This is a genomic window from Microbacterium cremeum, assembly GCF_015277855.1.
Lineage (GTDB): Bacteria > Actinomycetota > Actinomycetes > Actinomycetales > Microbacteriaceae > Microbacterium > Microbacterium cremeum.
Genome location: NZ_CP063812.1, coordinates 1,028,503 through 1,481,958, shown reverse-complemented (window position 1 = coordinate 1,481,958; position 453,456 = coordinate 1,028,503). Strand labels below are relative to the sequence as shown.

Here is a 453,456-nt window from a genome sequence, read left to right as displayed (position 1 = left end):
AGAGGCCGAGGACGTCCGTGCGCTGCTGAAGTACAGCCCCGACACCGCGGGCGGGCTCATGACCAGCGAGCCCATCGTGCTCTCCGCCGACGCGACGATCGCCGAGGCGCTCGCCCTCATCCGCCGGCACGAGCTGCACCCCGCGCTCGCTGCCGCGGTCTTCGTCACACTGCCGCCGTACGAGACGCCCACCGGCCGCCTGCTCGGCACCGTCCACTTCCAGCGGATGCTGCGCTATCCGCCGCACGAACGGCTCGGCGCGCTCATCGACGACACCCTCGACCCGGTGCCGGCCACCGCCTCCGCGGCGGAGGTGGCCCGGCTCCTCGCCTCGTACGACCTCGTGTCGCTGCCGGTGGTCGATCCCGCGCACCGCCTCGTCGGCGCCATCAGCGTCGACGATGTGCTCGACTACCTCCTGCCGGAGGACTGGCGATCGCACGACGCCGAGGATGAACGCCCGACCTCCCCCGGCCCCACCGACACATCGACGATCCCGAGGAGGCGCTGATGGCCCGCACGAACCGCCAGCCGTCGCTCGACGCGCCTCGCGGTCGGTCGGGCATGCTGCAGCGCACCCCGCAGCCGTCGCGCGACCGATTCGGCCGGTTCTCGGAGGCCTTCGCGCGCGGCATGGGCACGTCGGGCTTCCTCGTCGGCATGACGGTCTTCGTGCTGATGTGGCTGAGCTGGAACATCTGGGCGCCGCCGCAGCTGCAGTTCGACCCCGCCGCGACGAACTTCACCCTGCTGACGCTGATCCTCTCGCTCCAGGCGTCGTATGCCGCGCCGCTCATCCTGCTGGCGCAGAACCGCCAGGACGACCGCGACCGCGTGCAGATCGAGCAGGACCGCCAGCGTGCCGAGCGCAACCTGGCCGACACCGAGTACCTGGCACGCGAGGTGGTCGCGCTGCGCATGGCGGTGAACGACTTCGCCGCCGAGACCGTCACACGCGACGTGCTGCGCGCCGAGCTGCGCCTCCTGCTCGAGAAGATCGAGAACGACCCGGCCCGCGAGGAGGGCTCCGCGCGATGACCGTCGCAGATGCGGTGCGCCGCGCGGTCGGCGCCGTCGCGGACCCCGAGCTGCGCCGGCCGATCGGCGAGCTCGACATGCTGCGCGACATCTCGGTCGACGACGGCGTCGCGCACGTCGCGATCGCCCTGACCATCGTGGGCTGCCCGGCCGCCGACCGGATCGCCGCCGACGTGCGCCAGGCCGCGGCATCCGTCGACGGAGTCGCCGAGGTCGCACTCGAGGTGGGCGTCATGACGCCCCAGGAGCGCCAGGCGCTCACGGAGCGGCTCCGCGGCGGCAAGGCGCGCGAGATGCCTTTCGGACCGGGGACCCTCACGCGCGTCATCGCCGTCACGAGCGGCAAGGGCGGCGTCGGCAAGTCGACGGTCACGGCGAATCTCGCCGTCGCGCTGGCGGCGCGGGGCCTGGCCGTCGGCCTCGTCGACGCGGACGTCCACGGCTTCTCGATCCCGGGGCAGCTCGGTCTGGTCGCCCCGGACGGCGCGGCGCCTCAGCCCACGCGCATCGACGACCTCATGCTGCCGCCGGTCGCCCACGGCGTGAAGGTCATCTCGATCGGCATGTTCCTGCGGCGTGCGGACGGCGACAGGTCGCCGCTCGGCGCGGTGGCGTGGCGCGGCCCGATGCTCCACCGTACGGTGCAGCAGTTCCTCACCGACGTGTACTTCGGCGACCTCGACGTGCTGCTGCTGGACATGCCGCCCGGGACCGGGGACGTCGCGATCTCGGTCGGTCAGCTGCTTCCCAACGCGGACGTGCTCGTCGTCACGACACCGCAGACCGCGGCATCCGACGTCGCCGTTCGCAGCGGGCTGGTCGCCCGTCAGACCGGTCAGCGCGTCATCGGCGTCGTCGAGAACATGGCCGCGATGGCACTCCCCGACGGCACGACCCTCGACCTCTTCGGATCGGGCGGGGGCGCCGCGGTCGCTGCGGCGCTGTCGAGCGAGGGGCACGAGGTACCGCTGCTGGCCTCCATCCCGCTCAGCCCGACGCTGCGCAAGGACGCGGATGCCGGCATCCCGGCCGTCCTCGCGCACCCGGACGACGCGGCGTCCCAGGCGATCGCCGAGGTCGCCGCGACCCTCGCAGCGACTCCCCGAGGGTTGTCTGGCCGATCGCTCCCCTTCCGGCCGCAGTGATCCGCGCCGGGGCCCCGTCGCTCAGGTGGCTTCGGAGTCGAACGGCGGAGGCTCGTCGGCGGGGCCGCGGAACGGCGATCGGACCGGCGTGGCGGGCGGAGTCAGCGCCGTGGACGCCGCCGCCCCCGCCTGCGCGGCCCGCACGGTCGTCACCGGCGCGTCGTCGAGCAGCGCCTCGCGGATGATCCGGCGCGGGTCGTACTGACGGGGATCGAGCGTGCGCCAGTCGACGTCGTCGAAATCCTCGCCCATCTCGTCGCGCACACGGGACTTCGCCGTCGTCAGCCAGTCGCGTGCCCGGCGCGCGAAGCCGGCGAGCGACTCGGCGTACCGCGGCAGGCGCTCGGGCCCCACGATGAGCGCAGCGACGAGACCGATCAGCAGGAGCTTCTCGATCGTGAGACCGAAGATCATGACATCAGGTTACCGCCGCGCCTGTGCTGCCCGCGCCGCACGGCCGCGTAGGCTGGCGCAGGGGGAGGAAGGATGGGAGAGGTGAACGCGAGCCAGCGGTTCGTCGACGAGGCGACGAGTGAGCCGGAGCACATCGCGCGCGCTCGCGCCCACGCCCTCGAGCTCGGAGCGACGCCGATCAGTGCGGCGATCGGCGCGCAGTGCGCCGTCCTCGCGGCGGCCTCGCAGGCCCTCAACATCGTCGAGATCGGCACCGGCGCGGGCGTGTCCGGGCTCTGGCTCCTCCACGGTTCGCCGCGTGCGACGCTCACCACCATCGACAAGGAGCCCGAACACCTGGGTGCCGCCCGCCAGGCGTTTGCCGAGGCTCGGATCCCCGCGGCGCGCGCGCGGTTCATCACCGGCCGCGCGGCCGATGTGCTCCCCCGTATGAACGAGGCGTCTTACGACATCGTGCTCGTGGACGCCGACCCGGAGGGCGTCATCGAGTACGTCGAGCATGGACTGCGGCTCGTCCGCTCGGGAGGCACGGTCCTCGTGCCGCGCGTGCTGGCCGGAGGTGCCGTCGCCGACCCCGTGCGCCGCGACCCGGTGACGACCGCGTACCGCTCGCTCATCCAGGAGACGCAGGCCTCGCCCGCGGTCATCGGAGCCCTCTCGATCACCGGCGAGGGTCTCCTGCAGCTGACCACCGTCGCCGCGTCCTGAACAAACGTGAACGGCCGGTCCGAAGACCGACCGTTCACGCAATGATGCGACTACGCCGCGTTGACGACGCCGCCCAGAACGTCGTAGAGCTCCTTGGCCTCAGCGTCGTTGACCGAGACGACGAGTCGGCCCCCACCCTCGAGCGGCACTCGCACGATGATGAGGCGACCCTCCTTCACGGCCTCCATCGGCCCGTCTCCGGTTCTCGGCTTCATGGCTGCCATTGCGGCTCCTTTTCATCGATGGTCTGCGGATCAAGTTTATCGTGAGGGCGGCTGACGGCGGGCATGCTGGGGAAAGCGGCTGCCGCCGGCGGTGATCACGGGATCTGCCACGCGGTGTTCCCCAGTGCGTACATGTTGTAGATCCACCACCATTGCCCGATCAGGCATGCCGCGAGGACCCCCAACCGCCACACCGGGGAGCGCGGGACCGCGAAGGCACCCCACAGCGGCGACAGCGGCAGCAGCAACCGGAAGATGCTCGACTGCGGGAAGAACACCAGCAGCAGATACACCAGATAGCTCGCGCTCCACAGGCGGATCTCCACACCGAGCCGCTTCACCTGCGGGACGAGCAGCAGCGCCGCGGCGACGAGCACCACGACGACGACGAGCACTGCGTACCCGAGCTCCACCGGAAGTCCCCACATCGACCCGAACCAGAACGATACGCCGCTCAGGAAGCCCCCGAACGGCGCGAAGGTCGCCTCGCCCGGAATCCAGTTGCGCCGCCACGCCAGTTCTGTCGCGAGGTAGGCACTCGGCTCCCCCGTCACGATCCCGGCGATCACCTGCCAGGCGAACCCCGCAGCTGCGGCGAGCAGTCCCAGCACGACGATGTGCGCGATCTCGGGCGTGCGCAGCGGCTCGCGATCCCGGTGGAACCAGCGCCACATGCCGTACAGGGCCAGGAACAGCGAGAACGCGAGAACACCGGGCCGCGTGAATGCCATCAGCGGTATGAGCGCGTACAGCCACGCGTATCGCCGCCGGACGACGCACCACAGCGCGCAGAACAGCCACACGAGGTTCAGGGTCTCCGCGTACCCGACGTGGAAGAGTGCGGCCAGCGGTCCGCACGCGAAGAACACGATCGCCCACGTGGCTGCGGCATCGTCGAGTCGCGTGCGCAGCAGGTGGAAGAGGACGACGGATGCCGCGTACCCCGCCAGCAGCGACACGATGCTGGCACCCGCCGCCCACGAGCCGAACGGCAACGACACCAGCTGCGCCAGGTACGGGAACAGGGGCATGAAGGCCCACGCATTCTCGGCGACCAGCCCGTCATCGGTCCGCGGGAGCTCTGCCGGGTACCCCGTGACGGCGATGAACCAGTACCACGTGCCGTCCCAGGCGACGACCACGTCGCCGAGGTCCGCCCCCGCCCCCATGCGCGAGCCGGGACCGGACATCCCCGCGGCGAGAAGCAGGAACGCCGTCGTGACGACGCGCGCGACGAGGTAGATCACGCCGACGCGCAACGCGATCCGTCCCCAGCCGGCGCGCTCGCCGGTCGCGGTCAGCTGCGCGTCAGCCACTCGCGCAGGCCCCGTTCCACTGCCTCGATCTGAGCCACCGAGACCCGCTCCTCGTCATGGTGCGCGAGATGCGGATCGCCGGGACCGTAGTTGACGGCGGGAACGCCCAGCGCACTGAAGCGGGCGACGTCCGTCCAGCCGTACTTGGGCCGAGGCTCTGCCCGCACGGCCGTCAGGAACTCCCGGGCGATCGCGGAGTCCAGCCCCGGACGAGCGCCGGCAGCGGCATCCACCACCTCCACATCGAAACCCGAGAAGACGTCGCGCACATGCGCTTCGGCCTCTTCGAGGTCGCGGCTCGGAGCGAACCGGTAGTTGACCTCCACCTCGCACAGGTCGGGGATGACGTTGCCCGCGATACCGCCGCGGATGCGCACGGCGTTGAGCCCCTCGCGGTACAGCAGTCCGTCGACGGCGATCTCGCGGGGGCGGTACTCGGCGAGCCGCGCGAGCACCGGCGCGGCCTTGTGGATCGCGTTCTCACCGATCCACGCCCGCGCGCTGTGGGCGCGAACGCCGTCCGTGCGCACGATCGCGCGAAGGTTGCCGTTGCAACCGCCCTCCACCTCGCCGTTGGACGGCTCGCCGAGGATGGCGAAGTCGCCCGCGAACAGATCGGGCCGGGTGAGGGCGAGACGCGTCAGTCCGTTCCGGTCGGCATCGACCTCTTCATGGTCGTACCACATCCACGTGATGTCGAGCCGGGGTGCGGTCAGCTCGGCGGCGAGCTTGAGCTGAACGGCGACACCCGCCTTCATGTCGACAGTGCCGCGGCCCCAGATGAACGGCTGACCGTCGATCTCGATGTCGCGCGTGGGCACATTGCCGTTGATGGGGACCGTGTCGATGTGCCCGGCGATCACGACCCGTTGGGCACGCGCCTGCCGAGTACGGGCGACGATCGTGTCGCCGTCCCGGTACACCTCGAGGTGCGGCAGGGGCGAGATCGCGTCGAAGATCGCATCCGCAAGCGGCTTCTCGTCGTCCGAGACGCTGGGAATGTCGCAGATCGTGCGTGTGAGGTCGACAGCGGATACGGAGAGATCGAGCGCCGGCATCCCCCGAGTCTATCGAGCAGAATACGGCTGTTAACGCGGAATGGCCACCCTGCGTTGGGTGGCCATTCCGTTAATGGGTGTCCGGCGGTGTCCTACTCTCCCACAGGGTCTCCCCTGCAGTACCATCGGCGCTGGGAGGCTTAGCTTCCGGGTTCGGAATGGGACCGGGCGTTTCCCTCTCGCTATGGCCGCCGAAACTCTCTTGATGTTTCAGTCAAACACACATGATCGTGAAGATTGTGTGTGGTGTCCCGACCGTACATCGGGAACCACTCAGTGGACGCGAACACTCGCAGAAGTGTTGGGTGTTATCAAGTCATCGGCTTATTAGTACCAGTCAGCTGCACACGTTGCCGTGCTTCCACATCTGGCCTATCAACCCAGTAGTCTGGCTGGGAGCCTCTCACCCCGAAGGGTATGGAAGTCTCATCTTGAGGCCGGCTTCCCGCTTAGATGCTTTCAGCGGTTATCCATCCCGAACGTAGCTAACCAGCGGTGCACTTGGCAGTACAACTGGCACACCAGAGGTTCGTCCAACCCGGTCCTCTCGTACTAGGGTCAGATCCTCTCAAACTTCCTACGCGCGCAGCGGATAGGGACCGAACTGTCTCACGACGTTCTAAACCCAGCTCGCGTACCGCTTTAATGGGCGAACAGCCCAACCCTTGGGACCTACTCCAGCCCCAGGATGCGACGAGCCGACATCGAGGTGCCAAACCATGCCGTCGATATGGACTCTTGGGCAAGATCAGCCTGTTATCCCCGAGGTACCTTTTATCCGTTGAGCGACAGCGCTTCCACAAGCCACTGCCGGATCACTAGTCCCGACTTTCGTCCCTGCTCGACCTGTCAGTCTCACAGTCAAGCTCCCTTGTGCACTTACACTCGCCACCTGATTGCCAACCAGGTTGAGGGAACCTTTGGGCGCCTCCGTTACTTTTTGGGAGGCAACCGCCCCAGTTAAACTACCCACCAGGCACTGTCCCTGAACCGGATTACGGTTCGAAGTTAGACATCCAGAGTGACCAGAGTGGTATTTCAACAACGACTCCACGAATACTGGCGTATCCGCTTCACAGTCTCCCACCTATCCTACACAAGCCACACCGAACACCAATACCAAGCTGTAGTAAAGGTCACGGGGTCTTTCCGTCCTGCTGCGCGTAACGAGCATCTTTACTCGTAATGCAATTTCGCCGAGTTCGCGGTTGAGACAGTTGGGAAGTCGTTACGCCATTCGTGCAGGTCGGAACTTACCCGACAAGGAATTTCGCTACCTTAGGATGGTTATAGTTACCACCGCCGTTTACTGGGGCTTAAATTCTGAGCTTCGCCTTGCGGCTGACCGTCCTTTAACCTTCCAGCACCGGGCAGGCGTCAGTCCGTATACATCGTCTTGCGACTTGGCACGGACCTGTGTTTTTAGTAAACAGTCGCTACCCACTAGTCTCTGCGGCCACCAAACGCTTTCGGAGCAAGTCCTAATACGCCGATGGCCCCCCTTCTCCCGAAGTTACGGGGGCATTTTGCCGAGTTCCTTAACCACGATTCTCTCGATCTCCTTGGTATTCTCTACCTGACCACCTGAGTCGGTTTGGGGTACGGGCGGCTAGAACCTCGCGTCGATGCTTTTCTCGGCAGCATAGGATCACCCACTTTTCATCCGCATCGTGTCTCAGCCTTCATGAGAGACGGATTTGCCTATCTCTCGGCCTACGCACTTGCCCCGGGACAACCATCGCCCGGGATGGGCTACCTTCCTGCGTCACACCTGTTAATACGCTAACCGCACCAGCATAGGGTCGTGTGCTAGGCCCGGCGCATCACCCCGAAGGGATCCGTCACCGGGATTCGGACACTTAGCATCACTGGATTGATTGGGGCGGTTCTTCGCCGGTACGGGAATATCAACCCGTTGTCCATCGACTACGCCTGTCGGCCTCGCCTTAGGTCCCGACTTACCCAGGGAAGATTAGCTTGACCCTGGAACCCTTGGTCTTTCGGAGGACGTGTTTCTCACACGTCTTTCGCTACTCATGCCTGCATTCTCACTCGTGTGGCGTCCACGGCTGGGTCACCCCGCCGCTTCACTCGCCACACGACGCTCTCCTACCCATCAACACGGCTGGACCACGAAGGCCTACCAATAATGTCAATGCCACAACTTCGGTGGCGTGCTTGAGCCCCGTTACATTGTCGGCGCGGAATCACTTGACCAGTGAGCTATTACGCACTCTTTCAAGGGTGGCTGCTTCTAAGCCAACCTCCTGGTTGTCTAAGCAACTCCACATCCTTTCCCACTTAGCACGCGCTTAGGGACCTTAGATGGTGGTCTGGGTTGTTTCCCTCTCGACTATGAAGCTTATCCCCCACAGTCTCACTGCTGCGCTCTCACTTACCGGCATTCGGAGTTTGGCTGACGTCAGTAACCTTGTAGGGCCCATCGGCCATCCAGTAGCTCTACCTCCGGCAAGAAACACGCAACGCTGCACCTAAATGCATTTCGGAGAGAACCAGCTATCACGAAGTTTGATTGGCCTTTCACCCCTATCCACAGCTCATCCCCTCAGTTTTCAACCTAAGTGGGTTCGGCCCTCCACGACGTCTTACCGTCGCTTCAGCCTGGCCATGGATAGATCACTTCGCTTCGGGTCTAGGACATGCGACTGAATCGCCCTATTCAGACTCGCTTTCGCTACGGCTACCCCACCCGGGTTAACCTCGCCACATATCGCTAACTCGCAGGCTCATTCTTCAAAAGGCACGCTGTCACACCTACCAGGGGTGCTCCAACGGTTTGTAAGCAAACGGTTTCAGGTACTATTTCACTCCCCTCCCGGGGTACTTTTCACCTTTCCCTCACGGTACTTGTCCGCTATCGGTCATCTGGGAGTATTTAGGCTTATCAGGTGGTCCTGACAGATTCACACGGGATTTCTCGGGCCCCGTGCTACTTGGGATCCTCTCCACGCTGCGTCCGACATTTCAGTTACGGGGCTGGCACCCACTCTGGCCGGCCTTTCAAGACCGTTCACCTATATCGACGCATCACGTTCACTGCTCGGCAGAACAGCACGGAAAGTCCCACAACCCCGAATACGCAACTCCTGCCGGATATCACACGTACTCGGTTTAGCCTGTTCCGGTTTCGCTCGCCACTACTCACGGAATCGCGGTTGCTTTCTCTTCCTGTGGGTACTGAGATGTTTCACTTCCCCACGTTCCCTCTACCCGCCCTATATATTCAGGCGGGAGTCACCAGGCACGCACGCGCCCTGGCGGGGTTTCCCCATTCGGACACCCTCGGATCAAAACTTGCTTATCAGTTCCCCGAGGCTTATCGCAGATTGCTACGTCCTTCTTCGGCTCCAGATGCCAAGGCATCCACCGTTTGCTCTTAAAGACTTGAAATCACATGAGCCGATCCATTAAGAATCGAACATTCAACACCCCACACACCCGAAAGCATGCAGAGCGTCTTCTTTAAGATGCTCGCGTCCACTGTGTAGTTCTCAAAGTACGGGCGGCACCCACCCCACCCACCAGCAAAACCGGCGACAGGATGAGCCCAGAAGAACCCGAAGGCATAAAGCCCGGTCCCTCAGGACCCAACAGCGTGCAAGCCCCCACCAGCAACCCCCCACCGTTCCAGCCGCCCCGAAAGACGACGTACTCAGCAGAAAGACCACCAGAAGAGGCCTCATCATATGTTCCACCCATGAGCAACCGGCGAGAACATTCGTCTCGATCCGGCGCCTGGACACCCCGAAGAGTGCCAGAAGCTCCTTAGAAAGGAGGTGATCCAGCCGCACCTTCCGGTACGGCTACCTTGTTACGACTTAGTCCTAATTACCGATCCCACCTTCGACGGCTCCCTCCACAAGGGTTGGGCCACCGGCTTCAGGTGTTACCGACTTTCATGACTTGACGGGCGGTGTGTACAAGACCCGGGAACGTATTCACCGCAGCGTTGCTGATCTGCGATTACTAGCGACTCCGACTTCATGAGGTCGAGTTGCAGACCTCAATCCGAACTGGGACCGGCTTTTTGGGATTCGCTCCACCTCACGGTATTGCAGCCCTTTGTACCGGCCATTGTAGCATGCGTGAAGCCCAAGACATAAGGGGCATGATGATTTGACGTCATCCCCACCTTCCTCCGAGTTGACCCCGGCAGTATCCCATGAGTTCCCACCATTACGTGCTGGCAACATAGAACGAGGGTTGCGCTCGTTGCGGGACTTAACCCAACATCTCACGACACGAGCTGACGACAACCATGCACCACCTGTACACCAGTGTCCAAAGAGTTCCCTATTTCTAGGGCGTTCCGGTGTATGTCAAGCCTTGGTAAGGTTCTTCGCGTTGCATCGAATTAATCCGCATGCTCCGCCGCTTGTGCGGGTCCCCGTCAATTCCTTTGAGTTTTAGCCTTGCGGCCGTACTCCCCAGGCGGGGAACTTAATGCGTTAGCTGCGTCACGGAATCCGTGGAAAGGACCCCACAACTAGTTCCCAACGTTTACGGGGTGGACTACCAGGGTATCTAAGCCTGTTTGCTCCCCACCCTTTCGCTCCTCAGCGTCAGTTACGGCCCAGAGATCTGCCTTCGCCATCGGTGTTCCTCCTGATATCTGCGCATTCCACCGCTACACCAGGAATTCCAATCTCCCCTACCGCACTCTAGTCTGCCCGTACCCACTGCAGGCCCGAGGTTGAGCCTCGGGATTTCACAGCAGACGCGACAAACCGCCTACGAGCTCTTTACGCCCAATAATTCCGGATAACGCTTGCGCCCTACGTATTACCGCGGCTGCTGGCACGTAGTTAGCCGGCGCTTTTTCTGCAAGTACCGTCACCCGAAAGCTTCTTCCTTGCTAAAAGAGGTTTACAACCCGAAGGCCGTCATCCCTCACGCGGCGTTGCTGCATCAGGCTTTCGCCCATTGTGCAATATTCCCCACTGCTGCCTCCCGTAGGAGTCTGGGCCGTGTCTCAGTCCCAGTGTGGCCGGTCACCCTCTCAGGCCGGCTACCCGTCGACGCCTTGGTGAGCCATTACCTCACCAACAAGCTGATAGGCCGCGAGCCCATCCCCAACCGAAAAATCTTTCCAAACGTTGACCATGCGGCCACGTCTCGTATCCAGTATTAGACACCGTTTCCAGCGCTTATCCCAGAGTCAGGGGCAGGTTGCTCACGTGTTACTCACCCGTTCGCCACTGATCCACCCAGCAAGCTGGGCTTCACCGTTCGACTTGCATGTGTTAAGCACGCCGCCAGCGTTCATCCTGAGCCAGGATCAAACTCTCCATAAAAAAATGATGCACAACCCCACCGGGAAAACAGTGAAAGCCATGCGAGTTCAACCTGACCAAAAAAGACAGACCACCAAAAAAATGATGACCCATCGAATTGATCCAAAAACCACCCCCACCAACCACAAAAGCAGTCAGCAGAGACAAAAATTGGCATATGACAAGTGCACGCTGTTGAGTTCTCAAGGATCGGACGCACCCACCAACCAACCACCAAAACACAGCAGCCAGCCCAGCAGGGCAACTTCACAACCATACCCCACCCACAGACGCTCCGTCAAACCGACGGGGCCTCACCGGGTGAGGGTTTCCGACACGTTCCACTTGCGCGGAGATCCGTCATCCGGATCAGTGGTCGGGGTTCGTTCTCCAACTTGAGGGGTGCGGGGCCTCAGCCTCTCCGCTCTCCCCTTTGGGGCGAACAAGTAAAACTTTACGTGCGATCCGCCGATCGGTCCAATCCAGCCCGCATCCCGGGCGTGTCGCACCCCACCACCCGCGGAAACACGCGGCAGCCGGACGGCGCTAGCGTTGATGTCATGACCGAAGAACGATGGGTATGGGGTGTCGGACTCGCGACTCTCGCCGACGACGGAACGGTGCTGGACTCCTGGTTCCCCGCGCCGGAGGCAGGGCGGGTCCCGCTCGGCTTCGACCCGCAGCTGCCCCCCGACGAGCTGGACCGCCTCGCCGTCGCCGACCCGCGCCGGGCCGTGCGCGTGGAGGTGGTCGCGCTCGAGATCGATCTGGACGCACCGCCGGCGTCGACGATCGACGCCTATCTGCGTCTGCATGCGTTGTCGCACCGGCTGGTCCGCCCGAACGAGCTCAATCTCGACGGCGTCTTCGGCCACCTCCCCACCGTCGCGTGGACGAACGCGGGCCCGATGCATCCGGACGCGCTCACGCGCCTGCGGCCGTTCCTCGCCCACGACGGCATCCAGGTGCAGGGTCTCGACAAGTTCCCGCGCCTGCTCGACTACGTCACGCCGCCGGGGGTACGGATCGCGGATGCCTCGCGCGTGCGTCTGGGCGCCTACCTCTCCCCCGGCACCACGGTGATGCACGAGGGGTTCGTGAACTTCAACGCCGGCACCCTCGGCCAGAGCATGGTCGAGGGCCGGATCTCGCAGGGCGTCGTGGTCGGCGACGGCAGCGACGTCGGCGGCGGCGCCTCGATCATGGGCACCCTCTCCGGCGGCGGCGCACACAAGGTGTCGGTCGGCGCCCGCACGCTTCTGGGCGCGAACGCGGGCATCGGCATCTCGCTCGGCGACGACTGCATCGTGGAGGCGGGGCTCTACGTGACCGCGGGATCGAAGGTGGTCCTCGCCGACGAGCCTCCCCTGGCGGACGGATCGCGTCCGACCGTCAAGGCAGGTGAGCTGTCGGGGCGCGACGGTCTGCTGTTCCGCCGCAACTCGCTGTCGGGCGCCGTCGAGGCCGTCAAGCGCGAAGGCGTCGGAGTCACCCTGAACGAGGCGCTCCACGCCTGACGCCGGCACGCGGAGAAGGCCCGGATCGCGTGCGATCCGGGCCTTCTCGCGGATACCACGGCTCTCGCGTCAGCCCACGCCCGGGTAGTTGCGCTCGCCGGCGCCGATGTACAGCTGCTGCGGGCGGCCGATCTTGGTCTGCGCGTCGCCGGCGGCCTCGCGCCACTGCGCGAGCCAGCCCGGCAGGCGTCCGATGGCGAACAGGACCGTGAACATGCGCGTCGGGAAGCCCATCGCCTTGTAGATGACGCCGGTGTAGAAGTCGACGTTCGGGTAGAGGCGGCGCTCCCTGAAGTAGTCGTCGTTCAGAGCGATCTCTTCGAGCTGCTTGGCGAGGTCGAGCAGCGGGTCGCTGATGCCGAGGGCCTCGAGCACCTCGTCGGCGGACTCCTTCACGAGCTTCGCGCGCGGGTCGTAGTTCTTGTAGACCCGGTGCCCGAAGCCCATGAGCTTCACACCGTCCTCCTTGTTCTTGACCCGCTCGACGAACCGCTCCACGCTCTCTCCGGATTCGCGGATGCGCCCCAGCATGTCGAGGACCGCCTCGTTGGCGCCGCCGTGCAGCGGACCGTACAGCGCGTTGATGCCGGCCGAGATCGACGAGAACTGGTTCGCGCCCGTCGAGCCGACCAGCCGCACCGTCGAGGTCGAGGCGTTCTGCTCGTGGTCCTCGTGCAGAATCAGCAGGCGCTCCAGTGCGCGCGACATGACGGGGTTCACCTCGTACTGCTCGCTCAGCACCCCGAAGTTGAGCTTCAGGAAGTTGTCGACGAATCCGAGCGAGTTGTCGGGATACAGGAACGCCTGCCCGATGCTCTTCTTGTGCGCGTAGGCGGCGATCACCGGCAGCTTCGCGAGCATGCGGATGGTGTTGAGCTCCACGTGCTCCGGGTTGTTCGGGTCGGATTCCCGCTCGTAGTACGTCGACAGCGCGGACACGGCCGACGACAGCACCGACATCGGGTGCGCGGTGTGCGGCAGCGCCGAGAAGAACCGCTTGAGGTCCTCGTGCAGGAGCGTGTGGTGGCGGATGCGCTCGTCGAACGCGGCGAGCTCGTCGGCGCTCGGCAGCTCGCCGTAGATCAGCAGCCACGCGACCTCGAGGTACGTGCTGTTCGTCGCCAGCTGCTCGATCGGGTATCCCCGGTAGCGGAGGATCCCCTGATCGCCGTCGATGTAGGTGATCGCGGACTTGGTCGCGGCGGTGTTGACGAAGCCGTAGTCGAGCGCGGTGTACCCCGTCTGGCGGGTGAACGTCGAGATGTCCACGCTCGGCGCGCCATCGGTTCCCCGCAGCAGCGGGAATTCGGCGGTCTTCTCACCGATCGTGAGGGTGGCCTTCTCCTGCTGGGTGCCCGCGTCGCTCACGGCGCCTCCTCGCGATTTCTGGTCGTGCCGGGGGTGTCGTCCCGCTCGGCGACGCCGAGACGGCGATCGCTTCGGAGCGAGGAGCGGGACGGGGGGATGCCGCGTCGCCGCCTTGTACAGCCTAGTGGGCCGCTGCGCCTACTGCGGACACGGCCAAAGGGACGCCGCATCCGATGGAGAAACCCTCAGGAAGGGACGACGGATGCCTCGGCCAGCCGCGCCGCGGCGGTGTCGACGCGTTCGTCGGTCGCGGTCAGCGACAGCCGGATGTGCTGCGGGTGATGGGCGCCGTAGAAGTGCCCGGGACCGGCGAGGATGCCGAGATCCGCCAGGCGCCCCAGGCTCTCCCAGGCGTCGCGCCCCTCGGTCGCCCAGAGGTACAGTCCCGCCTCGCTGCCGTCGACACGGAAGCCCACCGCCTCGACGGCGGGGCGCAGCACGTCGCGACGACGCCGGTAGCGCTCCTTCTGCCGGGCGACGTGCTCGTCGTCGGCGAGCGCCACGGCCATCGCCGATTGCACCGGCAGCGGCAGCATGAGGCCCAGGTGCTTGCGGGCGGTGAGCAGCCGCGCCACGACATCCGGATCGCCGGCGAGGAACGCCGCCCGGTAGCCCGCGAGGTTCGACTGCTTGCTGAGCGAGTAGACCGACAGGACGCCGCGCACGTCGCCTCCGGTCACCCGCGGGTCGAGCGCCGACGGGATGGGCTCGGCATCCCAGGGCGCCTCCCATCCGAGCTCGGCGTAGCACTCGTCCGACGCGAGGACGGCGCCGAGCTCCCGGCTGCGCGCCACCGCGGCTCGCAGCGCAGGGACGTCGAGGACACGCCCGTCGGGGTTGCCCGGCGAGTTCACCCACGCGAGCCGCGTGGCGGCTGGCCACCGCGCCGGATCGTCCTCGGCGACGGGCGTCGCGCCCACCAGCCGGGCGCCGACCTCGTAGGTGGGGTAGGCGGCGCGAGGGTGGACGACGATGTCACCGGGACCGAGTCCGAGCAGCAGCGGGAGCAGCGCGACGAGCTCCTTCGAGCCGACGGTGGGCAGCACGTGCTCCACGCCCAGGCCCGGCACGCCTCGGCGCCGCGCATACCACTGCGTGATCGCCGCACGCAGCGCCGGGGTGCCGACGGTCTGCGGGTAGGCGTGGGCGTCGGTCGCCGACCGGAGCGCGTCGGCCACGACATCGGGAGTGGCATCGACCGGGGAACCGATCGAGAGGTCGACGATGCCGCCGGGGTGCGAACGGGCACGGGCCGCGTACGGCGCCACCGCGTCCCAGGGGTAGTCGGCGAGGTCGGCGACCCCCACGATCAGTGTTCCTGCGGCGGGAGTGCGGCGATGATCGGGTGGTCCTTGTGGATCACGCCGACCTTGGCGGCGCCGCCGGGCGAGCCGATGTCGTCGAAGAAGTCGACGTTGGCCTTGTAGTAGTCCTGCCACTCGTCGGGCAGGTCGTCCTCGTAGTAGATCGCCTCGACGGGGCAGACCGGCTCGCACGCTCCGCAGTCGACGCACTCGTCCGGGTGGATGTACAGCGACCGCTCGCCCTCGTAGATGCAGTCCACCGGGCACTCGTCGATGCAGGCGCGGTCCTTGACGTCCACGCAGGGAAGGGCGATCACGTACGTCACGGTGCCAGTCTAGTTCGGGCAGGACGACCCGTCGGCCGCGAGCGCCGAACGGGCGCGGCATCCGTCAGCGGTCGAGCCGGGTGCGATCCGGCCAGGCGACCGCCAGCGCGACCAGGATCGGCACGGCGAACGTCCAGGCGACGGCCATGCCGGTCTGCGGCACCACGACCGAGCCGCCGGGGCCGCTGCCGGAGAACATCAGCGTGGCGAGGATCATGCCCAGTCCCGTGCCGAGCGTCGACCAGCGGTCGGAGGTCAGCAGTCGCACGGCGAGCAGGAGCGCGCCGCACCCTATCGCCGCCAGGATCAGGCCGAGCGGGAACCAGCCCAGGGTGTAGCCGTGCGCGATCGTGCCGGCGGCCCCGTACACGAGTCCGACGAGCAGCGCGACGAGCCAGGTGGCGATGCGGGCGGGAACGGATGCGGACACCCGACGACTCTACGCGGCGGCCCTGCTCGGCCGCACGCGGAGGGTCCGTCCGCCGCGAATCGATGCCTGACACTCAATTCCTGGCCTGCTGAACCTGAGTTCCATTACGAAACGGTAACCGACCACCGGAATCGCGGCACTCCGTTGTTAGCTTCTAGGCATCGCAGCGCTGCGACTGAAGGGACGCCATGACCCTGGCCGTACACAACATCGAGGTTGTCTATGAGGACGTGATGCTCGTCGTGAAAGGCGCGAGCATCCGGGTTCCTCGCGACGGGATCGTTGCGCTGCTCGGCGCCAACGGCGCCGGCAAGACCACCCTGCTGCGGGCGATGACGGGCCTGCTGGACGTGCACCGCGGCAGCATCACACGCGGCCATGTGTCGATCGACGGGGCGCCCGTCGACACGCGCCGCGCCGCCGACGTCGTGCGCAGCGGCGTCAGCCAGGTGATGGAGGGCCGGCGGGTGTTCATCGAGTTCACCGTCGATGAGAACCTGCGCGTCGGCGCCTACACCCGCGGCCGCGGCGAGATCGCCGAGAAGCTCGATCGGGTCTACGGGATGTTCCCGGTCCTCGGCGAGCGCCGCAGCCAACGGGCCGGCTACCTCTCCGGCGGCGAGCAGCAGATGCTCGCGATCGGGCGCGCGCTGATGGCAGACCCCAAGTACATCCTGCTCGACGAGCCGAGCCTCGGGCTGGCGCCGCAGGTGGTGGAGAGGATCCGCGACCTCGTCGTCGACATCCGCCGGAGCGGGACCGGCGTGCTCCTGGTGGAGCAGAACGCGGCGATGGCGCTGTCGATCGCCGACCACGGATATGTCATGGAGAACGGGAAGATCGTGATGGATGCCCCTGCGCAGGCCCTGCGCGACGATGACGACATCCGGGAGTTCTATCTCGGCACCGGCACCGGCGCCGGCACTCTTCGCGATGTCAAGCACTACAAGCGACGCAAGCGGTGGCTGTCGTGAGCCGGCTCCTCGAAGTCTCGGACCTGACCCTGCGTTTCGGCGGCGCGACCACGCTCGACGCCGTCTCGTTCGATGTCGACGAGGGCGAGCTGTTCGCCATCATCGGACCGAACGGTGCGGGCAAGACGTCCACGTTCAACTGCATCTCGGGGGTGTACCGGCCTCAGGCGGGCTCGATCCAGCTCGGCGGAGAAAGCCTCCTCGGCCACGCACCGGACGAGATCGCCCGCCGGGGCGTCGCGCGCAGCTTCCAGAATGTCGAGCTGTTCGACAACCTCTCGGTGCTGGACAACCTCCTGCTGGGACGCCACCAGACGACGACCTACAGCTGGCCGGAGGGGATGCTGTGGCTCGGCCGCGCCCGGCGGCACGAGCTCGCCGCGCGCCGGCGCATCGAGGACCTCATCGAGTTCCTCGACCTGGCGCGCCTCCGGCATATGCCCGTCGGCATCCTGCCCTACGGCATCCGCAAGCGCATCGAGCTGGGGCGAGCCCTGGCCATGGAACCGCGGCTCCTGCTGCTGGACGAGCCGGTGGCGGGGATGAACTCGGAGGAGACCGAGGACATGGCGCGGTTCATCCTCGACATCCGCAGCGAGCTCGGCACCTCGATGATCATGGTGGAGCACGACATGCGACTGGTCATGGACCTCGCCGACCGCGTCATGGTCATCGACTTCGGACGCAGGATCGCCGTCGGCACCCCCGCGGAGGTCCAGCGGGACCCGGCCGTCATCGCCGCGTATCTCGGTGGTGCGACGCGCGACGTCGCCGAGCAGGTGATGGATGACCTGGGCGCGCCCGAGTCCTCCACGGCAGCGGCGGAGAGGGGACGCCCGGCATGAGCGACGCCGTCACGACCTCGACCCCCGCCCACGAGGCGGCGACGCCCGACTTCGAGCATCGATACCTCCCCCGGATGCTGCGCGAGACGGCGGCGGAGATCCCCGGCCACACCGCGCTGCGGGTCAAGCAGTCCGGAGTGTGGCGCGACATCACGTGGGGGGACTATCGGCGGTTCGTCGACGAGATCGCCTTCGGGCTGGCCGCGCTCGGCGTAGGCCCGGGCGACCGCGTGGCCATCCAGTCCGAGAACCGCCCGGAATGGCTCTTCGCCGACGTCGCCGCCTCGTCGCTGCGGGCCGCGATCGTGGGCCTCTACCCGACCAACCCTGTGGCCGAGGTCGCGTACCTCCTGCAGGACTCCGGCGCGCGCGTGCTCATCGCCGAGGATCAGGAGCAGGTCGACAAGGCCCTCGCTGCCGAGCCGGAGTGCCCCGACCTGGAGTGGATCGTGTTCCTGAACGGCCGCGGGCTCGCGTCCTACGACCACCCCAAGCTGCTCTCGATCGACGAGCTCCTCGAACGCGGCGACCGGCACCGCGAAGCGCATCCGAACCTGCTCGAGGAGGTCGACGCCGTTCGCTCCCCCGACGACATCGTCACGCTGATCTACACCTCGGGCACGACAGGACCGCCGAAGGGAGTCATGCTCTCGGCGCGCAACGTCGCCTTCTCGTCGATGGTCCTGGCGCTCGATGACGGGATCCTCGGCCGGGGAGTCGGCCCGCGCGATGCACTGCTGTCCTACCTGCCCCTCTCGCACGTCGTGGAGCGCGGGATCTCGCTCTGGGCCAACCTCGCGACGCGCACCGTGGTGCACTTCGCCGAATCGATCGACACGGTCACCATGGACCTGGCCGAGGTGCAGCCCACCATCCTCTTCGCGGTCCCGCGGATCTGGGAGAAGATCCAGGCGGCGGTCGCGATCAAGATGGCCGGCGCGTCGCGGCTCAAGCGCGCGGTGTACGCCCTCGGCATGAGGTGGAGCCGGACCATCGCCCACGACCGCATGGCCCACGGCGGCGAGTTCACCGCGCGCGCCCGCGTGCTGTACGCGCTGGGGTGGCTGCCGCTGTACCGGCCGCTGCGAAAGCGCCTCGGGCTTCTGCACGTCAAGCACGCGATCTCGGGAGCCGCCCCGATCGCCCCCGACGTGCTCGCCTTCTTCCTCGGCATCGGCGTGCCGCTCTACGAGGCCTACGGCATGACCGAGAACGCCGCGATCGCGACGACGAATCGCCGGGGGCGCTCTATCGTCGGCACGGTCGGCGAAGCGCAGCCCTTCGCCGAGGTGAAGCTCGCCGAGGGGACGAACGAGGTGCTGACCCGGCACCCCGGCACGTTCGTCGGGTACTGGGGACGCCCCGACGCCACCGCTCAGACGCTCGACGCCGACGGATGGCTGCACACCGGCGATGTCGGCGAGTGGGTGGACGGCACTCATCTGCGCATCGTCGACCGCATCAAGGACATCATCATCACCGCGGGCGGCAAGAACGTCGCCCCGAGCGAGATCGAGAACGCGCTGAAGGCCTCGCCCTTCATCAAGGAGGCCGTCGTCATCGGCGACCGCCGCCCCTATCTGACGGCGCTGATCGGCATCGAGTACGACACCGTCGCCGATTGGGCGGCGCGTCGACGGATCGACTTCACGACCTACCGGGACCTGTCGGAGAAGCCCGATGTGGTCGTACTCGTGTCGGGCATCGTCAAGGACGTCAACACGCGCTTCGCGCGCGTCGAGTCGATCCGCAAGTTCCGCATGCTCACCAAGGAGCTCGATCACGAGGACGGCGAGTTGACCGCCACCCAGAAGCTCAAGCGCCAGGCGTTCGCCGCCACCGTGCCTCACCTCATCGACGACATGTACGCCGGCACCACCGCGTACGCCGGGAACGACCTGGGGAGGAACGGATGACGACCCTGCTGTCCTCACTGGCGACCGGGCTCGGCCAAGGTGCCGTGTATGCCCTCATCGCGGTCGGCTTCGTCATCATCTATCGCGCGACCGGCGTGCTGAACTTCGCCCAGCCGGCACTCCTCATCCTCGGCACGTTCGCCACCAGCGTTCTGGCGACGCAGCTGGGTCTCCCCTTCTTCGCGGCGGTACCGGCGGCGATGCTCGTGATCGCGCTGCTCTCGGCCGGCATCGAGCGGGTCGCGATCAGGCCGATGGTGGGCCGGCCCGCGTTCTCGGCGGCGATCGTGACGGTCGGCCTCTTCATCGTGCTGCTGGTCGTCGCGTTCCGGCTCTTCGACTCGAAGCCTCGCACCGTCGGCGATCCGTGGCAGCTGCGGACCATCTGCCTCGGCGGAACGGCGACCGAGTCGTTCGGGGTGGCCGGGTGCACCGGCGGCGTGCAGATCTACGAGAGCGCGATCGCGCGATTCGTCATCTCTCTGGCGGTGATCGGCCTGCTGGGGTGGTGGCTCACGCGGTCCAAGCTCGGGCTCGCCATGCGCGCGACCTCGCTCGACCAGGAGACCGCACTCGCGCAGGGAATCTCGGTGGGGCGCATGTTCTCGATCTCGTGGGCGATCGGCGGCGGCCTGGCCGCGCTGGCCGGAGCGCTCCTGGCCGCCAACGGATCCGTCGTGCAGGCCACCGATGCGCTGTTCGCCCTCGTGGCGCTTCCCGCGATCATCATCGGTGGGCTGGACTCCCTCAAGGGCGCTGTCGCGGGCGGACTCATCGTGGGCGTCGCCATGGCACTCACCAAGACGTATCAGCCCGTGGTCGCCCCCTGGCTCGGCACGAACTTCGACAACGTCGTGCCCTACCTGCTCATGATCGTGGTGCTCCTCATCCGGCCCTACGGCATCTTCGGCACCCGGGAGGTGCAGCGCGTATGACCCCGACCGAGACGCTGGCGGAGGCATCCCGTCGCCTCACCGGCTCCTCCGCACGGCTGGACTTCGAGCAGTCCCGCGGCACGGTCGCACGCGGCATCCGCCGTGGCCGTCCGTCGCTGTACACGAGCTACGCCGCCGACCAGGCGCTGCTGAACACGCCCGCGAAGCGCTTCTGGACGGTGGTGCTCATCGCGATCGCGGTGGCGGCCCCCTTCCTCGTCGCCGCAGACCTGACCTATCTGCTCACGCTCGCCGTCATCTACGCGATCGCCGGAATCGGGCTCAACCTGCTGACCGGATACGCCGGGCAGGTCTCGCTCGGCCATGCGTTCTTCGTGGGCCTCGGCGCCTACACGGCGGCGGTCCTGGGCGGCACCCCCGGCGCCACCACGTGGGGGCTCGGGCTCGACCTGGCGATCGTGCTGCCGGCCGCAGCGATCGTCCCGGGACTGCTGGGACTGATGGTGGCGCCGCTCGCCACGCGGGTGCGCGGTCTGTACCTCGCCGTGCTGACCCTCGGCCTGCTCATTCTCGGCGAGCACCTGTTCAAGGTCATGGTGCCGATCACCGGCGGGCAGGGAGTCGGCCGCGGCGTCGCGCAGCGCACCCTGTTCGGCGTGGACCTGAGTGCCACCTACGCGATCGGTCCCGTGCTCGTCCCGCCGTGGGTCTCGCTGTACCTGGTGTGCCTGGTGCTGCTGCTGGCACTGGGCGTCGCGGCCCGCAACCTCATGCGCGGCCGGTTCGGCAGGGCGTTCGCCGCCGTGCGCGATCGGGACATCGCCGCCGAGATGATGGGCGTGAACCTGCTGCGCACCAAGACACTCGCGTTCACGCTGTCGTCGGCGTACGCGGGCGTCGCCGGCGCGCTGTTCTCGATGCTCGTCGGCCGCATCGCCCCGGAGCAGTGGAACCTGTTCCTGTCGATCGACTTCCTCGCGGTGATCGTCATCGGCGGGATCGCGACGATCTCGGGCACGATCATCGGCGCCTGCTTCGTGGTGCTCGTCCCGCGCCTGCTCGAAGAGCTCACCCACGTCATCCCGTGGATCACCGTCTCGGGCGGCGGGCTGATCAACGTCTTCCAGCTGCAGACGATCATCTTCGGCGTGCTGATCATCCTCTTCATCACCCTGGAGCCCCGCGGCCTCTACGGCCTCTGGGTCCGGGTGCGCAACTACTTCAAGGCCTGGCCGTTCTCCTACTGACCGGGCACCGACAACTGAACACCACCCACAACAGAAGGAGCACAGCATGTCCATGCGTCGACGAAGCCGCGCGGCACTCGCCCTCGTCGCGGCGGGGCTTCTCACCCTCTCCGCCTGCACCCAGGTCACCCCCGACGCCGGTCCCACCGGCGACGGGGACGACGGCGACATCGCCACGGGCGCCGGTGTCACCGCCGAGCCCTGTCCGGATGCCGTGAACGACGACAACGGCTGCATCTACCTCGGTGTGCTCTCGGACCTCACCGAGGGCCCGTTCGCAGCGCTCGCGGTGCCCATCACCGATGCGCAGCGTGCGTTCTGGGCGGAGGTGAACGAGGAGGGCGGTATCGGCGGATACGACATCGACATCGACACCTACACCCGCGACACCAAGTACCAGGCTGCGGAGCACGCCGCGCAGTACCAGCAGATCGCCGGCAGCATCGCCGGCATCGCGCAGTCGCTGGGCACGGTGAACACCGAGTCGGTGCTGCCCGACATGATCGAACGCAGCCTCGTGACCGTGCCCACCTCGTGGTGGTCGGGGTACGCCTTCGACGCTAACGACGGCGGCATCATCCTCGAGACCGGATACTCGTACTGCACCGAGGCACTGGCCGGACTGGACTGGTTCGCCGAGGCCAACGGCGCGCCGTCGACCGTGCAGGCCGTCGGCTACCCCGGTGACTACGGCGGCGACTCCGCCGTCGGCGTCTCGCGGTGGGCGGAGGTCAACGGCGCCACCGCGCTGGATCCGATCGGCACCGGCCCGAACCAGGTCGTCGGGAACCAGGACGCCGTGGTCGCCGCGGTGCTCGCCGGCCAGCCGGACGTCGTGGTGCTCGCCATCGGTCCGGCCGAGACGGCGGAGATCGTCGGCAAGCTCGCGGCAAGCGGCTTCACCGGACGGTTCCTGGGTTCGCTTCCGACCTGGAACCCCGCGCTGCTCGGGTCGGCGGCCGCTCCCGCGCTGCAGGCGCTCTACAACCACATGACGCCGTACGAGAACTGGGACGGCTCCAGCGCTGCCATCGAAGCCGTCAAGGCGTCGCTCGACGGTGAACTGCCCCCGAACGGCGGCTACATCATCGGCTGGGCCATCGGCTACCCGCTGAAGGCGGCGCTGGAGGCTGCGGCCGAGGCCGGCGACCTCACGCCTCAGGGCATCGCGTCGGTGATCGACGGTCTCACCGTCGACTTCGACGGCCTCGTGCAGCCGCACACCTACGGTGGCGACCCCCAGGCGAACGCCAACCAGGCGGTCAACATCGGAGTACCCGACCCGGAGGTCGACCTCGGACTGCGCACGATCGAGTCCTTCTACGAAGGGCCGTCGTTCGATCAGACCGACTACTCGGCCGCCTGCGTCGCGACCGGCTGATCGGCGGGAGGATGGGGGGATGCCTCGAGCCGAGGCATCCCCCCATCCTCTGCAACCTCGCCGAGCCTCGCCCGGCGCGCGGCCAGGCGCCGTCAGGCCGCCCAGCCCCACAGCCGGAACAGCGCCGCGACCACGGCCGCGGCGGCGACCACCACCAGGAAGGGTGCCCGCAGCAGCAGGAGCCCGGCGGCGACGAGGAGGGCGGGCACCCGCGCGTCGACGACGATCGCCTGGCCGTCGCCGAGGGTCTGCACCGCGACGAGCGCCGCGAGCAGCGCCACCGTGAGCAGGTCCGCGATGCGCAGCGGCCGTGGCGCCTCGACCCACTTCGGCGGGATGAGATAGCCGACCGTCTTCAGCGCGACGCAGACGATGGCCGCCACGAGCACGGCCGTCCACAGCGTCATGGGAGTCCCCCGCGCTCGGCGACGTCGGAGGGCTCGCGAGTGTCGTCCTCGGTGGCCGAACCGAGCCAGTTCGTCCAGCCGACGGCGATCGCGACGACGGCGGCGATGATGACCGGGAGCCCCGGCATCAGCACCGGAGTGAGGACGGTCGCGATGACGGCCGCCGCGACACCCACCACGATGGGCTGCCGGGCGCGCAGTCGCGGCCACAGCAGCGCGAGGAACGCCGCAGCGGCGGCGGCGTCGAGGCCGTACGCACGCGGATCGCCGAGGACATCGCCCAGCAGCGCGCCGGCGAGCGTCGAGAGGTTCCAGCCGACGTAGATCCCGATCCCGGTGACCCAGAAGCCCAGGGTGCGGGCGCGCGGACTCGTCTGCGCGAGAGAGACGGCGGTCGACTCGTCGATCGTGAACTGCGCCGCCGCGGCGCGCCGCCAGAACCCTGCGCCGATAACGGGCGACATCCGGATGCCGTACGCGACGTTGCGCACACCGAGGAGCGCGGCCGACGCGATGGCCGAGGGCACGGCCGCCAGTCCCCCGGCGCCGACGATCCCGACGAAGGCGAACTGCGAGCCGCCGGTGAACATGACGAGGCTCAGCACGCAGGTCTGCCAGACGTCGAGGCCCGACGCGACCGCCAGGGCGCCGAACGAGACGCCGTAGGCGCTCGTCGCGAGTGCAACCCCGAGCGCCTCGCGCACCGCCGCCTTCGCCTCGCCGGCACTGTGCGCGTCGTCGAAGTGGGGCACGGAACTCACGCCGTCATGCTAGCGAGAGCCTCCGACGGTGGAACCGGTCCACGAGACCAGAGGTGGCCCGCTTCCGCAGCGGGCCGGGTCGCGGCATCCGCTCGACTACGACGCGTTCGCGTCCTGACGCTTCATGCGGGCGGCCGCGCGGCCCCGCTCGGTCGCGTTCAGCACCACCTTGCGGATGCGCACGATCTCGGGCGTCACCTCGACGCACTCGTCGTCGCGCGCGAACTCCAGGCTCTCTTCGAGGGAGAGCTGACGCGGCGGCGTCATCGACTCGAACGAGTCGGCGGTCGACGAGCGCATGTTGGTGAGCTTCTTCTCCTTGGTGATGTTCACGTCCATGTCGTCGGCGCGCGAGTTCTCGCCGATGACCATGCCCTCGTACACCTCCTGCGTCGGCTGCACGAAGAACGACATGCGCTCCTGCAGGGCGATGATCGCGAACGGCGTGACGACACCGGCGCGGTCGGCGACGATCGAGCCGTTCTGACGCGTCACGATGTGACCTGCCCAGTCGTCGTATCCGTGCGAGATGGCGTTCGCGATTCCCGTGCCGCGCGTGGTGGAGAGGAACTCGGTGCGGAAGCCGATGAGGCCTCGCGAGGGGACGATGAACTCCATGCGCACCCAGCCGGTGCCGTGGTTGGTCATGTTGTCCATGCGGCCCTTGCGCGCCGCCATGAGCTGCGTGATGGCGCCCAGGTACTCCTCGGGCGCGTCGATCGTGAGGTGCTCGAAGGGCTCCTTGACCTTGCCGTCCTCGCCCTTGCGCGTGACGACCTGGGGCTTTCCGACGGTCAGCTCGAAGCCCTCGCGGCGCATGTTCTCGACGAGGATGGCCAGCGCCAGCTCACCGCGGCCCTGGACCTCCCACGCGTCCGGGCGGCCGATGTCGACGACCTTCAGCGAGACGTTGCCCACGAGCTCGCGGTCGAGGCGATCCTTCACCATGCGCGCCGTCAGCTTGTGACCCTTGACCTTGCCCACCAGCGGGCTGGTGTTGGTGCCGATCGTCATCGAGATCGCCGGGTCGTCGACGTGGATCTGCGGCAGCGGCCGGACATCCTCGGGGTCGGCGATCGTCTCGCCGATCGTGATGTCGTCGAAGCCCGCGATCGCGACGATGTCGCCGGGGCCGGCGGAGTCGGCCGGGTACCGCTCCAGGGCGCGGGTCTTCAGCAGCTCGGTGATGCGGGCATTGCTCGTCGTGCCGTCGTGGCGCACCCAGGCGACCGTCTGGCCCTTGCGCAGCGTGCCGTTGAAGACGCGCAGCAGCGCCAGGCGCCCGAGGAACGGGCTGGAGTCGAGGTTCGTCACCCACGCCTGCAGCGGCGCCTCGTCGTCGTACGACGGGGCGGGCACGTGCTCGAGGATCGCCTCGAACAGCGGCTCGAGGTCGCCGTTGTCGGGCAGGTCGCCGTTGGCGGGACGGGTTCGGGATGCCGCGCCCGCGCGTCCGCTCGCGTAGACCACCGGCACGTCCAGCAGAGCGTCGACGTCGAGGTCCGGCACGTCCTCATGCAGGTCGGACGCGAGTCCGAGCAGCAGATCGTGGGCCTCCTCCTCGACCTCGGCGATGCGCGCGTCGGGGCGATCGGTCTTGTTCACCAGCAGGATCACCGGCAGCTTCGCCTCGAGCGCCTTGCGCAGCACGAAGCGGGTCTGGGGCAGCGGGCCCTCGCTCGCGTCGACCAGCAGCACGACGCCGTCCACCATCGACAGCCCGCGCTCGACCTCGCCGCCGAAGTCGGCGTGGCCGGGGGTGTCGATGACGTTGATGGTCACCGGGGCGTCGGTGTGCACGCCGTTGTAGGTGATCGCCGTGTTCTTGGCGAGGATCGTGATGCCCTTCTCGCGCTCGAGGTCGTTCGAGTCCATCGCGCGCTCCTCGACGTGAGCGTGCTCGCCGAAGGAGCCGGTCTGGCGGAGCATGGCGTCCACGAGGGTCGTCTTGCCGTGGTCGACGTGGGCGACGATCGCGACGTTGCGGAGGTCCGGACGGAGGGCGCGCGCCATGAGGGAATCCTTGGAGTACGGGGAAGCGCCGGGATGCCGGCATCCGTCAGTCTACCGGGACAGTCTGAGCACTCCCCGGAACGGCACGTGCCGCCCGGGACGAGGCCCGGACGGCACGTGTCTTCACGCCGTGTCGCGTGCCGGTCAGCTGACGGTCGACCCGGTGCGTTGCAGGAGCGCGGCGCGGGCCTCGCGGCGCACGCGCTGCTCCTCGGGATTGGGCACCGGCACGGCCGCGATCAAACGCTGCGTGTACGGGTCGGTCGCGCCGCGCAGGATCTCGTCGCGCGTACCCGTCTCGACGAGCTTGCCGTGGTGCATCACCGCGATGCGGTGCGCCAGGATGTCGACGACGGCCAGGTCGTGGCTGATGAACAGGCACGCGAACTGGAGCTGCTGCTGAAGCTCCTGCAGCAGGTCGAGGAATCGAGCCTGCACCGACACGTCCAGCGCGGAGGTCGGCTCGTCGGCGACCAGCAGCTCGGGTGCCAGTGCGAGCGCACGTGCGATGCCGACGCGCTGGCGCTGTCCGCCCGAGAGCTCGTGCGGGAACCGGTTGCGGTACGACCTCGGCAGCTCGACCTGGGTGAGGAGCTCCTCGACGCGGCGGTCGAGGTCCTTGCCCTTGGCGACCTCGGCGAGGAGGATCGGCTCCCCGATCGACTGGCCGATCGGCATGCGGGGGTTCAGCGACGACGCCGGATCCTGGAACACGATGCCGGTCTTGCGGCGGATCGCGAAGAGGTCCTTCTGCGACGCGTGCGAGATGTCGGTGCCGACGGCCGTGAGCTTGCCCTCCGCGATCGGCAGCAGGCCGATCGCGGCGCGGCCGAGAGTCGTCTTGCCCGAGCCGGACTCGCCCACGAGCCCGACGATCTCGCCCGGGTAGATCGCGAGGTCGATGTGCTCGGCCGCACGGAACGCCGGGATGCGCCCCCGCTTGGGGTAGTCGATCGCGACGTCCTCGAAATGCAGCACCGGGGTACGCGTCTCGATCGTGACCCCCGCCGCTCCGGACGCGCGCTCGCGGATCGACGACACCGACGGCACGGTCGAGGTCTCGGTCGCGACGACCTCGGGACCGGGCTCCGCATCCTCGAGAACACCGAGGCCGAGGTGCGGCACCGACGCGAGCAGCTGCTGCGTGTACGGATGCTGAGGATCGTGGAAGATCTTCTCCACGGAGCCGGACTCGACCACGAGGCCGTTCTTCATCACCATGATGCGATCGGCGAGGTCGGCGACGACTCCCATGTCATGGGTGATGAGGATGATCGCCGAGTCGAGGCGCTTGTGCAGGTTGCGCAGCAGATCGAGGACCTCGGCCTGCACCGTCACGTCCAGCGCCGTCGTCGGCTCGTCGGCGATGAGCAGGAGCGGGTCGCACGAGATCGACTGGGCGATCATCGCGCGCTGGCGCTGGCCGCCCGACAGCTGGTGCGGGTACTTGTGGAAGGACTGCTCCGGGCTGGGCATCTCGACCATGCGCAGCAGCTCGATCGCCTTGTCCTTCGCCTCGGACGGCGCGAGGTCGCGGTCGTGCGAGCGCAGCGCCTCCATGATCTGGAACCCGATCGTGTACACCGGGTTCAGCGCCGTCATCGGCTCCTGGAAGATCACCGCGATCTCGTTGCCGCGCAGCGACCGCAGCGTCGCATCGTCGACCCCGCGCAGCTCGCGCCCCAGCAGCTTGATCGAGCCGGTCACGCGCGAGTTCTCGGGGAGGAGCCCCAGCAGCGCCATCGAGCTCGTGCTCTTGCCCGAGCCCGACTCGCCCACGATGGCGAGGACCTCGCCACGGCGGACTTCGTAGTTCATGTCGATCGCGGCCGGGTAGAACTCGCCTTCGACCCAGAATTCGACCCCGAGGTTGTCGACCTCGAGGATCGTCTCCGGGAGGGCGTCTCGCGACGCCGCGATGTCGGCGTCCATGCCCGTCGTGTCAGTCATTCGTGGTGTCCCATCTGCAAAGCTTGAGGTCATGTCGTTCCAGGAGGTCCGTTACCGGCCGGTGTTCGGCCGCACGCTCGCTGTCGTGACCGTCGTGGTGTGCGCGCTCGGCGTCGTCGCGCTGTTCTGGTCGGAGCCCGCTGCCGCGTGGCGCTACGTGTGGCCGGTGCTGCTGGTCGCGGTGGTGGCCTGGGCGCTGTTCTGGCGTCCGAGCCTCACCGTGGCCGAGCACGGGATCACGGTCGAGAACGTGCTGCGCACGCACTTCGTGCCGTGGCCGTCGATCGTGTCGATCGACACGCGCTACTCGCTGACGCTGCGGACCGCACAGGGCCGCGTCACGGTGTGGGCGGCGCCTGCGCCGGGCCGCCACCGCACTCTGGGCCTGGCCGCCAAGGACTTCGACGGCGTCGGCGAGTCGGCTCGCGGCGGCGTGGGCGAACTGCGCCCCGCCGACGCGCTCACGACCCCGAGCGGCAATCTCGCGCAGCTGATCCGCGGCCACTGGGAGCGGCTGCGGGATGCCGGAGCCTTCGCCAGCGGCATCGATCCGGAAGCGGCGACCGTGACGTGGCACTGGGCCACCGCCGCGGTGGTCGCGGCTCTCGCCGCGGCCACCGCGATCGGTCTGCTGGTCTAGCAGCGTCACGTCATCGCTCCGGGTCGAGCGGCTTGTGCTGTGCGTCGCCCGGCTCCTCACGACGCGGGTCGTTGAAGTTGACGATGTCGTCGCCGGTGAAGGCCGTCTGCATCCCGACCACCACGTCCGGAGCCTCGGCAGGCTCGGTCGTATCGAGGATCGGAGCCACCGGGCCGCCTGCGCGGCCGGCTCGGGCCATGGCGCGCTCGCTCGGCATCTTCTTCTGGCGCGGGTCGAACGCATCGCGCAGACCGTCGCCGATGAAGTTGACGCACAGCGCGATCGCGATGATGAAGATACCCGGCCACCAGAACAGCCACGGGCGCGTCGAGAACGCCGCCTGGTTCTCGGAGATGATCTTTCCGAGCGACGTGTCGGGCGACTGCACGCCGAACCCGAGGAAGCTCAGCGACGACTCGAGCAGGATCGCACCCGCCATGAGCAGCGTCGCGTTCACGACGATCACGCCGACGGCGTTGGGAAGGATGTGCCGGAAGATGATCCGGCGATCCCGCGCACCCGAGACCCGTGCGGCATCGACGAACTCGCGCTCGCGCAGGGTGAGGAACTCGCCGCGCACGAGTCGAGCCATCGTCGTCCACGCGAACAGGCCGATGACCACGCCCAGCACTGCGGCGCCGAGGCTGCCGAACATGTTGCCCAGCACCGCGCCGATCACGATGAGCGGGATGGTGATGATGACGTCGGTGAATCGCATGAGCACCGAGTCGGTCCACTTGCCGTAGTAGCCCGCGATGGCGCCGATCACGACGCCGATGATCGTGGCGACGACGCCGGCGATCACCATCACCATGATCGACTGCTGGGTGCCGCGCATCACGACCGCGAAGATGTCGCGACCGACCTCATCCTGCCCGAACGGATGATCGCCGAACTGCAGCGGCCACAGGCTCATCGTGGGGACGCCGTTGTTGACCTTGGTGGGGATCTGGTTCCACGAATACTGCCACCATCCGGGGATGCGGACACCCCACAGATCGACGCCCACCGAGGTGAACGCGAGGATGACGATGAACGCCAGGACGATCATCGAGGTGAGGGCGGCGCGGTGGCGGAAGAACCGCCGGCGGACGATCTGGCCCTGGCTGAGGCCCTCGGTCTCCTTCTGCTCGATCGAGATCTCGGCCGTGGCCTGGGTCTCGAGCTCGCCGGGTTCGTTGACGACTGTGGTGTTCATGTCAGCCCACCTTGATTCTCGGGTCGAGGGCCGCGTAGATGAGGTCCGCGATGAGGTTGAACAGGACCGCGAGCGTGCCCGTGACGACGAAGAACGCCATCACGGGGTTCGGGTCATGGGCGTCGAGGGCGGTGACGAACAGTCGCCCCATGCCGGTCCAGCCGAAGACGGTCTCGGTCACGACCGCGCCGCCGATGATGGCGCCCACGTCGAAGGCGATGATCGTCGTGATCGGGATGAGTGCGTTGCGGAACGCGTGACGCACGACCACCGTGCGCTGGGTCAGGCCCTTCGCGCGCGCGGTGCGGATGTAGTCCTGGTTCATGACCTCGAGCAGGCTCGCGCGCGAGTAGCGCGTGTAGCTCGCGAACGAGATCAGGATGATCGCGATGGTCGGCAGCAGCAGGTGCGTGTACAGGTCGATGCCCTGCACCCAGAAGTTGCCGCCCAGGCCCGGTGTCGATGAGCCGACGGTCGCGATCGGCCGGCCGCGCACACGGCTGGAGTTGGCATACGCCTGCCAGTACGACATGTACTTGTCGAGTGCGATGAACGCCGCGACCAGGAGGCCCACGATCGCCGTGGTGCGCACCACCGGCCCGCGGTCGGGCGCGCCCATGAACCAGCCGATCGCACCGCTGACGACGACGGCCAGCAACGCCAGCAGCAGGAAGAACCACAGCGTCATCCCGTTGAGGATGTTGTTCACCATCGGGAAGTACAGCGCGATGCCGATCCCCGCCACGATGAGCGAGGCGTACAGCGCCTTGCGGTTGCGCAGACCGGTCGAGACCGCGGTCACGCCGACGGCGATGCCCAGGGCGAGGAACGCGTACACGACGATCCCGATGCTGGGGTCGGCGAACCACTCGGTGACCGACAGGAAGGTCAGCACCGCCCCGGTCGCGACGGCGGCGATACCGAACACGGTGAGGCGGCGTCGCCAGCGGCCGCCCAGGAGGGACATCCAGATGAGGCCCGCCACGATCGACATGCCGATGATCACCGGCACCGAGATCGTGGGGTCCGCCAGCCAGTTGTTCAGCTGGATCGCGCCGTACTGCTTGAGCAGCACGGCGACCCAGAAGATGGGCAGCGAGAAGAACAGGAACGACAGCAGCGTCACGCCGTAGTCGAAGCCGGTGTACTGACGCAGTGCCGAGACGATACCGACCGAGATGCCGAGGACGATCGCCACGACCGTGGCGGTGGTGACCAGCGTCAGCGTCGACGTGATCGCGTTCCCCAGCATCGCGTTGACCGCTTGGTTCTGGATGCTGATGCCGAGGTCGCCGCGGAACACGCCGCCGAGCCACAGGAAGTAGCGCAGCGGAGGCGGGACGTCGAGATCGAGGAGCTTGGTGCGAGCTTCGATGAGCTCGGCTTTGTTCGGAGCGTTGCTCTGCCGCAGGTCTTCCAGGGGGTCTCCCGAGAAGGACACGAGCAGATACATCAGGAATGTCGCGGCGAAGAGCACGAAGATCGACGCGATCAACCGCCGGATGATGAATGAAGCCATGTTGTGGCCGCCTGCCAATCGATGAAACAGCGAAGGAGGCGGGGCCGGCGAGACGGCCAGGCCCCGTGCTCCACCGCTGAGAGGAGTCTAACGCGGTGAGGTGCAGGCCCCCTCGGGGACCTGCACCCCACCTCGGTGTGAGCCGAGCGCGAGCTCAGCGTGAACCGTGTCGGTTTTTACTCCTCGGTACCGGCGTCCGTGACCTCCCAGTCCCACGCGTTCCAGAAGATCGTGGGAGCGAGGATCGAGGCGTCGATGTTCGTCACGCGGTCGCTGAAGGCGGTGACCTCGGGGAACTGGAAGATGGTGACGCCGTAGAAGTCCTCCCACAGCAGTCGGTCCATCTCGATCTGCAGATCGATCTTCTCCTGCTCGTCGAACTCGACGTTCAGCTTCGAGATGATCTCGTCGACCTCAGCGTTCGAGTAGAAGTTGAGGTTGTTGATCCCACCCTTTTCGAACGTCGGCAGCGAGTTCGTCACGCCGAGGCTCGTCGACTGCCAGCCGAACAGCGAGGCGTCGTAGCCGCCGGGCGTGCCGAGCAGGCCGCCCCACTCCTCGGAGCCGCAGTCGGTGACGTTGAAGCCGGCCTCAGCAGCCGACGCCTGGATCAGCGCGAACTCGTTGACGCGACGCGGGTTGTTCGAGGCGTAGAGGATGCAGACCGAGGTGTCGGTGATGCCCGACTCGGCCAGCAGCGCCTTGGCGCCCTCGATGTCGACCTCGGCGTAGTCGGCCGACGTGTTGGTCTCGACCGCCTCGTCGTAGCCCTCGGCGCCCGGGACGAACAGCTGCGAGGAGCGGAGGATCGCGTCGTCGCCGATGATCGGCTTGATCAGCGTGTCGACGATCTCCTGACGCGGGATCACCTTCATGAACGCCTGGCGGACGAGCGGGTTCGAGAAGATGTTCTCCGGGTTCTTGCCCTGGTCGAACTGCAGGTCGACGTGCTCGTACGTGCCACCGACGCCGGTGTTCACCGTGATGCCGTCGATGCTCTCGAGCGCCGTCGTGATGTCGGCGGTCGCCTGCGGCTGGATGATGTCGACCTCTCCGTTCTCCAGCGCCTGAACCGCAGCGAGCGGGTCGGGGATGAAGCGGATCGTGATCTCCTCGATGTTCGCGGTGTTGTCACCGGCGTACTCGGGGTTCGCCGTGAGCGTCACGAACTGGTCGGCCTCGTAGTCGCTGATGATGTACGGACCGCTCGCGACCACCAGGTCGGGGTCGTCGGGCATCGACGTGAAGTTGAAGCCCGAGTTCCAGAACGACGAGATCGGCGCGAGAGCGGCGGCGTCGTCGTTCTCGATGGCGTCGAGAAGAGCCTGCTTGGCCTCCTCGTTGTCCTCGATGTCGAGAGCCTTCTTCGCGACGATGTGCGCCGGGAGCATCTCGCCCATGGTGGCGAAGTTGAGCTCCCAGTCGACGAACGGCTGGTCGTAGGTGATGGTGACCGAACGGCCGTCCTCGCCGATCTCCGGCGTCTCGGTCACGAGGCCGAGGCCCGACGTGGGCGTGGCGCCCGAGTCGAAGTAGACGACATCGGTCGGGAAGGCGTCGGTGAACTCACCGGTGTCGGGGTCGATGAACTCGTCCGGGTCGAAGTCGGGGGTGTCCAGTGCACGCGACTCGGCTGCCCAGTACAGCATCATGTCGGCAGCGTCCACGGGGGTGCCGTCCGACCACTTGATGCCTTCGTTGATGGTGTAGGTCACCGTCAACGGGTCCTCGCTGACCAGCTCGTAGGAGCCGAACGACTCGTTCTGCACGAGCTCGGGCGTGTTGTTGTAGTAGTTGAAGCCGTCCAGCACCAAGTAGTTGATGTTGTTGTTGGCTGTGGCGTTTCCGAACGACGTGTTGCCGTTCATCGAGTAGAACGCCTGGTTCCACGCTGCGGTGATCGACGAGCCCTCGACGAGACCGGAGTCGTCGCCGTTGTCGTCGCCGCCACCGGCGGCGCAACCCGAGATCACCAGTGCGCCAGCCGCGGTGAGCGCCACCGCGGCCGAGATGCGCTTCATTCTCACTGTTCCTCCTGTGCAGGGTTGTGCGCACACGTCAGGCCAAGGCCGAACGGGGGCGCGGATGGGAAAACCATAAGCACCGGGTGTGAGATGGTCAAAACGATCCGAGAAAACGTTACAGAGCCTTAACTCAATGGAAGCGAAGTGTGACAATCTGACAAGATGACGGTGCCTGACGCCCTCGCGGATCGGAGGGTTCCCACGATCGCCTCGCCGCTCGACCGCGCCGGAAGGCGACGGGTGACGTGGGAGGTCTGGATCGTCCTGGCCGTCTCGGTCGGACAGTCGGCGCTCTACTCGGTGCTGTCTCTCGTGCGCCGGCTCCTGGCGCCAGTGCCGCTCGGATCCCAGCAGACGCAGGTCAATCCGTCGCGCGACGCCCAGGCGCTGTGGGACATCGTCTACCAGCTGCTCTCGATCTTCTTCGCGCTCTCGCTGGTGGCGCTCGTCCTGTACCTGTTGTGGGAGCCGGGGATGAGCGCGTTCCGCCGCATCGGGCTGGACTTCTCGCGGTTCGGCGGCGACCTGGGTCGCGGCATCCTGCTCGCCGCCGTGATCGGCGTGCCGGGCCTCGCGCTGTATGCCGCCGGTCGCGCCCTGGGCGTCACTGTCACCGTCGTCGCCTCGCCCCTCGACACCGCGTGGTGGACGGTGCCGCTGCTCGTGCTCTCGGCGCTGAGGGCAGGGCTGACCGAAGAGGTCGTCTTCATCGGCTACCTGTTCGACCGCCTGCGCCGGCTCGGCTGGGGAACGTGGACGATCATCCTCTCCACCGCCGCGCTGCGCGGCGCGTATCACGCGTACCAGGGGTTCGGTGCGATCGTCGGCAACTTCGCGATGGGCGTCGTGTTCGGCTGGTGCTACCAGCGCTGGGGCCGGGTGATGCCGCTGGTCATCGCGCACACGCTCCTGGACGTCGTCGCGTTCGTCGGTTATCCGCTCGCCGCCGCGCTGTGGCCAGGGGTCTTCGCCCCGCTTCCGACGCCCACGCCCACGCCCACTCCCTCCTCTGCGGGCTGACGCGTCCGCACCGCGCCCGGGCCCCCGCCCGCCCCGCTCCCCGTCCCCGCTCCCCCGGCCCCGCTCCCCCTCCCCGCTCCCCGTCCCCGCTCCCCCGTCCCCGGCTCCGGCCCCGGCCCCGGCTCATGCCAACCGCGAGAGTGCATCTGGTGGACGAGGGTGAGGGAGCTGACCTACCCCTCGTCCACCAGGTGCACTCTCGGCGTGGGGGGCGGACTCCTCCACAGCTGGCGGCGGGGAGGAGCTGTCCACAGATCGCGCGGATGGGCGACCCGGCGGCGTGGTGGACCGGAAGGGTGGGCGGATGCCGCTCATCGCCGCGTCCACGATCGTCAGGCCGAGTCCGATTCCCCTCCTGTGTTGGACGGATGTACCGCATCCCGAGCGGGGAGTCGCGGCGGGCGTGCTCGTGAAGGTTCGCCACGGGGTCTACGCGTCCGCACGACTGTGGAAGGCGCTTGCACCGTGGGATCGATACCTGGCGCGCGTTCACGCGGTGGCACTCGTGCTGCCGGGAGCGGTGTTCTGCTGCGAGTCGGCGGCGGCACTCCTCGGCATGCCGATCTTCGGCGATCCGGTCATCGTCCACATCCTCGTCGAGAGATCGGGCACCGCTCGCCTGGTCGCCGGCGTGCGCTCGCATCGGGCCGGTCACGACAGGACCATCATCGAATCGAACGGACTCGCGCTCACCTCTCCTGCCGACACCGCGATCGACCTGGCACGCCATCGCCATCCGTCGGTCGGTCGATCGGCCGCGGACGCCGCGCTGCGCGTCGACCCCGTGCTGACCCGGGACCTCCTGATCGCAGGCAACGAGGCCCGAGCGAGCAGTCGGGGCCGGAACATCGCGCGCTGGGCCCTCACCCGCAGCACGGCTCTCGCAGAGACGGCGCTCGAGTCCGTCAGCCTCTGCGTCATCGAGTGGCTCGGGTTCCCCGCACCCGAGCTGCAGGCCGTGTTCCGATCGGAGTCGGGTACGGAGGACCGCGGCGATACGCTCTGGCGCTCGCTCGGGATCGTCGGTGAGGCAGACGGCGACCTGAAGTACGACGGCCGGTTCGGCGACGCCGCGACCATCCACCGGCGTCAGCATCTTCGCGACCGCCGCCTGCGCAGCCACGCCGAAGTGAACGCGGTCGTGCACTGGGGGTGGGGCGACACCACGTCGGTCACGCCCCTGCAGCACATCCTCCTCGGCGCCGGGCTGCGTCCGATCGCCCCGGAGCAGTCGGCGCCGCTCTACTCCATGAGACGGGAGCTCTCCACACGCGCCCCGCACCGCCTGACCGCCCCCTCCGAGTCCGCGAGAGAGCATCTGGCAGCCGAGGAGTAGGGAAGCAACCTATCTCTCGGCCACCAGCTGCACTCTCGCGGTCAGGGGTGGACTCCAGGGCCGACCCGGGGGGTCGAGCGGGAGGGGTGGGTGGGTCAGGCGAAGGCCTCGATCGGCGGGCAGGCGCACACGAGGTTGCGGTCGCCGTAGGCCTGATCGATGCGACGGACGGGAGGCCAGTACTTCGTGCGCACGAGGGAGTGCACCGGGTAGACGGCGGTCTCCCGCGAGTACGGACGCGCCCAGTCGCCCGCGACGACGGCCTCGGCGGTGTGCGGGGCGTTCACGAGCGGGTTGTCGCCGGTGGGCCACTCCCCCGCCGCCACGCGCTGCGCCTCGGCCTTGATCGCGATCATCGCCTCGATGAAGCGCTCGATCTCACCGAGGTCCTCGGACTCGGTCGGCTCGACCATGAGGGTGCCGGCGACCGGGAACGACATCGTCGGGGCGTGGAAGCCGTAGTCGATCAGGCGCTTGGCGACGTCGTCGACCGAGACTCCGGTGGCCTCGCGCAGCGGCCGCAGGTCGAGGATGCACTCGTGCGCCACCAGGCCGTCCTCGCCCGTGTACAGCACCGGGTAGTGGTCGCGGAGGCGGAAGGCGATGTAGTTCGCGGCCAGCACCGCCGCCGCCGTCGCGTCGCGCAGGCCCGCGGCGCCCATCATGCGCACGTACGCCCACGAGATCGGCAGGATGCCGGCCGAACCGTGCGGCGCGGCCGAGATCGGCCCGCCGTCGAACACTCCGCCGGCGTGATCGGCCCGCTGCGAGAACGGATGCGACGGGAGGTGAGGGGCGAGGTGCGCCTTCGCCGCGACGGGGCCCACCCCCGGGCCGCCGCCGCCGTGCGGGATCGCGAACGTCTTGTGCAGGTTGAGGTGCGACACGTCGCCGCCGAGGTCGCCGAAGCGGGCGTAGCCGAGGAGGGCGTTGAGGTTCGCGCCGTCGACGTACACCTGGCCGCCCGCGTCGTGCACGGCCTGGGTGATCTCGAGCACGTCGTGCTCGTAGACGCCGTGCGTCGAGGGGTAGGTGATCATGAGCGCGGCGAGCTCGTCGGCGTTCGCCTCGATCTTGGCGCGCAGGTCGTCGAGGTCGACGTTCCCGCGATCGTCGCATGCGACGACGACGACCCGCATGCCGGCGAGCACCGCCGAGGCCGCGTTCGTGCCATGGGCGGACGACGGGATGAGGCACACCGTGCGTCCTTCGTCGCCGTTCGCGCGGTGGTAGCCGCGGATCGCCATGAGACCCGCCAGCTCGCCCTGCGAGCCGGCGTTGGGCTGCAGCGACACCGCGTCGTACCCGGTGACCTCGGCCAGCCACACCTCGAGCTGCTCGATCATCGCGAGATAGCCGCGGACGTCGTCCTCCGGGGCGAAGGGATGCACGCGCGAGAACTCCGGCCACGACACCGCCGCCATCTCGGTCGCCGCGTTGAGCTTCATCGTGCAGGACCCGAGCGGGATCATGCCCCGGTCCAGGGCGTAGTCCCGGTCGGCGAGCTGCTTGAGATAGCGCATCATCGCCGTCTCGGACCGGTGCGTGTTGAAGACGGGGTGCGTCAGGTACTCCTCCACTCGCAGGAGCGCCGAAGGAACGCCCGCGAGGGGCTCGGCATCCGTGAACGCCACGACGCGCTCGCCCTGCTCGCCGGAGCCGAGGAACTCCCCCTCGGGCAGACCGAACGCCCACGCCACCGCTGCGAGGTCGTCGGCGGTCGTGGTCTCGTCGACCGACACGCCGACGGTCGCATCGTCGACCTGGAACAGCTGATAGCCGCGCGAACGCGCGCGCTCGATCACGCGGCGGGACGGCCCGGGGGTGGTGACGCGGATGGTGTCGAAGAACGAGTCGGAGGCGAGCGACAGGCCGTACTCGCGCAGCCGCGCGGCCAGCGCCTCCGCCTTCTTGGCGACGTCGGTCGCGATCGCGCGGAGGCCGTCGGGCCCGTGGTACACCGCGTACATCGCGGCCATGACGGCCAGCAGCACCTGCGACGTGCAGATGTTGGACGTCGCCTTCTCGCGACGGATGTGCTGTTCGCGGGTCTGCAGCGCCAGCCGGTAGGCGGGGTGGCCGGCGGCATCCTGCGACACGCCGACGAGGCGCCCCGGCAGCTGCCGCTCGAGACCCTGGCGCACCGCCATGTAGCCGGCGTGCGGACCGCCGAAGCCGAGCGGCACGCCGAAGCGCTGGGTCGTGCCCACCGCGACGTCGGCGCCGAGCGAGCCGGGCGAGCGCAGCAGCGTGAGGGCGAGCAGGTCCGCGGCGACCACGACGAGGCCGCCCGCGAGGTGGGCGGCGTCGACGACACCGGAGGGGTCCCACACGCGTCCGGACGCCCCCGGATACTGGAGGAAGACGCCGAACGGCTCGACCGGTTCGCCGGCCGCGTCCTGGAACGCCGTGCCGTGCGCGAGGTCGAGCTCCACCAGCTCGATGCCGACGGCGGCGGCGCGGTGCGCGAGCAGCGCCTTGGTCTGCGGCAGCGCGTCGGCGTCGACGACGAACACGTTCGACGCGGCCTTCGAGGCACGGCGGGCGACCAGCATGCCCTCCACGACCGCGGTCGCCTCATCGAGCATCGAGGCGTTCGCGGTGGCGAGGCCCGTGAGGTCGGTCACCATCGTCTGGAAGTTGATGAGCGCCTCGAGGCGACCCTGCGAGATCTCGGGCTGGTACGGCGTATACGCGGTGTACCACGACGGGTTCTCGAGCACGTTACGGGCGATCACCGACGGCGTCAGGGTGTCGTGGTAGCCGAGGCCGATCATGGGCCGCGCGGTGCGGTTCTGCGACGCGAGCAGACGCAGCTCGGCGAGCGCCTCGGCCTCGGTGGCGGCGGGCGGGATGTCGGTGGTCGAGCGGGGCGGGGACTGGATGGGTGCCGGAACCGCGGCGCGCACGAGCGCGTCGACGGAGTCGTAGCCCAGCGCGTCGAGCATCGTGCGCTGGGCGGCGGCATCCGTCCCGATGTGACGCTCGGCGAAACGGCCCGTCATCAGGCGCCGCCGGTGAGCGCGACGTACGCGTCGCGGTCGAGCAGATCGGCCACGGCCGACGCCTCGACCCGCAGCTTCACGAGCCAGCCCGCCCCGAACGGGTCGGCGTTGACCAGCGACGGGTCGTCGACGACGGCGTCGTTGATCTCGACGACCTCGCCGGTCAGCGGGGCGTAGAGCTCGCCGACCGACTTCGTCGACTCGATCTCGCCGACCACGGTCGCCGCGGTCACGCCGGAACCGGCGGCCGGGAGCTCGACGAAGACCACATCGCCGAGCTTGTCGGCGGCGTAGTCGGTGATGCCGACGGTGGCGATGTCGCCGTCGAGGGCGACCCACTCGTGCTCGGCGGTGTACTTGAGGCTGGTGAGGTCGGTCATGAGTTCCTCCGGTAGAAGGGCAGGTCGGTCACAATGGCGGGGATGCGGGTCCCCCGGACGTCGATGAAGAGGGTGGTGCCGGGCTCGGTCGCGGTGGGCGACACCAGGGCCATGGCGATGGGATGCCCCAGCGTCGGGCTGAGCGCGCCGCTGGTGATCTCGCCGATCGGGGTGGCGGCATCCGCGTCGGCGAACACGGCGTAGCCGGCGCGCCCCGCCCGCTTGCCCTCGCCGACCAGGCCCACGAGCACCGGGGCGTCGGAGGCGACCACGGCGGCGAGCCCCGCCTGGCCCACGAACTCGTCCTTGTCGGCCGCCACGACGCGGCCGAGACAGGCCTGGGCGGGCACGATGTCGAGCGACAGCTCGTGGCCGTACAGCGGCATGCCCGCCTCGAGGCGCAGCGTGTCGCGGGCGGCGAGCCCGGCGGGCACGAGTCCGTGCGGCTCGCCCGCCGCGAGGAGCGCGTCCCACAGCGCGCCGGCGGCGCGGTGGGGAACCAGAAGCTCGAAGCCGTCCTCACCGGTGTAGCCGGTGCGCGCGATGAGCAGCGTCTCGCCGTCGAACGACCCCGACGCCCAGGCGTAGTAGCCGAGGTCGGCGAGCGCCGGCTCGACGTCGGTGATGGACGGCGTCGACTCGAGGACGGTACGGGCCACCGGTCCCTGCACGGCGATCAGGGCGAAGTGGTCGGTCACATCCTCGACCGTGACCCGCGGCTTCCCGTCGAGCGACTGCGGGTCCGGGAAGGCCGAGACGCGGTCGGCGAGCGCCGTGGCGACGGCATCCCGGTTTCCGGCGTTCGCGATCACCAGGAAGCGATCGTCGGCGAGGCGGTACACGATGACGTCGTCGACGATGCCGCCCGACTCCGCGAGGACCAGGGAGTACTTCGCCTTGCCCGCGCGCATCGCCGACAGGCGTCCGGCCAGTGCGTAGTCGAGGAAGACCGCGGCATCCGCGCCGGTCACGAGGAACTCCGCCATGTGCGAGATGTCGAAGAGTCCGGCAGCGGTGCGCACCGCGTGGTGCTCGGCGAGATCGGAGCTGTAGCGGACGGGCATGAGCCAGCCGCCGAAGTCGGTGAAGGAGGCGCCGAGCGCCTCGTGGCGGTCGTGGAGCACCGTGGTGCGGGGCTCCGACAAGTTCTGATCTGGCATGAGTTCTCCCGGTCGCGGGCGGGCAGACGCCGGACGGCGCCTGTGAACTCCCCCTCTGTCATGGGCCTGAGAGTTTCACCGGGTGCGGACACCCGGGTTTCACCGTCGGCGGATTCGTCGCGTTCGCGTGGAGACGCGTAGCGGTCGGCTTGCGAGAGTGGTCTCGATGCGGCGCTCGCGCCGTACTCAACCGATTCTCGCTTCGCTCGAATCACTTTCCAGAGTCGGCCACACCCGAACGGTACGCGTACCTGAGAGATTGGCGGGGAGGCTTGCTCCTTCGGTGCTCGGCGATATCGCTGCCGAGGCTCTCCCGCCCGGGTCGTTGGCCGGTGTTGACTTGCGCAGCAAGCATACCGGTCGGCGCGTCAACCCACGCAGCGACCCGTCGACACCTCGTTCTGCAGCGACGGCGCCTGCGCGGCGACCGGGGTGAGCTCGGCCATCGTCATGGCGTATCCGAGCATCGCGTCATGCTCGGCGCGCGCGAACACGACGCCGGCGACGGCACCGTCCGCAGTCAGCAGCGGACCGCCGGAGTTGCCTGGACGCACCTCGGCCTCGAGCGCGTAGATCTCGCGCGGGTTCCACGAGTCGCTGTAGATGTCGGGCACCGTGGCGGTGCCCGCCGACTGGACCCCCGCCGTCACCATCGTGAACGGGCCTCCGTGCGGGTAGCCCTGGATCGCCGCGGCGGCGCCCGCGGGAAGAGTGGCGCTGAACGGCAGCGGCTCGGCGCCCAGATCGTCGACGGCGATCACCGCGAGGTCGTCGATCGGATCGAAGTACACGATGCGCCCCTCGCGCGCGGCCACGCCCGGAAGCTCGACGAGCGGCGTGTCGACTCCCGCCACGACATGGGCGTTGGTCACGACGCGATCGGGCGCGATGACGAATCCGCTCCCCGTCGATCCCCGCCCGCACGCGTAGGCGGTGCCTGAGACCCGGGCGACGGATGCCGCGGCCCGCTCCAGCTCGGGATCGTCCAGGGCGACCGGGGGCGCAGGATCCGCGACGCCGGGACCCAGGAGCTCGCCCAAGCGCGGCAGCCCGTCGTCGATCACCGCTCCGCGCAGCTCGGCGAGCGCGGCGTCGACGGGGTCGGGGGTGAGCGCATCGATCCCGCGCAGCACGGTGGAGGAGGCGACGGCCGACGACACGACCGGGATGCCGGCCACCGCGATCGCCGGGGCGACCAGTGCGAGCGCGAGCGTCGCCACGACGAGCGACGCGAGTCCGCCGAGGAATCGTTCGATGCCGCGCAGCTTGAGTCGGTCGGCGCCCGAGCGCAGCGCCGCTCCGATCGCCGCACCGGCGGCCGCGCCGACGCCCAGCAGGCCGATCGCGGTCGCGAGCACGACGGGGCCGCGCCAGGCGGGCGAGCCGACCCACGAACTCACCAGCGGGGTCAGCCAGTACGCGGCGAACGCCCCGGCGGCAAGCCCCACGAGGGTGCCGATGCTGGCGAAGAACCCGCGCTGCAGACCGGCGACGAGCGCCCCGACCAGGATGAGCACGACCAGCACGTCGACGACGATCATCCGCACTCCTCCCGAATCCTCCGGCCAGGCTATGCAGGGAGTCTGGGAGGACCCTACGTCCCGGCGCGTCCGGGTCGCCCGTGTCGTGTGACGGCGGGCGTTTGGCTTCTGGTCACATTGACACTATGATCGGTGACGAGAGTTAGAGTCACCATGACCAGAACAGTCCTCCGCCCCGAATCCCGCCCCGCCGCGACGGCCGCCGAGCCGACGCGCGTCGCGGTGTCGACCGTGATCTTCTCGCTCGGGACCCTTCCCGGCAGCGAGGCGACCGGCGTCGTGCTGCCGCTGGTGCGCCGTACGCGCGACCCGCACGAAGGGCAGTGGGCGCTTCCCGGCGGATGGCTCGACGTCGCCGAGGACCTCGAGACGGCGGCATCCCGCACCCTCGCCGAGACCACCGGGCTCGCGCCGAGCTATCTCGAGCAGCTGTACGCGTTCGGCGCCGTCGACCGCTCCCCCTCGCGCGTCGTCTCGATCGTGTACTGGGCTCTCATCCGTCCCGATGTCTCGACGGGGCTCGGCGATCGCGGCGACGCGTTCGAGAACGTCCGCTGGTTCGACGCCGCAGCACTGCCCCAGCTCGCCTTCGACCACAACGAGATCGTCGAGTACGCGCTGTGGCGGCTGCGCAACAAGGTCGGCTACAGCCGCATCGCGCATGGCCTCCTCGCCGACGAGTTCACCCTCGCGGAGCTGCGCGAGGTGTACGAGGCGATCCTCGGCCGGCGACTGGACCCGGCGAACTTCCGCCGTCAGGTCGAGAACTCCGGCACCCTCATCCCCACCGACGGCTTCCGCACCGGAAGCCACCGTCCCGCGCGGCTCTACCGCTACAACCAGGACGTCGAGCTGGCCGATCGCGGCCCCCTCGGCGCCCGCGACTGACGAACCCGAACGGAGCACCCGACATGCCCGCCGTCGACATCACCCTCAAGCCCCGGCTCGGCCCCGCGGAGCGGGGAAACCCCGCGCAGCGGAACAGCATGGACGCCTCGGTGGATCACGAGATCCAGGCGATCGTGTCGGGCGCCTCCACCGCGCAGACGTGCACCACCGACCTCGCCGCCGGCCCGTGGGACTTCGACATCCGTCCCGGGTACGGGCCGGGCTCGTCGATGGGCGACGTCATCCCGACGGGGTCTCCCCGGCAGGGCGAGCTGCCCCGCGAGTACCGCGAGGCGTCCGAGGCGGAGCTCGACAACCGGATCCGCGCCGCCAAGGCGACGCTCGGCGACCGCGTCGTCGTGCTCGGCCACTTCTATCAGCGCGAAGAGGTCGTCGTGCACGCCGACTACGTGGGCGACTCGTTCCAGCTCGCCAACGCCGCGCTGGAGCACCCGGATGCCGAGGCGATCGTGTTCTGCGGCGTCCACTTCATGGCCGAGACCGCCGACCTGCTCTCGCGTCCCGAGCAGGCCGTGATCCTGCCGAACCTCGCCGCCGGCTGCTCGATGGCCGACATGGCCGACATCGACCAGGTCGAGGACTGCTGGGAGCAGCTCGCCGAGATCTACGGCGACATGGACAAGCCGGATGCCGACGGCCTCGTGCCCGTCATCCCCGTCACGTACATGAACTCCTCGGCCGCCATCAAGGGCTTCGTGGGGCGCCACGGCGGTATCGTCTGCACGTCGTCGAACGCCCGCACCGTGCTGGAGTGGGCGTTCCAGCGCGGCCGCCGCGTGCTCTTCTTCCCCGATCAGCACCTGGGCCGCAACACCGCGAAGGCGATGGGCGTGCCGCTCGAGCAGATGCCGATGTGGAACCCGCGGCGCCCCCTGGGCGGGGCATCCGCCGAGGCCCTCGAAGACGCCCGCGTCATCCTGTGGCACGGCTTCTGCTCGGTGCACCGCCGCTTCTCGGTCGACCAGATCGACAAGGCGCGCGCCGAGCACCCGGGCGTGCGCGTGATCGTGCACCCCGAATGCCCCATGGACGTCGTCGACGCCGCCGACGAGTCCGGCTCGACCGACTACATCCGCAAGGCGATCGAGGCGGCGACCGAGCCGACCGCCTTCGCGATCGGCACCGAGGTGAACCTCGTGCAGCGCCTGGCCGCCCAGCACCCGCAGCACGAGATCTTCTGCCTCGACCCCGTCGTGTGCCCCTGCTCGACGATGTACCGCATCCACCCCGGCTACCTCGCATGGGTGCTGGAGGGACTCGTGACCGGCGAGGTGCGCAACCGCATCGTGGTGCCGTCCGATGTCGCCGAGCCGGCACGCGTCGCGCTCGAGCGCATGCTCGCCGCCAAGCCGCCGGCAGCACCCGCCGCCGACTGGGAGAACGCGTCATGACATCCCGGGGGCCGCAGGGCCCAGCGGTCGTCGTGGTGGGCTCCGGCATCGCGGGGCTCATCACCGCGCTGCACGCCGTCGACCGCGGCTGCCGCGTGACGCTCGTCACGAAGGATGTGCTCGAGCACGCCAACACGCGTTTCGCGCAGGGCGGCATCGCGGGCGTCATGTTCGGCGACGACCGTGCCGAGGACCACGTCCGCGACACGCTCGCCGCCGGCGCGGGGCTCGGCGACCCGGACGCCGTGCGCGTCCTCGTCGAGGAGGGGCCGTCCCGCATCCGCGAGCTCATCGACATCGGCGTCGCGTTCGACCGCGACCGCGACGGCGACTTCGTCAAGGGCCTCGAGGCCGCCCATTCGTACCCCCGCATCCTGCACGCCGGCGGCGACGCCACCGGCACGGCGATCGAGAGGGCGCTCGTCGCACGCCTGCGCGCGAGCGCCGTCGAGGTCATCGAGCACGCCTTCCTCGTCGACCTCGTCGTCACGGCCGGCGCCGTGACCGGCGTCGACCTGCTGGTCGGCGAGACGGATGCCGTGCCCGGCGCGCGCCGGACCGTCGCCGCCGACGCGGTCGTGCTCGCCACCGGCGGCGCCGGCGAGCTGTACGCGCATTCCACCAATCCCCCGGTGGCCACCGGTGACGGCATCGCGGCCGCGCTGCGCGCCGGTGCCGCCGTCGCCGACCTCGAGTTCTTCCAGTTCCACCCGACCGTGCTCCCGGTGGGCGAGTCGTTCCTGGTCTCGGAGGCGGTGCGCGGCGAGGGCGCGACCCTGGTCGACGAGCACGGCCGGCGCTTCGCGTTCGACGCGCACCCCGACGGCGAGCTCGCGCCGCGAGACGTCGTCGCGCGCGCGATCGCACGGCAGATGGAGGCGCAGGACGGGCGCCCGGTGCTCCTCGACGCGACGCACCTGCACCCGGCCGATGACCTCGGTACGCCGCCGGACGCGATCGCAGGCACGGCTTCGTCGGCGGCGCTCGATCGGGCGACCTCGGCCCGCGCGGCGTTCCTGGCCCGCCGGTTCCCCACCATCGACCGCGCCGTGCGCGAACGCGGGCTCGACTGGGCGCGGGAGCCGATCCCGGTGACGCCCGCCGCGCATTACCTGATGGGCGGCGTGTCGACCGACCTGCACGGACGCACGTCGCTGCCGGGTCTGTACGCGGTGGGCGAGGTCGCGCGCACCGGCGTGCACGGCGCGAACCGGCTCGCGTCGAACTCGCTCCTCGAGGGCGCCGTGTTCGGCGCCCGCGCGGGAGACGTGATCGCGGCGGACGCCGCGTCTCCGGCGTGGCCGGGCCTCTCCCACACGGTCGGTTCGTCGCATGCGCGCACCGCAGCGGCTGTACCGCGCACCTCCACGACGAACGAACCCGGAGTGGCGGCGGCGGTGCCGGCGTTCTCGCGGCGAGCGCTGCAGGAGCTCCTGTGGGATCACGCGGGACTCGTGCGCGACGAACAGGGGCTCGGGCACGCGGCATCCGTCATCGCCGCCTGGCGCTCGCAGGCGCGCGCCCCGCGCACCGAGCGCGAGCTCGAGGACGAGAACCTGCTGCTGGTGGCCGAGCGCCTCGTCGCCGCCGCGCGGGAGCGCCGCGAATCGGTCGGCGCCCACTATCGCTCCGACACCGCCCTCGCGGGCTCGCTCGTCGCCGAGGCGGCGGTCGCATGCTGACCCGCGCCCACATCGACCGCGTCGTGGCCGCCGCGCTCGAGGAGGACGCGCCCTGGGGCGACGCCACGAGCGAGTACCTGCTGCCCGAGACCGCCGCCGCGCGTGCCGACCTCGTCGCGCGCGAGCCCGGGGTCTTCTCGGGAGGCGAGGTGTTCCAGGCGGCGTTCCGGCTGACGGATCCGCGCATCGAGGTGCAGCTCGTCGTCGAAGACGGCGAATGGTTCGAGCCGGGCGCGGTGCTCGCCGTGGTCACCGGCCCGGCGCGCGGCGTGCTCACCGCCGAGCGCATCGGCCTGAACTTCGCGCAGCGGATGTCGGGCATCGCGACGCTCACCGGACGATACGTGGCCGAAGTGGCGCACACCGGCGTCCGCATCGCCGACACGCGCAAGACGACACCGGGCCTGCGCGCCTTCGAGCGCAAGGCCGTGCGCGACGGCGGCGGGCGCAACCACCGCCACTCGCTCTCGGACGCGGTGATGGCCAAGGACAACCACCTCGCCGTCCTCGCGCGCGGCGCGCGCGGCGACGCATGGGGCGCGGCGATCACGGCGGCCCTGCGGGCGGCGAAGGACCGGCTCCCGCACACGACGCACCTCGAGGTCGAGGTCGACCGGCTCGAGCAGATCGAGCCCGTGCTCGAGGCCGGGATCGGCACGATAATGCTCGACAACTTCACGCTCGACGAGCTGCGGGCAGGTGTCGCCCAGGTCGCCGGACGCGCCGTGGTCGAGGCGTCGGGAGGGGTGTCGCTCGAAACCGTGCGCGCGATCGCCGAGACCGGTGTCGACGTGATCTCGGTGGGCGCGCTCACGCACTCCGCGCGAGCGCTCGATCTGGGTCTCGACGTGCGCATCGACGCCTCCTGACGGCGGTCCCGCCATGAGCATGCTCTACCTCGACAACGCGGCCACGACCCCGGTGCGCCCGGAGGTGCTCGAGGCCATGACGCCGTACCTCACGCGCTGGTTCGGCAATCCGTCGAGCCGTCACACCGTGGGCGAGGCCGCCGCCGACGCGCTCGACGACGCCCGGCGACGCGTCGCACGGGTGCTGGGCATGCGCGCGGGCGATGTCGTCTTTACCTCGGGCGGCACCGAGGCCGACAACCTCGCGGTCAAAGGCATCGCCCTCGCGGCGCTCGAGCACCACGGCGCGCGGCACGTGATCACGACGCCGATCGAGCATGAGGCGGTGCTCGAGTCCGCCCGCTTCCTGCAGCGCTTCCACGGCTTCGCGATCACCCTCCTCGACGTCGACGAGCACGGTCGCGTCTCGCCGGACGTCCTCGCCGCCGCGCTCCGCTCGCCGAGCGACGAGGGCGGCACCGCGGTCGTGAGCATCGGGTACGCCAACAACGAGGTCGGGACGGTGCAGGATGCCGCGGCCCTCGCCGCGGTCGCCCACGAGCGGCGCGCGCCGCTGCACCTCGACGCGGTGCAGGCCGCCGGCTGGCTGACGCTCTCGGCCGCGGAACTCGGCTACGACGCGATCTCGCTCGCCGGGCACAAGATCGGCGCCCCCAAGGGCACCGGGGTGCTGGCGGTGCGCGGGCGCGTGCCGCTGGAGCCGGTGCTGCACGGCGGCGGCCAGGAGCGCGGGCGGCGCAGCGGCACCGAGAACGTGGCCGGGGCCGTCGGGTTCGCCACGGCACTCGAGCTCGCCGAGACCGAACGCGCGCAGGCGGCGGCCCGCGTCTCCGCGATCCGCGACAGGTTCGTGGCCCGCGTGCTCGGCGCCGTGCCGTCGGCCGCGCTCACGGGCGACCCCGTGCACCGGCTCCCCGGCACCGCGAGCTTCACGTTCGCCGGCACCAGCGGCGAGGCCGTGCTGCTCGAACTCGAACGCCGCGGCGTCGTGTCATCGAGCGGGTCGGCGTGCGCGGCGGGCAGCGACGAGCCCTCGCATGTGCTGGTCGCGATGGGCGTGGACCCCGAGATCGCGCGCACGGCGGTGCGCTTCACGTTCCCGCACTCGCTGAGCGAGCCGCTGGATGCCGTCGCGGACGCGGTCGCGGCATCCGTCATCGCCGTCTCGGGCACCGGCGGCACGAGGGCGCCTTAGGATCTGTACGTGCCCCCCGTCGTGACCGTCATCGTGCCGGGCTACAACGTGGCGGAGTGGGCAGCCGATGCGCTCGAGTCGCTGCGCGCCCAGACGCTGACCGACTGGGTCGCGGTGCTGGTCGATGACGCCTCGACCGACGCGACCGGCGCGATCTTCGACCGGGCGGCGGCGGAGGATGCGCGCTTCGAGGTGGTGCACCACTCCGAGCAGGCAGGGCTCGGGGCCGCGCGCAACACCGGGCTGGACCGGGTGCGCACGCCGTTCGTCGCGTTCCTCGACGCCGACGACCGCATGACCCCGACCGCCCTGGAGCGGCTCGTCACGACGCTCGACGGCAGCGGGAGCGACTTCGCCCTCGGCGCCTACGTGCGGCTGCGCCCCGACACCGCGGGCGGCTACACGGCGGGCCACGTCCAGCCGTGGGTGAGCGCGGCCACCGACCCCGCGCGCACGGGCACGACCCTCGAACACCACCCCGACGCGTCGGGCAACATCGTGGCGTGGTCGAAGGTGAGCCGCACCGACTTCTGGCGACGTGCGGGGCTGCGGTTCCCGGTCGGCAAGGCATACGAGGACCAGATCGTCGCGCAGCAGATGTACACGCGCGCCCGTGCGTTCGATGTCGTCCCCGACGTCGTCGTGGAGTGGCGCGAGCGGGCCGACGGCTCGTCCATCACGCAGCACAAGGGCGAGCTCCCGGTGATGCGCGACTACGTCGAGGCCCTCGCCGGCGGGATCGAGGTGCTCGACGCCGCCGGCCACCCGCGGGCGGTGGCATCCCGGGTACGCCTCATCCTCGCGATGGACCTGCCGCCGCTGGTGGAGCTCGCCCACCAGCACCCCGACCCCGCCTACCGCCGCGATCTGGGCGGTTTCGCACGCAGGCTGGCCGCGCGCGCCGACGGGGCCGTGCTCGGAGAGCCGGCCGCGACGGCGCTCGCCGCCGCGAGCCTGTGGTGACTCACGGACCGGGCAGCTCCGCGGTCGCCCAGTCCCCCGCGGCGGCCTCCCCGCTCGACGCCGGAGGCGACGCCTCGCCGGGCGGGGTGGCGCCGGGCGGCGCGGGGTCGCGCGGCGGCCGATCCGCGCGACGGTCGGGGTGGTCGGGCGGCGGCTCGGACTCCTCGGCCTCGAGGATGCGCGACGACGCGAGCTGCTCCGCGGCGAGCTCGGCGTAGAGCCCGCCCCGGGCGACGAGCGAGGCGTGGGTGCCCGACTCGACGATGCGCCCCGCCTCGACCACGTGGATGACGTCGGCCGCGATCACCGTCGAGAGGCGGTGCGCGATCGACAGCGTCGTGCGGCCGCGCGCCGCGGCATCCAGAGCCTCTTGCACGACGCGCTCCGACACGGTGTCGAGCGCCGACGTCGCTTCGTCCAGGAGCAGCACGGGCGGGTCCTTCAGTAGCACGCGGGCGATCGCGATGCGCTGCTTCTCCCCGCCGGACAGACGGTACCCGCGTTCGCCCACGACGGTGTCGTACCCGTCCTCGAACCGCTCGATCACGTGGTGGATGCTGGCCGCGCGGCACGCCGCCTCGAGTTCGGCATCCGTCGCGTCCGGCTTGGCGTAGCGCAGGTTCTCGCGGATCGTCGCGTGGAACAGGTAGGTCTCCTGCGACACGATGCCGATGTTGTCGATGATCGACTCGAGCCGCAGCCGCCGCACGTCCTCACCGGCGAACAGGACGGCACCGTCGGATGCCTCGTACAGGCGCGGTGTGAGATAGAGCACGGTCGTCTTGCCGGCGCCGGAGGGCCCGACGAACGCGACGTGCTGACCGGGCTCGGCCACGAACGACACGCCGCGCAGCGTGGGACGCGTGTCGGGCGCGGCATCCGGGTAGCGGAACACGACGTCGCGGAACTCGATGCGGCCGAGCGGACCGGGGGCCTCGTCGACGTCGACCGCGTCCGCAGCGTCGCGGATCGCCGGCGTCAGATCGAGGTACTCGAAGATGCGGGCGAACAGCGCCGCCGAGGTCTGCAGGTCGAGCGAGACGCGCATGAGGCCCATGAGCGGCATGAGCAGGCGCGCCTGCACCGTGGTGAAGGCGACGATGGTGCCGGCGGTGATCGCGTCGCTGCCGCCCACGATGAAGTAGCCGGCGACGAGATAGATGATGGCGGGGACGCTCGCCATGAGCACCTGCACGACGGCGAAGAAGCCCTGACCGCTCATCGCGCGGCGCACCTGGAGACGCACCTGATTGCGGTTCTCGTCGGCGTACCGCGCGGACTCCGCGCGCTGGCGGTTGAACGACTTCGACAACAGGATGCCCGACACGCTGAGCGTCTCCTGCGTGATCGCGGTGAGCTCCGACAGGGACTCCTGCGTCTGCCCCGCGATGCGGGCCCGCACCTGCCCCACGCGGCGCTGGACGAGCACCAGCCCGGGCATGAGGATCACCGCGATGATCGTGAGGCGCCAGTCGATGATGATCATCGCGACCAGCGACGCCACCACCGTGACCGTATTGCCCAGGATGCTCGTCACCGTGTTGGTGAGCACGCCCGAGACACCGCCCACGTCGTTCTGCAGGCGCGACTGGATGACGCCGGTCTTGGTCCGCGTGAAGAAGGCGAGCTCCATCGCCTGCAGGTGGTCGAACAGCTTCACCCGCAGGTCGCCGGTGACCCGGTTGCCGACGGTCGAGGTGAGCCATGTCTGCGCGACGCCGACGACCGCCGACAGCAGGAACAGGCCGATCATCGCCGCGACGAGCGTCCACAGCAGCGACAGGTCGGGCCCGGAGCCGTCGACGGGGAAGAGCGCGTCGTCGAAGATCCGCTGCACGAGGAGGGCCGGGATCACCGCGATGGCGGCGCCCACGACCACGAGGATGCCCGTGACCACGATCGACCCCGCGTACGGACGGAACAGCCCGACGACGCGCCGGCCGAGGTTCGGGATGCGCGGAGCCTCGGCGTTCTCGCGCCGCTGCGCCTCGGTGTCGACGGGCCGGAAGCCGGGATGACCACCCCCGCCGCCGCGGCTCATCCCTCCGCCCCCGCGCATGCTCACCTCGTCAGCCTATCGACGCCCTGCGACGCTAGGCTTTGGCCATGACCACGACCAGCGGCTCCCCCGAACACGACGGCGGCGACCTCGCCGAGCTCCGTGCAGAGATCGACGCGCTGAAGGCGATCCCGCACGAGGAGATCGTGAACCCGCTCCCCCACGACCTCGAGGAGCGCGAGCCCACGCCGCGCCCCACCGACGCGATCGGCTCGGAGAAGTGGGACCGCCCGGACGACGAGGAGTCCCTGGAGGACTAGGGCGCGGCCCGCCCGGATTCCCGGCCCGTTCCCCGGATCGGGAATGGGATGTCGGAGGCTGTGGTTATCCTGATGGCTTGCCATCCTGGGGGGTGGCGCTTCGCTGTCCTGTCCGAGCCTCGAGGAGACGACCCATGGCCGCCATCGAAACGACACCCGGAACCGGCAGCATCCCCGCCGTCTCCCCCGCGGCCGCGCCCGCGCTGCGCCCCGAGGAGAGCCGCGTCATCTGGCTCCTCCTGGCAGCCGCGTTCGTCGCGATCCTCAACGAGACGACGATGGGCGTGGCGATCCCGCACCTGATCGACGACCTCGGCATCACCGCTCTGGCGGCCCAGTGGCTGACGACCGCGTTCATGCTGACGATGGCCGTCGTCATCCCGATCACCGGCTTCCTGCTGCGCCGATTCACGACCCGCACGATGTTCGTGGCCGCGATGGGGCTGTTCTCGGCGGGCACGCTCATCGCGTTCCTCGCCCCCGGGTTCCCGGTGCTGCTGGTCGCGCGCGTGGTGCAGGCATCCGGCACCGCCATCATGATGCCGCTGCTCATGACGACCCTGATGACCGTCGTGCCGCCCGCGATCCGCGGACGCATGATGGGCCGGGTCAGCATCGTGATCTCACTGGCCCCCGCCATCGGCCCGACGCTCGCCGGCGCGATCCTGAACACCTTCGAGTGGCGCTGGATCTTCGGCATCGTGCTGCCCATCGCGCTCGTCGCGCTCGTCGTCGGCGCCCGGTGGATCCACAACCTCGGCGAGACCACGCATGCCCCGATCGATGTGCTGTCGGTGATCCTGTCGGCGTTCGGCTTCGGCGGCATCGTGTTCGGGCTCAGCCAGCTCGGTGCCGGCGGGCACGGCGGCGGTGCTGCCGCTGCCGCGGCGACGGCCACGTCGACGACGACGCTGATCATCGCGCTGTCCGTCGGCGTCGTGGCCCTCGGCCTCTTCGGCTGGCGCCAGGTGCTCCTGCAGCGCAAGGACGACGCGCTGCTGGATCTGAGGGTGTTCCGGTCGGGCAACTTCTCGCTGTCGATCGCACAGATGGCCGTCATGTCCATGGCGTTCTTCGGCGCGATCACGGTGGTGCCGCTCTACGTCCAGAACGTGCTCGAGGTCGACCCGCTCGGGACCGGACTCATCGTGCTCCCCGGCGCGCTCGCGATGGGTCTGCTCGGCCCGGTCATCGGTCGCATCTACGACCGCTGGGGCACGACCGTGCTGCTGGTGCCGGGCGCCGTGATCACCAGCGCCATGCTGTGGTTCTACACGACGTTCACGTCCGGGACCCCGGTGCTGGTCATCGCGGTCGCGCAGACCGTGCTGTCGGTCGGTCTCGCGATGTCGTTCACGCCGCTGTTCACCGCGTCGCTGGCCTCGCTGCAGCCGCGCTTCTACTCGTACGGCTCGGCCGTCGTCGGCACGGTGCAGCAGGTCGCCGGTGCCGCGGGCATCGCCCTCATGTTCGGCGTGATGGCGGCCGCCACGGCGTCCGCCGCCGAGTCGGGGGCGGACGACCTGGCGGCTCAGGCAGCCGGCACCCACGCCGCGTTCCTCGTCGCGGCCATCCTGTCGCTGCCGCTGCTGGTGGGGGCGTTCCTCGTCCGCAAGCCGGTCGACCAGCCGATGGGCGCACCGGTCGCCCACTGATCCGGCACGCCGGACGGATGCCTCACCCTCACCGCGGGTGAGGCATCCGTCGCACGCGGTGAGGTTCAGTGGTGGATGATCGCCTTCAGCGCGATGAGCACGAGGCCGAACCCGGCCGTGATCACCGCGCTGAGAAGCCGGGGCCACCAGCGCGTGCTCCACCGCGCCACGACGATCCAGCCCAGCACGCCCAGCAGCACCGTGTTGGCGATGAGCGCCGACCAGATGGCGACGGTGTCGTCGACGAGGTCGGTCGTGCCGAGCAGCAGAATCGCCAGCGGCGCGACCGAGGCGGCCAGCATGCCGCGCGAGTGCCGGGCCGCCGCCCTGATGCTCGCGCCCAGCCCGGCGCTGCCGTCGGTGGCCGCGAGGCGACCGAGCGTACCCGCGTACACGTGGGCCAGGTAGAAGACGATGACCGTGACGGCCACCGTCACGAGGGCGTTGATCGACGTGCCGGCGACGGTGCCGCTGACGACGATCATGCCCGAGACGAGGATGAGTCCGTAGACGGATTCCTCGGACGTGAGGATCCGCGCGACGCGCGGGGTGATCCGGAGGTCGTCGGCCATCGCGCGCGAGCCGTCAGTGGCTCAGACGGTGCCGCAGCTGCCGCCGCCGCAGCAGGCGCCGGCGGACTCCACGACGGTGAGCAGGTTCTTCTCGTCGGAGACGGGGGCGAGCGTGTTCGGGGCGGGGAGAGGCGACGTCGTCATGGCGTCCATGCTAACCCGCGATGCGCGCCCCCGGCGCGTGTCACAGGAGCACGCCCCCGGTCTGGCAGGTCGGGCAGTACTGCGCCGACGTGCCCGAGAACGTGAAGTCGCGGATCGTGTCGCCGCACACCGGACACGTCTCGCCGGTGCGACCGTGCACCCGCATCGCGCCGACCTTGGCAGCCTTGAGCTGATCGATGGGGATGCCGATACGAGCGTCGATGGCCTCTCGCACCGTGATGACCGTGGCATCGAAGAGCCGCTCACGCTCGGCCTCGTCGAGCGCGGCCGCGTGGGCGACGGGCGAGAGGCGTGCGAGGTGGAGGATCTCGTCGGAGTAGGCGTTCCCGATTCCCGCCAGCGATTCCTGCTCCTGCAGGATCGCCTTGACCTGCTTGCGCCGGCCGCCCAGCGCGCGATCGAAGTCAGCCGGGGTGAAGCGTGCGTCGGCCGGATCAGGACCGAGCTTGGCGATCGCCGGAACCTCGGCGGCATCCGTCACGACGAACAGCCCGAGCGAGACCCACGTCCCGGCATCCGTCACCTGCAGCGCCGCCGCGTCGGAGAGCTCGAGGGCGGCGAGAGCCGGAGGCGCCTCGGCGGCAGGCGCCGGCTCGCCGCCGACGAGCCAGCGCACCCAGCCGTGACGGCCGAGCGACACGACGAGGCTGCCCTCGTCGAGCCTCAGCTCGACATGCTTGCCGCGACGGGCCGCGCCCGCGATCGTGCGGCCCACGAGGGTCGACGGCGGCGTGGCACGCGTCTTGACCGTGCGGAACTCGAGCACGTCGACACCACGGATCTCACGACCGGATGCCTCGACGTCGAGGAACCGGGCGAGGGCCTCGACTTCGGGGGACTCAGGCATGCGCCCATCCTGCCACCGGCGGCCGACACGCGCGCGGTGCGCGCCTGCGAGCGCCGTCACACGTGCGCGGGCGGGCGATGCGGGATCGGCTGCGGCTTGAGGGCGCCCGAGCTTCGCGTGCTCGCGAGCATCCGCACGGCGGCACGGAAGAGACCCTCCATCGACGGGTAGCGCGTCGAGCCGAAACCGACCGAGACCCAGATCGCCTCGTACATGCCGGTGTCGAGCAGCTCGACGTAGGCGACCACGCTGGCGGCGTCGTTGCGCGCGACGCTGCGGTCGCAGAGCCGCCACGAACGTTCGGACAACGGCGTGAGCACGAGTTGGTGCACGTCGTCGTGTGGCATGGATTCCTCCTGGTGGTGCTTCACTCGTGCCGATCGGCCGGCATCGGGCGGGAACGCTGGAACAGGCGCTCGCGCGCGGCCCGCTCTGCGCCGCGCTCCTCCTCGGTGCCGCGGCCCGGGTCGGCGGTCCGCTCGTCGTTGCGCGGATGCTCCGTCGCCGCCGTGTCCTGGCGTCCGGTTCGTGAGTCCGTCCGTTGCGACGGGCTCCCCTGCTTCTTAGTGAACCTCGGCGTCAAGGCGAACCTCGGGGTCATGGCGATCCTCCTGCTTCTGCACCCTCTCCTGGTCGGCCCCGCAGCGCCAGGGGCTTGACATCCGCGGGCGTCCATGGTGTCCGTTCCTCACGCGCCCTCACCGGCGGTGCGAACGCGGCGACGGCGATCACGAGAGCTCCCTGATCCCGTCGAGGAGACCGTCTCGCGCGCGGTCGAGGAAGGGCCGCTGATCCTGGGCGACGTCGTGCAGGTAGAGCCGATCGGCGCCGGCGGCGGCGATCGCAGCCACGCGCTCGGCCACCTCCTGATCGTCGGTGGCGACGAGCACACCGCGTTCGACGGCCCCGACGTCGGAGGGATCCGCCAGACGGTCGAAGTCCTCCGGCTGCATGAGATCCCACATGAGGTCCGCGGGGACGGTCGCCTGCCGCCACTGGTCGGCGGCCGTCCGGAGCGCCTCGGTGCGCGACGCGCCGAGGCTCACATGCACCTGGACGGCACACGGACCGGTGCCGCCGGCATCCCGGTACGCGGCGAGGATGCGGCCCACGACCTCGGGGTCGTGGCCGACCGTTATGACGCCCTCGGCCCACTCCGCGGCCCAGGCCGCCGTGGGCTCGGAGGCCGCGGCCGCGAAGAACGGGGGCGGTGCGTCGGGCCGCGACCAGATCCGCGCGTCGTGCACGCGGAACGCGCCGTCGTGGTCGACGCGCTCCCCCGCGATGAGGCGCCGCATGACATCCGCGGCCTGCGCGAGTCGATCCTGCCGTTCCGGTTTGGGCGGCCACGCGTCGCCGGTGACATGCTCGTTGACCGCCTCGCCGCTGCCGAGCGCGCACCAGAACCTCCCGGGGAACATCTCGGCCAGGGTCGCGATCGCCTGCGCCGTGATGACCGGGTGATAGCGCTGGCCGGGCGCGGTCACCGTGCCGAACGAGAGGTTCGTCGTGGCCAGTGCCGCACCGAGCCAGCTCCACGTGTAGCCCGACTCGCCCTGCGCGAGGCCCCACGGGGCGAGGTGGTCGGAGCACATCGCGCCGTCGAACCCCGCGCGTTCGGCGTCCTGCACCGAAGCGAGAAGGGCGGACGGCGGCAGCTGCTCGTGCGATGCGTGATACCCGAGGAACACCATGCCCTCCACCCTGCGCCCACCGCCCGGTTCGGGGAAGGCTGTTGCAGGGGTGTGGTCGAGGTGCTATCGGGCGCTTCGCCGCGCCGTCGGAGATCTCAGCGCTCGTCGGGCGCGAGACCCCACATCTGGTAGCTCATGACCGTGCCCGTCGGAATCGGGAACTCCGGTTCGTCGCCGAGGTAGATCGTCTCGCTGCCGAGGATGTGCCCGGTCTCGGTCGAGATCAGCAGCACGGACTCGTGCATGCCGGTGTCGGACATGGCCGACACCCCGAACACCTCGCGGCCGGCGCGATCGCGCGTGACCCCGAGCAGCTCGAGCCCCTCCTGCTCGCCGAGCACGGTGAGCAGGTCGGCCTGCTGCGCGTTGGTGAGCGTCCAGAAGTTGAGCTGGTCCTCGATCGCGCGCAGCGCCAGGTCGGCGCCGCCGCCGTATGCGCCGACCCACTCCTGCACGTAGCTCCGGTAGAAGTCGACGCCGCTGCCCGGGACGAGGGCGGGCAGCGGCTCGCCCTCGATCAGGTTCATCTCGGGTTCGATGGTGTCGTCGCGCACGACGGTGCCTTCGGCCGGCAGATCGGGTCGCGTCGGGGGCTGCTCGCCGGTGCCGCCCGCGACATAGGGGTGTCCGGCCGTCACGCGGATGCGCATCGCGAACGTCTCGTCCCACGACGTGGTCATCACCTCCGGCGAGATGACCGTGCCGCGCTCCTCCCCGTCCATCACGGTGTGCGAGTACCACGCGACGACGGTCGCCTCGCGGATCGGCTCCGCCGGACCGGGCGACGCGGCGAGCTGCTCGCGCGCGCGGGCGAGGTGCTCGTCGAGGGACAGCTCGGAGGCCTCGTAGACCAGCGGCGGCAGCCCCTGCGCGGCGGCGGGGGCCGGGGTGGCGAACGGGTTCGCCACCAGCACGACGATGAGCGCCACGACGGCGGCCAGCGCCGGCAGCGAGATGCTCCACCACATCCGTGCGCGCCGCGACGATCCCGCCGGCGCGGACTCGCCGTCGATGCGCTCCGAGATCCGGGCCCAGATCCGCTCCTTGCGGGCTCTCGCCTCTGCGTCCGGCTCGCGTGCGACCGGGTCGAGGGCGCGGAGCAGGCGCGCGAGCTCGTCGTCGCCGATGTCGCGCCTACGCATACGTCTCCGCCCCCTCTCTGTCGCCGTCGAGGTCGGTCTCGGTCGGCCATGCGGCCCTGAGCGCCGCCTTGGCCCGGCTGAGCCGCTTCCACACCGCCTGCTCGGAGCAGCCGAGCACGACGCCCGCCTCCGCCGCGCTCAGCTCGTCCCAATAGGTCAGCTGGAGCACCTGGCGGTGGGCACGCGGCATCCGCTCGAGCAGGCTCGAGAGCGTGTCGAGGTCACCGCCCTCGCCCGGCGCGGACAGCACCAGGTCGGCGTCGCGCAGAGCGCGCCGTTCCCGCTCCTGCCTGCGCAGTTCGGTCTTCACCAGGTTCGCGGCGGTGCGGATCAGCCAGCCGACGGGGTGCGGGTGGTCGTTCCGGAGCTTGCGGTAGGCGAGCTCGAACGTCGACGCGACGATGTCGTCGGCGCTGCCCGCGAGCCGCCGGTTCACGAACCGGTGCACCGCTTCGTAGTGCGCGCGGTACAGCGCCTCGAACCCGTCTCGCATACCCGTCCTGAACCCGAAATCGTCCAGGCAATGCTCTCATGCCTTCGCGACGCCCCCTCACGACCGTCCACAGCGGCTCTCTCCCCGCGGGTGCCCACAACCCGGCTCTCATAGAGAAATGCCCGATGGCGGCCGATCCTGACATCGTTGGCCAGGTGCGCCGGGTGCCGGACGGGTCAGGTCGCCGCGCGGCGACGCCGGAGATCGGGCACCACGCGGCGGCGGCGCGGCCGGCGCGGGGAATCGCTCGCCGGTTTCGGCTCAGTCCCAGTCGAGGTAGTCCTCGATCGGCCACGCGGTCGCGCCGACGTGCGTCACGGGGAAGAGGTGCCCGGCGCCTTCCACGCCCACCACGCTCACGCGGTCGGGCGCGGACTCCCGGAGCCGCTCGCCGTTCGCCGGAGGCGTGAGGCGGTCCTCGGCACCCTGGACGACGAGGACCGGCACGGCCGGGGCGAGCGTGGACCACTCGATGTCGGGCGACGCGTCCTGCGCGGCCCGCTGCATCGCATCCACCTCGACATCGCGCGCGCCCTCGGGGATCCCGGACCCCCCGGCGCCCAGCTCATCGGTCTGCTCGGCGCCCTCGACGCCGAGCAGCAGCACGCCGCCGACGCGTCCCGGGTGGTCGAGCGACACCGTGCGCGCCACCGAGCCGCCGAACGCGTGACCGCCGATCCACGCGCTGCCGAGCCCGATGCTGTCCATCACGTCGACGACGTCCTGAGCGAGGTCGTGCATCGACACCGTCGCATCGGCGGCCGTCGCGGGGTGGCGCGGGCCGATGCGGACGACGCGGAAGTCCTCCTCCACAAGCGCGTGGGCGAGCGGGCCGAGGTAGCTGATGTTCAGGCCGCGGCCGGGGATCAGCACCACGGCGGGACCGGTGGTCCCCTCGTCGGCATACGGGATCGCGCGGCCGTCGGGCTCGAAGATCTGGGTCTCGGTCACGGTGTGGGGTCCTCTCACTCAGACGTTGAAGCGGAACTCGACGACGTCGCCGTCCTGCATGACGTAGTCCTTGCCCTCCAGGCGCGCCTTGCCCTTCGCGCGGGCCTCGATGACGGACCCCGTCTCGACGAGGTCGTCGAACGAGATGACCTCGGCCTTGATGAAGCCCTTCTCGAAGTCGGTGTGGATGACGCCCGCGGCCTGCGGAGCCTTCCAGCCCTTGCCGATCGTCCACGCGCGGGCCTCCTTGGGACCCGCCGTCAGGTAGGTCTGCAGTCCGAGCGTGTCGAACCCGATGCGTGCGAGCTGGTCGAGGCCAGACTCCTCCTGACCGGTCGACGCGAGCAGCTCCGCGGCGTCCTCGGGGTCGAGGTCGATGAGCTCGGACTCGATCTTCGCATCGAGGAACACCGCCTTGGCGGGCGCCACCAGGGCCTCCAGCGCCGCCTTCTTCGAGGCATCCGTCAGCACCGCCTCATCGACGTTGAAGACGAAGATGAAGGGCTTCGCGGTCAGCAGGCCCAGCTCCTTGACGGGGGTCAGATCGATGCCCGACGCCGACAGCAGCACGCCTCGCTCGAGCGCATCCTTCGCGGCGAGCGCGGTCTCGAGCACGATCGGCTCGGCCTTCTTGCCGCGGACCTCCTTCTCGTACCGGGCGATCGCCTTCTCGAGGGTCTGGAGGTCGGCCAGCTGCAGCTCGGCGTTGATCGTCTCCATGTCGCTCTGCGGGTTCACCGCGCCGTCGACGTGCACGACGTCGTCGTCGCTGAACCCGCGCACGACCTGGGCGATGGCATCCGCCTCGCGGATGTTCGCGAGGAACTGGTTGCCGAGCCCCTCGCCCTCCGAGGCGCCGCGGACGATGCCGGCGATGTCGACGAACGACACCGCCGCCGGCAGGATGCGCTCCGAGTGGAAGATCTCGGCGAGCGTCCCGAGCCGGGGATCGGGAAGGTTGACCACCCCGATGTTCGGCTCGATCGTCGCGAACGGGTAGTTCGCCGCGAGCACCTGATTCTTGGTCAGGGCGTTGAAGAGGGTCGACTTGCCGACGTTCGGGAGTCCGACGATGCCAATGGTGAGAGCCACGGGCATCCAGTCTACGTTGACGCGCACCGGGTCAATGCGAGCGCTAGCGAGCGTTGATGCGGTGCGGGTCAAGGTCGAGTAGGCGAGGAACGAGCCGTATCGAGACCTGCACCGGCACCGGGTCAATGCGAGCGCTAGCGAGCGTTGATGCGGTGCGGGTCAAGGTCGAGTAGGCGAGGAACGAGCCGTATCGAGACCTGCACCGGGTCGATGCGAGCGCGGTCGCTGTCGGCGACGGCCCGGGAGGACGATACTGATCCCGTGGACGACTGCTGCGCCCCGCAGGGTGCGGACGGGTACGAGCGCGAGTTCGACGCGCGCTTCGCCCGCCGTCTCGCGCGCGACTACCGCCGAACGGGGCTCACCCCGTCGGCCCGGCTCGTCCTCGACATCGCCGCGTCGGTGGGCCTCGACGACGCGTCGCTGCTCGAGATCGGCGGCGGCATCGGCGACATCCAGCTCGAGGCGCTGAAGCGCGGGGCCGCCCGCACCACCAACGTCGAGCTGTCGTCTGCGTACGAACCCGAGGCGACGCGCCTGCTCGACGAGGCCGGCCTTCGCGATCGGGCGACACGGATGCTGGGGGTCGACGTCGCGCGAACTCCCGAGGCGGTGGAGCCCGCCGACATCGTCGTGCTGCACCGCGTCGTGTGCTGCTACCCCGACTACGGCCGGCTGCTCGGGGCGGCGGGAGCACGCGCGCGCCGGGCGGTCGTCTTCAGCCACCCGAGGAGTACGTGGGTCACGCGGCTCGGGTCGCACCTGGTCAACGCCTGGTGCGCTCTCACCGGGAGCACCTACCGCTCGTTCGTCCACGCACCGGACGACATGGTCGCCGTCCTGCGCAGCGAGGGCCTCGAACCGCGCTATCGCGACAGAAGCGGGCCGTGGCACGTGATCGGGGCCGTGCGCGCCTGACGCCACGAACGGGTCGGGCCCGTCCGTCAGGGGCGGATGCTGCGATACGCCCGCGTGACGTACGGCAGGTCGACGACCTCGACACCGGATGCCTCGGTGACGCGGCGTTCGTCGAACAGCCGGCCGACGGCGGCGAGGATCGCGGCGCGGTCGTCGTCGGAGGCGGTGATGACGTAGCTCCGCGACGCGACCATGTCCAGCACCGCGGAGCGCGTGAGCGATCGCGTCCACGCCCACATCCGCTCCTCCAGCCCGTCGAACGGGGCGGCGACGCGGGGACCGTCGCCGGTGAGCATCTCCTCGGCATGGCTGCCGTGCATCGCGGCGGTCAGCCGCGCGACCCACGGGTCGGACTCGTCGCGGATGTTCCACACCAGGCCGAGGACGCCGCCGCTGCGCAGCACGCGGGCGGTCTCGGCCGCGGCGCCGGCGACATCGACCCAGTGCCACGCCTGTCCGAGCAGCACCGCGTCCAGCGACGCGTCGGGCAGCGGCATCCGCTCGGCCGTCCCCACGAACGTCGGCACGCCGTGCACGTGCTCGCGCAGCGCGCCGAGCATGCCGGGGTCCGGGTCGATCGCGACGACCTCGGCCCCGGTCTCGACGACCGTGCGCGTGAGCTTGCCGGTTCCGGCGCCGACGTCCGCGACGCGCAGCGCCCGGTCGGGCTGCCGCACCGGGGCGAGCATCCAGTCCACGGCCTCGCGCGGGTAGTCCGGCCGGCCCGACTCGTAGGCGCGGGCGGCGGAGCCGAACGACAGCGACATCTCCTCGCGACTGGCCATGCGTCGAGCCTATGCCGACCCGGCCCGGGGCTGTCGAGCCCGGGCGGCGCCTCGCACCGGCTGAACGCGGCGCGCCTCCGCCGGCGTCGCGCCGGTCGGGGTGAGTCTGAGCGTGTGCCCCTGGACTTCACCGCGATCGACTTCGAGACGGCGAACTCCAGCAATGCGTCGGCCTGCGCCGTCGGGCTCGTCCGTGTGCGCGGCGGCGAGGTGGTCGACAAGACGGGCTGGCTGATCCGCCCGCCGGCGGGCCACGACGCGTTCTTCGAGCTGAACACGCGCATCCACGGGATCCGCGCCGAAGACGTGATCGGCGCGCCGACGTGGACCCGCCAGCTGGCCGATCTCGCGGCGTTCGCCGGCGACGACATCCTGGTCGCGCACAACGCCGGATTCGACATGGCGGTCATCAAGCGCGCCTGCGACGCCACCGGCGACGAGTGCCCGTCCTACCGCTACGCGTGCAGCCTCCAGGTCGCGCGGAAGGTCTACCAGCTCGAGTCGTACCGACTCCCCTTCGTCGCCGCCGAGGCGGGCTTCGCCGACTTCCCCCACCACAACGCGACGGCCGACGCGCTGGCGTGCGCTCACGTCATGATCGATGCGGCGCGGCGGGTCGGCGCCGACGACATCGACGGTCTCGCCGCGCTCGTCGGCGTCCGCGTGTCGCAGATCGAGGTCGCGGCGGCTCCCGCCGTCTCGTTCGCCGTCGCCTGATCGCCGGGGTCGCCGACGCCGGCGCATCCCGGTCGCGGCGCGGAGGTCCGCCCGCGGAGGCGATGCCGGCATGCGCTCGGTGTCGTGCACGGGTGATGTCGGAGGTCGAGGGCATCCTGTCGACATGGACGCACTCCTGCTCTCGGCCATCGCGATCGCGACGCTCGCCCTCGGCGCGCTCGCGGGCTGGGCCGCGGGGCTCGCACGCGGAGCCTCCCGCGCGGCGCGTGAGAACGCCGACCTGCGCACGCGGCTCGCCGCCGCCGACGCGGCCCGCCACGGCATCCAGGCTCAGCTCGACCACCAGCTCCTGCTGTACCGAGAGCTGGCCTCGCAGGCGCGCCACGACCAGGCGGCGCGGGAGGAGCGCGAGCGGCGCGAGCAGTCCGTGCTGCGCGCGCTGGCCCCCGTGCAAGAGACGCTGGCCGCGATGCACTCGAAGGTCGACGAGCTCGAGCGCGACCGCCACACCCAGTTCGGCACCCTCGCCGAGCAGCTGCGGCGCGCGCACGAGTCCGACGAGGCCCTGCGCGCCACCACCGAGTCGCTCGCGAGCGCCCTCCGCTCGGGCAGCACGCGGGGCGTGTGGGGCGAGACGCAGCTGCGCCGGGTGGTCGAGGCTGCGGGCCTCACGCACCACGTGGACTTCGATGTGCAGGCTTCGATCACGACGGATGCCGGCGCCGGCCGCCCCGACATGGTGATCCGCCTTCCCGGCGACAAGGCGATCGCCGTCGACGCCAAGGTGCCGCTCGACGCGTTCCTCGAGGCGAGCGCGATCCCGCTCACCGCGCAGGGGGCCGAGGGGGCGCGGCGGCGCGGGCTGCTCGACCGGCACGTCAAGGCCGTGCGCGCGCACGTCGACGCGCTCGCCCGCAAGCGGTACTGGGCCGGACTGTCATCGAGCCCCGAGTTCGTGGTGTGCTTCGTGCCGAGCGAGTCGCTGCTGGCTGCCGCGCTGGAAGAGGACCCGTCGCTGCTCGACTACGCCTTCGGCAAGCGCGTCGCGCTCGCGTCGCCGGTCAACCTGTGGGCGGTCCTCAAGACCGTCGCCTACACGTGGACCCAGCAGGACGTCTCGCAGGAGGCGCGCGCGCTGTTCGACCTCGGCAACCAGCTCTACGAGCGGCTCGGCTCGCTGGCATCGCACGCGGACGACCTGCGGCGTGCGATCGAGCGCACCGTCGACAGCTACAACCGCTTCGCCGGCTCGCTCGAGACGCGGGTGCTCGTGAGCGCGCGCAAGTTCCCGGGCATCGATGCCACCAAGCTCGATGCGGTCACCGAGCCGGCGCCGATCGAGAAGAGCCCGCGGCGCCTCACCGCGCCGGAGCTGCTCGACGCGACGCTGGACGTGCCCGCTGCCAGAGCGGAGCTCGGCGAGGTGCGGGCGCGCCTGGGAGGGCTCGACGACTGACGCGCCGCCGGGACGATCGCGCGGCGGATCAGGCGCCGCCGGGCACGAAGCCCAGCAGGAGGATCACCGCGGCGGAGACGACGACGAAGGCGCCGATCATCCACCACGCGCTGATCTCGTGGCCTTCGTCCCGTCGCACGCGCAGCAGCACGTCGGGGCGGCGCGCCGGGTCGATCGCGTTGGCGACCACCGCGTGGGCGCCCGTCTGAGGCGACGGCGAATCGCCAGACTGCTGGGTGGGCATCGTCAACTCCTCGCGTGGGTACGACTCTCGCATCTGAATCGACACGCGAGTCGATTCTGCCAGAGGCGGGCCCGCTCGAGGTCACGACACCGTCACGACGGCAACATCCGCCCCACCCGCCTCACGAGCGTGGCAGACAGGGAATCACAGCCACTTCGAGACGAGGTGCTCCGACGAGATGCGGCGCAGCGTCCCCGAAGCCCCCCGCAGCACGACGCTCTCGGTGTAGACATACCCGCCCTCGCGGCGCACTCCGGCCACGAGCGCGCCGTCGGTCACACCGGTCGCGACGAAGATCGTGTTGCTGCCCTTCACGAGGTCGTCGGCCTCGTAGACGAAGCCGTCGAGCTTCAGGCCCGCGTCGATGCCCCGCTGCGTCTCATCGTCGTCCCGGGGCCACAGCCGCCCCTGGATGTGGCCTCCCAGCGCCTTGATCGCGCACGCCGTCACGATGCCCTCGGGGCTCCCGCCGATGCCGACGCACATGTCGGTGCGCGCGTTGTGACGGGCGGCGTTGATGCCGCCGGCGACATCGCCGTCGCTCATGAGGCGCGTGCCGGCGCCCGCTTCGCGGATCTCCTCGATGAGGCGCTCGTGGCGCGGACGGTGCAGGACCGACACGACGATCTCGTCGACCGGCTTGCCGAGGGCCTTCGCGAGGCGGCGGATGTTCTCGCCGATGGGCAGGCGGATGTCGACGACGCCCACGCCCGCCGGCCCGGTGACGAGCTTGTCCATGTAGAAGATGCTCGACGCGTCGAGCATCGTGCCGTGATCCGACACCGCGATGACCGACAGGGCGTTGTTGCGCCCGGCTGCCGTGAGGGACGTGCCGTCGATGGGGTCGACGGCGACGTCGGCCTGCGGTCCGCGGCCGTTGCCGACCCGCTCGCCGTTGTACAGCATCGGGGCGTCGTCCTTCTCGCCCTCGCCGATCACGATGGTGCCGTCGAAGTTCACGGTGGTGAAGAACGCCCGCATGGCGTCGACGGCGGCGCCGTCGGCGGCCTCCTTGTCGCCCCGGCCGATGTACGGCACGGCTCGGATGGCGGCGGCCTCGGTCGCGCGCACCAGTTCCAGGGCGAGGTTGCGGTCGGGATGGAGGGGACTCATGTCCGCGGTCAGGCTCACCATGCGGTCAGCCTACCCACGCTCCCGTCCACTCCTGCCGAATTTCACGCGTTCTGCGGCGAAGGAATCTCGATTCTTTCCGATCGAACAGGGACTCGGGTTTCCCCGCGTGATCCCTGCCAGCGCCGGCCGATGGCCGCGGGACCGCTTCGGTAGAGTTCTCGTGACGCGCGCTACGACCTCCGCGTCGAGCCCACACCAGAAACAGGGAGTACCCCATGCCCGTCGCCACCCCGGAGCAGTACGCCGACATGCTGGACCGCGCGAAGGCCGGTGGCTTCGCGTATCCCGCCATCAACGTCTCGAGCTCGCAGACGATCAACGCCGTGCTGCAGGGCCTGACGGAGGCCGGTTCCGACGGCATCCTCCAGGTGACCACGGGCGGCGCCGACTACTTCGCCGGCCACACCGTCAAGGCTCGCGCCGCCGGCGCTCTCGCGTTCGCGAAGTTCGCCACCGAGGTCGCCAAGAACTACCCCATCACGGTGGCCCTCCACACCGACCACTGCCCCAAGGACGCACTGCCCGGCTTCGTCCTCCCCCTCATCGAGGCGTCGGAGGAAGAGGTCAAGGCGGGCCGCAACCCGATCTTCCAGTCCCACATGTGGGACGGCTCGGCCGTGCCGCTGGACGAGAACATCCAGATCGCCAACGACCTCCTCCCGCGTATGAAGAACATCAACGCGATCCTCGAGGTCGAGATCGGCGTCGTCGGCGGCGAAGAGGACGGCGTCAAGCACGAGGGCTCGAACGAAGCCCTGTACACGACGGTGGCCGACGTCACCAAGGCCGTCGAGACGCTGGGCCTCGGCGAGAACGGCCGCTACATCTCCGCGCTCACCTTCGGCAACGTGCACGGCGTGTACAAGCCCGGCAACGTGAAGCTGCGCCCCGAGCTCCTCGGCGAGATCCAGGAGGGCATCGCCTCGCGCTTCGGCACCGGCCCGAAGCCGCTCGACCTCGTCTTCCACGGCGGCAGCGGCTCGACCGACGAAGAGATCGCGCTCGCGGTCGCCAACGGCGTCGTCAAGATGAACATCGACACCGACACCCAGTACGCCTTCACGCGCTCGATCGCGGGCTTCATGTTCTCGAACTACGACGGCGTGCTGAAGGTCGACGGCGAGGTGGGCAACAAGAAGGCCTACGACCCGCGCGCGTGGGGCAAGATCGCCGAGTCCGCGATGGCCGCCCGCGTCGTCGAGGCGACGAAGCAGCTCGGCTCGCAGGGCCGGAGCCTCGCCGCCTGACCCGATTCGCAGACGGATGCCTCGGCCCTCGGCCGAGGCATCCGTCTTTGCCGGCCCGGCACGGCCGGGCGGGTCTCACGGCCCGCGGTAGACGTCCAGGATCGTCGGAGCGTCATCCGGGCGATGCACGACGACGATCTCGTCGCCCGCCCTCACGCGGCCCGTCGTGACCACACGCAGGTACGGGCCCAGCCGGCGCTCGTCGGAGAAGCGGCGGACCCAGCCGCGCTCGTCGTCGCCGCCGACCCAGCGGGCGAAGGTCTGGCACGGCGTCCGAGGCATCGTGACCTCGACCTCGACGCGGTCCCCGATCCGCCAGCGCTCGCCGATGCGCGCGGCGTTGACGTCGAGCCCCTCGGTGCGCAGGTTCTCGCCGAAGAAGCCGGGAGGCAGCGCACGCGCCAGTTGCCCCTCCCAGTACGCGGCGTCTTCGGCGGCGTAGGCGTACAGCGCCTTGTCGAGACCGCCGTGGTGCTTGCGATCGGCCTGCACGTCGGCGTAGACGCCGTACGCGCCGATTCGGACCGCCCCCTCGACGGGTCCCTTGTCGATCGCCGTGACGCCGACGGCACCGGCGTCGGGGCGCAGCTGCCGGACGGCGCAGACGGCGACGAGGCGAGGCATCCCGTCATCCTACGCACGCCGCCGCCCCTCGGCCCTTCATCCTCCCGGCGCCGGCTCGCCCCGCAGCAGCACGCGGCTGCCCTCGATGCTGCGCACCTCGATGGCGGCGATGTCGCCGGCGTCCAGGGCCGTTCCGGCGTCGAGGCGCGTGGTGCTGCCGGGTCGCGCCCGCCATGTCGACAGCTCGCTCGTGGTGCCGTCGTCGGCGGTGACGACCAGGACATATGACCAGCCCTCCGGCGGCGCCTCCGAGGCGGCGTCGTCGGGGTACCGGCACACCATCTCGAGCCTCGTCCCCCACGCCGCCTCGCTGAGGGCGACGGTCGCAGTCAGCGACACGTCGGCGACCGGCTCGAGCGCGACGACGTGCTCCGACCGCGTCGCCGGCACGAACGCCGAGGTCGCCGTGAGCGCGATCGCGATCACGGCCGCCGCTGCCGCGGCAAGGAGGCCTCCCCACTCCATCGCACGCCGTCGCCGCGCCGTCCTGGCCTCGCGCGCCTCGCCGCCGCGCGTGCGACGAACTCCGAGCGCGCGCCGGGCGCGGGGCCGGCTGCCACATCGCCCGCGCCCTCCGGCCGCTGCAGCAGCGACTCGGCACGGTCGGGCGAGACGCGCGAGAGCAGCCCGAGCGTCGGAGCCAGCTCGGCGAGTGCGTCGCGGCATGCCGCGCACTCGTCGAGGTGCTCTTCGAACAGCCGGCGATCGGAGGGGCTCAGCGCCCCCACGAGGTACGCCGCCTCCCAGTCCGCGAACCGGGCGTGACCCGGGTTCATCGCGTCACTCCCCTCTCCTGCAGCGCCAGGCGCAGGGCTCGAAGCCCGTAGTGCAGCCGGGACTTCACCGTTCCCTCGGGGATCTCCAGCTCCGCCGCCATCTCGGCGACCGACAGGCCCCGGTAGTACGCGCACACCACGACGGCGCGATGGTCCGCCGACAGGGCCGCGAGGGCCTCCTCGACCAGGAGCGCCTCGAAGAGCGCGTCGGTGGCATCCGTCGTCGCCCGCTCCGGCACGTCCGCCACTCCGACCTCGCGCCGCCTCCGCGCGCTGCGGGCGTCATCGATCACCAGGTGACGGGCGACGGTGAACATCCAGGATCGCGTCGAAGCCGGGTCCTGCTCCAGGATCCGCGGCGTCCGCCACGCCCGCAGCAGCGTCTCCTGCACGATGTCGTCGGCCCCGGCGCGATCGCCCGTCAGGTGCACCGCGTAGCGCCAGATCGGCGCCGCGTGCGCGTCGAACAGCTCGGCGAGACGGGCCGCGTCGCGCGGGCTGGTGCGCGCAGCAGCGGTGTCGTCGCGATCGTGCGCTTGACGCGGCATCCGTCACCTCCCGCAGGAGACACGAGACCCGGTGCCGTGGGGTTCACCCGCACCGCGCCCGTCCCGTCATCCGAGTATGGACCGTCTGCGCGCGGGGCACAGGCGGGGCCGGTCAGCGGAGACTGCCGACGAGGGCGTCCCACACCGCGGGATCGTTCATGAGCGGTACGACCATCATGATGCCCGCCGCGAACGTGAAGACGATGCCCGCGACGAGCGGGATCCACCACGTGAGGCGGCCGCGACGCAGGCTCCACGAGGACACCAGCGCGGTGGCGACCCATCCCACGGCGAGCACGACCGCGGCCGCGATCCCCCACGGGCGTCCGGCCGACGGGTCGGCGAGCTCGGCGTCGACGCCCAGGACCGCGAACATCGTCTCGGCGTAGGCGCCGTAGTCGAGGAACGCCGTGAACGACGACAGCACGTTGAACAGGCCGTACGCCAGGAGCGCGACGGTCACGATGCGGTCGACCGTCCGCGGGCGGGGCGGCGCCCCGGCAGCCGGTCCCGCAGGTGCGGGGGCCGGCTCGGCGGCCGGCATCACCGGCGTCCGGTCTCCAGCGCGTACGTCGCGTCGGGCTGGCGGATGCGGGCGCGCTGCTCCTCGGGCGTCGCGTACTCCCCGTACTGCGGCCGGGGACGCGGCTCCTCGCCGCCGGGCGGACGGGCGCCCGGATCGTGCGCGGCGTCGTTCACGAGCGGCTCCGCCCGCCCAGCGCCCGGCCGTCGCGCTTGCCCGCGGCATCCTGTCGCAGCTCCTTCGGGAGCGAGAACATGAGGTCCTCCTCGGCGGTGCGCACCTCTTCGACATCGCGGTAGCCGGCGGCGGCGAGGTCGGCGAGCACCTGCTGCACGAGCACCTCCGGCACCGAGGCGCCGCTGGTGACCCCGACGGTCTCGACGCCCTCGAGCCAGGCCTGCTCGACCTCGTCGGCGTAGTCGACCCGGTACGCCGCCTTCGCGCCGTGCTCCAAGGCGACCTCGACCAGGCGCACGCTGTTCGACGAGTTCGCCGAGCCGACGACGATCACGAGTTCGGCGTCCTTGGCCACCTTCTTGATCGCGACCTGCCGGTTCTGCGTCGCGTAGCAGATGTCGTCGGAGGGCGGATCCTGCAGCTGCGGGAAGCGGGTGCGCAGGCGCCGCACGGTCTCCATGGTCTCGTCGACCGAGAGCGTCGTCTGCGACAGCCACACGACCTTCGAGGGGTCGCGCACCTCGATCGTGTCGGCCTCGTCGGGCGAGCCGACGATCGTGACGTGATCCGGCGCCTCGCCGGCGGTGCCTTCGACCTCCTCGTGACCGACGTGGCCGATGAGCAGGATCTCGTAGTCGTCGCGCGCGAACCTCACGGCCTCGCGGTGCACCTTCGTCACGAGCGGGCACGTCGCGTCGATGGCGCGCAGGCCGCGATCGGATGCCGCGTCCACGACCGCCGGTGACACCCCGTGGGCGCTGAACACGACGTGCGCGCCCTCGGGCACCTCGTCGACCTCGTCGACGAAGACGGCGCCCTTGCCCTCGAGCTCGGTGACGACGTGGATGTTGTGCACGATCTGCTTGCGCACGTACACCGGGGCCCCGAAGCGCTCGAGCGCCTTCTCGACCGCGATGACGGCGCGGTCCACGCCGGCGCAGTATCCGCGCGGGGAGGCCAGCAGCACCTTCTTGCGTCCGGGCACGGCGTTATCCTGGAGCGGTTGACGCCGCCGTGGGATGCGCGGGACGGGCATGCTCACGGGGGTCGTCCCCAGGGTGCTGGTGCTCACCCGTCGATTCTACGGGCGGCCCCTGGACGCCGGCCCGGTGCCGGCCCGGTGCCGGCCCGCAGCCGCCCGGCACGAGAGGACCGCATGACGACCTTCCAGCCTGCCGCGATCCCCGGCGAGCCGCCGCCGCCCGACTCGGTGGCGCCGCGCGACTCCACCTCGCAGGCGCCGACGTCCGTCGCCAGACTGGGCGACACGATCCGCGGCTTCATCCAGACGTGGGGCTCGGTGTGGGTCGAGGGCGAGATCACCAGCTGGAACCTGCGCGGCGGCAACGTGTTCGGCCGCCTCAAGGACCTCTCGACCGACGCGACCATCGCCTTCCGCATCTGGTCGTCGACGCGGGACCGGCTTCCGGCCGACCTCAAGGTCGGCGACCACGTCATCGCGTGCGTCAAGGCCGACTTCTTCGTCAAGACCGGCGACTTCACCTTCGCCGTGTCGGCGATGCGGCACGTCGGGCTCGGCGATCAGCTCGAGCGCCTCGAGCGCCTGCGGGCGCAATTGCGCGCGGAGGGCCTCTTCGACGCCGCCCGCAAGAAGCCCCTCCCGTTCCTGCCGCACGTCATCGGCCTCATCACCGGAGCCGACTCGGACGCCGAGAAGGACGTGCACCGCAACGCAGAGCTGCGCTGGCCGCAGGTGAGATTCCGCACCAAGCACGCCGCCGTGCAGGGCGACCGGTGCGTGCCCGAGACCCTCGCGGCCCTCAAGGCTCTGGACGCCGCACCCGACGTCGATGTCATCATCATCGCGCGCGGCGGCGGCGACCCCCAGAGCCTCCTCGGGTTCAGCGACGAGCGTCTGCTGCGCGCCGTGGCCGCCGCCTCCACCCCCGTCGTCAGCGCGATCGGACACGAGAACGACCACCCCCTGCTCGACGACGTCGCCGACCTGCGCGCGTCGACGCCGACCGACGCGGCCAAGCGGGTGGTTCCGGATGTCGCGGAGCAGCGCGCCATCGTGGCGCAGCTGCGCTCGCGTCTGACCATGCGACTGACGCAGCGCGTGACCCACGACATCGCCCAGCTCGAGCAGCTGCGCTCGCGGCCGGTGCTGCGCACGCCCGAGACGCTCCTCACGACGCGATCGCACGAGGTCGAGCTGCTCGCCGCGCGCGGACGCGACCGGATCGAGCGCACGCTCGAGGCCGGCTCACGGCGCACCGCCGAGCTCCGCGCCACGCTGCGCGCGCTGTCGCCGGCCTCCACGCTGGCCCGCGGGTACGCGATCGCGCACCTCGAGGACGGCGTCATCGTGCGCGACGCGGCCCAGGCTCCGGCATCCACCGCCGTCGTCGTCACCGTCGGACGCGGCTCGTTCGCGGCGCGCTCCGAGGGCGAGGTCGCCGAGACCGGAGCGGCCGGGAGCCCGGACACGGCACCGGGCGGGCCGGCCGGGAACCCGAACTAAGATATTCCGTATGACCGAGTCCAGCGGCGCCGCCACCGACGTCGCGGCTCTCTCGTTCGAGCAGGCCCGCGACGAGCTCGTGCGCGTCGTCGCCGAGCTCGAACAGGGCGCGCCGACGCTCGAGCACTCGCTCGCCCTCTGGGAGCGCGGCGAAGCGCTCGCGGCCCGGTGCGAGGAGTGGCTCCTCGGCGCGAAGCGCCGGCTCGAAGCGGCCCGCGCGTCGGCGGGGACCGGCGGGAGCACGGAGGCGTGATGGCACGGGGACCCCGCGTCGTCGCCGAGCTCGGTCGTCCCGAGACGCCCGACGAGACCGCCGCGCGCAAGGCCGAGTCCTCACGGGTCTACCGCTCGAGCCAGAACACGCGCAATCTCGTCGCCGCGCTCCTGGTGACGCTCGCCGTCGTCGCCGTCATCATCTTCGCCGTTCCCCGCGGAACGCCGCCCGAACGGGAGCCGATCGACGTCGCGGCGGTCGCCGAGCGCATCGGCGACGCCGAGGGGCGACGCGTCATCGCCCCCGCGATGTCGGACGAGTGGATGGTCAACAGCGCGCGCCTCGTGAGCGACGGCTCGGTGCGGACGTGGACGATCGTGTACGCGCCCGACGACGAGAATGAGCGCGGATTCCTCCGCGTCGCCCAGGGGTTCGACGCCGACGGAGCCTGGCCCGCACGCGTGCTGTCGGGCGCCGCGCCCGAGAGCGTCGTCACGATCGACGGAGTCGAGTGGGACCGCTACGAGCTCGATCCCGCCCGCACCGCCAACATCTCGGTCGCCCTCGCCACGACGGCGGGCCCCGACACGATCCTGATCTACGGTGCTGCCGAGGACGACGTGCTCGAAGAGGTCGCCGCCTCGGTGTCCGACGATGTGACCGCGCTACGCGAGGAGGCCGAGTGACCGACCCGATGATCCGCCCGGAGGCGGCGCCCGCGAAGGTGTGGCGCGAGATGCAGCGCGGCAACGCGCGCTTCATCGCCGGGGAACCCCGCCACCCGCGCCAGGACGTCGACCGTCGCCACGAGCTCGCCGGCGGCCAGCGCCCGCGCGCCGCGCTGTTCGGATGCTCCGACTCGCGACTGGCGGCCGAGATCATCTTCGACAAGGGCCTGGGCGACCTCTTCGTCGTCCGCAACGCCGGACAGGTGATCTCGGACTCCGTCGTCGGCAGCCTCGAGTACGCCGTGGCCGTCCTCGAAGTGCCGCTGATCGTCGTGCTGGGCCACGACGAGTGCGGCGCCGTGCGGGCGGCGATCGACAGCACCGACCCCGAAGCGGCTCCCCTGCCCCCGCACATCTGGCGACTGATCTCGCCCATCGTCCCCGCGGTCCGTCGCGTGCAGCGCGCCGCGACCGTCGACGGCGTGGCCGCGCAGGAGATCGACGCCGAGGAGGTCGGCCGCGAGCACCTGCGCGACACCGTGGCCGAGCTGCTGCACTCGTCCGAGCTGATCAGCGATGCCGTGGCGGCCGGCCGCCTGGCCATCGTGGGTGCGAACTACCGGCTCGCCGAGGGCGCCGCCGTCCCCGACGTCATCGTCGGGATCGCCGAGCCCGCCTGACCCCCGACCCTGTACCGACACGTGAGGAACAACGACGTGACCGACACCGAGTACCGCATCGAGCACGACACCATGGGCGAGGTGCGCGTGCCCAAGAACGCCCTCTACGCCGCGCAGACCCAGCGCGCCGTCGAGAACTTCCCGATCTCGGGCGACCCGCTCGAGCCCGCCCAGATCGTGGCCCTCGCCCGCATCAAGAAGGCGGCGGCGATCGCCAACAAGGAGCTGGGCACGCTCGACGCCCGCATCGCCGACGCGATCGCCGGTGCCGCCGACCGCATCATCGCGGGCGAGTTCGGCGACCAGTTCCCGATCGACGTCTACCAGACCGGCAGCGGCACGTCGTCGAACATGAACATGAACGAGGTGCTGGCCACGCTCGCCACGCAGGCGCTCGGCGCCCCCGTGCACCCCAACGACCACGTCAACGCCTCGCAGTCCTCGAACGACGTGTTCCCGACCTCGGTGCACATCGCAGTGACCCAGGAGCTCATCGACGACCTGATCCCGGCACTCGACCACCTCGCCGTCGCACTCGAGGCGAAGGCCGAAGCGTGGAAGGAGGTCGTCAAGTCCGGCCGCACCCACCTGATGGACGCCACCCCGGTCACACTGGGCCAGGAGTTCGGCGGCTATGCCCGCCAGATCCGCCTCGGCATCGAGCGCGTGCAGGCGGTCCTCCCCCGCGTCGCCGAGGTGCCCCTCGGCGGCACCGCCGTGGGCACCGGCATCAACACGCCGCTCGGCTTCCCGCAGCGGGTCATCGAGCTCATCGTCGCCGACACCGAGCTGCCGATCACCGAGGCCAAGGACCACTTCGAGGCGCAGGCCAACCGCGACGCCCTCGTCGAGGCATCCGGCGCGCTGCGCACCATCGCGGTGTCGCTGACCAAGATCAACAACGACCTGCGCTGGATGGGCTCGGGGCCCAACACCGGACTCGGCGAGCTGCACATCCCCGACCTGCAGCCGGGCTCGTCCATCATGCCCGGCAAGGTCAACCCCGTCGTGCCGGAGGCCACGCTCATGGTGTGCGCGCGCGTGATCGGCAACGACGCGACGATCGCGTGGGCCGGGGCGTCCGGCTCGTTCGAGCTGAACGTCGCGATCCCGGTCATGGGAACCGCCGTGCTCGAGTCCATCGAGCTGCTCGCCAACGCGTCGCGGCTCCTCGCCGACAAGACCATCGACGGTCTCGAGGCGAACGTCGAGCGTGCCGCCGCGTTCGCCGGCATGTCGCCCTCGATCGTCACGCCCCTCAACAAGCTCATCGGCTACGAGGCGGCGGCGAAGATCGCGAAGCACGCGGTGGCCAAGGGGATCACCGTGCGCGAGGCCGTGATCGACCTCGGCCACGTGGAGCGCGGCGACCTGACGCTCGAGCAGCTCGACGAGAAGCTCGACCTCCTCTCGATGACGCACCCGGGCTGATCAGGTCTGGAGTGCCGGAAGATCCGTCGCGGCGGGATAATCAGGGTGTGGCCCACACGCCCCGCCCGATACCCGCCCGCGTCAGGATCCTCGCCGCGATCCTGGCGGTCGCGTGCGTGGGCCTGGCGATCGTGGGAAGCGTGACGTTCCTCGTGCAGCGTGAGCAGGCGATCAAGGCGGTCAACGACCGCCTCGCGGCCCAGGTCCAGCGGCTGCAGGACTTCGCCGACGACCCGCAGGTCGAAGAAGCGGGCGAGGGCGCCAATCAGGCGACCGAGGAGCTCGACGTCAACGACTTCGCCTCGATCGACGAGTACCTCCGGGCGGTGGTCGCACGGCTCGTGCCGGCGCGCGGCGAGGCGTCGCTGGCCCTGCTCGACGGATCGCCCCGCTGGGTGCCGCAGACGCTGTCGGGGTTCGACATCTCGCGCAACGACGAGCTGATCGACCGCGTGATCGCCGAGACCGCCGACGGGACGGCCAAGAGCGGCACCGCGGTGACCGAGCAGGGCACGCTGCGCTACATCGCCATCCCGGTCTCGATGCCCGGCGATCCGCGGCAGGGACTGTACATCCGTGCGATCGACCTCGGCGGCGAACTGCAGCCGGTCACCCTCGCGATGACGACGTACGTGGTCGCGGCCATCGCGGTGCTCGCGGCGATCGGCGTCGTCGGCTGGTTCGTCACCGGCCGACTGCTCTCCCCGATCCGGCACCTGCGCGAGACGGCGGACGCGATCTCGATCGACGACCTCTCGCGGCGTCTCTCACCCCACGGCAACGACGACATCGCCGACCTGTCGCGCACCGTCAACTCGATGCTCGACCGGCTCGAGGGCTCGGTCGACGTGCAGCGGCAGCTGCTCGACGACGTGCGCCACGAACTGAAGACGCCCATCACGATCGTGCGCGGGCACCTCGAGCTGATGGACCCCCGCGACGCGGCAGACGTGGCGTCCGCGCGCGACATCGGCATCGCCGAGCTCGACCGGCTCGCGCGCCTGGTGGAGGACATCGATCAGCTCGCGGCCGCCGAGGCGGACGCCTACACCATGGCCGAAGTCGACGTGGCCGCGCTCACGGCGCGAGTCGGCGAACTCGTGGCAGTCATCCCGGGTCACGCGTGGACGGTCGAGGCGCACGCCGACGGCATCACCTCCGGCGATACCGACCGGCTGCTGCAGGCATGGCTGCAACTGGCCGACAACGCCGCGAAGTACACGCCCGCCGGCTCCCCGATCGAGATCGGCAGCGCGATCGATGCCGAAGGCACGCACCTGTGGGTGCGCGACCACGGCCCCGGCATCCCACCGGGCGCACGCGTGCGCATCTTCCGCCGGTTCGACCGCGCGCACGGCAAGCGGACCGTGGGCGGCTCGGGGCTCGGCCTTGCGATCGTCGACGCGATCACCAAGGGCCACAGCGGCCACTGCGACGTCACCGACACCCCGGGCGGCGGAGCCACGTTCACCATTCACCTGCCTCCCGCGGAGGTGGAGCTGCCCGCGCCTATCAGGGCCGGCGACGTCGTGCTGCAACGAGAGGCATCAGGATGACCAGGATCCTCATCGTGGAGGACGAGCCGCGCATCGCCGCGTTCGTCAGCCGCGGGCTCGAATCCGCCGGATACGAGACGATCGTCATCGAGGACGGAGCGGAGGCCCTCGAGGCCGCCCTCCGCGGAGATGGCGACCTCGTGCTGCTGGATGTGGGCCTGCCGACGATGGACGGCTTCGAGGTGCTGCGCGAGCTGCGCTCGCGGGGCTCCGGCGTCCCGGTGATCATGCTCACCGCCCGTTCGAGTACGCGCGACACCGTCGAGGGCCTGGACTCGGGCGCGAACGACTACGTGTCCAAGCCCTTCACCTTCGAGGAGCTCCTCGCGCGAGTGCGTTCGCGGCTGCGCGAGAACGTGCCGCAGCAGGGCGTGGCGATCTCGCACGGCGACGTCACCCTCGACATCCTCGCCCGTCGCGCCTCGGTCGGCGGCAGGGAGATCGACCTGTCGGCGCGCGAGTTCTCGCTCGCCGAGCAGTTCCTGCGCAATCCCGGCCGGGTGCTCAGCCGCGAGCAGCTCCTCAGCAGCGTGTGGGGACTCGACTTCGACCCGGGCTCGAACGTCGTCGACGTGTACGTGCGGTATCTGCGCGGCAAGCTCGGCGCAGACCACATCGTCACCGTGCGCGGCGCCGGCTACCGCTGGGAGTAGCCGCCGCGCGACCGCACGAAGAAGCCCCCGGTGTTGGGGGACACCGGGGGCTGGGAAAGGCCGGACTGGGGGATCCGGCCGATTTACCGATCGCGTCTGTCTGGGGAATCGCGCGATCGATCCTTCTTCGCGCCGCCGCGGGACGAGTCCGAGGACTCGGTGCGGTCAGCGGTCGAACCCGCATTGGCGGGACGTTCTGGGGTGGGGTCGGGTGCGACCAGACCCGGGGCGGGCGGAGCGGGCGGCGCCTGCTGCTCCTCGCCCGGCCGACCGCCTTCGGAGGCTGCGGTGCGCTCCGTCTCGAGACGGTCGATCCACTCGTCGATGCGCTCCTGCGACCAGCCGTGGGCGAGGGCCCACGCGATGACGGCGTCCCACGAGCCGGCCTTCACCGAGGCCTCGACGGCCGCCTTCGCGTTCGGGGGCGTCGCGGGCTCGGCCGGGGTCACCGAGCTCACCGGCGGGGGCGTCACGCGGGCGGCGTCGTCGCTGGAGGCGGGTTCGACGACCGCGGGCTCGGGCGCCTCCACGACCACGGCCTCCGGAGCGGCCTCGGCCACCGGAGCCGCGACCTCGGGCGACGTCGACGCGCCGGCTGGAACGAGCACGCGCGCCGACGCCACGTTCGATCCGGGCGAGTCGGCCAGAGCGGCCGGCGTCGTCAGGGCGACGACGCAGACGACGGCGACGCTCGCCGCGACGGTGGCCATGCCACCGATCACGAGCCCCGTGCGTGCGTCCACGTTCTCCCCCTCCGGAAATCGCTCCCCCACCATGGTGACAGACGCGCGAGGCTCAACGCACCGCGAGGGGATGAGACTTCTTTCATGCCGACCGGCAGCCGGCCGGGCACGAGGGGGCGAGACGGCGCGAGAGGGGCGGGGATGCGGCATCCCGGCCCCTCTCGCCCGCTCGAGCGAAGCGGGGATCAGGCGAGCTCGCCGGCCTCCAGCAGGTCGGTCACGAGCGCCGCGATCGCCGACCGTTCCGACCGGACGAGCGTCACGTGACCGAACAGGCCGTGGCCCTTGAGCGTCTCGATCACCGAGGCGACGCCGTCGTGGCGTCCGACGCGGAGGTTGTCGCGCTGGCCCACGTCATGCGTGAGCACGACGCGGGAGTTCTGCCCGATGCGGCTGAGCACCGTCAGCAGCACATTGCGCTCGAGCGACTGCGCCTCGTCCACGATCACGAACGCGTCGTGCAGCGAGCGGCCGCGGATGTGCGTGAGCGGCAGCACCTCGAGCAGGCCCCGTTCGATGACCTCGTCGAGCACGTTGCCCGACACGACGGAGCCGAGCGTGTCGAAGACCGCCTGCCCCCACGGGTTCATCTTCTCCTGCTGGTCGCCCGGCAGGTATCCGAGCTCCTGCCCGCCGACGGCGAACAGCGGCCGGAACACGATGATCTTGCGCTGCTGCTGCCGCTCGAGCACGGCCTCGAGGGCCGCGCACAGTGCGAGCGCGGACTTGCCCGTTCCGGCCCGGCCGCCGAGCGACACGATGCCGACCTCGGGGTCGAGCAACAGGTCGATCGCGATCCGCTGCTCGGCCGAGCGCCCGTGCAGGCCGAACACCTCTCGGTCGCCGCGCACCAGCCGGTACTCGCCGTCGCCGACGACGCGGCCGAGCGCCGACCCGCGTTCGGAGTGGATGATGAGGCCGGTGTTCACGGGCAGACCGCGGACGTCCTCGCTGACCGCGATCTCACTCTCGTACAGGTCGCTGACGTCGTCGCCCGACACGTCGAGCTCGGCGATCCCGGTCCAGCCGGAGTCGATCGCCTGCTCGGCCAGGTACTCCTCGGCGGTGATGCCGAGCGAGGCGGCCTTGACGCGCATCGGCAGGTCCTTCGAGACGACGGTGACCTCCTGCCCGTCCTGGGCGAGGTGCATCGCGACCGCGAGGATGCGGCTGTCGTTGTCTCCGAGGCGCATCCCCGACGGCAGCACGGTCGCGTCGGTGTTGTTCAGCTCCACCCGCAGCGTGCCGCCCTCGCCCACGGGGACGGGGAAGTCCAGCCGACCGTGCTCGACGCGCAGCTCGTCGAGATGCCGCAGCGCCTGCCTCGCGAAGTACCCGATCTCGGGGTCGTGCCGCTTGCCCTCGAGCTCGGTGACCACCACGACCGGGATCACGACATTGTGCTCGGCGAAGCGGAAGAACGCCCGCGGATCGCTCAGCAGCACCGACGTGTCGATCACATAGGTGCGGAGTTGTTGATCCTGCTCCGCAACCCGCTCGAGATCCTGACTGCGCTGCTTGTGTGGTGCTCGTGTGGTCACAACCCACTCCCGCCCCGGGTGGAGAACCCGGCAGTCACGAGTCGACCATGGGCCACGAGTCGCGATCCGGAAGGCCGACTCGACCGGGCGCTCTGCCCGATGTGATGAACGTACGTCGACCTGCCGACATCGCGTGCGCACGACACGCACGCCGAGGTGACGCGCTGGTGAATTTCCGGATGCCGCGACCTGCGGCATCCGGAGCTCACCAGACGCGTGCGGAGGAGAAGGCCGCCAGCGCGTCGCCGAACAGCCGCAGCGTGTCGGCGCCCGTGCCCACGTGCGGAGAGACGCGGATGCGGCCGGCCCGCGCGGTCACGGTGAGCCCGTGGTTGGCGAGCGAGGCCGCGAGCGGGGCGGCGTCCTGAGCGGCCGGCTCGAGCGTGACGATGCCCGCCCGGCGCTCGGGCTCGCGGGGCGTGATGACCGGCACCTCGTAGCGGTCCGCGAAGAAGATGACGTCGGCGGTGCGGGCGAGCAGCTCGGCCTCGATCGTGGGCACGCCGACGTCCGCGACATCGCGCAGTGCCGAAGCGAGGCGCGCCGCGGCGAGCGTGTCGGGGCCGGCGACCGAGAAGGCCTGCGCGGACGCGGAGGGCGCCGGGACGGCGTCCAGCGGCAGATCGCCGTCGACGCCGCGGAATCCGGACAGGACGGGCGCGATCCGCTCCAGCGCGCGCTCGCCGAACCACGAGAAGCCGGTGCCCCGGCCGGCGCGCAGCCATTTGTAGCCGTGGCCGCACACCACGTCCGCGACGGAGTAGTCGGCATCCACCACGCCGAACCCCTGGATCGCGTCCACGATGAGCAGCCGGTCGCCGATCACCTCGCGCAGCGCGGGGAGGTCGACCCGGTATCCGGTGCGGAAGTCGACGAGGCTCACCGCGAGTGCGCTGGTGTCGTCGGTGAGCGACTCGCGCACCACGTCGGGGGTGATGAGCCCGTCGGCGGGTTCCAGCCACTGGAGGCGGATCGCGCCGAGCGCCTCCGACGCGCGAGTGGCCGCGACGGTGAGGCTGGGGAACTCGCCTCGGCCCAGCAGGAGTCCGCCCGACAGGCCATAGAGGGCGTGCATGAGACCGTACGTCGTCGACGGCTGCAGCACCACCTGGGCGGCATCGGCCCCCATCAGCTCGGCGACCAGCTCACGCGCCTCGCGCACGTGATCGGCCACGAGGTCGATGCTCGTCCGGCGGCCGGAGCCGAGCAGCTCGGTGTCGGCCTGCGCCTCGACGCGCACAGCGGGTGAGAGCGGTCCGAACGCGGCCCAGTCGAGATACCCCGGTTCCCCATCGAACGACGCCTGATACGAGTCCAGATCCGTCACGCGGATCATTCTGGCAGAACGTCCGGTCCGGCGTTCGCGCGGATCTATCCGCCGAACCGGCGATCCCGCGAGGCGAAGTCGCGGATCGCGCGGAGGAAGTCCACCTCGCGCAGATCCGGGCCGAGCGCCTCGACGAAGTAGAACTCGCTGTGCGCGGACTGCCACAGCAGGAAGTCGCTCAGGCGCTGCTCGCCCGAGGTGCGGATGACGAGGTCGGGATCGGGCTGCCCGCCGGTGTAGAGGTGCTCGCCGATCTGCTCGGGGGTCAGGCTCGCCGCGAGCTCGTCGAGCGACCCGCCCTCGACCTGATGCTGCGCGATGATGCTGCGCACCGCGTCGACGATCTCGCCGCGGCCGCCGTAGCCGACGGCGAGGTTCACGTGCAGGCCGCGGTGGGAAGCGGTCCGGCGCTCCGCCTCGGCGAGCACGCGCGCGAGATCGGCGGGCAGCGCGTCGGCGCGCCCCACGTGCTTCACACGCCAGTCCCGCTCGTGCGAGACCTCGTCGGCGAGCTCGGCGATGATCTCGATGAGGTCCGACAGCTCGCGGGAGTCGCGCTTGCGCAGGTTGTCGTTGGAGAGGAGATAGAGCGACACCACGCGGATGCCGACGTCGTCGCACCAGCGCAGGAACTCGCGCATCTTCGCGGCTCCGGCCCGGTGGCCGTGCGCGGCCGAGGTGTAGCCGAGCTGGCGCGCCCAGCGACGGTTGCCGTCGATCATCATCGCCACGTGGCGCGGGACCGTCGCCGGATCGAGGCGTCGACGCAGCCGGTTGATGTAGAGGCGATAAAGGGGCCCTCTGCCCTCGTTCGCCGAACCACGCGCCACATGCCTACGCTACCCCCGGGCGGCCGGGGTCCCTAGCCTGACACCGGGTTCCAGCACCCGTGGGACCTCATGTTCCGCTCACGGCATGCGTCGCCGCCTACGCTGGGCACATGAGCCGCCGTCGCCGTCTTCCCTCGGCCCCCGAAGTCCCCGTGCTGCCGCTCATGGACGCCGCCGCGGTCGACGCGGCGACGCCCGACCTCAAGCCGACGTGGCGCGGCTGGATCCACGCCGCGACGTTCCCGGTGGCGATCGCCGCAGGGGTCGTGCTCATCGTGCTCGCCCAGGGCGCGCCCGCGAAGTGGGCGTCGGCGGTCTTCATGGCGACCTCGCTGCTGCTGTTCGGCAACTCGGCGATGTACCACCGCTTCAACTGGAAGCCGAAGACGAAGTCGATCCTGAAGCGGATCGACCACGCGAACATCCTGCTGCTGATCGCCGGCACGTACACGCCGATCGCGACGCTCGCGCTGCCGCCCGAGAACGGCCTGCTGCTGCTGGTGCTGGTGTGGAGCGGCGCCCTGCTCGGCATCCTGTTCCGGGTCTTCTGGATCCACGCGCCACGCTGGCTCTACGTCGCGCTCTACCTCGTTCTGGGGTGGGCGGCGGTCATGTACCTTCCCGACCTGTTCCGGGCGAACGCGGCGATGATGATCCTCGTGATCGTCGGGGGTCTGCTCTACACCGGCGGCGCGGTCGTGTACGCGCTCAAGCGGCCCAATCCGTGGCCCGGCCACTTCGGCTTCCACGAGATCTTCCACGTGTGCACCGTCCTGGCCTTCCTCTGCCACTGGACGGCGTGCCTGCTCATCGCGCTGGACCCGCTGTCGCCCTCGCTCGGACTCCCCGGCTGAGCCGGCGCCGCGCGGCCGCGCGGTCGGTCGGCCGGCGACGGATGCCGCGGCTCAGCGCCTCGCAGGAGGCTCGTCGTCGTCCGGGTCGATGCGCTGGTCGTCGATGTCGGTCGCCTCGACCGCACGCGCGGCCTGCTCCTCGGCATCCAGCTCTTCCTGGATGTCGGCGCGCACGCGTCCGCGCCGGATGCGGCGCATCATGTCCCAGACGAGGAGCACGACCGCCAGGGCGACCAGCGCGGTGATGACGAACCCCCACACGCCCGGGGTCACGAGTTCGGGATCCGGCTGGGTCGGCGTCGGCGACGGGGTCGCCGCGGCGTGGGCCAGTGCGGCGATCGCGTGGTGCATGGGTGTCCTCGCTCTGCTCGCCGTGCGAGCGGTCGGGGTGTCGTGGGCCGTGCACAGGAGCGCATAGCCTGGATACCAGCCTAATCTTCCGGCACATCCCCCGAGACTCAGGAGAGGCATGACGACGCAGGACATGCTCGACGACCGGTACGGTCGCCGCCGCTCCCCCGCCCGTCGCTGGTTCCTCGCCCTCGGGGCCCTGGTCGCCGTCGCGGCGGTCGGATACGTCGGCTGGTCGGTCGTGCAGGGCACGCTCGACGCGGTCGACGCCGACACGACGTCGTTCGAGGTCGTCGACGAGCACTCGGTCTCGCTCGGCTTCCAGATCACCTCTCCCCCCGGGCGGGACGTGGCCTGCGCCATCGAGGCCCAGGACGAGGAGCACGGCGTCGTCGGCTGGCGCGTGGTCGAGATCCCGGCCTCCGAGCTGCACGCGCGGGCCCTGCGCGAAGTGATCCCCACGACGGCACTCGCCACGACGGGTTTCGTGAACTCCTGCTGGGTCGTCGCGCCGTAGCGGCAGGTGTTCTCGCCGTCGCGACAGGTTTTGCCCGAGTCGGCGGGGTGACGTAGTCTGTCGGGACTGCAGTCGATACACGCCCTGGCCGTGAGCCGGGGCGTTCGGTTTATCGACCGTCCCCGCCGACCGAAGGAGTCAGCCGTGTCGAACGACGCCCCCGTGACCTTCCTGACCCAGGACGCCTACGACCGCCTCGCCGCCGAGCTCGAGCACCTCTCGACGACGGGCCGCGAAGAGATCGCCAAGCGCATCGAAGCCGCCCGCGAGGAGGGCGACCTCAAAGAGAACGGCGGCTACCACGCCGCGAAGGACGAGCAGGGCAAGCAGGAGGCGCGCATCCGCACGCTCCAGCAGCTGCTGAAGACCGCCAAGGTGGGCGAGGCGCCCGAGAGCACCGGAGTGGTGGAGCCCGGCACCGTCGTCACGGCGGTCATCGCCGGCGGTGAAGAGGTGTTCCTGCTGGGCAACCGCGAGATCGCCGCGGGCTCCGAGCTCGACGTCTACAGCGAGGCGTCGCCGCTGGGCGAGGCCATCCTCGGCCGCAAGGAGGGCGAGAAGACGTCGTACACCGCGCCCAACGGCCGCGAGATCGCCGTCGAGATCGTGAAGGTCGAGACCTACAACGGCCAGTGACCGGCGCCCGCACGACGGGTTCGCGCGGAGTCCCTTCTAGTCGGGCACGACGGTCGGCGTGTAGCCGGCCTCCTCGAGCACCGCGATGACGTGCGCCCGGTGCTCCTCGCCCCGCGTCTCGACGCTCAGCTGAAGGAACACCTCGCTGATCTGGAGCCCCTGCCCGTGGCGGGTGTGCAGCACCTCGATCACGTTGGCACCGGCGATCGCGAGCAGCTCCGAGACGCGCGCGAGCTGTCCGGGACGATCGGGCAGCGGGATCCGCAGCGTCATGTAGCGACCGGATGCCGCGAGCCCGTGCGCGACGACGCGCTGCAGCAGCAGCGGATCGATGTTGCCGCCGGACAGCACGCTCACGGTGGGTCCGCTCGCGGCCACCTTGCCGGCGAGGATCGCCGCGACGCCGACGGCGCCTGCCGGCTCCACGACCTGCTTGGCCCGTTCGAGCAGCACCAGCAGCGCCCGCGCGATGTCGTCCTCCGACACCGTGACGACCTCGTCGACGAGGTCGCGGATGATCTCGAACGGCAGGTCGCCGGGGCGGGCGACCGCGATGCCGTCGGCGATCGTCGGCAGGGTCGCCACTTCGAGCGGGTGCCCCGCCTTCAGCGACGGCGGGTAGGCGGCGGAGTTCTCGGCCTGCACGCCCACGACGCGCACGGTGCGTCCCTCGGCGGCGGCGCGAGCCTTCACGGCCGCGGCGACCCCCGCGATGAGGCCCCCGCCGCCGATGCCGAGCACCACCGTGCCGAGATCGGGCAGGTCGTCCATCAGCTCGAGTCCCAGGGTGCCCTGACCGGCGATCACATCGGGGTGATCGAAGGGGTGGATGAACACCGCGCCGGTGCGCTCGGCGAACTCCGCGGCCAGGCGCAGCGGCGTCTCGACGGTCGCGCCCTCGAGCACGACATCCGCCCCGTATCCGCGGGTCGCCAGGAGCTTGGGCACCGGCACGCCGAGCGGCATGAAGATCGTGGCGGGGATGCCGAGGGCCTTCGCCGCGAGCGCGACGCCCTGGGCGTGGTTGCCGGCCGACGCCGCGACCACGCCGCGCGCGCGCTCCTCGGACGTCAGACGCGACAGGCGGTACGTCGCACCGCGGATCTTGAAGGATCCGGTGCGCTGCAGGTTCTCGAGCTTGAGGTGCACGGGCACGCCGAGGACGTCCGACAGATGCTGCGACGCGTCGAGAGGCGTGTGCGAGATGACGCCCGCCAGTGCGGCCGCGGCATCCCGGAAGTCCTCGAGGGAAGGGGCGGCCGACGTGCCGGTGCGGGTGCGGGAGGCTGCCGTGGTCATGCGCGGACCCTTCTCGTGCGCGGCACGGTGCTCCAGATGAGGTCGCCGTGCGGTTCCTCGCCCGTCTTCCAGGACTTCTGTGCCAGGTACACCGCGACGACGTTGATGAAGGCGGCGATCGGCACCGCGAAGAGGGCGCCCGGGATGCCGGCGATCATCGCGCCGCCCGCGACGACGAGGACGACCGCGAGCGGATGCACCTTGACGGCCGAGCCCATGAGGAGCGGCTGGAGCACGTGACCCTCGAGCTGCTGCACGCCCAGGACCACGACGAGCATCCACAGCGCGATCCAGGGCCCGTTGTAGACGAGCGCGAGGAACACCGCGACCGCGCCGGTGAGGACGGCTCCGACGATCGGGATGAAGGCGCCGAGGAAGACGAGCACGGCGATCGGGATCGCGAGCGGGACGCCGAGCAGGAAGGCCCCCAGGCCGATGCCGACGGCGTCGATCGTGGCCACGAGGAGCTGCGTGCGCGCGTAGTTCACGACGGTGACCCAGCCGGCACGGCCCGCGCCGTCTGCGGCCGGACGTGCCTTCTTCGGGAACAGCCGGAGCGTCCAGCGCCAGATCCCGGCGCCGTCGGCCAGCAGGCACAGCAGGATGAAGAGCGCCAGGAGCGCGCCGGTGGCGACGTGGCCGAGCGTCGTGCCGAGGGCGAGAGCCCCCGACCACAGCAGTTCGGCCTGTTCCTGCAGGAGGGTCCAGCCCTGATCGAGCAGCCCGTCGATCTGCTCCGCGGTCAGGTGCAGCGGACCGTCGATGAGGTACTGCCGGAACTGTTCCACGGCCTCGACCGTCCGCCCCTGCACCGACGTCCACTGGCGAGCGATCTGCCACCCGACCAGCCACAGCAGGCCGGTCACGATCGCCAGGGTGCCGACGAGCGCGATCACGATCGCGAGCCATTTGGGCACCCGATGGCGCAGCATGAACGCGAACGCCGGCCACAGCAGCGCCGTGACGAGGATGCCGATGAGGAGCGGGATGACCAGCAGCTTCAGCTGGATCACGAGCCAGATCGCGACGCCGATCGCGGCGGCGACGATGAGGAACCGCCACGAGTACGCCGTCGCGATGCGCAGGCCCTGCGGGATCGAGCCCGAGAGCTCCGTCGAGACGACGCGGCTGCGGTCGCGGAGGGCGTCGAACAGCGAGCCGCGGGGCTTGTCTTCGGGGCCGCTCATCCCGCCAGTCTAGGCGCGTCGCATGCCGCCTCGGTCATGCGTCGCCGACCGCCGGCGAGGCCCGGAAGACGTCCAACGGGGATGCCGGCGGGATCCGGCGGGGATGTCGGGGCCGCTCGTTAGGCTGACGCCGTGAGATCGTCACTCAGCGCCGCCGAAGCCCGCCGGATCGCCCTCGCGGCCCAGGGGTTCGCCAAGCCACGCCCGGCCTCGGCCGGCACGCGACAGCTGAACGCCGCGCTCACGCGCATGGCGACGCTGCAGATCGACTCCGTCAACGTCTTCGCGCGCTCGCACTACATGCCGCTGTTCTCGCGCGTGGGCGCGTACGACACCGCGGCCCTCGACCGGCTGCTGTTCTCGCGTCGTCCTCCCTACGTCGAGTACTGGGCGCACGTGGCGGCGTTCATCCCCGCGACCGACTGGGGTCTGTTCCGCTTCCGTATGGACGACATGCGCGCGAAGTACGGGTCGCAGCCCGGCGGATGGTTCGACACCCACCGCGAGATCGTGGACTGGGTCCGCTCCGAGCTCGCCGGACGCGGCCCGCTGCGTCCCGCACAGATCGAGCACGACGCCAAGAAGGGCGCTCGCGGTCCGTGGTGGGACTGGGACGTCGTCAAGCACGCGCTCGAGTACCTGTGGATGTTCGGCGAGGTCGCGATCGCCGGCCGCCGCGGGTTCGAGCGGCGGTACGCGCTCGCCGAGCACGTCATCCCGGAGGAAGTGCTGGCAGCGCCGGTGCCGCGCAGCGATGCCGTGCGCGAGCTCGTCCGGCGCGCCGCGCGCGCCTACGGCGTCGCGACCGCGGCCGACCTCGCCGACTACTGGCGCATCCGCGACCGCAAGGCCGTGCTGGCCGCGATCGGCGAGCTGACCGACGCGGGCGAGCTCGAGCCGGTGACGGTGGCCGGCTGGACGACGGCGGGCCGTCCCGCGCCGGCGTGGCTGCACCGCGATGCGGTCGTGCCGCGACGCGTGCGGGCGGCCGCGATCCTCACGCCGTTCGATCCGGTCGTGTGGTTCCGCGATCGTGCCGAGCGCCTGTTCGACTTCGAGTACCGCATCGAGATCTACACCCCCGCTCCGAAGCGCCGTTACGGGTACTACTCGCTCCCCGTGCTCATCGACGACGACCTCGTCGGTCGCGTCGATCTGAAGGCCGATCGCGGCGCGTCGAGGCTGCTCGTGCAGTCCGCCTGGTGGGAGCACGGCAGACCGGCGGATGCCGCGGCCCGCCTCGCCGAGCAGCTCGAGCTCGCCGCGCGGTGGCAGGGACTCGAGTCCGTGTCGGTCTCGCGCTGGGGCGACGCGGCGGACGATCTCGCCGCCGTGATGCCGGGCGCCGCGCGTCATGACGCCGGACCGGCGGTGCCGGACGCGCTCGCCGACGACGAGCCGGACGAGTTCGCCGACGAGGAGCAGGCGGCTAGCGTGGGGGGATGAAGCGCGCAGCGGTCATCGGCATCGCGATCGCGGGCGCGATCGTCGTCGTCGGGGGCGGCCTGGCGTGGTGGGCCCTGTCACGCGGTCAATCCGCAGAGGACGCTGCGAACTCCTACCTCGCCGCGCTCGCCGACGGCGACCTCGCCACGATCACGGCGATGCGCGCGCCGCTGCCGGAGCGGCAGCAGGAGATCCTCGAGGAGGCGTTCCTCGGCGCATCGGCCTATCTCGCGGACCCGCGCGTCGAGGGACTGGACGAGCAGCCCGACGGCGTCGTCGACGTGCGGGCCTCGGCCGAACTCGCCGGCGAACGCCGGGATCTCCGCTTCGGCATCGAGGCGGACGGCTCCGGCTGGATCCTCTCCGGCGACGACACCGGCACCCTGAGCGTCGACGTGGCGACGGCCGACGGCGCCGCCCTCGGATGGGTGACGGTCGGCGGCGCGGTCGTGCCGGCGACGACACCCGTCGCTCTCCTCCCGGCCGAGTACGTCGTCGCCGCCGCTCCCGTGGACTTCCTCGAGGGCTCCGCCGACGTCGCCATCGGCACGGGCACGCCGGTCAGCATCTCGCTCACCGCAGCGCTCGCCCCCGGCGCCTCGGACCGCGCGCAGGAACAGGTCGACGCCTACGCGGACGCGTGCGCGCAGCCGGCCACGTCGGCGCCCTCCCACTGCGGGATCGTCGTGCCGTGGGCTGCCGACCTCGCGTCGCTCGAGCGGATCTCGTTCCGCATCGAGCAGTATCCCGCCGTCACGCTCGCCGCCGACGCCCGATCGTTCGACGCGACCGGCGGCGTGCTCGTCGCCACGGCGCAGGGGACGACGCGCGACGGCGCCGCGGCATCCTTCACCTACCGCGCCGACGACTGGGCGCTACGCGGCACGGTGGCGCTCGAAGGCGACCGCGTCGTGCTCAGCGTCCACTGAGAATCTCGAGCAGGATCGGCCGCGCGGAGCGATCCGCGTCAGAACTGCACCCGGGGCGGCTCCGAGATCGCGGCGCCGTCGATGACCTCGAAGAACTCGCGCTCGTGGAATCCGAGGTTGCGGGCGAACAGGTTGTTCGGGAAGACCTTGATCTTGGTGTTCAGCTCCCGCACGCCGCCGTTGTAGAAGCGACGCGACGCCTGGATCTTGTCTTCGGTGTCGACCACCGCCTGCTGCAGCTGCAGGAAGTTCTGGCTCGCCTGCAGCTGCGGATAGGCCTCCGCGACCGCGAACAGCGACTTCAGCGCCTGCTGCATGTGCCCTTCGGCGACGCCCGCATCGGCGGGCCCCGCCGCCGTCAGCGTCTCGGCCCGCGCGCGGGTGACGTTCTCGAACACGGCCTTCTCGTGCGCGGCGTATCCCTTGACCGCCTCGATGAGGTTCGGCAGCAGATCGGCGCGACGCTTCAGCTGCACGGTGATGTCGCTCCACGCCTCGTCCACCCGCACGTTCAGCTGTACGAGCGAGTTGTACGTCGCCCACAGGTAGATACCGGCGATGACGATGAGCGCCACCACGATGATGACTGCGATCAGCCATTCCATAGCCGAGTCTCCGTTCGAGGTTTGCCCCTCATCCTAGCCACGGCGGCTTCGAGGCCCCTGTTCCGGACGCTACTCTCAGGCGTTACCCACCGAGCACCCGGTCGAGGTAGGCGTTGCGGAACAGGCGCTCGGGATCGAGTCGGTCGCGCAGCGCCACGAAGTCGCCGAAGCGCGGATACCGCTCCCGCAGCCCGGACGCGTCCAGGGTGTGCATCTTGCCCCAGTGCGGACGCCCTCCGAACGAGAGCATGATCTGCTCCACCGCCTGGAAGTACTCGGTGGGGTCTTCGCGCCAGTATCGGTGCACGGCGATGTACGCCGACGCGCGCCCGTGGGCGGTCGACAGCCAGAGGTCGTCCGCCGCGGCGAAGCGCACTTCGACGGGGAACCCGATGCGCCACCCCCGTTCGTCGATCAGCGCCCGCAGCGCGTCGAACGCGGGACGGACGTTCTCGGCGGGCAGCGCGTACTCCATCTCGCGGAAGCGCACCGAGCGTGACGTCGCGAACACGCGGTTCGAGGCATCCGTGAATTCACGGTCGCCCCACACCTTGGCCGCGAGGCGGTTGATCGGCGGCACGAGCGGCGGGATCGCCCGGCCGAGGGAGCACGCCACCTGATGCAGGCCGTTGCCGACGAGGACGTCGTCGACCCATTTGCCGACGGGTGGGAGCCGATGCCGGGGCGCGCTCTCGGGAAGCCGCGTGTTCGTCTTCGTCATCGCCCGGTCGGTGTGCGGGAACCAGTAGAACTCGAAGTGATCGACCCCCGCGACGCGGTCCTCGAGCGCGGCCAGCACCTCGTCGAGCGGCTCGGGCCGCTCCTCCGCGTGCAGCACGAACGCGGGGACGCAGCGCAGCGTCACCTCGACGAGGATGCCCAGCGCGCCGAGGCCGAGGGCGACGGCGGGGAGCAGTTCGGGCTCGTGGTCCTTGTCGATGCGCAGCAACTCGCCCGTCGCAGTGACGAGGGTCGCGCCCACGACCTGCGTCGCGATGCCGCCGAATCGGGCGCCCGTGCCGTGCGTTCCGGTCGAGATCGCGCCGGCGATCGACTGCCGGTCGATGTCGCCGAGGTTCTCCATCGCGAGGCCGTAGGGGGCGAGCAGCGCCGGGATTCGGTGCAGCCGCGTGCCCGCGAGGAGGGTCACCTGCGATCGCTCGACGTCGACCGACACGAGCCCGCTGAGGTCAGGCAGCTCGAGCAGGACGCCCGGTGCGACGGCGATGCCGGTGAAGCTGTGCCCGGCGCCGACCGCCTTGACCGGCATCCGCTGCGTCGCCGCCGCCTGCACCGCGCGCTGGACGGCTTCGACCGTGCGCGGGAACTCCACCCGCTGCGGGCGCACCGACTCGGAGCGGCCCCAGTTCTGCCACCTGCCGCCGGGTCGCGTCACAGGAACGCCTTCCCCTCGCCGCGGTAGGTGTCCACGGTGCCGACGACGGCTCCCGCGTCCACCACGTGGTAGCGATCGACGCGCTCGGCAAGCTCCCCGCTCTTGGCATGGCGGAACCACACCCGGTCGCCGACGCGGAGGTCCCGGGCCGCGTCGCCGCGCAGCGGTGTCTGCACCTCGCCGGCACCCTCCCTGGAGGCCATGCGGAGGCGCTGCGGCCACACCGGCCGCGGCTGCCGCGACTCGAGGGCGGGCCCCGACGCGATCCAGCCGCCGCCGAGCACGGTCGCCACGTCCGGCGCGGGCTTGCGCACGACCTCGAGGGCGAACGCCGCAGCAGGCGCCGGATCGAACGCGCGGTAGCCGTCGAACAGGTGACCGGCGAGCAGCCCGCTTCCGGCGGTGAGCTCGGTGACGGCCTGATCGGATGCCGTGACCTCGAGCGACCCCGTCCCGCCGCCGTTGACGAACTCGAGGGGCGCGATGTCGCGGAGCGCCGTGACGATCGCCGCACGGCGATCCCGCAGCTCGGCCGCCGAGCGTCGCTGCATCCACCGGATGACGGCGTCGCCGGAGCCGGTGGCATCTCCCTGCCCCGCGATCTGCGCCTCGTACATCATGAGGCCGACGAGGCGGTACCCGGGCCGGGCGGCGACCGCCCGGGCGAGCGCAGCCACCTCCGCGGCTTCATGCACGGGCGAGCGGAGCACCCCGATGTGCCCGAGCCCCGGGGCGCGCCAGGAGGCGTCGGCGTCGATGGCGACCCGCAGGACGGGCCGGTGCGCCGCGGGCACGACCGCGTCGACGAGGTCGAGCTGTGCGACGTCGTCGATCATGAGCGTGATCCGCGACGCGGCGAGCTCGTCGGCGGCGAGGGCGGCGATCGCAGCCCGGTCGGCGGTGGGATAGCCCAGGACGATGTCGTCGTGCGTCCCGGCGAGCCAGAGCGCCTCGGGCAGCGTGAACGCGAGGATGCCGCGATAGCCCGGGAGCGCCAGCACCGCGTCGAGCACCTCCCGCACGCGCACGGACTTGCTCGCGACGCGGATCGGCACCCCACCCGCGCGCACGACCAGATCCAGCGCGTTGTAGCGCAGGGCGTCGACGTCGATCGCGGCGACGGGGCCGCTGATCGCCGTGACGGCATCACTCATGGCGCCCCAGTAGGACGCGGCGTTGCTCCACGGCGTCGTCGCCGGGGACGTGGACAGCAGATCGAGACTCATTCGGCCCGTTCCGGGTGCGCGCACATGCGGACCAGCCTAGAGGCGATGTGCCGTCGCGCCCGGCGAAGCCAGGGGTGCGTCGCGTACCCCCGGTGGGATTCGAACCCACACTGTGGCGAGTTTAAGTCGCCTGCCTCTGCCGGTTGGGCTACGGGGGCCGATCGCCTCCCGCAGGAATGCGAATGCCGCGATCCATCCTCTCAGACAGGTCGCGGCATCCGTTCGACGCTCAGCTGCTCGCAGCCACCTTCTCGGCGGCCTTCTTGCGCGGCGCCGGCTTCTTGACGGGCTCGGCCGCCTCGACCGGCTGGGCCGGACGCGGGCGCGCCGCGAACTCCTCGAAGACGTAGCGGGGGCTCTGCACCGTCGACAGGTTCACGAGGTCGCGGCCGAGCCAGAAGTTGTTCCACCAGCCCCACAGCACGCGCCACTTGCGCTCCCACGACGGCATGGCCAGGCCGTGGTAGCCGCGGTGGGCGAGCCACGCGATCGGGCCCGTGAGCGCGAGCTTGCCCGACTGGAAGACACCGACCCACAGGCCCAGGCCCGCGACCGCGCCGAGGTTCTTGTGGAAGTAGTCGCGGGGCAGCTCGCCACGGAGCACCGCGACGAGGTTCTTGGCGAGGAGCTTGGCCTGGCGCACGGCGTGCTGCGCGTTGGGCACGCAGTAGCCGCCGACTCCGCCACCCGACAGGTCGGGGACGGCCGACACGTCGCCCGCGGCCCACGCGCCTTCGACGATCTCGTCCTCGGTGCCCACACGCAGGTCGGCCCGGGTGCGGATGCGACCGCGCTCCTCGACGGGGAGGTCGCTGCCGCGCACCACCGTCGGGTTCGCCATGACGCCGGCGGTCCAGATGATCAGGTCGGTCGGGATGACCTCGCCCGAGGACAACTCGACGTTGCCGCCGACGGCCCCGGTGACCTGCGTGTCGAGGTGCACGGACGCACCGCGGTGGGCGAGATTCCTCAGCACCCACTCGCTCGTCTTCAGCGACACCTCGGGCATGATGCGGCCCATCGCCTCGATGAGGTGGAAGTGCGTGTCGTCGAACGTGAGCTGCGGGTAGCTCTTGACCAGCGACGAGGCCAGCGAGCGCAGCTCGGCGAACACCTCGATGCCGGCGAAGCCGCCGCCGACGACGACGACGGTCAGCAGCCGGTCCCGCTCCGGACCGGGAGGCAGGACCGACGCCTTGTCGAAGTTCGACATCAGCTTGTCGCGGATCGCGACCGCCTCTTCGATCGTCTTGAGGCCGATCGCGTTGTCGGCGATGCCGGGGATCGGGAAGGTGCGCGAGACGGCGCCGGCGGTCACGACGATCTGGTCGTAGGCGAACTCGTACGGCTCCCCCGCGATCGGCGTGATCGTCGCGACCTTGTTCGCGTGGTCGATGCCGGTCACCTTCGCCGCGATGACGGTGGTGCGCTTGAGGTGGCGGCGCAGCGCGACCACCGAGTGACGCGCCTCGATGGAGCCCGCCGCGACCTCGGGAAGGAACGGCTGATACGTCATATACGGCAGCGGGTCGACGATCGACACCTCCGCCTCGCCGCGGCGCAGCTGCTTCTCGAGCTTCCAGGCAGTGTAGAAGCCTGCGTAGCCGCCACCGACGATGAGGATCTTGGGCACGGTGTTGGTCACGAGTGGAGAACTCCTCCTGTGTCAGCGGCTCGGCGCGCGGGACGCCAATCGGATGCGTCGGACAGCTGCGGTGACGCCGAGCGCCACCAGTATAGCCGCCGCCGTGAGCACCGAGAGCGGCAGGGTGCCGTAGAGAAGCGTAGTGCGATCGGGCAGCAGCGGCGACTCCGCCGGCGCCGCGGGCTCGGCGCGCGGCAGCGGCGGGACCTCGACGGTCGGCGCCGGCTCGGGCGGCAGCGACGGGTTGTCGGCGCGGCGGTACACGCGCACCCACTCCGCGAGGCTCCCCATCGGATTCTCCGTCACCGCGGGGACCGAGGCCGACACGGCGGCTGCGGCATCCACGAGTCCCTGTCCGTACAGCAGCGGGTCGGGAGCCGTCGTCGCGCCGGGGGCGGGGCGCGCCGTCTCGAGGATCCGGTTGATGACGTTGTTCGCGTCGAGGTCGGGGTGCGCGCTGCGCACGAGCGCGACGATGCCGGCGACGATGGGGGCGGCGCCGCTGGTGCCGTCCCACTCCACCAGACGCCCGTCGCGCGAGACGCCGATCAGCTTCTCGCTCGGCGCGGCGACGCCGATCGTGATGCCCTGCGTCGAGGCATCCACGCTCGCGCGTCCCTGCGGGTCCACCCCCGCCACGGTCAGCACGCCCGGGATCGTGGCGGGCGCGCCGACGCCCGTCGTGCCGCTGGCGCGGTTGCCGGCCGCGACGACGATCACCACGTCGTTCTCGAACGCGTACAGGAACGCGTCGTCCCAGCTCTCGGGCCAGTCGGGCACATTCGTCGTGAGCGACATGTTGATGACGTCGGCGCCGTGGTCGACCGACCACCGGATGGCCTCGGCGATCTGATCGGTGAACGATCGGGTCGCCGCCGACCCGAAACCGACCGACACCGACAGCAGATCGGCCTCGGGCGCCACGCCGATCATGCCGGTATCGGGCCCGGTGCCGCGGCCGGCCGCGAGCGAGGCCACCCAGCTGCCGTGATCGGCGTCGATCGCGCCGACCGGCGTGCGGCCGTCGCCCGAGCCGACTCCCGACACGTCGGTGCCGCCGACGACGGCGCCGGTGAACTCCACGGGCCCCTTGGCGATGCCGGTGTCGATGACGGCGATCGTCACCCCGGCGCCGCGCGTGGTCTGCCATGCCGTCTCGATGCCGTAGTCGGCGAGCCAGTACTCGGCGGCCCGGACCGGGTCCTCCTCGGCAGCGGGCGCGGTCGGCGTCGGCGCCGTCGGAACGGCGGTCGCGGGCGCCGCAGCGACGAGCGTCAGGGCTGCGGCGACGGATGCGGCGGCCGCCGCGACGGCGGCGATCCCGCGGCGCGTCATCCGGCCGATCCCGGCTGCGCGCACGCGCAGCGGTCGGGCGACCACGTCGACCGGGCGAGAGCACGATCGCCGATCGGATTGACCCCCGGTCCTGCCGCGAGCGCGTGTCCGGCCAGCGCGTGCAGGCACTTGACGCGCGTCGGCATGCCGCCCGCGGAGATGCCGTCGATCTCTTCGACGATGCCGTACGACGCGCGATCCCGCAGGTACGACTCGTGGGCGCGCTGGTACGCAGCCGCGACCTCGTCGTCGGCGAGCTCCGCGGCCAGCTCCGGCATGACGTGGTCGGCCTCGAGCATCGACATGGCGGCCGTCGCGGCCGGGTGCGTCAGGTAGTAGAACGTCGGGAACGGCGTGCCGTCGGGAAGACGGGGCGATGTCGCCACGACCGTGGGGTTGCCGCACACGCATCGTGCGGCGATTCCGACCACGCCACGGGCGGGGCGGCCGAGCTGCTCGCGCAGGACGGCGAGGTCGGTCTCACGGACGGCAGGGAACGGCGGAGTCGTCACGCCGCCAGGGTACCCGTGGCTGCTGGGACGAGGCTGGATCGCCCTCGTCCCCGGGGGTGACGCAGGGGCGACGGATGCCGCGCCGGCGCGTCGCTCAGGGCGTCGGGTCGGGAGTCGGGTCGGGGTCGGGGACGCCGATCGTCACCGGGGCGACCGTCTGCGCGAGGCCGGACTCGGTCACCGACCTCACCAGCTGCGACATCCAGTCGGTGCGGGTCTGCCGCACCTCGTCGCTCACCGGCTCCTGCTCCTGAGGGGCGAGCTCGGGAGGCAGGTCGTTGTCGACGAGGTAGACGACCTCGCCGGGACGGACGTAGTACAGCCGCTCCCGCGCCTGCGTCGTGATGTACGCCGGGTCGCGCCAGCGCTCGCGCTGCGACTCGAGCTCGGCGACCTCCTCGCGGCTGAGCTGCACGGCCGCCTCGAGAGCGGCGATCCGCTGCCGCTGGTCGACATACGTGCCGATCGTCGGCACCAGCACGAACGCGGCGAGCACCACGAGGCCCAGCATGATGACCATGAAGCCCGAGAGGCGGATGCCGCCCAGCCACTCGCGCACGTCGACCGGTCGCCGCGGAGGGCGACGGCGCGGCGCGGCGTCCGCGCGCGGGGGACGAGAAGGGGGAGCCGTCGTCTTGGCCACGGCTCCCCCTTCTGTCAGGACACGCTGTCAGGACACGTCGAACGCTGTCAGCGCATCAGCCCTTGAAGCGCGGGAACGCTCCGCGGCCGGCGAACACCGCCGCCTCGCCGAGCTCCTCCTCGATGCGCAGAAGCTGATTGTATTTCGCGACGCGCTCGCTGCGGGCGGGCGCGCCGGTCTTGATCTGACCCGCGTTGACGGCCACGGCGAGGTCGGCGATCGTGGTGTCCTCGGTCTCGCCCGAACGGTGCGAGAGCATCGACCGGTAGCCGTTCTGGGTCGCCAGCGCGATGGCGTCGAGCGTCTCGGACAGCGTGCCGATCTGGTTGACCTTGACCAGCAGCGCGTTGCCGACGCCGAGGTCGATGCCCCGCTGCAGGCGCTCGGGGTTGGTGACGAACAGGTCGTCGCCGACCAGCTGCACCTTCGAGCCGATCTTGTCGGTGAGCGCCTTCCACGCGTCCCAGTCGTCCTCGGCGAGGGCGTCCTCGATCGTGACGACGGGGTAGTTCGCGACGAGGTCGGCGAAGTAGTCGGTGAGCTCCTCGGCCGACCAGGCCTTGCCCTCGACGGTGTACACGCCGTCCTTGAAGAACTCGGTCGCGGCGACGTCCAGGCCCACGGCGATGTCCTGGCCCGGCGTGAAGCCGGCCTTCTCGATCGCCTTCATGAGGAAGTCGAGACCCTCGCGGTTGCTCGGCAGGTCGGGCGCGAAGCCGCCCTCGTCGCCGAGGCCGGTGGCGAAGCCCGCGGCCTTCAGCTCGCCCTTGAGCACGTGGTAGACCTCGGTGCCCCAGCGCAGCGACTCGGCGTACGTCTCGGCGCCGATCGGAGCGATGAAGAACTCCTGGAAGTCGATGCCGTTGTCGGCGTGCTCGCCGCCGTTGATGACGTTGAACAGCGGCACCGGGAGCACGTGCGCGTTCGGGCCGCCGAGGTAGCGGAACAGCGGCAGGTCGGCCGAGTCGGCCGCGGCCTTGGCGACGGCGAGCGAGACGCCGAGGATGGCGTTGGCGCCCGTGCGCGACTTGTTCTCGGTGCCGTCGGTGGCGATGAGGATCTCATCGATGACGCGCTGCTCGCTCGCCTCGACGCCCTCGATCGCGGGGCCGAGCTCGTCGATGACGGCCGAGACGGCCTTCAGGACGCCCTTGCCGTTGTAGCGGCCCTTGTCGCCGTCCCGAAGCTCGTATGCCTCGAAGGCGCCGGTCGATGCGCCGGAGGGGACGGCCGCACGCTGGACGATGCCGTCGTCGAGCAGCACCTCCACTTCGACGGTCGGGTTTCCGCGCGAGTCGAGGATCTCGCGCGCGCCTACAGCCTCGATCTGTGCCACAGGGTGACTCCTTGCTTGTGGAGGGTGGTTCGTCGGAGCGTCGTCGGTCCGCCCCCGAGTCTAGTGACCGCGGATGCCGCGGTCAGCGGGCCTGCTCGTCAGAGGCTCCGCGCAGTGCGAAGCGATGCGTCGAGGGGCGTGGGGGCGTGGGGGCGTGAGGAGCATCCGTTACACGACGACGGCGATCGCGATGCCGTCGTACCCCTTGGCGTCGAGGGTCTGCAGCGCCGTCGCGTCGAAGCGGGGGTCACGGCCGAGCATCTCGAGCCCGCGCTGGACCCCGATGATCTGCGGGTTCTCGGTGGCGGGGTTTGCGACCTCGCCGCCGCGCACGGTGTTGTCGACGACCACGACGGTGCCCGGTCGTCCCAGTCGCGCCGCCCAGTCGAGGTAGATGGTGTTCGACTCCTTGTCGGCGTCGATGAACACCAGATCGAAGGGGGCCTCCGAGGTGAGCGTGGGCAGCACGTCCGCGCCGCGTCCGAGGCGGATGTCGACCTTGTCGCCGACGCCGGCGCGGTCGAGGTTGGCACGCGCGATGTCGGCGATGCGCGGTTCCGCCTCGATCGTCACGACGCGACCGTCGTCGGGCACGCCGCGCGCGAGCCAGATCGTCGAGTACCCGCCCAGCGTGCCGACCTCCAGCACGCGGCGCGCGCCCGAGATCCGCGCGATCAGATGCAGCAGCTTGCCGTTCACCGGCGCCACCTCGATCGCTGGCAGGCCCGCCTGGTTCTGCTCGGCGACGGCCTGCTCCAGTCCCGGCTCGTGCCCTACCAGGGTGTCGGTGAGGTAGGCGTCGACACGACGCCAGAGGTCGGGAGTGGGGTCGGTCATGGCTCCAGCCAATCGGGCGCCCCGCCGGGCGTCAAGACCGCGCGCGCCCCCGGACGATGAGGGCTTCGAGCAGCGCCGCCCCGGTGCGGGCGTCGTCCACGGTGACCACGAACCGCCGGCCGTCGCGACGGGTGACTTCGATCGCCTCGCCGCGGCGCAACACGACGCCGAACCGCCGGCCGTGCGGAGCGATCCGCAGGCCCCAGCCGCCGAACTCCCCCATCGGGTCCACGACGACGCAGGCCGCCGAGGCGGTGTCGGCCAGCGGCACGCCGAAGCGGGGGATGCCGAGGAGCGACGCCACATGCAGCCCCGTGTCGTCCACCCGGACGTGGAACGCCACGGTGGTCGCGACCAGCGCGAGCAGGAGCACGGCGACGGCGCTCAGGATCCAGGCCGCGCCTCCGCCCGCCCCGGTGACCCAGGCTGCGACCGCTGCGGCGGCGATGCCCGCCGCAGCGATCAGGAGCACGGTGGCCGCGGCCGTGGACATCGCCGCCGTGCGCACCCACAGTGCACGTTCGGTGGGTCCGAGATCCAGAGGCGCCGCCGGCGCCGCGGTCTGCCCCGGCGTGTCTTGACGCGGCTGCAGCCACCACGCGGCGACGCCCGCAAGCGCCCCCGCGAGGAACGAGCCGACGAGGCTCCCCCACACCGCGGGAGCGTCGGCCGGCGACGAGAGCGCCGCCTGCATCGCGAACGTCCACGTGAACGCGACCGTCACGAGAGCCGAGGTGGCGGCTGCCATCGCGCCGACCAGCCGGTAGGTGCTGCCGCGCTCTCCGCGCCGGAGTCCCGGCAGGCTCGTCAGTGCGAGCAGCACGGGGATGCCGAACCCGAACGCGATCGTCGCGATCGGCTGCGTCCACGCCGGCGCGAAGCGGTCGGCCTGGCCCGAGGCGTTCCAGTGGACCGCGATCGTGGCGGGCGCCGAGGGAAGGAGGGCGAGCTGCACCGCCGCGCCGATCGCGACGAAGACCAGCGGCAGCAGGATCGCGACGAGGACGAACCGTCGCAGGACCGGATCGGTGCGGGTCATCGGACTTCTCCTTCGGACGAGGTGCCAACAGCAGGAGCGGCGGCAGGACGGGAGGCCGCCGGTGCGCCGGCGCGGAACTGCCGCATCAGCACGATCACGGCGATCACCACGGCCAGGACGACCCAGGAGACCACGCCGAGAGCGCCGGCCCACGCGAGGTCGGGCGTCTCGCCGGCCGCAGCGAGCACGAGCACGAGCGACCCGACGGCGTTGAGCGAGCCGTGCGCGAGCACCGCCGGCCACAGCGAGGCGCTGCGCAGGCGCAGCCACCCCAGCAGCAGACCCCAGAAGACGCAGCCGCCGACCATGAGGAGGAGGCCGACGACGTCGGCGCGGCCGAAGTTGTAGCCGAGCAGGATGACCGGCGCGTGCCACAGTCCCCACAGCGCGCCTGTGAGGAGCAGCGCCGGCCACGTGCCCAACGGCAGGAGCGCGGTCTGCAGCCACCCTCTCCAGCCCAGCTCCTCGCCGAACGCGAGGACGCTGTTGATGAGGGCGCCGACCGGTATCGCGGCGAACTGCGCCACCACCAGCACGGCGATCGGGAGCGTCGGCGCTCCCGCCGGAGTCGCGTCGGCGACCTGTTCGGCGAAGCCCGAGAAGCTCACGAGGTCGAGGCGCACGAGACCGAGCGCCCCGCTCAGCAGAGCCGTCGCGGCCACCACCACGACCGGCACGATCAGCGCGAGCGCGAGGAAGAGCAGGAGTCGCCCGGCCGGGCGCAGCGGCCACAGCCCGAGGAAGCGCGCGCGATCGCGGCGCGGGACGCGGAACACGAAGGTGACGAGGACGGCCGCCACCGCGGGCGTGAACATCATGAGCGGCAGGAGCAGCGGCGCGAGCGGGGACGCGAGCCCGTCACCGAGCCACAACGGCAGGGCGACGAGCCACGCGAGTCCGCAGGCCAGCAGCGCGAACGCGACGACCGCGGGCCACGGTACGCGGGCGGCCGGCGCGGGGGACGCGACGGTCTCGGAGCGATCAGCGGTCACGGGCGATCTCCTTCACAAGGGCGGCGAGGGCGTCGGGCGGGATTCCCGCCGCACGTGCGCGCGCGGCGAGGTGCTGGATGTCGTTGCGGAGCTCCTCGAGCACCCCGGCCTGGGAGGTGACGACGGCACCGCGCCCGCGGCGGAGCTCGACGAGTCCGGCGTCGCGGAGATCCTGATAGGCGTGCAGGACCGTGTGCACGTTGACGCCGAGCGCCGAAGCGATCTCGCGCGCGGCCGGAAGACGCTCTCCGGGCCGCAGCCGGCCGGCGGCGGCGTCCGCACGCACCGAATCGGCGATCTGCGCGAACAGCGGCGTCTCGCTCTCGGGATCGATGCGCAACAACACGCGCTAACTCTAGTACAACTAGAACAATTGTGCATGCCCGCCAATCGATTGTGCCGACGCAGCGGCCTTCGCGATGCTGGTGCGCATGCGCGTGACCCCCCGCCGCCTCGCCGTCGGCATGAGCCTGTGGATCCCCAACCTCTTCAGCGGCATCCGCGTGAGGCGCTTCGCCGACGACTGGACCAGCGCCACCGTAGAGCTGCACATCAACGTCTTCACCCGCAACTACGTCAAGACGGCGTTCGGCGGCTCGATGTCGGCCATGACCGACCCGTACTACTTCATGCTCGTGATGCACCAGCTCGGGCGCGACTACGTCGTCTGGGACACGCGCGGCGAGATCGAGTTCCTCAAGCCCGGCCGCGGCGTGCTCACCGCGCAGTTCGAGGTGCCGCGCGAGAAGGCGCAGGAGCTGCGAGAGCGGGCGCGCGGCGGAGCCAAGGTGCTCGAGTGGTTCGAGACCGAGATCACGGACGCCGCGGGCGATGTCGTCGCGCGCGTGCGGCGCGAGGTCTACGTGCGTGAGAAGAAGCGGGTCACGCACGGCCGCGGATGACCGGCGTCCCGGCGTCAGTGAGCTGAGCGATACTCCGTCGCAGTGAACCCGAGCACCGCGCGGAAGTCGTTCGCGAGGTGCGCCTGGTCGGCGTAGCCGAGCTCGGCCGCGATCTCGGCGAGGGCGGTGTCCGGCTCGTCCCGCACACGCTGCGCCGCCTCCTGCAGACGCCGGCGCCGGATCATCGCGGCGGGCGAGAGGCCCACGGTGCGGTGCGCGAGGCGCTGGAGCGTGCGCACCGACACGCGCAGGCGCTCGGCCGCGTCGTCCACGCGCAGGATCGATGCGTCGGTCATGAGGAGGTCGGACACCGCGTTCGCGAGGCGTCCCTCGGGCGTCGGCGCACCCACGCGCGACACGATCCACTCCGCGAGCACATGCGATGCCGCCTCGGCGTCGGGCATCGCGGCGGCGACCGCGGCACGCAGTCCCGGCACCTCGAGCGCGAGGTGACCGTCCACGAGATCGCTCGGCGCATCGTGCAGCCGGGCGAGGGCCGCCGGACGCAGCAGCGCGCCCACCGCCCACCCGCTCCCCCGCAGCACCCGCTCGCTGAGCCGGGTCGTCGCTCCCCACAGCGACACCGCATCGGCGTCGACGACGAGGTTCGCCGCCGGGTAGGCGAGCACGGGCTGGCGCGACTCGGCGCCCGCCGGGAGGTCCCACTGCGGGATCCAGAACCACCTCACGAGAGCGGAGGCCTCGCCCGAGGGCTCGAGCCGCGTGAAGCGCGGCAGCCGCTGCGGGTACAGCACGCCGCGGGCTCGGTCGATCCCCGGTTCGGTCACGCACGCCACGGTAGCGGTGGGATCCGACGCGCAGGTCGTCGCGAATCTTCAAGCCTGCGGCATCCGTCGGCCCCGACCATGGCGGTATGGACACGACCGACACGACCGGCGCGACAGGCCGGTACACGACCGACGGTCGCCCGCATGCTGCGACCACCCTTACCCCGTTCCTGGTGATCCGCGGCGCGAAGGCGGCCCTGGACTTCTATCGCGACGTCTTCGGCGCGCGCGTGACCGACGTGACCGAGTTCGACGGACTCGTCGTGCACGCCGGGCTCGACTTCGGACTCGGACTGCTGCAGGTCGGCGAGCCCAGCCCGCAGTACGGCACGATCGCGGCGCCCGGGGGCGAGGACGACTGCTACTCGATCGGCATCTACGTGCCTGATGTGGACGCTGTGACCGCGCGTGCGGTCGCGGCCGGAGCCACCGTGCGCGAAGAGCCGTCGACCTTCGTCTCGGGCGACCGCTTCGCGAGCATCCGCGACCCGTTCGGCGTGCGCTGGTCGATCATGACGCGGGTCGAGGACCTCTCCGAGGAGGAGAGTGCGGCGCGGGTCGCGGAGTGGGCGGCGTCGGCCGGCCAGGACTGAGGCCGCTGCCCGCTCCGCGCGCCGGCTCGAGGGCGCCGAGGAGCGCGGGCAGCAGCGCCTCGGCCGTGCGGCGGTACCCCATGGCACTGGGGTGGAACCGGTCGAGGCTGAACATCTCGTCCGGCTGGGTCACGAAGAAGGGCCCCACCGCGCGGCGCAGCGACACCGCCCGCGCGCCGAGGCGCTCCGCCGCCGCGGCCTGCGCGTCGGCGAGCTGCCGCGACAGCCGCGATCCTAGTGCGCGCAGCGGCTGCGGCACCGGGCGCAGCGCACCGAGATCGGGGCACGTGCCGACCACCACCGCCGCGCCGCGGCCCTGCAGGCCCCGGATCGCGTCCTCGAGGTGACCGATCGACGTCGCGACCGGAACCCGGTGCGTGACGTCGTTGCCGCCGACGACGATCACGGCGAGGTGGGGACGGTACTCGGCCGGGAGTCCGTCGATCTGCGCGGCGAGGACCGACGACTCCGCGCCCACGATCGCGGCGGTGCGCAGCCGCACCGGGCGGCGCAGCCGCCGCGCGAGACCCTTCGCGAGCCGCGCGCCGAGCGTGTCCTTGCGTCGCTCCGCCCCGAGCCCCGCGGCGATGGAGTCGCCGAGCACGACCAGCTCGACCGGCTCGCCCTCGAAGCGCCGGCGCCAGACCCGGTCGGCGTCGAGCGCCTGCTCCCCCAGCGGCTTGCCGATCCGCCGGCGGGCGATCGCCGCCTGCCTCGACAGCACCGCCCGGCCGCCGAGCAGCACCAACGACGCGCCGAGCGCGAGCCCGAGCACACCGACGAGGACGACGCGGGGCGTCGTGTCACGCGAACGGGACATGCCGCCCATGACACAGCGCGCGGGTGAACGGATGCCGTCGCCCGGGTGACGATCGTCCGCGCGCGGCCCTCCCGGCCGGGTCGCACGTCGATCGTGCGCGACGAGCGTCCCTCGGGCGACCCCGCGGCACCCGCCGTCCGTTCGCGCGCGCTATTGTTCGCGCGTGACCACTCCCTCGCTGCAGCGCCGCCTCGGTCTCGGCGACGCCGTCTTCGTCGGCCTCGGCGCGATGATCGGCGCCGGCGTCTTCGCCGTGTGGGCGCCCGCGGCGGATGCCGCTGGCACCGGCCTGCTCGTCGGCCTCGCGATCGCGGCGGTCGTCGCCTTCAGCAACGCGACGTCGTCGGCGCAGCTGGCCGCCGCCCACCCGACCTCGGGAGGGACGTACGCCTACGGGCGCGCCGAGCTCGGCCCGTGGTGGGGCTTCGTCGCGGGTTGGGGCTTCGTCATCGGCAAGACCGCGAGCTGCGCCGCGATGGCGCTCACCTTCGCCGCGTACACCGCTCCCCCCGGGTGGGAGCGCCCGATCGCCCTCGGCGCGGTGGTCGCCCTCACCGCCGTGAACTGGTTCGGCATCACCCGCACCGCACGCCTGGCCCGCCTCATCGTGGTGATCGTGCTCCTCGCCCTGGCGGTGGCGGTCGCCGCCACCGCCGCCGCGCCCCGCGCCGACGGTTGGTTCGACGCCGCGACGGTGGCCGCGGGCGGCGGCTACGGCATCCTGCAGTCCGCGGGTCTGCTGTTCTTCGCATTCGCGGGGTATGCGCGCATCGCCACGATGGGCGAGGAGGTGCGCGACCCGCAGCGCGTGATCCCGCGCGCGATCGTCCTCGCCTTCGTCGTGGCCCTGGTCGTCTACGCGATCGTCGCGGTCGCGGTGCTCAGCACGCTGGGGCCGGCGGGCACCGCCGCGTCGACCGAGCCGGTGGCGGATGCCGCGGCGGCGTCGGGCTGGACGTGGGCGCAGCCGGTGGTCCGCGTCGGCGCGGCGGCCGCGTCGCTCGGAGCGCTCCTCGCGCTCATCGCCGGTGTGAGCCGCACGACGTTCGCGATGGCCCGCGAGCGCGACCTGCCGGTCGTGCTGTCGACGGTCCATCCGCGGTGGCACGTGCCGCACCGGGCGGAGCTCGTCGTCGCGACGGCCATCCTGCTGCTCGTCGCCATCGTCGACCTCCGCGGAGCGATCGGCTTCTCGTCGTTCGGCGTGCTGCTGTACTACCTCGTCGCGAACGTCGCGGCGTTCCGGCAGGGCAGGCCCGCGCGCCGGTACCCGCGCGCGCTGCCGGTGGTGGGGGCGATCGGATGCCTCGTCCTGGCGGTCACCCTGCCCTGGCCGTCCGTCGTGGCGGGCGTGGGCGTCGTCGCGGTCGGCGTCGTCTACCGCGCGCTGCGACTGCGGCTCACGCGAGCGGCTTGATCTCGAGCGCGTCGCGCCGGGTGCCGGCGGCCACGGTCGCGAAGGCGGTGTAGCCGTCGGCAGCGGCGCGCTCCAGCAGCGCCTTGAGGTTCTTCGTCCGCTGCTCCAGGCGCACCCGCGACCCGTCGCCCACGAGCGCCGCCTTCAGCGCGAGCAGCTCGCCCGCCGGCACGTCGCGGTCGTGGACGAGCACGACCGCCGGGGCTGCGGCATCCGTCGGTTCCGGCACGAGGTCGACGATCCGCTCGAAGCCGATCGAGAACCCCACGGCCGGCACGTCCTGCCCGAGGAAGCGGCCGATCATGCCGTCGTAGCGCCCGCCGCCGCCGAGCGAGTAGTCCGCGCTCGGGTGGGCGAGCTCGAAGATCGTGCCGGTGTAGTACCCCATGCCGCGCACGAGGAACGGGTCGAACGCGAGCGGGACGTCGCCACCGCCGCGCGCCGCCGCGACGGCCTCGCCGATCCCGACGAGGTGAGCCACGATGTCGTCGGGCGCGCCCTCGGGGAGCGCCTTGCGGATCTGGCGCTCGCCGTACGGGTGGTACTCCAGCGTCATCGGGCGCCGCAGGAAGGTCTCGAACGCGTCGACGGCCGGCGCGGTCGCGCCCCGGTCGCGCAGCTCCGCGATGATCCCGTCAGGCCCGATCTTGTCGAGCTTGTCGATCGTGATGAGCACGCCCGGTCGCTCGTCGACCGCGAAACCGAAGGTGTCGAGCATGAAGTCGAGGACCCGCCGGTCGTTGATGCGCACCGTACCGCCCTCGAGGCCCAGCGCGTCGAGGGTGTCGAGCGTCGCCACGACGAGCTCCGCCTCGGCGCGCGCGGACGCGTCGCCGATGACGTCGATGTCGCACTGCATGAACTGGCGGTAGCGCCCCTTCTGCGGGCGCTCGGCGCGCCACACCGGCGCGATCTGGATCGAGCGGAACACCCCGGGCAACTGACCGCGGTTGGTGGCGTAGAAGCGCGCGAGCGGGACGGTCAGGTCGTAGCGCAGTCCGAGGTCGGTCAGCGCCGCCGCGTCGTCGGCCGCCGCGCGGATCGCGTCGGCGTCGAGGCCCCGCTTGAGCACGTTGTACGCGAGCTTCTCGTTGTCGCCGCCGATGCCCGCGTGCAGGCGCCCGTACTCCTCCATCACGGGCGTCTCGATCTCGTCGAACCCGTGCGCGCGATAGCGCTCGCGGATGACGGCGAGCACGCGCTCGCGGCGGACCTTGTCGGCGGGGAGGAAGTCGCGCATGCCGCGCGGCGGATTGACGGATGCCACGAAGCTATCCTTGCGCAAGTCGGCTCACGCTTCGGCGGCCCGGACCTCGCGCTCGAGCCCGCGCAGCCGCTCGCGCAGCGCCCGCTCGGCGTCCCACCCGTTCGCCCGCGCCGTGGCCACGAGCGCGAGGAGCGCGTCGCCGAGCTCGTCCTCGGTCGCCGGTTCCCCGGCCTCGATCCCGCGAGAGTGCACCTGGTCGCCGAGGGTGAGGGAACCACCCGCGCTCTCGTCCGCCCGCTGCACTCTCGCGGGAGGGACGACGCCGACCTGGGCCGCCTTCGACAGCAGCTTCTGCGCGAGCGCGAGGCTCGGCATCCGCTCGCTCACCCCGTCGAGCACGCTCGTGCGGGTGCTCTTCTCGGCGGCCTTCGCGGCGTTCCAGTGCACGAGCACCTCTTCGGGCGTGGTCGCGACCGCGTCGGCGAAGACATGCGGATGCCGTCGCACCATCTTGTCGGTCAGCCCACGGGCGACGTCGTCGATGTCGAACGGGTCGTCGGGGTCGCGCGAGGCGATCTCGGCGTGGAACAGCACCTGCCACAGCAGGTCGCCGAGCTCCTCACGCAGCTCGGCGCGCGTTCCGTCCTCGACGGCGTCGATGAGCTCGGCGCTCTCTTCGACGAGATAGGGCACGAGCGCACGGTGGTCGATCTGCTGCGTCCAGACGCAGCGATCGCGCACCGCGTGCATGACCTCCGCCGCCTCCCGCAGCGGATCGCGCGACGCGTCCTCGCCGTCCACGCTCATGCCATCTGCTCGTCCCGGTCACCCGCCGGAGGGGCCTCGTCGCTCGGGGCCGCCGCGACGCGGCGGTAGTGGTGGGCCCGCTGGGCGACCAGCAGCGCGGCGACGACGATCGACACGGCGGAACCGCCCAGGACGCCGAGCGTGGCTTCGTCCCGCACCAGCGGCGCTCCGGCGAACGCGAGCTCCGACAGCAGCAGCGACACGGTGAAGCCGATGCCTCCCAGCGCGCCCGCGGCGAGGAGATCGAGCAGCTTGAGGTCGGGCGCCGAGCCGCGGTTCGCGACGCGCAGCGAGATCCACCCCGCCCCGGCGATGCCGACGATCTTGCCCACCGGGAGGGCGACGAGGATGCCCCAGAACGCGGGAGACAGCTGCGTCGGCGACACCGCCGGGATCACCACGAGCGCGGCCGAGAACGCGAACAGCGGCAGCACGACGCCGTTGACCCACGGCTCGAGCTCGTGCCGGACCCGCAGCGCGGGGCGCTGGGCCATGGCGAGCCCGAGCGCGACACCGGCGATCGTGGCGTGCACCCCCGAGAGGTACACCAGCACCCACGCCGCGATCGCGAGGAGCACGAGCAGAGCCGCCACCACGCCCCTCGCCCGCGTGTCGAGGGCGCGGCTCAGCGCGCCGAAGACGATGACGACGACGGCGGCGATCGCGAGGAGCCCGAGGTTGACGTCGGTGGTGAACAGCACCGCGATGAAGACGATGCCGACGATGTCGTCGAGGATCGCGAGCGCCAGGAGGAAGATGCGGATGCCGGAAGGCAGCCCCTTGCCGAACAGGGCGAGGACACCCAGGGCGAACGCGATGTCGGTCGCGGTGGGGATCGGCCATCCGTCCACGGCGTCCGAGCCGCTCGCGAACATCAGGAACACCGCGATCGGGACGATGACCCCGCCCGCGGCGGCGATGGCCGGCTGAAGCGCCTTGCGCGCGGAGTTCAGCTCGCCGTTCGTCAGCTCGTACTGGAGCTCGACCGCGACCACGAAGAAGAAGATCGCGAGGAGCCCGTCCTGCACCCAGTGGCCGAGCGAGAGCTCGAACACCCCGGGGATCCCGATGTAGGCGTGCATCACGTCATCGACGGAGGGACCGATCGGCGAGTTCGCCACGATGAGGGCCAGCACGGCGGACGCCAGCAGGACGATCGCAGGGAAGCGGGCGGAACGGAGCAGGGACATAGAGAGCCTTCCGTGGGAGACGGCGCGGGGGTCGGCGAAGAACAGTGCCGACCAGACTTCCCGGCTCTCCGCGCGACAGTCTACCGGCTGCCTCGGGGCCGCTCCGGGACGCGTCGTCATACAGCGTCCCGCGTGACATGGGCCGAACGCGGCGCGGCTAGCCTGGAGCGATGCGTGAACCGACCCACACCGAAGCCATCGACCTCGTGGGCCGCTTCGAGGCCGAGCAGAAGATCCCCGAGCGCATGCGTGCCGATGTGAGCATGCTGGGGGCGCTCCTGGGCCGCGTGCTGCGCGAGAGCGGCTCCCCCGGACTGTACGAGGATGTCGAGCGCCTGCGCATCGCGACGATCCAGGCCTACACCGACGAGACGCCGGAGGCTTTCGCGCGCGCCGCGGCGATCGCCGACGCGTTCACGGTCGAGCGCGCCGACGAGGTCGCCCGGGCCTTCACGGTCTACTTCCACCTCGTGAACCTGGCCGAGGAGCACCAGCGCGTCCGCATCCTCCGCGAGCGCGACGGGCGCCCCGACCGCGAGCAGGCCACCGACTCCGTCGCCGCCGCGTTCATGCGCCTGGCCGCCGAGGTCGGCGACGACACCGCGCTGTCGCGACTCCAGGCGATGCGCTTCCACCCGGTCTTCACGGCGCACCCCACCGAGGCGCGCCGGCGGGCGGTGTCGTCCAGCATCCGTCGCCTCGCGGTGCTCCTCGAAGAGCACGACGCGTCACTGCGCAACGGCGCGGACGAGCGACGTGCCGAGCGCCGCATGCTCGAGGAGGTCGACACGCTGTGGCGCACCGCGCCCCTGCGCCCCGAGAAGCCCTCCCCCGTCGACGAGGTGCGCGCGGTGATGGCGGTGTTCGACGAGACGCTCTACACCGCCGTGCCGCACGTGTACCGACGCGTCGACGACGCGCTGCAGGGCCCCGCGGCCGGCAGCCGGGCTCCCGTGGTGCGCCCGTTCGTGCGCATCGGCTCGTGGGTCGGCGGCGACCGCGACGGCAACCCGTTCGTGACGGCATCCGTCACCCGCAAGGCGGCGGCGATCGCGAGCGAGCACGTGCTGCTGGGTCTGGAACGCACCGCCAGCCGCGTCGGACGCACCCTCACGCTCGACGCCGCGACCACGCCGCCCAGCGCCGCGCTGGTCGCGCTGTGGCAGCGGCTCAAGGCCGCCGACGAGGACGCCGCGAGCGAGATCGCCCAGCGGTCGCCCGACGAGCCGCACCGGCGGATCCTGCTGCTCATCGCGCGCCGGATCGAGGCCGCGCGTCGCCGCGACGCCGACCTCGCCTACACCGACCCCGAGCAGCTGCTCGCCGATCTGCGGGTGGTGCAGGACTCGCTCGTGCAGGCGGGCGCACCGCGACACGCGTACGGGCATCTGCAGCAGCTGCTGTGGCAGGTCGAGACCTACGGATTCCACCTGACCGAGCTCGAGGTCCGCCAGCACTCCGCCGTGCACGCCAAGGTGCTCGCCGAGCTGGAGTCCGCCGGCCCCGGCGCTGCGCACAGCGAGCTCGCCGAAGAGGTGCTCGAGACGATCCGGACGATCGCCTTCCTGCAGGAGCGTTACGGTCCGCGCGCCGCGGGCCGCTACATCGTCTCGTTCACGCGGTCCGCCGACGACCTCGCCGCCGTCCACCGTCTCGCCCGTCACGCCGTCGGGCCGGCCGGCACGCCGCCGGTGCTCGACGTCATCCCGCTGTTCGAGACGTTCGCCGACCTCCAGGCGGCCCCGCGCATCCTCGCCGAGATCGTCGAGCACCCCGAGTTCGCCGCGCGGCTGGACGCCACCGGCCGACGCCTCGAGGTGATGCTCGGGTACTCGGACTCGTCGAAGGACGTCGGTCCCGTGGCCGCCAACCTCGCCCTCTACGAGGCGCAGGCCGAGATCGCGGCGTGGGCGCAGCGCGAGGGGATCGAGCTGACGCTGTTCCACGGCCGCGGCGGCGCGCTCGGCCGCGGCGGCGGGCCTGCCAACTCGGCCATCGTGGCCCAGCCGCCGCACTCGGTCGACGGGCGCTTCAAGCTGACCGAGCAGGGCGAGGTCATCTTCGCCCGCTACGGCGACCCCGCCATCGCGATGCGGCACATCGATCAGGTCGCGGCGGCGATCCTGCTGGCCTCGGCCCCCTCGAACGAGGAACGCAACCGCGCGGCCGCCGAGGAGTACGCCGAGGTCGCCAGGACGATGGATGCCGCCTCCCGCGAGCGGTTCTTCTCGCTCGTGAAGGCGCCGGGCTTCGCGCCGTGGTTCGCGCGGGTGACGCCCATGGAAGAGATCGGCCTCCTCGCCCTGGGGTCGCGCCCTGCCCGGCGCGGACTGTCGGTGGAGTCGCTGGAGGACCTCCGCGCGATCCCGTGGGTCTTCGCGTGGACGCAGGCCCGCATCAACCTCGCGGGCTGGTTCGGGCTCGGCTCCGCTCTCGAAGCCGTCGGCGACGCCGCGCTGCTGCAGCGCGCGTACACCGAGTGGCCGCTCTTGCGGACTCTCATCGACAACGTCGGCATGAGCCTCGCCAAGGCCGATGACCGCATCGCCCGTCATTACCTCGAGCTCGGCGACCGCGACGACCTCGCGACGCTCGTGCGCGAGGAGATGCAGCTCACCCGCGATTGGGTGATCCGGGTGACCGGCGGCACCGAGCTGCTGGCCAACAAGCCCGTGCTGCAGCGGGCCGTCAAGATGCGCAGCCCCTACGTCGACGCGCTGTCGCTGCTGCAGCTGCGCGCGCTGCGCGCGCTGCGCGACACCCCCGAGGGCGCACCCGTCGACCCCGAGCAGCAGCGGCTGCTGCTGCTGTCGGTCTCGGGCGTCGCGGCCGGACTCCAGAACACCGGCTGACGCGCGTCGCTGCGCCCGAAGGCGCGGCGCGGGGCTACCGTGGCGGCATGGCACGGATGATCGTCGCCGAAGCATGTCCCGCGTGCGGCTCCCTCGAAGTGCGGGCGGTCGAACCCCGCTGGTTCGCCGTGGACCTCGACCGTCGCGCCGAGCTCGACGGGGGCTGGGTCGAACGCCTCGAGTTCGCCTGCCCCGACTGCGGCCTGCACTGGGACTGACGGTGGAATGACGGATGCCGCGGCCCGCGGCCGGGCGGCCCGAGGCTCCGCGCCACGCGTCAGCGGCGCGTGGAGGGGCCGTGGGGACCGTTCAGTCGACGCGCCGGTCCTCGGCGTGGCGCGCGAGGCTGCGCCCGTAGCGCTCCGTGAGCTGCACCATGAGGTCGGGGGTGTCGCGGTCGAGGCCGAAGACGTAGCCGGGGAAATCGAGCTCGCGCTGAGCCGCCCAGATCTCTTCGTGCCGGTCGGGCGAGAGGATCTGCACCGGATCGCCGACCGCCACCCACCCGATCGGCACCGTGGACTCGGCGGGCAGCGTCGTGCGCAGATGCACGACGCCGTTGATGCGCACCTCGCTGCGCGCCCCGATGCGCGCGCCGTTGAACACGCGGGTGCCCGTGGCGAGGAAGACCTCCGTCTCGACGGTCGCACCCGACACGCTCGCCATCGGCCCGACCAGGACGTGGTCGGCGATGTGCACCGGGTTCGTCGCGGTCGCGCGGATGAGCGCGTTCTCCATCACGATCACGTCCTCGCCGAGCGTGATGGCCCCGCCCTCCGCCGTGATGACGGCACCGTGGAGGATCTGGCAGTTCGCGCCGATCTCGACGTCGCCGCTGATCACCGCGGTGGCGGCGACGACCGCGTCGGGGTGGATGCGGGGCTGGGCCCCGAGGTGCTCGAATCGCATCGGTCCTCCTCGTGCGCGCCAGCGTAGCGCGTGCGCCGGCGCTCGGCGGTCAGCCCCTGGCCGCGGGTCCTGCCTCGCTCGCATCGGGCCAGAGCTGATCGAGCAGCCGGGCGACCCAGGCGATGAGGTCGGCGTCGGCCACGGGCTCGCCGCCCGCGGTCGGCAGCGGCACCACCATGGCCTCTCCGCCGGAGACGAGCTTCGCCTTCGGGTAGAGCCGCTGCAGGCGCACCCGCATGGAGTCGGGCAGGTTCGCGGGCGCCAGGCGCAGGTTCGGACCCATGGCGACGACGTCTGCGAGCCCCGCCTGTCCGGCCCGGCGACGCAGCCGTGCGACCGCGAGCAGGCCTTCGACCGCTGCGGGCGGCTCGCCGTAGCGGTCGGCGAGCTCCTCGACGACGAGGTCGATCGCGTCGGGCTTGGCGGTGACGGATGCCGCCGCCGAGAGCTTCTGGTACGCCTCCAGGCGCAGACGCTCGCTGTCGATGTACGACTCGGGGATGCGGGCCTGCACCGGCAGCTCGAGCCGCAGCTCGGTCGGCCCTTCGGTCTGCTCGCCCCGGAAGGTCGCGACGGCCTCGCCGATCATCCGCAGGTACAGATCGAAGCCGACGCCCGCGATGTGACCCGCCTGCTCGGCGCCGAGGAGATTCCCGGCGCCGCGGATCTCGAGGTCCTTGAGGGCCACCTGCATGCCGGATCCGAGGTCGTTGTTCACCGCGATCGTCTCGAGGCGGTCGGCGGCGGTCTCGCTCAGCGGCTTCTGCTCGTCGTACAGGAAGTACGCGTACGCGCGCTCGCGGGCGCGCCCGACCCGGCCGCGGAGCTGGTGCAGCTGCGACAGGCCGTACTTGTCGGCACGGTCGATGATGATCGTGTTGGCATTGGAGATGTCCAGGCCCGTCTCGACGATCGTGGTGCACACCAGCACGTCGAAGCGGCGCTCCCAGAACGCGTCGACGACCTCTTCGAGGGCATGCTCGCCCATCTGGCCGTGCGCCACGGCGATGCGCGCCTCGGGCACCAGCTCGGCCAGCTGCGCGGCGACGCGCTGGATCGACGACACCCGGTTGTGCACGAAGAACACCTGGCCCTCGCGCAGCAGCTCGCGCCGGATCGCGGCCGCGATCTGCTTGTCGTTGCGGGCTCCGACGTACGTGAGGATCGGATGCCGGTCTTCGGGGGGCGTCTGCAGCGTCGACATCTCGCGGATGCCGGTGACCGCCATCTCGAGCGTGCGCGGGATCGGGGTGGCGCTCATCGCGAGGATGTCGACGTTGGTCTTGAGCTTCTTCAGCTGGTCCTTGTGCTCGACGCCGAAGCGCTGCTCCTCGTCGATGATCATGAGCCCGAGGTCCTTGAAGTGGATCTTCTCGGTGAGGATGCGGTGCGTGCCGATCACCATGTCGATCGTGCCGTCGGCGAGCCCCGCCACGACCTCGCGCGCCTGTTTGTCGGTCTGGAAGCGCGAGAGCGCCTTGACCTTCACCGGGAACCCGGCGAAGCGCTCGGTGAACGTCTCGAGATGCTGCTTGACCAGAAGCGTCGTGGGCACGAGCATCGCGACCTGCTTGCCGTCCTGGATCGCCTTGAACGCCGCGCGCACCGCCACCTCGGTCTTGCCGAATCCGACGTCGCCCGACAGCAGCCGGTCCATCGGGACCGGCTTCTCCATGTCGGCCTTGATCTCGTCGATCGTCTGCAGCTGGTCGGGCGTCTCGGCGAACGGGAACGCCTCTTCGAGCTCGCGCTGCCACGGCGAATCGGGTCCGAACGCGTGGCCCTTCGCGGCCATGCGGGCCGAATACAGCTTGACCAGCTCGACCGCGATGTCGCGCACGGCCCTGCGCGCCTTGCTCTTGGCCTGCGCCCAGTCGCTGCCGCCCATCTTCGACAGCGCGGGCGCCTCGCCGCCCACGTAGCGCGACAGCAGGTCGAGCTGGTCGGTCGGCACGAAGAGCTTGTCGCCCGGGTAGCCGCGCTTGGATGGCGCATATTCGAGCACCAGGTACTCGCGCACGCTCTTGATCGCGTTGCGGCCGCCGGTCGAGACCTCGCGCTGGGTCAGCTCGACGAACTTGCCGATGCCGTGGGTCGCATGCACCACGTAGTCGCCGGCCTTCAGCTGCAGGGGGTCCACGACCGCCTTGCGGCGCGACGCGAGCTTCTTCACGACCCGCTGGTCGCCGCCGATGGTGCGGCCGTAGAACTCGGACTCGGTCAGCACGGCGAGCTTGGCGTCGGGCACCTCGAAGCCGCGCTCGAGCTCGCACAGCACGACGTGCGCGATGCCGGGCTCGGGGGCGTGCAGCACCTCACCCACCTTGCGGGCCGCGATCCCGCGCTCGGCGAGCACGTCGCGCGCACGCTCGACGAGTCCGGCTCCCGATGCCGCCACCACCACGCGCCAGCCGTCGGCCAGGAGCGCGCCCACGTGCTCTGTCGCCCCCTCGACGTTGCCGTGGAACGACGGCACGGCGCTCCCCGGCAGCCGGATCGCCGCGGCCGCCTCGAGCGCGACGTCGATGTCGTCCGCGGCGGACTCCCCCGCCTCCCGCGCCTGTCGAAGTGCGGCGGCGTCGGCGGCGTGTCCGGAGTCGAACGGGCTGAACGTCCACCAGACGCCGCTGCGGTCGTGGGTCGCCGCGCGCAGCGCCGGAAGCGTGAGGAAGTCACCCGCGCCGAGGTCGACCGGGGTCTTCGCGCCCGCGGTCGCGGCGCTCCACGCGGCATCCAGGAACTCGCGGTTCGTCTCACCGAGGGTGAGCGCCCGCGTCACCGCTCGCTCGGGCTCGACCAGGGCGACGGCGGCAGCCTCGGGCAGGTAGTCCACGAGCGTCACCAGGCGGTCCACGACCGCGGGCAGGAGCGACTCCATGCCCTCGACCGGGATGCCCTCGGCCATCTTCTCGAGCATCCCGGTGAGGCCGGGGAACTCGTCGCGCAGCTGCCGCGCGCGCCCGCGCACCGCGGCGGTCAGCAGCAGTTCGCGACTCGGCAGCAGCGTCACGCCCGGCACGTCGTCGGGCAGGGAGCGCTGGTCGGCCACCGAGAACGCGCGGATCTGATCGACCTCGTCGCCGAAGAACTCGATGCGGTAGGGGTGCGGTGCGGTGGGAGGGAAGACGTCGAGGATGCCGCCGCGCAGCGCGAACTCGCCGCGCCGCGACACCATGTCGACCCGGTGGTAGGCCAGCTCGACCAGCCGCGCCGACACCTCGCCGAGGTCGTGCCCCCGCTCGCCCACCGCGAGCTCGACCGGCGGGACGTCGGTGAGGCCCGCCGCCAGCGGCTGAATCGCCCCGCGCACCGACGCCGTGATCACGAGGGGGGTCTGGGCGTCCCAGCGGGCGATCCGCGAAAGGATGGCCAGCCGGGCGCCGACAGTCTCGGCGCTCGGGCTGAGCCGCTCGTGGGGCAGCGTCTCCCAGGCCGGGAAGTGGAGCACCTCCGCGCCGGGCAGCAGGGCGCCGACGGCAGGCCCGAGCGACTCGGCCCGGCGCCCCGTCGGCGCGACGAGCAGGATCACCGGCGGCCTGCCCGCCGCGCGCCGGCGCTCGATCAGCGCCGCGAGCAGGGGCGCGTCGAGACCCTCGACGAGCGAGAAGTCGGCATCGACCGATGCCGCGTCCACCGCATCCCGGAAGGGTTCAGCCTGTTCGAGGGCGCGCACTATCCCGGGAACTGTCACCGCACGAGTCTATGTCGCGACGCCGACATGCGGCCCGCGGGCTCCTAGGATGATGCCGTGACCGACCCCGAGCACGCCGACCCTTCCGCGACCGAGCCGCCGCCGCCTCCCGCGGCTGGGCCCGCGCGCCCCACGGCTCCGGCCGGAGGGACTGCCGGCGCGTGGGCTCCGCCCGGCGCCGCGCCGTTCGGCGTCCCCGCGCCGGACCCGGGAACCACCGGACCCGCGGCTCCTGCTCCGTACGGACGCGCACCGGGCGCACACCCCGTGTACGCCCCGCCGCCGGGATACGCGCCGCGGCCCGGATACGCGGCAGGCCCGGCCGGCCCCGGAGCGCACGCCCCGGCATCCGCGTATCCGCCGGCCGGCCCCGCATTTGCGGCGGCACCGCCCCAGCGGGCAGGCCTGGGAGTCGCGGCACTGGTCCTCGCGCTCCTGGCCGTCGTCGGCGCCGGCGTCACGGCGGCCCTCGCGAGCTTCAACATCGGCCTCGGCACCGGCCGCGAGATCGCGATGCGCGCGCTCGACGTCGACTTCGACTGGTCGGTCCTCGCACCGGTGCGCGACTGGGTGCTGCTGGGCGAGGTCTCGTTCTGGGCCGGCACGATCCTCGGCATCACGGCGCTCGTGCTCGGAATCGTCGCCATCGTCACGCGACGAGGACGGGGCGCCGGCATCGGCGCCGTCGTCATCGCCGCACTCGGCCCCATCGTGTTCGGCGTCGTGGTGCAGGGCTTCCTCACGGCAGGATTCGCCTCCGGCAGCGGTATCGGCGGCTGATCCCGCCGACACCCGCCCTCAGACGCGCGGCGCGTGGTGCTTCTGCTGCGCGGCGAGAAGTCCCTCGTCCACGAGCTGCTCGACGGCATCGGCGGCATCGCCCAGGAGGATCGGCAGGTTCTTGCGCTCCGTCGCCCCGAACGGATCGAGCACCCAGTCGGCGGGATCCTGGCGGCCGGGCGGACGACCGATGCCCACGCGAACGCGCGAGAAGGCGTTCGAGTCGAGGGCCTTCGCGACGTCGCGTACGCCGTTGTGCCCGCCGTGGCCGCCCCCGGCCTTGAGCTTGATCGTGTCGAACGGGATGTCGAGTTCGTCGTGGATCACGACGACGTGCTCCGGCGGCACGCCGTAGAACTTCGCGAGCCCCGCGACCGGGCCTCCCGAGACGTTCATGAAGGTGTTGGGCTTGGCCAGCACGAGCTTCGCCCCGCCCGGGCGCAGCCACGTCTCGACGACGCGGGCGTTCGCCTTGTGCGCCCGGAAGGACTCGCCGCGGCGCGCGGCCAGCTCGTCGACGACCAGCTGCCCGACGTTGTGACGGGTGAGTTCGTATCGCGGTCCGGGATTGCCCAGCCCGACGATCAGCCACGCCTGTGCCATGTCATCCATCCTGCCCGACGGGCCCTCGCAGAGACGAGACGAGGGGGCGCGGCATCCGCACCCCCTCGTCCCAGCGTTCGGAAGGCTTACTCGGCCGCAGCCTCGTCGGAGATCTCGGCGGTCTCCGAAGCCTCGGCCTGCTCGGCGGCGACCTCGGCGTCGGCCTCGGCGATCTCGTCCTCGGCGGCGAGCGTGGCGGCCGGAACCGAGATCGCGACGACCAGGACCTCGGGGTCGGCGGCCAGGGCGGCGCCCTTGGGCAGCTTCAGGTCGGCCGCGGTGATGTGCGTGCCGTCCTCGAGGCCCTCGACGTCGACCTCGATGTTCTGGGGGATGTGAGTCGCCTCGACCTCGAGCGCGATGGTCTGCGCGTCGAGGTTCGCGATGGTGCCGGCGAACGGCTCGCCCACGACGACGATCGGCACCTCGACCTGGACCTTCTCGCCCTTCTTGACCACGAGGAGGTCGATGTGCTCGATGATCTGGTGCACGGGGTCCTTCTGGACGTCCTTGACCAGCGTCAGCTGGTGGGTGCCGTTCACGTCGAGCTCGAGCACCGCGTTCGCACGGCGGATGAGCAGCGCGGTCTGGTGGCCGGGCAGCGCGACGTGGACCGGGTCGGTGCCGTGACCGTAGATGACGGCGGGGATCTTGCCGGCGGCGCGCAGGCGGCGCGCGAAGCCCTTGCCGAAGTTCTCGCGAAGCTCGGCGTGGACCTTGGTGTCGGGTTCAGTCGACATGGGGTTCTCCTCCGGGCACGGGTGCCCGTTCATCATGGGGCTGCGCGGTGGCGGGCCCGGGGTATGTGGGTTTGTCTCGACTCGAACGCGCACGCGTGAGGAAGCCAACGGGGCCTGCTTCACCGCGTCGATCACGGATGCCTGAGCCCGCAGCGACCCGCGGGCGCGAGGCATCCCTCGCCGAAGTTCGACACGAGTCTACCAGCGCCGCCGGTACGCTGAGGAACGCACGTCTACGAACCCGCCGACGGAGGATCCCATGGAATACGGCTTCTTGACCCACGCACTGCTGTGGCTCATCGGCGCGATGGCGGCGCTCGGCGCCCTCGGGACCGTGCTGGCGTTCTGGGGCCTGGGCCGGCAGGCCTACCGCAAGGACTGAACGGGCCGCCGGGAGCCGGGGTCGGTCAGGCCCCGCGCGCGGCCCGCAGTCGCGCGATCGCCTCGTCGGCGACCTCGATCGGCGGCCGATCGTTGACGACCGCGACGCCGTCCTCGTCGTCGGCGAGCGGCTCGAGAGCGGCCAGTTGCGAGGCCAGCAGCGACGACGGCATGAAGTGCTCGCGAGAGGTCATGCGCCGCGCGAGCTCGTCTGCCGACACCGTCAGCTCGACGAAGACCACGTCGGACGCTCCCGCCCGGATCCGATCGCGATAGCGGCGGGCGAGCGCCGAGCACGCGACCACCGCTCCCGGCGCGGCGTCGCGCAGCGTGCGGGCCACGATGTCGAGCCAGGGCCCGCGGTCGTCGTCGGTGAGGGGCGTCCCCGCCGCCATCTTGTCGATGTTCGCGTCGGGGTGCAGGTCGTCGGCATCGACGAACGGGAGGCCGAGCCGCGTCGCCAGCACGGCACCGACGACGGACTTGCCCGATCCGCTCGGACCCATCACGACGATCCGGGATGCCTCAGCCACGGCAGCCACGCTACCCTCACAATCCCGCGCGCGAGGCCGTGAGCACCCCGCCACGCGACGTAACACGCATGGGTCAGACTCTAGGCTGGATGTGTCCCACGATCTCAGGAGCATGCGTGTCTTCGAACGACTCCTCGCCGGCCGGCGAGCAGGCCCAGACGAACATCTCGACCGACCAGGACCAGGCGCCCGACGAGGCGACGACCGCGCACGAGGCGGCTCCGGCACCCGAGGACGTCGCCCGTCCGACGCCCGAGGCGGAGGGTCCGGAAGGTGTCGTCGCCGCGACCGCGAACATCGGCGTGGTGGGCCTGGCCGTGATGGGCTCGAACCTCGCCCGCAACCTCGCATCGCGCGAAGGCAACACCGTCGCGGTGTTCAACCGATCGCGGTCCAAGACCGATGAGCTGGTCGCGACCCACCCCGAGGCGGGCTTCGTGCCGGCGTTCTCGTACGAGGAGTTCGCGGCGTCGCTGGTGAGGCCGCGCACCGCGGTCATCATGGTCAAGGCGGGCGCGGGGACGGATGCCGTCATCGACGCGCTCGTGGAGGTGTTCGAGCCCGGCGACATCATCGTCGACGGCGGAAACGCACTGTTCACCGACACCATCCGCCGTGAGAAGGCGGTGCGCGACACCGGCATCAACTTCGTCGGAATGGGCGTCTCGGGCGGCGAGGAGGGCGCGCTGCTCGGCCCGTCGCTGATGCCCGGCGGCTCCGACGAGTCCTGGATCACCCTCGGACCGATCCTCCGCTCGATCGCCGCGGTCGCCGAGGGCGAGCCGTGCGTGACGCACGTCGGCCACGACGGCGCCGGGCACTTCGTGAAGATGGTGCACAACGGCATCGAGTACGCCGACATGCAGCTGATCGCCGAGGCGTACGACCTGATCCGCCGCGGCACCGGCAAGACGCCGGCCGAGATCGCGGAGGTGTTCGCCGAGTGGAACCGCGGCGAGCTGGAGTCGTACCTCATCGAGATCACCGCCGAGGTGCTGCGTCAGGTCGACGCCGCCACCGGACAGCCGCTGGTGGACGTCATCGTCGATCAGGCCGGAGCCAAGGGCACCGGCGCGTGGACGGTGCAGACCGCGCTGTCGCTGGGCGTCCCGGTGTCGGGCATCGCGGAGGCCACGTTCGCCCGATCGCTGTCTTCGCATCCCGAGCAGCGCGAGGTGTCGCGCGAGCTCCCCGGTCCCGCCGGCCTTCCGCAGGCTCAGGAACCGGGTTTCGCGGACGACGCCGACGCGTTCATCGAGGACGTGCGCCTGGCCCTGTACGCGTCGAAGATCGTCGCCTACAGCCAGGGCTTCGACGAGATCCGCGCGGGCGCCGCCGAGTACGACTGGAACATCGACCTCGGCGCGATCGCGAAGATCTGGCGCGGCGGCTGCATCATCCGCGCCCAGTTCCTCAACCGCATCACCGACGCGTACGCCGAGGCTCCCGACCTGCCGGTGCTGCTCGCCGCGCCGTACTTCGTCGACGCGCTCACCCGCGCCCAGGCCGCGTGGCGGCGCATCGTGTCGACGTCCGCGAACGTCGGCATCCCCGCCCCCGCGTTCTCGTCGTCGCTGGCGTACTACGACGGCCTGCGCGCCGAGCGCCTCCCCGCCGCGCTCATCCAGGGCCAGCGCGACTTCTTCGGCGCCCACACCTACAAGCGCATCGACAAGGAAGGCACCTTCCACACCCTGTGGTCGGGCGACCGCACCGAGATCGAAGCCGAAGACACCCACTGACACGACCGACGGGCTCGGCGGGCGCACGTGCGTCCGCCGAGCCCGTCGTCGCGTCGTCAGACGGGTCGCACGTTGTGGTTGCGGCAGAAGACGTTGCCCGGATCCCATTCCCGCTTGATCGCCGACAGGCGGGCCATCGTCGCAGGCGGGTACATGCGCTCGGCCATCGACGGATCGGTCGAGGTCGTGAAGTTGCCGTAGACGCCGGCGCCGAGAGCCTCGATGGCATCCCACGCGGCCGTGGCCGCGGCGCGCCCTGCGTCGTCGAGCATGCCGGGGATGTCGAAGGCGCCGGCCATCGCGAACCACGTCGCGTCGCGTGCCGGGAAGGGCGAGTCGTCTTGCGCGACGTCGCCGTACGCGCCGCCGAGCGAGCGCAGGAGCACGACCGAGGCCGGATTCTGCGCACGGAAGGCCACCAGCCGATCGATGGGGTCGTCGCCGAGCTCGCGCAGCAGCGTGTTGCCGCCGACGAATCCGGGCATCGGGTGCTCGGGATCGAACTCGGGCGTCTGGAGCAGGATGTCGGGGTACTGCTGAACCCCGATCTCGCGTTCGATGATCCCCGGCGCGTCCCGCAGCGGAGCCAGTGCGCGTCGTGCGGCCTCTTCGTCGGTGCCGATCCAGACGGCCGAGATCATCGCCCCCGCGGGAGCGTTCGGATCCATCGGCGGCACGTCCATGTAGGTCACGGTGAGCTCGCGCGGCGCGGTCTTCATGAGATCGGCCAGCACGCGCAGCGCGGGCGCCGCGTCGCCGTCGATCCCGAAGACGGCATGCACGACGCCGTCGAGCGGGTGCGCCTCGAAGTCGAACCGGGTCACGACGCCGAAGTTGCCGCCGCCGCCGCGCAGCGCCCAGAACAGGTCGGGGTGCGACGAAGCCGACACCTCGACGACGTCGCCGCGAGCCGTCACGAGCTGGGCGCCGACCAGCTGATCGGACGCCAGGCCCCACGCCCGCACCATCCAGCCGATGCCCCCGCCGAGGGTGAGTCCGCCGACACCGACCGACGCGGTGTCGCCGGAGCTGAGTCCGAGACCGTGGGCGCCGAGGGTCCGCGCGATCGCGCCCCACTGCGCGCCACCGCCCACGCTCACGCGGGTGCCGTCGATCGAGACGTCGTCGAGAGCCGAGATGTCGATGGTGACCCCGCCCGGCACCTGCCCCCAGGCGCTGTGGCCACCGCTGCGGACCATGACGTCGAGCCGCTCCGCGGCGGCGTAGCGGAGGGCGCCGCGCACGTCGTCGACGCTCGAGGCGCGGATCACGACGGCGGGTTCGCCGATGCCGGAATGGAATCTGCGGGCGGCCTCCCACTCGGAATCGCCCGGACGGATGATGGTCCCGCCGATGGCGGCGGTGAGCTCGTCGAGAGTCATAACCGTCAGAGTAGGACCACCCGGCGACACCGCGACACGGTGTTCGCCGTCAGCGAGGCGCGGAATACCGTCGTCCTGCGAGCGGGTCTCGCCGTAGGCTCGTCGCCATGGCGAGCATCCTCTACATCGGCGGAACCGGGACCATCAGCGCGGCGTGCGTCCGCCGCTCCCTCGCCCGGGGCCACGAGGTCGCGGTGCTCAACCGCGGCGGCGCTCGCCGGCCGCTGCCGCCGCAGGTGCGGCTCATCCAGGCCGACATCCGCGACCCCGCGGGGGTCCGCGCGGCGCTGGCCGGCGAGAGGTTCGACGTCGTCGCGGAGTTCCTGGCCTTCACGCCCGAGCATGTCGGCGCCGACCTGGAGCTGTTCGAGGGCCGCACCGGGCAGTACGTCTTCGTCAGCTCGGCATCCGCATACGAGAAGCCGCCGCGCCGGCTGCCGGTGACCGAGTCGACACCCCTGCGCAACCCGTTCTGGCAGTACTCGCGCGACAAGATCGCGTGCGAGGACGTCCTCGTCGCCGCACACCGCGAGCGCGGTCTGCCGGTGACGATCGTGCGGCCTTCGCACACCTACGACGAACGCCTGCTGCCGACCCTCGGCGGCTGGACGGATATCGCGCGCATGCGAGACGGCCGGCCGGTGATCGTCCACGGCGACGGTACGAGCCTGTGGACGATCACGCACTCCGACGACTTCGCCGTGGCGTTCACCGGGCTGCTCGGCAACCCGGCCGCGATCGGTGAGGCGTTCACCATCACCGGGTCGCACGCGCCGACGTGGAACCAGATCTACGGCTGGCTGGCGGACGCGGCCGGGGTCGCATCGCCCGATCTCGTGCACGTCGCCTCCGAGACGATCGCGGCGTTCGAGCCCGGGCTCGGGCCCGGGCTGCTCGGCGACAAGGCCCACTCGATGGTGTTCGACAACGCCAAGGTGACGACCCTCGTGCCCGAGTTCCGCACCACCATCACGTTCGACGAGGGCGCCCGCCGCATCCTCGCGTACTACGACGGTCATCCGGACGCACAGCGCGCGGACGCGGACCTCGATGCGGTGTTCGATCGCATCGCGGCCCACGCCCGCGCCGCCGGGTAGCGTCAGCGCACGAGGTCGTGCACCGCACCACGGTCCAGGCGCAGCCGTCGCCTCGCACGGCGTGCGACCGCGGAGTCGTGGGTCACGACGATGAGCGTGAGCCCCTCGCTGTGGAGCGCCTGCAGCACGTCGAGGATCTCGTCGCGCATGCTCTCGTCGAGGTTGCCCGTCGGCTCGTCGGCCAGCAGCACCCGCGGGCGCTTCACGATCGCCCGCGCGATCGCGACGCGCTGCTGCTGCCCGCCCGACAGCTCGCCCGGACGATGGTCGGCGCGCTCGGCGAGGCCGACGTGCGCGAGGGCCTCGGCGACCCGGTGGGCGCGCTCGGCCGAGGACAGGCCCAGCGGCTCGAGCGCCATGTCGACGTTCTCGTGCGCCGTGAGCGTCGGGATGAGGTTGAACCCCTGGAACACGAAGCCGATCTCGTGGGCCCGGATGCGTCCGAGCTCCCGGTTGCTCGCCGTCGCGATGTCGAGCTCGCCCAGGTGCAGCGAGCCGGTCGACGGCCGGTCGAGGGCGCCGAGCAGCTGCAGCAGGGTGGACTTGCCGCCTCCGGTCGGACCCTGGATCGCGACGAAGTCGCCCGCCGCGATCGTGAGGTCGACGCCGGCGAGCGCTTTCACGATGCGGCCCTTCTGGGTGTAGGTGCGCGTGACGCCTTCGAGCCGGTACAGCACCGGGGGCGCGGCATCCGGAACCGCTCCGGCCGTGGTGTCGATCATGGTCATGTCGTGCTCTCCCGTCGTGGTGGAGGTGGATGCTGTGGCGGTGGGGGCGGTGAAGCTCTCGGACACGGATGCCTCACCCCACCGATCGCAGCGCTTCGGCCGGGCTGAGCCGGGCCGCGCGCCAGCCGCCGAACGCGCCGGCGACCAGGCCGCCGAGCACCGCGATGCCGACCGCCGCGACGACGACCCACAGCGTGACGGGCGCCTGCAGGACGATGTCGGCCGCGGTCTGCATGCCACCGGGAGCGAACGTGCTCACCAGGGGACCGCTGACCATCGGCCCGCCTTCGCCACCGGGCCGGCTCAACGCATCCGCCGGCGCGGTCGAGATGGTCGGTGCGACGAGGTTGATCGCCACGATGCCCGCGAACCCGATGACGAGGCCCGCCGCCCCGCCGATGAGCCCCTGCACGAGCGACTCCCCCGCGACCTGGCCGACGACGCGGCCGTTGGACCACCCGATCGCCTTGAGCGTGCCGAACTCGCGCGTGCGCCGCGAGACGCCCGAGATCGTGAACAGCACCGCGAGCACGAGGGCGACGGCCAGCACGATGAGCGACAGCCACGTGCCGAGGTTGGTGATGAGGGCCGAGGCGCTCGACAGCGAGCCCGATACGGTCGAGGCGAGGTCGGCCTGCGAGCTGACGGTCGCGTCGGGCAGCTCGTCCTCGAGCGCCGCCTGCACCGACGAGATCGCGTCGGACGACTCGGCCTGCACGTACACGGTCGAGACGACGTCGCCGAGTCCCGACAGCTCTTGCGCGACGTCGAGCGGGATGTACGCGTTCGACGCCGTGTCGGCCTCGTCCGATGTGGACCCGACGATGCCGACGACCTCGAAGTCCGCGCCGCCGATGTCGATCGTGTCGCCCACGGCGAGCTCCTCGGTCGAGGCGTAGGCGGCGTCGAGGACGGCGACGTCCTCGCCGGCGTCGGAGGTCTCGAGCCCGCGTCCGTCGGTCACCTCGACCGCCGACAGCGGGCCGACCGCCGCGGCCGACGGGTCGATGCCCAGCACCGAGAACGACTCGATGTCGAACGCGCCGCCGCCGAAGGTCGCGCCGCCCTCACCGTTGCTCTGCTCCTGCGGGGCGACCATGACGTCGCCGCCGCCGTCCTCGGGGCGAGGGGGCAGCTCGCCCGAGAACGTCATGTTGGTGAGGCTGAGGGCGGCGGATGCCTCCCCCACCCCGTCGACGCCGGCGACGGTGTCGAGCGTCGAGGCGTCGAGGGTGCTGCGCATCGGCTCGCTCACCAGACGCGACTGGCTGAGTTCGGTGGTGCCGTCCTCGGCGGTCTCGCCGCCGTCCTCGGCGAAGTCGAATCGGGCGCCGCCCTGACCCGGCTCGGCCATCGCGCCCGAGACGGTGAGATCGGTGCCGACGCCGTAGACCGACTCCAGCGCATCAGCCTGCGCATCGCGCACACCGGCGGCCAGCGAGTTCACGATCATCACGAGGGCGATCGCGATCGCGAGGCCGGCGGCCACGATGATCGTCTGCTTCTTGCGGCCGGCCAGCTCCCGCCGCAGATAGGTCATGTACATGGGTCTCCTCCCGGCGGGCACGTTGCCGGCCGTCGGCAGGAAGCTACGGATCGCTCTCATGCGCAGCACCAGGGAGGGCTATGAAGACGTTATGAGGAAGCATCCGTCGTCATCGGGACCTCGCCCCCCGGGGGCGGGCACCGGATTCTCCCAGCGAGTGCATAGCGGCCTCCATAGGAAGTCCATAGGTAGGCGGCCACAATGGGACGCATGACCACGCCCGCCCCTGCCCTCCTCCGCCCCGACGGCTCTGCGCTGCGCGTGCTGGTGGTCGATGACGAGCAGATGCTCACCGACCTGCTGTCGATGGCGCTGCGCATGGAGGGCTGGGAGGTGCGGACCGCAGGCTCGGGCTTCGAGGCCCTGCAGGCGGCACGCGAGTTCGGCCCGGACGCGATGGTGCTCGACGTCATGATGCCCGACCTCGACGGCATGGCCGTGCTGCAGCGGCTGCGGCAGTCCGGCGACGACGTGCCCGTGCTGTTCCTCACCGCGAAGGACGCCGTGAGCGACCGCGTCGCCGGACTCACCGCCGGCGGCGACGACTACGTCACGAAGCCGTTCAGCCTCGAGGAGGTCGTCGCGCGGCTGCGGGGACTGATGCGCCGGGCCGGCACCGCGCACGCCGCCGGCGCCGAGCCGATCCTGCGCGTGGGCGATCTGACGCTCAACGAGGACAGCCACGAGGTCGAGCGCAGCGGCGACGAGATCGAACTGACCGCCACCGAGTTCGAGCTGCTGCGCTACCTCATGCGCAACCAGCGTCGCGTGGTGTCGAAGGCGCAGATCCTCGACCGCGTGTGGAACTACGACTTCGGCGGCCGGTCCAGCGTCGTCGAGCTGTACATCTCGTACCTGCGCAAGAAGATCGACGCGGGCCGTGAGCCGCTCATCCACACCGTGCGCGGGGTCGGCTACATGATCAAGGCCCCGCAATGACGGGCGAGCCCGCGCCCGCACCGGCGGGCCGGAAGGCGACGGATGCCGCACCCGCCGCGGGCGCGCACGACGGCGACGCACTCCCCCGGCGCACTCCGTGGACGCTGCAGCGCAAGCTGATCGCGACGGTGGTCTCGATCACCTCGCTGATCCTGGTGCTCGTGGGCGTCACCACCAGCGCGATCCTCGGCAACGTGCTCGAGGCGGGACTCACCAGCGACCTCCGCGCGCAGGCGCAGCGCATGGCCGCCGCGGCGCGGCCGTTCCTGCTGGCGGGCATGACGGCGGAGGAGATCCTGGCGCAGCAGCCGGTCGCCCCCGGCACGCTGTTCGCGGTGCAGACCGTCCCCGGGCTGCCGACCGCGGCCTACACCGACGACGACGGGTCGGTCATCCCCCTCTCCGAGGACCAGATCGCGCAGCTCATCACGAGCATCCCCGAAGAAGGCCCGCTCGTCGTCACGATCGACGACATCGGGACGTTCCGCGTCGACGGCGAGCGCACCGGCCCCGCCGACCAGTCGGTGGTCGTGGTCGGCGTCGCGCGCGACAAGGTCGCGGCGACGATCGGCCAGATGCTCACCACGATCGGACTGCTCACGGCGGGCGGACTGGTCCTGCTCGCCGCGGCCACCGCCTGGACGATCCGCGCCGGTCTCGCGCCCCTGCGCGCGGTGGCCGACACCGCCGCCCGCGTGTCGCGGCAGCCGCTCGACCAGGGCGCGGTGTCGATCGCCGAGCGGGTTCCCGCCGCCCAGGCCGATCCCCGCACCGAGGTTGGTCAGGTCGGCGAGGCGCTGAACACCCTCCTCGACCACGTCGACGAGTCGCTCGCGGTGCGTCAGCGCAACGAGGAGCGCATGCGCTCGTTCGTCGCCGACGCCAGCCACGAGCTGCGCACGCCGCTGGCCTCGATCCGCGGCTACTCCGAGCTGTCGCTGCGCGCGCTCCGACAGGCGCAGCGGACGGGGCGTCCCGCCCGCGAACGCGCCGGCACCGACAGCGCCACCGTCGAGAACACCGAGGAGTCGCTCGAACGCATCCAGGCGCAGTCGCTGCGGATGACCTCGCTCGTCGAGGATCTGCTGCTGCTCGCGCGGCTGGACGAGGGCCAGGAGCTCGTCTTCGGGACCGTCGACCTCACGCGGCTCGCGATCGACGCGGTGGGCGATGTGCGCGCCACCGGCCCGGGCCACACGTGGGTGCTCGAGGTCGGAGACGAGCCCGTGCTGATCGCCGGCGACAGCGGCCGCCTCCACCAGGTGGCGGCGAACCTCCTCGCCAACGCGCGCACGCACACGCCCGAGGGCACCACCGTGACCGTCGGCGTCGCCCGCGAAGGCGACACCGCGGTGCTGCGCGTGCACGACGACGGACCCGGAGTCGACCCCGCGGTGAGGGACGAGCTGTTCGAACGCTTCGCCCGCGGCGACCGCTCGCGTGCGCGGCAGACCGGCGGCACGGGTCTGGGGCTGTCGATCGCCCGCGCGATCGTCGAGGCGCACGGCGGTTCGATCTCGGTCGCGAGCGACCCGGGCGACACCACGTTCGAGGTGCGCCTGCCCGCGCGTCCGGCCGATCCGGCGCCGACGGACTGAGTGCCGGCAGGCACCGCGCGTTTCGTCTCGCTCGTCCCTCGCTCGCTCAACGACCGGAACCCGCGCCCGTTCAGCGGGTCCGGTCGTTGAGCGAGCGGAGCGAGACGAAACGTCCCCACCCGCGCGCAATCGGCGAATCCCGGTCGTTGAGCGAGCGGAGCGAGACGAAACGTCCCACCCGCGCGCTCGGATCAGTAGCCGCTGAACGCGTCGGTCGTGATCGACCGCGCGCGCTCGAGCGCGGGCGCGAGGTCGGCGATGAGCCCCGCAGGACCCGAGATGTACGCGTGCCGGGCGCCGATGTCGGGCACGACCCGCAGCAGACCGTCCGCGTCCAGGCGCACGCCCTGCGCCCACTGCCAGTGGGCGGGGAGGTCGTCGGGACGCGTGCGCGTGAACACGATCACGCGGGCACCGGATGCCTCGATCTCGTCGCGGTATGCCAGGTCCGCGCCGTCGGACGCGACGTAGACGAGCACGATGTCGCGGTCACGCCCGGCGAGGCGGGCGTGACGCAGCTGCGAGACGAACGGGGTCACGCCGATGCCGGCCGCCACCATGAGGATCGGCGCGGTGTCGCGCGTGGGCAGCAGGAAGTCGCCCCACACACCGGTGATCGCGAGCCGGTCGCCCTCCCCCACCGCCGCGAGCGCCTTCTTGAACGAGCTCTGCGGCTGAGAGCCGCCGCCCTCCTTGAAGGCGACCTTGAGGATCGGAAGGTCTTCGGGCGCCGACGCGATGCTGAACTCGCGCCGCGTGCCGCGGGCATCGGGGTGCCGGTGCGGCACCTCGAGCTCGAGGTACTGCCCGGGGCGGAACGACAGCCGGTCCTGCACGCGGAACGTCAGCTCGCGGACGGTGGGGGTCGGCTGCGCGCGCGAGACGAGCGTCAGCCGCACCGCGGTGCGCACCGCGAACGCGAAGGCGACGAGGTTGCCGATGAGCAGCGCCCGCTCCTGACCGAGTGAGATGTCGCCGACCGGGATCGGCCACCCCGCCAGCACACCGACCACCGCCGCGACGGTGAACTGCTGCCAGCGACGCGGGGGCAGCGTGAGGGGCTCCGAGAGCATGAACGCGCCGAGGAACAGGAACGGCGACGACCACAGCACCGGCCACAGGATCTCGAACAGCTCGACGTCGAGACCCGCATCCTGGTACTGGATCGAGGTGCGGACGACCGCGACGGCCACCGCGATCACGACGAAGCCGGCGACCACCCGCAGCTTCTCGGTGCGTACCAGCACCGCCACGCCCAGTACGATCACGGGCCCGGCGAGCGCGGGCGTGCCCACCCACCACGACGACGCGCCGAGCGCCGGCCACGCGACGCTCAGCAGCGTCAGCACGGTCGCACCGACCGCCGCCGGGTTGAAGATGTGGCGGCCGCGCCACGCGAGGAGGTACTTCGACAGCGACGCGACGGCTCCGGCGATCGCGATGCCTGCGAGACCGGTGAGCTCGAGCGTCGGCCGCAGCACGAACAGCAGGATGTGCGCCGTGATGAGCGACGACTCGATGCGCCACGGCAGGTTCAGCACGCGCTGGGCCGCGGCATCCACCCCGGCGCACACCGCCACGAGCACGATGAGCGTCACGACCAGCTGCAGCGGATCGGGCCCGACCAGGCCGAAGAACGACAGCAGCAGCGAGATCACGGCGAGTGCGGCGAGCGCGAGATACACCAGGCGGTACATCGAGACGCGGCCGAGCACGGCGAAGACGCGGTTCCACGCCGCGGTGAGGGTGCTCAGCACGTCACACCGCCTGGAGGGGCTCGTCGGCGCCGGCGGGCGGGATGACGCGGATGCCGTCGCCCGGGCGCACGTCGCCGCCCCGCAGGACGATCGACATGACGCCCTCGACGCCGATGCCCGCGACGAGCGTGATGCTCTCCCGGGTCGGTTTGCTGAATCGATGCTCGTCATCGCGGGCCACCGCGACCACGCGTCCTGCGGCAGAGTCGGTCACCGTTCCAGGCTATTCGCTCGCGAAGCCGGCGCGGTCCGGGGCCGCCCGTTCCCCGCGCACGAACAGCTCGGCAACGCACCCGGGCGACCACTCGACCCGGCCGTCGGTCGTCATGCGCACCCACTCCACGCCCCACTCTCGCGCGAGGCGCGGGCCGCCGTCGAAGAACAGCGCAGTGGCGACGGCATCCGCCCTCATCGCGTCGGGAGCGGTCGCCCACGTCGCCGCGATCGTGCGCACCGGAAGGCCCGTGCGCGCGTCGAGCACGTGGTGCAGCGGCGTCCCCGTCGCCGACGGCCACGCGCGCCGATTGGTCGCCGACGCGCACAGCGCGGCATCCGTCACCTCCCACACCCCGATCGCGCGACGTGGGTCGAACGGATGCTCCAGTCCGATGCGCTGCGCACGCCCGCGCACAGCCAGGTCGCCGCCGGCGTCGACGATCGCGTCGCCGGGCACCGCGCGCCGCACGACCCCGAGCACGAGGTCGACGAGGCGGCCCTTGCCGAGTGCGCCGACGTCGACGAGCGCCGGTTCGCGCACCTCGAGGACTCCCCCGTGCCACCGCACGAGGTCGCGCCAGCGCTCAGGAGCCGCGCGCGGGCCGTGCGCGGCGAGCCGGTCGTGCAGGGAGTAGTCGGCGTCGTAGCCGAGCCGTTCGAGCGACGCGCCGACGAGAGGGTTCACGGCGCCGTCCGTGGCGTCCGAGAGCGCGGCGTACGCGTCGAGCAGGGGCCCGGCGTCGGGAGGGGCGGGCACCGCGCCCGCGGCGCGTGCGAGGGCGCGCACGGACGAGTCGGCTCGGAACCTCGACCAGGTGCGGTCGAACGCTTCGATCACCGCGCCGACTTCGGCGCGCGCAGCCTCGTCCAGCGGTGCAGCGGTGACGATCTCCCACGTCGTGCCGATCGCGTCGAAACGCCACGACGCCGGATCGCCCGCCACGGTCAGCCCGCCGCTTCGGCCTTGATCGTCTCGATCGCGTCGTTGAATCCGCCGCTGGTGAGCGACGAGCCGGCGACGCGGCTGACCTGGATGTCGTCGATGTGCTGCCCCTCGACGACCTCTGCGATGCCGCCGATGAACTGGCCCTGGTACTGCTCGGATTCGCTCTTCTGAGGGTCTCCGGTGACCTCGACCGACGTGATGACGTCGTCTTCGAGGGTGACCGTGACGGTGATCTTCTCGACGGACTCAGGCGTCGCGTACGAGCCGTCGGCCGTGTAGGTGCCGTCGGCGTAGGTGCCGGCGCCGGAGTCCGTGGAACCGGAGCCGGAACCGGCACCGGAGCCGGAGCCCGAGTCGGCCGGGGCGTCGTCCGCGGCGCTGGAGTCGCCGGGCGCGCAGCCGGCGAGCAGCGCGATGCCGGCGGCCGCGGTGAGCACGGCGCCGGCGCGGGCGGGACGGGAAGCGAGTGCGGTGCGGATCATGAAGGTCCTCCTGGCTCGTGGGGGTCGACGCAGCGCGTCGTGGGGCATCCTCGCAACCGCTCCTATGAGGAGCCTTTGAGCGCGGCGAGGGGTGATCGGGCCACGAGGGCCCCGGTCGCGCCCGGCGTCAGGCCGCCCCGTCGAACATGCTCGTGACCGAGCCGTCCTCGAAGACCTCGTGGATGGCGCGGGCGAGCAGCGGAGCGATCGGCAGGATCGTCAGGCTCGGGAACCGTTTGGCGTCGGGGATCGGGATCGTGTCGGTCACGACGACCTCGTCGATCGCCTCGCTCTGCAGGCGCTGCGCCGCGGGGTCGCTGAAGATCGCGTGCGTCGCGGCGACGATGACCTTGACCGCGCCGTTCGCCTTGAGCGCCTCGGCGGCCTTGACGATCGTGCCGCCGGTGTCGATCATGTCGTCCACGAGAAGGCACACCCGGCCGTCGACCTCACCGACGATCTCGTTCACCGTGACCTGGTTCGCGACGTTCGGGTCGCGACGCTTGTGAATGATCGCGAGCGGTGCGCCCAGACTGTCGGACCACGTGTCGGCGACACGCACGCGCCCGGTGTCGGGCGAGACCACCGTGAGAAGCTCGCGGTCCTGCGCGCCCAGCGTGCGCTCGAAGTACTCCAGCAGCACGGGCTTGGCGAACAGGTGGTCGACGGGCCCGTCGAAGAAGCCCTGGATCTGCGCCGCGTGCAGGTCGACGCTCATGACGCGGTCGGCGCCGGCGGTCTTGAACAGATCCGCGACCAGGCGGCCGCTGATCGGCTCGCGCCCCCGGCCCTTCTTGTCCTGCCGCGAGTAGGGGAAGTACGGCGCGACGACCGTGATGCGCTTGGCCGACGCGCGCTTGGCCGCGTCGAGCATGATGAGGGTCTCCATCATCCACTCGTTGACCGGCGGGCCGAAGCTCTGGATGAGGAAGAGGTCGCAGCCGCGGATCGACACTTCGAACCGGGTGAGGATCTCACCCGAGGCGAACGTGCGGTACTCGGTCGGCACGAGCTCGGTGCTCAGGTGCTCGGCGACCTCCGTGGCGAGTTCGGGATGCGAACTCCCCCGCGCGATGACGAGGCGCTTCTTCGTCTTGGCGACGAGCCCGGGGGCGATGTCGTTCGCCCGGTCGAGCTCAACGGTCTTCTTCTTGCGCCCCATCGTCCGCCTTCTGTGCGGACCGAGCCTTCGCCGCGACGTCCGCAGCGCCCGTACCCGGTCTGTTCTTCTCGACCCACCCCTCGACGTTGCGCTGAGGGGCCACGCTCAAGGCGAGTGCACCGGCCGGCACATCCTTTCGGATGACCGCCCCCGCCCCCGTCTTCGCGCCGTCACCCAGCCTAACGGGCGCGACGAGCACGGTGTGCGAGCCGGTGTGCACCTCGTCGCCGATCAGGGTGCGGTGCTTGTCCACGTCGTCGTAGTTGGCGGTGATGGTGCCGGCGCCGAGGTTCGCGTGGCTGCCGACCTCGGCGTCGCCGAGGTAGATGAAGTGCGGCACCTTGGTGCCGGTGCCGACCCGGACGTTCTTGGTCTCGACGAACGAGCCCACCTTCACCCCCTCGCCGAGCACCGTGCCCGGACGCAGGTGCGTGTAGGGTCCGACGCTCACGCCGTCGCCGACGACGGCGAGGTTCGCCTCGACGCGACGCACGGTGGCACCGGCTCCGATCTCGCAGTCGATCAGGCTCGTATCCGGACCCACGGTCGCGCCCTCCGCGATCGTGGTCGCCCCGAGGATGTGCGTGTTGGGCAGCACCGTCACGTCCGGCGCGAGCGTCGCCCGCACGTCGATCCACGTCGTGGCGGGATCCTGGATGCTCACGCCCTCGAGCTGCCAGCGGCGGACCGTGCGCGCGTTCAGCAGGCGCGCCGCCTCGGCCAGCTGCACGCGGTCGTTGACGCCGAGGGCGGCCGCGGCATCGGGTGCCGGCGAGGCGGCCACGGCCAGACGCGAGGCGCGCAGCAGCGCCACCACGTCGGTGAGGTACTTCTCACCCTGCGCGTTCGCGGTGCCCACGAGCGACAGGTGCGCGCGCAATGCGGGAGCCCGGAAGACGTACACCCCGGCGTTGATCTCGGTGACGGATGCCTCGGCCTCGGTGGCGTCCTTCTGCTCGACGATGCGCGACACGGTGCCGTCGGCATCGCGGATGACGCGCCCGTAGCCGGTGGCGTCGTCGAGCGTCGCGCTGAGCACGGTCGCCGCGACGGCGGAGTCGCGGTGGGTGCGCAGCAGCGACGCGAGCGTATCGGCCTCCAGCAGCGGGACGTCGCCGCTGAGCACGAGCACATCGCCCGGGAAGTCGGCGTCGAGCGCGTCCAGGGCGACCTCGACCGCCCGGCCGGTGCCCGGCACGTCGTCCTGGTCGACGACGACCACGCCGGGAGCGGCATCCGTCACGGCGCCGGCGACGAGGTCGCGCTCGTGGCGCACCACGACGACGACCCGTTCGGGCTCGAGGGCCAGTGCCGTCTCGAGCACGTGGCCGACCAGCGGGCGGCCGCCGATCGGATGCAGCACCTTGGGCAGGCGCGACTTCATGCGCGTGCCCTGGCCCGCTGCGAGGACGACGACGGCCAGACGGGAGGAGAGGGTCTCGGTCATGCTCCGCCGCCAGGACTCGAACCTAGACCTCACAGCTCCAAAGGCTGTCGTGCTGCCATTACACCACGGCGGACCGCGGCCCTCCGGAGCCCCGGTGGCCGCCCGTCAAGTCTGCCAGACCGTCCATGGGTCACTGAGCCCCGAGAGGTCGCTGAGCGGGTCGAAGCGGCGCGCGCCACGATAATGGGGACATGACGGCGCAGAGCGACGAGGTGGATCGCATCGTCGAGGCCTGGACGACGCAGCGCCCCGACCTCGACTTCTCGCCGCTGGGCGTGCTCTCGCGGGTCGACCGGCTCTCGCGCCACCTCGACCGCGCCCGGCGCGACGCCTTCCGCCGCAGCGAGCTCGAGCCGTGGGAGTGGGATGTGCTCTCGGCGCTGCGCCGCGCGGGCGAGCCGTTCCAGCTGAGCCCCAAGCAGCTGCTGCAGCAGACCCTGGTCTCGAGCGGCACCATGACCAACCGCATCGACCGGCTCGTCGGCCGCCGGCTCGTGCGCCGCGAGGCCGACCCCGGCGACGGCCGCAGCATCCTGGTCACCCTCACCGACGAGGGGAGGATCCGGGTGGATGCCGCGATCACGCGCCTGGTCGACGCCGAGGCCCTGCTGCTGGACGCGCTGTCGCGCGCCGATCGCGAACGCCTCGCGGGCCTGCTGCGCAAGCTCAGCCTCGGCTTCGACACCACCGCGTGAGCCGCGGCGCGATCAGCCGAGCTGCTCGGTCAGCTCGAACCAGCGCTCCTCGACGCCGTCGCGCTCCTTCTCGAGCTCGGTGATCTTCGCCATCTCGGCGCCGAGGCCGACGTAATCGGACTGGTCGTGGTCGGCGAGCGCCGTGCGGGCGGCCGAGATCTGGGCCTCGAGCTTCTCGAGGCGCCGCTCGAGCGCCGTGACCTCCTTCCGCGCGGCGCGCAGCTCGGCGCCGTTCAGCGACGACGCCGGAGGGGCGGAGGCCGCGGCGGATGCGGCATCCGCCGCCTTCGCGACGTCGTGCGCGGAACGCTCCCGCTCGCGCAGGCGCAGGTACTCGTCGACGCCGCCGGGGAGATGGCGCAGGTGACCGCTGAGGATCGCGTACTGCTGGTCGGTGACGCGCTCGATGAAGTAGCGGTCGTGCGAGACCACGAGCAGCGTGCCCGGCCACGAGTCGAGGAGGTCCTCGATCGCGGCGAGCATGTCGGTGTCGAGGTCGTTCGTGGGCTCGTCGAGGATCAGCACGTTGGGCTGCTCGAGAAGGATCAACAGCAGCTGCAGCCGACGCTTCTGGCCGCCCGAGAGGTCCTTGACCGGGGTCGACAGCTGCGCGCTCTGGAAGCCCATGCGCTCCAGCAACTGGCCCGGAGTGAGCTCCTGAGCCTTGGATCCCGCCCCGAACGTGTAGGTCGTGCGCAGGCGCGAGATGACGATGCGCACCGGGTCTTCGAGGTGGTCCTCGAGCTCGTCGAGGCGCTGCGACAGCGTCGCGACCTTGACGGTCTTGCCGCGCTTGACGCGGCCCGAGGTGGGCTCGACGTCGCCCGAGACGAGCCCGAGCAGCGTGGACTTGCCCGCGCCGTTGACCCCGAGGATGCCGGTGCGCTCCCCCGGCGCGATGCGCCACTCGACGGGGTGCAGCACCTCACGGCCGTCGTAGGCCACCGACGCGTCGAGGAGGTCGACGACGTCCTTGCCCAGGCGCGAGACGGCGAGCGACTGCAGCTCGGTCTTGTCGCGGATCTCGGGTACGTCCGAGATGAGCGCGTTCGCGGCGTCGATGCGGAACTTGGGCTTCGAGGTGCGCGCCGGCGCGCCGCGGCGCAGCCACGCGAGCTCCTTGCGCGCGAGGTTCTGGCGGCGGGCTTCGATCGCCGCCGCCTGCCGGTCGCGCTCGACGCGCTGCAGGATGTACGCGGCGTACCCGCCCTCGAACGGCTCGACGATGCGGTCGTGCACCTCCCACGTGGCCGTGCACACCTCGTCGAGGAACCAGCGGTCGTGCGTCACGACCAGGAGTCCGCCCTGGTTCGCCGGCCAGCGCCGCTTGAGGTGGTCGGCGAGCCACGCGATGGCCTCGACGTCGAGGTGGTTGGTCGGCTCGTCGAGGAAGATCACGTCGTGGTCGCCGACGAGCAGCGCGGCCAGCGCCACGCGGCGGCGCTGCCCGCCCGAGAGGCCCGTGACCGGACCGTCCCAGTCCAGGTCGCCGAGAAGACCTGCGATCACGTCGCGCGTGCGGGGGTCGCCGGCCCACTCGTGCGCCGGCTGATCGCCGACCACGGCCTCGGCGATGGTCAGACGGTCGTCGAGGGTGTCGGCCTGGTCGAGCACGCCGACGCGCACGCCGCCACGCACCGTGACGCGGCCGGAGTCCGGCTCGAGCCGGCCCGCCAGCATCGCGAGCAGGCTCGACTTGCCGTCGCCGTTGCGGCCGACCACGCCGATGCGGTCGCCCTCGTCGACGCCGAGCGAGACGCGGTCGAAGACGACCTTCGTCGGGAACTCCAGGTGCAGGGCTTCAGCCCCGAGCAGATGTGCCATGTCCCCTCAAGGCTAGGCGAGTCGCGGGCGTCGCCCTCACCCTCGTCCAGGTGCGGGCGGTACCGGGCGGCGGTCAGTACCAGATGCTCAGCCGCGGCGTGACGTGCCACGAGAGGATGCGGGCGGCGGTGGCGGCCGCCGTCGACGTCGCGCGCCCTGCGGCGGCGAGAGTCGCGAGCGACACGCCGCCCAGGTACACCGCCGACAGCTCGGTGACGCCGAGGGCGACCTCGACCGCATCCTCGACCGCGTCGCCCGCGAGCCGGGTCACGCGCCCCGCGCCGTCGGCGCCGACCTCGAGCAGGTAGCGGCCCTCGGCGATGCCCAGCGGGTCGGCCACATCGAGCACGAGGCGTCCGGCCGTCTCGTACCGGCGCGCCTCGAGCGCCGCCGGCACGTCGAGGATCCGCACGTACTGGTGGTCGCGGACGGTCACCGTCGCCGCGCGCTGGTCGGCGATCATCCACAGCAGCGGCTCGTCCGTCGACAGCTCGTTCGCGTGCACCTCGGCGACCAGATCGAGCTCGAGCAGGAACCGCCACAGCCCCGCGTAGGCCTCGTCGTCCTCGGCGACGAGGTAGTGCACCGTGACGGTCGCCTTGGTGAAGTCGTCGTGGTTCTCGCGCACCGCGTACACCGCGAGGCCGCGCACCTGGCCCGACGCATCGGCGTACTGCACGGCACGCTTGTCGCCGGCCTTCTCGGCGTCGGGCCGCGTGCCCGCGATGTTGTCCCAGTGCCCTGCCGGCACGTCGATCTCGCCCGGCACACGCAGCCGCGCGCGCTCGTGCACGACCGGCAGCAGCTCGCGCAGCTTCTCGCGCGGGACGAAGTCGACGCGGCCGTCGGGGCGCGGGCCGATCCACTGCGCGCGCTTGGTCTCGATGCGCCACGACGCCGCCGGGGCGGCCGGGGCGAATCCGTACCGGCCGTACAGCGTCGACTCGCTCACGGTGAGCATCGCCATCGGCACGCCCGCCGCGTTCGCGGCGCGCAGCTCGCCCTCGAGCATGGCGCGGGCGATGCCGCGCCGCCGGTGCGTCGGCGACACCGTGACCGCCGAGATCGCGCACGACGGGATCGCCGCGCCGCCGGGCACGGTGAGCTCGCCGAGCCACGACGCGATCGTCGCGACGGGGGCCTCGGGCACCGGCGCGACCGGGTCGTAGACGCCGGTCACGCGGCGATAGCCGCTGCGCTCCTGCGAGGCGGCGATCTGCTCGGCGCTGCGCTCGCCGTCCTGGAAGCCGCGTGCGACGACCTGCAGCCACGCGCCGAACGCGTCGCCGTCGACGTCGAGGCGGCGGTAGTCCAGACCGCCGGAGGCGAGGCGCTCCCGCGACTGCTCGTCGACCGGTCCGGCGCGGAACGCGGCGCGCTCCGCCTCGCCCGCCGATGACAGGACGGTCTGGTCGGGCATGCTCATGGCGTTGTTCTCCTTCGTGCGTGCAGTTCGGTGCAGGCTCGGCGGCGGCGACCGGTCAGGCGGGCACCACGCGCGCGCCGGCGACCGGTCCGTGCACGTGAAGCGCCTCGTAGCCGGCGGCCGACAGTGTGATCTGCAGTTCGAGCGCCGACTCGGGGTCGGCGGTCAGGAATGCCAGCGTAGGCCCAGACCCCGACACCATGCCCGCGAGTGCCCCCGCGCTCTCACCGAGCTCGAGGATCTCGCGCAGCTCGGGCCGCAGCGAGAGCGCCGCGATCTGCAGGTCGTTGCGGGTGTGCTCGGCGAGCGCCACCGGATCGCCGGCCCGCAGGGCGTGCAGCACGGCCGGGTCGACGTCGGGCATGCCGGGGATCGCCCCGATGTCGGGTCGCGCGCGGAGCGCGTCGAGGTGCGCGTAGACCTCGGGGGTCGACAGTCCGGTGCCCGACGGCACGACGACCCAGTCGAAGCGCCCCTTCGCCAGCGCCGGGCTGAGCTGGTCGCCGCGGCCCGTGCCGACCGCCGTGCCGCCCATCAGGGCGAAGGGCACGTCGGCGCCGAGTCGCGCGGCGAGCTTGTGCAGCTCGGCGGTGCCGAGCTCGGCACCCCACAGCGCGTCGCACGCGACGAGCGCGGCCGCGGCATCCGCGGATCCGCCCCCCATGCCGCCGGCGACCGGGACGTGCTTGACGATGTCGAGGTGCACGCCGCTGTCGTACCCGATGCGCTGTGCGAGCAGCCTCGCCGCCCGCACCGCGAGGTTGCGGTCGTCGGCGGGCACCCCCGAGACGTCGACCGTGCCCGAGATCGTCACGGTGAACTCGTCGGAGGGCGTCGCCCAGAGGTCCTCGTAGAGCGAGACCGCCTGGTACGCCGACGCGACGTCGTGGTAGCCGTCCTGCTGCACGCCGCCGACCTCGAAGAAGAGGTTGAGCTTGCCGGGAGAGCGCACACGGACCGTCTCGGCGGCGAGGGCCTGGCTCACCGGTTCGCCGATTCCGCCCAGAGATCGACGTCGATGCCGTCCGACAGCGCGTCGATGCGCTCGAGTTCCTCGGCCGAGAACGCCGGGCCGTCGAGCGCGCGCAGGTTCTCGTCGAGCTGCTCCGTCCGCGACGCGCCGATGAGCGCCGAGGCGACCACCGGGTCGCGCAGCACCCACTGGATGGCCATCTGGGCCAGGCTCTGGCCGCGCTCGGTGGCGATGACGTCGAGGCCGCGCAGGGTCGCGAGGCCCTTCTCCGACAGCGTGCCGCTCGGCAGCGAGCCGCGCTGCTGTGCGCGCTGCGCGGGTCCGCCGCCGAGGTACTTGTCGGTCAGGAGGCCCTGGGCGAGCGGCGTGAACGCGATCGCGCCCATGCCCTCCTGCTTCAGCACGCCGGTCAAGCCGTCCTCGACCCAGCGATTGAGGATCGAGTACGCCGGCTGGTGGATGACCAGGGGCGTGCCGAGCGAGCGGGCGACGGATGCCGCGACCGCGGTGCGCTCGGCGCTGTACGACGAGATGCCGACGTAGAGCGCCTTGCCCTGGCGCACCAGGGTGTCCAGGGCGCCCACGGTCTCCTCGATCGGGACCTCGGGATCGACGCGGTGCGAGTAGAAGATGTCGACGTAGTCGACGCTCATGCGCCGCAGCGACTGCTCGGCGCTGGCGATGAGGTACTTGCGCGACCCGCCGTTGCCGTACGGGCCCTCCCACATGTCGTAGCCCGCCTTCGACGAGATGATGAGCTCGTCGCGGTAGGGCGCGAAGTCCTCGCGCATCATGCGCCCGAAGTTCGTCTCGGCGCTGCCGTAGGGCGGTCCGTAGTTGTTGGCGAGATCGAAGTGCGTGATGCCCCGGTCGAAGGCGTGGCGCAGCAGCGCGCGCTGGTTGTCGAACGGGATGTTGTCGCCGAAGTTCCACCACAGCCCGAGCGAGATCGGCGGAAGCGTGAGTCCGGACGCTCCGACGCGGCGGAACGACCCGCCGGGTGCGGAACCCGCCGCCGCGTAGCGGTCGTCGGAGGCGGTGTAGGGCCGGTGGAGGTCTCCACCGCGGGAACGGTAGCGCTGCGGGTCGGTCACCGGTCCAGGCTAGCGACGTCGCGCGCGGAACGCAGGTCGCCGCCGGTCTCGCACGCCCGCGGCAGGGAAGTGCCTGCGAAGAAACATCGACGACACATACAGCGCCTAGTGTGGGACCCAGCGCAGTCCCCTGCACCGCCGCGGCCCTCCGTGAGTTCCACCGGATGGCTGCATCCCTCGCCAGATGTCTGGACGTCGTCGGCGTTTCCCCTCGTCGCGAAGGAGGTTTCGATGCCCGCTCTGTCAGTGGTCCCCACGCAGCCGGATCCCTGGTCCGAACTGCTCGATCGTCGTGATGTCGTGCTCGATCGCGGCATCCTCCACCTCGTCCATGACACGGTCACGCCCGAGCAGGCCCGCATCGAGGATCTGCTGCTGGTCGCCGAGGCGCTCGAACGCGCCGGGATCGAGGTGACGCTGATCCGTCACGACCGCGCCGTCCCGGCCCTCGTCGTCGACGTCGCCGCGCGAGACGCGGCCTTCACCGCGCTCGGCGCGCTCTGCGAGCGCGAGCCGCTGTACGTCAAGGCCAAGCGACGGCCTCCCGAGCTGGCCCGCGCCGCGACGCGGCCCGGCGCCGAGCCTTCGGCGGTGCGGGTGTACCGGCCGCGCGTGAGCACGAACGGCACACTGCGCTACGGGGCCGCGCTGGGAGCGCGCGTGGAGTTCTGGCGGCAGCAGGAGGACCTCTTCGAGGCGCCCCACGACAACGCGCTCACGCGCCGGCTCGTCCCGCGCGCCGAGCTGAGCGTCACGACAGTGCAGCGCTACGGGCGCAGCTGGCGCACCTTCTCGGGGATGTTCGACCCGCAGCCGCACGAGTTCACCGAAGACGTCGACATCGTCTTCTCGTGGGTCGACGGCTCATCGACCGAGTTCCAGCGTCAGCGCGCAGCGCGCATGGCGGAGTACGTCGTGGGCGAAGGCGACGACGGGCCCGCACGGTACCGGCACGTCGACGAGCTCAAGTACGCGCTGCGCAGCGTCCACATGTACGCCCCCTGGGTGCGGCGCATCTTCATCGCGACGGATTCACCGGCACCCGCGTGGCTCGCCGATCACCCGCAGGTGACGATCGTGCGCAGCGAGGAGTTCTTCGCCGACCCGTCCGTGCTGCCCACGCACAACTCGCACGCCGTCGAGGCCCAGCTGCACCGCATCCCCGGCCTGGCCGAGCACTTCCTCTACTCGAACGACGACATGTTCTTCGGGCGGCTGGTCGAGCCGGAGCTCTTCTTCACCCCCGGCGGGCTGACGAAGTTCGTCGAGTGCGAGGTGCGGATCGGCGTCGGAGCGCCGGCCCCGCATCGCAGCGGTCACGACAACGGCCTGCGGGTCAACCGCGCACTGCTGCGGGAGCGCTTCGGACGCACCATCGTGCGCGACCTCGAGCACTGCGCGGCGCCGCTGCGCAAGAGTGTGATGGCCGAGCTGGAGAACGCGTTCCCGGACGACTTCGCCCGCACCGCGGCATCCCGTTTCCGCTCCGCGAGCGACATCTCGGTCACCAACAGCCTGTATCACTACTACGCGCTGATGACCGGCCGCGCCGTCGCCACGCACCGGCCTCGCGTGCGCTACGTGCAGACGACGCTGACGGCGTCGCTGCGGCGCCTGGAGCGGCTCGCGGCGCGCACCGACATCGACATGTTCTGCCTCAACGACGGCGGCGAGGTCGAAGTGCCCGAGGCGATCCGGATCGAGGCGATGCGCACCGCGCTGGAGCGGATGTTCCCGGTGCGCGCGCCGTGGGAGCGTGCGGAAGCGGCCGAGACCGTCCCGGCGACCCACGCCGGCCTGGTCAGCGGATCAGAGCGATCGGCTCGGTCGGCGCATCCCGCGGGGCGGTCGCGTCGTCCGCGGGCGCATCGCTGAGAGGGAGGACCCCCGCCGCCAGGAGCCGGTCCCGCGCCTGAGCCGCGTCGATGTGCTCGAGGATGTGCGGCACGTCGACCGGCACCACGGAATGCACGATCGTGTCGTCGTAGACGTGCACGAGGTTGAACGCCTGCGCACCGTCCTGCGGCCGCGTGCCCCCGGTGGGCACGGTGAGGTCCTGCGCGTAGCACGTGGACGAGGCGACCGACACCGGGATGCCGGCGAACGTCGCGAAGGTCGAGTAGTGCAGGTGGCCGGCGATGATCGCGCGCACGTCGGTGCCGCGCAGCACGTCGGCGAGGCTCGACTGGTCGAGCAGCTCGACGCTCGCGGCGAGCGGCAGCACGCTCGGCACCGGCGGATGGTGCATCGCGAGGATCGTGCCCAGCGGCGCGGGCGTCGCCAGCGCATCGGCGAGCCAGGCGAGCTGGCCGTCGGTGAGCTCGCCGTGGTGATGCCCCGGCACGGTGGAGTCGAGCGTGATCACGCGCAGTCCGTCCAGCTCGTCCACCCGGTCGATCGTGCCGGTGCCGGGAAGCTCGCCGAGAAGCTCGGTGCGGAACGCCGCGCGCTCGTCATGGTTGCCCATGACCCACAGCACCTGCGCCTCCAGCCGTTCGGCGAGCGGCTCGACGAGTTCGCGAAGGTGCCGGTACGCGTCCGCCTCGCCGAGGTCGGCGAGGTCGCCCGTGAAGATCAGGGCATCGGGACGCAGGCCGCTGGATTCGACCGCCTCCAGCGCACGGGCGAGCCGTTGCGCGCCGTCGATCGCGTCGAACAGGCGCGACCCGCCTGCTCGCAGGTGCGTGTCACTCACATGCAGGAGGATCCGCTCGGGTGCGGCGTACTCTGCGGTGCGCATCGTCTCGTCATCCTCGCCTCGACCACCGGGAATGCCCGCAGGCTACCCCCGCGATCGAAGCGAGCCCTGGCAACACGGTGAACGTTGCGTGAATGAGCGCGCTCAGACCGCGAGCGCGATCCGCACGAAATCCTCGATCGACAGCTCCTCGCCGCGGGCGGTCGGGGCGACGCCGGCGCGTTCGAGAGTCGCGGATGCCTCGGCAGCCGTGCCGCCGAGCACCGCGGCCAGCGCCTGCCGGAGCATCTTGCGCCGCTGCTGGAACGCGGCATCCACGATCTGGAACGTGCGCCGGCGCAGCGTCTCGTCGCCGCGCGGCTCGGCGTCGCGGCGGAAGCCCACCAGCACGCTGTCGACGTTCGGGACCGGCCAGAACACCTGCCGCGACACGGTGCCGGCCAGCCGCCACGGGCCGTACCACGCGGCTTTCACACTCGGAGCGCCGTACACCTTCGACCCCGGCGGAGCGGCCAGCCGCTCCCCCACCTCGGCCTGCACCATGACGACGCCGCGTTCCAGCGATGGGAAGGTCTCGAGGAAGTGCAGCAGCACCGGCACGCTCACGTTGTAGGGCAGGTTCGCGACGAGCACGGCGGGGTCGCCCGGCAGCTCCGTGATCCTCAGCGCGTCGGCGTCGACCACGGTCAGCGCCCCGTCGGCGACGCCGTGCGCGGTCGCCGTCGCCGGCAGGCGCTCGGCGAGCCGGTGGTCGATCTCGACGGCGGTGACGGATGCTCCGGCCTCCAGGATCGCGAGGGTGAGGGACCCGAGACCCGGCCCGACCTCGACGACGCGGTCGCCCGCGGACACCTCCGCGACGTGGACGATCTTGCGCACGGTGTTCGCGTCGACGACGAAGTTCTGGCCCAGCTTCTTCGTCGGCGTGACGTCGAGGTCGGCGGCGAGCGCGCGGATCTCGGCGGCGCCGAGGAGTGTCACGGGCATGCGTTCACTGTACCGACGCGCGGCGGCCGAGCCTCGCCCGCGCGCCGCACGACCACTAGCGTGACCGTCATGAACACGACAGGGTCGATCCCCGCCGACGCCTTCTCGCTGCGCAGTCAGTACGGGCGACGCGCGATCGGCCTCTCGGTCGCGGCCGCCGTCGGCGGCTTCCTCTTCGGCTTCGACTCGTCGGTGATCAACGGCGCGGTCGACTCGATCTCGCAGGACTTCGCGCTCAACGACGTGATCACCGGCTTCGTGGTGGCGGTCGCGCTGCTCGGGTGCGCCGCAGGCGCCGTCATCGCGGGCAACCTGTCCGACCGCTGGGGTCGCCTGCGTGTCATGTTCCTCGGCGCCGTCCTCTTCTTCGCGAGCTCGCTGGGCGCCGGCCTCGCCTTCGCCGTCTGGGATCTCGCGCTGTGGCGCGTGATCGGTGGCCTCGGCATCGGCATCGCGTCGGTCGTGGCTCCGGCGTACATCGCCGAGGTCGCGCCGCGCCAGATCCGCGGCGGGCTGGCGTCGCTGCAGCAGCTCGCGATCACGCTCGGCATCTTCACGGCCCTGCTGTCCGACGCGCTGCTGGCGAACACCGCCGGCGGCGCCGACAGCGTGCTGTGGCTCGGGCTCGAGGCGTGGCGCTGGATGTTCATCGTCGGCGTCGTGCCGGCCGCGGTCTACGGCATCCTGTCGTTCACCGTCCCGGAGTCGCCGCGGTACCTCATCGCCAAGGGCCGCATGGACGAGGCCCGCGAGATCTTCGCGCGCCTGGTGCCGCCCGCGGATCTGGACCACACGATCCGCGACCTGCAGACCACGATCGAGACGGACCGCAAGAACGCCGGCGTCTCGATCCGGGGACCGGTGCTAGGCCTTCAGCGGATCGTGTGGGTCGGTGTCATCCTGTCGGTCTTCCAGCAGTTCGTCGGCATCAACGTGATCTTCTACTACTCGACGAGCCTGTGGCAGTCGGTCGGTTTCGACGAGAGCAACTCGTTCACGATCAGCGTGCTGACCTCCGTCACGAACGTGCTGGTGACGCTCGTCGCGATCTTCCTGGTCGACCGCATCGGCCGCAAGCCGATCCTCCTCACCGGCTCGGTACTGATGACGCTGTCGCTCGCGCTGATGGCGCTGTCGTTCGTGTTCGCGACGACGGATGCCGAGGGCGAGGTCTCGCTCGGTGCGCCGTGGGGCCCGCTCGCGCTCGTGGCCGCCAACGTGTTCGTCGTCGGCTTCGGCGCGTCGTGGGGACCGCTGGTGTGGGTGCTGCTCGGCGAGATCTTCCCCAGCCGCATCCGCGGCAAGGCGCTCGGCGTCGCCGCCGGTGCCCAGTGGATCGCGAATTTCCTCGTCACGATCTCGTTCCCCGCGATGTCGGCCTGGTCGCTGCCCCTCACATACGGCATGTACGCCGTGTTCGCCGCGCTGTCGTTCGTCTACGTCGCCTGGCGGGTGCCCGAGACAAAGGGCATGGACATCGAGCAGACCGAGACGCTGTTCACGCGCAAGGCCGCTACGCCGGTGACCTGAGCGCGGGCGACCGGCGGCGCCGCCTGCTCATAGGATGGCGGGATGCCCTCGCTCGGCGAACTGATCGCACCCCGCCGACTCGGAAGAGACTTCCGGTGGCTGCTCGCCTCGTCGTGGACCAGCAACCTCGGCGACGGCATCGCCCTCTCGGCGGCGCCGCTGCTCATCGCCTCGATGACGTCGTCGCCCCTCCTGGTGGCAGCCGGCGCCATGATGCAGTTCCTGCCGTGGCTGCTGTTCGGACTGCTCGCGGGGGCCGTCGCCGACCACCACGACCGGCGGCGTCTCGTCATGCTCGCGAACGGCATCCGCGCGGTCATCGTGCTGGGCCTCGTCGCGTTCCTGGTGACGGGGACCGCGAACGTGTGGATCGTGCTGGCCACGGCGTTCCTCTACGGCACCGCCGAGGTGTTCGCCGACTCGGCGGGCAGCACGCTGCTGCCGATGCTCGTGCGCCCCGCCGACCTCGGGATCGGCAACGCCCGCATGCAGGCGGGGTACCTGGTGGGCAATCAGCTCGCCGGCCCTCCGCTCGGCGCGTTCCTGTTCGCCCTCGGGTCGTTCTGGCCGTTCCTGCTGCAGGTGCTGTGCGTGTCGCTCGCGGTGCTGCTCATCTCGCGGATCGCTCGCACGCCGGTGCCGCCGCACGACGCCGAGTCGCCCCGCAGCAAGAGCCGCGCGATCCGCGAGGGCCTGGGCTGGCTGCGCCGCAACCCGCCGGTGCGGACGCTCGTCATCATCATCCTCGTGTTCAACGTCACGTGGGCGGCGCCGTGGAGCGTCCTCGTCCTGTACGCAACCGAGCATCTCGGCATGGGTGCGGTCGGCTACGGTGCCCTCACCACCGCGTCGGCCCTCGGCGGCATCATCGCCATCACGAGCTTCGGCTGGCTCGAGAAGCACGTGTCGTTCGCGACGCTCATGCGCGTGTGCCTCTCGCTCGAGGTGGTCATGCACGTCGCCTTCGCGCTGACGACGTCCGGCATCGTGGCGTTCGTCATCATGTTCGGCTTCGGCGCGTACGCGTTCGTGTGGGGCACGATCTCGACGACCGTGCGGCAGCGCCTCGTGCCGATGGAGCTCCAGGGCCGGATCGCGTCGGTCAATATGGTCGGGGTCTTCGGCGGCCTCGTCATCGGCCAGCTTCTCGGCGGCATCATCGCCCAGACGTGGGGACTGACCGCACCGTGGTGGTTCGCCTTCGCGGGCTCGGCGATCACCCTCGCGCTGGTGTGGCGACCGATCTCGAACATCGCCGCCGCCAAGCCGGTGCTCGACGCAGACGAAGCGGAGCAGGCCAGCCGCGAGGACGAGCCGGGAGCCGGCGGCCTGCCGCTGATCGACTGACAGCCGCCCCGGCTCGCCGATACGTGAGCACGTGCACGCTAGACGATCCGGCCGTGCTGCGTCCCGCCGTGCTGGAACGCCCATGCTGCGGCCGCCGTCCGCGACGGCACGCCGAGTTTGGCGAAGATGTTCGACAGGTGACGGGCGACCGTCTTCTCGCTCAGATGGAGCGCCTGGGCGATCCCACGGTTGGACTCCCCTGCCGCGACGAGTCTGAGCACATCCATCTCTCGGGCGGAGAGCGGGTTGTCGGCTGCGACCCGCTCGGGGCGCAGCAGCGCCTGCGCCGCTGCCCGCTCACCGTCGTCGTCGAGCAGTGCGGCCAACGCCAGATGCGCCTGCGCCGCCTCCCACGGGCACCCGAGCCGCCGAAACGCGGCCGCCGCCGCGCGGAGTCCGGCTTCGGCGGCCTCGCTGCCGACACGTGCCGCCAGACGCCCACGGGCGAGCATCGCCTCCGCCTTCACGGTCTCAGTGCCGACGACGGCGGCAGCCTCCTCCAGCGCGACGACGGCCTGCTCGGCTTCGGCCTCGGTGCCTGCCACCGCGAGCACCTCGGCGACCGCGGGCAGTGAACGGGCGCGCCGTGGCATCGGGGCTGGGGAGGTGAGCAGGCGCCGTGCTGTGGATGCCGCGGCCTCATGCTCGCCCGTCACGAGCAGCAGCCGCATCTCCTCGATCCGAGGCACGTATCCGCTGCGTCGCGCCCGCTCGAGGGCACTCGCGGCTCCGAGCAGGTCGCCACGGCGGCGCTGCACCTCAGCGAGCTCGGCCAGCGCTGCCCCGGCGGCCTGCGGCACGCCGTCGGATTCGTACCGGACCACGGCACGTTCCAGTTCGTCGATGGCGTTCTCGAGCGCGCCGCGGGCGCGCAGAATCTGACCGCGATGCAATGCGCACTGGCCGGTGAATGCCACGAGCTCGGGCTGCCGATCGCACCACACGCCCAGGGCGAACGTCCACTCCGCCATGCGCTGCAGGTCGCCGATCTGCTGGCAGGCCTCGATGCACGAGCAGTAGACCCGACCGGCTTCGACGGGCGAAAGAGTCCCGGCGAGCACGTCGACCATGGCCTCGTCCAGGAGAGCCACGCCGGCCGCGACGTCGCCGCCATCGATTCGACAGCGTCCGAGCCCCATGAGCGCCTTCGCCCGGAGCTCGACGTCGCCCGACTGCTCGGCGATCTCGAGCGCACGCTCCGCGCGATCGAGAGCCGAGTCGAGTCGTCTCGCCATGAGGTCGGGAACGATGCCGCTGAAGAGCAGATGCCCGATCGCGGCATCCGTCGACGGCAAGGCCGACGCGAGCCGCTCACCGCGACCGAGCCATCCGTTCGCGACGGCGGCCTCGCCATGGAGGACCAGCACCTCGACCAGGAACGCGGCGCACCGCACGGCCCGCCCGAGCTCGCCGTGCTGTTCGTACAGTCGACATGCGCGCGCCATCGCGTGCATGAAGTCCTCGTGGCGTCCGGCCAGCTGCGCCGCGGTGGCGAGGTCGGCGAGATCCGCGGCGGAGAGTGCGCCGCCGAGCTGCGACAGCTCCTGGTATGCGCTGAGCCATTCGCGACGCTCGTACGCGTCGCGGGCGCGTTGCAGGGCTTGGACGACGTCCATTGTGATTTCGACGATACGCCCGCACCGTCCGTGTCACGCCGCGATCGAGGCGACCTTCGCACGCTCCGTGATCCGCGCGGTGATCCTGCGCGCCACGAACTCGGCGTCCCGGCCGACTCCGGGAAAGACCATGCTCCCGAACCCGAATTGGAAGGGCAGCCCGCAGAAGAACAGCCCCGGAACATCCTCGGCGACTCCGCGGTACTCGCGCGGGTAGCCGTCGTCGCCGACGATCGGGATGTCGAGCCATCGATGTGCGAGATCGTACCCGGTCGCCCAGACGACGCCGCGGGCGTCGATGACGGTGCCGTCGGAGAGCCGCGGCAGTCCCTCGCGCGCCCCCACGAAACGACTCACGTTGCGGCTGACGCCGCGGGCGGCGAGATCTTCGCGGTGGATGCGGATCATCGGTCCGCCGCCGTGCCGGATCTCCTTCATCATCTTCCGGCCCACCGGCGTGCGCCGTGTGAGGATATGGCGCCAGGCGAAGACGACGAATGGCAGCAGGACGCGCGCCTTCCGCTCCTCCGGCCGGAACGGCAGCTGCCCGGGATCGCGACCGCACAGGGTCACGTCATGGCTCTCGGCGAGCTCGTACGCGATGTCGGTGCCCGAGTGCGCCGCTCCTACGACGAGCACCCGCCCGGGAGGCAGTTGGTCGGGCCGTCGGTACTCGCTCGAGTGCAGCTGCACGATGTCGGGGCGGAGTTCCGCGGCCTCGCGTGGCACCGCAGGGCGACCGGCGAGCCCGGTCGCGGCGACGACGTTGTCGCAGGTGATCCGGCCGCCGTCCACCACCACGAGGAAGCCGTCCCCGCTCCTGCTGACCCGCCGCACGGGCGTATGGGTGCGGACCCGGAGGCCGTGGGTGACGGCGTACGCCTCGAGATAGCCGGCCACCTCGTCGCGCGTGGGGAACGTCCAGGGGTCGCCGGGGAACTCCAGTCCCGGCAGCCCGTTGTACTTGCGCGGGCTGTAGAGCTTCAGCGACTCGTACTGGCGCCGCCATTGATCTCCGATGCGCTCGGCCGCTTCGAAGACGGTGTACTCCCGGCCCTGCTGCGCGAGGAAGTACGCCGTCGAGAGCCCGGCCTGACCGCCGCCCACGATGACCGTCTCGATGTGCTCGTCCATGATGCCGCTCCTTCGTCGATCGCGAGGTCGACGCTACGAGCGCAGCGAAGGCATAGCATCGGCAGAACGGCGCAATCCGCGTGCCGCGGCGTGGGTATTCCTTCGCATCGCGCGGCTCGGGGCGACGGGCTCGAGCGAGTGCCGCACTCGAGCCGGGCGATCAGGCGTCCTGCTCCCACGGGAGGCTGACGAGCGGCAGGATCAGCACCCGGCCGAGCACCGCGGTCGGGTGCTTCGCCATGTAGGCTGCGGCCTCGTCGATCGAGTCCGCCTCGACGAGGTCGTAGCCGGCGAACCATTCCTTGAACTCGGGGAAGGGTCCGTCCGTGATCAGCGTGCTGCCGTCGCGGACGACGACGGACTTCGCGTGCTCGGCGCCCGCGACCGGTGCGCCGGTGCCGAGCCGGCCGGACTCCTCGCCCTCCTTCGCCCAGGACTCCAGCATCCGCCGGTCTTCCTCCTGCGCCAGCGGCGAGCCGGACGAGTCGGTCATGTGGATCACGAGGTACTGCTGGGTCACGATGTTCCTCCTTGTGGGTGATGGTTCGGGACGGATGAACTCGATGCGCCTCGTCCCTCGGCGCTCGAGCCGGGGGCCGCGAGCCGGTCTCGGCGGCGAGCCAGGTGGGCGACCTCGGCGGTGTTGCCCGCCAGGTCGATCGCCCGCTCGTACGCCGCGCGAGCCTCGGCTCGGCGGCCCACGCGCTGCAGCAGCTCGGCCCGCGTCGCATGGAAGGCGTGGTGGCCGTCGAGGGCGGCGCCGAGTCGTTCGACGACGGCGAGGCCCACCTCGGGCGAGTCGAACTCCGACATCGCGATGGCCTTGTTGAGGGTCACGATCGGGCTCGGATCGATGTGCTCGAGCAGCCCGTACAGCGCCACGATGTGCGACCAGTCGGTGTCCCGCGCACGAGTGGCGCGCGCATGGACCGCGTTGATCCGGGCCAGGATGCCGTAGCGGCCGATGCTGGCGGTGCCGTGGGCGACGGCCGCCGGATCGAGCGCCGAGGAACGAGGCGTATCGAGAGCATCCTCCCCCTCGGCCACCAGCGCGAGGCCCTCGTCGAGGAGCGCGCGGTCCCACCTCGCGCGATCCTGCTCGTCGAGTCGCACCAGCTCGCCGTCGCTCGAGACCCGCGTCCCGGCGCGCGCCTCGGTCAGCAGCATGAGCGCCAGCAGCCCCGTGGCCTCGTCGTGCTCGCCGGATCGCGGCGCCAGCAGGTCGCGCACGAGGCGCGTCAGCCGGATGGCCTCGCCGGTGAGATCGCGCCGGACCGGATCCGAGTCGGGACCCGAGGCCAGGTATCCCTCGTTGAAGATCAGGTACAGCACCGCGAGCGCGCCGTCGACGCGCGCGGGCAGGTCGTCGCGCTCGGGAACGCGGTACGGGATGCGTGCCGCCCGGATCTTCGCCTTCGCACGGCTGATCCGCTGGCCCATCGTGGTCTCCTGCACGAGGAACGCGTGGGCGATCTCGGCCACGGTGAGGCCGCCGACGATGCGCAGCGTGAGAGCCACGCGCGCCTGGATCGACAACGCGGGATGGCAGCACGTGAAGACCAGCCGCAGCTGATCGTCCTCGATCGCGCCGACCGGCTCGGCCGGCGGTTCCTCGCTCAGCATGAACGCCTCCTGCTGCAACTGGTCCCGCCGCGCCTCGCGCCGCAGCCGGTCGATCGCCTTGCGGTGCGCGGTCGTCGTGAGCCACGCGCCCGGGTTCGGGGGGACGCCGTCGGCCGGCCACCGCTCGATCGCGACCGCGAACGCCTCGGCCGCCGACTCCTCGGCGATGTCGAGGTCGCCGAAGCGGCGGGCGAGACCGGCCACCACCCGGGTCCACTCGTCGCGGTGCAGGCGGGTGATCTCCGCGTCGGCGTCGGACGTCATCGGAATCACCCTTCTCTGGCCGGGTCGCCGATGCGGCGACCTCATCACAGCAACGAACGGCGTGCCGCGTTTTCGACACCGATCGCGGAATCGACCGGAAAGCCGGACGGAATCCGCGGCATCCGTCGAAACCCGCCGTCGCCGATCGTAGTCATGTCGGGGGGGATCACCCGATCCGCCCCGTCGACGAAAGGCCGAGCACATGCACGACGACGCATCGCACGACGACACGACCGGGGCGGCAATGGACGCCCGGCTGCAGCCCAAGGCGCGGGGCCACAGGTTCTGGAGCGAACTGGCGGAGGTGCTGCTCTCGATCCCGGCGGGCGTCGGGATCCGCATCGGAGGCTGACCGCGGCGGCCGTGCACGGCCCACGGATCGCGGGCGCGCAGGGCGGGTGCTGCTCGCGGGCGCGCAGGGCGGGTGCTGCTCGCGGGCGCGTGCCGGATCGCTACAGATTCAGCTCGGGTGCGGCGAGGATCCGGTCGATGGTGCTGCGCCCGAGTCGACTCATCGATGGGTTCGTCGTCGCGTAGTACCAGACGAGGCCGAGGGCCTGCTGCAGCGCCCACGCGGCACCGCGCCGCCAATCGTCGTCGTCCGCACCGATGTCATCGCGGAACCCCGCCCGGCGGTCTCTGTCGAGCAGATGCCATGCCGCAACCAGGTCGAGGGCGGGGTCGGCGGGACCGAATCCCCCGGCGTCGAGCACGCCCGCCAGTCGCCCGTCGTCGATCACGAGGTTGAACGGTGTCAGGTCCTTGTGCGACATCACCTGTCGCGCGGCGGGCGGAGTCGACCTCAGGTCGCCCCACGCCCGGCGCAGCCGCGCGACGGGGAGCACGCCCGCGCTCCTCGTCGGGCAGTGCGCGACCCAATCGTCGTGATCGGTCAGGGCACCACCCCGTCCCGACCCCGAGAACACGCGGCCGCCGACATCCACCGTCCGAAGTGCGACGATGAGCTGCGCCAGGTCTCGAGCGAACACCGATGAGGAGGCGACCGAATCCTCGGTCGCCACATCGCCTCGAATCCAGGACTGCACCGACCACGGCATCGGGTAGCCGAAGCCGGGACGACCGATGAACACGAGCCGGGGCGAGGGGAAGGGACTCGCCGCGGCGAACTCGGCCATGGCCCGCCCCTCCGCGACCAGAGCGTCGCGATGCGCCTCCGCGTCGGCCGGCCGTATCGGGAATCGAGCCGAATGGCGGGCACCGACCCGGAACACGTAGTTGGTCGTGGCCGCGGATTCCACGTCCTCGACCTCGACGCCCGGCGCGAACTGGTCATGCACGAGGCGTGCCGCAATCGCGGTGGGAAGCGCGAGTGCGTCCGCGTGCATCCCGTCAGGCTAGCCGGGCGTCGCGACCCCTGCCAGCCGGCCTCGTCGGTCGATCGTTACGTCGTCGTTACCGCCGTGGGGTCGTGAGGTATCGATCATAGCTTCGAATGTCGGAGGGGTGTTGGATGATGAACTATGGCTTTCTTCTCCGATCTCGGCGAGCACGTCGCGGTGTTGCGCGGGCTGCTCGGAGCAGACATCGCGGCAGACGCCCTGCCCGGCATCATGGCAGCCCTCGACGACGACGCGATCGTCGAGATCATCAGCGGCGCGTCGAACCTGATCAGAGCGGCCGAGAAGGTGCGGATCGTCGCGTCGGGTGTCGCGGCGGCGCGATCGACCCGTGAGCACGGGCATGGCGGGCTCGCCCAGAAGCGCGGCCACAACTCCCTCGCGGCACTGATCCAAGATCTCACCGGCGCCACCCGGGCCGACGCCGTCAAGCACGTCCGCCTCGGCGAATCGCTGCTGGCCGGCATGGGTGCCGCGCTGGACGATGGCGCCGGAGAGTCGACGGATGCCGCACCCGCCGGTTCACTCGACGCCGAGGTCGCGGCCGAACCGTGGCACGCGCCGCTGGGGCGCGCCCTGCTCGCCGGCACGATCAGCTCTGCGCAGCACGACGTGATCCTCCGCGGCCTGGGAGAACCTCCCACGGTCGACGACCCCGACGCCTCGAGGCACATCGCCGACGTGTGGTCGCTGGCCGCCGAGCAGCTCGCCGCCGAGGCTGGCGAGCGCACGGTGGAAGAACTCGCCAAGGCCGCCCGGACCGTGCGCGACCGACTCGACCCGGAAGGCGCCGGGCGTCGCTTCGATGAGCGCTTCGAGCGGCGATCGTTCCGCCTCGGGACCGACAGCGACGGCATCCGGCGGGCCTCCATCGCGTTCGACGATGTCGGCGGCGCGTGGATGGACGCCATCCTCGACAGCGCGCTGCGCCCACGACGTGGCGGCCCGCGATTCATCGACCCGGCCGAGAAGGAACGTGCGGAGCAGCTCGTGGCCGATCCGCGCACCAACGAGCAGCTCGCCTACGATCTGGTTCTCGACGTGCTGCGCGCCGGCGCCCTCGCCGAAGAGAAGACCGTCTTCGGCACCCGTCAAGCCGGGATCCGCGTGCTGATCACGGCCGACGACCGCGAAGCCCACGCCGACGGACGCCCGGCGATCGGTCTGCTCGAAGAGAGCCAGACCTCCGTTCCGGCCTCCCTCGCCGCTCAGCACGCCTGCGACACCGGCGGCGTCGAATGCACGATCGATCGTGACGGCAACCCGCTCCGCCTCGGCCGTGAGCACCGCCTCTACACCGCGAAGCAGCGCCTCACCCTCGCGCTCCGCGACGGCGGATGCCGGTGGCGAGGCTGCGACCGGCCTCCTTCCTACTGCGAGGCGCACCACATCGATCATTTCGTCGCCGACCACGGCCGCACCGACGTCGACCGCGGCATCCTGCTCTGCCGGTATCACCACATGCAGCTGCACCACGGCGGCTGGAGGATCACCCGCGACGGACTCGGCGACTTCGTCCTGCACCCGCCACCCGGTCGCGGAGATCCCCTCACCCTCGCGCCACGACTCACGCTCCGCTACGCCTGGGCAGGTATCGACCCTCCACCCAGACGGTTCCTGCCCGCCGCCTAGCGGGCGACAGCACGAGCCCCGTGGCCCGGAGCGTTGCATTGATCACCGTGCGACGTCGTTCCGATATCGTCACGCCACGCGCCGACATCGGGACGACGACACGACGCAACTCGGACGCACTTCCGCTCGCTGCCGCGAGGCGAACGGCGTGGGCGGGCACATCGCACTCACGTCATTGCGGATATGGCCGTGCGACCTTCGAAGCACGTACGAGCGCGTCCCACAAGACCGCGAGTCGCTCGACCCACGGCCCGGCCATCTGGCCGTCCTCGCACCGCGCGCGCACCTCCGCGAGTGGGACCCACGCCGCGTCGCGCACCTCTTTCGGATCCAGCGTCAACGTGGACCTTCGCACACCGTGGGCCACGTAGAGGTCGAGCAGAGCCGTGGCCTCGGTGACGCGTCCGACCAGCTCCAGTGACTCAGGGAGCGCGACGAGCCCGGTCTCCTCGCGAAGCTCGCGGACGGCGGCGTTCCCACTGGTTTCGCCGGCGAGCGCGCTCCCCGCCGGGAACTCCCAGCTCAGCGCCCAGTCCTTCGCGACCGCACGCTGCGTGATCAGCACGCGTCCGTCGTCGCGCACGACGCACACCGCCGACACGATGTGGAAGAGTCCGGTCGGAAACCCGGGATCACCGCGACGGTGCACTCTGCCGACGGGGACACCTTCGGCATCCGTCACATCCCACAACTCACCGTCCACGAGTCGACCCGTCGGAACCACGGGCACCCGCCACGACCAGGCTCGGCTGCGACATGGCAGCGATTCTGGCACAGCACCTCACCGCGGTGCCGCATGCCTCGATGTCAGGGCAACGGCCGCGACCACGCCACCTCACGGTGCAGCCGCCCCGACTCGGCGAAGAGACGCACCTGGTACGTCACGGCGAGCACGCGCGCGAGATCGTCGAGGTCGGCTCGCTCGAACTGCAGACCCCGCCAGAACGGCCCCGAACGCCGGCTGAACAGCCAAGCCCGCCGAGCTCCTTCCGCGGCGGCGCGACCGAGGGCGAACTCGGCGAGCGCGGTTCCCCTCCCCCGCGATCGCTCGGACGGACGCACCGCCACGCTGCGGATCAGCGCGTGCTCGCCGTCTTCGCTCAGCTCGTATCCCGTGCTGCCGACGATGTCGCCCCGCTCGTTCCGCTCCACCCACAGGCGCACGGTCGGAGCGTCCAAGCCGCTCGACGTCAGATCGACCTCCGAGAGGAAGCCCACCAGCTGCGCGAGATCGTCGCCCCGCAGCCGCTCCGGCGCCACCTCGTCAGTCCTCGAACGCGCCGTAGACCTCGAGCGTGTTCGCAGCCAGCTGCGCGCACAGCTCATCGAGATCCACGCCCAGCTCGGCGGCGATGAAGCGCACGGTCACGGGGATCAGGTACGGCGCGTTCGGGCGACCGCGGTGCGGCGTCGGCGTCAAGAACGGGGCATCCGTCTCGACCAGGATCCGCTCGCGCGGCGTCACCTTGAGCGCGTCGCGGAGGTTCTGGGCGTTCTTGAACGTGATGTTGCCCGCGAACGACAGGTAGTAGCCGCGCTCCGCGGCGATCGTCGCCATGCCCGCATCGCCCGAGAAGCAGTGGAACACCGTGCGCTCCGGCGCACCCACCCGCTCGAGGGTCTCGAGCACCGCGTCGTGGGCGTCGCGGTCGTGGATCTGCATCGCGATGCCGTGCTTCTTGGCCAGCGCGATGTGCGCCTCGAAGCTCTCGAACTGCGCCGGACGACCCTCGTCGTCGGTGCGGAAGAAGTCCAGGCCCGTCTCGCCGATCGCCCGCACCCGCGGCTGCGCGGCCAACTCGTCGATGACGGCGACGGCCTCCTCGAGGCGACCCGCGGCGGCATAGGCCGGCGCCTCGTTCGGGTGGATCGCGACCGCGGCCAAGACGCGGGGGTGGGATGCCGCGGCCCACGCCGACCAGCGGCTCGAGTCGATGTCGCCACCGGCCTGCACGACCCCGACGACGCCGGCCTCGCCGGCTCGCTCGAGCTGCTCGTCGAGCGAGAGTCCGACCTCGCCGTCCTCGATCTCGAGGTGGGCGTGGTTGTCGTACACCGCGACGGCGAGCGGCTCGGGGGCATCCGGCCAGCGCACGTCGCCGCGTCCGTCCTGCGAGCGCGTGCGGACGTAGTTGCTGGGATCAGTCATCTGCGGAACTCCGGCGCGTTTCGTCTCGTCGCTGCGCTCCTCGCTCAACGACCGGTGAGGTCTCGGTCGTTGAGCGAGCGAAGCGAGACGAAACGCCCCACCCGGCCTCGGTCGTTGAGCGAGCGAAGCGAGACGAAACGCCGGGGGTGTGCGTCATCAGACGGACTGCTCGACGCGGGGGAAGAGCGGTGCCAGACCGTTCACCGAGGTGCCGGGCTCGAGCACGCCCCACGCGCCGGCCTCGCGGATCGGCTGGTCCTGCAGGCGGCCGATCGACTCGGCGGCGCCGAGGGCGATCCACAGCTTCTCGGTCGATGCGGGCATCACCGGCGACAGCAGCACGGCGAGGGCCCGGAGTCCTTCCGCCGCCGTGTACAGCACGGTGCCGAGACGCGCGCGCTGCGAGTCGTCCTTCGCGAGCACCCACGGCTCGTTCTCGGTGATGTACAGGTTGAGCGCATCGACGATCGTCCAGATCGACGAGATCGCCTCGTCGATGCGGAACCGCTCGATCGCGGCGTCGGCGGCGGCCGCGGCATCCGCCACCGTCTTCTGGACGGCGAGGTCACCGGGGAGGTACTCGCCCGCCGGCGGCACGACGCCCTCGAAGTAGCGCTCGATCATCGCGGTCGTGCGCGACGCCAGGTTGCCGAAGCCGTTCGCGAGCTCGGCCTGGTAGCGGGCCGAGAGGTCCTCCCACGAGAACGAGCCGTCCTGGCCGAACGCGATCGCCGACAGGAAGTAGAACCGGTACGCGTCCGAGCCGAACACGTCGGTGATCTCGGTGGGGGCGATGCCGGTGAGCTTCGACTTCGACATCTTCTCGCCGCCCACGAGCAGCCAGCCGTGCGCGAAGACCCCCTTGGGGACGTCGACGCCCGCGGCCATCAGCATCGCCGGCCAGATGACCGCGTGGAAGCGCAGGATGTCTTTGCCGACGACGTGGTAGGCCGGCCAGCGGCGCTCGAACTGCGCGGGGTCGGAGCCGTAGCCCACCGCCGTGGCGTAGTTGAGCAGCGCGTCGACCCACACGTAGATGACGTGCGACTCATCCCACGGCAGCGGAATGCCCCAGTCGAAGGCCGAGCGCGAGATCGAGAGGTCCTTCAGCCCGGAGCGGACGAACGAGACGACCTCGTTGCGCGCGCTCTCGGGCTGCACGAAGTCGGACTGGTACAGCTCGAGCAGGCGATCCTGGAACTCGCTGAGCTTGAAGAAGTAGTTCTTCTCCTGCAGGAGCTCGAGCGGCTTCGAGTGGATCGCGCAGACCTTGAGTCCCTCGAACGGCCCCGTGCCGTCGACGATCTCGGACTCGGGCTTGAACTCCTCGCAGCCGACGCAGTACAGCGCCTCGTACTCGCCCGCGTAGATGTAGCCGCGATCGTAGATGGCCTGCACGAACGCCTTGACGCGCTCCTCGTGCCGGGGCTGGGTGGTGCGGATGAAATCGTCGTTGGCGACGTCGAGCGTCTTCAGCAGCGGGAACCACGACTCGCTCACGAGCTTGTCGACCCACTGCTGCGGCGTCACACCGTTCGCGCTCGCGGCCCGCAGCATCTTCTGGCCGTGCTCGTCGGTGCCCGTCAGCATCCACGTGTCGTCGCCCGCCTGGCGGTGCCAGCGCGCGAGCGTGTCGACCGCGACCGTGGTGTAGCCGTGGCCGATGTGCGGCACGTCGCTCGGGTAGTAGATCGGCGTCGTGATGTAGAAGGACGAAGGGCCGGAGGTCACTCGAAGATTCTAGTCAGCGGGGATGCCGCGCCCGCCGCTGTGACAGGAGGCCCCCGGCCGTACGCTCCGCACGGCCGCTTTCGTAACACGAAGGTCAGGCGCCGGCGGCGTGCCGGCGGGCGGCGGCGCCTGTGCTCCTCGCCAGGGACACCGTCCACACCGCACCGATGATCGCGACGCCGGCCGCCGCGACGAACGCCCAGGAGGTGCCCGCCGCCGAGGCGACCACCCCCAGAAGCATCGGTCCGAGGCCGAGCCCCAGGTCGAGCGCCGCGCTCGCCGTGCCCGACGCGGCACCGCGCTCGGCCGGTCCGGCTGTGGCGAAGATGGCCGCGAAGAACGCCGGGGTGCTGAAGACGACACCCACCGCCAGGAGCGCCGCGCCCAGGAGGATGCCGGTCGGTGTGCGAACCGTGGCTGCCACGACGAGACCCGCGGCGATCGCCACCAGCGCGACGGCACCCAGGCGCAGCGGCGGAAGGCGATCCATCAGCCACCCGAACCCGATCCGGCCGACGATCACCACCGCCCCGTACACGAGGATCGGCGTGCTGATCGCGTCGACCCCGACCGCGCCGGCGTGCAGCGAGGCGAAGGCGAGGATCCCGCCCATGGCGACCACCGAGGCGAGGAAGCCGAGTCCCGGGGCGATCGCCGCCCGGTGGATGAGCGGCGGCCTGGGCCCCGCGCCGCGAGCGCGACGAGCACCGCGAGGACGCGTCTCGCGGATCGTGGCCGCGACGGCGGCAGCCGCGAGGGCGAGCCCTCCCGCCGCGTACCAGGCTCCGGCGAATCCGACCGCGCGGATGAGGATCTCGGCCAGCGGCGGGCCGAGCGCGATGCCGAGGTAGAGCCCGAGCGAGTTGTAGCTCAACGCCTCGCCGCGACGGCTTTCGGGCGCGATGTCGACCAGCACCGCCATCGACGCGACGAAGAACGCCGCCTCGGCGACGCCGAGCACGAGCCGGAGCACGACGACCATCGCCAGCGAGTCCACCTGCGCAGTGAGGGCGAGGCAGATCGCGGCGAGCACGCCGCCGCCGATCATGAGCGGCACCCGCCCCCACGAGTCGCACCACCGTCCGACGAGCGGGCGCAGGGCGAGGGCCGAGATCGCGAAGGCGCCGAACGCCAGTCCGGCGCCGGCCTCGTCGGACCCGATCGGCCCGGTGACGTAGAGCGGGATCGCGAGGAGCCCCACGCCCGCCGCCGTGAAGTAGGCCAGGTCCGCGATCGCCAACCGTACGAACGCGCCGGTGATGAGCGGTTCGCGCGGACGCCGTGGCGACGCCCGGTTCACCGACGCCCGGTCTGCCGACGCCCGCTCTGCCGACGCCCGCTCTGCCGACGCCCGTCGTGCCGAGGAAGTGCTCATGGATCGACCCTCCCGCGGGCCCCGCTCGAGCGCATGGGTAGTCCTACCCACTTTCGCCCGATGTCGCGTCCGCCGGCGACGGCGAGGCCTGCAGTCCATGCTCCATCGCGAACATCGCAGCGCCCGCGCGTGAGGTCACGCCGATGCGGACGTAGACGTCCTGGACGTGGTGCTCCACGGTCCGTGGCGAGATGACCAGTCGCTGCGCGATCTGCTTGTTCGTCAAGCCCGTCGCGACCAGCCGCAGCACCTCGGCCTGGCGCGCGGTCAGCCCGGCCGCGGCGGGCGTGCGTGGCGCGGCTCGATGCCCCGCGGCGGTGAGCACCGCCCGCACGGCATCGCCGTCCAACCGCGCCGCCGTGACATCGGCGCGCAGCCGGGCCGCCGCGTCCTCCGGCGCCGACGCCGGCCGGCGCGGTCCCGCTTCGACGAGCCGCCGGTACGCGTCCGCCGCCGCGAGCACGCGCGCCGCGGTCGACAGCTCGCTCCCATGGGCCGCCCCGGGGTAGCCGCTGCCGTCCAGGCGTTCATGGTGCGTGCCGACCAGGCGAGCCGCGACGGCGAGCTCGGGAACGCGGGCCACGATGCGCTCGCCGTGGTACGGGTGCAGCCGCACCTGATCGCGCTCCGTGACGCTGAGCGGTGCGACCTTGTTCCAGATCCTGCTCGAGATCGCGGCGCGGCCGATGTCATGCAGATGCCCCGCGCACCGCAGGCGCTGAGCCTCGCCCGCAGGCAGTCCGAGCCGGCGCGCGGCCTCGGCCGCGAGATCCGCGACGGCGGCGCTGTGCCCGTGGAACCACGGACTCTTCAGATCCACGAGGTCGCCGAACACGCCAGCCACGGCCGCGATCTGGTCGTCGTGCACCACGCGCGCAGGGTCGGGTTCGGCATCCAGCAGCAGCGGGTACGCGTCGAGGTCGCCGATGCCGTCGAGCATGTCGTGCGGGCGGCTGAGGAAGACGTCGGCGATCCCCGGGTCCAGCTGCGCGCTTGCGCGGCGGCGCACTTCGGCGACCGCGCGCTCGATGCCGTCCTGCAGCGCGAACAGCACCGCGCACGAGGCGACGTGGGTGATCCGGATCGGCAGCGGGAGGTCGTCGCCGCCGGCCGACGAGGCCCCGCCGTAGCGCGCGGTGGTGTGCGCGAGGCTGTGCTGCACCGGTTCTGCCAGCCCCAGCCGCCGCGAGGCCATCCGCGCGATCTCGCACGTCGCGACCGGGCCGTCGCGATCGAGGGCGCCGGAGTGGCGCAGCATCGCGACGGCCACGCTCATCCGGCTGCGACCGGCCGCATGCGCGATCGCCGGGATCATCGAACCGAGCATGTCGCGCGTGCTGGCCGGATCGGCCTCGATCGACTTCCGCGTCGCGACGATGTCATCGCCGAGCGTCGTCGCGAGCTCGAGCGAGTACGCCGTGCAGCCGATGTGCTCGAGCAGCGACGTGTACAGGACATGACGCGTCGTCTCCTCGTCGCAGCCGGCGGCGCGGGCGAGCCGGGCGGCGACGACGGCGCGGCCCAGGGACTCGTCCGGCGCGGCCCCGGTGCCGAGGTCCGTCACGGCTGCGAGCCCGCCGAGAAGTCCCAGCAGACGGAACACCCCTCCACGATCCCACACCGGCGACGGCGGCGCCCGTGGTGCGGTCAGGCGCTGGCGCGCACCACCAGCGTCGTCGGCAGCGTGATGGGCGCCGGGTTCGCTCCGTCGATGACCGACAGCAGCAGCGACACCATCTCGTCGCTGATGCGGTCCCAGGGCTGGCGCATGGTGGTGAGCGGCGGTTCATGCGTCGCCGCGAGCCCCGAGTCGTCGAAGCCGGCGACCGCGATGTCTTCGGGCACGCGCAGGCCCGCCCGCCGCAGCGTCGAGATGGCGCCGGCGGCCATCAGGTCGCTCGCGGCGAACACCGCGTCGATGTCGCGCGTTCGCTCGAGCAGCCGGGCCATGGCGGCGGCTCCCGAGTCCTGACCGTAGTCGCCCTCTTCGACCAGCGCCGGGTCGAAGTCCTCGCCCATCTCGTCGCGGAAGCCCACGAGCCGGAAGCGCCCGCCCGGGGTGTCGTGGGGGCCGGCGATCATCGCGATCCGCCGGTGGCCCTTCTCACGCAGGTACCGGGTCATCTCGCGGGCCGAGCCGATCTCGTCGACCGACACGGTCGGCACCTGGGCGTCGTGACCGAGCGGGATGCCGCAGCACACGGTCGGCACGCCGGCTTCGAGGAGCTGCTCGACGAGCGGATCGGCCTCGTGAGACGAGATGAGCAGCACGCCGTCGACGTGGCCGGTGCTGACGTAGTGCGCGACGTTCGCCCGTTCGGCGGGTGTGCCCGCGACCAGGAGCACCAGCGTCATGGATCGCTGCGCGAGCGCCTCGGCGGCACCGCGCAACAGCAGCGCGAAGGTCGGGTCTTCGAAGAGCAGGTGCTGCGGCTCGGTGAGCAGGAAGGCGAGCGACCCGGCCCGCCCGGTCGCGAGGCTCCGCGCGGCGTGGTTGGCGGTGTACCCGGTGCGCCGGATCGCGTCCTCCACGGCGGCACGGGCATCCGGCGAGACCCAGTGGCCGCCGTTGATGACGCGCGAGACCGTGCCGCGTGAAACGCCCGCGGCTGCGGCCACGTCGCGGATCGTGGGTTTGCGCCGCGCGGTCGTCGTCTCCTCCACGAGCAGCGACTCTACCCCCGAATCCGCGCGGCGGACGGGGCGACACGAACAAAACTGGGACCGGTCACAGTTGAGTAACGGTTCGGCCCTCGGGCTGCATCGACGTCGATCTCCAAGTAAGACTGTGACCGGTCCCAGTCCTGGGCTGCGACCGACCCGAGCACCGATCCGATGGAGTGTCCATGACCTCGCCCGACCACTGGCCCGAGATCCGGGGAATCGCCTACGGAGGCGACTACACCCCCGAGCAGTGGCCGCAGGAGGTGTGGCGCGAGGACGTCGCCCTGATGCGGGAGGCCGGCGTCAACCTCGTGAGCGTCGGCATCTTCGCGTGGGCGCTGATCGAGACGAGCGAGGGCGTGTTCGACTTCGCGTGGCTCGACGAGCTGCTCGATCTCCTCCACGAGAACGGCGTCTCGGTCGACCTCGGCACTCCCACCGCATCGCCCCCGGCGTGGTTCTTCGCGACCCACCCCGATGCGCGCGTCGTGACGCGCGAGGGCGTCACGATGGGCTTCGGCGCCCGCGGCATGGCCTCCCACTCGTCGCCGGCGTACCGCGCCGCGATCGTGCGCATCGCCTCGGCGCTCGCCGAGCGCTACGGGAGCCATCCCGCGGTCGTCATGTGGCACGTGCACAACGAGTACGGCGTGCCGGTGGGCGAGGACTACTCCGACCAGTCGGTGCGCGCCTTCCGCGACTGGCTGCGCGAGAAGTACGGCACGCTCGACGCGCTCAACGCGGCGTGGGGCACTGCGTTCTGGGGGCAGCGCTACGGGGAGTGGGACCACATCGGCGCACCGGCGGCCGCGCCCTCGGTGGTCAACCCCGCACAGCGGCTCGACTTCGCGCGCTTCACCGACCACCAGCTGCGCCAGTGCTTCATCGCGGAACGCGACGCCATCTGGGCGCACGCGTCCCAGCCGGTCACCACGAACTTCATGGCCAACCAGAGCTGGACGACCGACATGTGGGCGTGGGCCCGCGAAGTCGACATCGTCTCGGACGACCACTACCTGTGGGCAGCCGATCCCGAGGGCGAGATCGGCCTCGCGATCGCGGCCGACCTGACTCGCTCCGTCGGCGGCGGCAAGCCGTGGATCCTGATGGAGCACTCGACGTCCGCGGTCAACTGGCAACCCCGCAACGTCGCCAAGCGTCCCGGCGAGATGGCCCGCAACTCGCTGAGCCACGTCGCCCGCGGCGCCGATGCGGTGCTGTTCTTCCAGTGGCGCGCGTCACGCTCGGGCGCCGAGAAGTTCCACTCCGCGATGATCCCGCACGCGGGCACCTCGTCGCGGGTGTGGCGCGAGGTCGTCGACCTCGGCGGGGCCCTCGCCCGGCTCGACGAGGTGCGCGGATCGCGGGTCGCCGCCGACGTGGCGATCCTGTGGGACTTCGAGTCCTTCTGGGCGCAGGATCTCGAATGGCGACCGTCCGTGGACATCTCGCACGCCGAGCGGGTGCGGGCGTTCTACGAGCGGCTGTGGCGGGACGGCATCACCGCGGACTTCGCGTTGCCCGGCCAGGACCTCTCGGCGTACCGCCTGGTCATCGCGCCCGCACAGTACCTGCTGAGCGCGCGCGACGCCGCGAACCTGACGGCCTACGTCCAGGCCGGCGGCACCCTCGTGGTGTCGTTCTTCTCGGCCATCGTGGACGAGAACGACGCCGTGCACCCGGGCGGCTTCGTCGCGCCGCTGCGCGATGCCCTCGGCGTCGTCGTCGAGGAGTTCCTGCCACTTCGGGAGGGGGCCCTCCACGCGGTGCGATGGTCGGGTTCGGCATCCGCCACCCTTCACGCCGACGCGTGGCAGGAGGACCTCGTCCTCGCGGGCGCCGACGTCATCGCAACCTACGTCGACGGTCCCGGCGCCGGCAAGCCCGCGATCACCCGGCACGCGCACGGCACCGGGCACGCCTGGTACCTCAGTACGCGACTGGATGCCGAAGGCCTCCGCACCGTCATGGCAGAGGTCTACCGCGACGCGGGGCTGACCGCATCCGCTCATCCCGAGGGCCTCGAGGTGGTCGTCCGCCGCGGCGCCACCGCGGACTACTCGATCGCGATCAACCACCGGGACGAGGACGCCGTCCTCGCCATCGCCGGCGATGAGTTGCTCAGCGGCGAGCCGGTCGACGGCTCGCTCGTCGTGCCCGCCGGCGGCGTGGCCGTCGTGCGCACCGCCCGGCCCACCACCCCCTCCTCCTGATCCACCACCACCTGCAGGAACCACCATCGAAAGGGAAACCATGCGAAAGCAGATCGCACTCGGAGCGCTGGCGCTCACGGCAGCGGTCGTCCTCGCCGGCTGCTCAGCCGGCGGTTCGGCCGACAACGACGGCGACGACACCGACGGCAGCGGCGCCGAGCTCGTCATCTGGACCGACGAGGAGCGCGAGGAGGGCATCGCCGCTGCCGCCGCCGCCTTCGAGGAGGAGACCGGCGCGACCGTCACGCTGGTGCAGAAGAACTTCGAGGACCTCCGCAACGACTTCATCGCGCAGGTGCCGACCGGCGAGGGCCCCGACATCACCGTCGGCGCCCACGACTGGCTGGGCGCGCTCGTCGCGGCGGGCGTCGTCGACACCATCGACCTCGGGGCCACCGCGTCCGAGTTCGAGCCGGTGGCCCTCGAAGCCATGACGTACGACGGACAGCTGTATGCGCTCCCGTATTCGCTCGAGACCATCGCGCTCGTGCAGAACGTCGACCTCGTCGGCGCGGACGCGCCGGCCACGTGGGACGAGATGATCCAGAACGGCGTCGCCTCCGGCGCCGAGCGGCCGTTCGTCATCAACACCAACGGCGAGACCGGCGACGGCTACACGATGTACGGCTTCCAGACGTCGTTCGGCGCCCCGGTCTTCGTGCAGGACGCATCGGGCTCCTACACGACCGAGGTCGGCATGGGCGGCCCCGGCGGCGAGGCGTTCGCCTCCTGGCTCGGGGCGAACGGCACCGGCGGCACCGGGTACATCTCGACGACCGTCGACTACGACATCAACAACGAGCTGTTCAACTCGGGCCAGGCCCCGTACACGATCCAGGGACCGTGGGCGATCAGCGCCTACCCCGATGTCGCGAACATCGCCGTGAACCCGATCCCGTCGGCGGGCGGAGAGACGGCCGCGCCGTTCGTGGGCGTGCAGAGCTTCTACGTGAGCTCGCAGTCCGCGAACGCTCTGCTCGCCCAGGAGTTCCTCGTGAACTATCTCGGCACCGAGGAGGCGCAGCGCGCGCTGTACGAGGCCGACCCGCGCATCCCGGCGTGGTCCACGCTGGCCACCGAGGTCTCCTCCGATCCGATCATCGCGGGCTTCCTCGCGTCGGCGCAGAACGGCGTCCCGATGCCGAGCATCCCCGAGATGGGCTCGGTGTGGGATCTGTGGAACGCCGCGCAGTCGCAGATCATCAACGGCGCCGACCCGGTCGCGACCTGGAACACGATGGTCGCCGACGTGCAGGCCGCCGTCGCCGGCTGAGCCCAGCGGATCTCGGCCGCGCGGCCGAGATCCGCGCGGCCGAGAAGACTCCGGGAGGCGGGTGAGTGCCTCTCCCCGCCTCCCGGACCCCATTCCCTCCGAGCCGGCACCCGCCGGCGATGCCCCGCGACAGGAGCACACCGATGACGGTGGACGCACCCCCTACGCCGACGACGGCCGAGAAGCCGCCTCGCGAGTCCCACGCCCGCCGCTGGCGAGGCCCCGGCTGGGGCTTCCTCGCGAAGCTCGCGCTCATGGCCCTCGTCAACGCCTTCGGCGTCATGGCTCTGATCAGCGCGTTCCGCGCCGAGTCGTGGGTGATCTTCGGCGCAGCGCTCGCGCTGCTGCTGGCCGCCGACATCGTCTACTTCACGAAGCGTGCACTGCCGCTGAAGTACCTGCTTCCCGGGCTGGTGTTCCTGCTCGTCTTCCAGGTGTTCATCTTCGGCTACACCGCCTACATCGCCTTCACGAACTACGGCACCGGTCACGCCGGGACTCAGGAACAGGCCGTGGAGGCCGCGCTCATCCAGGGCGAGCGCCGCGTCGAGGGCTCGCCCGTCTACCCCCTCGCGGTGCTCGAGCGCGGCGACGAGCTCGGCTTCGCGATCGTGGACGACGACGGCGACGTGCTGGTCGGCACGGCGGAGGAGCCCCTCACGCGGGTCCGCGACGCCGACGTCGGCAGCGGCGGCGCACCGACGGAGGTGCCGGGGTGGGAGGTCGTCCCGCGCGCGATCGTCATCACCGACCCTGGGCTGCAGGCGCAGATCGCAAGCCTGCGGGTGCCCGTGTCGGACGACCCCAACGACGGCTCCATCCGCACGCGCGACGGCTCGTCGGGTGCGGTCTACGAGTCGACGCTGGTGTGGGATGCCGAGGCGCAGACGATCACCGACACCACCACCGGGACGGTCTACACCGCCGCGGACCGCGGGTCGTTCGTCGCCGAGGACGGCAGGGCGCTGCCCGCGGGGTGGTACGTGAACGTCGGATTCGACAACTTCCTGCGGCTGTTCACCGACCCGGCCCTCGCGCAGACGCTGGCGACGGTGACGGTGTGGACCTTCGCGTTCGCGACGCTGTCGGTGCTGCTGCCGTTCGCACTCGGGCTGATCCTCGCGATCATCTACAACGACGCGCGTCTGAAGGGCCGCCGGTTCCTGCGGACCCTGTACATCCTCCCCTACGCGTTCCCGGCGTTCATGTCGGCGCTGCTGTTCCGCGGCATGTTCAACGCCGAGTTCGGGGTGATCAACGATCTGTTCTTCTTCGGCGCGAACATCAACTGGCTGGGCGACCCCTGGCTGGCCCGGGCGGCCGTGGTGTGGGTCAACCTGTGGCTCACCTACCCGTACTACTTCCTGGTGTGCACGGGCGCGCTGCAGGCGCTCCCGAAGGACACGCTCGAGGCGGCCTCGATCGACGGCGCCGGGCGGACGAGGCAGCTGCGCTCGATCATCCTGCCGCTGGTCCTGGTCGCGACCGCTCCCCTGCTGATCTCGTCCTTCGCGTTCAGCTTCAACAACTTCACGGTCATCTACATGTTCAACGGCGGCGGCCCCGCCATCCCGGGGGCGCCGTACGCGCTCGGGGCCACCGACATCCTGATCTCCGCCATCTACGACATCTCGGGCGTCTCCGGCGGCGCCGCCGACTACGGGCTGGCGAGCGCCCTGTCGATCCTGGTGTTCGCGGTGGTGGGTGGCATCTCGGCGATCGCGTTCCGGCAGACCCGCAAGCTCGAGGAGTTCCAGTGATGTCCACCTCTGCCGGCGCCACCACGCGCACCGCCGCCTCCGCCCCCGCCTCCGCCGGGCGCGTCGACCGCCGCTCCGCCCGGCGACGCCGCTGGGTGCTCGAGGTCGGCTGGAAGTACCTGCTCGCGGTCGTCGTGATCTTCTACGCGGTGTTCCCGCTCGTGTACGTGCTCTCGGCGTCGCTGAACCCGCGCGGCACGCTGGCGGCCAGCAACGCCCTGTTCAGCGTCATCGACCTGTCGAACTACGCCGCGCTCGCCGAGACGAGGTTCTGGACGTGGGCGGGCAACACGCTGCTCGTCGGCGGCGTCGCCGCGGTCGGCGCGGTGCTCATGGGCGCGGCGGCGGCGTACGCGTTCTCGCGGTTCCGCTTCACCGGCCGTCGCGCGAGCCTCACGGGCCTGCTCATCATCCAGATGTTCCCGCAGGCGCTGGCCTTCGTCGCGATCTTCCTCATGCTGCTGGCACTCGGCGAGGTCGTTCCGGCGCTCGGGCTCAACTCGAAGATCGCCCTCATCTGCGTGTACCTCGGCGGAGCGCTCGGCGTGAACACGTTCCTCATGTACGGCTTCTTCAACACCGTGCCGATCGAGATCGACGAGTCGGCGAAGATCGACGGCGCGACCCATGCGCAGATCTTCTGGCGGCTCATCATGCCGCTCGTCACGCCCATCCTGGCGGTCGTCGCACTGCTGGCGTTCATCGCGGCGTTCGGCGACTACATCATCGCCAAGATCGTCCTCGTCTCGGAAGACAACTGGACGCTCGCCGTCGGGATGTACCAATGGGTGTCGAACCAGCTCGCCTCGAACTGGGGTCTGTTCGCGGCGGGCGCCGTGATCGCCGCGATCCCCGTCCTCGTCCTGTTCCTGTCGCTGCAGCGCTACATCGTCGGCGGCCTCACCGCGGGTTCGGTCAAAGGCTGACCCCGTCCATCTGCCCACTGATCACCGTCGATCGGAGAATCGCATGACTCATCCCTCCCCTTCCCGCCGCCTCCGGCGCGCGCTCACCGCGGTCGCGGCATCCGTCGCCGTCGTCGGCACGGGTGCGTTCGCCGTCCCCGCCGCTTCGGCGGGCGCCACCGGACCAGTCGACGCCGGCATCTTCGTCGACGCGGTCGACGGGCTCGCCGAGGACTTCGCGATGGGGGTCGACGTGTCGACCGTCCTCTCGCTCGAAGAGAGCGGCGTGGTGTTCCGGGATGCCGCGGGCACTCCCTCCGACCTGTTCGAGGTGCTCGCCGACCACGGTGTGAACTCGGTGCGCGTGCGCGTCTGGAACGACCCGTACGACGCCGAGGGCCGCGGCTACGGCGGCGGCACCGTCGACGTCGATCGGGCCGTCCGGATCGGGGAGCGCGCCACCGCCGCCGGGCTGGACGTCCTCGTGGACTTCCACTACTCCGACTTCTGGGCGGACCCCGCCCGCCAGCTGGTGCCGAAGGCGTGGGCGCAGCTCAGCGACGCCGACACCGTCGCCGCGCTCCACGACTTCACCGCCGACGCGCTGCAGCGCTTCGCGGACGCGGGCGTCGATGTGCGGATGGTGCAGATCGGCAACGAGACCAACAACGCCATCGCCGGTCACACCCGGCCCGGCCGGCAGATCGACGCCCAGTTCGCGGCGCTCGTCTCGGCGGGCAGCGCCGCCGTGCGCGAGGTGCTCCCCGACGCCCTCGTCGCCGTGCACTTCACGAACCCCGAGACGCAGGGCCGGTACGCGACCTACGCGGCGGGGCTCGACGCCTTCGGCGTGGACTACGACGTCTTCGCGAGCTCGTACTACCCGTACTGGCACGGCTCGATCGACAACCTGACCGCGGTGCTGTCGCAGATCGCCACGGCCTACGGCAAGCAGGTCATCGTCGCCGAGACCAGCTGGGCGCACACCCTCGAGGACGGCGACGGCTATCCGAACGTCATCGGCGCGGGCGGCATCACCGGCCACTACCCGGCGAGCGTGCAGGGTCAGGCGTGGGAGCTGCGCGATGTGATCGCGGCGGTCGCCGCCGTCGGCGAGGCGGGCATCGGCGTGTACTACTGGGAGCCGGCGTGGCTTCCGGTCGGTCCGGCGTCCGAGATCGAGACGAACCGCCTGCTGTGGGAGCAGTTCGGCTCGGGCTGGGCGACCAGCGCCGCGAGCGACTACGACCCGCTGCACGTCGGGCAGTACTACGGCGGATCGGCGTGGGACAACCAGTCCCTCTTCGCGTGGGACGGCACCCCCCTGGAGTCGCTCAGGACGTTCTCGTACGTGCGCACCGGCGCGGTGGCACCGCGTGAGATCGTGTCGGTCGAGCAGGTGTCGCTCGTCGTCGTCGACGGCGATCCGGTCGCGCTGCCTGAGACGATCGAAGTCGGCTACAACGACGGCACCCTCGAGCACCACGCGCTCACCTGGAGCGACGCGGTCGCGTGGATCCGCGGGGCCGGCACGTACTCGATCCCCGGACGCACCGGCTCGGGGCTCACGGTGACGGCGACCGTGAGGGTGGACGCGCCGAACCTGGTCGAGAACTCGGGGTTCGAGAGCGCCGACATGAGCGCGTGGACGCTCACGGGCCCGGCGGCCCGGCAGGAGACGGCCGACGGCTTCGCGGGCGACTACGCCGTCACCTTCTGGAGCGGATCGGCGTACCAGGCGTCGGCGTCGCAGACCATCGCCGGAGTGCCCGCGGGCACGTATGTGCTGCAGGCGACGACGCAGGGCACCAACAGTCCCGCCACCGACGTGCGGACGCTCCGGGCGACGACGTCGGCGGGCACCTGGAGCGCGCCGCTGGAGCTCACCGTCTGGAACGACTTCCGCACCGCCACGGTGCCCGGGATCGTCGTGGGCGATGACGGAGTCGTCGAGATCTCGGCCGAGTTCTCGTTGTCGGCCGGCGCGTGGGGGGTCCTCGACGAGGTGCGCCTCGTGGACGCGGCGACGGCCGGCGGCGAGCAGGCCGACACGACGGCGCTCGAGCGGGCGCTCGCGGCGGCGGCATCCGTCGATCGCGACCGCTACACCGCCGCCTCGCTCGCCGCCCTCGACGACGCGGTCGCCGTGGGTGAGGTCGTGGTCGCCGGGTCGAAGGCGACCACCGCCGACGTGAAATCGGCCACGAAGCTCGTCGAGAAGGCGATCCACCGCCTCAAGAAGGTCAAGGCGTGAGGCGCCGCCGGCGCCTCGCGCCCGTGGGGTGCCTCACGTGCGCGGGGTGCCTCACGTGCGCGGGGTGCCTCACGCGCGCGGGGTGCCTTACGCGCGCGGGGTGAGCGACGCCTGATACAGCTCGCGGCTGGAGTGTCCGGTGACCTGGGACACTTCGCCCGCGGCGTCCTTGCGCCGCGCCCCGCCGGCGACGAGCGCGAGCACCTGCGCGACCGCATCGGGGAACGCGATGGCGCGCGCCGCCGCACCCCCACCACGATCACGACCTCGCCGCGCACCCCGCCCTCCGCCCACTCGACGAGCTCGGCGAGGGTGCCGCGCGCGACCTCCTCGTGCAGCTTCGTCAGCTCGCGGCACACGGCCGCGCGCCGATCCTCGCCGAACTCGGCGGCCATGTCGGCGAGGGTCGCGGCCACACGCGACGGCGCCTCGAAGAACACCATCGTGCGCGGCTCGCCGGCGAGCACGCGGAACGCCACCAGGCGCTCGCCCTGCTTGCGGCCGACGAACCCCTCGAACGTGAACCGGTCGGTCGGCAGGCCCGACACCGCGAGCGCGGTCACGACGGCGCTCGGGCCCGGGATCGCCGTCACCGGGACGCCGGCCGCGGCCGCCGCGGCGACGACTCCGTACCCCGGATCGCTGACGGTGGGCATGCCGGCGTCGCTGAGCACCAGGACGTCCTGCTCGCGCGCGAGCTCGACGAGCTCGGGCGCCCGGTCCTTCTCGTTGTGGTCGTGCAGCGCGATGAGGCGCGGGCGGTTCGTCACCGCGAGCCCCGCGAGCAGGCGCTGCGTCGTGCGCGTGTCCTCGGCGGCGATGACCGTGGCCTGTTCGAGCGCCTCGACGAGCCGGCGCGAGGCGTCCCCGAGGTTTCCGATGGGCGTCGCCGCGAGGATGATCACGCCCTCAGCCTAGACTTGGCCGGGTGACGGACGCCGCCCGGCCCCCTGTCGACCAGTACAGCGCCGAACCCCCCGCCGCACCGCTCCTCCCCCCGGCGCGCCCCAGCGTGTACGACCGCTTCGCGCGCCGTGTGCACGAGGACGCGCGTGCACGGCGGCTGTACGCGTGGCTGGGCCCGGCGCTCGTCGTGCTGCTGGCCGGCCTGCTGCGCGTGTGGAACCTCGGCGCGGCGCACGACCTGATGAACCAGTTCGACGAGACGTACTACGTCAAGGACGGGTGGACGCTGCTGCACCTCGGCTACGAGGGGGCGTGGCCGTCGGACGCGAACGCGAGCTTCCTCTCGGGAGACGTCGACGTGTTCTCGACGGACCCGGCCTTCGTCGTGCACCCGCCGCTCGGCAAGTGGATCATCGGGCTCGGGATGCTGGTGCTCGGGCCCGAGTCCGGCTGGGGATGGCGTCTCACGACCGCGCTGCTCGGCACGGCGGCCGTTCTGCTGCTGATGCTGATCGCGAAGCGGCTCACCCGCTCGACGACGTTCGCGGTCGTGGCGGGCCTGCTCATGGCCGTCGACGGCCTCGCGATCTCCATGAGCCGCGTCGCACTCCTCGACACCCCGCTGACGTTCTTGGTGCTGCTCGCCGTGCTGTTCATCGTGGTCGACCGCGAGCGGACGATGACCCGGATCGCGCAGACGGTCGCCGCGCGGTACGCGGGCGACCAGCCGCCGACGTGGGGACCGGTGCTGTGGAACCGCCCGTGGATCGTCGCAGCCGGCGCGGCGCTGGGCGCTGCGACGGCCGTGAAGTGGTCGGGAGTCTGGGTGCTCGCGGCGCTCGGCCTGTACCTCGTCATCACCGACGCCCTCGCGCGGCGACGCGCGGGCGTGCTGCTGTGGCCGACCGACGCCCTGCGCCAAGGGGCGGTGACGTTCGTGCTCCTCGTGCCGATCGCCGTCGTCGTCTACGTCGCGTCGTGGACGGGCTGGCTCGTGACCGACGGGGGCTACGACCGGCACGCGGCAGACGCGGACCCTGCGACCGGGCTGTTCGCGTGGGTGCCGCTGCCGCTGCAGAGCCTGTGGATCAACCACGTCACGATGTACAACGCCGCATCGCAGATCGTGGCCGACCACAGCTATCAGAGCCCGGCGTGGCAGTGGCCGCTGCTGCTGCGGCCGACGGGCATGTACTACCACCACGACGCGTTCGGCGAGAACGGATGCGTGGCCGCGAACGGGTGCTCGGAGGTCGTCTCGAGCATCCCGAATCCGCTCATCTGGTACGCCGGCGTCGCGGCCGTGCTGTACCTCGCATACCGGTTCGTCGTCTCGCGCGACTGGCGGCACGCGCTCGTGCTGACGGGCGTCGCCGCCACCTACGTGCCGTGGCTGTTCTTCCCGGAGCGCACGGTGTTCCAGTTCTACACGGTGCTGACGCTCCCGTTCATGCTGCTTGCGCTCACGTTCGCCCTCTGCGACATCGCAGGGCCGGCAGGAGCCGACGCGTACCGGCGGCACACCGGTCAGCGCCTCGTGCTGGTGTTCCTCGGCGTCGCGCTCGCGCTCTCGGCGTTCTGGTACCCGGTCATCTCGGCGATGAACGTGCCATACGACTTCTGGCGCCTGCACAACTGGATGCAGGGCTGGATCTGACCGGCGTCACGCCACGAGTCCGGCGGGGTCGGTGACCGGCAGCCGGCACGCGAAGTCGCGGCAATCGTACGCGGTCGCCGCGTCGCCGCGCAGCGACTTGCCGGCGAACAGCGAGAATCCGGCATCCGCCCACTCGCGCGCCTGTTCGGGCGTCAGCACGGCGACGACGTCGGCACGGATGCCGCGCGCGGCGTCGGCGAGCGGACCGGCGCTCGTCGGGCTGACGACCACGACCTGCCGCGGGGCGACCGCGAGCGTCGCGGCGACGCGCAGCAGCGCGCCGTAGGCGAGCGGCCGCGCGACCGCCGCCCGGCCGTGCGACGCCACCAGCCGCTCGGCGAGCGCGCGGTGCTCCTCCCCCGCGCCCAGGAGCCACAGCGCGCACGCGGCCTCGGCGACCGCCGCGGTGCCGGAGGGCTCGTCGGCGTCGGACGCGGCATCCGGTGCGCCGACGCCCTGCGCCGACAGCACGGGGTCCCCGCCACCGGGCACCGCGATCGACCCGTCGGGGGCCAGGCAGGCCGTCACGAGGTCGCGCGCGCGGACGGCGTACGCCACCTCGCCCGTCGCGACCGCGAGTGCGGCGAGCCCGGCGGCCAGGTCGCCGTAGTCGGCCAGGGTGGCCGACGCCCGCGAGGCGATCTCGTCGAGCGACGCGCGCACGAGTCGCCCGTCGCGGTCGACGTTGGTCTGCAGCACGGCGTCGGCAGCCCATCGTGCCGCCTCGAGCCACCGGGGCTCACCGGCGCGGACTCCCGCGCGGGCGAGCGCGCCGATCGCGAGGCCGTTCCACGCGGTGACGATCTTGCCGTCCACCGCCGGGGGCTCGAGCCCCGCGCGGCCCGCGGCGTCGCGGGCGTAGTAGCCGCCCTCGCTGCGCACCCCGTCGATCCAGGACTCGGAATCCTGCGCGGCGCCGAAGCCGCCGCCCGGCTGCTGCAGCACGTCGAGGAGGAACCCCGCGAGGCCCCGCGCGACCTCGCCGGCATCGGTCACCGTCTCGGCATCCGTCGCCACGTCCAGCAGCTGCGCGTTGTCGGTGAGCATGCGCTCATAGTGCGGCACCGTCCAGTCCGGCCGCGTCGCGTAGCGGAAGAAGCCGCCCTCGACTGCATCACGCAGCTCGGAGCCCGCCATCGCGGCGAGTGCACGGTCGGCGACCGCCGCGGACTCCGGCGCGCGCTCGCGCACCACGGGCGACTGCAGGAGGCGCAGCGCCGTCGCGATCGGGAACTTCGGCGCCGGGGACCCCGGATCGCCGAATCCGCCGTGACGCGGGTCCTCACGGGAGGCGAGGGCCCGCGCCGCCGCCGCGATGTCGTCGGCCGTCGGCGCCCCTGTCGCGGGCGCGATCGCGGCCCGGGCGTCGGCGAGGGCGCCGGTCACGGCATCCGCGGTCGCGTCGACCTCTCCGCGCCGGTCGGTCCACGCCTCACGCACCGCGGCGAGCACCTGACGGAACGACGGCATGCCGGCGCGGGGCTCCGGCGGGAAGTACGTCCCGGCGAAGAACGGCTTGCCGCCGGGCGTCACGAAGACCGTGAGCGGCCAGCCCAGATTCCGCGAGAACGCGGCGGCCGCCGCCATGTAGGCCGCGTCGACCTCCGGATGCTCCTCCCGGTCGACCTTGACACTGACGAACCCGGCGTCGAGCTCGGCGGCGGTCTCGGCATCCTCGAACGACTCCCGGGCCATCACATGGCACCAGTGGCACGTCGAGTAGCCGATCGACACCATGACCGGCACGTCGCGCTCGCGTGCGAGCGCAAAGGCCTCCTCGCCCCACGGGAACCACGCGACCGGATTGCCCGCATGGGCTCTCAGGTACGGGCTCGTCGCTCGCGCGAGGCGGGGATTCATGTCATCACGGCCGGAGGATCAGTCGACGTCGTCGGGGTGCGAGCTGACGCGGCCCGAACCGTCGCCCGGGTCCATCGCGTCGATCGCGGCCATCTCGGCATCGCTGAGCTCGAAGCCGAACACGTCGAGGTTCTCTTCGAGGCGCTCGCGGCGCACCGACTTCGGGAAGACGATGAACCCCTTCTGGAGGTGCCAGCGCAGCACCGCCTGAGCCGGCGTCTTGCCGTGCGCGGCCGCCGCGGCAGCGACCGGCTCGGCCCCGAACAGGTCGTACTTGCCCTGCCCGAGCGGACCCCACGACTCGATCCTGACGTCGTTCGCGGCAGCCCATCCGGTGATCTCGCGCTGCTGGTATGCCGGGTGCAGCTCGATCTGGTTCACGGCCGGTACGACGCCGGTCGCCGCCACGATGCGCTCGAGGTGGGGCACCAGGTGGTTCGAGACGCCGATGCTGCGCGTGAGGCCCGCGTCACGGATCTCGATCAGCTTCTCCCACGCGTGGACGTAGTTGTCCTTCGCGGGGGTCGGCCAGTGCACGAGGTACAGGTCGACGCGCTCGAGACCGAGGCGGTCGAGGCTCTCGCGGATCGCCGCGTGCGGCTCGTCACCGTCGTGCCGGTCGTTCCACAGCTTCGTCGTGACGAAGAGCTCGTCGCGCGCGAGGCCGCTCGCGGCGACCGCGGCGCCGACGCCCTCTTCGTTCCCGTAGATCGCAGCGGTGTCGATGTGCCGGTACCCGACCTCGAGCGCCTCGGCGACGGCCCGCTCGGTGTCTGCCGGGGGCACCTTGAAGACGCCGTAGCCGAGCTGGGGGATCGAGGTGCCGTCATTGAGGGCAAGGGAGGGAACGTTCGCCATGCTCCCAGCCTACGAGCGCCGGAGGGGCTCCGGGTCGGCGCTCAGCGGTAGCGACGGCCCTCGTCGCGCCGGTACAGCGCGAGCGAGGCCACGAGCATCACGACGGTCCAGGTCGCGATCCCCGCCCACACCCACCACTCGAGCGTTCCCCCCTCGACCGCCCAGATCACGAACTCGCGCGCCTGCCGCGACGGCGTGAACTTCGAGAGGTCATTCAGCCAGTCGGCGAAGAGGACCGGGGGCAGGAACAGACCGCCGACGAAGGCGAGGGCGAACATGACGATCTGGATCACCGCGATCGCCGCCTTGAAGGGCAGTGCATAGCCGATCGCCGTGCCGATGAGCATGAACGGGATCGCGGCGACCGCGAGCGCGAGGATGCCCGCACCGATGCGCAGCGGCGGCGCCTCGGCCGCCGTGAGGAGGCCGCCGAGGACCACGACCGGGAGGACGGCGACCAGCCCGAGCGCGCCCGTCGACAGGATCTGCCCGAACACGCGCGCGATCCCGGGTGCGGGCAGCGTGCGCAGGTACGGGTCCCACGGCTTCTCGCGGCTCTCCGAGATCGTGAGCCCGAACGAGAACAGCGAGTTCGCCATCACCGCGAACACCGACAGCGAGATGACCGCCTGCGTGGCGTAGAGCGCGACATCGGCGACGCTCCGCTGCGGCACGACGAAGAACAGCAGCGCGAGGGCCGGGAACACCACGGTCCCGATGACGGCGATCGGCACGCGGAACGTCTCGATGAGCGTGTACTTCGCGTGCAGCGCGGTCAGCCGCAAGGTGCTGGGGGCGGATGCCGCCGGCACGGGCGCGTACGTCATGACAGGTCCTTTCCGGACGAGGCGAAGGCCGCCGCGCCGGAGGCGGCGGCAGAGCCCGAGGCGTCGGTGAGCGCGAGGAAGGCCTCCTCGAGCGTGGCGCCGCGGACGATCAGGTCGCGGAAGTCGACGCCGGCGCGGACCACCGCGCGGACGAAGGCATCGGCATCCGTCACGGTCAGCACCTCTCGCCCGTCGACGTGCTCCTGCCGCACGACGCCGGGAAGCTCGCCGATCGAGGCGGGAGCGCGCGTGGTGAGTTCGACGCGGCTGACGCCCACGCGCGCCACGACGCGGGAGACCGTGTCGTCGGCGAGCACGCGGCCGTCGCCGAGCACGACGACACGCTGGGCGAGCGCCTCGATCTCTTCGAGGTAGTGGCTCGTGACCACGACCGTCGCGCCGGCCTCGTGCTGCCGGCGGATCGCCGCCCACAGCACCCGGCGCGCATCGACGTCGAGACCCGTCGTCGGTTCGTCCAGCAGCACCAGGCGCGGCCGGCCGACGAACGCGAGCGCCACCGCGACCCGCCGCTTCTGCCCGCCCGACAGCGAGCCGCACTGCCGTCGCAGCAGCTCGGCGAGGCCGAACTCGGACGCCAGCTCGGCGGTCGGAGTGCGGTCGGAGAAGTGCCCGCCGACGTAGTCGATGACCTCTCCGACGCGCAGCGTGTCGGGCAGCGCGGTCTCTTGCGGAGTGGTGCCGAGCAGGCGGCGGCTGCGCGGGTCCGACGGGTCCGCGCCGAACAGCGTCACGCGACCGGCGGTCGGGCGACGCAGTCCCTGCAACAGCGAGAGCAGCGTGGTCTTACCGGCGCCGTTCGGACCGAGGAGGCCCACGAGGGCTCCCGCCTCGATCTGCAGGCTGACGTCGTCCACGGCGACGAGGTCGCCGTAGCGGCGGGTGACGCGCGCGAAGTCCGCGACGATCATGGCAGTTCTCCCAGGACGGAGCGCAGGGCCTCGGTGTAGTCCTCGAACGCGCGCCGGCCCTGCTTGGTCAGCGCGAGATAGGTGACGGGCGTTCGCCCTCGATGGGCCTTCTCGACCTGGACGTATCCGGCCTCCTCGAGCTTGCGCGCGTGGGTGGACAGATTGCCGGCGGTCATGTCGAGCAGCTCCTGCAGGCGGGGGAACGTGATCTGCTCGCCCGCGGTCAGGGTCGACAGGCTCGCCATGATCCGCAGCCGCCCCTGCGCGTGGATGACCGGGTCGAGCTCAGCCACGGCCGGCCTCCACGCCCGCCGCGCGCGCCCGGAGGCGAGCCAGATGCACGGACGACACGACCGCGAGCACCAGGAACCCCAGGCCGCAGCCCAGTGCGAGCACCAGATAGTGGGTCGGCACCCCGAAGAACGGGGCGGCCACCGCGACGAGGATCGTCCACAAGCCCAGGACCAGCATCGGAACGGCGCGCCACAGCGCGGCCGACATGACGTACATGAGCCCCGCGAACAGTGCGTAGGCCACCGGATAGAACACCGTCGCGAGCGCGGCGGGCATGCCGTTGTAGGCCAGGCCCTGCGCGAACGCGACGATCGCGAGGCCGCCGACCATCCAGCTCACGCCGTAGACGATCCCCGAGAACGCCTCGGCCCGATTGCCGCGGCGGCCGCGCCCCGAGCGGGCGCCGAGCACGGCCGACACCACGATCGCGGCGACGAGCAGCGCGACGAAGATCGACACGGCGACCGGGACCGGCAGGGCGAACGCCGGGGCCAGTCCGCTGATGAGCCAGAGGCTGCCGAAGCCGACGAGCCACACGATTCCCCACATCGTGAGGATGACGGGCACGAACGAGGCGATCTGGCCGACGACACTGCGGCGCTGGTCCTCGACCAGCGCGAGCATCGCCGCGGGATCGAGCGGCTCGTCGTCGGTCGAACGGAGGTCTTCGTTCTCGGTCATGGTTACTTTGTACTGCAAAGTACTCTTGTTCGTCAAGCCCTTTGCATCCACGCGTCGTCATACGATGGAGGGCCATGTCCGCGCCCGAAGCCGTCATCTCGTACCCGCCCGAGCTGCCCGTCAGCGCCGCGCGGGACCAGATCGCCCGCGCCATCCGCGATCACCAGGTCGTGATCGTCGCGGGAGCGACGGGGTCGGGCAAGACGACGCAGCTCCCCAAGATCGCGCTCGAACTCGGACGCACGCGCATCGCGCACACGCAGCCGCGCCGCATCGCGGCCCGCTCGATCGCGGAGCGGATCGCCGAGGAGCTGCAGGTCCCGCTCGGGAGCGTGGTCGGCTACAAGGTCCGTTTCACCGACAAGGTGTCGCCCGACACGCGCATCGCGCTCATGACCGACGGCATCCTGCTCAACGAGATCCACCGCGACCGCACCCTGCGCCGCTACGACACGATCATCATCGACGAGGCCCACGAGCGCTCGCTCAACGTCGACTTCCTCATCGGCTACCTGAGGCGCGTCCTCCCCCAGCGCCCCGACCTCAAGGTCATCGTCACGAGCGCGACGATCGATCCCGAGAGCTTCGCGGCCCATTTCGCCGATCGCCACGGCACCCCCGCCCCCATCATCGAGGTGTCGGGCCGGACGTACCCCGTCGAGATCCGCTACCGGCCACCGGCCTCGGCCGGCGAGCGCCCTGCGACAGGCTCAGGAACCGCGTCGCGAGACGACACGCCTGACGACGTGGACGGCATCGCCGCGGCGCTGCGCGAGCTCGACCGCGAGCCGCCGGGCGACGTGCTGGTCTTCCTCCCCGGCGAGGCCGAGATCCGCGACGCGATGGATGCCGTGCGGGGCATGTACGCGAAGGATGCCGCACCCACCGAGGTGCTGCCGCTCTACGGCCGGCTCTCCTCGGCCGAGCAGCATCGGGTGTTCGATCGCTCCGCCGTCGCGGGCGTACGCCGCCGCGTGATCCTCGCGACGAACGTGGCCGAGACCAGCCTCACGGTCCCCGGCATCCGCTATGTCGTCGACACCGGCACCGCGCGCATCTCGCGCTACAGCAACCGCAGCAAGATCCAGCGCCTTCCCATCGAGCCGGTCTCGCAGGCCTCGGCGCAGCAGCGCTCCGGACGCGCCGGGCGCACCAGCCCGGGTGTCGCGATCCGTCTCTACGCCGAGGAGGACTTCGAGGCGCGGCCGGAGTTCACCGAACCCGAGATCCTGCGCACGAGCCTCGCGTCCGTCATCCTGCAGATGCTCTCGCTCGGGTTCGGCGACATCTCGTCGTTCCCGTTCCTGACCCCTCCCGACTCCCGGGGCGTCAAGGCCGCTTTCGACCTCCTCGTCGAGCTGGGCGCAGTCGAGGAGCGGCCACGCGGCGAGGCCGACCGGGGTCCGCGGCTGACCGAGCTGGGCCGCGAGATCTCACGCCTGCCGATCGATCCCCGCTTCGCCCGCATGATCGTCGAGGCGCGCCGCAGCGGGGTGCTGCGCGACGTGCTCGTGATCGTGGCGGGGATGTCGATCCAGGACGTGCGCGAACGGCCCGAGGAGCGGCGCGAGGAGGCCGACCGCCTGCATGCGCGGTTCACCGACCCCACGAGCGACTTCCTCACACTGCTGAACCTGTGGAACCACCTGCAGGAACAGCAGGCCTCGCTCGGCTCGAGCGCGTTCCGGCGGCTGTGCCGCGCGGAGCACCTCAACTACGTGCGCGTGCGTGAGTGGGCCGATGTCCACCGCCAGCTGAGCGCGCTCGTGAGTGCCCCCCGCGGCGCGGCGGACGGCACCGCCGATCCGGACGAGCTCCACAAGGCGATCCTGTCGGGCCTCTTGTCGCACATCGGCATCCTCGATCAGCGCACCACGCAGCCGCCGAAGGATCGTCGCGCGCCGGGCGGCGCGCGACCGCCCAAGGCCGAGTACGTCGGCGCGCGCGGCGCGCGGTTCGCCATCTTCCCGGGGTCGGGCCTGAAGAAGAAGCAGCCACAGGCCGTCATGGCGGCCGAGCTGGTCGAGACGAGCCGTCTGTTCGCCCGCACGGTCGCGGCGATCGACCCCGCATGGGCGGAGCCGCTCGCGGGCGACCTCGCCAAGCGGCAGCTGAGCGAGCCGCACTGGTCGAAGACGGCGGGTGCGGCATCCGCCTACGAGAAGGTCACGCTGTTCGGCGTCGAGATCGTCCCGCGCCGCCGCGTTCAGCTCGCCCGCTTCGACCGCCCGTTCGCCCGGGAGCTCTTCCTGCGCCACGCGCTCGTCGAGGGCGACTGGGACTCCTCGCACCTCGACAAGCGACTGACGGCGTTCGAGCGCCGCAACCTCGAGCTGCGCCGGCGCCTCGAGAAGGTCGAGGAGCGCGAGCGCCGTCGCGACATCCTCGTCGGCGACGAGGCGGTGTACCGGTTCTACGACGCCCGCATCCCGCGCGATGTGTTCGATGCGCGCTCGTTCGAGGCCTGGTGGCAGGATGCCTCGTCGCGCACGCCGCGCCTGCTCGACATGACCGAGGCCGACCTCGTCGACGAGGCGTCGCGCGGTGACGAGCGCGACTTCCCGGCGCGGTGGCGCCAGGGCGACCAGGTGCTGTCGCTCGCGTACCGCTTCGAGCCCGGCGCCCCCGACGACGGCGTGACCGCGATCGTGCCGCTCGCCCTGCTCGCGCAGCTGCGCCCCGACGGCTTCGACTGGCAGGTGCCCGGCATGCGCGACGAGCTCGTCACGGCGCTCATCCGCTCGCTCCCCAAGGCGATCCGGCGCCACGTCGTACCCGCCGCGGACTGGGCCGCGACGTTCGCCCAGGACCTCGCCGGACAGGGCCCCGAAGCCCACGACGGGCTTCCGGCCACGAGCCTGCGCGACGCGCTCGCCGCGCGCATCCATCGGGTGGCGAGCCAGCCGGTGGCCGCCGCGGACTTCGACCTCGAGCGCGTGCCCGAGCACCTACAGCTGTCGTTCCGCGCCGTCGACGAGCGCGGCAGGACGGTGGGCTCGGGTCGCGACCTCGACGCGCTGCAGGAGCGGCTCGCCGACCGGGTGCGCGCGTCGGTGTCGCGCTCACTGAGCTCGCCGCGCACCCCCGGCGGCGCGAAGAGGGTTCCCGGCCCGCAGGCACCCGCGGGTGCGGGGTCCGCGGCGGACGCGTCCCCCGCGTTCGCCGAGCGCACCGGCGTCACCGACTGGTCGTTCGGCGACCTGCCCGAGATCGTCGACACCCGCGTCGCCGGCGGCGTGGTCCGCGGGTATCCGGCGATCGTCGACGAGGGGTCGTCGGTGGCCCTGCGCATGGAGTCCACGCCCGAGGCTGCGGCGCGCGCCACCCGCGCGGGAGTGCGGCGCCTCGTGCTGCTCTCGGTCGCATCGCCCGCGGCGTACGTGCTCGAGCATCTGACCTCCGCCGAGAAGCTGGCGCTGGCGGCATCCCCCTATCCGTCGGCGAAGGCGCTGATCGAGGATGCGCGCGTGGCGGTGGCGGATGCCGTCATCGCGCGCACGACGGGCGACGCGCCCGTGCGCACCCGGGCCGGGTTCGAGTCGGCGCGCGACGCCTTCTCGGCGTCGGTCGTCGACGAACTGTTCCAGACGGTGTCGCTCACCGCGCGCATCCTCACCGCGGCGCGAGACGTCGAACGTGCGATCCGCGATCAGAATTCGCTGACCCTGCTGGGGGCGCTGAACGACGTCAAGGGCCAGCTCGCGGGCCTGGTGTTCCCGGGCTTCATCGCCCGCACCGGCACCACGCGTCTCGCCCACTACCCGCGCTACCTCCGCGGTGCCCTCGACCGGGTGCGCACCCTGTCCGACAACCCCGGCCGCGATCGCCAGCGCCTGACCGAATTCGAGCGCGCGACCGCGCTTTACACCGACGCCGGCGGCACCGTACCCGCGGCGCCCGACGCCCCCGCGGCGCTCGTGCACGCGCGGTGGCTGCTCGAGGAGTACCGGGTGAGCCTGTTCGCACAGTCGCTCGGCACCGCCGAGCCGGTCTCGCTCCCCCGCATCCAGAAGGCCCTGGCCGCGTGAGCGGGGAATACCCTCGCCGCCGAGGCGGGTTGCGCCCCTCATGAGCATCGCGATCGCCTACACCGAGTTCGGCGGACCGGAGGTCCTGCGCCCGATCGAGATCCCGGAGCCGACGGCGGGTGCCGGCGAGCTCGTCATCCGCGTCGAGGCGGCAGGCGTCAACCCGATCGACGCGAAGCTGCGCTCCGGCAAGCGCCCCTCGGGCACCATCACCGAGCCCCGCCGCGTGGGAGCCGACGGCTCGGGGGTCGTGACCGCGGTCGGCGCCGACGTCGACGGCTTCCGCACCGGCGACCCGGTGGTCTTCTCCGGTGCCCGCGGGACCTACGCGACCGACGTCGTCGTGCCGGCGTCCCAGGCGCACCCCCGGCCACCGCAGGTGACGCCCGCGCAGGGCGCCGCGCTCGGCATCCCCGTCGGCACGGCGTATCAGACGCTCCGTTCGCTCTCGGTCGGCGCCGGCGACACGCTCCTCGTCCACGCCGGCTCGGGAGCGGTCGGGCAGGCGCTCATCCAGTACGCCGTGCTGTGGGGTGCGACCGTCGTCGCGACGTCGTCGGAGCGCCGGTTCGACACCGTGCGGTCGCTCGGCGCGACGCCCGTCGCGTACGGCGACGGCCTCATCGATCGCGTGCGCGAGGCTGCGCCGAACGGTCTGACCGTCGCGATCGACGCGGCGGGCACCGACGAGGCGCTGCAGACCTCGATCGACCTCGTCGCCGACCGTGCTCGGATCGCGACACTCGTGCGGGGGAAGGATGCCGCGGGCCTCGGCATCCGCGCCTTCTCGGGCGGATCGCCCGTCCCGCTGACGCCGCAGCAGCAGTCGTGGCGCGACGAGGCGGTGCCGGTCACCCTCGCACTGCTCGCGGCGGACCGGTTCACGGTCGAGCTCGGACCGTCGTTCCCGCTCACCGACGCGGTCGAGGCGCATCGCGCGGTCGAATCCGGCGCCGACGGCAAGATCACGCTGGTGCCGTAGCCCGCACGCGGCGAGGCCGCGCCGCAACAGTTCGACACACGAGGAGGCGCGCGCGGCGCCGGGCTCGACAATGGGTCGCATGTCTCGCGCGCCCGAACCCGCACCGTCGCCTCGTCCGGCCGCTCCGCGCTCCTTCGCGACAGCGCAGGTGCAGGCGGGGTACGACGTCGGCATCGCCGAGAACACCGCGGTCCCCTCGATCCACCAGTCGAACGCGTTCGAGTTCCGCTCATTGAGCGAGGCACGCGACCTCTTCGCCCTCCGCAAGGACGGCAACATCTACAGCCGTGCGGCGAACCCCACGGTGCTCGTGTTCGAGAAGCGCGTGGCCGAGCTCGAGGGCGGCATCGGCGCTGCGGGCGTGGCGTCCGGCCAGGCCGCGGTCGCGGTCGCCCTCCTCGCGCTGGCCAAGCAGGGCGAGCACATCGTCGCGGCACGCCAGCTGTACGGCGGCACGGTCGATCTGCTGCAGGACACGTTCGCCGACTGGGGCATCGAGGTGACGTTCGTCGATCAGGACGACGTCGCGTCGTGGGAGTCCGCGCTGCGCCCGACCACGCGCGCGCTGTTCGCCGAGTCGATCTCGAACCCGATCGCGCAGGTGCTCGACCTCGGCGCCGTCGCCGCGGTCGCCCGCCGCGCGGGCGTGCCGCTCGTGATCGACAACACCGTCGCCACGCCGTATCTGCAGCGCGCGAAGGACTTCGGCGCCGACATCGTGGTGCACTCCGCGACCAAGTTCCTGGGGGGCCACGGCACGTCGCTCGGCGGCGTCGTGGTCGACCTCGGCACGTTCGACTTCACGGCCGAGCCCGAGCGCTGGCCGCAGCTCACCGACACCTACCGTCGCGTGCCCGACGGCAGCCTCGCCGAGCGCTACGGCGAGACGGGCTCGCCGTACATCGCCCTCGTCAAGACCAAGTACGTCCACGACCTCGGCCCTTCGCTGTCGGCGTTCAACGCCTTCCAGCTGCTGCAGGGCCTTGAAACGCTCGACCTGCGCATGGCGCGCCATACCGCCAGCGCGCTCGAGGTAGCGCAGTTCCTCGCTTCGCACCCCGCCGTGGCTCGCGTGCATCACCCGGGCCTCGCGTCGAGCCCGTGGCGCGCCAACGCCGAGACGTACCTGCCCCACGGCACCGGCTCCGTCTTCGCGTTCGACCTGCACGCGTCGGGGGATGCCGAGACGGACTTCCTGCTCGTCGAAGCGTTCATCGCACGACTGCAGGTGGTCAAGCTCGTCGCCAACATCGGCGACGCGCGCAGCCTCGTGGCGCACCCGGCGTCGATGACCCACAGCCACCTCTCCCCCGCCCAGCTCGCCGAGGCGCACATCGGCTCGACGACGGTGCGTCTGTCGATCGGCCTCGAGGACACCCGAGACGTCGTCGACGACCTCGCGCGGGCCCTCGATCCGATCGCGGCGAGCGCGAGGCACGGTGTCGGAGGACTAGCCTCGGTCTCATGACCACTGGCTCCTCCCCTCGCTGGGGCATCCTGGGCCCGGGCGGCATCGCCCGGGCGTTCACGAGCGATCTGCGCACCGCGGGACTCGACATCGCCGCCGTCGGCTCGCGCCGCCGCGAGAGCGCCGAGGCGTTCGCCGCCGACTTCGGCATCGCGCACGCGCACGGCTCGTACGAGGACCTCGTCGCCGATCCCGACGTCGACATCGTGTACATCGCGACGCCGCACCCCATGCACGCCGCGAACGCGCTGCTCGCGCTCGAGGCGGGCAAGCATGTGCTCGTCGAGAAGCCGTTCACCCTCACCGCCGTCGAGGCCGCCGCAGTGCGCGACGCCGCCGCCGAGCGCGGGCTCCTCGCGATGGAGGCGATGTGGACGCGGTATCTGCCGCACATGGCGCGCATCCGCGAGATCGTCGCATCGGGCGCCCTCGGCGAGGTCCGCGCCGTGACGGCCGACCACACGCAGCGGATCTCGAGCGATCCGGCACACCGCCTGAACGCCCTGGAGCTGGGCGGCGGAGCACTGCTGGACCTCGGCATCTACCCGGTCTCGTTCGCGTGGGACCTGCTGGGCATGCCGCTGTCGGTGGTCGCCTCGGCACGCCTGGGCGAGACCGGCGCCGACACCGAGGTGGCGACGATCATGGCGCACGAATCCGGTGCGATCTCGACCACGCTGTCGGCGTCCCGTGCCGTCGGACCCAACACCGCCTCCGTGATCGGCACCGACGCGCGCATCGACATCGCCCGCGTCTGGTACACGCCGACGTCGTTCCGCGTCGTCGCCCACGACGGCACCGTCGTCGAGGACTACGTGTCGCAGGTCGAGGGCCGGGGCATGCAGTTCCAGGCCCTCGCCGCCGAGAGGTACCTGGCCGAGGGCCGCACGGACTCCGACGTGCTGCCGATCGACGAGACGGTGGCCATCATGGCCACGCTCGACGAGGTGCGCACGCTCGTCGGAGTGCGCTACCCCGGGGAGGAATGACATGGCCGACCTGCAGAGCGCCCGCGTCGCGGTCTATCTCGACTTCGACAACATCGTGATGTCGTGGTACGACCGCGTGCACGGCAAGAACTCCTACGCCCGCGACCGCCAGAAGATCGCCGCGAACGCCACCGAGCCCGAGATCTCCGAGCGCCTGGCCGCCGCGACGATCGACGTCGGGGCGATCATCGACTACGCCACGTCGTTCGGCACGCTCGTGCTCACGCGCGCCTACGCCGACTGGTCCGCGCCCGTGAACGCCGAGTACCGCTCGCAGCTGGTCGCGCGCGCGGTCGACCTCGTGCAGCTGTTCCCCGCGGCCGCGTACGCGAAGAACGGGGCCGACATCCGCCTCGCCGTCGATGCCGTCGAAGACATGTTCCGCCTGCCCGATCTCACGCACGTCGTGATCGTCGCCGGCGACTCCGACTACGTGCCGCTCGCACAGCGCTGCAAGCGCCTGGGCCGCTTCGTCGTCGGCGTGGGCGTGGCGGGCTCGACCGCGAAGTCGCTGGCGGCCGCGTGCGACCAGTTCGACTCGTACGACGCCCTCCCGGGTATCGCGGTGCCCACACCGGAGCGGAAGGATGCCGCGCCGCAGCGCCGACGCGCACGCAAGGCCGCCGCCGACCCGACCGGCTCGCTCCTCGAACGCGCGCTCCGCCTCGAGAGCGACAGGGACGACGTGGAGTGGCAGCACGCCTCGGCGGTGAAGAGCCTGATCAAGCGCCTCGACCCGGCGTTCAGCGAGAAAGCACTCGGATACAAGAGCTTCTCGGAGTTCGTCAAGGCACACCCCAACGTGGCCGAGGTGGACGAGTCGGGCAACATCGTGCTCATCCGGCTGGCGCCCTCCGGACGCTGATTCCTCCACGATCTGGGAAAACGCGCGTCCGGTACAGTGTGATTCGTGGCACGCCGTAACGCCCCGCCGGGCTCGCAGACCTCGCTGCGCGAGGCCAATCGCGCGCGTGTCGTCGAGTCGCTCAAGCGCCACGGGCGCCTCACCCAGATCGAGCTGGCCGGCGCCACCGGCCTCTCGCCCGCCACGGTCTCGAACATCGTGAAAGAGCTCACCGCGTCGGGCCTCCTGCACACGTCGTTCACCACCTCCAGCGGCCGCCGCGCCACCCTGGTCTCACTCGCCCGGCAGCTGGGGCTCGTCGCGGGCGTGCACTACAGCTCTCGGCACCTGCACATCGCGATCGCCGACACCGCGCGCACGATCGTGACGCAGACGTCGCTGCCGCTCCCCCTCGACCACCGACATGACTCCGAGCTCGACCGGCTGTCGCTGCTGCTCGGCGACATGATGGAGTCGCTGGGCGGATCGCTCGCCGACCTCCTCTCGGTCGGCCTCGCCCTCCCCGCGCCGATCGACCCGCGCACCGGCATGGTCTCGACGCCTGGGCTGCTGCGCGGCTGGGAGGGCGTCGACGTCGCCGAGGCGCTCTCGGTGCGCATCGGGCGTCAGGTGCACGCCGACAGCGAGGCGAACCTGGGCGGTCTCGCCGAGGCGCGCGAGGGCAACGGGAGGGCGGCCGCGTCGTCGGTCTTCATCCGCGTCGGACACACGATCAGCGCAGGCCTCGTGGTCGGCGGCGACCTCTTCCGCGGCGTCAACGGCAAGGCGGGCCAGATCGGCCACGTCACCCTCGACGAGAACGGGCCGATCTGCCGCTGCAGCAACCGCGGCTGCCTCGAGACGTACGCAGGAGGACCTGCGCTTCTCTCCCTCTTCCCGCCCAGCGAGGGCATGCACCGACTGGGCGACCTGCTCCACGCCGCCGAGGCGGGCGACGGCAGCGCGCGGCGGGTCATCGCCGACGCCGGCCGGCACATCGGCATCGCGGCCGCGAGCCTGTGCAATCTCTTCGACCCCGCGCTGATCGTCGTGGGAGGCGAGCTCGGCCAGGCCGGCGAGATCCTCATGGCGCCGATGCGCCACTCGCTCGAGCGCACGGCGCTGTCGTCTTCGGGCGGACTGCCCGAGATCGTGGGCGCGTCGTTCGGCGAATGGGCCGAGACCCGCGGCGCGATCGCGATCGCGCTCGATCACGTCGCCCTCGACGCGCAGCAGCTGCCGGCGGCGTCGACGCTGCCCTATACGGCGTAGGCTCGTCCGATGCCCGACACGCGACGACGACAGCCGCGGCGCCCGGCGAGCCTGCGGCGCGCCGCTGCCGCGGCATCCGTCGTCCTGCTCGCCGCGGGCGCGCTTGCGGCCTGCACCGGATCGCCCGCCCCCGGGGCCTCGCCGCGCGACGACACCATCGCGCTGCTGCTGCCCGATGCGAATACCGCGCGGTACGAGACGTTCGACCGGCCGCTGTTCGAAGCGCGCGTCGCCGAGCTCGGCGACTACGACGTGCTCTACGCCAACGCCGACCAGGACGCCGCCAAGCAGCAGCAGCAGGCGGAATCGGCCCTCGCGGCCGGCGCCGGGGTGCTGGTGATCTCGGCCGTCGATGCGAATGCGGCCGTCAGCATCGTCACCGCCGCGAACGCGAAGGGCGTGCCGGTGATCTCCTACGACCGTCTCATCGCCGGCGGCGATCTCGCCTACTACGTCTCGTTCGACAACGAGAAGGTGGGCGTCCTGCAGGCGACGGCCTTCGTCGACGCCCTGCGCGACGCCGACGAGGGCAGCGGCATCCTGATGGTGAACGGCTCGCCGACCGACAGCAACGCGGCATCATTCAAGGCGGGCGCACACGGCGTGATCGACGACAGCGGGCTGCGCGTGCTGGCCGAGTACGACACGCCGGGCTGGAATCCCGAGAAGGCGCAGGAGTGGGTCGCCGGCCAGATCGTGCAGCACCGCGGCTCGGTCGCGGGCGTGTATGCCGCGAACGACGCCACGGCGGGCGGGGCCATCGCCGCACTGCGGGCGGCGAACGTCGACCCGCTTCCGATCGTGACGGGGCAGGATGCCGAGCTCTCGGCGATCCAGCGGATCCTCACCGGCGACCAGCACATGACCGTGTACAAGGCGATCAAGCCGCAGGCCGAGCTCGCCGCGGAGGTCGCGGTGGCGCTGCTCCACGGCGAGGAGGTGACGGCGCCCCTGCAGATCGACGGCACCCCGGCGACCCTTCTCGAACCCGTCGCGGTCACGATCGACAACATCATGCAGACGGTGGTCGCCGACGACTTCTGGTCGGTCGACGACATCTGCACGCCCGCCTACGCCGATGCGTGCGAAGCCGCGGGCATCGGGTAGGGTCCTGACCCTGGAGGCGAGCATGTCGATGACGCACCCGCGGGCGGGGCGACCGCGCGAGCGCGTTCTGATGATGCGCGGGATCGGCAAGCGGTTCGGCGCCGTGCGCGCGCTCACCGACGTCGACTTCTGGGTGCACGAGGGCGAGGTCGTGGCGCTCGTCGGCGACAACGGGGCGGGCAAGTCGACGCTGGTGAAGGTGCTCGCCGGCGTGCACCCCCCGGATGCGGGCGTCATCGAGTTCGACGGCGACCCGGTGCGCATCGACTCCCCCGCCGACGCCCAGGAGCTCGGGATCGAGACGATCTTCCAGGACCTCGCGCTGTGCGACAACCTGGACGTCGTCGCGAATCTGTGGCTCGGGCGCGAGCTGCGCGAGGGCGCGACCCTCGACGAGGTCGACATGGAGCAGCGCACCTGGACACTGCTGCGCGAGCTCTCGGCGAAGATCCCCTCGGTGCGCGTGCCGGTCGCGTCGCTGTCGGGCGGGCAGCGGCAGACCGTCGCGATCGCCCGCTCGCTCATCGGCGAGCCGCGCATCGTGATCCTCGACGAGCCGACCGCCGCACTCGGGGTGGCGCAGACGGCCGAGGTCCTCAACCTCATCGAACGGCTCCGCGAACGCGGGCACGGCGTCATCCTCATCAGCCACAACATGGCCGATGTGATGGCCGTCGCCGACCGCGCGGTCGTGCTGCGGCTCGGCCGCAACAACGGCGAGTACAACATCGCCGACATCACCAGCGAGACCCTGATCGCGGCGATCACGGGCGCCGTCGACCACTCGGCACTCCGGCATCCGGGGCAGGCCGCGGCCGGCGAGCCGCGCACCCCCAGCCGTCCCGAACTCCCCGACGGCCTCGACGCCGCCGACGACCTCGACGCCGCCGACGACGGATCCGAGGCGGAGGAGCCCGGCGGGAAGGTGATCCGGATGCCGAGCGCACGGTCCCGGCGCGGGCACGGCGACCGCCCGGGCGGAGCACGATGAGCGCTTCGGAGAGGCTCGCCTCGTTCGTAGCACGGATCCGGGGCGGCGACCTCGGAGCCGTGCCCGTGGTGGTCGGCATCGCGGTGATCTGGACGGTGTTCCAGGCACTCAATCCCGTGTTCCTCTCGAGCGAGAACCTCAGCAACCTCACGATGCAGTGTGCGGCGATCGGCACGATCGCACTCGGGGTGGTGCTGGTGCTCCTCCTCGGCGAGATCGATCTGTCGGTGGGGTCGGTGTCGGGCCTCGCGGCGGCCGTGCTCGCGGTGACGTTCATGCAGCTGCAGTGGCCCCTCGTGCTGGCCATCGTCGCGGCGATCGCGATCGGCTGCCTCGTCGGACTGCTGTACGGCTACCTGTTCACGCGCTTCGGGCTGCCGAGTTTCGTCATCACGCTCGCCGGCCTGCTCGGCTTCCTCGGGCTGCAGCTGTGGGTGCTCGGCGATACCGGCTCCATCGCCTTCCCGTTCGATGCGTGGATCGTGCAGTTCGCGCAGCACACGTTCCTGCCGGCGTGGATGTCGTACGTCGCCGCGGTGCTCGCGGTCGCCGCGTTCGCGTTCTCGCTGGTGCGGCGCGCGCGCCGTCGTGCCGCCGCGAACCTCGTGAGCCAGAGCTATCTCGAGATCGGAGTGCGCAGCGCCGTGCTCCTGGCGTTCCTGCTCGTGGCGACGTGGTACCTGAATCTGTACCGCGGCGTCGGAGTCATGTTCCTGGTGTTCCTCGTGCTCGTGGTGGCGACGAACTTCGCACTCACCCGCACCCGCTGGGGCCGCGCGGTCTACGCCGTCGGCGGCTCCGCCGAAGCCGCCCGGCGCGCCGGAATCCGCGTCGACCGCATCTATCTCTCGGTGTTCATGATGTGCTCGACCTTCGCCGCGGCCGGTGGCATCCTCGCCGCCGCACGTCTCGGATCGGCGAACCAGAGCTCGGGCACGGGAGACGTCAACCTCAACGCCATCGCCGCCGCGGTCATCGGCGGCACGAGCCTGTTCGGCGGTCGCGGGTCGGCGTACTCCGCTCTCATCGGCATCGTGGTGATCCAGTCGATCTCGTCAGGACTGTTCCTCCTGAAGCTGGACTCGTCGGTGCAGTTCATGGTCACCGGCGTCGTGCTGGTGCTGGCCGTGATCGTCGACTCGATCTCGCGGCGGACCCGGGCCGCCACCGGTCGAGCCTGAGCGACTGCCTTCACAGCCAAAACACGAACGTCGTTTGAAATTCCGCGACCGCAAGGGCGCTGGGCATATTGATAGCCCGCTAGCGGCTCGATGAATCATTTCGCCCTGATCGACCCGATGCGTCGAACCTTTCCCCGGCGTTGCCAAAGCGTTACGTTCAAGACTTGACGCCAAGAACCGATGTCGTCAGGATCGCTCTCAGCGCGATGTGCGCCAGGGACGGTCCTGGGGCCCGCACATTTCAATGACGAAAGGCGAAAGATGAAGAAGTCTTCTCTGCTCGCCGTGGCCGCCCTCACGGGCGCCGCTGCGGTGATGCTCGCCGGCTGTGCCGGCGGATCCGGTGGCACGCCGACGGACGGTGGCGACGGTGGCGGCGACGCTGCAGGCCGCGCCTGCGTGATCCTCCCCGACGCGGCGTCGTCGCCGCGCTGGGAGAACTTCGACCGCAAGTACCTGCAGGAGGGTCTGGAGGCCGCCGGCTTCGACGTCGACATCCAGAACGCACAGGGCGACGTCAACAAGTACTCGACCATCGCCGACCAGCAGCTCACCCAGGGCTGCGGCGTCATGCTGCTCGTGGACTACCAGGGCGCCGCCGAGGCCGTGGCCGCGAAGGCCAAGGGCGAGGGCATCCCGGTCATCGCATACGACCGTCCGTTCGCGGGCGCCGACTACTACGTGTCGTTCGACAACGTCGAGGTCGGCCGCCTCGAAGGCCAGACGGTGCTCGACGGTCTCGAGGCCGCCGGCAAGGACCCGGCGACCTCGGTCGTCGTGTACATGGGCGGCGACCCCACCGACGGCAACGCCGCGATGTTCAAGGAGGGTGCTGTCGAGGTGATGGAGGCCGCAGGCATCCAGCCAGCCGCCGAGCCCCCCGGGGTCTGGGACCAGGCCAAGTCGCAGACCAACTTCGAGCAGGCGCTGACCTCGCTCGGCGGCAACGTCGACGGCGTGTGGGTCGCGAACGACACCAACGCCGCAGGCGTCATCAAGGTGCTGCAGGACAACAACCTGACCGGCGTCGCCGTGTCGGGTCAGGACGCCAACGTCGCGGGCCTGCAGAACATCCTGCTCGGCTGGCAGACCGCCACGGTCTACAAGCCGGTCGCCGATGAGGCCGCCGCGGCCGTCGAGACGGCCATCGCGCTCCTCAACCAGGAAGAGGTCGAGACGGATGCCGAACTCGACGACGGCACGCCCTACATCCAGGTCACGCCGATCCTGGTCGGACCCGAGCAGGTCAAGGACGTCATCGCCGCCGGCGACGCGTCGTACGACGACGTCTGCACGCCCGATGTGATGGCTGCTTGCGAACAGTACGGCGTCACCGAGTAACGTTCGGTTCACAGCCGCGAGGGCGTCGCGTCGTCGATGGCGCGGCGCCCTCGTGGCGCAACCGGCACATCGCAAGGAAGCGAGCATGTCAGACATCACCATCGCCCCAGAAACCGCGCTCGACGCGGAGCCGATCATCCAGCTGGTCGGCGTGAAGAAGTCCTTCGGCCCCGTCAACGTCCTCAAGGGAGTCGATCTCAAAGTGCGCCCCGGCCGGGTCACCGCGCTGGTCGGCGACAACGGCGCCGGCAAGTCCACCCTCATCAAGGGCCTCGCAGGTGTGCAGCCCTATGACGAGGGCGAAGTCCTCATCGACGGCGTGCACCGCGATCTGCACGCCCCCCGTGACGCCTCGAGCCTCGGCATCGAAGTCGTCTACCAGGACCTCGCACTGTGCGACAACCTCGACATCGTCCAGAACATGTTCCTCGGGCGCGAGGAGCTCTCGGTCGGCACGTTCGACGAGGGCCGCATGGAGAAGGATGCGTCCGACACCCTGCGCTCGCTCTCGGTGCGGACCGTCAAGTCGGTGCGGCAGAAGGTCTCGAGCCTGTCCGGCGGACAGCGGCAGACCGTCGCCATCGCGCGCGCCGTTCTGAAGAAGGCCCGCGTGGTGATCCTCGACGAGCCGACCGCCGCCCTCGGCGTCGCGCAGACCGAGCAGGTGCTGAACCTCGTCAAGCGACTGTCGGAACAGGGCGTCGCGGTGATCCTCATCAGCCACAACCTCGCCGACGTGTTCGAGGTCGCCGACGACATCGCCGTGCTGTACCTCGGTCAGATGGTGGCGCAGATCCCGACGAGCGAGACCACCCGCGACGACGTCGTGGGCTACATCACCGGCACCAAGACCCTCGGGGACGTCCAGATCATGAGCACCGAGACGATTCGCACCGAAGGAGGCGCGGAATGAGCACCAATGCGACCCGGACCGAGGCCGCGCCCGACCCGGTCGCGAGCGACCTCATCGGCAGCGGCGTCGAGGGCGGCCTCGGCGATCAGGTGCGGGCGTGGTGGCAGCGCGTGCGCGGCGGTGACATGGGGGCCCTCCCCGCCGTCGGCGGACTCGTCGTGCTCGGCATCCTGTTCTCGCTGCTGAGCCCGTTCTTCCTGACGGAGCGCAATTTCGCGAACCTCCTCAACCAGGCGGCGACCCTCGTCGTGCTCGGCATGGCGCTGGTGTTCGTGCTGCTGCTCGGCGAGATCGACCTGTCGGCCGGCGTCACCGGCGGTGTCGGCATGGCGCTGTTCGTCGTGCTCAACGCGCAGTTCGGCATCCCGTGGCCGCTGGCCCTGCTCATCGGGTTCGGGTTCGGGTTCCTCACCGGCGCGCTCATAGGCTTCTTCGTTGCGAGAATCGGGATACCTTCGTTCGTGGTCACACTGGGCCTGTTCCTGGGCTTCCAGGGCCTCGCCCTCGTGATCATCGGCCCCGGCGGGCTGTTCCGCCTCCAGGTTCCCGAGCTCATCGCGCTGCAGAACGGCAACCTGCCGGTGTGGGGCGGCTGGGCGATGCTCGCGATCATGCTGATCATCTCGGGGGCGACCTCGTTCTGGGACCGCGCCCGCCGCGCACGTGCGGGCGTGCCGAACCGGGCGATCTCGCTGGTGTGGATCAAGCTCGCCGCGATCGCCGTCATCGGCGGCGTGGTCGTGTACGTGCTGAACCAGAACCGCGGCCAGTCCGTGATCGAGGTGACGGGCGTGCCGATCGTCGTGCCGGTGGTGCTGGCGATCCTGTGGATCGGCACGTTCGTGCTCGACCGCACCAAGTTCGGCCGCTACGTCTACGCCATCGGCGGCAACGCCGAGGCGGCGCGACGCTCGGGCGTCAAGGTGCGCTGGATCAAGTGGTGGGCGTTCGTCATCTGCTCGAGCCTCGCGGTCTTCTCGGCGCTGCTGAGCGTCGCGCGCGTCGGCTCGGTCGACGCGACCGTCGGTCGCGACATCGTGCTGTCGGGTGTCGCCGCGGCCGTCGTCGGCGGCGTCAGCCTCTTCGGCGGACGCGGCCGGCTCATGCACGCCGCGATCGGCGCGCTCGTCATCGCCGTCATCACGAACGGGCTGGGCCTGCTCAACCTCCCGGCCGGCGTCAACCTGCTGGTTACCGGCGGCGTGCTGATCCTCGCCGCGACCGTCGACGCCCTGTCGAGGATCCGGTCCGGCGGCGTCAGAATCTAGGCCGCCTTCGCGATACGCGGGAGCGCCGGGCGGGTCATCCGCCCGGCGCTTTCACGTGCGCGCGGCGATCAGCTCCTCGACCCACGCGGGCACGAGCTCGGTCGCCGGGCCGGCGCGGGCGTCGTCGAAGGGCACCAACGCGTCGCTCGGCTCGAGGTTCAACTCGACGGTTCGCGCCCCGAAGGCCGCGGCCAGCGCCGCGAATCCCGCCGCCGGATAGACCGAGCCGGAGGTGCCGATCGAGGCGAACACATCGCACGCCACGACCGCGTTCTCGATGCAGTCGAGGTCGTAGGGCATCTCGCCGAACCAGACCACGTCGGGGCGCAGCATCCGTTCGCCGCACTCCGGGCACGGGGGCCGGTGGATGAGATCGCCCTCCCACCCGGGCCGCGCCCCGCATCCCGTGCACAGCGCCCGGCGCAGTTCGCCGTGCATGTGCACGAGGTCGCGCGTGCCGGCGCGCTCGTGCAGATCGTCCACGTTCTGCGTCACCACGAGCAGGTCGCCCCCGATCGCCTCCTCGAGTCGCGCGAGCGCGCGGTGCGCCGCGTTCGGGGCGACGGCCTCCACGGCTCGTCGCCGCGCGTCGTAGAAGGCGAGCACCGTGTCGGGGTTGCGTTCGTACGCTTCGGGCGTCGCGACGTCCTCGATGCGATGCCCTTCCCACAGGCCGTCGGCGCCGCGGAAGGTCGGCACGCCGCTTTCGGCCGAGATGCCGGCGCCGGTGAGCACGACGATCCGGGTCACCGCAGCAGCGCCCGCAGCGTCTCGATCGTGTCGGCGTCGCCGGGCCGCTTGTCGGGGCGGTACCCCTTCACGCGCGCGAACCGCAGCGCGACGCCGCCCGGGTACCGCGTCGAGCGCTGCACGCCGTCGATCGCGATCTCGACGACCGTCTCGGGGCGCACGTGCACCGCATACGACGTGCGATGCGTCTCGATCGTCGGGAAGTGCTCCGTCTGCCAGCGCAGCGTGGCATCGGTGAGCCCTTTGAACGTCTTGCCGACCATCACGAAGCCGCCCGGTTCGCCGAACCTGCCCTCGGGGTCGCGGGCGCCCAGGTGCAGGTTCGAGAGCAGGCCGGTGCGCCGCCCCGAGCCCCATTCGACCGCGAGGACCACGAGGTCGTAGGTGAGCACCGGCTTGACCTTGAGCCAGCTCTTTCCGCGACGCCCGGCGGCGTACGCCGAGTCGATCGCCTTCACCATGACGCCTTCGTGTCCGGCGAGCAGCGCGTCACGCGAGAACTCCTCGGCGGCTGCGGCGTCATCGGTCACGATGCCCGGCATGCGCGCCGTCCCCGCGACGCGCTCGAGCAGCGCGAGCCGGGTCGAGAGCGGCTCGTCGATCAGGTCGCGGCCGTCGAGATGCAGGATGTCGAAGAACCACGGCCGCAGCACGGCCGCGGTGGCGTCGCCGTCCGCGAGGAGCGAGCCGAAGCGGGCCATGGTGTCTTGGAACGGGCGGGGGCCGCCGTCCTCGTCGAGCGACAGCGTCTCGCCGTCGAGGATCACGCCGTCGGCCGGCAGCGCCCGCGCGACGGCGACGATCTCGGGCACCCGGTGCGTGATGTCGGCGAGGCTGCGGGTGAACACGCGCACGTCGTCGCCGAAGCGGTGCACCTGGATGCGGGCGCCGTCGAGCTTGTACTCGACGGATGCCGCTCCCCCGAGCGTCTGGAGCGCCTCGGTCGCCGACGCCGCGGTCGAGGCGAGCATCGGCAGCACGCCGCGCCCCACTTCGAGTCCGATCGCAGCGAGGTTTTCGGGCGTGCCGGTGAGGGCGATGCGGGCGGTCGCGCCGAGGTCTCCCGAGAGCATCGCGGCACGCCGCACGGTCGGGGCATCCCGCTCGGACGCCTTCGCGATCGCGTCGAGGAGCACCCCCTCGAGCGCGCCGGTGCGCAGCTCTCCGAGCATGACGCGCGCGAGGAAGTCCCACTCGGCGTCGGTCGCGGCGGCGGCGAGCGCCTCGAGCTCGGCCGTGCGCGCGAGCACCGACCCGGGGCCGTCGGCCCGCGCGAGCCGGCTGAGCGCGGCGTCGACGTCCGACAGCGTGAGGGTCGGGGTGGTCGCGTGGGCGACGTCGAGCTTCGTGAGGCTCCGCCATCCCACGCCGAGGCGTCCCTGCCGAGGACTGGCGGTGAGGAACCCGATCGCCGGAGCCACCTCGTCGGGCTGGAGCTCGCGCAGCGCGGCCGCGAGGGCTGCGACCTTGGCCAGTCGCGACGACGTCGAGGCCACGGCATCCGTCGCCGTCACGAGATCGTGCAGCAGCATTCCGGCATTCTCGCACCGGCCGGCGACACCTGTCTCGGCCGGGCCGGTTCGCCTCGCGTTCTTCCGCTGGTCACCGCGCCCGCCTAGCGTGGTGCGTGGCGCCGTTTCACATGTCGTGGCCGGCGTCACCGTCATCCCCACGAAGGAGTACCCATGACCCCCCGTTCCCGAAGCTGGATCGCTGTCGCGGCAGGCGCCGCGCTCGTCGCCGCCGGTGCCGCGGTTCCCGCCGCCGCTGCCGGTTCCGCGTCGACCGCCCGCCCGGTGCAGGACGACACGCTGCGCGTGGCGACCTTCAACCTGTCGCTCAACCGCAACGCCCCCGGCCAGCTCGTCGCGGACCTGTCGACGGGCGCGAACGCGCAGGCGCGCACGGTCGCCGAGATCATCCAGCGCGCGAATCCCGACGTCGTGCTCCTCAACGAGTTCGACTACGTCGAGGGCGGCGTCGCGGTCGACCTCTTCCGCGACAACTACCTCGAGGTGAGCCAGAACGGCGCCGGCGCCGTCGACTACCCGTACGCGTTCGTCGCCCCGTCGAACACCGGAATCCCCAGCGGCTTCGACCTCAACAACGACGGCGAGGTCTCGGGCGGCGACGACGCGTTCGGCTTCGGTCTGTTCGAGGGCCAGTACGGCATGGTGGTGCTCTCGAAGCACCCCATCGCGACCGCGGAGGTCCGTACCTTCCAGCACTTCCTGTGGAAGGACATGCCCGGCGCGCTGCTGCCCGACGACCCGGCGACCGCGGCTCCGGCGGACTGGTACTCCCCCGAGGAGCTCGCGGTGTTCCGTCTGTCGAGCAAATCGCACTGGGACGTGCCCGTGCAGGTCGGCGGCCACACCGTGCACGTGCTCGCGTCACACCCGACGCCGCCCACGTTCGACGGCCCCGAGGACCGCAACGGCACGCGCAACCACGACGAGATCCGCTTCTGGGCCGACTACGTGACGCCCGGCGCCGGACGCTACATCTACGACGACGAGGGAGGGCGCGGCGGGCTCTCTCCGGCGGCGTCCTTCGTCATCCTGGGCGACCAGAACGCCGATCCGCTCGACGGCGACTCGGTGGATGCCGCGATCGACCAGCTGCTCGGCAACCGCCGCATCGTCGACCCGCTGCCGGCCTCGGAGGGCGCCGTCGAGGCGGCCGCGCTGCAGGGCGGGGCGAACGCGACGCACGTCGGCGACCCCCGCTTCGACACCGCGGACTTCGCCGACACCGCGCCCGGCAACCTGCGCGCCGACTACGTGCTGCCCTCGCGGAGCCTCCCCGTCGCTGGCGCCGGCGTGTTCTGGCCGGTGCAGGCCGATCCGCTGTCGGCGCTGACCGGCGTGTTCCCCTTCCCGAGCAGCGATCACCGACTCGTGTGGGTCGATGTCGAGGTCCCGCGCGTCGGACGCTGAACCGGAGGGCCCCGTGTCAGGCCGTGGCCGCTTCGGCCACGGCCTGCACGAACCCCTCGTAGGCCGAGGCCGTCTCGTCGGCGACGATCGCACGCAGCACGAGCTCGTCGACGCCTGCGCGATGGTGACGGATGCCGTCGGCCAGGCCGTCCGGACGGATCACCGTCTCGCCGGCGCGGACCCCCAGCCGCGCGAAGTTCGCGGCATAGGACGGGTAGCCGCCGTAGCGCTCGGCCTCCGCCTCGAGCCGCGGCACGGCCGCGGCGTCGGCAGCCGTCCGGACGTACAGCGCGACGTGCGTGGACGAGGACACGGCGTGCGCCTCCGCCGCCTGGACCCGAGCGGCATCGGGGGTGAGCCAGCTGAGCAGCACGCCGTCGGATGCCTCGGCGGCGAGCCGTCGCATCCTCGGCCCGAGCGCTCCCACCACCGTGCGCGCCGGACGCTCGGCTCGCAGAGTCGCCGCCGCGGCCTCGACGCGCGCGAGGGCCCCGGCCCCGGCGGCGCCCGAGCCGATCCCGAGCACGAGCCGCTCGCGCGGCAGCCCGAGGCGGCGGACCTCCGCGGCGACACCCTCCGGCGTCCGCCGGTCCATCGGGAGCACGCCGGTCGCGAGCACGAGCCGATCCGTCGCACGGGCGGCCGCGGCGATCACCGCGAGCGCGTCGTCGCCCGGCGTGTCGTTCACCCACAGCGCGTGCAGCCCGGCGCGCTCCACCACCGGCGCGAGGCGCGCCGCGAGGCCGGGGCCTGCGGCGGCCGCGATCCCGATCGACAGCAGAGCCGTCATACCGCGCTCGCGGCGACCGGCGCGCCCGCGCCCACGATCCTCGCCACCTCGCCCGCGGCGCTGTAGAACTCGCGCAGGTCGGTGCGCGACGCGGGCAGCAGGACGACCTCGTCGACCCCCACGGCGAAGAAGGCCCGCGCGCCCTCGGCGACCTGTGCCGGGTCGCCCCACAGCGCGCGCTCGAGCGGATCGGGCTTGTCGCCGACGTCCGCGCGGGCGCGGGCCTCGGCATCCGTCCCGAACGCCGTCACCACGTACGCGACGTTGTCGTGCGCGGCGTCGCGCCCCGCCGCCGCGCGCCCTTCGCCGATCGCGGCGATCGAGGCGGCCAGCTCGGCCGCGGTGTGCCCGCTGTCGAGGACGGTGCCGTCGGCGACCTCGCCGCTCAGCCGCAAGGTCTTGGGCCCCTCCGCGGCCGCGTACACGCGCGGCGGCGTGGCCGGCGCATAGTCCAGCTGCACGCCGTCGAGCGTCACATAGCGACCGTCCGCGTCGACCTTCTCGCCGGCGAGCAGCCCTCGCAGGGCGGGCACGTACTCGCGCATGAGGGTGAGAGGCGAGGCGACGCGGGCGCCGACCTGGCCCATCCAGGGCAGCACGCCGTGGCCCACGCCCGGCAGCAGGCGGCCCGGGAAGAGCCGCTCGACGGTCGCGATCTCCATCGCGGTCGCCGCGACGTTGCGCAGCGGCATCGGTGCGATCCCGATGCCGATGCGCAGGCGGTCCGTCCAGGCGAGCGCGGCGCCGACGGTGGCGAAAGCCGACTGGCGGAAGCAGTCCTCCCAGATCCACAGCTCGGGCACTCCCCCCTCCTCGGCCGCGAGCACGGCGTCGCGGAACTCGTCGGGAGAGTGCGTGTAAGGGTTGAAGATCGCGCCGATGCGTGCCATGCGTCCACTCTGGCAGGACGCACCGACGTCGCGGAAGCCGCCGCCCCGCGTACCCGCGGCGCCCGCGCCCCGCAACCCCGTCCCGCGGACCCGCCGCGCCACGGAGGATGTCGATATGGCGCGCATCGGAACCTCAGGCTGGGTCTACCCGCACTGGCGGGGCGTGCTCTACCGCGGCGACCAGCGCGGCTGGCTCGACCAGTACGCCTCCGAGTTCGACACCGTCGAACTCAACGGCAGCTTCTACCGGTGGCCGGCCGACACGCGGTTCGCCTCTTGGCGAGACCGCGTGCCCGTGGGCTTCGAGATGGCGGTCAAGGCTCCCCGCGGGCTGACGCACGCCCGACGGCTGCGCGATCCCGGCGTGTGGATCGAGCGAATCACGCGCGGCCTCCACGCCCTCGACGGGCGCCGAGGCCCGCTCATCGTGCAGCTGCACCCCGCGATGGAGCGCGACGACGAGCGTCTGGACGCGTTCCTCGAGGCGCTTCCCGCGTGGACCCGGCCGGTCATCGAGTTCCGTCATCCGTCATGGACCGACGACGGGACGATCTTCCCGCTCCTGGAGCGGCACGGCGCCGCGTACTGCGTCATGAGCGGCGCGCGGCTGCCTTGCATCCTGCGCGCGACGGCGCAGCTGGTGTACGTCCGGCTGCACGGCCCCGACCCCGAGCGCCTCTACGACGGCTCGTACTCCGACGACGACCTGGCGTGGTGGGCCGAGCGCATCCGAGAGTGGGAGGGCTCCGGCCACGAGGTCTTCGCGTACTTCAACAACGACGGCGAGGGCAACGCGGTACGCAACGCCCGGACCCTGAAACGGATGCTGGGCGCCTGAGCACGTCGTAGGGCTGCAGAAACCTGTCGCGGCGCCCCAGATCGGGTGCGCCGCGACAGGTTTCTGCAGCCGCAGCCGGTTCGGGGGGCGACTGCGTCACGCGGCGGCTGCGAACGCCTCCGCCCGCAGCGGGCGCGCGCCGTACTCGGGCTCGTAGCCGTGCTCGGCCAGCCATTCCACCGCGGCCTCGGTGACGACGAGGTCGACCTCTCGGCGGGCCAGGCGCACTTCGCCCGCACCGAGCAACCGAAACGACACCGTGTCCACGATCCGGGGTCAAGGCCCCTCGGCCGCGTCGACGAGACTCACCGCCTGGTTGCCCCGCACGGCCACGTGGTAGCCGATCGTTGCGCCGTCCTCGTAGCTGCCGTCGTCCTTCCGGATGCCTGGTGCACAAATGCGCAATCTGGATATGGTTGAAATCCGCTTGTCCAATGAGTCGGTGTCGCGTGATCGAGTCAAAGGATGACTCGCGTGGCGCCAGGACGCAGAAGATGCAAACCCTGGATTCACCAACTACTGGACAACGTCCAGAGCCTGCACGGGCACCGCGACCACGGGTTGATACGGAGAAAATGCCATCGGCTCATCCTTGGTCGCGTCGTCCCCAAGCGTGAACCTGGCCTGCAGCGTCTGAGGGAGGTAGATGATGTCCGCATCGGTATCCCCGACTGAATTGGGGAAAGCACGAGCGAGTGGTTCCAAGGTTGGCTTGTCGGTGGTGATCGGTCTCGTAACGGGGGCCGTCATGTACTACCTCGTTGCCGTGGCTTCGACGGTGCGAGTCCCAGAGAACTTCATGTTCAGTCCCCTGGCTCTCGCCTTGACCGCCCTCGTCGGCGCCGGCGCGGTCGTCATCGCGTGGCGATGGCCCATCGTCGGTCTGTCTGCCGGAATTCTCATCGTTCTCGTGGTCGTCGTAATGGCCGCAATGCGATTCAGTTGGTCGTCTGCGCCGTCGGACTGGCTGGACCCGCTGAACACGATTCCCTATGGCGCGGTCACCGCCTACCCCGTGATCGTGGGCGCGGTCATGGTGATGGTTGCGGTGCTGCAGCTGCTGACCAACCGTCGCTAGACCTCGATCTGCTACTGAGCACTCAGCCCCGGTCTGTACAGACCGGGGCTGAGTGCTTCACCCACGGCGCTGGGCGAGACGGAGCGTCGTCTCCGGCAGAAGATCGAGCCGACATTCATTCTCGAACGGCACGGCGCCGCCTTTTGCATCATGAGCGGCGCCCAGCTCGTCCACGTGCTGCGCGTCACGGCACCGCTCGTCTATGTCCGCCTGCACGGGCCCGATCGTCAGCACCTCTATCGCGGGTCGTACTCCGACGAGGCGCTGGCCGAGTGGGCCGAGCGCACGCGCCAGTGGGAGGTCGACGGCCACGAGGTCTTCGCGTACTTCAACAACGACGGCGAGGGCAACGCCGTACGCAACGCCCGGACCCTGAAACGGATGCTGGGCGCCTGAGCACGTCGTAGGGCGCCAGAAACCTGTCGCGGCGCCCCAGATCGGGTGCGCCGCGACAGGTTTCTGCAGCCGCAGCCGGTTCGGGGGGCGACTGCATCACGCGGCAGTCGCGAACGCCTCCGCCCGGGCGACGATGCCCTCCGCCGAGGCATCCACCGTCACCGACCCGCCGTCGGCGAGCGCACCGGTGACGAGGAGGTCGGCGATGCGGTCGTCGACCTCGCGCTGGATCAGGCGGCGCAGCGGGCGCGCGCCGTACTCGGGCTCGTAGCCGTGATCGGCGAGCCAGTCCACGGCGGCCTCGGTGACCTCGAACGCGATCTCGCGCTTGCCCAGGCGCGCTTCGCCCGCGCCGAGCAGGAGCCGCACGATCTCGCGCAGCTGCGGCTTGTCGAGCTTGCGGAACAGCACGATCTCGTCGATGCGGTTGAGGAACTCGGGCCGCATCGCCTCGCGGAGCTTGCCGAAGACGCGGTCGCGGAGGTCCTTCTCGGAGCCGAAGCCCGTCTCGCCGCCGCCGTCGGCGATGAAGCCGATGGCGCCGCTGCGCGAGGCGAGGAACTCCGAGCCCAGGTTCGAGGTCATCACGATGACAGTGTTGCGGAAGTCGACCGTGCGACCCTGGCCGTCGGTGAGGCGCCCGTCGTCGAGCACCTGCAGCAGCAGGTTGAACACGTCGGGGTGCGCCTTCTCGATCTCGTCGAACAGCACGATCGAGTACGGGTTGCGGCGCACCCGCTCGGTGAGCTGCCCGGCCTCGTCGTAGCCGACGTATCCGGGAGGCGCCCCGACGAGCCGCGACACGGTGTGGCGCTCGCCGAACTCGCTCATGTCGAAGCGGATGACCGCTCCCGCGTCGTCGAAGAGGCTCGCGGCCAGCGCCTTCGCGAGCTCGGTCTTGCCGACCCCCGTCGGACCGAGGAAGAGGAAGGATCCCACCGGCCGCCGCGGGTCGCCCATTCCGGTGCGGTTGCGCCGCACCGCCTTGGCCACGGCGGCCACGGCGTCGTCCTGCCCGATGACGCGCGCGTGCAGCTCGTCCTCGAGCGAGGCCAGGCGCTCGCGCTCGGTCTCGGTGAGCCGATCGACCGGGATGCCGGTGGCACGGCTGATCACCGCGGCGATCTCGGGCTCGCCGACCACGGCCGCCACCGCATCGGCCGTGTTGCGGGCGGAGCGAGACGAGACGTCGTCGAGCTTCTCCTGCACCGCGGCGATCTCGTCGCGGATGCGTGACGCCTCCTCGTACTGCTCCGCCGAGACGGCCGCGTTCTTGTCGGCCTCCAGCGTCGCCAGGCGCGCCATGAGCGCGCTCACGTCGACCTGGGCGCCCAGGCGCAGGCGCAGGCGCGCACCCGCCTGGTCGATGAGGTCGATCGCTTTGTCGGGCAGCACGCGGTCGGGGAGGTACCGGTCGCTGAGCTCGACGGCGGCGCGCAGCGCCTCGTCGGTGTACGCGATGCCGTGGTGCTCCTCGTACGCCGGCTTGAGGCCCTGGAGGATCAGGACGGCGTCCTCGATCGACGGCTCGCCGACCTTCACGGGCTGGAACCGGCGCTCGAGAGCCGGGTCCTTCTCGACGACGCGGTACTCCTTGAGCGTCGTCGCCCCCACGAGGTGCAGCTCGCCGCGCGCGAGGCGGGGCTTGAGGATGTTGCCGGCGTCCATGCCGCCGTCGCCGGCGCCGCCCGCCCCGACCACCGTGTGCACCTCGTCGATGAACACGATGAGCTCGCCCCGGTGCGCGGCGATCTCGTCCATCGTCTTGGTGAGGCGCTCCTCGAAGTCGCCGCGGTAGCGCGTGCCGGCGAGCATCGCCGCGAGGTCGAGCGCGACGACCCGCTTGCCGACGAGCTGCTCGGGCACGGCCTCGTCGACGATCGCCTGCGCGAGCCCCTCGACGATCGCGGTCTTGCCGACGCCCGCCTCGCCGACGAGCACCGGGTTGTTCTTGGTGCGGCGGCTGAGGATCTCGATCGTCTGCTCGATCTCGTCGGCGCGTCCGATCACCGGGTCGAGTCGTCCGGCCACGGCGAGAGCCGTGAGGTCGGTGCCGTAGGCGTCGAGCATGGGTGTGCCGGATGCCGCGGCATCCGTGTCGTCGTCCGGTGTGGCCTCGCCGCCCGGCGCGACCGTCTCGCGGACGGCCTGCGTGAGGGCCTCCGCCGTCACCCCGGCGCGTGCGAGCACCTGACCGGCGGGCGTGTCCTGCGCGAGCACCAACGCGAAGAAGAGGTGCTCGGGATCGACGTAGGTCGAGCCTGACGAGCGCGCCACCTGGAAGGCGTGGAAGAGCGCGCGCTGCACCGACGGCGTCACCACCGCACCGTCGACGTCGGCGGGACTCGAGGCGGCGGGCAGCCGCTCCTCGGTCGCGCGGACGATGGCACGGGCGTCGGCGCCGATGCGCTCGATGGCGTCCTTGGCGGGCGCCTCGGCGGCGAGGATCCTCAGCACGTGCAGGGCGTCGAGCTCGAGCTGGCCGCGCTCGAGCGCGTACTTGCCGGCGCGCTGCAGCAGCTGCTGCGTGCGCGCGCCGAGGAAGCGGCTGAGGTCGATCGAGCGCTCCACGCGGGCGCGCTCGCCCGCGAGGTAGCGCGCGAGGAACTCGTCGAACGAGCTCGCGTTGTCGTCGGCGCCGCTCGAGGGGGTGAAGTCTTCGGGCATTCCGTCTCTCCTGAACTTGAGTGAGGTGCTGTCAAGTTTACGAACTTGAGCACCGCCGTATCAACTTCAACGGCTCCTCTTCGGTCGTATTCCCGGTCGACGGCGATCTACGGTGGAGCGGTGACCTTCTCGTTCGACACGCTGCGGCGCTGGCCCGACATCGAAGCGCCCGGCCTCGTGGCGACGGATGCCGCGGACCGGCTGATCCTCGACGAGTCGGCGTCCGCTCGCCGCGCGGCGGGCGACGGCATCACGGTCATCGGCGACGCCTACGGGGCGCTGACCCTCGGCGCGGCCGCGGACGGCGGCCGCGGCATCCGTGTGCACCAGGACGCGCTCACCGGCGAACGGGCGCTTGCCGCGAACGCCGAGCGGTCCGGACTCGGCGAGCACTACAGGTCGCTCACACTGGACGCCGGCCTCGTGCGCGATGCGCGCGTCGTGCTGATGCGCCTGCCCCGCTCGCTCGACGCGCTACGCGACCTGGCCGGGCTCGTCGCCGCGCACGCCTCGCCCGAAGTCGTCGTGTACGCGGGCGGGAGGATCAAGCACATGTCGCTCGCGATGAACGACGTGCTGCGCGAGCACTTCGAGCGCGTCGACGTCACGCACGCGCGCCAGAAGTCACGCGTGCTGGTGGCACGCGGTCCACACCATGGTCGCGACCCCCTGGCGCGCCACGCCGAGCACGACGGAATGGTGGTGTGCGCGTTCGGCGGCGCCTTCGCGGGAACCGCCATCGACATCGGCACGAGGTTCCTCCTCGAGCACCTCCCGCAGGCCGCCCCCGGCGGCGGGGCCGTCATCGACCTGGCGTGCGGAACTGGCGTCATCGCGACGGCCCTCGCGCTGCGGCATCCGGGGATCCGCGTCATCGCCTGCGATCAGTCCGCCGCCGCCGTCGCGTCGGCGCGTGCCACCGCCGACGCGAACGGCGTAGGCGATCGGGTCGACGTGGTGCGCGACGACATGCTCGCGTCGCAGCCGGACGCCTCCGCCGCCTTCGTCGCCGTGAACCCGCCCTTCCACTCCGGCACCGCCATCCACGAGGGGATCGCTCCGCGCATGTTCGCCGACGCGGCGCGCGTCCTCCGGCCGGGCGGCGAACTGTGGGCGGTGTGGAACTCGGCGCTGCGCTACCGCCCGGCGCTCGAGCGGATCGTCGGGCCGACGCGTCAGGTCGCGCGCAACAGCAAGTTCACGGTGACCGCCTCGGTGAGGCGCTGACGACCGGATGCCGGACGCTCACGCGTTCGCGTCGCCCCCGCCGGATGCGGTTCCGCCGTCGAGGAACGGCAGCACGACGTCGAGGACGAGGTCGGTGCGCGCCAGTCCGAAGAAGTGACTCGTGCCGGGGAACACCGCCAGCTGCGAGGCGGGCACCCCGTCGAAGTCGCCGTTGACGTCGCCGCCGCGCAGGCGCAGGAACTCCACGGCATGCTCGAGACGCACCATGTCGGCGTCGCCGACCGTGAGGAGGGTCGGCGCCGCGATCCCGCGGATGTCGTCGTCGGCCCAGTCCGGGAACCCGCCGGCGTACGAGGCTCCGAGCCGGTCGAGCAGACCCTGCAGGTGCTCGAGGTCGGGGTGCGGCGACTTCGCCAGGTACGCCTGCTCCATCGGCGTCCCCGCGATCATGTCGACCGTCATCGCGCCGACCGCCTCGGCGTTGTCACTCCCGCGCATGCCGTCGGCACGGAACGACACCGACGACACGACCAGCCTGTTCACGCGTTCGCGATGACGGATGCCGAGCTCGAGCGCGACGGAGCCGCCGATGCTGAAGCCGAAGACGTCAGCCCGTTCGATCCCGAGATGATCGAGTACGGCCAGCACATCGGTGGCGAAGGCGGCGGCGGAGAACGGCCGGTCGATGTCGTTCGTGCGCCCGTGCCCCTGGAGATCGACGGCCACGACACGGCGCCCCGCCGACAGGCCCGGAAGCAACGGGCCGAACTGCTGGTCGATGTCGAAGAGGCCGCCATGCAGGAGCAGCAGCGGAGCCTTGTCGGCGCGCTCGTCACCGTGGGTCTCGAAGTACATGCGCAGATCGCCGACGGTCACGTACCCGGATGCCGTCTTCGTCATGTCGGTCGTTCCCTCGGGGGTCGAGACGTCGGAAGGGCCGGGCCTCGGCGCTGGGGACACCGAGACCCGACCGCCGCGAATATCGCACTCCCCCAAGGCGAGCGAGCTCCGCGGCGTGGAGCGGCGTTGGGGACACCGCGTCCGCGGGTGCTGGGGACACCCGTGATGACGGTACCAACGCGAGACGGCCGCGTCGACGGCATCGGCGTCACGACACGCCGATTGGTCGAACCATCGGTCGATCTGAGATTCCTAGAAGTCCCAGTCGTCGTCTTCGGTGGCCTCGGCCTTGCCGATGACGTACGACGAGCCCGACCCCGAGAAGAAGTCGTGGTTCTCATCGGCGTTCGGCGACAGAGCCGAGAGGATCGCGGGATTCACGTCGGTGACCGTTGCGGGGAACATCGCCTCGTAGCCCAGGTTCATGAGCGCCTTGTTGGCGTTGTAGTGCAGGAACTTCTTGACGTCCTCGGTGAGGCCGACGCCGTCGTAGAGGTCCTGCGTGTACTGAACCTCGTTGTCGTAGAGCTCGTACAGCAGCGAGAACGTGTAGTCCTTGATGTCGTCGCGCGTGGCCTGGTCGACGGTTTCGAGTCCGCGCTGGAACTTGTAGCCGATGTAGTACCCGTGCACGGCCTCGTCGCGGATGATGAGGCGGATGAGGTCGGCCGTGTTGGTCAGCTTCGCCCGGCTCGACCAATGCATCGGCAGGTAGAACCCCGAGTAGAACAGGAACGACTCGAGCAGCGTCGAGGCGACCTTGCGCTTGAGGGGCTCGTCGCCGCGGTAGTACTCCATGACGATGCGAGCCTTCTTCTGAAGGTTCTCGTTCTCGACCGACCAGCGGAACGCCTCGTCGATCTCCTTCGTCGAGCACAGCGTCGAGAAGATCGACGAGTACGACTTCGCGTGCACCGACTCCATGAACGCGATGTTCGTGTAGACGGCTTCCTCATGCGGCGTGATCGCGTCCGGGATCAGCGACACCGCGCCGACGGTGCCCTGGATGGTGTCCAGCAGCGTCAGGCCGGTGAAGACCCGCATCGTGAGGGTCTGCTCCTCGGGGGTGAGCGTGTTCCACGACTGGATGTCGTTCGACAGCGGCACCTTCTCGGGCAGCCAGAAGTTGTTCACGAGGCGGTTCCACACCTCGAGGTCCTTGTCGTCCTGGATGCGGTTCCAGTTGATGGCCTGGACGTGATCCAGGAGCTGGAGCTTCTCGCTCATGATTTCTCTTTCTTCGCGTTTCGTCTCGCTGCGCTCGCTCAACGACCGATGGTCACAGCGTGCAGGAGACGCACTCGGACATGTCCGTTCCTTCGAGTGCCATCTGACGCAGGCGGATGTAGTAGATCGTCTTGATGCCCTTGCGCCATGCGTAGATCTGCGCCTTGTTGATGTCGCGGGTGGTGGCGGTGTCCTTGAAGAAGAGCGTCAGCGACAGACCCTGGTCGACATGCTGGGTCGCGGCGGCGTACGTGTCGATGACCTTCTCGTAGCCGATCTCGTACGCGTCCTGGTAGTACTCCAGGTTGTCGTTCGTCATGAACGCCGCCGGGTAGTAGACGCGACCGAGCTTGCCTTCCTTGCGGATCTCGATCTTCGCCGCGATCGGGTGGATCGACGACGTCGAGTTGTTGATGTACGAGATCGAGCCGGTCGGGGGCACCGCCTGCAGGTTCTGGTTGTAGATGCCGTGCTGCTGGATCGACGCCTTCAGCCGGCGCCAGTCGTCCTGCGTGGGGATGTGGTGCCCCGCGAACATCTCCTTGACCTTGTCGGTCGCCGGTGCCCACTCCTGCTCGATGTACTTGTCGAAGAACTCGCCGCTGGCGTACTTCGAGTCCCAGAAGCCGTCGAAGACCTCGCCGCGCTCGATCGCGATCTTGTTCGACGCGCTCAGCGCGTGGAACAGCACCGAGTAGAAGTAGATGTTCGTGAAGTCGACGCCCTCTTCCGAGCCGTAGTACACGTGCTCACGGGCAAGGTAACCGTGCAGGTTCATCTGGCCGAGGCCGATCGCGTGAGAGCGGTCGTTGCCGTCCTCGATCGAGCGCACCGAGCGGATGTGGCTCTGGTCGCTGACGGCCGTGAGCGCACGGATGCTGGTGTCGACCGTGCGGGCCAGGTCGCCGCCGTCCATCGCCAGGGCGATGTTGAGCGAGCCGAGGTTGCACGAGATGTCCTTGCCGATCTGGTCGTACGAGAGGTCCTCGTTGAACGTCGTCGGCGTGTTCACCTGCAGGATCTCGCTGCACAGGTTCGACATGTTGATCCGGCCCTTGATCGGGTTGGCGCGGTTCACCGTGTCTTCGAACATGATGTACGGGTAGCCCGACTCGAACTGGATCTCGGCGAGGGTCTGGAAGAACTCCCGCGCGTTGATCTTGGTCTTCTTGATGCGCGGATCGTCGACCATCTCGCGGTACTTCTCGCTCACCGAGATGTCACCGAACGGCACGCCGTACACGCGCTGCACGTCGTACGGCGAGAACAGGTACATGTCCTCGTCGTTCTTGGCGAGCTCGAACGTGATGTCGGGGATGACGACCCCGAGCGACAGCGTCTTGATGCGGATCTTCTCGTCGGCGTTCTCGCGCTTGGTGTCGAGGAACCGCATGATGTCGGGGTGGTGCGCCGACAGGTACACCGCGCCGGCGCCCTGACGCGCGCCCAGCTGGTTGGCGTACGAGAAGGAGTCTTCGAGGAGCTTCATCACGGGGATGATGCCGGAGGACTGGTTCTCGATCTGCTTGATCGGGGCGCCCGACTCGCGGATGTTCGACAGCAGCAGCGCCACGCCGCCGCCGCGCTTGGACAGTTGCAGCGACGAGTTGATGCCGCGCGAGATCGACTCCATGTTGTCTTCGATGCGCAGCAGGAAGCACGAGACGAGCTCGCCGCGCTGCGCCTTCCCCGCGTTGAGGAAGGTCGGCGTCGCGGGCTGGAAGCGGCCCGAGATGATCTCGTCGACCAGCGACGTCGCGAGCGCCTCGTCGCCGTCGGCGAGCGCCAGCGCGGTCATGACGACGCGGTCCTCGAACCGCTCGAGGTAGCGCTTGCCGTCGAAGGTCTTCAGCGTGTAGCTCGTGTAGTACTTGAACGCGCCGAGGAAGGTCTCGAAGCGGAACTTCTTGCCGTACGCGAAGTCGTTGAGCTGCTGGATGAACTCGAACGAGTACTTCGCGAGCACCTCCGGCTCGTAGTACTCCTTCTCGACCAGGTAGTCCAGCCGCTCCTTGAGGGAGTGGAAGAACACCGTGTTCTGGTTCACGTGCTGCAGGAAGTACTCCCGCGCCGCGCGCTTGTCGGCGTCGAACTGGATCTTGCCGTTCGCGTCGTACAGGTTGAGCATCGCGTTGAGGGCGTGATAGTCCATGCCCTCGAAGCGCGCCTCCGTCTTGAAGTCGGCCTCGGTCAGAGTTCCCACCATCGTTCCAATCCCGCGTTCACGCGTTCCACATCTTCTGGCGTGCCGAATACTTCGAGCCGGTACAAGTGCGGCACGTTGCACTTGCGGCTGATGATGTCGCCGGCGAGGCAGAAGGCGTCGCCGAAGTTGGTGTTCCCCGCAGAGATCACTCCGCGGATGAGGCGCCGGTTGCGCTCATCGTTGAGAAACCGGACGACCTGCTTGGGAACCGCACCCTTCTCATGACCTCGGCCCTGGCCTCCGCCGTAGGTCGGGGTGATCAGGACGTAAGGCTCTTCGACCAGGAGCGCCGGTTCAGAGGAGTGCAGCGGGATCCGGACCGCTCGGGCTCCGAGCTTCTCGACGAAGCGCGCGGTGTTGCCCGAGACGCTCGAGAAGTAGACCAGGAGAGGCGTCGCGGTCGCTCGCCCGGCAACCGCGTCTCGCTGCGCGATCGCGGTTGCCATGGCGTCACGCGAGCCGTGCGGCGAGCTCGTCGATCTTGTCGGGACGGAAGCCCGACCAGTGGCCTTCATCGGTGATGACGACCGGCGCCTGAAGGTAGCCCAGCGCCTTCACCTGCTCGAGGGCCGACGGGTCCTCCGAGAGGTCGTGGATTTCGTATTCGATCCCCTTCGAGTCGAGTGCTCGATAGGTCGCCGTGCACTGCACGCATGCCGGCTTCGTGTAGACCGTGATCGCCATCTCGATTCCGTCTCCCTCACTTCGTCCGGTCACTTCCGGATGTTTCTCCAGCGGGCCCCCCACCGGGAGTCCAATACTACATATGGGTACCGACATTCGATAGCACCACAAGGGGTAGTAGTTACATCCGTGTGATTTTCCACCGTTCTCCCCATCTACAACACAGGTTCTCCACCGATTCATCCACAGTCGGCGAAGGCTGGAAAACGCCTGGATCACACGGGATTCGGATGCCGCGGCCACATCCGTCCACAGCCTCGAAGCTAGATCGGGGGTCCGACATCGGATCCGCCTGTGGAGGACGCCCACGGCGTGTCGCGGCGTGTCGCCCCGCAAGTGCCAGGCAGTAGCGTTGTGTGGTGGCCGGCTACCGCGATCTCCTCCGCACTCCCGGGGTCGCCCGCATCATCGCGGCACAGCTGACGGCGCGTTTCCCGAACGGCATGACGAGCCTCGCGATCCTGCTGCACATCGAGGCGGTGACCGGCTCGTACGGCGCCGCGGGTCTGGTCCTGGCCGCCACCTCGATCGGGCAGGCGATCGCGGGACCGGTGACCAGCCGCTGGATGGGCCGGTGGGGCATGCGCCGGGTGCTGACGCTCACCCTGCTGGTGTGCGCGGCGTCACTGACGGCCATCGCCCTGCTGCCCCTGCCGCTGCCCGGCTACATGGCACTGGGCCTCCTCGGCGGCCTCTCGACGCCGCCGGTGCAGTCGGCGGTGCGGACGATCTATCCGAAGATGGTGACGTCGCGCCAGCTGACTCCGCTGTTCTCGCTCGACGCGTCGCTGCAGGAGATCATCTGGATCATCGCGCCGGTGCTGATCACGTTCGTCGCGACCCAGGCGGGCACCGTGCCGGCGCTCCTGCTGATCGTCGCGATCCTGCTCGGCGGCGGCGCGTGGTTCATCCTCTCCCCCGAGGTGGGGCGCGTGCGCATCCCCCGCAGCCGGCGCAGCATCGGCAAGGTGCTCACCAAGCCCGCCGTGCTGCTCGCCACGGTGGTCGGGTTCCTGCTCATCGGCGCCTGCGCCGCCGTGGAGGCCGGCGTCGTCGCGACCTTCGACCACGGCGGACTCGAGGCCGGCATCGTGCTGGCGCTGTTCGCGGTGGGCAGCCTGGCCGGCGGCCTGTCGTCCGGGCACATCCCGATCGGCCCGTGGGCGATGGCGCGGCGCCTGGCCATCGTGACCGTGGGCCTGAGCCTCACGATCGTCTCGCTCGATGTCTGGTGGCTCGGAGGCACGCTCGTGCTGGCGGGGATCGGCATCGCCCCCGCCCTGGCGGTCATGTTCGCGATGACGTCGGCGAGCGTGAAGTTCAGCGACACGGCCGAGGCGTTCGGCTGGGTCGCGACCGGACAGCTCATCGGCGCGGCCGCCGGGTCCGCGGTCGCCGGCTTCCTGATCGACGACATCGGCCCCACGGGTGCGTACGTGGCCGCGGCGGCCTTCGCCGCCGCGGGGCTCGCGGTCGCGATCGTCTTCGTCCGGGGCTTCCCCGACCTGCGCGATCGCGACGCGAGCCCGATCCCCGACACCGAGCCCGTCCAGACCATCGGCTAGTCGCAGGATCGCGTCACGCGATGCGACGCAGCATCTCCAGCACGGCCAGCGCGTAGGCGTCCGCCGGCTCGGGGTGCTCGAAGACGAGCGACTCCTCGGGGCCGGGGCCGCGCCGCAGGGCGATCTCGACCTCGTGCGTGTCGGGCAGACGCCGCAGCGCCCGGAAAGCCCCGCGCAGCAGTTCCCGCAGCTGGTGCTCGTGCGGGAGCCACAGCGCGTCTTCGAGAGCGACGGAGTCCAGCGCCCACTCGGTCGTGCCGTTGAAGGCGAGCAGCTTGCCCGTCGGATACTCGCGGGGCTCGATCGTCATCTCGCTCACGGTGAAGACGTCGGCCTCGAACTCCGGCTCGTCCAACTGGAAGCGGTCGCCCGAGCGCGGATGCCAGACGAGGCCGGCATCCCGCAGGGCGATCGCCAGTTCGGTCGAGATCATGTCTCCATTGTGAGACCGCTACGCCGCGACGAGCTCTCCTGCCTCGCTGCGCGCGACCGCCGCCACCCGGACGGGCTCGAGCTCGCGCTCGTCCGCCTCGGCGGTGTGGTCGTCCCATTCGAGCACGATGCCGCCGCTGGAGTTCGCCTGGTTCGCGAGCTGCTGCAGGTACTCCGGATCGAGCTGCTCGGGATCGGGGTTCGCGAAGACGAATCGCAGCGGGATCGACGGCTGCATCCAGATGGACGTGCGCCCAGGAGCTGAGCCGTCGCAGTGCCGCCAGGTGAGGAGAAAACTCTCGCCGCGACGGAGCTTGGTCGTCGCGACGACCTTCACGTGAGCGAGGATCCGGTCCGGAATCTCGGCCGGCCCCGTCTCGCTTCCATAGTAGAGATGCGCCATGTCCTTTCCTTCCCCGGTGCCGCACGATATCTCGTACAGTACGTTTCTAGATAACTGTACATCTAATTTAGTTGATTAGAAATACAGTGACTGTCAAAAGCCGCGGTGTATTATCCTCGATCGAACGAGCTTCGCGGAGGTAACCCATGCCACTGACCGTCGTGCGCAACGAAAGCGAACATCTCTACGCCGAACAGCCGAAGACCGATGGCGGTCGCCGGCTGAGCGAGGCGATCCTTCATCTGTGGCGCGCCGAGCGGAACCAGATGGAACAGGCGCAGCGCTCCTCCGAGCTCTCGAGCATGGACCTCACGGCGCTGCGCTATCTCGTCCAGGGGCGCCGCGACGGGCGCGACATCGGGCCGAAGGACCTCATCGTCATGCTCAACACGTCGAGCGCGACCGTCACCAACGTGGTCGACCGGCTCGCCGCGCGCGGCTACGTCGCACGCGTGCAGCATCCCACCGACCGGCGCGCCCACTACACCGTGGCGACGGATGCCGCCGTCCAGCGCGTCGACGACTCCTTCGAGCCGCACCACTCCGCGATCGTGGCGGTCATCGACAGCCTTCCCGAGCACGAGGCCGAGTGCGCCGCCGACGTCGTGCGCCGCATCGCCGAAGAGCTCGACAGGTTCGCGTAGCGGTTCCGGAGCCGCCCTAGGCTGGGAGCCGTGCCTGCCCCCGTCGTCCTCCCCCGCCTGACATGGGGGTCCGCCACCGCCTCCCGTCGCGCGCTCCTCGTCCACGGGCTCGGCTCGAACGGCGCGCTCATGTGGCGGTACGGCGTCGCGCTCGCCGAGGCCGGGTGGCGCGCGGATGCGGTGGACCTGCGCGGGCACGGCACGGCTCCGCGCACGCTCGACTACACGCTCGCCGCCTACGCGGCCGATCTGGCCGAGACTCGCCCGGGCGCAGTCGCCGAGCCCTGGGACCTCGTCGTGGGTCACTCGCTCGGAGGCGCGGCATCCGTTCTGTCCGTCGCGGACGATCCGTCTTGGACGCGCCGGCTCGTGCTCATCGACCCGGCAATCGCGCTCACCGACCGCGACCGCACGATCGTGCGCGACAGCCAGACCCGCTCGTTCGCCGACCCGAGCCAGGACGCGGTGCGCGCGGAGCACCCCGGGTGGCACGAGCAGGATGTCGAGCTCAAGGCGCTCGCGGCGCAGCAGGCGAGCCGCTGGGCGGTCGAGCAGACCAGCGCCCAGAACCACACGTGGGATGTCAGCGACGCCGCGCTGCGCGTGCAGGTGCCCACGCACGTGATCGCCTCCGACCCGTCGGTGTACTCGATCTTCGCCGGCAAGCCCGCCGAGCACGTGGTGGCCCGCAATCACGTGTTCACGATGTCGATCGTCGAAGGGGCGGGTCATTCGCCGCACCGGGACGCTCCGGACGCGACGATCTCGGCCCTCCTTCGCACTCTCGGCTGAGGCCCCCGCGGGCGCGATCCGCCCGCGACCGCGACGTGTTCGCGCGTAGGGCGCAAGAATGGCGGAGTGGCCCCCTTCGATGCGCGCGACCTGCTGCCCGATGACCTGCTCGAACGGTTCCGCGAGCGAGCGGCGATCCACGACCGCGAGAACACGTTCCCGGACGACGACCTGGCAGACCTGAAGGATGCCGGCTACCTGGCGATCCTGGTGCCGCGCGAGCTCGGCGGCTCAGGGCTGGGCCTGGCCGAGGCATCCGTCCTCCAGCAGCGTCTCGCGGGCGCGGCGCCGGCGACGGCCCTCGCGATCAACATGCACCTGGTCTGGACGGGCGTGGCGAAGGTGCTCGCCGACCGGGACATCGACGCGCTGCGGTTCGTGCAGGAAGGCGCCGCCGCCGGCGAGGTGTTCGCGTTCGGCATCAGCGAGGCGGGCAACGACCTCGTGCTGTTCGGGAGCGGGACGGATGCCGCGCCGCTGCCGGACGGCGGCTACGCGTTCACCGGCACGAAGATCTTCACCTCGCTCGCGCCGGTCTGGACGCAGCTGGGCCTGCATGGCCTCGATACCTCATCGGCGGACGCGCCGCAGATGGTCTACGCGTTCGTGCCGCGGTCCGAGGTGCAGGCGGGGCGCATCGCGGTGCGTGACGACTGGGACACGCTCGGCATGCGCGGCACGCAGTCGCGCACGACCGAGCTTCACGGCGCCGTCGCACCGGCAGACCGCGTGGTGCGGCGCCTTGCGCCGGGACCGAACCCCGACCCCCTCGTGTTCGGCATCTTCAGCGTGTTCGAGCTGCTCCTGGCGTCGGTGTACACCGGCATCGCCCGCCGTGGGCTCGATCTCGCGGTCGCCGCGGCCGGCACGCGCACGTCGAAGAAGACCGGCAAGCCGTACAGCCAGGACCCCGACATCCGCTGGCGCATCGCCGGCATGGCGCTCGCCTACGATGCGCTCCCACCGCAGATCGATGCCCTCGCGCGCGATGTCGACGGGCTGACCGATCACGGCGCGCGCTGGTTCTCGCTGCTCGCGGGTGTCAAGCACCGGGCGGTCACGGCGGCCAAGACGATCGTCGACGACGCGGTGCTCGTCGCGGGAGGGTCGTCGTACTTCGCGGCGAACGAGCTGAGCCGCCTGTATCGCGACGTGCTCGCGGGCCTGTTCCACCCGTCCGATCCGGAGTCGGCGCACTCGACGGTCGCGACCGCGTGGCTCGGACCGCTCGAGCCGTAGCCTCACGCCCGCAGTTCGGTCGCGAGCATCCGCACGAGCTCGATGTGCGCTCGGAAGCTGCGGACCATCTCGCTGGTCGCGTGGAAGTTCAGAACCAGACGGATGCCGAGCTCGGGCACCGTGAACGCGTGGGCACCGGTGACGCCGAGATGCCCGACCGCGCGCGGCAGGCCACGAAGGAACGGCGAGAACCCGTCGTAGTGCAGCCGCATGAGCCCCGCGCCGTACCGGATGCCGGGACGGAACCGGTGCGTGGTCTGCGCCATCGCCGCGCGCGAGGCCTCGCCTCCCAGGCGTCCGGCGCTCCACGCGCTCCAGAACCGCGCCAGGTCGTCGACGGTGGTGACGACTCCCCCGCCGCCCCAGTCGCAGCTGAGACTCCGGGACCGGCTGAGCTCGTTCCGCGCGAGGAACACCGGCGCGATGTCGAGGTCCGCCGCCGGATTCGGTGCGGTCGATGCCGCGCCGCCGGGGAGCGTGTGAAAGAGCAGGCACGAGTCGGCCATGCCCGCCGGGCGGAAGATCCGCTCGTGCAGCTGCACGCCGAGCGGGTGGCCGCCGGTCTCTTCGACCACGCGCGCGAGCAGCACGTATCCGGTGTCGGAGTACGAGAATCGCGCACCGACCCGGGCGACCGGCCGCTGGCGGTCGCGACTGAAGGCGAGCAGGTCGGCCGGCGTCCAGAGCCGGTCGGGCTCCGTCTCGAGCAGTCGCGAGAAGGACGGGCCGCCGGTGACGCGTCCCCCGAAGTAGTCTGCCGCGCCGCTGGTGTGCGTGAGCAGATGCCTGGTCGTCACCTGAGCGGCGTGGTCGTGGCCGTCCCGGACGAACAGTCCGCGCCAGTCGGCCTCCGGCAGCAGACGGGTGATCGGTGCGTCGAGGTCGAGGTCGCCTCGCTCGGCCAGCCCGAACGCGAGGGTCGCGGTCATCGACTTCGAGACGCTCGCGGCGTGGAACCGCCGGCTCCGCTCACCCGAGGCGAACTCGAACCCCGGAGCCTGGACGAGCACCTGCGCCGCCGGCAGCCCGCGGCGGGCTCGCGCGCGGTCGACGCGCGCGAGCACGCGCACCATCTTCGTCGCGAGGCGCGCGGGCTCGGTCACGCGCATGACAGGATCGGTCGAGACATCACTCACAGATATACCCCTTAGATATATCTTCAAGGTATATCCCTTCGGGAGGCACGGTGCAACAGGTCATCCTCGGGCTGCTGATCCTGCACGGCCCGCTGTCGCTCTACGCCGTCCAGCGGCAGTTCCAGCAGGGCGTCTCGCTCTTCTACAGCGCGAGCTTCGGGAGCATCCAGCGCGCTCTGCGCCAGCTCGCCGACCACGGTCTGGTCATCGTCGGCGACAGCGCGGACGCGCGCGGCAGCAAGCCGTACACGGTGACGGATGCCGGGCGGCAGGCGTGGCGCGAGTGGATGCTGTCGCCGATCACCGGCGGTGACGTCGAGACCGCCGCGCTCGCACGGATCTTCTTCCTCGGCCTGCTCAGCGACGACGACGAGAAGCGGAGCGTCATCGACGCGGTGCGCGCACGCGTCTCCGCCGACCTCGCCGAGCTCGTGGGCGTCGCCCAGAGCGTGGACGCCTCGGAGGTCCCTCTCGAGTTCGCAGACGTGTTCGTCTTCCAGCGTGCAACGCTGGATTACGGCATCCGCTCGAATCGGCTCGCGCTCGACTGGTGCGACGAGCTCGCCGACCGCGTCGGCGCGACCTCGCACTGAAGCCGCCATCCCCTCCGAGCGTGCGAGGATGACCGCATGGCGCGGACCCCGGGACACCTGCTGAGCGTCGCCGACCAGGAGCGCCGGCGCGGACTGCGGGTGATGAAGGGCGTGGCGCTCGGGGCGCTGCTGTTCATGGCCGCCCTGTTCGCCGTCTCGTTCCCGTTCCAGCAGGAGGTGCCCGCGCTGGCGTACGTGCGGGCGGCGGCCGAAGGCGGCATGGTCGGCGCGCTCGCGGACTGGTTCGCGGTGACGGCGCTGTTCCGGCATCCGCTCGGCATCCCCATCCCCCACACCGCGATCATCCCGAACCGCAAGGACGAGATCGGGCGCAACCTCGGCGAGTTCGTCGAGACCGAGTTCCTGCGCGGCGACGTCGTGCGCGCCAAGCTCGAGGCGACCGCGGTCGCCGCGCGCCTCGGCGAATGGCTGCGCACACCCGCTCATGCCGAGCGGGTCGCGGCTGAGGCATCCGTCATGGCCGCCAACGTGCTCGGCGCGCTCAGCGACGACGACGTGCAGGACGTCATCGAAGACCTCGCACGCGAGCACCTGATCGCCCCCGAGTGGGGACCGCCGCTCGGCGAGTGGCTCGCCCGCATCGTCGAGTCGGGCGCGCACCACGGTGCCGTCGACATGGCGCTGGAGACCATCGCGGCGTGGCTCGACGCCAACCACGCCGCGTTCACCGGCCTCGTCTCGCGCCGGCTGCCGTCGTGGGTGCCGTCGGTCGCGCAGCGGCTCGTCGACGACACCGTCTACAACGAGGCCGTGAAGTTCGTCGCCGCGGTGCGCGCCGACCCCGTGCACCCGGCACGACTCGCCGTCGACGGGTACCTCGACCGCCTCGCCGACAACCTGCAGCACGACCCCACGACGATCGGGCGCTTCGAAGACGCCAAGCACGTCGTGTTCGACAGCCCGCGCGTGCGCGAGCTCGCCGCGGCGGCGTGGAACACCGCGAAGTCCGGGCTGCTGCGGTCGCTCGCCGATCCCGCCAGCGGCCTGCGCCGGCGCGGCGCGCAGGCTCTCGCCGAGATCGGCGAGCGCCTGACGACGGATGCCGCACTGCAGCGTCGCGTCGACTCGTGGGTGACCGACGCCGCGGTGTTCCTCGTCGACCGCTACCGGCGCGACATCGCCTCGATCATCACCGACACCGTCGAGCGGTGGGATCCCGCCGAGACGACGGAGAAGATCGAGCTCATGGTCGGCCGCGACCTGCAGTACATCCGCCTCAACGGCACGATCGTCGGAGCCCTCGCGGGCCTGGCGATCTACTCCATCGCCCACGCGCTGCTCGGCTGATCCCGCTACTCTGATCGCGTGAGCGCCGATCCGCCCGCACCACCTGACCACCTGCTGTTCAGCTACGGCACGCTGCAACGGCCCGAAGTCCAGCTCGACACTTTCGGGCGCCTGCTCGACGGCGACGACGACGTCCTCCCCGGGTATACCGTCGACTACGCCGAGATCGAGGACCAGCGCGTCGTGGATCTGTCGGGACTGTCGGTCCATCCCGTCGTGCGCGAGACCGGGAACCCGCTCGACAAGGTCGTCGGACGCGTGCTGCGCGTCACCGAGGACGAGCTCGATGCCGCGGACGAGTACGAGGTGACGCTATACCGGCGCACGTCGGTCGTGCTCGCCAGCGGCCGCACCGCGTGGGTCTACGTCTCCGACTGACGGACGGGTAGCGTCGAAGCCGTGACGCTTGCCCACGACCCTCTCTGGCCGCGCGCCGGATCCTGGCCCGCCCTCGACGAAGCCCGGGACGATCCCGGCACGTCCGGGTCGCAGGCACGCCGTCCGGCGGCCGCGATCCTCGGCATCCCCGCGTTCCGCACGTCGCTGTCGCCCACCGGGGCCCACGCCACCCCCGCCGCCGTGCGCGAGGCGCTGCGCCGTTACAGCCCGGCGCTGCTCGGCCCGCCCCCGGTCGACCTGGACGAGGCGCTGCACATCGTCGACGCGGGCGACCTCGACGAGCCCGACGGACCGGCGGGCGAGGCATCCGTCCGCGCCGCCGTCGCAGCCCTGCGCGAACGTGCCGAACTCGTGATCGGGCTCGGCGGCGACAACTCGATCACGTACGCGATGGCGCAGGGCGCCGCCGCGACCGGACTCATCACGATCGACGCGCACTTCGATCTGCGCGACGGGGTGTCCAACGGCTCCCCGGTGCGCCGGCTCGTCGAGGACGGCCTCGACCCGGCGCGGATCGTGCAGCTGGGGATCGCCGACTTCGCGAACTCGGTCGCGTACGCGCGGCGCGCCGCCGACCTCGGCATCACGGTCGTCACGCTCGACGACGTGCGCCGCCGCGGCGCCGCCGACGTGGTCGCCGAGGCTCTCGAGATCGCCGGAGCGGGCGGCGGCGCGATCCACCTCGACATCGACGTCGACGTGTGCGACCGGTCGGTCGCGCCGGGGTGCCCGGCGTCGGTTCCCGGGGGCCTGCAGGCGTGGGAGTTGCGCGCTCTGGTGCGGGCTGCGGCATCCGACCCGCGCGTGCACAGCGCCGACATCGTCGAGGTCGACGCGACGGCGGATGCCGCCGACGCGCGCACCGTGCGCCTGGCGGCGCTGTGCGTGCTCGAGCTGCTGGCCGGGAAGGCGGTCGCGCGATGATCACGCTCGTGCTGGTGCGGCACGCGAAGTCGGACTGGAATGCCGTACGCGAAGATGGCGAACCCGTGCTCGACGACCACGACCGGCCGCTGAACGACCGCGGCCGCCGCGACGCGCCGCGCATGGCGCGGCGGCTCGCCGAGACGGGGTTCCGCCCCGACGCGCTCCTGTCGAGCACGGCCGTGCGGGCGCGGACCACGGCCGAGGCGTTCGCGTCCGAGCTCGGCGTGCGCGTCTCGACGGACCCCGGTCTCTACGGCGCGCCTGCGCGCGCGCTCCTCGCCGCCGCGGCGGCCACGCGTCGGCCCTCGGTCCTCGTCGTCGCGCACGACCCGGGCATGAGCGTCCTGGCCGCGCACCTCTCGGACGACGGCATCGGCCATATGCCGACGTGCGCCGTCGCGAGGTTCACGTGGGAGGTCGACGACTGGGACGTCGCGACCGTGCTCGACCCCGACGACTGGACGCTCGACACCCCGCGCTGAGCCCGCGTGCCGCCCCGCGGAGCGAGCTCAGCGCGGGGTCAGAGGCGTCGGCCGGCGACCCACACGTCGCGCACGAGCGGCACCCCCGGTCGGTACGCGAGATGCACGCGCGTCGGCGCGTCGAGCAGCACGAGGTCGGCGCGCATGCCGGGCGCGACCGCACCGATGTCGGAACGGCGCAGCGCGCGGGCGCCTCCCGCGGTGGCCGCCCACACCGCCTCGGCGGGCGTCATGCCCATCTCGCGCACGGCGAGCGCGATCATGAGCGGCATCGAGCTGGTGAAGCTCGATCCGGGGTTGCAGTCGCTCGCGAGGGCGACCGTGACCCCGGCGTCGATGAGCCGCCGCGCGTCGGGATAGGGCTGCCGCGTCGAGAACTCGACGCCCGGCAGCAGGGTCGCGACCGTGCCCGACCCGGCGAGAGCGGCGACGTCGTCGTCGTCGAGATACGTGCAGTGGTCGACGGATGCCGCGTCCATCGCGACCGCGATGCGCACCCCTTCGCCGTGCCCGAGCTGGTTGCCGTGCACGCGCGGCGCGAGGCCGTGCGCGGCGCCCGCGGCGAGGACGCGCCGGGACTCCTCCGGAGTGAAGGCGCCGCGTTCGCAGAAGACGTCGATCCACCGGGCGTGGGGCGCGGCGGCCCGGAGCATCTCGTCGCACACCAGGTCGACGTACTCGTCGCGCCGCTCGGCGTACTCGGCCGGCACCACATGCGCGCCGAGGAACGTCACCTCGGGCGTCACCTCGGCCGCCAGTCGCGCGAGCCGCTCCTCGTCTGCGACGGTGAGCCCGTACCCGGTCTTGACCTCGAACGTCGTGGTGCCCTGGGCGTGCAGCTCGGCCACGAAGTCGCGCAGCCGCGCCCGCAGCTGCTCATCGGTGGCGGCACGGGTGGCCGCGACCGTGCGCTGTATGCCGCCCGCCGCATACGGCGTGCCGGTCATGCGCGCCTCGAACTCGTCGGCACGGTCTCCGCCGAACACGAGGTGGGTGTGGCTGTCGACGAACCCCGGGATCACGGCCCGTCCGCCGGCGTCCACGACCTCCACCCCCCGCGAGAGTGCATCTCCCGGACGAGAGGTAGGGAGGTTGCCTACCCCTCGTCCACCAGCTGCACTCTCGCGGTCGGGGTCGGGGTCGGGGTCGGGGTCGGGGTCGCCGTCGGGGTCGGGGGCGGACCCCGGGCCGAGCCCGCGGCCGAACCCCGGGCCGAGGCCGAGGCCCGCGCCGGTGCCGAGACCGCGGGCCGGGCCGACCCAGGCGATGCGGTCGCCCTCGATCAGCACCGCCGCATCGTGCAGCGTGCCGTACGCGTCGCCGTCGCGGCCGACGTTGGTCGTCAGCTCGCCGATGTTCGTGATGAGCGTTGCACTCACAGCATCGGCACCTTGAGGCCGCGCTCGCGCGCGACCTCCTCGGCCCGCTCGTAGCCCGCGTCGACGTGCCGCATGACCCCGGTGCCGGGGTCGTTGGTGAGCACGCGCTCGAGCTTCTCGGCGGCCAGCGGCGTCCCGTCGGCGACGGTCACCTGCCCGGCATGGATGCTGCGGCCGATGCCGACCCCGCCGCCGTGGTGGATCGACACCCACGCCGCGCCCGAGGCCGTGTTCAGCAGGGCGTTCAGCAGCGGCCAGTCGGCGATCGCGTCGGAGCCGTCGGCCATCGCCTCGGTCTCGCGGTACGGCGAGGCGACCGAGCCGGCGTCGAGGTGGTCGCGGCCGATGACGATCGGTCCCGAGAGCTCGCCCGACGCGACCATCTCGTTGAACTTCAGGCCCGCGAGATGGCGCTCCTTGTAGCCGAGCCAGCAGATGCGCGCCGGCAGTCCCTCGAAGTGCACGGCGTCCCCGGCCTTCTGCAGCCACCGCACGAGCCCGGCGTTGTCGGGGAACAGCTCCATGACGGCGCGGTCGGTCTTGCGGATGTCTTCGGGGTCGCCCGACAGGGCCACCCACCGGAACGGCCCGCGCCCCTCGGCGAACTGCGGGCGGATGTAGGCAGGCACGAAGCCCGGGAACGCGAACGCGCGGTCGAAGCCGCCCAGCTGCGCCTCGGCGCGGATCGAGTTGCCGTAGTCGAAGACCTCGGCTCCGGCATCCTGGAATCCGACCATCGCGGCCACGTGCGCGGCCATCGACTCGCGAGCGCGACCGGTGAATCCTTCGGGATCGGCGGATGCCTCGGCCTTCCACTCCTCGAACGCCACGCCGAGCGGCAGATAGGCGAGGGGGTCGTGCGCGCTGGTCTGGTCGGTCACGATGTCGACGGCGAGCTCGCCGTTCCGGTGCCGGCGCAGCAGCTCGGGGAACACCTCGGCGGCGTTGCCGACGACGCCGACCGAGAGCGCTTCGCCGGCCTGCTTCGCCGCCGCGACACGGGCGACGGCCGCGTCGAGGTCGGTCGTGTACTCGTCGAGGTAGCCGTGGTCGACGCGGCGGGCGAGCCGGGACTCGTCGACGTCGACGATCAGCACCGCTCCCCCGTTGAGGGTGACGGCCAGCGGCTGCGCGCCGCCCATGCCGCCGCATCCGCCGGTCAGCGTCAGCGTCCCCGTCAGGTCCTCTCGTCCGAGAGACCGCGCGACCGCCGCGAACGTCTCGTACGTGCCCTGCAGGATGCCCTGCGTGCCGATGTAGATCCACGACCCCGCGGTCATCTGGCCGTACATCGTGAGGCCGAGCTGTTCGAGCCGGCGGAACTCCGGCCACGTCGCCCAGTCCCCTACGAGGTTCGAGTTCGCGATGAGCACGCGCGGCGCCCACTCGTGGGTGCGGAAGACGCCGACCGGCTTGCCCGACTGCACGAGCAGGGTCTCGTCGGGCTCGAGCTCGTCGAGCGTGCGGACGATCGCGTCATACGCCGCCCAGCTGCGGGCGGCGCGGCCGGTGCCGCCGTACACGACGAGGTCCTCCGGATGCTCGGCGACCTCGGGGTCGAGGTTGTTCATCAGCATGCGCTTGGCGGCTTCGGCGCCCCAGCTCTTGGCCGTGCGCTCCGCGCCGCGCGGCGCCCGGACGGAGGCCCGGGCGGCGGCCGTGTCGGTGTCGATCGTGGTCATGAGTCGATTCCACACACGTGGGCGCGGCGCGACAACCGGCTTCGCCGTGGTGGTGTCTGGCATCGCAGACAGGCGGCCCTTGCCCCGCCCCGCCGCGACTTGGTGCAATGGGACCATGACCGCCGGCGCACCCCGCACCGATGCCGAGCGAGGGCGCGTCCTGCGGGCGGTGCTGCGCGAGCACGCGGTGCCCTCCGCGGCGCTGCGGGCCGAGGGGCTCATCGACGAGATCCCCGAGCTCGCCGCGCTCGCCCGCACGCCGCAGGACCCGTCGTGGCACCCCGAGGGGGATGTGCTGGTGCACTCGCTGTGGGCCGCCGATCTCGCCGCGGAGCATGCGATGCAGACGGATGCCGCGCCCGGCGACCGCGAGCGGCTCGTGCTCGCGGCGCTCTGGCACGACATCGGCAAGCCCGACACGACGCGACGACGGGACGGGCGGATCACCTCGTACGGTCACGCCGAGCGCGGCAGCGAGATCGTGCGCGCGCTGGGCCGGCGCCTCGGGCTTCCCGGCGCGCTCACGCGCGCGGTCGGCGAGATCACCGCGACGCACATGGCCCACGCCTCCGTCACCGGCGAGCCGAGCGCGAGGGCGGTCCGCAGGCTCCGGGACCGGCTGCACGGCGCGGGCACCTCGCTCGAGGACTGGGCCGTCGTGGTGCGCTGCGACGGCCTGGCGCGCGGCGTCGCCGCCCGCCCGGACGCGTCGGTCCCGTGGCTGCGCGCGGCCCGGCGGCTCGAGGAGCGACGCGGCGCGGGCTCGTCCTAACGCGCGGTCGCCGAGTACGCCGCCTGCGCGACGGCGCCGGAGCGGACCAGCCCGGCGACGGCCTCCATGTCGGGCGACAGGAAGCGGTCGGGACCGGGGCCGCCCACACCGGCGTCCCGCACGAGCCCGCGCACGGCCCCCGTCGCGGGCCCCGGCTGCAGCGGCGCGCGCAGGTCGAGCGCGCGCGCTCCCGTCAGCACCTCGATCGCGAGGACGCGGGCGAGCCCGTCGATCGCGCGGCGCAGCTTGCGTGCGGCGGCCCACCCCATCGAGACGTGGTCCTCCTGCATGGCCGACGACGGGATGGAGTCGACGGATGCCGGAACAGCCAGCCGCTTGAGCTCCGAGACGATCCCCGCCGCCGCGTACTGCGCGATCATGAGTCCCGAGTCCACGCCCACCTCGTGCGCGAGGAACGGCGGCAGCCCGTGGCTGCGCGCGGGGTCGAGGGCGCGGTCGGTGCGGCGCTCCGAGATCGAGGCGACGTCGGCCACCGCGATCGCGAGGAAGTCGAGCACGTAGGCGACGGGCGCCCCGTGGAAGTTGCCGTTGGACTCGACCCGGCCGTCGTCGGTGATGACGGGGTTGTCGACGGCCGCGGCGAGCTCGCGCGACGCGATGAGGCGCGCGTGGTCGACGGTGTCGCGCGCTGCGCCGTGCACCTGCGGCGAGCAGCGCAGCGAGTACGCGTCCTGCACGCGCGTGCACACGGCGGGGTCGCGGTGCGACGCGACGATGGGCGAGTCCGCGAGCACGGCGCGCAGATTCGCCGCCGAGGCGGCCTGGCCGGCCTGCGGGCGCAGCGCCTGCAGGTCGGCGGCGAACACGGCGTCGGTGCCGAGCTGGGACTCGACCGACATGGCGGCGGCGACGTCGGCGGTGTCGAGGAGCAGGGAGAGGTCGTGGATCGCGAGAAGCAGCATCCCGAGCATCCCGTCGGTGCCGTTGATGAGGGCGAGTCCCTCCTTCTCGCGCAGCACGAGCGGCGTGATCCCGCCGGCAGCCAGCGCGTCGGCCGCGTCGACCTCCTCGCCGGTCGCGTTTCGAACGCGCCCCTCGCCCATCGCGGCGAGCGCCACGTGCGACAGCGGCGCGAGGTCGCCCGAGCAGCCGAGCGAGCCGTACTCGCGCACGATCGGGGTGATGCCCGAGTTGAGCATCGCCGCGTAGGTCTCGACGACGACGGGGCGCACGCCGGTGTGCCCGGTCGCGAGCGTCTGGAGCCGCAGCAGCATGAGGGCCCGCACCACCTCGCGCTCGACCTCGGCGCCGGTCCCGGCGGCGTGGGAGCGGATGAGGCTGGCCTGCAGCTGCAGGCGGCGCTCGGGTGCGATGAACGTCGTCGCGAGCGCGCCGAAGCCGGTCGAGATGCCGTAGTGGGGCACGGCGTCACCGGCGAGTCCCTCGACGAGCGAGCGCGCCGTGGCGACGCGTTCCAGTGCCTCCGGCGCGATCTCCACTCGCGCGTCGTGGCGGGCGACCGCGACGACGTCCGCCGGCCGCAGCGGTGCGGCGCCGACCGTGACGACGGTGCCGGGGATCTCGGGCGCAGGGTTCATGCCTCGATTCCACACCGCCGGGCTGCCGCACGACACCGAGGCGTGGCATCCTGTGTCTGTCATGCCAGACGATTTCGCGACCGATGGTCGCCCTCAGGTGCCCGCGGCGGATCAGACGCTGCGCATCCTGTCGTTCCTCGCCCGCCAGCGCGGTCCGGTCCCCGCACGCACGATCGCGACGGGGCTGGGCATCCCGCGGTCGAGCGTGTACCACCTGCTCGCGGCGCTGCAGCATCACCAGTTCGTCGTGCACCTTCCCGAAGAGCGTCGCTGGGGCCTGGGCATCGCCGCGTTCGAGCTCGCGGGCGGCTATGCCAGACAGGAGCCGCTCGCGCGGCTCGGGCGCCCGGTGCTCGCCGACCTCGTCGACCGCACGCGCGAGAGCGCGCACCTCGCCGTCATGCACGGCCGCGACGTGCTCTACATCGTCGAGGAGCGGGCGGCGCGCCGCCCGGCGCTGGTCACCGACGTCGGGGTGCGACTGCCGGCGCACCTGACGGCGACCGGCCGCGCGATGCTCGCGGCACTGCCGCGCGAGCAGGTGCGGGCGCTGTTCCCCGATGCCGCGGCGTTCGCCGATCGCACCGGGCGCGGTCCGCGACGCCCCGCCGAACTGCGCGAGCTTCTGCAGCAGGCCCGATCGCGGGGCTACGCGACCGAGGACGGCGAGGTGACGCTCGGCATGCGCTCGATCGGCGTGGCCGTGCGCGATCACGCCGGGTGGCCTGCCGCGGCGATCGCGATCACCTGGCCCGTGTCGCCCGGCGACGAGAGCCCTGAGATCGAGGCGCGCGCCGGCGAGCTGGCCGCCACGGCCGCCGCCTCGGCGGCCGAGCTGGAGCGCAGGATCGGGCGTGCCGGCCGGCAGCGCGCTGCGCACTAGCTTCCGCGACGGCCGCCCGCAACCCCCTCCGCTCCCGCCGGCGATCTGGTTAGCGTCGCTGCATGCTCCCCGCAGACATCCCCGACGATGCCCAGGTCCTCGATCTCATGGACCATCGCGCCGTCCCGAGCGTGACGATCGCCCTCGCGTCGTCGCCGCTGCCGCAGGACCACGAGCGCGTGCGCCTCGCGCTGCGCGACGCGATCGACGACGCCCGCCGGCGCATCGCGCAGCGAGACGACCTCCCCCACGGCGCGGCGCAGGCGGTCGAGGCGCGGCTGATGTCGCTGCTCCAGGACGACGACTTCTGGGCGCACCAGTCCAGGTCCCTGGTGGTGTTCGCCTCGCCGGGACGCGTCCACGCGTTCCGGCTCGCCGACCGCGTCGGCGACAAGGTCGTGGTCGGCGACCGGTTCGACACGTCCCGGCTGCTGCGCACGATCGCCTACCCCTGGCGCATCTTCGTGCTGCAGCTGTCCGAGCGGCTCGCGCGTCTGACCGAGGTCGGCCCCGATCACGGGCCGCTCGAGCACCCGCTCGATCTGCCGGACGACCACGAGCTCATGCTCCGCCACGCCGGCAACGACGGCGACGCCGATCGCGACCGCGCTCGCGGGGCGACCGGCGACCGGGTGGAGCGGGCGCGGTTCTGCCGCACCGTCCAGGACGAGGTCGTGCGCATCGTGCCCGGGCACGTGCCGCTCCTGCTCGCCGCGACCACCGAGCTCGCCCCCGCCTACCGGGCGGTGAACACGCATCCCGAGCTGCTCGAGGACGGCGTCGAGGCGCACCCCGAGTCGCTCGACGACCGCGATGTCGAGCGGCTCGCGCGCGAGGCGCTGGATCTCCTGCGCGCCGACGAGACGGCGGCGTGGAAGGAGGACTTCGGCACCCTCCGCGCCCAGCACCGCGCCACCACGCGGCTCAGCGAGGTCGCGGCAGCTGCGGCGTCGGCTGCCGTCGACGAGCTGCGCTTCGACCTGGAGTCCGACGTCACCGGGCGGATCGACGAGTTCGGCAACATCCTCGACCGCGGTGCGCCGGACGCTCCGCCGCTCGTGGACGAGATCGCCGCACGCGTGCTGCGCACCGGCGGGCGCGTCCGCGCCGTTCGGAACGGGGATCTCCTCGACGGGTCGCCGCTCGCGGCCACCTTGCGGTTCGAGGTGCCGATGTCTCGCTGATCCGGCGCGGACGGGCGCCGGGTCGGCACAGCACCGGCCGCCGCGGCGATCACGTGCCGCGAGATCCTGTCGGCACCCTGATCGCGGGCCCGCGCCGGCTCAGTCGACCTTCGCGACGGTGCCGCCGGTGAGGCGCACGAGCTCGTCGAAGGTCAGCGGGAAGACGGTGTGCGGCGTGCCGCCCGCCGCCCAGATCTCGGGGTGACGGGCGAGGTCCTCGTCGACGATGGTGGTGAGCGGCGCGGGGTGGCCGGTCGGCGCGACGCCGCCGATCGCCTGTCCGGTCGCCTCTCGCACCTGCTCGGGTGTCGCGCGCGTGATGCTCGTGCGCCCGAGGCGATCGGCGAGCGCGCCGGTGTCGACGCGGTGGGCTCCGCTGGTCATGACGAGGAGAGCCTCGCCGTCGCTCCAGAACACGAGGCTGTTCGCGATCGCGCCCACCTCGACCCCGAGGGCGGCGGCAGCCAGGGGCGCGGTGGAGGCGGCATCCGGCAGCAGCACGATGTCGCCCGCAATCCCCGCGGCGCGCAGGGAGTCGTGGACGAGACGGCTGCGCGCGGGAAGCTGGGCGGGGGCAGGCGTTTCGGTCACGACGCCAGCCTAGGACCGCGAGCCGGTGGTGCCGTGCGCGAGGATCTCGCCGTGCGGCAACAGCAGCCAGCCGTCGTCGGCGGCGGCCCACTCGCGCCATCCCTGCGAGATGCGGTGCAGGAGGGCGTCGTCGGCGCCGGTCGCGCGTGCGGCGTCGGCGAAGGCGGACTGCAGCACGCGGTCGGCCCACATGCCGCCCCACCACGCGCGGTCGGCCTCGTCCTCGAACAGCCACAGCGACGCGGTCGCGCGGATGCCGGACAGCCCGGCCTCCCGCGCCCATGCCTTGAGCCGGCGTCCCGCCGCCGGTTCGCCGGCGACGCTGCGGTGCGTCACGAGGTACAGCGCGAGCCATTCGTCCAGGGCCGGGATGAGCGGATACCAGATCACGCCGGGATAGTCGACGTCGCGCGCCGCCACGAGCCCGTCTGGGCCCGCCACCCGGCCGAGCTCCCGCAGCATGTCGGCGGGGCGCTCGACGTGCTGCAGCACCTGGTGCGCGTGCACGACGTCGAACTCGCCGTCGCCGTACGACAGGTGGTAGGCATCGCCCACCTCGAACGCGAGGTTCGCCGCGACGTGCTGCGCGGCGGCCTGCGCGACCACGTCGGCCGAGGCATCCGTCCCCACCACACGGCCGGGCGCGACGCGCTGCGCGAGGTCGGCGGTGATCGTGCCCGGCCCGCTGCCGACGTCGAGCACCGACGTCCCCGGCCTCAGGTGCGGCAGGAGGTAGGCGGCGGAGTTCTCGGCGGTGCGCCAGCGGTGCGATCGCAGCACGCTCTCGTGGTGTCCGTGGGTGTAGGCGTCCGGCATCCGTCGACAGTACCGCGCAGGAACGCGCTGCTCGCTGTCCGACCTGCCGTCAGGCGGACTGGACGGCAGGTTGCTTCACGCCCCCTTCACGAGCGCGCAATCTGCGCAGCCGTCCGCGAGGCGGTTGAACAATCCGCCGCGGGGGTGTGCAATAGAGACGGATGCCGCAACGCCGCGGCGTCTGCAGCGCACTGCCCACGAGGCCCGCCGAAGGAAGACCCGCGATGACGCACGCAACACCCTCCCTGCCCCTGCCCGATTTCACGCACGAGCGCGTGGAGGTGATCCAGGGGCGACGCAGCGGCCTCTTCCTCACCGTGGCACTGCACTCGTCCGTGCTCGGCTCCGCTCTCGGCGGCGCCCGCCTGTGGACCTACTCGCACTGGAGCGACGCGCTCGGGGACGCCCTGCGCCTGTCGGCCGCGATGACGCTCAAGAACGCCGCGGCCGGGCTCGACGCCGGCGGCGGCAAGTCCGTCATCGCCCTCCCGCCGGGGACGACCCTCGACCCGGAGCGTCGCCGCGCCGCCTTCCTCGATCTCGGCGACGCGGTCGAGTCGCTCCACGGCCTGTACCGCACCGCGGAGGACGTCGGCTCGACGACCGACGACATGCTCGTGGTCAGCGAGCGCACCGAGCACGTCGTCGGCCTCCCCGACGCCGTCGGCGGGTCGGGCGAGCCGGCCGGCCCGACGAGCCTCGGCGTGTACGAGTCGCTGCGCGCGACGCTCGAGCGGGTGACGGGCTCGCCCGACGTCGAAGGGCGCCGCATCACGATCTCGGGTCTCGGCCAGGTCGGCAGCCGCCTCGCCGTGCGCCTCTCGGCGGAGGGCGCGCAGCTCACGGTCACCGACGTCGACCCCGCCAAGCGCGACCTCGCGACCGAGCTCGGCGCGGCCTGGTGCCCGCCCGGCGAGGAGCACCTCGTGCCCGCCGACGTGTTCGTGCCCGCCGGCATCGGCGGCCTGCTCACCGACCAGGTCATCGACGCGCTGGACGCGAAAGCCGTGTGCGGTCCGGCCAACAACCCGCTGGCCGATCGCAGCGGCGCCGAGCGCCTGGCACGACGCGGCGTGCTGTACGCCCCTGACTTCGTCGTCAACGCCGGCGGCGTGATCTACCTCGACCTCGAGGCCAAGAAGCTCGGCACGCGCGGCGAGATCATGGAGCGCGTCGCCCACATCGGCGACACGGTGCGCCGCGTGTTCGACGAGGCGGCGACGCGGGGCGTCACTCCGCTCGAGGCAGCGGAAGGCCTCGCCGCCGAGCGCCTCGCGGCGGGCGGGCGCCAGCCGGCGCTCGCCGTCTGAGCCGCGCCGCCGGGGCGCGCGGAATGCCGCGCGTCCCGGCGGCTCTGCGTCCAGCATCGTGGAACTGCGTTCCACAGATCGCGGGATTGCGTACCAGATTCACCCGATCCGATGGCATGATGGGCCACGGCGCTCCGACGAGGGAGCGCCGGCGTCATCCCCCCGGCGGCACTGCCAGCACAGATCGAAGGAGATCCGGTGTTCACCAGCCCGTACCCCGATGTCGAGATCCCGGCCCTCAGCATCTACGACGACCTGTTCGCCAGTCTCGACGACGATGAGCTCGGCCGCGTCGCACTGATCGATCCCGCCACGGGCGCCGAGACGACGTACGGCACGCTGCGCGCCCAGGTCGACGCGTTCGCGGGCGCGCTCGCGGCGCGCGGGGTCGGCGTGGGAACGATCGTGGGCCTGCTCTGCCCGAACGTTCCGGCCTTCGCGACCGTGTTCCACGGCATCCTGCGCGCGGGCGGCACGGTCACGACGATCAATTCGCTCTACACCGCCGGCGAGATCGAGAGGCAGCTGCGGGATGCCGGTGCCACCTGGCTGGCGACGGTGAGCCCGCTGCTCCCCCAGGCGTCGGCCGCCGCCGAAGCCGTCGGCATCCCGCACGATCGCGTCATCGTGCTCGACGGAGCGCCCGGGCATCCGAACCTCCGTGAGCTGCTCGCCGAGGGCGCGCCCGCGCCGGAGGTCTCGTTCGACCCGGCGACCCATGTCGCCGTGCTGCCGTACTCGTCGGGAACGACCGGGATCCCCAAGGGCGTCATGCTCTCGCACCGCAACCTCGTGGCGAACGTCGCGCAGTGCCGTATCGCGATCGACCTCAGCGGCGACGACCGCGTGCTGGCAGTGCTGCCGTTCTTCCACATCTACGGCATGACGGTGCTGCTGAACCTCGCGCTGCGTCAGCGGGCGAGCCTGGTCACGATGCCGAAGTTCGACCTGGTGGAGTTCCTGACGAACATCCAGAAGTTCCAGTGCACCTACCTGTACATCGCGCCGCCGATCGCGGTGGCTCTCGCGAAGCACCCGATCGTCGACGAGTTCGACATCTCCAGCGTGCACACGGTCTTCTCGGGGGCCGCTCCGCTGGACGGCGAAACGGCGGAGCTCGCGGGTCGCCGCATCAACGCCCGCATGATGCAGGGCTACGGCATGAGCGAGCTGAGCCCGGTGTCGCACGCGATGCCGTCGCACCGCGACGACGTCCCGGTGAGCTCGGTCGGCACGATGCTCCCGAACACGATCAACCGGCTCGTCGACACCGAGACGGGTGAGGAGATCACCGAGATCGGTCCCGACGGCATCACGAAGCCGGGCGAGCTCTGGGTGAAGGGGCCGAACGTCATGCTCGGGTATCTCAACAAGCCCGAGGCGACGGCCGAGACGCTCGACGCCGACGGCTTCCTGCACACCGGCGACATCGCGGTGTACCACGAGGGCGGCTACTTCTCGATCGTCGATCGCGTGAAGGAGCTCATCAAGTACAAGGGCTACCAGATCGCGCCCGCAGAGCTCGAGGCGCTGCTGCTCGGGCACGCGAAGGTGATGGATGCCGCGGTCATCGGCGTGCTCGACGACGACAAGCAGGAGATCCCCAAGGCCTTCGTCGTCCCGGCGCCGGGCTCCGACCTCACCGAGGAGGAGGTCATGGGGTTCGTCGCGTCACAGGTGGCGCCGCACAAGAAGGTGCGCCGCGTGGAGTTCATCGAGGCGATCCCGAAGTCGAACGCCGGCAAGATCCTGCGCAAGGACCTCAGGGCGCGCGAGACCGCGACCGTCTGAGCCGGGCCGGGCCCTGGGCCGGCGCCGTCGAGCGCGGCTGAACGCACCCGCGTGCACCGCACGCTACGTTGGCGGCATGGACGGGGTGTGGCTCGCGGCGCTCAGCGGGCTCATCGGCGGCGGTACGCTGCTCGTCGGCGCCGCCGTCGCGTGGTGCGTCGACATCCCGCAGCGCGTCGTGGCGGGGATCATGGCGCTCGGTGCCGGCGTGCTGATCTCGACGCTCGCGTTCGAGCTCGTGGCGGAGGCAGCCGACATCGGCGGACTGATCACGACGAGTGTCGGCTTCCTCACCGGAGCGATCGCGTACATCCTCGCGGACTGGCTCGTGTCGCGTCCGCCGGCGCGGTGCCGCGAACTGCCGGCGAACATCGCGGCGCGGCGCGCGGGGTCGAAGCTCGCCGGCGGCACCGGCGCCGCGATCGCGATCGGCGCCCTGATCGACGGCATCCCCGAGTCGATCGTCATGGGTTTGTCGGTGCTGCAGGGCGGCATCAGCATCCCGATCGTGGCGGCGATCGCGATCAGCAACTTCCCGGAGGGCCTGGGATCGACGGCCGCGCTCAAGCGCAGCGGGTCGGGCGGTCGCTCGATCGCGCTGCTGTGGGGCGGCATCGCCCTCGTGACGGTGGTGGCAGCGGTCGCCGGCTACGTGGTGTTCCAGTCGGCGCCGCCCCACGTCATCGCCCTGATCACGACGATCGCCGCGGGCGGGCTTCTCGCGATGGTCTGCAACACGATGATCCCGGAGGCGTTCGATCAGCAGCACGCGCTCACGGGATTGTGGGCGACGCTGGGCTTCCTCGGCGCGTTCCTGCTGCACGAGGCCGCAGGCTGAGCCCGAGCCCCGCCCCGCGGTCCTGTCCTCCTCGACCCGACCCGGCCTCATCCGGGCTCCGGCGTCCATGATGCGAAAACACCGGTCCGTGTCGCGACACGCCGGGCCGCGGCATCCGTCACCGGCGTGTCGTCGTTACCGACTGGTGTTTTCGCACGTGGGTGCGAGCCGAGGCGCGGAGCCGGAGGGACGGACCTCAGGCGGTCGCGGTCCAGTCGGCGTCGCCGGCGGCGTCCGCCGGAGTGTCGGCCGACACACCGTGGAGCAGCTCGAGAGCGGTCTGTGCCTCGTCGAGACGCCCTTCGACCGCGAGCTCGCGGATGCGCACCGACGGGCGGTGCAGCAGCACGCCCGCGAGGTGACGCAGCGCCGCCTCGACGTCGTCGCCCGCCCCGCGGGCGCGAGCACGGGCGATCTCGTCGTCGACGACCTTGAGCACGTCGCGGCGCAGCGCCGTGATGGCGGGACCGGCGGCACGATCGGCGTGGAACTCGGTCGCCGCGTCCCCCACGATCGCACGCGCATCGGCGTGGGCGTTGAACTCCTCCAGCGGCGCGTGCAGTCGGATCGTCTCGAGATCGAGCAGCTCGACGCCCTCGACCCGGCCGACCGCGGGGTCGACGTTGCGGGGCAGCCCGAGATCGATGACGAGCACGCGGTGCCCGCCGGCGAACGCCTCGGCGTGCACGACCGCGTCGGCGGTGCACGTGATGACGACGTCGGCGACGGCCGCGGCGGCGCGGAAGTCGGCGACCGGCACGAGCCCGTGCTTGGCGGCGAACGCCTCGGCGCGGCCCGACGGCGAGAAGACGTGGATGTCGGCGGCGCCGCGAGCGCGCAGCGCATCGACCGTGCGACCCGCGTAGCGACCGGTGCCGACGACGACGACGCGCGCCTCGGCCCAGTCCGCGACGCGGCTGGAGGCGAGCTCCAGCGCGAGGCGCACGAGCGAGCGGTGGGCACCGCGCAGCTGCGTGCGGTTGCGCACGCCGCGGCTGGTGTGGGTCGCCCTCTGGAACAGCCGCTCCAGCTCGCTGCTGGTCATGCCCTCGGCGCGGGCGGCGTCGAGCGCGCGACGCACCTGTCCCGAGATCTCGTCCTCGCCCACCACGACCGAGTCCAGGCCGCTGGTCACCGCGAAGAGGTGGGCTGCGGCATCCGCCCCCTGATGCACCGCGACCGACGCGCGCAGGTGGTCGGCGGGAACGCCCGATGCCCCGGCCATGGCCTCGATCACGGACTCGACCGCGACGGCCTCGCCGCCGGTGAGCGGCTCGTCGATGTCGAGGTAGGCCTCGAACCGGTTGCACGTGGCCAGCACGACGGCGCCCGAGACGAAGATCTCGTCGTCCACGAGGGCGCGCGTGGCGGAAGGCGCGCCCACCGAGAGACGCTCCAGGATGTCGAGGCTCGCGTTCCGGTGGTTCGCGGTCAGACAGAGGAGCACCCGCCCATCTTAAGGCACGGCGGGGATGCCGGCTCCCGGGCCGGGAGCGCCGGGGGCGGTCCCCGGTGGGGAGCTTAAGGTGGAGGGCGTGCCGCTTCACCCCACGCATCCCGCGCTCGCCGACGACTACACGCCCCCGCCGCTGATCCAGGCGTACCGCGGCCGGCGTCCTTCGACGGCCTCGGGGGCCGACTACACCCCGGTGTGGTTCATGCGCCAGGCGGGACGATCGCTGCCGGAGTACCGCGAGCTGCGCGTCGGCACCGACATGCTCGACACGTGCCTGAACCCGGAGCTCGCGAGCGAGATCACCCTGCAGCCGGTGCGTCGCCACGGCGTCGACGCGGGCATCTTCTTCAGCGACATCGTCATCCCGGTGAAGCTCGCCGGCGTGGGCGTGAGCATCGTCGCAGGACGCGGTCCGGTGCTCGAGCACCCGGTGCGGACGGCGGCGGATGTCGCGGCCCTTCCTCCGCTCGATCCCGGGGCCCTCGCCCCCATCCGCGAGGCCGTCGCGCTCACGGTCGCGCAGCTGGGCGCGACGCCCCTCATCGGCTTCGCGGGCGCGCCGTACACGCTGGCGTCCTACCTCGTCGAGGGCGGGCCGTCGAAGGAGCAGCTGAAGACCCGCGCCCTGATGCACTCCGATCCGGCCGCATGGGAGTCCCTGCTCACGTGGTGCGCCGACATCACCGGCGCGTTCCTCACAGCCCAGATCGAGGCGGGCGCCTCGGCGGGCCAGCTCTTCGACTCGTGGGCGGGCTCGCTGAGCCTCGCCGACTACACCGAGCGCGTCGCGCCGTTCTCGGCGCGCGCCCTCGACCCGGTGCGCGGGCTCGGTGTGCCGCTCGTGCATTTCGGCGTCGGCACGGGCGAGCTGCTCGCGGCGATGCGGGGCATCGGCGTCGACGCGGTCGGCGTCGACTGGCGGCTCCCCCTCGACGAGGCCGCACGCCGCGTCGGACCCGGGTTCACGCTGCAGGGCAACATCGACCCGGCGCTCCTGCAGGCGCCGTGGCGCGTGCTCGAGGCGCACATCGACGACGTCCTCCGGCGCGGGCGCGCCGCACGCGCGCACGTGGTGAACCTCGGCCACGGCGTCCCGCCCGACACCGATCCGGCCGTGCTCACGCGGATCGTGGAGCACGTCCACGCCCATGCCTGACTTCGCGGTCGTGGGCGGCGGCGTGGCGGGACTCGTCGTCGCACGCCGGCTCGCGGCCGCGGGTGCCGAGGTCGCGCTGTGGGAGGCATCCGATCGCCTCGGTGGAACCGTGGCCGGCCACGAGGTCGCCGGCATCCGACTGGATGCGGCGGCCGAGAGCTTCGCGGTCCGGGGAGGAGTGGTCGCCGACCTGCTGACCGAGCTCGGCATGGCGGGCGAGATCGTCGAGCCCGCGCCCGGTCCGGCCTGGCTGCAGCCCGCTCGCGGCGACGCCGTGCCCCTGCCGGCGACCGCGCTCCTCGGCATCCCGGCCGACCCGCTCGCGCCCGACGTCGTCCGCGTCGTCGGACGCGATGCCGCCGAGCTCGCCGCGATGCTCGACACGGCGCCGGTCGGCACCGTGCCGGACTCCCTCGGCGAACTCGTGCGTGCACGGCTCGGCGCCGGCGTGCTCGACCGGCTCGTCGCACCCGTCGTGCACGGCGTGCACTCGCAGCACCCCGACGACCTGCCGGTGGAACGCGCGCACCCCGGCCTTGCGGATGCGGTGCGCGCAACGGGGTCGCTGGGCGGCGCCGTGGTCCGGCTGCGCGCCGCGGCTCCTCCCGGGTCGGCGGTCGCCGGCATCCGGGGCGGCGTGCACCGGCTCGTGCCCGCGCTCGCAGACGACCTCGTGCGGCGCGGCGGCGTCGTGCATCTCGGTGCGCGCGTCGACGACCTCGGCTCGCTCGACGGGACGCCCGTCGTGGCGGCGCCCGGCATCGCCGCCCCCGCGGCCCCGGGCCGGCGCATCGACCTCGTGACCCTCGTCGTGGAGCAGGACGAGCTGGATGCCGCGCCGCGCGGCACCGGACTGCTCGTGGCCCAGGGCGCACCGGTCGGCGCGCGCGCTCTGACCCACGCGACCGCGAAGTGGGCGTGGCTGCGAGAAGCCGCCGCCGGGCGCCACGTGCTGCGGCTGTCGTACGACGAGCTTCCCCCCGACCCGGTCGCCGCGGCCCGCGCCGACGCCGAGTCGCTGCTGGGCGTGCGGCTTCCGGTCGTGGTCGACGCGGCCCACGTGACGTGGACGCGCCCGGCCGCGTCGAGCGCCGCGCCGGGCGTCGCGGTCGTCGGCGAGACCGTGGCGGGATCGGGGCTTGCGGGCATCATCGCGCACGCCGAGCGCACCGCCGCTGCACTCGTGGCGGATCCCGGCCTTCCGGCACGCTGACGCGTTTCGTCTCGCTTCGCTCGCTCAACGACCGGAGGGCAAGGCGCGTTTCGTCTCGCTTCGCTCGCTCAACGACCGGAGGGACGGACGCGTTTCGTCTCGCTTCGCTCGCTCAACGACCGGAGGGCGGGCGCGACTTCGGCTCGCTTCGCCGCTCAACGGGCGGAGGGCGGGGGGATCCCACGCGGGAGGGGTGAAAGGATAGGAGCATGACGGATGCCTCGGCGAGCTCTTCCCCCGAAGCCCTCGGCTACACGCTGTGGGCCGTGTTCCGGCGGGACCCGGAGTGGGCCTCGACCGGCCCCGGGCTCGCTCCTGTCGGGCACCTCGCCGAGACGATCGCGCAGATCGAGGAGACCGGGGTCACGGTCCGCGGCTTCTACGACGTCTCGGCGCTGCGCTCCGACGCCGACCTCATGGTGTGGCTCCACGGCACCAACGGACGCAACACGCCCCCCGAGGCGCTCCAGTCCGCGCTGCGCACGCTGCGCCGCGCCGCGCCGCTGCGAGCGCTGCTGCCGGTGTGGAACGCGATGGGCGTCCACCGCGACGCGGAGTTCACAGCGAGTCATCTGCCTGCCTTCATGCGCGGCAAGGAGCCCGAGGCGTGGCTGACCGTGTACCCCTTCGTGCGGTCGTACGACTGGTACATCCTGCCTGACGACGAGCGGCGGCAGATGCTGGCCGACCACGGCCGCAAGGGCGCCCAGCACCGCACGGTGCTGAGCAACACGGTCGCGTCGTTCGCCCTCGGCGACTACGAGTGGATCCTCGCCCTCGAGGCGCCGGAGCTGGTCGAGCTGGTCGACCTCATGCGCGACCTGCGCCAGACCGAGGCCCGCCGTCACGTCCGCGACGAGGTGCCGTTCTTCACCGGGCGGCGGATCGAGATCCGGGAGATCGCCGAGGTGCTCGCGTGACCACCGTCCGCATCGGCACGCGCGGCAGCACGCTCGCCCTCACGCAGACCGGGATGGTCGCCGACGACCTGGCCGATGCGACCGGGGTCTCCACCGAGCTCGTCACGATCACGACCGAGGGCGACCGCTCGAACGAGCCGCTCTCGCGTGCAGGGGGCGCGGGCCTGTTCACCGGTGCCCTGCGCGACGCGCTCCTCGAGGGTCGCTGCGACGTGGTCGTGCACTCCCTCAAGGACCTCCCCACGGCACCGCACGACGGGCTCGTGGTGGCCGCCATCCCCGCCCGCGAAGATCCGCGCGACGCGCTGTGCGCGCGCGACGGGCTCACCCTCGAGATGCTCCCCGCCGGCTCCCGCGTCGGAACGGGGTCGCCGCGTCGCATGGCGCAGCTGCGCGCCCGGCGCCCCGACCTCGAGGTCGTCGACATCCGCGGCAACGTCGACACGCGGCTCGGCCGGGTGACCGACGGCGACCTGGATGCCGTCATCCTGGCCGCGGCGGGGCTCACGCGCATCGGCCGCACCGACGTCGTCACCGAGTTCCTCGACGCCGACGCGTGGCCGACGGCCCCCGGCCAGGGGGCGCTCGCCGTCGAGGTGCGGCGCGGCGACGAGCACCTCGTCCAGGCGCTCGACCACGCCGAGACCCGGGCCGCGGTCGAGGCCGAGCGCGAGGTGCTCGCCCTCCTCGAGGCCGGCTGCTCGGCCCCCGTCGGCGCACGCGCCGTCGTCGACGCCGGCCTCCTGCTGCTGTCGGCCAGCGTCTACAGCCTCGACGGCACCACTGCCCTGACGTCGTCGCACGCCACCGGATGGCCCGACGACGAGGGCGATCCGTCGCGCGAGGTCGCGGCATCCGTCGCCCGTGAACTGCTCGATGCCGGCGCAGCCGGCCTGACCGGAGAACGCCCGTGACCCACGGCTCTGCCTACCCGGAGGGGGCGAGCCCCCTCGACCCCCGCCACCGCCCCACCGACCGGCCCCGGCGGCTTCGCGCCACCCCCGCGATGCGCCGCCTCGTCGCCGAGACGCGTCTGCACCCGGCCGAGCTGATCCTGCCGATGTTCGTGCGCGAGGGCGCGGGCGAGCCGGTGCCGATCTCGTCGATGCCGGGCGTCGTCCAGCACTCGACCGAGTCGCTCAAGGGAGCGATCGCGGATGCCGCGGCCGCCGGCATCGGCGGCGTCATGCTGTTCGGCGTGCCCGAGCACAAGGACGCCACGGGCTCGGGCGCGACCGATCCCGACGGCATCCTCAACGTCGCGACGCGCATCGCCGCCGCCGAGGCCGGCGATGCGCTCGTCGTGCAGACCGACCTGTGCCTCGACGAGTTCACCGACCACGGCCACTGCGGCGTGCTCGATGCGAACGGCTACGTCGACAACGACGCCTCGCTCGAGCGCTACCGCGACATGGCCGTCGCCCAGGCCGAGGCGGGCTCGCAGCTGCTCGGGCTCAGCGGCATGATGGACGGCCAGGTCGCGGCCGTGCGCGACGCGCTCGACGACTCCGGCTTCGACAGCACCCCGATCCTCGCCTACGCCGCGAAGTACGCCTCGGCCTTCTACGGCCCGTTCCGCGAGGCGGTGCAGTCGTCGCTGCAGGGCGACCGCCGCACGTATCAGCAGGATCCCGCGAACCGCCGCGAGGGCGCACGCGAGGTCGAGCTCGACCTCGCCGAGGGCGCCGACATCGTGATGGTCAAGCCCGCGATGAGCTACCTCGACGTGCTGTCCGACACCGCGGCGACCAGTCCCGTGCCGGTCTGGGCCTACCAGGTGTCGGGCGAGTACGCCATGATCGAGGCCGCCGCCGCACACGGCTGGATCGACCGGCGGCGGGCGATCGAGGAGTCGGTGATCGGCATCCGTCGCGCCGGCGCCGACGCCGTGCTGACCTATTGGGCGCTCGAGCTCGCGGAGTGGATCCGATGACCGCCACCAACGCGCAGGAGTTCGCCCGCGCGCAGGGCGCGATGCCCGGCGGCGTCAGCTCGCCGGTGCGCGCGTTCGGCTCGGTGCACGAGACGCCGCGGTTCTTCGTGTCGGCGTCGGGTCCGTATGTCACCGATGTCGAGGGGCGCGAGTACGTCGACCTCGTCGGGTCGTGGGGTCCTGCGATCCTCGGGCACGCGCACCCCGCGGTCGTGAAGGCGGTGCAGGATGCCGCGGCCCGCGGTCTCGGCTTCGGCGCGTCGACGCCGGGCGAGACCGAGCTGGCCGAGCTGATCGCGGCGCGCGTGGTGCGCCCCTCGGCCGTTGAGCGTGCGAGCGCCGGCGAGCGAGACGAAACGTCTCGAACCGATGAGAACCCGCAGCTTCAGAGCGTTTCGTCTCGCTTGATCGCGCTTCCCGAGCCTGTCGAAGGGCGCTCGACGACCGGAACTCATCCCGTCGAGCGCGTGCGCCTGGTGTCCACCGGCACCGAGGCGACGATGACCGCGATCCGCCTCGCGCGCGGCGCGACCGGACGCGACCTGGTCGTGAAGTTCGCCGGCCACTACCACGGGCATTCCGACGGGCTCCTTGCCGAGGCGGGCTCGGGCGTCGCGACGCTCGCGATGCCGGGCTCGGCGGGGGTGCCCGCCGCGATCGCCGCGCAGACGCTCGTCATCCCGTACAACGACGTCGACGCCGTCCGCGAGGTGTTCTCGGCGCGCGGGCATCAGATCGCCGCGATCATCGTGGAGGCCGCCCCCGCGAACATGGGCATCGTGCCGCCGGCGCACGGGTTCAACGCCGCTCTCGCCGACATCGCGCATGAGCACGGCGCGCTGCTCATCCTCGACGAGGTGCTCACGGGCTTCCGGGTCGGCGCCGCCGGCTGGTACGGCATCGACCCCGTGCCCTTCTCACCCGACCTCATCACGTTCGGCAAGGTCGTCGGCGGAGGGCTCCCGCTCGCTGCGCTCGGCGGTCCGGCCGCGCTCATGGAGCTGCTCGCGCCGCTGGGCCCGGTGTACCAGGCCGGCACGCTCAGCGGCAACCCGCTCGCCGTGGCGGCGGGTCGCACCACGCTCGACCACCTCGACGCCGACGCCTATGCCCGCATCGACGCCGCGGCGACGACGATCGCCGATGCCGCGGCATCCGCCCTCGCCGACGCCGGGGTGACGCACGTGCTGCAGCGCTCGGGAAACCTGTTCTCGATCCAGTTCGCCGCCGAGCCGCCGGTCGACTACGACACGGTCCGGGCGCAGGAGGCGTTCCGCTACCCGCCGTTCTTCCGCGCGATGCTCGAGCAGGGCGTCTCGCTGCCGCCGTCGGTGTTCGAGGCGTGGTTCGTCTCGGCTGCGCACGACGACGCCGCGGTCGGCCGGATCGTCGAGGCGCTTCCGGCCGCCGCGCGGGCCGCCGCCGAGGCCCGCCCCGGCTGACACCGCGGGAGACCTCGGCGCCGGGCGCTGCGCCTCGCGGCGGCGTACGCTACTCAGCCATGGCAGCAGTGAAGCTTCGCGTGCTCGCGGTGGGCTTCGCGGTGTCGCTCGCCCTGTCGGCGTGCGCGCCCGCAGCGCCCGCGCCCTCGAGTCCGACGACGACGGATGCCGCACCTGCGAGTCCGTCGCCGACGCCGACGTGGACGCCGTCCGAGTTCGACGCGGCGCTGTCGGCGGAGCTCATCGAGATGCTCGCGCAGGACCAGGCCGACCGGCTGGAGGGCGGAAGCAGCGGCCCCGGCACCGACGCGACGCGCACCGAGCGACTCCGGCAGATCATCCGCGACCGCGGCTGGCCCACGTACTCCCTCGTCGGCGAGCAGGCCGAGGACGCGGCCTGGGCCATCGCACAGCACTCCGACCACGACCCGGACTTCCAGCGCGAGGCCCTCGCGTGGCTGCGGGTCGCCGTCGAGAACGACGACGCCTCCCCCGGCAACCTCGCCTACCTCACCGACCGCATCGCGGTCGGTGCCGGCGAGCCCCAGGAGTACGGCACGCAGATCGGCTGCGGCGAGGGCGGCCCGGTACCTGCCACCCCGATCCGCGACGAGGCCACCGTCGACGAGCGCCGCGCGGAGGTCGGCCTGCCGCCCCTTGCCGACTACTACGCCGAGCTCGAGGCGATCTGCGCCGAAGACGAGCAGTACTGACGGACGGAGCAGCATGGCCACCCTCGACGACGTCCGCCGGCTCGGCTCGGAGCTCGAGCGCTCGTACGAGGTGCGCGTGCGCGGACGCCTCAAGTTCCGCGTCGGGCAGATCGTGTACGTGGCCTTCTCGCTGGACGAGACCGTGATGGGCTTCGCGTTCCCCAAAGAGGAGCGGGAGGCCCTCGTCGGCGGCTCACCCCACAAGTTCCAGTTTCCGGGCGAGTCCGACATGCGATTCCACTGGGTGCACGCCGAACTCGCGGCGCTCGACCCGGCCGAGGCGCGCGAGCTCGTCGTCGACGCGTGGCGCATGGTGGTGCCCCAGAAGCTCGCGCGCGCCTACGACCTGGCGCACCCGGACGGACCCGGCTGAGAGCGAGCCGGGCAGCCGGTCACATCGCGACGGCGACCTGCGGCAACACGACGTCGAACCGGCATCCCCCGGGCACGTTGCGGGCCGAGATGTCGCCGTCGTGCGCCTTGACGATGCCGTGCGCGATCGCCAGGCCCAGTCCGGATCCGCCGGCGTGAGGGGTGGGCTCGGGCGTGCGCGACGAGTCGGAGCGCCAGCCGGCGAGGAAGATCTTCGGCATGTCGGTCTCGGCGATGCCGCCCCCGGCGTCGACGACCGAGAGCATCGCCGTGCCGTCGCCCATGTCGCGGGTCGTGACCGAGATCTCGCTGCCGGGGGGCGAGTGCTGGAGGGCGTTGATCAGAAGGTTCGCGACGACGCGGGCGAGTTCGCGAGCGTCGCCGGTGACCGTCAGGTCGGGGCTGGGCGACTCCCGGATCGTCACGTCGTGCGCCGCGGCGAGCGCGCTGAGCTCGGCGACCGCGTCGCTGACCAGGTCGTACAGCGACACCGGCTCCATCGCCAGTGCGAGGCGGCCGGACTGGATCTTCGACAGCTCGAACAGCTCATCGACCAGCGCGGAGAGGTGATCGACCTGCGCGCGCATCTGCCGGTGGAAGCGCTGCGGGTCGTCGGCGAGCCCGTCCTCGAGGGCCTCCGCCATCGCACGCAGCCCCGCCAGCGGCGTGCGCAGGTCGTGCGAGATCCAGGCGACGAGCTCGCGGCGGGAGGTGTCGAGGGCCTCCACCTCGGCGCGCGCCTCCTCGAGGCGACGGCCGGCGCGGGCCAGCTCGCCCTGAAGCGTCGCCAGCTCGGAACGATCCGACGATGCCGGAGGGACGACCTGGACGCCGTCGCCGATGTCACGCGCGAAGCGCTGCAGCCGCGCCGACTGGCGGGTGAACGTGCGCCCGAGCACGGCGGCGGCCGCGAGCGAGACGACGGTGGCGCTGCCGGCCACCCACACGCCGACGAGCAGGTCGTGCGGCGAGAGGTACATCGCGTTCGCGACGGCGATCATTCCGCTCGTGACCGACAGCATCGCGGTGAGCACCACGATCATCAGCTGGACCATCAGCGGCATCCGCCGGGCGATCCGCAGCGCGAGAAGGCCCAGCAGTCCGACCACGACGGCGCACAGCAGGGCGATGCCGACGATGGATACGAGATCGGGGAAGGGGATCACTCGGCCTCCCCCGGCTCGAACCGGTACCCGACGCCCCAGACCGTGCACAGGCGCCGCGGATGCGAGGCGTCGTCCTCGATCTTCTCGCGCAGTCGTCTCATGGTGACCGTGACGGTGGAGAGATCGCCGAACTCCCAGCCCCACACCGCACGCAGCAGCTCCTCGCGCGTGAACACGCGGCGCGGATGCTTGAGCAGGAAGGCGAACAGGTCGAACTCGCGGGTCGACAGTGCGAGCGGACCTCCGTCCTTGGCCACGACCCGCGCCGAGGCGTCGAGGTGGAACGGGCCGATGTCGAACGGCGCCTCCGGGGCGAACTCGGTGAGACTGCGGCGCATCACGGCCTGGACGCGCAGCACCAGCTCGCGCGGGGAGAACGGCTTCGTGATGTAGTCGTCGGCCCCGGCCTCCAGCCCGCCCACGCGGTCCTCCGGGGCGCCGAGGGCGGTGAGGAGGATGACGGGGATGTCCTCGGTCTCGCGGATGCGGCGACACACCTCGGCGCCGTCGATGCCGGGCAGCATGCGGTCGAGCACGACGAGGTCGGGGGCGCGTTCGGCGATGGTGTCGAGCGCTGCGAACCCGTCGGTGGCGACCTCGACGATGAAGCCCGCCGCCTCCAGGTACGTGCCGACGACCTCCCGCACGGTCGCGTCGTCCTCGACGACGAGGACGCGACGGTCGGCCAGGTCTGCTGTCGGCTGCGCAGTCCGGGTACTGGACATGTCCACAGGATAGGCCGCGCACGGGCCGCACGAGGTGGAGTCGCGCAGCGGACGCCGGGTTGTCCGCGCTTCGTAATCCTTTGCCCGGGCTCGGCACTCCGCTCCGCCTCTACCGTCGATTCATGACCGCTGTCGACGTCGTGTTCCCGTGCCTCGACGAGGCCAGGGCGCTTCCGGGGGTGCTGTCGGCACTGCCGGACGGGATGCGCGCCATCGTGGTCGACAACGGCTCCCGCGACGGCTCGGCAGACGTCGCGGCCGCCCACGGCGCGTTCGTCGTGGACGAGCCCCGTCGCGGCTTCGGCGCCGCCGCCCACGCGGGCCTGCGGGCCGCACGTGCGCCGATCGTGGCGTTCTGCGACGCCGACGGGTCGTTCGACTCGGCGGAGCTCGCACGAGTCGTGTCGCCGGTGGCGGCGGGCGAGGCGGACCTCGTGCTGGGCCGTCGCCGGGCCGAGCCCGGATCGTGGCCGGTGCACGCGCGCGCGGCGAACGCGTATCTGGCGTCCCGGCTGACCACGCTCACCGGCGCCCGCCTGCACGATCTCGGGCCGATGCGGGCGGCGCGACGCGACGCGCTGCTCGCCCTCGATCTGCGCGACCGGCGCAGCGGGTACCCGCTCGAGATGGTGCTGCTCGCGGCGCGGCAGGGCTGGCGCATCGCCGAGGTAGACGTCCGGTACCGCCCGCGCGTCGGAAGGTCGAAGGTCACCGGCACGGTGCGCGGCACGGCGACCGCGATCGCCGACATGTCGCGCGTTCTGCGGGAGGTCGCGCGGTGACCACCGTGGTGGTGATGGCGAAGGAGTGCCGGCCGGGGCGGGTCAAGACCCGGCTGCACCCGCCCTTCAGCCTCGAGCGCGCCGCGCTCATCGCCGAGGCGAGCCTGCAGGACACCATCACGACCGTCACCGACCTCGCGGTCGACGGACGCGTGCTGTGTCTCGACGGTCTCGCCGCACCGCCCCTCCCGGCAGGGTGGGAGCTCGTGCTCCAGGGATCGGGCGGTCTCGACGAGCGGATCGCCGCGGCGCTGGACGCATGCGACGGACCGACGCTGGTGATCGGCATGGACACGCCGCAGCTGACCGCGGCAGACCTGCCGTCGCTGACCGGCTGGCCCGACGGCGTCGACGCGTGGCTGGGCCCCGCGACCGACGGCGGGTTCTGGGCTCTCGCACTGCGGGAGCCCCGCGGAGACGTGGTGCGCGGGGTGCCCATGTCGCGCGCCGACACCGGGGCGCGCCAGCGCGAGAGCCTCGAAGCGGCCGGACTGCGGGTCGGAATGCTCGCGCCGATGACCGACATCGACGACGCCGCATCGCTGCGCGCCGTCCAGCCTCGCCTCGGCGACGGGCACCTCTCGCGCCTCCTGCGGAGCATGTCGTGACCGGCATCGCCCCGCACGCGGACGCCTTCGGGCTCCACTACGAGCGCGCACTGCGGGAGCCGACCGGCCCCGTCGTGCTGCGGGAGGCCGCGGCATCAGGCGGCACGCATCACGACGTCGACCGGTACCTGGCGCGCGCCGACGCGCTGGAGAGGCGGATCGCCCGTGGCCTGTCGGGTCCGGTGCTCGACGTCGGCTGCGGTCCGGGGCGCATGGTGCGCGCGGCACGGGAGGCGGGACTCGCCGCGCTCGGCGTGGATGTGTCGGCCGCGGCCGCGCAGATCGCGCGCAGCCGCGGCATCCCGGTCATCCAGGGCTCGGTGTTCGACCCGCTCCCGCACGAGGGCGACTGGGGCACGACGCTGCTCCTCGACGGCAGCATCGGCATCGGCGGCGATCCCGGCGCCCTGCTGTCGCGGTGCCGCGACCTGCTGCGGCCGGACGGCCGCATCGTGGTCGAGACGCACGCCGACTCCCGCCGTGACCGGCGGTTCGCGGGAGTGCTCGCGGACGAGAACGGGGCGACCGGCGGCACGTTCCCGTGGGCCGAGGTCGGACGCCACGCCCTGCGGCGGCACGCGCGCGACGCGCGGCTGCTGCCGGTCCGCGAGTGGACCGCGGAGCGCCGGTGGTTCGCCGAGTACGCGCGCACGGCGGCGGTCAGCGGCGATCGCGCCGCACGGCGACGCGCCACGTGACGAGGACGACGAGCGCGATCACGGCCCACACGACCACCAGCCGGGTCGCGTAGTCGCCCACGAGGATGGTCGGGTTGGGCGATCCGCGCCCCTGCGCCCAGATCTCGGGCAGGACGTAGAGCGACAGGACCGCACCGGTGACGAATCCGAGCTGCGCGACCGCCGTCACCACCTCGGGGCGCCGCTCGGCCCCCCGCCACCATCGGGCATGCATCGCCGACTCGACGGGCGCGATGACGCCGTCGTGCACGACGACGACCGCCAGGAGCCAGACGGCCAGCGCGAGCAGCGATGCCGGCGAGAGCGTCGTGACCAGGAGCAGCGCGCCGTACCCGCCGAGACCGGCGCCCACGACGACGAGCACGATGCGGGAGATCCTCATGCCGGCAGCTCCTCGATCGTCGCGAGCCACTTCGTCTGCAGCACCCCGGGCCTGCCCGGCGCGATGATGCGCGCCGGGTAGCCGTGGTCGAGATCGAGCACGGCGCCGTTCACCTCGAGCGCCACGAGCGTCAACGGGTCCCAGGCGACGTGCGGCGGCATGGTCGTGGCGCGATAGGGCCCGCGGCTCTGCAGGCTCTCCAGCCGGATCGTGCTGGTCCGAGCCGCTCCGGCATGCTCGAGCAGGTCGCCCAGTCGCACTCCCCTCCAATGAGCCCTCGTGCTCCAGCCCTCGACGCACGCGATCGGCAGCACGGCCTCGGTCTGCGGCAGCCGCGCGAGCTCGTCGCGGGTGTAGTGCCGCCGCCCGCCCGTTCCGCGCACCTCCAGGCGCCACGCGGTGTCGCGTGCGGTCTCGGTGACCCCGGCCTGCGCGGCGGTCCGGTTCACCGGGAGCGCCTGCGGTCCCTGGCCCTTCACCCGCGGGGCGAACAGGTTGAAGGGGGCGAGTGCGTCGAACGACTGCCCGGCGGTCAGGGCGACGAGGGCGGCGGCGGACGCCCCCACGCCGGCGAGGAATGCGCGTCGGCGCATGTCGGTCACGTCGGCTCCTCGGGGGTGGTGGTGTGGCGCCAGTGCCGCACGATCAGCGGCAGCTTGACGCCCACGTGGACCACGATCGCGCCGGCCAGGACCCACGCCAGCGCCCAGTGCGTCCGCGTGAACGAGAACGGCCAGGGATACCACTGGAAGGTGTTGAGCGTGCCCATCAGCAGCTGGAGCAGAGCCGTCGACACGAGCACGGCGACGGACGCCCGCTCGATCACATCGGCGAACGACCTCACGGGAGGCCACGCGAACAGGCGCGGGTAGACCACCCACAGCTTGGCGAGCACGAGCGGCAGCAGCGCCGTCCCGACGGCGACATGCAGTCCCTGCGTCCACGCGTAGAGCTCGACCGGGCGCGTCGGCAGCGGCAGCCACGCGATCGGATGCTGGTGCAGATGGCTGAACACGCCGGTGAGGAAGCACACCGCGAACCCGATCCCCACGATGCGGCCGAGCACCACCGCCGTCCGTGGTGTGCGCTCGGGGGCGTCGAGCGCCTGCCGCGCACCCGCGGCCCCGCGCTCGAGCACCGTGCTCAGCCGCTGCGTGTACCCGCCCATGCCGCCCAGTGTCCCGCCGCCGCGCGGCACGCGTCCGCGGCATCCGCTTACGAACCGCGGACAACCTCCGCACGCCGTCACCGAACCGTAAGGTTCGCCATGGTGCGCACCGCCCGTGAGTTGCCAGGCTGGTGCCATGGACGAAACGACGGATGCCGTGCGTCACGGTGTGATCGGAGGCTCGGGCCTGTACGAGCTGCTCGACGAGCCACGTCTCGTCGACGTGGCCACGCCGTTCGGCCCGCCCTCGTCGCCGGTCGCGGTGGGACGCTTCGGCGGCCGGACGGTGGCCTTCCTCGCCCGCCACGGCGCGGGCCACACGATCCCGCCGCACCGCGTGCCGTACCGGGCGAACCTGTGGGCGCTGGCGTGGCTCGGCGTGCGCGCGGTGATCGCCTCGTCGGCGGTCGGCAGCATCACCGCGGATCTTCCGGCCGACACGTTCGTCGTGCCGGATCAGCTGATCGACCGCACCCACGGCCGCCCCGACACGTTCTTCGACGGCTCGGACGTGCAGCACCTCGGGTTCGCCGACCCGTTCGACCCCGTGCTGCGTGCCGCGCTCTGCGGTGCGCTGGCGGCGCGCGGTGAGCGGTTCGCGGATCGCGGCACGGCCCTCGTGATCCCCGGACCGCGGTTCTCGACCCGCGCGGAGTCGCAGGGATGGCGGCAGGCCGGCGCCGACATCCTCAACATGACCATGTACCCCGAGGCGGCGCTGGCCGCCGAGCTCGGCATCGCGTACGCGAGCCTGTCGTTCGTGACCGACGCCGATGTCGGTCACGCGCCCGGCGACGACGCGGTGTCGGCCGAGCTGGTGTTCCGGCGCCTGACCGCCGCGCGGGACCGCATCACCGGCACCATCGCCGACGCCCTCGGGCGCCTCCCCGGCGATCCGCAGCCTCGCACGCTCGTCGACGGCGCCGCGACGGCGCGCGTGCTCGCCCTGCCGGCCACGACATGAGCCGCACGCTGCTGGTCACCGGCGGCGCCGGGTTCATCGGGACGCACGTCGTCGCCGCGGCGAACGCGGCCGGGTGGCGCGTGCGGGTGCTCGACAGCCTCCGCACCGACGTCCACCCCGCCGACGCGCACCTCGCCGACACGAGCGTGGGCGGCGGTGCCGAGTTCGTGCACGCGGATCTGACGGATGCCGATGCCGTGGCGCGCGCCGTCGACGGCGTCGACGCCATCTGCCATCAGGCTGCGAAGGTCGGCCTCGGCGTCGATATGGGCGACGCCCCGGACTACGTCCGCTCCAACGATCTGGGCACCGCGGTGCTGCTGTCGGCGATGGCGCGCGCAGGCGTCGCGCGTCTCGTGCTCGCCTCGTCGATGGTCGTCTACGGCGAAGGGCGGTACCGCGACGAGCTCGGTGGGATCGCCGCCCCGCCGCGCGCGGCGGCCGACCTCGACGCCGGCAGATTCGACCCGATCTCGCCGCGCACCGGCACGCCGCTCGTGCCGGAGCTCATCGACGAGAGCGCGCCGCTGGATCCGCGCAACGTGTACGCCGCGTCGAAGGTCGCCCAGGAGCATCTGGTGCGCGCGTGGGCACGCGAGACGGGCGGCCGGGCCGCCCTGCTGCGCTATCACAACGTCTACGGACCGGGGATGCCGCAGGCCACGCCCTACGCGGGGGTCGCCTCGATCTTCCGCTCGGCGCTGGCGGCCGGGCAGGCGCCGACGGTGCTGGAGGACGGGGCGCAGCGTCGCGACTTCGTGCACGTGACCGACGTCGCCGCCGCGAACCTCGCGGCGCTGGACTGGACGGCGAGCGCGCCGGCGGGGACCGCCCGTGCGTTCAACGTGGCCAGCGGCGAGGTGCGCACCATCGGCGAGATGGCCCGTGCGCTCGCCGATGCGGTCGGCGGCCCGGTCCCGGTCGTGACGGGCGGGTACCGCCTCGGCGATGTGCGGCACATCACGGCCTCGGCGCAGCGGCTGCGCGACGAGCTCGGCTGGCGGCCGCGCATCGGCTTCGCCGAGGGGATGCACGAGTTCGCGCACGCTCCGCTTCGACCCCCGTCGGGCTCATGAGCGCCACGACGGACCGGCTCGCCCCGGACGCGGAGCGCACGCGTCGGCGCGCGGCGCGCATCGGGCTCGCGGTGACCGCCGTGCTGGTGGTCGCGGCGATGGCGGTGCCGGCGATCACCGGCTGGGAGATGCGCGCGGGCGCCTTCCCCCCGCTCCACTCGATCTTCGTCGCGCGGGTGGGCCCCGGCACGCCCGCGGCGATCCTGCTCGCGGTGGTCGCGGCGGTGTACGCGCCGCGTGCGATGCGCTGGCCGTGGCGGCGGCTTCTGGTGGCCGTGTACGGGTATGGGGTCGCCTGGATGCTGAGCCTTGCGACCGTGTACGGGATCGAGGGCATCGGCGGGATCCTCGACCACCGCACCGAGTACCTCGCCACGGCGCGGGAGGTCACCGACTTCGGCGAGACGCTGCGGATCTACATCGACCACATCCCGCTGGACAGCGCCGACAACTGGCCCGTGCACATCGCCGGGCACCCTCCCGGTGCGCTGCTGTTCTTCGTGGTGCTGGTGGCGCTCGGCCTGGGCACCGCCCTGGCCGCGGGCCTGGTGATCACACTCCTCGCGGGCACGACGGCCGTCGCCGTCATGGTGACCGCCCGGCGGTTCGGTGCCGAGCACTACGCGCGGCGCGCGGCGCCTTTTCTGGCCGTCGGGCCCGCCGCGATCTGGATGAGCGTCTCGGCGGACGCGATGTTCGCCGCCGTCGCCGCGTGGGCGACCGTGCTGCTCGCGGTGGCCGCGACATCCGCCCGCTTCGTCGTGCAGTCGCTGGCCGGACTCGCCTCGGGCCTGTTGTACGGCTGCTGCGTGATGTTCTCGTACGGGCTGCCGCTGCTGGGCCTGCTCGCCGTGACGGTGCTCGTCCTCGCGCGCGCCTGGCGGCCCCTGCCGTTCGCGGTGGCGGGGGCGCTTCTCGTGGTCGGGGCGTTCGCGTTCGCCGGGTTCGCGTGGTGGGAGGCCCTCCCGGTGCTCACCGAGAGGTACTGGGCCGGCATCGCACGCCATCGGCCCGGGGAGTACTGGACGTGGGCGAACCTCGCGGCCGTCGCGATCTGCGCGGGGCCCTGGGTGGGGCCCGGCCTCGCCGTCGCCGTCACCGACGCGGTGACGCGAGGATCCGCCGCCGACACACGCGTGCGCCGGAAGGTCGCCCTCCTCGCCCTCGCCGGACTGGCCATGTGCATCGCGGCCACGCTGTCGCAGATGAGCCGCGCCGAGGTGGAGCGCATCTGGCTGCCGTTCGTGCCGTGGATGCTGCTCGGCACGGCGCTGCTGCCCGAACGCTGGCGTCGCACGGGACTCATCGTGCAGGCATCGTTCGCCATCGTCGCCCAGACGCTCCTGTACACCAGATGGTGACCGCGGCGGGGTGACGGCGAGAGCGACGTCGTGGTGGACCTGAGGGGATTCGAACCCCTGACCTCTTCATTGCGAACGAAGCGCGCTACCAACTGCGCCACAGGCCCGTGAACCTCAGAAACAATATCACGGCACCGGGAGCCGTTCCGAATCGGCACCGCCCCTCGACCGGGGTACGGCCGAGCGGCCGCGGGGGCTACTGGCCGGCCGCGCGACGCTCCAGCAGACCGCGGACGTGGGCCTCGATCTCGGCGTCGTCGACGTAGCCCATGCGAGAGAACTCGCTCTCGGGTGCGGCGGCCCGCGCCGTACGGACCGTGTCGATCGACGGCGGACGCGTGGTCGCTGCGCGCTCCCGCATCGCCTCGTCGAGCGCCGCCTGCCGCAGCGCAGCCCGGGCGGCCGCGGCGTCGAGCACGGCGGCCGCGCGCGATCCCGCCGAGGCCGTGAGCGGCCGGGGCAGCTCGCGAGGAGCCCACTCGCGCTCCTCGCGCTCGAGCTCGACATCCTGCACGTCGGCGACGCGCCGGGGCACGGCATCCGTCGCCCTCGTCGCCGCACGCGAGGCCACGCGAGCCATCCGGTGGAGCACGAGGACGGATGCCGCGACCAGCGGCGCGCCGATCCACATGCGCACCTGCACGCCCGTGGTCAGTGTCTCGTACACGCCCCAGGCGAGCAGTCCGATGCCGACGATCGCGGCGAGGGTCGCGGTGAACCTCACGCGCCGGCGCGCGGCGGCCTGACGCATCGCGGGCGATCTGCGGGCCGCGGCGAGCTCGGCGCGCGCCGCAGCCGCGGCGGCGGCTCGTTCGGCACGCGCGCGCTCGAGGTCTGCTCGCGCCGAAGCCTCGGCGGTCATCCGCTCGGTGCGGGCCCGCTCGGCGTCGGCGCGGGCGTTCTCGAGGGCCGCCTGCTCACGCTCGGCGAGTGCGCGCCGGGCCAGCCGCTGCTGCGCCGCTGCCGTGCGCGCGTTGAGCTCCAGCCTCACCTCTTCGGGCGTCTCGCTGGTCTCGGCGAGCACGCGCAGCGCCTGGTTCAGACGCACCGCGTTGCGCTCGGCGGCGTCGAACTGGCGTCGGCTGTGCCACGACGGAAGCAGGTACACCAGCCACAGGAGCACGGCGACGAGGACGATGACACCCCCGCCCAGCACCTGCTCGCCCATGCAGACCACGGTATGCGACGGATGCCGCTAGCCCCGGCATCCGTTCGCGTGTTGCCCTACGCGTGCAGACGGTCCGACGGCGGCACGATCGCGGCGTCCTGCGGGGCGCGGCCCGAGATCCACCGCTGCAGCACACCCTCGGGGACGTCTTCGCGTACCAGTGCGAACGCGTAGTGGTCGCGCCAGTCGCCGTCGATGTGGATGAACCGGCGGCGCAGGCCCTCGTAGCGGAACCCGAGTTTCTCGACGACGCGCAGGCTGGCGCGGTTCTCGGGGCGGATGCAGATCTCCATGCGGTGCAGCCGCAGCTCCGAGAAGCAGACGTCGGTCGCCAGGGCGACGGACGTCGGCGTGATGCCACGGCCGGCGAACCGCTCGCTCACCCAGTAGCCGATCGTCGCCGAGGCGAGCGAGCCGCGCGCGATCCCCCACACGTTGAGCTGGCCGGCGACCTCACCGTTGTACTCCATGACGAACGGCACCCCGGCGCCGTCGCGATACTGCTGCAGCAGGCGCTTCACGCCGATCCGCATGTCGAACGACACCGGCCCGTCGGGACTCGTCGCCTCCCACGGACGGAGCCATCCGCGGTTCGACAGCAGCTCGTTCTGCAGCACGCGCGCGTCCCGCGGCTTCACCAGCCGGATCGACACCGGACCGTGCCGGTGGGGAGCCGTCGGATCCACGTGACCCCCTCGAACGGGCGGCGTCAGAGCTTCGCCGCGAATTCCTTGAACCAGGGACGCAGCTCGGGACCGAGATCATCGCGATCGGTCGCGAGTTGCACGATGGCCTTGATGTAGTCCACCCTATCGCCGGTGTCGTAACGACGGCCACGGAAGATCACGCCCCGCACACCCGGCCCGTCGGGGTCTGTGGCGAGCTCCTGCAGCGCGTCGGTCAGCTGGATCTCGCCGCCCTTGCCGGGCTCGGTGCGCTCGAGGATGTCGAAGACGTCCGGCGAGAGCACGTAGCGCCCGATGATCGCGAGATTCGACGGGGCGTCTTCCTTCTTCGGCTTCTCGACGAGCCCGGTGACGGAGACGATGCCGTCGTGCGCCGCACCGTCCACCGACGCGACGCCGTACATGTGGATGTGGTCGGGGTCGACCTCCATGAGGGCGACGACGGCGGCACCCGTGCGCTCGTGCTCGGCGATCATCGTCGTCAGCAGCTCGTCGCGCTCGTCGATGAGGTCGTCGCCGAGCATGACGGCGAAGGACGAGTCCCCCACGTGCGCGCGGGCGCGCAGCACCGCATGCCCGAGTCCCTTGGGCTCGCCCTGACGCACGAAGTGGATGTCGGCGAGGTCGCTCGAGGCGACGACACGGCGCAGGCGATCGTCGTCGCCCTTGTCTTTCAGCTTCTCCTCGAGCTCGGGGACCGAGTCGAAGTGGTTCGAGATCGCGTTCTTGTTGCGTCCGATGATCACGAGGATGTCGTCGATACCCGCCTGCGCGGCCTCCTCCACGACGTACTGGATGGCCGGCTTGTCGACCACGGGGAGCATCTCTTTGGGCATCGCCTTGGTCGCGGGGAGGAAGCGCGTGCCAAGACCTGCGGCCGGGATGACGGCCTTGATCGCGGTGTGGGGCATTCCCCGATTGTACGGGGCAGGGCATCGGCCACTGGGGCCCCGGGCGGGGCGGCGGCACGGCGCGCCGTAGAATCGACCGCATGTCCGACGCGATCGCCGACCAGAAGCGAGCGCTTCGCGCCGAGCTCCGGGAGCGCCGCCAGATGCTGTCGGAACCGGCCCGCGAGGCGGCTGCGGCGGGCATCCACGCCCAGCTCGACGCGCTCGTGGCCGAGCATGGCGCCCGATCGATCTCGTGCTTCCTCTCGACTCCCGCCGAGCCGGGCACCCGCTCGTTCGTGACGGATGCCGTGGGCCGCGGCATCCGTGTCCTCCTTCCCGTCACCCGGACGGACGGCCTGCTCGACTGGGCGGTCGCGACGCCCGAGGGCGACATCGCCGAGGGCCTGTTCGGCCTCCCCGAGCCCGTGGGCGAGCTGCTCGGACCGATCGCGGTGAACGACGTCGATCTGCTCGTGATCCCGGCGGCCGCCGTCGACCGCACCGGGATGCGGCTCGGCTGGGGACGCGGGTTCTTCGACAAGACGCTCGGGTCGATGGAGCGCTGCCCGCCCGTGTACGCGGTCGTCTACGACTCCGAGTTCGTCGACGAGGTGCCCCGCGACATCCACGACCAGCCCGTGACCGGGGTCGTCACCCCGACCCGCACGATCACCCTCGCGCCCACGCGGCGCTGAAACCCGAGAGAGACATGCCCACCTACGCCTACGCCTGCAAACAGTGCGGCCATCGCTTCGACGCCGTGCAGTCCTTCGCCGAGCCCGCCCTCACCGAGTGCCCCGAGTGCGGCGGCCCCCTGCGCAAGGAGTACGGCTCGATCGGCGTGACCTTCAACGGCTCCGGCTTCTACCGCACCGACTCCCGCGCCGGCGCCGGGTCGGGCGGGTCGGGCGGGTCGGGTGGCTCGAGTGGCTCGGGCGGGTCGGGTGGCTCGAGTGGCGACTCCTCGTCGACTTCGACATCATCGAAGTCCGAGGCGAAGGCCTCGCCCGCGTCGTCCGGAGCCTGATCCTCCGGAGCCCCCGACGCGGGAGGATACCCAGGGGGTACATGTGATCAAGGGTTTCAAGGAGTTCATTCTCCGTGGCAACGTCATCGACCTGGCCGTCGCGGTCGTCATCGGCGCCGCCTTCACCGCGGTCGTGAACGCGATCGTCTCGAGCATCATCAACCCGCTCATCGAGCTGTTCTGGAAGCCGGCCGAAGACGGCACCATCGGCTGGACGGTCAACGGCCTGTGGGGGCCGGTCACCTTCCCTGTCAGCGACCTCATCAACGCGGTCATCGCGTTCCTCGCGGTCGCGATCGTCGTGTACTTCGTCTTCGTGCACCCGATGAACGTGCTCAAGGAGCGCGCGGCCGCCAAGGCCGGCATCACCCCCGCCGACGAGGAGCCCAAGCTCCCCACCGAGCAGGAGCTCCTGGTGCAGATCCGCGACCTGCTGGAGAAGCAGCGGGCCTGACCCCCGCGGCCCGGCCCGACGGCGAGAGTGCACCTGGTCGCCGAGGGGTAGGCGGGTTCCCTACCCCTCGTCCGTCAGCTGCACTCTCGCGGTGCGGAGCGGGTGCGGAGACGGTGCGGAGAGAGGGACGTCAGTAGTGCGGGGGGACGTCGCGGCGCAGGCGCTCGTCGTTCGGGCCAGAAGAGCTGACTCCGGATGCCTCGGCCGGCGTGTCCGGGACCTCGTCGTCTGCGGGGGTCGGCTCGGCCGTCGCGCCCGGGGCGGGGGTCAGCTTCGCGCGGCGCGAGCCGGGCACCCGCTCGATGCGCTGCCGATCACTCGACGACATCGATCGGCTGCGTCTCACGGTCGACGCGCGGGGCATCGGGCGGCACGCCGAGCATGTCGGCGATGCGCCGGGCGACGTCGGCGGGATCGCGATACAGGTCGAAGGAGTGCACGCGCACGTAGTGCCACCCGAGGCGCCGCAGGATCTGCGGGCGCAGGCGCAGCGACTCGCGCAGCGACTCCCCGATCGTCTCGGGGTCGCTCTCGACCACGACCGCCTTGCCGTCGTACTGCGCGACCAGCGGCAGCAGCCCGCGGTAGTGGACGTCGACCGACAGGCCGACGCGACGCAGCTCGCGGGCGAGCGCCAGCGTGAGCGGGTCGGCCAGGTCTTCGAGCCGCGCTTCGCGCGAGCGAGCGGCGATGCCGCCGAGGATCGACATGAGCGTGGCTGCCCCGTACTCGAGACGCCCGTCGTCGAACGCCGAGGGGCGGATCGACGACACGATCACCATCGAGCGGCGGGCGCGCGTCATGCCGACGGTGAGCAGGCGCTCGCCGTCAGGAGTCGACAGGTCGCCGAAGTCGCTGAGCACCCGGCCGTGCTTGGTGAGGCCGAAGCCGAGCGAGAAGATGACGCGGTCCCGGCTCTCGGCGACGGACTCCTCGAGGGTGAGCACGGCGAACGGCTCGGCCGTCTCGCGCGAGACGAAATCGGCCACGTCGGCTCGGCCGGCGAACGCGGCCTCGACCGCGGCGCGGACGCGCTCGGCGTGCCGGGCGCTCGCCGTGACGACCATGAGCGACTCGGCGCCCCGGTTGACGGCGTGCTCCACGACGAGGGTCACCACGCGCGCGACCTCGGCGTCGGGACTCTCCACCGCGCCCGTCACCGGATGGGGCGTGCCGTGGCCGCCTTCGACGTAGTCGACCGCGAGGCTGCCGCGGCCGAGGTACGAACCCGCCCACGGCAGCGACACCAGCTCGCCGCCGTAGAACGCCTCGTTGACCAGGGCCGCGAGGTCTTCACCGCCGGCGCGGTAGCTGCGCGTCAGCGTCTCGACGGGCAGCAGCTCGGCGAGGCGCTCGAACACGCTGGTCGAATCGAACGGCACCTCGTCCTCGTCCTCCTCCGGGGCCTCTGCCCCGACGGTCGGCACCGAGGATCCGGTCGAACCGCCCGCTGCGACGCGGAACGGCGTCGGCTTCTGCGTGACCGGGTCGCCGAACGCGACGATCTGCCGGGCACGGCGGAGTGCCGGAGCGGACTCGGCGAGACACAGGGCTCCGGCATCCGCCAGCACCACCACGTCGAACGCGGCGTGCTCGGGGATCCGCGGCACTTCGTACGGCGACGCCAGCCACACCGGGGCGAGCGTGCGGGACAGCGAGGGGGCGACCGTGAACAGCTCGGCGGGTGTGATCGCGCCACGCTTGAGGGCGGCCTTGAGCGCCGCCGCTTCCGACGCGTGGTCGACGATGCCGATGCGCCATTGCGTCGCGAGGTGGGCCGCCAGCAGGGGGCCGGATGCCGCGGCATGGGCCTCGTCGACGAGCCGGAAGTCGCGCTCCAGCCGATCGACGACCGCCGTGTTGGCGCCCAGTACGGCGCGGTCGGTGCGCAGCAGCAGCTCGAGCGCCGACTGCCACCATGCGAACTCGAGCTCGGCGGCGACCTGGTCTTCGGGCACGTGCCGCACCGAGAGCTCGAGCAGCAGCGGCTCGAGGCCGAGGGCGGCGAGGTCGCTGCGCAGCGTCGCGCGCTCCCGCAGGTTGTCGAACACGTCGGAGTCGGCCGCGAGTCCGGCGAGCGTCCGCACGAGGTGCTTGACGGGAAGCGTCGAGAGCCGATCGGCATCGCTGCGGCCGAGCACGGCATCGAGCTCGGAGAGCTCGGCGTCCACACGCTGCCACGAGACCTGGACGTCGGCGAGCCCGAGCGGCAGCTCCGGGGTCACGCCCGCATCGACGTACCGCTGCCATTCGGTGCGCTGCTGCTGGATGCGCACGAGCGCCTCGTACATGTCGGGCACGTGGACGCCGGGCCGGAGGTACTCGCGCGAGAGGCGCCGCAGCCGGCGGCGGTTCGGCCCGCTCATGTCGGGTGCGTCGCGGCGCGGCGCGTGCGCCTGGATGAGCTCGCCCAGCGGCCGCTCGAAGACCGTGAGGCTGAAGCGGTCGAGCGAGTCCCGGATGCCCTGCAGCAGCCGCAGGTACGTGCCCAGCTCGGTGATCGTCTGGAACGGGCGCATGCGCGTCTGACCGATGAGCTCGTATCCGCGCTCGAGGAGGGCGGGCACGTCGCTGCGGTGGAGCTTGCCCGCGAGCGTGTGCGCGGCGCGCGCCTGATCCACCGTCGCGAACGTGACGCCGTACCAGGGTGAGTCGTCGGGACCGAAGCGGAACTCGCCCAGGCGCGCGGCCGTCGCGAGCTTCGCCGCCGCCTCGGCTCGGGTCGTCGACAGCGCCTCGAGCGCGCGGGCGTCGAAGCGCGCCTCGGTGGACGGCGCCGGGGCGCGCTCTGCCAGGTCTGCGAGGGCGCGGAGGATCTCGAGCACCGACACTCCGAGCGACGGATGCCGCGACGTCACGGCGGTGCGGTAGTCCCGCAGCACTCCCCGCAGGCGCACCAGGGCGTCGTCGATGTCGGCGACCTTCGGCGCCTGGGCCTTCTCGTTGCGGCCGATCGCACGGATGAGATCCCGCTGCAGCCGGTCGGGCGAGACGGCGAGACCCGGCAGTCCCACGCCGGCCAGGCGGTGACGCACACCGTCGAGCGTGGAGCGGCGTGCGCTCACCACGAGCACGCGCTTGCCTTCGCGCACGAGCGAGCCGATCGCGTTGATGACCGTCTGGGTTCCGCCGGTGCCCGGGAGCGTGTGGACAACGAGCGACTGCCCTGCGGCGATGCGCGCGAGTACGCGCTCCTGCTCGGAGTCGGCGTCGAGGAGGAGCATGTCGGAGGCCGGAGGACGCTCGTCGGGGCTCGTCGGGTGGGGGATCTCGCGCCGGGCGGTGATCGTCTCGCGGTCGGCGGGATGCCCGGCGAGCGCGTTGAGCACGGGGTGGTCGAGGTCGGCCGCGTCGGCGGCCATCGCACCGCCGACATCGGCGAAGCTCGACACCAGCAGGCGCGGCTTCACCGCGTAGCTGTCGATCGACGCCGTCAGCGCTCGCAGGTGGTCGATGACCGGCTGCGGCTTGAACACCCCGCCGTCGTACGCCAGGGCCGCCAGGCCCCCCGCGTCGATCGCGATGCCGAAGTGCGTGCGCATGGCGCGCACGAGCTCGGGGTTGACCGAGAACGTCCCGTGGAGCTTCAGCTCGAAGTCGCCGTGGTGCCGCCGGATCGCGAGGGGGCGCAGCAGCACCGGAGCCGTGCACGCCAGGCCGCCGATGCGCCAGTACGCGAGACCCACCGCGAGCCGCACGGTGTCGAGGCCGCGTGTCGTGCGCAGCTCGAGACTCTTCCCCGTGATGCGCTCGGCGGCCAGGCGCGCGTTGCGCAGCGCGACCTCGTCTCGGAACAGGTTCGACAGCAGCGTGGAGCGCCCGGTGATGAACTGCGGAAGGCTCCCGGGATGGGCCTTGGTGATCTCGATGGCGGAGTCGGCCGCGTCGGTGAAGTGCAGCAGGGTCGAACGGCCCCCCAGGGCGGCCGATTGCACGCGCAGCCGGTCCCGCTCCTGCTCGGCGATATGGACGACCGTGACGTCCGGTTCGGCGAGCCCGAGGTCGCCGGGGGTCACGTCGTACCCGGGCACGGCGTCCCCTGCGCCGACCACGGCGCTCCGTTCTCCTCGCCACACACGAGCCACCCTAAGCGCGACACGCCCAGGCCACTTGCAATGGACCTGAGTTTCGCGGTATTGACGGCACCTCCCGTCGCCGGCTCCTCCCCAGCCGCCTCGTCGCGCGCGCTTCCCACAGTCGTGCGACGCGGCGCGCCGCGGCCGCCGACGCCGAGCCAGGATGGTGCCATGACCACGCAGGATCCGCCCCGCTACCGCGTCCACCCTTCGCCGATCGGCGACATCCTGATCGTCACGACGGCCGACGGCATCGTGTCGCTCCACCCCTTCGACGGTCCCCTCGCTCACGAGCTCGAGCGCGCGGCGCTGCAGCTGCGAGCCCTCCCCCTGCCGGGCGACCCCGCCGTCGACCCCGACGGGTCCGCGGTGGCCGACGCCGCCGCCGCGCAGCTCGACGAGTACTTCGACGGCGAGCGGCGCGAGTTCGACCTGCCGCTGGACTGGCGGCTGGTCCGCGGCTTCACGCGCGCGGCTCTCGAGGCGGTGCGCGAGATCCCGTACGGCGAGACGGCCGGGTACGGCGAGGTCGCGATCGCCGCCGGGAGCCCCCGGGCCGCGCGCGCCGTCGGCACGGCGTGCGCGACGACGCCGTTCTCGATCGTCGTCCCCGTGCACCGCGTGGTGCGCGCGGACGGCTCGCTCGGCGAGTACGGCGGGCACCCCGAGGTGAAGCAGTACCTGATCGACCTCGAGCAGGCGCCGGGCGTGTAGGCCGTCCGCGCGCCGCGCGGCCCGGGCGGTTCCTCCCCGGGCCGCGCAATCCTGCGGTGCCGGGGTCGGCGGTGGCGGCCGCCGATCCCGGTTCACAGACGCCGCGTCAGTGGTGCGTCGCCTTCTCGGCTCCGTAGCCGGTCAGCGAGCGCACCTCCATCTCGGCGGCCTTGACGCGATCTTCGGCCGTGCGCGATGTGACCGTGCCGAGCCAACCGAGGAAGAACCCGAGCGGGATCGAGACGATGCCGGGGTTGTTGAGCGGCCAGATCGCGGTGCCGACCTTGAAGACGCTCGTCTCGCCACCCCAGAACACCGGCGACAGCACGATCAGGATGATCGCGGCCGCCAGGCCGCCGTACATGCTCCACACCGCGCCGCGGGTGTTGAACCGGCGCCAGTACAGCGAGTACAGGATGGTGGGCAGGTTCGCCGACGCCGCGACCGCGAAGGCGAGCGCGACCAGGAACGCGACGTTCTGCCCCTGCACCGCGATGCCGCCGATGATCGCGAGCACGCCGATCACGATCACGGTGCGTCGTGCGACCTTCACCTCGCCGTCCGGCGGGACGTTGCCCTTCTTCACGACGTTCGCGTAGATGTCGTGCGCGAACGACGCGGCGGCGGTGATGGTGAGGCCGGCGACCACGGCGAGGATCGTCGCGAACGCCACCGCCGAGATGAATCCGAGCAGGAGCGGTCCGCCGAGCGCGAGCGCCAGCAGCGGCGCCGCGGAGTTGACGCCGCCGGGCGCCGACTTGATCGCTTCGGGCCCGACGAGCGCGCCCGCGCCGTAGCCGAGCACGAGCGTCAGCAGGTAGAACAGGCCGATCAGCCAGATCGCCCAGACCACCGACCGGCGCGCCTCCTTGGCCGTGGGGACCGTGTAGAACCGCATCAGCACGTGCGGCAGGCCGGCGGTGCCGAGCACGAGCGCGATGGCCAGCGAGATGAAATCCCATGGGTTCGCGCCGTACTGGAGGCCGGGGCCCAGGATCGCGTCCTGCGGGTCGGTCGTCGACTGCGCCACGGCGCTTTCGAGCAGCGTGTTGAGGTTGAAGCCGTTCAACGCGAGCACCCAGATCGTCATGACCAGCGCACCGCCGATGAGGAGGAACGCCTTGACGATCTGCACCCACGTGGTGCCCTTCATTCCTCCCACGAGCACGTACACGATCATGAGCACGCCCACCACGGCCACGACGACCGAGATGCCGATCGCGTCTTCGATGCCGAGCAGCAGTGCCACCAGGCCGCCGGCTCCCGCCATCTGCGCGAGCAGGTAGAAGAAGCACACGGCGAGGGTCGTGATCGCCGCAGCCATGCGCACCGGGCGCTGCTTGAGGCGGAACGACAGCACGTCGGCCATCGTGAACTTGCCCGTGTTGCGCATGAGCTCCGCGACGAGCAGGAGGGCGACGAGCCACGCGACGAGGAAGCCGATCGAGTAGAGGAACCCGTCGTATCCGTTGATCGCGATCGCCCCGCAGATGCCGAGGAACGACGCCGCCGAGAGGTAGTCGCCCGAGATCGCGAAGCCGTTCTGAGGTCCGGTGAACGATCGCCCAGCGGCGTAGTAGTCCGCCGCGGTCTTGTTGTTGCGGCTGGCCCGGATGACGATGAAGAGCGTCACCGCCACGAACGCGCCGAAGATCGACATGTTGAGGATCGGATTGTTCTCCACTGTCTGGACGGCGGCGTGCACGGCGCCGAAGATGTCGTTCATTCGCCGGCCTCCTCGTTCTCGAGATCCGCGCGGATCTCTTCGGCAATGGGATCGAGCTTGCGGTTGGCGTACCAGACGTACGCCATCGTGATCGCGAAGGTCGTCACGAACTGGCCGAGGCCGAAGAGCAGGCCGACGGTGATGTCGCCCCACACCGGCTGCGACATGAAGTCGCGCGCGAACGACGACAGCAGCACGTACGCGAAGTACCAGACCAGGAACGCGACGGCGAGCGGGAACACGAACCCGCGCTGGCGTCTCTTGAGTTCACCGAACCGCGGCGACTCCTCCACCGCGACGTAGTCGACGCCGCCTGGCGGGGCGGTGTCGATCCTCGAGTCGGACATGTGGCCTCCTTGCCTCATGGACAGGCGCGACATCGCGCCGTTCGGGGGAATCCGGGCCGCGGCGGCGGCCTGAGCCCGGTGGTAGGGTCGACGCTACGAAAACCGGCGAGGATGCCGTCACCCCCGGAAGTAGGTAGTCGTGGGCGCGCAGTCTTCAGTGTCGAACGCGGTCGTCGATGCCGACGCCCGTGCGCTCGACCGCGCGGTCGCCGACCTCGTGCGGCGCACCAGGTTCCCGGTCGCCTTCGGCGGACTCGCCCAGGACGACGCCATCCATGTCACGTCGATCCACGGTGCCCGGACGCACAGTCTCGACGGGCTGGTCGTGAAGGCCTCGCGAGGGCTCGGCGGCCGCGCGTTCGTCGAGAGGCGTCCGCGGCTGGCCCTGGACTACCGCTCCGCGCGCAGCATCACGCACGACTACGACCGCGCGGTGCTGGGCGAGGGCATCGCCACGCTCTTCGCCGTCCCGGTGCTGGTCGGCGACCGGGCACGCGGCGTCATCTACTGCGGGTCGTGGGCGGGAGCGGCGGTGGGCGATGTCGTGGCGCGGTCCGCGTTCGCGGTCGCCGACGAGCTCTCGCGCGAGCTGCAGATCCGCGAGGAGGTGCAGCGACGCCTGGCCCTCGCGCCGAGGCCCGAAGACGGCACGCAGATGCCGGCCGCCGCACGCGAAGAGCTCCGCCAGACGTACGCAGAGCTGCGCAGCATCGCCGCGGTCGTCGACGACCCCGGGTTGAGAACGCGGCTCGACCGCCTCGAGCGGCGCCTCGCGGCCCTCTCGAACGACACCGCCGAACCGGCCCTCGACCTCGACGTGAAGCTGTCGCCCCGCGAAGTCGACGTGCTGGCGTGCGCCGCGCTGGGATCCACCAACGCCGAGATCGCCGCCACGCTGGAGTTGCGCGAAGGCACAGTCAAGTCCTACCTCCAGTCGGCGATGGCGAAGCTCGACGCCTCGACCCGGCACGCGGCAGTGGCCACCGCACGGCGCGCCGGTCTCCTGCCGTAATTCGCGCACCTCGCACGCGAATGCCTCGCGTATTCGAGGAATCGCTGGATGCGAATAGTCGTGCGCGACAATTGCGCGTATTGTGCTTTTCATGGCCCGAAGAATCGTTCACCAGCTCGTCGACGACATCGACGGAACCCTTTTGGAAGTCGGAGAAGGCGAAACCGTCCTTTTCTCCCTCGACGGAGTCGCATACGAAATCGACCTCACGGCCGAGAATGCCGCCGCATTGCGTGGTGCGCTCGAGCGGTACACGAAGGCGGCACGCCCCGTCTCGTCCTCACGCGGGAGCGCCGGATCGTCCAGTGCCGGGGCGCGGCGACGGCGCCGCAGTGGTCAGCAGGACTACAGCGGCGTGCGCGAATGGGCGAAGCAGAACGGCTACAAGGTGTCGGAGCGCGGCCGGGTTCCGGCATCCGTTCTCGAAGCGTACGAAGCAGCGCACTGACGCACGCCTCCGCGGCACCTTAACCGGGTCTTCGCAATGGAGGGTGTATATCGTGATTCAACGAGATAGCCCTTCGATTGAGTACTGGCGACGGATCCGTGCTGTCGCTCGCCCCCATTCACTGGCCGCGACGCGGTCCTGATGCGCACCGAATGCGGCTTCGCTCTCGAACCGCTCATCGACCTGCCAGATGAGAGCATCGTTCGTGCGGTGGACTTCGAACGAGATGCACCCTGGTTCGGCGCGCGTCAGAGCCATGTGCATTGGCAGGTGTTGAACGACGAGCTCGGCTTGTTCTGAACTTTCGCACACCAGCTGGCCGGTTAGACGCACCTCGCTCATGAGGCCAGCTTAGATCGCAGGTTCGCGGTGAAGATGTCGCAGGTTGGGGCGCGCGGCCTCGCTACCTTCGCCGCGCCCGATCTGACCACGTTCTGCCGTCTTGACGAGCTCGGCCTCGAAGCCGTCGGGCAGCATCTCGAGCCGGATCGGGCTTCCGGAACCTGAGGAACTACATCGCCCGCTCGCTGCTCGAGACCGGTGGATTCAGACCGCTCCTACACTCCCGATTGCGATGAGCCCTTTAACCGCGGTTCGCGGATTTCGCGTCGGCGGCCAGGTGCATGAGGATCTCGTCGACTTTCTCTTTCGCGTCGCCGAACAGCATCTGGGTGTTCTCGCGGTAGAAGAGCGGATTCTTCACGCCCGCATATCCGGACGCCATCGAGCGCTTGAACACGACCACGTTCTGCGCCTCCCACACCCGCAGCACCGGCATTCCCGCGATCGGGCTGCCGGGGTCTTCGGCCGCCGCCGGGTTGACCGTGTCGTTCGCACCGATCACCAGCACCACGTCGACCTGTGACAGGTCGTCGTTGATCTCGTCCATCGCGAGCACGATGTCGTAGGGCACCTTCGCCTCGGCCAGCAGGACGTTCATGTGGCCGGGCAGCCGGCCGGCGACGGGATGGATGCCGAACCGCACGTCGACGCCGCGCTCGCGCAGCTTGGCGACCAGGTCGGCGACACCGTGCTGCGCCTGCGCCACCGCCATGCCGTAACCCGGCGTGATGACGACCGAGCTCGCGCTCGTGAGCAGATCGGCGGTGCTCTCGGCGTCGACCTCGCGGTGCTCGCCGTGCTCGTCGTCGCCGTCGCGCGGCGCCTCGATGCCGAATCCCCCGGCGATGACCGAGAGGAACGACCGGTTCATCGCCTTGCACATGATGTAGCTCAGGTACGCACCGGACGAGCCGACCAGCGCCCCGGTGACGATGAGCAGATCGTTGTTCAGGAGGAACCCGGCCGCTGCTGCGGCCCAGCCCGAATAGCTGTTGAGCATCGAGACGACGACCGGCATGTCGCCGCCGCCGATCGACGCGACGAGGTGCCATCCCAGCGCGAGGGCGAGCGCCGTCACGAGCACCAGGAGCCACAGCTCGGGCGTGATGACGTACCAGACGGTGAGTCCGAGGAAGACGACGAGCGCGCCCAGGTTGAGCACGTTCTTGCCCGGCAGCACGAGCGGCTTCGACGACATCCGTGCCGAGAGCTTCAGGAACGCCACGATCGACCCCGTGAACGTGACACCGCCGATGAACACGCCGATGAACACCTCGGCGTCGTGGATGTCGGAGAGCGTGCCGGTGAGCCCGGTGTCGTAGAGCGCGCCGTTCCAGCCGACGAGCACGGCGGCCAGACCCACGAAGGAGTGCAGCAGGGCGATGAGCTCCGGCATCCCGGTCATCTCGACGATGCGTGCGCGCCACAGGCCGATCGCGCCGCCGACGAGGACGGCTGCCACCAGCAGGATCAGCCCGCTCAGGGCCGACGGCTCGCCCCACGCGGCGGCCGCGGTCAGCCAGATCGTCGCCACGAGCGCGATCGCCATGCCGACGATGCCGAACGTCACGCCGCGACGGCTGGTCTCGTGCTTGCTCAGCCCGGCGAGGCTGAGGATGAACAGCAGCGCGGCGACGATGTAGGCGGCCCCCGCGACGGCACCTGCGACGGCGATCATCGGGTCTCACCCTTCTGGAACATCGCGAGCATGCGCCGCGTCACGGCGAAGCCGCCGAAGATGTTGATGCTCGCCACCAGCACCGCGACGGCCGCCAGGATCTGGACCGTCAGGTCGGGCACGGTGATCTGCACCATGGCGCCGACGACGATGATGCCCGAGATCGCGTTGGTGACGCTCATGAGCGGAGTGTGGAGGGCGTGGGCCACGTGCCCGATGACGTAGAAGCCGACGACGACCGCGAGCGTCAGCACCAGGAAGTGCTGCGGCAGCGGCGGTGGCGCGAATGCGCAGATCGCGAACAGCGCCGCGATGCCGGCGAAGATCAGGCCGACGCGTGCGCGGGCCGACATCGGCCGCTTGACCGGGGCCGCGGGCACCGTGCCGGTCGCCGGGGCCTTCTGCGGCGCAGCGGAGACCTGCACCGGCGGCGGCGGCCACGTCACCTCCCCGTCGCGGACGACGGTCGCCGTGCGCTGCACGACGTCGTCGAAGTCGAGCGCGATCCGGCCGTCCTTAGCCGGGGTGAGCAGCTTCAGCAGATTGACGAGGTTCGTGGCGAACAGCTGCGACGCCTGCTGCGGCAGACGCCCGGGCAGATCCGTGTAGCCGAGGATCACCACACCGTTCGCCGTCACGACCCTCTCCCCCGGGACCGACCCGTCGACGTTTCCGCCCTGCGCCGCGGCCATGTCGACGATGACGCTTCCGGGCTTCATGCTCGCGACATCCGCCGCGGTGAGCAGCCGCGGGGCGCGGCGCCCCGGGATGAGCGCGGTGGTGATGACGATGTCGACGTCCGCCGCCTGCTCCGAATAGATCTCTGCCGCTCGCCGGTCGTACGCCTCGCTCGTCGCCTTCGCGTACCCGTCGGCCGAGACCTCCTTCGCCTCGTCGGGGACGACGACCTCGAGGTACTCCCCGCCGATCGAGGCGACCTGGTCGGCGACCTCCGGGCGGGGATCGGTCGCCCGGACGATCGCGCCGAGGCTCGACGCCGCGCCGATCGCCGCCAGTCCCGCGACGCCGGCACCGGCGACGAGCACCTTCGCGGGCGGCACCTTTCCGGCGGCGGTCACCTGGCCGGTGAAGAACCGCCCGAACTCGTGGGCCGCCTCCACGACCGCGCGGTACCCGGCGATGTTCGCCATGGAGCTCAGCACGTCCATCGACTGCGCGCGCGAGATGCGCGGCACCGCGTCGAGCGCGATCGCGGTGATCCCGCGCGTCGCGAGGGCCTCGACGAGATCGGGGCGCAACGCCGGACTCAGCATCGCGATGATCGTCGCCCCGTCGGCGAGGCGATCGATCTCGTCCGCCGTCGGCGCGTTCACCTTGAGGACGATCGGCGAGGCCCATGCCTCCGCGGCGGACACGACGGACGCCCCCGCGGCGGCGTAGGCGGCATCCGGGAACGACGATGCCGAGCCCGCACCGGCTTCGACGACGACGTCGTAGCCCAGTGCGATGAGCTTGGGGACGGTGAGCGGAGTCGCGGCGACCCGGTTCTCTCCGGGCGCTTCGGCGACGATGCCAATGCGAGTCATGCGTACCTCTGGATCTTCCATTCAGCAGTGCGACGACGTTCCGCGAGCACCTTCCTCGGTGCATGCGACGACGCCTCCACCCTCTCAGACCTCGGGCGGGATCGGCCCCGTGTGGCGCCCGGACACGGCGTAAGAACCGCGGAACTTTCCCTCAGCGCACGACGGCGGGTCGCGGCATCCGTCGTCGCGCCCGCCAAGGTGGGAATCCCCTCCGAATGCGCGCTCAGCCTTGCGCGCGGCCCGGGTTCTCGGAATCGTGGCCGGTCCGGAACCGCTGAGGAAAGGAACCAGCATGCTCACGCTGACCCAGACCGCCGCCGAGGCCGTCAAGCAGATCGTCGCCCGCGTCCCGCAGGCCGAGGACGGAGGAGTGCGTATCCGCGACACCGGCGGGGAGACCGGCTTCGAGCTGAGCGTCGCGCCCGACCCCGCTCCCCACGACACGATCGTGGTGACCGACGGCGCACGCGTGTTCCTCGACGAGGGCGCCGCTGTCGCGCTCGAGGACCGCGTGCTGGACGCCGAGCTCTCGCAGGACGGCTCGGTGCGCTTCGCGCTCGCGGTCCAGGCCTGACGACTCGCACGAACGACCCCGGCGCCTCGTGGCGCCGGGGTCGTTCGCGTCTGTCCGCTTCGCGGCAGGCACGCCCGGCCTCAGAGACGGGGCCGCCGGGTGTCGTACATGGGGTCGTGACGCACGGGGGTGACCCGCGAGCCGATGGCGATCGCAGCGGCGTAGGCCGCGGCGACGACGACCAGCATCAGCAGGACGGTGAGCAGGGCGACGAACATGGCTACCTCCCTTCGTCGTGGTATGGATGGGTGCCGCAGGCGTCGGCGTCGGCGTCGGCGTCGGCGTCGGCGAGCACGGCAGCAGCGACGACGCGGTCGCGCCACTCCACGGCGGTGCCGTTCCGCACGACGGCACGCCGCCGATCGATGAGGCGCGTGGACAGCGTGGTGATACCTCCTTGGCGGAACGAGGATGTCGCGTTCCTGCAGAACAGGGTCCGGGGTGGGTCTTCCGCGGATCTTCCCGTCGGGCGGTCACGCGGGAAGACGCAGGGAAGACCGGGGCGAGAGCATCGGCCGAACGATCCCGAAGCATCCGAGCGACGGGACGACGAACCAGAAGGAACACGACATGTCCGTCACCGCCCAGCCCACTCACCTCAACGGAGTGGACACCGCCACGCTGTTCGCGACTCTCGACGCCGTCAAGGGTGAGCCCGAGATCGCGAAGTTCCAGTTCCGCGCCTCGAACACCTGGCTCGCCGGCACGCACAGCCGGTCGAGCTTCTCGGGCTTCTTCGGTGCCACGCAGGAGATGGAGCACCGTACGGTCACGACCGTCGACGCCGACCACCCCGCGGTGCTCGTGGGCGAGGACCACGCACCCACGCCGGTCGAGTACCTGCTGCACGCGATCGCCGCGTGCCTGACGGCGGGTCTCGCGAACATCGCGGCTGCCCGCAGGGTGCCGCTCCGGTCGGTCACCTCGACCGTCGAGGGCGACATCGACCTGCTCGGCATCCTGGGGCTCGGCGACGACAGCCGCGTCCGCAACGGCTACCAGGCGATTCGCGTGCGGTTCGAGATCGACGCGGATGCCGACGACGCGACGATCCGCGCCCTGGTCGAGCAGTCGCGGAACCGCTCCGCGGTGTTCGACGTGCTGACCAACGGCACCCGCGTCGACATCGAGGTGGCCACCGCGTGAGCTCGCGGCCGTCCCGGCTCGGCGTTCGCCGCCGGCTCGGGACGGCCGCCTCCGCCGGCCCGCGACATGAGGAGGACGCGGATGAGGGACTATGACGTCGCCGTCGTCGGCGGCAGGATCGCCGGCGCGGCCACGGCCATGCTGCTGGCTCGAGCAGGCCTGCGCGTCATCATGCTCGAGCGCGGACGAGAGGGAAGCGACACCGTCTCGACCCACGCGCTCATGCGCGCCGGTGTGCTGCAGCTGTCGCGATGGGGCGTGCTGCCGGGCGTCATCGCCGCAGAGACGCCGGCGATCACGCACACCGTCTTCCACTACCCGGGCGACGATGCCGTCACCGTCACCATCAGACCGACGCCCGGGGTACCCGCGCTGTACGCGCCGCGGCGCCACGTGCTCGACCTGCTGCTCGCGAGCGCGGCTGCCGATGCCGGCGCGGAGGTCGCGTTCCGCACGCCCGTGACGGGGCTGCTCCGCGACGATGGCGGCCGCGTGTGCGGCGTGCGGACGACCCGCCGCGAGGGCGGGGACATCCGTGTCCGTGCCGCCCTGACCATCGGCGCAGACGGCGTCGGCTCGCGCGTCGCGCGCGAGACCGGAGCCCGCGTCCTTCGCGAGGGGACGGCCGCCAGCAGCGTGCTCTACGGCTACGTGCCGAACGAGACCCGTGGAGGCGCCGCAGGTACGGCGGGGTACGAGTGGTGCTATGGCCGAGGGGCTGCCGCGGGGCTCATCCCGACCGGCGACGATCAGGCGTGCCTCTTCGTCTCCACCACTCCCGCGCGCATGCGAGCCCTCCGCACCTCGGGACAGGAGGCGGCGTTCCGCGCCCTCCTCAGCGACGCGGCGCCGCCGCTCGCGGAACGGCTGCAGGCGCTCCCGGCCCGCGACGCGATGCGCGGATGGAGCGGTCTGCGCGGGTTCGTGCGCCGCGCATCCGGCCGCGGATGGGCCCTCGTGGGCGACGCGGGCCTCTTCCGCGACCCGATCAGCTCGCACGGAATGACCGACGCCATGCGCGATGCCGAGATCCTCGCGACCCAGATCCTGCGTGCGCGGTCGGGCGAGTGCGCCGAGCAGGTCGCCCTGGAGCTCTACCAGACGCTGCGGGACCGGCTGTCGCTGCGGATGTTCGAGCTCGCGGATCGCATTGCGGCGTACGACTGGGACGACGATGAGATCCGTCAGGTGATCCGCGGCCACAGCTCGGCGATGAGCGACGAGATGGACTACCTGACGAGTCTTCCCGATGCCGGGCCCGCGGCTGTCGCACCCCTGGGAGTCACGCTCGGGCGAGGGTAGAGTTTGGCCCCGAGGGATCCCGACCGTGACGATTCACATCCGCCTGCTGGGGGGCTTCGACGTCGACATCGACGGCGCAACGGTGCCGCCGGTCTCGTGGGCGCGTCGGCACGCGGCGGCGCTGGTCAAGCTGCTCGCCCTCGCGGACGGGCATCGACTGCACCGGGAACGGGTCATCACCGCGCTCTGGCCCGCTCTCGCGGTGGAAGTGGCCGCACCGCGACTGCACAAGGCGGCGCACTTCGCGAGGAAGGCGCTGGAGCGGGGCGGCGGCACGGTCTCGCTTCGTGATGACGTCGTGGCCCTGCTCGCCGACTCTGCCATCGAGGTCGACGTGGACCGGTTCCGCACCCTGGCGGCGCGCGCGTCGGCAGGCCGGGATGCCGCGCTCGCGGCGGTCGCGCTCGAGCTCTACCGCGGCGACCTCCTGCCCGACGACGTGTACGACGAGTGGGCGACCGAGGCGCGAGACGAGCTCGCCGCCACGCACCTGGAGCTGCTGCGCCTCACCCATCGCTGGGAGGACCTGGTGGCGCGGTCGCCGACCGATGAGGAGTCGCATCTCGCTCTCGCCCGCCGGTACGTCGATGGCGGCGACGCACGCGCCGCCCTGCGGCAGCTCGAGCGGCTCGAGCGCGCCCTCCACCACGAGCTGGGCGCCGGGCTCGGCCCCGACGCACGCGCGTTGAAGGCGCAGCTCGAGTCGCGGTCCCACTCCGCACCGCAGGCCACTGCGCCCCGGCTGCGGCTCGTTGCCCGCAGGAGCATCGGTGATCGGATCCGCGATCGCCTTCGCCGCGCGGCGGACGGACGGGGCGGCGCGATCGTCCTGCGCGGACCCGCCGGGGTGGGAAAGACCGCCCTCCTCGAGCTGACGGCGGGCATCGCCTCGCGCGAAGGCTTCCGCGTCGCGCGCTGGGCGGCGTCCTCGGTCGAAGGACAGTGGCCGTATGGCCCGGTGATGGGGGCGCTGGCAGGCCTGTGCCGCGCGCATCCGGCTCTCCTCGACGGGCTGGGCGACACCCAGCGTGCCGAGATCGAGCGCGCACTCGTGGCGGGCGACCTTCCGTGGACCGGCGAGGCGGCGCACCCTCGCCTGTTCGTCGCGACGAGCGAGCTGGTCCGCATCGGCGCCGAAGGCACCGGGCTGATCCTCATGGTCGACGACATCCACGAGGCCGACGATGCATCCCTGCGGCTGCTGCACTACCTCGGCCGCTGCGCGCGGGAGTGCGCCGCGCTCGTGGTGCTCGCGGGTCGCCCCCTCCGAGGCCGAGCGGCAGAGATCGTCGAGAGCATGGTCGGCAGCGACGAGGGGGCTCTGATCGATGTGCCGCCGCTTCCCGCCGGGGCTGTCGAGCACCTGCTCGCCGAGCTGTTCCCGGCGCTCGGCGAGACCTCCGTCAGGTCCATCGCGGCCGCGAGCGGAGGCATCCCGTTCACCGCCCTGGAACTGGCCCGGCGTGAGAGTTCAGGCGGGTCGGGTGGGCTGATTCCGTCTCTTCCGGCCGGCGTCCTCCGGACGGTGCGACGAGTGGCGATGCTCGCCAACGCCTTCAGCACCGACGAGTTCCTGGCGATGTCGGATGCCGATCCCGATGTCGCTCACACCCAACTCGGGCAGGCAGTCGCCGCGATGATCGTCGAACCGGCGGAGGTCGGATACCGGTTCCGTCACCCCATGATCCGCGATGCGATCGTGGAAGGGATCCCACCGCACGAACAGGCTGCCGAACGCCACGAAGTGGCGACCCGGCTCGGGCGCTCAGGTGCCGCCCCCGCGCGGGTCGCACAACTGTTCATCGAGGCCTCCCAGCCCTCCCATGCCGTCCCGTTCGTGCTGCGCGCCGTCGAAACGGCGGGCGCTCTCGGCGCCTACCAAGACGCGCTGAACCTCGTAGATCACGTCGTCGCCTACGCCGGCCCTGCCGATCAGGCGCGGCTGCTGGCCCGCCGCGCGGATCTGCTCATGGCGATGGGCTCGCCCGACGCGGTGGATGCGTACCGCGACGCGGCGGCCGTCGCGACGGGAACGGACCGCCGGCTGCTGCGGGCACGCCTCAGCCGCGTGCTCGCCTATTCCGGCGAGCTCGACACCGCGCGCGCCGCACTGGCGGGCCTCGAACCGGAAGGGGATGCCGCCGACGCCGCCATTCTCCTCGCGCAAGCGGTGGTCGCTTACTTCGCCGGCGACCTCGACGGGGCATGGGAGGTCACCGTGCTGGCGCGAGAGCGCGTCGATCTCGGCGACGCCGGCTGGCAGGTCCTTGACCTGGTGTCATTGCAGGGACTCATTGCACACCATCGCGGAGAGTGGTTCGACCGCTTCCAGCTGGAGCTGCGCCGCACGGCGGGCCGCCAGTCGCTGGCGACGAGCGTCTTCGACGCCCATCTGTGCGTCGCAGAGTTCGTCCTCTACGGGCAGGTGCCGTACGACGAGCTCATCGCCGACGTCGAGAGGCTTCGCGACATCGCGCAGCGGACGGGCGCGCTGCGGGGCGTCGCGTTCGCCACCGCGCTCATCGGCGAGGCCGCGTTGCTCAAGGGCGACCTCGACAGGGCGGAGCACGACCTCAACAGCGCCGTACAACTCCACCGGGAGATCGGAGCGACGGCGGGTGAGGCATCGTGCATGCAGCGTCTCGCCGAGGTGCACCTGGCGCGCGGCGACCGCGATGCTGCGCACCGGCTGCTGCACGCCGCCCTGCCGTTGGCCCGCTGGTCGGTCCTGAGCCTGCACCTCGTGCAGCGCGTGTACGGGACGATGGTCACCGCCGCCCCCACTCCCGCGGACGCCCGCGCCGTCGTCGACCGTGCGATGGCCACGATCGCCGAGACGGACAGGTGCATGGTGTGCGACGTCATGCTCGCGGTGCCGGCCGCCATCGCCTGCGCGGACGCCGGCGACCCCGACGAGGCCCGGCGCCACCTCGCGGTGGCGGAACAGTCGGCGGCGCGGTTCGACCGCGTCGCGTGGCACGGGGCTCTCGCCGAGGCACGCGCTCACATCGCACTCGCGGAAGGCGCCCGCGCGACGGCGGAGCGCGAGTTCGCCGCCGCCGCCGACCTCTTCGCGCTCGCCGGTCACGAGCGGGACGCGGCGCGGTGCCGGGGAGGGATCGCCGTCGCCTCCTGACCGGTCAGGCTCGCAACGACGTCGCGCGCGTTCCAGCGGGCGCCGTCGATGTACGTGGAGTCCCTCCGATGCTGGAACGGCTGGCCGACGACGTGGAGTCCGGGCGCCGGCGTGGCACCCCTCGACTGCACGATGTAGCCGTCGGCGTCCACGACGGGCACGCGCAGCCAGTCGTAGTCGGGTCGCAACCCGGTGGCGAGCAGGACCGAGGTGACCCCGTGGTGTGAGAGCTGCAGGCGCTCCGGACCAGGCTCCGCGATGAACCGCGCGGGCCGGATCCACCCGCGCTGATCACGCTGCCCGCGCAGCCCGATCAGATCACGGACCAGCGCGTCGCCGGCGACGTGCGAATCGACGGCATCCAAGAGGCGGGTCATCGTGCTGTGGGCCTCCGCGGTGCGCGCCGGAAGTCCGCCGTCGAAGTACGCGACGTCGCCATCGAGCCGGAGCATCCTGCCCACCAGCCGGGCGCCGCGCCGCTGCAGCGCCGGCAGATCGACCGCCATGCTCGCGGCGCCGACCAGCTGCAACGAAGGTTCATGGCGCGCTCGGTCGGCCCCGCGCTCGTGGATCGTCCGAGACAGCAGACCCAGCCGCTCGAGCCACCAGAAGACGTCCATGCCCTGGTAGGTCCGCGGGACGCGGGTGTGCGCTCCGACGGCGACGATCACCCGTCGCCCGTCACGCAGCAGTTCATCGGCCAGCTGCACTCCCGTCGCCGACGCGCCGACGATGAGGATTCCACCGGGCGGCAGCGACCGCGGACTCCGATACTCACGGCTCGAAAGCACGTCGAGCGTCCCGGTACGCAACGCCCCCGGCATCCGCTGCCTCGCATGCGCCCCGGTCGCGACCACCAGTGATCGCGCGCGGAGCGTGGCGCCGTCGATGTGCACGTCGTACCCTCCGCGAGGGCTCGGCAGTGCGGCTTCGACCTCTCCCGTCACGATCGGCGCCACGAACGACGCCGCATACCGCTCGAGGCGTTCAGCGACCTCGCGAGCCGTCATGTAGCCGTCCGGATCCGGGCCGTCGTAACTCCAGCCCGGAAGCCGCGTGAGCCAGTTCGGGGTGAGCAGCCGCAGCGAATCCCACCGCTCCGCGCGCCACCGGATGCCCGCGCCGCCCCGATCGACGACGAGGTGTTCACGCCCCTGCGCGGACAGGAGCGCGCTCACGGCGAGTCCGGACTGCCCGGCGCCGATGATCACGGTGTCCACTGTGGAGGAAGACATGGCACCAGCGTCGGGCGATGGTCTTCCCGCGGGCTTCCCTCAGCCCGCGGGCGCCCCGCTCGAGAGGCCGCGCACGGAAGGGAGCGGGAAGGAGGGCCCAGAAGACTCTCCGCGACAGCGGACGACCGTTCGCGCTCGAAGGAGGAATCATGCACCACCCGCTCACGATCGAGGCGATGGTGATCGATCAGATCATCCGAGCCCAGCACACCCGGCTGCGGCAGCACTGGGATCCTCGGTGGAACGAGGATGAAGAGCAGCCCCCCGCGCCCAAGAGCGTCGTCGCTCGCCTCACCGCGCGACTGCGTCAGCGGATGGCCGTGCGACGTCTGCCCGGCGCGCCGGCCGTGCGATCAGAGGCATGACGCGCAACGGGGCGACGAGGATCGGCCTCGTCGCCTCCCGCGCGCTTCAGCTCGCGAGGAAACGCTCGACGGTATCGAGCATGTCCCCGAAAGCCGGCTCATCTGCCCGCAGGATGTGGTTGCGGCTCTCCAGCGGGACGAGCGTGCTGCCGGGCACCATCGCGTGGAGTTCCTCGGCCTCCTCGAATCCCCAGACGAGGTCGTCTCGCGAGTGCAGGATGAGCGTCGGCGCCTCGACCTGGCGCGCCGCTTCGCTGCAGTCGAGCCCGCCGAAGGCACGCCACAGCCGATACGCGTTGCGTGGCGAGGTCGAACGGCGCTGCAGCTGGTCGAACGCCTGCCAGATCTCGAGCGGCCCGTCGGGAAGGAATTTCGCGTCGTACACCTGTCGGAACCCGGGCTGATCGCTGCCCCACGAGACCTTGATCAACTCGCCGAGCGCCGCCAGCTCCCGCCGCCGCCGATCGTCCGCGCGCTGCCACGTCGACCGCGCGCAGGTGCCGAAGATGACGACATGACTCACCCGCTCGGGATGCCGCGCCGCATAGGTCAGCGCGATCGGACCGCCCTGCGATATGCCCAGGAGCGGGAAGCGCTCCAGCCCGAGCGCATCGACGACCGTCTCGAGGTCCCGGACCCAGGCCTCCAGCGAGAACGAGTCGGCGTCGACATCCCAGTCCGACAGCCCGCAGCCTCGCTCGTCGTAGCGGATGAGGGTGTGGTTCTGCGACAGGGCGTGCCACCAGTGGCGCCACACGGCGCTGTCCCAGTCGTGGTCGAGATGTGTGAGCCAGTTGCTGGCCTTGACCAGCGGTGGGCCGTTGCCGCTGGTCGCGTAAGCGAGCCGCACGTCATCCACCGTCGTGCAGAATCGCACCTGCTGCGTGGCCAGGGGCGCCGCTCGTGGGCGCCGCGGCGCGCTCTCGGGGGGCGCAGGTCCTGCGGCCAGATCGCGCAGCGCCTCCGCCTCGCGGCTCGGGCCCACACCGAGCTCCTCCTCGAGGATCCTGCACAGCAGCTCGTACTGGTGGATGACACCGGCGCGGTCGCCGTCCCGGAGCATCCCCTTCATCACGCCGACATGCCCGTCCTCATCGGTGGGATCCAGCGCGACGAGCGCTTCGTAGTCACGTAGGCCGCGCAGCACCTCCCGGAACCTGAGCCGAAGACGCTGTCGATGGTGGAAGGTCCATTCGTCGTACAGGTCGTAGGGCAGGAGGTCGCCCGCGTAGCACGCGCGAGCAGACAGCAGCGCGGCGTCGTCGCCGCGGTCCAGTCCGTCTCGCGCGAGGCGCTCGAACTCGGCGACGTCGATCAGGACCTCCTCGCCCGGGAAGAGGGCGACGGTGTCGCCCGCGAGCACGGCGGCGTCGTCGCGGCCGGTGCTCTTGCGCAGGAAGTGCGCAGCCTTGTGGAGCCGATTCGACACCGAGTCGAAATCGGCCTCCGGCCAGAGAGCGTCGATGACCTGCTCGCGGTGCGCGCGCCGCTGCGGCGCGAGTGACAGGTACTTCGCCAGCCGCAGCGGATCGCGCCGGCCGAGGGTGTCGGCGGTGACGCGCGCGCTGCCGACCACGAGCTCGAATCCGCCGAGCATCGAAACCGTCACGTTCGGCATCGCCGGCCTCCCTCCGGTCACGCCTAACGTAGTGCCGAGCGCCGGGCCGCGGCATCCGTCATCGCCGCTGCGCCGCCCGCTGCGACAGCGCTCGCATGACGTCGGAGGCGATGTACGCGTGGCCTCGCCGATTGGGGTGGATCAGGTCCGAGCTGAAGAGAGACCGATCCAGCGCCGGGTGCCTCTCGAAGTCGACGTGGACCGCGTCGTACCTGGCCGCGAGGCGCTGCGTCGCACCGTTCACCTCGGCGATCCGCCGACCCAGCCTGGTACCGACGTGATCGGGCACATCGGCCACCTTCGACAGGTCGAAGAGCCCGAACGTGACGGCGAGCGCACCGCCCGACGTCACCCGGTCGAGGATGCGGTCGATCTCGTCTGTCACAGCCGACAGCGAGAACGAACGCTGGAGGATGTCGTTGGCACCCGCCGTGACGACCACGAGGTCGGGCGCGAATGCCACTGCGGGAGGCACCTGGTATGCGAGGATCTCTCCGGCTCGGCGTCCTCGCCTTCCGAGATTGAGCGAGGCGATGGGACCGACGGCCGATTCCAGCGCTGCGACGAGGCGCTCGGCCCAGGAGCGATCACGATAGCCGGGGACGCGGTCGCCCAGCCCTTCGGCGATCGAGTCCCCCAGCACGACGACGCGCCGCCACGGCGCGCCTCGCAGCATGACCGCGGCCCGATCATCCGGGATGCAGAGGGGGTCGCGCAGCTCGCGCTGCGCATCGTCGAGGTCGTGCGGCGAGGCGGCGGTCTGCACGCGAAGCACGGAGTGCATTTCAGGTGTCCTTTCGACGAGGTTACGGGTGCAGAGATGTTCGCGCGCGTTCCTTCCCTCGACCTTCCGCCGGTCTTCTGAACACGTTCAGAACCGTAGTACTGTCGAGGCATGAACGAGAGTGCACGGCCGGTGGCCGTGATCGCGGGCGCGAGCGGGTTCATCGGAAGGGCGGTCGCCGAGGCGTTCGCCGCGGACGGCTACGAGCTCCGACTGGTCGGACGCACGGCGCCGACGCGGTGGGACGACGCCGCAGCTCTCGAGCGCGCCGTGGACGGTGCCGACGTCGTGGTCAACTTCGCCGGGAAGTCGGTGAACTGTCGCTACACCGACCACAACCGCGACGAGGTCCTCGGCTCGCGTGTGCGCACGACGCGTGCGCTCCGGGAGGCGATCGCCGCGGCCGGAAAGCCGCCGCGCGTATGGCTGAACTCGTCGACCGCGACGATCTACCGCCATTCGATGGACCACGCGAACACCGAGTCGAGCGGTGAGATCGGCGCGGGGTTCTCGGTGGACGTGGCCCGCGCGTGGGAGCGGGAGTGCTTCGCCGGGTCACTGCCGGGAACGCGGCGCGTGGCGCTGCGGACGGCCGTCGTCATCGGCGACGGCCCGGCGACGAGGATGCTGCTCGCCAGCGCGCGCTGGGGTCTGGGCGGGACGCAGTTCGACGGCCGGCCTGCGCCGCACCGACGCTACCGCGGGATCGGGGACCGGCCGACCGGGCCCGATCACGCACCCTGGTATCGCACGCACGGTCGCCAGCGGTTCAGCTGGGTGCACATCGACGACGTGGTGGCGGCGATCCGCTTCATCCGCGACGACGAGCGCCTGGCCGGCCCGATCAACGTCGTCGCGCCGGCGGTCTCCGACAACCGGACGCTCATGCGCACTCTGCGACGCGTCGTCGGCATGCCCGTGGGCATCCCCACGAGGCGGTGGATGCTCGAGATCGGCATGTGGGCGCTGCGCACCGAGCCCGAACTCGCGCTCAAGAGCCGCTGGGTCTCCCCCGGCGTCCTGACCGACGCGGGGTTCACGTTCACGCACGGCGACCTCGAAGCGGCGTTGACGGATGTGTGGGATCGCCGCGGCCTGCCCGGGCGGGGCGTCAGTATTCCGCGATCCCGTACCGGTCGGGCTCGGGCGCTCGCTCGAAGAACCGGCCGGTGACCGATTCCGGCACGATCCGCACGTAGACGTACTTGAGTGTCGGGATCCACGGGCGAAGCCCGAGCCCATCCGCGTACTGCACCTCGGCGGCGGTATCCAGCGCGTGCGCCCGGCCGTGGACGACCACGCTCCATGCATCCGCCTCGGTGTGCGCGTCCGCCTCGAAGAGGACCCCGCTGTTGATGGTGAGCTCCGCCAGCTTGCTGCCCTGCGCGGTCCGGAACAGAAGGGTCTGGCCGTCCGTCACGTAGTTCACGGGGAAGATGTCCATCACCTCGCCCACCCGTGTGACGATCCGTCCGAGTTCCTGCTCCCGCAGCCGCTCCCAGCACTGCTCGTCGTCGAGGACGACGACGGGGTCGCTGTTCTCCATGGCTTCACTCCTTCGTGTCGGTTGCCGGTTGGCGTCGGTCACGTGCTGCGCGACCGGCGTCGCCCACCGCCCGCGAGAGCACTCCCGCGGGCGGTGATATCAGGACTACACGATTGCTTCGGCAGCGTCACCGACCGGAACGAGATCGGCGGTGTGATAGGCGAAGACCAGTCGGGCGGGAACCGTGCCGGCGAGCACCTCGTCCACCGACGCGTTGACGTCCTGCAGCTCCCGCGCTTCGGTGATCACGTGCGTCCGTCCGGCGGCGTGGAGGGCGAACACCTCGGCGAGATCCTGGCGCGTGCCCACGATCGAGCCGATGATGCTGATGCCCTTGAGGACGGTGTCGAAGATCGGGACGGTCAGCTCGCCGTCGGCCGGGAGAGAGACCAGCACGAGCCGGCCCCCTCGGTTGAGCGCGTCGAAGGCCTGCCGGAAGACCGCAGGAACGACGGCGAGAACCACCGCCGCGTCGGCGCCGCCGAGCCGGCGGATCGCTTCGACGGGGTCGTCGGTGCGAGCGTTCACGACGTGGTCCGCGCCCAATGCCGTCGCGAGCGCGAGCTTCTCGTCGGTCACGTCGACGGCGATGACCTTGGCGCCCACCAGTCGGGCGTACTGGACCGCGAGGTGGCCGAGTCCGCCGACACCGAACACCGCAACGGTCTCGCCCGGTGTGATTCTCGCGTTCTTGATCGCCGCGTAGGTGGTGACTCCGGCGCACGTCAGGGGCGCGGCATCCATGGGAGTCACGCCGTCCGGGACGGGAACCGCGAAACGTGCCTCGGCGAGCATGTACTCGGCGTATCCGCCGTCGACGCCGTACCCGTTGTTGAACTGCTGCTCGCAGAGGTTCTCGCGCCCGTCGACGCAGTAGCGGCACTCGCCGCACGCGTATCCGAGCCAGGGCATCGCGACGCGCTGTCCGACGGTGCGAGAGGTCACGCCGTCGCCGAGCTGCTCGATGATGCCGACGCCCTCGTGGCCGGGGACGAGCGGCAGATGCGCTTTCACCGGCCAGTCACCGCGCATGGCGTGGATGTCGGTGTGGCACAGCCCGCATGCCTCGAGACGGACCAGGACCTGACCCGGACCAGGCTGCGGAACGGACCGCTCCTCGACCTCGGCCGGCGATCCGAAACCTGTGACGACTGCTGCTCGCATGATTCCTCCTCAACGAGATCCTTATGAGACGAGTCTTCAGCGGTGGTCGGGCTCCGAGCGGGTCGAAGGTCCCGTCGCCTTCCGACCCGAGCCGAGGCACGGTCGCGCGGGCGTGTCAGGCATGCGGGTCCGGGACCAACCGCTCGGCCAGCTCGGCGCCCCAGGCTCGTGCTCGGTCGATCTCGCCCGGCTCGAGCGTGCTGCTGCGGTCGACGAGGAAGCTGCGCGGATCGCTCAGGCGGTGGGCTCCGAGCTTGCCGAGCTTTCTGTCGATGGCCGCCGCTGCCGAGCCCGTGAAGAGCCGCGGCATGTCGACGCGGGTGTCGAACGCGGCGAAGTGATCGACGTGGGGCGGGCTGCTCTTCAGCCACTCGCGGATGCCGGTGTCGTGCCAGGCATCGTCCAGCTGGAGGTCGAGCTGCTCGTTCGCGGCCCACCGGACGGCGTCCGAGCGGGATTCCGGTCGACTCATGCCGTGGGCGTGCGTGGGCCCTCCCACCACGAGCAGATCGGTCTCGCCGGGGAAGTCTCCGACGGCGGCGATCGGCACCACGGTGACAGGCACGGTCGGCCGCATCCCCTCAGCGATCGCCTCGGCGATGAGCCGGGTGCTTCCGAACATGGACTCGTAGACGATGACGACTCGCGGCGCGTCCTGTGCGTCTGCGTTCATGGGTTCACACTCCTGGGTTCGAATGGTGGCGAGCACGAAGCTCCGGCACGGCGGTGCTTCGTCGCGGCGGTGCTGTACCCAGTGCAGCGCACGCCGGCACCGAGGTCCGGGGCGAAAGTCCCATGCGAATCCGGCGGATGCCGCGTCAGTCGGACGGATGCTCCAACTGGAAGATCGCCGCTTGCGTGCGTCGTTCCAGCCCGAGCTTGGCCAGCAGGGACGACACGTAGTTCTTGACCGTCTTCTCGGCGATCCCGAGCCGCTCCCCGATCTGCCGATTCGTCAGGCCGTCGGCGATGAGCTTGAGGATCTGACGTTCTCGTAGGCCCAGCGAACCCAGCCGGGGATCGTCGTCCTCGGCGCGCCGGCGGATCAGCGTCGTCGCCTGGTGCACGAGCCGGGGGTCCATCAGCGAGCGGCCCGCCGCCACAGCGCGAATCGCATCGACCAGGCGTGAGCCACCGATGTCCTTGAGCGCGTATCCGGCTGCGCCGGCCATGACCGCCGCGCGCACGGCGGCATCGTCGTCGTAGCCGGTGAGGATCAGGCACGCGACCTGCGGCATACGGGAGCGGATGTCTCGGCACAGATCGATGCCGCTGCCGTCGGGAAGCCGAACGTCCAGCACGGCGACGTCGGGCTGGGTGGCCTCGATGCGGCCGGTCGCCTGGTGAATGGATGCCGCCTCACCCACGACTTCGAGGTCGGCGTGGGACCCGATGAGGTCGGCCAATCCACGGCGCACGATCTCATGGTCGTCGACCAGGAACACCTTGATCACGGAATCACCGCTCCCTGCTCGCCGGGTCGTTCGCCGTCCAACGGCACAGACCATCTCGCGACGGTGCCTGTGTCGCCGGAGGACACCGAGAACTCACCGCCGCCGGCCTCCGCGCGGTGGGCGAGATTGTCCAGTCCGCTGCGGCGGCCGTCGTCGCGCATCCCGATTCCATCGTCTTCCACGGCGACGGCGACGGCACCGTCGATCACTCCGACCTCGAGCGATATGCGGTCCGCCCGTGCGTGACGCACCGCGTTGCTCAGCAACTCCCGCGCCACCCCGACGACATCGGCAGCGAGGGTGCCCGCGATGGCGTGATCGACGGGACCCGTGAACCTCATCGAGGGCGGTCGCTGCAGTCCGGCCGACAGCTCCGCCACGGCATCGATGATGCGATGGCGAACAGAGCCTTCGTCGCGGCTGGACAGCGCGAAGACAACCGTCCTGATCTGCGAGATCGCATCGTCGAGCTGGGCGATCGCGCCATGGACACGATCGGTCGCCGGGCCGGGTGGGATGCCGGTGGCAACGGCTTGCAGCGTGAGCCCGGTGCCGAACAGCTGTTGGATGACGTGGTCGTGCAGGTCGCGGGCGATCCGCTGACGATCGTCGGCGAGCATCGAGCGCTGCCCCTCCTCGCGGGCATGCGCGAGCTCCAGTGCGATGCTTGCTCGCGAGGCGAGGTCCGCGGCGCTCTCCGTCTCTGTCGGCGTGAATCGCCGAGCATCGGCGCTTCGTGCGAGGCACACCGCTCCCCAGAGCCGCGCGCGCGTGCGGAGGGGGGCGACCAGCGCCGGTCCAACCCAGTCCTCGTCCCCCAGGCGGAGGGGATCTCCATCGGCGGCGCTGCGCGCGAACGCGAGGGGCCTGCCGCTGTCCAGGACCTTCCCGGCGCATACCGTGTGCGCTTCGAAGGTCCTCCCCCGCAGCAGCGCCTCATCGCGCCCGCGGGCAGCCGCGACGCGGACGGTCGTCCCCTCCTCGTCCGTCAGCAGCACGGCGACCTGATCGACATCCGGGAGGTCGAAGATCCGGCCGGCGATGAGGTCGAGCGCCGTCTCGGTCGGTGAAGAGAGGACCGCCGCCGACAGCTCCGCCGCGGTCGTCATCCACCGTGCCCGGGTGCGCGCCTGATCCAGGAGGCGGGCGTTCTCGACGGCGAATCCGGCGGTGGTCGCCAGCGCCTCGATGAGTTGCTCGTCTTCCACGGTGAACTGCCCGTTGCGCCGGTTGGTCAGGTACAGGTTGCCGAAGACTTCGTCGCGGACGCGGACCGGAACCCCCAGAAACGACTCCATGTGGGGATGATGGGGCGGGAACCCGGCTGCGCGGTCATCGTCGGCCATGTGGGGCAGCCGGATGGGGTGCGGATCGACGATCAATGCACCCAACAGCCCGTGCCCGGTAGGAAGATGCCCGATCCTCGCCGCCTCGGACTCCGTCAGCCCCACGTAGATGAACTCTTCGAGCGAGTCGCGTTCGGGGGCGATGACCCCCAGCGCGCCGTACTCTGCGTCGACGAGGGCGGTGGCCGCCTCCACGATCCGGCGGAGGACGGTGGACAGGTCGCTCTCCTCCACCACCGCCTGCGTCGCCGCCAGCAGCGCCCGCAACCGCTCCTGCGTGGTCCGGACACGCTCTGCCTGTGCGAGCAGCGTCGACAGGGCATCGTCGAGGTCGAGCCGTGGACCGTCAGGAAACGACAGCCGCTGCTCGTCCATCACGTGCCTCCCTCACTGGATCCCTGCCAGACTACGGCGGCGCGCAGGAGGTCGCCATCGGCGAGGCGCCTCGCGTCCCTGTCGAGCGCGTGAGATCCCCGGGCGCGGCGAGGTCTCAGCGGAGCGAGCGATCGATCACCAGTGATCCCGCAGCACGTCCGGCACGCAGATCGTCGAGAGCGCGGCCGGTGTCCGCGAACCGGTAGCGCGAAACGGAGGCCTTCAGGCCGAGGTTTCCTGCCAGCCGCAAGAAGCCCTCCCCATCCTCGCGTGTGTTCGCCGTGACGGTGCGGAGGTCGCGTTCCCCGAAGAGGTGGTCTTCGTACGACATTGCCGGAATGTCGCTCATGTGGATCCCTGCGAGCACGACCGTCCCGCCGGGGGCCGTAGCCCGAAGGGCAGCGAGCACCAGTGGGCCCGCCGGGGCGAACACGATGGCCGCGTCCAAGTCCGACGGAGGCTCCTCGGCCTCCTCTCCGACGAACCCGAGGTTCAGCGCGCGAGCCAGAGCGCGGTTGTGCTCGCCGCGGGTCATCACATGCACCGTGGCACCCTGCGCGGCCGCCATCTGCGCGGTGAGATGTCCGCTCGATCCGAAGCCGTACACGCCCAGCGCCCCTCCGGCCGGCAGCCGTGCCCGCGAGAGCGCACGGAAGCCGATGATGCCGGCGCACAGGAGCGGGGCGGTATCCACGGGGTCGACACCGGCGGGGAACGCGTACGCGAAACGCTCGTCCACGATCACCTGGTCTGCGTGCCCGCCATCGACGTCCCACCCCGTGAAACGTGCGTTCGGACAGAGATTCTCCTTCCCCGATATGCACCAGCGACAGCTTCCGCAGGTCTCGGCGAGCCAGGCCACGCCGACACGGTCACCGACCGCGAAACGCGATGTCGCGGATCCCGTCGCGATCACCTCGCCCACGACCTGATGCCCGGGGATCACAGGGTCACGATGCCGTGCGATATCGCCGTCGATCACGTGCAAGTCGGTGCGGCACACCCCGCACGCCTCCACCCGCACGAGGAGGCTGTGCGCCGCGATCTCGGGAACAGGGACGATCGTCAGGCGCGCGTCTCCACTGCCGTGCGTCGTCCAGGCCCGCATATCCGCGTCGACCACCATGGCTCAGGCCCCCCACGAGCGCGACGACACGGCGCCGCCGGGCACCACCGCCACCGGACTTTCGGCGCGCCACAGCACCTCTTGGACGACGGTGCCGAGCAGGCTCGCCGCAGGCACGCCACGGTGGTGCGTTCCCACGACGAGCATGGAACTTCGTGGCGCGAATCGCAGCAGCGCCGCCGACCGGCTGTCGCGCACGAGCTCGCTGTGGAGGTCCACGATGGGAAACCGCTCGATCACCCAGCTCACCGCGGCGTCGAGCTTCGCGCGATGCTCGGCCATCGCACTCTCCGGGGAGTGGACGAGCGCCGTTGTTCCAGAGAACGACGGCGTGGGCATGAGCCACGCGTGCACCAGTCGAATCGAGGTGTCGGTCGTATATGCCTCCGCGGCGGCGAAGGCGAGCGCCGCTCCTGAGGACTCGTCGTCGGCGATTCCGACGGTGACCGGCTCGCCCACGTCGACCCATCCTGCGGGAACCATCACCACCGGCACGTGCGCGTGCGACCCGGCGCGCACCGGCGCAGCGCCGGCCACGTCGACGCGGACCGGACGCCCGGCGTTCGTTCCGACGACGAGCAGATCGGCATCGCCCGCGAAGTCGCTGAACGAGCCCGCCACGCTTCCTTCCAGCCGGTGCAACTCGACACCGACCCCGGGTGCGCGGTCGCGCAGGTACTCCTCAGCGTGCGCCAAGTGGGCCAACCCGGCTCGGCGTTCCTGCGGAAGCCGCGAGACGACGCTGACCAGGCCCACTTTCGCATCCGCCCGCTCTGCGCGCGCCGCCACCCACGACAGCGCGGAGATGGATCCCGGGCTTCCGTCGAAGCCGAGGTAGATTCGCTCCATCAGCCCCTCCCTGTTCGCTCGTGCGGCGGCGCGCCGCGCTGAGACAAGCCAAGCCGGGGTGCAGCCCAGCCGACGGGCCTAAGGTCCCTCCGGCCGCGGTTTCGACGTCCGCGGCCCTCGCCGGGAGAAGGCCACGGGACCTTCGACCCCCGACCGCCGTGATCGTGCGGCTCGGATGGACGTGCATGTCGCAGAACCGACCCGAAGGCCCTACGCGCTCGAGTGTGCGCCCGAGTCAGGCACTCCCTGCGAGGCGCCGGCGCGCTCTGCGAGCCGCAGCCACGTCTCGACGACGGAGTCGGGGTTGAGAGAGATCGAGTCGATGCCCTCATCGACGAGCCAGTCGGCGAAATCCGGATGATCCGATGGCCCCTGGCCGCAGATCCCCACATACTTCCCCCGGCGCTTGCAGGCCGCGATGGCCAGGCGCAGGACTTCCAGCACGGCGGGGTCCCGCTCGTCGAAGCCCGCGGACACCAGGTCGGAGTCACGGTCGATCCCCAGCACCAGCTGCGTCATGTCATTCGAGCCGATCGAGAAGCCGTCGAAGTGATCGAGGAAGCGATCGGCGACGAGTGCGTTCGAAGGGATCTCGCACATCATCATGATCTCGAGGCCGTTGCGGCCCCGCTCGAGTCCGTGCCGGGCGAGCTCCGCGGTCACGGCGGCCGCCTCCGCGACGGTCCGCACGAATGGCACCATCACTTTGAGGTTCGTCAGCCCCATCTCGTCGCGGACGAAGCGCAGGGCTTCGCACTCCATGGCGAAGCACTCCTGAAAGGCGGGCGTGACGTATCGCGATGCGCCTCGCCAGCCGAGCATGGGGTTCTCTTCGTGCGGCTCGTAGCGGTCACCGCCGAGAAGATGCGCGTACTCGTTGGACTTGAAGTCACTCGTCCGTACGATCACCGGCTCCGGGGCGAACGCCGCGGCGATCGTCGCCACGCCCTCCGCCACCCGCCGCACGAAGAAGTCCCGCGGCGAGGCGTAGGCCGCGACGCGGTCGGCGATCTCCGACCTCAGCGGCTCATCCAGCGCGTCGCCCTCGAGGAGGGCACGCGGATGGATGCCGATCTGATGCCCGACGATGAACTCCAGGCGAGCCAGACCCACGCCCTGGTGCGGCAGCGCCGCGAGCGCGAACGCCTGGTCGGGGGTGGCGACATTGAGCATGACGCGAACCGGCGGCTGCGGCATCCGCTCGATGGGAACCGTCTGCTCGACGAAGTCCAGCCGACCTGCGTACACCACCCCCGCCTCGCCTTCGGCGCACGAGACGGTCACCTCGGCTCCGTCCACAAGGTCGCTGGTCGCTCTCCCCGTTCCGACGACGGCGGGGATTCCGAGTTCGCGGGCGATGATCGCGGCGTGGCACGTGCGCCCGCCGCGGTCTGTCACGATCGCCGCGGCCCGCTTCATGATCGGCTCCCAGTCCGGGTCGGTCATCTCGGCGACGAGGACATCGCCGTCGCGCACGTCGCTCATCTGCGCCGGGGACCGCACGATGCGGACCTTGCCTGCACCGACGCGCTGTCCGATCGCGCGGCCCTCGAGGAGGACCGGTCCGTGCTCACGCAGCAGAAACCTGGTGAGCACGGGCTCGTGCCGGCGTGAGACCACCGTCTCCGGCCTCGCCTGCAGGATGTAGAGCTTTCCATCGAGCCCGTCGCGTGCCCACTCGATGTCCATCGCGCGGCCGTAGTGGTCCTCGATGATGAGCGCGTATCGGGCGAGTTCGAGAACCTCGTCATCCGAGATGCTGAACCGGCGCCGGTCCAGGTCTGCCACGGGCGTCATCGCCGTGCTGGAGCCGACATCATGTCCCGACGCGAGTCGGAGGGCGACCGCCTTCTCGCCGAGCTGACGTCGCAGGACGGCGGGCCGCCCGTTTCGCAACGCGGGCTTGTACACCGTGAACTCGTCGGGGTTGACCGCCCCCTGCACGACGGCCTCGCCCAGGCCATAGGCGCTCGTGATGAGCACCGCGCGGTCGAAGCCGGACTCCGTGTCAACGGTGAACATGACGCCCGACGAACCGACGTCGGAGCGCACCATCCGTTGCACGGCAGCCGACAGCGCGACATCACCGTGCGCGAATCCCTGGTGCACGCGGTAGGCAATGGCCCGATCGTTGTAGAGCGAGGCGAAGACGCTGCGGACTGCGTGCAGAACGTGATCGATGCCCGAGATGTTCAGGTACGTCTCCTGCTGCCCGGCGAACGACGCGTCCGGCAGATCCTCGGCCGTGGCCGACGACCGGACTGCCCATGTCGCGGCGGAGTCGGCATCCCCCTCGATCATCGTCTCGTACTCGGCGCGGAGGTCGCGCTCCACGTCACCCGGGAGCGGCTGCGCCTCGATCCACGAGCGGATCTCACCGCCGACGCGACTGAGCCGTTCGACGTCCGAGACGTCGAGCTGCGCGAGCTCCGCCTCGATGCGTCGGTCCAACCCGCCGGCGGCGAGGAAGGCGCGGTAGGCGTCGGCCGTGGTGGCGAAGCCCCCGGGGACGCGAACTCCGGCGGCGCCGAGGCGGGTGATCATCTCGCCGAGCGAGGCGTTCTTTCCCCCGACCTGCGGCAGATCCGCCATCGTGATCCTGTCGAGCTGAAGGATGTTCGTCATGGGTCGGCCCGATGCCTCAGCTCGGTCTCTCCAGAGCGCGGACGATCTGCCCGAACTCCTCGGGGCTGATCTCGCCGCGGGCCAGGCGTTCTTCCGCGATCTGGCGCGCGGAACCCGGCGCGGCGGGTCCTGTGCCCGTCGCGCGGGAGGTGCCCATGGTGAACACGCGGACGATGAGCACGATGAGCGCTGCCAGGATGAGGAGGAGGAGGACGATGCCGAGCGACATCCATCCCCACCCGAAGCTTCCATACATCATGAGTGACCGCCTTACCGCGTCGCACCGGTGGACGCTTTCCAGGATCATGATGCTTCCGCGACGAGGCGACGCAGCAGGTCGAAGGTCCCGCGAACCCGGTGAGGGGCGCCCCTGAAGGTGCCCCTCACCGCGTGCGTCAGAGCTGGGCGAGCAGTTCCTGCATCGTCGCGATCTCAGCGGTCTGGCTGTCTTTGATGTTCTGGGCCATCTCGACCACATCGGCGTTCTGACCGCGATCGATCTCGGCCTGCGCCATCTCGATGGCGCCCTCGTGGTGGACGATCATCTGCTCGAGGAACAGACGGGACGCCTCGACGCCGGTGGCGGCTTCCAGCGCGGCCATGTCGTCGTCGCTCATCATCCCGCCGCCGTGTCCCCTCTCGTCCATGCCCGGCATGCCGGCGCCCCACTCTTCCAGCCAGCGCTGCAGCTGGTCGATCTCGGGCTGCTGCGCAGCCTTGATGTTCTCGGCGAGGGACACGACCTTCTCGTCGATGCGATCCTTCGCCAGGATCGCGTCTGCCATGTCGATGGCTTGCTGGTGGTGCGGGATCATCATCATCGCGAACATCACGTCCGCTTCGTTGAAGTCGGCCGAGGCCGAGGTCGAGGTCGGGTTCGGGTCGCGGTCCATGCCGGGCATGGACCATGGGCCGGTGCCACCGCTGTCGGCGCAGCCGGCCAGCGTCAGGGCGATGCCGAGAGCAAGTGCGGCGGTGGCCGCGTTGCGGGTGTTCATCAGGGTTCTCCAATCAGGGGTACGCGAAGGTATGCCCAGACCAGGCGGCCAAGGCAGGTGTGCAATCGGAGTCGGCGGCAGCGGACTCCGGACGCTTCACGTGCGACTGATGCAGAGGGCGGTGAGAGAGGGGGGTCGCCGACGTGTTCGGCTCGCCGGGGCCGACGGGACCGGTCGCGGTCGAGGCATCGTCGACAGCCACCGGTGCCCGGGTTGCGGTCGCAACAGCAGTGCGACAGCCAGGAGCGCGAGGACGCAGGCCATGGCGAGCATGCTCGAGTGGTCGTCGCCGCAGTCTGCGCAGACATCGGTGACAACGGTGGTGGCCGTGGTGGCCGTGGTGGCGGAATGGGCGTGGCCGATGTCGCGGTCCGCGACCACGGCGGTGTCCGCGGCGTGGTCGCCGGCGCCTGAGGCGGCGTGGCCGCTGAGAGAGTGCATGGCGAGGAGGCCGACGATGACCGCGCCGGTGAGCGCGATCAGCAGCAGCAGCCGACGGGCCGTGGACCGGCCGGTCTGCAGGCGAGCCCTCAACGCGATCAGCGACATGCCACCTCCCTGCTTCCACGGTACGCGCACGTCGCTCCCCCGGCGCGACCTTCTGCGCCCGCATGTGCAGCGCGCTGACGAGCTCTGCGTCCACGACGCGGCACCCGCGGAGAGCCGGACGCGGCGCACGGCGTCCTGACGTTTCCGTGCGTCCGTGGCAGGCTGTGGGCATGCGGAGCCGGTTCTCGCTCGTGGCTCGGTACCCGGTCGTGTTCGTCACGGTCGCCGTGGGGGCGGTCGTCGTCGGCTTGAGCATGGCCGGCGCACAGGAGGCTGGTCGATGGCTGGCCACCGTGTACGTTTCCCTCGTCGTCGTGTGGACGCTGGTCGGCATGGTCCGGGAAGTCCTGCGGGGCCACGTCGGCCTCGACATCCTGGCTGTGATCGCGATGGTGGCCACGCTCGCGGTCGGCGAGTACGTGGCCTCCTTGATCATCGTGTTGATGCTGTCCGGCGGCCAGGCGCTCGAGGACTTCGCAACCCGACGTGCGAAGCGTGAGCTGACGGCGCTGCTCGACCGGGCGCCGAGGATCGCGCATACCGTCAGCGACCCGGCGGACGGCCCCGAGTCCGTGCGCGACGTGGCCGCTGAGGACGTCCGCGTGGGCGACATCCTGTTGGTGCGACCGTCCGAGATCGTTCCTGTCGATGGCGAGCTCCTGAGTGAATCGGGGTCTTTCGACGAGTCGTCGATCACGGGCGAGAGCCTGCCCGTGTCGCACATCGCCGGCGAACTGGTGCTTTCGGGCTCTCTCAATGGATCGCGCGCGGTGAAGATCCGATCCACGCGCACGGCGGCGGACAGCCAGTACCAGCAGATCGTGGCGCTGGTGCACGAGGCGCAGGAGTCGAAAGCGCCGGTGGTGCGCCTCGCCGACCGCTTCGCTGTGCCGTTCACCGCGGTCTCCCTTGTCATCGCCGGTGCCGCGTGGGGCATCTCGGGTGACCCGACGAGATTCGCCGAGGTGCTGGTGCTGGCGACTCCGTGCCCGCTGCTCATCGCCGCTCCGGTGGCGTTCATGGGCGGTCTGTCCCGCGCAGCGAAAGCGGGTGTGATCGTCAAAGGCGGCGCGGTGATAGAACAGCTCGCGCGCGTGAGGTCGGCGGCTTTCGACAAGACGGGGACGCTCACGGAGGGTCAGCCGGATCTCGTCGACGTCCGCGCCGCGCCGGGTTTCGAGGCGGATGATGTGCTGGCGCTTGCAGCCTCCGCCGAGCAGTACTCCACACATGTGCTCGCCGCGGGCATCCGCCGAGCCGCGGACGGCCGGGGGCTGTCGCTCCTGCCCGTGCACGACGCGAGCGAAGTGGCCACGAACGGTGTCGCCGCGACCGTCGACGGTCGTCGTGTCGTCGTCGGAAAGCCCGCCTACGTCGCCTCGCTGGCACCGGATACGACACGCGCGACCGCGCGGCCCGGCGAGGCGATCGCGTACGTGGCGGTCGATGGCCGGTTCGCCGGAGTACTGGTTCTGGCCGACGACCCCCGGCCCGAGTCGCGCACGGTCATCGACTGGCTGCGGCGGCACGGCGTCGACGGCCTGGTCATGCTCACCGGTGATGCGCAAGAGACCGCGGACGCGATCGCGGCGGACCTCGGAATCACCCGGGTTCACGCCGAGCTGCTGCCCGCCGACAAGGTACGCCTGGCAGCGGAGCTGCAGCCGCGCCCCGTGATGGTCGTCGGCGACGGTGTGAATGACGCCCCCGTGCTCGCCGCCGCGGACGTCGGCATCGCCCTGGGTGCTCGAGGTGCGACCGCGGCCGGCGAAGCGGCCGACGTCGTCCTGTTGAAAGACAGCCTTCGCGGAGTCGCCGACGCCGTCTCGGTCGCGCGCCACACCCTGCGGACGGCGTACGTGGCCATCTGGGTGGGCATCGTGCTGAGTGTGGGACTCATGCTCGTCGCCACGACGGGTGTGATCCCGGCCGTCGTCGGAGCGCTGATCCAGGAACTGGTCGACGTCACCACCATCCTCTTCGCTCTGGGGGCCCTCGCGGCTTCGCATGCGGACCTCGGGCCACCCGCGGGGCGGACGGCGGCGTCGACGCCTGAAAGGAACCGCGTGTGACTTTCGTCCCGGCCGTGCCCGCGCCGACGCCGCACGCTTGTGTCACCCTCATCGCTGCGATGAGGGGTCGGTGAAGGACGGGGAATGTGATGAAGCGCTTGATTGCGGTCGGAGTGACAGACGCAGCCGCGTCTCGGCGTGCCGTCGACTGGGCGGTGCGGCGGGCTCAGGATCGCCGCGAGCGCATTCTCCTGGTGTCGGTGGTGGAGCACGGTGCGGGGATCGGCGGCGAATCGGCGCTCGTCGATGCGGCGCTCGCTGCGACGGAACAGCTGCTGGACGACCGCGCAGCGATGGCGCGCGCGGCCGGGCTCGATGTGACGGTTCGGCTCGCGAGGGGCCGTCCTCTCGAGCAGCTGCTGGAGATCTCGCGAGACGCGGACCTCTTGGTGATCGGCAGCGACTACTCCGGCGAGCGTCACGCACGCGCGCGCGGGCCGCGGGGCATCCGAGTGAGTGCCGGTGCTCATTGTCCGGTCGCCGTCATCCCCGACATGGACCTCGATGACCGCTCTGGCGTCGTCGTCGGCGTCGACGGCTCCGAGGTGTCGGAGCACGCCATCCGGTTCGCCGCCCAGGAGGCTGATCGGACCCACGAGCCGCTCACCGCGGTCGCCGCCTGGTCACCGTTCGCCGTGCCTCTGGAGATCCGGAGCTATCCCGAGGACTATCTGACCAACATGCAGAATCTCACGGAGGAGACTCTCGGGCTCTCGCTCGCCGGGCTGCGCGAGGACTATCCGGATCTGCAGCTGCGCTCGATCGTCGAGGCTGGATATCCCGCCGAGGTGCTCTGTCGTGAGGCGGAGCGCGCGCGCCTCGTCGTCGTGGGCAGCCATGGCCGCGGCGGAATCGCCCGCTTTCTGCTGGGGTCGACGAGCCAGACATTGCTCGACCGCATGCCGACCGCCGTTGCGATCGTGCGCTGAGCACACGTCTGCACAAGCCATCCAGACGCTCGAGCCAGGCCAGACCCGGGAGGCGCGGTGGGCACGAACGGCGGCGACACCTGGCATGCGCGCGATGTCGCGGCGACCTTCCAGATGCTCGGCAGTCGACCATCGGGGCTCACGACGGTCGAGGCGACCGAGCGACTGACCCGGCTCGGCCAGAATGAGCTGTTCGTCGCCCCGCCCACGCCCGCGTGGAGAGTCCTGCTGCGGCAATTCGCGTCGCCGCTGATCCTGATCCTCCTCGGCGCGGGGGCCATCACCGCCGCGATGCGAAAGTGGGCCGATACCGGCGCCATCCTCGTTGTTCTGGTTGTGAATGCGGCGATCGGGTTCTGGCAGGAGCAGCGAGCATCGGCGGAGGTCCGTGCGCTCGCCGTCCTCAGCACGCCTCAATGTCGGCTGCTCAGAGACGGGCACGTCTCCGTGGTCTCCGCGACAGTGGTCGTCCCCGGCGACGTGGTGATCATCGAGAGCGGAGATCGCGTGCCCGCCGACCTGCGACTCACCGAGGTGCGATCCCTGCAGCTCGATGAGTCGATGCTCACCGGTGAGGTCTACCCGGTGGTGAAAGCCACATCGCCGGTACCGTCCGATGCCGGCGTCGGGGATCGCACGTCGATGGCGTTCAGCGGAACTTTCGTCACGACGGGGCGCGGCACCGGCATCGTCGTCGCCACAGGCGACGACACCGAGGTGGGGCGGATCAATGCGCTCGTGCAGGGCGCCTCGCCGATGACCCCGCTTCAGCGACTGATGAAGCGGTTCGAGTCGCGAGTGGGAATCGCCGTCGCTGCGGTGGCCGCTCTCGTATTCGCCTCCGGGCTCATCCTCGGCGGCTCCCTGGAGGACGTCTTCCTCTCCGCCGTCGCGCTCGCCGTCGCGTCGATCCCGGAGGCACTGCCGGTCGTGCTGACCATCGCGCTGAGCGTCGGTGTCGCACGCATGGCGCGCCACAAGGCGGTGATCCGGAGGCTCCCCGTCGTCGAGGCACTCGGGTCGACAACCGTGATCGGCTCGGACAAGACCGGCACGCTCACCCAGAACACCCTCACCGTCGAAGAAGTCTGGACGACCAACGGTCTCACGCACCTCGCGCCTCCAGCGACAGAGCAGCGTGCAGCGCACGACGACCCACTGGTTCTCGAAGTGCTGCGGACCGGAGCGCTCACCAACGAGGCCCGGAGGCGGCACGGAACCGACGGGTTCATCGGCGACTCCGTCGACGTCGCAATGGCAGTCGCTGCGCTCCGTCACGGCGACGTCGCTCCCGAGGCCGGCGGGCCGCCGCTGTCGCACACGTCGTACGAGCCGCAGCTCGGCTACTCCCAGACCGCCAGGCGAAGTCCTGACGGCTCGTGCGTCCTCTACGTGAAGGGCGCACCCGACGCACTGATCGCGATGAGCTCGCGCCTACGGACCTGCCACGGCGACATCCCGCTTGAACCAGAGGCCGTGCACGATGCGAACGTCGAGATGGGAAGACGAGGCCTCCGCGTCATCGCCACCGCCACCCGACCGCTTCCGCGGGGGTGGGACGCACGCCGACCGCTTCCCACTCCATCGGACCTGACTCTTCTCGGCCTGGAGGGCATGGACGATCCGCCTCGGCCCGGCGTCGCCGAGGCCATCGCATCCTGCCAGGACGCGGGGATCGCGGTGAAGATGATCACGGGCGATCATCCGGCCACCGCCGAGGCCATTGCCGACCGCCTCGGCATCCCCCATCGGGGGCCCGCGGTGACCGGACGGGAGATGCGGCACCTCGACGATGCCCTGCTGGCGGCGCGGCTTCGTGAGGCCGGCGTCGCCGCCCGCGTCTCCCCACAGGACAAGCTGCGGATCGTGACCGCGCTCCAGGACCAGGGCGAGGTCGTCGCCGTCACCGGAGACGGCGTCAACGACGCACCCGCACTGAAGGCGGCGTCCATCGGCGTCGCAATGGGACGAAGCGGAACCGACGTCGCACGCGAGTCCGCCGACATGGTGCTCACGGACGACAACTTCGTCACCATCGTGAGTGCAGTCCTGCAAGGCCGCGTGACCTTCGCCGCGATCCGGAAGGCCACCTTCTTCCTCCTCTCGACGGCGCTCGGTGTGATCATCGCGGTGCTGACCAACGTCTTCACCGAGCACCCGCTGCTGTTCCTTCCCATCCAGGTCCTCTGGATCAACATGGTCACCAACGGCCTTCAAGACATCGCGCTGTCCTTCGAGCCCGCCGAAGGAGACGAGCTCACCCGACCGCCGCGCCCCCAGAGTCAGGGACTGCTGTCACGGACGCTGTGGATCCGCGTGGCCATCACCGGAGCCTGGATCGGCATGGTCGTGCTGCTGGTCTACACGTGGGCGATCGAATCGGGATACTCGGAGACGCACGCGCGCACGCTCGCCCTCACCGTTCTGGTCACTCTGAACTTCTTCCAGACCGGCAACGCGCGCGCTGAGCATCGTTCCCTCTTCACGCTCAGCCCCTTCTCGAATCCGTTCCTCCTCGCCGCCGCCACCGGTTCGCTGATCCTGCAATGGGTCGCCATGACCTGGAGCGTCAGCGCCGACCTCCTTCAGCTGACCCCTCTCTCCCTCGTCGAATGGGGAGCGTGCTTCGCTCTCGGGGCAACAGTTCTCGCTCTGGTCGAGGGGGAGAAGCTGCTGCGCAACCGGAAGCCGAGGTAGCAGTGGCGGCTCGCACCGCGGCCGGCCGGGACCTCGGGCGGCGCAGTCCACGCGCACTCGTCAGGTGGTCGGGATCGCGACGATCGGCTCGGTCGTCGGCACGCCGTCAGGAGCGCCGCCGTCGGGTTCGACGGTCACGGCGACGATGTCGTCGGCCTGCCACTCCCCGTCCAGGAGCACGGTCGAGGCACCGTCGGCCCCGGCCTCGAACGTCCCCGCCGACACCGGGCGCTCGCCGCGCACCCACCACAGCTCGAAGACGTCGTCCTCGGGGATGCGCGGAAGACCATTCGCGACGAGGACGACCTTCCCGACGGACGGCGCCCAGTGCGCGGTGGCGGTGCCTCCGCCGGTCACCTCGACCGTCGCGGACGCCGCGTCCGGTGCCGCCTCGATCTGGTCGAGCGCGACGACCGCGGGTGGGCGATCGACGAGATCGACGATCGTCGCGGCGCCGAAGCCGATCCCGATCAGGAGGACGAGCGAGGCGGCCAGCGCGACCAGACCGCGGGTCCAGTTGCGCCGCGTGACCGCCTGGAGCTGCTCGGTGGTCGGCGGTGGCGCGACGGAGGATGCGCGATCGGCGGGGAGGTCCGTTGGGTCCCCGGCCGGGTTCGGGGCATCGGGAGCGGGCGCCTGCGCTGCGGGGTCGGCGCCCTCCGCCGCAGCGGAGTGCTCACCTCCGGGCAGCTGCGGCTCGGCGCCGATGCGCGCGAGCAGACCGGCCCGGATGGCCGGCGGCGGCACCTGGTCCTCGACGCCGTCTGCCAGCGTCGCGGCGGTGGCGACGAAGGCCGAGATCCAGTGCTCCCACTCCGGATGGCGCACCCGCTCCGCCTCGAACGCCACGCGATCAGCGGGCGAGAGCGCGTTCAGCGCGTGGCCGGCCGCCAGCTCCGCGAACTCTTCCTCGGTCACTGCGCCACCCCCATCGCCACTCTCAGGCGGGTCAGTCCGTCCCGCATCCTGGTCTTGATCGTCCCCAGCGGCGCCCCCACCAGCACCGCGATCTCGCTCTGACTGTAACCGCCGTAGTACGCCAGAGTGAGAGCTTCCTGCTGTGCCTCGGGAAGCACCGCGAGCGCGGCCGCGAGCTCGCTGCTCGCCATCCGCAACTCGACCTGCTCGGCCACGCTGTCGTGCGCGACGTCGAGGTCTCGAAGTCCCGCACGCACATCCCGGTCGGTGCTCGCCTGTGACGCGCGCACCCGGTCGACGGCTCTGCGGTGGGCGATCGTGAGCACCCAGGACCTTGCCTGCCCCTTGTTCGGAGCGAAGCGCGCAGCGGTTTGCCAGACCTCGAGGAAGATCTCCTGCAGCACTTCCTCGCTCTGCGCACGATCGACCAGGACCCGGAGGACGAGGCCGAAGACACGAGCCGACAGCGCGTCGTAGAGCTCGGCGAACGCGGCCTGATCGCCGGCGGCGACACGTTGGAGCAACACGCCGACATGATCGACGCGAGACGTACCGTCCTCCGGCACGTCGACGCCGTCGATCACCATGCCCACCAGCATGCCGCATCCCCTCCCGTGTGACCGCATCCGCGGCTCCCCGTCACCCGAACGTGAACGAGTACACCTCGACGCCCGGCGACACCTCGACCTCGAGCACACCGGGTCCGCCCCCATGCCCCGTGACGACGGGATACGAGCGCGGCGTGCCCGACACCGGCACCGCCTCGGCGACGGTGCTCGCCCCGTCACCCCGCACCCGCACCTCGCCCTCCCCGGCGAGGACCATGCGCACCTCGTCGGCACGGAACACCAGGCGGATCACCGTGGCGCCCTCCCCCGCCGGGGTGGCGTACTGGCTCTCGATCCGCCAGCGCCCGTCGAGCGCGAACGAGTCCGCGGGCTGATCACCGGGCAGCAGGAAGCCCACCTCCCCGGCACCGTATGCCTCGTCGCCGCCGAAGTTGACGTCCTTCGAGAAGCCGAGGAACGTCTCACGGGTCCGCGAACCCGCCTCGGGCGTGTCATCGACGACGTCGGTCTCGGGCGGGAGCGCGACGCCGGGAGCGGCATCCCGAAGCAGCTCGCGGAGGAGTCTCTCGGTCGCTGCGTAGTTGCCCTCGCCGAAGGCGATGTGCCGCACGACGCCCTCGGCATCGATCAGGTAGTGCGCGGGCCAGAAGCGGTTGCGGTAGTTGGTCCAGGTGGCGAGGTCGTTGTCGAGGGCGACGGGGTAGGTGATGCCGAAGTCCCGGGCGCCGGCGGCGACGTTCGCGGCGTCCTTCTCGAACGCGTACTCCGGGGAGTGGATGCCGATCACCCGCAGCCCTGAGTCGCCGTACGCCTCGTCCCACGCCACGACATGGGGGATGCTGCGCTGGCAATTGATGCACGAGTACGCCCAGAAGTCGATCAGCACGACGTTGCCGCGCAGGTCGTCGAGGTCGACGGCGGCGCCATCGGGAGTGTTCAGCCACTGCTCGATGCCCTTGATGCTCGGCGCCGTGCCGCACGACTCCAGCGTGGCGGCGCCGTTGGAGCACTGGTCGAGGTCCCTGTTCTCGTCGTTGACGAGACCGCCGAGCTCGAGTGCCCGCCGCGCCTCGGGGTTGTCGGTCAGGTCGCGCTGCAGGTTCGCGGTGTAGTCGGGCACCAGCCGCTGCAGTTGTTGCGGCACGTTGAAGGCGAGACCCACCGCGAGCGCCAGCATCGCGACGCCGGCGGCGATCCGGATGCCGCGTTCCCGGCGACGGAACGAGCGGATGCGCTCGATCAGCCCGCGACCTGCGAGTGCGAAGAACAGCAGCGGGATCGCCACCCCGACCGCGAACGACACGGTCAGCAGCACCGTGTCGGCACCGACGCGACCGGTCGAGCCCGCGACGATGATCGCCGCGAGGACCGGGCCGGCGCACGGCACGAAGACCGCGCCGAGCGCGAGTCCGACCCCGAAGCCCTTTCCGCTGTTGGCGACCGCGCGTCGCGGCGTGAGCCGCCGGAAGGGCGCCTCGAGGAGCTGCTCGACCCGGGGTATCAGCATCCCGATCCCGATGAGCACCAGCACCGCGATCCCCACCCAGCGGATGATGTCCTGCGGCAGATCGAGCGCGCCGAGCACGACCGTTCCGAGGAGCGTCACGAGGGTGAAGCTCAGCACGAGGCCGAGGATGACGAGGTACGGACGCCACCGCGACGCCGGCACCGGCTCGTCCGCCCGGCCGTCGAACCGCGCCGACTGCGCGCCGCCGGTGAGGAAGACGACCGGCAGCACCGGCAGCACGCACGGCGAGATCCCCGTGATCAGCCCGCCCAGCAGCCCGATGATGACGATCGACATGTGCTCCCCCGTCCGTCCGGCGCTTCCCGTGCGAGGTGCCGTCGCGGGTTGTTCGCGCCCGGTGCCGCTTCGGATTGGCGACGCGGCGACGGATGCCTCTCCCTCGCGGGCGACGGGAGTCCGTGGTGACGGTTCCCATCCGATTCCCGGGTGCCTCCGAAGAACTCGATGCAGCCGCTCTCGCGGCTCGATCCCGCAGCGCGGGAGTGCAGATCCCGGTCCGACACGGACCTCACAGAGGAGGAAGTCATGACACTCACACGTAAGCGCGTCTCGGCGGGGCTCGCCCTCGCGATCGCGACGACGTTCGCGGTGTCCGCCTGTTCGATGGGCGGATCGACGGCGGAGCCGTCGGCCGAACCGACCACCCCCGCCACCGAGATGACGGAGGAGCCCGCTGAGATGGACCCCGCGGCGAACCTGGTCGGGCCGGGCTGCGCCGGTTACGCCGAGGCGGAGCCGGACGGCGCAGGCTCGATCGAAGGCATGTCGGCTGACCCGGTCGCGGTCGCGGCATCCAACAATCCGCTGCTGTCCACGCTCGTCGCGGCCGTGAGCGGTCAGCTCAACCCCGATGTCGACCTCGTGGACACGCTCAACGGCGATGAGTTCACGGTCTTCGCTCCGGTCGACGACGCGTTCGCGAAGATCGATCCGGCGACGATCGAGGCGCTGGGAACCGACGCCGAGACGCTGACGGCGATCCTGACGTACCACGTGGTCCCCGGCCAGATCGAGCCGTCCGGAATCGCCGGCACCCACACGACGGTGCAGGGCGCCGACCTCGAGGTCACCGGCGAGGGCGACATGTGGATGGTCAACGACGCCAACGTCATCTGCGGCGGCGTGCAGACGGCCAACGCGGTCGTCTACCTCATCGATTCGGTGCTGATGCCCCCGGCACAGTGATCGGGATCTGGATCCCATCCGATCCGCCATCGACACCGAACAACGGTCACAGCGCGGCAGATCGCCGCTGAGAAAAGGAGGCCTCTCATGGGCTCGTCACCGAATCGCATCGTCGCCACGGTCTTCGGCGCCGTCTACCTGCTCGTAGGGCTGCTCGGGTTCGTCTACACGGGCGGGGTCGGGTTCGCCGCCACCGAGGGCGGGCTGCTCCTAGGCATCTTCGCGGTGAACCCGCTCCACAATGTCGCGCACCTGCTGATCGGCGCCGCGCTGCTCATCGCCGGTCTGCGCGGGGCCCGCCCCGCCAAGGTCGTGAACATCACCATCGGGGCGGCGTATCTGCTCCTCGGCGTCGCCGGCTTCTTCCTCGTGGGCACGCCGGCGAACATCCTCGCTCTGAACGCGCCGGACCACTTCCTGCACCTGGGCAGCGCCATCGTGCTCCTCGGAGTCGGTCTGGCCGCCGAGCGGTCATCGCGAGTCGCGACGGCGTGACCATGCGACAGGGGGCATCCACGACGAAGCGCACCGAGAGTCGCGCCTCGTCGTGGGTGCCCGTCGCCGCGTGGGGCTTCGGCTTGATCGGTGCAGCGCTCGGCGCGGCCGCGATCGTCGCGCTCCAGGCAGACACCCTCTCGCGCGTGATCGGCGTGCTGTCCGTCGTCCTCGCACTGTGCGCACTGACGTGGGGAGCCGCGAGCCTTGCCCTCGGCCGTACGCCTGCGCCGCGGGCGGCGGTCGCCGGCGTCTCCGCAGCGGTGGCGCTGGCGCTCGCCCTGCTCGCGACGGCGCCGGGCCGGGCGAGCATCCTCGCGATCGCAGTGCTCACGGGCATGGGGGTCGTCGTCATCTTCGGGATCGTCCGCGGACGCCGCCGCCCCTCGCACCACGCCGGACTCTGGGGTCTGGCCGCCGCGGCCGCCGTGGTCACGATCGTCGTCGTACCGGCCCTGGGCTCGTGCCAGGCCGCCGCCCTCGTCGACACCGACGGCACCACGCTCCCCGTCATCACGCACGACGGGCACTGACACCGCGTCGCCGGTCCTGACGGGTGCACTCGACGAGGAGCTGAGAGACGCCGTTCGCGGGGCCGGCTCACCCTGGCGGCGTCACGGCGCCCGGTGCGTGTGCATGCGCTCCCCGGAGGCACTGAAGATGCTGAGCACTTCGGCCGGCCCGTCCGCCGTGGCGCTCAGGCTGTGCGGCATCCGCGTGTCGAACTCGGCCGCCTCGCCACGCCCGATGATGTGCTCGTGGCCGTTGAGTGCCAGCCGAAGCCGGCCGCTCAGGACGTACAGCCATTCGTACCCGTCATGCACGCGCGGGGTCGGCGCTGTCTCTGACGCGGGAAAGGTCACCTTGTAGGTCTGCACGGGTGAGTGTTCCAGCGTGAGCGGTGCGATGACCATTCCGTCTCGACGTTCGACCGACCGACGCACCCGGGGGTCGACCGGCGTCACGGGGAGGAGATCATCGACGCGGATGCCGAGCTGCCGGATGAGCGGCAGCAACAGGGCCAACGACGCCTGGCGCTTGCCGGACTCCAGGCGAGAGAGGGTGCTCACCGACATCCCTGCCCGCGCAGCGAGATCCTCGAGCGTCCAGCCACGCTCACGCCGCGCCGCCCGCAGGCGGGGTCCGATCTGGGCGAGTTCGGCATCCATCGTCCAATCTTGCCATTACTGCAAACCAACTTGCCAGCACGGCTCCGGATGATGACGCTGGAGACATGACGAACGAATGGGATGCCGTGATCATCGGCGGTGGTGCGGCGGGCCTCAGCGCCGCGCAGATGCTGGGACGCTCGCGGCGGCGCACTCTCGTGATCGACGGCGGGCAGCCGCGGAACCGCTTCTCGTCCTCGATGCACGGCGTGCTCGGCCACGACGGCCTCGACCCTGCGCGCCTGCTGGAGACGGGGCGCGCTGAGGCGCGCGCGTACGGGGTCGAGATCGTGACGGGCACGGTCAGCGCCCTGACTGACGAGGGCGCCTTCCTCCGAGTGCGGCGTTCGGATGGACAGGTGGACACGGCACGTACCGTCGTGATCGCGACGGGCATCCGGGACGAGCTTCCGGCCGTGCCCGGGCTCCGCGAAGAGTGGGGCCGATCGGTACTGCACTGCCCGTACTGCCACGGCTGGGAGGTCGCCGGAAAGCGGCTCGGCGTGCTTTCGACGTCGCCCGCGAGCGCTCACCAGATCGAACTGGTGCGGCAGCTCTCCGACGACGTGACGGCGTTCACCGCCGCAGCCGGGCCCCTCGATGAAGACACGGCGGCCCGGTTCGCGGCACGCGGTGTCGGCGTCGTCACGTCAGCCGTGCGGGCGGTCCACCGCGAGCGGGATGCGCTCGTGATCGCGACCGAGGACGGTGCCGACCACGTCGTCGACGCACTGTTCACGGCAGGAGACCCCGTCCTCGGCCTCGAGTTCGCCGCCGACCTCGACCTGGAACGCACCGAGGCGCCGGGCGCGCCTCTCGCCGTCGACATGCGGGGCGCGACGAGTCACCCACGCGTCTTCGCCGCGGGCAATGTCACCGCGCCCTTCGCGAACGTGCCCGTCGCGATGGGCACGGGGTCGATGGCAGGCGCCGGCGCCAACGCGATGCTCGTGGCAGAGGACTTCCGGCTCGCGGTCGCCGAACGCACCGCGCGGCGCAACGCCGGGTGGGAGGAGCGGTACGCAGCCGAGGACCGATTCTGGTCAGGCCGGGTCAATGCGTCGGTGGCCGCCATCGTCGCCGATCTCGAGCCGGGGACGGCATTGGACGTCGGCTCAGGCGAAGGCGGCGACGTGGTGTGGCTGTCTGAGCGCGGGTGGCGCGCGACCGGCGTCGACGTGTCGCCGACCGCGGTTCGCCGGGCGATGGAGTTCGCGTCAACCCGGGGCGTCGGCGCCCGCTTCGTCGTCGGCGACGGCGCCGCCTCGATCGAGGGCGAGTTCGACCTCGTGCTGTCGAGCTTCCTTCACTCGTGGGAGGACGACTTCCCCCGCATTCGGATGCTGCGCGACGCCGCCGAGCGCGTGGCCCCGCGTGGACACCTGCTCGTCGTGTCGCATGCGGCTCCCCCGCCGTGGCACGAACATCCCGCGGAGATGCCGTCGTTCCGCTCCCCCGCCGAGGAGCTCGCGCTCCTCGACCTGGATCCCGACCGGTGGCGACCGGAGATCGTCGGGATCCGTCGCCGCGACGCCACTGCGCCCGACGGCACCGCAGCACACCTGGACGACGGCATCCTGCTCCTCCGACGCGTCGGCTGATACGCGGCTTGGCGCCGATCCGGCTCACGCGGAAGACTGACACCATGGTCACGATTCGGGAGGCGCGACAGCTGCTCGAGCGCCATTTCGTGGAGCACCCGCCGGCGGTCTCGGGTGAGCTCTATATCGCTTCCGAGTGGTACGAGGATGCCACGGACTACATGCCCGTGTGGGGTGCGCGCGAGTTCCTTGTCGAGGGGCGCGAGGCCTTCGCACGGTGGGACAACCGCGTGATCTTCGTCGACAAGGAGACCGGTGAAGTGCACGCGGGCTTGCGCAATCTTCACGCGAAGAAGATCAGGGCGATGACGCCGGTCACAGCTCCGTCCGATTGAACGCCCGGCGGTCCGCGTCGTAGTGTGTGGCGCGGGGTACCCCCATCGCGGTGCTGAAGCCGACCCGCGGTTCGAGTGTGAGGAGTCCCGACATATCCGATGTGCCAGACAGGGTCAGTGCCTTCATCGGCGCTGCAGCTGGGCTACCCGTCGAGTCGTTCGTCGCGATCAGGAATGCGGTTGCGGAAGCGACCGCTGCGGGCGCGCGCGACGCAGCATTGGTCCCGGCGCTCGGGGCGGCTGACTTCGGCGCGCTCAACAAGCGTGTGCGCGACGCCCTCGAACCACGCGCGGCAGAACTGCGTGCCGCAGCTCCTGGCACGCTGCGTGCCGCGATCGCAAACACCACCGTCGCCGCGCAGGCTATCTGGAAGCGCGAGACCCTCACCCCCGAAGAGTTCGACTCGTACGTCGGTGTGTTCCGCGATGCCGGAGTCACGCAGGGCATCGTTCCGGATGCCGCGACCGACCGCAACAGCCTGGTCGAGGTGGCGCGGCGCCTCCACGCAAACCTTGCGGAGGCGCCGAACTTGAACATCATCGACTTGCCCGATGATCTCGGTATCTGTGCGGTGCATGCGGTGCGCGGCGGCGGCAAGATCTACGTGGCGCCAGACGAATCGGCGCTGTTCGTCGCCTCAACCGCCGACTTCGAAGCCGGGCTCGCGGCCTTCCGCGCGGGCGAGCGCACGCCGCTCACCAAGTTCGAGCCGCGCGCACGTGGGACGCAGTAGAGACCTGCGGTGGAAGTCGCCGATCCCTCCGCCTGGCAGGGACTCCGCTCCACGCGCGAGGCCATCGGCGACGTGCTCGCCCACCCGCCCGAACAGGGCCGCGCCACCTAGACGCGTCTGCATGCGAACGCGATGCGGCGACGTGATAGCGACAGCTCGCCGCGGCGCTCGATCTGAGGCAGCCGACCGTGAGCCACCACATGAAAGCGCTCCACGATGCCGGGCTCGTCGGACGGGAACCCGACGGCAGGCGAGTGTGGTACTCGATCGCCACCCGCCACGCCGATCGGATCGATGCGCTTCTTGGCGACGCGACCGTCCGCGACGCGCAGCCCGACCTCGACCGCATCGCCGCGGATCTCACCGTTCGCTACAGGGGCGTCTTCGGCGCCGAGACCGTGCGCGCGCATGTGCAGGACAGCTTCGACCGCCTCACGCGCACGACGGACTCCCCACTGGTCGCGTCCCGTACCGCCGCGTTCGCCGCAGCACGCCTGGACGCGATGCGCCGCGTGGACGCCCCTCCCGAACGACCGGCGGTGCTCTTCGTGTGCGTGCAGAACGCCGGCCGGTCGCAGCTGGCCGCGAGCATCCTTCGACAGTTGGCGGGCGACCGCGTCACCGTGCAGACCGCCGGATCAGAACCGGCCTCGGAGATCCGGCAGGCGGTGGTCACCGCGCTGGACGAGATCGGGATGCCGGTCGGCGACGAGTTCCCCAAGCCGCTGACCGATGACGTCGTGCGCGCCGCGGATGTCGTCGTCACGATGGGCTGCGGAGACGCCTGCCCGGTCTACCCCGGCCGACGATACCTGGATTGGGAGATCGAAGACCCGGTCGGGCAGCCGCTCGAGGAGGTCCGGCGCATCCGCGACGACATAGAACTGCGCGTCCGCGGTCTGCTGAGCGAACTCGTCTCCGACGATTCACCGGCCGTTCTCGAAAACTAATAGATCATCGTCTATGCTTTTCCACAAGAGAAAGCGAGACCCACTATGACTGCCAAGCCCACTGTCCTGTTCGTGTGCGTCCACAACGCCGGCCGCTCTCAGATGGCCGCGGGATACCTGCGGGCCCTGGGCGGCGACGAAGTCGAGGTCCTGTCGGCCGGATCGGCGCCGAAAGACACCATCAATCCGGTCGCCGTGCAGGCCATGGCCGAGGAGGGCATCGACATCGCCGGGAACAGCCCGAAGGTGCTCACCGTCGAGGCGGTGCGGGAATCGGATGTCGTCATCACGATGGGCTGCGGCGACGCCTGCCCGATCTTCCCCGGCAAGCGCTACGAGGACTGGGAGCTCGACGACCCCGCGGGTCAGGGGATCGAAGCCGTCCGTCCTATCCGTGACGAGATCCGGGCCCGCGTGGAGGCGCTGCTGACCGAGATCCTGCCCTCGCGCGGTGCCGCGTGACCGGCGCAGCGGGGCAGGACGCACTGCTCTCCCCCGACTCCGTGCTTCATCGCGCTGCGGCGCGGCTGGCGCACCAGTTCACGGGAATGGTCAACGAAGAGACGGTGGAGCGAGTCGTCTTCGAGTCGTACACGGCGCTCTCTCGGACGGCCGCCGTCAAGAACCACCTGCCGAGCCTCGCGGAGAAGTTCGCGCGTGACCGGCTCACCGCGCTGGCACAGTCCAAGGGTCTCCTGGCGAAGCCGGTGCCGGAGGTGCTCTTCGTATGCGTGCAGAACTCCGGTCGCTCGCAGATGGCCGCAGCGCTGACCCGCCAGATCGCGGGCGACCGCGTTCATGTCCGCTCTGCAGGGTCGCAGCCCGGCGAGAGGATCCTGCCCGAGGTGGCCCTGGTGCTCACCGAGATCGGGCTCGACGTCTCGGACGAGTTCCCCAAGCCGCTCACCGACGACGTCGTCCGCGCGGCGGATGCCGTCGTCACGATGGGTTGCGGCGACGCGTGTCCGCTCTACCCGGGCAAGCGATACCTCGATTGGCAGTTGGACGACCCGTCCGACCTCGATCTCGACGGCGTGCGCCGCGTGCGCGACGACATCCGCGATCGCGTCGAGCATCTGCTGAGCGAGCTACTCCCCCACTGACCGCCCGAGCCCGCCGCGCCGCGGGGCCGGAGGTCACGACTCGATGACGTTCCGCTGGTTCCATCCCGCGGACTGATTTGCTGGTCGCCATGGCCTCTCCAAGATCCGTCTTCGCCTCGCTGTGGTGGGGCGCGATTGCCGTGCTCGGGGTCAGTGTGCTGTTCGCGCCGATCATCACGTATGGATGGTTCGCCGACGGCGTGGAGGGCGGGACTTCGATGTGCGGATCGTCACAGCATTCCGTCGTCGGGATTCCCTCGAGCATGTGGATGTGGATCGGATCGATGGTCGCCGTCGTGATCGTCACCGCAGTGCTGGCGATACGTCGTCAACGGCACCGAGAGCGCATTCCTCTCCCGTATGAGTTGGAACCCGACCTCGAGCAGCAGTGACGAACCCACCACGACAGCGATCTCCCGAGCCAGTCTGGTGACGGCGACCCAGAACGAGGCTCGACCGAGACCGACCAGCACGAGGCCAGTTACCACCACGAGGGCGGCGGTGCCGAAGAGCAACCAGGGAAAGCCGCCCACGTCGTCCAGATGATCCCGTCACGGCAGATGCCTTGAGCGAACACACAAGGACCGTGGTTGCCCCTGGAGGGACTCGAACCCCCAACCCTCTCCTTAGGACGGAGCTGCTCTTCCATTGAGCTACAGAGGCAGGCGGCATCCAGTCTAGAGCGCGCGCAGCGCGACCACGCTCCGGGGCGCGGTCAACCCCCTCGACCGACAGACGGCTCACAACAAGCATCGAGCCATGGACGAAGCCAAGACCGACACCGTGGTCACTCGCTCGAACCGCGGCCAGTGGGAGAACCAAGTCGAAGGACGGCCCGAGCTCTCGCAGAGCTTCTCGAGCCGCGAAGAGGCGATCGATGCGGGGCGCGCCACGGCCGACGAGCTTGGAGCGCGGCACGTCGTGGAAGACGCGCCACCCACCGGAACCATCACCGATCCGCAGACCGGCGAGTGACACGAGTGACGCCGGCGCCTACTGGAGGCAGAACTCGTTCCCCTCGGGATCGCGCATCTGGAAGTAGTACTCGGGCCACGGCCCCCACGATTGGTCCACGACACGCACCACCTCGGCACCGAGTGCAACGAGGCGATCACGCTCCGCGTCGAGCTCTTCGCGGCTCGGCCCGCGACCCGGTGTCGCGCTGATGTCGAGATGCAGGCGATTGCGCGCGCGCTTCGGCTCGGCGGCGTGATGGAAGAACATGCGCGGCCCGACGCCGTCGGGATCCTCGGCCACCGCACGCTTGGCGAGATCCTCCTCGGTCAGCCCAGCGGCGAGGAGCTCGGACTTCAGGTCGTCGTCCCACGTCAGCTGCGGATAGCCGAACACGGCGCTCCAGAAGTGCGCGAGCGCCTGCGGATCGTCGGCGTAGAACGTGATGTTGCCGAGCTTCGATGACACGACGACCTCCTGTGCGGCATCCGTCTTCTTGTCATGCGCCACGGTAGACCCGGGCGGCGACATCCGTCATCCGGCCTCGCGCCGCGGCGCGCTCGACACGATGTCGACGAGCAGGTCGATCGCCGCGTTCACCGTCGCATCGAGCACCTTCTCCGGCTCCCCGTCGAGCTGCAGCAGCCGATGACCGGTCGAGCCGTCCGACGACCAGCCGAGGTAGACGGTCCCGGGTTCGTGACCATCCTCGGGGTCCGGACCTCCGACGCCCGTCGCTGAGACCGCGATGTCGGCGCCGAGCAGCCGTCTCACCCCGATGGCGAGCAACTCCGCGCACTCGGCGGAGCACGGGTCGATCCCCTCGGGCACACCGAGCACGTCGCGCTTCGTGCGCATCTGGTACGCCACCACGCCGCCGGCGAACCAGTCCGACGCACGTTCGCCCGCTCCGACGCGACTCGCGAGCGCGCCGCTCGTCAACGACTCCGCCAGCGCGATGCGGATGCCGCGGCGCCGCGCGTGCGTGCCGATCAGCTCGAGTGAGTCTTCGACAGAGCGCTGAGCGGCGGGCGCGGGGTCAGGCAGGGCGGTCATGGCGACACCCTAGCGGCGTCGCGCGGCACCACCCGAGGAGTTGACGGGTGGTGTTGAATCCAGGCGTCCCGCCACTAGCATGTGCCCGGGCGCATACGACCGGGGGGCCACGCCATGACTGCGACGATCGCGACTTCACCGACCACGGACGCACGGGCACGCGCGGCACGGATCTGGTACGGATCGATCGCGGTGGTGGTCGCCATCGCGCTCGTCATCCAGATCGTCCTGCTCTTCGCGGGCGGCCAGGACGCGAACTCCGGTGAGAACGCGACCGGACCCATCGGCACCCGGTTGGTGAGGCTCTTCAGCTTCTTCACCATCCAGAGCAACCTGTTCGTGCTCGGCACGTCGATCGCGCTCGCACTGAACGTCCACCGCGACGGCAAGCTGTGGCGCGTGCTGCGGTTCGACGCGCTGCTCGGCATCATCATCACGGGCCTCGTGTTCGAGACGATCCTCGCCCCGCTCGTCCACCTCGAGGGATGGGCGCTGGTCGCCACGATCGGGTTCCACTACATCTCGCCCTGGGCGACGCTCATCGGCTGGCTGATCTTCGGGCCGCGCCCGCGCACCACGTGGGCCACGACCGCGCTGGCCTTCATCTGGCCGCTGCTGTGGCTCGTCTACACCTTCGTCCACGGCGCGATCACCGGCTGGTACCCGTACCCGTTCCTCGACGTGAACACGATCGGCTTCGCCGAGTCGGTGCGCAACTCCGCGATCGTGCTGGTGATCGGCATCATGATCGCCGTCGTGCTGACCTTCATCGACCACCACCTGCCGTCAGTGGTGCGGGATCGCGACCGCGAGGCCGCCGACGCCTGACGGCCCGACGCCTGACGGCCCGACGCCTCACCGGAAGTCGCGTGCCCGGTGATGCACGCCGACGCGCAGATCCTCGAACCGGTCGGCGACCAGGTTGATCACCCCCTCGGGCGAACGCTCCAGGATGCCGCGCGCGATGAGCGCCGGCGAGTCGCGCACGACACGGCGATACCGGTTCCACACCCCCACCGAGCACACGATGTTCACGAGGCCGTGCTCGTCCTCGAGATTGATGAAGGTGACCCCGGATGCCGTGGCCGGCCGCTGCCGGTGCGTCACGAGTCCTGCGACCTCGACGCGCCTGCCGGTCTCGTGCGCGCGAAGATCCCCCGAGGTGAGCACCCCGCGCGCATCCAGCCCGGAACGGTAGTGGGTCATCGGATGGTCGTCCGTCGAGACGCCTGTCGCCCACAGATCGGCAGCGAGGATGTCATAGCTGCTCGGATCGGTGAACAGCGGCGGCTGCACGGCGATGAGCGAGTCCGGCAGGAACTCGGGCCGGTCCTGCGCGGCGGCACCCGCGAGCCAGATCGCCTCGCGGCGACTGAGCCCCAGGCACTCGAACGCTCCGGCGGTCGCGAGCGCTTCGAGCTGGGCGGCGGTGACGCTCGTGCGGCGCACCAGGTCGCGCAGATCGCGGAACTCCCCCTCGGCGTCACGCGCCGCGACGATGCGCTCCGCCACCTTCGCGCCGATCCCCTTGACCCCCGCGAGCCCCAGCCGCACCGCGAATCTCCCGTCGCGGCGGTGTGCCTCCGTCTCGTCGGGCGCATCGATGTCGAACGTCCCGACCGGAGGCTGATGGCGGTCTGTGCAGGCATCCATTCCGGTCGGCCCTGAATCGACCGGGAAGACGGGCTCGAGCAGCGCCTCGACCCCCGACGCGTGCAGGTCGGGGCGGTGCACCTCTACGCCGTGCCGGCGCGCATCCGCGACGAGTGACGCGGGCGAGTAGAAGCCCATCGGCTGCGCCCGCAGCAGCCCGGCGAGGAACGCCGCCGGATAGTGCAGCTTGATCCACGAGCTCGCGTACACCAGCAGCGCGAACGACAGCGAGTGCGACTCGGCGAACCCGAAGTTCGCGAACGCCTGGATCTTCGCGTAGATCGCGTCCGCGGCATCCCCCGTCAGACCGTTGCCGGCCATGCCCGCGTAGAGCTTCTCTTTCAGGGAGTCGATCCGCTCGATCCCGCGCTTGGAGCCCATCGCGCGGCGCAGCAGATCGGCGTCCTCGCCGGTCAGCCCGCCGATGACCATGCCCATCTGCATGAGCTGCTCCTGAAACACCGGGATGCCGAGCGTGCGCTCGAGCACGGGCTTCAGCTTGTCGTGGGGATAGGTCGTCGGCTCGAGCCCCATCTTGCGCCGCACGAACGGATGCACCGCCCCGCCCTGGATGGGTCCCGGACGGATGAGCGCGATCTCGATCGCGAGGTCGTAGAACTCACGCGGCTGCAGGCGTGGCAGCAGTCCCATCTGCGCGCGCGACTCGACCTGGAACACGCCGATCGCATCCGCGCGGCACAGCATGTCGTAGACCGCCTTCTCCTCCTTCGGGATCGTCGACAACTCCCAGTCCTCCCCCGTCGACGCGCGGATCATGTCGAAGCAGTACTGCAGCGCCGCCAGCATCCCGAGGCCCAGCAGGTCGAACTTCACCAGGCCCATCCACGCCGCGTCGTCCTTGTCCCACTGGATCACCGTGCGGTTCTCCATGCGCGCGTGCTCGATCGGCACGACCTCCCCCACCGGCCGGTCGGTGAGCACCATCCCGCCGGAGTGGATGCCGAGGTGCCGCGGCGCCTTGAGCAGCTCGCCGGCGAACTCGATCACCTGGTCGGGGATGTCGTGCCCTGCGCTCCCCGCTGGTCGAGTAGCTTGCGTATCGAGACCAGCGCCCCAGCCCTCCACCTGCTTCGACCAGGCGTCCTGCTGCCCCGGCGAGTGCCCGAGCGCCTTCGCCATGTCGCGGATGGCGTTCTTCGGCCGGTACTGGATGACGTTCGCGACCTGCGCCGCACGGTCGCGCCCGTACTCCTGATAGACCCACTGGATGATCTCTTCGCGGCGGTCCGAGTCGAAGTCGACGTCGATGTCGGGCTCCTCGTCGCGCAGCGACGACAGGAACCTCTCGAACGGCAGGTTGTAGAAGATCGCGTCGACGGCGGTGATGTCGAGCAGGTAGCAGACGGCGCTGTTGGCGGCGGAGCCGCGACCTTGACACAGGATGCCGCGGCGCCGGGCCTCTTGCACGATGCCGTGGACGATCAGGAAGTAGCCGGGGAAGTCCTTCATCTCGATCACGCCGAGCTCCCGCTCGATGCGCTCACGATCCTTCTCCCGGAGGTCGGGGTACTTGCGGGGCACCGCGTCCCAGACGAGCGTGCGCAGCCACGACATCGGCGTATGCCCGTCGGGAACCTGCTGCTTCGGCAGCGCGGGCTTCGCGCGCCGCAGCGGGAAGGCGAGCTCGTCGGCGAGCGTCACCGTGCGGGCCACGGCATCCGGGAATCTGACGAACCGCTCCGCCATCTCGGCCCCCGACCGCAGGTGCGCCCCCGCGTGCGCCGGCAGCCACCCGTCGAGCTCGTCGAGTCCGCGGTTCGCGCGCACGGCGGCGACCGCGGCGGCCAGCAGCTGCCGCTGCGGTACGGCGTAGTGCACGTTGTTCGTCGCCAGGAGCGGCAGTCCGCGCTCCCGCGCGAGCCCCGCGAGCACGTCGTTGTCGCGCGTGTCGAGCGGGTTGCCGTGATCGATGAGCTCGACGTGCACGGCATCGCGCCCGAACAGCCCGACCAGGCGATCGAGCTCGCGAGCCGCGGCATCCGCCCCCGCCGTCCCCGGTGTCGAGGCCAATGCGCGCCGCACCGCGCCCTTGCGGCAGCCGGTGAGGACCGCCCAGTGCCCGCCTCCCTGCGCCGCGAGCTCGTCGAGGTCGTACACGGGGCGCCCCTTCTCGGCGCCCCGCAGCTGCGCGTGCGTGATGGCTCCGGCAAGCCGGTGGTAGCCCTCTTCGCCGCGCGCGAGCACGAGCAGATGCGCACCCACCGGGTCGGGCTCGCCGTTCTGCGGCCGCGGGAGCTCGAGCGACAGCTCGGCGCCGAACACGGTCTTCAGGTCGAGCGCCTCGGCCGCCTCGGCGAAGTGCACGATGCCGTAGAAGCCGTCGTGGTCGGTGATCGCGAGCGCGTGCAGCCCGAGCCGCTCCGCCTCCTCGGCGAGCTCTTCGGGAGAGGACGCCCCGTCGAGGAACGAGAACGACGAGTGCGCGTGCAGCTCGGCGTACGGGATCGTCTCGGCCGGACGCTCGATCTTCGGCGGCACGTACGGTCCGCGCTTGTGCGACCACGCCGGGCTGTCGCCGCCGTCGGCACCCACCGGCCGGGCGTCCGGCCGGCGCCGGCCGCTCAGCACGCGCTCCATCTCGGACCACGGCACACCGGGGTTGTTGAAGCCCATCAGCGGTACTCCGCGTCTCTCGCGGGTCCGAGGCGTTTCGTCTCGCTCGCTGGCGCTCGCTCGCTCGACGACCGGAGGTCTCGGTCGTTGAGCGAGCGAAGCGAGACGAAACGCGGTGGACCGACGTTGTTCGCCCGCTCAGGGCGTTTCGTCTCGGCCGCCGGCGCTCGCTCGCTCAACGACCGGGGGTGTCGGTCGTTGAGCGAGCGAAGCGAGACGAAACGCAGGTCAGTCATAGACCGCCTCCGCCGTCCAGGCGTCGCCCTCGCACACCAGCAGCCACGCGCCGCCGTCGGCGTCGACGACCTGGAACCGGTGCGCGCGACGTGCGCGCGCGGCATCCCATCCCCTCTCGACCACCGGCCACGGCCCCGCCCACGCCTCGATCGCCCGCCGGCGGCCGCCCTCGATGAGGAACGCCGGCACCGCAGAGACACTGCCGCGCTCGTCGACGTCGACGAGCTCGCCGCCGAGCGCCCGCACGTCGATCGGCACCGGATCGGCGAACACCGTGGCCGGCAGCGGATCCGGAAGACTCCCCGGCCACGGCCTCGCCCGCTGCGCCGCGAGGCTGTCGGCGCTGCGGGGATGGCGGTCGCGCTCGTGCCGGTCGCCCCACGGCACGAGCACCTGGCGCTCGGCAAGCCACCTGCCGCCGCCGACCGTGGGCGTCAGCACCCCGCGATGCCCCAGCATCGCCTGCACGCGCGACAGCGCATGGTGCACGCGCTCCTCGGGTCCGCCCCCGAAGATCGCGGGGGCGTGGTGGGATGCCGCGTCCACCGCCTCGGGCGAGATCCGCACGAGCGTCACCCCGCTGCGCAGGCCCTCGCCCGTCGCGCCGACGTCTTCGGCCAGCTGCCAGCGCACGCGGTCGACGACCGCCGCCGCGTCGAACGACCCCGGATGCAGCCACACCCGCTCACTGCGCTCCCCCCGGTCGCCGACGAGCTCGACGCGCAGCTCGGTGCACACGAGATCGACCGCGCCCAGCCCTGCGACGAAGTCGTCGGCGGTCACGCGCATCGCGAACGCCACCTGGTCGGCGATCTCGAGCGGCGGCTCGAACGCGATCTCGCGCTGCAGCTCGGGCGGCGGCGTGCGGGGCTCGACGGGTCGCGAGTCGCGCCCCGCGGCGAGCGCGTGCAGACGCACGCCCCGCTCGCCGAAGCGCTCCCGCACCCGGTCGGTGTCCATCGCGGCGAAGCCGCCGAGGGTCTGCACCCCGAGCCGTGCGAGCAGACCCACGAGATCGCCGGTGCTGTCGGCGCGAGAGGAGGACGACCCCATGCCCATCGCCGAGGCGTCCAGCGCCGCGACCGACAGCGGCGCGAGGAACCCCGCGGCACCGCCGGCGGGCACGACGAACACCGGATCGTCGGCTGTCGTCGCGATCGTCGCCGCCTGCTCCGCCGTGAACGGCCCGTCGGCGACCCCCGCCCTGACATCGTCGAACCCGTGCTCGCGCAGCGCGCCGATCAGCACCCGTGCCGCCTCGGCCTCGCCGCCGTAGTAGCGCGCGGGTCCGCGGGCGCGCAGCGCGCACAGCCCCGGACGCACCAGCTGCACGCCCGGCGCCCTCTTCTCGACGAGCGACACGACCGGAGCGAACGTGCGATGGTCGCGCGCGGCATCCGTCGTCACCACCCGCAGCCGGGAGCAGCGCGCCTGCGCGTCACGCCGCCGCTGCCCCCGGCGCACTCCCTCGGCGCGCGCCGACGCCGAGCATGCCACGACGAGATTGCGCTCGACGACGGCGACCGGACGATCCGCCGCGGTGCCGGGTCGCTCTGCGGCCGCCTCTTCGCGCAGCAGCGCCGTGATCGGCCAGTCGGGCAGCCACAGCACCAGGCTCCGCACGGGCGTCGTGGACATCACCCCACCGCCCTGTGCTGGTCAGGGAAAGCGGGCGGAACGGAGAGGACGGCCTCGAACGGCACCAGGCCGCCGTCGCGACCGTCGACCGGCCGCAGCCGCTCGACGGGACGCCTCCGCTCGGATGCCTCCGAGACATGGCCCGAGGCATCCGGAAGCAGCACCCGCGCACGCCGGGACCGCGGCCAGCGCCTGCTCGACGAGGTGAGCGTCACCTCGCGTCCTGCGAGATACCCGTGCCCCCGGCCGACCCCCTCCCACGCCGGCTCGCCGATGTCGAGCACGGCCTCGGCCTGCGGCCACGGCCCCTGCACGAGCAGCACGGCGCCCCGATCGCGCAGCCGTGCCGCCAGGCGGGACACTTCGCCGTCGGCCGCACGCCCCGACGGCCGCACCGCCACCACCGGCAGCACCTCGGCGACGGTCGCGGTCACCGCGAGCCAGCGCGCCCCCGGATCGGGGATGAGCACGAGCCGAGACAGGTCGACCCCGATCCCCTCGGCGGCCTCGACGCCGAGCCGCGGCATCCCGACGACCCCGCACCACGACCCGGACTGCGACGGCTGCGCCAGCAGCGCCAGCAGCAGCGACGTCGACCGAGGGATCGAATAGGCCGTGCCCGGACGCAGCCCGCCGCCGGGGAGCAGCGACGTGAGGGCGGGCAGCACCGGCAGCACCGGAGCGCCGAGCCGGCGGCCCTGCACGCGCTCGAGCTGCGCGCGCAACCGGGCGACCTCGGTCACCGGGTTCTGCTCGACCGACTCTTGCACGTACTGTGCCGTGAGCTGCACGACCGCCCTCATTCCCACAGGCTAGAACAGATGTTCTAGATGCTCAACCGCAGGGAAATGAGAATACCGCCGCCTTCCGACAGTTATGTTCGATACTCCGCGAGCTCTCGAGCACCCGCGGCAGGAGCCGCGGCGGGCCGCGGCGGCATCGCACCGAGAGCGATCCCCGCGAGCACGAGCGCGACCCCCACCGCCTGCGGCACTCCGAACGCCTCGCCTGCGAGCACCACGCCCAGCACGACACCGGTGACCGGATTGAGGAGGCCGACCACGCCGACCACGCCGGGCGAGAGGCGGCGAAGGCCCGAGAACCACGCGACGTACGCCAGCGCGGTCGCGATCAGCGTGACGTACGCGAAGCCCAGTGCCGAGGGCGCCGTGAGAGCCGGCGGTCCCCCCTCCACGACCAGCGCCACCGGGAGCAGCACGATCGACCCGCCGATCAGCTGCCACGCGGTCATCGGCAGCGCAGGCACGTCCGCACCCCAGCGCGACGTCAGCACGAACCCGAGCGATGACGCCACCATCGCGCCGAGCGACGCGGCGACACCCCACGGGTCGGCCCCTGCCGCGTCGAAGCCCAGCATCACGACGACGCCGACGAGCCCGACCGCCGCGCCGAGGGCGGCGGTGAGCCGAGGCCGGCGGTGCAGCAGCAGCCACGCGAACAGCAGCATGCCCGCGGCGGATGCCGACATCAGCGTCGCCGCGAGACTCGAGGGCAGCCGCTGCCCGGCCACGTACACCAGCACGAAGAAGCCGCCGACGTTGAGCGTGCCGAGCACGAACGACCGCCACCACCACGAACCGTGCGGGAGCCGCCGCGCGAGCAGCAGCACGATGAGCCCCGCCGGGAGGGCCCGCAGCACTCCGCCCCACAGCGGAGCCTCGGGCGGCAGCAGGTTGCGCGTGATGACGTACGTGCTGCCCCACGCGATCGGGGCGATCGCCGTCAGCGCGATCCAGGCCCACCGTTTATCTTCCATGGAAGACACTTTATCTTACTGGGAAGATACAATCTCCGTATGGCCGACGACGCAGCCCCCGATCACGAACGCCTGGACCGCGTCGGTGAGATCCAGGAGGCCTGGCGCCGGGAACGACCCGACCTCGACCCGTCGCCGCAGGGAGTCATCGGCCGCCTGCACCGCGTCGCCCTCGAGCTCACCGAGCGGCTCGTCGCCGTCTACGGCCAGTACGGCCTGACCGAGGGCGAGTTCGACGTGCTGGCGACGCTGCGCCGCGCCGGCGCCCCCTACGAGCGGGCCGCCGGCGAGCTCGCCGACCACACGCTCGTGACCACGGGCGGCCTCACCAAGCGCGTCGACCGGCTCGAAGCACGAGGGCTCGTCGAACGGCGGGCCGCGGCATCCGACGCCCGCCGCCGCTTGGTGCGCCTCACTCCGGAGGGCAAGGACCTCATCGACCGCGCCTTCACCGCCCACCTCGCGAACGAGCACCGGCTGATCGACGAGCTCGGCGAGACGGATGCCTCGACCCTCGAGTCCGTGCTCACCCGCTGGCTGCGGATCCTCGACGAACGCTGAACCCGGCTGTCACGCGGCGAGCGCGAGGTACGGCTCCCAGCGCGGGTCGGTGCGCTCCGTGCCGCGCACCGTCCACTGCCCGCCGCGCGGCGGGACCGGCGTGAAGCGCAGCTCCCAGTTCATCTCCTGCGGCGTGCGGTCGCCCTTGACGTTGTTGCAACGCAGGCAGCACGCGACGAGGTTCTCCCACGAGTCGCCGCCGCCGCGCGAACGAGGCAGCACGTGGTCGATCGTCGACGCCGACTTGCCGCAGTACGCGCAGCGGTGGTTGTCGCGGCGCAGCACGCCCCGTCGGGTCACCGGCACGTGGCGGCCGCCGGGAACCCGGACGTAGCGGGTCAGGATGATCACGGCCGGGCGCTCGTAGGAGCGTCTGGTCCCCCACACCGGATCGGCCTCGGTGTGTTCGACGACGGTGGCCTTCTCGTTCATCACGAGCACGAGCGCCCGCTTGAACGACACGACGGCGAGCGGCTCATAGCCCGCGTTGAGCACCAGTGTGCGCATTGATCATCCTCTCGAACGGCCGGGACGGCTTCCCGGTGATTCGAACGTTCGACGATCGAGGGCTCAGGGGCATGAAAAAAGGCGCTGTCTCACAGACAGCGCCCTGGCGCCACGGCAATGCCGCGGCATCCGCTCGTGCAATGCCGAAGGACGAGGCGTCCAAGCGCATCCATGGTTCGGATGCGTGGTGTGCAGCCCATCGGCTCCCTCCGCTCTCTCAGCGTCGGATCTCAGGCTAACGCACGTCCGGCGGGCAGGGGCCGCAACGGCCGTGAACGGCGCGTAGCGTGTCGGCGAACGGATGCCCCCGCCCGGCGAGCGGGCGGGGGCATCGACGTCAGCGGGACGAGGTCAGCCGGCGTTCGTCTGCAGCCACGCCCACGGGTCGACGACCGAGCCGTTGATGTGCACCTCGAAGTGCAGGTGGCACGCGGTCGAGCTGCCGGTGCTGCCGACGAGCCCGATGAGCTGACCCGCCTCGACCGTCTGGCCCGAGGCGACCTGACGGCTGCCGTAGGTCATGTGTCCGTACAGGGTGTTCACGCGCTGGCCGCCCAGGACGTGGTCGATCGTGACCGCGACGCCGTAGCCGCCGTGGCTCTCCTGCGACACCTTGACGACGCCGGCCGCGGCCGCGTAGATCGGCTCGCCGCAGTTCGCCAGCAGGTCGACGCCCTGGTGGTAGCCCGAGTCCCAGAGGCCGCGGCCCTTGGTGAAGTTCAGGACGGGCCAGCGCACCTCGCCGCTGCCGGGCGAGGTGAGGGCGATGTTCGTCCCGATCGACGAGGCGGAGGCGAGCTTCGCCATCTGCCGGGCACGCTCGGCGGCGGCCTCCTCGGCCTTCTTCTTCTCGATCTCCTCGGCCGTGGTCGCCGAGTAGCTCTCGCGCGAGAGCTCGGTCGAGGTCGCGTCGGATGCGGCGACGAACTCCTGCGCGTCATCCACCGCCATCTGCTGCAGGGTGACCGGCTCGGTCTCGGTGCGCCACGAACCGGACGCGAAGGCGGGGATCGCCACGGTCGCGACGAGTCCGCCGACCATGCTCAGGATCACGAGGCTGCGCAGCGGCTTGGCGACCCGGCTCGTCTTCTTCGGCGCGGTGGAACGCGCGACGGATGCCGGGGGTGCGGTCTTCGCAGGCACAGTGCTGTGCGGTCGCCGCGCGGGGGTCTTGCGATGGCGCTCGCGACGAGTGGGACTCGTCGCTGCGTTCTCTGACGCGTTCGCGTGCGACTCGATCTCTTCAGCCAAACTGGGTCCTCCGGCGCCTCTGCGCCGTGCGGCGCTAGCTCGTCAGCACTCGGTGTCGGGGCACGACGTGCGGGTTTCACCACATGTGGACGACGAGCCGATGAGGCAATCCACGCGGGGTCCGGTCGGCGGGCTTCTCGCCTGGTGGACTGTTCGAGGCTACCCGAAGGTAACGAATATGTCACGCCACGCGCCTGGCAAGTCCCCTGGAGGACCTGTGTACCCCGCGCGACACGCGCCGGCAGTGACGGATGCCGCGGGTCGCGGCATCCGTCTGGATCAGCGTGCTTCGTCGACGAGGAAGATGTGCGACGCGACCTCGACCGGGAGCTCGAGCCCCTCGTCGCTGCCGTGCATCTGCACCAGCACGTAGCCCTCGCTGTAGCGGTAGTCGCCGCTCGCGCCCGGCACGACGCCGGCGCCCTTCAGCTGCTGCAGCAGCTCGGGGTCGACCTGAGCCGGCTCGGCGAGGCGGCGGACGGTGCCGGAGATGGGCTCGCCGGCGTCGTTGAGCCGGCGGACGAGGCCGACGACCCCCTGCTCGAACCCGTTCGCGGGCAGGTCGCCCAGCTGGTCCAGGCCGGGGATGGGGTTGCCGTAGGGCGACTCGGTGGGGTGGCCCAGCAGCTCGACGAGACGGCGCTCCACCTGCTCGCTCATCACGTGCTCCCAGCGGCAGGCCTCTTCATGCACATAGGCCCAGTCCAGGCCGATGACATCCGACAGCAGGCGCTCGGCGAGGCGGTGCTTGCGCATGACGTCGACGGCCTTCTGGCGGCCCGCATCGGTGAGTTCGAGGGTGCGGTCCTCCGAGACCACGACGAGTCCGTCGCGTTCCATGCGCCCGATCGTCTGGGACACGGTCGGCCCCGAATGGCCCAGCCGCTCCGAGATGCGTGCCCGCAGCGGAACGATGTTCTCCTCTTCGAGCTCGAGGATCGTGCGGAGGTACATCTCGGTCGTGTCGATCAGGTCGGTCATGTCGCGGTGTCCTCGATGTCGGAAGGGGCAAGGACAGCCTATCCTCTGCCATCGACACCGCGGCCTGCACAACTCGCGCGAGCGCGGCTGTCCCCGCCCGGCGCGCCCCCGCCCGGCGCGCCCCGCCCGGCGCGGCTGTCCCGCGCGGCTGTCCCCGCCCGGCGCGCGCCGCGCGGGGCGCGAGCGGAACGGGGACGGATGCGGGACGGGGACGGATGCGGGGCGTCACGGCGCGGCGCGAGCCCGGCCGCCGGCATCCACTCCCCGCACGCCTACTCACTTCAACAGGTCAACCGCACCTCTGCAGGAGAACCACACGCACAGATCTCCTGCGCAAGCGCGGTTGACCTGTTGAAGCGACGCGCGCCCTGCACGAGCGACGTGCGCCCCCCGCGCGCGACGTGCGCCCCCCGCGTGCGACGTGCGATCGCGCCCCCGACCTGCGGCTACGGGTTGCGGCCTGCGGCTGCCCGGGCTCAGGCTGCGCGGTGCAGTCCCTGTGCGACCGCGTGCATGATGAGGTCCTGAACCTCGTGCCAGCGTTCGATCACCTGCACATACGTGACTCGGATGGTGTGGTACCCCATCAGCATCAACGCAGCGTCGTGCGCGACATCCTCGGCGCGCTGCGCACCGACATGGTGTCCACCATCGACCTGCACGACGAGGCGCTCCCCGAGCAGGAAATCCACTCGGTGACCGCCAATCCAGATCTGGGCTCTGAGCGGCAGGCGCAGCCACTTCAGCCGGACGGCGAAGATGGTCTCGAGTCCGGAATCCGCGAACGGTGTCACCGCCTCCAGCAGCCGCCGCGCGGCGGGGCGCATCGGCAGGCGCGCGAGCTCCTGCTTCGTCGCGAATCCGCCGTTGAGCGCCGAGTTCCAGACGGCGAGAGCCGCCTCGAAGGGCTGGCAGTTGGCGACCGCCGTCAGCGTGTTGAGGATGCCGTCCTCCAGCGCGCCGAACGGCCGCGGCTGCACGGGCACCGCCCAATGGACCGTCGTCTTGTCGTTCAGCAGCTTCAGCCGGGACGCCGAAGGCGGAGCGGCGACATGCGGTCCGTCCTCGGCAAGCACCCAGAGCCCCCTCCGCTTCGCCTGCGTCACGCAGGTGAGCACCACGCCGGCACGGGCGGCGGCCACGAGGTAGGGGTCCGCATCGGGGAGGGCGAGCCACCCGCGCCGCGGGCTCAGCAGGACCCCTGCAGAGACTGCCGCGCGGAGCCGGTACCGCGTGATCCCCGCCTCCACCAGCACTGTGCCGTGCACGACGCCGCCGCGTGACATCACCGCCTCGATCACGTCGCCCATCTCCGTATCGTGTGCGGCCACCGATCCCGCCGTGAACGCGGACACCGCGACATGTGGACAACCTGCGCATGCGGCATCCATTCGCCGACTGTGGAGGGATGGCTGCACAGGTCAACCGCGCCTCTACAGGGGAATCACGCGCGCGGGCGTCCTGCGCAAGCGCGGTTGACCTGTTGACGGTGCGTCGAGGGGTAGGAGGAGAAAGAAAGGAAGGGACGGATGCCGGGCCCCGCGGTCCGTCACGCGAGAAGCGGCGCTCGCGGCGCTCCGTAGAATCGAGGCATGCCCCATACCGCGCAGCCCCATGTCGTCCTGCCCCGGGAGATCATTCCCGCCGACGGTCGTTTCGGCTGCGGCCCCTCGAAGATCATCCCCAGTCACCTCGAGGCGCTCGCGGGCCGCGGAGCGGCGCTGCTGGGCACGTCTCATCGGCAGGCGCCGGTCAAGGACCTCGTCGGCCACGCGCGTGCCGGCCTGCGCGAGCTGTTCCGCATCCCCGAGGGGTACGAGGTAATCCTCGGCAACGGCGGGTCGACCGCGTTCTGGGACGCCGCCGCGTTCGGGCTCATCGACAAGCGCAGCCAACACCTGGTGTTCGGCGAGTTCGGCGGCAAGTTCGCCAAAGCCGCGAAGGCGCCGTGGCTCGAGGCGCCGGACGTCCGGGAGGTCGCCGCGGGGACCAGCACCACCCCCGAGCCCGTCGCGGGCGTCGACGTCTACGCGTGGCCGCACAACGAGACCTCGACCGGCGTCGCCGCGCCCGTCCGGCGCGTGAGCGGCGACGAGGGCGCGCTCACCGTCATCGACGCCACGAGCGCCGCGGGCGGCATCGACTTCTCGGCCCACGAGGCGGACGTGTACTACTTCGCGCCGCAGAAGAACCTCGGATCCGACGGCGGCCTGTGGTTCGCGCTCGTCTCGCCGGCCGCGATCGAGCGGATCGAGCGGATCGCGGCATCCGGTCGATACGTCCCGGAGTTCCTGAGCCTGAAGCAGGCGATCGACAACTCGCGCCTGAACCAGACCCTCAACACCCCCGCGCTCGCGACGCTGTTCCTGCTGAACGAACAGCTCTCCTGGATCAACTGCAGCGGCGGGCTGCAGTGGGCCGACGCCCGCACGCGCGAGTCGTCGCAGGCGCTGTACGACTGGGCAGAGGCATCCGCGTTCGCGTCGCCCTTCGTCGCCGACCCCGCGGACCGCTCCCCCGTCGTGGTGACCGTCGACTTCGACGAGTCGGTGGATGCCGCGGCCGTGGCCAAGAGCCTGCGCGCCAACGGCATCGTCGACACCGAGCCGTATCGCAAGCTCGGGCGCAACCAGCTGCGGATCGCGACGTTCGTGTCGATCGAGCCGGACGACGTGCGTCAGCTCATCCGCTGCATCGACTACACGGTGGAGCGGCTCGGCTGATGCGCCTGCGCGTCGTCGGCCAGCGGCGACGGCACGGGCGACAGCACCGACGAGACGATCGCCTCGATCGCGAACTCGCTCGCACGGGCGAGGTCGACCGCGTCGGGGGCGAGCAGCCACTGCACCTGCAGACCGTCCATGACGGCGAGGATGCTCGCCGCCGCGAGGTCGACCGTCTCGGGCGCCGTGACGCCGCGCTCGGCGCACACCACCCGGAACGCGTGCTCGACCTCGGAGCGAAGGGTCTCGTAGCGCTTCTGGAAGAACTCACGGCCGGGGTGATCGTCGGTGACCGACTCGGCCGACAGCACGACGTAGGCCTGCACGATGCCGGCACGATGCGCGTTGACGAACGCCGTGCGCACGAGGTGGCGGAACAGCGCCATGCCGTCGGGGATGTGCTGCTCTTCGAGATCGGCGACATCGGTCTCGTCGCGGTGCTGGAGCACTTCGAGGAGCAGTTCGTGCTTCGAGCCGAAATGGTGGAGGATGCCGGCGTGGGTCATGCCGACCTGGTCGGCGATCTCCTGCAGGGTGCCGCCGGTGAACCCCTTGCTGCCGAAGATCTCGACGGCGGCGTCGAGGATGTCGCGCCGCTTCGCCAGAGTCTCGGGGCGCGAGCGCGGCTGCCGACGCGGACTCGCCATAGCCGGCACCTCCTCTTTCCGTGCTGACGATCGAGACTTTCGCCGACAGCGACTGAGAGTCTACGCATGGCTTCGGCGCCCCGGTGCGACGCCACGCTTGCATAGTTACTTACTTGATTGTAAGTTCATTCCGCAATCACCTCGACAGCGTCGTCCACTCGGGGAACACGCTGCCGTGCACCCACAACAAGGAGAAGCAATGAGGCTCAGAACATCCCTCGCCGCCGTCGGCGTCGCCGCGGCGCTGGTGCTCACCGGCTGCGCCGGCGGGAGCGGCAACGACGGCGACGACGCCGCCGGGACCGCGGCGCTCACGATCGCGAAGCCCGATGGGGCGATCACGACCGAGTCGAACAACCCCTACCTGGGCGACTCCTCCGCCTCGAAGTACGGCTACGGCAAGGTCCTCTTCGAGTCGCTCGCACTGGTGAACCCGACCGGCGACCTCGGCACCACCCCGTGGCTGGCCGAGTCCGTGGAGTGGAACGACGACTACACCCAGCTCACCGTCACGGCACGCAGCGGCGTGAAGTGGAGCGACGGCGAGGACTTCACCGCCGACGACATCGCGTTCTCGTTCACCCAGGTGCTCGACGGCAAGCTCAACGACACCAACGCGCTCGACATCAAGAGCGTGAGCGTCGACGGCGACACCGTCACCATCGACTTCAACAGCTCCAAGTACACCCAGCAGGCCCGCGTGCTGCACTTCCAGATCGTGCCCGAGCACATCTGGAGCGAGATCGAAGACCCGAACACCGACCCGCTCACCGGCGAGGGCCAGGTCGTCGGCACCGGTCCGTACGTGCTCGACTCGTGGACGACCGAGTCGGTCACCCTCACCGCGAACCCCGACTACTGGGGCGGCGAGCTGGCCGTGCCCGAGCTGCACTACGTCTCGTACGGCGACAACGCCGCCCTCACCACCGCGCTCGCGACCGGCGAGGCGGACTGGGCGCAGGCGTTCATCCCCCAGATCGAAGACAGCTACCTGTCGGCAGACCCCGACAACAAGTTCCTCGCCTCCCCCACCGCGGGCGCCGGAACGCTGTTCATGAACCTGCAGACCAAGCCGTTCAACGACCCGGCGCTCCGCCAGGCGCTGGCGTGGACGATCGACCGTCAGGCCTACGTCGACATCGCGCGCGAGGGCGCGAGCGAGGCGGTCTGGAGCGTCACCGGTCTCGGCGCGCTGCTCGAGGACGAGGTCATCCCCGAGTACGCCGGCCAGGACTACTCCGTGGACGTCGACAAGGCCCGTGAGATCCTCACGGACGCCGGCTACACGTGGGAGGGCGAGAAGCTCATCGACCCGGACGGCGAGCCGGTCTCGTTCTCGATCTCGGTCCCCGCGGGCTGGAGCGACTGGAACACCGAGCAGGCGCTCATCGCCGAAGAGCTCAAGGAGGGCCTCGGTATCGAGGTCAAGGTCGACCAGCCCGACTGGGGCGGCTGGGACGCCGCTCGCCAGGAGGGCACCTTCCAGGCGATCATCCACTGGCTCGAAGACACCGGCAACGCCTACGGTCTCTACACGTCCACGATGGACCCGAAGTGGATCGTCGACGACAAGGCGGCGTTCAACTTCGGCCGCTTCGACGACCCCGCGGTCACCGAGGCGCTCAACACCTACGCGAACGCGGCGACGGACGCCGACCGTGAGGCGGCTCTCGCGGTGATCCAGACGGCCTTCGTCGAGAACGTTCCGGCCATCCCGCTGGGTGCGCACCCGCTCCTGGGTGAGTTCAACACGCGCAACTACGTCGGCTGGCCGTCCGAGGACGACCAGTACGCCTCGGCCGACCCGACGCAGCCCGCGATCGTGCAGATCCTCACGAAGCTGCAGCCCGCCGGTTGACAGACCGCAGGCGGGACGGATGCTGCGGCATCCGTCCCGCCTGCACGTCACACTGCTGCTGCGGCATCCGTCCCGCCTGCACGTCACCCCTCACGAAAGCGAGCCCCCAACGATGAGAGACCCGCTGCTCTCCGTCGACGACTTCTCGGTCGTCTACGACGTCGATCCCCCGGTGCGGGCGGTCAAGAACATCACCCTCGAACTCCAGCGCGGCGAGATCCTCGGGCTCGCCGGAGAGAGCGGATGCGGCAAGACGACGCTCGCCTACGGCGTCCAGCGCCTGCTCAAGCCTCCGGCCGTGATCACGAGCGGCTCGGTCGTCTTCCACGACGCGTCCGGCGAGGACATCGACGTCAACGGCCTCGCAGCCGAGGAGATGCGCCGGTTCCGCTGGGACAAGATCTCGATGGTCTTCCAGGGCGCGATGAACTCGCTCAACCCGGTCGCGACCATCGGCTCGCAGTTGGAGGACGTCTTCGAGGTCCACCGCCCGTCCCTCTCCCGGTCGCAGCGGCGGGAGGCGGTGATCGAGCTGCTCGAGATCGTCAAGGTCGGCGCGCAGCGCTACCGCTCGTACCCGCACGAGCTGTCGGGCGGCATGCGCCAGCGCGTCATGATCGCCATGGCGCTCGCACTGCGCCCGCAGCTCATGGTCATGGACGAGCCGACGACCGCCCTCGACGTGCTCGTGCAGCGCGAGATCCTGCGACAGATCTCGCACCTGCGTCACGAGTTCGGGTTCTCGGTGATCTTCATCACCCACGATCTCCCCCTGCTGCTCGAGATCAGCGACCGCATCGCGATCATGCGCGACGGCGAGATCATCGAGCTCGACACGGCGGAACGCATCTGGACCGACCCTCAGGACGACTACACCCGGACGCTCCTCGCCTCGTTCCCGAGACTCACCGGAGCCAGGGGGGTGGTCCACCGATGACCGTCCTCGAGTTCGACTCCGTCACCAAGGTCTACTCCGTGCGCGGCGCCGGCCAGTTCAAGGCCCTCGACGACGTGAGCTTCACACTCCGCTCGGGCCAGACCATCGGCCTCGTCGGCCAGTCCGGCAGCGGCAAGTCGACCATCGCCAAGATCCTCACCCAGCTCGAGTCGCCCACGAGCGGCGAGGTGCGCCTCGACGGCGCGCCGATCCCCCGCCGCGGCAAGGGACTGCGCGCGTACCGCCAGCAGCTGCGCATGGTGTTCCAGGACCCCTTCGCGTCGCTCAACCCGTACCACTCGATCCGCTACGCCATCCAGCGGCCGCTCCAGCTCGACGACGTCGTCCCGAAGGACCAGCTCGACGACGAGGCGCGCCGCCTCCTCACCCGCGTGCGCCTCGACGCCGACGCGGTGATCGACCGCCGGCCGCACGAGCTCTCGGGCGGTCAGCGCCAGCGCGTCGCGATCGCCCGTGCCCTGGCATCCCGCCCGAAACTGCTCATCGCCGACGAACCCGTCTCGATGCTCGACGTGTCGATCCGCCTCGGGGTGCTGAACCTGCTCGCCGACCTCCAGCGCGAAGAGGGGCTGGGCGTGCTGTACATCACGCACGACCTCGCCACCGCCCGCCACTTCAGCGACGAGATCCTCGTCCTCAACCGGGGCCGCGTCGTCGAACGGGGTCCCGCCGACGACGTGATCCTGCACCCGAAGAACCCCTACACCCAAGAGCTGCGCGCGGCATCCCCCGATCCCGACTCCTTCTTCGCGCACGCAGCCGGCATCCTCGGAGGTGAGAAGTGAGCGCCGTCGCCCCCCAGCTCCCGGCCCCGGACTTCGATGCGGTGGAGACGGGAACGACCGCCGCCGGCGCCGTCAAGGGCCGCGTGCGCATCCCGTGGCGCTTCCTCGGCAACCGCGCCCTGTTCTACCTGTTCACGCTGTGGGCCGCGATCACGATCAACTTCTTCCTCCCGCGCCTGATGAAGGGCGACGCGGTCACCGCGTACCTCGCCCGCAACCGCAACGTCACGCCCGAGGCGGCCGAGGCGCTGCGCGCGCTGCTCGGCCTCGACAACGACACGTCCCTCTGGCAGCAGTACCTGGACTACTGGGGTCTGCTCCTTCGCGGCGACCTCGGGATCTCGCTGCTGCACGGCATGCGCCCGGTCACCGAGGTGGTCGGCCAGTCGCTGATCTGGACCGTGGGTCTGGTCGGCTTCGCGACTCTCATCGCGTTCGCGATCGGCACGATCGGCGGCGCGATCGTCGGCTGGCGCCGCGGCAGCCGGCTCGACGCGCTCATCCCGATCACGACCTTCCTCAGCACCATCCCGTACTTCTGGCTCGGCCTGCTGGCGATCTCGGTGTTCTCGGTGACGCTGGGCTGGTTCCCGATCGGCAAGGCGTACGGCGTCGGAGTCGCACCGGAGTGGTCGTGGGAGTTCATCGGAGAGGTGGTCCACCACGGCTTCCTCCCCGCGGCGACGATCATCATCGCCTCGCTCGGCGGCTGGATGCTCGGCATGCGCAACATGATGCTCACGGTGCTCGACGAGGACTACGTCACGGTCGCGCAGGCCAAGGGCATGCCGAACAGCAGGGTGCTCTGGCGCTACGCGGCGCGCAACGCCGTCCTGCCCCAGATCCAGAGCTTCGCGCTGGCGCTCGGATTCATCGTCGGCGGCACGATCGTCATGGAAGTGGTGTTCAGCTATCCCGGCGTCGGCAAGCTGCTGCTCGACGCCACGAACGCGAAGGACTACGCCCTGATGCAGGGGGTCTTCCTCGTGCTCACGATCTCGGTGCTGCTGGCGAACCTGCTGGCCGACATCGCCTACGGATTCCTCGACCCGCGCACGCGCCAGACGGAGGCCTGAGCATGGACACCATCGTCAACGACACCACGGCCCAGCGCCCGGCTCACACGCCCGCGACCGCCACCGTCCGCAACGCCGTCCCCGCCGGAAAGGCGGGAGCGCCCCGACGGCCGACGTTCTGGTCCAAGCTGGGCTCGGCCTTCGCGATGTTCCGCAACCGGAAGTCGATCGCCGGTCTGTCGATCCTCGGATTCTTCGTGCTCGTCGCGATCTTCGCCGACGTGCTCGCGCCGTACTCGCCGACGAAGGTCGACAACACGGCGCGCTTCCAGCCTCCGTCCGCGGCGCACTGGCTGGGCACGACCCACATCGGCGAGGACGTGCTGAGCCAGGTCATCCACGGCACGCGCGGCGTCATCGTCGTGGGCTTCCTCGCCGCGATCATCGCCACCGTCATCGCGATCGTGGTCGGCGTGATGTCGGGCTACCTGCGCGGCTGGCGCAGCGAGGGGCTCTCGGCGCTCACGAACGTGTTCCTCGTGATCCCCGGCATCCCGCTGATCATCATCGTGGCCTCGATGTTCGATGATCCGCCGCTCATCCTCATCGCGGGAGTGCTCGGCCTCATCGGCTGGGCCTGGGGCGCGCGCGTGCTCCGTGCGCAGACGATGTCGCTGCGCAGCCGCGACTTCGTGCAGGCCGCCCGCGCCAACGGCGAGCCGCTGCGCCGCATCATCACGGTCGAGATGCTCCCGAACCTCATGGCCCTCATCGCCGCGAGCTTCGTGGGCACGGTGACGGCCGCGATCATCGGCCTCACGACCCTCTCGTACATCGGGATCATCCCGGTGACCACGTACAACTGGGGCACGATCCTCAACTGGGCGAGCGCGCAGGGGGCGTTCCGCCAGGGCCAGTGGTGGTGGTTCATGCCTCCCGGCCTGTGCATCGCCGCGATCGGCGTCGCGCTCTCGCTGATCAACTTCGGCATCGACGAGTACGTGAACCCCCGCCTGCGATCGGCGGGCGAGCGCGCCCGCGCCCTCAAGAAAAAGGGCATGAACGTCAACGACACCGTCACGGCCGTCCGCACCGCGCCCGCGACATCCCGACAGGAGAACCAGTGACCGATATCCAGCGCCCCCTCGAGAAGCAGGGCCACGACGGCCCTGCCTATCTGGACGCCTCGCTGCCTGTCGCCGACCGGATCGCCGACCTCCTCGGCCGCATGACGCTCGAGGAGAAGATCGGCCAGATGCTGCAGCTGGACGCGCGGGACGACCTCGAGGACCAGGTGCTGCGCATGCACGCCGGCTCGATCCTGCACGCCTCTCCCGAGCGCGTGCTGCGAGCCCGCGAGCTCACGCGACAGACGCGGCTCGGCATCCCGCTGCTCGTCGCCGAGGACTGCATCCACGGTCACTCGTTCTGGGAGGGTGCCACGGTCTTTCCCACGCAGCTCGGGATGGCGGCGTCGTGGGATGCCGATCTCGTCGAGCGCGTCGCGCGGGTGACCGCGATCGAAGTGTCGGCCACCGGCATCCACTGGACGTTCTCGCCGGTGCTGTGCATCGCGCGCGATCTGCGCTGGGGCCGGGTGAACGAGACGTTCGGCGAGGACCCGTTCCTCATCGGCGAGCTCGCCTCGGCGATGGTGCGCGGATACCAGGGCGACGGACCCGGTGACCCGACGGCGATCCTCGCGACGGCGAAGCACTTCGCCGGGTACTCCGAGACCCAGGGCGGGCGCGATGCGAGCGAGGCCGACATCTCGCAGCGCAAGCTCCGCTCATGGTTCCTTCCGCCTTTCGAGCGAGTGGCGAAGGAAGGATGCCGCACCTTCATGCTCGGCTATCAGTCGACCGACGGCGTGCCGATCACGGTCAACGACTGGCTGCTGAACGACGTGCTGCGGGGGGAATGGGGGTACTCCGGCACGCTCATCACCGACTGGGACAACGTCGGGCGCATGGTGTGGGAGCAGCGCGTGCAGCCGGACTACGCGCATGCCGCCGCGGCCGCGGTCCGCGCCGGCAACGACATGATCATGACGACGCCCGGCTTCTTCGAGGGGGCCCGCGAGGCGCTCGAGCGCGGGCTGGTCGCCGAGGACGCGCTGGACCGAGCGGTGACGCGCATCCTGCTGCTGAAGTTCGAGCTCGGGCTCTTCGAGGATCCGCGCCTGCCCGACGCGACGCGCATCCGCGAGCAGGTCGCGGCCCCCGCGCACGCCCGGCTGAACCTCGAGATGGCACGGCGCTCGCTGGTGCTGCTGCGCAACGACGGCACGCTTCCGCTGGCGGGCGGCCTGATCCCGGATGCCGCGGGGCGCGCGCTCCCCGCCGACAGCGGTCCGCGGCGCATCGCCGTCGTCGGCCCGCTCGCCGACGACGCGCAGACGCAGCTGGGCGACTGGGCCGGGTCGTCGGGCCAGGTGGACTGGATGCCCGACGGGCACCCGCGCGCGACGATCACGACGGTGCTCGACGGTCTGCGCGCCCACGCCCCCGCGGACTGGGTCATCGAGCACGCCCCGGGCGCCGGCATCCTGACCCTCGAAGAGGACCCCGCCGGCGCGTTCTTCCCCGACGGGCAGCCGCGCCCGCAGGTGGTCGTGCCCACGCCGCCCGATGCCCGCCTGCTCGCCGACGCGGTCGCAGCGGCCGAGCGCGCGGACTACGTCGTGGCCGTCGTGGGCGACCGCATCGAGCTGGTGGGTGAGGGCCGTTCGACGGCGACGCTCGAGCTCGTCGGAGGTCAGCTCGCGCTGCTCGAGGCGCTGGCGGCGACGGGCACGCCGCTGGTGGTGGTGCTGCTGGCGTCCAAGCCGCACGTGCTTCCGCAGACGGTGGCCGACCGCCCGCTCGTGTGGGCCGCCAATCCCGGCATGCGCGGCGGCCAGGCCGTCGCCGAGCTGCTGCTCGGGCTGATCGAACCCACCGGACGCCTGCCGATCTCGTTCGCACGGCACGCGGGGCAGCTGCCGATCTACTACAACCAGATCCGCGGCCAGCACGGCAACCGGTACGCGGACCTCACGCAGAGCCCCGCCTTCGCGTTCGGCGAAGGACTGAGCTACTCGACGGTGGAGTACTCCGACCTGCGGATCGTCGAAGAGACGGTGAGCGAGGGCGACGTCGTGCGGGCACGCGTCTCGGTGCGCAACACGGGGGCACGACCGGTGCGCGAGATCGTGCAGGTCTACGTGCGCGACAGCGTGACCTCGGTCAGCTGGGCCGACAAGGAGCTCAAGGGCTACCGGCAGGTCGAGCTGCAGCCGGGCGAGACCGCGGACGTCGAGGTGAGTGTCGCCGCGGCGGAGTGCACGATCGTGGATGCCGCGGGCCGCCGCGCCGTCGAACCGGGTGAGTTCGAGCTGCTCGTCGGTCCGTCCTCACGCGACGAGGCGCTGCTGACCGCGCGGTTCGTGGTGTCGGCGGCCATCGGAGCGGAAACCGTCGCCGAGCGCAACTGAGCATTCCGCGCGGCGCGTTTCGTCTCGCTCCGCTCGCTCAACGACCGGGCACCCCCCACCGGCCGTTGAGCGAGGGAGCGCCAGCGACCGAGACGAAACGCCTCGAGCCCTCCGCTGAACGTCAGTCCGACTCGTCGTCGTCGTCGTCCTCGTCCTCGTCTTCGTCGTCGTCGTCCTCGTCGTCTTCGTCGTCCGCGTCGCCCGAGTTCTCGTCGTCCGAGTCCTCGTCATCCTCGTCCTCGTCCGACGCGTCGAGCTCGTCGATGTCGACGCCGTCGACGTCGCCGGCGTGGAGGATCGGCGATCCGTCGTCGTCGAAGTCGGCGGCGTCGAGGTCGTCGACGTCGTCGAGGTCCTCGTCGATGTCGTCCTCGTCGTCCTCGGCGCCGGTGGAACGCGCGGCCTCGGCGAGCGCGGCCTGTGCGGCGTGATACTCGGCGAGGCGGACGGCCCACGGCACCCACTCGGGTGCCAGCAGCGCGTCGTCGCCGGGAAGCAGCTCGACCTCGAGCACGGTCGGCTCGGCGCCTTCGACGCGGGCGAGGCTCACCGTCCAGTACCAGCCCGGGTAGCCGGCGAGCCGGTTGGCGAAGCGAAGCGACACCACGCCGTCCGCCTCCACCCGGTATCCGGCGGGGTCGCCGATCGTCGCGGCCGGCGTGATCTCGCGCAGAGCGGCGAGCGCCAGGTCGTGCGCCTCGATGAGGGCGGGATCGGGCAGCAGCTCGGCCTCGGAAGACTCCGGCGCCGCGGATTCCCCGCCGCCGGTCGATACCGTCTCGTCCTGGCGCTCGTCGGCACCCTCGACGACCTCGCGGCCCTCGGTGTCCTCGACGTTCTCGGCGTTCTCGGCCGGATCAGGCATCGAGTTCCTCGGCCACCTTGCGCAGCACCGCGGCGACCTTCTTGGCGTGCGAGCCGCTGGGGTAGCGGCCGCGGCGCAGGTCGCCGCCGATCCCGTCGAGCAGCTTCACGAGGTCTTCCACGATGATCGCCATGTCGTCGGCCGGCTTGCGGGAGCGCTTCGCCAGGCTCACCGGCGCCTCGAGCACGCGCACCGACAGCGCCTGCGGACCACGCTTGCCGTCGGCGATGCCGAACTCGAGCCGCGTTCCGGTCTTGGGCGGCGGCGTGCCGGCGGGCAGGGCGGTGGCGTGCAGGAAGACGTCCTGACCCTCATCGGAGGTGATGAAGCCGAAGCCCTTCTCCTCGTCGTAGAACCTGACCTTGCCGGTGGGCATCGGAACCTCGCTGAAGACGGCGCCTCGCGACTCGTCGCGGGCGAAACAGAGCATGACGAATGCGGAGACACGGTCCGTCCCCACGCCAGTAGCCTACCGCCACGCCGTGCCGCCCATCCCCCTACGCGACCCACGGCGCCGCCGGGTGCGGCCCTGCGGGTAGGCTGGAGCGGATGAGCACGAACACCCCCGGTGACGTTCCGGTCCGCCGCATCGATCGCGTCCTCGCCTTCATGTCGCTGGGCCTTCTCGTGCTCTCGATCGTGAGCTTCTTCGCGATCATGATCGGCAGCTCGTCCGGCGCCGACATGGGCACCGGCATCTGGCCCCTCATCGGGGTGCTGGTCTACATCGCGCCGATCGTGGCGTTCGTCCTCCTGCTCACGGTTCTCATCATGAGCTTCGTCCGAAGGGCGCGGGCCAACCGCGGGGGCTGACCGCTTGGTCTCCGATGCGCGCGCCCTCGCGACGTGGCTCGCCGCTCGCGGCGATGCCGCGCTGGCGGAGACGCTGGCTGCCCGAGGCGTCTCGCCGCAGATCGGCTGGCATGACTTCTTCGACGCGGCAGAGGGTCTGCTCGATCCGTCGTCGCTCGACCGGGCGCTGACGCGGCTGGAGCGGCGCGAACTGGCCGCCCTCGCCACCGGCACCGCTGCGCCGGCCGGGGCGGCGATGCGGCTCGGGCTCGTCGACGACGAGGGCCATCCGTTCGGCGCGGTGGCCGACCGGATCGCGCTCATCGCCCGCACGCGTCCGGACGCGGTCGCGGCCACGGCCGACCTCGGCGCCGATCCCGCTCCCGCCTCCACGGTGGCCGCGGCCGCGGCCGCCGAACGCGCCTTCACGACTGCAGGATCGCTCGCCGACGTGCTGCTGGCGTGCCTGCACAGCCCGCTCGCGCGCACCGGCGCCGGATCGGTCAGCGCCGTGGATCGCCGCCGCCTCGCGGAGACGGGCGCGATCGCGGCCGTCGACGACCTCGAAGACCTGCTCGCGTCCGCAGCCGCGGCCCGGCTGGCCGTCGCGCACGACCGCGAGTGGGTGGTCACGACCGCCGGCGAGACGTGGCTCGAGACCTCGACCCCCGGGCGGTGGACCGCCATCGCCGACGGCTTCCGCGCCGGCCTGCCCAGCGGCATCCGCACTCCCGACGGAGGATTCGTCGCGCCTGCGCTCTGGCGCGACGCGTATCCCCTCGACGACGAATGGCCCGCCCGCGCCGACCGGCTGCGACGCATCGGCGTGCTGTGGGGCCTGTTCGGCGCCGACGGCGCCGAGTTCGCGTGGACGACGGCCCTGCGCACCGGCGCACCGGCGGACGCCGCCACCATGGCGCCGCACCTTCCCGCCGAGATCGACCGGGTCTACCTGCAGGCCGATCTGACCGCGATCGCACCCGGACCGCTCGCGCCCGCGCTCGACCTCAGGCTGCGCTCCGTCGCGGTGCGCGAGTCGCGCGCACAGGCCTCGACGTACCGGTTCACCGCCGCGTCACTGGGTGCCGGGATGACCGAGGGCGAGACGGCGGCCTCGGTGCGCGAGTTCCTCTCCGAGCTGTCGCTCACCGGCATCCCGCAGCCGCTGGACTATCTCATCGAGAGCACGGCGGCGCGCCACGGTCTCGTGCGCGTGCGCGGCGATGGCACCACGGGGCGCACGCGGGTGGAGAGTCCCGACATGAGCCTGCTGGACGCCATCGCGATCGATCAGGCCCTGCGCCCGCTCGGGCTCGTGTCGGAAGGGCGCGATCTCGTCACGCGGGTCGCCCGCGACGCGGTGTACTGGTCGCTCGCCGACGCACGGTACCCCGTGGTCGCGCTCGGCGAGTCCGGCGCCCCCGAGTCCGTGCACCGCCGCACCACGGCCGTCACCTCCGAGCCGAACGCCACCCCTGCCGAGACGTACTCACGGCTCATCGAGACCCTCCGCGGCGGCCACGGCACCGAGGGCGAGGCCGGCTGGCTCGAGCGCGAGCTCGAGCAGGCCGTGCGCGGGCGCTCCGAGATCATCGTGGTGGTGCGCATGCCCGACGGTGCGGAGCGGTCGTTCACCCTCGAGGCGTCGGGCCTCGGCGGCGGGCGCCTGCGCGGCCGCGATCGCGCCGCCGACATCGAGCGGACGCTTCCTGTATCGAGCATCGTGAGCGTCCACTCCGCGTGAGCGCGGCCTCCCGAGCCACCTGGCGAGGGCGACCGGTAGACTGGCACGTTATGGCTGACGGCCCCCTCATCGTCCAGAGCGACCGCACGGTGCTCCTCGAAGTCGCGCACCCCGATGCGGAGAGCGCGCGGCACGAGCTGGCGATCTTCGCCGAACTCGAGCGCGCGCCCGAGCACATCCACACCTACCGCATCACGCGGCTCGGGCTGTGGAACGCGCGTGCGGCCGGTCACGACGCCGACGACATGCTCGCCACGCTCGACCGCTGGTCGCGCTTCCCGGTGCCGCCGTCGGTGTCGATCGACATCGCCGAGACCGTCGGCCGTTACGGGCGCCTCGTGATCGAGCGCACACCGGTCGCCGAGGACGGCACCGGCGGCGACCTGATCCTGCGGTCGACGGATGCCGCGGTGCTGGCGGAGGTGTCGAAGAACAAGCGCATCCAGCCGCTGCTGATCGGCCACCCCTCCCCCGGCGTGTTCGTCGTGGACGCCTGGGCGCGCGGCCACATCAAGCAGGAGCTGCTGAAGATCGGGTGGCCCGCCGAGGACCTCGCGGGCTACACGCCGGGCACGCCGCATCCGATCGACCTCGCCGAGAACGGGTGGCACCTGCGCCCCTACCAGCGCCAGGCGGTCGACATCTTCACCGAGGGCGGCTCGGGCGTCGTCGTCCTCCCCTGCGGCGCGGGCAAGACCCTCGTGGGCGCCGGGGCGATGGCCGAGACGAAGACCACGACCCTGATCCTCGTCACCAACACCGTGAGCGCGCGGCAATGGCGCGACGAGCTGCTCAAGCGCACGTCGCTCACCGCCGAGGAGATCGGGGAATACTCGGGCCAGGCGAAGGAGATCAAGCCGGTCACCATCGCGACGTACCAGATCCTCACCGCGAAGCGGAAGGGTCAGTACGCCCACCTGGCGCTCCTCGACGCGCTGGACTGGGGCCTCATCGTGTACGACGAGGTGCACCTGCTCCCGGCGCCGGTGTTCAAGCTCACCGCCGACCTGCAGGCGCGGCGCCGCCTCGGCCTCACCGCGACCCTGGTGCGCGAGGACGGCCGCGAGGGCGACGTCTTCAGCCTCATCGGTCCCAAGCGGTTCGACGCGCCCTGGAAGGAGATCGAAGCGCAGGGCTTCATCTCGCCCGCGGTCTGCTACGAGGTGCGGGTCGACCTCCCGGCGGGCGACCGCCTCGAGTACGCCGCCGCCGCCGATGACGAGCGGTACCGGCTGGCGGCGACCGCGCCCGCGAAGATCGGCGTCGTTCGACGCCTCGTCGAGCGGCACGAGGGCGAGCGCATCCTCATCATCGGTCAGTACCTCGACCAGATCGACGTCCTCGCCGAGGCCTTGAACGCACCCAAGATCACCGGCCAGACCCCCGTCGACGAGCGGGAAGAGCTGTACCAGGCGTTCCGCGTGGGAGAGATCTCGGTGCTGGTGGTGTCGAAGGTCGCGAACTTCTCGATCGACCTGCCCGAGGCATCCGTCGCCATCCAGGTGTCGGGATCGTTCGGCTCCCGCCAGGAGGAGGCCCAGCGCCTCGGGCGCCTGCTGCGCCCGAAGCAGTCGAACCACACCGCGAGCTTCTACACCCTCATCGCCCGCGACACCGTCGACCAGGACTTCGCACAGAACCGCCAGCGCTTCCTCGCCGAGCAGGGCTACGCCTACACGATCTTGGACGCCGACTCCCTCGCCGCCTGACGACCGCCCCTCACTCCAGAAGGAAGACCGCGATCCGCCGCGCGACCTCGCCGGGGTTATCGTCGACGAGGTAGTGCGCGCCTCCGGGGACGAACTCCACCGTCGTGTGCGGGGCATCGGCGGGGCTGACTTCCATCGCGTCCTTCGGCAGGAGCGCGTCGCCGGCGCCGAACAGGATGAGCGTGGGCGTGTGCAGCACACGACCGAGATACGCGCCTCGGATCATCTTCATGAACCCTGGGAGGATGAGCCCGCGGTAGAGCTTCGAGGCAGCCCTCGAGCGTGCGGGGTCGCGCAGCGCCTCGACGTAGGCCGCGACATCCTCGTCGTTCATCGGGCGTCCCTCGAAACCGCGGAGCAGCCAGTGCGCGAGGCGCTGCCGCCCACCCGAGAGCAGCGCCGGGCCGAGCGCCGGGGTGGCGATCGCCCACTGGAACCACAGGTGAGGCATCGCCTTCAGGAGTCCGATCATGAGAGCGCGACTCATGCGGAGGTAGGGCGCGGGCACCGCGATCGCGACGTACCTGCGGACGCGATCAGGGTGCTCGAGGCAGAGATCGAACCCGACCAGCGCGCTCCAATCGTGTGCGACGAGGTCGATCCTGTCGAGCCCGAGCTCGTCGAGGAGCGCGATGATGTCGCGCCGCACGGTGGCCGAGTCGTAGCCGGAGGCCGGCGCGGCCGTGCGTCCCGCGCCGCGCAGGTCGGGTGCGATCAGGTGGGCACGCGCGGCGAGCGCCGACATGACCGGCGCCCACTCCCGTGAGCTCTGCGGGAATCCATGCAGAAGCACGACCGGCCGCCCCTCGCCGGCCTCGGTCACGTGCATGCGCAGTCCGTTCGCGGTGACCGTGCGCGAGCGGATGGCAGTGGCTTCGTTCATGGCCACAGGGTACTACGTTCGTAGTGCCCTGTCACTACGAACGTAGTACGACTGCTAGGCTCTCGACGTGACGACCACCCGCGAACGCGCCCTCGACGCGGCGGTCGAGCTCGTGGGCACTCAGGGCCTCCGTGCGCTCACGCACAGCCGCGTGGACGCACACGCCGGGCTTCCCCGCGGCTCGACCTCGAACTGGTTCCGCACCCGCGCCGCGCTGCTGGCGGGCGTGAGTCAGTGGATCGCCGAGCAGGAGACGCGCGATCTCGGCGGCGTCTTCTCGCAGCGGTTCGACGACATCGAAGAGTTCATCGACGTCTTCAGCGCCGGCATCGAGCTGCTCACCGGCCCCTACGCGGTGCGGACCCGCGCACGGTACGCGCTGTTCCTCGAAGCGGCGTCCGACCCCGAGCTGTTCGCGCCGCTGCGCGCGCAGCGCGAAGGCCTGGAGGCGTGGTCGCGGCAACTCCTCGTGACGCTGGGAGCCGCGCATCCCGACGCTGCCCTGCACGCCTTCATGGCCTTCGGCGACGGCATCGTCCTGCACCGGCTGAGCGTCGACCCGGGCACGTCCGTCCGCGACAGCGTGGCCGTGGCCGTGCGCGGCTGCCTCGCGGCGTAGCGCGCGCCGACGGCGCCGGACGTCAGACCGCGGTGTAGCGCGCGTCGACGGCGCCGGACGTCAGACCGCGGCGTAGCGGAGGAATGCGAAGCCCTCGTCGTCGGTCACGACACCGGCGAGCGCGAAGCGCCGGTCCGCCTCTCGCGCGCCCTGGACGATCCGGCCGGCCTCCCCTCCGACGAACCGCGGCGCGATGGTCACGCACACCTCGTCGACGACGCCCGCCTCCAGCAGCGCGCCGAACAGGTGCGGCCCGCCCTCGCACAGCACCTGGGTCCAACCGCGGCTCGCGAACTGCTCGAGCATCGCCGGAAGGTCGACGGTTCCCACGCCCCCTCCACTCGCCGCTGGCGCGTCGAGCGGAGCCTCCGGGCGCGCGGGCCCAGCCTCGCCGCACGGCACGACGTCGGCCACGGGTGCCAGCAGCGCGCCGCGGACGCGGGCTGAGGCATCCGTCGTCACGACCACCGGCCGTCTGACGGCCTTGGCGAAAACGTCGTCGGCGGCCTCCAGCCGCAGTGCCCCGCTCACGATCGCGAGCGCGGGCTGGTCGGCGAGCCCGTGCTCGCGGCGCCACCCGAGGTCGGCGTCGGCGGCACCCACCCCGCCGTACCCTTCGGCGCGCACCGTGCCGGCGCCCACGACCACCACGTCGGCCATCGCGCGCAGCACCTGCATGAGCGTGCGGTCGGTCGCGCCGCCGAGCGCACCGCTGCGCCCGCCGAGGGTCACTGCCCCGTCGGCGCTCTCGACGAAGTTCATGCGCACGCGGATGCGCTCCCGATCGGGCAGGGCGTAGGCCGCGAACAGCTCCTCGCGCGTGGGCATCAGTCGTTCCCCTCGGGTCGGGCGTTGTGCCGCTCGAACGCCGGCTCGCGCCACCCGAGGATCGCCTCGACCATGCGCAGCGCGTCGACCGTCTCGCGCACGTTGTGGGCTCGCACGATGCGCGCGCCCTGCAGCACGCAGTACACCGCCGTGGCGAGCGACCCCGCGAGCCGCTCCGTGCGCGGCCGGTCGAGCGTCTCGCCGACGAAGTCCTTGTTCGACAGCGCCACGAGCAGCGGTGCGCCGAGGCCGGTCAGCTCGCCCAGCCGCCGTGTCAGCTCGAGCGATTGGCGCGTGTTCTTGTTGAGGTCGTGTCCGGGGTCGAGCACGATGCGCGACGCCGGCACGCCGTGCGCGAGGGCATGCTGGCGCCGGACGTCCAGGAACTGCGCGATGTCGGCGATCACATCGTCGTAGTGCGGGAGCGGATGCTGCGCGGTGCCGCCAGGCTGTGGGCGATGACCACGCCCGCCCCGCCGTCCGCGATGACGCCCGCCATGCGCGGATCGCGCAGGCCCGTCGTGTCGTTCACGATCGCGGCGCCTGCGGCAATCGCCGCGCGAGCCACCTCGGGCTCGAACGTGTCGACGCTCACGCGCGTGAGGGGCGCGAGCTCTCGCACGACGGGCACCACTCGCGCGATCTCCTCCTCGACCGGGATGGGTGGGCCGGGGGCGAACTTGACGCCGCCGACGTCGACGATGTCGGCACCGGCCTCGACGGCGGCGACGCCCGCCGCGACCGCCGCGTCGAGCGCATACGTCGCGCCGCGGTCGTAGAACGAGTCGGGCGTGCGGTTCACGATCGCCATCACGGCGAGACGCCGGGTCAGGTCGAGCGACCCGCCCGGCAGGTCGAGCGACCCGCCCGGCAGGTCGAGGGCGGTGGGCGGGTCCGTCACGACAGCAGGCTCTCCAGGGGCACCTCCGGGTCGCGGAGCCGCGCGGGATCGATGCGCTCGCCCGATCGGATGAGGCCCTGCACGGCCTCGTTCACGTCCCACACGTTGACGTTCATGCCCGCGACGACCCGCCCGTCGTCCACCCAGAAGGCGATGAACTCGCGGGCCTCGCGATCGCCGCGGACGAGCACCTCGGCATCCGTCATCAACGAGGCGTATCCCGACAGCTCCATGCCCAGATCGTATTGGTCGGTGTAGAAGTACGGGATGTCCGAGTGCGAGGCCGGCAACCCGAGCATCGAGCGGGCGGCCACCTTGCCGGCGTTCAGGGCGTTCGCCCAGTGCTCGCTGCGCAGATGTCTCTGCACGACGGGGTGGTACGGGTTGGCCGCGTCGCCGGCCGCGTAGACGTCGGGCGCGCTCGTGCGCAGCGCGGCATCGGTGAGAATCCCGTCGAGGACGTCGAGCCCGGCGGCCTCGGCCAGCGCCGTGTCGGGCACCGCGCCGACGCCGATCAGCACGAGGTCGGCCTCGACGGTCTCTCCGTCGACCACGACGCCCCGCGCGCGGCCGTCGCCCACGATGCGCTCGACTCCGACGGAGGTGCGCAGGTCGACGCCGTGCTCGAGATGCAGCGCGCGGAACACCTCGCCCATCTCGGCGCCGAGCGCCGCGCCGAGAGGCACCGGGTCACGCTCGAGGATCGCGACGTCGTTGCCGAGGCCCCGTGCGGTCGCCCCCGCCTCCATGCCGATCCAGCCCGCGCCGATCACGACCAGGCGCTGTCCGCCTTCGCGCAGCGCCCCGGCGAGCTCGTCGGAGTCGTCGACGCGCCGCAGCGTCAGGACTCCCGGCAGCTCGCTTCCGGGCAGCGGCAGCGTACGGGGCTGCGCGCCGGTCGCGAGCAGCACCGCGTCGTAGCGCAGCGTCTCGCCGTCCGCGAGCTCCACCGCGTGCGCGGCGGGATCGAGCGCGGTCGCGGCGATGCCGGTGACCAGACGGATGCCGTGCTCGGCGTACCACCGGACGGGATGCAGGTGCACGGCATCCAGCCCCTCCTCCCCGCCGAGATAGCCCTTCGACAGCGGCGGCCGCTGGTACGGCGGATGCGGCTCGGCCGCGACGACGGTGATGTCGCCGTCGAACCCCTCGTCGCGCAACGCTTCGGCGGCGGTGCCGCCGGCCATCCCTCCGCCGATGATCAGCAGGTGCGTCATGACGGCTCCTCTCGTCGTCGACGGCGCGTGTCCGGCGCGTCCCCGTGTCTGGCCCCGACGCTAGGGCCGCCCCGTTCGTTTGTCCATGAGCCGCCCGGAACGCCCCGCGCGCCCGCGCCCGGCGGCACCCGGGTGGCGACGAAATTCGCCTCGCGCCGCCGATATCCAGCGAGCCCGGCGGATACGCCGACATAATGGGCGCATGACCGCACCGCGCATCCTCGTCGTGGACGACGAACCGAACATCCGCGACCTGCTGATCACGAGCCTGCGATTCGCCGGATTCCAGGTCAGGGCCGTCTCCAACGGCGCACAGACGATCTCGGCCGTCCTCGAAGAGGAACCCGACCTCATCATCCTCGACGTCATGCTGCCCGACATGAACGGGTTCAGCGTCACCAAGCGCCTTCGCGGCGCCGGCTACACCGCGCCGATCCTGTTCCTCACCGCCAAGGACGAGACCGAGGACAAGATCGCCGGCCTCAACGCCGGCGGCGACGACTACGTCACCAAGCCCTTCAGCCTCGACGAGATCGTCGCCCGCATCCAGGCGATCCTGCGCCGCACCATGCAGGCCGACGAGGAGTCGGTCATCCGCGCCGGCGAGCTCACCATGGACCAGGACACCCATGACGTGCAGGTCGGCGACGTCTCGATCGACCTCAGCCCGACCGAGTTCAAGCTGCTGCGCTACCTCATGCTCAACCCCAACCGCGTGCTGTCGAAGGCGCAGATCCTCGACCACGTGTGGGAGTACGACTTCAACGGCGACGCCGGCATCGTCGAGAGCTACATCTCGTACCTGCGGCGCAAGATCGACCCGCACTCGACCGAGCCGCTCATCCAGACCAAGCGGGGCTTCGGCTACATGCTGAAGGCCGGCAAGACCGCCTAGCGCGGAACGAGTTCAAGGGGGCGACCTGGCGCACAAGCCCGACGCGGTCACCCGGTGGTGGCGAGGCACAAGTCTGCGCGCAAAGGTCACCGGGGTCACTGTCGTGCTCCTGGCGGTCGGCCTGTTCGCCGCCGGCGTCGGCACCGCGGCCTTCCTCCGCACCTCGCTCGTCGACGGCGTCGACGCCCAGGTGGACGCGCTAGCGCGGACGGATGCCGCGAGCCCGCTGCTCGAGCTCAGCGTCTCGGACGGCCGGCTGGTGGTCGATCGGGCCGAGAACGCGCCGTCCACGGACTACTTCGTCGCCGTGTACGAGCCCGAGGACGGCAAACTCCTCGCGACAGCGGGCGGCCGCGGAGGGCCCGCACCGGCGTTCCCCGGCGCCTACCCGCTCGACGTCGCGGTGCCCGACGAGCTCCGGCTCGTCACCCTCAAGGCGGCGGACGGCGACACCGAGTTCCGCGCGACGGTGACCGTGCAGGAGCTGTCGAACACCGGGGTCTTCTACTCGCAGATGGTCGCGGTGCCGCTGACGACGGTCAACCGCACGATCGCGAACTACATCGGCATCTACAGCATCCTCGCGATCGTCATCGTGGTCGCCGGGGCCGTGCTCACGCGATGGCTCGTGACGCTCACGTTCCGCAGTCTCGGCGCGGTGGAGTCGACCGCCGACGCGATCTCTGCGGGCGACTTCAGCCAGCGCATGACCGACATCGAGCCCACGACGACCGAGGTCGGGCGTCTCAAGACCGCCATCAACGCCATGCTCGACCACGTCGACGCCGCGATCTCGGAGCGCGACGCGACGGTGCGGCAGATGCGCCGCTTCATCGGCGACGCGAGCCACGAGCTGCGCACGCCGCTGGTCACCGTGCGCGGCTACGCGGAGCTCTACCGCATGGGGGCCGTGCACGGCGACGAGGACGTCGCGCAGTCGATGGACCGCATCGAGAAGGAGGCCATCCGCATGGGCCTCCTCGTCGAGGACCTGCTCGCCCTCGCACGCCTCGACGAGCGGCGCGACGTCGTCATCGGCCCCGTCGACCTGCGGCCGGTGGCGCGGGATGCCGCGATGGATGTGCGCGCGACGGCCCCGCTGCGCCCGGTCACCGTCATCGACACCACCGTCTACGAGCCCTCGGCCGAGGCTTCGCAGCCGGACGCGACCCCCGAGCGCGAGGAGCCGAAGCGCCGATCGCCGAACACGTCGGCGATCGCCCGGGCCGGGGCGACGCTGTCGCTGCTGCGGCGGCGACCCAAGCCGGTGCCCGCGATCGAGGCGAACGGCACCGCGCCGCATACGCTGCCCTCGGTGCTGCCCACGCCCGACGGCCGCCCCCGCGCGGCGACGCTGCAGCCCGTGGTGGTCGGCGACGAGAACCGCGTACGGCAGATCGTGGCCAACCTCCTCGGCAACGCGCGCCGGTTCACCGCCGAAGACTCACCCATCGAGCTGCGCATCGGCCTGGACGCCGCGGCGCGCATGGGCTGGATCGAGATCGTCGACCACGGCGAGGGCGTCCCCGACCAGATCAAGGACAAGATCTTCCAGCGCTTCTGGCGCGCCGACACGTCGCGCACTCGCGAGACCGGAGGCTCGGGCCTGGGGCTGTCGATCGTGGCATCGATCGTCGAGGCGCTCCACGGCACCGTCGAGGTCGTCGACACGCCGGGGGGCGGGGCCACCTTCCGCGTCGCCCTCCCGCTCGCCGACGCGCGCGACGCCGCCGAGCACCTCGACATCCCGACGCAGCCGCTGCCGCGCCTCGCCGACGCCGCGGAGTGAGCGGCGCCTCCTCCCCAGCCGCGGTCGCAGCGGCGCCGTGCACAGAAGACGACGGATGCCGCACCCGGGCCGCCCGCGGCGCCTAGCGTTTCAGGAACCGCGGGTTCCGGCATCCGGCCACCCGCCTGCAGCGCAAGGAGCCCCCATGGCCGTCTTCTCCGTCGACAGCGACGCCGTCCTCGCCTCCACCGCCGCGGTGCGCGGCACGATCGACCGGCTCCAGGCCGAGTCCAATGCGATGCTCGCGCAGCTGACGCAGCTGCAGTCGTCGTGGACCGGATCGGCCTCGATCGCCTTCCACGGCGTCGTCGACCAGTGGCGCGCCACCCAGCGACAGGTCGAGGAGTCCCTGACGGGCATCAACGCCGCGCTGTCGGCGGCGGGCCGTCAGTACGCCGACACCGAGCTCGCCACGACCAGCCTGTTCCGCTGAAACGACGGATGCCCCGGCTCGATGAGCCGGGGCATCCGTTTCTCGCACTAGCGAGGGATCAGAAATCCATGCCACCCGTCGGGTCGCCGGCCGGAGCCGCGGCCTTCTCGGGCTTGTCGGCGACGACGGCCTCGGTCGTGAGGAACAGGCCCGCGATCGACGCGGCGTTCTGCAGCGCCGAACGGGTCACCTTGGCCGGGTCGATGATGCCCTGCGCGAACAGGTCGCCGTACTCGCCCGTGGCGGCGTTCAGGCCGTGACCCGCGGGGAGCTCCGCCACCTTGTTGGCGACGACACCCGGCTCGAGACCGGCGTTGAGGGCGATCTGCTTGAGCGGAGCCTCGATCGCGACGCGCACGATGTTCGCACCGGTCGCCTCGTCGCCCGTGAGCTGCAGTCCGTCCAGCGCAACCCGACCCGACTGGATGAGCGCGACGCCACCACCGGGGACGATGCCCTCCTCGACGGCCGCCTTCGCGTTGCGAACGGCGTCCTCGATGCGGTGCTTGCGCTCCTTGAGCTCGACCTCGGTCGCCGCACCCGCCTTGATGACGGCGACGCCGCCGGCGAGCTTGGCCAGACGCTCCTGCAGCTTCTCGCGGTCGTAGTCGCTGTCGGTGTTGTCGATCTCGCGACGGATCTGGGTCACGCGGCCCTCGATGGCGGCGGCGTCGCCGGCGCCCTCGACGATCGTGGTCTCGTCCTTGGTGACGATGACCTTGCGCGCACGGCCGAGCAGGTCGAGGGTGGCGTTCTCGAGCTTGAGACCGACCTCCTCGGTGATGACCTGGCCACCCGTGAGGATCGCGATGTCCTGCAGCTGCGCCTTGCGGCGGTCGCCGAAGCCGGGAGCCTTGACGGCGACCGACTTGAAGATGCCGCGGATCTTGTTGAGCACCAGCGTGGCCAGCGCCTCACCCTCGACGTCCTCGGCGATGATGACGAGCTCCTTGCCGTCCTGGATCACCTTGTCGACGACGGGCAGAAGGTCCTTGATGTTCGAGATCTTCTGGTTCGCGATGAGGATGTACGGGTCCTCGAAGACGGCCTCCTGGCGCTCCGGGTCCGTGACGAAGTACGGGTTGATGTAACCCTTGTCGAAGCGCATGCCCTCGGTGAGCTCGAGCTCGGTGCCGAACGTCTGCGACTCCTCGACGGTGACGACGCCCTCCTTGCCCACCTTGTCGATGGCCTCGGCGATCAGCGCACCGATCTCGGGGTCAGCGGCAGAGATCGAGGCGGTGGCAGCGATCTGCTCCTTGGACTCGACCTCCTTGGCGCTGGAGAGAAGCTCGGCGGTGATGGCGGCGACGGCCTTCTCGATGCCCTTCTTGAGCGAGATCGGGTCGGCGCCGGCAGCGACGTTGCGCAGGCCCTCGCGCACGAGCGCCTGGGCGAGCACGGTCGCGGTCGTGGTGCCGTCACCAGCGACGTCGTCGGTCTTCTTGGCGACCTCCTTGACGAGCTCCGCGCCGATCTTCTCGTACGGGTCGTCCAGCTCGATCTCCTTGGCGATCGAGACGCCGTCGTTCGTGATCGTGGGGGCGCCCCACTTCTTCTCGAGCACGACGTTGCGACCGCGCGGGCCGAGCGTCACCTTGACGGCGTCGGCGAGAGTGTTCAGGCCACGCTCGAGACCACGGCGGGCCTCCTCGTCGAAAGCGATGATCTTTGCCATGTGTGTGTCGTCCCTCCGGAACGTTGGCTTTGGGTATTAGCACTCAACAATCACGAGTGCTAAATCATTCTGGCACTCGACCCTATCGAGTGCAAGCCGCGGGACGGATGCCGAAACGCGACGAAACGGGATGCCTCGCGGCATCCCGTCTCGAATGTGAGGGAGAGCGGCCCCTGGGCCGCACGCGTCAGACGACGCGCACGGACTCGGCCTGCGGGCCCTTCTGCCCGGTTCCGACCGTGAACTCGACGGTCTGGCCCTCTTCGAGGACGCGGAACCCGGTCATGTCGATGTTGGAGTAGTGGACGAACACGTCCTGGCCGTCGGCGACGGTGATGAAGCCGAACCCTTTCTCGGCGTTGAACCACTTCACGGTGCCCTGCGTCATGCGAATCTCCTGTTGCCGGCGGTACTCGGCTTCATGTTATGCACGGCCGGATGCGGGCAACCCCGGGTTTCGTCACTTGTTGACACGCGCGCACACAACTGTTTACCGGGTCGAAACACGCACCGGTCGCAGCGTCTAGGGAGTGGGTTCGGGGGCCTGGCCCGCGGCCGTCCGGTCGAGGCCGATCACCACGGTCAGCTGCCTCACGTCGGGTGTCGCCGGCTGGTACGCCTCGCTCTGCTCGATGGCCGCGCCGCCGATGACGCCGGCAAGCCCCGCGGCGGCCGCCTCATCCTCGGGGAGGAGGTAGAACACCGTCGTCTCGGGGAAGTCCTGCGAGCCGGCGCCGCTGGCGAGCACGCTGTCGGGCGCCCACCCGGCGCCGACGATGATGTCCTTCGTCTGCGTCGCGAGCCCCTCCTCGGGGGTCGCGTTGAGGATCTGCACCTGGTAGCTGGTGTCGACGACGGGAGTCACCTCCGGTTCGGGGGCGACGGTCGGCGTCGGCGTGGGGGCGAGGTCGATGCGACCCGAGGCGAGCAGAGTGCCGAAGATGCCGATCGCGATCAGGACGATGGTCGCCAGAGCCGCCCACAGCAGGACGACCCATCCGCGCATGCGGGGGTTCTCCGCGCGGTGCGCGCCGACCCTGTCCGTGTCGGGGAGGTCGTCGAAGCGATCCCGGGGAAAGGTCGATCTCGGCACCCGACGATGTTACCGGGCGAAACCCGTGCGCCCGGTGAGCGCCCGATCAGCGCGCGTCGGCGGCGCGGCCCGCGCGCTCGCGCAGCCGCTCGTCGCGCAGGCGTCGCAGCCGCTTGACGAGCATGGGGTCGTGCCCCTGAGCCTCGGCCGTGTCGATGAGGCGTCCGAGCAGCTGGTAGTACCGGGCCGGCGACATGCCGAGGTCGGCGCGGATGGCCTCCTCCTTGGCCCCCGCGTGGCGACGCCACTCGGCCTCGAAGTCGAGGAGGGCGCGATCGCGGTCGGTCAGGGGCACGAGGCAACGCTAGCCCGCGGCATCCGTCCCCTCGGTGCGCCACGCGCGCCAATGCACGAACGCGCCGAGCGGGTCGACCGCGGCGAGCGGTTCGGCGTCGCGAGCGAGCACGAAGCCGCCCCACGCGGCGCCGTCGACGGGCGGCCTCCCCTCACGCCCCCTCCCGGCTTCGTGCAGCGCCGGGGGGTCGATCGTGATCCATACGGCGTCGAGGGTGCGGAGGGTGCGGATCAGCCGCTCGCGACCGGCACGCGGGATGTGCGGCAGCACTCCCGGCGTGGTCACGACCAGCGTGGCGTCATGCGGTGCCCGCGCCGACGCCTGCCGCAGCACCTCGGGGTCGGTGGCGTCCCCGGCGTACAGCAGCGGGGGGTCCGCGGCCACCACGTCGAGCGCCGCCTCGATGCGTACGACGCGCCCTGACTCCCCCGGCCACACCAGGCTGGTGAGGAACCGCCGGTCCTCCTCCGCGCGGGCGTCCAGCGGTGCCAGATCGATGCCGGCCCGCCACACGATGTCGGGCATGCGCAGCGGCGGATCCCCCGAGACCTCGCATTCGAGCACCACCGCCGACGGCCCGTCCTCGGGGTCGAGCGCGGTCACGGCGCCCTGATCCCGGAAGCGGTATGAGTACCGGTCGGGGAAGAGGCACAGACCGGCGCTCGCGCCGATCTCGAGCAGCGCGATCGGTCCGTCCACGGTGGCGAGCGCCGGCAGCAGCGCCGCGCAGCGCTGGGGTTCGTTGGTCTGCAGGCGACGGCCGGATGCCTCGGCCACCACCTCGTCGGCGTGCGCGCCGAGCCAGTCCGCCCACTCCTCGAACCGGCCCTCGGGGGCGCCCAGCATGCGGGTCACCGCGAACACGAGCGGAGGCTGGCGGCGATCGGCGGGGATGCGGGCGAGGATCCCCGCGACCGCGGGCTCCGCGGCGACCCCTCGTGCCCACTCCTCGTACAGCGCGGAGCGGTCCGGCGCCTCCTCACGCGCGAAGCGGGCGTACCGCTGGGTCACCGATTCGACCGTCGCCGCGGCATCCGTCTCGCGCATCCCGCCATCCTGCCCCAGTCCCGCCCGCCGGCGCACGGCCCCGGTTCCCGGTGAACGTCCAGCGGGACGCGACCCGGCCGCCCGCGACTGGGGTTGAATGGAAGAGACCGAGGAGGACCCATGACGTACGCCGTCGACAAGACCGACGAGCAGTGGCGCGCCGAGCTCACCCCCGAGCAGTACGCGGTGCTGCGGCAGGCGGGCACCGAGCGTGCCTGGACCGGTGAGCTGCTCGACGAGGACCGCGCGGGCCTGTACACGTGCGCCGCCTGCGGCGCGGAGCTCTTCCGCAGCGGCACGAAGTTCGACTCGCACTGCGGATGGCCGAGCTTCTACGAGTCGATCCGCCCCGAAGCCGTCGAACTGCTCGAGGACGACAGCCACGGAATGGTGCGCACCGAGGTGCGCTGCGCGAACTGCGGATCGCACCTGGGTCACGTGTTCCCCGACGGGTTCGGCACCCCGACCGGCGACCGCTACTGCATGAACTCGCTCTCGCTGCAGTTCGCCCCCGGCGACGAGACGCCCGGCGAGGCCGCGGCGGATCCGGCGTGATGCCGCACTCCGCGTCGCCTCCGCACGCCGTCGACGCGCCGCACGGCGCCTCCGGTGGCGTGAGCCCCGCCCTCGAGGCGGTGCGCTCGCGGCGCTCGTGGTCCAAGGTCACCGACGAGGCGCCGAGTCACGACCAGCTGCTGGAGCTCGTGTCGGCCGCCGGACGCGTCGCCGACCACTCGTCGCTGCGACCCTGGCGGCTCATCGAGCTGCGGGGAGCCGACCGCGAGCGCCTCGGACGGGCGATCGCGAAGGCCGAGGGCGAGAAGGACGCGTCGACCAAGCCGCTGCGCGCGCCGCTGCTCATCGCAGTCGTCGCAAGCTACCGCAAGAGCGGCAAGGTGCCGCGCTGGGAGCAGGAGGCGGTGGCGTCGGGCGTCGCGCACACGCTGAGCCTGCTCCTCGACGAGGCCGGCTGGGGCGTCATCTGGCGCACCGGGCACTACACGCGCTCGAAGGCCGTCGCCAAGGCGCACGGGCTCGAGAAGAACGAAGAGCTGCTGGGCTGGCTCTACGTCGGCGGCAAGCCCGCGCGGGAGCGCCCGGGCCGGCGCAAGCCGCTCGACGCGAGCAAAGTGCTCTCACGGATGCCGCAGCCGAAGAAGCCCCGCAGCGCCTGAGCGTCAGCGTGACCGCCAGCGGCGCCACGGCACCGCGGCGACCACGACCGACACCAGCGCGACCGTGACCATCGCGAGCTCCTGGGCGAGCCCCGGACCCGTCGGCGTCGGCCACACCGCGTCGATCAGGACCGACGTGCACAGCTGGCCGACGACCGCTCCCAGACCCAGCAGCAGGACTCCGGTGTACTGGACGATCGCCGCACCGAGCGCGATGTAGACGACACCGATCGCGCCACCGAGGTACAGCCACGGATCGGCCGGGAGAGCCCGCGGCTCGCCCACGAGGACGACGTGGAGGACGGCGGCGATCGCCAGCAGGATCGTGCCGCCGGCGAAGTTGACGAGCGTCGCGGTGAGGGGCGTGCCCACGCTCTGGCGAAGCCGTCCGTTCGTCGCCTGCTGCCACGCGATGCCGGCGCCGGCGAGCACCGGCAGCAGCGCCATCCACAGCGGCACCCCCGCCAGCCCGTCGCCCGCCAGGGCCAGGCTCACCGCGATCAGCGCCAGCGCGCCGCCGATCAGCCGCGGGACCGTCACCGCCACGACGCCGGCGGGGCCGAACCCGGCGCGGTCGAGCAGCAGGCCGCTGACGGTCTGGCCGGCCACGACGCCCACGGTGAACAGCGAGACGCCGATGAGCCCGACCGCGAGGCCCTGCGTGGCGACGGTGAGGGCACCGGCCGCCCCGCCCGCCAGCATCCACCACGGAATCCTCCGGTGCCGCACGCCTTCGACCAGGCGCCCGAAGCCGGCACGACCCACCGGGAGCGCGGCGGAGAGGGCGAGGAGGATCGCCAGGCCCGAGCCGAACGAGATCACCGCGGCGACGAACCCGTCGTCCAGGCGCACGCCCAGCTGGCCGTTGATGCGGGCCTGCACCGCCGTCATCACGCCGATCGCCACCGCGCCGCCGAGGGCGAGGGCGGTGGGAATGCGCGGGGCGGTCACCCGTCCCATCCTGCCGTGTGCGGGGCACGTGCCCGAACCGGCCCGGTTACGCTGGATCGTGGCCATCTCCACTCGCACGCGCACGCTCCTGACCTGGCTGCCGGCCGCGATCCTCGCCGTCGTGATCGGCGCCGTCGTGATCGCGTCGCTCGCCATCCAGGAGTCGTGGTGGACCGAGGAGAACCCGGCGGCGTCCGCCGATCAGAAGGCGACCGACGGCTCCAGCATGCTCACCGATGCGGGGTTCGACTACGTCAACGTCGAGGGCGTCGTGCGGGTGCGCGTCGGCGAGGGCGGACTGTCGGCGACGGCGCTCGGACTCCCTGCGGACGGCGAGAAATCCGCCGTCTTCCGCCGCCCGGTACGGGCTCTCGTCGCGGTCGGTGACGACGTGCACGCACTGGATGACATCTCCTCGCTCACCGCCGTCGCGCGGGGCGACCGGCTGGTGTCGGTCACGCTGACACCGGACGTCGTGCGCGGCTGGTCGGGCGCGCTGGACTACCTGCGCGCGCTCGCTCCCGAGTTCGGCTGGGACGCGTCGCAGCTCGATCCACTCGACGAGCAGCTCGGCGAGTTCAACCGCTCGGGCGACGGAGACACCTTCACCGCCTCGATCGGCCCGTCGAGGGGCGCGGCCGTCGAGGTCACCGGCACGCTCGTGTTCGACCGGGCGTCCGGAGCGACGCCGGTGACGATCACGTTCGAGCCGGCGGGCTGAGGCAGAGCCTCGGCACGGGGGCGTGGCACGGTGAGCCGGTCGTGGAGCCGACTACGGGACTCGAACCCGTAACCCCCTAATTACAAGTTAGGTGCGCTACCAATTGCGCCAAGTCGGCAGGGCGCCCAGTCTACCGGCGCAGCGCCGCGTGCCCGATCAGGGGGCGACGGTGGGCGTCGGCGTCGGGGTCGCCTTGTAGTAGGCGTCGCTGGCGACCGTGAGCACGAACTGCGCGAACTCCTTGGGGTCGTCGAGCTTTCCGACGTACTGGGTGCCGTTGACCAGCACCATCGGCGTGCCGGTGAGCGCCATGCCGTCGGTGTCGGGCAGCTCCTGCAGGGCGCGCTCCGTCGCGAGCTTGGCCCACGAGGCGTACGACTGCTCCTCGATGCACGACCGCACGACCTTGGCACCGTCCAGGCCCGTCGCGATCGCCAGGGCGGCGAGCTCGCTGTCGCTGTAGCCGTCGGAGTCCACCGCAGGCTGCTGCGTCAGCAGCGCCTGGTTGAACGCGAAGAAATAGTCGGGAGCATACTGCGCCACGCAGGCGGCCGCGGCCGCCGCGCGGAGCGAGTACTTCGTGCCGTTGGACTTGGCGGTCAGCATCGCCACCGGGTAGTACGTCAGCGTCGCCGCGTCCTCGTTGACCCACTCGGTGAGCTGCTTCGCGTTGGCGACCTGGAAGTCGCGCGAGCCGGTCGAGAGGTAGTCGACGTAGACGCGGATTTCGACGGCCGGGGTGTCGGTGGGGGTCGGCGTGGGCGTGGGCGTGGCCTCGGCCGGCTCGGCGGTCGTCGCGGGGGTCTGGCCGCCCTGCACGGAGCCGTTGGCCTCGCTCGTTCCGGAGGTGATGCCGACGCCGGTGACACCGGTGACCATGAAGCCGTCATCGACGACGTTCTCGGGGCTCATCATGGGCTTCGATGCGCTCGAGGACACCGTCCAGGTGACGACGACGGCGATGACGGCGACGACCGCGACGACCGCGGCGCCCAGAGTGGTGCGACGGACCAGGCGGGCACGCGACTGACGTGCCTGCACCTGCTGCGCCTTCTCGCGCACGGCGTCGCGGCGCTCGCTGGCAGCGGCGTTCTGTGACTCGTCGCTCGACATGGAACCTCTCGGGACGGAAGGGGGCCGGTCTTCCGGCTGGTCCGCACGGGAAGGCGGACGTTGACGATGCTAGCCAGCCACCCTGGGAAATGCCCAGACGCAACCTCCGCACGCGCCGTGTCATACTGTTTCGTGCGCCCGACGACGGGCGCGCGGGAGAGCCCCCGCTCATTCCATCACTACGGATCGTCCGGCACGTACCTGCCGGTGAAGGAGAAGAGAAACATGGCGTCCGTCACGTTCGACAACGCAACCCGCCTGTACCCCGGGGGCACGCGCCCCGCCGTGGACAAGCTCAACCTCGAGGTCGCCGATGGCGAGTTCCTCGTGCTCGTCGGCCCGTCGGGCTGCGGCAAGTCCACGTCCCTGCGCATGCTGGCCGGCCTCGAAGAGGTCAACTCGGGCCGCATCCTTATCGGCGACCGCGACGTCACCGACGTCCCGCCGAAGGACCGCGACATCGCGATGGTCTTCCAGAACTACGCGCTCTACCCGCACATGACCGTCGCCGAGAACATGGGCTTCGCGCTCAAGATCGCCGGCGTCGGCAAGGAGGAGCGTGCCGCGCGCGTGCTCGAAGCTGCCAAGCTCCTCGACCTCGAGGAGTACCTCACCCGCAAGCCGAAGGCCCTCTCGGGTGGTCAGCGTCAGCGCGTCGCCATGGGCCGCGCGATCGTGCGCCAGCCGCAGGTGTTCCTCATGGACGAGCCGCTGTCGAACCTCGACGCCAAGCTCCGCGTCCAGACGCGCACCCAGATCGCCTCGCTGCAGCGCCGTCTGGGCGTCACCACGGTCTACGTCACGCACGACCAGACCGAGGCGCTCACCATGGGCGACCGCATCGCGGTCCTCAAGGACGGCCTCCTGCAGCAGGTCGGCACGCCGCGCGACCTGTACGAGAAGCCGAACAACGTCTTCGTCGCGGGATTCATCGGCTCGCCCGCGATGAACCTGTTCCCGGCGCACATCGCCGAGGGCGGTGTCCAGTTTGGCGACCGCGTGGTCGGCGTCGATGCCGACACGCTCGGCAAGGCGCACGGCTCCGAGGTCACCATCGGCGTTCGTCCCGAGGACATCCAGGTCGCTCCCGAGGACGGCAAGGGTCTGCAGGTCATCGTCGACCTCGTCGAGGAGCTCGGCGCGGACGGCTACCTGTACGGCCACACCGACGTCAACGGCAAGCGCACCGACATCGTCGCGCGCGTCGACGGACGCCGCCACCCGATGGCGGGCGACACGGTCACGCTGGCTCCGGTGCCCGGACACGTGCACGTGTTCGACCTCGAGTCCGGCGAGCGCCTCACCGACAAGGCGATCGCCTCGGCGTAAGCGGTTCCTACGCGACGGCGCGGGTGGGAGAGACTCCCCCCGCGCCGTCGCGCTTCCATCCCCTGAGTCTGCGGAGGCCCCGTGCCCGACGCCCTGAGCATCACCGCCAGCAGCGTGGATCCGGGTCTGCTGTCACTGCCGTGGTCGACACCCCTGGCCGAGTGGCCGTCGAGCCACATCGTCTACCTCCCCAAGGGCATCTCGCGGCATCTCGTGCGATTCGCGACGTTGTCGGGCCGTGTGGTCGCGATCAAGGAGACCACCGAGGCGATGGCTCGCCGCGAGTACGACATGCTCGGCAACCTCGCCCGCCTCGACGCCCCGTGCGTCGAGCGGGTCGCCGTGATCGCCGGGCGCACGGACGCCTCGGGCGAGCACCTCCCCGCCGCGCTGGTGACCGCGCACCTGAAGTTCTCGCTCCCCTACCGCGCGCTGTTCACGCAGGTGCTGCGCCCCGACACGGCGACCCGCCTGGTCGACGCGCTGGCGGCGCTCCTGGTGCGGCTGCACAACGTCGGCTTCTTCTGGGGCGACGTGTCGCTGTCGAACACGCTCTTCCGTCGCGATGCCGGCGCGTTCGCCGCCTACCTCGTCGATGCCGAGACCGGCGAGCTGCACGAGAGCGGGCTCACCCCCGGGCAGCGCGCGCACGACCTCGACGTCGCCCGGACGAACATCGCCGGCGAGATCATGGACCTCGAGGCCGGCGGCCGCCTCGAGGGCGGCGTCGACGCCATCGCGATCGCCGATGGGATCGTCTCGTCGTACCACTCGCTGTGGGCGGCGCTTACCGACAGCGAGACCTTCCGCGCCGACGAGGCGTGGCGACTCACCGAGCGCGTCCAGCGCCTCAACTCGCTGGGCTTCGACATCGGCGAGATGTCGATCCAGGCGACCACCGACGGCACGAGGGTCTCGATCCAGCCGAAGGTCGTCGACGCCGGGCACCACCAGCGGCGGCTGCTGCGGCTGACCGGTCTCGATGTCGAAGAGAACCAGGCCCGTCGCCTGCTGAACGACCTCGACGAGTTCCGGGCGCGCATCTCGCGCTTCGAAGACGAGGACATGGCCGCCCACGAGTGGCTGACGCGCGTCTTCGAGCCCGTCGTGAAGGCGATCCCGTGGGACCTTCGTGCCAAGCTCGAGCCCGCCGAGGTCTTCCACCAGCTGCTGGAGCACCGCTGGTACCTCTCGCAGGGCAAGGGCAAGTCCGTGCCGCTGGCCGAGGCCCTGTCGAGCTACATCGACGACGTGCTGCGCCACCGCCGCGACGAGGCGACGCTGATGGGCCCGGCGACCGAGACGGTGTCGCTGCCGGTGATCACCGGCAGCGGCCCGATCATCGACGACGAGGACGACGAGATCGACTGGCGCGACCTCGTCTGACCCTCTCGAGGGCTAGTAGCCGACCGTGAAGCGCTCGCGCGAGTGCTTCGGGTTCTCGATCTCGTCGAGCACCGCGATCGCGAAGTCGGCGCCCGAGATGAAGGAGTCGCCGTTCTCGTCGGTCACGAGGACGTCGCCGCCGTCGCGGTAGGTCCCGGTGCGCTCGCCCGGGTTGAACCCGCCGAACCCGCCCGCGGGGTGGATGTAGAACCAGTCGCGGTCGGCCGGCCCGGACTGCAGATCCTCGAGGATCCCGATCGCCTCGAGGGCCTCGGGCTTGTACTCCTCGGTGAACGACGGCTGATCGACGAGCCGCTCGCCACCCGGCGCGACGAGACTGCCGCCTGCCCCGCCGATCACACCGACCCGCACGTCCGCGGGAAGCAGCGAGATGAGCGAGATGAGGTTCGGGCGCACCAGGCCCTCCATGTCACCGCGCGGGGCCACCGCCGAGACGACGACGTCGGCGCCCTGCAGCTGCGTCAGCAGGTCGGGCACATCGGTGAGCGAGCCCTCGATGTAGGTCGCTCCCGCGAACCGCTCGCTGGGGATGCGGCGCGCGATGGCGAGCACGCTGTGCCCTCGGTTCACCGCCTCTTCGACGATGTGACGACCGGCGTACCCGGTCCCTCCGATGACGGCGATGCGTGCCATGTTCTTCCTTTCGACGGTGGACGACGTTCCTGGAGGTCCAAGGGCGCCGGGAGCGCATTCATTCCCGCGAATACGTCCCGGGCCGCCCGGGTCGTCAGCGGCCGGAGCGCATCGTCGACACCTGATAGAGGGCGACGGATGCCGCGATCCCGGCGTTCAGCGACTCCGTGGCGGCCGAGATCGGGATCGACACGATCTGGTCGCACGTCTCGGTCACCAGGCGCGAGAGGCCCTTGCCCTCGGATCCGACCACGATCACGACGGGGCGGTCTGCGAGCTCGAGCGACGGCAGCGACACGTCGCCGCCCCCGTCGAGTCCCAGGACGAACACGCCCTGCTTCTTGAACTCCTTGAGCGTCGTGGTGAGGTTGGGCGCGATCGCCACGGGGATGCGCGCCGCCGCGCCTGCGCTCGTCTTCCAGGCTGCGGAGTTGACGCTGGCAGAGCGCCGCTGCGGCACGATCACGCCCTGCCCGCCGAACGCGGCGGTCGAGCGGATGATCGCGCCGAGGTTGCGGGGGTCGGTGACCCCGTCCAGCGCGACCAGGAGCGGCACGAGGTCGTCGGCGATGATCTCTTCGAGCAGATCCTGCGGGTGGGCGTACTCGTACGGGGGCACCTTCAGCGCGACGCCCTGGTGCACGCCGTCGAAACCGGCCATGCGGTCGAGCTCGGGACGCGTGACCTCGAGCACCGGGATCTCGCGGTGCGTGGCGATCGACAGCATCTCTTTCACGCGGTCGTCCATCTCGACGCGCTGCGCGATGTAGAACGCCGTCGCCGGGATCTTCGCCCGCAGCGCCTCGAGCACCGAGTTGCGCCCGGTCACCGTCTCGGTGTCGTCGTCCTTCTTCGCGCGGGACGTGCGGTTCTGACCGGCCCCCGTCGGCTTGCCCTTGCCGCCCGCCGCGGCGTACCTCTCGGCGGCGGCCTTGCGCTTGCCGGCGGGGTGCCACGCGCGGTCCTCCGCCTTCGGGGTCGGCCCGCGTCCCTCGAGCGAGCGCTTGTTCTTGCCGCCCGTGCCCTTGCTGGGGCCCTTCTTGCCCTTCGCGGCGCCGGGGCGTCCTGGCTTGACCATTTCTTCCTTTCCGGCCGGGTCGTCCCGGCGTGCCCGCTATTGCGAGCCGAGTGTCCAGTGGGTGCCCTGAGGTCCGTCCTCGAGCACGATTCCTGCCGCCGCGATCGCGTCGCGGATGCGGTCGGCGCTGGCCCAGTCCTTCGCAGCGCGCGCGTCGGCGCGCTGCGCGATCATGGTCTTCACGAGCGTGTCGAGCGCGCGAGCCTGGTCCGAGGCATCCGTCGCCCGCCAGTGCGGGTCGAGAGGGTCGATGCCGAGGATGCCTGTCATCACGGCGACGTCGGCGAACGCGCGCAGCGCCGCCTCGCGGTCACCGGCGTCGAGGGCGGTGTTGCCGTCGCGCACGGTCTCGTGCAGCACCGCGAGCGCCTGCGGCACGCCGAGGTCGTCGTCGAGCGCCGCCGCGAACCGGTCCGGCACCGCCGCGTCCACCCGGGTGTCGCGGGTGGCGTCGCGCAGGAGGCGCAGCGCCCGCTCGAGGAAGCCGCGGATGCGCCCGACCGCGGCCTCGGCCTCGTCGAAGGTGGACTCGGTGATGTCGAGGCTCGATCGGTAGTGGGCCGCCGCGAGCGCGTACCGCACGACGAGCGGGTCGCGGTCGCGCAGTGCGTCTTCGGCGAGGACGAAGTTGAACAGCGACTTCGACATCTTCTGGGCACCGACGGTCACCAGGCCGTTGTGTACCCAGTACCGTGCGAAGCCGTCGCCCGCGGCCGTGGACTGCGCGAGCTCGTTCTCGTGGTGCGGGAAGCGCAGATCGAGGCCGCCGCCGTGGATGTCGAACTCGGCGCCGAGGTAGCGGCGCGACATCGCCGAGCACTCGATGTGCCAGCCCGGGCGCCCCCGGCCCCACGGCGAGTCCCACGCCGCCGACGCGGGTTCCTCGGGCTTCGTGCCCTTCCACAGCGCGAAGTCGCGCGGGTCCCGCTTGCCGCGCGGGTCGGCGTCGGCAGCGGGCTCCATCGCGTCGAGGCTCTGGCGCGTCAGCGAGCCGTAGTCCGCCCACGACCGCACGTCGAAGTAGACGTCACCGGCCGCGGCGTACGCGTGCCCCGCGTCGATGAGCCGCTGGATGAGGTCCTGCATCTGCGGGATGGACGCGGTCGCGCGGGGCTCGTACGTCGGCGGCAGGATGCCGATCGCGGTGTAGGCGCGCGTGAACTCGAGCTCCATGCGGTAGGCGAGCGCCCACCACGGCTCGCCGTCGGTGGCGTTCGCGAGCACCTTGTCGTCGATGTCGGTGACGTTGCGCACGAACGTCACGCGCCCGAAGCGGTGGGCGAGCCAGCGGCGGAGGATGTCGAAGCTCAGCGCCCCGCGCAGGTGCCCGATGTGCGGACCCGACTGCACCGTGGGTCCGCAGACGTAGATCGTGACGTCCTCCGGGTTCAGCGGCACGAAGTCGCGCAGGGCCTGCGCCTTGGTGTCATAGAGCTGTACCGTCACCGGTCCAGCCTACCGGCCGCCCTTCGACAAGCTCAGGGTCCGGAGGCAGTAGAACTGAAGCGTGCATGTCCTCGCCGTCCTCGCCGCCGCACTGCTGTTCGGCACCACCGGAACCTCGCAGGCTCTGGGCCCCGACGGCACGACGCCCCTCTCGATCGGCGTGATGCGCATGGTCATCGGCGGAACGGGACTCGCCGTGATCGCGTTCGCCCTCGCCGCACGGCACGGCCGCCGTCGTCCGGCCGGCGCGGTGCGCCCGCGGGCCGGCGGACGGGGGTACCGTCCTCTCGCGCTCATGGTGCTGACGGGCCTGTGCCTGGCGCTGTACCAGCCGCTGTTCTTCCTCGGCACCGCGCGCAACGGCGTGGCCGTCGGCACCGTGGTCGCACTCGGCTCGGCGCCGATCCTCGCGGGGCTCCTGGAGTGGGCGCTGACCCGGAGGATGCCGACCGCGACGTGGATGGGCGCGACGGCGCTCGCCACGCTCGGTGTCGTGCTGCTCGGATTCGGGGGCGATGCGACGGGCGCGGGCGGCACGGATCCGGTCGGGCTGCTCGGCTCGGTCGGCGCCGGGGCGTCGTTCGCCGTGATCGCGAACGCGCAGCGGCGGCTGCTCGACGAAGGCTGGGATCCGTTCACTGTCGTCGGTGCCATGGGTGCGAGCTCGGCCGTGATCAGCGCCCTCGCCCTCCCGTTCGTCGATCTGGCATGGCTCGCCTCCCCCGCCGGGCTCGCGATGGCGCTGTGGCTGGGGCTGGCCACCATCTCGATCGCGTACGTGCTGTTCACGTGGGGACTCAGCGGTCTGACCGCGGCGACGGCGGCGACCCTCACGCTCGGTGAGCCGCTGACGGCGAGCGTCCTCGGCATCGTCGTGCTGGGCGAGCGCCTGTCGGCGCTGGCCATCGTCGGGCTGGCAGTGCTCGCGGCGGGCCTGGCGCTCCTCGCGTGGGGCTCGCGCTCGCCCCGCGACCCCGAGCCGTTCGCCGTCGAGGCGTGACGACCGCTGTCGCGAAACACGCCCGCAATGCGCCGATGGCACACTGGGCGCGACATGCAGACCACGATCGACATCCGCACCGACGACCTGACCGCGGCGGCCACCCGGCGCCTCGTGGAGTTCCATCTCGCCGGCATGCACGGCACCTCTCCTCCCGAGAGCGTGCACGCACTGGGCATGGAGGCGCTCCGGCATCCGTCGGTCGCCGTCTGGTCGGCATGGATCGACGGCGAGCTCGCGGGCATCGGCGCCCTCAAGACGCTGGACGCGCACCGAGGCGAGATCAAGTCGATGCGCGTCGACGACCGCTTCCGCGGATGCGGCGTCGGCCGTGCCCTGCTGCGCCACGTCGTCGAGCAGGCGCGCGAGCGGGGCATGTCGACGGTGTGGCTCGAGACCGGCGCGACCGAGGACTTCGTGCCGGCGCAGCGTCTCTACGAGAGCGAGGGCTTCACGTACTGCGGCCCGTTCGGGGACTACTCCCCGGACCCGTTCTCGGTCTTCATGACGCGCGTGCTCTGACCGGCGGGATCACGCCGGCACGACCAGGGCGACCGCGAACGCCGCGACGCCCTCGCCGCGGCCGCTGAACCCCAGTCCGTCGGTCGTGGTCGCCGAGATCGACACCGGTGCGCCGCCCAGCGCCTGCGACAGGACGCGCTCGGCCTCCTCGCGCCGGGCCGCGAACCGGGGGCGGTTCGCCTGCACCTGCACCGACACGTTGCCGATGCGCCACCCGGCCTCCCCCACCAGCGCGTGCGTGCGTGCGAGGAACGCATGCGCATGCGCCCCGGCGTACTCGGGGTGGTCGGTGCCGAAGTGCGTGCCGATGTCGCCCAGACCCGCGGCGCCCAGCAGCGCGTCGACGACGGCATGGGCGACGGCGTCGCCGTCGGAGTGCCCCGACAGCGCCTGCTCGCCGGGCCATTCCAGCCCCGCCAGCCACAGGGGCCCGTCGCCGCCGTACCCGTGGACATCGGTGCCCAGGCCCACCCGCGGCATCGCGTGCGGCGCCGCAGGGGCCGGAGCCGCCGGCGCCGTCGACGCGGCCAGCAGATGACGGGCGCGATCGAGGTCTGCGGCCGTGGTGATCTTGAAGGCGAGCGGATGCCCCGGCACGGCCGCGACGGCATGCCCGGCGGCGGCGACCAGCGCCGCGTCGTCGGTGTACTCCTCGGTCGCGACGGCATATGCCGCATCCAGCACATCCCGGCGGAAGCCCTGCGGGGTCTGCGCCGCGGCGAGCTCGGAGCGGTCGACGGCGGCGAGGATCTCGCTGCCCGCGACGCGCTTGACGGTGTCGATGACCGGCAGCACCGGAACGGCTCCGACCGCGCCTGCCTCGAGCGACGTCACGACGCGCTCGAAGACCTCGGGGGGCGTCAGGGCGCGGGCAGCGTCGTGCACCAGCACGAGTTCGACGTCCGCCCACAGCGCCGCGAGCCCGGCGGCCACCGATGCCTGACGCGTCGCACCGCCCGCGACGACCGACACCAGGTCGCGACGATCGCCGGCGACGGCGAGCGCGTCGCTGAGTGCATCCCCCTGCCGGTCGGGCGGGGCGACGACGACGACCTGGGCTGCGGGGGCGGCGAGTACGCGCACCAGCGCGTGACGCAGGATCGTGTGCGCGTCGATGCCGACGAACGCCTTGGGGGCGCCGGCACCCAGACGGGTGCCGGACCCGGCCGCGACGACCACGACGCCGACGCGCGGGACGGGAGTGATGCTCACTCCGTCACGCTATCGCGACCGCGTCGCCGTCCTGCAAAGCGAAACGACGCCCCGTGGGGCGTCGTCTCGGCGGCTCAGCTTGCGAGGACCTCGTCGAGGATCACGCTCGCCTGCTCCTCGTCGGTCTTCTCGGCGAGGGCGAGCTCGGAGATCAGGATCTGCTTCGCCTTGGCGAGCATGCGCTTCTCCCCGGCCGACAGGCCGCGGTCCTGGTCTCGGCGCCACAGGTCGCGAACGACCTCGCTGACCTTGATGACGTCGCCGGAGGCGAGCTTCTCGAGGTTGGCCTTGTAGCGGCGCGACCAGTTGGTCGGCTCCTCCGTGAACGGAGCGCGCAGCACCTCGAAGACCTTGTCGAGACCCTCCTTGCCGATGACATCGCGGACGCCGACGAGGTCGACGTTCTCAGCGGGGACCTCGATGATCAGGTCGCCCTGCGTGACATTGAGCTTCAGGTACTTCTTCGTCTCGCCCTTGATGATCCGGTCTTTGACCTCGATGATCGTTGCCGCCCCGTGATGGGGGTAGACGACCGTCTCGCCAACCTCAAAAAGCATGGAGTTATGTCCTTTCGGCAACCTCCAGGATACCACAGGAGAAATACGCTAAGGTTCTCCGCCCGCCGCGTGGAACGCGGCGCCGCGCCACGATCACGGCCCGACAGACGACCCCCTAGAATGCTGAGGAAGCCGTCGTCCGTCCTGGGAGGATCTGTGATTTCGATGCACCGCCACAATGTCTCGGCGGCAAGAGTCCCCGCGGCGGCACTCACTCCGAGGAACCCGCGCCTCCTCGCGTCGCTCGCCGTCGGAGCAGCACTCGTCCTCGGCACCACCGGCTGCAGCATGGTCTCCCCGCAGGCGACCACGATCGACTACGCCGCCGCCGAGGGCATCAACGTGTTCGAGTCAGGCCCCGTGCAGGTGCGCAACGCGCAGATCGTCGCGGACGAGAGCGGGTCGGAGGGCAACTTCGTCGCCGCGCTCATCAACGAGACCGACGAGTCGCACACGCTGCGCATCGAGTTCGGCGAGGGCTCGTCCCGCGTCTCGGTCACCGTGCGGGTGCCGGCGAACAGGACGCTCAGCCTGGGAGCCGAGGACGGCGAGGAGCCGATCCTCATCGAGGATCTCGACACGCCGCCCGGCGCCGACATCGTCGCCTTCTTCCAGTCGGGCGACGCCGCGGGCGAGCTCACCTCGGTCCCCGTGCTCGACGGCACGCTCGACTACCTCGCGCCGCTCGCACCCTGAGCCCCGGCCGCGCCGCCTACGGCAGCGCGACGCCACGGCATCACGGCGCGCCGAGCGGGGTCAGCCCTCGAACCGGTACCCGAGTCCGCGCACCGTCACCAGCATCTCGGGCGACCCGGGGTTCTTCTCGATGCGCGAGCGGATCCGCTTGATGTGCACGTCGAGCGTCTTGGTGTCGCCGAAGTAGTCGCTCCCCCACACACGGTCGATGAGCTGGCCGCGCGTGAGCACCCGGCCCGCATTGCGCATCAGCACCTCGAGGAGCTCGAATTCCTTGAGCGGCATGTTGATCTCGCCGCCGTCGACCGCGACCGTGTGCCGGTCGATGTCGAGCACGACGCGGCCCCCCTCCAGGACCCGGTCCTCCAGGTCGGCGTCGAGCTGCGAGAAGCGCCGCAGCACCGCCCGCATGCGCGCGAGCAGCTCGCGTGCGGAGTAGGGCTTGGTGACGTAGTCGTCGGCGCCCAGCTCGAGGCCCACCACGATGTCGACCTCGGAGTCCTTCGCGGTGAGCATGATGATCGGCACCGACGACGTCGTGCGGATCTGCCGGCACACCTCGGTCCCCGGCATCCCGGGCAGCATGAGGTCGAGCAGCACGATGTCGGCGCCGCGCTCGCGGAACGAGGCGAGCGCGGTCGGGCCGTCCTCGGCGATCTCGACGTCGTAGCCCTCGCGGCGCAGCAGGTAGGCGAGCGGGTCCGCGAGGTCCGGCTCATCCTCGACGATCAGGACGCGTGTCATGCGGGGTCTCCGTTCGTGCCGACTGGCGTGGTGGCGGGGCGAGCCGGCGTCGCCGTGGCGCGCTTCTTCTTGCGGCCGCGCTTGGGGGTGGGATCTGCGGCGGGCGCCTCGATCTGCGGCAGGCGGATCGTGAAAGTCGATCCGCGGCCGGGTCGCGACCACAGCCGCACCTCGCCGCCGTGCCGCTGCACGGCGTGCTTGACGATCGACAGCCCCAGTCCGCTGCCGCCGGTGCGGCGCGCGCGGGCGGGGTCGGCGCGGTAGAAGCGCTCGAACACGCGGTCCTGCTCGCCCTCGGCGATGCCGATGCCGCGGTCGGTGACCGCGATCTCGACGATGCCCTCGGCGGCCTTGATCCCGACGCCGACGCTCGACCCCTGCGGTGAGTAGGCGATCGCGTTGGCGATGAGGTTGCCGACGGCCTCGCTCAGCACCTGGGCGTCGCCGCGCACGTAGAGTCCGCGAGCGCCGCCGCGCACGACCTCGACGCCGGCGGAGTCCGCCTGGATGGCGTGCGCGTCGAGCGCCGATGCCACCACCTCGTCGATCGAGACGTCTTGCTCGGTGAGCTCGTCCGACGCCTGCAGGCGCGACAGGTTCATGATGCGCGAGGTGAGCAGGGCGAGCCGGGATGCCTCGGCCGAGAGCCTCGCGGCGAAGATCCGCACCTGCGGCGGGTCATCGGCGGCGGACTCGATCGCCTCGGCGAGCAGGCTCACCGCGCCGACGGGGGTCTTCAGCTCGTGACTGGTGTTGGCGACGAAGTCGCGCCGCATCTCTTCGACGCGCTCGCGCTCGGTGATGTCGCGCAGCACCAGCAGCGTCAGGCGGGACGAGATCCGGGTGGCCCGCACGACGACCAGCCGCGGCTCTGCGGGCGGGGCGCCGCGGCGCAGCCGCATGGTCTCGGTCGTGGCCGCCTCGGCGGTCCGGACCCGGCGGGCAACGATCCGGAGGTCCTCGGTGGGCAGCGTGCTGCCCTCGACGAGGTCGAACGGCGTCGCGGCGGCCGAGGCGGCCAGCACCGTGAACGAGGCGTCGACGACGACCGCGGCATCGTCCATTCCGTGCAGCACCTCACGTACCCCGGCGGGCACATGCAGGGAGGTGTCGGCCCGCGCGCGGTCTCGTGCGCGCAGAGAGGCGACGATGACCGCCGAGATCGAGCTGCCGATGACCACCCCCGCGAGGAGGGCGAGCAGCGCGAGCTGCGTCGTGTCCATGCAGACAGCGTAAGGGCACGCCGCGTGCGCTCCTCGCCGTCTCGGAGGACCCCCGACACCGTGGCGACTACTATTCACCGCGAGGGCACCGTTCGTTAACCTTCGGTGACGAGAATCGCGGGGCCCGGGGCGATGCCTGCCCGAAACCAGGAAAGGTGCGTTCTATGCGCGAAGTCTTCCACCAGTCTCTCGAGGACGTGCAGGGCCGTCTCGTCGAGATCGCCGAGCTCGTCACCATCGCCATCGACAAGGCGACACGAGCGTTCGGCACCAGCGACGTGGCACTGGCGGAGGAGGTCATCGAGGCCGACGCCGTCATCGACGAGAAGGCCGTCGCACTGGACGAGTTGGCGATCGAGATCCTCGCGCGGCAGCAGCCGGTCGCCCGCGACCTGCGCATCGTCGTGAGCGCGCTGCGCATGAGCGCGTCGCTCGAGCGCATGGGCGACATCGCCGAGCACATCGCGCAGCTCACGCGCATGCGCTTCCCCGAGCGGGCGATCCCGAAGGGCCTGAAGTCGACGTTCCTGAAGATGGGGCAGCTCGACGTCGAGGCCGCGCGCCAGCTCGCCGAGTTGCTGCGCACGCAGGATCTGGCTTTCATCGACCCGATCCGCAACGCCGACGACAAGCTCGACGAGCTGCACCTGTCGGTGTTCGAGAAGGTGCTCAGCGACAGCTGGCAGGGCGAGGCCGCAGCGACGGTCGACGCGACGCTGGCCAGCCGGTACCACGAGCGGTTCGCCGACCACGCGGTCTCGGTCGCCAAGAAGGTGCTCTACCTCTCGACGGGCGAGTGGACGGCCGCGACCGACGCGATCCCGATCGTTACGACGCCGGAGTAAGCGGCACCGGCCGTTCCGGTCACCGAGCCGGCGAAACGCTGCGGACGACGTCGTACGTCGGCTCGCGGCGTTTCGTCTCGGTCGCTACGCTCCCTCGCTCAACGACCGGGGCCCCCGGTCGTTGAGCGAGCGAAGCGAGACGAAACGGCGCCCCCGGTCGTTGAGCGAGCGAGGCGAGACGAAACGGCGGCGAGCGGTGTCAGGCCTTGCCCTGATTGGCGACGGCCGCGGCGCCGGCGGCGGCGGCCTCGGGGTCGAGGTACTCCCCCGCGCCCAACGGCTGGAGGTTCTCGTCGAGGCGGTACACCAGCGGGATGCCCGTGGGGATGTTGAGCTCCGCGATGTCGGCGTCGCTGATGCCGTCGAGGTGCTTCACGAGGCCGCGCAGCGAGTTGCCGTGGGCGGTGACGAGGACCGTCTTTCCGGCCTTGAGGTCGGGCACGATGTCGCTGTGCCAGTACGGCAGCATGCGGTCGATCACGATCTTGAGCGACTCGGTGTCGGGAACCTCGCCGTCGATTCCGACGTAGCGGGGGTCGCCCACCTGGCTGTACTGGTCGTCGGCCGGAAGCGGCGGCGGCGGCACGTCGAACGACCGGCGCCACAGCATGAACTGCTCGTTGCCGAACTCCTCGAGGGTCTGCGCCTTGTCCTTGCCCTGCAGGGCTCCGTAGTGGCGCTCGTTCAGCCGCCACGAGCGCTTGACCGGGATCCAGAGCCGATCGGCCGCGTCGAGGGCGATGTCGGCGGTCTGGATGGCGCGGCTCAGCACGGACGTGTGGAGCACGTCGGGCAGGATGCCGGACTCGGCGAGCAGCTCGCCGCCGCGCTGGGCCTCGGCCTTGCCCTGGTCGGTGAGCCGGACATCGACCCAGCCGGTGAACTGGTTGGTCTTGTTCCACTCGCTCTGGCCGTGGCGGAGGAGGATGAGCGTATAGGGCGCGGTCATGCGCCCCATGATATCGGCGCAGGGATGCCGCCTTTTCGGATGCGACGATAGGGGCATGGCTCCTGCGCGCTCCGTCCCCGGACGGGTGGTCGGCCAGACCACCCGCGGGACGACCGGCACGAACCGGCTGCGGCGCGTGGACAGGTGGATCGCCCGCCACCCGGTGCTGCGGCGGGCGGCCGATCCGCTCGTTGTCGACCTCGGCTACGGAGCCAGCGGTGTGACGGCGTTCGAGCAGTATGCGCGCCTCGTGAGCGTCCGCCCCGACGTCGAGGTGCTCGGCCTCGAGATCGACCCGGCGCGCGTCGCGCGCGCCCGTGCGCAGCTGGAGCAGGTGCGCGCGGGCGACACCGGGTTCGCCGCCGACTCGCGCGTGTCGTTCGCGCGCGGCGGGTTCGAGGTGCCCGTCCCCGGTGGTCGCCGCCCCGCCGTCATCCGCGCGATGAACGTGCTGCGTCAGTACGACGAGACCGAGGTGACGCGCGCCTGGGAGTCCATGGCCGCGCGGCTCGCACCGGGAGGGCTCCTCGTGGAGGGCACCTGTGACGAGATCGGCCGCATCGCCACGTGGGTGGCCGTCGGCGACGACGCCGTCCCGCGCACGCTCACGATCTCGCTCCGCGTCGCCGGGCTGCAGCATCCGTCGATCGCCGCGGAGCGGCTGCCGAAGGCCCTCATCCACCGGAACGTGCCCGGCGAGCGGGTGCATCGCCTGTTCAGCGCGCTGGACGCGGAGTGGGATCGCACCGCCGCGGTGTCGCCGTTCGGCGCGAGGCACCGCTGGCGCACGACGCTGGCCGCCCTCGCAGCAGCCGGATGGCCGCTGCAGGAGCGCTCGCGATGGCGGCTGGGCGAGCTGACGCTGCCGTGGGAGGCCGTCCGCCCCGCGTGAGCGTCACACCCGCGGCACGACGGCTCGTGCTTCGGCCGACGGCATGCCCGTCGCGGTGAGGAGGTCCACGGCGAGCGGACGCAGCGCCGTGATCAGGTTCTGCTCGCTCACCGAGCCGTGCGGAAGGATCGCGACCGGATCGAGCCGCACGGCGACGGCGCGCACCGCCTCGCGCGCCGCCGGCTGCAGGGCGATGTCGTCGAGACTCTCGTCCACGAGTCTCGCTGCACGCATGAGCTCCGCGACCAGGTCGGCCAGCACCGGTCGGCGCTCCCCGTCGTCGCACAGGTACACCGCGCGTCGCGCGACCACGCGCAGGTTGCGGGTGGCGAGATCCATCGCCTCGAGCACCGCACGATGGCGCCGCAGCTCGGCACGCTGCGGACGCAGCCACGGCGAGAACCCGGCCACCGCCAGACTGGAATCCAGCGACGCGCGCCAGTTGTCGACGTGGACCGCGATCGCGCGGGCCTTCTCGAGCGCCCTCGCCGCGCGCAACGCGTCGCCGCGGCGCAGCGCCTGCACGATGGTGCGGGCCGCATCGTCGGCCGCGGAGAAGACCGCGCGGCCGTCGCGCACCTCTTCACGCCGCGGATTGCGCGGGATCAACGCCGTCGCCACGAGCGCGGCGACACCGCCCACAGCGCCGTCGATCAAGCGCGCGAAGGGCTCGGCCGCCGGCAGCGACATGACGATGACCGCCTGCACGGCGGCCATGATCGCGAAAGGCGGGTACGGAGAGAGGAACCGCGCGACGAGCAGGGTCGCCCCGAGCGCGAGCGCGAGCTGCCACCACCCGGGACCCACGACGAGCACGAAGGCGTCCGCGACGAGGATCCCGACGAGCATGCCCACGACGGTCTCGAGCACCCGGCGGGGACGCGCGTCGCGCACCAGCCCGAGACTGGTGATGGTGACCGTCGCCGCCAGAAGGGGTGCAGGATGCCCCAGCACGTACAGGCAGAACGCCCACGCGGCGGTGGCGGCCACCGTGATCTGCGCGATCGCGATCGCCGAGTCGCGGACCCTCCAGACGTTGGGCCGCAGGTCGACGCGGGCGCGCCACCCGGTCGGCACGGGCCGGGTGAGGGGGGTCGACTCGGCGTCGCCGCTCACGAACGCCTACTGTGCAGAGGCGCGGCGCGACAGCCGCGTGATCCGGGGGACGCCGGCGGTGGCGCCGGCGTCGGGCGGCACCACGACCTCCTGCGCCGCCGCGACCGGGCCGTCCGGAGTGTCGACGGTCATACTCGCATCGACGGGCGTCGTCCTGCGCACGACGGCGAGTGCGATCGGGCCCTCTTCGTAGTGCAGCGCCGCCGAGGTCACGGTGCCGACTGCATCGTCGCCGATCCGCACCGCTGCTCCGCGCTCGGGCAGCACGCTGCCGCTGCCGTCGAGCTGCAGGGCGACCAGGCGCCGGGGCGGGTGACCGAGGTTGTGGACCTTCGCCACGGTCTCCTGGCCGCGGTAGCAGCCCTTGTCGAGATGCACCGCGGTGCGGAGCCAGTCCAGTTCGTGCGGCAGCGCGCGCTCGTCGACATCGGCGGACCAGCGGGGACGCCACGCCGCGACACGCAGCGCGTCGACGGCCGCGAGGCCTGCGATCTCGATCTCGCCCGTCGCCGCGGCCTCCGCGATCCGCCGCTCCTCGTCGCGCGTGACGATCGCCTCGGCCCAGACGCGCTCCGCACCCGGATGCGGGTCGACGACGGCGTACGCGTACCCGCCGGCGCCCGGCTGCGGCCACGGGTCGTTCCACACCAGCGGCACGCCGGCCGGAGCGGCGGCGGCGACCCGCTCGAGGGCGGCCGGGGTCCCGCCGATCACGGCGAAGTCCTCGTCGGCCGCGCGGGGGTCGACCCGCAGGCGGAACCGCATCTTGCGCAGCCACTCCAGCAGCCGCGGGGCGTCGTCCCGGTCGGCGATGAGCCACGTGGTCTCGCCGTCGTCGACGACGGATGCCGCATGCTCGACGTGTCCGCGCGGGTCGAGCACGAGCAGCTCGGTGCCCACGCCGGGCTCGAGTCGCGTGAGCGCCTGCGACGAGAGCGAGTCCAGCCACGACAGGCGGTCCTCGCCCGGGACCGCGATCACCGCGCGGTCGCCGAGCGGTGCGACGGCATCGCCGTCGTGGAGGCGCCGCTGCTCGATGAGCGGATTGCCGACGTGACGCAGCCCGGTGTCGTCCACGACGGCGCCGGGCAGGTGCGCGAAAGCGTTCGCCATCAGTCCACCCGCGCGAGGCGCGCCGACGCGTGCGAGCCGAGCTCGAAGCCCAGCGCCGCGACATCCCACGCCCACAGCAGGTGCGCGTCGACGAGGCCGTACATGCGCGTGGCGGCCGCGTACGCCTTGGTGCCGGCCGGGCGCACGACGGCGTCGGTCGCGATGTCGATGCGAGGGCCGCGGATCTGGCCGAGGTACAGCTCCGAGACCCCGTCGGCGTGCACGAGCGCGACCTCGATGTCGAAGCCGCCCTCGGCGTTGCGCAGCCGCTCGATGTCGTCGGCGGTCCGGGTGACGGGATCGGCGGTGGGCGGCAGCAGTCCGGGACCGGGGTCGGCATCGGTCGCGGTGCGCGCGATGCGCCAGTAGCCGAGTTCGGCGACCAGGCGCGTGCGGGCGCCGTCCTCGCCGTGGAGCCAGGCTTCGGCGGAGTAGTTCAGGTAGTCGCCGCCGTCGTGGCTGAAGCTCACGCGGTGGGTGAACTCGCCCGAGAACGCGTGCTCGCCGTAGTCGATGACTCCGGTGCCCTCCCACACGCCCACGAGCCATGACAACGGCACCAGCTCCGCAGGGAGGTCGGTCGGCAGCTCGATCACGAGGCGCCGATCAGCGCTGGCCGCGGTAGAGGTTCTTCAGGACGACCGCGGACACGAAGACGATCGCGAGCATGGCCAGACCCAGAAGGCCCACGAAGAACAGTTCGAGCGCGACAAGATCCATGGGGGAAGTCTAACCGGGAACGACGGCGGCCAGCCCGAATCCCAGGCTGATGACGCCCATCACGAGGACGGCGCCGAAGATGCTCGCCGCGACGCGCTCGGTGAACCCCTGCGACCGTCCCGACCACAACTGCACCGCGAAGGCCAGGATCAGGCAGCCGCCGAGCCCGACGCCCAGCCACGCGGCCCGCCACTCCTGCGTCGCGAGGACGCCGATGACGACAGCGAGGACCGCGGCGACGACCCATACGGCGACGATGCCGCCGAAGGTGCGGCGGGGGGCGAGTTCTGGCACGGCCACGTCGCTATCATCCCGCAGATCGGCGCCGGCCGCATCGCCGGCGACCCGCCGTCGCCCCGCCACGCGCCCGCGAGGCGCCCCCGGAGTCGTCGCACGAGCCGAGCGAGCACCGCGCACGCCCTACACTGGGTGCACGGCGCGCGCCCACGCGCCCGGAAGGCGACGCATTGGCACAGCTCCTGGTTCTGAGCTCCACGCACGGAGGCGGCCCCGTTCTGCCTTCGCTCGAACTCCTGAGCCACCGCGTGCGCCAGATCCCGGCGGAGCCCGCGCAGCTGGTGAACGCGCCCAGCGCCGACGTCATCTTCGTGGACGCGCGCGTGGACCTCGTGGGCGCGAAGTCGCTGTGCAAGATCCTGAACACGACCGGTCTCGACGCGCCGCTGCTGCTGATCGTGACCGAGGGCGGGCTCACCGCGGTCTCGACCGACTGGGGCGTCGACGACGTCATCCTCATGACGGCGGGCCCGGCCGAGGTCGATGCCCGCATCAGGCTCGCGATCGGGCGGCAGACCACCGAGCAGGTCTCGACGCGCATCCAGACGTCCGGCATCACGATCGACGAGTCCTCGTACTCGGCGAAAGTGCACGGCAAGCCGCTCGACCTGACGTACAAGGAGTTCCAGCTCCTCCACTTCTTCGCCACGCACCCGTCCCGGGTGTTCACGCGCGAGCAGCTGCTGAGCGAGGTGTGGGGCTACGACTACTTCGGCGGCACGCGCACCGTGGACGTGCACGTGCGGCGCCTCCGCGCGAAGCTCGGCGATCTCGAGCAGCTCATCGGAACGGTGCGCAACGTCGGCTACCGCTTCAACGTCTACGAGGACGACCAGATCCCCGCGCCCCGCGAGCGCAGCGACGCCTGAGGCCCGCGGATGCCGCAGGGTCGGCATCCGTCATCATCCACGGTGTTCACACCCTGGTCATACGACCCTGCAATGATGAGGGGATGATCGAACCCGACGTGCTCGACGCCGGCTTGGGCGATGCGGACGACGACGACTTCGACCAGTCGGAGGAGTTCGACGCGCAGCTGCCCGACCACCGCTACCTCGACCGAGAGGTGAGCTGGCTCTCGTTCAACCAGCGCGTGCTCGAGCTCGCCGAGGACCCGAGCCTGCCCGTGCTCGAACGCGCGAACTTCCTCGCGATCTTCGCGAGCAACCTCGACGAGTTCTTCATGGTGCGGGTCGCGGGCCTGAAGCGTCGCATCGTCACGGGCCTGGCCGTGCCGACGAACGTCGGCCGCTCCCCCGCCGACGTGCTCACCGACATCTCGGCCGAGGCGCACCGCCTGCAGGTGCGGCACGCCGACGCGTGGACCAGGCTGGTCAAGCCCGCGATGGCGGATGCCGGCATCGCGGTCGTCTCGTACGACACCCTCGACGAAGACGAGCGCGAGGGACTGTACGACTACTTCCAGTCGCAGGTGTTCCCGGTGCTGATGCCGCTCGCGGTCGACCCGGCGCACCCCTTCCCCTACATCTCGGGCCTGTCGCTGAACCTCGCGATCCGCATCCGCAACGCCCGCACCGGCCGCCAGGAGTTCGCGCGCCTGAAGGTGCCCCCGATGCTCCCCCGGTTCATCGAGCTCCCGCGCATCGACGGCGTCGTACGGCTCCTGCCGCTCGAGGACCTCATCTCGAGCCACCTCGACGACCTCTTCCCCGGCATGGAGGTGCTCGACCACCACGCCTTCCGCCTCACCCGCAACGAAGACGTCGTGATCGAGGAGGACGAGACCGAGAATCTCATCCAGGCGCTCGAGGCCGAGCTGCTGCGCCGGCGGTTCGGTCCGCCGATCCGCCTCGAGATCACCGACGACATGGACGAGCTGACGCTCGACCTGCTGCTCAAGGAGCTCGACATCACCGAGCAGGAGGTCTACCGCCTCCCCGGGCCGCTCGACCTGCGCGGCCTCTTCGACCTCGGGCGCATCAACCGCCCCGACCTGCGGTACAAGCCGCACGTGCCGACGACGGCGCTCGCCTTCCAGCCCGGCGACAACAACGAGCGCGCCGACATCTTCTCGTCGATCCGCAAGGGCGACGTCCTCGTGCATCACCCGTACGAGTCGTTCGCGACGAGCGTGCAGGCCTTCCTCGAGCAGGCCGCGAAGGATCCGCACGTCCTCGCCATCAAGCAGACGCTGTACCGCACGTCGGGCGACAGCCCCATCGTCGAGGCGCTGATCGACGCGGCCGAGGCGGGCAAGCAGGTGCTCGCGCTGGTCGAGATCAAGGCCCGCTTCGACGAGGCGAACAACATCGTGTGGGCGCGCAAGCTCGAGAAGGCCGGCGTGCACGTCGTCTACGGCCTGGTCGGCCTCAAGACCCATTGCAAGCTCGCGCTCGTCATCCGCGAGGAGAACGGCGTGCTGCGCAGCTACAGCCACGTCGGCACCGGCAACTACAACCCGAAGACCAGCCGCATCTACGAGGACTTCGGCCTCTTCACCGCCGACGACCAGGTCGGCCGGGATCTCACGCGACTGTTCAACGAGCTGAGCGGCTACGCGATCGAGAAGAAGTTCAAGCGCCTGCTCGTGGCTCCGCTGCACCTGCGCAAGGGACTGCTCCGTCTCATCGAGAAGGAGCGCCGCAACGCCCTGGACGGCAAGACGGCGAGCGTGCGCATCAAGGTGAACTCGATGGTCGACGAGCAGATCATCGACGCGCTGTACCGTGCCAGCCAGGCGGGTGTGAAGGTGGAGGTGTGGGTGCGCGGCATCTGCTCGCTGAAGCCGGGTGTGCCGGGCATGAGCGAGAACATCACGGTCCGCTCGATCCTCGGGCGCTACCTCGAGCACTCCCGCATCTTCGCGTTCCACGGCGACGGCGAGCCCACCGTGTACATCGGCAGCGCCGACATGATGCACCGCAACCTCGACCGGCGGGTCGAGGCGCTGGTGCGCGTGTCGTCGCCCGCGCACGTCAAGGAGCTGATCGACCTGTTCGACCTCGCGATGAGCGACGGCACGAGCTCGTGGCACCTCGGTCCCGACGGCGAGTGGGTGCGCCACAACATCGACGACGACGGCAAGATCCTCGTCGACCTGCAGGACAAGACCATGGCGAACGTGCAGCGCCGCCGACGTGCACGGGCGGTGCGATGACCGAGACCGCCGTCTACGCGGCGGGGGGCGTCGTGTGGCGCGTCGTCGACGACAAGCTGCGCATTCTCCTCATCCACCGCACCAAGTACCGCGATGTGACGCTGCCCAAGGGCAAGGTCGATCCCGGTGAGATGCTCGCCGAGACGGCGGCCCGCGAGATCCACGAAGAGACCGGCATCCGTGTCGCGCTCGGCGTGCCGGTGGGCGTCTCGAGGTATCACCTCCCGAGCAAGCGCACCAAGATCGTGCACTACTGGGCGGCCGAGGCGACGGATGCCGCGATCCGGGCATCGGCGTTCGTCCCCAACAAAGAGATCGCCGCGCTGGAGTGGGTCAAGCCCAAGAAGGCGCTCGCGCGCCTCAGCTACCCCGTCGACGTCGAGATCGTCGAGAACTTCGTGCGACTTATCGAGGAGGGCGTGCTCCGCACCTTCCCGATCATCGTGCTGCGGCACGCCAAGGCCGTCGAACGCGGCGACTGGCAGGGGAAGGATGCCGCACGCCCGCTGTCGCCGCGAGGCGAGAAGCAGGCGAAGTCCATCGTCGGACCGCTCGTGTCGTTCGGCGCCCGCAAGCTGATCTCGAGCCCCGCGACCCGCTGCGTCACGACGCTGGCACCCCTCTCGGCGGCTCTCGACCGCAAGGTCGGGACGACGAAGCTCATCGGGCAGGACGCGTGGGAGGAGGGCACCTCCGACCCGCGCAAGATCGTCGGCGAGCGCGTCCGCGCGCGCAAGCCCGCCGTGCTGTGCAGCCACGGCCCGGTGCTGCCGGACATCATGAGCGAGATCGCGCTGGCCACCGGCACCCTGCGCGGGTCCTATCTCGGCAGCGCCTCGGCGCTCGAGCCCGCGGCGTTCTCGGTGGTGCACCTCTCGGTCGACAACCCCGGGTCGGGGATCGTCGCGATCGAGACCCACATCCCCAAGATCTGAGGCATCCGCAGGTGAACGGGCGACCCTGTATCGTCGCACGGATCCACGTGCACGCTGGAGCCCGTTCACCTTCCGTTCACCTGCTGAGCCCACTCTCTTAAGAGTCCGCGCCTACGTTTCAGAGCGAACCCCGCACCGGGTTCGCCCCGGAAGCCCGAAATCCGGGCATCCATCCCTGACACGTGAAGGATTCACACAGTGAAGATCTCTCGCATCGCCCAGGTGGGCGCTGTCGCCGCAGTCGCGGCCCTCGCCCTCGCCGGCTGCGCCTCGAACGAGAACCCCGGAGGCGGCAACACCGACGCGCCCGACTCGACCCTGTCCGGCGAGATCGCCGGCGGTGGTTCGTCCGCGCAGGAGGTCGCCGTCCAGGCGTGGACCGCCGGCTTCCAGACCGCGAACCCCGGCGTCACCATCACGTACGACCCCGCCGGCTCCGGCGCGGGCCGCGAGTCGTTCCAGGCCGGTGCGTTCCCGTTCGCGGGCTCGGACCGCGCCTTCACGGTCGACGAGATCGACGAGGGGCCGTTCGACGGCTGCGTCGACGGCTCGGGAATCGTCGAGCTCCCGACCTACATCTCGCCGATCGCGGTCATCTTCAACATCGAGGGCGTCGACGCGCTCAACCTCGACCCCGCGACCATCGCAGGCCTGTTCGCCGGCACGATCACCAACTGGAACGACCCGGCGATCGCCGCGCTCAACCCCGACGCGACGCTGCCCGACCTGGCCGTCACGCCCGTGCACCGCGCGGACGACTCGGGCACCACCGAGAACTTCACCGACTACCTCAACCAGGCCGCACCCGACGTGTGGACCTCGGAGGCCGACGGCGTGTGGCCGCTCTCGAGCGGCGAGGCCGCCCAGGGCACCTCGGGCGTCGTGTCGGCCGTCGCCGGCGGCAACGGCACGATCGGCTACGCCGACGCGTCGCGCGCCGCCGAGGAGGGCCTCTCGACCGCTGCCGTACAGGTCGGCGACGAGTTCGTGGCGTACTCGCCCGAGGCTGCCGCCGCCATCGTCGACGCGTCGCCGTTCGAAGAGGGCCGCGGCGAGGCCGACCTCGCGATCGAGCTGCAGCGCACCTCGACCGAGGCGGGCGTCTACCCGATCGTCCTCATCAGCTACATGATCGCGTGCCAGGAGTACGCCGACGCGTCGGTCGCCCCGATCGTCAAGGGCTACCTCCAGTACGTGGCGAGCGCCGAGGGCCAGGACGCGGCCGCTGCCGCCGCCGGCTCGGCGCCGATCTCGGACACCCTGCGCGAGCAGGTCAACGCCGCGATCGACACGATCGTCACGGAGTAATACCGTCGTACCCGGCCCGATCCTGCGGATCGGGCCGGGTACACCTTCGACAACCCGAACCAGCAGAAGGACACCATGACCACGACGACCGCCCCGGCCGCGGGCAAGGTCAAGCAGCGGCCAGGGGACCGCTGGTTCTCGGGAACCGCGCTCGGCGCCGGCGTGATGATCCTCGTCACCCTCGCCGCCGTCGCGATCTTCCTCATCGTCCAGTCCGTCCCGGGCCTCACCGCGACGAGCGAGAACGCGAGCCTGCTCAGCGGGAACTTCTGGCAGTACGTCTGGCCGCTCGCGTTCGGCACCGTGTGGGCGTCGTTCCTCGCCCTGCTGATGGCCGTGCCGCTGGCCGTCTCGGTCGCCCTCTTCATCTCCCACTACGCACCGCGCCGTCTCGCGCAGGGTCTCGGCTACCTCGTCGACCTGCTCGCGGCGGTGCCCTCCGTCGTCTTCGGCCTGTGGGGCATCCTCGTGCTCGCCCCGGCCGTCCAGCCTGTCTACGCGTGGCTGAACGCGAACATGGGGTGGTTCCCGCTCTTCGGCGGCACGGTGTCCAGCACCGGACGCACCATCTTCACCGCCGCGATCGTCCTGGCCGTCATGGTCGTGCCCATCATCACCGCGATCTGCCGCGAGATCTTCCTGCAGACCCCGGTCCTCCACGAGGAGGCGGCACTCGCCCTCGGCGCGACCCGCTGGGAGATGATCCGCATGGCGGTGTTCCCCTTCGGCCGCAGCGGCATAGTCTCGGCGTCGATGCTCGGCCTCGGCCGCGCGCTCGGCGAGACGATGGCGGTCGCCATGGTGCTCTCGGTCGCCAACATCGTGACGTTTGAGCTCTTCACGTCCGAGAACCCGGGCACCATCCCCGCGAACATCGCGCTGACCTTCCCCGAGGCGTACGGCGTCAACATCAACGTGCTGATCGCCACCGGCCTCATCCTCTTCATCGTCACCTTCGCGGTCAACGCCATCGCCCGATGGATCGTCAGCCGCCGCAAGGAATTCTCGGGAGCGAACTGACATGACCGTGACCACCGCTCCCCCGCAGACGCCACCGCAGTCGGTCGTCCGCGAAAGCCCGCGTCTCACGAGCGGCCACCTCCCGGGCTGGGCGCCGTGGGCGATCCTCGCCGCGAGCGCCGTCGTCAGCGCCGTGATCTTCGCCATCCCCTCGCTCGGCGCGGGTGACCCGTTCAACCTGGCCGGGTGGGCCGTCGTCGGAGCGATCCTCTACCTCGTGCTCATCGTGGTGCTCTCGAGCCTCGTCGAGGGGCGCCGCAAGGGCGTCGACCGACTGGTCACGGGCGTCGTCACGATCGCGTTCGGCATCGCGATGGTCCCGCTGGTGTCGGTGGCGGCCACGGTGCTGGTCAACGGCGTGGCGGGGCTGTCGGCGGAGTTCTTCACGTCGTCGATGCGCAACGTCGTCGGCGAGGGCGGCGGCGCGCTGCATGCCATCGTCGGGACACTGCTCATCACGGTGGCAGCCGCCGTCATCTCCATCCCGATCGGAATCTTCACGGCCATCTACCTCATCGAGTACGGCGCCGGCAACCGGCTCGCACGCGGCATCACGTTCCTCGTCGACGTGATGACCGGCATCCCGTCGATCGTCGCGGGTCTGTTCGCCTACGCCGTCTTCGCCCTCATCTTCGGTCCGGGCATCCGCATGGGCATCATGGGCTCGATCGCGCTGTCGGTGCTCATGATCCCGGTCGTGGTCCGCTCCACGGAAGAGATGCTGCGCCTCGTGCCGAACGAGCTGCGCGAGGCGTCGCTCGCGCTCGGTGTGCCCAAGTGGCGCACGATCGCCAAGGTCGTGCTGCCGACCTCGATGGCGGGCATCACCACGGGCGTCATGCTGTCGATCTCGCGCGTCATCGGCGAGACCGCGCCGCTGCTGCTGACCGCAGGCGTCGCCACCTCCATGAACTACGACCTCTTCAACGGCCGCATGATGACGCTGCCGGTGTTCGCGTACTCGCAGTACATGAACCAGGGCATCCCCGCCCAGGCGTACATCGACCGGGCGTGGAGCGCGGCTCTCGCCCTCATCGTCATCGTGATGCTCCTGAACCTCATCGCGCGCATCATCGCGAAGGTCTTCTCGCCCAAGCTCGGCCGCTGAGCATCCCACCCGAAAAGAACTGACAGGGAACATGTCCAAGAGCATCGAAGTCAACGACCTCAACGTCTACTACGGCGACTTCCTGGCCGTCGAGGGCGTCGCGCTCGACATCGAGCCGCGCAGCGTCACCGCGTTCATCGGCCCGTCGGGATGCGGCAAGTCGACGTTCCTGCGCACCCTCAACCGCATGCACGAGGTCATCCCCGGCGCGCGCGTCGAGGGCGAGGTGCTCCTCGACGGCGAGAACCTGTACGGCCCGAACATCGACCCGGTGCTCGTGCGGCGCCAGGTGGGCATGGTCTTCCAGCGCCCCAACCCGTTCCCCACGATGTCGATCCGCGAGAACGTGCTGGCCGGAGTCAAGCTCAACAACAAGCGGATGCCGAAGTCCGACGCCGACGCTCTCGTCGAGAAGTCGCTGCGCGGCGCGAACCTCTGGAACGAGGTCAAGGACCGCCTCGACAAGCCGGGCTCGGGCCTCTCGGGCGGTCAGCAGCAGCGTCTGTGCATCGCCCGTGCGATCGCGGTCTCGCCCGAGGTCATCCTGATGGACGAGCCCTGCTCGGCCCTCGACCCCATCTCGACCTACGCGATCGAGGAGCTGATCGGCGAGCTGAAGAACGAGTACACCGTCGTCATCGTCACGCACAACATGCAGCAGGCATCGCGCGTGAGCGACAAGACGGCGTTCTTCAACATCGCCGGCACCGGCAAGCCCGGCAAGCTCATCGAGTACGACGACACCAGGACGATCTTCACGACGCCCTCCGTGCAGGCGACCGAGGACTACGTCTCGGGTCGATTCGGATGACCGCCGGAGGCGGGGCTCAGTCCCGCGGGCTCAGCAGGTACTGATTGAAGGATGCCGTCAGCTCGGCGTCCACCGGAACCTCGACGGCGTCGATCGCCGTGATCGGCACTGCGAGGCGCACGCTCGACACCAGCCACGCGGCATCCGCCTGCGCCATCGCCGACACCGGCACCGTCTCATAGGCGACCTCGTGGCCGTGCTCGGCGAGGTGTGCGAACAGGCTCAGCTGCGTCGTCCCGTGAAGGATGCCGCCGTTGGGCGCGGGCGTGACGAACCGCCCGTCGACGCGGAGGATGAGCGAGGCCGTGGGGGCCTCGAGGACGAACCCGTCGGAGGTCACGAAGATCGCGTCGTCGGCGCCCCGGCGGCGCGCTTCCCGGATCGCCGCCATGTTCACCGCGTACGACAGGGTCTTGGCGCCCAGCAGCAGCCACGGCGCCTTCGCGGGCGTGTCGAGGCCGTAGCCGCGGTCGAGTGTCACGACCCGGATGCCGCGTTCGCGGACGCGGGTGTTGTCGGGCGCTTCGGCGGCGGTCACCCACGCGGTCGGCGTCGGACCGTGCTCGACGCCGCGGCTGAGGATGAGCTTGATCACCGCCTCCCCGTGCGGGGGGCAGTGCTCCGCGGCGACCTCGACCGCCTGCCGCCACTGCTCACGATGCGGCACCGGCAGGTCGCACAGCGCCGCGGAGTGCGCGAGCCGATCCAGGTGCGGGCCGACCTCCTGCGCGTGCCGGTCGACGACGCCGATCGACTCGAAGATGCCGTCGCCGCGCTGCGTGCTCATCTCCCCCACGCTCAGCGCCGGCGCCGCCACGTCGATCGGCGTGAAGGTGCCGCTGAAGTCGGTGCGGGGGTCGTCGGATGCCGCGGGGTCGATCACGAGCGCGAAACGCCAGGCCATGCCACCGAGCCTACGACCTCGGGAATGCCTGCCCCGTCTCCTCGGTTACACTGGATCGGCCGGGCCGCAGTAACCCCGGGCTCCATCTTCTGCCGCTGCGAGCGGCCTCGCGCCGAGAGGCGTTCTGCGGCCCGGCACTTGACGCAGTGCGGATCAATGCGACGAAGGAGCGTTGATGCGTGCCGGGTCAAGGCACGGACGGATGCCTCAGGTGAGGGCGTCGCGTCGCCACAGGCCCGCGGAAGCGGCGAGGTCGGCGGCGTAGTCCGAGAGCCGCAGCGCACGGGTGGTGAACGACGACGCCCGATCCGGCTCGGTGGCCTCGTAGTCGTCGGCGACATGCGTCGCACCCGACGCCTGGATGCGGCAGAACGCGGCCGCGCGGTCGAGCGCGACGGCGAAGTCCCCCTCGAACAGTCCGCGCATGATCGTGTCGACCAGGGCGACGAGCTCGTCGGGGCCGGCGGGTGACGGCGCTCCTGCCACGACCTCGTCGGCCGACGAGAGCTCGGCACGGCCGCGCTCGTACAGGAGCGCGGCCGTGCGCGGATCGTCGTGGATCATGAGCTGCAGCAGGTACAGCCGCCAGAGGGCTCCGGGCAGCGTCTTCGCCGGCGACCGCGACCACAGCTCGGCGATGTCGTCGATGCCGTGCTGATCGGTGAAGGCGATGAGACGGTCGATCACCCCGGCGTCGGGGTCGGTGCGCACGCGTGCGAGCAGCGCGTGCGCCGTCGAGTGGGCGATCCGCGACACCTCGGCGGGATCCTCGGCCGAGTACAGCCGGTCGAAGAGCTCGGCCGGCCGGCGGACGGGCTTGTGGAACTCTCTGGACTCCTCGCTCACCTGCTCCACGCTACCCGCCGCGACGAGCACGGGAGCCGGCTGGCGCAGGGCGGCGGCCCACGGCAGGCACATGATCGACCCCGGTCTCAGGCCTGGTTGATGCGGATGTGGTTGCCGGACGGGTCGCGGAACGCGCAGTCCTTCGCTCCCCATCCCTGTTCGATCGGCTCCTGGAGCACCTCCGCCCCGAACGCGCGCAGGCGCTCGAAGGTGGCGTCGAGGTCGTCGGTGGTGAACACGTAGGGGCCGGGACCGGAGCCCTTCACGATGAGGCGCTGGAGGGCGTCGCCGTCCTCGGGCGAGCGTCCTGCGGTCGGGTCCGACACCACGAGCGACAGCCCGGCCTGCCCGGCGAACCCGAAGCTCACCCACCGGTGGCCGTCGTACGAGACATCGTTGACGATCTCGAGGCCGAGACCGTCGCGGTAGAACGGGATCGCGGCGTCGACGTCGTCGACGGTGATGGGGCTGTATGCGAGAGAGATGCTGGTCATGGCATCCACGCTAGGGCGCCGCTGCCGGCCGTGCTTCTCCGATCCTGCTCGGTTCGGGCAGGGGCCGCCTCACGCGTAGCGCGTCGGCCGCGTGAGGATCTTCGCGATGCACAGCGGCATCACCTCGGCGGCGTCGTGCGGGCGGGCCCGGTACGCGCTCGGAGTCTCGCCGACGATCTCAGTGAAGGTCGAGCTGAACGAGCCCAGCGACGTCGCACCCACCGCGATGCAGGCATCCGTCACCGTCGATCCGTTCCGCAGCAGAGCCATCGCCCGTTCGATGCGCCGGGTCATCAAGTACGCGTAGGGCGTCTCGCCGTACGCCGCCTTGAACTCGCGAGAGAAGTGCGCCGGCGACATGAGCGCCTTCGCGGCCATCGTCGGCACGTCGAGGGGCAGGGCGTAGTCACGGTCGATCAGGTCGCGGGCACGACGCAGGTGCACGAGGGTCTGAGGAGATTGCGGGGCGGATGCCACGGCACCACGTTAGCCGCAACCGCCGTTGGGCGAGCTGCGCCGGGCTACCCGGTGGGGATCTCGAAGATCGGGCGCTCCGTCGGCGTCCCCTCCGCCGGGGCGTCCTCGGGCGCGACCGTCACCGCGATGACGGCGCCCTCCTGCCAGTCGCCCTCCAGCTGCACCGTCGCCGAGCCGTCCGGACCCGGATCGAACGTGCCCGCAGGCGTGTACTGGCCGTCTTGGACCCACCAGATCTCGAGCACCTCGTTCGCGCCGATGGCGCGGAGATCCGTCGTCACGAGCACCGCTTCCCCGAGCGAGGGCGACCAGTGGGCTGTCGCCGAGCCGCCGTCGTCCAGCGCCACCGTCGCCGAGACAGCGTCGGGCGCGGCCTCGATCTCGTCGAGTGCGGCCAGCGTCGGCGGGCGCGTGAGCACCTCGTTGATGGTCGCGGCGACGTACCCGAGCCCGACCAGCACGACCAGTGCGACCGCGAGGCCGACGACCGCCCGCGTCCAGTTGCGTCGCGACATGGCCTGGATCACCGTCGTGGTCGGCGCCGGCTCCACCATGGGATGGTCCGTCCGGTCCGGCGCGGCGCGCTGCGGCATGGCGACAGCCTCACCCTGTTCGAGCGCGGCGGCGACGACGGATGCCTCGACCGGCGGCACCTGCGGAGACGCGGCGATCTGCGCAAGCAGGCTCGAGCGCATCGTGAGCGGCGGTGCGGCATCGGCGGTCGCGACGGCGGTGGTCGCGGCATCCGTCGACGAGGACGGCTGCCCGTCACCGGCGCGCCCACGCGCCGCGTCGGCCGCGCGGCGCTGGGCGATGGCGAGCACCCACGGACGCCCGCGTTCGCCGGACGACGCGAAACGCGCGGCGGCGCGCCAGACCTCGAGGAACACGTCCTGCAGGACCTGCTCGCTCTGCGCGCGATCGCCCACCGTCGCCAGGGCCAGCCCGAACACGCGCGGCGCCAGCAGATCGTACAGGCGGGCGAACGCGGACTCGTCGCCTTCTGCCGTGCGAGCCAGGAGCACGCCGACACGATCGATGCGGGTCGTTCCGTCGTCCGGGATGTCGAGGCCGTCGATGACCATGCCCTCCAGCATGCCGTACTCGGCAACCGGACGAGTTGCACCGATCCTGCCCGACGTCAAGGGGCATGTCACCGGCGGAGCCTCTGCCTACGTTGGAACTCAGCTCGAAGTGCCGCGACCCCCCTGTGCGGCGGTTCGCAGCGGGGAGGAAGAGTGACAGACCTGCGTGAGGTCGAGGACATCTCGACGGGTGAGCTGCTCGACGGCCGATACCGGCTCGAGGAGCGCATCGGCGAAGGCGGCATGGCGCGGGTCTACCGCGCCGAAGACACGCATCTGGATCGCACGATCGCGGTCAAGCTGCTGCGGAACCCGCTCGATGGACCGGCGATGCTCGAGCGCGCCCGCGCCGAGACGAAGGTGCTGGCGTCGCTCAACCACCACTCGATCGTGACGGTGTTCGACGCCCGCATCTCGGACCTCGACGGCAGCTACATCGTGATGGAGTACGTCGAGGGCATCACCCTGCGCGATCTCATCAGCAAGGGGCCGATCGACGAGCGGGACGTCGCCCGCATCTCCGTCGACGTGGCAGAGGGCCTCCATGTGGCGCACTCGGCCGGCATCGTCCACCGCGACGTCAAGCCCTCGAACGTGTTGCTGGGCCCGTCGCCGCTGCCCGGCCCGACGTGGCACGCGAAGCTCGCCGACTTCGGCATCGCGTTCCTCCTCGACTCGGCGCGCGTCACCACTCCCGGACTCGTGATGGGAACCGCCGCCTATATCGCGCCGGAGCAGGCGCAGGGTGCGCCGCCGCAGCCGGCGTCGGACGTGTACTCGTTCGGGATCATGCTCATCGAGGCACTCACCGGCACGAGGCCGTATGCCGATGCCGAGGGCATCGGTGCGCTCACCGCGCGCCTGATCTCTCCGCCGCCGATCCCACAGGAGCTCGATCCGGCGTGGCAGGGGCTCTTGCGGGGCATGACCGCGACGCGCCCGGACGACCGGCCCACGGCGCTCGAGGTCGCCCAGGCGACGGCGAAGCTCGCGGCGGGGTCGATGGACACGTCGACGATCGGTCAGCCGACGCAGGCGGTCAGCCTGGCGACGCGGCCCACGATGATGCTGCCCGCGGCGGGCGTCGGGGGTCCGGGGGCCGGGGGTGCGGGCGGCGCGGCCGGCTCCGGCGCGGGTCCGGAGGCCGGCGCGAGCACGCACGGCGCGCCGGCGAGCGGTGACGTGACTCTCCCGGGCGCGATTCCCCCCGGCGAGGCGACAGATCCCGTCGATCCCGTCGCGGCATCGGCGATCCGCCAGACCGCGCCGGTGACACGGACCGACCCGCGACGCCGACGGCGACTTCTCGCGCTGCTGATGGTGGCGAGCCTCGTTGCGATCGCGTTGGTGGCCGCCATCTGGGCGACGACGCTGGCTGCCACGACGCCCGACCCGGAGCCCACGACCCCGGCGGTGCCCTCGGTAATCCCCAGCGAGGCGCCGACCGAGGCGCCTCCGCCCTCCGTCGTGGACGACGACGGAGGCGACAACAGCGGCCCGGGCAACGGCGGCGGCAACGGCGGCGGGAATGGGAACGGCAACGGCGGCGGGAACGGCGGCGGGAACGGCGGTCCGGGCAACGGCAACGGCAATCAGGGCGGCGGCGGCGTCGGAAACGGCGGCCCGGGCCGCGGCGGCGGCAACGGCTGATCCTCCGGCCTGCGGCCGCGGCGCCTGCGGGCCATTAGGCTTGGTGGCCGAGGGCCTCTAGCTCAGTCGGTAGAGCATCGGACTTTTAATCCGCGGGTCGTGGGTTCGAGCCCCACGGGGCCCACTCGAGAACGTCGGCCGCCGACGGTTCGTCTGTCGCAGCGCCCGTTCCGACGTCGCGGCTCAGCGGACGAGAGAGATCGCCACCAGCCAGACCACGACGCTCAGGACGAGCGCGACGAGCGGATACCAGAACGCGGTGCGGCGGCGCGCGAGCGCGACGATGCCCGCGACGGCCCCGAGCACCGTGAGGACGAGCGGCAGGTAGCCGCCGAGCGCGATCGCGCCGGAGTTGTCCCTGCCTCCCATCGCCCACAGCAGCGCGTTGAAGAACAGCACGACGGCGGTGCCGACCGAGAGGCCGATCAGCAGGAGCGTCGCGATCAGGTCGCCGGTGCGGCGACCGGACCGGGCGGGCGAGGTCGTCATCGATCGAGTCCCATCTCGTAGTGGACGAAGCCGGTGCGGGTCGCCACGCGGTCGTAGAGCGCGCGAGCGGTGGCGTTGGTCTCGTGCGTCAGCCAGTACACCTTGCCGCTCCCGTGTGCGCGCGCCCAGTCGGCGACGTGCTCGATGAGCGCGCGTCCGGCACCGGCGCCGCGGGTCTCGGGAGCGACGAAGAGATCCTCCAGGTAGCAGTACGGTTCCGCCGACCAGGTCGCCGGATGCGTCAGCCAGTGCACGAGCCCGATCGCCTTGCCCTCGCTGGTCGCGATCGCACCCCAGACCGGGAACTGCGGATCCATGAGTCGGCTCCACGTCAGGTCGGTCTGCTCGTCCGAGAGCGTCGCCTCGTAGAACTCGAGGTACCCCCGCCACAGCGGCAGCCACGTCGCATGGTCGGCGGCTGTCAGCGCGCGGATCTCGGTCACGGATCCGAGGCTAGCGGGTGCGGAGCGTCACGCGCCTCCCGCAGTGCCCGACTCGGCGAGCTCGGCACCCGCGTGGGCGAGTTCGGCGAGCGCCGCGTCGCTCGGCTCGGGCGCGACACCGGCGATGAGGTCGGTGAGCACCCGGACGCGACGGCCGTGCTCGATGGCGTCGAGGGCCGATGCCCGCACGCAGTGGTCGGTGGCGATGCCGGTCACGTCGACATCGACGACACCGTGCTCCTCGAGCAGCTGCGCGACCGTCACGCCGTCGTCGGTCGTCCCTTCGAACAGCGAATAGGCCGGTCTGCCCTGGCCCTTCTTGACGTGGTGGGTGACGCGCGAGGTGTCGAAGCCGGGGTCGTACTCCGCACCCTCGGTGCCGCTCACGCAGTGCGGCGGCCAGGTGTCCACGAAGTCGGGTTCGTCGGCGAAGTGGCCGCCGTTGTCGTTGTCGCCGTCGTGCCAGTCGCGGGAGGCCACGATGATCGAGTACTCCTCGGCGTGCGTCACGAGGTACTCCGTGATGCGTTGCGCGACGGCGTCACCGCCGTCCACACCGAGTGCGCCGCCTTCGGTGAAGTCGTTCTGGACGTCCACGATGAACAGTGCCTTGCTCATGTCTCGAGGGTACGCCGGTCCTCGTCGCGGGTCAGCAGGTGTCCGTCGTGACGCCGCTCCGGTCCCCGAGCTCGTCGAAGGGCCGACGGCCACCAGATGGCCGGGCCGATGTCGTACGACAGTGCGGGGACCAGGAGCGAGCGCACCACGAACGTGTCGAGCAGCACGCCGAACGCGACGATGAAGGCGATCTGCGCGAGGAACAGGATCGGGATCACGCCGAGCGCGGCGAAGGTCGCCGCCAGGACGAGCCCCGCCGAGGTGATGACGCCGCCCGTGGCGACGAGACCGCGAAGGATGCCGGGGCGCGTGCCGTGGACGAGGGACTCCTCCCGCACGCGCGACATCAGGAAGATGTTGTAATCGACGCCCAGCGCGACCAGGAACACGAAGCCGTACAGCGGCACCGCGGGATCGGCTCCCGGGAAGCCGAACACGCCGTTGAAGACCAGCGCGCTCACACCGAGCGCCGTGCCGAACGACAGGATGACGGTGGCGATGAGCAGCACGGGCGCGAGGATCGACCGCAGCAGCAGCATGAGGATCACGAGGATCACCGCGAGGATCACCGGGATGATCAGTGTGCGATCCCGCGTGGAGGTGTCGTTGGTGTCGATGTCGGTGGCCGTCTCACCTCCCACGATCGCGACGCCGGCCCCGAGCTCGTCGTCCAGACCCGCGCGCAGCCCGCGCACGGTGTCTTCCGCGGCGGCCGAGTCCGCGGCATCCGTCAGCGTCCCGATCACGAGCACGTCCCCGTCCGCCACCGTCGGATCAGGAGCCGGCGTGCCGGGCGGACCGACCGCCGTGAGCTGCGGCTCGCCGTCTTCGACCTCGACCGCGGCCTGACCCGTCGGCGAGTCCTCGGACGCCACGGCCACCGATTCCACGCCGTCGGCGCGCTCGAGCACCTCGACCGCCGCAGCGAGGTCGGTCTCGGGGACGACGACGTACACGGGCGAGCCGGAGCCGGCGGGGAAGTGCTCGGCGAGCACGTCCTGGCCGTCGCGCGCTTCGGAGGCGCCGAGCACGAGGTCGCTCGTCGGCACGCCGTCGGCCTTGAGCTGCGTCATCCCGGCGGCGCCTGCGAGCAGCACGACCGTGCACACGATCCACACCACACGCGCGTGCCGCGCGACGAAGCGCGCCTGGCGCGGCCACAGCCCCTTCACCGGCTGGCGGAGGTCGTCGGGCACCGTTTGCAGCGGCTCCTTCGGAGCGAACGGCCAGAATGCCGCGCGCCCGAACAGGGCCAGCAGCGCCGGGAGGAAGGTGAGCGCCGAGAGCATCGAGAACGCGATGCCGATCGACGCGATCGGACCGAGCGCGCGGTTCGTGGCGAGATCCGAGAGCAGCAGGCACAGCAGGCCCGCGATGACCGTGCCGCCGGAGGCCAGGATCGGCTCGAACGCTCCGCGCCACGCAATGAACGTGGCATCCCATCGCTGCGCGCCCGCCGCGATCGCCTCGCGGAACCGCGCGACGTACAGCAGCGCGTAGTCGGTCGCCGCTCCGATCACGAGGATGAAGAGGATTCCCTGCACCTGGCCGTTGAGCACGACGATCCCGGCGTAGGCGAGCCACCACACCGTGAGCAGGGCGGCGCACAGCGCGAACACCGACGTCGTCAGCACCAGCACGGGCAGCAGCGGCGAGCGGTAGACGATCACGAGGATCAGGAGCACCGCGATGAGCGCGACCGCGAGCAGCAGTCCGTCGATCCCGAGGAAGCCCTCGACGAGGTCCGCGGTGAACCCGGCGGGCCCGGTGACCCAGCCCTCCAGGCCCGGCGGCAGGTCTTCGGCGACGAGGGCGCGGATCTCTTCGACGATCTCGCCGATCTCGCCCGCGGAGTCGATCGGCACGAAGATCTGTGCGGCTTCGCCGTCCTCCGACGGGAGGGGCGGCGAGACGCCGTCCCGCACGCCGTCGAGGCCGGCGATGTCGTCGGCGAGCGTCTGCAGATCTGCGAGGTCGTCCGGCGACAGCTCGCCGTCGCCGGTGACGACCACGAGAGCGGGGATGGACTCGTCGCCCTGGAACTCCGCCAGCCGCTCGTTCACCCGCGTGGCGTCGGCGCTCTCGGGCAGGAAGCTCGACCGGTCGTTCGTCGAGACCTCGTCGACCTTGCCGAAGTACGGGCCGCCGATCGAGCCGACGGTCAGCCAGACGAGCGCGAGCAGAACCGGGATGCCGATCCGCAGCCAGCGAGAGGGACCGCGCCGCGAGGGGGGAGTCGTCATATAGCTAGCTTATCTAGCGATTCGCCGTGTCGCAGCATCCCTAAGCTGATCGGGATGATCTCCGCCGCCCTCGCCCTCGTCGGCGCCCTCGTGTATGGCTCAGCCGACTTCGTCGGCGGTGTCGCGGCGCGCCGTCTGCGCTCGATCGTGGTGACGGCGGTCGCCGCGGCGTCCGGTCTCGTGGCGCTCGCGATCGCGCAGCTGATCGTCGGCGGCGCATGGATGGGCAGCGACATCGCGTGGGGCATCCTCGCCGGAGGCGTGGGCGTGGTCGCGGTGGCTCTCCTGTACGCGTGTCTCGCGATCGGCCCGATGAGCATCCTGTCGCCGCTGACGGCCGTGGTCTCGGCGATCGCGCCGATGCTGTGGGGACTCCTCGTCAAGGGCGACGCCCTCGCGCCGATCGGCTATGCCGGGCTCGGGATCGCGCTCATCGCCGTGGTGCTGGTGGGCTTCATCCCGGGCGAGAAGATCGTGCGGCCCCGTGCGCGCGGGCTGCTCATGGCGGTCGGCGCGGGTCTTGCGATCGGCGCCTTCCTCATCGTCATCGACCAGACCGCCGACGCGAGCGGGCTCGTGCCGCTGGTGTCGAGCCGCGCGACCAGCGTCGTCGTGACTGCGGTCGTCATCGGCGTGCTCGTGCTCGCGGCGGTGCGCCGCGGACGCCCGGCGGGTTCCGTGATCGAGGTCGCGGGCCCGCCGCTGGGCGCGACGCCGACGGGACACGCGGATCTCGAGCACGCGGCGGCTCCTACAGCCGTCCGGGTCACCCGTGTGCAGGCGTGGTGGCTGGCGATCTCGTGCGGAATCACGGATGCCGCGGCCAACGCGCTGATGCTCGTCGCGCTCCGCGCGGGCGACCTGTCGATCGTGTCGGCCCTCACCGCCCTCTATCCCGCCGGCACGATCCTGCTCGCCGCGCTCGTGCTGCGCGAGCGGGTCGCGGCGGTGCAGTGGGTCGGCCTCGCGCTCGCCCTCGTCGCGGGCGGAATGCTCGCCGTCGCGTAGCGCGGGATCAGCCGCGCGCGAAGATCAGGACCAGCGACACGATCATCGCGATCGCGCCGAGGGCGAGCAGGCCCACGGCGAGCAGGCCCACGGCGCGGACCGCCGGGGACCCCTGGGTCAGGCGCATGCGGTTGCGGCGTCCGCGTCGATAGTAGATGTCGGCCATCTGCTTGTCGCCGATGGCGTGGTCCTGCTCGTGGGCGAGCACCGCCTCGTTGACGCCCCCGTCTTCGTCGAACCAGCGCACGACGCGACCGTCGGCGACGGTCTCGACCACGGCGCGGGCGGGCAGCCACGTGCCGTCGAACAGGCGCAGGATGAGCGCCGTGGCGGCCAGGAGCGCCCCGGCGCCCAGGCCGACCCAGGAGAAGATCTCGGCGAGGGCGTCGATCGTCCCGTGCATCGCCCCACCGTTCTTCGGAGACGGAAAACGGCCGCCGCGGCGGCCGCATCCGGTTCGGAGCCACCTAAGGGAATCGAACCCTTGACCTATTCATTACGAGTGAATCGCTCTGCCGACTGAGCTAAGGTGGCGCGCCTCGCTTGCGCGATGCACGATCAACGATCTTACAGGGTCAGAGCGGTGCTCGCGAACCACGAGGCTCGGCATCCGCCCCGTCATCCTGCTCACTCGCAGCGCAAGCCGTCCTGCGGCGGCGTGCCCTCGAGAAGATACGTGTCGACCGCCCGGTCGACGCACGGGTTGCCCTTGTTGTACCCGGTGTGACCCTCGCCGACACGCGTGACCAGTACCCCCGACGACAGCTGGTCGGCGAGCGACACCGACCACTCGTACGGGGTGGCAGGGTCGTTCGTCGTGCCGACGACGACGATGGGAGCCGCCCCCTCGGCAGTGATGCGCTCGCGGACCCCGGTCGCCGGGTACGGCCACACGTCGCACGGATCGGGACCCGCCCAGTACGGGGCGACGGTAGGCGCCTCGGCCTCGAGGAGCGCCTCGGCCGCCGCGATGTCGGCCGGGGTGGAGTCCAGCGGGTAGTCCATGCAGTTGTACGCACGGAAGGCCTCGGTCGAGTTGTCGGCGTACTGGCCGTCCTGGCGGTTGTAGTAGAAGTCGGCGAGCAGGAACGCCGTCCGGGCGTCGCCTTCCAGCACGCCCGTCAGCGCGTCGGTGAGATAGCTCCAGCTGTCCTGCGAGTACAGTGCCGCGATGATGGCCGTCATCAGCGAGTCGGCTCCCAGCATGCGTCCGTCCGAATTGCGGATCGGGTCGCGGTCGACCGTGGCCAGGAGCGTCCCGAGGTCGGCCATCGCGTCGTCGACGGAGCCGCGGAAGGGGCACTCGTCGTCGTCGAGGCACGACGCCATGTACGCGCGGAGCGCCGACTCGAACCCGACCCCCTGGGTCGTGCCCACGTCGAGGCCGGGCACCGATGGATCGATCGCGCCGTCGAGCACCAGTCGGCCCACGCGGTCCGGGAACAGCTTCGCGTACGTCGCACCGAGGAAGGTGCCGTACGAGTAGCCGAGGTAGTTCAGCTCCCGGTCGCCGAGCACGGCGCGCAGCAGGTCCATGTCGCGCGCCGCGTTCTCGGTCGTGATGTGCGGGAGGATGCCGTCGCTGCCGGCGTCGCACGCTTCGGCGAAGTCGGCGTGACGGTCGAGCAGCTCGCCGGCCCAGGCATCCGTGCCCCGCTTGTTCTCGGGGATGTCGAACAGGTACGCGTCCATCGCGGCCGCGTCGTAGCAGCGCACCGAGGTGGACTCCCCGACACCGCGCGGGTCGAATCCGATGACGTCGAACCGCTCGCGCACGGCGCTGCCCACCGCGTACGACAGCGACTGGCGGACGAGATCGATCCCGCTCGCGCCAGGACCGCCGGGGTTGGTCAGCAGCGACCCGATCGGCTCCGCGCTCCCCTCGGCACGGCTGCGGATCACCGACAGCTCGATGTCCCCCGCGCCGGGATCGGTCCAGTCGAGGGGTGCGGTCACCATCGTGCAGTCGAACCCGCCGCACGCGGTCCACTCCAGCTCCTGTCCGTAGTAGGGCAGGAGCTCAGCCGGGACGCCCGAGGTGTCGGCCGGCTTGCTCCAGGTGGGGCGCGGCGCCGCTTCGGGGATCGAGGCATACAGGCAGCCGCTCAAGACGACGGATGCCGCAGCCAGGGCTGCCACGAAGGCGAGGCCCCGCGACAGGCTCAGGGAACGGGGGCGGCGGGGGTGGGAGGTGTTCACGGAGTCCTTCCGCTGGCGACGGTGACGAGCATGCTCTCGAGGGCGAGAAGCGGCGCGGCGTTGAGCTCGAGGTTCTCCCGCGTGACGCCGATGCGGTCGACCACGGTGAGCGTGCGCTCGGGGGTCCACGCCGCCGCGAGCGCGCGCAGCTCGGGCTCGAGCTCGCGGTTGATGAGCACCGCGTCGCGCCCGAACTGCAGCATGAGGACGTCTCGGAACATCGACTCGAGGTCGGTGAGCACGCGGTCGATGCCGTCGCGGAGGCTCCGGGTCGCGCGGCGCTTCTGCTCGTCCTCGAGCGCCGACAGCTGCGATCGCACCGCCGGCGGGACGGCGGCGCCCTCGGCGATGCCGAGGGTGCGCAGCAGGCCCGCGCGCTCGGCCTCGTCACGTTCGGCGGTGAGCGCCTTCGCGTCGTCGGTCGCGACGGCGACGATGGTTCCGGCGACCTCGACCGCATCGCCCACCCCCCGCACCCCGAGGACCGCACGCAGCGTGGAATCGCGTCGCGCGCGGGCCGCGGCATCCGTCGCCAGCCGCTGCGCCATGCCGATGTGGCGCTGCGCGTGCCGGGCGGACTGCTCGGCCACGGCCAGGTCGGCGCCGGTGCGCTGCGCGATGAGCGAGGCGACGTCGTCGATGTCGGGTTCGCGCAGCCGCAGCGTGCGCACGCGCGAGCGGATGGTCGGCAGCAGGTCGGCGTCGCTCGGTGCGCACAGCACCCACACCGTGCGCTCCGGCGGCTCTTCGAGCGCCTTCAGCAGCACGTTCGACGTGCGCTCGGCCATGCGGTCGGCATCCTCCATGACGATGACGCGGTACCGGCCGAGCGACGGCGAGAAGTACGAACGCTCGACGAGCGCCCGGGCGTCCTTGATGGAGATGATGACGCCTTCGGTGCGCAGCGCCGTGAGGTCGGGGTGGGTGCCGGCGAGCACCTGGCGCATCGCCGGCTCGTCACCGGGCTCGGCGATGAGCGCCGCCGCGAACGCATAGGCGAGCGTCGAGCGGCCCGACCCGGGCGGGCCGGTGATGAGCCACGCGTGCGTCATCGACTCGGGATCGGATGCCGCTTCGCGCAGCGCCGCGACCGCCGCCTCCTGGCCCCACACCGCGCCCCACGGAACCTCTGCCGGCGACGAGACCACGCCGGTCGGCTCTTGCACGGCGGCGACGGGTTCCATGCCGCTCAGCCTAACCGCGGCCGGCGACGTGCGAGCGCGGGCCCGGGGTAAGCGCAGGGCCCTCGGTCTGCGCGGCCCGGACCCTCGGTCTGCGCGGCAACCGTTTCTCCCAAAACAGGTGATCTGGCGAATGCAGGACGATTCGCGGCGGATCGTCCTGCATTCGCCAGATCACCTGTTCTCGCAGAGAGAAAAGAGAGAGGGATGCCGCAACCGGCGACCGCGCCTGCGCCGCTGCGCCTGCGCCGGTGCGCCTGCGCCGCTGAGCCTGCGCCTGCGCCGCGGGCTAGGACTGCAGGTGGGGGCGCTGGCGCTGCGCCTGGACTAACGCAGGGACTGTACGCGGTCGCGCACGGCCGCGGCGAGCGCATCGGGCTCCCGCGCCGCGTCGAGCACCAGGAAGCGCCCGGGCTCGGCCGCGGCGAGGGCGAGGAACTCCCGGCGTACGCGCGCGTGGAAGCTCTCGCGCTCGGCCTCGAGCCGGTCGAACGGCTTGTCGTCGGCGTCGAGCCGGGCGCGGGCTGCGGCCGGCTCGAGGTCGAGCAGCACGGTGAGGTCGGGGAGCAGGCCGTCGGTCGCCCACAGCGACAGGTCGCGCACCTCCTTGCGCCCGAGCACGCGCCCCGCACCCTGGTAGGCGACGGACGAGTCGAGGTAGCGGTCCTGGATCACGACCTCGCCCCGCGCGAGGGCGGGACGCACGACCGTCTCGATGTGATGGGCGCGGTCCGCAGCATACAACAGCGCCTCGGCACGGGGCGCGACCTCGCCGCGGTGGTGCAGGACGATGTCGCGGATGAGCACACCGACCTCGGTGCCGCCGGGCTCGCGCGTGCGCACGACGGTGCGTCCGGCATCCGTCAGCCACTCCTCCAGCAGCGCGGCCTGGGTCGTCTTGCCGACGCCGTCGCCGCCCTCGAACGTGATGAACAGGCCCGCGCCCGGCTGGTCCGCCGGTCGCGCCGCGGGGTCGTCGGTCACTTCTTGGCCGGCGCCTTCTTCGCCGTCGTGCGACGAGTGGGCCGCTTCACCGGCCCCTTCGCGCGCTTGTCGGCCAGCAGCTGCACGGCACGCTCGAACGTGACCTCCATCGCGTCCTCACCGCGCGGGATCGTCGCGTTCGTCTCGCCGTCGGTGACGTACGGACCGAAGCGGCCGTCCTTGAGCTTGATCGGCTTGCCGCTGGTGGGGTCGGCCTCGAACTCCTTGAGCGCCGAGCTGGCGCCGCGCGCCCCGTACTTCGGCTGCGCGTACACCGCGAGCGCCTCCTCGAGCGTGATGTCGAAGATCTGCTGCTCGCTCTGCAGCGTGCGCGAATCGGTGCCCTTCTTGAGGTACGGGCCGTAGCGGCCGTTCTGCGCGGTGATCGGCGTGCCGGTCTCGGGGTCGGTGCCGACCGTACGCGGAAGATCGAGCAGCTTCAGAGCGGTCTCGAGGTCGATCGTGTCGACCGACATCGACTTGAACAGCGACGCGGTGCGGGGCTTGGGCGCCGCCTCCTTCTTCGTGCCGCGCTTCTTGGGAGCGGGCGCGGGCTCCGCAGAAGCCGCCTCCTCAGCCTGTCGAAGGACGCCGGTGTCGGGGTCGACCTCCTCCTCCACGGGCGGGTCGGTCTCCTGGACGTACGGGCCGAAGCGTCCGTCCTTGACCACGACGAGCTTGCCGTTGGCCGGGTTCTCGCCGAGCACGCGGTCACCGGCGACGGGGGCGTCGATGAGCTCCTGCGCCTTCTCGGGGGTCAGCTCGTCGGGTGCGAGGTCCTCGGGGATGTTGACGCGCCGGGGCTCGGCATCCGGATTCTCCTTGTCGGCCACTTCGAGGTAGGGGCCGTACTTGCCGAACCGCAGCGTCGCGACGTCGCCGATCGGTGTGGAGTTGAGGGCGCGCGCGTCGATCTCGCCGAGGTTGTCGACGATGTTGCGCAGCCCGACCTGATCCTGCGAGCCGAAGTAGAACTCCTTCAGCCAGTCCTGGCGCTTCTGCTCGCCGCGTGCGATCGCGTCGAGGTCGTCTTCGAGCGCGGCAGTGAAGTCGTAGTCGACGAGGTCGGCGAAGTGCTGCTCGAGCAGCCGGATGACGCTGAATGCGAGCCACGTCGGGATGAGCGCCTGCCCGCGCTTGGTCACGTAACCGCGGTTCAGGATCACGTCGATGATGCTCGCGAACGTCGACGGGCGGCCGATGCCCTTCTCTTCGAGCGCCTTCACGAGGCTGGCCTCGGTGTAGCGGGGCTTGGGGCTCGTCGAGTGTCCCTTGGGCTCGACGTCGCGCAGCCGCAGCACATCGCCCACCATCATCGCCGGCAGTGACTGGTCGTCGGCCTTGTCGGCGTCGCCGCGCTTCTCGTCGCGACCCTCCTCGTAGGCCTCCAGGAAGCCCTTGAAGGTGTAGACGGTTCCGGATGCCGTGAACTCGGCACGACGACCGGCGGCGGCGACCTCGAGGGTCACCGTCGTCGTCTCGTACTTCGCGTCGGCCATCTGGCTGGCCATCGTGCGCTTCCAGATGAGGTCGTACAGCCGCAGCTCGTCGCGGTCGAGCTCGCCCGACACCTGCGCGGGCGTGCGGAACGTCTCGCCCGACGGGCGGATCGCCTCGTGCGCCTCCTGCGCGTTCTTGCTGTTGCTGCGGTAGGTGCGCGGGTTCGGCGGGACAGCCTTGTCGCCGTACATCTCGACCGCCTGCGCACGCGCGGCCTGCACGGCCTGCGTCGAAAGCGCGGTCGAGTCGGTGCGCATATAAGTGATGAATCCCTTCTCGTAGAGACGCTGGGCGACGCTCATCGCGTGCTTCGCGCTCATCGAGAGCTTGCGACCGGCCTCCTGCTGCAGCGTGGAGGTGGTGAAGGGAGGCTTCGGGCTGCGCGTGCCGGGCCGGGACTCGAGATTCGTGACGGATGCCTCACCGGCGGCTTCGATCGCGACCGCGAGCTCGCGCACCTGGGCCTCGTCCAGCACCAGGACGGCCTTCTTCAGCTCGCCGCGGTCGTCGAAGTCGCCGCCGCGGGCGAGCACGGCGCCGTCGACGCGCGCGAGCCGCGTGGCGAAGGACTCGTCGACGCCCTGCGGCCGGTTCGGCGCCGCGAGCGCCTCGATGTCCCAGTAGGACGCCGAGACGAACGCCATGCGCTCGCGCTCCCGGTCGACGACCAGGCGCGTCGCGGCGGACTGCACGCGACCGGCGGACGTGCCCTGCTGCACCTTGAACCAGAGCACGGGGCTGACGTCCCAGCCGTAGAGGCGGTCGAGGATGCGGCGGGTCTCCTGGGCATCGACCAGCGCCAGGTCAAGCTCACGCGTGTGGTCGACGGCGGCGCGGATCGCCTCCTTGGTGATCTCGTGGAACACCATGCGCTTGACGGGCACCTTGGGCTTGAGCGTCTCGAGCAGATGCCACGCGATGGCCTCGCCCTCGCGGTCCTCATCGGTGGCGAGCAAGAGCTCGTCGGCACCCTTCAACGCGCGCTTGAGTTCGGCGACGGTCTTCTTGCCGCGCTCGCTCTCGACGTAGTAGGGGTCGAAGCCGTTCTCGATGTCGATCGAGTACTTCCCGTACGCCTGCTTCTTGTCGGCCGGGATGTCCTTCTTATCCGCGAGATCGCGGATGTGGCCGACCGAGCTCAGCACCTCGTAGCCTTCGCCGAGGTACCCCTGGATCGACCTCATCTTCGTCGGCGATTCGACGATGACGAGCTTCTTGCCTTGTGCCACGGAGGCGTCCTTTCTTCGACGCACACCATACACGCCGCTACTCGGTGCAGGCGCTGTGAGGCCTGATCATGGGGGCGGCCCCGCTCGCGCCGCCGCGGTCGCGGTGAGCGGGCCGAGCTGGAGCGCGACGGTGACCGTCGCGACGAGGACGTCGAGGTCGCACGCCTGAACGCGCGTGCCGGCCGTCGCCGCGACCTCGGCCGCCCTCTCGCACGGTGCACCCGACACGGCGCCCGATGCCGCGTCCGCCGCCGCGAGCGCGGCCGCGTCGGCCGCCGAGGCGACGCGCTGCCCGGCCACGGCGGCCGACCCCACCGCCGCGAGCGCCAGGGCGATCGTGGCGGTGGCCCCGACGAGGCCGACGGCCAGTGCGGCCCCCGGCATCGGCTCAGCCCTCCCGCCCGCGGCCCGCGCGCCTCACAGGCCACCGGCCAGGGCACAGCCGGTCGCCGAGATGCGCAGCCCGAGCACCGAGGCCGCCGACGCGGTGACGCAGACGAGGTCGCCGCGCGGCGCGATGTCGACGGACGCCCCCGCCACGGCTGCGGCGACGGCTTCGTGAGCGCGCTGCGCCGGCTCGCCGCGCGCGCTCAGGCGTGCGGCGTCGGCGACGGCGTCCTGAAGCCGGACGTGGCGCGACGCCGTCGCCAACGCGCCGATGCCGAGCGCGAGCACGAGGGCGACCGCGGGGAGCGCGACGGCGAACTCCGCGACGACCGACCCCCGGTCGTCTCCCCCGCGCCGGCTGGTCATGCCACCGTGAGCGCGCGGCGGATCAGATCGGTGAGGATGCCGCGCACCTCGTCGGACCGCATGATGATGACGAGGAGCCCCGCGAAGGCCACCGCCGCCATCGTCGCGATCGCGTACTCGGCGGTGGCGGCGCCGGTGTCGTCGCCGTGGCGGAGTCCGTCCGCGCGGCGCACCGCGAACAGCCGCGCGGCGCGCCGTCGAGTGAGGCGCGGAAAGGGTCCCGGCCGCGCGGTGCCGGCGGGAAGGAATGGGGTGATCGAGGGGAAGGGCATGGCGTTCTCCGTTCGTTCGAGAAGGGTGGGTGGGCACGGTCTGCGGGTCGAGATCGGCGCGGTTTCAGAGCGAGAGCGACATGGTCGAGACCACGCTCAGCAGCATCGGAGCGACGCCGAGGAGCAGGAAGGCGGGGAGCGTGCACACGCCCAGCGGGATGAGGAGGCGTGACGACAGACGCGCGGCGCGCAGGCGCCCGTCGACCCGGGCTCGGTGGCGGGCGTGCGCTGCGGACGCGCGCAGCAGCTCGACCGCCGGCACGCCGGCCGAGCGCGACAGCGCGAGCACGGCATCGACATCAGCGTCGGCATCCGCATCGACATCGGCATCGGCATCGGCTGCGTTGCGGGTACCCGCCGCCGCGTGGGCGTCGCGCACGACGGCGGTCGCGCGGTCGATGGAGGCGCCGCCGCTCAGCGCGATCGCGACGAGCTCGGCGTGCAGCCCCGGCACGCCGCTGTCGGCCCGGGCGCGCCGCACCAGGCGCGCCGTCCACCGCTGCGCCGCGAGGATCAGCGCACCACCGGCGACGAGGCAGGCGATCCCGGCCGGATGACCGACCAGGACTCCGAGGGTGTCGAATCCGAGCGCCACGCCCAGGCCGACGGCGACCAGCGGCAGCCAGCCCATCAGTCGCGCGGTGCCGGCGGGCTCGGCGAGCGCCACCCGCACGTCGTCGGCTGCCTCTGCCGCGTCGCGCAGTGCGGCGGCCAGACCCCGCAGGCTCTCGGCGAGAGGAGCGCCGACTGTCGTCGCGACGTGCCACGCCACCGCGACATCGCGCCACGCGCCGCCGGACGCCGCGATCGCGCGGGGCAGCGGCATGCCGTCGGCAACCGCCGCAGTGACGCGCTCCGCCGCGGGGTCCTGCGACGCGGCGAGATGGTGCCAGGCCGGCGCGGGGGCGACGCCGGCCTGCAGCATCACGGCCAGACGCAGCACCGTCTCTGCGGCCGCGGCCCCGTCGCCGGGTGTCGCTGGGCTCATGCGGCGGACCATCGCACCTCCTCGATCCCGAGCCGCCCGCCGGGGTCGACGATCGGGCGGCCGACTGCGGCGAGCCGTCGAGCGCCGTCACGACCGCGCTCGACGTGCAGCACGAGGTCGATGGCGCTCGCCGCCTGGCGGGCCAGCGCGTGATCGTCGAGCCCGGCGAGCGCCCCCAGCGCTTCGAGCCGGGCCGGCACGTCGTGCAGGCCGTTCGCGTGGACTGTGCCCGCGCCGCCGTCGTGACCGGTGTTCAGCGCCGACAGCAGCTCGCGCACCTCCTCGCCCCGGCACTCCCCCACGACGAGACGATCCGGGCGCATCCGCAGCGCCTCGCGCACCAGTCGCGCGAGGCCGATGCCGCCGGCTCCCTCCAGGTTCGGCTGGCGCGCCTCGAGTCGCACGTGGTGCGGATGGCCGACCTGCAGCTCGGCGACGTCTTCGATCGTGACGATCCGCTCGTTCGCGGGCGCCTCACGCAGGAGCGCAGCGAGGAGCGTGGTCTTGCCGGCGCCCGCCGCGCCCGACACCAGCAGGTTGCTGCGGGCCGCGATCGCCTCCCGGAGGTGCCGGTGCATCGAGTCGTCGAACATGCCCGCCGACCTCAGATCATCCAGCGCCGCACCCGACAGGCGCGGCACCCGGACCGAGATGGCCGTCCCCGCCGGCGCGATCGGCGGCAGCACGGCGTGCACGCGGATGCCGCTGTCCAATCGCACGTCGACGCACGGCGCCGCATCGTCGATGTGGCGCCCGCCGGCGGCGATGAGCGCGACGGCGAGGTCACGCACCTCCTCGTCGGTCGCCCGCCATTCGCGCGCACGCACCGGACCCGCACCGCGATCGACGAAGAGCCCGGCGGATCCGTTCACGAACAGGTCCGTCACCTCGCGGTCGTCGAGGTAGGTCTCGAAGGGCGCGAGCACCGGATGCCGCTCCCGGTACGGCGGGATCCCCGGGTGCGACGCGCCGGACGCGTTCGGCATCGCGAGCGGAGCGGGGGTCGCCGCCGGGTCGGTCGGCCCGTCCCCCGCCGCGCGGGGCGCGGGCACCCACGGCGCGTACGCCGCACGGGCTGCCGGCAGCGGCCCGGTAGCCGCAGCAGCCGCGGGGGTGGCGGCATCCGTCCGCCGTCGCACCACCGGCTCGCCGGCACCCCGATCCCGGGGACGGACGACGAACGGCGCGGACATGCTCCGACGCTAGGAGCGTCCGCGCCACGATGATCGCGTCACTCGACGATCGGTGGACAACACCGCGCCGAGCCCGTCTGGGGAGGAGGGGAGGCGGTGCGTCCGCGCCCACGGGATCGCTCCCAGAAAAAGTTAAGGGCGGCATCCCATGGGGGGAATGGGATGCCGCCACGCGCGGTACCCGAATTCGGGGGGTGACGTCGGGTGCCGCAATGCCAGAATCGAAGTTCGGCCGGGGGACAGCTTATGCGAGGAAGGGATCCGTACAAAACGAAAAGGAGAGGATTCTCACCGATATATCACTCGGGTCGAAGAACTCGCACCCACCTACTATCGGGGGTAGTCCAGCCGCACGACCCGTCGGTACATTTCCGAGCAGACTCGCCGGACCCCCGGCATCCGTCACGTCCTCCCTCCAGCCCGCAAAGGAGCGCGCTCCCATGAGCAGCAATCAGGCAGCCAGCAGCCAGATCGACCACCTCCTCGAGGAGACCCGGCGTTTCGCGCCGTCGCCGGAATTCGCGCGCACCGCCGTCGGCACGGCAGAGCTCTACGAGCGGGCCAAGACCGATCGCGAGGGCTTCTGGGCCGATCAGGCCCGCACGCTGCACTGGCACAAGCCGTTCACGCAGGTGCTCGACTGGTCGAACCCGCCGTTCGCGCAGTGGTTCGCCGACGGTGAGCTCAACGTCGCGTACAACTGTCTCGACCGTCACGTCGAGGCCGGCCACGGCGATCGCGTCGCGCTGCTGTGGGAAGGCGAGCCCGGCGACGAGCGTCGCGTGACCTACGCCGAGCTCACCGACGAGGTGAAGCGTCTCGCCAACGTCCTCGAAGGCCTCGGCATCGGTGAGGGCGATCGCGTCGCGATCTACCTGCCCATGATCCCCGAGGCGGTCGCGGCGATGCTCGCGGTGGTGCGCATCGGCGCGATCCACTCGGTCGTGTTCGGCGGCTTCTCGGCCGACAGCCTGCGCGCGCGGATCGACGACGCGGGCGCGAAGCTCGTCATCACCGCCGACGGCGGCTACCGCAAGGGCAAGGTCTCGCCCCTCAAGCCCGCCGTCGACCTGGCGCTCGCGGACCGCAACGGCTCCGGTCCGCAGGAGACCGTCGAGCACGTGCTCGTGGTCAAGCGCGGTGGGAACGACGTCGAATGGACCGAGGGCCGCGACGTGTGGTGGCACGACGTCGTGCCGCAGGCCGCGCCCGGGCACGAGGCGAAGGCGTTCCCCGCCGAGAACCCGCTGTTCATCCTCTACACGTCGGGCACGACCGGAAAGCCCAAGGGCATCCTGCACACCTCCGGCGGCTACCTGACCCAGGCCACCTTCACCAACAAGGTCGTCCACGACATCCACCCCGAGTCCGACGTGTACTGGTGCACGGCCGACATCGGCTGGATCACCGGTCACTCGTACGTCACCTACGGGCCGCTCGCGAACGGCGCGACGCAGGTGCTCTACGAGGGCACGCCGGATGCCCCGCACCCCGGCCGGTGGTGGGAGATCGTGCAGAAGTACGGGGTGACCGTGCTCTACACGGCCCCGACCGCGATCCGCTCGTTCATGAAGCTCGGCCGCGCCATCCCGAAGCAGTTCGACCTGTCGTCGCTGCGCCTGCTGGGCTCGGTGGGCGAGCCGATCAACCCCGAGGCGTGGATGTGGTACCGCAAGATCATCGGCGGCAAGACCGCGCCGATCGTCGACACGTGGTGGCAGACCGAGACCGGGGCGATCATGATCTCGGCGCTCCCCGGCGTCACCGAGACCAAGCCGGGTTCGGCCCAGGTGCCCCTGCCCGGCATCTCGATCGACGTCGTCGACGAGGACGGCACGCACGTCGGCAACGGCAACGGCGGGCTGCTCGTGGTCACCGAGCCGTGGCCGTCGATGCTGCGCGGCATCTGGGGAGACCCGGAGCGCTTCGTCGAGACGTACTGGGAGAAGTTCCGCGCCCAGGGCTACTACTTCGCCGGCGACGGCGCGCGGCTCGACGACGACGGAGACGTGTGGCTGCTCGGCCGCGTCGACGACGTCATGAACGTGTCGGGCCACCGGCTGTCGACGACCGAGATCGAGTCGGCCCTGGTCGGCAACGAGGCCGTCGCCGAGGCGGCCGTGGTCGGGGCATCCGACGAGACGACCGGCCAGGCCGTCGTCGCGTTCGTCATCATCAAGCAGTCGCACCTCGACGAGAATCCCGTCGACGGGTTCGGACCGATGCTGCGCCAGTGGGTCGGCGAGCAGATCGGCCCGATCGCCCGTCCCCGCGACATCTACATCGTGGGCGAGCTGCCCAAGACCCGTTCCGGCAAGATCATGCGCCGCCTGCTGCGCGACGTCGCCGAGGGCCGCGAGGTGGGCGACACCACGACCCTCGCCGACACGGCGGTGATGTCGGTCATCTCGGCCCAGGTCAAGTAGCGGCGGCAGAGTCGCGCACGACGAACGCTCTGAGCCTCGACGGAGGCTCAGGGCGTTTCGTCTCGGTCGCTGGCGCTCCCTCGCTCAACGACCGGTGTCCTGCACCCCGGTCGTCGATCGAAGCGAGATCCCCCGCTCAACGACCGGGGGCACTGCAATCTCCCGGTCGTTGAGCGAGCGAAGCGAGACGAAACGGGTCAGGCGTACGTGAAGACGACCTCGACCTCGACGGGGGCGTCGAGCGGAAGCACGGGGACGCCGACGGCTGAGCGCGCGTGGCGTCCGCCGTCGCCGAAGATCTCGCCGAGCACCTCGCTCGCCCCGTTGATCACGCCCGGCTGCCCGGTGAAGTCGGGAACGGATGCCACGAACCCGGTGACCTTGAGGACTCCCGTGAGGCGGTCCACCCCGCCCACCGCGGCGGCGGCCGCGGCGATCGCGTTGAGCGCGCTCTGCCGCGCGTAGCCCTTCGCGTCCTCGGCGGGGACGAGACCCTCACCATCGCCGACCTTGCCGGTCGCGGGGAGGGCGCCCGACACCATGGGCAACTGCCCCGCGGTGTAGACGAGGTCGCCGTGCGCCCTCGCGGGCACGTAGGCCGCGACCGGCGGGACGACGTCGGGAAGACGGATGCCGAGCTCGGCGAGACGCGCACTCACGCTCATGGGGCTCACGCCTCCCCGAACTGCTTCGCGGCCTCGGCCGCGGCATCCAGCCCGGCGTTGGCCTGACCGCCGCCCGACGGACGCTTGAGGTAGGCGACGAGACCGCCTTCGGGGCCGGGGACGACCTGGACGAGCTCCCACCCCTGCTTGCCCCAGTTGTTGAGGATCGCGGCGGTGTTGTGGATCAGAAGGGGCGTGGTGAGGTACTCCCACGTCGTCATCGCGACTCCTCTAATAGGCGGATGAATGCGGCTGATGAAAGCTGGGAAAGCCCTTCGCGGGCGCACGCCTGTGAGGGAATCGCCCAGGTATCTCCCCTACGATCAACCCTATGCCTGATACCAAACGCACGGCCAGCGGCGTGCTCGGCGGGATCGCCGGGCTCGTCGGCCTCAGTGCCGCAGCCGGTGTCCTCATCGCGGCGACCGTGACCCCGGCGGTCGCCCTCACGAGCACCGCGGCAGAGCGCGCGATCACGATGTTCGACAATCTCCCGAGCGTCCTCGAGATCGACAAGCTCATGCTGCCGAGCAACTTCTACTACATGAACCACGACACCGGCGAGTGGTCGCTTCTCACGAAGTTCCTCGAGCAGGACCGCACGCCGGTCGCCTTCGACCAGGTCTCGCAGGTCATGTACGACGCGCTGCTGTCGAGCGAAGACCCGCGCTACTTCCAGCACGGCGGCGTCGACCTGATCGGCACGACGCGTGCCATCCTCTCCAACGCGCAGGGCGGCGGCGAGACCCAGGGCGGCTCGACGATCAGCCAGCAGTACGTCAAGAACGTGCTCATCCAGAAGTGCGAGCAGAACGCCGAGACCGAGTACGAAGTCGACGAGGCCGGCGAGCCGGTCATGGACGAGAACGGGCAGCCCAAGGTCAAGCTCACGCGCGATCAGGTCCTGCGCAACTGCTGGACCGACGCGACGACCGCCGAGGGCACCGAGGGCTACACGCGCAAGCTGCAGGAGATGCGCTACGCGATCGCGCTCGAGCAGAAGTACTCCAAGAACGACATCCTGCTCGGCTACCTCAACATCGCGAACTTCGGCGGAATCACGTACGGCATCGAGGCCGCCGCACGCTACTACTTCAGCACCACCGCGGCGAACCTCACGCTCGCGCAAGCCGCGACGCTCGCCGGCATGGTGCAGAACCCCAACAACTACCGCATCGACAGACCCGAGGGCTCGATCTTCGCGGCCGACGGGACGGCGTTCAACAAGGCACCCGACGGCGTCATCGACGAGGGCGCCAACATCGGATCGCTCGACAAGCTGCTGGCCGACGGCGAGATCACTCCCGAGCAGCACCTCGCCGCAGCGGACGGCTACACCTCGACGAAGGTGCGCCAGCTGTACGTGCTGGGCCGCATGCTCGAGGACGGCAAGATCACGCGCGAGCAGTACGTCGAGGCGGTCGTCTGGCCGATCACACCCGCGCTGAGCCCACCCAAGACCGGATGCAAGGCCGCAGGAGGGTCGGCGTACTTCTGCCAGTACGTGAAGTACGTGATGCTGAACGACCCCGCGTTCGGCGACACCGCAGAAGAGCGGAGGGACTCCCTCCAACGCGGTGGCCTCAACGTCTACACCACCCTCGATCTGCGCGTGCAGATTCCCGCTGAGACGGCGATGACGACGTATGCGCCGTCCGCGAAGCCCGATATGCCGATCGGGACCACCCAGCCATCCCCGGGCAGATTCGGCTCGACCGCGGTGAGCGTGGACGCCACGAACGGCAACATCCTCGCGATCGCCCAGAACACCCAGTTCAGCGAGGATGCCGCTCACGCCGCCGATCCGAACTACTCCGCGGAGGTGTGGGCCGGTACCAGGCAGTTCGGCAACTCCGGCGGGTTCAATGCCGGATCGACCTTCAAGCTGTTCACGCTCATCGACTGGCTCGAGAAGGGGCACTCGGTCAACGAGACCCTCAATGGTTCCGTGCGTGTCTTCAAGCGACTGAAGAACAGTTGCCACAGCGAGACGGGACAACCCAGCGACTGGGTCAACGAGGGTAACGTCGTCGTGAACAACTTCGCCAAGGCGCGTGGCCGTGTCGGCACCCCGATGCAGTTCACCGCGTCGTCGCTCAACACCGGCTTCTTCGCGATGGCCGAGAAGCTCGACCTCTGCGACATCAAGAACGTCGCCACCAAGATGGGCGTGACGCTGACGGACGGCCGGCCGGTGCCGATGGACAACCTCTTCTCGGTGATCGGCAGCAATGCGGTGTCGCCGCTGGCCATGGCGGGTGCCTATGCGACCGTCGCGAACAACGGCATCTACTGCCAGCCGCAGGCCATCGCGAAGGTCACCGACTCCGATGGCAACGACCTGCCCAAGCCCGAGCGCACCTGCTCGCAGGTGCTCGAGCCCAGGGTCGCCGCCACCGCGGCGTATGCGCTCGAAGGCGTGATGCGCTCGGGTACCGGCACGGGCGGAAACCCGTGGGACGGCACGCCCCTCCTCGGCAAGACCGGCACGCACGAAGAGATCCAGACGTGGCTCGTGGAGTCGAGCACGAAGGTCGCCACGGCGACGTGGGTCGGCAATGCCGAGGGCGGCGGCGACCTCTACAAGAGCTACCACAACGGCAATCAGCTCTCGTCCCTCCGCTACCTCATTACGAAGGATGTGCAGCGGGCGGCGAACGCTGCGTACGGCGGCGACGCCTTCCCGGGCCCCGACTCGGAGTTGTCGCGGATCGTGCTGACCGATCTGCCGGATGTCGTCGGCCTCAGCATCGACGAGGCGACCGCGAGACTCACTGACGCCGGCTTCGAGGTCGCGGTCGGCGAGCCCGTCGATTCGAACCAGCCCGAGGGTCTGGTCGCAGCGCAGAACCCAGGTGCGGGCAGGGTCGCGGGCGGGACGACGGTCACGATCCACCCGAGCAACGGCCAGGGCATCGCGGTGCCCGACGTGGCGGGGCGCTCGCTCGACGACGCCAAGCGCGCACTGCGCAGCGCGGGCTTCGGCAACGTCAAGGATGGGACGTGCGCCGAGGACGCTGCGGCAGCCCAGCCCCGCGCCACGGGTACCGACCCCGCGGCCAACACTGTGGTCAACCGCAACACGTCGATCACCGTGAACTACGCGTCGGCGGCCTGCCGCGGTGGTGGCGGCGGCGGTGGCCCCGGCAGCAGCGACGACTAGTGCCCTCGCGAGTATCTCGAGGCGTCGCACCCGCCCTCACCGCGCTCGGCGTGGTGGGGGCGGTCGGCGCTGCCGCGGCGGTGTGGGGCATCGGCGTCGAGCGCTACCTCTTCACCGTTCGGTTCCATGAGGTTCCGGTGCTGCCCTCCGGCGCGGCGCCGGTGCGCGTGCTGCACCTGTCCGACGCGCACATGGCGCCGTGGCAGCACCGCAAGCAGAACTGGATCGCTGCGCTCGCCGAGCTCCAGCCCGACCTCGTGGTGAACACCGGCGACAACATGGGTCACGTCGACGGGCTGCGTGGGCTTCGGGCGGCGTTCGACCCGCTGCGCGGCATCCCGGGCGTCTTCGTCCACGGTTCGAACGACCACGCCGCGCCGTCGCCGCGCAACCCGTTCAAGTACTTCACGGGTCCGTCGAAGGGGAAGCACACCTCCGAACCGCTCGACACCGACGCACTCGACGGCTACCTCACCGATGAGCTCGGCTGGCTCGACCTCAACAACGCGGCGGCATCGCTGGATGCCGGAGGCCTGCGCATCGATGCCTTCGGGGTCAGCGACGCCCACCGCGGGTGGGACGACCTCGAGGTGCTGCCCGGACGGCTCGAGGCGCTCCGCGCCGCCGGGGCACCGGCCGACCTCACGATCGGTGTCACGCACGCGCCGTACCGCCGCGTGCTCGATGCGTTCATCGACCTCGGGGCCGAGGCACTGTTCGCCGGCCACACGCACGGTGGCCAGGTGCGGGTGCCGGGCTTCGGCGCGCTCGTCGCCAACTGCGACATCCCGCTGAAGCAGGCGCGCGGCCTCAGCAGGTGGTCGCACGGCGGCGGCTCAGTACCGCTCAACGTCAGTGCCGGCCTCGGCCACTCGATCTACGCCCCCGTGCGGTTCGCGTGCCGCCCCGAGGCCTCCCTGCTGACGCTCGTCGCAAGGAACTGAGCGCCGCGAAGCCGGGCTCATCGGCTCCTCCCCAACCGCGCACGTCCGCCCGGGATCCACAGATGCCCGCCATCGGCGCTCACGCAGCTGCCGCCCGCGTCACGCTCGGAGAGTGCCGAACACCACACGATCACCACACCCCCGTTTCGACGTCCGCCCACTGATCCTGCTGCTCACGCACGGCGTGCACTGGCGACGACGCGGCCTGCCGCCCGCGGTCTACGCGATCCTTCTCGCGGGCGTCATCATCGCCAACCTCCTCGTCGGCCTGCTCGCCCCGTCCTCCGCTCACGCGGCGTCGCGCGGCGCCGGCTTCGGCACGTGGGCGCCCACGTCGGCGTACGGCTGGCACGGCTCGATGCTGGTGGACGGGATCCACACGTACTGCATCACGCCGGGCGCGCCGCTGCCGACCGGGCCGAGCACCGACAACGGCGTCAGCGGGACCGCCCGCGGACTGACACCCCAGCAGCTCACCGGCATCAACCTGCTCGTCACGAAGTACGGGCAGACCGACGATCCGGTGCAGGCGGCGGCCGTCGGCTGGGCGGTCAAGGCGACAGCGAACTGGAGCGACACCATCCGCGCGTTCGGCCACGCCGGCGACACCCTCGACAGTGCGATCCACTGGACCCTGTCCCGTGTCGCACCCGAGCACGTGACCGCGGTGCAGCAGCTGGCCGTGTCGTTCTACGACGAGGCGAAGCGCGCCGGGGAGGGCGGCCCTCCGAGCGGCGCCGTCGTCTTCACCACCGACGCCGGCGACCACACGCGAGGCACCGTACGGGTCGATTCGACCGCTTCGGGAGCGACGGGAACGCTCACCCTCACGCACGCCACGTTCGCCGACACGGGCACGGCGACGCGTGAGCGTGTGGCGCCCGGAGTCGAGTACGCGATCATCGCCTCGCCTCCCGCCGAGGGCCGGCCGTACACGGTGAGCGCGTCCGGGCGCTTCTCGGGCGGGTATGCCGCAGCCGTACGCCACTACACGACACCCCGCGGGCAAGACACCGCAGGCCCCGGCGGCGCGCTCGCGTTCGACGTCGCGGGGACGGATGCCGCACCCCGCGTGCCGCCGTTCGCCCCCACGATCACGACCCAGGTGGCCACCCGCTACGCCGCCGGGGGCTCGTACGTCGATCATGTCGCCTTCGATCTCGCTGCCGGCGCGTGGCCGCGCGCCGAGGACGGCTCGTACCTCCCGGTCGCCGCCACCGCGGTCGTGCACCGGACGGATGCCGAACCTTCGCCCGGCGGGGCGGTCCCGGCCGAGGCCGAGCTCGTCGGAGCGCTCGAGCTGACCACCGACCCCGCCCTCGGCCCGACCGTCCCCTACCCGGTGACGTCGACCTGGCAGATGACCGAACCCGGCTTCTACACCGCCGTCTGGACCATCCGCGGCATCGAGCAGACCGAGGCCGTCGCCCGCCACACGGGCGCGGACTACACCTGGACCGAGTCGTTCGGCGAGCGCAGCCAGGTCACGATGGTGCCCGCGATCACGACGGTGGCTCAGCCGTCCGCAACCGCCGGCGAAACCATCAGCGACACGATCAGGGTGGGCGACCCCGTCCCCGCCGCCGGGCTGCGCGTGGAGTCGGCCGTGTATCGCGCCGTCGCGGGCGTGAGCCCTGGCGAGACCTGCGTGGACGAGAACCTCGTGTGGCGCAGCGATCCGGTGCCCGTCACCGCCCCGGGCGACTACGTCGTGACCTCTCCTCCGATCGACGACCCCGGCACGTACTACTGGCAGGAGCGCGCCGCCGACGCCGAGGGGTCCGTCGTCCACATCGGCGTGTGCGGGATCGAGAACGAGACCACGACGATCGCGGCAGCGTCGTCCGCTGCGGCGCTACCGCGCCCCGCTCTGGCCGCGACGGGTGCCGGCTTCGACGCGCTGCGACCCTCGGCAGCCATCGCCGTGTGCCTGCTCACCGCCGGCGCGACGCTCCTCGCGGTGCGATCGTCGCGGTTCGGACCACGTGCGAAGATCAGGTAGACTCGTGGGGTTGTCAACGGGGTGTGGCGCAGCTTGGTAGCGCGCTTCGTTCGGGACGAAGAGGCCGCAGGTTCAAATCCTGTCACCCCGACCACAGAGGGGCCCCGCCGCAAGGCGGGGCCCCTCGTTTTCGGAAGGAATCACACGTATGGCCGACAGCACTCCTCCCCGCCTCGTCGCGTTCGACCTCGACGACACGCTCGCGCCGTCCAAGAGCCCGATCGACCCGCGCATGGGGGACCTGCTCGTCGCGCTCGCTGAGCGCGTCGAGGTCGCCATCATCTCGGGCGGCCAGCTCGCCCAGTTCGCCACGCAGGTCGTGGACCGGCTTCCGGATGCCTCTGCCGGCGTCCTCGAGCGCATCCACCTGCTCCCCACCTGCGGCACGCAGTACTACCGCCTCTCCCCCGACGGGATCGTCACGGTCTACAAGCGCTCGCTCACCGACGACCAGAAGTCGCGTGCGCTCGGCGCCGTCGAGACCGAGGCCCGCCGTCTCGGCCTCTGGGAATCCGACACGTGGGGCGACATCCTCGAGGACCGCGGCTCGCAGATCACCTTCTCCGCACTCGGCCAGCAGGCGCCGGTATCGGCCAAGAGCGCCTGGGACCCGACAGGCGAGAAGAAGAACACGCTGCGCGCCGCCGTCGCCGCCCTCCTCCCCGACCTCGAGGTCCGCTCCGGCGGCTCGACCTCGGTCGACATCACCGAGCGCGGCATCGACAAGGCGTACGGCATGGGCCAGCTCGCCGAGCAGACCGGCATCTCCCTCGACGACATGCTCTTCGTCGGTGACCGCCTCGACCCCGACGGCAACGACTACCCCGTCCTCGCGATGGGCGTTCCGTGCCACGCGGTCGAGGGCTGGGAAGACACCGCCGACTACCTCGAGCAGCTCATCCCGACGCTCTCCGTCCGCGTCTGACACGTTTCGTCTCGCTCAACGACCGAACACCCCGGTCGTTGAGCGAGCGAAGCGAGACGAAACGACTCAGCCCTTCGCCGGAGTCTGGGCCCGCGACGCCTTCGGCGCACGAGCCGTCGCACCCGAGGCCACGCGCACGCGGGGCGCTCCCCCGCCGGTCGCATCGGCCGGGGCTCCCGCCAGGGGCAGGAGGCGCGTCAGCTGGGTCACGTGCTTCGGCTCGAGCTCGGCGATCGTCGAGACGCCCAGGAGCTGCATGGTGCGCTCGATCTCGCTGCGCAGGATCGCGATCGTGCGGTCGACGCCCTCGCGCCCGCCGGCCATGAGGCCGTAGAGGTAGGCACGGCCGATGAGTGTGAACTTCGCGCCGAGGGCGATCGAGGCGACGATGTCGGCGCCGTTCATGATGCCGGTGTCGATCATGACGGTCGCGTCCTTGCCGACCTCGCGCACCACCTCGGGGAGAAGACGGAACGGGATCGGGGCGCGGTCGAGCTGACGCCCGCCGTGGTTCGACAGGATGATCCCGTCCACGCCGGCGTCGATGAGCCGCTTCGAGTCCTCGACGTTCTGGACGCCCTTGACGACGATCTTGCCCGGCCAGATGTCGCGGATGATCGCGAGGTCGTCGTAGCTGATCGTCGGGTCCATCGCGGCGTTGAGCAGCTCACCGACCGTGCCGCCCGTGGTCGACAGCGATGCGAACTCGAGCTTCGGCGTCGTCAGGAAGTCGTACCACCACCACGGGCGCGGGATCGCGTTGATGATGGTGCCGAGCGTCAGCTGCGGCGGGATCGAGAAGCCGTTGCGCTTGTCGCGCAGACGGGCACCGGCGACCGGGGTGTCGACGGTGAACTGCAGCGTGTCGAAGCCCGCCGCGGCGGCACGACGAGCCAGGCCGTACGAGATCTCGCGGTCGCGCATGACGTACAGCTGGAACCAGTTGCGCCCGTGAGGGTTGGCCTTCTTGACATCCTCGATCGACGTCGTGCCGAGCGTCGAGAGCGTGAACGGGATGCCGGCGGCACCGGCCGCGGCCGCGCCCGCGCTCTCCCCCTCGGTCTGCATGAGGCGCGTGAAACCGGTGGGCGCGATGCCGAAGGGCATCGAGCTCGGCCCGCCCAGGATCTCGGTCGACATGTCGACGCTCTCGGCGGGGCGCAGGATGCTGGGGTGGAACTCGACATCCTCGAAGGCCTGGCGGGCGCGAGCGAGCGACAGCTCGCCCTCGGCGGCGCCGTCGGTGTAGTCGAACGCCGCCTTGGGCGTGCGTCGCTTCGCGATCGCGCGCAGGTCGTAGATCGTGAGCGCCGCCTCGAGCCGGCGCTTCTTCGCGTTGAGCTGGGGCTTGCGGAACTGCATGAGCTCGAGCAGCTCGGACGGCTTGGGCAGCTGACGGGTGACCATGGGGGTCCCTCTCGGTGTTCAGTCGGCGGGGCGGGCGAGGCCCGCCTGGGCGTAGTAGCCGGTGATGTGGTCGTGGACGAGTTCGCGCGCAAGACCGGCATCGCCGGCGTCGACCGCATCGAGGATGGCGTGGTGCTCGCGGCGCAGGCGCGCGGCCGCGGCCTCCCAGTCCCGGATCCGTGCCGCGCCCTGCTGCACATAGGACTCGATCGCCGTGCGCAGACCCGCCATCATCGCGGCGATGACGACGTTGCCCGACGCCTCGGCGAGAGCGAGGTGCAGCTGGGCGTCGAGGGCGAGGAACTCGCTCGGCGTGAGGTCGTCGGCGTCCATCGCGTCGACGACGGCGTGCGCGGCATCCGTCGACCTCGCCGGGTCGGTCGCGAGGGCGTGCACGACGGCGGACTCGAGGACGAGACGCGTCGACACGACGTCGTCGAGCGGAAAGCCCTGAGCCGCGACCTGCAGTCGCAGCAGCGCCGACATGCCTCCTCGCGGCGTCGCGATGATGATCGCGCCCGAGGTCGGGCCCGAGCCCGTTCCGGTGCGGATCAGTCCCATCACCTCGAGCACGCGCAGCGCCTCGCGCACGCTCGACCGGCCGACGCCGAGGGTCGCCGCGAGCTCCCGCTCGGGCGGAAGCCGGTCACCGGGCTGCAGCGTGCCGTCGAGCAGATCGGTCTCGATCCGCTCGAGCACGACCCGCCACGCACGTGCGGCGGGGGCCGCGACCGGCGTCGTCGTCGGTGTGGATGCCACAGGTCTCCTCGTCGTGTTGTGGTCGGACCACAATAGCCTGTGGTCGGACCACACTCAAGCACATGACGTCGGCGGCGTCATCCGACGGGGTGCCCCGCGGGCGCTACTCTGACGACATGGATCCCCTCCTCCTCGTCCTCCTCGTCGCGGGCGCCGCGAGCGCCTTCTGCTGGATCACCTCCCTCATCACGAACGAGACGTCCTGGGTCGACCGGCTCTGGTCGATCGTCCCGGTGGCCTACGTCTGGATCTTCGCCGTAGCCGCGCTGATCGAGGGCGCCGACGCGACGCGGCTCGTGGTGATGGCGCTGCTGGTCACCGCGTGGGGTGCGCGCCTGACCTTCAACTTCGCGCGCAAGGGCGGCTACACCGGCATGGAGGACTACCGCTGGGCGATCCTCCGTGCGCGCATGAAGCGCTGGCAGTTCCAGGTGTTCAACCTCCTGTTCATCGTGCTGTTCCAGAACGCGCTGCTCGTACTCATCTCGCTTCCCGCCTACATCGCGTGGCAGCATCCGGTGCCCTTCAACGGCTGGGATGCCGCGTTCGCGGTGCTGTTCGCCGCGTTCCTGGTCGGCGAGACCGTCGCCGACCAGCAGCAGTGGGACTTCCACCAGGCCAAGAAGGCGGCCGGCGGCACCCTCGAGCCGGGATTCCTCACGACCGGTCTGTTCGCCTACAGCCGCCACCCCAACTTCTTCTTCGAGCAGGCGCAGTGGTGGGCGTTCTACGCGATCGGGGCCGTTGCGCTCGTCGCCGACGGCGGCAGCTGGCTGAACTGGACGATCGCCGGCGCCGCACTGCTGACCGTGCTGTTCATCGGCTCCACGATCTTCACCGAGTCGATCACGGCGTCGAAGTACTCCGCGTACGCGGAGTATCAGCGCACCACCTCGATGCTCGTGCCGCTCCCCCGCCGACGCTCGAAGGCGCCCGAGACGGCGTGACCCGCGTCAGCTCAGCCGCCCGCCCGACGCACGCAGGTAGTCCTCGGCGCACAGCGACTCGTACGTGACGCGGTCCGCGCTGAGCTCGTCGATCGCCACCTGATCGCCGTCGAACACGAACCGTCCTCCCACGAGCCGCGCGTTGAAGAGCGCCTTGCGACCGCAGCGGCAGATGGTCTTGAGCTCCTCCAGGCTGTGCGAGACCTCCAGCAGGCGGGCGGAGCCGGGGAAGGCATGCGTCTGGAAGTCGGTGCGGATGCCGTACGCCAGCACCGGCACGCCGTCGAGCACGACGATCCGCAGCAGGTCGTCGACCTGCTGGCGGGTGAGGAACTGCGCCTCGTCGATGAGCAGGCACGCGACGTCGACCTCGTGCTCCTCGGATTCGGGCACGAGGGCGGCCGCGGCATCCCGCTTCACCCGCTCGCGATGGGCGGCGAACAGCGCGCGCACGTCGTCGTCCGGGCCGATGAGGAAGTCGACGGTGCGCTTGACGCCGAGGCGGCTGTCGATCTGATCGGCGCCCTTCGTGTCGATCACGGGCTTGGCCAGCAGCACGTGCTGACCGCGCTCTTCGTAGTTGTAGGCGGCCTGGAGCAGCGAGGTCGACTTGCCGGAGTTCATCGCGCCGTAACGGAAGTAGAGCTTGGCCACGAACCGAGCGTAGTCGAGCCCGGATGCCGGGTTCAGCGCTCGTTCAGCGCGGGTTCAGCCGGGCTCAGCGCCGGCTCAGCGCCGGTTCAGCGCCGGTTCAGCGGCCGCCGAAGCCGCCGCCTCCGCCCCCGCCGCCCGAGAACCCGCCGCCCGAAGAGCCGCCCGAGGACGACCAGCTCGAACTCGACGACGAGCTCGAGCTCGACCCGGGGCGTGAGACCGGTGTCGCGGCGAGTCGCCCGATCGACGACGACGCGTCGGTGAGCGAACGGGACGTGACGACGTCGAACAGCGCCGCCTGCGCGAGTGAGGTGTCGGGGCCCGCGGCAGCGCGGATCACGGTCGCCCACTCGCGCTCCATGCCGAACAGCACCGCATAGGGCAGGAGTCGCTCGTACAGGTTCACGACCTCGGCTCCCGGCGTGTTCGGCGCGTCGCCGTACGGCCGCCGCCCCGAGCTCACGAGATCGGCGGTCCGCGGGGCCTGCGCGGCCCGGAGGCGATCCTCCTCGGCGAGGCGGAGGTACTCGCGGATGCCGTCGAGGTAGCTGCGATGCCGGCCTCCGGCGAGCGTGAGCACCGACTTCGGCAGTGACAGGAACGGCAGCCCGAAGAAGGCGAAGAACGCGCTGCCGACGGCGACGAAGTACAGCAGGTCGCCGGCCGCGCCGAGGGGTTGGAGCACGACGAAGGCGCCGTCGGCGAAGAAGATCAGCAGCAGCGCAAGCGGCATCCCCACCATCTGGATGGTGCTGCGAACGCGCGTGATCCAGCCGGGCAGCAGGCTGCGGTAGCCGCGCTGCACCGTGAAGTCGTCGATACGGCGCACATACGTGACCGCGCGGGACGGCGGCTTGCGGGCGAACGCGCCCAGGTCGACGTCGGCACCGGGCTCGGCCGTGCGCCCGAAGAGCGCTTCGATGACACGCCGCTCGTCGGCGTCGAGACCGGACCGATCGCGCAGCACGACCTCGAAGTCGTCCTCTTCGCGCCGATCCCCCGTCGCGCGGATCTCGACGGCGTCCTTCACCGCGAGATCGACGACGTGGGCTGCGAGCGCGCGCTCCGGCACGTCGAGGACTCCCGCCGACAGCGTGAGCGACTCGTCGTCGGGCGGCGAGTACTGCACGGCGACCGGCGACCGGTCGGGGTTGCGCCGGGCGACGGCGCGAACGACGAGGACGAACGCCACCCCACCGATGCCCGACAGCAGCGCGAACCCGGGAAGGATCCACAGCCACCACGGGTACGGCGGCGGCGGGGGCCGGCTCGGTGCCGCGAACGTGCCCTGCGCGAACCCGATCGCCACCGTGACGTCCTCGTACGGCCCCACCGTCTCCGCGGCCGCGGTGAACGTCACGCCGCCCGTGACGCTCGACCCCGCGCCGGCAGCCCACGCGGCGGCGCCCGCCGGCAGCGGCTCGGATCCGTCGGCCCGCTCGATCGTGCACTGGTCCGTCGAACCCTGCGACCCGCGGTAGCAGAACGCGCGCCCCGGCAGGAGGCCGGCCGCAGCATCCGTCGACACGTGCACGTCGATGTCGACGGCACCGAACGGCTGCGCGTGGTCGGTCCCCACGGTGTCCCAATAGAACTCGTCGGCGTCGGAGTCTTCGTAGCGGAGGACGACGTCGCGCATCTCGTACGTGAGCACGTACGTCTGCGCACCGTGGACGAACGAGTCGTCGCCGGTGAGGATGTAGACCCAGTCACCGTCGGTCTCGGTCCACCACGGAATGGGCGCACCGCCGGCGCCCGTCACGTTCAGCACGTTCGTCCCGAGCGCGATGCCCGAGTCGACGAGCGGAAGCGCGCGCACGATCCCGCGATTCTGGTCGAACTCGGGGAACCGCGCGACGATCGTCTCGGCGGTGAGGAGGCGGCTCTCCCCGCCGGCGCCGCGCACGAGCCAGTAGTCGGCATCGAACGAGTCGAACGTGAAGTCGTCGACGGATGCCGCGGCCCCGAGCCGCAGCTCGGCTGTCGCGTCCGAGGCCCCGCCGCGGGCGGCGAACGCGGCGGGCTCGCCGTGCGGACGGGTGAGGGCCAGCGCCCCCGCCGTCAGCAGGATCGCCGCCAGGACGCCGCCGATCGTCCACGCGCGCCAGGTCGATCGTCGCCCCATGCCCCCACCCTAGGGGTCGGGCACGCCCCGTTCCCACGGCTCGATGTCTCCGGGCACCTCGACGAGGGTCGGCGAGGCTGCGGCGACGAGGGGCAGCCTCGGGAGCCATGCCGGACCGCGGACCACCACTTTGCGTCGCAGGTGCTCCAGCTCGAATGCGAGCTGGCCCGACGTGACGAGGATGCCGGGGCTTGCGGCATCCGGTCTCAGCACCCGCGTGCTGTCGAAGACGTAGCCTCGCGCGGTTGCCGCAGCTCGCACCGAGGCCAGGTAGTGCCCGATCGCGTCGAGCGGATCAGGGGTCGCGCGGAAGCGCTCGAGCTGCGGGTGGCGCGTATAGCCGCGCGTCGCGCCGGTGAGCACGCGCTGGGCCAGCAGTCCCTCGCGCCAGCAGGCGACGAGCGCCATCCTGTCGAGGATCGACGGATCGAGCGACCACAGCCTCATGGAGTCTCAGATTGCGGCGGTCAGGCGGTGAGTGCGAGCGTCTTCGCGGTCTCGGTGACGGCCCGCTCGGCGACCTTCGGCCGACCGTTCAACGACTCGCCGTAGCTCGGGATCAGCTCGCGCAGTCGCGGCTCCCACTCCTTGATGCGATCCGGGAAGCACGTCTTCATCAGGCCTAGCATGATGGACGCCGCGGTCGAGGCGCCGGGCGAGGCGCCCAGCAGGCCCGCGATCGTGCCGTCGGCGCCGGTGACGACCTCCGTGCCGAACTGCAGGATGCCGCCCTTCTCGGGGTCCTTCTTCATCACCTGCGCCCGCTGGCCGGCCTGGATGATCTCCCAGTCCTCGTCCTTCGCGGTCGGCACGAAGACGCGGAGGCTGTCGACCTTCTTCCGGTGGTTCTTCAGCAGCTCGCCGACGAGGTAGGTGATGAGGCTCGGGTTGTCCCACGCGACCTTCAGCATCGGGCCGAGGTTGCCGGGGCGCACCTGACCGACGATGTCGAACCACGAGCCGGTCTTGAGGAACTTGGGGCTGAACGTCGCGAACGGACCGAACAGCAGGGAGGCCTCGCCGTCGACCACACGCGTGTCGAGGTGGGGCACCGACATCGGCGGCGCGCCGACCGACGCCTGCGAGTACACCTTCGCCTTGTGCTGCGCGACGATCGCCGGGTTCGTGGTCTTGAGGAACTGCCCGCCGATCGGGAAGACGCCGTAGCCCTTGATCTCGGGGATGCCCGAGCGCTGCAGCAGCTTGAGCGCCCAGCCGCCGGCCCCGACGAACACGAACTTCGCGCGGATCTCACCCGGCGTGCGGCCGACCGTGCGCCGGTACTTCACGCGCCACGTGCCGTCGGCGAGGCGCTTGAGCCGCCGGACCTCGGTGTTGATGCGCACATCGGCACCGTTGTCGGCCAGGTGCGCGAACAGCTGGCGCGTGAGCGCGCCGAAGTCGACGTCGGTGCCCGCCGGCACACGGGTGGCCGCGAACGGCTCGCCCTTGCGGCGCTTCTTCATGAGCAGCGGCGCCCACTGGTGGATGACGCGCGAGTCCTCGCTGTACTGGATGCCGGCGAACAGCGGCTGGTCCTTCAGAGCCTCGTAGCGCCGCTTGAGGTACGCGACATCCTTCTCGCCCCGCACGAACGTCATGTGCGGCGTCGAGTTGATGAACGTCGACGGCTGGTCGAGCACGCCCTCCGCCACGAGCGACGACCACAGCTGGCGGCTCTGCTGGAACTGCTCGTTGATCGAAACGGCCTTCGCGGGATCGACCGAGCCGTCCTTGCCCTCGGGCATGTAGTTCAGCTCGCACAGCGCCGCGTGGCCGGTGCCGGCGTTGTTCCAGGCGTTCGAACTCTCCAGCGCGACATCGCTCAGACGTTCGAAGACCGCGATCTTCAGGTCGGGCTGCACTTCCTGCAGCAGGGTGCCGAGGGTCGCGCTCATGATCCCGCCGCCGATCAGCAGCACATCGACGGTACCTCCGGGGAGGGCGCTGTCGTCGGGGTGGGGCAGGGCGTCGGAGTGCGTGTCGGTCACCCATCGATTCTATTCGCGCGGGAAAGTGCCCCTGACCGGGGTCCCCTGACGGACGCGAAAGTCCGGCGGTTCTTGCGTCGACGGCAAGCGGGCGGATGCCTCAGCCGAGGCATCCGTCGCCGTCGTCGTGTGCGCCGCCCGCTCGCGAAGCGCCTCGCGTCAGGCGTTCACACCCAGGTTGGCGGCGACGACCTCGGCGATCTGCACGGCGTTGAGCGCAGCGCCCTTGCGCAGGTTGTCGTTGGAGATGAAGAGCACGAGTCCCTTGCCCTCGGGCGCGGACTGGTCGGCGCGGATGCGGCCGACATAGCTCGGGTCGTTGCCTGCGGCCTGAAGCGGCGTCGGCACCTCCTCGAGCTTCACACCGGGTGCGCTCGCGAGCAGCTCGCGGGCGCGCTCGGGCGTGATGTCACGTGAGAACTCGACGTTGATGCTGAGCGAGTGCCCGGTGAAGACGGGGACGCGCACGCACGTGCCCGCGACGCGGAGATCGGGCAGCTCCAGGATCTTGCGGCTCTCGTTGCGGAGCTTCTTCTCCTCGTCGGTCTCGTTGAGGCCGTCGTCGACGAGGTTTCCGGCGAACGGGATGACATCGAACGCGATCGGCGCGATGTACTTCTCGGGCTCGGGGAAGTCGACCGCCGAGCCGTCGTGGACGAGGTCGAGCGTGCGGCCCTGCGCGAGCACGCCCTCGACCTGGCCGAGCAGCTCGTGCGCTCCGGCGAGACCGGAGCCCGACACGGCCTGGTAGGTCGAGACGATGAGCCGCTCGAGGCCCGCCTCGGCGTCGAGCACCTTGAGCACCGGCATCGCGGCCATCGTGGTGCAGTTCGGGTTCGCGATGATGCCCTTCTTGGCCTCGGCGATCGCGTGCGGGTTCACCTCGCTGACGACCAGCGGCACCTCGGGGTCCATGCGCCACGCGCTGGAGTTGTCGATCACGATCGCGCCGGCCTCGGCGAAGCGCGGGGCGTGCGCACGGCTGCCGGTGGCGCCGGCTGAGAACAGGGCGACGTCGATGCCCGCAGGGTCGGCGGTCGCGACATCCTCGATGACGATCTCGTGGCCCGCGAAGTCGACCGACGTCCCCGCCGAACGCGCAGTGGCGAACAGGCGCAGCTCGCGGATCGGGAAGTTGCGCTCCGCGAGGATGTCGCGCATGACCGTGCCGACCTGGCCGGTCGCACCGACGACGGCGACGGAGAGTCCTGAATCGGAGATGCGGGTCATGGGGAAGATCCTAACTTCGGTTCGAGGGTCAGCGGCCGGTGCCGGCGTAGACGGTCGCCTCGACCTCGCCGTCGAGTCCGTAGGCGGTGTGGACGACGCGCGCGGCCTCGGCGAGGTCGTCGCCGCGCACGACCACCGAGATGCGGATCTCGGAGGTCGAGATCATCTCGATGTTGATCCCCGCGATCGAGAGCGCCTCGAACAGCGTCGCCGAGACGCCGGAGTGCGTACGCATGCCGGCGCCGACGACCGACAGCTTGCCGATCTGGTCGTCGTGCACGAGGTTCTCGAACCCGACCTCGGTCTGCTCGACGGCGAGCGCCTTGAGTGCCGTCGCGGCATCCGTCTTGGGGAGCGTGAACGAGATATCGGTGCGGCCGGTCGTGGCCGCCGACACGTTCTGCACGATCATGTCGACGTTGGCGCCGGACTTCGCGACGACCTTGAAGATCTCGGCGGCCTTGCCGGGCACGTCGGGTACGCCGGTGATCGTGATCTTGGCCTGGCCGAGGTCGGTGGCGACTCCGGCGACGATGGGCTCTTCCATCTCTTCTCCCTCATGGCCGTCGGGAATCCTCATCCCGGGGCCGAGCACGTAGGTCCCCACGCCCGAACTGAACGTGGAGCGGGCGTGGATGAGCACGCCGTGGCGGCGCGCGTACTCGACGGCGCGGATGTACAGCACCTTCGCGCCGTTCGCGGCGAGCTCGAGCATCTCTTCTGCCGAGACGACACCGAGCTTGCGGGCCTTCGGGACCACACGCGGGTCGGCGGTGAAGATGCCGTCGACATCGCTGTAGATCTCGCACACGTCGGCATCGAGCGCCGCGGCGAGGGCGACGGCGGTCGTGTCGGAGCCGCCGCGGCCGAGCGTGGTGATGTCACGCGTGTCGCGGTTGAAGCCCTGGAAGCCGGCCACGATGACGATCGCGCCCTCGTCGAGCGCCTCGCGCAGGCGGATCGGCGTGACATCGACGATGCGCGCCGAGCCGTGGTCGGCGGTGGTGATCATGCCGGCCTGGCTGCCGGTGAACGACCGGGCCTCGAAGCCCATCGAGTGGATGGCCATCGCCAGCAGCGCCATCGAGATGCGCTCGCCGCTGGAGAGCAGCATGTCGAGCTCCCGAGGCGCCGGGATCGGCGCGACCTGGCCGGCGAGGTCGAGGAGCTCATCGGTGGTGTCGCCCATCGCACTGACGGCCACGACGACGTCGTGGCCGGCGCGGCGCGTGTCGACGATGCGCTTGGCGACGCGCTTGATGCTCTCGGCATCCGCGACCGACGATCCGCCGTACTTCTGGACGATCAGCGCCACGATGAAACTCCACGCGTGTCTCGAGAGGCGTGAACGGATGCCGCGCCCGAACGTCAATCTTACGGACGCGTCCATGCACCCCCGGCCATGTGACGCGGCGGCCCCGCCCGACGGCGCTCGGTGCGCGGGTGGCCGACCCGGCCGCTGCCGTAGCGGACCCGGCGTCCGGGAGGGCTGACGGGGTGGTGCCGGGGGGCTGCCGGGGGCTGACGGGGGCTGACCGTTCCTGTCGCGGCGGCAGGTTCCTGCTGCGGCTGCGCTTTCCTGTGGCGGCTGCAGGTTCCTGCTGCGGCTACAGATTCCTGCCGGGACGGCGGCTCGGGCTACAGAATTCTGCCGCGGCGCCCGAAAACTGATGCGCCGCCGCAGGAAACTGCAGCCGTACCGCGAGCGGCTGTCCCCCGCCGAGGTGGCGGCTCCCGCTGCCGGGGGTGCCGGGTCCTGTCGCGGCGGCAGGTTCCTGCTGCGGCTGCACTTTTCTGTGGCGGCTGCAGGTTCCTGTGGCGGCTGCAGCTTCCTGCTGCGGCCACAGATTCCTGCCGAGACGGCGGCACGGGCTACAGAATTCTGCCGCGGCGCCCGAAAACTGATGCGCCGCCGCAGGAAAGTGCAGCCGCACCGCGAGCGGCTGTCCCCCGCCGGGGTGGCGGCTCCCGCTGCCGGGGGGTGCCGGTTCCTGTCGCGGCGGCAGGTTCCTGCTTCGGCCATAGATTTCTGTTCCGGCTGCAGCTTCCTGCTGCGGCTACAGATTCCTGCCGGGACGGCGGCACGGGCTACAGAACTCTGCTGCGGCACCCGAAAACTGATGCGCCGCCGCAGGAAAGTGCAGCCGCACGCTCGCGGCGCGCCGCCGCAGGAAAGTGCAGCCGCACGCTTGCGGCGCGCCGCGCAGGCGTGCCGACGCTCCCCCGCCCGCGTCAGCTCGGGGCGATGGGGGGCAGTTCTGCGGCGCGCTCGTCGGGCGTGGACCCCAGCCCTGGCTCCGGCTCGGGCTTGACGGCACGGAAGCGGCCACCGGTCGCGGCGAGCCAGCAGCCCACGATGACGAGGGGGAACCCGATCAGAAGTCCCGGCGTGAGCGGCTCGGCGAGGATGATCGTGCCGAGCACGATCGCGACCACGGGGTTCACATACGTGAACAACGGCGCCCGCACCGGCCCCACGCGCGCGATGAGGGCGAAGAAGGCGATGAACGCGACCGCGGTGCACAGCACGCCCAGCGCGACGAGCGAAAGCGTGCTCTCGATCGAGGGCACCTGATCCTGGGTGAGGAAAGCGATCGGCGTGTAGAAGATCCCGACCGCGAACAGTGCCAGCGTGATGGTGCCCAGCGCCGGCACGTCGCGCAGCTTGGTGGCGATGACGAACGGGGCGATCGCGTAGAGCACGGCCACCAGGAGCACCTCGCCGACCGCCACGAGGCCGCCGCCGCCTTCGACGGCGAGGCCCGGTCCGGCCACGATCACGAAGACCCCGGCGAATCCGATCAGGAGCCCGATGAGGCGCGCAGGACTCAGCATCGAGCGGTCGCCGCCGCCGAACGCGATGAGCGCGGCGAACAGCGGGACGGTGGCCACGAGCAGCCCGGTGAGGCCCGACGGCAGCGTCTGTTCCGCGTGCCCGAGCAGCAGGAAGGGCCCCGCCATCTCGATCGCGCCGAACGCCAGCACCCAGCCGATCTTCGAGAACGCCGGCCGCAGCGCCTTCTGCCGGAGCGCGAACGGCAGCAGCAGGAGTGCGCCCAGGAGCGTGCGCCCGGCGACGACGGCCGCCGGCGAGTAGGTCTCGACCGCGACGGCGATGAAGAGGTACGGGACGCCCCACAGCAGGGCCATCGCGCCGAAGAGCAGCCACGCGCGCGCGTCGAAGCGCTGGATGGTGGTCACACCGACCTCCGGCCCTCGAATGCGCGCCCCAGGGTGACCTCGTCGGCGTACTCGAGGTCGCCGCCCACGGGCAGACCCGACGCCAGACGGGTCACGCGGATCTCGAGCGTGTGGAGCAGACGGCTGAGATAGGTCGCCGTCGCCTCGCCTTCGAGGTTCGGGTTGGTCGCGAGGATGACCTCCTGCACGGTGCCGTCGGCCAGCCGCTGCATGAGCTGCGCGATTCGCAGGTCGTCGGGCCCGACGCCGGCGATGGGGCTGATCGCTCCGCCGAGCACGTGGTACAGCCCGCGGAACTCGCGCGTGCGCTCGATCGCAGCGACGTCCTTGGCGTCTTCGACGACGCAGATCAACGTCTGGTTGCGGCGGGGATCGCGGCAGATCGAGCAGCGATCCTGCTCCGAGACGTTGCCGCACACCTCGCAGAAGCGCACCCTCTCGCGGACGACGCTCAGCAGTTCCGCGAGGTGCGACACGTCGAAATTCGGCGTCTGCAGGATGTGGAAAGCGATCCGCTGCGCCGACTTGGGGCCGATGCCGGGAAGCCGGCCGAACTCGTCGATGAGGTCTTGGACGATGCCGTCGTACATGGGCTAGCTGAACCTCGTGGGCGGCTCGTAGGGCTCTTCGCGGATGAAGGTCGCGCCGAGCACCTGGCGGATCACCGCTTCGCCGTACCGCTGCACGCCGTCGTTGCGCGTCGTCACGGTGGGCACGAGCGGCGGTGCGACGGTGGGGGGCACCGGCGCGTCGCCGGAATCGAGCGCGCCGGCGGTGTCTTCGTCGTCATCGCTCTCGATCGACGGTGCGACCTCGTCACGGGGCAGGACGTCGCCCTCGCGGGGCGGCGCGAGCGTCGCGATGCGCGTACGGGCGCCGGCGACGGCGTCTTCGGGCTCGTCGTCGACGGCGAACTGCGCCGACGTGTCGACGGCGAGCGCGGCAGGACCCGGGTCGGGGGGCGGCGCGTCGGCGTCGGTCGGGATCGGCGCGACCGCCCAGTCGGTGACCGGCGCGGCCGCCGCGGGGCGAGCAGGGGCGGATGCCGTCGCACGAGGCGGAGTCGAGGGCGCCGCGCTCGGCGCTGCCTGAGCCGGGGCGCGAGAAGGAGCAGCAGCGTCCGCCGTACCGGGGGTGGGCGGCGCGGTGGTGCCCGCCATCTCGGGCCGCGGGGGCCGGGCCCCGGACGCCGGTGCGGGGTGGCCGCGTCCGGGCCCTCCGCCTCCTGGTCCTTCGCCGCCAGGTCCTTCTCCGCCGGGCTCGACGAGCCGCGTGAGGAACTTCACCTGACTGCCGAACAGCTCCTCGATCGCGCGGCGCACGTCGAGGAACGCCCCCGAGCCCTGCGGCTTGGGCTTGAACTTGGTGAGGTCTGCGGCCGACGCGAACTCGAGGGTCACCACCGGATCGCCGTCCTTGAACGCGACCGCTGCGGGCCGCGACGCGGCGGCGACCATCCACGACGAGCGGCTGATCTCTTCGAGCCGCCGGAGCACGTCGGGCCACGCCTCGACGAGCCCCTCGAACGTGAGCTCGCGCACTGCAGGCGCGGGAGCCGGAGCTGCCGCAGGCGCCGGAGCTGCCGCGGGAGCCGGAGCTGCCGCGGGAGCCGGAGCTGCCGCGGGTGCGGGTACGGGAGCTGCCGCAGCCGCCGGAGCCGCGGCCGGCGCCGGAGCCGCCGCCGGAGAGGCTGCCCGGGACGGGACAGGCGCCGCCGGAGCCGCCGTGCCCGGCGTCTCCGCGGCCGACGTGGGAACCGTCCCCCGCGCCAGAACCCGCGCGACCATGAGCTCGAGCTGCAGGCGGGGCGACGTGGCGCCGGTCATGTCGTCGAGAGTCGCGATCACGAGGTCGGCGACGCGCGAGAGCCGCGCCGGCCCGAACGTATCGGCCTGGCCCTTCATGCGCTCGAGGTCTTCGGCCGAGACGCCGCGCAGCACCGCGGCCGCGCCCTGCCCCGTCGCCGCGACGACGATGAGGTCGCGCAGGCGCTCGAGCAGGTCGTCGACGAAGCGCCGCGGGTCCTGCCCGGTCTGCACCACCCGGTCGACGGCCGCGAACGCGGCGGCGGCGTCGCTCGCGGCGAACGCGTCGACCACCTCGTCGAGAAGCTCGCCGTGCGTGTAGCCGAGGAGCGCGACGGCGCGGGCGTACGTCACGCGCGCATCGTCCGAGCCGGCGATGAGCTGGTCGAGCAGCGACAGGGTGTCGCGCGGCGACCCACCGCCCGCGCGCACCACGAGGGGCAGCACGCCCGGCTCGACCTCGACGCCCTCCTGCGTGCACAGCTGCTCGACGTACTCGAGCATCGCCGCGGGCGGCACGAGCCGGAACGGGTAGTGGTGCGTGCGCGAGCGGATCGTGCCGATGACCTTCTCGGGCTCGGTCGTGGCGAAGATGAACTTGACGTGGTCGGGCGGCTCTTCGACGAGCTTCAGCAGTGCGTTGAAGCCCTGCGGCGTGACCATGTGCGCCTCGTCGAGGATGAAGATCTTGAACCGGTCGCGCGCCGGCGCGAACACCGCGCGCTCACGCAGGTCGCGCGCGTCATCGACTCCGTTGTGGCTCGCCGCGTCGATCTCGACGACATCGAGCGATCCCCCGCCGCCGCGACCGAGCTCGACGCAGCTGTCGCACGTGCCGCACGGGGTGTCGGTCGGCCCCTGCGCACAGTTGAGGCAACGTGCGAGGATGCGGGCGGACGTGGTCTTGCCGCACCCGCGCGGACCCGAGAAGAGGTACGCGTGACCGACGCGGTCGCTGCGCAGCGCCGTCATGAGCGGCTCGGTGACCTGCGACTGGCCGATCATCTCGCCGAACGACTCCGGTCGGTAGCGGCGGTAGAGAGCGGTGGTCACCCCCACAGCCTACGGCGTGCCCACGACATCGTGCCCGGCTCCCACCGCTCACCGACCACGGTCTTTCCGGGCGCCGCGGGCTGCGGCATCCGTCGCCCGTGTGCGGGGCCGGCAGCGCCGGAGCTACGCGTCCGCGCCGTGCTCGACATCCGCCGTCCCCGCGATGACCGGGATCGACGAGGTCACCGTCGGCACGGACGCCGACAGCAGCGAGCCGTCCTCGCGGCGTGCGTCGCCGAGCTCGCGCAGCGTCGGGCGGCCCGAGATCACGGGGCCCTGGCCGTGGAGCGGCACCGCGACCTCTTCGCCCGCGCCGACGACGTAGCCGACGCCGCGCACGCTGAAGCCGACCGGGTTGCCTTCACCGGCGCGGACGCGCAGCTCGGCGCGGGTGAGCGTGACGGTCAGGCGGGTGCCGTGCCAGTGCAGCACGAACTCGAGCGAGGGCCAGCTCGCCGGAAGCCGCGGGTCGAACGACAACTCGCCGAAGTGGTCGCGCATCCCGCCGAATCCCGACACCAGCGCCGTCCATACGCCGCCGGCCGATGCGACGTGCACGCCGTCCGCAGCGTTGTGGTGCAGGTCGGCGAGGTCGACGAAGATCGACTGCCGGAAGTACTCCAGCGCGAGGTCCTGATACCCGACCTCGGCGGCGAGGATGGACTGCACGACCGCCGACAGCGTGGAATCGCCGGTGGTCAGCGGGTCGTAGTACTCGAAGTCGGCGAGCTTGTCCCGGTCCGAGAAGTGGTTGCCCTGCAGGAACAGCGCGAGCACCACGTCGGCCTGCTTGAGCACCTGGTAGCGGTAGATCACGAGCGGGTGGAAGTGCAGCAGCAGCGGCCGCTTGTCGGGCGGGGTGTTCTCGAGGTCCCAGATCTCGCGCTCGAGGAACACGTGATCCTGCGGGTGGATGCCGACACCCGGGCTGAACGGGATGTGCATCGCCTCGGCGGCCCGCTCCCAGGACTCGGGCTCGTCGGGATCGAGCGCGAGCCGGTCGACCATCTGGCGGTAGACCTCACCGTCGACCTCTGCCATCTCGCGGACCGTGCGCGCGGCGAAGCGCAGGTTGAACCGCGCCATGACGTTCGTGAAGAGGTTGTCGTTGACGACCGTGGTGTACTCGTCCGGCCCCGTCACGCCGTGGATGTGGAACGTGTCACCCTCGCCGTCGATCTCGCCGTCGCTCTGGCCGTCGCTCGTGCGCCAGAAGCCGAGGGTCGCCCACAGCCGGGCGGTCTCGACCGCGATGTCGACGCCCTCGCGGAACAGGAACTCGTCATCGCCGGTGGCCCGCACGTACTTCCCGAGCGCATAGCTCACGTCGGCGTTGATGTGGTACTGCGCCGTGCCCGCGGCGTAGTACGCGGATGCCTCTTCCCCGTTGATCGTGCGCCACGGAAACAGTGCGCCCGCCTCGTTGAGCTGGAACGCACGGCGTCGCGCCGCCGGGAGCATGAGGTATCGCATCCGCAGCGCGTTGCGGGCCCACAGCGGCGTCGTGTAGGCGAGGAACGGCAGGACGTAGATCTCGGTATCCCAGAAGTAGTGTCCGGAGTAGCCGGATCCGGTCATGCCCTTCGCCGGCACGCCGAGGCCGTCGGCGCGAGCCGACGCCTGCGCGAGCTGGAACAGGCACCACCGCGTCGCCTGCTGCAGGTCGTCGTGCCCGCCGATCCGCACGTCCGAACGCTCCCAGAAACCGTCGAGCCACTCCCGCTGCTGCGCAAGGATCGCGTCGACGCCCACCGTGAGCGCGCGGTCCAGCGTGCGGCGTCCGCGGTCGACGAGCTCACGCGCGGGCACGCCCCGCGACGTGTGGTAGCTGACGAGCTTGGTCACCCGGATCGGCACACCCGCCTTCGCCTGCACGCGGAAGACGTTCTTCGCGATGTCGGGCTCCACGAGCGTGCGGGCGGTGTACTCGTTGTCGGTCTCGACCAGGTGATCGGCCACCACCGCGACCGACATGCCCGAGTCGTTGACCCGGTACGACAGCGCCGTGCGCAGCTTGTCCTGCCAGTACTCCTGCGGCTGCAGCACGCGCTCGTGGAGCCGCTCGGTCTTGCGGGGGTCGAACGCCGCCTTGGCAGCGGCACGGGAGGCTGCCACCGGCGTACCGCCGTACACGTCCTCACCGTCCTGCCGGTTGATGATCTGGCACGAGACCGTCACCGGGGCGTCGGCGTTGAGCACGGTCACGTCCACGCTCATGATCGCGAGGTGCTTCTCTTCGAACGAGACCATGCGCTCGACGTCGATCCGCACCTCCTTGCCGGAGGGCGTCACCCACACGATGTGACGGCGCAGCACCCCGTCGCGCATGTCGAGCACACGCTCGTACTCGCGGATGTCGGCGACGTCCAGCGACAGCGGCTCATCGTCGACGTAGACACGCATGACCTTGGCGTCGGGTGCGTTGATGATCGTCTGCCCGACCTCGGCGAACCCGTACGCCTGCTCGGCGTGGCGGATCGGGAACGTCTCGTGGAAGCCGTTGATGTAGGTGCCGTGCTCGTAGGCGAAACGCCCCTCGGCGTGGTTGCCGCGCAGGCCGAGGTAGCCGTTGCCGACAGAGAACAGCGTCTCGGTGACGCCGGCGTCCTCGAGTGCGAACGACGTCTCGACCAGACGCCACGCATCGACGGGGAACCGATCGCGATCGATCATCGTGCGAACTCCTCCAGATCCTTCACCACGACATGGGCGCCCGCGTCGCGCAGCGCCTGTTCCCCCGCTCCGCGGTCGACGCCGACCACGAGGCCGAACCCGCCGGCGACCGCCGACTCGACGCCGCTCAGGGCGTCCTCGACGGCCGCACTGCGCGCGGCTTCGACGCCGAGCATCTGCGCGGCCTCGACGAACACGTCGGGCGCGGGCTTGGAGGCGAGGTCGTCGCGCTCGGCGATGACCCCGTCCATCACGACGGTGAAGCGGTCGCGGATGCCGGCTGCCGCGAGCACCTCCTCGGCGTTCTTCGAACTCGACACCACCGCCACCGGGGTGCCCGCGGCCGCGAGGGCGTCGAGCAGGCGCACCGAGCCCGGGTACGGGGCGATGCCCTCCGTGCGCAGGACGCGCTCGAAGACGGCGTTCTTGCGGTTGCCGATGCCGCAGACGGTGTCGGCCGTCGGCGGGTCTGACGGTTCGCCCCACGGCACCTCGACGTCACGCGAGCGCAGCAGCGAAGCCACCCCGTCGTACCTCTTCTTGCCGTCGAGGTGATCGAAGTAGTCGCGCTCCGTGTACGGCGGCGTGATGTCCCACGCCGCGAAGAGCTCTTCGAACATCGATTGCCACGCGTGCATATGCACCACCGCGGTGGGCGTCAGCACGCCGTCCAGGTCGAACAGCACCGCGTCGTAGGTGCTGAGGTCGGGCAGGGTGTCCATGGGCATTCCCCCAGGGTACGACGGGCAGGTGACGAACGCGGGTCTCGATGCGGCTCATTCCTCGCCTACTCGACCGTGCCCCGAGCGACGCTCAGCGTCTGCCGGGCGATCTCGAGCTCCTCGTCGGTGGGGACGACGAGGACGGTCACGGCCGAGGCATCCGTCGAGATGACGCGGATGCCTCGCGCGGCCGCCAGATTGCGCTCGGGGTCGATCTCGATTCCGGCGAAGCCCAGGGTCTGCAGCGCGTGCGATCGGACCAGCGGCGCGTTCTCGCCGATGCCCGCGGTGAACGAGATGACATCGACGCCGCCGAGCTGTGCGAGGTACGCGCCGGCGTAGGCGCGCAGCCGGTGCACGTACACCTCGAACGCGAGGATCGCGCGCTCGTCGCCCTGTGCGATCGCCGCGCGGACGTCGCGCAGGTCGTTCGATCCGGCCATGCCGAGGAAGCCGCTGCGCTTGTTGAGCAGGTCGTCGAGGTCGTCGATCGTCATGCCGGCCCGGCGGGCGAGGTGGATGAGCACCGCGGGGTCGATGTCGCCCGAGCGGGTGCCCATCATGAGGCCCTCGAGCGGCGTGAACCCCATCGACGTCTCGACCGAGCGCCCGCCGTCGATCGCGGTGACCGAGGCGCCGTTGCCCAGGTGGAACACGATCTGCTTGAGCGATTCGAGCGGCCGTCCGAGGAACGCCGCCGCCTCCTCGCTGACGAACTTGTGCGATGTGCCGTGGAATCCGTACCGGCGGATGCGGTGCGCCGCGGCGACCTCTGCGTCGATCGCATACGTGTACGCCTCGGGGGCCAGGGTCTGGTGGAACGCCGTGTCGAACACCGCGACGTGCGGCGCGTCGGGGAACGCCCGCTCGGCCGCGCGGATGCCCTCGAGGTTCGCCGGATTGTGCAGCGGCGCGAGCACCCCGAGATCGTCGATCGCCGCCTCGACGAGCGGCGTGATGACGGTCGGCTCGAAGAAGCGCGCGCCGCCGTGCACCACCCGGTGCCCCACGGCGATCGGCGGGTGCTCGTCGAGCGAGGGGCCGTCGGAGGAGAAGGCGTCGAGCATCACCCGGAACCCCGCGGTGTGGTCGGGGATCGGCAGCTCGCGCGTCGTCGTCGCGTCGACGACGGTGGGCGCGGGACCGTCCGGCGCGGCGAGGGCGGCCGCGTGCACGGTGTGCCGCGCGACGCCTTCTCCGAATCCCCCGCCGATCCGCTCGACCAGACCCGACGCGAGCGTGGACTCGGTGTCCATGTCGATGAGCTGGTACTTGAACGACGACGACCCGCTGTTGATCACGAGCACCGGTGTCATGCCCTCACCTCCCTGATCGGGCATCACTCCCCCTGCGCCTGGATCGCCGTGATGGCGATCGTGTTCACGATGTCGTCCACCAGCGCCCCGCGCGAGAGGTCGTTGATCGGCTTGTTGAGTCCCTGCAGCACCGGACCGATCGCGATGGCGCCGGCCGACCGCTGCACCGCCTTGTAGGTGTTGTTGCCCGTGTTGAGGTCGGGGAAGACGAACACGGTCGCACGGCCGGCGACGTCCGAGCCCGGCATCTTCGCCGCCGCCACGGCGGCGTCGGCGGCCGCGTCGTACTGGATCGGCCCCTCGACGAGCAGCTCGGGCGCCCGCGCGCGGACGAGGGCCGTGGCATCCCTCACCTTCTCGACATCGGCTCCGGAGCCGGACTCCCCCGTCGAGTACGACAGCATCGCCACGCGCGGCTCGATGCCGAACTGCGCCGCGGTCGCCGCCGACGAGATCGCGATGTCGGCGAGCTGCTCGCTCGTGGGATCGGGGATGACGGCGCAGTCGCCGTAGACCAGGACCCGGTCGGCGAGCGCCATGAAGAACACGCTCGAGACGACCGAGACGCCGGGCTTGGTCTTGATGATCTCGAACGCCGGCCGGATCGTGTGCGCCGTGGTGTGGGCGGCACCCGACACCATGCCGTCGGCGAGGCCGGTGTGCACCATGAGCGTGCCGAAATACGACACGTCGGTGACCGTGTCGGCGGCCTGGGCGTGCGTCACGCCCTTGTGGGCGCGCAGCCGCGCGTACTCTTCGGCGAACCGGTTCACGTGGACCGCGTCGAACGGCGACAGCACCTCGGCGGCCTGGATGTCGATGCCGAGCTCGATCGCACGCGCACGCACCTCGAAGGGCTCACCGAGGATCACGAGGTCGGCGATGCCGCGCTTGAGCACGGTCGCCGCGGCCCGCAGCACCCGGTCGTCGTCGCCTTCGGGCAGCACGATCCGCTTGCGCTGGGCGCGTGCCCGCTCGATGAGCTGGAACTCGAACATCAGCGGCGTCACGACGGTGGCGCGTGCGACGCCGAACGCCTCGAGCAGCTCATCGGTGTCGACGCTCTGCTCGAACAGCGCCAGCGCGGTGTCGTAGCGGCGGCGCGAGTCGGCGGCCAGGCGCCCGCGCGTGCCCATGATGCGCACCGCGGTCTCGTACGTGCCGAGATCGGTCGTGACGATCGGGACCTTCGAGGCGAGACCGTCGAGGAGACGCGTGACCGACTCCGGCAGCTCGAACCCGCCGTTGAGCACGACGCCCGAGATCGACGGGAAGGTGCCCGACGCGTCGGCGAGCAGCGTCGCCAGCAGCACCTCGGAGCGGTCGGCGGGGATGATGACGACGGCGCCCTCGAGCAGACGGGGCAGCACGTTCACCATCGACATGCCGGCGACCACGACCGCGAGCGCCTCGCGCGTCAGCCGCTCGGGATCGCCCGACAGCAGCGCGCCGTCGACCGCGCGCATGACCCCGCGGATCGACGGGGCGACGAGGTAGCGGTCCTCGGGGATCGCCCACACCGGAACCGCGGCCTGCGCCCCGGAGGCATCGACCGCGCCGGCCCCGGCGGTGGCAGGGCCGTGATGGGCTCGGACCGAGCGGCGGATCGCCTCGATCGTCTCGTCGGTGTGCACCGGGTCGGCGCGGTTGGCGACCACGGCGAACAGCTTCGCTCGGCCGTGCGCGAGCTCGGCGAGAGCGAGATCGGCGATCTGTCCCATCTCGGCGGGCGTGCGGGCCAGGGAGGATCCGAGCGCCTCGGGCTGCGTCTCGTGCTGCCCCGAGCGGCCGCCCAGCACCAGCAGCACCGGCGCTCCGAGGTTGGCGGCGATGCGCGCGTTGTACGCGAGCTCCGCGGGACTGCCCACGTCGGTGTAGTCGCTGCCCACCACCACGACCGCGTCGCATCGGGCCTCGACGGCCTTGTAGCGCTCGACGATCGTCGCGAGCGCGGCATCCGGATCCCGCCTCACGTCGTCGTAGGTGACCCCGATGCAGTCGTCGTACGCGAGGTCGACGCCGTCGTGGTCGAGGAGCATCTCGAGCACGTAGTCGCGTTCGACCGTCGAGCGCGCGATCGCGCGGAACACGCCGACCCGCGGCGTCGCGTGGCTCAGTGCGTCGAGCACGCCGAGCGCGACCGTCGACTTTCCGGAGTGGCCTTCGGCCGACGTGATGTAGATGCGGCGCGCCACCCCTCCACCCTAGGAGCGCGACCGACGGCGCGGCCAGGCGCGCGCCCGATCCCGGATACTCTCGCAGCATGACGATCCCCCGGCCCGGAATCGACATCCCCGACCATCGCGGACGCACGGGACTCGACCGCACGGGGCGCGACCTCGACCGCAATCCCGACGTACGGGTGACGGATGTCGAGCTGCTCGCCGCCGGCTGGCACGTGCTCCGCCGGACCACGCTCGAGTACCGCGGCCCGTCCGGCGAGTGGGAGACGCAGCATCGCGAGACGTACGACCGCGGCAACGGAGCGACCATCCTGCTGTACGACCCGGCACGGCGCACGGTGCTGCTGACGCGCCAGTTCCGCTATCCCGTCTACGTCAACGACCACCCCGACGGGATGCTGATCGAGACCGCCGCCGGACTCCTCGACGAGGACGACCCGGCGACCGCGATCCGGCGCGAGGCGGCCGAGGAGACCGGCGTCGAGGTCGGCGAGCTCGAGCACGTGTGGGACGTGTACATGAGTCCCGGGTCGGTCACCGAGCGCATCCACTTCTTCGCCGCGCCGTACGACGGCCGGGTCAGGACCGGCGAACGCGGCGGCCTCGCCGACGAGGGCGAGCACATCAAGCTGCTCGAGCCCCGCATCGACGAGGCGCTCGCGATGGTGCGCGACGGGCGCATCCAGGACGCGAAGACCATCATGCTGCTGCAGTGGGCGGTCCTCGACGGTCCGTTCGCCCGGGAAAAGTAAGACTCTCCGCGAACCCGGCAGAGCCCGGTTACCCTTGCTACGTTTCCGTCCTGGGGGAGTTGGCCTGGATGCCGCCTCGCGGAGAGCTGCCACCAGTCTAACCCCGCGCGAGAGCTCCGCTCGCCCAGGGATCTCCCAGTGCCGCCCGACCCCCGCCGCGGTTAGGATCGAGCCGTGGGCGAGGGAGCCCGCGCTCACCCGCCGACCCGCCCGAACGGGCGGACGAGGAGGCCTCGATGGTCGATACCGCGATGACGGATGCCGTGCACGGCGGAACGACGGGAGCACTCACGGCCGATGGGTTCGCACGGATCACCGACGCGATCCTCGAGTCGGTCGGCAACGTCATCGACGGCAAGCCGGAAGCCGTTCGCAGCGCGCTGGTGTGCCTGCTCGCCGAGGGGCACCTGCTCATCGAGGACGTGCCGGGCGTCGGCAAGACCATGCTGGCGCGCGCGCTCGCGACCTCCGTCGACGCGACGGTCCGCCGCATCCAGTTCACCCCGGATCTGCTTCCCGGCGACGTGACGGGCGTGAGCGTGTTCAACCCGGTGGAGCGCGAGTTCGAGTTCAAGCCGGGTGCGATCTTCGCGAACATCGTGATCGCCGACGAGATCAACCGGTCGTCGCCCAAGACCCAGTCGGCGCTGCTCGAAGCGATGGAGGAGCGTCAGGTGACCGTCGACGGGCGCACGCACTACGTGCCCGAGCCGTTCCTCGTCGTCGCGACCCAGAACCCTCTCGAGATGGAGGGCACGTACGCCCTCCCCGAGGCTCAGCGCGACCGCTTCATGATGCGCATCTCGATGGGTTACCCCGACGCGCGGTCCGAGGCCGTCATGCTGCGCCAGCGCGATACCGTGAACCCGCTCGACAGGCTCGCCCCGGTGGTCACGGGCGAGCAGGTCGCGGGACTCATCGCCTGGGCGCGCGCGGTGCATGTCGCCCCGGCGATCGAGGACTACGCCGTCGCACTGTCGCAGGCGACGCGCACGCACACCGATCTCCGGCTGGGAGCGAGCCCGCGCGCGACGCTGCAGCTCGTGCGCGCCGCGAAGGTGTGGGCGGCTCTCGACGGCCGCGGGTTCGTCATCCCGGACGACATCACGGCGCTGCTCGTGCCGGTGTTCGCGCACCGCATCATCCCCACGCGCTCGGCCGGCGGGGCGCGAGCCCGCACCACCGCCGAGGCCATCACCACGATCCTCGAGCGCATCGCCGCGGGCGTGCGGGTCCCGATCGCCTCGCGTCAGTGAGCAGACGGTGAGCGCGCGATGAGACGCCTGTGGCCGCTGACCGTCCGGGGCACCGGCGCCCTGATCCTCGCGCTGGTGTGCTTCATCGTGGCGAACGAGGCCGGGATCGCCGAGCTGATGTACTTCGGCATCCTCCTGATCGCGGTCGTCGCCGCCGGCGTCGCCTCGCTGTATCTCGGGCGGCGCACCGATGTGGTGACCCGCTCGCTCTCACCCGACGTGGCGTCGGTGGGCCGCGAGTCGCACGTCTCGGTGCAGGTGGGCGTGCGCGCGGCGCTGCCGACGCCACCCGGGACGTGGCACGACACGCTTCCCAAGGGACTCCGCGGCAAGGCGGACGGCGTGTTCCCGGCGCTCAGCTCGGGACTGCGCGGGGATGTGCGTGTCGTCGACCTCGCGTACACGGTCACCGGCGCCCGGCGCGGCGTCCATCCTCTCGGCCCGCTGTCGGTGCGCACGTCGGATCCGTTCGGCCTCGCGCGCCGCACCATCGTGTTCGGCGAGCGCACGCCGGTGACGGTGGCGCCCGCAGTGGTCGACCTGTCTCCGCTCGTGGACTACGCCGGTGCCGCCGGCGGCACCCTCCACACCACGACCAACCAGCTCGGGCAGGGCGCCGACAACCTCGTCGCCCGCCCGTACGCCCCGGGTGATTCGATGCGCCGCATCCACTGGCGTGCCACGGCGCACCGCGACGCGCTCATGGTGCGTCAGGAGGAGCAGGAGTCGACTCCGGAGGCGACGGTCGTGCTCGACCGGGCGGCGCTGCGGTGGTCGACCGAGGCGCTGCAGGCGCCCGGCGCCGACCCGGGGTTCGAAGCGGGCGTGTCGGCGTGCGTCTCGGTGGTCGCACGGCTCGTCCACGACGGCTACGCCGTGGAGGTGCTCGACAGCGACGGCACGCCGCTCTACGGATCCGCGGGCCTTGCCGAGCGCATCGACGGCGGCGACATGACCGAGGTCGAGGCGATGCTCGTCCAGTTCGCGACCGTGACCGCACGGCGCGACGACAGCCTGCCCCACCTCGGCCGGCTCTTCGCGGGCATCTCGACAGGCCCGGTCGTCGTGATCGTCGGGCGCCTGGACCCCGCGGATGCCGACGCCATCGGCCCGGTCGCGCACCACAGCACCCTCCCGTTGATCCTCGCCGCGGCTCCCGTCGGCGATGCCCTCGAGCGTGCCGCCGACCACGGCTGGAACGTCGCCACGATCGATCCGGATCGGGATCTGGGGCTCACGTGGGTGAACGCCGTCGGTCGCGGGGTGCAGCATGTCCTCCGCTGACGCCGGGCGCCCGGCGCGACGCGGCGGCTTGCTGCTCGTCGGGGCGATCCTTGCGGCGCTCATGGCGGCGATCCTCCCGGTCACCCGCGTGATCGAGTCCGGCGTGTGGCTGGTGGGAGCCCTGGTTCTGGCGGTGCTGATCCTCGCCGCCGGCTACAACGCGCGACGATTCCACCTGCCCGCGATCGCCGTGACGCTGATCGAGGCCGCGGTGTGGGTCGTCTTCATGACGGTGGTGTACCTCCGCGACACGGCGCTGCTGTGGGTGGTGCCCACGCTCGACTCGATCCGCACCGTGCCCGCGCTGCTCGACACGGCGATGGAGGAGATCACCCTCGGCGCCGCTCCGCTGGAGCCGACGGCGGCGCTCGCCTTCGTCGTGGTCGGCGCGATGGGGCTGCTCACGATCATCGTCGATCACGTCGTCGTGACGGCACGGATGCCGCTGCTCGCGGCGGTCGGCATCGTCACGGTCTCGCTCATCCCGGCGATCGCGGTGCCGAGCGAGGTCGACGTCGTCGGGTTCGTCTTCCTGGCCGTCACGATCCTCTTCCTCCTGCGCGCCGAGACGCGCTCGCGTGAGAAGCCGCTCGAGCAGGAGGCGGAGCGCACCGCGGGGGTGCCCGCGACGGCGATCGGCATCGGCGCGATCGCGGTGGTGGTCGCGGTCGTCGCGACGCCGATGCTCCCGCAGCCCGTCGCGCGCGCCGGCGCCGGCGTCGGCCCCGGTCCTGGCATCGACGCGACGCTCCAGCTGGGCGACGATCTGCGCCGCCCGCAGGAGATCGAGGTGATGCGGGTGCGCACCGACTCGCCGACCGTTCCCTACCTGCGCGCCACGACCCTCTCGCGCTTCGAGGGCGGCGTGTGGGAGCCCGACCGAGCGCAGTCGGTGTCGGTCGACAGCGAGCGTGCCCTCGGCGACGTCGCGGTCGACCCCGACATCCGGGTGACCGAGTACCTGTCGAGCCTCGACGTGGTCAACCTCGCTTCGCCGTGGGCGCCGGTCCCGTTCCCGGCGGTCGAGGTGACGGGGCTCGAAGGCACGTGGGGCGCAGTGCCGTACAACCGCACCGTGGTGTCGCGATCGGGGTCGACCCAGGGCCAGGACTACGACGTCCGGTACACGGTGCCGCGTCCGTCGCTCGAGCAGGCTCGTGCCTCCACCGCGAGCGGCGTGCCGGTGCGCGACGAGACGACGGAGCTGCCCGTCGACATGCCGCCGATCATCGGCGAGCTCGCCGCCGAGGTGACCGCGGGCGCCGCGAACGACTACGACCGACTGGTCGCGCTGCAGCGGTGGTTCCGCAGCGGCGACTTCCAGTATTCGCTCGACGCCCCGGTCGAGGAGGGCTTCGACGGCAGCGGTGCCGAGGCCGTCGCGCAGTTCCTCGAGGTGCGCGAGGGGTACTGCGTGCACTTCGCGTCGGCGTTCGCCCTCATGGCGCGCACGCTCCACATGCCGTCGCGCATCGTGGTCGGGTATCTCCCGGGCGAGCCGACGACGGACTCCGTCAACGGGCAGCCGGTGTACTCGGTGTCGAGCTCGCAACTGCACGCCTGGCCGGAGGTGTACTTCTCGGGCATCGGCTGGATCTCGTTCGAGCCGACGTCGGGGCTCGGCGTTCCGACCTCCTTCTCCCCCGCCTCGGTCTCGCTCGGGCAGCCAGGCGAGAGCGATCCGGCCGCACCGCGGTCGACGCCCACCCCGACCGCTCCCGTCGGTTCCGATGCCACCGACAGGATCGACGAGCGCGGCACAGGCACCGCAGCGTCGTCGGGCGGCGCTGTCGATCCGGTGCCGCTGTTCGGCGTCCTGCTGCTCGTGGTGGTCGTGTGCGCGCTGCCGTTCCTCGCGCGCGAGCTGCGTCGTCGCCAGCAGGACGCCGCGGCACGCCGAGGCGATGCGGCCGCGTCGTGGCAGTCGGTTCAGGATGCCGCGATCGACGTCGGCATCCCGGTTCCGGCGAGCGAGTCTCCTCGTGCCTTCGCCCGGCGCCTCGTCGTCGAGCACGGCGTCCCGGCGAACGAGATGAACACCGTGCTCGTCGCGATCGAGCGCGTCAGCTACTCCCGCGCCGGAACGCGGTCGTACTGGATGGGCGACGATGCGGCGAGCGCCGCCGCGACGGTGCGTTCCGCGCTCCTCGCCTCGGTGCCGCCCGCGCGCCGGATCCTGGCGCTCGCGGCTCCGCGCTCACTCGTCATCCGTCCCGGCAGCGTGTACGCGGGCAGCGTCCCGGTTCGGGCGCGATAGCGCGGCAGGGTAGGATGGTCGGCGGCCCTTCGGGGCCGCCTGGAGGATTCGCCTAGTGGCCTATGGCGCACGCTTGGAAAGCGTGTTGGGTGCAAGCCCTCAGGGGTTCGAATCCCCTATCCTCCGCCACGTGCTCCTGTGAAGAACTGGGATCGCGACCCCTCGGGAAGTCGCAGCCCGGCCGCTTCCCGCGCGCGTCATGATGGTCGCGGAGTCTGGGCCGTGTGGTGGGCTGGCGGGATAGGTACGGCGGGTGTCTGCGCACCCGGATGCGGATCTTCCGCCCCCCGCGCACAATGGCGGCATGCACAACGACGGCATGGAAGCGCAGAAGGCCATCGTCCGGATGTGGCGAGGCAGTGTGCGGAGTGAGGATACCGACGAGTACGTCGCGTACATCGAACGCACCGGCATGAGGGAGTATCGCGAGACGCCCGGGAACCTCGACGCGTGGATGTTGACACGCGACCTCGGCGACGGGACGACCGAGATCCTGACTGTGTCGCGCTGGCAGAGCCTTGAGGCGATCAAGGGTTTCGCCGGCGCGGACATCGAGACCGCCGTGTACTACCCCGAGGACGACCAGTTCCTCGTCGAGCGTGACGACAAGGTTCGCCATTGGACCCAGGTGTCGTAGCTCACGAAGTCCGCCCGCCTGTGGACTGCCGCGGTCGCATGGATTCGGCGGGCCGCTAGCTGATTACGAGTAGGTGTTCGCTCGCTACGTTGATCCCATGCGGCACCGTCTTGAAGCCCAGGGTGCGTCGACGGTCACTGCGTTCGTTTTCTTGGTGGGGGTCACGGCGTTCGGTGGCGATCCCGGGTGGACGAAGAGATCGTGCGACGACGTGACAACCGCCATCACTCGCACCGGATGCGCGGCCGATTAGCCTCATGCGGTTCTCGCTTCGGCCCGTCGCTTGCGGGTCAAGGTGCGGTCCTATTCAGGCCGCCGAGTGAGCGGTTCGTCCAGATTGTCACCAAGGAGATCCGTCAGGAGCCCTCAGGCCCGCAGAGTATGCGGGTTTCGGAGTTCAAGACAAGAGGTCGGCGCCGCCCTGATCGATCCATGCAAGGCCAGGGATCCACGCGACGAGGAGGTACGCGCTGACCGTCGCTGCGACGAGCGTGATCGTCGCCACCCAGCGGACCGCGCCCGCCAGCCGTGGCCACACGAGGCATACCACCATCGACGCCGCGGCAAGCAGCACGATCATGATGGTGGGAAGCAGCGCGGCGTCCAAGCGCTGAGAGACGAAGCAATTGCGCGGACCGGGGAGGGACAGCGCGCACGCTTCAGGTCCGAGAGGAACAGCGACCAACCAGATCGCGGCTAAGCCCACCAGCGCCGTCACAACAATCGGGGCTACCGTCGACAACGGCTTTCGCCGCTCCTCGGCTTTGACGATCGACGGATTCGACACAGGATGAGCGTAACTGCGTCATGTCCGGTCGTTCGCAGGCATACTCGTGGGCCGAGGCGGCGGTGATGGCACGCGACTACATCGCGGTCAGCCTCGGTGTTCCGCCGTGCTCGTACAAGATCCGCATATCGCGGGGGTCTGCACGGGAGTGGCGGGCCGGGGGTCCGTGACGAGCGAGGGGCCCGACTTCGCCGACGACCACTACATCGACGTCGAGAAGGAGTTCGCCGCGCGGCTCGCCAGCGACTGACGCGAGCGGGGTCTCCGTCGGCCCGGCACGCCGGCGGTCATCGTGCGGCGAGCCCGCGTCGCAGCGCGGCCAACCCGTACTCGAACGCCTCATCGACGTCTCCTCCGAGCCGGAAGGCGCCCGCCAGCTCCATGTGGATGAAGCCCGTGGCCCAGGCCGTCACGAGCCGCGCGGCCTCCAGCGCATGGTCCTCGCCCGCCAGCATCCCGGCGCTGCGCACGATCGTGGCCGCCGCCCGGTCGAGCGAGTCCTGCGGCGGAGACACCGCGAACACCAGCCGGAATCCCTCCGGCCGTTCGCGCGCGAACGCGCGGTACGCGCGTGTCAGCGACTCGAGAGAGTGATCGGATGCCTCGAGCCGGCGCGTCAGGTCGTCGACGGTGGCTCCGCAGACCGCCGCCACGAGTGCCTCGCGGTCCCGCACGCGCTTGTAGAGCGACGGTGCCCGGACTCCGACCCGGGCGGCCACGCCCTGCATCGTGAGGCCCGCGAGACCCTGCTCCTCGAGGATGTCGCGGCCCGCGTCGACGATCTGGGCAAGGGACGTGCGCTCTGGCGTCGGCATCGGCATCCTCCTGATAGCTATTGACAGTAGCTATGATAGCTACGTATCGTAGCCATTCCCACCCCCCCCCCTCATCGAAAGGCCACCGCCATGAAGCTCGGGCCGCACCTGCACCGCGTCGGCAACGACATCGTCGCCTCCTACCTCGTCGTCACCGACGAGGGCATCACGGTCATCGACGCCGGGCTGCCGGGGCACTGGCGCGATCTCACGCGCGAGCTCCGCACGATCGGCAGGACGGCCGACGACATCCGCGGACTCGTCCTCACGCACGGCGACAGCGACCACCTCGGGTTCGCGGAGCGGCTGCGCCGCGATCACGGCGTGCCCGTCTACGTGCACGCGGCCGACGCGCAGCGCGCCCGCACCGGCGAGAAGCCGAAGACCCCGGCGGGTCCGATGCGGCTGGGCCCGACCCTCGGGTTCTTCGCGTATGCGCTGCGCAAGCGCGCCGTGCCGACCAGGTACGTCTCGGAGGTCGTCGAGATCCGCGACGGCGACGTCCTCGATCTGCCCGGTGCTCCGGTGATCGTCGGGATGCCGGGGCACTCGCCCGGGAGCATCGCCGTGCACGTCCCGCTCGCCGACGCGGTCTTCGTCGGCGATGCGCTCACGACGCGCCACGTCCTCACCGGCCGCGAGGGCCTGCAGCCCGCGCCCTTCACCGACGCCCCGGCCGAGGCATCCGCATCACTCGATCGCCTCGCCGGACTCGAAGCGTCGTGGGTGCTCCCCGGACACGGCGCACCCTGGCGCGGCTCTCCGGCCGAGGTCGCGGCCGCCGTCCGAGCGGGCGGGCACTGACCCCGCGAACGAGGTCAGGCCTCGAAGTCCTCCGGCTCGACATCGTCGAGGAAGCGCTTGAACTCGTCGAGGCGTTCGGCGGCGTCGGTCTCGGTCAGCACGTCGGGAACACCGGCTTCCGTCATCACCTCTTCGGCCACCCAGATGCTCGCGCCGACGCGGGACGCGAGGGCGACGGCATCCGAGGGCCGCGCGTCGACGACCCGCTCGCCGAGCGCGGTCGCCAGCGTGATCTCGCCGTAGAACGTGCCCTCCTCGATGCGAGGCACCGCGACCCGCGTCACCTCGGCGCCCAGCGTCTCGAGCATGGTGCGCATGAGGTCGTGGGCGAGCGGACGCGGCACCGGGGCGTTCTCGAGGGCGACCAGGATCGATGTCGCTTCCAGCTGACCGATCCAGATGGGCAGAACGAGCCCGTCGCCCGGGATCTCGTCGAGGGGCTTCAGCAGCACGACGTGCTGACCGGTGGCGTCGAGAGCGACGCCGGCCACCCGAACCTGGATCATCGCGCCTCCTCTCGACCCGCCCCCGCGATCGGGGCCTCGCTGCCATCGTAAGCACGCTGTGCGTGCGCCGGACAGGGGCGGCCGATTTCAGCGAGGGAGGATCAGCTCGTAGCGGCGGCACGGCACTGTGACGGTTCCGCCTTCGATCGGCGCCTCGTATGCGAGCGGTCCGGCGTCGCGCCACCCTTCGCGCTCGTAGAAGTGGCGCGCCCGCGCGTTGCCGCTCACCACGGCGAGCCACGGCCGGGCGTGTCCCTGCGCGAGCAGCCGTCGCGCACCGTCGGCGAGCAGGTCGCGCGCCACGCCCGTGCCGCGGGCGGGGGCGGCGACGAACAGCTGCTCGAGCTCGTCGCCCTTGAGGGTCACGAAGCCGACGATGTCGCCGTCGACCTCGGCGACATGCGTGCGCCCGACCATTTCGGCGGCACGCGTGCGGAACGAGTCCGACTGGCGGTGCACCAGCAGTTCATCGGGGATGTGCCCGACGTGGCCGTCCCGCCACGCCGACTCCCACACCTCTGCGATGCGCGGGACGTCTGCGGGAACGGCAGGCCGGATGCTGGTCACGGCGCCAGGGTAGCGACAGGCTCCGACGCGCCGAGCACACCTATTCACCGGAATGGATGCCGCGGGCGTACGGTTGCAGACGACATGGAGCGCTTCGGAACCCTCTCGTTCGGACACTACGGCCCGCTCGGCGGTGGGCGGCAACTCACCGCCGCCGATTCGATGCGGCAGGCGATCGACCTCGCCCAGGGCATGGACGAGCTGGGCGTGAACGGCGCGTACTTCCGGGTGCACCACTTCGCGCGGCAGCAGTCCTCGCCGATGCCGCTCCTGGCCGCGATCGCGGCGCGCACCGAGCGCATCGAGGTGGGCACCGGCGTCATCGACATGCGCTACGAGAACCCGCTGTACCTGGCCGAGGAGGCGGCATCCGTCGACCTCATCTCGGGCGGCAGGCTCGCGCTCGGGGTGAGCCGCGGCTCACCCGAAACCGTCGTGCGAGGATACGAGGCCTTCGGCTACACCGGTTCTCAGGACCCGCGCGGAGCCGACATCGCACGCGAGCATTTCGAACTGTTCCTGCGCGCGATCGAGGGCGAGGGGCTGGCCGAGCGGGATGCCTCGTCCCCCTTCGGGGCCGGCGCGACCGGGCTGCAGCGCGTCGAGCCGCACTCCCCCGGCCTGCGCTCGCGGGTGTGGTGGGGTGCGGGCAACCGCGACTCGGCCGAGTGGGCCGGGCGCCGCGGCGTGAACCTCATGTCGTCGACGCTGCTGACCGAGGCCGACGGCACGCCGTTCGATCTGCTGCAGGCACAGCAGATCGATGCGTTCCGCGACGCGTGGCGCGAGGCCGGGCACGCCGGCGAGCCGCGCGTGTCGGTGAGCCGCTCGATCTTCCCGATCACCACGGCCGAGGACGCGATGTACTTCGGCGGACGGCAGGACGGCGACCAGATCGGCGTGATCGACGGCATCCGCTCCACCTTCGGCAAGACGTATGCGGCCGAACCCGATGTACTGGTCGAGCAGCTGAAGGAGGATGCCGCGATCGCGAGCGCCGACACGCTCATGCTCACGATCCCGAGCCAGCTGGGCGTCGAGTTCAACCTCCGCGTGATCGAGTCCTTCGCGAGGGATGTCGCGCCTTCTTTGGGCTGGACGCCCGGGAACGCGACGACAACCGTCTGACGCCTCCTACGCGCTCCCTCGTGCGTTCACAGCAGACGTCCATCGGGTGAGTTCGGCGGACAGCGCCGCAGGAACATCGAGCTGGACGAGGTGCCCGGCGTCGGGGATCAACGTGACGGTCGCGTGAGGCATTGCCTCCTTCAGGCGCTGCGCACGGTCGGCCGGAATCCACGTGTCATCCATTCCCCAGACGATGTGCACGGGCTCGGTGATAGTGCCGTAGAGCGGTTCGATCTCGGTCGTGAAGGACTCGTCCGCTTGCGCGATCTGCCGGTAGAACGCCGCTTGACCGACCGGTCCGGTCCATGGTTCGACGAGCATGCTCAGTTCATCGGCACGCAGACCCCGGTTGCTGGCGCCATTGACATAGGCCTCCACCGCGCCGCGGTGTACCGCTGGCGGGAGTTGTTCGAAGACTGCCGTGTTCGCCTTCACGAGGGTGAAGAAGGGTGAGCCCCAGGGAGCGAGCGCGACCACGTCGACGAGGCAGAGCGAGGTGTACGTCGAGCCATGGAGCAGCCGCGCTCGGAGAGCGACTGCTCCACCGAAGTCGTGCGCGATGACGTGCGGACGCGTGAGGCCCCAGTGTTCGAGTAGCGCCGCGAACAGTTCCCCCTGTACTCCGAGGTCGACGCGGTGGGATGACTCCTTGGACGAGGATCCATACCCGGGCATGTCCCACAGGTACACGGTGAACGCCTTCGACAGCGCACCTGCGATGGGACGCCAGAGCTCCGACGACCACGGAGTGCCATGCAGGAACACGAGCGCTGGTCCTGCTCCGGAACGACCCCAGCGGACGCTCCGTCCGCGCCAGGAGAATTCTTGCGTCAAGAGCGGCGAGGTCATCTCTCGATCCTGTCACTTTCGCTGACAGCGCCCTCCTGCTGACCGGCCGGCTACCGGAACATCGGCGCCAGTTCCTCGGCCGCGCGCCCCCGGAGGAACACCGGGATGCGGTCGATGGGCGTCGCCACCGGCACGGTACGCCCGCCGACGTGCCGCTCCCCGGTCCAGGCGTCGATCCACTCCCCGGCTGGCAGGTACACCGGCCACTCGCCGGCGCCGGGCTCGAGGACCGGGGCGACCAGCAGGTCGTCGCCCAGCAGCCATTGCGTCGGGGCCGTCCACACCTCCGGGTCGTCGGGCCACTCGAAGAACAGCGGCCGCATCAAGGGGGCGTCCGTCGCGATCGCGGCCGCCGCGGAGCGCTCCAGATAGGGGATCAGCCGCTCGCGCAGCTTCGCGTACCGCCGGAACAGCGGGAGGACGCGCTCGTCGCCGGTACGCTCCGCGATGTTCCACGGCGTGCGGTCTCTCGATGGCGTGCGGTGGTGGTTGAACTCGGAGTGGTACTGCATGATCGGCACGAACACCGACGCCTGCGTCGCCCTGATGTAGAGCTCCGCCGTGGGGATCTCGCCCGAGAATCCGGCGATGTCCCACCCCCAGTAGACGATGCCGGACGCTGCGGCGGTCAGTCCTGCGTTCATCGACCACCGGAACGCGTCCCACGTCGAGTTCTCATCGCCCGCCCAGAACGCGCCATGCGCCTGCGACCCGGTGAAGCCCGCGCGACTGAACGTCACGGGCGCCTTGCCCGCGGACTCGAGCAGCCGGCCGTACGCTGCCGCGTAGGCGACCGGGAAGGTGTTGTTCTTCTCGTCACCGCGGCGGCCGTCGAGATACACCAGTTCGCCGCCCCACGCGTGCTCGCCTCCGTCCGTCTTGAACCCGTCGATGCCGATCTCGTCGACGAGGTATCGGCGCTTCTCGGTCCACCAGCGGGCGGCGCGCTCGTCGGTGAGGTCGGGCATGAGCCCGAGCGGGAACCACCAGCCGCGGTTGCGGTACGGGCGGGTGCCCCCGCGCGGGTCGGGCTCGCGGATGAGCACGTCCTCGCGGACCGCCGCCTTCGCGTCGGCCGAGACCTGGCCGCGGGGGTGCGGGCGCATCTTGATCAGCGGGATCTGCCACAGGTGAAGACGGATGCCGCGATCGTGGAGCTCGTCGGTCATCCCCTTCGGGTCGGGCCATGCGCCGTCCGCGGGGAACGTGAAGTCGGCGAGCCGGTGCGGCGCCCCGTCGTCGGCCACCGTGTACTGCGCGTCGCGGAAGGCGGTGAACGAGGATTCGTCGCTCCACGCTTCGATCACGACCGACCCCACCGGGATGTCGTACTCGCGGTGCAGGTCCATCTGGCGCATGACCTCGGCCTGCGTGTTCCATTCGTTTCCGCTCGCCCACAGCCGGAAGACCCACGAAGGCAGCGCGGTCGCCCGCCCGGCACGGTCGAGGAACGCGCCCAGAACGTCGGCCGGCGTGCCGTCGAAGAGACGGAGGGCGAGGATGCCGTCCTCAGCCGTCTCGGCTTCGACCACGAGCCTCGTCGCATCAGCGTGGCCGACGTCGAACCACACGCGCCGGGAGGTGTCGACGTGGAAGCCCCACCCGTCGCCGCCGACGACATGGGCGAAGGGCATCGGCAGGTAGGTCTTGCGCTCGGCGCCCTGGCTCTTGTACTGCTCGAACACGACCGAGTCCAGGGCGGCACCGGCCTGGTCGACGGCGTCGAAGCGCTCACCGAAGCCGGTGACGTGCTCGCGCGCCTTCAGGGGCAGCGCGAAGCGCACCCGCCACGCGCGGACGCCGTCGTGCAGCTGCTCGACCGAGCCGGGGACCACCCTCGAGCGCCCGTGCTCGACGACGGCATCGGGGGCAGGCGCCCACCGCGCCGCTCGGAACTCGAACCACCGCGTGCGCTCGGTGCGCCCGTCGCGGTGCGTCGCGTGGAACCGGTAGCGGTAGGCGCCACCGGGCCGCAGCTCCGGCGTCGTCGCCTGCCATCCGCCGACCGCGCGCGCCAGTCGGCTGGCCGCCGAGGCGAGGTGGCCGCCGTCGGTGACGCGACCCCGCGACGTCGTCGCCACGCGAGTCAGCGGGAGCTCGATGCTGTCGGTCGCCCCGGGTTCGGCATCCGCCCGCCACTCCAGCGTGCACGCGACCGCCACGACGTCGGCGTCGGCGCGGAGACCGAGGGTGGCCGTGCCGCCGGCGAGCGGCACCACCGGCCACCGCTGCTCGGTGTCGACGGAGTACGGGTGTCCCGAGCCGGCGGGCCGGTGACGGATCATCGGGGTTCTCCTTCCGGAGCGGAGGCGAGGTCGGACGGGTCGATGCGGCCGAGGGCGATGCCGAGCCGCAGGAACATGGCATGGCTCCACAGCAGAGGGGTGGCGACCGTCCCCCACCGCTCGATCCAGGGCCGCTCCATGCGCGGGGCGATGAGGTGGTGCGTCACCTGCTCGGGCAGGTGGAGTTCGGCCGTCGCGGTCGCGGCCGCCCACTCGAGGCACTCGTCGGCACGTGCGCGGTCTCCCGCGGCCAGGTGCGCGAGTCCGAGGAAGCAGGTCAGCAGCGGCCACTGGCCGCCGCCGAAGAACGTGTCGCCCAGGTAGCGGTGCACGCCGCCGTCGACGGACAGGTGCGACTCGAGCACCTCGATCGTCGCGCGCGCCACGTCCGACCGGGGGTCGACGAACCCGAGCGGCGCGATCGCGGCGGCGAGACTGCCGTCGACCGCGGTGCTCCCGAGCCACTTGATGAGGTGCCCGTCCGCGGTCCCGCGCTCGGCGACGAGCTCGCGGATGGACTCCAGCGCCGACCGGGCACGGTCGGCACGCTCACCTGCGATCAACCCGGCGCGCGCGACGGCGTCGAGGCCGGCCGCGATGCACGCGAGCGTCGACACGTGCACGTGCTGGGCGTGCTCCTCCCACCAGTCGTAGCAAGGCCGGTCCCACGACGCGATGAGGTAGTCGGCGGTGAGCTCGACGCCCTCGCGGAACGCCTCTCCGGACCCCCCGTGACGGTCGAGGTGCTCCACCAGCGCCCACAGCCAGGTGCCGTAGCCGTCCAGCTGGAAGTCCCACCACTCGTCGGCGCCGTCCTCGCCGTCGAACGTGAACCGCGCCGGCAGCATGTGCGACGGTGCCGGCGGGCGGCCCTCCGCCGTCTCGCGCACGATCCAGCGGATCTTCTCGGCGCGGCGCACCATGACATCGGCGCACCACGCGTAGAAGCGGCCGGCCGACTCGACGAGCCCCGCGGCCGACGCCGCATCGGCGATGAATGATCCGTCGCGCAGCCAGCTATACCCCACGTAGGCCGAGAACGTCGGGCTGGCAGGGTATGCCCCTTGGGGCGTCTGCAGATCCGCGATGAGACGGATGCTGCCGCGCGCGAGTTCGCCGATGACGTCGGCGTCTACGGGCGCACCGGTGGCGACATCGGGTGCGGCGAGGGCGGGATCGGGTGCTTCGGAGGCGGGGAGGGTGTCGGTCACAGGAGTCCTTCGGGAGAGTGTCGCGTCCGCGGCGGGGATGCCGCCGCGGACGCGACCTGATGGTGCTACGGCAGGAGCGAGTCGACCTCGTCGGCCAGGGCCGCGATCGCCTCCTCGGTCGAGGCGCGGCCGGCCGCGATCTCGCCGAGCGCGTTCGTGACGGCATCCTGGATCTGCTGGGCGTTCGCCCCGAGCTCGGGCGCCACCGCGACGGCCTCGAGCGAGTCGAACACCGCCTGCCGGTTCGCCGGCGGCGTCTTGTCGAGGTACGGCGTGAGGAGGGCCTCGTCGCTGACCGCGGGCAGCTCCCACCCGGCCTCGAGGCGCACGTCGACCATCTCCTTCGAGCTGCTGAGGTACTCCGCCCACTTCTGCGCGGCTTCCTGGTGCTCCGAGTCGGCCGAGACGACCACCGCGTTGGAGAACGTGGCGCTCGCCTTCTGCGCGTCACCCGGCTCGACGGCGATGTCCCACTCGAACGGGAGGTCACCGACAAGACCGATCATCCAGATGCCGGTGTGCCACATGGCGAGCTCCCCCTCCTTGAAGAGGTTCAGGTCGAAGTCCGGCGTACCCGCTCCTTCTGCGGCGGACGGCATCACGGTGCCGGACTTGCCCGCGAGCCAGTCGGCAGCGGCGATCCCCGCCTCCGAGTCGAATGCCGCCTCGGACCCGTCGTCCGAGAGGAAGTCGCCGCCCGCCTGCTGCACCGCCTTGTAGTACTCGTGGTACGAGATCGGCTGGTAGTCGCCCCATGCGCCCGCCGCGGCATCCGTCAGCGCTTCGGCGGCCGCCTGCTCGTCCGCCCATGTCCAGTCGGACGACGGGTACTCCACACCGGCGGCGTCGAACAGCTCCTGGTTGTAGAACAGCACGACGTTCGAGAACGACGTGGGCAGGCCGTACTGCGCGCCGTCGACGTTGTACGCGTCGAGCACCGACGTGCGGTAGGCGGAGGAGTCGACATCCGTCAGCTCGGCCAGGACGCCGCTCGCCTGGATGTTCGCGAAGCTGCCCGCATCGACGTCGAAGACGTCGGCGGCGGTTCCGGCCGCGAGGTCGGTCTGCAGCTTCGTGAAGTAGTCGGCGTACGCTGACGTGGTGACCTCGACGGTGATGTCGGGGTTCTCGGCCTCGAATGCGTCGACGATGGCCTCGAGGTTCTCCTCGTTGCCGCCGTTGGCGATGAAGTTCGAGTACGTGATGGTCACGGCGCCACCGTCTGCGCCGTCGTCGCCCGAGGACGAGCAGCCGGCGAGGCTGATCGCTGCGAGGGTCGCGACGGTCGTCGTCGCGATGAGCTTCTTCTTCATGTGAGTGCAATCTCCTTCGATCTGTCTGGTGTGTTGGTGTGGGGCTGGGGTCTGCGGATGCCGGGCGCCTACTTCAGGCCGGCGCCGGCGACGCCCTGGACGATGTACTTCTGCGCGAAGACGTAGAGGGCGAACATCGGGATGATGCTGATCACCGAGCCGGCCATGAGCACGTCCCACTGGGTGGAGTACTGGCCCTGCAGGCTCGACAGCGCCACCGGGAGCGTCTGCATGAGCGGGTCGCGCAGGATGATGAGCGGCCACAGGAAGCTGTTCCACGTGTTGAGGAAGGCGAACACCGCGAGCGTCGCGAGCGCGGGCCGTACGAGCGGCAGCACGATGCGCGTGAAGATGCGGAAGTGGCCGGCGCCGTCGAGAGTCGCCGCCTGGTCGAGGTCGTACGGCACGGTGTTCATCGCCTGGCGCAGCAGGAACACCCCGAACGCGGACGCGACCATGGGCAGGATCGCCCCGAGGTAGGTGTTGATGAGCCCGAGCGCCTTCATCTCGGCGAACAGCGGCACGATCAGCACCTGGAACGGGATCATCATCGTGGCCAGGTACAGCACGAACACGGCTCCGCGCCCGGGGAACGGCATCCGCGAGAACACGTACGCCGCCATGGCGCTCGTCACCAGCTGCAGGATCGTGCCGGCGACGGCGATGATGAGCGAGTTGACGATCACCTGCCCGAAGGGCACGCGGTCGAACAGCTCGAAGTACGGCGACAGCGACGGGTTCTCGGGGATGAGGCGCGGTGTGGTGGTCAACGTCGCGCCGGGGGTGATCGAGGTGACGACCGTCCACACGAACGGGAACACCATGATGAGGGCACCCGCGATCAGGACGGCGTAGAGCACTCCGGTGCGCAGCGGCCTAGTCATAGTTCACCCACCTGCGCTGTCCGTAGAACTGGATGAGCGTGACGACGAGGATCACGAAGAACAGCAGCCACGACAGCGCGGAGGCCATCCCGGCCTGTCCGTACCGGAAGGTCAGGTCGTACACCTGCTGCACGACCACCTGGCTGGAGTTGTTGGGGCCGCCGCCGGTCATGACGTAGACCTGGTCGAACACCTGGAACCCGTTGATGAGCGACAGGACGATGACGAAGAACGTGGAGGGCGACAGCATCGGCAACGTGATGCCGAAGAGGCGCCGCCACCACCCCGCGCCGTCGATCTCGGCCGCTTCGTAGAGGTCGGGGTTGATCGCCTGGAGTCCCGCAAGCAGGATCACCATGACGAACCCCAGGTCCTTCCACGCCGAGGCGAGGATGATCGACGGCATCGACCAGGCCGGGTCGGCCCACCACCCGGGGCCGTCGATGCCGAACCAGGCCAGAACCGCGTTGACGACGCCCGTGCTGGGGTTCAGCAGCCATCGCCAGACCAGGGCGACGACGACCCAACTGGTGATGACGGGCAGGAAGTACACGCCGCGCAGGAGTCCGCGCCCGCGCAGCTTCGCGTTGAGTGCGAGCGCGAGCGCGAGCCCGCCGACGTAGACGAGCGGGAGATAGCCGACGATGTAGTACAGCGTGTGCAGGAACGCCTGGTGCGTCGCCGAGTCGCCGAGCAGGTGGGCGTAGTTGCCCAGACCGACCCACTCCATCGGGCCGATCAGGTTCCACGAGTGCAGACTCGTCCAGGCCGCCGAGATCATCGGCCCGATCACGAACGCCAGCAGCGGGACGAGGCTCGGCAGCAGGAAGACGGCGACGGTGAGCCCATACGAGATCCGGCGCCGACGGGACCGGGGGCGCCGGCCCGCCGGCGCGTCGCGCTGGACGGTGGTGGCGGATGCCTCGGCCGCGAGGACGGCGGCTGTCATGGGCGTGCCTCGATCGAGGCCACGAGCCGCTCGCGCATGAGACGGCCCTGGTCGCCGGCGACGCCCTGGGCGTCGAAGGGAGTGGCCAGCACGAGGGCGGCGGCGCCCTGCGCCCAGCGATCGTCCTGCCAGCGCTCGACGACGACGGGGGTGCCGCGCTTGCCCGGCACGAGGGAGCTGCGCAGGGCGCGGTCGAATGCGGGCGCCCAGTGGTTCCAGGCCTCGACGCCTTCTCCGAGGAGCACGACGATCTCGGGATCGATCAGGTTCACCGCTCCGGCGAGGGCGCGGCCGAGCCGGTGTCCTGCGCGCGCGAAGATCTCGCGAGCGCCGCCCGAGCCGCCGTCAGCGAGCGCACGCAGGTCGTCGATGCCGTCGCCGGCCGGCAGGACCCCGCCACTGCGGGCTGCCTGGACGAGGGCTCCCTGTCCGATGAGCGCCTCGAGGCAGCCGTGGTTGCCGCACTGGCAGAGAGGTCCGTTCTCTTCGACGGGGATGTGGCCGAGGTCGCCGGCGCCACCGGCACGCCCGCGCACCATGACGCCGTCCGCGATCAGGCCGGCGCCGACGCCGTTGCCGATCGTCACGACGAGCACGTTGCGGAACGACCGCCCCTGGCCGAAGAGCTGCTCGGCGACCGAGAGGGCGTTGACGTTGTTCTCGACGACCACCGGCAGGTCGAGGGCTCGCCGCAGCAGCTCGCCGAGCGGCACCTGGTTCCAGCCGAGCTGGGTGGAGTCGACCACGCCGATCCCGCGTTCGGCGACCGTTCCGGGAAGACCGACGCCGACCCCGAGGATGCGCCCGGCTTCGGGGCTCTGGACGAACGTGCGCACCTGGTCGACCAAGGCCGACGTCGCCAGCGGCGAGATCGCGTCGAAGGGGCTGGTCTCGGACCGCCGCACCGCGCCGTCGATGCCGACCTCGACGAGCGCGAGATGGTCGGGAGCGACCTTGACCCCCACGGCGGTGGCGTCCTGCGAGACCAGCCCGAGGAGCCGGGCCGGGCGACCGCCGTTGCTGCTGGACTGCTCGAGCTCTTCGAGCAGTCCGTCGGCCAGCAGATCGCGCGTGAGCTGCGTGACGAGCGCGGGCGACACGTCCAAAGCGCGGGCCAGGTCGGCGCGGGAGGCCGGACCGTGGGCGCCCAGGTGCGCCAGGATCGCCGTGCGGTTCACGTCGGTCTGCGGTCGCGCTGACGGCATTACTTCACCCCTTTGTTAAGTCGTGAAGAAACCATAGACGCCACGCGCCTCGGACGTCAAGCGCGACGGGCTCACGGGGCCGCCGAGTCGCCCGACGCGGGGAATCGCGCGGCTGATCCGCGGTCAGGGCATCCCGACGACACCGACTCCGAGCCATTCGGCCAGCTCGGCGATCTCGGCGCGGACCATGTCGGTCTCTTCGGGCTCGAACGGCAGGAACTCGTGCACGGCGTTGACCCGCAGCACGTCGTTCGTTCGGTCGACCTCGGCGTCCAGCAACCCGACGAACCGGTCCCCCATCAGGATCGGGTGCGCGAAGAAGCCGTACCGGCGCTGCGCCTTGGGCTTGAACTGCTCGAGCACGTAGGCGAACTCGAAGACCTCCTCGAGCCGCGGCCGGTCGAACAGCAGGCTGTCGTACGGGTTGAGGAACGCGACACGGCCTCCGGCGTCGTCGGCGTCGAGCGCCGCGAGCGCGTCGGGATCGACGCGGAACTTCCACGAGCTGCCCTCGACGACGGCCGGCTCCCCTGCCGTGCCGACCGCGTTCCACCACCGATCGCCCTGCTTCGCGATGCCCGCCGCCTGCAGTCGCCGCACGCGCAGGAGGTCGGCGGCTTCCTCTTCGCCGTACTCGGGCAGATCCCGCGGGTACGCGCGCTCGGCGAGGTCCCAGCGGCGCAGCCGGCCTTCGCGCGAGGCCACCGCCACCTCGCCCTGCCGCATCAGGAACTCGAGCATGTGCGGGACCTGATTCGACCCCGACCAGCCGTCCGGCGGACGGCTCACCTGCGCCGTGTCGGGGATGTCGCGTGCGAGCAGTGGGCCTTCGGCGCGCAGGCGCGCGAGCACGTCGGCGCGGAAGCGGGCGTTCGCCTCGAGCCACTGCCTGCTGCTCTCGCGCTGCGGCCACCGCCGCATCGCGGGGAGCATGAGCGGAAGCAGGCTCATCGGGCGGAACGTGCCGTCGTACTCGAAGAGCAGCCGGTCGAGCTCGACGGCCTTCGTCAGCTGGCCCGGCTCGTACGACCATCCGATGCGCGACCACAGCGCCGTGTGCTCGCACGGAGCGATGGTCGCGGTCGGGTCGATCTTGATGTATCCGAGCTGCTCGGCGACCTCGACGACGTCACCGGGTCGGTTCGCGTCGAGCAGTTGCGCCCGCACGACGATCCGTCGCGCCTGGTCGCGGGTCAGCCGGTGCGGAGTCACGCTCCGACGCTAGCAACGGGGTGGGGCGCGTGCAGTCCTGAGCTACGGCGCCGGATCGAGCACCGCAGCGAGCGCCGCGACGCCGTCGCCCGCCAGTCGCTGCGTCGTCCAGTCGCTCATCGGGGTCGCGCCCAGCGACCGATAGAACTGCAGGGCCGGCTCGTTCCAGTCGAGCACGGTCCACTCGAGCCGCGCGTATCCCCGCTCGACGCACTCTGCCGCGAGGGACGCGATGAGCGCCTTGCCGTACCCGTGAGACCGGGAGGCCTCCTCGACGTAGAGATCCTCGAGCCAGATGCCGTGGGTGCCGGTCCAGGTCGAGTACGTGAGGAACCAGATCGCGATTCCCGCGATCCGGCCCTCGCGCTCGACGACGTGGGTGAACGCGCGCGGCTGCGCTCCGAACAGCGTGGCGCTGAGAGCGTCGACGGTGTTGGCCACGGCATCCGGCTCCCGCTCGTACAGGGCCAGATCCTGGATGCGCGCGAGGATGCCGGCTTCGTCGCCGGGCCGGGCGGCGCGCAGGATCGCGCCGTCGGCGAGAGTGCGAGGGGTCACCGTTCGAGACTACCCACCCCGCTCGACGCGATTCGGTGAGGACCAGGACGACTCTCGCCCCGGCTCAGCCGGCTTCGGGGCGGCGCACGCGATACCGCACGTGGGTCGCGAGGGACACCGGCCGCACCGCGACCTGCTCCAGATCGAGGGGCTCGAGTCCCGCGAACGGTCGCAGTCCGTCTCCGGCGATGCTCGGCGAGATCTGCAGCATGAGCTCGTCGACGAGCCCGGCGGCGAGGTAGTCGTGGAGAGTGCTCGGGCCTCCGGCGATGTGCACGTTGCGGTCGCCCGCGGCGTCGCGGGCCCGCTCGAGCGCCGAGTGGATGCCGTCGGTGACGAAGTGGAAGGTCGTGCCGCCCTCCATCTCGATCGATTCGCGCGGGTGATGGGTGAGGACGAACACGGGCGTGTGGTACGGCGGGTTCGGACCCCACCAGCCGCGCCAGTCCCCAGTCCATTCGCCGCGGACGGGACCGAACATGTTGCGGCCCATGATGTACGCGCCCGCCGAGACGATCGCGTCCATCTCGGCGCGGTTCTCGTCGGGCGTCTCGTTCATCCAGCGGTGCAGCGCATGCTCGGAGACGTCGCCGAACGGACGCTCCTGGGTCTGGTTGCGCCCGGCACCGACGCCGTCGAGCGTCAGCGACATGGTCGCGATCACGAGTGACATGACATCCTCCAACTGATTGTGAAATGCAACTGGTTTGACCACGGTAGCGCCAACTGGTTGTAGAGTGCAAGCAGTATGAAGGAAACGCAGCGATCCGGGTGCCCGATCAATCTCTCGCTGGAGGTGATCGGCGACAAGTGGTCGCTGCTGGTCATCCGCGACATGATGTTCGGCAACCGACGGCACTTCCGCGAGCTCCTGACGAAGTCCGATGAGGGGATCGCGTCGAACATCCTCGCCGATCGGCTGCAGCGCCTCGTCGAGGCGGGGCTCGTCTCCCGTGCACCCGACCCCACCCACAAGCAGAAGGTCGTCTACAGCCTCACCGAACCGGCGATCCAGCTGGTGCCGGTCATGGCCGCGCTCGGCTCGTGGGGCAGGCGGCACCTGCCGGTGTCACGCGAGCTGTCGATCCGCGCCGAGCTGCTCGAGCGCGGCGGCCCCGAGCTGTGGGATGCGTTCATGGACGAGCTGCGCGAGCTGCACCTCGGCATGCGGCGCGAGGTGGGCGCACGTTCGGTGCTCTCCGAGCTCACCGAGGCGTACCTGGCCGAGGTCGAGGCGGCACGCGCACCGCACATCGCCTAGCGCCGATACGGGCGTGGCGAGCGTTCAGAGCGGGGAGCGCTCGTGCCGGAACGCCCGTTCGGCGAACCGCGCCGCGATCAGGGCGTTGACGTCGTCTCCCGGGTGGAGGTTGTCGGGCATCGGCAGGCGTTCGCTGTCGGCGGCGCTGTA

General features: G+C 71.1%; 425 protein-coding genes, 9 tRNA genes, 3 rRNA genes, 1 other RNA gene, 4 pseudogenes and 1 riboswitch (2 of these 443 cut by a window edge). Of the genes and pseudogenes, 188 read left to right on the top strand and 254 right to left on the bottom strand.

Annotated elements, in window-relative coordinates; translation table 11 throughout:
- The 3 genes in view from IM778_RS06570 to IM778_RS06560 are tightly spaced (each overlapping or abutting the next) and all read left to right on the top strand, a layout consistent with a single transcriptional unit that may run on beyond the window.
- On the top strand, positions 1-511 hold the 3' portion of the coding sequence (locus IM778_RS06570) for a magnesium transporter MgtE N-terminal domain-containing protein (protein ID WP_194411237.1). 785 nt of this gene lie to the left of the window's left edge; the window shows 511 of its 1,296 coding nt (coding positions 786-1,296); its start codon lies off the left edge, out of view; its stop codon occupies positions 509-511.
- A complete protein-coding gene (locus IM778_RS06565) occupies positions 511-1,038 on the top strand; it encodes a DUF1003 domain-containing protein (RefSeq protein ID WP_194411236.1) in 528 nt (175 codons plus the stop codon). The genes IM778_RS06570 and IM778_RS06565 overlap by 1 nt, the downstream gene beginning before the upstream one ends.
- Positions 1,035-2,183, top strand: coding sequence for an Mrp/NBP35 family ATP-binding protein (locus IM778_RS06560; RefSeq protein WP_194411235.1), 1,149 nt, complete (start codon positions 1,035-1,037; stop codon positions 2,181-2,183). The genes IM778_RS06565 and IM778_RS06560 overlap by 4 nt, the downstream gene beginning before the upstream one ends.
- Before the next feature lie 21 nt (positions 2,184-2,204).
- Here the strand turns inward: IM778_RS06560 and IM778_RS06555 are convergent, their stop codons facing one another.
- The gene (locus IM778_RS06555) at positions 2,205-2,597 is read right to left on the bottom strand and encodes a twin-arginine translocase TatA/TatE family subunit (protein WP_194411234.1); all 393 of its coding nucleotides are present in this window, start codon (positions 2,595-2,597) and stop codon (positions 2,205-2,207) included.
- A 72-nt stretch (positions 2,598-2,669) separates the two neighbouring features.
- Between IM778_RS06555 and IM778_RS06550 the strand changes: the two genes are divergently transcribed.
- Positions 2,670-3,305 carry an O-methyltransferase gene (locus IM778_RS06550; RefSeq protein WP_194411233.1) on the top strand — a complete coding sequence of 212 codons (636 nt, stop codon included), beginning with the start codon at positions 2,670-2,672 and terminating at the stop codon, positions 3,303-3,305.
- Between the two features lie 50 nt (positions 3,306-3,355).
- On the opposite strand, the gene IM778_RS06545 is transcribed toward IM778_RS06550, so the two are convergent.
- The 6 genes from IM778_RS06545 to IM778_RS06520 form a co-directional block, all read right to left on the bottom strand.
- A complete protein-coding gene (locus tag IM778_RS06545; RefSeq protein ID WP_019179788.1) occupies positions 3,356-3,529 on the bottom strand; it encodes a DUF3117 domain-containing protein in 174 nt (57 codons plus the stop codon).
- A gap of 95 nt (positions 3,530-3,624) precedes the next feature.
- Positions 3,625-4,845, bottom strand: a complete 1,221-nt coding sequence (locus IM778_RS06540; RefSeq protein WP_194411232.1) for a hypothetical protein — start codon at positions 4,843-4,845, stop codon at positions 3,625-3,627.
- Positions 4,827-5,903, bottom strand: a complete 1,077-nt coding sequence (gene dapE / locus IM778_RS06535; protein ID WP_194411231.1) for a succinyl-diaminopimelate desuccinylase — start codon at positions 5,901-5,903, stop codon at positions 4,827-4,829. The genes IM778_RS06540 and dapE overlap by 19 nt, the downstream gene beginning before the upstream one ends.
- Positions 5,904-5,982: 79 nt before the next feature.
- Positions 5,983-6,099, bottom strand: a 5S ribosomal RNA gene (gene rrf / locus IM778_RS06530).
- A 111-nt stretch (positions 6,100-6,210) separates the two neighbouring features.
- A 23S ribosomal RNA gene (locus tag IM778_RS06525) occupies positions 6,211-9,314 on the bottom strand.
- 379 nt (positions 9,315-9,693) lie between these two features.
- A 16S ribosomal RNA gene (locus IM778_RS06520) occupies positions 9,694-11,218 on the bottom strand.
- The 16S, 23S and 5S rRNA genes sit together here, the layout of an rRNA operon.
- A 539-nt stretch (positions 11,219-11,757) precedes the next feature.
- Here IM778_RS06520 and dapD point away from each other — a divergent pair.
- Positions 11,758-12,714 carry a 2,3,4,5-tetrahydropyridine-2,6-dicarboxylate N-succinyltransferase gene (dapD, locus tag IM778_RS06515; protein ID WP_194411230.1) on the top strand — a complete coding sequence of 319 codons (957 nt, stop codon included), beginning with the start codon at positions 11,758-11,760 and terminating at the stop codon, positions 12,712-12,714.
- Between the two features lie 69 nt (positions 12,715-12,783).
- Here dapD and IM778_RS06510 read toward each other — a convergent pair whose 3' ends face one another.
- From IM778_RS06510 to IM778_RS06495, 4 genes are all read right to left on the bottom strand, one after another.
- Positions 12,784-14,082, bottom strand: coding sequence for a citrate synthase (locus tag IM778_RS06510; RefSeq protein WP_194411229.1), 1,299 nt, complete (start codon positions 14,080-14,082; stop codon positions 12,784-12,786).
- 185 nt (positions 14,083-14,267) lie between these two features.
- Positions 14,268-15,389 (bottom strand): succinyldiaminopimelate transaminase, encoded by a 1,122-nt coding sequence (gene dapC, locus IM778_RS06505; RefSeq protein ID WP_194411228.1) that lies wholly within the window; start codon positions 15,387-15,389, stop codon positions 14,268-14,270.
- A 2-nt stretch (positions 15,390-15,391) separates the two neighbouring features.
- On the bottom strand, positions 15,392-15,712 hold the full coding sequence (gene fdxA / locus IM778_RS06500; protein ID WP_194411227.1) for a ferredoxin: 321 nt from the start codon (positions 15,710-15,712) through the stop codon (positions 15,392-15,394).
- 64 nt (positions 15,713-15,776) lie between these two features.
- Positions 15,777-16,142 carry a histidinol dehydrogenase gene (locus tag IM778_RS06495; RefSeq protein WP_194411226.1) on the bottom strand — a complete coding sequence of 122 codons (366 nt, stop codon included), beginning with the start codon at positions 16,140-16,142 and terminating at the stop codon, positions 15,777-15,779.
- Between the two features lie 188 nt (positions 16,143-16,330).
- On the opposite strand from IM778_RS06495, the gene IM778_RS06490 reads away from it, so the two are divergent.
- The 6 genes from IM778_RS06490 to IM778_RS06465 are packed head-to-tail and all read left to right on the top strand — an operon-like array spanning position 16,331 to position 23,401.
- The gene (locus tag IM778_RS06490) at positions 16,331-17,116 is read left to right on the top strand and encodes an ABC transporter ATP-binding protein (protein WP_194411225.1); all 786 of its coding nucleotides are present in this window, start codon (positions 16,331-16,333) and stop codon (positions 17,114-17,116) included.
- Positions 17,113-17,961 carry an ABC transporter ATP-binding protein gene (locus tag IM778_RS06485; protein WP_228484782.1) on the top strand — a complete coding sequence of 283 codons (849 nt, stop codon included), beginning with the start codon at positions 17,113-17,115 and terminating at the stop codon, positions 17,959-17,961. The genes IM778_RS06490 and IM778_RS06485 overlap by 4 nt, the downstream gene beginning before the upstream one ends.
- Positions 17,958-19,877, top strand: a complete 1,920-nt coding sequence (locus IM778_RS06480; RefSeq protein ID WP_228484781.1) for an AMP-dependent synthetase/ligase — start codon at positions 17,958-17,960, stop codon at positions 19,875-19,877. Before IM778_RS06485 ends, IM778_RS06480 begins: the two co-directional genes overlap by 4 nt.
- Positions 19,874-20,812 (top strand): branched-chain amino acid ABC transporter permease, encoded by a 939-nt coding sequence (locus tag IM778_RS06475; protein ID WP_194411223.1) that lies wholly within the window; start codon positions 19,874-19,876, stop codon positions 20,810-20,812. Before IM778_RS06480 ends, IM778_RS06475 begins: the two co-directional genes overlap by 4 nt.
- A complete protein-coding gene (locus IM778_RS06470; protein WP_194411222.1) occupies positions 20,809-22,020 on the top strand; it encodes a branched-chain amino acid ABC transporter permease in 1,212 nt (403 codons plus the stop codon). Before IM778_RS06475 ends, IM778_RS06470 begins: the two co-directional genes overlap by 4 nt.
- A gap of 46 nt (positions 22,021-22,066) precedes the next feature.
- A complete protein-coding gene (locus tag IM778_RS06465) occupies positions 22,067-23,401 on the top strand; it encodes an ABC transporter substrate-binding protein (protein WP_228484780.1) in 1,335 nt (444 codons plus the stop codon).
- A 92-nt stretch (positions 23,402-23,493) separates the two neighbouring features.
- On the opposite strand, the gene IM778_RS06460 is transcribed toward IM778_RS06465, so the two are convergent.
- From IM778_RS06460 to IM778_RS06445, 4 genes are all read right to left on the bottom strand, one after another.
- Positions 23,494-23,808 (bottom strand): AzlD domain-containing protein, encoded by a 315-nt coding sequence (locus IM778_RS06460; protein ID WP_194411221.1) that lies wholly within the window; start codon positions 23,806-23,808, stop codon positions 23,494-23,496.
- Complete coding sequence (locus IM778_RS06455) at positions 23,805-24,569, bottom strand: AzlC family ABC transporter permease (RefSeq protein WP_228484779.1); 765 nt, start codon at positions 24,567-24,569, stop codon at positions 23,805-23,807. Before IM778_RS06455 ends, IM778_RS06460 begins: the two co-directional genes overlap by 4 nt.
- Before the next feature lie 96 nt (positions 24,570-24,665).
- Positions 24,666-26,582, bottom strand: coding sequence for a translational GTPase TypA (gene typA, locus IM778_RS06450; protein ID WP_194411220.1), 1,917 nt, complete (start codon positions 26,580-26,582; stop codon positions 24,666-24,668).
- 144 nt (positions 26,583-26,726) lie between these two features.
- Positions 26,727-28,532 carry a dipeptide ABC transporter ATP-binding protein gene (locus IM778_RS06445; protein WP_194411219.1) on the bottom strand — a complete coding sequence of 602 codons (1,806 nt, stop codon included), beginning with the start codon at positions 28,530-28,532 and terminating at the stop codon, positions 26,727-26,729.
- 31 nt (positions 28,533-28,563) lie between these two features.
- Here IM778_RS06445 and IM778_RS06440 point away from each other — a divergent pair, with 31 nt between their 5' ends.
- The gene (locus IM778_RS06440) at positions 28,564-29,172 is read left to right on the top strand and encodes a PH domain-containing protein (RefSeq protein WP_194411218.1); all 609 of its coding nucleotides are present in this window, start codon (positions 28,564-28,566) and stop codon (positions 29,170-29,172) included.
- Positions 29,173-29,182: 10 nt separating this feature from the next.
- On the opposite strand, the gene IM778_RS06435 is transcribed toward IM778_RS06440, so the two are convergent.
- From IM778_RS06435 to IM778_RS06425, 3 genes are all read right to left on the bottom strand, one after another.
- Complete coding sequence (locus tag IM778_RS06435; protein ID WP_194411217.1) at positions 29,183-30,370, bottom strand: ABC transporter permease; 1,188 nt, start codon at positions 30,368-30,370, stop codon at positions 29,183-29,185.
- Between the two features lies 1 nt (position 30,371).
- Entirely contained in the window at positions 30,372-31,889 is a 1,518-nt protein-coding gene (locus IM778_RS06430; RefSeq protein ID WP_194411216.1) for an ABC transporter permease, read from the bottom strand.
- A 176-nt stretch (positions 31,890-32,065) separates the two neighbouring features.
- Positions 32,066-33,910, bottom strand: coding sequence for an ABC transporter family substrate-binding protein (locus tag IM778_RS06425; protein ID WP_194411215.1), 1,845 nt, complete (start codon positions 33,908-33,910; stop codon positions 32,066-32,068).
- Positions 33,911-34,075: 165 nt separating this feature from the next.
- On the opposite strand from IM778_RS06425, the gene IM778_RS06420 reads away from it, so the two are divergent.
- Both IM778_RS06420 and IM778_RS06415 read left to right on the top strand, forming a co-directional pair.
- On the top strand, positions 34,076-34,933 hold the full coding sequence (locus IM778_RS06420) for a CPBP family intramembrane glutamic endopeptidase (RefSeq protein WP_194411214.1): 858 nt from the start codon (positions 34,076-34,078) through the stop codon (positions 34,931-34,933).
- 304 nt (positions 34,934-35,237) lie between these two features.
- On the top strand, positions 35,238-36,269 hold the full coding sequence (locus tag IM778_RS06415) for a hypothetical protein (protein ID WP_194411213.1): 1,032 nt from the start codon (positions 35,238-35,240) through the stop codon (positions 36,267-36,269).
- 95 nt (positions 36,270-36,364) lie between these two features.
- Here IM778_RS06415 and gcvP read toward each other — a convergent pair whose 3' ends face one another.
- The 4 genes from gcvP to IM778_RS06395 form a co-directional block, all read right to left on the bottom strand.
- Entirely contained in the window at positions 36,365-39,274 is a 2,910-nt protein-coding gene (gene gcvP / locus IM778_RS06410; RefSeq protein ID WP_194411212.1) for an aminomethyl-transferring glycine dehydrogenase, read from the bottom strand.
- Positions 39,274-39,654, bottom strand: coding sequence for a glycine cleavage system protein GcvH (gene gcvH, locus IM778_RS06405; RefSeq protein ID WP_194411211.1), 381 nt, complete (start codon positions 39,652-39,654; stop codon positions 39,274-39,276). Before gcvH ends, gcvP begins: the two co-directional genes overlap by 1 nt.
- Entirely contained in the window at positions 39,651-40,814 is a 1,164-nt protein-coding gene (gcvT, locus tag IM778_RS06400; RefSeq protein ID WP_194411210.1) for a glycine cleavage system aminomethyltransferase GcvT, read from the bottom strand. The genes gcvH and gcvT overlap by 4 nt, the downstream gene beginning before the upstream one ends.
- A 229-nt stretch (positions 40,815-41,043) precedes the next feature.
- Positions 41,044-41,140, bottom strand: a riboswitch (glycine riboswitch).
- A gap of 42 nt (positions 41,141-41,182) precedes the next feature.
- Positions 41,183-42,355 (bottom strand): MarP family serine protease, encoded by a 1,173-nt coding sequence (locus IM778_RS06395; RefSeq protein WP_194411209.1) that lies wholly within the window; start codon positions 42,353-42,355, stop codon positions 41,183-41,185.
- A 153-nt stretch (positions 42,356-42,508) separates the two neighbouring features.
- On the opposite strand from IM778_RS06395, the gene IM778_RS06390 reads away from it, so the two are divergent.
- Genes IM778_RS06390 through IM778_RS06365 form a run of 6 tightly spaced genes read left to right on the top strand, consistent with a single transcriptional unit; the run spans position 42,509 to position 49,364 of the window.
- Complete coding sequence (locus tag IM778_RS06390) at positions 42,509-43,243, top strand: NUDIX hydrolase (protein ID WP_194411208.1); 735 nt, start codon at positions 42,509-42,511, stop codon at positions 43,241-43,243.
- 23 nt (positions 43,244-43,266) lie between these two features.
- Positions 43,267-44,655, top strand: coding sequence for a quinolinate synthase NadA (gene nadA, locus IM778_RS06385; RefSeq protein ID WP_194411207.1), 1,389 nt, complete (start codon positions 43,267-43,269; stop codon positions 44,653-44,655).
- Positions 44,652-46,337 carry an L-aspartate oxidase gene (locus IM778_RS06380; RefSeq protein WP_194411206.1) on the top strand — a complete coding sequence of 562 codons (1,686 nt, stop codon included), beginning with the start codon at positions 44,652-44,654 and terminating at the stop codon, positions 46,335-46,337. The genes nadA and IM778_RS06380 overlap by 4 nt, the downstream gene beginning before the upstream one ends.
- Positions 46,331-47,206 (top strand): carboxylating nicotinate-nucleotide diphosphorylase, encoded by an 876-nt coding sequence (nadC, locus tag IM778_RS06375; RefSeq protein ID WP_194411205.1) that lies wholly within the window; start codon positions 46,331-46,333, stop codon positions 47,204-47,206. Before IM778_RS06380 ends, nadC begins: the two co-directional genes overlap by 7 nt.
- Before the next feature lie 19 nt (positions 47,207-47,225).
- Positions 47,226-48,401 (top strand): cysteine desulfurase family protein, encoded by a 1,176-nt coding sequence (locus IM778_RS06370; RefSeq protein WP_194411752.1) that lies wholly within the window; start codon positions 47,226-47,228, stop codon positions 48,399-48,401.
- Positions 48,402-48,410: 9 nt separating this feature from the next.
- Positions 48,411-49,364 (top strand): glycosyltransferase family 2 protein, encoded by a 954-nt coding sequence (locus IM778_RS06365; protein ID WP_194411204.1) that lies wholly within the window; start codon positions 48,411-48,413, stop codon positions 49,362-49,364.
- 1 nt (position 49,365) lies between these two features.
- Here IM778_RS06365 and IM778_RS06360 read toward each other — a convergent pair whose 3' ends face one another.
- Positions 49,366-51,423 carry an ABC transporter ATP-binding protein gene (locus IM778_RS06360; RefSeq protein WP_228484830.1) on the bottom strand — a complete coding sequence of 686 codons (2,058 nt, stop codon included), beginning with the start codon at positions 51,421-51,423 and terminating at the stop codon, positions 49,366-49,368.
- Between the two features lie 47 nt (positions 51,424-51,470).
- Between IM778_RS06360 and IM778_RS06355 the strand changes: the two genes are divergently transcribed.
- Positions 51,471-51,683 carry a hypothetical protein gene (locus IM778_RS06355; RefSeq protein ID WP_194411203.1) on the top strand — a complete coding sequence of 71 codons (213 nt, stop codon included), beginning with the start codon at positions 51,471-51,473 and terminating at the stop codon, positions 51,681-51,683.
- Between the two features lie 134 nt (positions 51,684-51,817).
- Positions 51,818-53,338 carry a DHA2 family efflux MFS transporter permease subunit gene (locus IM778_RS06350; RefSeq protein WP_194411202.1) on the top strand — a complete coding sequence of 507 codons (1,521 nt, stop codon included), beginning with the start codon at positions 51,818-51,820 and terminating at the stop codon, positions 53,336-53,338.
- 65 nt (positions 53,339-53,403) lie between these two features.
- Here IM778_RS06350 and IM778_RS06345 read toward each other — a convergent pair whose 3' ends face one another.
- From IM778_RS06345 to ychF, 10 genes are all read right to left on the bottom strand, one after another.
- A complete protein-coding gene (locus IM778_RS06345) occupies positions 53,404-53,910 on the bottom strand; it encodes a hypothetical protein (protein ID WP_194411201.1) in 507 nt (168 codons plus the stop codon).
- A gap of 21 nt (positions 53,911-53,931) precedes the next feature.
- On the bottom strand, positions 53,932-54,054 hold the full coding sequence (locus tag IM778_RS17875) for a hypothetical protein (protein WP_273541857.1): 123 nt from the start codon (positions 54,052-54,054) through the stop codon (positions 53,932-53,934).
- Between the two features lie 40 nt (positions 54,055-54,094).
- Positions 54,095-54,922, bottom strand: a complete 828-nt coding sequence (locus tag IM778_RS06340; protein ID WP_194411200.1) for a DNA-formamidopyrimidine glycosylase family protein — start codon at positions 54,920-54,922, stop codon at positions 54,095-54,097.
- Between the two features lie 56 nt (positions 54,923-54,978).
- Positions 54,979-55,269, bottom strand: coding sequence for a hypothetical protein (locus IM778_RS06335; protein ID WP_194411199.1), 291 nt, complete (start codon positions 55,267-55,269; stop codon positions 54,979-54,981).
- A gap of 20 nt (positions 55,270-55,289) precedes the next feature.
- Positions 55,290-55,523, bottom strand: coding sequence for a hypothetical protein (locus tag IM778_RS06330; RefSeq protein ID WP_194411198.1), 234 nt, complete (start codon positions 55,521-55,523; stop codon positions 55,290-55,292).
- A gap of 127 nt (positions 55,524-55,650) precedes the next feature.
- A complete protein-coding gene (locus tag IM778_RS06325) occupies positions 55,651-56,616 on the bottom strand; it encodes a TIGR03885 family FMN-dependent LLM class oxidoreductase (RefSeq protein ID WP_194411197.1) in 966 nt (321 codons plus the stop codon).
- Between the two features lie 95 nt (positions 56,617-56,711).
- The gene (locus tag IM778_RS06320; RefSeq protein ID WP_194411196.1) at positions 56,712-57,758 is read right to left on the bottom strand and encodes a hypothetical protein; all 1,047 of its coding nucleotides are present in this window, start codon (positions 57,756-57,758) and stop codon (positions 56,712-56,714) included.
- Entirely contained in the window at positions 57,751-58,251 is a 501-nt protein-coding gene (locus IM778_RS06315; protein WP_194411195.1) for an RNA polymerase sigma factor, read from the bottom strand. The genes IM778_RS06320 and IM778_RS06315 overlap by 8 nt, the downstream gene beginning before the upstream one ends.
- 261 nt (positions 58,252-58,512) lie before the next feature.
- A complete protein-coding gene (locus IM778_RS06310) occupies positions 58,513-59,202 on the bottom strand; it encodes an alpha/beta fold hydrolase (protein WP_194411194.1) in 690 nt (229 codons plus the stop codon).
- An 18-nt stretch (positions 59,203-59,220) separates the two neighbouring features.
- Positions 59,221-60,294 (bottom strand): redox-regulated ATPase YchF, encoded by a 1,074-nt coding sequence (ychF, locus tag IM778_RS06305; RefSeq protein WP_194411193.1) that lies wholly within the window; start codon positions 60,292-60,294, stop codon positions 59,221-59,223.
- A gap of 261 nt (positions 60,295-60,555) precedes the next feature.
- Here ychF and IM778_RS06300 point away from each other — a divergent pair, with 261 nt between their 5' ends.
- Positions 60,556-61,212, top strand: coding sequence for an SAM-dependent methyltransferase (locus tag IM778_RS06300; protein ID WP_194411192.1), 657 nt, complete (start codon positions 60,556-60,558; stop codon positions 61,210-61,212).
- A gap of 26 nt (positions 61,213-61,238) precedes the next feature.
- On the opposite strand, the gene IM778_RS06295 is transcribed toward IM778_RS06300, so the two are convergent.
- A complete protein-coding gene (locus tag IM778_RS06295) occupies positions 61,239-61,997 on the bottom strand; it encodes a class I SAM-dependent methyltransferase (protein WP_194411191.1) in 759 nt (252 codons plus the stop codon).
- Between the two features lie 114 nt (positions 61,998-62,111).
- Here IM778_RS06295 and IM778_RS06290 point away from each other — a divergent pair, with 114 nt between their 5' ends.
- Together IM778_RS06290 and IM778_RS06285 are read left to right on the top strand one after the other, a co-directional pair.
- Complete coding sequence (locus tag IM778_RS06290) at positions 62,112-62,714, top strand: 3'-5' exonuclease (protein WP_194411190.1); 603 nt, start codon at positions 62,112-62,114, stop codon at positions 62,712-62,714.
- A 124-nt stretch (positions 62,715-62,838) separates the two neighbouring features.
- Complete coding sequence (locus IM778_RS06285) at positions 62,839-64,131, top strand: DNA recombination protein RmuC (RefSeq protein ID WP_194411189.1); 1,293 nt, start codon at positions 62,839-62,841, stop codon at positions 64,129-64,131.
- A gap of 28 nt (positions 64,132-64,159) precedes the next feature.
- Here IM778_RS06285 and IM778_RS06280 read toward each other — a convergent pair whose 3' ends face one another.
- Entirely contained in the window at positions 64,160-64,375 is a 216-nt protein-coding gene (locus IM778_RS06280) for a UDP-N-acetylmuramyl pentapeptide phosphotransferase (RefSeq protein WP_194411188.1), read from the bottom strand.
- A gap of 144 nt (positions 64,376-64,519) precedes the next feature.
- Positions 64,520-65,509 (bottom strand): class II fructose-bisphosphatase, encoded by a 990-nt coding sequence (glpX, locus tag IM778_RS06275; protein ID WP_194411187.1) that lies wholly within the window; start codon positions 65,507-65,509, stop codon positions 64,520-64,522.
- A gap of 215 nt (positions 65,510-65,724) precedes the next feature.
- Here glpX and fbaA point away from each other — a divergent pair, with 215 nt between their 5' ends.
- A complete protein-coding gene (gene fbaA / locus IM778_RS06270; RefSeq protein WP_194411186.1) occupies positions 65,725-66,756 on the top strand; it encodes a class II fructose-bisphosphate aldolase in 1,032 nt (343 codons plus the stop codon).
- 75 nt (positions 66,757-66,831) lie between these two features.
- Here the strand turns inward: fbaA and IM778_RS06265 are convergent, their stop codons facing one another.
- The 6 genes from IM778_RS06265 to IM778_RS06235 all read right to left on the bottom strand — a co-directional run bounded on the left by IM778_RS06265 (position 66,832) and on the right by IM778_RS06235 (position 70,440).
- On the bottom strand, positions 66,832-67,380 hold the full coding sequence (locus IM778_RS06265) for an MOSC domain-containing protein (RefSeq protein ID WP_194411185.1): 549 nt from the start codon (positions 67,378-67,380) through the stop codon (positions 66,832-66,834).
- A gap of 36 nt (positions 67,381-67,416) precedes the next feature.
- Positions 67,417-67,845, bottom strand: a complete 429-nt coding sequence (locus IM778_RS06260) for a hypothetical protein (protein ID WP_194411184.1) — start codon at positions 67,843-67,845, stop codon at positions 67,417-67,419.
- On the bottom strand, positions 67,803-68,156 hold the full coding sequence (locus tag IM778_RS06255) for a zf-HC2 domain-containing protein (RefSeq protein ID WP_194411183.1): 354 nt from the start codon (positions 68,154-68,156) through the stop codon (positions 67,803-67,805). The genes IM778_RS06260 and IM778_RS06255 overlap by 43 nt, the downstream gene beginning before the upstream one ends.
- Positions 68,153-68,704, bottom strand: a complete 552-nt coding sequence (locus IM778_RS06250; protein WP_194411182.1) for a sigma-70 family RNA polymerase sigma factor — start codon at positions 68,702-68,704, stop codon at positions 68,153-68,155. The genes IM778_RS06255 and IM778_RS06250 overlap by 4 nt, the downstream gene beginning before the upstream one ends.
- 112 nt (positions 68,705-68,816) lie before the next feature.
- Positions 68,817-69,452 carry a DUF6264 family protein gene (locus IM778_RS17730; RefSeq protein WP_228484778.1) on the bottom strand — a complete coding sequence of 212 codons (636 nt, stop codon included), beginning with the start codon at positions 69,450-69,452 and terminating at the stop codon, positions 68,817-68,819.
- On the bottom strand, positions 69,400-70,440 hold the full coding sequence (locus tag IM778_RS06235) for a 4-hydroxy-3-methylbut-2-enyl diphosphate reductase (protein ID WP_194411751.1): 1,041 nt from the start codon (positions 70,438-70,440) through the stop codon (positions 69,400-69,402). The genes IM778_RS17730 and IM778_RS06235 overlap by 53 nt, the downstream gene beginning before the upstream one ends.
- Before the next feature lie 120 nt (positions 70,441-70,560).
- Between IM778_RS06235 and xseA the strand changes: the two genes are divergently transcribed.
- The 7 genes from xseA to IM778_RS06200 are packed head-to-tail and all read left to right on the top strand — an operon-like array spanning position 70,561 to position 77,091.
- Positions 70,561-71,889: an exodeoxyribonuclease VII large subunit gene (gene xseA, locus IM778_RS06230; RefSeq protein ID WP_194411179.1), complete on the top strand. Its 1,329-nt coding sequence runs from the start codon at positions 70,561-70,563 to the stop codon at positions 71,887-71,889.
- Positions 71,890-71,899: 10 nt separating this feature from the next.
- Positions 71,900-72,142 (top strand): exodeoxyribonuclease VII small subunit, encoded by a 243-nt coding sequence (locus tag IM778_RS06225; protein ID WP_194411178.1) that lies wholly within the window; start codon positions 71,900-71,902, stop codon positions 72,140-72,142.
- Positions 72,142-72,789 carry a DUF4245 domain-containing protein gene (locus tag IM778_RS06220; protein WP_194411177.1) on the top strand — a complete coding sequence of 216 codons (648 nt, stop codon included), beginning with the start codon at positions 72,142-72,144 and terminating at the stop codon, positions 72,787-72,789. Before IM778_RS06225 ends, IM778_RS06220 begins: the two co-directional genes overlap by 1 nt.
- An 8-nt stretch (positions 72,790-72,797) precedes the next feature.
- On the top strand, positions 72,798-73,451 hold the full coding sequence (locus tag IM778_RS06215; RefSeq protein WP_194411750.1) for a carbonic anhydrase: 654 nt from the start codon (positions 72,798-72,800) through the stop codon (positions 73,449-73,451).
- Positions 73,452-73,487: 36 nt separating this feature from the next.
- Positions 73,488-74,882 carry a class II fumarate hydratase gene (locus IM778_RS06210; RefSeq protein ID WP_194411176.1) on the top strand — a complete coding sequence of 465 codons (1,395 nt, stop codon included), beginning with the start codon at positions 73,488-73,490 and terminating at the stop codon, positions 74,880-74,882.
- Between the two features lie 47 nt (positions 74,883-74,929).
- Positions 74,930-76,438 carry a sensor histidine kinase gene (locus tag IM778_RS06205; RefSeq protein ID WP_194411175.1) on the top strand — a complete coding sequence of 503 codons (1,509 nt, stop codon included), beginning with the start codon at positions 74,930-74,932 and terminating at the stop codon, positions 76,436-76,438.
- Positions 76,435-77,091, top strand: coding sequence for a response regulator transcription factor (locus IM778_RS06200; protein ID WP_194411174.1), 657 nt, complete (start codon positions 76,435-76,437; stop codon positions 77,089-77,091). Before IM778_RS06205 ends, IM778_RS06200 begins: the two co-directional genes overlap by 4 nt.
- Before the next feature lie 83 nt (positions 77,092-77,174).
- Here the strand turns inward: IM778_RS06200 and IM778_RS06195 are convergent, their stop codons facing one another.
- From IM778_RS06195 to IM778_RS06180, 4 genes are all read right to left on the bottom strand, one after another.
- Positions 77,175-77,834: a hypothetical protein gene (locus IM778_RS06195; protein WP_194411173.1), complete on the bottom strand. Its 660-nt coding sequence runs from the start codon at positions 77,832-77,834 to the stop codon at positions 77,175-77,177.
- 185 nt (positions 77,835-78,019) lie between these two features.
- Positions 78,020-79,375, bottom strand: a complete 1,356-nt coding sequence (locus IM778_RS06190) for a PhoH family protein (protein WP_194411172.1) — start codon at positions 79,373-79,375, stop codon at positions 78,020-78,022.
- A gap of 205 nt (positions 79,376-79,580) precedes the next feature.
- On the bottom strand, positions 79,581-80,711 hold the full coding sequence (locus IM778_RS06185) for an aminotransferase class V-fold PLP-dependent enzyme (protein WP_194411171.1): 1,131 nt from the start codon (positions 80,709-80,711) through the stop codon (positions 79,581-79,583).
- Positions 80,712-80,746: 35 nt separating this feature from the next.
- Positions 80,747-81,532 carry an isoprenyl transferase gene (locus IM778_RS06180; RefSeq protein WP_194411170.1) on the bottom strand — a complete coding sequence of 262 codons (786 nt, stop codon included), beginning with the start codon at positions 81,530-81,532 and terminating at the stop codon, positions 80,747-80,749.
- Between the two features lie 110 nt (positions 81,533-81,642).
- Here IM778_RS06180 and trhA point away from each other — a divergent pair, with 110 nt between their 5' ends.
- Positions 81,643-82,386, top strand: a complete 744-nt coding sequence (trhA, locus tag IM778_RS06175; RefSeq protein WP_228484777.1) for a PAQR family membrane homeostasis protein TrhA — start codon at positions 81,643-81,645, stop codon at positions 82,384-82,386.
- A 51-nt stretch (positions 82,387-82,437) separates the two neighbouring features.
- Here trhA and IM778_RS06170 read toward each other — a convergent pair whose 3' ends face one another.
- Entirely contained in the window at positions 82,438-82,737 is a 300-nt protein-coding gene (locus IM778_RS06170; RefSeq protein ID WP_194411169.1) for a hypothetical protein, read from the bottom strand.
- 118 nt (positions 82,738-82,855) lie between these two features.
- Between IM778_RS06170 and IM778_RS06165 the strand changes: the two genes are divergently transcribed.
- Both IM778_RS06165 and greA read left to right on the top strand, forming a co-directional pair.
- Positions 82,856-83,254, top strand: a complete 399-nt coding sequence (locus IM778_RS06165; protein WP_194411168.1) for a DUF4307 domain-containing protein — start codon at positions 82,856-82,858, stop codon at positions 83,252-83,254.
- A gap of 144 nt (positions 83,255-83,398) precedes the next feature.
- Positions 83,399-83,890 (top strand): transcription elongation factor GreA, encoded by a 492-nt coding sequence (gene greA, locus IM778_RS06160; protein WP_194411167.1) that lies wholly within the window; start codon positions 83,399-83,401, stop codon positions 83,888-83,890.
- Positions 83,891-83,926: 36 nt separating this feature from the next.
- Here the strand turns inward: greA and ilvA are convergent, their stop codons facing one another.
- Entirely contained in the window at positions 83,927-85,189 is a 1,263-nt protein-coding gene (ilvA, locus tag IM778_RS06155; RefSeq protein WP_194411166.1) for a threonine ammonia-lyase, read from the bottom strand.
- The gene (locus IM778_RS06150) at positions 85,186-86,376 is read right to left on the bottom strand and encodes an AI-2E family transporter (RefSeq protein ID WP_194411165.1); all 1,191 of its coding nucleotides are present in this window, start codon (positions 86,374-86,376) and stop codon (positions 85,186-85,188) included. The genes ilvA and IM778_RS06150 overlap by 4 nt, the downstream gene beginning before the upstream one ends.
- 132 nt (positions 86,377-86,508) lie before the next feature.
- On the opposite strand from IM778_RS06150, the gene IM778_RS06145 reads away from it, so the two are divergent.
- Both IM778_RS06145 and IM778_RS06140 read left to right on the top strand, forming a co-directional pair.
- Positions 86,509-87,822 (top strand): winged helix-turn-helix domain-containing protein, encoded by a 1,314-nt coding sequence (locus IM778_RS06145; protein WP_194411164.1) that lies wholly within the window; start codon positions 86,509-86,511, stop codon positions 87,820-87,822.
- Entirely contained in the window at positions 87,819-88,751 is a 933-nt protein-coding gene (locus IM778_RS06140; RefSeq protein WP_194411163.1) for a hypothetical protein, read from the top strand. Before IM778_RS06145 ends, IM778_RS06140 begins: the two co-directional genes overlap by 4 nt.
- Before the next feature lie 38 nt (positions 88,752-88,789).
- On the opposite strand, the gene IM778_RS06135 is transcribed toward IM778_RS06140, so the two are convergent.
- From IM778_RS06135 to IM778_RS06075, 13 genes are all read right to left on the bottom strand, one after another.
- Complete coding sequence (locus IM778_RS06135) at positions 88,790-89,356, bottom strand: LemA family protein (protein WP_194411162.1); 567 nt, start codon at positions 89,354-89,356, stop codon at positions 88,790-88,792.
- An 82-nt stretch (positions 89,357-89,438) separates the two neighbouring features.
- The gene (locus IM778_RS06130; RefSeq protein ID WP_194411161.1) at positions 89,439-90,752 is read right to left on the bottom strand and encodes a D-arabinono-1,4-lactone oxidase; all 1,314 of its coding nucleotides are present in this window, start codon (positions 90,750-90,752) and stop codon (positions 89,439-89,441) included.
- Positions 90,749-91,978 carry an alanine racemase gene (locus IM778_RS06125; protein ID WP_194411160.1) on the bottom strand — a complete coding sequence of 410 codons (1,230 nt, stop codon included), beginning with the start codon at positions 91,976-91,978 and terminating at the stop codon, positions 90,749-90,751. The genes IM778_RS06130 and IM778_RS06125 overlap by 4 nt, the downstream gene beginning before the upstream one ends.
- A gap of 84 nt (positions 91,979-92,062) precedes the next feature.
- Positions 92,063-92,136: transfer RNA gene (locus IM778_RS06120), tRNA-Leu, on the bottom strand.
- Positions 92,137-92,207: 71 nt separating this feature from the next.
- The gene (locus IM778_RS06115) at positions 92,208-93,611 is read right to left on the bottom strand and encodes an NAD(P)/FAD-dependent oxidoreductase (protein WP_194411748.1); all 1,404 of its coding nucleotides are present in this window, start codon (positions 93,609-93,611) and stop codon (positions 92,208-92,210) included.
- Positions 93,612-93,644: 33 nt separating this feature from the next.
- Positions 93,645-94,958: a S8 family serine peptidase gene (locus IM778_RS06110; protein WP_194411159.1), complete on the bottom strand. Its 1,314-nt coding sequence runs from the start codon at positions 94,956-94,958 to the stop codon at positions 93,645-93,647.
- Positions 94,955-95,470 (bottom strand): DUF501 domain-containing protein, encoded by a 516-nt coding sequence (locus IM778_RS06105; RefSeq protein WP_194411158.1) that lies wholly within the window; start codon positions 95,468-95,470, stop codon positions 94,955-94,957. The genes IM778_RS06110 and IM778_RS06105 overlap by 4 nt, the downstream gene beginning before the upstream one ends.
- A gap of 94 nt (positions 95,471-95,564) precedes the next feature.
- Positions 95,565-96,113, bottom strand: a complete 549-nt coding sequence (locus IM778_RS06100; RefSeq protein WP_228484776.1) for an FtsB family cell division protein — start codon at positions 96,111-96,113, stop codon at positions 95,565-95,567.
- Positions 96,114-96,168: 55 nt separating this feature from the next.
- A complete protein-coding gene (gene eno, locus IM778_RS06095; RefSeq protein WP_194411157.1) occupies positions 96,169-97,449 on the bottom strand; it encodes a phosphopyruvate hydratase in 1,281 nt (426 codons plus the stop codon).
- Positions 97,450-97,617: 168 nt separating this feature from the next.
- The gene (locus IM778_RS06090; protein WP_194411156.1) at positions 97,618-98,286 is read right to left on the bottom strand and encodes an O-methyltransferase; all 669 of its coding nucleotides are present in this window, start codon (positions 98,284-98,286) and stop codon (positions 97,618-97,620) included.
- 31 nt (positions 98,287-98,317) lie between these two features.
- A complete protein-coding gene (locus IM778_RS06085) occupies positions 98,318-99,325 on the bottom strand; it encodes a DUF1648 domain-containing protein (protein WP_194411155.1) in 1,008 nt (335 codons plus the stop codon).
- Complete coding sequence (locus IM778_RS06080; RefSeq protein ID WP_194411154.1) at positions 99,322-100,317, bottom strand: CPBP family intramembrane glutamic endopeptidase; 996 nt, start codon at positions 100,315-100,317, stop codon at positions 99,322-99,324. The genes IM778_RS06085 and IM778_RS06080 overlap by 4 nt, the downstream gene beginning before the upstream one ends.
- The gene (locus tag IM778_RS06075; protein ID WP_194411153.1) at positions 100,307-100,663 is read right to left on the bottom strand and encodes a GntR family transcriptional regulator; all 357 of its coding nucleotides are present in this window, start codon (positions 100,661-100,663) and stop codon (positions 100,307-100,309) included. Before IM778_RS06075 ends, IM778_RS06080 begins: the two co-directional genes overlap by 11 nt.
- A gap of 85 nt (positions 100,664-100,748) precedes the next feature.
- Here IM778_RS06075 and IM778_RS06070 point away from each other — a divergent pair, with 85 nt between their 5' ends.
- The gene (locus tag IM778_RS06070; RefSeq protein WP_194411152.1) at positions 100,749-101,219 is read left to right on the top strand and encodes a DUF4442 domain-containing protein; all 471 of its coding nucleotides are present in this window, start codon (positions 100,749-100,751) and stop codon (positions 101,217-101,219) included.
- Positions 101,220-101,233: 14 nt separating this feature from the next.
- Here IM778_RS06070 and IM778_RS06065 read toward each other — a convergent pair whose 3' ends face one another.
- Positions 101,234-102,007, bottom strand: a complete 774-nt coding sequence (locus IM778_RS06065; protein WP_194411151.1) for a helix-turn-helix transcriptional regulator — start codon at positions 102,005-102,007, stop codon at positions 101,234-101,236.
- 86 nt (positions 102,008-102,093) lie between these two features.
- Between IM778_RS06065 and IM778_RS06060 the strand changes: the two genes are divergently transcribed.
- Complete coding sequence (locus tag IM778_RS06060; protein ID WP_194411150.1) at positions 102,094-102,600, top strand: VOC family protein; 507 nt, start codon at positions 102,094-102,096, stop codon at positions 102,598-102,600.
- On the opposite strand, the gene IM778_RS06055 is transcribed toward IM778_RS06060, so the two are convergent.
- Complete coding sequence (locus IM778_RS06055) at positions 102,518-103,420, bottom strand: SGNH/GDSL hydrolase family protein (protein WP_194411149.1); 903 nt, start codon at positions 103,418-103,420, stop codon at positions 102,518-102,520. The genes IM778_RS06060 and IM778_RS06055 overlap by 83 nt on opposite strands.
- Positions 103,421-103,583: 163 nt before the next feature.
- Here IM778_RS06055 and IM778_RS06050 point away from each other — a divergent pair, with 163 nt between their 5' ends.
- Complete coding sequence (locus tag IM778_RS06050) at positions 103,584-104,837, top strand: APC family permease (protein ID WP_194411148.1); 1,254 nt, start codon at positions 103,584-103,586, stop codon at positions 104,835-104,837.
- On the opposite strand, the gene hisS is transcribed toward IM778_RS06050, so the two are convergent.
- From hisS to IM778_RS06035, 3 genes are read right to left on the bottom strand one after another with little or no spacing between them, the layout of a single operon-like run.
- Positions 104,821-106,077, bottom strand: a complete 1,257-nt coding sequence (gene hisS, locus IM778_RS06045; protein ID WP_228484829.1) for a histidine--tRNA ligase — start codon at positions 106,075-106,077, stop codon at positions 104,821-104,823. The two genes, IM778_RS06050 and hisS, sit on opposite strands and share 17 nt — an antisense overlap.
- Before the next feature lie 51 nt (positions 106,078-106,128).
- On the bottom strand, positions 106,129-106,851 hold the full coding sequence (locus tag IM778_RS06040) for a nucleoside triphosphate pyrophosphohydrolase (RefSeq protein ID WP_194411146.1): 723 nt from the start codon (positions 106,849-106,851) through the stop codon (positions 106,129-106,131).
- The gene (locus IM778_RS06035; protein WP_194411145.1) at positions 106,848-108,041 is read right to left on the bottom strand and encodes a Na+/H+ antiporter NhaA; all 1,194 of its coding nucleotides are present in this window, start codon (positions 108,039-108,041) and stop codon (positions 106,848-106,850) included. Before IM778_RS06035 ends, IM778_RS06040 begins: the two co-directional genes overlap by 4 nt.
- 170 nt (positions 108,042-108,211) lie before the next feature.
- On the opposite strand from IM778_RS06035, the gene IM778_RS06030 reads away from it, so the two are divergent.
- A complete protein-coding gene (locus IM778_RS06030; RefSeq protein WP_194411144.1) occupies positions 108,212-110,893 on the top strand; it encodes a phosphoenolpyruvate carboxylase in 2,682 nt (893 codons plus the stop codon).
- Between the two features lie 47 nt (positions 110,894-110,940).
- On the top strand, positions 110,941-111,111 hold the full coding sequence (locus tag IM778_RS06025) for a hypothetical protein (RefSeq protein ID WP_194411143.1): 171 nt from the start codon (positions 110,941-110,943) through the stop codon (positions 111,109-111,111).
- A gap of 91 nt (positions 111,112-111,202) precedes the next feature.
- On the opposite strand, the gene IM778_RS06020 is transcribed toward IM778_RS06025, so the two are convergent.
- A complete protein-coding gene (locus tag IM778_RS06020) occupies positions 111,203-111,802 on the bottom strand; it encodes a gamma carbonic anhydrase family protein (RefSeq protein WP_194411142.1) in 600 nt (199 codons plus the stop codon).
- A gap of 49 nt (positions 111,803-111,851) precedes the next feature.
- Complete coding sequence (gene mfd, locus IM778_RS06015; RefSeq protein ID WP_194411141.1) at positions 111,852-115,493, bottom strand: transcription-repair coupling factor; 3,642 nt, start codon at positions 115,491-115,493, stop codon at positions 111,852-111,854.
- 57 nt (positions 115,494-115,550) lie between these two features.
- Here mfd and IM778_RS06010 point away from each other — a divergent pair, with 57 nt between their 5' ends.
- The gene (locus tag IM778_RS06010) at positions 115,551-116,273 is read left to right on the top strand and encodes a hypothetical protein (RefSeq protein ID WP_194411140.1); all 723 of its coding nucleotides are present in this window, start codon (positions 115,551-115,553) and stop codon (positions 116,271-116,273) included.
- A gap of 18 nt (positions 116,274-116,291) precedes the next feature.
- Here IM778_RS06010 and pth read toward each other — a convergent pair whose 3' ends face one another.
- Together pth and IM778_RS06000 are read right to left on the bottom strand one after the other, a co-directional pair.
- On the bottom strand, positions 116,292-116,876 hold the full coding sequence (gene pth / locus IM778_RS06005) for an aminoacyl-tRNA hydrolase (protein WP_194411139.1): 585 nt from the start codon (positions 116,874-116,876) through the stop codon (positions 116,292-116,294).
- An 86-nt stretch (positions 116,877-116,962) separates the two neighbouring features.
- A complete protein-coding gene (locus tag IM778_RS06000) occupies positions 116,963-117,616 on the bottom strand; it encodes a 50S ribosomal protein L25/general stress protein Ctc (protein WP_194411138.1) in 654 nt (217 codons plus the stop codon).
- A 259-nt stretch (positions 117,617-117,875) separates the two neighbouring features.
- On the opposite strand from IM778_RS06000, the gene IM778_RS17870 reads away from it, so the two are divergent.
- Positions 117,876-117,998, top strand: a complete 123-nt coding sequence (locus tag IM778_RS17870) for a hypothetical protein (RefSeq protein WP_273541856.1) — start codon at positions 117,876-117,878, stop codon at positions 117,996-117,998.
- Positions 117,999-118,023: 25 nt separating this feature from the next.
- Here IM778_RS17870 and IM778_RS05995 read toward each other — a convergent pair whose 3' ends face one another.
- Positions 118,024-118,530 carry a gluconokinase gene (locus IM778_RS05995; protein ID WP_228484775.1) on the bottom strand — a complete coding sequence of 169 codons (507 nt, stop codon included), beginning with the start codon at positions 118,528-118,530 and terminating at the stop codon, positions 118,024-118,026.
- Between the two features lie 296 nt (positions 118,531-118,826).
- Here IM778_RS05995 and gndA point away from each other — a divergent pair, with 296 nt between their 5' ends.
- On the top strand, positions 118,827-120,272 hold the full coding sequence (gene gndA / locus IM778_RS05990) for an NADP-dependent phosphogluconate dehydrogenase (protein WP_273541862.1): 1,446 nt from the start codon (positions 118,827-118,829) through the stop codon (positions 120,270-120,272).
- A gap of 56 nt (positions 120,273-120,328) precedes the next feature.
- On the opposite strand, the gene IM778_RS05985 is transcribed toward gndA, so the two are convergent.
- Positions 120,329-121,654, bottom strand: a complete 1,326-nt coding sequence (locus IM778_RS05985; protein WP_194411136.1) for an FAD-binding oxidoreductase — start codon at positions 121,652-121,654, stop codon at positions 120,329-120,331.
- Between the two features lie 107 nt (positions 121,655-121,761).
- Here IM778_RS05985 and IM778_RS05980 point away from each other — a divergent pair, with 107 nt between their 5' ends.
- Positions 121,762-122,751: an SDR family oxidoreductase gene (locus tag IM778_RS05980; RefSeq protein ID WP_194411135.1), complete on the top strand. Its 990-nt coding sequence runs from the start codon at positions 121,762-121,764 to the stop codon at positions 122,749-122,751.
- A gap of 2 nt (positions 122,752-122,753) precedes the next feature.
- On the opposite strand, the gene IM778_RS05975 is transcribed toward IM778_RS05980, so the two are convergent.
- Together IM778_RS05975 and IM778_RS05970 are read right to left on the bottom strand one after the other, a co-directional pair.
- A complete protein-coding gene (locus IM778_RS05975) occupies positions 122,754-123,479 on the bottom strand; it encodes an ABC transporter ATP-binding protein (RefSeq protein ID WP_194411745.1) in 726 nt (241 codons plus the stop codon).
- A 73-nt stretch (positions 123,480-123,552) separates the two neighbouring features.
- Positions 123,553-125,025 carry an ABC transporter permease gene (locus tag IM778_RS05970; protein WP_194411134.1) on the bottom strand — a complete coding sequence of 491 codons (1,473 nt, stop codon included), beginning with the start codon at positions 125,023-125,025 and terminating at the stop codon, positions 123,553-123,555.
- A 210-nt stretch (positions 125,026-125,235) separates the two neighbouring features.
- On the opposite strand from IM778_RS05970, the gene IM778_RS05965 reads away from it, so the two are divergent.
- Positions 125,236-125,964, top strand: coding sequence for a response regulator transcription factor (locus IM778_RS05965; RefSeq protein WP_194411133.1), 729 nt, complete (start codon positions 125,236-125,238; stop codon positions 125,962-125,964).
- Entirely contained in the window at positions 125,961-127,562 is a 1,602-nt protein-coding gene (locus IM778_RS05960; RefSeq protein ID WP_194411132.1) for a sensor histidine kinase, read from the top strand. The genes IM778_RS05965 and IM778_RS05960 overlap by 4 nt, the downstream gene beginning before the upstream one ends.
- Before the next feature lie 191 nt (positions 127,563-127,753).
- Here the strand turns inward: IM778_RS05960 and IM778_RS05955 are convergent, their stop codons facing one another.
- The 7 genes from IM778_RS05955 to IM778_RS05925 form a co-directional block, all read right to left on the bottom strand.
- Positions 127,754-129,319 (bottom strand): FAD-dependent oxidoreductase, encoded by a 1,566-nt coding sequence (locus IM778_RS05955; RefSeq protein ID WP_194411131.1) that lies wholly within the window; start codon positions 129,317-129,319, stop codon positions 127,754-127,756.
- A gap of 1 nt (position 129,320) precedes the next feature.
- Entirely contained in the window at positions 129,321-129,533 is a 213-nt protein-coding gene (locus IM778_RS05950; RefSeq protein WP_194411130.1) for an MOSC domain-containing protein, read from the bottom strand.
- 9 nt (positions 129,534-129,542) lie between these two features.
- The gene (locus IM778_RS05945; RefSeq protein WP_228484774.1) at positions 129,543-130,478 is read right to left on the bottom strand and encodes an FAD:protein FMN transferase; all 936 of its coding nucleotides are present in this window, start codon (positions 130,476-130,478) and stop codon (positions 129,543-129,545) included.
- Positions 130,479-130,480: 2 nt separating this feature from the next.
- Positions 130,481-130,963: an FMN-binding protein gene (locus IM778_RS05940; protein ID WP_194411129.1), complete on the bottom strand. Its 483-nt coding sequence runs from the start codon at positions 130,961-130,963 to the stop codon at positions 130,481-130,483.
- Between the two features lie 127 nt (positions 130,964-131,090).
- Positions 131,091-132,125 carry a ribose-phosphate diphosphokinase gene (locus IM778_RS05935; RefSeq protein ID WP_194411128.1) on the bottom strand — a complete coding sequence of 345 codons (1,035 nt, stop codon included), beginning with the start codon at positions 132,123-132,125 and terminating at the stop codon, positions 131,091-131,093.
- Complete coding sequence (gene glmU / locus IM778_RS05930; protein WP_194411127.1) at positions 132,100-133,572, bottom strand: bifunctional UDP-N-acetylglucosamine diphosphorylase/glucosamine-1-phosphate N-acetyltransferase GlmU; 1,473 nt, start codon at positions 133,570-133,572, stop codon at positions 132,100-132,102. The genes IM778_RS05935 and glmU overlap by 26 nt, the downstream gene beginning before the upstream one ends.
- Before the next feature lies 1 nt (position 133,573).
- Positions 133,574-133,645: transfer RNA gene (locus IM778_RS05925), tRNA-Gln, on the bottom strand.
- A gap of 118 nt (positions 133,646-133,763) precedes the next feature.
- On the opposite strand from IM778_RS05925, the gene IM778_RS05920 reads away from it, so the two are divergent.
- Positions 133,764-134,267, top strand: coding sequence for a MarR family winged helix-turn-helix transcriptional regulator (locus tag IM778_RS05920; RefSeq protein WP_194411126.1), 504 nt, complete (start codon positions 133,764-133,766; stop codon positions 134,265-134,267).
- 12 nt (positions 134,268-134,279) lie between these two features.
- Here the strand turns inward: IM778_RS05920 and IM778_RS05915 are convergent, their stop codons facing one another.
- The 4 genes from IM778_RS05915 to IM778_RS05900 all read right to left on the bottom strand — a co-directional run bounded on the left by IM778_RS05915 (position 134,280) and on the right by IM778_RS05900 (position 139,584).
- Positions 134,280-136,091, bottom strand: a complete 1,812-nt coding sequence (locus IM778_RS05915; protein WP_194411125.1) for an ABC-F family ATP-binding cassette domain-containing protein — start codon at positions 136,089-136,091, stop codon at positions 134,280-134,282.
- A gap of 73 nt (positions 136,092-136,164) precedes the next feature.
- Complete coding sequence (locus tag IM778_RS05910; RefSeq protein ID WP_194411124.1) at positions 136,165-137,517, bottom strand: GNAT family N-acetyltransferase; 1,353 nt, start codon at positions 137,515-137,517, stop codon at positions 136,165-136,167.
- A 55-nt stretch (positions 137,518-137,572) separates the two neighbouring features.
- Entirely contained in the window at positions 137,573-138,502 is a 930-nt protein-coding gene (locus tag IM778_RS05905) for a 4-(cytidine 5'-diphospho)-2-C-methyl-D-erythritol kinase (RefSeq protein WP_194411123.1), read from the bottom strand.
- Positions 138,499-139,584 (bottom strand): aldo/keto reductase, encoded by a 1,086-nt coding sequence (locus IM778_RS05900; protein ID WP_194411122.1) that lies wholly within the window; start codon positions 139,582-139,584, stop codon positions 138,499-138,501. Before IM778_RS05900 ends, IM778_RS05905 begins: the two co-directional genes overlap by 4 nt.
- A gap of 231 nt (positions 139,585-139,815) precedes the next feature.
- On the opposite strand from IM778_RS05900, the gene IM778_RS05895 reads away from it, so the two are divergent.
- The gene (locus tag IM778_RS05895; protein ID WP_194411121.1) at positions 139,816-141,459 is read left to right on the top strand and encodes a stealth family protein; all 1,644 of its coding nucleotides are present in this window, start codon (positions 139,816-139,818) and stop codon (positions 141,457-141,459) included.
- On the opposite strand, the gene IM778_RS05890 is transcribed toward IM778_RS05895, so the two are convergent.
- Positions 141,386-142,324, bottom strand: a complete 939-nt coding sequence (locus IM778_RS05890; RefSeq protein WP_194411120.1) for a phosphodiesterase — start codon at positions 142,322-142,324, stop codon at positions 141,386-141,388. The two genes, IM778_RS05895 and IM778_RS05890, sit on opposite strands and share 74 nt — an antisense overlap.
- A 102-nt stretch (positions 142,325-142,426) precedes the next feature.
- Complete coding sequence (rsmA, locus tag IM778_RS05885) at positions 142,427-143,269, bottom strand: 16S rRNA (adenine(1518)-N(6)/adenine(1519)-N(6))-dimethyltransferase RsmA (protein WP_194411119.1); 843 nt, start codon at positions 143,267-143,269, stop codon at positions 142,427-142,429.
- A 69-nt stretch (positions 143,270-143,338) separates the two neighbouring features.
- Between rsmA and IM778_RS05880 the strand changes: the two genes are divergently transcribed.
- A complete protein-coding gene (locus IM778_RS05880; protein WP_194411118.1) occupies positions 143,339-144,799 on the top strand; it encodes a sugar porter family MFS transporter in 1,461 nt (486 codons plus the stop codon).
- A gap of 42 nt (positions 144,800-144,841) precedes the next feature.
- Positions 144,842-146,146 (top strand): MFS transporter, encoded by a 1,305-nt coding sequence (locus IM778_RS05875; RefSeq protein WP_194411117.1) that lies wholly within the window; start codon positions 144,842-144,844, stop codon positions 146,144-146,146.
- Between the two features lie 38 nt (positions 146,147-146,184).
- On the opposite strand, the gene IM778_RS05870 is transcribed toward IM778_RS05875, so the two are convergent.
- The 4 genes from IM778_RS05870 to IM778_RS05855 form a co-directional block, all read right to left on the bottom strand.
- A complete protein-coding gene (locus IM778_RS05870) occupies positions 146,185-147,762 on the bottom strand; it encodes a helix-turn-helix transcriptional regulator (RefSeq protein WP_194411116.1) in 1,578 nt (525 codons plus the stop codon).
- A 33-nt stretch (positions 147,763-147,795) separates the two neighbouring features.
- Positions 147,796-148,896, bottom strand: a complete 1,101-nt coding sequence (locus IM778_RS05865; RefSeq protein WP_228484773.1) for a flavin-containing monooxygenase — start codon at positions 148,894-148,896, stop codon at positions 147,796-147,798.
- Between the two features lie 160 nt (positions 148,897-149,056).
- Positions 149,057-149,416: a YciI family protein gene (locus IM778_RS05860; protein ID WP_194411115.1), complete on the bottom strand. Its 360-nt coding sequence runs from the start codon at positions 149,414-149,416 to the stop codon at positions 149,057-149,059.
- A complete protein-coding gene (locus IM778_RS05855; protein WP_194411114.1) occupies positions 149,413-150,783 on the bottom strand; it encodes an RNA polymerase sigma factor in 1,371 nt (456 codons plus the stop codon). The genes IM778_RS05860 and IM778_RS05855 overlap by 4 nt, the downstream gene beginning before the upstream one ends.
- Before the next feature lie 202 nt (positions 150,784-150,985).
- Between IM778_RS05855 and IM778_RS05850 the strand changes: the two genes are divergently transcribed.
- Positions 150,986-151,135 carry a hypothetical protein gene (locus tag IM778_RS05850; protein WP_194411113.1) on the top strand — a complete coding sequence of 50 codons (150 nt, stop codon included), beginning with the start codon at positions 150,986-150,988 and terminating at the stop codon, positions 151,133-151,135.
- A gap of 100 nt (positions 151,136-151,235) precedes the next feature.
- Here IM778_RS05850 and IM778_RS05845 read toward each other — a convergent pair whose 3' ends face one another.
- Positions 151,236-152,129, bottom strand: a complete 894-nt coding sequence (locus IM778_RS05845; protein WP_194411112.1) for a phosphotransferase — start codon at positions 152,127-152,129, stop codon at positions 151,236-151,238.
- A 135-nt stretch (positions 152,130-152,264) separates the two neighbouring features.
- Between IM778_RS05845 and IM778_RS05840 the strand changes: the two genes are divergently transcribed.
- Positions 152,265-153,773: an HNH endonuclease signature motif containing protein gene (locus tag IM778_RS05840; RefSeq protein ID WP_194411111.1), complete on the top strand. Its 1,509-nt coding sequence runs from the start codon at positions 152,265-152,267 to the stop codon at positions 153,771-153,773.
- 172 nt (positions 153,774-153,945) lie between these two features.
- On the opposite strand, the gene IM778_RS05835 is transcribed toward IM778_RS05840, so the two are convergent.
- From IM778_RS05835 to IM778_RS05805, 7 genes are all read right to left on the bottom strand, one after another.
- Positions 153,946-154,476 carry an NUDIX hydrolase gene (locus tag IM778_RS05835; protein ID WP_194411110.1) on the bottom strand — a complete coding sequence of 177 codons (531 nt, stop codon included), beginning with the start codon at positions 154,474-154,476 and terminating at the stop codon, positions 153,946-153,948.
- Between the two features lie 104 nt (positions 154,477-154,580).
- The gene (locus IM778_RS05830) at positions 154,581-155,033 is read right to left on the bottom strand and encodes a GNAT family N-acetyltransferase (RefSeq protein ID WP_228484772.1); all 453 of its coding nucleotides are present in this window, start codon (positions 155,031-155,033) and stop codon (positions 154,581-154,583) included.
- Positions 155,034-155,037: 4 nt separating this feature from the next.
- Positions 155,038-155,922 (bottom strand): TatD family hydrolase, encoded by an 885-nt coding sequence (locus IM778_RS05825; RefSeq protein WP_194411108.1) that lies wholly within the window; start codon positions 155,920-155,922, stop codon positions 155,038-155,040.
- Between the two features lie 156 nt (positions 155,923-156,078).
- A complete protein-coding gene (gene metG / locus IM778_RS05820; RefSeq protein ID WP_194411107.1) occupies positions 156,079-157,653 on the bottom strand; it encodes a methionine--tRNA ligase in 1,575 nt (524 codons plus the stop codon).
- Between the two features lie 94 nt (positions 157,654-157,747).
- Positions 157,748-159,028 carry an MFS transporter gene (locus tag IM778_RS05815; RefSeq protein WP_194411106.1) on the bottom strand — a complete coding sequence of 427 codons (1,281 nt, stop codon included), beginning with the start codon at positions 159,026-159,028 and terminating at the stop codon, positions 157,748-157,750.
- 43 nt (positions 159,029-159,071) lie between these two features.
- On the bottom strand, positions 159,072-160,631 hold the full coding sequence (locus IM778_RS05810) for an HD domain-containing phosphohydrolase (RefSeq protein ID WP_194411105.1): 1,560 nt from the start codon (positions 160,629-160,631) through the stop codon (positions 159,072-159,074).
- A 44-nt stretch (positions 160,632-160,675) separates the two neighbouring features.
- On the bottom strand, positions 160,676-161,692 hold the full coding sequence (locus IM778_RS05805; protein ID WP_194411104.1) for a LacI family DNA-binding transcriptional regulator: 1,017 nt from the start codon (positions 161,690-161,692) through the stop codon (positions 160,676-160,678).
- A gap of 182 nt (positions 161,693-161,874) precedes the next feature.
- Between IM778_RS05805 and IM778_RS05800 the strand changes: the two genes are divergently transcribed.
- The 5 genes from IM778_RS05800 (at position 161,875) to IM778_RS05780 (ending at position 170,097) form a co-directional block, all read left to right on the top strand.
- Positions 161,875-163,905, top strand: a complete 2,031-nt coding sequence (locus IM778_RS05800; RefSeq protein WP_194411103.1) for a beta-galactosidase — start codon at positions 161,875-161,877, stop codon at positions 163,903-163,905.
- A gap of 40 nt (positions 163,906-163,945) precedes the next feature.
- Positions 163,946-165,178: a sugar ABC transporter substrate-binding protein gene (locus tag IM778_RS05795; protein WP_194411102.1), complete on the top strand. Its 1,233-nt coding sequence runs from the start codon at positions 163,946-163,948 to the stop codon at positions 165,176-165,178.
- Between the two features lie 143 nt (positions 165,179-165,321).
- Complete coding sequence (locus IM778_RS05790) at positions 165,322-166,938, top strand: ABC transporter permease subunit (RefSeq protein ID WP_194411101.1); 1,617 nt, start codon at positions 165,322-165,324, stop codon at positions 166,936-166,938.
- The gene (locus IM778_RS05785; protein WP_194411100.1) at positions 166,938-167,864 is read left to right on the top strand and encodes a sugar ABC transporter permease; all 927 of its coding nucleotides are present in this window, start codon (positions 166,938-166,940) and stop codon (positions 167,862-167,864) included. Before IM778_RS05790 ends, IM778_RS05785 begins: the two co-directional genes overlap by 1 nt.
- A gap of 43 nt (positions 167,865-167,907) precedes the next feature.
- On the top strand, positions 167,908-170,097 hold the full coding sequence (locus IM778_RS05780; RefSeq protein WP_194411099.1) for a glycosyl hydrolase 53 family protein: 2,190 nt from the start codon (positions 167,908-167,910) through the stop codon (positions 170,095-170,097).
- Between the two features lie 87 nt (positions 170,098-170,184).
- On the opposite strand, the pseudogene rsmI reads toward IM778_RS05780, so the two are convergent.
- Positions 170,185-171,002 (bottom strand): annotated as a pseudogene (rsmI, locus tag IM778_RS05775) (16S rRNA (cytidine(1402)-2'-O)-methyltransferase).
- 23 nt (positions 171,003-171,025) lie between these two features.
- Between rsmI and IM778_RS05770 the strand changes: the two are divergent.
- Positions 171,026-172,660, top strand: coding sequence for a dolichyl-phosphate-mannose--protein mannosyltransferase (locus IM778_RS05770; RefSeq protein ID WP_194411098.1), 1,635 nt, complete (start codon positions 171,026-171,028; stop codon positions 172,658-172,660).
- A gap of 6 nt (positions 172,661-172,666) precedes the next feature.
- Here the strand turns inward: IM778_RS05770 and IM778_RS05765 are convergent, their stop codons facing one another.
- Genes IM778_RS05765 through IM778_RS05740 form a run of 6 tightly spaced genes read right to left on the bottom strand, consistent with a single transcriptional unit; the run spans position 172,667 to position 178,109 of the window.
- Positions 172,667-174,520: a thioredoxin domain-containing protein gene (locus IM778_RS05765; RefSeq protein WP_194411097.1), complete on the bottom strand. Its 1,854-nt coding sequence runs from the start codon at positions 174,518-174,520 to the stop codon at positions 172,667-172,669.
- Between the two features lie 18 nt (positions 174,521-174,538).
- A complete protein-coding gene (locus tag IM778_RS05760) occupies positions 174,539-175,378 on the bottom strand; it encodes an aldo/keto reductase (RefSeq protein ID WP_194411096.1) in 840 nt (279 codons plus the stop codon).
- 41 nt (positions 175,379-175,419) lie between these two features.
- A complete protein-coding gene (locus IM778_RS05755; protein ID WP_194411095.1) occupies positions 175,420-176,205 on the bottom strand; it encodes an ABC transporter permease in 786 nt (261 codons plus the stop codon).
- Complete coding sequence (locus IM778_RS05750) at positions 176,202-177,134, bottom strand: ABC transporter ATP-binding protein (RefSeq protein WP_194411094.1); 933 nt, start codon at positions 177,132-177,134, stop codon at positions 176,202-176,204. The genes IM778_RS05755 and IM778_RS05750 overlap by 4 nt, the downstream gene beginning before the upstream one ends.
- Positions 177,131-177,427, bottom strand: coding sequence for a winged helix-turn-helix domain-containing protein (locus IM778_RS05745; RefSeq protein WP_194411093.1), 297 nt, complete (start codon positions 177,425-177,427; stop codon positions 177,131-177,133). The genes IM778_RS05750 and IM778_RS05745 overlap by 4 nt, the downstream gene beginning before the upstream one ends.
- Entirely contained in the window at positions 177,420-178,109 is a 690-nt protein-coding gene (locus IM778_RS05740) for a hypothetical protein (protein ID WP_194411092.1), read from the bottom strand. The genes IM778_RS05745 and IM778_RS05740 overlap by 8 nt, the downstream gene beginning before the upstream one ends.
- Positions 178,110-178,183: 74 nt before the next feature.
- On the opposite strand from IM778_RS05740, the gene hrpA reads away from it, so the two are divergent.
- From hrpA to IM778_RS05680, 12 genes are all read left to right on the top strand, one after another.
- The gene (hrpA, locus tag IM778_RS05735) at positions 178,184-182,137 is read left to right on the top strand and encodes an ATP-dependent RNA helicase HrpA (RefSeq protein WP_194411091.1); all 3,954 of its coding nucleotides are present in this window, start codon (positions 178,184-178,186) and stop codon (positions 182,135-182,137) included.
- Between the two features lie 40 nt (positions 182,138-182,177).
- Complete coding sequence (locus IM778_RS05730; RefSeq protein WP_194411090.1) at positions 182,178-183,119, top strand: quinone oxidoreductase family protein; 942 nt, start codon at positions 182,178-182,180, stop codon at positions 183,117-183,119.
- A 79-nt stretch (positions 183,120-183,198) separates the two neighbouring features.
- On the top strand, positions 183,199-184,587 hold the full coding sequence (locus tag IM778_RS05725) for an O-acetylhomoserine aminocarboxypropyltransferase/cysteine synthase family protein (protein ID WP_194411089.1): 1,389 nt from the start codon (positions 183,199-183,201) through the stop codon (positions 184,585-184,587).
- Positions 184,584-185,576 (top strand): Gfo/Idh/MocA family protein, encoded by a 993-nt coding sequence (locus tag IM778_RS05720; RefSeq protein WP_194411088.1) that lies wholly within the window; start codon positions 184,584-184,586, stop codon positions 185,574-185,576. Before IM778_RS05725 ends, IM778_RS05720 begins: the two co-directional genes overlap by 4 nt.
- 1 nt (position 185,577) lies before the next feature.
- On the top strand, positions 185,578-186,441 hold the full coding sequence (locus IM778_RS05715; protein WP_194411087.1) for an NYN domain-containing protein: 864 nt from the start codon (positions 185,578-185,580) through the stop codon (positions 186,439-186,441).
- A 45-nt stretch (positions 186,442-186,486) separates the two neighbouring features.
- A complete protein-coding gene (locus IM778_RS05710; protein ID WP_194411086.1) occupies positions 186,487-187,692 on the top strand; it encodes an ROK family transcriptional regulator in 1,206 nt (401 codons plus the stop codon).
- Positions 187,693-187,701: 9 nt separating this feature from the next.
- Entirely contained in the window at positions 187,702-188,799 is a 1,098-nt protein-coding gene (locus IM778_RS05705) for a sugar ABC transporter substrate-binding protein (protein ID WP_194411085.1), read from the top strand.
- A gap of 28 nt (positions 188,800-188,827) precedes the next feature.
- Positions 188,828-189,790: an ATP-binding cassette domain-containing protein gene (locus tag IM778_RS05700; RefSeq protein ID WP_420488844.1), complete on the top strand. Its 963-nt coding sequence runs from the start codon at positions 188,828-188,830 to the stop codon at positions 189,788-189,790.
- Positions 189,787-190,971, top strand: a complete 1,185-nt coding sequence (locus IM778_RS05695; protein ID WP_194411084.1) for a sugar ABC transporter permease — start codon at positions 189,787-189,789, stop codon at positions 190,969-190,971. Before IM778_RS05700 ends, IM778_RS05695 begins: the two co-directional genes overlap by 4 nt.
- A gap of 261 nt (positions 190,972-191,232) precedes the next feature.
- A complete protein-coding gene (locus IM778_RS05690; protein WP_194411083.1) occupies positions 191,233-192,312 on the top strand; it encodes a substrate-binding domain-containing protein in 1,080 nt (359 codons plus the stop codon).
- 85 nt (positions 192,313-192,397) lie between these two features.
- Complete coding sequence (locus tag IM778_RS05685) at positions 192,398-193,225, top strand: ATP-binding cassette domain-containing protein (RefSeq protein ID WP_194411082.1); 828 nt, start codon at positions 192,398-192,400, stop codon at positions 193,223-193,225.
- A complete protein-coding gene (locus IM778_RS05680) occupies positions 193,222-194,493 on the top strand; it encodes a sugar ABC transporter permease (RefSeq protein WP_194411081.1) in 1,272 nt (423 codons plus the stop codon). Before IM778_RS05685 ends, IM778_RS05680 begins: the two co-directional genes overlap by 4 nt.
- 51 nt (positions 194,494-194,544) lie before the next feature.
- Here IM778_RS05680 and IM778_RS05675 read toward each other — a convergent pair whose 3' ends face one another.
- Together IM778_RS05675 and IM778_RS05670 are read right to left on the bottom strand one after the other, a co-directional pair.
- The gene (locus tag IM778_RS05675; RefSeq protein WP_194411080.1) at positions 194,545-195,243 is read right to left on the bottom strand and encodes an NAD-dependent deacylase; all 699 of its coding nucleotides are present in this window, start codon (positions 195,241-195,243) and stop codon (positions 194,545-194,547) included.
- Entirely contained in the window at positions 195,240-196,775 is a 1,536-nt protein-coding gene (locus IM778_RS05670) for an ATP-dependent DNA ligase (protein WP_194411079.1), read from the bottom strand. Before IM778_RS05670 ends, IM778_RS05675 begins: the two co-directional genes overlap by 4 nt.
- A gap of 153 nt (positions 196,776-196,928) precedes the next feature.
- Between IM778_RS05670 and IM778_RS05665 the strand changes: the two genes are divergently transcribed.
- The gene (locus IM778_RS05665; RefSeq protein WP_194411078.1) at positions 196,929-198,182 is read left to right on the top strand and encodes an endonuclease/exonuclease/phosphatase family protein; all 1,254 of its coding nucleotides are present in this window, start codon (positions 196,929-196,931) and stop codon (positions 198,180-198,182) included.
- Between the two features lie 16 nt (positions 198,183-198,198).
- On the opposite strand, the gene IM778_RS05660 is transcribed toward IM778_RS05665, so the two are convergent.
- Positions 198,199-198,972, bottom strand: a complete 774-nt coding sequence (locus IM778_RS05660) for an LLM class flavin-dependent oxidoreductase (RefSeq protein WP_194411077.1) — start codon at positions 198,970-198,972, stop codon at positions 198,199-198,201.
- A complete protein-coding gene (locus IM778_RS05655) occupies positions 198,969-199,862 on the bottom strand; it encodes an LLM class flavin-dependent oxidoreductase (protein WP_194411076.1) in 894 nt (297 codons plus the stop codon). The genes IM778_RS05660 and IM778_RS05655 overlap by 4 nt, the downstream gene beginning before the upstream one ends.
- Before the next feature lie 115 nt (positions 199,863-199,977).
- On the opposite strand from IM778_RS05655, the gene IM778_RS05650 reads away from it, so the two are divergent.
- Positions 199,978-200,700, top strand: a complete 723-nt coding sequence (locus IM778_RS05650; protein ID WP_194411075.1) for a DUF72 domain-containing protein — start codon at positions 199,978-199,980, stop codon at positions 200,698-200,700.
- A 96-nt stretch (positions 200,701-200,796) separates the two neighbouring features.
- On the opposite strand, the gene IM778_RS05645 is transcribed toward IM778_RS05650, so the two are convergent.
- On the bottom strand, positions 200,797-200,958 hold the full coding sequence (locus IM778_RS05645) for a hypothetical protein (protein ID WP_228484770.1): 162 nt from the start codon (positions 200,956-200,958) through the stop codon (positions 200,797-200,799).
- Positions 200,959-201,418: 460 nt separating this feature from the next.
- Between IM778_RS05645 and IM778_RS05640 the strand changes: the two genes are divergently transcribed.
- The gene (locus IM778_RS05640) at positions 201,419-201,778 is read left to right on the top strand and encodes a hypothetical protein (protein WP_194411074.1); all 360 of its coding nucleotides are present in this window, start codon (positions 201,419-201,421) and stop codon (positions 201,776-201,778) included.
- 117 nt (positions 201,779-201,895) lie between these two features.
- Positions 201,896-202,174, top strand: a pseudogene (locus IM778_RS05635) (DUF72 domain-containing protein); the annotation flags it as partial.
- Between the two features lie 96 nt (positions 202,175-202,270).
- Here IM778_RS05635 and IM778_RS05630 read toward each other — a convergent pair.
- Positions 202,271-204,841 (bottom strand): ATP-dependent Clp protease ATP-binding subunit, encoded by a 2,571-nt coding sequence (locus IM778_RS05630; RefSeq protein ID WP_194411072.1) that lies wholly within the window; start codon positions 204,839-204,841, stop codon positions 202,271-202,273.
- 120 nt (positions 204,842-204,961) lie between these two features.
- On the opposite strand from IM778_RS05630, the gene IM778_RS05625 reads away from it, so the two are divergent.
- Positions 204,962-206,068: a class I SAM-dependent methyltransferase gene (locus IM778_RS05625; RefSeq protein WP_194411071.1), complete on the top strand. Its 1,107-nt coding sequence runs from the start codon at positions 204,962-204,964 to the stop codon at positions 206,066-206,068.
- An 18-nt stretch (positions 206,069-206,086) separates the two neighbouring features.
- On the opposite strand, the gene IM778_RS05620 is transcribed toward IM778_RS05625, so the two are convergent.
- The 5 genes from IM778_RS05620 to nrdH all read right to left on the bottom strand — a co-directional run bounded on the left by IM778_RS05620 (position 206,087) and on the right by nrdH (position 211,046).
- Positions 206,087-206,929 carry an alpha/beta fold hydrolase gene (locus IM778_RS05620; protein ID WP_194411070.1) on the bottom strand — a complete coding sequence of 281 codons (843 nt, stop codon included), beginning with the start codon at positions 206,927-206,929 and terminating at the stop codon, positions 206,087-206,089.
- Between the two features lie 252 nt (positions 206,930-207,181).
- Positions 207,182-208,156 carry a class 1b ribonucleoside-diphosphate reductase subunit beta gene (nrdF, locus tag IM778_RS05615; protein WP_194411069.1) on the bottom strand — a complete coding sequence of 325 codons (975 nt, stop codon included), beginning with the start codon at positions 208,154-208,156 and terminating at the stop codon, positions 207,182-207,184.
- 52 nt (positions 208,157-208,208) lie between these two features.
- Positions 208,209-210,362 carry a class 1b ribonucleoside-diphosphate reductase subunit alpha gene (gene nrdE, locus IM778_RS05610; protein ID WP_194411068.1) on the bottom strand — a complete coding sequence of 718 codons (2,154 nt, stop codon included), beginning with the start codon at positions 210,360-210,362 and terminating at the stop codon, positions 208,209-208,211.
- Positions 210,347-210,808, bottom strand: a complete 462-nt coding sequence (nrdI, locus tag IM778_RS05605) for a class Ib ribonucleoside-diphosphate reductase assembly flavoprotein NrdI (protein ID WP_194411067.1) — start codon at positions 210,806-210,808, stop codon at positions 210,347-210,349. The genes nrdE and nrdI overlap by 16 nt, the downstream gene beginning before the upstream one ends.
- 4 nt (positions 210,809-210,812) lie before the next feature.
- A complete protein-coding gene (gene nrdH, locus IM778_RS05600; RefSeq protein WP_194411741.1) occupies positions 210,813-211,046 on the bottom strand; it encodes a glutaredoxin-like protein NrdH in 234 nt (77 codons plus the stop codon).
- A gap of 359 nt (positions 211,047-211,405) precedes the next feature.
- Between nrdH and IM778_RS05595 the strand changes: the two genes are divergently transcribed.
- A complete protein-coding gene (locus IM778_RS05595; protein ID WP_194411066.1) occupies positions 211,406-212,611 on the top strand; it encodes an MFS transporter in 1,206 nt (401 codons plus the stop codon).
- Between the two features lie 13 nt (positions 212,612-212,624).
- On the opposite strand, the gene IM778_RS05590 is transcribed toward IM778_RS05595, so the two are convergent.
- Together IM778_RS05590 and IM778_RS05585 are read right to left on the bottom strand one after the other, a co-directional pair.
- The gene (locus IM778_RS05590; protein ID WP_194411065.1) at positions 212,625-213,044 is read right to left on the bottom strand and encodes a pilus assembly protein CpaE; all 420 of its coding nucleotides are present in this window, start codon (positions 213,042-213,044) and stop codon (positions 212,625-212,627) included.
- Positions 213,045-213,062: 18 nt separating this feature from the next.
- Positions 213,063-213,446, bottom strand: coding sequence for a DUF7882 family protein (locus IM778_RS05585; protein ID WP_228484769.1), 384 nt, complete (start codon positions 213,444-213,446; stop codon positions 213,063-213,065).
- A 146-nt stretch (positions 213,447-213,592) separates the two neighbouring features.
- Here IM778_RS05585 and IM778_RS05580 point away from each other — a divergent pair, with 146 nt between their 5' ends.
- From IM778_RS05580 to IM778_RS05570, 3 genes are all read left to right on the top strand, one after another.
- Entirely contained in the window at positions 213,593-214,090 is a 498-nt protein-coding gene (locus IM778_RS05580) for a MarR family winged helix-turn-helix transcriptional regulator (RefSeq protein ID WP_194411064.1), read from the top strand.
- Between the two features lie 30 nt (positions 214,091-214,120).
- On the top strand, positions 214,121-214,882 hold the full coding sequence (locus IM778_RS05575; protein ID WP_194411063.1) for an alpha/beta fold hydrolase: 762 nt from the start codon (positions 214,121-214,123) through the stop codon (positions 214,880-214,882).
- 66 nt (positions 214,883-214,948) lie between these two features.
- A complete protein-coding gene (locus IM778_RS05570) occupies positions 214,949-216,121 on the top strand; it encodes an acyl-CoA dehydrogenase family protein (protein WP_194411062.1) in 1,173 nt (390 codons plus the stop codon).
- A 2-nt stretch (positions 216,122-216,123) separates the two neighbouring features.
- On the opposite strand, the gene IM778_RS05565 is transcribed toward IM778_RS05570, so the two are convergent.
- Positions 216,124-217,257, bottom strand: coding sequence for a serine hydrolase domain-containing protein (locus IM778_RS05565; protein ID WP_194411061.1), 1,134 nt, complete (start codon positions 217,255-217,257; stop codon positions 216,124-216,126).
- Positions 217,258-217,307: 50 nt separating this feature from the next.
- Here IM778_RS05565 and IM778_RS05560 point away from each other — a divergent pair, with 50 nt between their 5' ends.
- The 5 genes from IM778_RS05560 to IM778_RS05540 are packed head-to-tail and all read left to right on the top strand — an operon-like array spanning position 217,308 to position 220,966.
- Entirely contained in the window at positions 217,308-217,850 is a 543-nt protein-coding gene (locus IM778_RS05560; protein WP_194411060.1) for a PadR family transcriptional regulator, read from the top strand.
- Positions 217,851-217,886: 36 nt separating this feature from the next.
- Positions 217,887-219,158 carry a DUF445 domain-containing protein gene (locus tag IM778_RS05555; RefSeq protein WP_194411059.1) on the top strand — a complete coding sequence of 424 codons (1,272 nt, stop codon included), beginning with the start codon at positions 217,887-217,889 and terminating at the stop codon, positions 219,156-219,158.
- 18 nt (positions 219,159-219,176) lie between these two features.
- Positions 219,177-219,536: a gamma-glutamylcyclotransferase family protein gene (locus IM778_RS05550; protein WP_194411058.1), complete on the top strand. Its 360-nt coding sequence runs from the start codon at positions 219,177-219,179 to the stop codon at positions 219,534-219,536.
- 21 nt (positions 219,537-219,557) lie between these two features.
- The gene (locus tag IM778_RS05545) at positions 219,558-220,481 is read left to right on the top strand and encodes an arginase family protein (RefSeq protein WP_194411057.1); all 924 of its coding nucleotides are present in this window, start codon (positions 219,558-219,560) and stop codon (positions 220,479-220,481) included.
- On the top strand, positions 220,478-220,966 hold the full coding sequence (locus IM778_RS05540; protein WP_194411056.1) for a SixA phosphatase family protein: 489 nt from the start codon (positions 220,478-220,480) through the stop codon (positions 220,964-220,966). The genes IM778_RS05545 and IM778_RS05540 overlap by 4 nt, the downstream gene beginning before the upstream one ends.
- A 38-nt stretch (positions 220,967-221,004) precedes the next feature.
- On the opposite strand, the gene hutI is transcribed toward IM778_RS05540, so the two are convergent.
- Positions 221,005-222,345: an imidazolonepropionase gene (gene hutI / locus IM778_RS05535; RefSeq protein ID WP_228484768.1), complete on the bottom strand. Its 1,341-nt coding sequence runs from the start codon at positions 222,343-222,345 to the stop codon at positions 221,005-221,007.
- Positions 222,342-224,027 (bottom strand): urocanate hydratase, encoded by a 1,686-nt coding sequence (locus IM778_RS05525; RefSeq protein WP_194411055.1) that lies wholly within the window; start codon positions 224,025-224,027, stop codon positions 222,342-222,344. The genes hutI and IM778_RS05525 overlap by 4 nt, the downstream gene beginning before the upstream one ends.
- Positions 224,028-224,142: 115 nt before the next feature.
- Here IM778_RS05525 and IM778_RS05520 point away from each other — a divergent pair, with 115 nt between their 5' ends.
- A complete protein-coding gene (locus IM778_RS05520) occupies positions 224,143-224,799 on the top strand; it encodes an HD domain-containing protein (RefSeq protein ID WP_194411054.1) in 657 nt (218 codons plus the stop codon).
- Here IM778_RS05520 and hutH read toward each other — a convergent pair.
- Entirely contained in the window at positions 224,796-226,358 is a 1,563-nt protein-coding gene (hutH, locus tag IM778_RS05515) for a histidine ammonia-lyase (RefSeq protein WP_194411053.1), read from the bottom strand. The genes IM778_RS05520 and hutH overlap by 4 nt on opposite strands.
- A 61-nt stretch (positions 226,359-226,419) precedes the next feature.
- Between hutH and IM778_RS05510 the strand changes: the two genes are divergently transcribed.
- Positions 226,420-227,241: an IclR family transcriptional regulator gene (locus IM778_RS05510; protein WP_228484767.1), complete on the top strand. Its 822-nt coding sequence runs from the start codon at positions 226,420-226,422 to the stop codon at positions 227,239-227,241.
- Between the two features lie 62 nt (positions 227,242-227,303).
- The gene (locus IM778_RS05505; RefSeq protein WP_194411051.1) at positions 227,304-228,425 is read left to right on the top strand and encodes a baeRF11 domain-containing protein; all 1,122 of its coding nucleotides are present in this window, start codon (positions 227,304-227,306) and stop codon (positions 228,423-228,425) included.
- 99 nt (positions 228,426-228,524) lie between these two features.
- Here IM778_RS05505 and IM778_RS05500 read toward each other — a convergent pair whose 3' ends face one another.
- Positions 228,525-229,016: a YbaK/EbsC family protein gene (locus IM778_RS05500; RefSeq protein ID WP_194411050.1), complete on the bottom strand. Its 492-nt coding sequence runs from the start codon at positions 229,014-229,016 to the stop codon at positions 228,525-228,527.
- A gap of 9 nt (positions 229,017-229,025) precedes the next feature.
- Positions 229,026-229,832, bottom strand: a complete 807-nt coding sequence (locus IM778_RS05495) for a methyltransferase domain-containing protein (protein WP_194411049.1) — start codon at positions 229,830-229,832, stop codon at positions 229,026-229,028.
- Positions 229,833-230,056: 224 nt separating this feature from the next.
- Between IM778_RS05495 and IM778_RS05490 the strand changes: the two genes are divergently transcribed.
- The 3 genes from IM778_RS05490 to IM778_RS05480 all read left to right on the top strand — a co-directional run bounded on the left by IM778_RS05490 (position 230,057) and on the right by IM778_RS05480 (position 233,771).
- The gene (locus tag IM778_RS05490) at positions 230,057-231,142 is read left to right on the top strand and encodes a Glu/Leu/Phe/Val dehydrogenase family protein (protein ID WP_194411048.1); all 1,086 of its coding nucleotides are present in this window, start codon (positions 230,057-230,059) and stop codon (positions 231,140-231,142) included.
- A gap of 198 nt (positions 231,143-231,340) precedes the next feature.
- Positions 231,341-232,933, top strand: coding sequence for an AMP-binding protein (locus IM778_RS05485; RefSeq protein WP_194411047.1), 1,593 nt, complete (start codon positions 231,341-231,343; stop codon positions 232,931-232,933).
- A 76-nt stretch (positions 232,934-233,009) separates the two neighbouring features.
- A complete protein-coding gene (locus IM778_RS05480) occupies positions 233,010-233,771 on the top strand; it encodes a ZIP family metal transporter (RefSeq protein WP_194411046.1) in 762 nt (253 codons plus the stop codon).
- 196 nt (positions 233,772-233,967) lie between these two features.
- Here IM778_RS05480 and IM778_RS05475 read toward each other — a convergent pair whose 3' ends face one another.
- Positions 233,968-235,218: a glutamyl-tRNA reductase gene (locus IM778_RS05475; RefSeq protein WP_194411045.1), complete on the bottom strand. Its 1,251-nt coding sequence runs from the start codon at positions 235,216-235,218 to the stop codon at positions 233,968-233,970.
- Positions 235,219-235,306: 88 nt separating this feature from the next.
- Between IM778_RS05475 and hemE the strand changes: the two genes are divergently transcribed.
- The 8 genes from hemE to IM778_RS05430 all read left to right on the top strand — a co-directional run bounded on the left by hemE (position 235,307) and on the right by IM778_RS05430 (position 242,977).
- Positions 235,307-236,383, top strand: a complete 1,077-nt coding sequence (gene hemE / locus IM778_RS05470) for a uroporphyrinogen decarboxylase (RefSeq protein ID WP_228484766.1) — start codon at positions 235,307-235,309, stop codon at positions 236,381-236,383.
- On the top strand, positions 236,376-237,596 hold the full coding sequence (locus tag IM778_RS05465; protein ID WP_194411043.1) for a protoporphyrinogen/coproporphyrinogen oxidase: 1,221 nt from the start codon (positions 236,376-236,378) through the stop codon (positions 237,594-237,596). The genes hemE and IM778_RS05465 overlap by 8 nt, the downstream gene beginning before the upstream one ends.
- 209 nt (positions 237,597-237,805) lie before the next feature.
- The gene (gene hemQ, locus IM778_RS05460; RefSeq protein WP_194411042.1) at positions 237,806-238,516 is read left to right on the top strand and encodes a hydrogen peroxide-dependent heme synthase; all 711 of its coding nucleotides are present in this window, start codon (positions 237,806-237,808) and stop codon (positions 238,514-238,516) included.
- Entirely contained in the window at positions 238,513-239,430 is a 918-nt protein-coding gene (hemC, locus tag IM778_RS05455; protein ID WP_194411041.1) for a hydroxymethylbilane synthase, read from the top strand. Before hemQ ends, hemC begins: the two co-directional genes overlap by 4 nt.
- Positions 239,427-240,449 carry a porphobilinogen synthase gene (hemB, locus tag IM778_RS05450; protein ID WP_228484765.1) on the top strand — a complete coding sequence of 341 codons (1,023 nt, stop codon included), beginning with the start codon at positions 239,427-239,429 and terminating at the stop codon, positions 240,447-240,449. The genes hemC and hemB overlap by 4 nt, the downstream gene beginning before the upstream one ends.
- Positions 240,446-241,891 carry a glutamate-1-semialdehyde 2,1-aminomutase gene (hemL, locus tag IM778_RS05440; protein WP_228484764.1) on the top strand — a complete coding sequence of 482 codons (1,446 nt, stop codon included), beginning with the start codon at positions 240,446-240,448 and terminating at the stop codon, positions 241,889-241,891. Before hemB ends, hemL begins: the two co-directional genes overlap by 4 nt.
- Before the next feature lie 59 nt (positions 241,892-241,950).
- On the top strand, positions 241,951-242,604 hold the full coding sequence (locus tag IM778_RS05435) for a DUF6624 domain-containing protein (RefSeq protein ID WP_194411040.1): 654 nt from the start codon (positions 241,951-241,953) through the stop codon (positions 242,602-242,604).
- Positions 242,605-242,617: 13 nt separating this feature from the next.
- Positions 242,618-242,977 carry an MmcQ/YjbR family DNA-binding protein gene (locus IM778_RS05430; RefSeq protein WP_194411039.1) on the top strand — a complete coding sequence of 120 codons (360 nt, stop codon included), beginning with the start codon at positions 242,618-242,620 and terminating at the stop codon, positions 242,975-242,977.
- Positions 242,978-242,996: 19 nt separating this feature from the next.
- On the opposite strand, the gene IM778_RS05425 is transcribed toward IM778_RS05430, so the two are convergent.
- Both IM778_RS05425 and IM778_RS05420 read right to left on the bottom strand, forming a co-directional pair.
- Positions 242,997-244,142: a sensor histidine kinase gene (locus IM778_RS05425; protein WP_194411038.1), complete on the bottom strand. Its 1,146-nt coding sequence runs from the start codon at positions 244,140-244,142 to the stop codon at positions 242,997-242,999.
- Positions 244,139-244,867: a response regulator transcription factor gene (locus IM778_RS05420; protein ID WP_194411037.1), complete on the bottom strand. Its 729-nt coding sequence runs from the start codon at positions 244,865-244,867 to the stop codon at positions 244,139-244,141. Before IM778_RS05420 ends, IM778_RS05425 begins: the two co-directional genes overlap by 4 nt.
- Before the next feature lie 122 nt (positions 244,868-244,989).
- On the opposite strand from IM778_RS05420, the gene IM778_RS05415 reads away from it, so the two are divergent.
- From IM778_RS05415 to IM778_RS05405, 3 genes are read left to right on the top strand one after another with little or no spacing between them, the layout of a single operon-like run.
- Complete coding sequence (locus IM778_RS05415; protein ID WP_194411036.1) at positions 244,990-245,649, top strand: glycosyltransferase family 2 protein; 660 nt, start codon at positions 244,990-244,992, stop codon at positions 245,647-245,649.
- Positions 245,646-246,257 carry a TIGR04282 family arsenosugar biosynthesis glycosyltransferase gene (locus tag IM778_RS05410; RefSeq protein ID WP_228484763.1) on the top strand — a complete coding sequence of 204 codons (612 nt, stop codon included), beginning with the start codon at positions 245,646-245,648 and terminating at the stop codon, positions 246,255-246,257. The genes IM778_RS05415 and IM778_RS05410 overlap by 4 nt, the downstream gene beginning before the upstream one ends.
- Positions 246,254-246,955, top strand: a complete 702-nt coding sequence (locus IM778_RS05405) for a class I SAM-dependent methyltransferase (protein ID WP_194411035.1) — start codon at positions 246,254-246,256, stop codon at positions 246,953-246,955. Before IM778_RS05410 ends, IM778_RS05405 begins: the two co-directional genes overlap by 4 nt.
- Here IM778_RS05405 and IM778_RS05400 read toward each other — a convergent pair.
- From IM778_RS05400 to IM778_RS17720, 3 genes are read right to left on the bottom strand one after another with little or no spacing between them, the layout of a single operon-like run.
- On the bottom strand, positions 246,918-247,337 hold the full coding sequence (locus tag IM778_RS05400; protein WP_194411034.1) for a hypothetical protein: 420 nt from the start codon (positions 247,335-247,337) through the stop codon (positions 246,918-246,920). The two genes, IM778_RS05405 and IM778_RS05400, sit on opposite strands and share 38 nt — an antisense overlap.
- Positions 247,334-247,930 carry a molybdopterin-dependent oxidoreductase gene (locus IM778_RS17725; protein WP_228484828.1) on the bottom strand — a complete coding sequence of 199 codons (597 nt, stop codon included), beginning with the start codon at positions 247,928-247,930 and terminating at the stop codon, positions 247,334-247,336. The genes IM778_RS05400 and IM778_RS17725 overlap by 4 nt, the downstream gene beginning before the upstream one ends.
- Positions 247,931-247,935: 5 nt before the next feature.
- The gene (locus IM778_RS17720; protein ID WP_228484762.1) at positions 247,936-248,505 is read right to left on the bottom strand and encodes a hypothetical protein; all 570 of its coding nucleotides are present in this window, start codon (positions 248,503-248,505) and stop codon (positions 247,936-247,938) included.
- 136 nt (positions 248,506-248,641) lie between these two features.
- Between IM778_RS17720 and IM778_RS05390 the strand changes: the two genes are divergently transcribed.
- The 3 genes from IM778_RS05390 to IM778_RS05380 are packed head-to-tail and all read left to right on the top strand — an operon-like array spanning position 248,642 to position 251,906.
- Positions 248,642-249,469 (top strand): S-methyl-5'-thioinosine phosphorylase, encoded by an 828-nt coding sequence (locus IM778_RS05390; protein WP_194411033.1) that lies wholly within the window; start codon positions 248,642-248,644, stop codon positions 249,467-249,469.
- Complete coding sequence (locus IM778_RS05385) at positions 249,466-250,545, top strand: NAD-dependent epimerase/dehydratase family protein (RefSeq protein WP_194411032.1); 1,080 nt, start codon at positions 249,466-249,468, stop codon at positions 250,543-250,545. The genes IM778_RS05390 and IM778_RS05385 overlap by 4 nt, the downstream gene beginning before the upstream one ends.
- A complete protein-coding gene (locus tag IM778_RS05380; protein ID WP_194411031.1) occupies positions 250,542-251,906 on the top strand; it encodes a hypothetical protein in 1,365 nt (454 codons plus the stop codon). The genes IM778_RS05385 and IM778_RS05380 overlap by 4 nt, the downstream gene beginning before the upstream one ends.
- A gap of 31 nt (positions 251,907-251,937) precedes the next feature.
- Here the strand turns inward: IM778_RS05380 and IM778_RS05375 are convergent.
- The 4 genes from IM778_RS05375 to galU all read right to left on the bottom strand — a co-directional run bounded on the left by IM778_RS05375 (position 251,938) and on the right by galU (position 254,671).
- Positions 251,938-252,013, bottom strand: a tRNA-Ala gene (locus IM778_RS05375).
- Positions 252,014-252,102: 89 nt separating this feature from the next.
- Positions 252,103-253,074 carry a large exoprotein gene (locus IM778_RS05370; RefSeq protein WP_194411030.1) on the bottom strand — a complete coding sequence of 324 codons (972 nt, stop codon included), beginning with the start codon at positions 253,072-253,074 and terminating at the stop codon, positions 252,103-252,105.
- A gap of 56 nt (positions 253,075-253,130) precedes the next feature.
- Complete coding sequence (locus IM778_RS05365; protein ID WP_194411029.1) at positions 253,131-253,760, bottom strand: GNAT family N-acetyltransferase; 630 nt, start codon at positions 253,758-253,760, stop codon at positions 253,131-253,133.
- A 23-nt stretch (positions 253,761-253,783) separates the two neighbouring features.
- Positions 253,784-254,671, bottom strand: coding sequence for a UTP--glucose-1-phosphate uridylyltransferase GalU (gene galU / locus IM778_RS05360; RefSeq protein ID WP_194411028.1), 888 nt, complete (start codon positions 254,669-254,671; stop codon positions 253,784-253,786).
- A gap of 80 nt (positions 254,672-254,751) precedes the next feature.
- Here galU and IM778_RS05355 point away from each other — a divergent pair, with 80 nt between their 5' ends.
- Genes IM778_RS05355 through mscL form a run of 3 tightly spaced genes read left to right on the top strand, consistent with a single transcriptional unit; the run spans position 254,752 to position 256,134 of the window.
- Positions 254,752-255,348, top strand: a complete 597-nt coding sequence (locus IM778_RS05355) for a 5-formyltetrahydrofolate cyclo-ligase (protein WP_194411027.1) — start codon at positions 254,752-254,754, stop codon at positions 255,346-255,348.
- Between the two features lie 14 nt (positions 255,349-255,362).
- The gene (locus IM778_RS05350) at positions 255,363-255,680 is read left to right on the top strand and encodes an FmdB family zinc ribbon protein (protein ID WP_194411026.1); all 318 of its coding nucleotides are present in this window, start codon (positions 255,363-255,365) and stop codon (positions 255,678-255,680) included.
- A 43-nt stretch (positions 255,681-255,723) separates the two neighbouring features.
- Positions 255,724-256,134, top strand: a complete 411-nt coding sequence (gene mscL, locus IM778_RS05345; protein ID WP_194411025.1) for a large conductance mechanosensitive channel protein MscL — start codon at positions 255,724-255,726, stop codon at positions 256,132-256,134.
- Between the two features lie 130 nt (positions 256,135-256,264).
- Here the strand turns inward: mscL and IM778_RS05340 are convergent, their stop codons facing one another.
- Positions 256,265-256,462, bottom strand: a complete 198-nt coding sequence (locus IM778_RS05340; protein ID WP_194411024.1) for a hypothetical protein — start codon at positions 256,460-256,462, stop codon at positions 256,265-256,267.
- Positions 256,449-260,186, bottom strand: a complete 3,738-nt coding sequence (locus IM778_RS05335; RefSeq protein WP_194411023.1) for an AAA family ATPase — start codon at positions 260,184-260,186, stop codon at positions 256,449-256,451. Before IM778_RS05335 ends, IM778_RS05340 begins: the two co-directional genes overlap by 14 nt.
- 195 nt (positions 260,187-260,381) lie before the next feature.
- Between IM778_RS05335 and IM778_RS05330 the strand changes: the two genes are divergently transcribed.
- Positions 260,382-260,924: a methylated-DNA--[protein]-cysteine S-methyltransferase gene (locus IM778_RS05330; protein WP_194411022.1), complete on the top strand. Its 543-nt coding sequence runs from the start codon at positions 260,382-260,384 to the stop codon at positions 260,922-260,924.
- A gap of 106 nt (positions 260,925-261,030) precedes the next feature.
- On the opposite strand, the gene IM778_RS05325 is transcribed toward IM778_RS05330, so the two are convergent.
- The gene (locus tag IM778_RS05325) at positions 261,031-262,650 is read right to left on the bottom strand and encodes a solute symporter family protein (RefSeq protein ID WP_194411021.1); all 1,620 of its coding nucleotides are present in this window, start codon (positions 262,648-262,650) and stop codon (positions 261,031-261,033) included.
- Positions 262,647-262,997 carry a DUF485 domain-containing protein gene (locus IM778_RS05320; RefSeq protein WP_194411020.1) on the bottom strand — a complete coding sequence of 117 codons (351 nt, stop codon included), beginning with the start codon at positions 262,995-262,997 and terminating at the stop codon, positions 262,647-262,649. Before IM778_RS05320 ends, IM778_RS05325 begins: the two co-directional genes overlap by 4 nt.
- A gap of 139 nt (positions 262,998-263,136) precedes the next feature.
- On the opposite strand from IM778_RS05320, the gene IM778_RS05315 reads away from it, so the two are divergent.
- Both IM778_RS05315 and IM778_RS05310 read left to right on the top strand, forming a co-directional pair.
- Positions 263,137-264,009 carry a helix-turn-helix transcriptional regulator gene (locus IM778_RS05315; RefSeq protein WP_228484761.1) on the top strand — a complete coding sequence of 291 codons (873 nt, stop codon included), beginning with the start codon at positions 263,137-263,139 and terminating at the stop codon, positions 264,007-264,009.
- A gap of 91 nt (positions 264,010-264,100) precedes the next feature.
- Positions 264,101-264,457 (top strand): histone-like nucleoid-structuring protein Lsr2, encoded by a 357-nt coding sequence (locus IM778_RS05310; RefSeq protein ID WP_194411019.1) that lies wholly within the window; start codon positions 264,101-264,103, stop codon positions 264,455-264,457.
- A gap of 57 nt (positions 264,458-264,514) precedes the next feature.
- On the opposite strand, the gene IM778_RS05305 is transcribed toward IM778_RS05310, so the two are convergent.
- Positions 264,515-264,799 carry a putative quinol monooxygenase gene (locus tag IM778_RS05305; RefSeq protein WP_194411018.1) on the bottom strand — a complete coding sequence of 95 codons (285 nt, stop codon included), beginning with the start codon at positions 264,797-264,799 and terminating at the stop codon, positions 264,515-264,517.
- Positions 264,800-264,826: 27 nt separating this feature from the next.
- Here IM778_RS05305 and IM778_RS05300 point away from each other — a divergent pair, with 27 nt between their 5' ends.
- Positions 264,827-264,964 (top strand): hypothetical protein, encoded by a 138-nt coding sequence (locus tag IM778_RS05300; protein ID WP_194411974.1) that lies wholly within the window; start codon positions 264,827-264,829, stop codon positions 264,962-264,964.
- 76 nt (positions 264,965-265,040) lie between these two features.
- Here the strand turns inward: IM778_RS05300 and pntB are convergent, their stop codons facing one another.
- Both pntB and IM778_RS05290 read right to left on the bottom strand, forming a co-directional pair.
- On the bottom strand, positions 265,041-266,477 hold the full coding sequence (gene pntB / locus IM778_RS05295) for a Re/Si-specific NAD(P)(+) transhydrogenase subunit beta (protein ID WP_194411017.1): 1,437 nt from the start codon (positions 266,475-266,477) through the stop codon (positions 265,041-265,043).
- Complete coding sequence (locus IM778_RS05290) at positions 266,474-268,024, bottom strand: Re/Si-specific NAD(P)(+) transhydrogenase subunit alpha (protein ID WP_194411016.1); 1,551 nt, start codon at positions 268,022-268,024, stop codon at positions 266,474-266,476. The genes pntB and IM778_RS05290 overlap by 4 nt, the downstream gene beginning before the upstream one ends.
- Before the next feature lie 292 nt (positions 268,025-268,316).
- On the opposite strand from IM778_RS05290, the gene IM778_RS05285 reads away from it, so the two are divergent.
- Entirely contained in the window at positions 268,317-268,598 is a 282-nt protein-coding gene (locus IM778_RS05285; protein WP_194411015.1) for a Fe-S cluster assembly protein HesB, read from the top strand.
- 80 nt (positions 268,599-268,678) lie between these two features.
- Here the strand turns inward: IM778_RS05285 and IM778_RS05280 are convergent, their stop codons facing one another.
- Together IM778_RS05280 and IM778_RS17865 are read right to left on the bottom strand one after the other, a co-directional pair.
- A complete protein-coding gene (locus IM778_RS05280; protein WP_194411014.1) occupies positions 268,679-268,816 on the bottom strand; it encodes a hypothetical protein in 138 nt (45 codons plus the stop codon).
- A gap of 2 nt (positions 268,817-268,818) precedes the next feature.
- Positions 268,819-268,944: a hypothetical protein gene (locus IM778_RS17865; RefSeq protein ID WP_273541855.1), complete on the bottom strand. Its 126-nt coding sequence runs from the start codon at positions 268,942-268,944 to the stop codon at positions 268,819-268,821.
- Positions 268,945-269,168: 224 nt separating this feature from the next.
- On the opposite strand from IM778_RS17865, the gene IM778_RS05275 reads away from it, so the two are divergent.
- The 3 genes from IM778_RS05275 to IM778_RS05265 all read left to right on the top strand — a co-directional run bounded on the left by IM778_RS05275 (position 269,169) and on the right by IM778_RS05265 (position 274,182).
- Positions 269,169-269,744 carry an OsmC family protein gene (locus tag IM778_RS05275; RefSeq protein ID WP_194411013.1) on the top strand — a complete coding sequence of 192 codons (576 nt, stop codon included), beginning with the start codon at positions 269,169-269,171 and terminating at the stop codon, positions 269,742-269,744.
- Between the two features lie 81 nt (positions 269,745-269,825).
- Complete coding sequence (locus IM778_RS05270; RefSeq protein ID WP_228484760.1) at positions 269,826-271,046, top strand: NAD(P)/FAD-dependent oxidoreductase; 1,221 nt, start codon at positions 269,826-269,828, stop codon at positions 271,044-271,046.
- Positions 270,994-274,182, top strand: a complete 3,189-nt coding sequence (locus IM778_RS05265) for an ATP-binding protein (protein WP_194411011.1) — start codon at positions 270,994-270,996, stop codon at positions 274,180-274,182. The genes IM778_RS05270 and IM778_RS05265 overlap by 53 nt, the downstream gene beginning before the upstream one ends.
- Here the strand turns inward: IM778_RS05265 and IM778_RS05260 are convergent.
- Complete coding sequence (locus tag IM778_RS05260) at positions 274,131-275,417, bottom strand: NAD(P)-binding domain-containing protein (RefSeq protein ID WP_194411010.1); 1,287 nt, start codon at positions 275,415-275,417, stop codon at positions 274,131-274,133. The genes IM778_RS05265 and IM778_RS05260 overlap by 52 nt on opposite strands.
- A gap of 149 nt (positions 275,418-275,566) precedes the next feature.
- On the opposite strand from IM778_RS05260, the gene IM778_RS05255 reads away from it, so the two are divergent.
- Positions 275,567-275,782, top strand: a complete 216-nt coding sequence (locus tag IM778_RS05255; protein WP_194411009.1) for a hypothetical protein — start codon at positions 275,567-275,569, stop codon at positions 275,780-275,782.
- 46 nt (positions 275,783-275,828) lie between these two features.
- Here the strand turns inward: IM778_RS05255 and IM778_RS05250 are convergent, their stop codons facing one another.
- Positions 275,829-277,400: a bifunctional AfsR/SARP family transcriptional regulator/alpha/beta hydrolase gene (locus IM778_RS05250; protein WP_194411008.1), complete on the bottom strand. Its 1,572-nt coding sequence runs from the start codon at positions 277,398-277,400 to the stop codon at positions 275,829-275,831.
- Positions 277,401-277,458: 58 nt separating this feature from the next.
- Entirely contained in the window at positions 277,459-278,184 is a 726-nt protein-coding gene (locus tag IM778_RS05245; RefSeq protein ID WP_194411007.1) for an SGNH/GDSL hydrolase family protein, read from the bottom strand.
- A 111-nt stretch (positions 278,185-278,295) separates the two neighbouring features.
- Here IM778_RS05245 and IM778_RS05240 point away from each other — a divergent pair, with 111 nt between their 5' ends.
- A complete protein-coding gene (locus IM778_RS05240; RefSeq protein ID WP_194411006.1) occupies positions 278,296-279,357 on the top strand; it encodes an epimerase in 1,062 nt (353 codons plus the stop codon).
- Here the strand turns inward: IM778_RS05240 and IM778_RS05235 are convergent.
- The 11 genes from IM778_RS05235 to IM778_RS05185 form a co-directional block, all read right to left on the bottom strand.
- Complete coding sequence (locus tag IM778_RS05235) at positions 279,296-279,730, bottom strand: pyridoxamine 5'-phosphate oxidase family protein (protein ID WP_194411005.1); 435 nt, start codon at positions 279,728-279,730, stop codon at positions 279,296-279,298. The genes IM778_RS05240 and IM778_RS05235 overlap by 62 nt on opposite strands.
- A 105-nt stretch (positions 279,731-279,835) precedes the next feature.
- The gene (gene adhP / locus IM778_RS05230; RefSeq protein WP_194411004.1) at positions 279,836-280,894 is read right to left on the bottom strand and encodes an alcohol dehydrogenase AdhP; all 1,059 of its coding nucleotides are present in this window, start codon (positions 280,892-280,894) and stop codon (positions 279,836-279,838) included.
- A 115-nt stretch (positions 280,895-281,009) separates the two neighbouring features.
- Positions 281,010-281,567: a flavodoxin family protein gene (locus IM778_RS05225; protein WP_194411003.1), complete on the bottom strand. Its 558-nt coding sequence runs from the start codon at positions 281,565-281,567 to the stop codon at positions 281,010-281,012.
- Between the two features lie 145 nt (positions 281,568-281,712).
- Positions 281,713-282,348 carry a response regulator gene (locus IM778_RS05220; RefSeq protein ID WP_194411002.1) on the bottom strand — a complete coding sequence of 212 codons (636 nt, stop codon included), beginning with the start codon at positions 282,346-282,348 and terminating at the stop codon, positions 281,713-281,715.
- On the bottom strand, positions 282,345-284,069 hold the full coding sequence (locus tag IM778_RS05215; protein ID WP_194411001.1) for a sensor histidine kinase: 1,725 nt from the start codon (positions 284,067-284,069) through the stop codon (positions 282,345-282,347). The genes IM778_RS05220 and IM778_RS05215 overlap by 4 nt, the downstream gene beginning before the upstream one ends.
- A gap of 115 nt (positions 284,070-284,184) precedes the next feature.
- Entirely contained in the window at positions 284,185-285,195 is a 1,011-nt protein-coding gene (locus IM778_RS05210; protein WP_194411000.1) for a zinc-binding alcohol dehydrogenase family protein, read from the bottom strand.
- A gap of 3 nt (positions 285,196-285,198) precedes the next feature.
- On the bottom strand, positions 285,199-286,044 hold the full coding sequence (locus IM778_RS05205; protein WP_194410999.1) for a universal stress protein: 846 nt from the start codon (positions 286,042-286,044) through the stop codon (positions 285,199-285,201).
- Between the two features lie 210 nt (positions 286,045-286,254).
- Entirely contained in the window at positions 286,255-288,669 is a 2,415-nt protein-coding gene (gene ppsA, locus IM778_RS05200) for a phosphoenolpyruvate synthase (protein ID WP_194410998.1), read from the bottom strand.
- 16 nt (positions 288,670-288,685) lie between these two features.
- The gene (locus IM778_RS05195) at positions 288,686-288,928 is read right to left on the bottom strand and encodes an SHOCT domain-containing protein (RefSeq protein WP_194410997.1); all 243 of its coding nucleotides are present in this window, start codon (positions 288,926-288,928) and stop codon (positions 288,686-288,688) included.
- A 136-nt stretch (positions 288,929-289,064) separates the two neighbouring features.
- Positions 289,065-289,667 (bottom strand): DUF305 domain-containing protein, encoded by a 603-nt coding sequence (locus tag IM778_RS05190; RefSeq protein WP_194410996.1) that lies wholly within the window; start codon positions 289,665-289,667, stop codon positions 289,065-289,067.
- Positions 289,668-289,763: 96 nt separating this feature from the next.
- Complete coding sequence (locus tag IM778_RS05185; protein WP_194410995.1) at positions 289,764-290,216, bottom strand: DUF6153 family protein; 453 nt, start codon at positions 290,214-290,216, stop codon at positions 289,764-289,766.
- Positions 290,217-290,386: 170 nt separating this feature from the next.
- Between IM778_RS05185 and IM778_RS05180 the strand changes: the two genes are divergently transcribed.
- The 3 genes from IM778_RS05180 to IM778_RS05170 all read left to right on the top strand — a co-directional run bounded on the left by IM778_RS05180 (position 290,387) and on the right by IM778_RS05170 (position 295,914).
- Complete coding sequence (locus IM778_RS05180; protein ID WP_194410994.1) at positions 290,387-292,288, top strand: heavy metal translocating P-type ATPase; 1,902 nt, start codon at positions 290,387-290,389, stop codon at positions 292,286-292,288.
- A gap of 89 nt (positions 292,289-292,377) precedes the next feature.
- On the top strand, positions 292,378-293,217 hold the full coding sequence (locus tag IM778_RS05175) for a universal stress protein (protein ID WP_194410993.1): 840 nt from the start codon (positions 292,378-292,380) through the stop codon (positions 293,215-293,217).
- Positions 293,218-293,274: 57 nt separating this feature from the next.
- The gene (locus IM778_RS05170) at positions 293,275-295,914 is read left to right on the top strand and encodes a cation-translocating P-type ATPase (protein ID WP_228484759.1); all 2,640 of its coding nucleotides are present in this window, start codon (positions 293,275-293,277) and stop codon (positions 295,912-295,914) included.
- Between the two features lie 60 nt (positions 295,915-295,974).
- Here IM778_RS05170 and IM778_RS05165 read toward each other — a convergent pair whose 3' ends face one another.
- From IM778_RS05165 to IM778_RS05155, 3 genes are read right to left on the bottom strand one after another with little or no spacing between them, the layout of a single operon-like run.
- Entirely contained in the window at positions 295,975-296,832 is an 858-nt protein-coding gene (locus IM778_RS05165) for an anti-sigma factor (protein WP_194410992.1), read from the bottom strand.
- On the bottom strand, positions 296,829-297,431 hold the full coding sequence (sigK, locus tag IM778_RS05160) for an ECF RNA polymerase sigma factor SigK (RefSeq protein ID WP_194410991.1): 603 nt from the start codon (positions 297,429-297,431) through the stop codon (positions 296,829-296,831). The genes IM778_RS05165 and sigK overlap by 4 nt, the downstream gene beginning before the upstream one ends.
- Before the next feature lie 40 nt (positions 297,432-297,471).
- Positions 297,472-299,205 (bottom strand): cytochrome c biogenesis protein CcdA, encoded by a 1,734-nt coding sequence (locus IM778_RS05155; RefSeq protein WP_194410990.1) that lies wholly within the window; start codon positions 299,203-299,205, stop codon positions 297,472-297,474.
- A 249-nt stretch (positions 299,206-299,454) separates the two neighbouring features.
- On the opposite strand from IM778_RS05155, the gene IM778_RS05150 reads away from it, so the two are divergent.
- From IM778_RS05150 to IM778_RS05140, 3 genes are all read left to right on the top strand, one after another.
- Positions 299,455-300,114, top strand: a complete 660-nt coding sequence (locus IM778_RS05150) for a fasciclin domain-containing protein (protein ID WP_194410989.1) — start codon at positions 299,455-299,457, stop codon at positions 300,112-300,114.
- Between the two features lie 87 nt (positions 300,115-300,201).
- On the top strand, positions 300,202-300,609 hold the full coding sequence (locus tag IM778_RS05145) for a DUF4383 domain-containing protein (RefSeq protein ID WP_194410988.1): 408 nt from the start codon (positions 300,202-300,204) through the stop codon (positions 300,607-300,609).
- A complete protein-coding gene (locus tag IM778_RS05140; RefSeq protein ID WP_194410987.1) occupies positions 300,606-301,142 on the top strand; it encodes a hypothetical protein in 537 nt (178 codons plus the stop codon). Before IM778_RS05145 ends, IM778_RS05140 begins: the two co-directional genes overlap by 4 nt.
- An 81-nt stretch (positions 301,143-301,223) precedes the next feature.
- Here the strand turns inward: IM778_RS05140 and IM778_RS05135 are convergent, their stop codons facing one another.
- Entirely contained in the window at positions 301,224-301,778 is a 555-nt protein-coding gene (locus tag IM778_RS05135; protein ID WP_194410986.1) for a helix-turn-helix domain-containing protein, read from the bottom strand.
- A gap of 65 nt (positions 301,779-301,843) precedes the next feature.
- Here IM778_RS05135 and IM778_RS05130 point away from each other — a divergent pair, with 65 nt between their 5' ends.
- From IM778_RS05130 to IM778_RS05100, 8 genes and pseudogenes are all read left to right on the top strand, one after another.
- Entirely contained in the window at positions 301,844-303,379 is a 1,536-nt protein-coding gene (locus IM778_RS05130) for an FAD-dependent oxidoreductase (RefSeq protein WP_194410985.1), read from the top strand.
- 44 nt (positions 303,380-303,423) lie between these two features.
- Positions 303,424-303,714, top strand: a complete 291-nt coding sequence (locus tag IM778_RS05125; RefSeq protein WP_194410984.1) for a hypothetical protein — start codon at positions 303,424-303,426, stop codon at positions 303,712-303,714.
- A 50-nt stretch (positions 303,715-303,764) separates the two neighbouring features.
- Positions 303,765-304,448 carry a hypothetical protein gene (locus IM778_RS05120; protein WP_194410983.1) on the top strand — a complete coding sequence of 228 codons (684 nt, stop codon included), beginning with the start codon at positions 303,765-303,767 and terminating at the stop codon, positions 304,446-304,448.
- Positions 304,449-304,612: 164 nt separating this feature from the next.
- Positions 304,613-304,666: pseudogene (locus IM778_RS17860) on the top strand (hypothetical protein); the annotation flags it as partial.
- Complete coding sequence (locus IM778_RS17925) at positions 304,649-305,398, top strand: arsenate reductase/protein-tyrosine-phosphatase family protein (RefSeq protein WP_337905423.1); 750 nt, start codon at positions 304,649-304,651, stop codon at positions 305,396-305,398. The pseudogene IM778_RS17860 and the gene IM778_RS17925, both read left to right, overlap by 18 nt.
- A gap of 45 nt (positions 305,399-305,443) precedes the next feature.
- Complete coding sequence (locus IM778_RS05110; protein ID WP_194410982.1) at positions 305,444-305,860, top strand: arsenate reductase ArsC; 417 nt, start codon at positions 305,444-305,446, stop codon at positions 305,858-305,860.
- Entirely contained in the window at positions 305,857-306,501 is a 645-nt protein-coding gene (locus IM778_RS05105; RefSeq protein ID WP_194410981.1) for an arsenate reductase/protein-tyrosine-phosphatase family protein, read from the top strand. Before IM778_RS05110 ends, IM778_RS05105 begins: the two co-directional genes overlap by 4 nt.
- Positions 306,502-306,590: 89 nt before the next feature.
- Positions 306,591-306,893, top strand: coding sequence for a hypothetical protein (locus IM778_RS05100; RefSeq protein ID WP_194410980.1), 303 nt, complete (start codon positions 306,591-306,593; stop codon positions 306,891-306,893).
- Positions 306,894-307,092: 199 nt separating this feature from the next.
- Here IM778_RS05100 and IM778_RS05095 read toward each other — a convergent pair.
- Positions 307,093-307,164: transfer RNA gene (locus IM778_RS05095), tRNA-Arg, on the bottom strand.
- A gap of 96 nt (positions 307,165-307,260) precedes the next feature.
- On the opposite strand from IM778_RS05095, the gene IM778_RS05090 reads away from it, so the two are divergent.
- Positions 307,261-307,476: a DUF2188 domain-containing protein gene (locus tag IM778_RS05090; protein WP_194410979.1), complete on the top strand. Its 216-nt coding sequence runs from the start codon at positions 307,261-307,263 to the stop codon at positions 307,474-307,476.
- Between the two features lie 18 nt (positions 307,477-307,494).
- Here the strand turns inward: IM778_RS05090 and IM778_RS05085 are convergent, their stop codons facing one another.
- Together IM778_RS05085 and IM778_RS05080 are read right to left on the bottom strand one after the other, a co-directional pair.
- On the bottom strand, positions 307,495-307,965 hold the full coding sequence (locus IM778_RS05085) for a VOC family protein (RefSeq protein ID WP_228484758.1): 471 nt from the start codon (positions 307,963-307,965) through the stop codon (positions 307,495-307,497).
- A gap of 24 nt (positions 307,966-307,989) precedes the next feature.
- The gene (locus IM778_RS05080) at positions 307,990-308,511 is read right to left on the bottom strand and encodes a CinA family protein (protein WP_194410977.1); all 522 of its coding nucleotides are present in this window, start codon (positions 308,509-308,511) and stop codon (positions 307,990-307,992) included.
- A 114-nt stretch (positions 308,512-308,625) separates the two neighbouring features.
- Here IM778_RS05080 and IM778_RS05075 point away from each other — a divergent pair, with 114 nt between their 5' ends.
- On the top strand, positions 308,626-309,339 hold the full coding sequence (locus IM778_RS05075; RefSeq protein WP_194410976.1) for a Pr6Pr family membrane protein: 714 nt from the start codon (positions 308,626-308,628) through the stop codon (positions 309,337-309,339).
- Positions 309,340-309,366: 27 nt separating this feature from the next.
- On the opposite strand, the gene IM778_RS05070 is transcribed toward IM778_RS05075, so the two are convergent.
- The 4 genes from IM778_RS05070 to IM778_RS05055 form a co-directional block, all read right to left on the bottom strand.
- Positions 309,367-312,798 (bottom strand): error-prone DNA polymerase, encoded by a 3,432-nt coding sequence (locus tag IM778_RS05070; RefSeq protein WP_194410975.1) that lies wholly within the window; start codon positions 312,796-312,798, stop codon positions 309,367-309,369.
- Between the two features lie 228 nt (positions 312,799-313,026).
- Entirely contained in the window at positions 313,027-314,673 is a 1,647-nt protein-coding gene (locus tag IM778_RS05065) for a Y-family DNA polymerase (protein WP_194410974.1), read from the bottom strand.
- Complete coding sequence (locus tag IM778_RS05060) at positions 314,673-315,476, bottom strand: hypothetical protein (RefSeq protein ID WP_228484757.1); 804 nt, start codon at positions 315,474-315,476, stop codon at positions 314,673-314,675. The genes IM778_RS05065 and IM778_RS05060 overlap by 1 nt, the downstream gene beginning before the upstream one ends.
- 71 nt (positions 315,477-315,547) lie before the next feature.
- Positions 315,548-316,450: an EamA family transporter gene (locus tag IM778_RS05055; RefSeq protein WP_228484756.1), complete on the bottom strand. Its 903-nt coding sequence runs from the start codon at positions 316,448-316,450 to the stop codon at positions 315,548-315,550.
- Between the two features lie 39 nt (positions 316,451-316,489).
- On the opposite strand from IM778_RS05055, the gene IM778_RS05050 reads away from it, so the two are divergent.
- Positions 316,490-317,011: a MarR family winged helix-turn-helix transcriptional regulator gene (locus IM778_RS05050; RefSeq protein ID WP_194410973.1), complete on the top strand. Its 522-nt coding sequence runs from the start codon at positions 316,490-316,492 to the stop codon at positions 317,009-317,011.
- Positions 317,012-317,020: 9 nt separating this feature from the next.
- Here IM778_RS05050 and IM778_RS05045 read toward each other — a convergent pair whose 3' ends face one another.
- The 4 genes from IM778_RS05045 to IM778_RS05030 form a co-directional block, all read right to left on the bottom strand.
- Positions 317,021-317,518, bottom strand: a complete 498-nt coding sequence (locus IM778_RS05045) for an HNH endonuclease (RefSeq protein ID WP_194410972.1) — start codon at positions 317,516-317,518, stop codon at positions 317,021-317,023.
- A 351-nt stretch (positions 317,519-317,869) separates the two neighbouring features.
- A complete protein-coding gene (locus tag IM778_RS05040) occupies positions 317,870-318,661 on the bottom strand; it encodes a M23 family metallopeptidase (RefSeq protein WP_337905422.1) in 792 nt (263 codons plus the stop codon).
- Between the two features lie 387 nt (positions 318,662-319,048).
- Complete coding sequence (locus IM778_RS05035; RefSeq protein WP_194410970.1) at positions 319,049-319,750, bottom strand: iron-dependent transcriptional repressor DtxR; 702 nt, start codon at positions 319,748-319,750, stop codon at positions 319,049-319,051.
- 476 nt (positions 319,751-320,226) lie between these two features.
- Positions 320,227-321,060: an endonuclease domain-containing protein gene (locus IM778_RS05030; RefSeq protein WP_194410969.1), complete on the bottom strand. Its 834-nt coding sequence runs from the start codon at positions 321,058-321,060 to the stop codon at positions 320,227-320,229.
- A 282-nt stretch (positions 321,061-321,342) separates the two neighbouring features.
- Here IM778_RS05030 and serC point away from each other — a divergent pair, with 282 nt between their 5' ends.
- Positions 321,343-322,473: a phosphoserine transaminase gene (serC, locus tag IM778_RS05025; RefSeq protein ID WP_194410968.1), complete on the top strand. Its 1,131-nt coding sequence runs from the start codon at positions 321,343-321,345 to the stop codon at positions 322,471-322,473.
- On the opposite strand, the gene IM778_RS05020 is transcribed toward serC, so the two are convergent.
- On the bottom strand, positions 322,449-323,120 hold the full coding sequence (locus IM778_RS05020; RefSeq protein WP_194410967.1) for a TetR/AcrR family transcriptional regulator: 672 nt from the start codon (positions 323,118-323,120) through the stop codon (positions 322,449-322,451). The two genes, serC and IM778_RS05020, sit on opposite strands and share 25 nt — an antisense overlap.
- A 199-nt stretch (positions 323,121-323,319) precedes the next feature.
- On the opposite strand from IM778_RS05020, the gene IM778_RS05015 reads away from it, so the two are divergent.
- The 6 genes from IM778_RS05015 to IM778_RS04990 all read left to right on the top strand — a co-directional run bounded on the left by IM778_RS05015 (position 323,320) and on the right by IM778_RS04990 (position 331,212).
- On the top strand, positions 323,320-324,978 hold the full coding sequence (locus tag IM778_RS05015) for an ABC transporter substrate-binding protein (RefSeq protein ID WP_194410966.1): 1,659 nt from the start codon (positions 323,320-323,322) through the stop codon (positions 324,976-324,978).
- A gap of 112 nt (positions 324,979-325,090) precedes the next feature.
- Positions 325,091-325,915, top strand: coding sequence for an ABC transporter ATP-binding protein (locus IM778_RS05010; RefSeq protein ID WP_194410965.1), 825 nt, complete (start codon positions 325,091-325,093; stop codon positions 325,913-325,915).
- Positions 325,912-326,721 (top strand): ABC transporter ATP-binding protein, encoded by an 810-nt coding sequence (locus tag IM778_RS05005; protein ID WP_194410964.1) that lies wholly within the window; start codon positions 325,912-325,914, stop codon positions 326,719-326,721. The genes IM778_RS05010 and IM778_RS05005 overlap by 4 nt, the downstream gene beginning before the upstream one ends.
- Positions 326,718-327,797, top strand: coding sequence for an ABC transporter permease (locus IM778_RS05000; protein ID WP_194410963.1), 1,080 nt, complete (start codon positions 326,718-326,720; stop codon positions 327,795-327,797). Before IM778_RS05005 ends, IM778_RS05000 begins: the two co-directional genes overlap by 4 nt.
- Before the next feature lie 2 nt (positions 327,798-327,799).
- Entirely contained in the window at positions 327,800-328,864 is a 1,065-nt protein-coding gene (locus tag IM778_RS04995; RefSeq protein WP_194410962.1) for an ABC transporter permease, read from the top strand.
- A complete protein-coding gene (locus IM778_RS04990) occupies positions 328,861-331,212 on the top strand; it encodes an exo-beta-d-1,3/1,6-glucosidase (protein WP_228484755.1) in 2,352 nt (783 codons plus the stop codon). Before IM778_RS04995 ends, IM778_RS04990 begins: the two co-directional genes overlap by 4 nt.
- A gap of 121 nt (positions 331,213-331,333) precedes the next feature.
- On the opposite strand, the gene IM778_RS04985 is transcribed toward IM778_RS04990, so the two are convergent.
- On the bottom strand, positions 331,334-332,077 hold the full coding sequence (locus IM778_RS04985; RefSeq protein ID WP_337905421.1) for a DUF3027 domain-containing protein: 744 nt from the start codon (positions 332,075-332,077) through the stop codon (positions 331,334-331,336).
- Positions 332,070-332,453, bottom strand: coding sequence for a cold-shock protein (locus IM778_RS04980; protein ID WP_194411732.1), 384 nt, complete (start codon positions 332,451-332,453; stop codon positions 332,070-332,072). Before IM778_RS04980 ends, IM778_RS04985 begins: the two co-directional genes overlap by 8 nt.
- Before the next feature lie 173 nt (positions 332,454-332,626).
- Between IM778_RS04980 and IM778_RS04975 the strand changes: the two genes are divergently transcribed.
- Genes IM778_RS04975 through IM778_RS04965 form a run of 3 tightly spaced genes read left to right on the top strand, consistent with a single transcriptional unit; the run spans position 332,627 to position 336,322 of the window.
- Complete coding sequence (locus IM778_RS04975) at positions 332,627-332,890, top strand: multidrug ABC transporter ATPase (RefSeq protein ID WP_194410961.1); 264 nt, start codon at positions 332,627-332,629, stop codon at positions 332,888-332,890.
- A gap of 4 nt (positions 332,891-332,894) precedes the next feature.
- Entirely contained in the window at positions 332,895-334,613 is a 1,719-nt protein-coding gene (locus tag IM778_RS04970; RefSeq protein WP_194410960.1) for a helicase-associated domain-containing protein, read from the top strand.
- A 50-nt stretch (positions 334,614-334,663) separates the two neighbouring features.
- Complete coding sequence (locus IM778_RS04965) at positions 334,664-336,322, top strand: DNA repair helicase XPB (protein WP_194410959.1); 1,659 nt, start codon at positions 334,664-334,666, stop codon at positions 336,320-336,322.
- Between the two features lie 10 nt (positions 336,323-336,332).
- Here IM778_RS04965 and IM778_RS04960 read toward each other — a convergent pair whose 3' ends face one another.
- On the bottom strand, positions 336,333-337,205 hold the full coding sequence (locus IM778_RS04960; protein ID WP_194410958.1) for an alpha/beta fold hydrolase: 873 nt from the start codon (positions 337,203-337,205) through the stop codon (positions 336,333-336,335).
- Positions 337,206-337,272: 67 nt separating this feature from the next.
- On the opposite strand from IM778_RS04960, the gene IM778_RS04955 reads away from it, so the two are divergent.
- On the top strand, positions 337,273-337,824 hold the full coding sequence (locus IM778_RS04955; protein WP_194410957.1) for a TetR/AcrR family transcriptional regulator: 552 nt from the start codon (positions 337,273-337,275) through the stop codon (positions 337,822-337,824).
- Between the two features lie 60 nt (positions 337,825-337,884).
- Here IM778_RS04955 and IM778_RS04950 read toward each other — a convergent pair whose 3' ends face one another.
- The 3 genes and pseudogenes from IM778_RS04950 to IM778_RS04940 form a co-directional block, all read right to left on the bottom strand.
- A complete protein-coding gene (locus IM778_RS04950) occupies positions 337,885-338,652 on the bottom strand; it encodes a dihydrofolate reductase family protein (RefSeq protein ID WP_194410956.1) in 768 nt (255 codons plus the stop codon).
- Positions 338,652-339,463 (bottom strand): annotated as a pseudogene (gene folP, locus IM778_RS04945) (dihydropteroate synthase). Before folP ends, IM778_RS04950 begins: the two are co-directional and overlap by 1 nt.
- 86 nt (positions 339,464-339,549) lie before the next feature.
- A complete protein-coding gene (locus tag IM778_RS04940; RefSeq protein WP_194410955.1) occupies positions 339,550-340,770 on the bottom strand; it encodes an NAD(P)/FAD-dependent oxidoreductase in 1,221 nt (406 codons plus the stop codon).
- A gap of 202 nt (positions 340,771-340,972) precedes the next feature.
- On the opposite strand from IM778_RS04940, the gene IM778_RS04935 reads away from it, so the two are divergent.
- The 3 genes from IM778_RS04935 to IM778_RS04925 all read left to right on the top strand — a co-directional run bounded on the left by IM778_RS04935 (position 340,973) and on the right by IM778_RS04925 (position 343,887).
- Positions 340,973-341,665: a response regulator transcription factor gene (locus IM778_RS04935; protein ID WP_194410954.1), complete on the top strand. Its 693-nt coding sequence runs from the start codon at positions 340,973-340,975 to the stop codon at positions 341,663-341,665.
- A gap of 103 nt (positions 341,666-341,768) precedes the next feature.
- The gene (locus IM778_RS04930; RefSeq protein ID WP_228484754.1) at positions 341,769-343,454 is read left to right on the top strand and encodes a sensor histidine kinase; all 1,686 of its coding nucleotides are present in this window, start codon (positions 341,769-341,771) and stop codon (positions 343,452-343,454) included.
- Positions 343,455-343,599: 145 nt separating this feature from the next.
- Positions 343,600-343,887, top strand: coding sequence for a WXG100 family type VII secretion target (locus IM778_RS04925; protein ID WP_194410953.1), 288 nt, complete (start codon positions 343,600-343,602; stop codon positions 343,885-343,887).
- 58 nt (positions 343,888-343,945) lie between these two features.
- On the opposite strand, the gene groL is transcribed toward IM778_RS04925, so the two are convergent.
- From groL to IM778_RS04900, 5 genes are all read right to left on the bottom strand, one after another.
- On the bottom strand, positions 343,946-345,565 hold the full coding sequence (gene groL, locus IM778_RS04920) for a chaperonin GroEL (RefSeq protein WP_194410952.1): 1,620 nt from the start codon (positions 345,563-345,565) through the stop codon (positions 343,946-343,948).
- A gap of 187 nt (positions 345,566-345,752) precedes the next feature.
- Complete coding sequence (locus IM778_RS04915) at positions 345,753-345,953, bottom strand: cold-shock protein (RefSeq protein WP_106816788.1); 201 nt, start codon at positions 345,951-345,953, stop codon at positions 345,753-345,755.
- Positions 345,954-346,088: 135 nt separating this feature from the next.
- Positions 346,089-346,658, bottom strand: a complete 570-nt coding sequence (locus IM778_RS04910; protein ID WP_194410951.1) for a LytR C-terminal domain-containing protein — start codon at positions 346,656-346,658, stop codon at positions 346,089-346,091.
- A gap of 46 nt (positions 346,659-346,704) precedes the next feature.
- Positions 346,705-346,953: a DUF3263 domain-containing protein gene (locus tag IM778_RS04905; RefSeq protein WP_194410950.1), complete on the bottom strand. Its 249-nt coding sequence runs from the start codon at positions 346,951-346,953 to the stop codon at positions 346,705-346,707.
- A gap of 9 nt (positions 346,954-346,962) precedes the next feature.
- Positions 346,963-348,000 carry a DUF2332 domain-containing protein gene (locus tag IM778_RS04900; RefSeq protein WP_194410949.1) on the bottom strand — a complete coding sequence of 346 codons (1,038 nt, stop codon included), beginning with the start codon at positions 347,998-348,000 and terminating at the stop codon, positions 346,963-346,965.
- Between the two features lie 120 nt (positions 348,001-348,120).
- Between IM778_RS04900 and msrB the strand changes: the two genes are divergently transcribed.
- Together msrB and IM778_RS04890 are read left to right on the top strand one after the other, a co-directional pair.
- On the top strand, positions 348,121-348,555 hold the full coding sequence (gene msrB, locus IM778_RS04895; protein ID WP_194410948.1) for a peptide-methionine (R)-S-oxide reductase MsrB: 435 nt from the start codon (positions 348,121-348,123) through the stop codon (positions 348,553-348,555).
- Entirely contained in the window at positions 348,555-349,175 is a 621-nt protein-coding gene (locus IM778_RS04890; RefSeq protein ID WP_194410947.1) for a nitroreductase family protein, read from the top strand. The genes msrB and IM778_RS04890 overlap by 1 nt, the downstream gene beginning before the upstream one ends.
- Before the next feature lie 3 nt (positions 349,176-349,178).
- Here the strand turns inward: IM778_RS04890 and IM778_RS04885 are convergent, their stop codons facing one another.
- On the bottom strand, positions 349,179-350,135 hold the full coding sequence (locus IM778_RS04885) for a DMT family transporter (RefSeq protein ID WP_194410946.1): 957 nt from the start codon (positions 350,133-350,135) through the stop codon (positions 349,179-349,181).
- 49 nt (positions 350,136-350,184) lie between these two features.
- On the opposite strand from IM778_RS04885, the gene IM778_RS04880 reads away from it, so the two are divergent.
- Positions 350,185-350,847: a hypothetical protein gene (locus IM778_RS04880; protein WP_194410945.1), complete on the top strand. Its 663-nt coding sequence runs from the start codon at positions 350,185-350,187 to the stop codon at positions 350,845-350,847.
- Positions 350,848-350,889: 42 nt separating this feature from the next.
- Here the strand turns inward: IM778_RS04880 and IM778_RS04875 are convergent.
- Positions 350,890-350,965, bottom strand: a tRNA-Thr gene (locus tag IM778_RS04875).
- 38 nt (positions 350,966-351,003) lie between these two features.
- On the bottom strand, positions 351,004-351,960 hold the full coding sequence (locus IM778_RS04870) for a DsbA family protein (protein WP_194410944.1): 957 nt from the start codon (positions 351,958-351,960) through the stop codon (positions 351,004-351,006).
- A gap of 225 nt (positions 351,961-352,185) precedes the next feature.
- Between IM778_RS04870 and IM778_RS04865 the strand changes: the two genes are divergently transcribed.
- Positions 352,186-353,289: an ABC transporter ATP-binding protein gene (locus IM778_RS04865; protein ID WP_194410943.1), complete on the top strand. Its 1,104-nt coding sequence runs from the start codon at positions 352,186-352,188 to the stop codon at positions 353,287-353,289.
- A gap of 81 nt (positions 353,290-353,370) precedes the next feature.
- Positions 353,371-354,675 carry a DUF4032 domain-containing protein gene (locus IM778_RS04860; protein ID WP_194410942.1) on the top strand — a complete coding sequence of 435 codons (1,305 nt, stop codon included), beginning with the start codon at positions 353,371-353,373 and terminating at the stop codon, positions 354,673-354,675.
- A gap of 12 nt (positions 354,676-354,687) precedes the next feature.
- Here the strand turns inward: IM778_RS04860 and IM778_RS04855 are convergent, their stop codons facing one another.
- From IM778_RS04855 to cysS, 3 genes are all read right to left on the bottom strand, one after another.
- Entirely contained in the window at positions 354,688-355,329 is a 642-nt protein-coding gene (locus IM778_RS04855) for an NAD(P)-dependent oxidoreductase (protein ID WP_194410941.1), read from the bottom strand.
- Positions 355,330-355,423: 94 nt separating this feature from the next.
- Positions 355,424-356,407 (bottom strand): 23S rRNA (guanosine(2251)-2'-O)-methyltransferase RlmB, encoded by a 984-nt coding sequence (rlmB, locus tag IM778_RS04850; RefSeq protein ID WP_194410940.1) that lies wholly within the window; start codon positions 356,405-356,407, stop codon positions 355,424-355,426.
- A gap of 36 nt (positions 356,408-356,443) precedes the next feature.
- Complete coding sequence (gene cysS / locus IM778_RS04845; protein ID WP_194410939.1) at positions 356,444-357,853, bottom strand: cysteine--tRNA ligase; 1,410 nt, start codon at positions 357,851-357,853, stop codon at positions 356,444-356,446.
- 61 nt (positions 357,854-357,914) lie between these two features.
- Here cysS and IM778_RS04840 point away from each other — a divergent pair, with 61 nt between their 5' ends.
- Both IM778_RS04840 and IM778_RS04835 read left to right on the top strand, forming a co-directional pair.
- A complete protein-coding gene (locus IM778_RS04840) occupies positions 357,915-358,853 on the top strand; it encodes a DMT family transporter (RefSeq protein ID WP_194410938.1) in 939 nt (312 codons plus the stop codon).
- Between the two features lie 54 nt (positions 358,854-358,907).
- On the top strand, positions 358,908-359,375 hold the full coding sequence (locus IM778_RS04835; RefSeq protein ID WP_194410937.1) for a GNAT family N-acetyltransferase: 468 nt from the start codon (positions 358,908-358,910) through the stop codon (positions 359,373-359,375).
- A gap of 9 nt (positions 359,376-359,384) precedes the next feature.
- Here IM778_RS04835 and ispD read toward each other — a convergent pair whose 3' ends face one another.
- Both ispD and IM778_RS04825 read right to left on the bottom strand, forming a co-directional pair.
- Complete coding sequence (gene ispD, locus IM778_RS04830; protein ID WP_194410936.1) at positions 359,385-360,587, bottom strand: 2-C-methyl-D-erythritol 4-phosphate cytidylyltransferase; 1,203 nt, start codon at positions 360,585-360,587, stop codon at positions 359,385-359,387.
- Positions 360,588-360,661: 74 nt separating this feature from the next.
- Positions 360,662-361,144, bottom strand: coding sequence for a CarD family transcriptional regulator (locus IM778_RS04825; RefSeq protein ID WP_127820162.1), 483 nt, complete (start codon positions 361,142-361,144; stop codon positions 360,662-360,664).
- Between the two features lie 165 nt (positions 361,145-361,309).
- On the opposite strand from IM778_RS04825, the gene IM778_RS04820 reads away from it, so the two are divergent.
- Complete coding sequence (locus IM778_RS04820) at positions 361,310-361,840, top strand: DNA modification methylase (protein WP_194410935.1); 531 nt, start codon at positions 361,310-361,312, stop codon at positions 361,838-361,840.
- Positions 361,841-361,900: 60 nt separating this feature from the next.
- Here the strand turns inward: IM778_RS04820 and IM778_RS04815 are convergent, their stop codons facing one another.
- Both IM778_RS04815 and IM778_RS04810 read right to left on the bottom strand, forming a co-directional pair.
- Complete coding sequence (locus IM778_RS04815) at positions 361,901-362,584, bottom strand: response regulator transcription factor (protein ID WP_194410934.1); 684 nt, start codon at positions 362,582-362,584, stop codon at positions 361,901-361,903.
- On the bottom strand, positions 362,581-363,807 hold the full coding sequence (locus IM778_RS04810; protein WP_194410933.1) for a sensor histidine kinase: 1,227 nt from the start codon (positions 363,805-363,807) through the stop codon (positions 362,581-362,583). The genes IM778_RS04815 and IM778_RS04810 overlap by 4 nt, the downstream gene beginning before the upstream one ends.
- A gap of 164 nt (positions 363,808-363,971) precedes the next feature.
- Here IM778_RS04810 and phoU point away from each other — a divergent pair, with 164 nt between their 5' ends.
- Positions 363,972-364,652, top strand: coding sequence for a phosphate signaling complex protein PhoU (gene phoU / locus IM778_RS04805; RefSeq protein WP_194410932.1), 681 nt, complete (start codon positions 363,972-363,974; stop codon positions 364,650-364,652).
- Between the two features lie 199 nt (positions 364,653-364,851).
- On the opposite strand, the gene IM778_RS04800 is transcribed toward phoU, so the two are convergent.
- Positions 364,852-365,601 (bottom strand): phosphoglyceromutase, encoded by a 750-nt coding sequence (locus IM778_RS04800; protein ID WP_194410931.1) that lies wholly within the window; start codon positions 365,599-365,601, stop codon positions 364,852-364,854.
- A gap of 55 nt (positions 365,602-365,656) precedes the next feature.
- Here IM778_RS04800 and IM778_RS04795 point away from each other — a divergent pair, with 55 nt between their 5' ends.
- Positions 365,657-366,493, top strand: coding sequence for a class I SAM-dependent methyltransferase (locus tag IM778_RS04795; RefSeq protein WP_194410930.1), 837 nt, complete (start codon positions 365,657-365,659; stop codon positions 366,491-366,493).
- A 3-nt stretch (positions 366,494-366,496) separates the two neighbouring features.
- Here the strand turns inward: IM778_RS04795 and IM778_RS04790 are convergent, their stop codons facing one another.
- From IM778_RS04790 to IM778_RS04775, 4 genes are all read right to left on the bottom strand, one after another.
- Complete coding sequence (locus tag IM778_RS04790; protein WP_194410929.1) at positions 366,497-367,609, bottom strand: FUSC family protein; 1,113 nt, start codon at positions 367,607-367,609, stop codon at positions 366,497-366,499.
- Positions 367,610-367,615: 6 nt separating this feature from the next.
- The gene (gene ygfZ / locus IM778_RS04785) at positions 367,616-368,722 is read right to left on the bottom strand and encodes a CAF17-like 4Fe-4S cluster assembly/insertion protein YgfZ (protein ID WP_194410928.1); all 1,107 of its coding nucleotides are present in this window, start codon (positions 368,720-368,722) and stop codon (positions 367,616-367,618) included.
- Positions 368,722-369,318: a nitrobindin family protein gene (locus IM778_RS04780; protein ID WP_194410927.1), complete on the bottom strand. Its 597-nt coding sequence runs from the start codon at positions 369,316-369,318 to the stop codon at positions 368,722-368,724. Before IM778_RS04780 ends, ygfZ begins: the two co-directional genes overlap by 1 nt.
- A 133-nt stretch (positions 369,319-369,451) precedes the next feature.
- Entirely contained in the window at positions 369,452-369,742 is a 291-nt protein-coding gene (locus tag IM778_RS04775) for a hypothetical protein (RefSeq protein WP_194410926.1), read from the bottom strand.
- A 167-nt stretch (positions 369,743-369,909) separates the two neighbouring features.
- On the opposite strand from IM778_RS04775, the gene IM778_RS04770 reads away from it, so the two are divergent.
- The 7 genes from IM778_RS04770 (at position 369,910) to pstB (ending at position 378,039) form a co-directional block, all read left to right on the top strand.
- Entirely contained in the window at positions 369,910-370,608 is a 699-nt protein-coding gene (locus tag IM778_RS04770; protein WP_194410925.1) for a winged helix-turn-helix domain-containing protein, read from the top strand.
- A gap of 83 nt (positions 370,609-370,691) precedes the next feature.
- The gene (locus IM778_RS04765) at positions 370,692-372,857 is read left to right on the top strand and encodes an RNA degradosome polyphosphate kinase (protein ID WP_194410924.1); all 2,166 of its coding nucleotides are present in this window, start codon (positions 370,692-370,694) and stop codon (positions 372,855-372,857) included.
- Positions 372,854-373,792 (top strand): NUDIX hydrolase, encoded by a 939-nt coding sequence (locus IM778_RS04760; protein WP_194410923.1) that lies wholly within the window; start codon positions 372,854-372,856, stop codon positions 373,790-373,792. The genes IM778_RS04765 and IM778_RS04760 overlap by 4 nt, the downstream gene beginning before the upstream one ends.
- A 198-nt stretch (positions 373,793-373,990) precedes the next feature.
- Positions 373,991-375,100 (top strand): phosphate ABC transporter substrate-binding protein PstS, encoded by a 1,110-nt coding sequence (pstS, locus tag IM778_RS04755; protein WP_194410922.1) that lies wholly within the window; start codon positions 373,991-373,993, stop codon positions 375,098-375,100.
- A 75-nt stretch (positions 375,101-375,175) separates the two neighbouring features.
- Positions 375,176-376,120 (top strand): phosphate ABC transporter permease subunit PstC, encoded by a 945-nt coding sequence (pstC, locus tag IM778_RS04750; RefSeq protein ID WP_194410921.1) that lies wholly within the window; start codon positions 375,176-375,178, stop codon positions 376,118-376,120.
- Between the two features lies 1 nt (position 376,121).
- Positions 376,122-377,228 (top strand): phosphate ABC transporter permease PstA, encoded by a 1,107-nt coding sequence (gene pstA, locus IM778_RS04745; RefSeq protein ID WP_194410920.1) that lies wholly within the window; start codon positions 376,122-376,124, stop codon positions 377,226-377,228.
- Positions 377,229-377,259: 31 nt separating this feature from the next.
- A complete protein-coding gene (gene pstB / locus IM778_RS04740) occupies positions 377,260-378,039 on the top strand; it encodes a phosphate ABC transporter ATP-binding protein PstB (RefSeq protein ID WP_194410919.1) in 780 nt (259 codons plus the stop codon).
- A gap of 16 nt (positions 378,040-378,055) precedes the next feature.
- On the opposite strand, the gene IM778_RS04735 is transcribed toward pstB, so the two are convergent.
- The 5 genes from IM778_RS04735 to IM778_RS04715 form a co-directional block, all read right to left on the bottom strand.
- Positions 378,056-378,943 (bottom strand): aminotransferase class IV, encoded by an 888-nt coding sequence (locus tag IM778_RS04735; protein WP_194410918.1) that lies wholly within the window; start codon positions 378,941-378,943, stop codon positions 378,056-378,058.
- A gap of 207 nt (positions 378,944-379,150) precedes the next feature.
- Positions 379,151-379,789: a response regulator transcription factor gene (locus tag IM778_RS04730; RefSeq protein ID WP_194411730.1), complete on the bottom strand. Its 639-nt coding sequence runs from the start codon at positions 379,787-379,789 to the stop codon at positions 379,151-379,153.
- A gap of 86 nt (positions 379,790-379,875) precedes the next feature.
- The gene (locus tag IM778_RS04725) at positions 379,876-380,283 is read right to left on the bottom strand and encodes a VOC family protein (RefSeq protein WP_194410917.1); all 408 of its coding nucleotides are present in this window, start codon (positions 380,281-380,283) and stop codon (positions 379,876-379,878) included.
- Between the two features lie 69 nt (positions 380,284-380,352).
- Complete coding sequence (locus tag IM778_RS04720) at positions 380,353-380,760, bottom strand: helix-turn-helix transcriptional regulator (protein ID WP_194410916.1); 408 nt, start codon at positions 380,758-380,760, stop codon at positions 380,353-380,355.
- A gap of 44 nt (positions 380,761-380,804) precedes the next feature.
- Positions 380,805-381,845 carry an anti-sigma factor domain-containing protein gene (locus IM778_RS04715; RefSeq protein ID WP_228484752.1) on the bottom strand — a complete coding sequence of 347 codons (1,041 nt, stop codon included), beginning with the start codon at positions 381,843-381,845 and terminating at the stop codon, positions 380,805-380,807.
- 153 nt (positions 381,846-381,998) lie between these two features.
- Between IM778_RS04715 and IM778_RS04710 the strand changes: the two genes are divergently transcribed.
- Together IM778_RS04710 and IM778_RS04705 are read left to right on the top strand one after the other, a co-directional pair.
- Positions 381,999-383,495 (top strand): serine/threonine-protein kinase, encoded by a 1,497-nt coding sequence (locus IM778_RS04710; RefSeq protein ID WP_194410914.1) that lies wholly within the window; start codon positions 381,999-382,001, stop codon positions 383,493-383,495.
- Between the two features lie 51 nt (positions 383,496-383,546).
- A tRNA-Lys gene (locus tag IM778_RS04705) sits at positions 383,547-383,619 on the top strand.
- A gap of 59 nt (positions 383,620-383,678) precedes the next feature.
- Here the strand turns inward: IM778_RS04705 and IM778_RS04700 are convergent.
- Genes IM778_RS04700 through IM778_RS04685 form a run of 4 tightly spaced genes read right to left on the bottom strand, consistent with a single transcriptional unit; the run spans position 383,679 to position 387,288 of the window.
- Complete coding sequence (locus IM778_RS04700) at positions 383,679-383,984, bottom strand: hypothetical protein (RefSeq protein WP_194410913.1); 306 nt, start codon at positions 383,982-383,984, stop codon at positions 383,679-383,681.
- On the bottom strand, positions 383,981-384,427 hold the full coding sequence (locus tag IM778_RS04695) for a GNAT family N-acetyltransferase (protein WP_194410912.1): 447 nt from the start codon (positions 384,425-384,427) through the stop codon (positions 383,981-383,983). The genes IM778_RS04700 and IM778_RS04695 overlap by 4 nt, the downstream gene beginning before the upstream one ends.
- A gap of 27 nt (positions 384,428-384,454) precedes the next feature.
- Entirely contained in the window at positions 384,455-385,045 is a 591-nt protein-coding gene (locus IM778_RS04690) for an isochorismatase family protein (protein WP_194410911.1), read from the bottom strand.
- Positions 385,042-387,288, bottom strand: a complete 2,247-nt coding sequence (locus IM778_RS04685) for an MMPL family transporter (RefSeq protein ID WP_194410910.1) — start codon at positions 387,286-387,288, stop codon at positions 385,042-385,044. The genes IM778_RS04690 and IM778_RS04685 overlap by 4 nt, the downstream gene beginning before the upstream one ends.
- Before the next feature lie 54 nt (positions 387,289-387,342).
- On the opposite strand from IM778_RS04685, the gene IM778_RS04680 reads away from it, so the two are divergent.
- Entirely contained in the window at positions 387,343-388,296 is a 954-nt protein-coding gene (locus tag IM778_RS04680; protein WP_194410909.1) for an EamA family transporter, read from the top strand.
- Between the two features lie 7 nt (positions 388,297-388,303).
- Here the strand turns inward: IM778_RS04680 and IM778_RS04675 are convergent, their stop codons facing one another.
- From IM778_RS04675 to IM778_RS04625, 11 genes are all read right to left on the bottom strand, one after another.
- The gene (locus IM778_RS04675) at positions 388,304-388,699 is read right to left on the bottom strand and encodes a hypothetical protein (protein ID WP_194410908.1); all 396 of its coding nucleotides are present in this window, start codon (positions 388,697-388,699) and stop codon (positions 388,304-388,306) included.
- Positions 388,700-388,757: 58 nt separating this feature from the next.
- Positions 388,758-388,830: transfer RNA gene (locus IM778_RS04670), tRNA-Thr, on the bottom strand.
- A gap of 93 nt (positions 388,831-388,923) precedes the next feature.
- Positions 388,924-390,495 (bottom strand): alpha/beta hydrolase, encoded by a 1,572-nt coding sequence (locus IM778_RS04665; RefSeq protein ID WP_194410907.1) that lies wholly within the window; start codon positions 390,493-390,495, stop codon positions 388,924-388,926.
- Positions 390,492-391,679 (bottom strand): DNA polymerase III subunit delta', encoded by a 1,188-nt coding sequence (locus tag IM778_RS04660; RefSeq protein ID WP_194410906.1) that lies wholly within the window; start codon positions 391,677-391,679, stop codon positions 390,492-390,494. The genes IM778_RS04665 and IM778_RS04660 overlap by 4 nt, the downstream gene beginning before the upstream one ends.
- A gap of 324 nt (positions 391,680-392,003) precedes the next feature.
- Positions 392,004-392,660: a dTMP kinase gene (tmk, locus tag IM778_RS04655; RefSeq protein WP_194410905.1), complete on the bottom strand. Its 657-nt coding sequence runs from the start codon at positions 392,658-392,660 to the stop codon at positions 392,004-392,006.
- Positions 392,657-395,389 carry a type I DNA topoisomerase gene (gene topA / locus IM778_RS04650; RefSeq protein ID WP_194410904.1) on the bottom strand — a complete coding sequence of 911 codons (2,733 nt, stop codon included), beginning with the start codon at positions 395,387-395,389 and terminating at the stop codon, positions 392,657-392,659. The genes tmk and topA overlap by 4 nt, the downstream gene beginning before the upstream one ends.
- Positions 395,390-395,455: 66 nt before the next feature.
- Positions 395,456-395,773 (bottom strand): helicase, encoded by a 318-nt coding sequence (locus tag IM778_RS04645; protein WP_194410903.1) that lies wholly within the window; start codon positions 395,771-395,773, stop codon positions 395,456-395,458.
- A 33-nt stretch (positions 395,774-395,806) separates the two neighbouring features.
- Positions 395,807-396,142, bottom strand: a complete 336-nt coding sequence (locus tag IM778_RS04640; RefSeq protein ID WP_194410902.1) for a TadE family type IV pilus minor pilin — start codon at positions 396,140-396,142, stop codon at positions 395,807-395,809.
- Positions 396,139-396,414: a DUF4244 domain-containing protein gene (locus IM778_RS04635; RefSeq protein ID WP_228484751.1), complete on the bottom strand. Its 276-nt coding sequence runs from the start codon at positions 396,412-396,414 to the stop codon at positions 396,139-396,141. Before IM778_RS04635 ends, IM778_RS04640 begins: the two co-directional genes overlap by 4 nt.
- Positions 396,415-396,478: 64 nt before the next feature.
- Positions 396,479-397,402, bottom strand: a complete 924-nt coding sequence (locus IM778_RS04630) for a type II secretion system F family protein (RefSeq protein ID WP_194410901.1) — start codon at positions 397,400-397,402, stop codon at positions 396,479-396,481.
- Positions 397,399-398,595 carry a TadA family conjugal transfer-associated ATPase gene (locus IM778_RS04625; RefSeq protein ID WP_228484750.1) on the bottom strand — a complete coding sequence of 399 codons (1,197 nt, stop codon included), beginning with the start codon at positions 398,593-398,595 and terminating at the stop codon, positions 397,399-397,401. Before IM778_RS04625 ends, IM778_RS04630 begins: the two co-directional genes overlap by 4 nt.
- 440 nt (positions 398,596-399,035) lie before the next feature.
- On the opposite strand from IM778_RS04625, the gene acs reads away from it, so the two are divergent.
- A complete protein-coding gene (gene acs, locus IM778_RS04620) occupies positions 399,036-401,021 on the top strand; it encodes an acetate--CoA ligase (RefSeq protein ID WP_194410900.1) in 1,986 nt (661 codons plus the stop codon).
- 197 nt (positions 401,022-401,218) lie between these two features.
- On the opposite strand, the gene IM778_RS04615 is transcribed toward acs, so the two are convergent.
- Together IM778_RS04615 and IM778_RS04610 are read right to left on the bottom strand one after the other, a co-directional pair.
- A complete protein-coding gene (locus IM778_RS04615) occupies positions 401,219-401,686 on the bottom strand; it encodes a RidA family protein (protein ID WP_194410899.1) in 468 nt (155 codons plus the stop codon).
- 5 nt (positions 401,687-401,691) lie between these two features.
- A complete protein-coding gene (locus IM778_RS04610; RefSeq protein WP_194410898.1) occupies positions 401,692-401,907 on the bottom strand; it encodes a Sp36 family protein in 216 nt (71 codons plus the stop codon).
- Between the two features lie 110 nt (positions 401,908-402,017).
- Between IM778_RS04610 and IM778_RS04605 the strand changes: the two genes are divergently transcribed.
- The 5 genes from IM778_RS04605 (at position 402,018) to IM778_RS04585 (ending at position 408,720) form a co-directional block, all read left to right on the top strand.
- A complete protein-coding gene (locus IM778_RS04605; protein WP_194410897.1) occupies positions 402,018-404,849 on the top strand; it encodes a transglycosylase domain-containing protein in 2,832 nt (943 codons plus the stop codon).
- Entirely contained in the window at positions 404,849-405,793 is a 945-nt protein-coding gene (locus tag IM778_RS04600) for a metallophosphoesterase (RefSeq protein WP_194410896.1), read from the top strand. The genes IM778_RS04605 and IM778_RS04600 overlap by 1 nt, the downstream gene beginning before the upstream one ends.
- Before the next feature lie 112 nt (positions 405,794-405,905).
- Positions 405,906-407,795: a hypothetical protein gene (locus tag IM778_RS04595; RefSeq protein WP_194410895.1), complete on the top strand. Its 1,890-nt coding sequence runs from the start codon at positions 405,906-405,908 to the stop codon at positions 407,793-407,795.
- Positions 407,796-407,812: 17 nt separating this feature from the next.
- Positions 407,813-407,889, top strand: a tRNA-Pro gene (locus IM778_RS04590).
- 54 nt (positions 407,890-407,943) lie between these two features.
- Complete coding sequence (locus IM778_RS04585) at positions 407,944-408,720, top strand: HAD-IIB family hydrolase (RefSeq protein WP_194410894.1); 777 nt, start codon at positions 407,944-407,946, stop codon at positions 408,718-408,720.
- 66 nt (positions 408,721-408,786) lie between these two features.
- Here IM778_RS04585 and IM778_RS04580 read toward each other — a convergent pair whose 3' ends face one another.
- Together IM778_RS04580 and IM778_RS04575 are read right to left on the bottom strand one after the other, a co-directional pair.
- Positions 408,787-410,127, bottom strand: coding sequence for an alpha-hydroxy acid oxidase (locus IM778_RS04580; RefSeq protein WP_194410893.1), 1,341 nt, complete (start codon positions 410,125-410,127; stop codon positions 408,787-408,789).
- 18 nt (positions 410,128-410,145) lie between these two features.
- The gene (locus IM778_RS04575) at positions 410,146-410,886 is read right to left on the bottom strand and encodes a FadR/GntR family transcriptional regulator (protein ID WP_194410892.1); all 741 of its coding nucleotides are present in this window, start codon (positions 410,884-410,886) and stop codon (positions 410,146-410,148) included.
- 116 nt (positions 410,887-411,002) lie between these two features.
- Between IM778_RS04575 and IM778_RS04570 the strand changes: the two genes are divergently transcribed.
- Positions 411,003-411,833 (top strand): DUF1295 domain-containing protein, encoded by an 831-nt coding sequence (locus IM778_RS04570; protein WP_194410891.1) that lies wholly within the window; start codon positions 411,003-411,005, stop codon positions 411,831-411,833.
- A 6-nt stretch (positions 411,834-411,839) separates the two neighbouring features.
- Here IM778_RS04570 and IM778_RS04565 read toward each other — a convergent pair whose 3' ends face one another.
- The 13 genes from IM778_RS04565 to pta form a co-directional block, all read right to left on the bottom strand.
- The gene (locus IM778_RS04565; protein ID WP_194410890.1) at positions 411,840-412,487 is read right to left on the bottom strand and encodes a thymidine kinase; all 648 of its coding nucleotides are present in this window, start codon (positions 412,485-412,487) and stop codon (positions 411,840-411,842) included.
- A gap of 97 nt (positions 412,488-412,584) precedes the next feature.
- Positions 412,585-414,612: a DUF2207 domain-containing protein gene (locus tag IM778_RS04560; RefSeq protein WP_194410889.1), complete on the bottom strand. Its 2,028-nt coding sequence runs from the start codon at positions 414,610-414,612 to the stop codon at positions 412,585-412,587.
- 9 nt (positions 414,613-414,621) lie between these two features.
- A complete protein-coding gene (locus IM778_RS04555) occupies positions 414,622-415,059 on the bottom strand; it encodes a pyrimidine dimer DNA glycosylase/endonuclease V (RefSeq protein ID WP_194410888.1) in 438 nt (145 codons plus the stop codon).
- A 20-nt stretch (positions 415,060-415,079) separates the two neighbouring features.
- The gene (locus IM778_RS04550; RefSeq protein WP_273541860.1) at positions 415,080-416,579 is read right to left on the bottom strand and encodes a malate:quinone oxidoreductase; all 1,500 of its coding nucleotides are present in this window, start codon (positions 416,577-416,579) and stop codon (positions 415,080-415,082) included.
- Positions 416,580-416,762: 183 nt separating this feature from the next.
- Entirely contained in the window at positions 416,763-417,833 is a 1,071-nt protein-coding gene (locus tag IM778_RS04545) for an aspartate-semialdehyde dehydrogenase (RefSeq protein ID WP_194410886.1), read from the bottom strand.
- A 28-nt stretch (positions 417,834-417,861) separates the two neighbouring features.
- Positions 417,862-419,148, bottom strand: a complete 1,287-nt coding sequence (locus tag IM778_RS04540) for an aspartate kinase (protein ID WP_194410885.1) — start codon at positions 419,146-419,148, stop codon at positions 417,862-417,864.
- Positions 419,149-420,065: 917 nt separating this feature from the next.
- On the bottom strand, positions 420,066-421,034 hold the full coding sequence (locus IM778_RS04535; protein WP_194410884.1) for a DMT family transporter: 969 nt from the start codon (positions 421,032-421,034) through the stop codon (positions 420,066-420,068).
- Complete coding sequence (recR, locus tag IM778_RS04530; RefSeq protein WP_194410883.1) at positions 421,031-421,624, bottom strand: recombination mediator RecR; 594 nt, start codon at positions 421,622-421,624, stop codon at positions 421,031-421,033. The genes IM778_RS04535 and recR overlap by 4 nt, the downstream gene beginning before the upstream one ends.
- A 3-nt stretch (positions 421,625-421,627) precedes the next feature.
- On the bottom strand, positions 421,628-423,892 hold the full coding sequence (locus IM778_RS04525; RefSeq protein WP_194410882.1) for a DNA polymerase III subunit gamma and tau: 2,265 nt from the start codon (positions 423,890-423,892) through the stop codon (positions 421,628-421,630).
- A 123-nt stretch (positions 423,893-424,015) separates the two neighbouring features.
- A complete protein-coding gene (locus IM778_RS04520; protein ID WP_194410881.1) occupies positions 424,016-426,565 on the bottom strand; it encodes a glycoside hydrolase family 65 protein in 2,550 nt (849 codons plus the stop codon).
- Positions 426,562-427,287, bottom strand: a complete 726-nt coding sequence (locus IM778_RS04515; RefSeq protein ID WP_194411727.1) for an HAD family hydrolase — start codon at positions 427,285-427,287, stop codon at positions 426,562-426,564. Before IM778_RS04515 ends, IM778_RS04520 begins: the two co-directional genes overlap by 4 nt.
- A 65-nt stretch (positions 427,288-427,352) precedes the next feature.
- Entirely contained in the window at positions 427,353-428,603 is a 1,251-nt protein-coding gene (locus IM778_RS04510; protein WP_194411726.1) for an acetate/propionate family kinase, read from the bottom strand.
- A gap of 23 nt (positions 428,604-428,626) precedes the next feature.
- On the bottom strand, positions 428,627-430,798 hold the full coding sequence (pta, locus tag IM778_RS04505; RefSeq protein WP_194410880.1) for a phosphate acetyltransferase: 2,172 nt from the start codon (positions 430,796-430,798) through the stop codon (positions 428,627-428,629).
- Positions 430,799-430,866: 68 nt separating this feature from the next.
- Here pta and IM778_RS04500 point away from each other — a divergent pair, with 68 nt between their 5' ends.
- Positions 430,867-431,538, top strand: coding sequence for an NUDIX domain-containing protein (locus tag IM778_RS04500; protein WP_194410879.1), 672 nt, complete (start codon positions 430,867-430,869; stop codon positions 431,536-431,538).
- Here IM778_RS04500 and ffs read toward each other — a convergent pair.
- Positions 431,533-431,629, bottom strand: an RNA gene (ffs, locus tag IM778_RS04495) — signal recognition particle sRNA small type. The two genes, IM778_RS04500 and ffs, sit on opposite strands and share 6 nt — an antisense overlap.
- 145 nt (positions 431,630-431,774) lie before the next feature.
- On the opposite strand from ffs, the gene IM778_RS04490 reads away from it, so the two are divergent.
- The 5 genes from IM778_RS04490 to IM778_RS04470 all read left to right on the top strand — a co-directional run bounded on the left by IM778_RS04490 (position 431,775) and on the right by IM778_RS04470 (position 436,972).
- On the top strand, positions 431,775-432,794 hold the full coding sequence (locus tag IM778_RS04490; RefSeq protein WP_194410878.1) for an AAA family ATPase: 1,020 nt from the start codon (positions 431,775-431,777) through the stop codon (positions 432,792-432,794).
- 18 nt (positions 432,795-432,812) lie between these two features.
- A complete protein-coding gene (locus IM778_RS04485; RefSeq protein WP_194410877.1) occupies positions 432,813-434,078 on the top strand; it encodes a DUF58 domain-containing protein in 1,266 nt (421 codons plus the stop codon).
- Positions 434,065-436,335: a transglutaminase TgpA family protein gene (locus tag IM778_RS04480; protein ID WP_194410876.1), complete on the top strand. Its 2,271-nt coding sequence runs from the start codon at positions 434,065-434,067 to the stop codon at positions 436,333-436,335. Before IM778_RS04485 ends, IM778_RS04480 begins: the two co-directional genes overlap by 14 nt.
- A 41-nt stretch (positions 436,336-436,376) precedes the next feature.
- A tRNA-Ser gene (locus IM778_RS04475) sits at positions 436,377-436,464 on the top strand.
- A 175-nt stretch (positions 436,465-436,639) separates the two neighbouring features.
- Positions 436,640-436,972 carry a hypothetical protein gene (locus IM778_RS04470; RefSeq protein ID WP_228484749.1) on the top strand — a complete coding sequence of 111 codons (333 nt, stop codon included), beginning with the start codon at positions 436,640-436,642 and terminating at the stop codon, positions 436,970-436,972.
- 397 nt (positions 436,973-437,369) lie between these two features.
- On the opposite strand, the gene IM778_RS04465 is transcribed toward IM778_RS04470, so the two are convergent.
- Entirely contained in the window at positions 437,370-437,759 is a 390-nt protein-coding gene (locus IM778_RS04465; protein WP_194410875.1) for a hypothetical protein, read from the bottom strand.
- A 106-nt stretch (positions 437,760-437,865) separates the two neighbouring features.
- Here IM778_RS04465 and IM778_RS04460 point away from each other — a divergent pair, with 106 nt between their 5' ends.
- Positions 437,866-438,009 carry a hypothetical protein gene (locus IM778_RS04460; protein ID WP_194410874.1) on the top strand — a complete coding sequence of 48 codons (144 nt, stop codon included), beginning with the start codon at positions 437,866-437,868 and terminating at the stop codon, positions 438,007-438,009.
- A gap of 37 nt (positions 438,010-438,046) precedes the next feature.
- On the opposite strand, the gene IM778_RS04455 is transcribed toward IM778_RS04460, so the two are convergent.
- Positions 438,047-438,574 (bottom strand): TetR/AcrR family transcriptional regulator, encoded by a 528-nt coding sequence (locus IM778_RS04455; protein ID WP_194410873.1) that lies wholly within the window; start codon positions 438,572-438,574, stop codon positions 438,047-438,049.
- A 90-nt stretch (positions 438,575-438,664) separates the two neighbouring features.
- Between IM778_RS04455 and IM778_RS04450 the strand changes: the two genes are divergently transcribed.
- Entirely contained in the window at positions 438,665-439,378 is a 714-nt protein-coding gene (locus tag IM778_RS04450; protein WP_194410872.1) for an MBL fold metallo-hydrolase, read from the top strand.
- A gap of 14 nt (positions 439,379-439,392) precedes the next feature.
- Here IM778_RS04450 and IM778_RS04445 read toward each other — a convergent pair whose 3' ends face one another.
- The gene (locus IM778_RS04445; RefSeq protein WP_194410871.1) at positions 439,393-439,884 is read right to left on the bottom strand and encodes a bifunctional nuclease family protein; all 492 of its coding nucleotides are present in this window, start codon (positions 439,882-439,884) and stop codon (positions 439,393-439,395) included.
- Positions 439,885-439,971: 87 nt separating this feature from the next.
- Positions 439,972-440,451 carry a GNAT family N-acetyltransferase gene (locus IM778_RS04440; protein WP_194410870.1) on the bottom strand — a complete coding sequence of 160 codons (480 nt, stop codon included), beginning with the start codon at positions 440,449-440,451 and terminating at the stop codon, positions 439,972-439,974.
- An 84-nt stretch (positions 440,452-440,535) separates the two neighbouring features.
- On the opposite strand from IM778_RS04440, the gene IM778_RS04435 reads away from it, so the two are divergent.
- A complete protein-coding gene (locus tag IM778_RS04435) occupies positions 440,536-441,579 on the top strand; it encodes an LLM class flavin-dependent oxidoreductase (RefSeq protein ID WP_194410869.1) in 1,044 nt (347 codons plus the stop codon).
- A 6-nt stretch (positions 441,580-441,585) separates the two neighbouring features.
- Here the strand turns inward: IM778_RS04435 and IM778_RS04430 are convergent, their stop codons facing one another.
- From IM778_RS04430 to IM778_RS04385, 10 genes are all read right to left on the bottom strand, one after another.
- Positions 441,586-442,428 carry an alpha/beta fold hydrolase gene (locus IM778_RS04430; protein ID WP_194410868.1) on the bottom strand — a complete coding sequence of 281 codons (843 nt, stop codon included), beginning with the start codon at positions 442,426-442,428 and terminating at the stop codon, positions 441,586-441,588.
- A 50-nt stretch (positions 442,429-442,478) separates the two neighbouring features.
- Positions 442,479-444,713 (bottom strand): glycoside hydrolase family 31 protein, encoded by a 2,235-nt coding sequence (locus IM778_RS04425; RefSeq protein ID WP_194410867.1) that lies wholly within the window; start codon positions 444,711-444,713, stop codon positions 442,479-442,481.
- Positions 444,710-445,924: a glycoside hydrolase family 15 protein gene (locus tag IM778_RS04420; RefSeq protein WP_194410866.1), complete on the bottom strand. Its 1,215-nt coding sequence runs from the start codon at positions 445,922-445,924 to the stop codon at positions 444,710-444,712. The genes IM778_RS04425 and IM778_RS04420 overlap by 4 nt, the downstream gene beginning before the upstream one ends.
- A gap of 65 nt (positions 445,925-445,989) precedes the next feature.
- Positions 445,990-447,237: an ABC transporter substrate-binding protein gene (locus IM778_RS04415; protein ID WP_194410865.1), complete on the bottom strand. Its 1,248-nt coding sequence runs from the start codon at positions 447,235-447,237 to the stop codon at positions 445,990-445,992.
- A 68-nt stretch (positions 447,238-447,305) separates the two neighbouring features.
- Entirely contained in the window at positions 447,306-448,121 is an 816-nt protein-coding gene (locus IM778_RS04410) for a carbohydrate ABC transporter permease (protein WP_194410864.1), read from the bottom strand.
- On the bottom strand, positions 448,114-449,070 hold the full coding sequence (locus IM778_RS04405; protein WP_194410863.1) for a carbohydrate ABC transporter permease: 957 nt from the start codon (positions 449,068-449,070) through the stop codon (positions 448,114-448,116). Before IM778_RS04405 ends, IM778_RS04410 begins: the two co-directional genes overlap by 8 nt.
- Positions 449,067-450,275: an ROK family transcriptional regulator gene (locus IM778_RS04400; protein WP_194410862.1), complete on the bottom strand. Its 1,209-nt coding sequence runs from the start codon at positions 450,273-450,275 to the stop codon at positions 449,067-449,069. Before IM778_RS04400 ends, IM778_RS04405 begins: the two co-directional genes overlap by 4 nt.
- Positions 450,276-450,398: 123 nt before the next feature.
- Positions 450,399-451,487 (bottom strand): DNA glycosylase AlkZ-like family protein, encoded by a 1,089-nt coding sequence (locus tag IM778_RS04395; protein WP_194410861.1) that lies wholly within the window; start codon positions 451,485-451,487, stop codon positions 450,399-450,401.
- A gap of 42 nt (positions 451,488-451,529) precedes the next feature.
- On the bottom strand, positions 451,530-452,045 hold the full coding sequence (locus IM778_RS04390) for a GNAT family N-acetyltransferase (RefSeq protein ID WP_228484748.1): 516 nt from the start codon (positions 452,043-452,045) through the stop codon (positions 451,530-451,532).
- A gap of 64 nt (positions 452,046-452,109) precedes the next feature.
- Positions 452,110-452,718 carry a dihydrofolate reductase family protein gene (locus tag IM778_RS04385; protein WP_194410860.1) on the bottom strand — a complete coding sequence of 203 codons (609 nt, stop codon included), beginning with the start codon at positions 452,716-452,718 and terminating at the stop codon, positions 452,110-452,112.
- A 75-nt stretch (positions 452,719-452,793) separates the two neighbouring features.
- Here IM778_RS04385 and IM778_RS04380 point away from each other — a divergent pair, with 75 nt between their 5' ends.
- Positions 452,794-453,306, top strand: coding sequence for a winged helix-turn-helix transcriptional regulator (locus IM778_RS04380; RefSeq protein WP_194410859.1), 513 nt, complete (start codon positions 452,794-452,796; stop codon positions 453,304-453,306).
- Between the two features lie 24 nt (positions 453,307-453,330).
- On the opposite strand, the gene IM778_RS04375 is transcribed toward IM778_RS04380, so the two are convergent.
- A protein-coding gene (locus IM778_RS04375) for an SGNH/GDSL hydrolase family protein (RefSeq protein WP_194410858.1) crosses the window boundary here: on the bottom strand, positions 453,331-453,456 show its end. 1,023 nt of this gene lie beyond the right edge of the window; only the last 126 of its 1,149 coding nucleotides appear in the window; its start codon lies off the right edge, out of view — the gene reads right to left on this strand; it ends in the stop codon at positions 453,331-453,333.

Bases quoted from the DNA above. Each gene is read 5' to 3' on its own strand.
- IM778_RS05970 (WP_194411134.1), bottom strand. From the start codon at position 125,025: ATGTACATGACCTATCTGCGGCGGGAGCTGGCCGGCCGCAAGAAGCAG.
- hisS (WP_228484829.1), bottom strand. From the start codon at position 106,077: ATGCGCGACTTCCTCCCCGCCGACAAGGTCCGCCGCGAGCGCGTGCTC.
- IM778_RS06295 (WP_194411191.1), bottom strand. From the start codon at position 61,997: ATGGCCAGTCGCGAGGAGATGTCGCTGTCGTTCGGCTCCGCCGCCCGC.
- IM778_RS04630 (WP_194410901.1), bottom strand. From the start codon at position 397,402: ATGAGCCCAGCGACACCCGGCGACGGGGCCGCGGCCGCAGAGACGGTG.
- IM778_RS05630 (WP_194411072.1), bottom strand. From the start codon at position 204,841: ATGCCCGAAGACTTCACCCCCTCGAGCGGCGCCGACGACAACGCGAGC.
- IM778_RS05310 (WP_194411019.1), top strand. From the start codon at position 264,101: ATGGCCCGAAGAATCGTTCACCAGCTCGTCGACGACATCGACGGAACC.
- IM778_RS04825 (WP_127820162.1), bottom strand. From the start codon at position 361,144: ATGCTTTTTGAGGTTGGCGAGACGGTCGTCTACCCCCATCACGGGGCG.
- IM778_RS06125 (WP_194411160.1), bottom strand. From the start codon at position 91,978: ATGAGTCTCGATCTGCTGTCCACGTCCCCGGCGACGACGCCGTGGAGC.
- IM778_RS06250 (WP_194411182.1), bottom strand. From the start codon at position 68,704: ATGCCGCGTCAAGCGCACGATCGCGACGACACCGCTGCTGCGCGCACC.
- IM778_RS04640 (WP_194410902.1), bottom strand. From the start codon at position 396,142: ATGACCAGCCGGCGCGGGGGAGACGACCGGGGGTCGGTCGTCGCGGAG.
- IM778_RS06000 (WP_194411138.1), bottom strand. From the start codon at position 117,616: ATGTCGACTGAACCCGACACCAAGGTCCACGCCGAGCTTCGCGAGAAC.
- IM778_RS06335 (WP_194411199.1), bottom strand. From the start codon at position 55,269: ATGCCACACGACGACGTGCACCAACTCGTGCTCACGCCGTTGTCCGAA.
- IM778_RS05255 (WP_194411009.1), top strand. From the start codon at position 275,567: ATGCACCACCCGCTCACGATCGAGGCGATGGTGATCGATCAGATCATC.
- IM778_RS04490 (WP_194410878.1), top strand. From the start codon at position 431,775: ATGGTCGATACCGCGATGACGGATGCCGTGCACGGCGGAACGACGGGA.
- groL (WP_194410952.1), bottom strand. From the start codon at position 345,565: ATGGCAAAGATCATCGCTTTCGACGAGGAGGCCCGCCGTGGTCTCGAG.
- serC (WP_194410968.1), top strand. From the start codon at position 321,343: ATGCCCCATACCGCGCAGCCCCATGTCGTCCTGCCCCGGGAGATCATT.
- IM778_RS05055 (WP_228484756.1), bottom strand. From the start codon at position 316,450: ATGGAAGATAAACGGTGGGCCTGGATCGCGCTGACGGCGATCGCCCCG.
- IM778_RS05285 (WP_194411015.1), top strand. From the start codon at position 268,317: ATGCTCACGCTGACCCAGACCGCCGCCGAGGCCGTCAAGCAGATCGTC.
- IM778_RS05620 (WP_194411070.1), bottom strand. From the start codon at position 206,929: ATGACGAAGACGGCATCCGGGTACGTGACCGTCGGCGATCTGCGCATG.
- IM778_RS05780 (WP_194411099.1), top strand. From the start codon at position 167,908: ATGACTCATCCCTCCCCTTCCCGCCGCCTCCGGCGCGCGCTCACCGCG.
- IM778_RS05215 (WP_194411001.1), bottom strand. From the start codon at position 284,069: ATGGACGAGCAGCGGCTGTCGTTTCCTGACGGTCCACGGCTCGACCTC.
- IM778_RS05130 (WP_194410985.1), top strand. From the start codon at position 301,844: ATGACGAACGAATGGGATGCCGTGATCATCGGCGGTGGTGCGGCGGGC.
- IM778_RS05175 (WP_194410993.1), top strand. From the start codon at position 292,378: ATGAAGCGCTTGATTGCGGTCGGAGTGACAGACGCAGCCGCGTCTCGG.
- IM778_RS05855 (WP_194411114.1), bottom strand. From the start codon at position 150,783: ATGACGTCCGACGCCGACGCGGAGATCACCCGCCTGCACCGCGACGAG.
- IM778_RS04520 (WP_194410881.1), bottom strand. From the start codon at position 426,565: ATGATCGATCGCGATCGGTTCCCCGTCGATGCGTGGCGTCTGGTCGAG.
- IM778_RS05070 (WP_194410975.1), bottom strand. From the start codon at position 312,798: ATGGGCTTCAACAACCCCGGTGTGCCGTGGTCCGAGATGGAGCGCGTG.
- IM778_RS17730 (WP_228484778.1), bottom strand. From the start codon at position 69,452: ATGCCGCGGGCAAGCGCGACGGCCGGGCGCTGGGCGGGCGGAGCCGCT.
- IM778_RS17870 (WP_273541856.1), top strand. From the start codon at position 117,876: ATGGAATACGGCTTCTTGACCCACGCACTGCTGTGGCTCATCGGCGCG.
- IM778_RS04410 (WP_194410864.1), bottom strand. From the start codon at position 448,121: ATGACTAGGCCGCTGCGCACCGGAGTGCTCTACGCCGTCCTGATCGCG.
- pstC (WP_194410921.1), top strand. From the start codon at position 375,176: ATGACCACGACGACCGCCCCGGCCGCGGGCAAGGTCAAGCAGCGGCCA.
- IM778_RS04380 (WP_194410859.1), top strand. From the start codon at position 452,794: ATGAAGGAAACGCAGCGATCCGGGTGCCCGATCAATCTCTCGCTGGAG.
- IM778_RS05400 (WP_194411034.1), bottom strand. From the start codon at position 247,337: ATGAGGATCTCCCGCATCGTGCTCGTCGTCGTGGGCGCCGGTCTCGGC.
- IM778_RS04715 (WP_228484752.1), bottom strand. From the start codon at position 381,845: ATGGTCATCGACGGCCTCGACATCCCGGACGACGGAACGACCCGCATC.
- IM778_RS06040 (WP_194411146.1), bottom strand. From the start codon at position 106,851: ATGAGCGTGGACGGCGAGGACGCGTCGCGCGATCCGCTGCGGGAGGCG.
- IM778_RS06445 (WP_194411219.1), bottom strand. From the start codon at position 28,532: ATGACTGACACGACGGGCATGGACGCCGACATCGCGGCGTCGCGAGAC.
- IM778_RS06440 (WP_194411218.1), top strand. From the start codon at position 28,564: ATGTCGTTCCAGGAGGTCCGTTACCGGCCGGTGTTCGGCCGCACGCTC.
- IM778_RS04555 (WP_194410888.1), bottom strand. From the start codon at position 415,059: ATGAGGCTGTGGTCGCTCGATCCGTCGATCCTCGACAGGATGGCGCTC.
- IM778_RS04820 (WP_194410935.1), top strand. From the start codon at position 361,310: ATGCACCGCCACAATGTCTCGGCGGCAAGAGTCCCCGCGGCGGCACTC.
- IM778_RS06370 (WP_194411752.1), top strand. From the start codon at position 47,226: ATGCTCTACCTCGACAACGCGGCCACGACCCCGGTGCGCCCGGAGGTG.
- IM778_RS04425 (WP_194410867.1), bottom strand. From the start codon at position 444,713: ATGATCCGTCACCGGCCCGCCGGCTCGGGACACCCGTACTCCGTCGAC.
- phoU (WP_194410932.1), top strand. From the start codon at position 363,972: ATGCGCGAAGTCTTCCACCAGTCTCTCGAGGACGTGCAGGGCCGTCTC.
- IM778_RS05100 (WP_194410980.1), top strand. From the start codon at position 306,591: ATGGCCTCTCCAAGATCCGTCTTCGCCTCGCTGTGGTGGGGCGCGATT.
- IM778_RS05010 (WP_194410965.1), top strand. From the start codon at position 325,091: ATGAGAGACCCGCTGCTCTCCGTCGACGACTTCTCGGTCGTCTACGAC.
- IM778_RS04430 (WP_194410868.1), bottom strand. From the start codon at position 442,428: ATGACCTCGCCGCTCTTGACGCAAGAATTCTCCTGGCGCGGACGGAGC.
- nrdE (WP_194411068.1), bottom strand. From the start codon at position 210,362: ATGGTGGGAACTCTGACCGAGGCCGACTTCAAGACGGAGGCGCGCTTC.
- IM778_RS06055 (WP_194411149.1), bottom strand. From the start codon at position 103,420: ATGTCCCGTTCGCGTGACACGACGCCCCGCGTCGTCCTCGTCGGTGTG.
- IM778_RS04815 (WP_194410934.1), bottom strand. From the start codon at position 362,584: ATGACACGCGTCCTGATCGTCGAGGATGAGCCGGACCTCGCGGACCCG.
- IM778_RS05720 (WP_194411088.1), top strand. From the start codon at position 184,584: ATGACCACTGGCTCCTCCCCTCGCTGGGGCATCCTGGGCCCGGGCGGC.
- IM778_RS04580 (WP_194410893.1), bottom strand. From the start codon at position 410,127: ATGGTCACCCGTCAGCTGCCCAAGCCGTCCGAGCTGCTCGAGCTCATG.
- IM778_RS04985 (WP_337905421.1), bottom strand. From the start codon at position 332,077: ATGCCTGATCCGGCCGAGAACGCCGAGAACGTCGAGGACACCGAGGGC.
- IM778_RS04700 (WP_194410913.1), bottom strand. From the start codon at position 383,984: ATGACGACCTCGCCCGCCCGGTCCGGTCGCCGCACCGGCGACCTGATC.
- hemQ (WP_194411042.1), top strand. From the start codon at position 237,806: ATGACGGATGCCTCGGCGAGCTCTTCCCCCGAAGCCCTCGGCTACACG.
- IM778_RS04795 (WP_194410930.1), top strand. From the start codon at position 365,657: ATGGCTCCTGCGCGCTCCGTCCCCGGACGGGTGGTCGGCCAGACCACC.
- IM778_RS04885 (WP_194410946.1), bottom strand. From the start codon at position 350,135: ATGGGACGGGTGACCGCCCCGCGCATTCCCACCGCCCTCGCCCTCGGC.
- IM778_RS05190 (WP_194410996.1), bottom strand. From the start codon at position 289,667: ATGAACACCCGCAACGCGGCCACCGCCGCACTTGCTCTCGGCATCGCC.
- IM778_RS06470 (WP_194411222.1), top strand. From the start codon at position 20,809: ATGACCCCGACCGAGACGCTGGCGGAGGCATCCCGTCGCCTCACCGGC.
- IM778_RS04615 (WP_194410899.1), bottom strand. From the start codon at position 401,686: ATGAGCGTGAGTGCGCGTCTCGCCGAGCTCGGCATCCGTCTTCCCGAC.
- dapD (WP_194411230.1), top strand. From the start codon at position 11,758: ATGACCGAAGAACGATGGGTATGGGGTGTCGGACTCGCGACTCTCGCC.
- IM778_RS06135 (WP_194411162.1), bottom strand. From the start codon at position 89,356: ATGGAATGGCTGATCGCAGTCATCATCGTGGTGGCGCTCATCGTCATC.
- IM778_RS04950 (WP_194410956.1), bottom strand. From the start codon at position 338,652: ATGCCCACGCGCGAGGAGCTGTTCGCGGCCTACGCCCTGCCCGATCGG.
- xseA (WP_194411179.1), top strand. From the start codon at position 70,561: ATGACGACCTTCCAGCCTGCCGCGATCCCCGGCGAGCCGCCGCCGCCC.
- IM778_RS06215 (WP_194411750.1), top strand. From the start codon at position 72,798: ATGATCCGCCCGGAGGCGGCGCCCGCGAAGGTGTGGCGCGAGATGCAG.
- ilvA (WP_194411166.1), bottom strand. From the start codon at position 85,189: ATGACCACGGCAGCCTCCCGCACCCGCACCGGCACGTCGGCCGCCCCT.
- IM778_RS05740 (WP_194411092.1), bottom strand. From the start codon at position 178,109: ATGACCGAGAACGAAGACCTCCGTTCGACCGACGACGAGCCGCTCGAT.
- ygfZ (WP_194410928.1), bottom strand. From the start codon at position 368,722: ATGGCGAACGCTTTCGCGCACCTGCCCGGCGCCGTCGTGGACGACACC.
- IM778_RS06350 (WP_194411202.1), top strand. From the start codon at position 51,818: ATGGCCGCCATCGAAACGACACCCGGAACCGGCAGCATCCCCGCCGTC.
- IM778_RS05320 (WP_194411020.1), bottom strand. From the start codon at position 262,997: ATGTCCGACTCGAGGATCGACACCGCCCCGCCAGGCGGCGTCGACTAC.
- IM778_RS06090 (WP_194411156.1), bottom strand. From the start codon at position 98,286: ATGACCGACCCCACTCCCGACCTCTGGCGTCGTGTCGACGCCTACCTC.
- IM778_RS04765 (WP_194410924.1), top strand. From the start codon at position 370,692: ATGATCGAACCCGACGTGCTCGACGCCGGCTTGGGCGATGCGGACGAC.
- IM778_RS05435 (WP_194411040.1), top strand. From the start codon at position 241,951: ATGGCAGCAGTGAAGCTTCGCGTGCTCGCGGTGGGCTTCGCGGTGTCG.
- IM778_RS06560 (WP_194411235.1), top strand. From the start codon at position 1,035: ATGACCGTCGCAGATGCGGTGCGCCGCGCGGTCGGCGCCGTCGCGGAC.
- IM778_RS05680 (WP_194411081.1), top strand. From the start codon at position 193,222: ATGAGCACCAATGCGACCCGGACCGAGGCCGCGCCCGACCCGGTCGCG.
- IM778_RS06170 (WP_194411169.1), bottom strand. From the start codon at position 82,737: ATGCACCACGCGATCGCCGCACTGGCCCACGCCGCGGCGACCCCGTCG.
- IM778_RS04545 (WP_194410886.1), bottom strand. From the start codon at position 417,833: ATGACCCGCATCTCCGATTCAGGACTCTCCGTCGCCGTCGTCGGTGCG.
- IM778_RS06060 (WP_194411150.1), top strand. From the start codon at position 102,094: ATGGACACGACCGACACGACCGGCGCGACAGGCCGGTACACGACCGAC.
- IM778_RS06490 (WP_194411225.1), top strand. From the start codon at position 16,331: ATGACCCTGGCCGTACACAACATCGAGGTTGTCTATGAGGACGTGATG.
- IM778_RS05910 (WP_194411124.1), bottom strand. From the start codon at position 137,517: ATGAGCATGCCCGACCAGACCGTCCTGTCATCGGCGGGCGAGGCGGAG.
- gcvP (WP_194411212.1), bottom strand. From the start codon at position 39,274: ATGACGGGCCGTTTCGCCGAGCGTCACATCGGGACGGATGCCGCCGCC.
- IM778_RS06380 (WP_194411206.1), top strand. From the start codon at position 44,652: ATGACATCCCGGGGGCCGCAGGGCCCAGCGGTCGTCGTGGTGGGCTCC.
- IM778_RS06435 (WP_194411217.1), bottom strand. From the start codon at position 30,370: ATGAACACCACAGTCGTCAACGAACCCGGCGAGCTCGAGACCCAGGCC.
- IM778_RS05690 (WP_194411083.1), top strand. From the start codon at position 191,233: ATGAAGAAGTCTTCTCTGCTCGCCGTGGCCGCCCTCACGGGCGCCGCT.
- IM778_RS17875 (WP_273541857.1), bottom strand. From the start codon at position 54,054: ATGACGACGTCGCCTCTCCCCGCCCCGAACACGCTCGCCCCCGTCTCC.
- IM778_RS06395 (WP_194411209.1), bottom strand. From the start codon at position 42,355: ATGATCGTCGTCGACGTGCTGGTCGTGCTCATCCTGGTCGGGGCGCTC.
- IM778_RS17925 (WP_337905423.1), top strand. From the start codon at position 304,649: ATGAAAGCGCTCCACGATGCCGGGCTCGTCGGACGGGAACCCGACGGC.
- dapE (WP_194411231.1), bottom strand. From the start codon at position 5,903: ATGCCGGCGCTCGATCTCTCCGTATCCGCTGTCGACCTCACACGCACG.
- IM778_RS06140 (WP_194411163.1), top strand. From the start codon at position 87,819: ATGAAGCGCGCAGCGGTCATCGGCATCGCGATCGCGGGCGCGATCGTC.
- IM778_RS05985 (WP_194411136.1), bottom strand. From the start codon at position 121,654: ATGACTCTCGACGAGCTCACCGCCGCCATCGGCGGGACCATCATCCGT.
- IM778_RS06225 (WP_194411178.1), top strand. From the start codon at position 71,900: ATGACCGAGTCCAGCGGCGCCGCCACCGACGTCGCGGCTCTCTCGTTC.
- IM778_RS04900 (WP_194410949.1), bottom strand. From the start codon at position 348,000: ATGCGCGAGACGGATGCCGCGGCGACGGTCGAATCGGTGACCCAGCGG.
- IM778_RS05280 (WP_194411014.1), bottom strand. From the start codon at position 268,816: ATGTTCGTCGCCCTGCTCACCGTCCTGCTGATGCTGGTCGTCGTCGCC.
- IM778_RS04445 (WP_194410871.1), bottom strand. From the start codon at position 439,884: ATGATCCAGGTTCGGGTGGCCGGCGTCGCTCTCGACGCCACCGGTCAG.
- IM778_RS04610 (WP_194410898.1), bottom strand. From the start codon at position 401,907: ATGACGACGTGGGAGTACCTCACCACGCCCCTTCTGATCCACAACACC.
- recR (WP_194410883.1), bottom strand. From the start codon at position 421,624: ATGTACGACGGCATCGTCCAAGACCTCATCGACGAGTTCGGCCGGCTT.
- IM778_RS05465 (WP_194411043.1), top strand. From the start codon at position 236,376: ATGCCTGACTTCGCGGTCGTGGGCGGCGGCGTGGCGGGACTCGTCGTC.
- IM778_RS05195 (WP_194410997.1), bottom strand. From the start codon at position 288,928: ATGATGTATGGAAGCTTCGGGTGGGGATGGATGTCGCTCGGCATCGTC.
- IM778_RS06280 (WP_194411188.1), bottom strand. From the start codon at position 64,375: ATGCCCACCCAGCAGTCTGGCGATTCGCCGTCGCCTCAGACGGGCGCC.
- gcvH (WP_194411211.1), bottom strand. From the start codon at position 39,654: ATGACCGACCTCACCAGCCTCAAGTACACCGCCGAGCACGAGTGGGTC.
- IM778_RS04810 (WP_194410933.1), bottom strand. From the start codon at position 363,807: ATGGACACGACGCAGCTCGCGCTGCTCGCCCTCCTCGCGGGGGTGGTC.
- IM778_RS05265 (WP_194411011.1), top strand. From the start codon at position 270,994: ATGCCGGGCCCGCGGCTGTCGCACCCCTGGGAGTCACGCTCGGGCGAG.
- IM778_RS05270 (WP_228484760.1), top strand. From the start codon at position 269,826: ATGAGGGACTATGACGTCGCCGTCGTCGGCGGCAGGATCGCCGGCGCG.
- nrdI (WP_194411067.1), bottom strand. From the start codon at position 210,808: ATGGCAACCGCGATCGCGCAGCGAGACGCGGTTGCCGGGCGAGCGACC.
- IM778_RS06150 (WP_194411165.1), bottom strand. From the start codon at position 86,376: ATGAGCGGCCCCGAAGACAAGCCCCGCGGCTCGCTGTTCGACGCCCTC.
- IM778_RS05725 (WP_194411089.1), top strand. From the start codon at position 183,199: ATGTCTCGCGCGCCCGAACCCGCACCGTCGCCTCGTCCGGCCGCTCCG.
- hutH (WP_194411053.1), bottom strand. From the start codon at position 226,358: ATGAACCCTGCGCCCGAGATCCCCGGCACCGTCGTCACGGTCGGCGCC.
- IM778_RS05185 (WP_194410995.1), bottom strand. From the start codon at position 290,216: ATGTCGCTGATCGCGTTGAGGGCTCGCCTGCAGACCGGCCGGTCCACG.
- IM778_RS05495 (WP_194411049.1), bottom strand. From the start codon at position 229,832: ATGCCGGACGCCTACACCCACGGACACCACGAGAGCGTGCTGCGATCG.
- IM778_RS05850 (WP_194411113.1), top strand. From the start codon at position 150,986: ATGCACGACGACGCATCGCACGACGACACGACCGGGGCGGCAATGGAC.
- IM778_RS05665 (WP_194411078.1), top strand. From the start codon at position 196,929: ATGACCCCCCGTTCCCGAAGCTGGATCGCTGTCGCGGCAGGCGCCGCG.
- IM778_RS06235 (WP_194411751.1), bottom strand. From the start codon at position 70,440: ATGCCCGTCCCGCGCATCCCACGGCGGCGTCAACCGCTCCAGGATAAC.
- hrpA (WP_194411091.1), top strand. From the start codon at position 178,184: ATGTCCGCGCCCGAAGCCGTCATCTCGTACCCGCCCGAGCTGCCCGTC.
- IM778_RS06425 (WP_194411215.1), bottom strand. From the start codon at position 33,910: ATGAAGCGCATCTCGGCCGCGGTGGCGCTCACCGCGGCTGGCGCACTG.
- IM778_RS05380 (WP_194411031.1), top strand. From the start codon at position 250,542: ATGAGCGCCACGACGGACCGGCTCGCCCCGGACGCGGAGCGCACGCGT.
- IM778_RS06260 (WP_194411184.1), bottom strand. From the start codon at position 67,845: ATGGAGTGGGGAGGCCTCCTTGCCGCGGCAGCGGCGGCCGTGATCGCG.
- IM778_RS05815 (WP_194411106.1), bottom strand. From the start codon at position 159,028: ATGAGCACTTCCTCGGCACGACGGGCGTCGGCAGAGCGGGCGTCGGCA.
- IM778_RS04735 (WP_194410918.1), bottom strand. From the start codon at position 378,943: ATGGCCTGGCGTTTCGCGCTCGTGATCGACCCCGCGGCATCCGACGAC.
- pstA (WP_194410920.1), top strand. From the start codon at position 376,122: ATGACCGTGACCACCGCTCCCCCGCAGACGCCACCGCAGTCGGTCGTC.
- IM778_RS17725 (WP_228484828.1), bottom strand. From the start codon at position 247,930: ATGCGCCGACGCGCATTCCTCGCCGGCGTGGGGGCGTCCGCCGCCGCC.
- IM778_RS05385 (WP_194411032.1), top strand. From the start codon at position 249,466: ATGAGCCGCACGCTGCTGGTCACCGGCGGCGCCGGGTTCATCGGGACG.
- rlmB (WP_194410940.1), bottom strand. From the start codon at position 356,407: ATGGTCAAGCCAGGACGCCCCGGCGCCGCGAAGGGCAAGAAGGGCCCC.
- IM778_RS05790 (WP_194411101.1), top strand. From the start codon at position 165,322: ATGACGGTGGACGCACCCCCTACGCCGACGACGGCCGAGAAGCCGCCT.
- IM778_RS05580 (WP_194411064.1), top strand. From the start codon at position 213,593: ATGCCACTGACCGTCGTGCGCAACGAAAGCGAACATCTCTACGCCGAA.
- IM778_RS04485 (WP_194410877.1), top strand. From the start codon at position 432,813: ATGAGACGCCTGTGGCCGCTGACCGTCCGGGGCACCGGCGCCCTGATC.
- IM778_RS04870 (WP_194410944.1), bottom strand. From the start codon at position 351,960: ATGTCGAGCGACGAGTCACAGAACGCCGCTGCCAGCGAGCGCCGCGAC.
- IM778_RS05030 (WP_194410969.1), bottom strand. From the start codon at position 321,060: ATGGGCGACGTGATCGAGGCGGTGATGTCACGCGGCGGCGTCGTGCAC.
- IM778_RS06460 (WP_194411221.1), bottom strand. From the start codon at position 23,808: ATGACGCTGTGGACGGCCGTGCTCGTGGCGGCCATCGTCTGCGTCGCG.
- nadA (WP_194411207.1), top strand. From the start codon at position 43,267: ATGCCCGCCGTCGACATCACCCTCAAGCCCCGGCTCGGCCCCGCGGAG.
- IM778_RS06345 (WP_194411201.1), bottom strand. From the start codon at position 53,910: ATGGCCGACGACCTCCGGATCACCCCGCGCGTCGCGCGGATCCTCACG.
- IM778_RS04960 (WP_194410958.1), bottom strand. From the start codon at position 337,205: ATGAACGAAGCCACTGCCATCCGCTCGCGCACGGTCACCGCGAACGGA.
- IM778_RS05585 (WP_228484769.1), bottom strand. From the start codon at position 213,446: ATGGCGCATCTCTACTATGGAAGCGAGACGGGGCCGGCCGAGATTCCG.
- IM778_RS05800 (WP_194411103.1), top strand. From the start codon at position 161,875: ATGACCTCGCCCGACCACTGGCCCGAGATCCGGGGAATCGCCTACGGA.
- IM778_RS05370 (WP_194411030.1), bottom strand. From the start codon at position 253,074: ATGGGCGAGCAGGTGCTGGGCGGGGGTGTCATCGTCCTCGTCGCCGTG.
- IM778_RS06550 (WP_194411233.1), top strand. From the start codon at position 2,670: ATGGGAGAGGTGAACGCGAGCCAGCGGTTCGTCGACGAGGCGACGAGT.
- IM778_RS05415 (WP_194411036.1), top strand. From the start codon at position 244,990: ATGACCGCTGTCGACGTCGTGTTCCCGTGCCTCGACGAGGCCAGGGCG.
- IM778_RS06430 (WP_194411216.1), bottom strand. From the start codon at position 31,889: ATGGCTTCATTCATCATCCGGCGGTTGATCGCGTCGATCTTCGTGCTC.
- glmU (WP_194411127.1), bottom strand. From the start codon at position 133,572: ATGACCGAGACCCTCTCCTCCCGTCTGGCCGTCGTCGTCCTCGCAGCG.
- trhA (WP_228484777.1), top strand. From the start codon at position 81,643: ATGAGCCGCCGTCGCCGTCTTCCCTCGGCCCCCGAAGTCCCCGTGCTG.
- typA (WP_194411220.1), bottom strand. From the start codon at position 26,582: ATGGCGCGCGCCCTCCGTCCGGACCTCCGCAACGTCGCGATCGTCGCC.
- IM778_RS05765 (WP_194411097.1), bottom strand. From the start codon at position 174,520: ATGAATCCCCGCCTCGCGCGAGCGACGAGCCCGTACCTGAGAGCCCAT.
- IM778_RS04625 (WP_228484750.1), bottom strand. From the start codon at position 398,595: ATGTCCGCGCCGTTCGTCGTCCGTCCCCGGGATCGGGGTGCCGGCGAG.
- IM778_RS05205 (WP_194410999.1), bottom strand. From the start codon at position 286,044: ATGGAGCGAATCTACCTCGGCTTCGACGGAAGCCCGGGATCCATCTCC.
- IM778_RS06035 (WP_194411145.1), bottom strand. From the start codon at position 108,041: ATGTCCCTGCTCCGTTCCGCCCGCTTCCCTGCGATCGTCCTGCTGGCG.
- IM778_RS04645 (WP_194410903.1), bottom strand. From the start codon at position 395,773: ATGCCGGGGGCCGCACTGGCCGTCGGCCTCGTCGGGGCCACCGCCACG.
- IM778_RS05210 (WP_194411000.1), bottom strand. From the start codon at position 285,195: ATGGTGGTCGACGCGGATATGCGGGCCTGGACGACGCACGGCAGTGGA.
- IM778_RS05305 (WP_194411018.1), bottom strand. From the start codon at position 264,799: ATGAGCGAGGTGCGTCTAACCGGCCAGCTGGTGTGCGAAAGTTCAGAA.
- IM778_RS04690 (WP_194410911.1), bottom strand. From the start codon at position 385,045: ATGAGCAAGGCACTGTTCATCGTGGACGTCCAGAACGACTTCACCGAA.
- IM778_RS04605 (WP_194410897.1), top strand. From the start codon at position 402,018: ATGCCTGATACCAAACGCACGGCCAGCGGCGTGCTCGGCGGGATCGCC.
- pstB (WP_194410919.1), top strand. From the start codon at position 377,260: ATGTCCAAGAGCATCGAAGTCAACGACCTCAACGTCTACTACGGCGAC.
- IM778_RS05180 (WP_194410994.1), top strand. From the start codon at position 290,387: ATGCGGAGCCGGTTCTCGCTCGTGGCTCGGTACCCGGTCGTGTTCGTC.
- IM778_RS05590 (WP_194411065.1), bottom strand. From the start codon at position 213,044: ATGATCTCGACCGAACTGGCGATCGCCCTGCGGGATGCCGGCCTCGTC.
- IM778_RS04995 (WP_194410962.1), top strand. From the start codon at position 327,800: ATGGACACCATCGTCAACGACACCACGGCCCAGCGCCCGGCTCACACG.
- IM778_RS05655 (WP_194411076.1), bottom strand. From the start codon at position 199,862: ATGGCACGCATCGGCGCGATCTTCAACCCTTACACGCACTCTCCCGAC.
- IM778_RS06315 (WP_194411195.1), bottom strand. From the start codon at position 58,251: ATGCGAGACGGGTTCGAGGCGCTGTACCGCGCGCACTACGAAGCGGTG.
- ppsA (WP_194410998.1), bottom strand. From the start codon at position 288,669: ATGACGAACATCCTTCAGCTCGACAGGATCACGATGGCGGATCTGCCG.
- IM778_RS05650 (WP_194411075.1), top strand. From the start codon at position 199,978: ATGGCGCGCATCGGAACCTCAGGCTGGGTCTACCCGCACTGGCGGGGC.
- IM778_RS06320 (WP_194411196.1), bottom strand. From the start codon at position 57,758: ATGCGTAGGCGCGACATCGGCGACGACGAGCTCGCGCGCCTGCTCCGC.
- IM778_RS05080 (WP_194410977.1), bottom strand. From the start codon at position 308,511: ATGACCGCCCTGCCTGACCCCGCGCCCGCCGCTCAGCGCTCTGTCGAA.
- IM778_RS05045 (WP_194410972.1), bottom strand. From the start codon at position 317,518: ATGCGCACACTGGTGCTCAACGCGGGCTATGAGCCGCTCGCCGTCGTG.
- IM778_RS04890 (WP_194410947.1), top strand. From the start codon at position 348,555: ATGCCGCACTCCGCGTCGCCTCCGCACGCCGTCGACGCGCCGCACGGC.
- IM778_RS05135 (WP_194410986.1), bottom strand. From the start codon at position 301,778: ATGGATGCCGAACTCGCCCAGATCGGACCCCGCCTGCGGGCGGCGCGG.
- IM778_RS05525 (WP_194411055.1), bottom strand. From the start codon at position 224,027: ATGACCACGATCGACACCGACACGGCCGCCGCCCGGGCCTCCGTCCGG.
- IM778_RS05715 (WP_194411087.1), top strand. From the start codon at position 185,578: ATGGCCGACCTGCAGAGCGCCCGCGTCGCGGTCTATCTCGACTTCGAC.
- IM778_RS05430 (WP_194411039.1), top strand. From the start codon at position 242,618: ATGGCCACCCTCGACGACGTCCGCCGGCTCGGCTCGGAGCTCGAGCGC.
- IM778_RS05505 (WP_194411051.1), top strand. From the start codon at position 227,304: ATGCTCCCCGCAGACATCCCCGACGATGCCCAGGTCCTCGATCTCATG.
- IM778_RS05695 (WP_194411084.1), top strand. From the start codon at position 189,787: ATGAGCGCTTCGGAGAGGCTCGCCTCGTTCGTAGCACGGATCCGGGGC.
- IM778_RS04450 (WP_194410872.1), top strand. From the start codon at position 438,665: ATGAAGCTCGGGCCGCACCTGCACCGCGTCGGCAACGACATCGTCGCC.
- IM778_RS04560 (WP_194410889.1), bottom strand. From the start codon at position 414,612: ATGGGGCGACGATCGACCTGGCGCGCGTGGACGATCGGCGGCGTCCTG.
- IM778_RS05965 (WP_194411133.1), top strand. From the start codon at position 125,236: ATGACCACGCCCGCCCCTGCCCTCCTCCGCCCCGACGGCTCTGCGCTG.
- IM778_RS05235 (WP_194411005.1), bottom strand. From the start codon at position 279,730: ATGGAGAACAGCGACCCCGTCGTCGTCCTCGACGACGAGCAGTGCTGG.
- IM778_RS06185 (WP_194411171.1), bottom strand. From the start codon at position 80,711: ATGATCCGCGTGACGGATCTGGACTCGTATCAGGCGTCGTTCGATGGG.
- IM778_RS06480 (WP_228484781.1), top strand. From the start codon at position 17,958: ATGAGCGACGCCGTCACGACCTCGACCCCCGCCCACGAGGCGGCGACG.
- IM778_RS05110 (WP_194410982.1), top strand. From the start codon at position 305,444: ATGACTGCCAAGCCCACTGTCCTGTTCGTGTGCGTCCACAACGCCGGC.
- IM778_RS06325 (WP_194411197.1), bottom strand. From the start codon at position 56,616: ATGGTGTTCCTCGGGTATCACGCATCGCACGAGCAGCTGCCGCCGTCC.
- IM778_RS05020 (WP_194410967.1), bottom strand. From the start codon at position 323,120: ATGGCGAGTCCGCGTCGGCAGCCGCGCTCGCGCCCCGAGACTCTGGCG.
- IM778_RS04480 (WP_194410876.1), top strand. From the start codon at position 434,065: ATGTCCTCCGCTGACGCCGGGCGCCCGGCGCGACGCGGCGGCTTGCTG.
- IM778_RS06025 (WP_194411143.1), top strand. From the start codon at position 110,941: ATGGCACGGATGATCGTCGCCGAAGCATGTCCCGCGTGCGGCTCCCTC.
- IM778_RS05155 (WP_194410990.1), bottom strand. From the start codon at position 299,205: ATGTCGATCGTCATCATCGGGCTGCTGGGCGGGCTGATCACGGGGATC.
- IM778_RS05825 (WP_194411108.1), bottom strand. From the start codon at position 155,922: ATGACTGATCCCAGCAACTACGTCCGCACGCGCTCGCAGGACGGACGC.
- IM778_RS06085 (WP_194411155.1), bottom strand. From the start codon at position 99,325: ATGACCCGCACCGATCCGGTCCTGCGACGGTTCGTCCTCGTCGCGATC.
- IM778_RS04855 (WP_194410941.1), bottom strand. From the start codon at position 355,329: ATGGCACGCATCGCCGTCATCGGAGGGACCGGGTACGCCGGTCGTCAC.
- IM778_RS05840 (WP_194411111.1), top strand. From the start codon at position 152,265: ATGGCTTTCTTCTCCGATCTCGGCGAGCACGTCGCGGTGTTGCGCGGG.
- galU (WP_194411028.1), bottom strand. From the start codon at position 254,671: ATGCCCCACACCGCGATCAAGGCCGTCATCCCGGCCGCAGGTCTTGGC.
- IM778_RS04680 (WP_194410909.1), top strand. From the start codon at position 387,343: ATGATCTCCGCCGCCCTCGCCCTCGTCGGCGCCCTCGTGTATGGCTCA.
- nrdF (WP_194411069.1), bottom strand. From the start codon at position 208,156: ATGAGCGAGAAGCTCCAGCTCCTGGATCACGTCCAGGCCATCAACTGG.
- gcvT (WP_194411210.1), bottom strand. From the start codon at position 40,814: ATGCCAGATCAGAACTTGTCGGAGCCCCGCACCACGGTGCTCCACGAC.
- IM778_RS06255 (WP_194411183.1), bottom strand. From the start codon at position 68,156: ATGAACCCGGGTCACGCCCGGTTCGCGGACTGGGAGGCGGCGTACCTC.
- IM778_RS04500 (WP_194410879.1), top strand. From the start codon at position 430,867: ATGACGATCCCCCGGCCCGGAATCGACATCCCCGACCATCGCGGACGC.
- pntB (WP_194411017.1), bottom strand. From the start codon at position 266,477: ATGATCGCCGTCGCAGGTGCCGTCGCGGGGGCCGCCTACATCGTCGCC.
- IM778_RS06555 (WP_194411234.1), bottom strand. From the start codon at position 2,597: ATGATCTTCGGTCTCACGATCGAGAAGCTCCTGCTGATCGGTCTCGTC.
- IM778_RS05960 (WP_194411132.1), top strand. From the start codon at position 125,961: ATGACGGGCGAGCCCGCGCCCGCACCGGCGGGCCGGAAGGCGACGGAT.
- IM778_RS05870 (WP_194411116.1), bottom strand. From the start codon at position 147,762: ATGGACGTCGTCCAAGCCCTGCAACGCGCCCGCGACGCGTACGAGCGT.
- IM778_RS05700 (WP_420488844.1), top strand. From the start codon at position 188,828: ATGACGCACCCGCGGGCGGGGCGACCGCGCGAGCGCGTTCTGATGATG.
- IM778_RS06220 (WP_194411177.1), top strand. From the start codon at position 72,142: ATGGCACGGGGACCCCGCGTCGTCGCCGAGCTCGGTCGTCCCGAGACG.
- IM778_RS06070 (WP_194411152.1), top strand. From the start codon at position 100,749: ATGCGCGTGACCCCCCGCCGCCTCGCCGTCGGCATGAGCCTGTGGATC.
- IM778_RS06200 (WP_194411174.1), top strand. From the start codon at position 76,435: ATGACCAGGATCCTCATCGTGGAGGACGAGCCGCGCATCGCCGCGTTC.
- IM778_RS05520 (WP_194411054.1), top strand. From the start codon at position 224,143: ATGACCGCCGGCGCACCCCGCACCGATGCCGAGCGAGGGCGCGTCCTG.
- glpX (WP_194411187.1), bottom strand. From the start codon at position 65,509: ATGGTGAGCCTGACCGCGGACATGAGTCCCCTCCATCCCGACCGCAAC.
- IM778_RS04915 (WP_106816788.1), bottom strand. From the start codon at position 345,953: ATGACGCAGGGCACCGTGAAGTGGTTCAACGCCGAGAAAGGGTTCGGC.
- IM778_RS06360 (WP_228484830.1), bottom strand. From the start codon at position 51,423: ATGCGCGGGGGCGGAGGGATGAGCCGCGGCGGCGGGGGTGGTCATCCC.
- nrdH (WP_194411741.1), bottom strand. From the start codon at position 211,046: ATGGCGATCACGGTCTACACGAAGCCGGCATGCGTGCAGTGCACGGCG.
- IM778_RS06285 (WP_194411189.1), top strand. From the start codon at position 62,839: ATGGACGCACTCCTGCTCTCGGCCATCGCGATCGCGACGCTCGCCCTC.
- IM778_RS05260 (WP_194411010.1), bottom strand. From the start codon at position 275,417: ATGTCTTCCTCCACAGTGGACACCGTGATCATCGGCGCCGGGCAGTCC.
- IM778_RS05490 (WP_194411048.1), top strand. From the start codon at position 230,057: ATGACGCACGCAACACCCTCCCTGCCCCTGCCCGATTTCACGCACGAG.
- IM778_RS04675 (WP_194410908.1), bottom strand. From the start codon at position 388,699: ATGCACGGGACGATCGACGCCCTCGCCGAGATCTTCTCCTGGGTCGGC.
- IM778_RS06110 (WP_194411159.1), bottom strand. From the start codon at position 94,958: ATGACGCGCCGCGGGATCGCCGCCGTCGCGGCGGCCGCCGCATCCGTC.
- IM778_RS04585 (WP_194410894.1), top strand. From the start codon at position 407,944: ATGGCCGACAGCACTCCTCCCCGCCTCGTCGCGTTCGACCTCGACGAC.
- IM778_RS04415 (WP_194410865.1), bottom strand. From the start codon at position 447,237: ATGAAGAAGAAGCTCATCGCGACGACGACCGTCGCGACCCTCGCAGCG.
- IM778_RS05660 (WP_194411077.1), bottom strand. From the start codon at position 198,972: ATGACGGCTCTGCTGTCGATCGGGATCGCGGCCGCCGCAGGCCCCGGC.
- IM778_RS04865 (WP_194410943.1), top strand. From the start codon at position 352,186: ATGGCGTCCGTCACGTTCGACAACGCAACCCGCCTGTACCCCGGGGGC.
- IM778_RS05670 (WP_194411079.1), bottom strand. From the start codon at position 196,775: ATGCTGCTGCACGATCTCGTGACGGCGACGGATGCCGTGGCCTCGACG.
- IM778_RS04940 (WP_194410955.1), bottom strand. From the start codon at position 340,770: ATGACGCACCTGCTGATCATCGGCGGAGGGATGGCCGGCGGCACCGCC.
- IM778_RS05555 (WP_194411059.1), top strand. From the start codon at position 217,887: ATGGCGCGGACCCCGGGACACCTGCTGAGCGTCGCCGACCAGGAGCGC.
- IM778_RS05940 (WP_194411129.1), bottom strand. From the start codon at position 130,963: ATGATCCGCACCGCACTCGCTTCCCGTCCCGCCCGCGCCGGCGCCGTG.
- IM778_RS05845 (WP_194411112.1), bottom strand. From the start codon at position 152,129: ATGCACGCGGACGCACTCGCGCTTCCCACCGCGATTGCGGCACGCCTC.
- IM778_RS06415 (WP_194411213.1), top strand. From the start codon at position 35,238: ATGCCGCTCATCGCCGCGTCCACGATCGTCAGGCCGAGTCCGATTCCC.
- IM778_RS05275 (WP_194411013.1), top strand. From the start codon at position 269,169: ATGTCCGTCACCGCCCAGCCCACTCACCTCAACGGAGTGGACACCGCC.
- IM778_RS05510 (WP_228484767.1), top strand. From the start codon at position 226,420: ATGCCAGACGATTTCGCGACCGATGGTCGCCCTCAGGTGCCCGCGGCG.
- IM778_RS04510 (WP_194411726.1), bottom strand. From the start codon at position 428,603: ATGACACCGGTGCTCGTGATCAACAGCGGGTCGTCGTCGTTCAAGTAC.
- IM778_RS06420 (WP_194411214.1), top strand. From the start codon at position 34,076: ATGACGGTGCCTGACGCCCTCGCGGATCGGAGGGTTCCCACGATCGCC.
- IM778_RS05350 (WP_194411026.1), top strand. From the start codon at position 255,363: ATGCCCACCTACGCCTACGCCTGCAAACAGTGCGGCCATCGCTTCGAC.
- IM778_RS05935 (WP_194411128.1), bottom strand. From the start codon at position 132,125: ATGGGGCGCAAGAAGAAGACCGTTGAGCTCGACCGGGCGAACGACATC.
- IM778_RS05150 (WP_194410989.1), top strand. From the start codon at position 299,455: ATGACACTCACACGTAAGCGCGTCTCGGCGGGGCTCGCCCTCGCGATC.
- IM778_RS05685 (WP_194411082.1), top strand. From the start codon at position 192,398: ATGTCAGACATCACCATCGCCCCAGAAACCGCGCTCGACGCGGAGCCG.
- IM778_RS06265 (WP_194411185.1), bottom strand. From the start codon at position 67,380: ATGCCTCGCCTCGTCGCCGTCTGCGCCGTCCGGCAGCTGCGCCCCGAC.
- IM778_RS05865 (WP_228484773.1), bottom strand. From the start codon at position 148,896: ATGGACGAGCACATCGAGACGGTCATCGTGGGCGGCGGTCAGGCCGGG.
- IM778_RS06165 (WP_194411168.1), top strand. From the start codon at position 82,856: ATGACGACGCAGGACATGCTCGACGACCGGTACGGTCGCCGCCGCTCC.
- IM778_RS05920 (WP_194411126.1), top strand. From the start codon at position 133,764: ATGACGGCGCAGAGCGACGAGGTGGATCGCATCGTCGAGGCCTGGACG.
- IM778_RS05125 (WP_194410984.1), top strand. From the start codon at position 303,424: ATGGTCACGATTCGGGAGGCGCGACAGCTGCTCGAGCGCCATTTCGTG.
- IM778_RS06565 (WP_194411236.1), top strand. From the start codon at position 511: ATGGCCCGCACGAACCGCCAGCCGTCGCTCGACGCGCCTCGCGGTCGG.
- IM778_RS06020 (WP_194411142.1), bottom strand. From the start codon at position 111,802: ATGCGATTCGAGCACCTCGGGGCCCAGCCCCGCATCCACCCCGACGCG.
- IM778_RS06465 (WP_228484780.1), top strand. From the start codon at position 22,067: ATGTCCATGCGTCGACGAAGCCGCGCGGCACTCGCCCTCGTCGCGGCG.
- IM778_RS05980 (WP_194411135.1), top strand. From the start codon at position 121,762: ATGGCGAGCATCCTCTACATCGGCGGAACCGGGACCATCAGCGCGGCG.
- IM778_RS05890 (WP_194411120.1), bottom strand. From the start codon at position 142,324: ATGCGCACCGCAGAGTACGCCGCACCCGAGCGGATCCTCCTGCATGTG.
- fbaA (WP_194411186.1), top strand. From the start codon at position 65,725: ATGCCCGTCGCCACCCCGGAGCAGTACGCCGACATGCTGGACCGCGCG.
- IM778_RS04800 (WP_194410931.1), bottom strand. From the start codon at position 365,601: ATGACCGCGCCCTATACGCTCATCCTCCTCCGCCACGGCCAGAGCGAG.
- IM778_RS04925 (WP_194410953.1), top strand. From the start codon at position 343,600: ATGGCCGTCTTCTCCGTCGACAGCGACGCCGTCCTCGCCTCCACCGCC.
- IM778_RS04835 (WP_194410937.1), top strand. From the start codon at position 358,908: ATGCAGACCACGATCGACATCCGCACCGACGACCTGACCGCGGCGGCC.
- IM778_RS04635 (WP_228484751.1), bottom strand. From the start codon at position 396,414: ATGCCCTTCCCCTCGATCACCCCATTCCTTCCCGCCGGCACCGCGCGG.
- IM778_RS05060 (WP_228484757.1), bottom strand. From the start codon at position 315,476: ATGAGGGCGGTCGTGCAGCTCACGGCACAGTACGTGCAAGAGTCGGTC.
- IM778_RS04935 (WP_194410954.1), top strand. From the start codon at position 340,973: ATGACCGCACCGCGCATCCTCGTCGTGGACGACGAACCGAACATCCGC.
- IM778_RS04965 (WP_194410959.1), top strand. From the start codon at position 334,664: ATGGCTGACGGCCCCCTCATCGTCCAGAGCGACCGCACGGTGCTCCTC.
- IM778_RS04725 (WP_194410917.1), bottom strand. From the start codon at position 380,283: ATGACCAGCATCTCTCTCGCATACAGCCCCATCACCGTCGACGACGTC.
- IM778_RS06355 (WP_194411203.1), top strand. From the start codon at position 51,471: ATGACCACGACCAGCGGCTCCCCCGAACACGACGGCGGCGACCTCGCC.
- IM778_RS05015 (WP_194410966.1), top strand. From the start codon at position 323,320: ATGAGGCTCAGAACATCCCTCGCCGCCGTCGGCGTCGCCGCGGCGCTG.
- msrB (WP_194410948.1), top strand. From the start codon at position 348,121: ATGACGTACGCCGTCGACAAGACCGACGAGCAGTGGCGCGCCGAGCTC.
- IM778_RS06340 (WP_194411200.1), bottom strand. From the start codon at position 54,922: ATGCCTGAGTCCCCCGAAGTCGAGGCCCTCGCCCGGTTCCTCGACGTC.
- IM778_RS06475 (WP_194411223.1), top strand. From the start codon at position 19,874: ATGACGACCCTGCTGTCCTCACTGGCGACCGGGCTCGGCCAAGGTGCC.
- IM778_RS05785 (WP_194411100.1), top strand. From the start codon at position 166,938: ATGTCCACCTCTGCCGGCGCCACCACGCGCACCGCCGCCTCCGCCCCC.
- hemL (WP_228484764.1), top strand. From the start codon at position 240,446: ATGACCGCCACCAACGCGCAGGAGTTCGCCCGCGCGCAGGGCGCGATG.
- IM778_RS05760 (WP_194411096.1), bottom strand. From the start codon at position 175,378: ATGGCGAACGTTCCCTCCCTTGCCCTCAATGACGGCACCTCGATCCCC.
- IM778_RS05420 (WP_194411037.1), bottom strand. From the start codon at position 244,867: ATGTCCAGTACCCGGACTGCGCAGCCGACAGCAGACCTGGCCGACCGT.
- IM778_RS05880 (WP_194411118.1), top strand. From the start codon at position 143,339: ATGAACACGACAGGGTCGATCCCCGCCGACGCCTTCTCGCTGCGCAGT.
- IM778_RS05340 (WP_194411024.1), bottom strand. From the start codon at position 256,462: ATGTCGTCGAGTGATCGGCAGCGCATCGAGCGGGTGCCCGGCTCGCGC.
- IM778_RS05875 (WP_194411117.1), top strand. From the start codon at position 144,842: ATGCCCTCGCTCGGCGAACTGATCGCACCCCGCCGACTCGGAAGAGAC.
- IM778_RS05035 (WP_194410970.1), bottom strand. From the start codon at position 319,750: ATGACCGACCTGATCGACACGACCGAGATGTACCTCCGCACGATCCTC.
- IM778_RS05075 (WP_194410976.1), top strand. From the start codon at position 308,626: ATGACTGCGACGATCGCGACTTCACCGACCACGGACGCACGGGCACGC.
- IM778_RS05145 (WP_194410988.1), top strand. From the start codon at position 300,202: ATGGGCTCGTCACCGAATCGCATCGTCGCCACGGTCTTCGGCGCCGTC.
- adhP (WP_194411004.1), bottom strand. From the start codon at position 280,894: ATGCGAGCAGCAGTCGTCACAGGTTTCGGATCGCCGGCCGAGGTCGAG.
- IM778_RS05050 (WP_194410973.1), top strand. From the start codon at position 316,490: ATGGCCGACGACGCAGCCCCCGATCACGAACGCCTGGACCGCGTCGGT.
- IM778_RS05090 (WP_194410979.1), top strand. From the start codon at position 307,261: ATGGACGAAGCCAAGACCGACACCGTGGTCACTCGCTCGAACCGCGGC.
- IM778_RS05005 (WP_194410964.1), top strand. From the start codon at position 325,912: ATGACCGTCCTCGAGTTCGACTCCGTCACCAAGGTCTACTCCGTGCGC.
- IM778_RS05325 (WP_194411021.1), bottom strand. From the start codon at position 262,650: ATGAACGACATCTTCGGCGCCGTGCACGCCGCCGTCCAGACAGTGGAG.
- pth (WP_194411139.1), bottom strand. From the start codon at position 116,876: ATGGCACAGGCGTGGCTGATCGTCGGGCTGGGCAATCCCGGACCGCGA.
- IM778_RS04455 (WP_194410873.1), bottom strand. From the start codon at position 438,574: ATGCCGACGCCAGAGCGCACGTCCCTTGCCCAGATCGTCGACGCGGGC.
- IM778_RS05755 (WP_194411095.1), bottom strand. From the start codon at position 176,205: ATGACGTACGCGCCCGTGCCGGCGGCATCCGCCCCCAGCACCTTGCGG.
- IM778_RS05480 (WP_194411046.1), top strand. From the start codon at position 233,010: ATGGACGGGGTGTGGCTCGCGGCGCTCAGCGGGCTCATCGGCGGCGGT.
- IM778_RS05245 (WP_194411007.1), bottom strand. From the start codon at position 278,184: ATGCACTCCGTGCTTCGCGTGCAGACCGCCGCCTCGCCGCACGACCTC.
- IM778_RS04435 (WP_194410869.1), top strand. From the start codon at position 440,536: ATGGAGCGCTTCGGAACCCTCTCGTTCGGACACTACGGCCCGCTCGGC.
- IM778_RS04405 (WP_194410863.1), bottom strand. From the start codon at position 449,070: ATGACAGCCGCCGTCCTCGCGGCCGAGGCATCCGCCACCACCGTCCAG.
- IM778_RS04515 (WP_194411727.1), bottom strand. From the start codon at position 427,287: ATGGACACCCTGCCCGACCTCAGCACCTACGACGCGGTGCTGTTCGAC.
- IM778_RS05915 (WP_194411125.1), bottom strand. From the start codon at position 136,091: ATGGCACATCTGCTCGGGGCTGAAGCCCTGCACCTGGAGTTCCCGACG.
- IM778_RS05355 (WP_194411027.1), top strand. From the start codon at position 254,752: ATGTCCGACGCGATCGCCGACCAGAAGCGAGCGCTTCGCGCCGAGCTC.
- IM778_RS05240 (WP_194411006.1), top strand. From the start codon at position 278,296: ATGAACGAGAGTGCACGGCCGGTGGCCGTGATCGCGGGCGCGAGCGGG.
- IM778_RS04400 (WP_194410862.1), bottom strand. From the start codon at position 450,275: ATGCCGTCAGCGCGACCGCAGACCGACGTGAACCGCACGGCGATCCTG.
- IM778_RS05705 (WP_194411085.1), top strand. From the start codon at position 187,702: ATGCCCGACACGCGACGACGACAGCCGCGGCGCCCGGCGAGCCTGCGG.
- IM778_RS05975 (WP_194411745.1), bottom strand. From the start codon at position 123,479: ATGACCATGATCGACACCACGGCCGGAGCGGTTCCGGATGCCGCGCCC.
- IM778_RS05390 (WP_194411033.1), top strand. From the start codon at position 248,642: ATGGACGAAACGACGGATGCCGTGCGTCACGGTGTGATCGGAGGCTCG.
- IM778_RS05540 (WP_194411056.1), top strand. From the start codon at position 220,478: ATGATCACGCTCGTGCTGGTGCGGCACGCGAAGTCGGACTGGAATGCC.
- IM778_RS05795 (WP_194411102.1), top strand. From the start codon at position 163,946: ATGCGAAAGCAGATCGCACTCGGAGCGCTGGCGCTCACGGCAGCGGTC.
- IM778_RS05250 (WP_194411008.1), bottom strand. From the start codon at position 277,400: ATGCCGAACGTGACGGTTTCGATGCTCGGCGGATTCGAGCTCGTGGTC.
- IM778_RS05065 (WP_194410974.1), bottom strand. From the start codon at position 314,673: ATGTCCACGACGCCCGTGCGGAGCCTGGTGCTGTGGCTGCCCGACTGG.
- IM778_RS06545 (WP_019179788.1), bottom strand. From the start codon at position 3,529: ATGGCAGCCATGAAGCCGAGAACCGGAGACGGGCCGATGGAGGCCGTG.
- IM778_RS04470 (WP_228484749.1), top strand. From the start codon at position 436,640: ATGCACAACGACGGCATGGAAGCGCAGAAGGCCATCGTCCGGATGTGG.
- IM778_RS04975 (WP_194410961.1), top strand. From the start codon at position 332,627: ATGAGCACGAACACCCCCGGTGACGTTCCGGTCCGCCGCATCGATCGC.
- IM778_RS04660 (WP_194410906.1), bottom strand. From the start codon at position 391,679: ATGGAACCCGTCGCCGCCGTGCAAGAGCCGACCGGCGTGGTCTCGTCG.
- IM778_RS06390 (WP_194411208.1), top strand. From the start codon at position 42,509: ATGACCAGAACAGTCCTCCGCCCCGAATCCCGCCCCGCCGCGACGGCC.
- IM778_RS06330 (WP_194411198.1), bottom strand. From the start codon at position 55,523: ATGACCCCGAGGTTCGCCTTGACGCCGAGGTTCACTAAGAAGCAGGGG.
- IM778_RS04570 (WP_194410891.1), top strand. From the start codon at position 411,003: ATGGATCCCCTCCTCCTCGTCCTCCTCGTCGCGGGCGCCGCGAGCGCC.
- sigK (WP_194410991.1), bottom strand. From the start codon at position 297,431: ATGCTGGTGGGCATGGTGATCGACGGCGTCGACGTGCCGGAGGACGGT.
- IM778_RS04980 (WP_194411732.1), bottom strand. From the start codon at position 332,453: ATGCCCACCGGCAAGGTCAGGTTCTACGACGAGGAGAAGGGCTTCGGC.
- rsmA (WP_194411119.1), bottom strand. From the start codon at position 143,269: ATGCCCGTGACACTCCTCGGCGCCGCCGAGATCCGCGCGCTCGCCGCC.
- IM778_RS05225 (WP_194411003.1), bottom strand. From the start codon at position 281,567: ATGAACGCAGACGCACAGGACGCGCCGCGAGTCGTCATCGTCTACGAG.
- acs (WP_194410900.1), top strand. From the start codon at position 399,036: ATGAGCAGCAATCAGGCAGCCAGCAGCCAGATCGACCACCTCCTCGAG.
- IM778_RS04685 (WP_194410910.1), bottom strand. From the start codon at position 387,288: ATGACGACTCCCCCCTCGCGGCGCGGTCCCTCTCGCTGGCTGCGGATC.
- IM778_RS17720 (WP_228484762.1), bottom strand. From the start codon at position 248,505: ATGGGCGGGTACACGCAGCGGCTGAGCACGGTGCTCGAGCGCGGGGCC.
- IM778_RS05290 (WP_194411016.1), bottom strand. From the start codon at position 268,024: ATGACTCGCATTGGCATCGTCGCCGAAGCGCCCGGAGAGAACCGGGTC.
- IM778_RS04385 (WP_194410860.1), bottom strand. From the start codon at position 452,718: ATGTCACTCGTGATCGCGACCATGTCGCTGACGCTCGACGGCGTCGGT.
- IM778_RS05730 (WP_194411090.1), top strand. From the start codon at position 182,178: ATGAGCATCGCGATCGCCTACACCGAGTTCGGCGGACCGGAGGTCCTG.
- IM778_RS05895 (WP_194411121.1), top strand. From the start codon at position 139,816: ATGCCCGCTCTGTCAGTGGTCCCCACGCAGCCGGATCCCTGGTCCGAA.
- IM778_RS05330 (WP_194411022.1), top strand. From the start codon at position 260,382: ATGACCACGCAGGATCCGCCCCGCTACCGCGTCCACCCTTCGCCGATC.
- nadC (WP_194411205.1), top strand. From the start codon at position 46,331: ATGCTGACCCGCGCCCACATCGACCGCGTCGTGGCCGCCGCGCTCGAG.
- IM778_RS06030 (WP_194411144.1), top strand. From the start codon at position 108,212: ATGCGTGAACCGACCCACACCGAAGCCATCGACCTCGTGGGCCGCTTC.
- IM778_RS04760 (WP_194410923.1), top strand. From the start codon at position 372,854: ATGACCGAGACCGCCGTCTACGCGGCGGGGGGCGTCGTGTGGCGCGTC.
- IM778_RS05750 (WP_194411094.1), bottom strand. From the start codon at position 177,134: ATGATCGTCGCGGACTTCGCGCGCGTCACCCGCCGCTACGGCGACCTC.